Raw genomic sequence first — 453386 nt, forward strand, 5'->3', positions numbered from 1 at the left:
AGTCTCACAGTCAAGCTCCCTTGTGCACTTACACTCGACACCTGATTGCCAACCAGGTTGAGGGAACCTTTGGGCGCCTCCGTTACTTTTTGGGAGGCAACCGCCCCAGTTAAACTACCCACCAGGCACTGTCCCTGAACCGGATTACGGTTCGAAGTTAGATATCCAGAGTGACCAGAGTGGTATTTCAACAATGACTCCACACGAACTAGCGTCCATGCTTCAAAGTCTCCCACCTATCCTACACAAGCCACACCGAACACCAATACCAAGCTGTAGTAAAGGTCACGGGGTCTTTCCGTCCTGCTGCGCGTAACGAGCATCTTTACTCGTAATGCAATTTCGCCGAGTTCGCGGTTGAGACAGTTGGGAAGTCGTTACGCCATTCGTGCAGGTCGGAACTTACCCGACAAGGAATTTCGCTACCTTAGGATGGTTATAGTTACCACCGCCGTTTACTGGGGCTTAAATTCTCAGCTTCGCCTTGCGGCTAACCGGTCCTCTTAACCTTCCAGCACCGGGCAGGCGTCAGTCCGTATACATCGTCTTGCGACTTGGCACGGACCTGTGTTTTTAGTAAACAGTCGCTACCCACTAGTCTCTGCGGCCTCCAAACGCTTTCGGGAGTAAATCCCTATACGCCGAAGGCCCCCCTTCTCCCGAAGTTACGGGGGCATTTTGCCGAGTTCCTTAACCACGATTCTCTCGATCTCCTTGGTATTCTCTACCTGACCACCTGAGTCGGTTTGGGGTACGGGCGGCTAGAACCTCGCGTCGATGCTTTTCTTGGCAGCATAGGATCACCCACTTTTTATCCGCATCGTGTCTCAGCCTATGTGAATCGCGGATTTGCCTACGACTCGGCCTACGCACTTGCACCAGGACAACCATCGCCTGGCTTGGGCTACCTTCCTGCGTCACACCTGTTAATACGCTAACCGCACCAGAATGGGGTCGTGCGCTAGGCCCAGAGCGTCACCCCGAAGGGATCAGTCACTGGGATTCAGACACTTAGCACTACTGGATTAGCTTGGGCGGTTCTTCGCCGGTACGGGAATATCAACCCGTTGTCCATCGACTACGCCTGTCGGCCTCGCCTTAGGTCCCGACTTACCCAGGGAAGATTAGCTTGACCCTGGAACCCTTGGTCTTTCGGAGGACGTGTTTCTCACACGTCATTCGCTACTCATGCCTGCATTCTCACTCGTGTAGCCTCCACGGCTGGTTTACACCGCCGCTTCGCTGGCCACACGACGCTCTCCTACCCATCAACACGGCTGGACCACGAAGGCCTACCAATAATGTCAATGCCACAACTTCGGTGGCGTGCTTGAGCCCCGTTACATTGTCGGCGCGGAATCACTTGACCAGTGAGCTATTACGCACTCTTTCAAGGGTGGCTGCTTCTAAGCCAACCTCCTGGTTGTCAAGGCAACTCCACATCCTTTCCCACTTAGCACGCGCTTTGGGACCTTAGTTGGTGGTCTGGGTTGTTTCCCTCTCGACTATGAAGCTTATCCCCCACAGTCTCACTGCTGCGCTCTCACTTACCGGCATTCGGAGTTTGGCTGACGTCAGTAACCTTGTAGGGCCCATCGGCCATCCAGTAGCTCTACCTCCGGCAAGAAACACGCAACGCTGCACCTAAATGCATTTCGGAGAGAACCAGCTATCACGAAGTTTGATTGGCCTTTCACCCCTATCCACAGCTCATCCCCTCAGTTTTCAACCTAAGTGGGTTCGGTCCTCCACGACGTCTTACCGTCGCTTCAACCTGGCCATGGATAGATCACTTCGCTTCGGGTCTAGGACATGCGACTGAATCGCCCTATTCAGACTCGCTTTCGCTACGGCTACCCCACACGGGTTAACCTCGCCACATATCGCTAACTCGCAGGCTCATTCTTCAAAAGGCACGCTGTCACCCCTACTAAGGAGGCTCCAACGGTTTGTAAGCAAACGGTTTCAGGTACTATTTCACTCCCCTCCCGGGGTACTTTTCACCTTTCCCTCACGGTACTTGTCCGCTATCGGTCATCTGGGAGTATTTAGGCTTATCAGGTGGTCCTGACAGATTCACACGGGATTTCACGGGCCCCGTGCTACTTGGGATACTCTTCGCGCCAAGAGAGGCATTTCGACTACGGGGTTGGCACCCTCTATGACCGGCCTTTCAAGACCGTTCGTCTATACCTTCTTGTAACGCCGCCACCTCGGCAGAGATGACTGAAAAGTCCCACAACCCCCAACGTGCAACGCCTGCCGGCTATCACACACGCTAGGTTTAGCCTGTTCCGGTTTCGCTCGCCACTACTAACGGAATCGCGGTTGCTTTCTCTTCCTGTGGGTACTGAGATGTTTCACTTCCCCACGTTCCCTCTACCCGCCCTATATATTCAGGCGGGAGTCACTAGGTCGGCACGCCGCCCAGCGGGGTTTCCCCATTCGGACACCCTCGGATCAAAACTTGCTTATCAGTTCCCCGAGGCTTATCGCAGATTGCTACGTCCTTCTTCGGCTCCAGATGCCAAGGCATCCACCGTTTGCTCTTAAAGACTTGAAATCACATGAGTTTGAATCAAAAACTCGACCCATCCGAAGATGGAATCTGAAATTGACTAATGATCTTTAAGATCATCTTGTGCAACTGACCGAAGCCAGCTGCAAGATGCTCGCGTCCACTGTGTAGTTCTCAAAGTACGGGCGGTGCCCCTATCCACAACCCCACACGGGGGAAACAGAAAGAGGCCCAGAGGTTCAGACCAGATCCCGAAAGATCCGCATCCGGTCCCTCAGGACCCAACAGCGTGCAGGTGCGACATCCGCCACCCTCCCCGTTCCAACCACCGAAGTGGCGTACTAGAGAAGAACAACATCCTTCGCACCATGTCAAATGTTCCACCCATGAGCTCCCAGCGAGAAACGAACGTTCTCGATCTGGGTTCTGGACACCCGAAAGTGTCAGATGCTCCTTAGAAAGGAGGTGATCCAGCCGCACCTTCCGGTACGGCTACCTTGTTACGACTTAGTCCTAATTACCGATCCCACCTTCGACGGCTCCCTCCACAAGGGTTAGGCCACCGGCTTCAGGTGTTACCGACTTTCATGACTTGACGGGCGGTGTGTACAAGACCCGGGAACGTATTCACCGCAGCGTTGCTGATCTGCGATTACTAGCGACTCCGACTTCATGAGGTCGAGTTGCAGACCTCAATCCGAACTGGGACCGGCTTTTTGGGATTCGCTCCACCTCGCGGTATTGCAGCCCTTTGTACCGGCCATTGTAGCATGCGTGAAGCCCAAGACATAAGGGGCATGATGATTTGACGTCATCCCCACCTTCCTCCGAGTTGACCCCGGCAGTATCCCATGAGTTCCCACCATTACGTGCTGGCAACATAGAACGAGGGTTGCGCTCGTTGCGGGACTTAACCCAACATCTCACGACACGAGCTGACGACAACCATGCACCACCTGTTTACGAGTGTCCAAAGAGTTGACCATTTCTGGCCCGTTCTCGTATATGTCAAGCCTTGGTAAGGTTCTTCGCGTTGCATCGAATTAATCCGCATGCTCCGCCGCTTGTGCGGGTCCCCGTCAATTCCTTTGAGTTTTAGCCTTGCGGCCGTACTCCCCAGGCGGGGAACTTAATGCGTTAGCTGCGTCACGGAATCCGTGGAATGGACCCCACAACTAGTTCCCAACGTTTACGGGGTGGACTACCAGGGTATCTAAGCCTGTTTGCTCCCCACCCTTTCGCTCCTCAGCGTCAGTTACGGCCCAGAGATCTGCCTTCGCCATCGGTGTTCCTCCTGATATCTGCGCATTCCACCGCTACACCAGGAATTCCAATCTCCCCTACCGCACTCTAGTCTGCCCGTACCCACTGCAGGCCGGAGGTTGAGCCTCCGGATTTCACAGCAGACGCGACAAACCGCCTACGAGCTCTTTACGCCCAATAATTCCGGATAACGCTTGCGCCCTACGTATTACCGCGGCTGCTGGCACGTAGTTAGCCGGCGCTTTTTCTGCAGGTACCGTCACTTTCGCTTCTTCCCTGCTAAAAGAGGTTTACAACCCGAAGGCCGTCGTCCCTCACGCGGCGTTGCTGCATCAGGCTTGCGCCCATTGTGCAATATTCCCCACTGCTGCCTCCCGTAGGAGTCTGGGCCGTGTCTCAGTCCCAGTGTGGCCGGTCACCCTCTCAGGCCGGCTACCCGTCGACGCCTTGGTGAGCCATTACCTCACCAACAAGCTGATAGGCCGCGAGCCCATCCCCAACCGAAATTCTTTCCAGACGCAGACCATGCGGTCACGTCACATATCCAGTATTAGACGCCGTTTCCAGCGCTTATCCCAGAGTCAGGGGCAGGTTGCTCACGTGTTACTCACCCGTTCGCCACTGATCCCACAGAGCAAGCTCCGTGTTCACCGTTCGACTTGCATGTGTTAAGCACGCCGCCAGCGTTCATCCTGAGCCAGGATCAAACTCTCCGTAAAAAAGAAATGCATACCCCACCGGGAAAACGGTGACGCAGCGAGTTTGATGCTGACCAAAGAGACAAATTCATTGCTGACTTCATCCATTGCCAACCCCCCGGAAGGAGTTGGTCTTTGATCCAAAGGAATTCTCAACTAGCCGAAGCTAGACGAGGATAATTTGGCATTTGACAAGTGCACGCTGTTGAGTTCTCAAGGATCGGATGCTCCCACGACCCAGCCATCACAGCCAGGCCCGAAGGGCAACTTCTCTATCTTACCCACTCTCTCTTGCTTGTCAAATCGGCGCGCCGCGCGGATCGAAGATCCGCAGCGCAGCTGATGACAGCCGCAGAAGAGGTGGAGTCCCTATCCTAGACGCAAGCGCCTGATCTCTCAAGTGAGAGTGGATCGGGAGTGGTTCTCCGCTTGAGGGGGGTGAAGCTCTTGGCTCCTCCGCGTCCCTGTGGGGCGAACAAGTAATAAGTTACGTGGATCTCGGGGTTCTGGCAAATCGGGCCCCACCGCCCGGGCGTGTCGCTGGCGCCCTCTCCCATGTTTCTGCCGGATCAGGAATGGTTTCCGCCCTCTGTGGGGGTCGGGAGTACGATCGCGCCATGCCTGCATCTGCGGATTTCCGCCCGGTCGTTCCCCCGCACGATGAAGCCTCGGGGAATGGTGACGCGGGCGCCGCGCTGCTCGATCGCGTGCGGCGTGAACTCGGGATCGACCGTGGCTCGACGGTGCTCCCGCCTCCCCCGACTGTCCCGCTTCCCTCCCGACTGGCCACCGGCGCGCTGGCGTGGGCGAGCGTCAGCGCGGCGGTGCTCGCGGCTGGCTGTTCCCCCGTCTCGCTGGATCCGGCCCGCGTCGCCATCGCCTACCGGAGCGACCGCGTGCTCACGATCGATGGCGACGCTCCCCCGGTCTGGTCCCCGTACTCCGGGTTCTGGGAGACCACCGACGGATGGGTCCGTACGCACGGGAACTACCCGCATCACGCTGCCGCGCTGCGTGCGGGACTCCACCTGCGAGAAGACGCCGATCCGGCTGCCGTTCGTGTTGCACTCGCGGAGCGGAGGACAGCGAGTGCCGTCTCCGACATCACATCCGCCGGCGGTCTGGCTGTTCCTGTCGCCGTCGAGAGGCCCGCCGTCGATCGGGCACTGCGCGAACGACCACTCCTCGAGGTCAGCCGGGTGGATGAGGAATCCGCCTCGCACCCCCGTCGATCGGAGCTCACGGCGACGTCACCCGGTTCCCTCCCCCTGAGCGGCATGCGCGTGCTCGATCTGACGCGCGTCATCGCGGGGCCGGTCTGCACGCGGACCCTCGCTCTTCTCGGCGCCGACGTCTTGCGCATCGATCCCCCGCATCTGCCAGAACCGGCGTGGCAGCATCTCGATACCGGCCACGGCAAACGATCCGCCATACTCGACGCACGCAGTGCCCGACTCCAGGAGTTGCTGGCCGAAGCCGATGCCGTGGTGCTCGGCTACCGACCGGCCGCTCTCGACAGACTCGGGCTGCATCCGGAGCTGCTCGCGCGCCGACACCGTGGGCTCATCGTCGCGCAACTCAGCGCCTGGGGCACGGAGAGTCCGGACCGCGCCGGCTTCGACAGCCTCGTGCAGGCCGAATCCGGCATCTCGCGCATCGAGTCCGCGGAAGGCGGGCGTCCAGGAGCACTCCCGGCGCAGGCCCTCGATCACAGCGCCGGGTATCTTCTCGCCGCCGCGGTGACCACGCTGCTCAGGCGGCGGTCACGGGAGGGAGGGTCACGGATCGTGCGCACGTCACTGCGTCGCGTCGCCGCGGAGCTGCTCGGGATGCCGCGCCGAGGAGACCCCGCAGCCGAGGTCGATTTCGACGTTCGGCCGCACCTCGCGCGATTCGATGTCGACGGGAGCGCCCTCGTGACGGCGCGACCCGCCCTGCCGGGTTTCGAGTTCCGGGCCCCGCATCCCTGGGGATCGGATCAGCCCGTCTGGTGACGGCCGCGCACCGACAGCGCGACGCAGAGAACGAACGTGATCGCGCCCCACAGCGCACATGCCGGAGGAAGAACCCGGTACGCGAGGTGCTGGACGGTGAACTCCGCGTCGAGCGGACCGAAGACGACGAGTCCACCGACCCAGGCGGCGAGCAGGATCACGGGAAGCGACACCCACCATGACACACGCAGCCAGGTGGGTACCGACTGCGTGACTGTGCGACGCGGAGCCTGCCGACACAGCCACAGGAGCGCCCAGACACCGATGATGGCGAGGCCGACCAGGCTCGACCCGTGCTGAAGCCACTTGAATCCGGGGAGCGGACCCCACATCTCATCGAGCCCGGGAATCAGACCGACGCCCCATCGTCCCTCGTGCGTGAAGAGGTCCCACACGATGTGCGAGAGCACCCCGATCACGAGCGACGCGGCGAGCAGGAACGGATACGCGCGCTTCTGACCGATGCCGACCGCCGCTCCTGCTGCCGTGGCCCCGCGATCGGTCCAGTCCTCGGGCAGCCGCCGCGCCACCCACAGCGGACCGAGTTCGGGAACCGCCGGACGCAAGACGACCCGCCAGATCAGGAACAGTGCGAACGCGAGCAGCGCGGTCCACACGACGTTGCCGAACGTATGCGTGAACGAGTAGTTCAGTCCGACACCCCGCACGAACAGTGGCAGGTCAGGCGCCATCGCGCCGATCGCGATCGCCGCCGGCACCAGCGGCGTGCGGACGAACGGCAGCGCGACCAAAGCGTGACTGGCGGTGAACGGCATCCGACCCTGCTACCCGAAGACCTCTGCTGCCGACAGCCGGGGACTCAGTCGAGGAAGACGCCGGCGAGGGTCTTCTTGCCGCGGCGGAGCACGGAGACTCCTCCGGGAAGGGTGCCCTGGACCGCGGCTGTCTCGTCTTCGACCCGTTCGCCGTCGAGAGTGACGCCACCCTGCGTGATCGCACGCCTGGCCTCGGACAGGCTCGCCACCAGACCGGTCGACACCAAGACCTCGACCACCGGTGCACCGAGAGCGACCGTCGCGTTCGGAAGCTCCTCCAGAGCGGTGCGCAGCGTGCCGGCATCGAGCGCGGTCAGATCACCCTGCCCGAACAGTGCCTCGGACGCGGCGATCACGGCCGCAGTCGCCTCGACACCATGCACCGTCGCGACGACCTCGAGGGCGAGCCGCTTCTGCGCAGCCCGACGGAACGGCTCGGTCGCCACGAGTTCGGCATACTCCTCGATCTCGGCTCTGCCGAGGAAGGTGAACACCTTCAGGCGATCGATCACGTCGGCGTCGGTCGTGCTCAGCCAGAACTGGTACATCCGGTACGGGCTGCACATGTCGGCATCGAGCCAGATGGCATTGCCCTCGCTCTTGCCGAACTTGGTGCCGTCGCTGTTCGTGATGAGCGGCGTGCCGATGGCATGCACCGACGCTCCCTCGGCACGACGGATGAGGTCGGTACCACTGGTGAGATTGCCCCACTGATCCGAGCCGCCGGTCTGCAGCACGCAGTCGTACTGCCGGTACAGCTCGAGGAAGTCCATGCCCTGCAGGATCTGGTAGCTGAACTCGGTGTAGCTGATGCCCTCGTCGGAGTTCAGGCGCGCGGCGACCGCATCCTTCTTGAGCATCGTGCCGACACGGAAGTACTTGCCGATCTCGCGCAGGAAGTCGATCGCGCTCAGCGGGGCCGTCCAGTCGAGGTTGTTCACGATGCGGGCGGCGTTGTCGCCCTCGAAGCTGAGGTAGCGCTCGACCTGCGTGCGCAGGCGACCGACCCAGTCCTCGACCGTCTCCCGAGTGTTCAGCGTGCGCTCGGCCGTGGGGCGCGGATCTCCGATGAGTCCGGTCGAGCCGCCGACGAGGCCGAGGGGCTTGTGGCCGGCGAGCTGGATGCGGCGCAGCGTCAACAGCTGCACGAGGTTGCCCAGGTGCAGGCTGGGAGCCGTCGGATCGAACCCGCAGTAATACGTGATGGGGTCTCCCGCGAGCAGGGCGCGCAGCGCCTCCTGGTCGGTGGACACATGGACCAGACCACGCCACACGAGTTCGTCCCACACGTTCTCGAACGTGGGGTCGATCGCCTGGGGTGCGGTCGTCAGAGCGGGAGTTGACACGCGCTCCAGGCTATCAGCGCAGCGCACCGGCGAAACGACTCACACCGGCCCGTCGAGAAGAGTGATCTCGTCCGCAGACAGAGTGATCGACGCGGCATCCATCGCGACGTCGAGCTGATCGACCCTGCTGCCGCCGAGGATCGGGCGGATGCCGCGGGCCAGCTGCCAGGCCAGCACGATCTGCCCCCGTCCGAGCCCTCGCGCCGCCGCGACCTCGCCCAGCACCGCGAGCCGACCTGCGGTTCCGGGATGGTCGTACACCGGGGGCACGGGCTTCGCGGGATTGTCATAGGCCCCCGAGAGCAGGGGCGTGTACGCCCAGATCTCGAGCCCGTTCGCCAGGGCGAAGTCGCACTGCTCATCGCTCAACACACCGAAAGGATGGGCGACCCCGGGGGGAAGCGTTCCCGGTCGCGTGCGCAGGTACGTGCTGTTCAACTGGAACGCGTCGATGGGAACGCTGCCGATGGACCTGGCGTGCGCACGGGCGCGCTCGATGCGCCAGGCCGGGTGGTTCGAGGCACCGACGCGGCTCACAGTGCCGTCTGCGGTGAGCGCCGCGAGAGCGTCCACTGTCTCCTCGATCGCGACCGCCCGGTCCTCCTGGTGCAGCCACAGCAGGTCGATCCTGTCGACGCCCAGACGCGCGAGGCTCCCGTCGACAGCAGCGCGGATGGCTCGCGGGGAGAGCCCTGTCCGATGTTCGGGCCAGGACCCGGGCCACAGGGGTTCGGCACCGACCTTCGTCGAGATGCGGACCTGTGCTCGCGCCTGCGGTCGCGCCGCGAGCCAGCGTCCGAGTACCTCCTCGGAGGCTCCTCCCTGCCCCGTGTCGCTCACCCAGAAGCTGTAGCAGTCGGCGGTGTCGATCCAGATGCCGCCGCGCTCGACGAAGCGGTCGAGCAGTGCGAATGAGGTCTCCTCGTCGACGAGCGTGCCGAAGGACATCGCTCCGAGGACGAGCGGGGATGCAGAGGCGTTCCGGTTGGTCATGACCTCACTGTGCAACCTGGAGTGCGCTCCAGGTCAAGTCCTATGCTCGGTTCATGACCACCTACACGCCGGCGGAGGCTGCGGCACGCTCCGGATTCAGCATCGACACGCTCCGGTACTACGAGCGCGAGGGCATCCTGCCCGCCGTGTCCCGCACCGCGGGCGGACATCGGGGGTACACCGACACCGAGCTCGGACTTCTGGAGTTCCTCAAGTGCCTTCGCGAGACCGGCATGCCCGTCGAACGCCTGCGTCGCTACGGCCGGCTCTGCCAACGCGAGGACACCGTCCCCGAGCGGATAGCGCTCCTCGAGGAGCACGCCGCGACGGTCGAGAAGCAACTCGCCGACGTTCTCGCGCAGCAGCGGCGTCTGGTGGAGAAGCTGGACTGGTACCGGTCGAGAGGCTGAACTGCCGTCAGCTGTGCGCGGCCCACCACACGAGGAACGCGGCGCCGAGGGCGATCACCCAGCTCACCAGGCTGCCGACGAGGAAGTACTCCGCGCGGGCCCCGGTCTCGCCGTCGCGCGAGATCTCCGGGAACCGGACGATGCCCTTCGCCGCGAGCATCGCGGCCAGGATCGGATAGGCCGCAGCGAGAGTGAGGATCAGGACGAGGATGCGCTCCAGCGGTCCGATCAGTCGTCCGCCCTTGAATCCGCTGCGCGGATCTCGGGGCGCTGTCACCGGGAGCGTCGCCGACATCGCGACAGCATCCTCCGTGGCGTCGTCGGAGACACCATCGACCGTCTCGGAGGCCACCGGGGTCTCGGCGGCCGCGACAGTCTCCCTCGACGCGCTCGCTGCCGGGTCTGCCGGGTCCGCCGGGAGCCAGGTGTGCTCCCCGTCGAGCGCCGCACGCACCACGAGATTCGAAGACTCGAGGAGGAAGACCCCGGCTCCCAGCGCCAGCAGCGCGAGGTCGAAGGGCACCTCACCGAACGGCGATCGGAGGTGCCAGATCGCGCCGATCAGACCGGCGTCAGCACGGGCACCGAGCCCGACGACGGCGCCGACGCTCACGACCGCGAGCAGCACGGCGGGCCAGAACCCCAGCGGGGCGGGGCGCCCGGTGGGCATGCACCACACCCAGAGGGCACCGACGACGATCGCGAGCACCATGGGAAGGAGCGCGTCGCTGACGCTGCCGAGCAGGAGCAGGATGACAGCGACGGAGAGATACCCGATCCAACGGCGCGGTGCGAACTGACGCACCAGGTCGGCGGCGCCGACCGCCAGCAGGATGAATCCGGCGACGATCATGCGCGCTCGCCTCGGAGCGCGGCGACGCCCTCGATGAGTGCGGCCGTACCCGCTGTGCGCAGCGACTTCGAGACGCTGGGCTGTGTGATCCCCTCGTCGGTCGCGAGCTCCTGCTGCGATCGACCGAGCAGACGACCGTAGGTGAGCCGTCGTTCCCGCTCGCTCATCGCGCCGACCACCTCGTCGCGGACGAGGAGATAGGCGTTCGATGCGGCGATCGTGCTCTCCATGACCTCATCCTGCCCCGGGGCTCCGACAATCCAGGATCTCGTGCGCGGCACGGCGCGACCCTCACGGGCGTGCACGGTCTCGATCGCCGCGCGGGCCGCATACCACCCCGGTCCGTCGGCGAGCTCGCGATGGACCGACTCGACAGGACGCACCTCCCCCACACCGATGCCGAAGCGGAAGGCGATGCCGTCGGGCAATCGCAGCTGGATCATCAGCAGCGACACCATCGCGTCGCTCAGATCGCGGTAGACACCCTGCTGCTCGTCTCCTACGGTGGGCGTGAGCGGCTGCGTCGCCAGCGGGAGGTCGACCTCCACCGCGGCTATGGTGTCGTCGAGGACGCGTTGCGCGGCGGTGCGATCGTCGAGTCGGCGAGACCCCACGATGTCAGCGAGTACCGCGATGACCATGACATAACCATAACACGAATAATGCTCGACTTATGCGCTTATCGGCTATATCTTGAGAACATGCCTGAATCGCACATGATCCCCTGGTCTCAGGGAACCTGGACCAACGCCCCCGCCTCCCCGTCCACCCTCCCCGACGGTTCGGCTCCGCTCGACATCACCGCCGTGGAAGGCAGCGATGCCTGGCGGCACACCGCCTATGGCTTCGTGCACGATAACGAGCACGCTCTCCTCGCCCCGCTCGCGGTGGGCGAGGCCATGGAGGTCGCTTTCCGGGCCCCGTGGGACGGGCAGTTCGACCAGGCGGGCGTGTTCGTGCGCATCGACGACGAGCACTGGGTCAAGACCGGCCTGGAATACGCCGATGATCACCTCGGGCTCGGCGCCGTGGTCACCGCGGGAGGCTCCGACTGGTCGGTCGGCCACGTCGACGAATGGTTCGAGAGCGAGATCACGGTGCGTGTCAGCCGCTGGGCGGACTCCGTGATCGTGCGTGCCCGCGCCGACGACGGACCGTGGCGACTGGTGCGGGTCGCGCCGTTCGACGGGCAGTCCGCAGCCGCAGCCGGCCCCTTCCTCGCTGCACCCACCCGTGCCGGACTCACCGTCCGCTTCACCCGCTGGGAGCGGTCGGCGGCCGACGCCGAGCTGCACTGAACCGCCGCCGACCGGCCGCCGATGCCTTCGGCTAGAGGCCGAGGGCGTGGGCGGCGGCCTGCGCGCGCGAGACCAGCTCGGCACGCTGCTCCGCGACCCGCACAGGGGCGGTCCCCCCGGCGCCGGTGCGCGATGCGACCGAACCCTCGATCGTCAGGACTTCGCGCACCTCGGGCACGAGATGCGGCGACACCGACAGCAGCAGCTCGTCGGAGGCATCCTCCAGCCCGATCCCCTGCTCCTCGCACGCACGCACGAGCGCACCCGAGATCTCATGGGCATCACGGAAGGGCACCCGGCGCTTCACGAGCCATTCCGCGACATCCGTCGCGAGAGAGAAGCCCTGCGGAGCCAGAGCTGCCATCCGTTCGGTGTCGAAACGCAGCGTCGCGATCATGCCCGCGAAGGCGGGGAGCACCACCTCGAGGGTCTGAACCGAGTCGAACACCGGCTCCTTGTCCTCCTGCAGATCGCGGTTGTACGCGAGCGGAAGGCCCTTGAGCGTGGCCAGCAGACCGGAGAGGTTGCCGATGAGGCGACCCGACTTGCCGCGAGCGAGCTCGGCGATGTCGGGATTCTTCTTCTGCGGCATGATGCTCGAACCCGTGGAGTAGCCATCGTCGAGCGTGACGAAACCGAACTCGCGGGTGTTCCAGAGGATGATCTCCTCGGAGAGGCGCGAGATGTCGACCCCGGTCATCGCCGTGATGAACGCGAACTCCGCCACGACGTCGCGGGCCGCGGTGCCGTCGAGGGAGTTCTCGGCCGGGCGGTCCAGACCCAGCTCCGTCGCCACGAGCGTCGGATCGAGACCGAGCGTGGAACCGGCCAGCGCTCCCCCGCCGTACGGTGAGACGCCGGCACGACGCCGCCAGTCCACGAGGCGTTCGAGTTCGCGCACCAGCGGCCAACCGTGGGCCTGCAGGTGATGGGCGAGCAGCACCGGCTGCGCATGCTGCAGGTGCGTGCGTCCGGGCAGGATCGCGGCGGGATGCGCTTCGGCCTGGGCCACCAGCGCGTCGATCACCCGCAGGATGTCACGGGCGATCACCCGCGCATGATCGATCAGGTACATGCGCACGAGGGTGGCGATCTGGTCGTTGCGGCTGCGACCGGCGCGCAGGCGCCCGCCCAGTTCCGGCCCGAGCTCGGCGATCAACGCCTGCTCGAGCGCGCCGTGCACGTCCTCGTCGGTCGGCACCGGTCGCAGCGTGCCGTCGGCGACCTTGCGCGCCACGGCATCCAGCCCCTCGTGCATCCGTCGTGCCTCGTCGGGTTCGAGGTATCCGGCAGCTTCGAGCGCCGTGGCATGTGCATGCGAGCCGGCGATGTCGTACGGCGCGAGGATCCAGTCGAAGTGCGTGGAACGGCTCAGCTCGACCAGTTCCGGCGACGGGCCCGTGGCGAAGCGGGCGCCCCAGAGCGCGCCCTCGTTGGTGCCTTCGTGTGTCGGTTCGCTCATCACGCGTCCTTCTTGCCGAGGAGCCAGACCAGGAGGGCCTTCTGCGCGTGCAGACGGTTCTCCGCCTCATCCCAGACCACGCTCTGCGGCCCGTCGATCACGCTGGAGTCGACCTCATAGCCGCGATCGGCAGGGAGGCAGTGGATGAAGATCGCCTCGGGGTCGGCGAGCGTCATCGTCTCGGGGGTGACCTTGTAGCCGCCGAGATCGCGGATGCGTGCGAGCTTCTCCTCCTCCTTGCCCATCGAGACCCATGTATCGGTCACCACGACGTCGGCACCGGCGGCAGCCTCGACCGGGTCGGTGTAGAGCGTGATCGAGCCACCGGTCTCGGCAGCGCGGCGATCGGCGGCCTCGATGACATCCGCGCGGGGCGCATAGTCCTCCGGCGAGGCGATGCGCACGTGCATGCCCGCCGTCACACCGGCGAGCGCGTACGAGTGCGCCATGTTGCTCTGTCCGTCGCCGAGGAACGTGAGCGTGAGCCCCTTCAGATCTCCCTTGTGCTCGCGGATCGTCAGCAGATCGGCGAGCAGCTGGCACGGGTGGAAGTCGTCGGAGAGCGCGTTGATGACGGGCACCCTCGTGCCTTCGGCCATCTCTTCGAGCCCGGACTGCGCATAGGTGCGCCACACGATGGCCGCGACCTGGCGCTCGAGGACGCGCGCGGTGTCGGACGGCGTCTCTTTGCCGCCGAGCTGGCTGCTCGCGGTCGAGATGATCAGCGGCGAGCCGCCGAGGTCGGCGATGCCCACCGCGAACGAGACACGGGTGCGCGTGGAGGACTTGTCGAAGATGACCGCGACCGTCTGAGGACCGGCCAGGCTCTTGTCGGCCCAGCGGTCTTTCTTCAGCTCGATGGCGAGGTCGAGGATCTCCGCCTGCTCGGCGGGGGTCAGGTCATCGTCACGCAGCAGGTGGCGGGTCATGCGGATACCTTTCCGGCTACAGAGGCCTGGACGTCGGCGAGAGCGGCCGTGAACAGCTCACGGAACTCGGCGAGTTCGGCGTCGCCGATGGTGAGAGCGGGCGCGATGCGCACCGTCTCGGGGTTGGCGGCGTTGACGATGAGCCCGCGCTCCTGTGCGGCCGCGACGACGGCACCGGCCACCGGAGCGGTGAGCGCGACGCCCACGAGCAGACCACGTCCGCGCACGCCCTCGACCAGCGGGGAGTCGATCCCGAGGAGGATCTCGCGAAGCTCCGCGCCGCGACGGGCCGCGTTCTCCACCAGGCCGGCGCTCTCGATCTCGGCGAGCACGGCGTCGGCGACAGCAGTCGCCAGGGGATTGCCCCCGAACGTCGAGCCGTGCGACCCCGGGGTGAACAGTGCGCTCGCGCTGCCGTAGGTGACCAGCGCGCCGATCGGGAAACCGCCGCCGATCCCCTTCGCGAGCGTGATCGCATCGGGAATGATGCCCTCGTGGCTGAACCCGAACCACTCACCGGTGCGGCCGGCTCCGGTCTGGATCTCGTCGACGATCAGGAGCGCGCCGTGCGCGAGGGTCAGCGAGCGGGCGGCGGCGAGGTACCCCTCCGGCAGCTCGACCACTCCGGCCTCGCCCTGGATCGGCTCGACGATGATCGCGGCGACGCGGTCGTCCATCGCCGCTTCCAATGCCTCGATCGTGGCGGGGATGTGCTCGACGCCCGCGGGCATCGGCTCGAACGGCGCGCGCATCGATGCCTTCGCGGTGAGAGCGAGCGAGCCCATGGTGCGTCCGTGGAAGCCGTTCTCGAGCGCGAGGATGCGCGGCCGCTCGGTGCCCCCGTGCAGCCGGGCGAGCTTGAAAGCGGCCTCGTTGGCCTCGGCGCCCGAGTTCGAGAAGAACACCCGCCCGTCGATACCGGCACCCGCGAGACGCTTGATGCGTGCGGCGAGTGCGAGCTGGGGCGGGGTGGCGAAGTAGTTCGACACGTGCGCGAGTGTGGCCGCCTGCGTCGAGACGGCCTCGACGAAGGCCGGGTGCGCGTGCCCGAGGGAGGTCACCGCGATGCCGGCGAGGAAGTCGAGGTGGCGTCGACCGTCGGCATCCCACAGGTACGAGCCCTCACCGCGGACCAGCAGCGCGAGCCGCTCCCCCGCATTGAGCACGAGATCGCGTGCCGCGTCGTCCTGCCAGACGGTCATCCCGTCACCTCCGACTTTCCCAGGACCACTTCGGTCCCGATTCCCTTGCTGGTGAACAGTTCGACGAGCACCGAATGCGGCACCCGTCCGTCGATGATCGCGGCCGCGTCCACGCCGCCTTCGACCGCGTCGAGGCAGGCGCGCATCTTGGGGATCATCCCCGACTCGAGCTTCGGCAGCATCTCGATGAGGGCCTCCGAGGTCAGGTGCGAGACGAGGGAGTCGCGGTTCGGCCAGTCGGCGTAGAGCCCCGGCACATCCGTGAGGATCACGAGTTTGCGCGCATGCAAGGACACGGCGAGAGCCGCGGCGGCGGCATCGGCGTTGACGTTGAGCGACTGGCCGGGATGATCGAGATCAGGCGCGATGCTCGACACCACCGGGATGCGCCCGGCGGCGAGATGGTCGAGCACGGGAGTCGGATCGACTTCGACGACATCGCCGACGCGACCGAGGTCGACCTCTTCGCCGTCGATCACGACACCGCGACGGCGCCCGCCGAAGAGTCCGGCGTCCTCCCCGCTGAGGCCGGTCGCGATCGGCCCGTGCGAGTTGATCTTGGACACCAGCTGCGGATTGACCTGACCGGTGAGCACCATGCGCACGACGCTGATCGCCTCGGTGTTGGTGACCCGGTAGCCGCCCTTGAACTCGCTGGGGATCTCGAGCCGCTGCAGCATGTTCGAGATCTGCGGGCCGCCGCCGTGCACGACGACCGGCAGTACGCCGACGTAACGGAGGTAGGCGATGTCCTGCGCGAAGGCGTCCTGCAGCTCCTCCGACACCATCGCGTTCCCGCCGTACTTGATGACGACGATCTGGTCGCGGAACTTCTTCAGCCACGGCAGCGACTCGATGAGGGTCGTGGCCTTCTGTGCGGCGACTTCGGCCGGGGTGTCCTGGATGTCGGTCATGAGGCGTAGGCGCTGTTCTCGTGCACGTAGTCGTGGGTGAGGTCGTTCGTGAGCACGGTCGCCGTCGACTCGCCGACCTTGAGGTCGATCACGAGGTGCGTGGCGCGCGGCATGAGGTCGACCTCTTCACGGGGACGGTCGGGGCCGCCCGCCGTGCAGACGCGGACGCCGTTCATCCAGACGTCGACGTCGTAGGGATCGAACTGCGCGTTCGTGGTGCCGATCGCGGCGAGCACACGGCCCCAGTTCGGGTCGTTGCCGAAGATGGCGGCCTTGAAGAGGTTGTTGCGGGCGACCGACCGGCCGACCTCGACGGCGTCCTGCTCGGAGACCGCGTGCTGCACCTCGATCGTGATGTCGTGACTCGCGCCCTCGGCATCGCCCTGCAGCTTGACCGCGAGCTCTTGGCACAGCTCGATCAGCGCGGCGGCGAAGTCGTCGAGATCGGGCACGACCTCGGAGGCGCCGTTGGCGAGGAGGGTGACCTGATCGTTCGTCGACATGCAGCCGTCGGAGTCGAGCCGGTCGAAGGTCCGCCCGGTCGCACGGCGCAGCACGTCATCGGCCTGGAGCGGCTCGAGGACGGCGTCGGTCGTGATCACGACCAGCATCGTGGCGAGGCCCGGCGCGAGCATTCCTGCTCCCTTCGCCATCCCACCGATCGTCCAGCCGTCGCGGCTGACCACGGCGGTCTTCGCGACGGTGTCGGTGGTCATGATGGCGTGCGCCGCGCTCTCTCCGCCATCAGCGCTGAGCTCGGCGATCGCCTGCTCCGTGCCGGCGAGCACACGCGCACGGAACGTCTCGTCTCCTGTGCCGATGAGACCGGTGGAGCAGATCAGCACGTCGCCGGCGCTGACACCGAGGAGCTCGGCCGCCTTCTCAGCCGTCTGATGCGTCGTCTGGAATCCGAAAGCGCCGGTGAAGCAGTTCGCCCCGCCGGAGTTGAGCACGACGGCCTCGACCACCCGGTCGGCGACGGCCTGCTGCGACCAGATGATCGGGTTGGCCTTGGCGCGGTTGCTCGTGAAGACGGCGGCGCCGACCTTGCGCGGTCCGCGGTTGACGACGACGGCGACATCGGGCTTGCCGGTGGACTTGAGTCCTGCGGCCACACCGGCCGCCTCGAAACCTGCGGGGGCGGTGACGCTCACGGCGCGACTCCGTTCACTGAGAGGGCGCGGGCCTCGGGAAGCCCCAGCGCGATGTTCATGGATTGGATGGCAGCGCCGGCGGTGCCCTTGACGAGGTTGTCGACCGCGGTGACCACGGTCACCCGGTTCGCGGCGCGATCGATCGCGAGCCCGATCAGCGCGGTGTTGGCGCCGAGCACGTCGGCCGTGCGCGGGAAGCGTCCCTCCGGCAGCAGCTGCACGAAGGTCTCGTCGCCGTAGGCGCTCTGCCAGGCGTCGCGGATCTGCGCATCGGTCACGCCGTCGGCGATCCGTGCGGTCGATGTGGCGAGGATTCCGCGCGACATGGGCACCAGCACCGGAGTGAAGGAGATACGGATGCCGTCGGCGTCGATACCCGATGCCGCGGCGAGCGCCTGACGGATCTCCGGTATGTGCCGGTGGGATCCCCCGACCGCATACGGGTTCGCGGTGCCGAGGATCTCGCTGCCGAGAAGGTTCGTCTTGAGGCTCTTCCCGGCACCGGACGGACCGACCGCCAGCACCGAGACGATGTCCGCGGGGTCGATCACGCCGGCGGCGACGCCCGGCGCGAGGCTGAGACTCACGGTCGAGGCGTTGCAGCCGGGAGCCGCGATGCGCGTCGCGCCGCGGAGGTGCTCTCTTTGCTTGACCCCGTCGATCAGGAGCTCGGGGACGCCGTATGTCCAGGGCTCGTGGAACGCCCCGCCGTAGAACGCCTCCCACGCGGACGCCGACGTGAGCCGATGGTCGGCTCCGGCATCGATCACGAGCGGAGCCGCACCGAGCGCATCGGTGTACTGCCCCGACTGCCCGTGCGGGAGTGCGAGGAACACGATGTCGTGGCCGGAGAGGATCTCGGGCGTCGTGTCCTGCAGGGTGAGGTGTGCCAGAGAACGCAGATGCGGCTGGTGGTCGACGAGAGGCTGCCCGGCGTTCGAGTGCGCCGTGACGGTGCGGATCTCCATGTCGGGATGATCGGCCAGGAGACGGAGGATCTCGCCGCCTGCGTAGCCGGATGCGCCGGAGACGGCGACGGAATACGTCATGCTTCTACCTTAACGGTCGGGTCCTTCCTCGAAGGGAGGACCGGGGACGGGGCCGGAGGCGGCGACACCGGCTCTCGACCGCTGCGCGTGCGCAGGCAGGAGGGCGGGGTCGCCTACAGTCGGCGGCCGCGGCGTCGGCGCACAGCGATGACGCTCGGAGCGAGCGTCGGAGAAGCGGTGGCGGCCGAAGGCATGTCGCGACAGTAGCGCGGCCCCGGCGGCCACCGCAAATCCACCCCGTCATCTGAGCGGCTGCAGCCCCATCGGCGCGGCGAAGAAGGCGAGCTCGTGTGCGCTCGATACCGCGAACACCCGGCGCATGCGCGCACGGGTCGGGGCATCGGCCTGCGCCGCAGCCCCGGAAGCGTAGGCGATCGCCTTCTCCGTCGCCGCCTCGAATGCCGGATCCGCGTACGTCGTGAGCCAGGACGCGTAGGGATGCTGCGGATCCCGCGCGTACTCCCCGAACTCTCCGGCATGCAGGCGTCGGCCGAGGTCGGTGTAGAGCCAGAAGCAGGGAAGGACGGCCGCGACGATCTCGCCGTAGTCGCCGCCGAACGCGACGGAGCGCAGGTGGTCGAGGTACGCGGTGGTCGCCGGCCCCGGCTCGGCGGCGAACGTCGCCGCGCTCACTCCCTGAGCCGGGGTCAGGTACGACGCGTGCAGCTCGAGTTCACCCACGATCGAGCCTTGCGCGGAATCGGCCCAGAAGGCCTGTTCCTCCGACGTCGGCGCGAGCCGGGCGGCTTCGGCGAGGACACGGGCGTACTCGCGCAGATACAGCGCGTCCTGCGCGAGATAGATCAGGAAGGGGCCGCGCTCCAGCGTCCCGTCGGCGAGCGCTCGGATGAACGGGAGTTCGTCGATCCCCGCGCGGATCTCCGCGATGTCCTGCCACCAGTCCGCGGCGATGTCGTCAGCCGCCGGTCGGGTCTGCGCCGCCGCACGCTCCCGGAGTCCGGCGAAATGGTCGATCGGCCCGTGACCCCGCCCCACGCTCAGCGCGTCCCCCGCGCGCAGGGATTCGCGGAGCCAGGCGCGCGCGGCGCTGACCGCATCGGCCGGCCGCTCCCCGCGCGCGAGGAGCGTCGCGAGCGCGGACGACAGCGAACAGCCGGTGCCGTGCGTGTTCCTGGTCGGGATCCGGGTGCCGGCGAACTCCTGGCGCGTCCCGCGATGCGTATCGACCAGCGCATCCGGAGCCGAATCGCCGTCGAGGTGTCCCCCCTTGACCAGGACAGCCGCCCCGACCGCGGCCGACAGCTGCTCCGCCGCGGAGAGCGCGTCCTCCCAGTCGAGGACGTCGCGGCCGGACAGCACTGCGAGCTCGGCGAGGTTCGGTGTCACCAGAGTCGCCCGCGCGAGGAGATCGTGCAGCGCTCGCTCGGCATCCGGATCCAGCAGCCGATCGCCGGAGGTCGCCACCATCACGGGGTCGAGCACGACGACCGGCGGACGAACGCGGTCGAGCCACGCACCCACCACGCGGATGACGTCGGCGTCGGCGAGCATCCCGATCTTCACGGCGTCGATCACGATGTCGTCCGACACCGCATCCAGCTGCGCGCGGAGGAAGTGCGCGGGGGGCACGTGCACGGCACGCACTCCCTGCGTGTTCTGCGCCGTCAGCGCAGTGAGGACCGCCATCCCGTATCCGCCGTTCGCGGCGATGGACTTGAGGTCGGCCTGGATGCCCGCGCCCCCGGACGGATCGCTGCCGGCGATGCTGAGCACCCTCGGCACGGCGCCGGCGAGCCAGCGCCGGCGGAACTCCGCTGCCGTGGCCTCGGGATCGTCGGCGGCGCACAGCACCGAGACGACGGCGAGGCCGGCCGCACCGGCGTCGCGGAGGGGTTCCGTGTCATCGATGCCGACGCCGCCGATCGCCACGCACGGCAGAGAGCTGGCAGCCACGAGATCACGGAAGCCGTCGACGCCGAGAGGAGCGGGGTGATCGGGTTTGGTGGCGGTCGGACGGATCACACCGACACCCAGATAGTCGACGGTGCCGGCGGGCAGAGCATCGACCGCGTCGAGATGCGCACGGGTGTTCGCGGTGAGGCCGACCAGCGCGTCGGGTCCGAGCGCCTCACGCGCACGCAGCACGGAGGCATCGCCCTGTCCCAGATGCACGCCGTCGACCCGAGCGCCCCGTTCCCGGGCAGCGACCACGGCGTCCAGCCGGTCGTTCACGACGAGCAGCGCCCGCCCGTCGATCACCCGCGACAACGCGATCAGCTGATCGACCGTCTCGGCGTCGGTCGCGTCCTTATCGCGCAATTGGACGATCCGCACCCCACCGTCGACCGCTCGGCGCACCGTCTCGACGACGCCCCTGTCCCCGCAGAGCGCCGCGTCCGTGACGAGGTAGAGCGAGAGATCGGCGTTCACCGGACACCGCCTTCGACGCGTGCATCGGCTCTGATGTCGTCGGGGCCCACCGCGGCGAGCGCATCCAGCAGGGCGACGGCGAAGCTGCCCGGCCCCGTGGATGTCGCCGCTGCCCGCTCGGCGGCGATCGTGTAGACGAGGCTCGCGGAAGCCACAGCGGTCAGCGCATCGTGATCCGTCGCCTCGGCCGCACCGAGGAAGGCCGCCATCACCGCGCCGAGCGCGCATCCTCCTCCGGTCACGCGGGTCAGCAGCTCGTGGCCGTTGGCGAGGCGCAGCATCCGCTCCCCGTCAGTGATGAGATCGATAGGCCCCGATACCGCGACCACCGCGCCCGTGGTCCGCGCGAGGGTTGCGGCGGCATCGGCTGCGGAGTCCGTGCTGTCGGTGGCATCCACCCCACGTCCGCCCGTGCTGAGCCCGGCGAGGGCGAGGATCTCGGAGGCGTTGCCGCGGATAGCGGTCGGTCGGTGCTGCGCGAGCCGGTGGGCGAGGGCGGTGCGCACCGGAAGCGCACCGATAGCTACCGGGTCGAGAACCCAAGGCGTACCGTTCGCCGCGGCTCCGGCGACCGCCTCCAGACTCGCCGCCCGCTGCTCGGGCGTGGGAGTCCCCAGGTTGATCAGCACCCCGGAGGCGACCCCGGCGAACATCCCCGCCTCGTCGACGATGTCGACCATCGCGGGTGCGGCCCCCAGTGCCAGCAGCACGTTGGCGGTGAATCCCGTCACGACCGCATTGGTGATGCAGTGCGTCAACGGCGGAGCCTCGCGCAGCACCTCCAGGAGGGTCGCGGCGGAACCGGCGAGGTCGTGGGTGGATTCAGGACGCAGAAGATCGCTCATCGCGACATCCCTTCGCTAGTACGAACTAGATCAGGTTCGACGGGTCTGTTCTCAGCCGCGGATCGCGGCACCCCGTGTCACTGCTCGCAGTCTAGCGATCGCTCAGCAGCGCCCTCTCCTCCGCCCGCGTGAGTCCGGCTCGGCGTTCCCGGTCGACGCCGCGTCTCCGCTCGTCGACGATGACGCGCTCGATCGTGTCCGTGATCGGACGGAGTCGTCCCCCGCTCGCGTGGAACGCGCGATTCGAGCGGGTCATGAAACCGCTCATGTCAGTCGGAAGCCACAGCGGCAGGGAGCGCGGTCCCGCCCAGTACTCGACGTCGTGCGCACGGAGCCATCCCTCGTCCGCGACGAACACGGAGCCGGTGTGACCGACCGCGAGGCGCACCGCACCCAGCACATCGGCGAGGGGGTGCTCATCGCCCACGCCGTTGACCGCGCCGCTGCGTGTGGCCGTGACGATGTACGCCGCGAGATCGTCGACATCGATGACCTGCGTGCTCCTTCCCTCGAGCGGCGGCAGCAGCACGGCTTCCGAGCCTGCTCGCGCGAACGCCGCCGCCCAGTACCCGAACCGGTCGCTGGGGTCGCCGTCGCCCACGATGAGCCCAGGGCGCACGATGAAGCCGCGCTCCCCCAGGCGCAGGACAGCATCTTCGGCTGCTGCCTTCTGCGCACCGTAGTCGTACTCATCACCCGGGCTCGCAGCCGGATGTCGCGGCGTCGACTCATCTGCTCCGACCGTCTCGTCATCGGAGTACACCGACACGGACGATACGTAGGTCCAGCGCCCCGCCCGATCGCCGAGCGCATCGACCGCGGTCTCGACCTGCACCGCCTGGGACGAGACGTCCACGACGTGATCCCAGTCCCGCCGCGAGAGATCGGCATAGACGTCGGCATCCTCACGATCGCCGCGCACGAGCACGGTACCCTCGGGGGCCGGACGGGAACCGCGGCCGAGACACGTGACCGCGGCGCCTTCGTCGACCCACCTCCGGGCGATGCGCCCGGAGAGCCAGCCCGTACCGCCGAGGATCAGAACATCCGTCATGATTCCATGTCATCAGGTGGCGGATCTCTGCGGAACCTCTTCCGCCCACAGCAGATCGCTTCAGAGCAGATCGGGGGGCGTGCTCAGACGATCCAGGCCCGCGAGCACCGGGACGCTCCACGCGGGATCGGGCTGCCAACGTGTCCACGCGGCGTCGAACGGCCAGTCACCGGACTCGAACGAGGCGATGGCCGCGTCTGCGTGCCGCTCGATCTGCGCCGCCTGCTCGGGGCTGAGACGCCCCTGCTGGATCGCGGCGACGAGCTCGTCCTCGTCTTTGAGGTGGATGCCGCCCTCCGGATCGATCTCGACGTCGAGGATGTGGTCGGACGAGTAGGTGTCGTGATCGGTGCGCAGATGGGCGTTCTCGAGGTTCACGTACCAGCCGGCGAAGGACCAGTCCGGGCCTGTGGTGTCGCTCCAGAACAACCAGACCGACCATGGCAGCCCGGCGGGGGCGATGCACAGCACGCCGTTCCCGCGCCAGGGCTCGACGATGCGCGTCCGCGGCTCGAGCCAGCGACGCGAGAGCGGTACTTCACGCACTCGCTGTCCGCCGAGAGCTCCCGGAGCCTCCTGCAGCGTTCCGGGCGCGAGCCATGCGACGAGCCCCCGTTCGTCGTCGCGCACCACCCGCATCGGAGCGATCCTGGAGGGCTCCCCCGGCTGCCATCCCGGCTTCCGATAGTGCCAGTCGATCTGCATGCCCGACTCGAGGAACGGTCCTTCTCCGAGCGGCCGCGCGTCATCCGGGACGGCGGCCGGAGTGCCCTGGGGGAGGATTCTCATCCCGCCACGGTACTCCGGCGCCGACCGGAATCGTCTGACCGACGACACGGTACGTCCCACGGCGCGGTGCGTCGCGCTCCCGTGCTCAGTCGCGCAGTGCGGCTCCGAAGCGCTGTGCGGCGACCTCGACACCGGCGAGCTTGGCCTCGGTGGCCTCGGCCGCCGTGAGCGTGCGATCGTCGGCACGGAAGCGCAGGGCGAACGTCAGGCTCTTCGAGCCGTCCGGCACGCCCTCCCCGCGATAGTCGTCGACGAGACGCACCGATTCCAGCAGCGTACCGGCACCCTCGGCGAGAGCCGCCTGCACATCCGCGGCCGGAACGTCTGCCGGCAGCGTGAGCGAGACGTCCTGCGTGGCAGCGGGGAACGTCGATAGCGAGGCCGCGACGACCCGACCACCGGCGAGCGACAGGATGCGGTCGAGGTCGACCTCGAACACGGTCGCGCGCCCCGGAAGGTCGGCGCCCTCCGCCACAGCGGGATGCAGCTCACCGACGTAGCCGACCTCTTCCCCGGCGACCCGGAGCGATCCGGTGCGTCCGGGGTGCAGGGCCGCACGCTCGGCCTGGACCACGTCGATGTCGACGCCGGCCGCCGCCGCGATGACGCGGACCGCGTCCAGTGCCTCGACGAGACCTGCGGCTTCGGCGGGACGACCGGGCTGACGCGGGGAGACAAGGCCGGTGAGCAGCGCGGAGATGAACCGGTGCTGCGGCGGGATCGACGCGTTCAGGGCGGCGAGCGTCTCATCGGACGGGCGCTCGCCCAGCGGCGGCACCTCGTCCGTGCCGTACTCCACGCCCGGCTCGGGCAGGAAGACCACGCCGGTCTCGAAGATCGCCAGGTCGGTGAGTCCGCGCGAGATGTTGCGGTGCGCGGTCTGCAGCAGACCGGGAATGAGCGAACGACGCAGATACGGCGCCTGCCCGTCGAGTGGATTCGCCAGGCGGATGCTCGGGAGGTGTTCACCCGATGCGGAGCCGTGGAGGTCGTTCTGCGCCTCGGTGGTGAACGGGAACGACGGCGTCTCGACGAGACCGGCAGCAGCCAGGGCATCGGCTACGCGTCGACGACCCTGCTGGTCGGCGGTGAGGCCGCGACCGGACGGAGGCGTCGGCAGCACCGAGGGGATGCGGTCGAGCCCGTGGATGCGGGCGACCTCCTCCGCGAGCGTCCACTTGTCGGTGAGGTCGGGCCGCCAGGTCGGCGGGATCACGGTCCAGCCGGAACCCGCATCCGACGCCGTGACATCGGCACCGATGGTGGTCAGCGCACCGGTGATCTCGTCGTCGGAGTAGTCGACGCCGATGAGCCCCTGCACGAATCCGGCGGGGAGCTCGATCTCGCCGACGAAGACCTCGGCGAACAGCGCTCCACCCTCCTCCGTGAGCGTGCCGCCGGCGAGCTCGACCATGAGGTCGGCAGCGCGGCGGGCGGCCACGAACGGGATCAGCGGGTCGACACCGCGTTCGAAGCGCTTGGACGCCTCACTGGGCAGCTTGTGTCGACGTGCCGAGCGGGCGATGGTCGTGGGGTCGAAGTTCGCCGCCTCGATCAGCACGTTCCGCGTGGTGTCGCTCATCTCGGTCGTGCCACCGCCCATGACGCCGGCAAGGCCGATCGGGCCGGACTCGTCGGTGATGAGGAGGTCTTCCGCGTGCAGAGCGCGCTCGACGCCGTCGAGCGTGGTCATCTTCTCGCCGGGAGTGGCGCGGCGCACCGTGATGCCGCCCGTGAGCTTGTCGAGGTCGTAGCCGTGCAGCGGCTGGCCGAGCTCGAGCATCACGTAGTTGGTGATGTCGATCAGCACGCCCAGCGAGCGCATGCCCGCAAGACTCAGCCGGGCGACCATCCACGGCGGCGTCGGACGTGAGGGGTCGACACCGCGGACGACGCGGGTCACGAACTCGCTCGCACCCACGTTCCCGCGCACGGGTGCGACGTCATCGACCACGGTCGTGTGCCCGGACCCGGGCTGGAGCTCGGCGAAGTCGCGCTCGGCCGGGTCGCGGAAGGTCGCACCGGTGGCATGCGCGTACTCACGGGCCACGCCGCGGAGCGAGAAGGCATATCCACGGTCGGGAGTGACGTTGATCTCCACCGCGACGTCATCGAGGCCGAGCAGAGCGATCGCGTCGGTGCCGACGGGCGCGTCGATGCCGAGATCGGACAGCACCACGATGCCGTTGTGCTCATCGCCCAGGCCGAGCTCGCGCGCCGACGCGATCATGCCGTCCGACACGTGACCGTAGGTCTTGCGGGCGGCGATCGGGAACGGACCGGGAAGCACGGCACCGGGCAGCGTCACGACGACCTTGTCACCGGCGACGAAGTTGTGCGCACCGCAGACGATCCCACGGATGCCGCCGTTCGCCTCGCCGACGTCGACCTGGCACCAGTTGATGGTCTTGCCGTTCGACTGCGGCTCGGCCTCGAGCGAGACGACCTGTCCGACGACCACGGGACCGGTGATGTCGAAGCGGTGCACATCCTCTTCTTCGAATCCGACGGTCACCAGTGCCGCGAGGACGTCCTCGGGCGTGGCATCCGCTGCCAGATCGACGTACTCACGCAACCACGAAAGCGGGACGCGCATCACACCACCATCCCGTACTGCTCGCTGAATCGGACATCGCCCTCGGCCATGTCGCGCATGTCCTGGACGTCGCTGCGGAACATCAGTCCCCGCTCGATGCCCATGCCGAACGCGAAGCCGCTGTACACCTCGGGGTCGATCCCGGCGGCGCGCAGCACGTTCGGGTTGACCATGCCGCAGCCGCCCCATTCGATCCAGCGCGCGCCGCCCTTGAAGGTCGGGTGCCACAGGTCGAGTTCGGCGGAGGGCTCGGTGAAGGGGAAGTAGTTGGTGCGGAAGCGCGTCTTGGCCTCGGGCCCGAAGAGCTGCTTCGCGAAGTGATCGAGTGTGCCCTTGAGGTGCGCCATCGTGATGCCCTTGTCGATCACGAGTCCCTCGAACTGGGTGAACACCGGCAGGTGCGTGGCGTCGAACTCGTCGGTGCGGTACACGCGGCCGGGGCACAGCACGTAGATCGGCACCTCGCGGTCGAGCATCGAACGCACCTGCACCGGGCTCGTGTGCGTGCGCATCACGAGGTGGCGGGAGGTGGGGTCGACGTAGAACGTATCCTGCTCCTGACGGGCGGGGTGGTCGACATCGAAGTTCAGGGCGTCGAAGTTGAACCACTCGTGCTCGAGCTCCGGCCCCTCCGCGATCTCCCATCCCATGCCGACGAAGATGTCGCAGACCTGGTCCTGGAGCAGGGTGAGCGGGTGCCGGGCACCGACGCGGGTGCGCGACGGCACGGCGGTGATGTCGACCCGCTCGGCCTCGAGCCGCGCAGCGACCTCGGCCTCCGCCAGTTCGGCTTCCTTCGCCGCCAGCGCCTGCGTCACCCGCCCGCGTCCCTGACCCACGAGCTTGCCGAAAGCGGCCTTGTTCTCGGGGGCGACCTGTCGCATCGAGGCATTCAGGACCGCGAGCGGCGATCCGTCGGCGACGTGTGCGGCACGAGCCGCTTTCAGCTCGGCGGTGTCGGTGGCTGCGGCGATCGCCGCGAGGGCGTCGGCGACAGCGGCTTCGACCGCTTCCGGGGTGATTTCAGGAGACTCTGACACGAGAATCGAGTCTACCCGGGGGCGCGTGGGTCGCTTTCGCGGATCAGCGCGACGCCTCGGACCCGTCGCCCTGCAGGACGATGAGCGAGGTGTTCGTCTCGCCCCCGTGCTGACGGGGATCCGGTACCGCCGGCCCGGCCTTCGGCGAGCGCTTGGCACGGCGCTGGAGGCGGTAGGCGATGTAGGAGAGCAGGAGACACACGGCCACGTACATCGATCCGCCGACGATCGCCGCGGGGATCAGCGGGGACCCGTAAGGCGCCTGGTTGCCGATCTGGTTGATGACGTAGAGGAGCTCCTGGTACGTGATGATGAACCCGAGCGCGGTGTCCTTGAGCGCCACGACGAGCTGCGCGATGATCACCGGCATCATGGCCCGCACGGCTTGCGGGATCAGGATGAAGTACATCACCCCGGTCTTCCGGAGTCCGATCGCGTAGCCGGCTTCCTTCTGCCCGCGCGGCAGCGATTCGATGCCGGCACGCAGCACCTCGGCGAGCACGGAGCCGTTGTACACGATCAGAGCGATCACGACGGCCCAATACGGCGGCATCTTCACGCCGATCACGGGAAGGCCGTAGTACAGCAGCATCATCAGGATGAGAACGGGCACCGCTCGCAGCACCTCGATGATCCACCGGACGGGCTCACGCACCCAGGCGTGCTCCGACAGGCGGCCGATGCCGAGCAGGAAGCCGAGCGCGATGGACCCGACGCCGGCGACCGCGAAGGCGGCCAGCGTGGCCAGCAGCCCTTCGCCGAAGCGGACCCAGACGGCGGAGAACGTGAAGATGTTCCACTTCTCGGCGGAGAACTGTCCGGTGGCGAACAGCCTCCACACGACCCAGCCGAGCACGGCGAGGACGACGAGGACCGTGGCGGCTCCGATGAGCCGGTTGCGGGCGATGGCACGGGGGCCGGGGACGTCGAAAAGAACGGAACTCATCGCGCGATCCTCCACTTGTTCTCGAGAACGCGCTGCACCCAGGCGAGCAGCAGCACCAGGACCACGAAGACGACCATGACCCAGAGCAGCACGGCCAGAGCGTTCTCCCCCTGTTCGCTCAATGCCGCACGGATGGTCCCCAGGTTGGCGACGGAGAAGCCCGCAGCCACCGTGGTGTTCTTCATGAGGGCGATGAGGACGCTCATCATGGGCGGGACGACGGAGCGCGTCGCCTGCGGCAGCACGACGTAGCGCATGACCTGTCCGAAGTTCAGGCCGATCGCTCGCGCCGCCTCGGCCTGGCCGACGGGCACGGTGTTGATGCCGGCTCGCAGCGCCTCGGCGACGTACGTCGCGGTGTAGATGCCGAGAGCGGCCACTGCCAGAGGCAGGGGGTTCACGCGCTCCCCCAGCAGGATCGGGAGGCAGAACGCGAAGAAGAACATGACGAGCGTCAACGGGGTGTTGCGGATCCAGTTGACGTACACGCCGCCGACGGCGCGGGCGATCGGAACCGGAGACACACGCGCGGCTCCGACGATCAGTCCGAGGATCAGCGCGATGATGCCGCCACCCAGGAACAGCACGATGGTTCCCCACAGTGCCTCTCCCCAGAGGTCGAGGTGGTCGGTGATGACTCCCACTGCTGCTCCTGTCGATTCGGGTTCTCGGGTGGTTCGTGCCGATGAGCGGGGCGGTCGACCGGGTCGACCGCCCCGCCGGGATCAACCGATCGGGTCGACCTCGGGCTGGGTCGCCTTGACGCCGGACGCGCCGAGGTTGTTGTCGAAGATCTGCTGCCAGATCTTGCCGCCGTCGGTCAGCTGCGTGTTGAAGTACTCGGCCAGAGCGTCGTCGCCCTTGGCGAGTCCGATGCCGTAGCGCTCCTCGCTGAAGGGCTCTCCGACGACCTTCAGCTTGTCCGGGTCCTGGGCCGCGTAGCCGATGAGGATCGCCTCGTCGGTCGTGACGGCGTCGACCTGACCGTTCTTGAGGTCCTCGACGCACTTCGAGTACGTGTCGTACTCCTTGGTGGGCACGTCGGGGTAGTTCGTCTTGATGTTCTGGATCGGCGTCGAGCCGGTCGCCGAGCAGACGGTCGTCTCCGCGCTCAGGTCATCGACGCTCTTGATGTCGCTGTCGGCACCGACCAGGAGGCCCTGACCCGTGACGAAGTAGGGACCGGCGAACGAGATCTGCTCCTTGCGCTTGTCGGTGATCGAGTACGTGCCGACGTAGTAGTCGATGTCGCCGTTCACGATGGCCTGCTCGCGGTTCGCGGAGGCGATCGCCTGGAACTCGATCTTCTCCGGGTCGACGCCGAGCGATGCCGCCATCCAGCGGGCGATGTCGACGTCGAATCCGGTGCGGTCGCCGGTCACCGGGTCGAGGTACCCCAGACCCGGCTGGTCCTCCTTGACGCCGACCTTGACCGTGCCTGCCGACTCGATCCGGTCGAACGTCGGGCTTCCCTCGATGCTGACGTCGGTCAGCACGGTCCACGGCGTGCTGCTGGAGGTGTCGCCCTCGTCGCCGCCCTCCGGGGCTCCTGTGCTGGACGGCGTGCCGCTGTTGCAGGCCGTGAGCGCCAGCAGCGCGGCCGCTGCGATTCCGATACCTGCCAGTGTCCGTGTGCGTCGCATGTGCGTCTCCTTCGTGTGCTGTGTGTGCAGGGTCTGTGTGGTCGGTGCGGGGGCGTCAGTGCGTGAGGAGCTTCGAGAGGAAGTCCTTGGCGCGGTCGCTCTTCGGGTGCGTGAAGAACTCCTCGGGAGTCGCCTCCTCCACGATCCGTCCGTCGGCCATGAAGACGACGCGGTCGGCGGCCTTGCGGGCGAAGCCCATCTCATGGGTGACGACGATCATCGTCATGCCGTCCTGGGCCAACTCGACCATGACGTCGAGGACCTCGTTGATCATCTCGGGGTCGAGGGCGCTGGTCGGCTCGTCGAACAGCATCACCTTGGGCTGCATCGCGAGGGCGCGGGCGATCGCCACGCGCTGCTGCTGCCCGCCGGACAGCTGGGCCGGGAGCTTCGATGCCTGCTGCGCCACGCCCACGCGTTCGAGCAGCACCATCGCCTCCTTCTCGGCATCCGCCTTCTTGAGGCCGCGGACCTTGATCGGGCCGAGGGTCACGTTCTCGAGGATCGTGAGGTGGGCGAAGAGGTTGAAGGACTGGAAGACCATGCCGACGTCCGCACGCAGGTGGGCGAGTCCCTTCCCCTCCGCCGGCAGCTCCTTGCCGTCGATGCGGATGGTGCCGCTCGTGATCGTCTCGAGGCGGTTGATCGTGCGGCACAGGGTCGACTTGCCGGAGCCGGACGGGCCGATCACGACGACGACCTCTCCCGAGTTGACGGTCAGGTCGATGTCGGTGAGCGCCTGGAAGTCGCCGTAGTGCTTCTGGACGTTCTCGACCACGACAAGCGGGGTATCAGAGGTCATCATTTCTCCAAACTAGCCACGTCGGACGCGGGTCTCCAGGCACCTCGGTGAGATTTACACGTTCGTAATCACCTGATCGCGGCACCAATGCTGCTGTGCATGGGTACCCCGCGGCCCGCCCCCACGGGCCGCGGAATCGTCCTGCTGCAGCTCCCCAACGACAGTTGAGCAACAGGCGACGATCGTGCGCGATCGACCTCACAATGGCAGAGCGCCACCCACGGTGTCAGACTTCTTGAGGATTTCTTGAGCAGTCAGCCGCGCTGATCCCGGTAGTAGTCGGCTGCCCCGGGGTGCAGCGGGACGGGGCCGGTGAAGATCGCCGAACGCCGGTCCAGCAGCGCGGCGGTCGGCACCTCCCCCGCGATGCGCAGACGTGCATCGAACAATCCGGCGAGCACGTCACGAGCGACGGCGTCCGGGGTGGAGGCTGCGGTGACGAGATAGTTGGGAACGGCCATCGTGGGCGCGGAATCCTGCAGGCCGTAGGTGCCGGCCGGGACGTCGGCCGGTCGGTACGCGTGCGAGTACCGTTCGTTCACCTCGTTGACCCACTCCTGCTCGATCGGGAGCAGGCGGACCGATGACCTCTCCGAGAGCTCGGCCACCCCCGGGGTGGGCAGCCCGCCGACCCAGAAGAAGCCGTCGATGTCGCCACGCTCCATCGCCTCGATCGACTCGCTGAGGTCGAGCTGGGGATTGCGCACGGAGCCGAGATCGACACCTGCCGCATCCAGCACCCGAGCGGCGATCACGTTCACCCCGGAGTTCTCCGCACCGAGGGAGATGGTGCGGCCGGCCAGATCCCCGATACCCGAGATCTCCGACTCTCCGCGTACGACGACCTGCACGTACTCGTCGTACAGGCGGGCGAGGGCCTGCACCTCCAGCGGATGGTCGAAGGCGCCGGAGCCCGCCACCGCGTCTGCCGCGGCGTCTCCCTGCGCGAACCCGATCAGCGCCTCCCCCGAACTCACCCGGAGCAGGTTGTCGACGGAACCCGCCGTCTCCTGCGCGACCATCCGGATATCCAACGAGTCCGACAGGTCTTCGGCCAGGTGGCTGCCGTAGTCGTAGTAGACGCCGGTGGACCCGCCGCTGGCGATGGCGTACTCCTCGTCCGTCCACTCGCTCGCACGCGGACTGCACGCGGTCACGCCGACCGCCAGCAGGAGAGCGCTCGCGCCGGCGAGCAACCGTCGCACGCCGGCCGTCACGGGGTCGTCCCATCGTGGAGCACGAGTGTGACAGCGAGACCGCCGCCCTCCGCCGCAGCGACGGCCAATTCGCCGCCGACCGTGGCGAGCAGGTCACTCGCGATGGCGAGGCCGAGTCCGGACCCCGGGGTGTCCCCGCTGTCGACACTGCGCCAGAACCGGTCGGTCGCCGCCGCGGCCTGCTCCTCCGTCAGCCCCGGACCGTGATCGCGGACGGTGATCCGGCAGACCTGGCCCTCGCGTTCCGCACCGATCTCGATCGGCGCGCCCTCGGGAGAGAACTTCACGGCATTGTCGATCACCGCATCCAGCGCGCTCTCCACGATCGTCCGGTCGGTCACGCTCATCACCGGCGAAACCCCCGTGGCACGCAAGACGACCCCGCGCTGGGCGGCGACGTCGCGCCACGCGTCCCGTCGGCGAGCGGCGAGCGTCGCGAGGTCGACCGCCGAGATGGTCGAGTCGCCTCGTCCCCCACGAGCCAGCCCGAGGAGCGTTTCGAGGATGCGGGTCATCCGTCGCCCCTCTTCCCGCGTCTCCTCGACATCACCCTGCCACTCCTTCCCCAGTCCCGTCGCCAGATGCTCGACGCGCAGGAGCAGGGCGTTGAGGGGGTTGCGCAGCTCGTGGGAGGCATTCAGCGCGAACTCCTGCTGCCGCGTCATCACACGCTCGATCTCGTCGGCCATGCCGTTGAAGACCTGCGCCATGCGGCGCAGCTCCGGCGGACCGTCGTCGGCGGCGACACGCGCGTCCATCTCGCCCCGCTCGATCGCCACCATCGCCTCGTCGAGCCGTCGCACCGGCGACAGCACCCACCGGGCGAGCCGGAACACGAGCAGCACCCCGAGGGCGACCAGCACCAGCGCGATCGCCGAGATGAGCAGGATCTGCTGAAGGATCGCCGCGCGCGGTGCCTCCACATCTCCGGCCACCAGCACGGCACCGATCACGTCCCCGTCGTCGAACACCGGCTCGGCCAGGGCGGCGTCCGCGACGGTCCACGGGAACAGGACCGTCGGCTGCTCGGCACGCCGCCCGGAAAGCGCGAGTCTGACCCGCTCGGCGTCCTCGTCCGGGAGCGCGGCCGGGTCCTGCTCCCCCGCCGCCCAGACATTGCCGCCGAGATCGAAGACCGTGACCTCGATTCCGTACACCTCGCGGAAGCGCGCCACCTCGGCGTCGATCACGGCGGCGCTGCCGGACCGCAGGGCCTGACGCGCACTCGTGACGAAATACCCGAGGTCGCCGAGCTGCTGCGTGTAGAACGCCTGCTGGACGCTGTGCGCCGCACTCCATCCGGCTGCGCCGCCGAGCGCGGCCAGGATCGCGACGAGCGGCACGAGGAAGACGATGATCAGACGGCGCCGCATGGCTCAGGACCCCGCAAGACGATAGCCGACTCCGCGCACGGTCTCGATGACCCCACGGACTCCGGTCTTCTTCCTGATCGCTCCGACGTGCACCTCGAGCGAGTGCCCGAACCCGCGCCAGTCGGTGTTCCATACCTCACGGATCAGGCGCTCCTTCGGCACCGCCACCCCTGGGTATCGGGCGAGGACGGCGACGATGTCGAACTCCTTGCGTGTGAGGTCGATCGCCGTGCCGTCGACGAGCACCTGACGGGCGACGAGGTCGATGTCGACATGGCCGTCGTGCAGCAGCACCCGGGCGTCGGCCTCCGGTCTCATCGGCCTCGACCTCCGGGTGACCGCCTCGATCCTGGCGAGGAGCTCGTGCACGTCATAGGGCTTCACGACGAAGTCGTCCGCGCCCGCGCGCAGTCCCTTGATGCGTTCGGCGACCTGGTTGCGGGCGGTCACGATCACGATCGGAACCTCCGAGCGCCCCCGGATGCGACGGCACAGGTCGACGCCGTCGATGTCGGGGAGACCGAGGTCGAGGAGGACCACCTCGGTGTCGGCTCCCAGCATGCCCAGCGCGGCAGCGCCGTCCGCCGCGCGCACAGTCGCGTATCCCGACCGTCCGAGGAAGGCCTCGAGCGCCCCGGCGACCCGGTCGTCGTCCTCGACGATCAGAATCCTCATCGACTCCGCTTCCTGCTTCCCTCGGCGCCCGAGAACTCAGTCGCCAGCGGACGCACGCTGTGCAAATGCACTCTCGTAGAGGCACACGCTGGCGGCCGTCGCCAGGTTGAGGGATTCGGCACGACCGAAGATGGGCAGCTTGAGCACCTGGTCGGCGAGGGCCAGCGCATCGTCTTCGAGCCCCCGCGCCTCGTTCCCGAAGAGCCATCCGGTGGGCTCGGCGAGCACGCCCTCGGCGCGCGCCGCCAAGAGATCGTCACCCTTCACATCGGCTGCGAGGATGCGGAGACCTGCATCGTGTGCGCGCTTGACGACATCGGCGAGGTCTCCCCCGACCGACACCGGGAGGTGGAACAGCGAACCCGTCGTGGCACGCACCACCTTCGGGTTGTAGGGATCGACGGTTCGTCCCGTGAGCACGACGGCATCGGCGCCCGCCGCATCCGCCGCCCGGATGATCGTGCCGAGATTGCCGGGATCGCGCACCTCTTCGCAGATCGCCACCAGTCGCGGCGCGGCGTCGAAGATGTCGCGCACGGAGGTCGGTGTCTGCTGCACCACCGCCACGAGTCCCTGCGGGGTGACGGTGTCGGCCATCGCGTTGAGGACGTACTCGGTAACGTACTCGACGTCGATGTCGGCATCGGCGGCCTTCGCGCGGATGTCGGGGTGCCGCTCCCACCCGTTGGGCGTCGCGAACAGCTCGACGATCGCCTCGGGACGATAGGTGAGCGCTTCGCGCACGGACTGCGGGCCTTCCAGAAGGAACAGGCCCGTCTCGGTCCTCGCGCTTCGTTTGGTCAGCTTCGCGACGGCTCGGACTCGGGGCGAACGGGGGTTCTCCAGCACGATCACAGTCTAGGGAACGCCGGGCTGGTTCCCGCACCATCGGGATAAGGTGCCGGGATGACCCACAGCGCTGCTGCGAACACCTCTCGTCGGCGGGTCGCCCTCGCCGTTCTCGCTGTCGCGACGGTCGGGATCGGTCTGGTCGTCCATCGCGGCATGAGCGGTGCGGTCGGCGACATCGCGGGCGACGCGCTGTACGCCGTGCTCATCTACCTGCTCGTGGCCCTCGTCGCCCCGCGATGGCCTCGTCCCGCTGTGGCGTTCCTGTCCTTCGTGGTCTGCGCCGGCGTCGAGCTGCTCCAGCTCACCGGCCTTCCTCGCGAATGGGGAGCGATGTTCCCGCCGATCCGACTCGTCCTCGGCTCGGGCTTCGACCTGCGGGACCTCGCCGTGTACGCAATCGCGGTCGCCGCGACCTCCCTGATCGACATGGGAGTCACGCGGGCCGTGGGCCGCAGTGCATCCAGAAACGCCACAGGGCGCCCTCCCGAAGGAGAGCGCCCTGTGTGAAGAGGTGCTTACGCAGCCGACTTCGGTGCGTTGACGTCGGAGGGCAGAGCCTTCTTCGCCGTCTCGACCAGCGTCGTGAACGTCGCCGCGTCGTTGACCGCGAGGTCGGCGAGCATGCGACGGTCCACCGTGACACCGGCGATGCCGAGGCCCTGGATGAAGCGGTTGTAGGTCATGCCGTTCTGGCGAGCCGCAGCGTTGATGCGCTGGATCCACAGGCGACGGAAGTCACCCTTGCGCTTGCGACGGTCACGGTACGAGTAGACCAGCGAGTGGATGACCTGCTCTTTGGCCTTCCGGTACAGGCGCGAACGCTGTCCGCGGTAACCGGAGGCGCGCTCGAGGATGACCCGGCGCTTCTTGTGGGCGTTTACTGCCCGCTTGACTCTTGCCATTTTCCTGTGTTCCTATTCGTGCGTTCGGCGCGCGTCAGCGACCGAGAAGCTTCTTCGCGACCTTGGTGTCAGCCTTCGACAGCACCTGGTCCTGGTTCAGACGACGGGTGCGACGGCTCGACTTGTGCTCGAGGTTGTGGCGCATCCCGGCCTGCTGCTTCTTCAGCTTTCCGCTTCCGGTGATCTTGAAGCGCTTCTTAGCACCCGAGTGGGTCTTCTGCTTCGGCATCTTCTCTTCCTTCGTATGGCGCCTTCTCAGGCGACGGTGTCAACCCGCGGTGCGGGAGTTCTGGGGGCGGGAGTCACTCCGCCGGAGCCGCGGCCGGTGCGTCCGACTCGTTCTTCGCGTCGCGCGAAGCCTGCTTGTTCGCCGCGCGCTGCGCGTCGCGAACCGCATTCTGTTCCTGCTTGGCCTCGGACTTGCTCTTGAGCGGCGCCACGATCATGACCATGTTGCGACCGTCGATGGTCGGGTTCGACTCGACCGTGCCGAGCTCGGCAACGTCTTCGGCGAACTTGCGCAGCAGACGAACACCCTGCTCGGGACGCGACTGCTCACGACCACGGAAAAGGATCATGGCCTTGACCTTGTCGCCGGCCTTGAGGAACCCCTCGGCGCGCTTGAGCTTGGTCGTGTAGTCGTGGGCCTCGATCTTCAGACGGAAACGGACTTCCTTGAGGATCGTGTTCGCCTGGTTGCGGCGAGCTTCCTTTTCCTTCTGGGCGGCCTCGTACTTGAACTTGCCGTAGTCCATGATCTTGACGACGGGCGGCTTCGAGTTGGGGGCGACCTCGACGAGGTCGAGATCGGCTTCCTGCGCGAGGCGCAGCGCTGCCTCGATGCGGACGACGCCGATCTGCTCACCCGCGGGGCCGACGAGGCGGACCTCGGGGACGCGGATGCGCTCATTGGTACGGGGATCGCTGATGCGGAACTCCTTAGACGATGTGATTCGGCCACCGCGATGCTGTCTGCATCACGGGCGAAATCGGAATCGTCCCCGCCCACCGGCATTCAGACGCCGGCTCCGCACCCTACCTGCCGGGTCCGTCTTGCGAACGGAGCCGGTGGAGTGCAAGACCCGGTAGCCTTGAACGGCAAGCGCGGGTGGGAAGTGAATCCTCTTTCGATCCGGAGCATGACGCTCCGGAGCCCGCCAAAGTCTAACAGAAAGCAAGGCGAAGTGACGAACCAGGCACCGGACGAGGCTGCACGCGAGCGCGAAGAGCGCTGGGCACGTCAGGAGGAGGCCGCATCGTCGGCCACACGAGACATCGCCGATGTACCCGCCGTCGAGGTGATCACCACCGCCGCCGTGCACCTCATGAGCGCGGCAGCCGTCAAGCTCGGGCTCGCCGACGATCCGGACGCCGCGGCGCAGATCGACCTCGACGAAGCGCGCAAGCTCATCAACGCCCTCGCCGGACTCATCACCGCCGGCGCTCCGGAGATCAGCGACATGCACGCGCGCTCCCTGCGCGACGGCCTTCGTTCACTGCAGCTCGCCTTCCGCGAGGCCTCCACGATCCCCGACCCGATCGGCAAGGGCCCGGGCGAGAAGTGGACCGGACCGGTCAACTAGCTTCGGCGCAGGTGTGAGACCTGCGCAACCGACGGGCTCGAAGCCGCGCTTTCTCCGCCGCCGACAGAGCCGAGATGGCGGGCGAAGAAGCGCGCGGCATCCTCGCCGGCGAACTGCGGGACGCCCGTGTGGCCGCCCATGTTGGCGTAGAGCGTCTTCTCGGTCGATCCGAAGGCGTCGAACAGGTCGAGCGCCATCCGGCGGTCGTTGCCCTCGTCATCCCATTGCAGGAGGACATGCAGCGGGATGGTGACCCGACGCGCCTCCTCCATCGTCGTACAGGGCACATAGCTGCCGGCGAAGAGGCCTGCCGCGACGATGCGTGAGTCGATCGCGGCGAGACGTACTCCGATTGCGATCACCCCACCGGAGAATGCCGTCCGCTCGCCGATCTCGGGAAGGGCAAGAGCCTCGTCGAGCGTGGTCTGCCATTCCGGCACCGCCTGATCGACGAGAGGAAGTATCAGCTGGTCGATGACCTCCTCGCCCGGCCCTTCGCCGGCAGAGATCGCACGAACGAGGTCAGCCCGCGCCTGCGCCGCGCCAGGCAGCGGCGTTCGGTCGCCCGCTCCGGGCGCCTCGATCGAGATCGCAGCGAAGCCTTGCGCCGCCGCGCTGCGCGCTCGTGCCGCCAGGCGTGGGTACATTCGTCGCATGCCGATTCCGCCGGGTTGGCCCATCAGGATGAGGGGAACCGGCGCGGAGGAGGAAGCGGCTGGCGGCGTCCACATGATGCCGGAGATGTCACCGATGGTGAATTCGCGCTCGGTGAGTCCGCCGTCGAGATTCTGTTCAGAGGTGAAGTTCATGGTCGTGCCTTTCGGGAATGCTGCTGATATGCGGCGCTCCCGGACGACCTATCGCCCGACCGTGACTCCCCGGAGGAGCACCGACGTCACTTCGTTCACGGATACCACCTCCTCGCTTCCTGCACGGATCTCCGACGCTATCAGCACCGGCAGCAGCGATCGGACCGCGCACCTCCCCGCGGAGACGCGTTCCCGTTCCCGCCCGCGGTCCGAAGTGGAGACCGTCATCTCCGGCGACGAAGGATCAGGGCTCCAGGATCAGGGGGTCCGCGGTGGAGGGGCCGCTGCACGGGCCATCAGCGTGCGTCCAGACGATCGGTTCCTCGGATTCGTGGATGACGGTGCCCTGCGCGTCGAACAGGCGGATGTCGACCTCCTCCGGTGTCGACATGTCGAACATGAGCCGCCAGGTCCCGTCGTCCTGACGGGACGCCGCGAACAGGTTGGTCGAGGAGGTCTCGTCCTCCCCCGGCGCCGGTGAGCACTCCGCGTCCACGCAGAACTGGATGGCCGCGGTGTCCGGGAATACGCTCACGTCGACGACCACCCCGTTGACGTAGCCGATCGCCGGGCACGCGGTGTAGCAACCCGTGGTGCCGGTCGCGGCACCACCCAGGAGCGCGACCACGGCGAGGACTCGCATCAGACCGCGGGACATGCCCCGATCGTAGCGAACGTTCTCAGACGCTGCGGCGGAGCTTCACGGTCAGCGAGTCGGCGAGCACAGCGATGCGATCATCGGACGCCCAGCGCTGAGCGAGACGCGAGAGCACGGCATCGAGCACCTCACGCTCCAGACCGTCGACGAGCTCGAGGACCACGATCAGCTCGGGGCCCCGGAGCCGCGCGTTGGGATCGCCCGCAGCCACCGCCACGTCGATCACCGCCAGTTCGTGCGCCACGCTCTCCTGGAGAGCCGTGAACACCTCTGTCGACAGGAAGCTGGGCTCCCAGCGCTGCTCCTGAGCGATCGCCCAGACCGCGGGACGCCGGATCACGAACTCCGTCTCTGACGTCGGGTCGAGAACGATGAGATCGGTGTCCTCCGCCGACGCCGCCAACGCGGCTCGAACGGCCTCGACGGGGATCGGTCGCGCGGTCGGATCCCATGCCTGCATCGCCTGCACGGACGAGAAGACCGGCTGCACGCGCCGGCCGTCAGGCGCCGCGACCGTCACGATGGACAGTTCCTGCGTCTTGTCGACGGTGAGACCGCTCGGCGCGACCCCCTCCTCACCCTTCTCGGCGATAAGCGGAATCAGCACGCGCGCGGTACGGAAGGCGTCGACCACGTCGACCTGACTGCCTTCACCCGCACGGAACCGCAGCAGCGCGGCCAGCAGGGCGGGATCGGCGGAACCGTCGTCCGCCGCGTGCGGATTCGACTCGAAGCTGCGCCCCTCCCAGGGGACGCCCGCCGAATCGCCGTGGTTGCGCGATTCCGGCCCACAGGCGTGCGCGTCAGTCTCCTGCGACATCCAGAGCCTCAGCCAGCGTGAACGCGCCGGCGTAGAGTGCCTTGCCGACGATCGCACCTTCGACGCCCAGCGGCACGAGATCGCGGAGCGCGGCGATGTCGTCGAGGCTCGAGATCCCGCCGGATGCGACGACCGGTTTCGGGGTACGTGAGGTGACCTCGCGGAGCAGTTCGATGTTGGGGCCGCGAAGAGTGCCGTCCTTCGTGACGTCGGTGACGACATAACGGCTGCAGCCGGCGTCTTCGAGGCGGTCGAGAACCTCCCAGAGGTCACCGCCCTCCTTGGTCCATCCGCGGGCGGCGAGCGTCGTCCCCCGCACGTCGAGGCCGACCGCGATCGCCTCGCCGTAACGGCCGATCACATCGGCCGCCCACTCCGGGTTCTCCAGCGCGGCCGTGCCCAGGTTGATCCGGGTGGCGCCGCTCTCCAGAGCCGCCTCCAACGTCGCATCATCACGGATGCCACCGGAGAGCTCGATGCTCACGCCCTTGAACTGCTTGATGACCTTGCGCAGGATCGGTGCGTTGCTGCCACGGCCGAACGCGGCGTCGAGGTCGACGAGGTGGATCCACTTCGCTCCCTGCGCCACCCACTCCCCTGCGGCATCCAACGGGTCGCCGTAGCTGGTCTCGGTTCCGGCCTCGCCCTGGGTCAGGCGGACGGCCTTGCCCCCGGCGACATCGACGGCGGGAAGGAGCGTGAGCGAGGGGGACTGCGCGAAGTCGTTCATGGGGTCCTTGTATCGGGAAGCTCTACGGCCCGGTGCGGGCACGAGAACCGAGGGTAGTCCGCCGGACGGCGGGGAACAAAACGGGTGACGCCTGCCGGAGACGTCAGAGGCTTCCGACCCAGTTGCGCAGCAGTTGGATGCCGGCTTCCCCGGACTTCTCCGGGTGGAACTGCGTCGCCGAGAGCGGCCCGTTCTCGACGGCGGCGAGGAACGGGTCGCCGTACGTCGTCCAGGTCAAAACGGGCTCGGGGAACGGCGGGATGACGTCGAGTTCCCAGGACTGCGCGGCGTAGGAGTGCACGAAGTAGAAGCGCTCCTGCTCGATGCCTCGGAAGAGCACGCTGTCGGCACCGGGCTCGACCGTGTTCCAGCCCATGTGCGGCAGCACCGGGGCATTGAGCTCGGTGACCGCGCCGGGCCACTCGCCGAGCCCTTCGGTGTCGTGACCGCGCTCGACGCCGTGCTCGAAGAGGACCTGCATCCCGACGCAGATCCCGAGGACCGGACGGCCGCCGGCGAGACGGCGATCGATGATCTCGTCCCCTCCGTGGGCGCGCAGGGCATCGCGGACGGCCTGGAATGCACCGACACCGGGGACGACGAGTCCATCCGCCTCGAGAGCGGTGGCGCGGTCGCGCGTCAGCACGGCATCCGCGCCGGCGGCGACGAGCGCCTTCACCGCCGAGTGGACGTTGCCCGACTCGTAGTCGAACACCGCGACCCGGGGCGCTGCGCTCACAGCGCACCCTTCGTGGACGGGATCCCGTCGACGAGCGGATCCAGAGCCTTGGCCTCGCGGAACGCGCGGGCGAACGCCTTGTACTCCGCCTCGGCGATGTGGTGCGGATCACGCCCGCCGAGCACACGCACGTGCACGGTCAGACCGGCATTGAAACTGATGGCCTCGAATGAGTGACGCACCAGCGAACCGGTGAAGTGCCCGCCGATGAGGTGGTGTTCGAAGCCTTCAGGTTCTCCCGTGTGCACGAGATACGGACGACCGGAGATGTCGACGACCGCCTGCGCCAGTGCCTCGTCGAGGGGAACGAGCGCGTCGCCGTAACGGGAGATCCCGGACTTGTCCCCGAGAGCTTCGAGAATGGCTTGGCCGAGCACGATCGAGACGTCTTCCACCGTGTGGTGCGCGTCGATGTGCGTGTCGCCGGAAGCCCGCACCGTGAGGTCGGTCAGCGAATGCTTCGCGAAGGCGGTGAGCATGTGGTCGAAGAACGGCACGGACGTGTCGATACGGCTCGCCCCGGTGCCGTCGAGGTTCAGCTCGAGCTCGACGGTGGACTCCGACGTGCTGCGCACACGGTTCGCGGTGCGCGGGGTCAGTACGGGGGTGCTCATGAAGCCGATCCTATCGAGGCCAGCGCCTCGAGGAACGCGGTGGTCTCGGCCTCCGTGCCCGCGCTGACCCTGAGGTGTCCGGGGATGCCGACATCGCGCACGAGCACGCCGCGGTCGTACAGGTGCTGCCAGGTGGCCCGCGGGTCGGCGACGCCGCCGAACAGGACGAAGTTCGACCACGATTCGTGCGGCTGGTATCCGAGCGCTTCGAGGGTCGCCGTGATCCGATCGCGCTGCTCGACGATCTCCTCCACCATCGCGAGCATCACGTCGGCGTTGCGCAGGGCCGCTATCGCCGCCGCCTGGGTGAGAGCGCTCAGGTGATAGGGCAGACGCACCAGACGCAACGCGTCGATGAAGGCGGGGTCGGCAGCGAGGTACCCGACCCGGGCCCCGGCGAAGGCGAAGGCCTTGCTCATGGTGCGCGAGACGGCGAGACGCGGGCGTCCGTCGAGCAGAGTCAGGGCGGAGATCGCATCGCGCGGCGCGAACTCCTGGTACGCCTCATCCACGATCACGATGCCTCGGGCCGCGTCGTACACGGCTTCGATCACGTCCAGCCCGAGCGGCGTGCCGGTGGGGTTGTTGGGAGAACAGAGGATGACCACATCGGGATCGGCGGCCCGCACCTGCTCGGCAGCCTCGTCCGGGGTGATCGTGTAGTCGGGCTGACGCGTGCCGGCGATCCAGCGTGCTCCCGTCCCCTGGGCGATGAGCGGGTACATCGAATACGTCGGCGCGAAACCGAACGCCGTGCGCCCGGGACCTCCGAAAGCCTGGAGGATGTGCTGGAGAACCTCGTTCGAGCCATTGCCGGCCCAGATCTGCTCCGGTGTGAGCCCATGCCCCAGGTACTCCGCGAACGACTCGCGGAGCGTCGTGAACTCCCGGTCCGGATAGCGGTTGACGTCGCGGATCGCGACGGCGATGTCGTCGAGGATGTCGCTCGCCACCGCGTCGGGGATCGGATGCGTGTTCTCGTTCACGTTGAGCGCGATCGGGAGCGGCGCTTGCGGAGCGCCGTATGGCGTCAATCCGCGAAGATCGTCGCGTAGCGGGAGATCGTTGAGGGAGAGGGTCACCCTTCCCATGTTAAGCGGCGCCTTGCCTCGATGACGCAAAGTTGCTGCTGTGCTGCCGCCGCCGGATCAGTTCACGTACTGGGCCGGGATGGCGAGCGTCTGGCCGATCTGGAGTTCTCCACCGCGCAGCAGGTTCATCCGGCTGATCTCACCGATGACGTCGCGCGGGTCGGCATCGGGAGCGACGCTGGTGGCGATCGACCAGAGGGTGTCTCCTGGCATGACGGTCACCGTCTCGACGCTGACGGCGGCCGAATCTGCTCCCGAAGCGATCGCGCTGCCACCGCTGAGCGCCGCGAAGGCGATACCGATCGCGAGCGGCACCGAGGCGAAAGCCAGCAGCACGGCGCGGCCACGCGTCGTCAGTCGGAGTCGCGTCGTGGGACGGGTCGACGCCGGAATGACTGCTGCGGTGCTGAAGCTGATGCTGCTCATGTGGTGCTCCTTAGCCTGTCCCGGAGCGGTGAGGCCGCCGGGGAAGTTGGCGTAGCGTTCGCATTCCCGTCTCGGCCGGGAGCCGTGAATGCGAAGCTACGTACCGAAGATATCTTCGAGTTCGAACATCTGTCAAGTATTCTTCGAAACCGAATCCGGAAATGAGCCGACACGCTCGAACAGATCTTCCAGATCGGCCCGTTTCTCGGATACGGTTTCGATAAGGACACCCCACCACGGGCCTCCGACATTCGAAGAGGGACGTCGGATCACGCACTGAAGGAGCACCATGAGCGAGAACTCTGCCCCCGAGTCGGAGGCACCGCGCACGCGCCGCCGGAAGAGCCTCAGCCCGAAGCAGATGGCGATCCTCGAGGTCATCCAGAACTCGATCGCGCACCACGGCTACCCGCCGAGCATGCGCGAGATCGGCGACGCCGTCGGTCTCAAGTCCCTCTCCAGCGTCACCCACCAGCTCGGGCAGTTGGAGCTCAGCGGCTATCTGCGTCGCGACCCCGGGAAGACCCGCGCCATGGAAGTGCTCATCGACCTCCCGGGGGCCAGCACCGAGAATCCCGCCGACGTGGCGACACCGGTCGGCGATGCGGCACTCGTCCCCCTGGTCGGACGCATCGCCGCGGGTGTGCCGATCACCGCCGACCAGCAGGTCGAGGAGATCTTCCCGCTCCCCCGCCAGCTGGTGGGCAAGGGCGACCTGTTCATGCTCAAGGTCTCCGGCGAGTCGATGATCGACGCCGCCATCTGCGACGGCGACTGGGTCGTCGTCCGTTCGCAGAACAGCGCCGAGAACGGCGAGATCGTCGCGGCGATGCTCGACGGCGAGGCCACCGTCAAGGTGCTGCGCCGTCGCGACGGCCACACGTGGCTGCTCCCGCGCAACTCGGCGTTCGAGCCCATCCTGGGCGATGAAGCCGTGATCCTCGGCAAGATCGTGGCGGTGCTCCGCGCGGTCTGAGACGAGAGCACGACGAAGGCCCTCCCGGTTCCCTGGAGGGCCTTCGTGTGCGCCCCGCGTGACGCTCGTGCCAGCGCCCCATAGGCTCGAAGCATGACGTCGTCCCCCTACGGTTCCTGGCCTTCGCCTTTCTCCGCGGCATCAGTCGCGGCGTCCTCTCCTCGCATCGACGGCGCCCGCTTCGTCGGCACGGAGATCTGGTGGGGTGAGTCGGTGCCGTCCGAGAAGGGACGGGTGACGGTACGGAGTTCCACGGGCGCCGAGGTCCTCCCCGCGCCCTGGAACGCCCGCTCCCGCGTGCACGAATACGGTGGCGGCGCCTGGACGGCGGACGATCGGGGGACGCTCTACTTCGTCGACGCCTCAGACCAGCGGGTGCGCCGCCTGACCCCCGACGGGGATCTCGTCACGCTCACCGCTGCCGGTCCCGCGCACGGAGGTCTGCGCGTGCAGGACGGACGTCTGCTCGCCGTGCGCGAAGACCTCTCGACCACACCGCACCTCCGCGCGATCGTCGAGATCCCGCTCGACGGCTCCGCCGCAGAAGACGAGTCCGCGGTCAGCGTGATCGTGCAGGGCGAGGGGTTCTTCGCCCACCCCGCATTCTCCCCTGACGGGACCCGCGCCGCGTGGGTCGCCTGGGAACGGGGGAAGATGCCGTGGGAGAGCGCGCGCGTGCAGATCGCCGAGGTCGACGGAGGCCTCCCGCGGACGATCCCCTCGCGAGCGGCGCTGCAGCCCGAGTGGCTCAGCGACACGGAACTGGTCTTCGCCGACATCGCCGATGACCGCTGGACACTCCACCGCATCGCCATCGACGGGGTGACGCCTTCCGGATCCCCGCGGCCGCTGGCCCCGTCCGATGCCGACACGGGCTACGGGCTCTGGGTGCTCGGCAACCGCTGGTATCAGCCGTTGGAGGACGGCCGCATCGTCGCCGTCCGCACGAACGGGCGCGACGACGTCGTCGTGATCGACACCGGAGGGGGCGAGAGCATCATCGAGTTCCCCGGCGACGGTCATGTGAGCGTCGATGCGGTCCACGGCACCCGGGTGCTGCTCTCCGGCAACGGTTCCCGGGTGGCGGCGGGGCTCTGGTGCGTCGATATCGAGTCGGGGGAGGTCGTCGCCGTGCGCGGCGGGGAGCCCGTCGATCCGCGCTGGATGCCGGCGTCGATGTCGATCGAGATCGACGGTCCGCACGGCGCCGTGCACGCATTCGCCTATCCGCCGGCGAACCCCGACGAGGAGGCCCCCGACGACGAGCTCCCGCCCTACGTCGTGCTGGTCCACGGCGGACCGACGGCGCATGTGACCGGGGCAGCCTCGGCAGCGATCGCCTTCTACACGAGCCGCGGGATCGGCGTGCTCGACGTGAACTACGGGGGCTCCACCGGCTATGGTCGTGCCTATCGCGAACGCTTGGACGGCCAGTGGGGTGTCGTCGACGTCGACGACGTGATCGCGGCGGCGCGGGGCCTGGCTGCCTCCGGGCTCGCCGACCCCGACCGCCTGGCCATCCGCGGCGGATCGGCAGGCGGCTGGACCGTGCTGTCGGCACTGGTACGAGGCGGAGCCTTCGCCGCGGGGATCAGCCGCTACGGCGTCGCCGACCTGCGCATGCTGGCCGCGGAGACTCATGACTTCGAGGCATCGTACATCGACGGTCTGGTGGGCCCGCTGCCCGAGTACGAGCATCTGTACGTCGAGCGTTCACCGCTCACGCACACAGATCGCATCACTGTCCCGGTCCTGCTCCTGCAGGGCGGCGAGGACCGCGTCGTCCCTCCATCCCAGTCCGAGGCGATCCGCGATGCTCTGGCAGAGCGCGGCATCGAGCACGAGTACGTCCTCTATCCCACCGAGGGACATGGTTTCCGGAGCGCGGAGACCATCGTCGACTCCCTCGACCGCGAGCTGGCGTTCCTCGGCCGCGTCTTCGGCTTCCACCCGCGCCCGTGACGGGCTGTCGACTCGTCACGGCAGTGCCGGAGAGTCGGGGCCTGAGAGCCCGGGGCTACTCTCCCACGCGATTGCGCAGACGCATGGCACGGTCGGCCTCACGGGTGTCCTGACGCTCGCGCAGGGTCTGCCGCTTGTCGTATTCGCGCTTGCCCTTCGCCAGGGCGATCTCGACCTTGGCACGACCGTCGGAGAAGTACAGCTTCAGCGGGATGAGGGTGTATCCCCCGGCCGAGACGGCGTGCGCGATCTTGGCGATCTCCTCGCGATGGAGGAGCAGCTTGCGGATGCGTTTGGCCGAGTGGTTCGTCCAGTGCCCCTGCGAGTACTCGGGGATGTGCACGGAATCGAGGAAGACCTCGTTCCCCTTCACGAACGCATAGCCGTCACTGAGGTTGGCGCGACCCTGACGCAGCGACTTGACCTCGGTGCCGGTGAGCACCATCCCCGCTTCGTACGACTTCTCGATCGTGTAGTCGTGACGTGCGCGACGATTGGTCGCGACGACCTTCTCTCCGCGTTCCCTGGGCATGATGCTCTCCTGTTGCCGTGATGAGCTCGATCGATCGTTCCGACCGAGCAGCCTTTCAGGCTATCAGGTACGCAGCCAGCGTCGGATCGCGAAGCCGGCGGAGAGCGCGGCGAGGATCACGCCGATCCCGATCAGCACGGGAACCACGAGAGCCGCGTCCTGCATCGTGACCCATGTGGTGATGAACGGCACCCTCCCCCGCAGGTAGCCGTTGACCCCGAAGTGCATACCGGCGACGACGGCGACGCTGGCCAGAGCCGAGCCGAGGAAGGCGGCGAACACGCCCTCGAGGACGAACGGCGTCTGGATGAAGCGGTTCGAGGCTCCGACCAAGCGCATGATGCCGATCTCCTTGCGCCTCGCATACGCGGACAATCGGATGGTCGTGCCGATCAACAGGGTCGCCGCGATGAGCATGAGCACGGCGATTCCCACCGCGATGTAGGTCGCGACCGTCAACGCGGAGAACAACGGCTCGAGATACTGCAGCTGGTCCTTGACCTGCTCGACCCCGGCCTGTCCACTGAACGCCTCGGCGAGCACCTGCGACTGACCAGGGTCCTTCATCGTGACGAAGAACACCTCGAACGCCTGGTCGGGCGAGAGCACGCTCGCCTGGTCCGCGCCGAGCTGGTCGACGAGCTTGGCGTACGTCTCTTCCTTCGTATCGAAGGTCATGGAGCTGATGAGCGGCTTGAGCGCGTCACCCTCGAGCTGAGCCCGGACGGAGGCGACCTGCTCCTCGCTCGCCGCGCCGTCGAGGCACGTCTCGGATTCCGAGACCGCCGAACACATGTACACCGCCACCTGGGCACGTTCGGCCCAGTACCCGCGCATGACCCCGATCTGCCCCTGCATGAGGATCGCGGCGCCCACGAACGTCAAGGAGACGAAGGTGACGAGCACGACGGAGATCACCATCGAGATGTTCCGCCGCAGGCCGCCCAGGGCTTCGGTCAGGATGAGTCCGATTCTCATGAGGTCGGGCCCACTTCCTCGTCGTCTTCATCGGAGAGTCCGAGGCGATCGGCGACGCCGAGCTCGGCGACGTCCACCGTCGGCAGAGCGATCGGATGGGTACGCGGCCGGATCACCGTCGGAGGTTCCACGACAGCACGAGGCTCCGCGACAGCAGGGGTCTCCGCGACAGCAGGAGGCTCCACGACTCCGGCCGCGGCGCCGGTCTCCGGGGAATGCACCGGCTCCGGAGGTTCGACCGTGCGCGGGGCCGGGGGAACCACGGTCTCTCCCTCGCGGTCGACGGAGGACGCGGCCGCCTTGCGCTGAGTGCTGAGCTCCTCGGCCAGCGCGGCACGCACCACCGAGAGATCGGCTGTCTGACGCTGCACCTCCTGGACCGCGGTGAGAGCAGCCGCCGCCGCCGCTCCGCGCACCTCCTCCGGGACGAGGCGCGGGATGTTGGAGGTGTCGCCGTATCCGCCGTGCACCTCGTCGCGCACCATCTCCCCGTCACGCAGCTCGATCACTCGGCGCTGCATCTGGTCGACGAATCCGGCTTCGTGCGTGGCCATCAGCACAGTGGTGCCGCCGGCGTTGATGCGAGCGAGCAGCTGCATGATGTCGACCGACGTCGCGGGGTCGAGGTTTCCGGTCGGCTCGTCGGCGAGCAGAACCTGGGGACGGTTGACGAGGGCTCGCGCGATGGCGACCCGCTGCTGCTCTCCACCCGAGAGCTCGTGGGGCATCCGCTTCTGTTTGCCGTCGAGACCCACGAGGGCGAGAGCCTCCGGAACCGCCTGCTGGATGAAGCCGCGCGACGAACCGGTCACCTGAAGCGTGAACGCGACGTTCTGGTAGACCGTCTTCGAAGGCAGCAACCGGAAGTCCTGGAAGACCGACCCGATGTGGCGGCGGAAGTAAGGCACCTTCCGGTTCGCGAGCGCGCGCAGGTCTCTGCCGAGCACCGCGACCCGCCCCGACGTCGGGACGTCTTCGCGCAGAATAAGGCGCAGACAGGAGGACTTGCCGGAACCCGAGGCTCCGACGAGGAAGACGAACTCCCCGCGTTGCACCTCGAAGTCGACTCCGGAGAGGGCGGGCTTCGACGTCCCGCGGTAGCGTTTCGTGACGTTCTCGAACCGAATCATGGCGCTACGAGCCTACGTGCGGGCTGTCGCCTGGCCGCGAGCGACACCCCGCACGGCGCTTCCGCCCTCAGGGCCGGATGGGGAGAGCTCCCCATCCGCGACCCGGTGGCGCGTCGCCTCCCACTGCTATACATGAAGATGTCGGCTGCAGGAAGCAGCTGCCGAGTTCTTTCAAGGGGGAGCCATGACAACGCCCGCAGGATGGTACGACGACGGATCGGGTCGACAGCGCTGGTGGGACGGCCAGCAGTGGACCGAGCACTTCGCCCCGGAGGCCGCGGACGCCGCGGTCGATCCCGACGCGCACGCCGGGTCCTCGGAACAGGCCGGGTCCTCGGCATCGTCGATCGACGACACCGTGATCCGTGCGTCCGACGACACCGCGACCACACCCCCGTCGCCGGACGCGACCGCACCGACGACTCCCCTGAGCGACGACCTCGGCGCCTACTCCGCACCAGCCGCTCCGGCCGCTCCAGCCGCCCCGGCGGAGGTTCCGACGCCGTCGGCCGACGTCTACCCCGGCACCGCACCGGCGTACTCCGGCAGCACGACGGGGTATCCGGCTGCAGCCCCGTACGGGCAGCCTGCCGTCGAGGAACCGAAGAAGCTCTCGATCCTCGGACTCGTGGGGCTCGGGCTCGGGGTGCTCGGCACCATCCTGGTCTTCATCCCGGTGATCGGATTCTTCGGCTTCATCCTGCTCGGCGCGGGATTCATCGTGTCGCTCATCTCGCTGTTCCTCAAGGGGAAGAAGTGGCCGGGCATCGCCGGACTCATCCTGGCGGTCGTCGGGACGATCATCGGCATCGTGATGTCGTTCGTCTACCTCTTCGCCTTCGCACAGGGAGTGAGCGAGGAGATCGACAAGCTGCCCACCTCTTCTCCGTCGATCGAGGCCACCGCGCCGAGCGATACCGACGGCTCCGAAGGAACGGATGTCGGAGTTCGTCCGACCGCTCCTGAGGTCGCGCAAGGTCTGACGGCCATTCTCTCCTCGTCGGGTGCAGAGGGGTACACCGAGGCTCAGATCACCTGCCTCGCCGACCTCTTCGTCGCCTCCGACCTCGACAATGCGACGCTGCGCACGATCGCCGACAGCGACGGCACCCTCACCGACACCGATGCCCTGTACGGTGTCGCCGAGGTGCTCGGCGACACCGATGCGATCACCGGGTGCTTGGTGCCCTGACCCGTCCCCAATGGGCCAAGAAGGCCTCGGGAGCACCGTGCTCCCGAGGCCTTCTTCACGTGATCGTCTTCTCATTCGACACAGACCCCGCAGCGCCGCTACCGTCGTCACTGACGGCCCAGCCCCTGTGGAGAGGCCTGCGTGGCGAGAACGACCTCACCGCGCATCCGCCGACCGAGAAAGACGCACGGAACGCCTGATGACAACACCTGCCGGTTGGTACGACGACGGCTCCGGAAACCGACGGTGGTGGGACGGACTGCAGTGGACGGAGCACGTCGTCACCGGGCAACACGCACCCGCCACCGAGACGACCGCAGCCGAGACGACCGCAGCCGAGACGACCGCAGCCGCGTCGACCCCCGCCGGGTCGACTCCGGAACCGGCCGCACCTGTCGTTCCCTCCGCCGACGCCGAGCAGGCGCCCTTCGTCCCGCCATACACGCTCGCCGGCCAGACGTTCTCTCCATCGGCTGCCGCAGCACCCCAGACCAGCACGACCTCCGCGCCCTATGGCGGGTATCCGGCGGCCACGTGGCCGATGGCTCCTTCTCCGCAGCCTGCGGCCGGAGTGCCGGTGGTGGGCATCTTCGGCCTGGTCGCCGTCATCGTCGGCGTCGTCAGTGCCTGCATTCCCGCGATCGCGATCGCCGGATGGGCCCTTCTCGCGGTCGGGTTCGTGATGTCGCTCATCTCCCTGTTCCTCCGCGGAAGGAAGTGGCCGGGGATCACCGGTCTCGTCATCGCCGTGGTCGGTGCGATCCTCGCTGCCGCTGTGTCCTTCCTGGTGGCCGCGACGACCTCGTCGCCGGATACCGACGGCACGTCGTTCGGCACTCCCAGCGAACGGCCGACGGATGGCGGCACCGCCACCGAGAGCCAGGACCCCTCGTCGATCGAGGGTGCCGAGATGGTGCCCTTCGCCGACCTCGAAGTGGGCGACTGCCTGCCATTGGTCGAGTACGGCGAAGACGAATTGGTGTTCGAGCTGCCCGTGGTTCCCTGTGAGCAACCGCATACCGACGAGGTCTTCTTCATCTACGACGTCGAGGACGGCGAATTCCCCGGCGACGACGTGCTGAACGAAAGTGCGTGGAACGGCTGTTATGAGGCGTTCGAGGCGTATGTCGGCAGATCCTACGAGGCTTCCGAACTCGACTTCTACAACTACCAGCCGACGAAGGCGACCTGGATCCGGGAGAACGACCGCACCGTGCAGTGCATCCTCTTCAGCTACGAGGATGTGACCGGGACCCTCCGCGACTCCGGGCGCTGAACGCGCGCGCGCAGCAAGAAGGCCCCGGATCGCTCCGGGGCCTTCTTCGTGGACTCAGTCCTCGATCTTGCGCTTACGCCAACGGATGCCCGCGGAGATGAAGTCGTCGAGATCGCCGTCGAAGACGGCCGCAGGGTTGCCGGACTCCTGACCCGTGCGGAGGTCTTTCACCAGCTGCTGGCCGTAGAGGAAGTAGGAGCGCATCTGGTCGCCCCAGCTCGCGGTGATGTTGCCCGCGAGCTCCTTCTTCTTCGCCGCCTCCTGCTCCTTCTGCAACAGCAGCAATCGGGTCTGCAGCACGCGCATCGCTGCGGCGCGGTTCTGGATCTGCGACTTCTCGTTCTGCATGGAGACGACGATGCCGGTCGGGAGGTGGGTGAGGCGCACGGCCGAGTCGGTCGTGTTGACCGACTGCCCACCGGGACCGGAGGAGCGGAAGACGTCGACGCGGATATCGCTCTCCGGGATGTCGACCTCGGTGGCCTCCTCCATCAGCGGGATGACCTCGACGGCGGCGAACGACGTCTGGCGCTTGTCGGCCGAGCCGAACGGGCTGATGCGCGCGAGGCGATGCGTTCCGGCCTCGACCGAGATGGTGCCGAAGGCGTAGGGCGCGTCGATCTCGAAGGTCGCCGACTTGATGCCCGCGCCCTCTGCGTAGGACGTGTCCATGACCTTGACCGGGTACTTGTGCCGTTCCGCCCAGCGCAGGTACATGCGCATCAGCATCTCGGCGAAATCGGTGGCGTCGTCGCCGCCCGCGCCGGAGCGGATCGTGATGATCGCGGATCGCTCGTCGTATTCGCCGTCGAGCAGCGTCTGCACCTCGAGCTGGTTGATCAGGTCGGTGAGGGCGGCGAGTTCGGCACGAGCCTCCTGTGCGGAGTCCTCATCGCCCATCTCGTTCGCGAGCCCGACGAGCACCTCGAGGTCGTCGAGACGCTGAGCGATGCCGGTGATGCGGGCGAGCTCGGACTGACGGTGGCTGAGTGCGCTGGTCACCTTCTGCGCGTTCTCGGTGTCGTCCCAGAGGTCGGGGGCGCCGGCCTCCTCGCTGAGACGCGCGATGTCGTCGCGGAGACGGGAGACATCGACGACCTCGCTGATGTCGCCGAAGGTGTGCCTGAGCGCCTGGATTTCGGCGGAGAGATCTAGTTCGAGCATGACACCTCAGCCTAACGTGCCGCCTGCCCGCGCGGGGACCCCGTCGTCCGAGATCCCTGGTCGAGCGGAGTAGCGTGAAGCTGTGAGCAGTGCATCGACGGTCCTTCGGCAGTTCGGACCCATGGTGTACCTGCCGACGATCCTCTTCGCACTCGGCGAGGGAGCCGTGATCCCGCTGATCCCGGTGCTCGCCGCATCCATGGGCGCAGACGTGGCGTTCGCGGCACTCGTGGCCTCCGCGCTCGTCATCGGGCAGCTGTGCGGGAATCTCCCCGCCGGATGGGCAGTGGGCAAGATCGGCGAGAGATACACGATGGTGATCGCCGGCGTGATCGCGATCGTCGCCGGGATCGGGATGTTGTTCGCGCCGTCGCTGGGCGTGCTGGCGGCATCCGTGTTCCTCCTCGGGATCTGCGCGGCGGCCTTCGGTCTCGCCCGGCACGCCTTCATGACCACCCGGGTGCCGGTCGCCTTCCGCGCGCGCTCCCTCTCCCTTCTCGGCGGCAGCTTCCGCCTCGGTATCTTCATCGGACCGTTCGTGGCCGCAGGACTCCTGCAGCTGTTCGGGAGTGAGAGCGCGGCGATCTGGTTCTTCCTCGCCTGTCTCGTGGTCATGGTGGTGCTGGTGCTCTTCGGGCCCGACCCGGAGAAGATGATCCCTCCCGTTCCGGCGAGCGCCCACGAGCGCTATCTGGAAGACTCCGGCGAGGCGGTGAGCGGGTCGATCCCGACAGTCGAACGCCTGGGCATCTTCCAGACGATGTGGCGCCAGCGGGCGGTGCTCGGACGCCTCGGACTCGCCGCCGCGTCGCTCTCCGCCGTGCGCTCGGCTCGTCAGGTCGTGCTGCCGCTCTGGGGACTGTCGCTGGGATTGGACGCCTCGACCATCGCCCTCGTCGTCGGTGTCTCCGGGGCCATCGACTTCGCCCTGTTCTACGCGAGCGGGCAGGTGATGGATCGCTTCGGTCGACTGTGGGCGGCGATGCCCGCGATGGTGCTCATGGGAGCCGGCTTCCTCGCGCTGTCCTTCACGCATGACGTCGATGCGGCCGTGCTGTGGTTCGGCATGTTCGCCGCGGTCCTCGGTGTCGGCAACGGCCTGTCGAGCGGGATCCTGCTGACCCTGGGCGCCGACGTCGCGCCGAAGCGTGAACCCGCGGCCTTCCTCGGTTCCTGGCGCACGCTCACCGACGCGGGCGGGGCGATCGCTCCGCTACTGGTCTCGGCCATCACCGCTGTCGCCGCCCTGCCGTTCGCGGCGGCCGCGATGGGTGTGGTCGGTCTGGTCGGCGCCCTCGGCTTCCTGCGCTGGATCCCGCAGTTCGTCCCTCGCGAGCGACCGGAAGCCGACGACGACTCCTCCGAAGGAGAACAGGAATGATCTCGACTCTGGAAGCGGACGCCCACCGCCTCATCTCGGCCTTCGCTCCCCGATCGGAGCGCGACCGCGCCGCGCAGGCCGACTTCGCCTCGTTCTTCGGGGCCGACGGAGGCCCGGTGCATCGTGAGTCGGGCCCGGATCACCTCACCGCGTCATGTGTCGTGTTCGATGTGTCGCTCGAGCACACGCTGCTCGTCTTCCATCGCAAGGGGCAGTTCTGGGTGCAGCCGGGAGGTCACGTCGAGGACGGAGACGATTCGGTCCTGAGCGGTGCATTGCGCGAACTGCGCGAGGAGACGGGTATCGCGGTGGACCCGGCGGCCGCACCTCTCGCCTACGATCTCGACCATCACGGACTTTCGTCCCGCTTCGGCTCCTGCGCCTCGCACCACGACGTCGGGATCGCCGTGGTCGTCGACCGCGACGCTGCGCTCACGGTGAGCGAGGAATCGGAAGACCTGCGCTGGTGGCCGGTCGACGCGCTGCCGGCCGAGGTGCCGCCGCAGCTCGTTCCTCGACTCGACGGACTGCTCGCGCAGCTGCGCTCCCCACGCTGATCCCCAGGGGCCGGTCACCGCAGGGGCCGGTCACCGCAGGGGCCGGTCACCGCAGGGCGGTGCGACTCGTGGCGGTCGACTCCAGCGGGACGCCGTCGGGCACGAACACGGACACCAAGGGCGGTCGCCACTCCGCCGTGACGGTGACTCGTGCGGTGACGCCGTCAGGCGTGCCTGCGGCGGTGATCGACGCCTCCCCCGGCAAGGCGGACACCATCGCCTCGGCTTGCTGCTCGACGCCGTCATCCGTGAGTTCGGCACGCACGCTGCCGTCGCGCACCGCCAGGGTGAAGCCGTCCGCTCCGGCGAGCGCGGCGGAATCGGCGAGCGCATCCAACCGCTTCTGGGCGATGTAGAGATCGGTCGCGCAGACGCACACGAAGATCACAGCCAGAGCCAGAAGCACGTAGCCGAGGGTGAGGAGCAGCACACTCCCCTCTTCGTGGTCGCCGACGGCGCCCGTCCCTGTCCGGGACAGGTCTCTCATTCTGCGCCCCACAGTCGCGACACCTTCTGCACCGCTTCGGCTTGCACGGGGACAGCGGTCGAGCGATCGAGTCCGAGCATCTCCGGCACCAATGGAAGCCGCACCGACGTCGTGACGGTGACGACGATGGTCGCCCCGGCTGACGGGCACTCGACCGCGCGTGGGGTGCAGACGATCGTCAGATTCACCGCTTCCTCATCCAGACCGTACTCGTCCACGATCCCCGCCAGCACCGCATCGCTCCTCTCCGCCGCCGTCGTCGCATCGGGTGCGCGCGCGACGACACGGGCGACGTGCCGTGCTGCTGCCTCGGCTCCGAGCGTCTGTTCCTGGATCGCACCGAGCGCGATCACGAGATAGATGAGCGGCACGAGAAGGATCACCCCCACCGCGATGAACTCGAGCGCGGCCGATCCCTCGTCATTCTTCTCCGAAAGTCTCGGCAGGTGCACGAGCCTCCACCTCCATCGCGAGGGGGAGGCCGATCAGTCCGAGCAGCGGAAACGTCGTGCGGACCCGGACGTCGACCGTCTCGTACGGCGGGGCGCCGGAGAAGCCGATTCGGATGTCCTCGGCGTAGTCCGCCCCCACCGCTCGCGAGATCACGTCTCTGGTGCGTGCGATGCCCTCCTCCGGGGTCGTATCGGCGAGAGCCGCGTGGTAGGCGCCTTCGACGGCAGCGTCGTGCACCACGTTGCGCACGTACACCGCGAAGGCGAGCTGCAGCACAGCGAGTGTGAGGGCGGTGAGGAGCGTTCCGACCAGCACGAACTCCACCGGGCTGGAGCCGCGATCATCCGCGCAACCACTCCGGTCCCCCATGTCAGAGCCCCGAGACCCTCTGGATCGCCTGCTCGAACAGCGAGGTCAGAGCAGGACCGGCGACGGCCCAGATGAGCACCACCAATCCCGCGGTCATCAATGTAACTAGTGCCTGATCCCGTTAGTCGTCGCCGTGCCCTGCGATGTCGATGTGAGCTCGGTGCCCACCTGGAGTGACGGCGATTCGTGCACTGACCGTCCGGAGGAACTCGCGGCGTTCTCCGACGTCGAGATCGTCCCACCGTTCGAGAAGGATCGGGAGCACCCGGAGCGGAGCGGCTTTCCGCACCTCCGTCGTGCGGAGCTCCTGCTCGAGTGCCGTCTGCTCTGCGGCATAGCGATCGCGAAGGGTCACATACGCCGCCTGCGGGATTCCGATTTCGAGCCGGCCCTCGATGAGTGAAACCTGCTTATTCGCCAGTTGCGCGAGCCTGCGCTTGGTGTCGTCGGTCGGGTCGCTCGTAATGCGTTGAGGGCGCTGGATGATGGCCTCGGCTGCCTCCTGCCGAATCCGGTCCTCACGCTCGTCCAGCCATCCCCGCACCGCGACATCGATGGTGCTTTCTTGCACGTAGCTTCCCGCGTGCTTGCCCTTCTCCTTCGCGTCCTTGCATCGATACACCGGCGCCCGGTCGGCCCCGTGAGCACCCCCGTGCATCTTCGAGCCGCAAGCGCACCACACCATTCCGGAAAACGCGTAGAGCGATCGTTCGCTTCGTCGATACACGCGCCGACGGCGGCGGGATTCGAGGTAGGCATCCCATTCCTCGGGCGCGATGAGTGGCACGTGGATGCCCTGCTTCGTCTCGCCGTGGTAGCTGATGAGTCCTGCCGCGAATCCGGAGTCAGGTGCGCGCCGGAGCGTGCGTTCGGACCACAGGCCGTGGCCCTTCGCCCCTAGCCCCCGGCAGGTCGAGTGGGAGGCGGATCCTGACGATCGTTGCAACACGACGAAAGGATGTCTCCCATCTAATCGGACATGGTCGATAGTCTGTCGTCCGAAGAGGGGACAGACATATTGGTCGCGGTCCATTTATCTTGACTGCGTGGACATTCTCTGGTGTCCGCGTAGTCAAGATAGATCGGAGACGCCATGCGTCGAACACGCCATGCCGTCGTGGGCATCACGCTCGCGCTGCTCATGACCATCGGGCTTGCAGCACCTGCTTCGGCAACAGCCTCTGCCCCGGCAGCGAGGGAAGCCGTGAGCGTCTCGGCCCCACCCGGTGCAGCACTGGCCGCGGCATCGGCGGCTGCTGCGAAGGCGGGCCCGCAACGATGGGCAATCTGTGGGAGTACAAACTGGGGGAGCAAGAATCCCAAGACATGTAAGTCGTCGTACACGGTGTACGAGTGGAACACGGCGATGCAGCGACCTGTGATCAAGTTCCAGGTGACCAATGGGACGAACATCTGGCCCTATGTCGCGAAGGGGTATCAAGCAACCCAGGACTGGTGCGCCAAGAACAGCCTGACGTGTGGAGTCATCACCTCAGTAGGGGTTACCATCGTGTTCGGCTGGATTCAAGCTGCTACCGGATGAATGGGGCCTGAAATGAACACGCGAAAGATTCTGCGCGCCGCCCTGTTGGGCGCAGGTGCTTATGTTTCGTCGCTCGTGATCCTGCTTCTTCTTGGCGTCACGCTCGGCCTGAACGAGTACCTCGTGGTCGCGGCCACGGTGATCGTGCTCTTGCCGATCGTGACAGTCCTGATGCGCCGGCTTCGCAAGTGGCAAGCCTCGCACCGGGTGGCTGCTGATCCAGCATCTCTGAACTAGCGAGCTATCGCGCCGATACTTACCTGCGCAACTGTGCCCAACAGTTGGGAAAGGCGCTCGGCTGGGGTGTCCCAGTCGAGCGTCTTTCTGGGTCTGGTGTTGATTTCGTGAGCGACTCGCTCGAGGTCTACGGGGTCGTGCACGGAGGGTTCAGTGCCTTTTGGGAATATTGGCGGAGTAGGCCATTGGTGTTCTCGTTGGAGCCGCGCTGCCAGGGTGATGCGGGGTCGCAGAAGTAGACGGGGATACCGGTGTCGACGGTGAGGGCTTTGTGGCTGCCCATCTCGCTGCCCTGATCCCAGGTGAGGGACTTCATCAGGTGGGACGAGAGTCTTTCGATGGTCGTGGTGAGTGCGTCGCGCATGGCTTCGGCTCCGTGGTCGCCCGGGAGGTGGACGAGCATCACGTAGCGGGTGGTGCGTTCAACCAGGGTTCCGATCGCGGACTTCTGGTTTCGTCCGATGATGAGGTCACCATCCCAATGCCCAGGAACGGCACGGTCCTCGACCTCGGGCGGGCGTTCACTGATCATGACCATCGGGTCGCGGTAGCGGGGCTGCCGCTGCTGCGCTTGCCGGCGCGGCTAGCGCCTGGCTCGCTCGGTGCGCAACGCCTCGTGCAGCTCCCGGCGAAGCTCTCCACGGCCCTGAATGTAGAGGGCAAGATAGATCGTCTCCGGGGCCACGCGCATCTCGTCCCTGTCTGGCAACTCGATTCGCAATATCTTCGCGATCTGTTCCGGACTCCACCGCCGATCTAGTCTCTCCTGAATGTAGTCGCGTAGTTCCGCGCTCTGGGCGATCTTCCCCCGGCTTCGGGCGAGGCAAACGACTAATTGCCCGTGCGTGGGCTGCGTGTGGTCGATATTCCCCAGACCGCGGGTGTGCGTTCCTTCGCAACTCCCGGCTAATCGTTGACGGAGACCTCTCGACCTCCGCCGCGATTTGCCTCACGCCCCATCCCATCCGCCGTCGGTCAGCGATCACGATCCGCTCCTCCTCAGACAGGTACCGAGACGGCATAACAGCCCCCACGATCGCCGGTCTCGGTGATCGTGGGGGCTGTTTCTTGTTGCTGCGTTTCGAGGGGCCGTTGTGCCACTCGCGACCAGTCTTGATGTTTGATGCCCACCGCGCGGCAGGCGGCCCGACTTGAGTACCCCTGCTGCATCAACTCAAAGTAGCGCTGACGCTCTGCCACCAGCTTTCGACGCCCCTGCGGCGACCGAACCGGACGAATCTCGAACTCCATCTACAACTCCCGAACACATCAGGTGTTGCAACAACCCATGGAACTCAAGTTCTCGGCCGGGTGGGGGTCTTTCTTCGTTTCGAGAGCGATCAGTCGCGGAGGTCGATCATCCTGCTGACCAGCACTGTGACGTCGTCACTGACCCAGTTGGTGTGGTTCGGCTCGCTCGCGACCTCCGACTCATAGTAGGTGGCGCGACCCTTCACCTGGCGGGAGAACGATCCGATCAGCTTTTCGTCGAGATACACGAGCCAGGACTCGGGGGAGTTTCGGCGCACCACTGTCGTTACACCGCGCACGGGCAACTCGAAGTCCGTGACGCCATCCAGGTTCTCGTCAATGTCGTTGTAGAAGGTCATGGCGGTCAGAGTACCGGGGGTCTCGGTCACGTGCGACGGACGGCGAGCATCATCCATCCGTCGGAGACTTGGGCTTCACGTGCGCCCATGTCGTCCGCCTCGATTTCGCGGGCACGATCGCGACGCAGGTACTTCCCCTCGACGGAGCACATCGATCCGGCTTTCTCCATCATGGCGATCGCAGACATGAGCTCCCAGCCCTCGGGTGCCTGGGCGGTGAGCTGCGCGCGCACCTCACCGAGGTCCTCGCCTTTGAGCGTGACGGTGTAGGCCTAGACGGGGCGGACTGGTCCGATGAGCATCAGACCAGTCCCTCGGACGCAGAGCAGCCCTAGAGTGTGGTCATGGTGCCCTTCCGATCGAAGAAGCAGATACCTGGGCTGACCCCGTTTCGTAGGTCCAGTCGTTATGAGAGTCGTCCTGTTGTCCGCGGTCGCGGGCAGGGAGACTGGTCAGATCATGACGAACAGCAGGAAGCGTCACACCCCGGAGCAGGTCGTCCGTAAGCTCGGGCAGGCCGACAGGATGCTCGCCGACGGTCAGGACGTCGCGGCGGTGTGCCGGGAGCTCGTGGTGTCCGAGCAGACGTACTACCGGTGGCGGAACCAGTACGGCGGCCTCAAGGCCGACGACGCAAAGCGCCTGAAGGAGCTGGAGAAGCAGAATGCGACCCTGAAGCGTCTGCTCGCGGAAGCGGAGCTGGAGAAGGCCGCGCTCAAGGAGCTGGCTGAGGGAAACTTCTAAGCCCGGACAGGCGCCGCGCCGCCGTCGATCACCTCAAGCGCAAGCTGCGGGTGAGCGAACGGATGGCGTGCCGTCTGGTCGGGCTGAGCCGCTCCGCGTATCGGCGACCGCTCAAGGGCGACACGGTCGCGGACCCGGATCGGGCGTTCAGGGAGTGGCTGCGCGCCTGGGCGAAGGACCATCCCCGCTACGGGTACCGGCGGGCGTATCACGACGCCCGCGCCGAGGGGTGGGTGGTGAACCACAAGAAGATCCAACGCCTGTGGCGTGACGAAGGGCTCCGGGTCCCGCAGCGGCGTCGACGCAAGCGCGTCGGGTCCTCGACCGTCGACGCGCCGACGGCGGACGCGCCGAACGTGGTGTGGGCGGTGGACTTTCAGTTCGACGCCGACGAGCACGGCCGACCGATCAAGATCTGCTCGATCGTCGACGAACACACCCGGGAGTGCATCGGCGGCCTCGTGGAGCGCTCGATTACCGCCGACCGACTCACCGCCCACCTCGAGGACCTCGTCGCCGCCCGGGGCGCCCCGGCGGTGCTCAGGTCGGACAACGGGCCGGAGTTCATCAGCGAGGCGATGGCCGACTGGGCCGGCACCCGCACCGGCCTGTCCTACATCCCTCCGGGCTCGCCGTGGCGCAACGGGTACGTCGAGTCGTTCAACAGCCGGATCCGCGACGAGTGCCTCAACATCAACAGCTTCTACTCGCTGCTGCACGCGCAGGTCATCATCGGCGACTGGAAGGACGAGTACAACCACCACCGCCGGCACTCCTCGCTCGGCTACCTACCCCCAGCCGAGTACGCTCGACAGTGCACCCATCAATTGGAAACCGACGACTCACAGAACGTCCGGACCGAATGAAGGGGGCGGCTCATACCGGCTGAGCCGTCCTTAGTTCCCGCCCCGAAGAAGTCGGTCAAGGTGGTCGAAGTGTTCACGCCGTCCGTGCCCGCTAGTCGCGGTTTCGTTGGACGCGAGACCGAAGTGAAGGACCTTCGCAAGAAGGGGCTGCGCGTACCCGGTGCCCAGGTTGTCGTGTGGGGCGAATCGGGTGCCGGCAAGTCTTCTCTCGTCAACAAAGCACTGATCGACGAGGGCCTCGTTGCCGTCAAAACACCGTGCACGCCGGGGGCGACCTACGACGAAATCCTCGCCTCCGCCTTTGCCGGAACGGGTGCGTTCTATGTCACGGAGAGTGCTGAGCATACCGAGGGAAGTGTGACCCTCGGCGGCACCATCGGAAGCGACCTTATCGGGGCGAAGGCGACCATCCAAGGCCAATTTGCTGCCGGATCTGGCATTACGAAGCAGCCGATCGCGCGGCCACAGCTTAGCCCCCAGCGGCTGGCAGCGGAGCTTGGTCGCCTCGAGTACTCCTGGGTCATCGAAGACTTTCACAAGCTCGACGAGGCCGAACGGGTCAAGGTTGCCCATGCGTTGAAAGTCTTTTCTGATGAAGGCGCCAAGTACCCTTCCACGCGGGTGATCGTGCTCGGTGTGTCCGACTCCGTTGATGAACTAGTTGCCGATTCGACCAACGTCGGAAGTCGCCTCATTGACATCCATGTACCGCCACTCGGGCACGACGAACTTGGCAAGATTCTCGACGTGGGTGGCGGGATATTGAACCTCGACTTCTCTGTCATTCGAACAAGTTTGCTGGAGACGGCAGTGGGTACGGCGAGCGTTACTCACGCGTTAGCGCTCGCCTGTTGCGACGAACGCGACATCGAACAGGCCGCAGAAGACAGGGTCACTTTCACCAACGAGGACTTCCAAGAGGCCGCGCAGAGCTATGTGCGAACGCGTTCCGGTACCGTCCGATCCCGCTTCCGGAGCGCTCTGAAGGTTCATAGAAAACGCATCTATGACAACACGGAACTCATTCTCCGTGCACTCGCACAACTTCCTGAAAGCGGAGGAACGGTGGGGGAGATCGTCGGAATCATCCGCCTCACCAAGCCGAATTATCCGTCGTCGAATGCAACCAAGTATCTGCGCGAATTGCAGGAGGAGGAACGCGGTTCTCTCGTCCGCAAAACCTCAGCCGGCGTGTACAGATTCGATGAGCCACTCCAGCACGCATACGCCAAAGCCTTCTTCGGCCCCATGCCTAAGGCGGTTGCGGATCGGATCACCGACTTCACCATGTGGGAGTCAGCTGTGGAAGTTGTCTTCACTAGCTGGTTGGCCACGCGCGAAGAGTTCGAAGCAGCTCGGGATGCTATGGATGGTGATGATGATGAAGACGAAGAGCCGACCGACGGGTAACTTTGTGGTCGCCGACGAGACCAACCGAGCGGCGTCAGGTGCGGTTCCCGGATTGCCGACATTGGTCCTGTCTGCGACGATCACCTCTCGCCAGCTACGTCGTCCAGCTGTACGGCGTTCCCCCACACCCAGCATCGAAACGTCTGCCCTTCGGCGCGGAACTCGATGCCGGCGGCGAGGGGCGTGGAGCGCACGAGCTTCGCTTCCACGCGAACAGCCTCGGGACCGAATCGCACCCACGCACGCACCCGCTTCGGCCGCGGGTAGATCGTCATCGGCTGCTCACGCACATCCATCTCACGCTCGCTGAGTGACTGCAGCGGGCCCCGCTTCGCGGCCTCAAATATCGATCGAACCTGCGACTGCATGTCGCGATATGCGGAGAGCGTCGCCCCAGGATTCCCCATAGCCGGCATGTCCTTCCTCCGGCCGAGAGCACCGATTCTACGTCGGCTAGGCGACAGTGACGTTGGGGGGCCTGGTTTAGAGCTCGTTTCCAGCTTCCCCCACGGTCAAGCCCGCGCCCGGACCGGCCTGGAGCGGGGCGCTCGGCTCCACGCCGCTTGAGGACCGGCGCCTGCCGGGCGGCCAGGTTGTGAACCTCTTGTACTGGCCCATCTCGTAGTCGCCGGGTCGCTCCCCGCGCGCATACGCAGCGCTGATCTGGTTCCCCACCTGAAGGATTGACCCAGTAATGAACGATGAGCTCACGCCTGCCAACCCGCCCTCGACGGCGAGGCTCTGAGCGTAGGCACGCATGATCGCCAGGAGCTGTTCGCGTGCCTCGGCGTCTGGAATCAGAATGATCGCCAACTTGAGGCCGCTCGTTCGCGGGCCGTGGAAATGCTCCGCGAGCCGCTTGTCCACGAGATCCATCTGTCGGCGCACGTCAGGATCGGAGCGGTCCATCTTGAAGCTGTCGACTGCATCGCTCTCCTTGCGGAACAGTTTCGCCACCACCAGCGCCGCGTCTCGGAGCCGCGTATCTTGCTCGCTCTGGCGTGCGACCTCACAATCTCGCTCGGCGTACCTAGCTGCTGCGCGCTGTGTGATCGCCACGCCGCCGAGCGTTCCACCAACAGCGATGACAGCCGAAACCAGAGAGAGCCATTCCATGCTCTGACGCTTGCGAGGGCACGCGCTCGGGATTAGGGACTAGTCATAAGTGTGAACGGTGCGTGTTGCCACCACAACTTGTCATCCGATTGCTCTACGTGTTCACGAAGGCGCACGCCAAGGGGGCGGTCCGTTCCGCACTGCGTAGCGCAATCGGTGTCGGCCTATTCGTCAGCGTCGTCTGCTTCTTCGCCTTTCGCGAGGAGCTGCTCGAACTCTTCGCGCTCTACGAATCGAAAATCAGGATCCGGCGCTTTCAAAGGAACTGACTGGGATGATCCAACTTGAGCGAGAAGCGGCGTGAGATGCGATCTGGCGAAGTCGAAAAGAGTTTCCGCTGCCTCGGATTTGAGGACGTCTCGGTGAAGCACCTCCGGGTCGACGTTTCGAGCTCCATAGACGATCCCAGAGACCTCGATCTCGGCCCAGCCATCCTCCGATGCCGCGCGAAGTGTTCCGAACATCGCTCGCGCAGGCTTTTTGGTCGACAGGAGCTTGTCGATCACAGTCAGCTTCCACACGATCTCCTCTTCGTCAACGGAGTCGGAGTCGAAGCCCGTCGCCCGGAGGCGAGCCACCCTGATCCCGCCGAGCCGGAGGCTCACGTGAGTACGCCCTTGGCGTGCACTGCGCGAACAAGAGCACCCGTGTCGTCCCAGCTCGCGGAACGCTTTCCGCCCTCGCGCAGTACGTAGAACGCGTGGGTCACTTCATTTAGTGCTCGTTGCGACATGCGGACGCGCTCGTCTCGCGCGGCCTCAACTTCGAACTTGATTACGACCTCGCTGGCAGAGGAGAGCAGCCGCAACTCAGTCAAGGTAAGGTCCGTCTGCCCGGCGAGCGCGTCTTCAAGCGTGTCGACGTCGATCCCAAGGCGTCTTGCGACCTCTTCTCGAGAGACACCCGCTCGATCGAGAGCGGCCACCAACACATCGAACAGTCGCTCGTTGTGAGCGATGTTGCATTGCGCTGACCAGTGGAACAAGTCGTCGATCGGCGTCAGTTCACTACTGAGCGCCCTCCATCGCGATGCTGCTTTTGCCATCAGAACACCTCCTTCCCTTGTATTAGACTACCCGCGCGAAATCGCCCCGGCACCATGCCTCCGCTCGGGCCTCAGCGGTCTCAATATCAGCATCCTGCTCGACTAGACCCGCGGGTGAAGCTTCCTTGGTGGCGAGACCTAGGGCCAGTAGCTTGCGTGGGTGGAGTGCGGGCTCACCGAGATACAACCGAAGCAGTCTGGGCTTTCGTCCGAAAATTTCTCTCACGTACCGTAGCCGCGGCTTGAGCTCGACGGTGTGACGCCCTACGACGTTGCCCTCCGCCTCGCGGCCTACGAATCGCACTGTCCCTGTTCTTGCCTTGTGCATGAGCAGTGTTAGCTGGTTCGCGTACTCCGCGTGCTCCGCCGGACTCAGCCGCGGATCGAGGCTGTTGTCGTTCAGAGCGGAGATCTCGGTGTGAGCATCGCGCACTGAGAAGTCCCACTCCCCCAGTGGCCAGCTACCTTCGCCACCCAAAGCCCCGAAGCAGCGGGACCCAATGGGTTCATGCGGAATGTAGCACGCAGGTTGCACGGCTGTCATGACGTCACAATAGCGGAGTCGCCCGTCGCCGGTATCCGGCTGCGCCGAACACCTGTCACGAGTGTGAACGTGTTCTGATCCCACGACGGGAACTGGCACCAGTCACGAATGTGACGAGCACCCATCCGGGAACATCACCCGTTTCGTCGCCGATGAAGGCGCGGAACCGGGGTGCGGCGTCATGCCAGGGGCGTCGCCGCTGCTCCTGCGTTCGTGCGGTCATGGTGGTCCTTTCGTCGTGCGGTCAGCCGATGCCGAGCCGGAGGATGAACAGCCCTGGATACACGGCGAAGAGCACCGAGAGCGGAAGGATCAGGAAGACGAGCGGGAGAAGCATCAGGATCTCTTTGCGTCCCGCCTGCTCGATCAGCACACGTTTCGCGTCTTCGCGCGCATCACCCGCCTGAGCGTGCAGTACCGCGGCGAGGGGCGCACCATGCTCGAGCGCCGCGATCACCTGGTCGACGACGCGCGACAGTTCGGGAAGCTGGAGGCGTCGCGCCATCTCGTGCAGTGCGTCGGCCAGCGGCGAGCCCGTGCCGACCGCGAGCACCACCTGGCGCAGTTCAGCAGTGAGTTCGCCGGAGCCCACGTCGGCCACCCGACGCAGAGAATCGAGGAACCCCTCACCTGCGGAGAGGCACAGAGCCAGGAACTCGAGAGTCGTCGGGAGCTCGTCGGTGAGTCGCACCCGGCGAGCCTTGGCCCTCACAGAGAGCTGAAGGTCGTACGCAGCGGCGGCAGCCGCCCCGCAGAGCAGCGGCATCACACTCGTCGGCACCGTCAGCCGTCCGGCCAGCGCGAGCACGGTCAGCACGACTGCGCCCACGCCGATCCCGGCGAGGCCCCAGCCCAGTTGCCGACCACGGAACGATGCGGGGCTCGTGCGCACACCCGCCTGCGCGAGGCGCTGGCGGAGAGCCTCTCCCCCGCCGACCAGCCTCTCGAAAGCGCCCCGCGCACGCTCCCACAGCGTCCGCCCGCTCGTGGGAAGTGATCCCACCGCGGGGAGGACACCTCGGGGCAGGTAGTCGTCAGCGACGACATCGCGCACATACGGCCCGATCCGCACGACGAGAGATGCCGCTCAGCGTATGGCACTCCCGAAGGGATGCTCGTGATCTGCCGGGGAGCAGCGGTGTCGGTGGTCGCGTTTCACATCATGGTCCGCATCGGCAGGCTTCCTTCTTGCGCTGTCTCAGGTACTAGATGTGCCGGTGGGTGGATCTTGTGCCTGTAGACGCACCTGATCTGCGGGCGTGATAGCAGCTCGGCTGGGGGCCGATCCCCCTTGCACGGCCCCGAAGAGGGCGGAGTCGGGCACTACAAACTCGGATCGCCTGCGTTGCTACTGCGGTCGAGTGATTGCGCCGCTGTCTGCGCGAGCTTTGAGTATCGGTTGAGAAGGAGTTGCACTCGTTTCGGCCGGCGAAGAAGTTCCGCCAGCCCGGCGGGTCTCCCCCGCCTCGGGATCGGCAGCCGAAGCAAACCACGGGTATGCGGTGTCGGATCGGCACTCACTCCGGTCAGGTCATGGTGATAAACAGGATGCGTCCGTCGGGGTCCCGGACGGTGAGGACGCCGTTTCCTCGTTCTTTGGCGTCGGCGAACTGCAGCGCACGCTGATACGCCATCTTGTTGCGGATCGTGAGTTGGGCGTCGGCGGTCCATGCGCGGTTGGCTTCGGCTACCTGTTCGAAGATGATGCCGTCGTCGATGATCACGCTGTTGCTGCCGCCGTTGAGGCGACGGCCGAGGAGATACTCGTAGTAATTACGCGTCATGGCGATGTTGGCCGTGGGGAGTGCCACCCGGACGGAGACGCGAGACGGCGTCGTGGCATCGTCGTCTATGGCTGGGGGCGACACGGGTGGGGTTCGACGGGTGCGGTCAACGACGACCGTTTGGCCGTCCGAGAGCTCCAATCGGTGCCGAATGACCCACGGTGACTCGGAGATGACCGATGATTCGGAGCGATGGAAGCGACGCCCATCTGGGAAGTCTCCGATGGCCTGTTCGTTATCGAGGGCGCGGAAAAACTGGCGGGTGGGGACGAGGGAACTGTCTTCGACAAGCTCGAACGCTTGAGGCGTGCACAGGGCGTCTGCAAGTTTCTCGATGTACTCGCGATCCTGCACGTCGGCGTCCGAGAGCCAGTCCACTCCGTGGACGGCGCCGAGTACTGATGCAGCCATCGAGGCGACGGTGTCGGTGTCCAGCCCGGGCTCAAAAGCCGCTTGGACCAAGCCGCTGTACGGTCGGGACCCCGCGCGCCCGGCGAGGTAGAGAGCTGCAGCGACGCTGATGGTTCCGGAGCCGGAGTAGCGCCCTTTGGCTCCGAGGTCATCGAGCGTGTCGGATACGTTCGACATGCTGCCTCGGTTGAGCGAGCTGCTAACGATGGTGAGCAGTTGCGACATTTCATTGCAGGCCTCAAGCCAAGTGGCGGTGAACCAATCAGCTCGATCGTTGTTATCCCAAACGAAGAGGACGTGAATGTCGGGGTCATAGGTGACCGCGTCATAGGCGGCGTTGATGAGCGTGTCTGGATGCAGGGTATCGTCGCTGGTTGCTGCCTCATAGAGGGCGCTGGCCAGCGCGAGCGCGCCGAGGATCGCTCGAGGGTGACCATGCGTTGTCGTGGCGTCAGCGACGACGCGGGCGTACAGCTGTTGCCGGTCGCCATTGGTGAGTGCCCAAATCACGTGCGGCGCGATCCTCATCGCCGCGCCGTTCGCGCCCGCATCGAAGTACTTGTCGGGGGTCACTCCGCTGCCTGACCCGCGAAGCCATGGTGCCCGACCGCTTGCCCACGCGTTGGCCGCCTGCAGAACGGCCCTGCCCCCTCCGCGCTGGTACGTGGGCCAAGCGGGCAACTCGGCGCGGATAAAGTGGCGGAGCCAGCCTTCGCCGTACAGGCACGATCTGGCCACGGCGAGCATGAGCTGCGTGTCGTCGCTGTATTCACCGGCTCGAACCGTCTCCTGGTACCGCTGGAATCGAGTGCCGGCGTTACGTCGCCAATCCGTGAAGATCGCTTCGCGCGGCCGGGCCTCGCGTGCTCGTGCTCCTCCAACAAGCCCACCGCGGGGTTCCTGCGGCCATCCCAGTGCGTCACCGACGGCAGCGCCGAGGAGGATTGCGCGGGATCGTTCTTGGGTCGTGATCCTCACTCAGGCACCTCATCTTCGGGTTGGAACGGACCTTGTAGGTCTAGGGGGACCAGCCCGTGCACGGCGTTCCTCACCTTCGGTCCTTGGAACATTGATTCCGACTGAAACCAGTCGAACACGTACGGATCATGTCCAAGGACCGCCAGGCGGGAAAACTCTCGTGTCACCGCAGCCGCGCTGGGTACGACGATAGCGCGGACCAGGGACAGGGGTATTCCGTTGGGTACCAGCACTTCGGCTTGCACGTCGGTCGGGCATGCCAGAAGGTGCTTTGGTTGCCGTGCGTAGCCGTTCACTGATTGCGCGTACTGGTTGCTCAAACCGGTGACACCGTCGGCGAGCGTCGTGCCGGAGAGCTTAGCGGCGTTGGCCGGGGCGAACAGCACACCGGGAGCCGTGAGGATACTAGGGTCGATGAGCAGAAGCATCCAGTCCGAGAAGTTCGTGTGGTTGGGACGACGTGCAGCCTTACTGAAGTAGTAGGCGTTCGGGTATTCGACGTTGCAGCACACGTGCGAGAGCAGGCCGTCGTAGCGCTCCGGATCAGTAATGTTGTGGGAGATCCCGCGCTCGATGAGAGTCGCCGTTGGCAGTATCTCGCCAGTCTGCAGGATTCCGGGGAAGTTGCGGCTGTTGGTGAAATGCGTGACCCGGGTGATCCCTCGCGTGGCTACGAAAGTCGCGATATCGCCTGCGTGTGACATCAACTGTCACTTCCGGTGACGGCCCACAGTCCGCTCTCAGCGTGCGGGAGCAGCTCGGTGAGTTCGCCTCTGAACGTCACCAGCAGCTCGGCCCGGGCTCGTGTGATTCCAACATAGAGAAGTCGCGCGTCGCGTTCCAGCGCTTCTGGGCGGCCGAACGCGGCGACTCTGTCGGGGTCTGGGAAGCGCGCGGAGCCGAGGTCGGGAAGGATCACCGCGTCGAACTCCAGCCCTTTGGCTGAATAGTACGTTCCGACGTACAGGCCTCCGTCTGGACGCCACGCCTGGTTCTCGTTGAGCTCTCGGTGTGGGAGTCGGCCTGCCCAGTACGCGGCCTCGCGCCAGGTTTTCGCGAGGATTGCGACGGTCCCTATGGAGGCAAGCTGCGATGCTTGGGACTGCACAGCGCGCATTGCGTCTTCGTGGGAAGCGGCCCGGTACAGAGTAGGCGGAACGCCGGCAGTTGCGGGGGATGTCGGTTCAACGAGGTCCGACCGGTCCGGGAAGTGCGGCAATGCGGATGCGGCGATGGCGAGACGAGCGATGCCTGCGCTGTTGCGGTAGTTCTCACGAAAGGTCTCGGCCTTCCGGACCCGAAGCCCGCACGATGCGTAGGAGGTGTGATAGCCATAGAGCTGTTGGGCATAGTCAGCAAACAGGGTCACGGTGCCGCCTGGTTGCATCAGCTTCACGAGGGAGCGAATCGCTTGAGGCGGAAGATCTTGCGCCTCGTCGATCAGGATGTGACGGTAGCGGCGAGGGGTCTCGTCGTTCTCGAGCTCACGCAGGATGGCGGAGGGCAGTTCCCACCAGTCGTAGCGCCGCCCCCGCGCGGCGCGCCGAGTGAGATACTCTTCCCGGACATGCCATATCGCCTTGCGCGGACCCGCGCCGAGAGCCGTCGCCCTGCCTCGCCTCTCGGCCTCGAGATACGCGTGCCGTGTCGCGAGACCGTTCCCTGAGATCCAGTCGAGTTCGTCGGCGAAGAAGTCGACGGGGCGTGCCAACACCTCCGACTCCCGGCCTGCCTCGACTACGTCTCGGATCGCTTGTCGGAGAACGCCGTGGCGCATCGCGCCGTCGAGGATGTCGCCCTCTCCCATCAGACCGCGACCGTGGAGGTACCCGCGGGCGACTCGGTGATACGTCTCGATGTCGAGGTTGGCGCCTGCCCGACCAGTGAGGTGTTGCAGGTAGCCCCGCAGTGCCTTGTTGTAGGTGACGAGGAGGGTGCGGTTGTCATCCAAGGCGAGGTTTGCGAGGTGGACGGCGCGCAGAATTGCCATGGTGGATTTGCCTGAGCCTGCGGTGCCGAGGACAACCTGGTCGCGGTCTTCGTCAAGGTAGACAACGTCATGTTGACGCCCGACTGGGCGAGGCAGCCCCCCTACTGTTCCTGCTGAACGCACGCCAACATCCCCTTTCCCGTCCTGATCAACATATTGGAGTCTCCGTTCGTCTGTCCCTTGGTCCTCCGCATCGTTATCTTGTGAAGATTGCGCAGGTGCTCCGCGGGGAACAGCTGGGGTCCCGCGATAGTCGCAAGACCCGGGATCTCGGTGCGGTTCATTCGGCCGTGTCACCCATGCCTATGAATCACGTCACGCCGAAGTGCCAGTGAGGACACGGACGGGAATCCCCACGGGCTTCTTCGAGGGGCATGTCGACGGTGCTGCCGTGGGCGAGCTTGCCCCACTGGGCGCGGCGTTTGTCGCCTTCGGCGGTGGCGCCCTCGATCGTCGCGAACACGAAATGGCGGCGAATCATGTGGCGCAACTGTCCGGCAAAACATGCATGTGCTATTCTGAATGTAGGAGGTGAGAGATGGCGGATACGACAGTGTCGATCATCGCGCTGCTGCGCGATGCACGCGGGTGGAACCAGACGGAGTTGGCGAAGGAGGCCAACATGTCACAGGCCGTTGTCTCACGCCTGGAGACACACAGCCTCGAGCTGACCGAGGACCGAGTCCATGCCCTGGCGGAGGCGCTGCAGTGCCCCCCAGGTCTGCTGCGGGCAGATCCTTCGGTGACCGGTTTGTCGATCAGCTGCCTACACCACCGGCGCCGGTCCAGCACGATGACGGTGCGCACGATGCGCCGCGTGGAAGCCGTCACCCATCTCACCCGCCTGTCACTGGAGGGTCTGCTCACGGGGCTGGACCCGCAACCGCAACGATCCCTGCAGCGCGACCCGATCGCATTGGACGGCAACGCCCGCGCCGTCGCACAGCGGCTGCGGGAACGGTGGGGCCTGGGCGACGGCCCGCTACCCAACATGGTGGAGGTTGTCGAGTCCGCCGGGATCATCGTGGTCCGACGCCCTCTCTCCACCCCAGGGCAGGATGCGGTGTCGACGTGGCCCGAGGACCGGTCGCGGTTCCCGATGATGCTGGTTAGCGATGGTCTGCCCGCCGATCGGCAGCGATTCACGATCGCCCACGAGCTCGGCCACTTGCTTATGCACGACGCGCCCGGGCCGGAGCAAGAGGCGCAGGCCAACACCTTCGCTAGCGAACTACTCGCCCCCGCCGATACCGTCCGCCCCGACCTGGAGGGGTTGCGCACCGGGGACTTCCGGCGCCTCCTGCTACTGAAGGAGAAGTGGGGCATGTCAATCTCGGCACTGATCCGCCGCGCCTTCGACCTCGAGCTGATCACGGACCGGCAGTACCGTGAGTTCAACATGCGGCTTGGCCAGCTCGGCTGGCGCAAGAGCGAGCCTGGCGACGTCGCTGCGGAGAACCCCACCACCGTCACCCGGATCCTGGACATCCACCAGCACGTCCGACACCTGTCCGTCGCCGAAATCGCCGACCTCGCCGGGATGACCGAACCGGCCTTCCGCCGTCATTACCTTGGGGAAAGCCCGCAACCCGAGGCCCTCGTCCCGCTCACGATGGGAGCACCGCTTCATGACTGACCTCGACCTGACCACGCCGTCCACCCGCCGCCATGGGCGCAACACCCGGGCTCTGGCGGGCATCGACAACGCCATTCTGATCCACGCGCCACACACCGATGTGCGGCGCGTGGCCGCTTTTAGCGGCAGCAGCACCCTCAACACCGTCTACACGATCGGCAAAGGCAACATCACCGCCGCCGCGGACCGGCTGCTGACCAAGCACCGTGAGATTGCCGGCGCCCAGTCCCGTGTCCTGTTCGACGCGAACCGGTACTCCGGGAAGAACCGCAAGGCCGCCACCGAGCCACTCGACGCGGACTGGGTCAACTGGCAGCTCGATCACGGCTCACCCCTCGCACTTACCGATAGCGGCTACCTCAGCCTGGAACGCTTCGACGACGTCCACAGCCTGCTCGCCGACGCTGCGCAGCTCGCCGCCCGCGCCGCAGGCCCGGTCATGGCTGTGCTGCCGATTGACTATCTCATCCTCAAGAACCGCGCCAACGACCTGCTCGCCGCGATCACCAGCGCCGGAATCCCAGTCGCCCTCGCCGTCGGCCACACTACCGACCCTTTCGGATCCGCGGCGGCCGTCACCGGGCTGCTCACCGTTCTCACCGCCCCGGTACCGATCGCGCTGCTGCGCTCGGACCTCTCTGCGGTCGGCGCCGTCGCCGGCGGCGCCATCTTCGGTGCTGTCGGGACCGCCAGCTCGCTGCGGCACATCTGGACCTCCACAGGCGGCGGCGGGCGCGGTGGCCGGGTGGTGTCCGTGTACGTGCCGCGGCTGATGTCCTACCACCACCTCGAACGGCTGCCGATGGTGGCGGCCCAGATGCCGGGCGACTACTTCTGGTGCTTTTGTGAGATCTGCCAGGGCGACCCCGTGTTCGACCGCGTCGGAGATCACACAGCGTTCGCGCACAGCATCGGCAGCATCGCAGCCGCCGCACGGGAAGTGCTCGTCGGTTCCCGAGAAGATCGGCTCGCCTCGTTCCGTTCGCGTGCGATGAACGCGCAGATGATGCACATGGACATCGCGGCACAGATGGAAGACACGCACTGGGACGCGCCCAGTTCGCTCAACGCGTGGGTGAAGGCAGCCGTTCTGTACTGAAAGCGATCGGGAGCGCGTTCGACCGCAGCGCCCAGTCGAACAGTCGCTCTTCGTAAACCCGCCGCCACAGCGGGCTCAGCGCAGACCCTGGCATCGGGCCCGGGTCGCCCGGGACATGCACCACGAGACTGTCGCCATCGCTGACGACCAGGGCAGTGCCCTGCGCGTCAAACTCCTGGACCACGAGCGGTGATCGGGCCGGGAACTGGGCAAAAGCGGCAACCGTGCGGCACAGCGAGCGTAGGGGCTTCAGGGACCGGCGGATCGCGGTCGGGCGGCCCACACCGATCATTCCAGCGGCACGCAACGGGGACTCGACGTCGAGATCGATCAGCCGACGGACCGCGTCCGGTGACGTCGCCGGGCCGACCGACGTGTGCAGGCGCTGCGCGAGCGTCCGGCGGTCCCACACCACGACCGGGTGCACGTGCGCCCGGCAGAAAGTTGTCAACGGCAGTCCTGCCCCGCCCGGGAACAGCTGTGCCGTGATCGCCGCGACGGCGGACTTCCGGCCATCCGGTCCCGCCCACGGTGTGTCGAGGTCACGGTGGGGTGGTGCGCTGAGCGTCACGGCCAGGCTCATACGTTCTCCATCCCCTCGACACTAACCCGCCCTGCGGGCAGCAGTTCCACCGCGTCATCATGCCGACGCACGTAGAGCGGATCCCCCGCGGAAGCGCCGAGCGCCGTCACTACCCACGCCGGCGCGATCACCTGCGCCTGCGCGGACATCATCCGGAACACCTCATCCTCCGCCTGTGCCGCGCGCAACACCACTCTTCCTCCGGAGCGTTCGAAGCTCACTCTGCCCGGTATCGCGATCCCTACTGCCGCCAGCAACGCTCGAGGCACCGAGAACTGTCGGCGCCGATCCAATCGGCGCGGTCCATGAACTTCGCTCAGCATAAGATCATCTTACTTCTAAGACAACGGAGTCGAGAAGGGGCCGCGCGCGACATACTCGTGTCCTGAAGGAGGACGCATGACCCGTGAACAAGGAACCGATGAAACTCAGAGAGATCCACGGGAGACAGCCGTGGAACAACCCCGGCGTGGGGGGTAGCTTCTTAGAGTTCACCGGCGAGCAGGCGGCATCGGCGTAACGACTGAACACGCGGAAAGCCGACCACCGGGTGCGATCTCGGCGAGTCAGGCCGGAAGCTGTTTGCAGATGAACTCGCCGTTGCGGTCCCGGAAGACGTACTCGTCTCCCGGCATGTCCTCGTACATCTGACTGATGCTCTCCGGCGGGCCGGCGGCACGGAATCGGACCCGATCAGCATCGGTGTGAACGATATACGCGGAACATTCGCACGCCACTATGAAGGCGTAGAAAGTTCCGTTGAGAGCTTCTTGCAGGAGCGCAGGCGGATAAAAGACATCGTGCTTATGACACAGCGCTCGAACCTTGACCATTCCGTTGTCGATCACACTCTGGGGCAGGTGGGCCGCGTGCCTCCACGGCTGCAGCTGAATCTCCCCGTTCCCGACGCGCAGCATGCCAGCGTCCGCGAGTGAGACGAAGGTCTCCGCCGTGCACACCTGCCCCGCTGGCCAATCCACCTGGGAGCTCGTCGGCCACAGTTGGGGGAACCCATACGTCATAACGGCATCGATGGAGCGTGCCGGGGGCGGGAACCGAACCCCGTGGACTATCAGCGCGCCGAGCACGATCGTCGCCGCGTATGCCTGGGGGACGTGTGGTTCCGCGAGACCAGGGATGCGGACGGTCAGCGGCGTCACGCGAACCGCTGCGAACGCTCCATCCCCCTCGAACCGCCCGGCCCAGAACTGGCTTCCCGGGAGCGGGCTCATCGACTCGCGGTTGTCGTACAGGGCACGGTACTCGGATGGAGCGAGCCCGTACCCCTTGTCCCGTTGCTCCTTGCTGGACAGGAGCATCGCCGTCAGTGCGGTCTTCTGGGCCCACATCGCGATCGTCGCTTGTTCTCCCACATCGATGGTGCCGGGATCGCCGAGAATCAACGGGGTCAGCACGGCTTGTGCTGCGCTTTCGAGTCTGCTCATCCACCCGTTATTGCAGGCGCCGCACACGTCTCTGACCTCCTGCCGGTAGGGCGGCTGGATGCCGAGGTGCCGCGGCAGCGCGTTCAGCGGACCCGCATGATGCTCTAGCGGCGAGAGATCGAGGCCGATCTTGGCGACCCATTTCCCGAAAACGTGTTCACGGGTCAGTGGGGCGTCAGAACCACAGAAGACGCATCTATTCGGCACTCGGACATTGTCCCGCAATCGCCCGCCGATCCTCGCCGCGGGCAACGCCGCCAGCCACCACCGGCACGCCAACTCCGACCGCCTAGTGCTGTTGCGCTCTCAGTCGCTCACGATGAACTTCGCGCGCGCCAGTAACTCATCGAACGTGATGACCTCAACGTCGTTGTTCGCCTTACGGAACAGCTCGAACGACTCCATCTGTTCTCCGTTGATGCCATGCTCGTTGCGAAACTGGTCGAGACTTCCGACCAGAAGCACCTGCCTCGCCCGCGTCGTGGAGAAGTCCAGACCCATCGGTGACCCGTCTGGAGCTGTTCGAGACTCGATCTGGTTTATGAACTGGCGATACGCCTTACGCACCGTCTTCTGAAGCTGCGCGACACCACCGACGAGCTCTTCAGAAGCCACATACACATCAGGCTTGCGGTAGGGCTGTGTTCGCAAAAGCGGCGTGTCGTGGCGTTTGATCTCACAGAAGAGCAACGTGCTGATCACGGCCCGCGAACGCATCACTGCATCGCTTCTCTTACCGCCGCCGGACCAGAGATTGGCGCCCGTGGTGATCTGCTCGAGCCGACCAGAATCCAGCGAGTCGTGACCGACGAGACTCAGCCCATAGCCAAAAATCCATGTCGCATCTTCGAAGAAGGATTGCCATAGCGCCTCGGGACTCTTGCCCGTGCGGTCTCGCTGCTCCGAGAAGAACGCCGGGTCACGCAGAAGCCTCTCGAAGTGCTCGATCTTGCTCTTGCGGTGGTTGATCAGATTGATTTCCTTCTCACTGAGGGACGACCCCATCAAGGCCGAAATCAAGGGAACAAGCTCATCCCGCTTGCGGCCGTCGAGCAAACTCATGATCTCGGCGTCGGTCGCCGATGCCATGTGGAATGCTCCGACACCCGCGTCGACCTCCTTCACACTCAGCACGAAGCTCATGAGCTTCATGAAGTTCTCATGCCCACCGGCGGTATCCACCGACGCCTTCACCGCAACGCTGGTCGTCTCGAGTTCCTCCGTAGTGGGAGCAGACGCCTTCGCCTTGTTCACCTTCAACAGTCGAACCCGTGGGGAGAACTTTCCATCCTTCGCGACTAGCTTCACCTCGCACAGGAGCGCTACTTGCGGGGACTCGTCCAGCAAGAATTGCTTGATGAGCGCGCGCCGAGACGAGTCGTAGAAGTACGAAAAGTGCTCGTTCGCCTCCCGAATCTCGAGCTTGCCGAAGTCACCCGTCGACACATCGAACCACTCGGCCCGATGCGAAAGATCCAGCATCCTCTCCCAGTCCACTCGCGGACTCATCTTTCCCCCATTTCGTGCGCAAGCAGCTTTGGATTGCGCCCCAAGGCAAATGGTAGGGCGTCCATGCGACAACAGAGCTAACTCGAATAGTCGACATCTGAATACGCAACTCCACCAGTATCAGCGATCGCCACATGCAGACGGGACCCGTCCGGCAGCGAAGCATCCACGAACGGCTGGCTGATGTCGACCCGCCGACCGGTCGACTGCAGCATGCGCTCGACGACGTCGCGCACGGTCCCTTCGTCGAGACGAAGGGTCGTCCGCTCGGCCGTTCCCTCTCGCGCGACGTGCACGTGTCCCGTTCCGTTGAGCCAGATCTCCTCGATCTCCGGATCGTCGAGCAGCGGTTGCAGCGCACCGAATCCGCTGAGCGACGCCATGACCTCTCTCACACACGCCGCTTCATCGTCGATCAGGGCCTCGCCGCGGGCGAGGGCGAGATCGTCGTGACGCCGGACCTCGGCGTGGGTGATCCGCCACGCCGCGTCCGGATCGACGGACGGATCGATGCCCTCTGCACGCAGACGCGACCGCACGCGCTCGGCGACAAGGGCGGACGGATGACTCACCCCGGCATCCTCGCAACAATCCGAGGCCTGCCTCGGAAGTTATCCACAGGCCTTCCCCGCGCCCGACCGTCGGACGGCGCGGACTACGGGCTGATCCCCAGACACGCGGAATCGGTGATCAGTAGACTGATTCCACCGCGCGGGAGTGGTGGAATTGGCAGACACGCAGGATTTAGGTTCCTGTGCCCCAGGGCGTGTGGGTTCAAGTCCCACCTTCCGCACGAGAGACGACGACGGCCTTCTCCGGTCGTCACGACATCGCTCTGTTCTACCGCCGACCATTCACGACCGACGGGACTCCCCCAGTGCTCGAAACCATGCTGCACGCACCGACCGCTCTCATCCCCTGGCTCGATCCTGCGACGATCATCGGGACCGCCGGGCCGTGGGCACTGCTCGTGGTGTGCTTCATCATCTTCGCCGAGACCGGTCTGCTCGTCGGATTCCTACTTCCCGGTGACACCCTCCTGGTGATCGCCGGCCTGCTCTCGCACCCGATCGCGGGCTCCGAGCACGGCGTCTTCGGCATCAGCGTCTGGTGGGTCGCCCTCCTGATCGGCCTCGCGGCGTTCGTCGGCGGTGAAGTCGGATACGTCATCGGCCACAAGGGCGGACCGGCGGTCTTCGAGCGCAAGGAATCGGGCCTCTTCAGCAAGAAGAACGTCGAACGCACGAACGCGTTCTTCGAGCGCTTCGGCGGCATCACCGTGATCCTCGCGCGCTTCGTGCCGATCGTGCGGACCTTCGCCCCGGTCGCCGCCGGCGTCGGCCACATGCCGTGGCGCAAGTACACGCTCTACAACCTGATCGGTGCGGTCCTCTGGGGCTTCGGGCTCACGATGTTCGGCTACCTCATCGGGTTCATCCCGCCGGTCGCCGAGTTCGTGGAGAGCTACATCGACCTCATCCTGCTCGCGGCCGTCGGCGGCACCGCACTCGTCACGCTGTGGCACTACCTGTCCGAGCGCCACAAGGCGAAGAAGGCCGAGGCGGCCGGCGAAGACGTGGTCACCGATGCCGAGGAAGCGCAGGAACTCGTGCTCGACGCCGACGTGTTCGACCGCGCCCCTGACCTGGACGGCGACGGCAAGCACTGATCGATCATCGGGTGCCGTTTCCTCGGCACCCGATGATCACCCCGCGTTCTTCGCGCGCTCTTCCTTCGAGCGCGCCACGCTCGCGCGCAGCGCCTCCATGAGGTCGATGACCTCGCCGCCCTCGGCCGCTTTCTCTGCTTCCCCGAAGGTCTCGGCCACGTCGAACGTGTCGCCCGCCTCGATCTTCGCGTCGATGAGGGTACGGAGCTCCTTCTGGTACTCGTCGACGAATGCCTCGGGGTCGAAGTCCGCCGAGTAGCTGTCGACGAGCGAGGCCGAGAGCTCCAGCTCCTTCTTCGAGATCCGCACGTCCTCGTCCAGCGAGGGGAACGCGGCTTCGCGCACCTCATCGGCCCAGAGCAGGGTCTGCAGCACGAGGACCTTCCCCCGCACCCGGAGCGCGGCGAGCCGTGTCTTCTGCCGCAGGGTGAAGCGCACGATCGCCGTGCGGTCCGTCTGTTCGAGCGTCTTCCGCAGCAGCACATACGCCTTGGGCGACTTCGAATCGGGTTCGAGGTAGTACGGCTTGTCGAGGGTGAGCAGGTCGACCTGCTCGGAGGGCACGAACTCGACGACGTCGATCTCCCGGCTCTTCTCCGCGGGGAGGGCGGCGAGGTCGTCCTTCGTCAGCACGACGGTCTGGCCTTCGTCGACGTAGGCGCGGTCGATGTCGGCGTACGCCACGGTCTCTCCGCAGACTTCGCAGGTGCGCTGATAGCGGATGCGCCCGCCGTCCTTCTCGTGCACCTGATGCAGCGGCACGTCGTGGTCCTCGGTCGCGGAGTACACCTTGACCGGCACATTCACGAGCCCGAACGTCAGTGCGCCCTTCCAGATCGTCCTCATCACACCAGTAGACACCAGTCACAGCCGTCACGACCAGCCCCTTGACGGCGCCAGCCCCTTGACGGCGCCAGCCCCTTGACGGCGCCAGCCCCTTGACGGCGCCAGCCCCTTGACGGCGCTACCCCTGGCGGCGCTACCCCTGGCGACGCTACCCCTGGCGATGCTGCGCCTTGACTACGCTGGCCCCATGGTCGCAGACGCGCAGATCGTGCAGGTCGACGGTCGTCGTCTGCGGGTGACGAACCTCGACAAAGTCGTCTACCCCTCCACCGGCACCACCAAGGGCGAGGTCATCGCCTACTACACGGCCATCGCTCCACTCCTGCTCCCCCTCCTCGCCGGGCGCCCCGTCACGCGCAAACGCTGGGTCGAGGGCGTCGGGACCGCGGATGCCCCGGCCGACGCCTTCTTCACGAAACAGCTCGAACCGGGCGCACCCTCGTGGATTCCTCGACAGGCGATCCAGCACTCGGACGGTCCGAAGGAATACCCCCTCGTCCAGGACATCCCGACTCTCGTGTGGCTTGCGCAGGTCGCCGCCATCGAGCTGCATGTGCCGCAGTGGCGCTTCTCCTCCGCGGGCCTTCCCGGCAACCCCGATCGGCTCGTCCTCGATCTCGATCCCGGCCCCGGCGTGGGGCTGGCGCAGTGTGCCGAGGTCGCTCGCATCGCGCGCGTCATCCTGTCCGGCATGGGGCTCGACCCTCTGCCGGTGACCAGCGGAAGCAAGGGCATCCACCTCTACGCGTCATTGCCCGGCGAGCAGACGAGCGACGAGGTCTCCGCCGTCGTCAAGGAGCTCGCACGGATGATCGAGAGCGATCACCCGGACCTCGCGACCAGCGTCATGGCGAAGGCGGTCCGAGGGGGAAAGGTGTTCCTCGACTGGAGCCAGAACAACGGCAAGAAGACCACCATCTCGCCCTACTCCCTCCGCGGACGTGCACAGCCCTGGGTGGCGGCCCCTCGCACGTGGGAGGAACTCGACGCCCCGGAACTCGCGCAGCTCGACCTCGACGAGGTGCTCGCGCGAGCCGCCGCGGGAATCGACCCGCTCGCGATGCTCCGCCCGCCGGCGACGACTCCGCTCCCGCAACCCGCGAAGACCCATCACTCCCATCGATATCCCCGAAGCTCTCCCGCCCCTGGCGCCGCTGTCGCCCCTCCGGCCACGGCGTCGATGGCGCCGATGCTCGCGGAGAACGGCACCCCCGGAGTGGCACGTGCACTGAGCGACCCTTCGTGGGTCGAGGTGAAGTGGGACGGCATCCGTGCGATGGGCACCTGGGCAGACGGGCGCATGCTGCTGCACGCGCGCCGCGGCACGGACATCACGGCCCGGTATCCCGAACTCACCGCTGACGGCGCCCCCTTCCTCCCCGTGGCGGATGCCGTCGTCGACGGCGAGATCGTCGCGTTCGACTCCCACGGCCGGCCGAGCTTCTCCCTCCTCCAGAACCGGATGCACCTCACCCGGCCACGCGAGATCGAACGCGAAGTGGTCCGCACCCCCGTCGTCTACATGCTGTTCGACCTGCTGCGTCTCGACGGACACGACCTCACCGGTATGACTCTGCGCGAACGCAGGACCCTGCTCGAGGAGCTGATCGACGATCTCGACGCCCCCGTGCAGATCCCTCCCGTGTTCGACGACGTGGACGCGGCACTCGCCGCGAGCAGGGAGTTCGGACTCGAGGGCGTCGTCGTCAAGGATCCTCAGTCGCGATACCGGCCAGGGCAGCGCTCCCCCTCGTGGCTGAAGCTGAAGCACACGCGGATGCAGGAGGCGGTGATCGTCGGTATCCGGCCAGGGAAGGGCGACAGGGAGAGCACGCTCGGATCTCTGCTGCTCGCCGTGCCCGATCCGGACCGAGGAACGGGCGGTCTCCGCTACGTCGGACGTGTGGGGACCGGATTCACCGACCGAATACTGCGCGACCTGCTCGCACGACTCGATCCGCTGCGCGTGGACGCTGCCCCACTCGACGGCGTCCCCGCGCCCGATGCCTCCGACGCCCTGTGGGTGCGTCCGGAAGTCGTGGGCGAGGTCGAGTTCGCGAACTGGACGCCCGACGGAGTGCTCCGCCATGCCCGTTGGCGGGGGCTCCGCCCGGACAAGAGCCCGCACGAGATCGCCGTCGAAAGCTGAGGTCAGGACCGGATCGCTCAGGCGTGTCGCGGTTCGCAGTCCGCCTGTTCCGCAGGCTCGATCTGGAAGGTCGAGTGCGCCACGTCGAAGTGGTCGGCGAGGCATGCCTGCATCTCGGTCAACAGCTGCGACGAGCGTCCGTCGGCGAACAGCTCCGGGTCGATGCTGACGTGGGCCGTGAACACCGGGGCCCCGCGGGTCAGCTGCCAGACATGGACGTCGTGCACCCCGACGACACCGTCGTACCCGAGCAGGTGGGTACGGATCTCGCTCACCGCCGTGCCCTTCGGCGCGGACTCGGCGAGAACCGAGAACACCTCCCGCAGCAGCGCGATGGCCCGGGGGATGATCATCGCCGCGATGAACAGCGAGGCGATGGCGTCGGCCGGCATCCATCCGGTGATGAGGATGACCGCGGCTGCCACGATGACCGCCACGGAACCGATCAGATCTCCCATCACCTCGAGGTACGCACCGCGCACGTTGATGCTGGTGCGCTGCGCACGACTCAACAGCCACATCGACACCGCGTTCGCGAGGAGCCCGACCACGGCGACGACCAGCATCAGCCCGCCGGCGACCTCGACCTCCCCCGGATTGATGAGTCGCCCGATCCCCTCGATCGCGACCCAGGTCGCGAGGGCGATCAGGATCACCGCGTTGATCAGCGCGCCGAACACCTCGGCGCGCTGATACCCGAAAGTGCGCCGGTCGTCGGCCGGACGTGCGGCGACGGTGGCGGCGATGAGGGCGATCACGAGACCGGACGCATCTGTGAACATGTGCGCCGCATCGGCGAGTAGCGCCAGAGAGCCGGAGAGCAGTGCGCCGACGACCTGCACGAGCATCACCGTCGCAGTGAGGGACAGCGAGATCGCGAGCAGGCGTCTGCTGCTCGCGGAACGGATGCCACCGGGGGCGGGTGCGTGATCGTGCATGCCCCCAGGCTAGACCGGGATCGAGGGCCGGAAGGCGGGTTCCGGCTAGTCGGGAAGGGTAACGATTCTCAGCTTCAGCAGCGATTTCTCGCGGCCGCCGTGCTCAGAGCGCGGCAAGCAGCGGAGCCAGTTCCGCGAAGGCGCGCGCTCGGTGCGACTGCGCCTGCTTCTCATCGGAGGAGAACTCACCCACCGACCGCTCCTCCCCTGCCGGCTGGCCGTCAGGGATGAAGATCGGGTCGTACCCGAAGCCGCCGGCGCCCGACGCCGTATGCGCCAGGCGACCCGGCCAGCGTCCTTCCACGACCTGCTCCCGGCCGTCCGGCAGCACGAGGGCGATCGTCGAGGTGAAGTGCGCGGAGCGGTGGGGGTCGGCGATGTCGTGCAGCTGGTCGAGCAGCAGCTCGAGATTCGCCGTCGCGTCCTTCTTCTGCCCCGCCCAGTAGGCGGAGAACACCCCCGGTGACCCGCCGAGCACGTCGACGCAGATGCCGGAGTCATCAGCGAGCGCAGCGAGTCCTGTGTGAGCGGCGGCCGCTCGCGCCTTGATGAGCGCATTCTCGGCGAACGTCACGCCGTCTTCCACCGGCTCCGGACCGTCGTAGCCGACGATCTCGAGGTCGGGGCGTGTCTGCTCCACGATCTGTTGGAACTCCGCGACCTTGTGCGGATTGTGCGTCGCGAGAACGACTCGCATCGTCATTCCCCCTTCAACGCGGCGATCTGCGTGCCCTTCAGATCGGCGCATCCGGCCAGACCGAGCTCGAGCAGCGCATCCAGTTCCCGCTTGTCGAACGGTGCGCCCTCGGCTGTTCCCTGCACCTCGACGAAGAGCCCACGGCCGGTGACCACGACGTTCATGTCGGTCTCGGCGCGCACGTCCTCGACATATGCCAGGTCGAGCATGGGCTCGCCGTCGATGATCCCGACCGACACCGCCGCGACCGAGTCGAGCAGCGGCGTGGAGTTCTTGCCGATGAACTTCTTCTCCCGGCCCCATTCGATCGCGTCGGCGAGCGCCACGTACGCGCCGGTGATGGCCGCCGTGCGCGTGCCGCCATCGGCCTGCAGCACGTCGCAGTCGATGACGATCGTGTTCTCGCCGAGCGCCTTCGTGTCGACGACGGCCCGCAGCGCGCGCCCGATCAGTCGCGAGATCTCGTGGGTGCGACCGCCGATGCGGCCCTTGACGCTCTCTCGGTCGTTCCGGCTGTTCGTGGCGCGCGGGAGCATGGAGTACTCGGCCGTGACCCAGCCCTTGCCCTTGCCGGTCAGCCAGCGCGGGACGCCGTTGGTGAAGGAGGCGGTGCACAGCACCTTGGTGCCGCCGAAGCTGATCAATGCCGATCCCTCGGCGTGCGCGCTCCAACCGCGCTCGATCGTGATCTCACGAAGCTGATCGGTGGAGCGGCCGTCGACGCGGACGATTTCGGACATGTGCTTCTTTCAGGTCGGGATGGCGGAACGAATCGGAGCGACTCGATCCGGGTTACTCGAAAGCGATCTCGGGGAGGGTGATCACGCCGGTCTGGACCAGTTGCACGTCCCGGACCTCGCGGCCCATCAGGCGGTTGGCCAGCGCGGTGAAGTCGTCGGTCGAGGCGCCGGTGGCCTCGTACACGTAGCTGGCGGTGGCATCCGGCGACGCGAGCAGATCACCCCGGACGAGCTGGCGGTAGACGTCGCCTGCCGTCTCATCGTCGCTGGAGACGAGGGTGACGCCCTCTCCCATGACGTAGCTGATCGCGCCCCGAAGGAACGGATAGTGCGTGCAGCCGAGCACGAGTGTGTCGACCTCGGCGTCTCGAAGGGGCGCGAGATACTCCTCGGCGACCGCGAGCACCTCCGGGGTACCCGTGATCCCGGCCTCGACGAATTCGACGAAGCGCGGGCAGGCGGCGGTGAACACCTGCAGCCTCTCGTTGACCTCGAGCATGTCCTGGTAGGCGCGCGAACCGATGGTGCCGACAGTGCCGATCACACCGACTCGTCCGTTGCGCGTGGTGGAGACCGCGCGGCGCACCGCGGGGCCGATCACCTCGACCACCGGAACGTCGTAGCGCTCGCGAGCGTCGCGGAGCATGGCGGCGGAAGCGGTGTTGCACGCGATCACCAGCATCTTGACGCCCTGCTCGACCAAGGTGTCGAGCACTTCGAGGGAGTAGCGGCGCACGTCCGCGATGGGCTTCGGACCATACGGCGAGTGCGCGGTGTCGCCGATGTAGACGAACGACTCCCGGGGCAGCTGGGCGCGGATGGCTCGCGCCACCGTGAGCCCGCCGACACCGGAGTCGAAGATCCCGATCGGCGCGTCGTTCATGACTCCCCAGCCTACCCGCGCGGAACCCGCCGCGTGCATCGGCGCTCTCACTAAACTGAGCGCATGACCACGTCGACGGCGCTGCTCACCGACCGCTATGAGCTGACGATGCTCGCCGCTTCCCTGCGTGATGGGACGGCGTTCCGCCCCAGCGTCTTCGAGTTGTTCTCCCGACGGTTGTCCGGCGGCCGCCGTTTCGGTGTCGTCGCGGGCACCGGCCGCCTTTTGGGCCTCTTGCGCGACTTCCGCTTCGGCGACGACGAACTGCGGTTCCTCAGAGACGAGAACGTCGTGGATGCCGCGTCCATCGCTCACCTCGAGAACTATCGGTTCACCGGATCCATCCGCGGCTACCGCGAAGGCGAGCTGTACTTCCCGGGCTCTCCGATCCTCACAGTCGAGGGCACGTTCGCCGATGCGGTGGTGCTCGAGACTCTCGCGCTGAGCGTGCTCAACCACGACTCCGCCGTCGCCACCGCCGCATCGCGCATGAGCATCGCCGCCGGCGAACGTCCGCTGGCCGAGATGGGCTCCCGCCGGGCCGCCGAGCGCTCGGCCGTCGCCGCAGCCCGAGCCGCATACATCGCCGGTTTCGGGGCGACCAGCAATCTCGAGGCCGGACGAAGCTGGGGCATCCCCACGATGGGCACCGCCGCGCACTCCTGGACGCTGCTGCACGACACAGAGGAGGAAGCCTTCCGCTCCCAGGTCGCGAGCATGGGCACCGGAACGACGCTGCTCGTCGACACGTACGACATCCGCACGGGTGTCGAGACGGCGATCCGCGTCGCCGGCACGGAGCTCGGCGGCGTCCGGATCGATTCCGGTGACCTCCCGATCGTCGCGGGCGATGTCCGCGCGCAGCTCGACGAACTCGGTGCGACGTCGACACGCATCACCGTGACCAGCGACCTCGACGAGTATGCGATCGCCGCCCTCGCCGCCTCGCCCGTCGACGCCTACGGGGTCGGAACCTCGGTCGTCACCGGGTCCGGGTATCCGACCGCCAGCATGGTCTACAAGCTGGTGGCGCGCCAAAATGCCGAGGGGTCCTGGATCGGCGTCGCGAAGGCGTCCGCCGACAAGGCATCGCATGGCGGACGCAAAGCGGCGTTCCGCACACTGGTCGACGGCGTCGCCACCGCAGAGACGATCGTCGTGTCGGACGGCTTCGAAGATCTCGACACTGCGGCCGAGCACCCCGAGGGCCGCCCGCTGCAGGTGACGTTCGTCGAGGCAGGCGAGATCGACTCCTCGTACGAGGGAGTCGACGGCACGGCAGCGGCACGCGCTCATCATCTGCGTGTTCGCGAAGAGCTCCCGGTACGTGCGCTCGCGCTCAGCAAGTCCGACCCGGCGATTCCCACCGTGTATCTCGAAGCCGACTGAGGTCAGCCGATCATCGACTCGTAGATCTCCTTGCATGTGGGGCAGATCGGGAACTTCTCCGGGTCACGGCCCGGGGTCCACTTCTTGCCGCACAGCGCGCGCACCGGCTTGCCGGTGATCGCGGACTCGAGGATCTTGTCCTTCTTCACGTAATGCGAGAAGCGCTCATGGTCACCCGGTTCGAGATTCTCCTCGCGGAGGAGCTCTTCCAGTTCGCGATCAAGCGTTGCCACGCCGCCCTGATCGGGGCTGTCCAGCGGAGTACTCATCCCGTGAGTCTAGCGGCGTCGAACGCCCAGCGGGCGGTCCTCACGCGGTCTCGACGAACTCCATCAGGCGCTCTCCACTGCGCTCGAAGATGCGACCGCCGACGACGGCTCCGGCTGCCGCGGTCACGAGACCGACGAGAAGCCCGACCCAGAAGGTCGCCGGAGCGTACGCCGAACCGTCGAGAATCGTCGCTGCGAACAACCAGATGGTCGGCACGCTCAGCACGATGGCGCCGAGCAACGCCGCTGCAGGACCGTACGCCCCGCGAGAGGTCGGTCGCTGCGGCTGCTGGAACGGACTGTCACCAGGCCGCGAGACCGCATACGGAGCCACGACCGAGACGATGCTCGAGACGCCGAGCGCGCAGAACAGCAGACTGGCCGCCAAGCCGCCCAACGGCAGCAGCAGACTCCAGTCCCCGATCAGCGCGAGTGAGAGCGGAACCGCGATGGCGAGAACGGGGATGGCGACGAGCAGCACAGGAACGAGACGCCCGAGACGATCAGGAAGCCCCCGGACGCCACTCGCGACGTGGGTCCACAATGCCGTCGAGTCGTAGGCGACGTCGTTGTGCGGCAGCCACCCGAAGAACAGCGCCATCACCGGCACGGGCACGAGCGCGGCGATCTCCAACGGGACTCCGGCCACGACGAGCGGGAGCATCGAGAGCACGCCGGCCACGGGGACGACGATGATGTTCATGATGTAGCGACGGTCACGAAGCCAATACACGAGGCTTCGCGCCGCGATCGCACCGAAGGCGTTCGACGGCAGCAGCCCGAACCACCCGAGTCCGGTGCGCTCGCGCAAGGCGACCGGACGCTCGGTCGTGGTCAGCAGACGCCGGACGAGCCACGTCCACACCATCCAGAGGAGAGCGAAGGTGAGCACCACGATGACACCGCTGATCCACGCGGAAGCGGTCGCACCGGCCGCGGAATCGAAGAGGAAGGCGGGGGCAGCAGCGAACGGGCTGTAGCCGAACACGCTCGACAGGGTCGCCAGAGACGGGGGCACGAGACCGTCCCAACGAAGCGATCCGAAGAAGACCGCGACAGGGAAGGCGACCACGATCAGCGCGAGTGCGAACAGCGCCGTGAGCTCGCGGGAGCGGCGCTCGGGAAGGAGCAGTGCATTGAGGGCCATACCGATCCGCGAGACCAGCATCGTTGTCAGGACACCGGCGATCGTCACCAGCACAGCCAGAGGCCAGGGCGTGCCTGCTCCGATCGCGACGATGCAGACACTGATGTAGACGGCGAGAAGTGCCATGCTCGGCACGCTGACGAAGGCGGCCAGTGCGAGCACCCAGGGCATCTGGCGATCATCGACGCCGAAGACCGCGAAGCGTCTCGGGTCGAGCTGATCGACGGCCCCGACGAGGATCGGGCCGACGAGGAATCCGATGAGAAGGGCCGCGCCACCGAGCACCGTGACCGCGCGGGCCACCGGTACAGAGGCTGCGGCAAGGCTGAACACGGCGACGCACACCGCGGCGGTGACCGCGACCACCGCGACGAACGAGACGATCGATCGAACCCGACGGTCGCCGCGCAGGGAACCGAGAAGAAGCGCGAGTCTCAGTCGGAGAACGTGTGCAGCCACTCGAGCCCCTCCACCTCTCCGCTGGTGCCGGCGAGTTCCACGAAGCGCGCTTCGAGCGTCTGACCCGCGCGCACCTCGTCGATCGTCCCCTCGGCGAGCACTTCTCCGCCGACGATGATCGCGACGCGCGAACACACGCGTTCGACGAGATCCATGCCGTGGCTGGAGAGGATCACCGTGCCGCCGTGCGACACATAGGCGCGGAGGATGTCCAGGATGACCGCCGACGAGACGGGGTCCACCGACTCGAACGGCTCATCGAGGACCAGCACGCGCGGCGAATGGATCATGGCCCCTGCGAGCATGATCTTCTTCGTCATGCCGGCCGAGTAGTCCGAGACCACGCGGCCGAGGGCATCGCCCAGATCGAAGGCACGAGCGAGGTCGGCCGCGCGCTTCTCGATCACATCCGCGGCGAGGCCGCGCAGCAACCCGTAGTAGTAGAGCAGTTGCCGACCGGTGAGGCGGTCGAACGTGCGCAACCGATCGGGGAGCACACCCATCAGCCTCTTCGCCGCGAGCGGCTTCTTGGCCTGGTCGACACCGCAGATGACGACGCTGCCCGCGTCGGCGCGGAGAAGCCCGGCGACGATCGAGAGCGTCGTGGTCTTGCCGGCACCGTTGGGCCCGACGATTCCGTAGAACGACCCCGCGGGCACGGTCAGGTCGATGCCGTCGACTGCACGGTTGTCGCCGAACTGCTTCACGAGCCCGCGGATGCTGATCGCCTCGCCGGCGGAGAAGACCTCATCGGGCTTCACGGCGTCGGAAGCTGCGTCGTCGGAGTCCCCGATCGCCTGGATGACCTCGATCGACTCCGCCTCGGACGGATCGCCGGCGGCCGTTTCGGTCTCGAGAAGTTCCGCACTGACAGATTCCTCGACAGGCTCCGCGGCGAGAGGCGACTCCGAGGCGGGCACGGGCGCAGGCTCGGCGGCGGGCGCAGGCTCCGCGACAGACCCGGTCGGCGCCGCAGCGGATGCGGCCGGAGGAACGGTCTCGACGACCGGTTCGGTCTCGAGCACGGGAGAGGCCGCAAGAGGAGCGGCCGCGACGGACGGAGCTTCGGGTGCGGTCACCGCCGTCTCCGTGGCCGCCTTCGCCTCCTCTGCGGCCTTCTTCGCCGCCGCCTTCTTCGCGGCCGCCATCTTGGCGGCCGTGGCCTTCGCGGCCGTGGTCTTCGCGGCAGCCGAGCGCGCCGTGGTCTTCGCCGCGGCCGCTTTGGATGCAGCGGCCTTCGCCGCCGTCGTCTTGGCTGCCGTCGTCTTCGCAGCTGTCGTCTTGGCAGCCGCTGTCTTCGCAGCCGTCGTCTTCGCAGCCGCTGTCTTCGCAGCCGTCGTCTTCGCAGCCGTCGTCTTCGCAGCCGTCGTCTTCGCAGCCGTCGTCCTCGCAGCCGTCGTCTTGGCCGCGGTGGTCTTCGCAGCCGTGGCCTTCGCGTCGGCATTGCGCGCCGCGGCGGTGCTCCGGGCGGAGCTCGCGGTCGACGAGAGGTTCGCCGTCGAGCCGTTGACGGCCTTAACGAGCGGCTCGACCACGACATCCGCACTGGGAGCCGCTTTCTCGGCAGCAGCCTGCGTCCCGGACGTCGCTGCCGACGACTTCCCAGCCGACGACTTCGACACCGCGGCACTGCCGGCCTTCGAACCCGCGGAGGTGCTCGCGCTCGCAGGCTTCTTCACCGCGGGTTTCTTCGCGGCGGGCGTCTTCACGGCGGGCTTCTTCACCGCGGGCGGTCGCGCCGACTTCTCGGCGGCGGATGCCGCGTCCGGACTCTGCTTCTTCGCCGGCGCGCGCTTCGCCGACGTCTTCTCTTGCGCGGTCTCGGTTTGGTCCACCTGGGCGGTGCGGTCGTCAGGGGAGGCAGTCACCGTCCTACGGTATCAACGGGTGCCTGTACGCCAAGGCCGCCGCGCAATAAACTGCCCTCGAATCGCGCATTTCCGCCGCGATCGCACGGGAGACGGAACCCTGTGCATCCGGTGTGTAGTCGGTCACGAAATGACAACAGGGGCCTCCCGGCCCTGAGCTTCCCAGGCGGAATCGATACCATGAACGCGGCACGACGAAGTGTCTGGTCGGTTAATCGACCGTGAACACAACTTCCTTTAGGAGCACTCGTGACTCTTCAGACCGTCATCCTCGCCGCCGGAATGGGCTCGCGCCTCGGCCGCGCGCTGCCGAAGCCGCTCACCGAACTGAGCGACGGCCGCACGATCATGGGCCAGCAGCACGACAACATCCGCGCCGCATTCGGTTCGGACGCCCGCATCACCACCGTCGTCGGCTACCGCGCCGAGACCATCATCGACGCGTTCCCGCAGGTCAACTACGTCCACAACGAGCGTTATGACGAGACCAACACCTCGAAGAGCCTCCTGCGCGCCCTGGGCGCGACCGGTCGCGGCGGAGTTCTCTGGATGAACGGCGATGTCGTCTTCGACCCGATGATCCTCGGCCGCGCACTCGAGTACATCGAGCGCGACCAGTCGTTCGTCACGGTGAACACCTCCAAGGTCAGCGACGAAGAGGTGAAGTACACGGTCACGGCCGAGGGCTTCATCAACGAGCTGTCCAAGACCGTCAAGGGCGGACTCGGCGAGGCCGTGGGAATCAACTACATCTCCTCCGCGCACAAGAAGGCGTTCATGCGTCAGCTGCAGCGCGTCGAGGACCAGGACTACTTCGAGCGCGGGCTCGAACTCGCGATCGCCGAGGACGGCCTGCTGCTCGAGCCGATGGACGTGTCCGACCTGTACGCGGTCGAGGTCGATTTCGCGGAAGACCTGGAGCGTGCGAACCTCTTCGTCTGATCGCTCTACTCGAAAGCCCGGCCTCGCAGAGGGGCCGGGCTTTCGGCGTTTTCGCGGGCGGGCTCCATAGGATCGCACCATGGCCCCCAAGGTGCACAAGATCCATTCGCTCCCGGACGACGCTCCGTGGGACAAGGGCGTGCCCCCTGCCGGATCGGCGGAGCACCCGATGATGGTGCGCGGCCTCGACCGGGTGCTGTCGATCCAGCGCCCGCTCGTCCTGGCGCACATCCGGAGCATCCGCCTGCGCAATCCGCAGGCATCGCCTGCGGAGATCATCCGCATCCTGGAGCGTCGCTACCTCGCAGCCGTGACGACGGGCGGAGCGGCGGTCGGCGCGACGGCGGTCGTCCCCGGGATCGGCACCGGCATCACGCTCGCGCTCTCCGGCGTGGAAACGGTCGGCTTCGTGGAGTCCACCGCTCTTTTCGCGCAGTCGGTCGCCGAGGTGCACGGGATCGCGGTCGCGAACCCGGATCGTGCCAGAGCGCTGGTGATGACGCTGATGCTCGGCAAAGAGGGCGTCGACCTCGTCGGACAGCTCGCCGGTCAGGTGGCCGGGCGTGGAGGAAGCAGATCGTCGTACTGGGGCGAGCTCGTCACGAAGTCGCTCCCCCGCGCCGCGGTCGGCCCCCTCGTCGATCAGCTCAAGAGCATGTTCGTGAAGCAGTTCGCGGCGAAGGGCGGCGCTTCGGTCATCGGCAAGGCACTCCCGTTCGGCATCGGCGCTGCGATCGGAGGCGCGGGGAACAACATCCTCGGCCGTCGCGTGCTGACGACGTCCCACAAGGCCTTCGGTGCCGCCCCGATGGACCTTCCCCTCGAGTTGGAACCCGTGCCCGGCGCCGAGAAGCTGGAGCTGCGGATGCTGCGAGGTGCCCGCTACGCGGGCAACGCGGTCGCGGGAGCGGCCGGCACGACCGTGCGCGGGGTGGAGTGGGCGGGACGCAAGGCCCGCTCGATCGGCCGCCGCCCCAAGACCGACCCGGAGCTCGAGTCCGGTGAACCCGAGGGCTGAGCGCACTTCGCCAAAGGATCGGGCGACCCGTTGTGGCGAGCATCCAACAGCCGGAGGCGAGCCGACGATAAGGTGGAATCCGTGACGGACAAGCCCGACCTCTTTACCACCGCCGGCAAGATCGCGGATCTGCGCGCTCGCTATACAGAAGCCGTCGTCGACGCGGAAGCGAAGGCGAAGGAGAAGCAGCACGCGAAGGGCAAGATGACCGCCCGCGAGCGCATCGAACTGCTCGTCGATCCCGGGAGCTTCGTCGAGTTCGACGAGTATGTGCGCCACCGCACCACGGCCTTCGGCATGGATCGTTCGCGACCGTACGGCGACTCGGTCGTCACCGGCGTCGGCACGATCAACGGCCGCACGGTCGCGGTGTACTCGCAGGACTTCTCCACCTTCGGCGGCTCGCTCGGCGAAGTCGCCGGCGAGAAGATCATCAAGATCATGGAGTTCGCCCTCGCCGGCGGGATGCCCTGCATCGGGATCCTCGACTCGGGGGGCGCACGCATCCAGGAAGGCGTCGTCGCCCTCGGCAAGTACGGCGAGATCTTCCGCCTGAACACCCGCGCGTCCGGAGTGATCCCGCAGATCTCCATCATCATGGGGCCGGCTGCGGGCGGCGCGGTGTACTCCCCCGCCCTCACCGACTTCGTGATCATGGTCGACAAGACCAGCCAGATGTTCGTGACCGGCCCCGACGTGATCAAGACGGTCACCGGCGAGGACGTCGGAATGGAAGAGCTCGGCGGCGCCTACACGCACAACACCCGATCGGGCGTCGCGCACTATCTCGCCGAAGACGAGGACGACGCGATCGACTACGCCCGCACGCTCCTCAGCTTCCTGCCGGACAACAACATGGCGGAGCTTCCCACATACGAGAGCAACTTCGAGTTCGAGACGACCGACGCCGACCGCGCGCTGAACACGCTCGTCCCCGACTCGACCAACCAGCCGTACGACATCCACACCGTCATCGAGCACGTGGTCGACGAAGGCGACTTCCTCGAGGTCCAGCCGCTCTTCGCGCCCAACATCGTGATCGGCTTCGGACGCATCGAGGGCCGGTCGGTCGGCATCATCGCCAACCAGCCTTCGCAGATGGCCGGCACGCTAAACATCGAAGCCGGCGAGAAGGCGAGCCGCTTCGTACGCTTCTGCGATGCCTTCTCGATCTCGATCGTCACGCTCGTCGATGTCCCCGGCTACCTCCCCGGCACCGATCAGGAGTGGACCGGCGTCATCCGCCGCGGTGCGAAACTGCTCTATGCATACGCCGAGGCGACCGTGCCGCTGGTCACCGTCATCCTGCGCAAGGCCTACGGCGGTGCCTACATCGTGATGGGCTCGAAGCAGCTCGGCGCCGACGTGAACCTCGCATGGCCGACGGCCGAGATCGCGGTGATGGGCGGCCAGGGCGCGGTCAACATCCTGTATCGGGGCGAGATCAAGAAGGCGGAGGAGGCCGGCGAGGACGTCGCGGCCGTCCGCACCCGACTCGCGAACGAGTACACCTACAACGTGGCCTCCCCGTTCCTCGCGGCAGAGCGCGGCGAGCTCGACGGGATCATCGAGCCGGCCAACACCCGCGTCTCGATTGCGAAGGCGCTGCGCGCGCTGCGTGGCAAGCGTGCCGAGCTGCCCCCGAAGAAGCACGGGAACATCCCGCTGTGACCGGGCATGACACGCAGGACCACGGTGCTTCGAGTTCGGAGGCGCCGATGCTCGACATCATGCGCGGGACGGCTACGGAAGAAGAACTCGCCGCCCTCATCGCCGTGATCAGCGAGGCCTACGCGACCGAGGCGGCGGATGCCGTCGCCGAGGAGCCGTCTGTATCGGCGTGGACGCGGACACAGCGTCCGCTCCGCCGTCCGCTGCGGCGCGACATCCCGTGGGGACGTTTCGCGGGCTGACAGCTGCGGAGCATCATGCGTCGCCTCCGGTGACGTAAGAGTGCGTCTGCGTGATCCGAGAACCCTCCGCTTCACGAATCACGCAGACGATCGTCGCAGGACCCCCAGAGCCCCGCTCGGCGACGTTCCCCGCTGCCGCCTCACCCTTCCCGTGAAGGGTCGGGCGTCCACCCCGGCTCAGACCGGAATCGCTTTCTCGACGTGCGACGGTGCCGAGCGCACGGGGAGACGGTGGATTCCCCTGGTCTGATCGTTGGGGGAACGCCAAATACTACATCGAATAGACTTATAGTCGCAAACCCGCGACCTCGACCGCTGCCGGACGGCGTAGGGTCCGGAGATCAGCTCTCGAGCAACAGGTCGGAGGCGCGAGGGCTGAGAACGGAATCGAGCACGACGCACGCGGCCCCCACGGCACCGACGTCGTCCCCGACGACGGTGCCATCGACGGGGAGAGTGCGCACCGCGCGGGTCGCACTCGCGTGATCGAGCCTGCCGGGAACCTCTCGGAGGTACACATCGGCGAGCCGTGACCAGAAAGGGCCTCCGAACACGACCCGATCCACATCGAGCATGTTCGTCAGAGCCGCCGTCAGCACCGCGATGTGTGCCGCTGCCTGTCGCAGAACCTCGACCGCCGCGGCATTCCCGTCCGCTGCGTACTCGCACAGTCGGCTGAATCTCGCATCGACTGCCGCAGCATCGGACGCCTGGTGGGCGTCGTCGAACACTCCCGCGCGCTCAGCCCGTTCGACGATCGCCTGCGGGGTGCAGACGACCTCCACGCACCCTCGGGACCCGCACCAGCATGAGGGCCCGTCGGGGTCGACGATGATGTGCCCGACCTCGCCGATGTTGCGTGTGCTCCCGCGGACCGCCTCGCCGTCTCTCGCCAGGGCGGCGCCGATGCCGATCCCCAGGTAGACGAACACGAAGGAGTCGTCGGCCGACTCGCGTCGTGTCCACAGCTCTCCGACCGCGGCCGACGTCGTGTCCTTCTCGAGCACCACCGGCATCGCCGTCATCTCCGCCAGCACCGCGCGCAGCGGCACACGATGCCACCCGGCGAGCTTCGGCGGGTCGATGACCGTGCCCTTCTCGGCGTCGAGCGGACCGGGAGCCGCGACTCCCACCCCTGCGATCCGCGAACGATCCACACCGGACTCCGCGATCAGGGCATCGATCGTCTCCGCCATGGCCTCCACGATCCGGAGCGGATCATCGGCCGGCGTGCGCACACTCCGGCGTCTGACGATGGCGCCGGACAGGTCGAGCAGCACGAACGTCATCAGGGCGGGATCGAGGTGCACGCCGACCGCGAAGCGGCTGTCGGCGACGAGCCGCAGGGTCACGCGCGGCTTGCCCGGTCCATTGATCGTGCGGCCGGCCTCTCGGATGAAGCCGTCATCGAGCAGTCGCCGAGTGATGTTGGTGACGGTCTGCGCCGACAGCCGGGTCGCGGTCGACAGCTCGATCCTGCTCAACCCCTCGCCTGATTGGCGGATCGCCTCCAGGATCACGGACTGGTTGAAGTCGCCCATACGCGGAAGATTGGTGCCACGACGCGTTCCCATCGTCCAATGATCCCCCATCGACGGGAAAATCGTGTCCCCCGAAATGCCGAATCTTGTCCCCCAAAATACCTACAGACAATGTTTGCGGAACCCCTCAGACTGAAGAGGACGCTTCGCGTTCGGCTGGTCTCTCTGTCCCAGGGTAGACAGACGCTGATCGGCCACCAGCGGATGGTTTTCGGGTAACTGTCCGCACGGAGAGGGGCAGGCGGATTCGCCGCCCCTCTCCCACTCTCACATCCTCGACTCCGGTCACCTCCCCAGGCCGGGGCCGAGGACGGAGCCGAGGTCGCTCACCGGTCCTGCCGAAAGTTCTTCCGTCAGCGCGGAATCTCGTGCCAGAGGTCGACCGCGTCGTCATCACCCGAGGAGCGGGTGCCCGCGCGGCCCACCACCGTCACGGCGACACGCGGGTCCCGCCCCGAGCGGATGATGAGCCGAGATGTCTGTGCATGACTCAGCACGACCGCCAGTTCGTCCCTGATCGCCTTGCGACGGGACTCGTCTATGCCGTCGAACCCGCCCTCATCGAAGACGGTCACGACCACTCCACGCCGTCGGGCAGCTTCGATCGCGTTGCGTACCGCGTCGTTGAGGAGGTCGGCGCCGCGCAGTTCGTCGCGCAGCCTGCCCTCGGCGAGCCGCGCGTCCAGACGTTCCTGATCGTTCAACACGCCTCGCGCCGCGACCACTCTGCTGAGCACCGGACCGGCGACAGCCAGAGCGAACTGCGTGCGCAGACGCCTCTCGCGCTGACGCACCCGCTGCGTGGCATGCCACGCGGACACCGCCTGCTGGATCTCGGCGAGGCGCTCGGTGTCGCGCACCGCACGATCCCAGAACATCACGAGGAGTCGAGCGACGGCCACCCACATGATCGAGCCGACCAGCCCCAGGTTGAGGGCCACGACGAACCCCAGAGCCACCGACGCGGCCAGGACGAGCACCGCCAACACGAGCCAGCCGATCAGAGACCGCCGACGCACCACACACACGACCGCGAGCAGTCCGAGCGCCCCGATGTACCAGGTCGCGAACGGGGCGGTACGATCCGCCGGCTCGAGCGAGAAGGTCACGAGCACGGGAATCGCCATGCTCGCGAGCAGCGCGAGGACCGCCGACCACGTCGGCATCCGCACCGAGGAGCCGTCGCCGAGGATGGCGATGTTCACGACCACGAGATACAGGCCGATGGCGAGGACCATGAGCAGCGGAGCGGTTGGCTGCTCGATCCACCAGATCCCCCGTGCGACGAAGTACAGGGCGAAGCCGACGGCGAGAGAGGTGGCGACGCTGCGCACGGTGCGGTTCACGCGCGCTCCCATCCCAGCGTCACGGTCGTGCCGTGCGCGTCGGAGACGATGTCGGCCGTGCCGGCGACGCCCGCCATACGTGCGAAGATCGACGCCCGGATCCCGAGACGGTCGGCACCGATCGACGCCACGTCGAAGCCGCCGCCGGTGTCCGAAACCGTCACGCCGATCCCCTCGTCGCCGTGCCCCTCGACGATGATGTGGAGTCCACGACCGTTGGCGTGGGACACGGCGTTGCCGATCGCCTGCCGCGCGGCGAGCACGAGTGCGCGAGCGGCCCGCCCGGGTATGAGGCCGATGCCGCCGCGCTCCTCGACGATCGCATCAGCGCCGAGCTCGGACAGGGCTCTGCGCAGCTCCACGACGATCTGCGCCGTGCCCACCGGCTCGTCACTGCCCTCCTGCGCGACGGCCGCTTCGGTATTGGCGAGGCGAGTGAGCGCCTCCCGGGCCATGGCGACGGCGAGCTCTTCGGCACGCTCCCCCTCAGCCCGCTCCGCGGCGATCAGCGCGGCGAGGACGCTGTCATGCATCAGTGCCGACATCGTCGCCCGCTCCTCCTCCGCGGCGGCCGCCGCAGCCGCTGTCGAGTACGACGCCACCGCCTGTCCCCTGGCCTCGTCCACACCGGCGGCGACGGAACGGAACATCCAGCCCAGGGAGATGATGACGACCCCGAGGATGAGGGTGAACGACACGTCGAACGCGGTCGTCACCCAGAACTCGCGCGAGAACTCCCCCTGGACGAGCCGCACGTAGCCGTAGACGAACGGCATCCCCGCCGCCCAGGCGAACTGGAGCGGCAACGGGAACGCGAGCATCGCCGCGACCACGCCGACATTGACCAGGAAGAAGATCCAGGGCTGCTCGCCGGCGCCCTTGTCCGACGGGTCGACGATCGTCGGCCAGGCGGCGAGCGCGAGGACGTAGACCACGGCGAAGATACCGGAGAAGGTGCGCACCCCCCGGCCCACCAGACAAGCGACCAGCATCGCAGCCAACGGCACGAACACCACGATCAGGGTGACGACGTGCGCAGGATCCGCGTGCGAGAGCGACGCCATCGCAGAGATCAGCGCCTGCGCGCCGAGAACCGCCGAGCCGATCGCGACGACGATCGCGAGGATCCGCTCCATGCGTGTGCCGGTGAAGCGCTCGTACGCCGTCTCCGTGCTCCCCGGAGAGGGGATCTTGCTCCACGCGTCGCGGATGCTGAGCGGCTCAGCGGCCACCGGGTGCCTCGTCAGCCGTGACGATCCCGTCTTCCATCGCCCGGCGCAGCAGATCGACCTTCGTCGGCGCCGGACGCCCGACCTCGACGTACTTCACGCGGATGCGGGTGATGTTCTCCTTGGCCGTGGAGTAGGCGACACCCAGCTTCTCGGCGACGGCCTTCAACGGCAGCCCCGTCGCATACAGACGGAGCACCTCGCGTTCGCGCGTGGCGAGCTGCGCATCGGCGAACGCCCGGTCTCCCTCGACCGCGCTCGCCCATTCGACGTTGTTGAGAGCCTCGCCTTGCGCCACCGTGCGGATCGCGTCGAGCACGTCGTCGAGGGCGGAGGACTTGCTCACCACGCCGGCGGCCCCGGCGGCGAGCGCCTCGCGCACGGCTGCCGGCCGATCGGCGACGCTGTGGATCACGACGCTCGCGCCGTCGTTGACCAGCGAGGTCACGTTCTCGGTCACGGTCGTGCCGTCGCCGAGGGTGAGGTCGAGGACGACCACCTCGGCAGGTGCGGCCGCGGTGGCTTTGCGCCATTCGAGGTAGGAGACCACCGTGCTCCCGGAGAAGACCACGGTCTGCGAATCACGCGCGCACGCGGCCTCGAGGCCGAGGCGAACGGACTCGTGATCGTCGATGAGTGCGACCGTGCTCATCCCCTCAGCCTACTGAGTCCCCCCGAGAAGCCGCGGATCGCTCATCGTGTGAGCAGCGCGACGACTTCGAAGTGGTGCGAGTGCGGGAACAGATCGAAGCCCCGAAGTCGGTCGACGTTCCAACCGAGGGTGCGGAAGGTGCCGAGATCCCGGGCGAGTGCCACGGGGTCGCACGCGACGTACGCGATGGCCTCCGGCGCGAGTGCGTGCACCGCTTCGACGACCTGCCGACCGGCACCGGCGCGGGGCGGGTCGAGCACGACGGCGCCCGTGCGCCCGCTCTTCTGCGTCGCCAGGAAGCGATCGACGCGCGCCGTCACGGCGTTCACTTCGAGCGGCGCGAGATTCGCGGCGGCGTGCGCAGTGGCGCGTGCACTGGACTCGACCGTCACGATGTCGGTCCCGCCGAGATCGGCGAGCGTCGCGGCGAACAGTCCGACCCCTCCATACAGGTCGTAGTGCGTCTTCTGGTCGTCGACATGTCCGTCGAGGATTCCGTAGACCGCGGCGTCGAGCACGGAGGCCGCACGCGGGTGCACCTGCCAGAAGCCCGTGGCGTCGACCTCGAATCGACGGTCGTTGACCATCTCGTGGATCACCTCGGGAGTGGGACGCTTGCGGAACCCACGCTGCACGCGGGGGGCGCGCTCGGTCTCCTCACGTCGGATGACGCGCACCGTGCCGTCGGCGGGCTCGACGAGTTCGATGCGGCCGGGGGCCTCGCCCTGCAGCGCGAGCGCCGCTTCGGCGATCGCGGGCCTGGCCAGCGGATGCGAGGTCACGGGGACGACGCGGTGGCTGCGTGCGGCGAACGGACCGGCGACTCCCGTGTCGTCGACATGCAGGGTGACGCGTGTGCGCCATCCGAGACCGTCGCCCGATTCCACCGACTCGATCTCGGGGGCGACCAGACCGCTGCCTGCGAAACGCTCCAGCGCCTCGGTCAGCACGCGCTGCTTGAGCTCACGCTGGTGGTCGATGTCGATATGGCCGAGGTCGGCGCCACCGGGGCGGTCGGCCGGGTCCCGCGACACGTCGGCTTCCGCCCACACGTGCGGGCGACGGTGCTCCGACGCCTCCAGCACCTCGATGGTCTCGGCCCGCCAGAAGCTGCGGGTCGAGGCGTCCGCCCCCTCCTGCGGGGCGATCACCCGGGCCCGGACCCGCTCTCCGGGGATCGCGTCGGAGACGAAGACCACGCGTCCCTCGTGGCGGGCGATGAACGTGCCCCCGTGCGCGATGCCGGTGATGTCGAGTTCGAGCACGTCGGCTGGGGAGGAAGTCATTCTTCGAGGATACGGTGGTGGACATGCGCGTCTGCCTCGCCTCCACCTCGCCCGCCCGCCTCATGCTGCTCCGGCAGGCGGGAATCGAACCGCTCACGGTGTCGCCCGACGTCGATGAGGATGCGGTCGCTGCCGCCGAGGAGGAGAAGAGGGGCGCCCCCCTCGCGCCCGAGGAACTGGTGCTTCTGCTCGCCCGCGCGAAGGCGGCCGCCGTCGCACGGAGCCTCGCTGCGGACGGGACCTTCGACGGCCTGGTGATCGGCGGGGATTCGATGTTCGCGCTCGGCGGGCGGGTCTACGGCAAGCCGTACACCGCCGAGGAGGCGACCAGGCGCTGGCAGGAGATGCGCGGCGAGACCGGCATCCTGCATTCCGGGCACTCGGTGTTCCGGGTCTCCCCCGACGCCGAACCCAAAGAGGCCACCGCGGTCGCCGCGGCCGCCGTGACGTTCGCCGACGACGTGAGCGACGCCGAGATCGCCGCGTACGTCGCCTCCGGAGAGCCGCTCCTCGTGGCGGGAGCCTTCACCGTCGACAGCCTGGGCGGGGCGTTCATCACCCGTGTGGACGGCGATCCTTCGACGGTCGTCGGCATGTCCCTGTCGACCGTCCGCCGTCTCGCCACCGAGCTCGGTGTCCGTTGGACCGACCTCTGGTCGTAGACTCCCCTCCACGTTTTCCCGACTTTCTTGTGGGGAGTCGTCAAAGGGATCGGGGTCGTTCTCGCTAGGCTGGCAAGCATGCCTGCTATCGCCAAGGTGCTCATCGCCAACCGCGGCGAGATCGCCGTCCGCATCATCCGCGCCGCCCGCGACTCCGGGATCGCCTCGGTCGCCGTCTACGCCGACCAGGACCGGGATGCCCTGCACACCCGCCTCGCCGACGAGGCCTACGCTCTCGGCGGCTCGACCAGCGCGGAGACCTACCTCCAGATCGAGAAGATCCTCTCCATCGCCCGCCGCGCCGGTGCCGACGCCGTGCACCCCGGCTACGGGTTCCTCGCCGAGAACGCCGAGTTCGCACGCGCCATCATCGAGGCGGGGATGACCTGGATCGGCCCGTCTCCGGAGGCCATCGAGGCTCTCGGCGACAAGGTGACCGCGCGTCACGTCGCTGAGAAGGTCGGCGCGCCTCTCGCTCCCGGCACCCCCGGCCCCGTCGAAGGCGCCGATGAGGTCATCGCCTTCGCGAAGGAGTTCGGCCTCCCGATCGCCATCAAGGCCGCGTACGGCGGCGGCGGACGCGGCCTCAAGGTCGCCCGCGAGCTCGACGAGGTCGCCGAGCTCTTCGAATCCGCCACCCGCGAGGCCGTCGCCGCCTTCGGCCGCGGCGAGTGCTTCGTCGAGAAGTACCTCGACAAGCCGCGTCACGTCGAGACCCAGTGTCTGGCCGATGCCGCAGGAAACGTCGTCGTCATCTCGACGCGCGACTGCTCGCTGCAGCGCCGCCACCAGAAGCTCGTCGAAGAGGCACCGGCCCCGTTCCTCACGGAGGAGCAGAACGAGCTGCTCTACTCGGCATCGAAGGCCATCCTGAAGGAGGTCGGATACGTCGGTGCCGGCACCTGCGAGTTCCTCATCGGCGCCGACGGCACGGTCTCATTCCTCGAGGTGAACACGCGCCTGCAGGTCGAGCACCCGGTCTCCGAAGAGGTCACCGGTATCGATCTGGTGCGCGAGCAGTTCCGCATCGCTGCCGGCGGCACCATCGACTACGACGACCCGAAGCCCCAGGGGCACTCGATCGAGTTCCGCATCAACGGCGAGGACCCCGGTCGCGGATTCCTGCCCCAGCCCGGCCCGATCCACGTCTTCAAGACCTTCGGAGGCCCCGGCATCCGTCTCGACTCCGGCGTCACCGCCGGCGACTCGGTGTCCGGCGCCTTCGACTCCCTGCTCGCGAAGATCATCGTGACGGGCAAGGACAGGGCGGAAGCGCTGGAGCGCTCGCGCCGCGCACTCGATGAGTTCGAGGTCGCCGGTCTCCCCACCGTCATCCCGTTCCACCGCAAGGTCGTGCGCGATCCCGCGTTCACGGCGGAGGACGGCGAGTTCGGGATCTTCACCCGCTGGATCGAGACCGAGTTCGTCAACGACATCCCCGCGTGGGACGGGGAGCTCGAAGCACCGACCTCCGCCGAAGCACGTCACACCGTGGTCGTCGAGGTCTCCGGCAAGCGCCTCGAGGTGAGCCTCCCCGACCGCGTGGCCGTCGCCGCCGGTACCGCCGGACGCCCGGCAGCGGTTCCGCCGTCGCGCCGCAGCCACGCCACCACCGCCAACGCCGGGGCCTCCGGCGACGCGGTGAAGTCGCCCATGCAGGCGACCGTCGTCAAGATCGCCGTCGCCGACGGACAGCAGGTCGTCAAGGGCGACCTGGTGGTCGTGCTCGAAGCCATGAAGATGGAGCAGCCGCTGCAGGCGCACAAGGACGGCGTGGTCGGCAACATCAACGCGGATGCCGGCGCCACGGTCTCCGCAGGACACCAGCTGCTCACGATCAGCTGACACCCGGCATCAGCGGAAAGGGCGCCCCACCGAGGTGGGGCGCCCTTTCCGCATCTCTCCCGGGATCAGGAGATGTTCACGAGATGCATCGCCCTGCTCGCATCGGTGATGCTGCTGGAGAGCGAGGGGTATGCCGCGAAGACCCGCGAGACCTGGTCGACCGTGAGACGGCGTTCGACCGCGACCGCGATCGGGTAGATCAGCTCCGATGCCTTCGGCGCCACGATCACGCCGCCGATCACGGTGCCCGATCCCTTGCGCGCGATGAGCTTGACGAAGCCATCCTTGATGCCCATCATCTTCGCGCGCGGGTTCGCCGCGAGCGGGAGCTTGTAGACCAGGCCGTCGGCCACACCGTCCTCGACATCCTTCTCGCCGTAGCCGACCGTGGCGATCTCGGGCGCGGTGAAGATGTTCGAGGTGATCTTGATCTGTTCGAGCGGGATGACGATGTCGCCGAGGGCGTGGAAGACGGCCGTGCGCCCCTGCATCGAGGCCACTGAGGCCAGCGGGAAGAAGTTCGTGCAGTCGCCGACCGCGTACACGTTGGGGACCGAGGTGCGCGCGACCCGGTTCACCCGCACGTGTCCCGACTCGTCGAGCTCGACACCCGCCTCCTCCAGACCGATGCCTGCGGTGTTCGGGATGGAACCGACCGCCATCAGGCAGTGGCTGCCATCGACCGTGCGCCCGTCCGACAGGGTGACCGTGACCCCGTCATCCGTGACCTCGACGCGGTCGGCACGGGACTTGGAGAGCACCTGCATGCCCCCGCGCTTGAAGACCTTCTCCAGAACGCTCGCCGCATCCTTGTCCTCGCCCGGGAGCACCTGCTCGCGGCTGGAGATCAAGGTCACCTTGGCACCGAGGTTCATGTAGGCGGAGGCGAACTCCGCACCGGTGACACCGGAACCGACCACGATGAGGTGCTCGGGGAGCGCCTTCATGTCGTACAGCTGCGTCCACGTCAGGATGCGCTTGCCGTCGGGCTTGGCCGAGTCCAGCTCGCGCGGAGAGGCACCGACCGCCACGATGATCGTGTCGGCCTCGACCCGATCGAAGTCGGTCCCGCCCTGGCCCGTCGACACGATGATCGCGGTGGGTCCCTCGAGGCGACCGTGACCGGAGAGGATGCGTACGCCGGCTTCGAGGAGCGTCGCACGCATGTCCTCGGACTGCTGACCCGCCAGCGCGAGGAGCCGCTTGTTCACGGCGGCGAGGTTGATCGCGATCTCGGGCTTGAGGGGTCGCGAGTGGTCGCCCTTGGCGTAGAAGTTGACCCCGAGGTCGCTCGCCTCGGAGATGGCGACGGCCGCATCGGCGGTGGCGATCAGGCTCTTCGAGGGCACGACGTCGGTGAGGACGGCGGATCCGCCGACTCCCACGCGCTCGACCAGGGTGACCTCGGCCCCCAACTGGGCTGCCGCGAGGGCCGCCTCGTAGCCGCCGGGACCGCCGCCGAGGACGGCGACGCGCTGAGTGCGCTCGAAAGTGGTGGAAGACATGGAATCCATTCTCGCGCAATCCTGGCACCCGAGCCTGCACCTTCCTAGAGTGGATCCATGCCCGAAACGCACAGCAACCCCCTCGACGACCCGACCGCGAACCCGTTCGAGGTCGCCGCACAGGCCGCCGCCGACATCGCCCGTCTGACCGGCGTCGAGAAGCACGACATCGCCCTCACCCTCGGCAGCGGCTGGGGCAAGGCCGCGGACATCATCGGCGAGACCGTGGCGACGATCCCCGCGACCGAGGTCACCGGCTTCTCCAAGCCCGCGCTCGAAGGACACGTCGGTACGCTGCGCAGCATCCGCACCCCCGACGGCAAGAACGTCCTCGTCATCGGCGCGCGCACCCACTACTACGAAGCCCACGGTGTGCGCCGTGTCGTGCACAGCGTGCGCACCGCCGCCGCGACGGGCGCCAAGATCATGGTGCTCACGAACGGCGCCGGCGGCATCCGCGAGACGTGGACGCCCGGTCAGCCCGTGCTCATCAGCGACCACATCAACCTCACCGCCGACTCTCCGCTCGAAGGCGCCACGTTCGTCGACCTCACCGACCTCTACTCGAAGCGTCTGCGCGAGATCGCCCGGACGATCGACCCGATGCTCGACGAGGGCGTCTACACGCAGTTCCGCGGCCCCCACTACGAGACGCCGGCGGAGGTGCAGATGGCGAAGCACATCGGTGGCCACATCGTGGGCATGTCGACCGCGCTCGAGGCGATCGCCGCCCGCGAGGCCGGCATGGAGATCCTCGGGTTCTCGCTCATCACCAACCTCGCCGCCGGTATCCAGCAGACACCGCTCAGCCATGCCGAGGTGATCGAGGCCGGGCGCGAGGCCGAACCGGTGATCTCCGCGCTTCTGGCCAGGGTGGTCGAGGCCCTGTGAGCGACGAGCGGCTCGCCCAGGCCCGCGCCTGGTTGCGACAGGACCCCGATCCGCAGACGCGCGACGAGCTGGCCGGCGTGATCACACGTGCCGCCGCCGGCGACCGAGAGGCCGTCGCCGACCTCGACGACCGCTTCCGCACTCGCCTCGCCTTCGGAACCGCGGGTCTCCGCGGCGAACTCGGCGCCGGCAGCAACCGGATGAACCGGGTTCTCGTCGGCCAGGCCGCAGCCGGCTTCGCCGCCTACCTGCGCGAGAAGTCGCACGGCGCGACCCCGACGGTCGTGATCGGCTACGACGGGCGCCGGAACTCCCGCGTGTTCGCGACGGACTCCGCCGAGCTGTTCGCCGGAGCCGGTCTGCGGGCGATCCTGCTTCCCCGCCTGCTCCCGACGCCCGTCCTCGCCTTCGCCGTGCGCCACTTCGGCGCCGATGCCGGCGTGATGGTGACGGCGAGCCACAACCCGCCGAACGACAACGGCTACAAGGTGTACCTCGGTGGCGCCGACCAGGGATCCCAGATCGTCGCCCCGGCGGACGCCGAGATCGCCGCGCACATCCAGCGCATCGCCGACGCGGGCTCCATCACCACTTTGCCACGCTCCACCGAGTATGAGACGGCCGGCGAAGAGGTCGTCGAGGCCTACATCGCGGCAACCGTGGCCGTGGCGCCAGCACCCGCCGGGACGACCGGGATGCGGTGGGTGTACACCGCGATGCACGGGGTCGGCTGGGAGACGCTGTCCCGCATCGTCAAGGAAGCGGGATACCCGCAGCCGTTCGTCGTCGACGAGCAGCTCACCCCCGACGCCACGTTCCGCACCGTGTCGTTCCCGAATCCGGAAGAACCGGGGGCGATGGATCTCGCGTTCGCGCGCGCCCGACGAGTGAAGGCCGACTTCATCCTGGCGAACGACCCCGATGCGGATCGACTGGCCGTCGCGGTCCCCGACGACTCCGCCCCCGACGGCTGGCGTCGTCTCACCGGTAACGAGGTCGGTCTCCTGCTCGGGGCGAGAGCCGCACGCGCGGCGGCCGGGACACCGGGCGCCTCGCTCGCCTGCTCTCTCGTCTCCTCCCCCGGCCTCGGCGCCATCGCCGCCCATCACGGGATGGACTTCCACGAGACCCTCACCGGCTTCAAATGGATCTCCCGGGCCCCGGGTATCGTCTTCGGCTTCGAAGAGGCTCTCGGCTACCTGGTGAATCCGGAGACCGTGCGCGACAAGGACGGGGTGTCGGCGGCCGTCGCCATCCTCGGCCTCGCCGCCGAGGCCCGCGATCGCGGAGCCACGCTCGTCGATCTGCTCGACGAGCTGGGTGAGACGTACGGGCATTTCGCGAGCGGTCAGGTGTCGGTGCGAGTCGAGGACCTCGCCGTCATCGGCTCCGTGATGCTCGCGCTGCGCACACTCCCGCCGACGCACATCGGCGGCCGATCGATCGCCTCGGCCGAGGACCTGCTGCAGGCCGCACCGGGTCAGCCCTCCGGAGACGTGCTGCGGTACCGTCTCGGCGACGGCTCCCGTGTGATCGTGCGCCCCAGCGGGACCGAGCCCAAGCTGAAGGTCTACATCGATGCGAGGGCGGAGTCGGCCGAGAGCGCACGTGACGCCGTCGCGGAGCTCGAAGCGGGCGTCCGCGCCCTCCTCGACGAACGCTCCTGAGCATGCCGGTCCGACGCCTCATCGTCAGCGCGCACAACGGGGTTCACGCGCGTCCGGTGGCCGAGCTCGTGCGACTCGCGCAGTCGCACGAGGCTCCGGTCACCCTGCGCACGGCCGACGGCACGACCGTCGATCTGACGAGCGTGCTGGCGGTCATGGACCTGGGGATCGCCTCCGGGGACTCCGTGGTGATCGAGACGGCGCCCTCCGCGACGGCGGAGGCCGTTCTCGACCAGCTCGCGGAGGTACTCGCTCCCCGCGGGTGACCGCTGCGCCGTCAGCCGTCGATCACAGCGACGAGCTCATCGAGGAACGCCTCGAACGTCGTTCCCTTCCGGACGATCCGCTGCACGCTCTCGCGTTCGCTGAACACTTCGACGAGCTGTTCGAACACGGTCTGGAACGCCGCACGATCGCTCTCGCTGAACGCGGCGAGCGCGACGACCTGCACGCGTCCGCCGCCCCAGGCCGCTGAGCCGTCCGCGACGCCGATGGCGATCGCGGTGCGGGTGGCGGTCATCTGGAGTGCGTGGGGGACGGCGAGTGCATCGGTGAACGCCGTCGACGACATCCGCTCCCGCACGATGGTGTTCTCGACGTAGTCCTCGCCGATCAGGCCGGCCTGCACCAGGAGACCGCCGAGACGACGGATGATCGTCTCCTCCCCCTCATCGGGAAGCGGGAACACGTACGCGTCGGCGAGGAAGTAGCGGGCGAGTTCGCCACGGAGCCGCGTGAGACGTCGCCCCCGGCGCACCCGGGCGGCCGCCTGCTGGATCCGGTCGACGTCGGCGTCGGTCAGGAACGGCTGGATGCGCACGAATCGGTCGCCGGACGACCCCGGTTCGATCGTGCTGAGCACGAGGTCGGTGTCGAAGGACGCCCAGTCGGGATCGACGTTGGTCACGACGGTCGTGACCTCGATCGCCGATCCCAGAGAGCGGTCGACGCTGGAGCGGAGCAGCTCATGCAACTCGTGATAGCCCGGGCAGACGATGGTGGCGGTGAGGATCGACTCGGCCTTGCGGCTGCGTTCGAGACGCCCACCCACGTGCATGGCGATGTAGGCGATCTCGTCGTCGTGGATGGGTGTGCCGACCCGGTCGTGCAGGCCGCTGGCGATCGAGACGGCCACCTCGAAGATCATCGGGTACGTCGTCTTCAGCGACCGGGTGAGCGGATTGCGGGTGAGCGCGCTCTCCTCGGCGCGGCGCAGCAGATTCTGCACGTGCAGGGCGAGACGCAGCACGAAGGTCTCGTCGACGAGGTCGACCTGGAAGTCCTCCGCCGCTCGGGCGATCTCCGCGCGTACCGCGGCCTCGACTCCCGGATCCACGCCGCTGCGGGCGACCTCACGCGTCGCGTCCTCGCCCGGCGCGACGATGCGGGTGAGCACGAGGGATGCGAGATGACCGCTGTCCCCCTCGCCGAGGACCACGGAGAAATGCTCGAAGGCGAGGCGGGCGATGACGGTCCCGACGCGCGGGATCTCCTCGCGGGTGCCGGCCGGGGTCGATTCGAGGGTGTGTCCAGCGGCGACCCGCTCGGCGGCGATCGCGATGTGCAGCAGCACATCGGAGATCGCGAGCTCGTTCACGTAGTAGCCGAGCTCACCGAGTTCGCGCACGAGCGCGGACTTGAACGGCCCGACCGCGCTGGCGGCCACCGCCGATCCGGAGAGCGCCCGACGGAATGTCTCCGGATGGAACGAGGCGTCGTCCATCTCGTCGTGGGCGAGCCTGCTGAGCAGGCGGCGCTGCGCCGTCTCGTTGCCGCGCAGTCGCACGGTCTCGCGCTCGCGCTCGAGCACGAGGTCCGTGCCGTCGAGCAGACCCCGCACGCGCACCAGGTCCGCTTCGAGCGTCGCCTCGCTGACGTGCAGATCCTCGGCGGTGTCGAACACGTCGATGCCTCCGTGCTCGTCGAGCAGGAGCCGCACAAGCGTGTGCAGACGGTCGCGGGGTGCGGAATCCCCCGTCTGGCGCATCCGCAGCGCGCCACGGGCGCCGGATCCGGCGCGGTAGCCCGCAGGACCCGACTCGATCACCGCGGCCCCGGGCGTGCGGGCGTTCAGCGCCGCGACATAGGAGCGGATGCTGCGCGGGGTGACGCCCATCAGGTCGGCGAGGCTCGCCGCCGTCGCCCACCCCTCCTGGCGCAGCAACGCCGCGAGGAGCTGGTCCTGGCGCTGGCGCGACATGATCCTCCCCTTCCGCGTGCTGACCGCACTGTCTCGACGTGTTCTCCATGATGTCAGGTGCCCGGCGCCCTCGGGCGGAAGGGCCTGTTCCGCGGGGGCGGAAAGGAACGTGTTGGCGCGCACCCCTCCACCGTTCCCAGACTGTTCTCAGGAAGGGTGGGCATCGATGAGGATTCTCGTGGTGTGCGGTGCGGGAGCATCGAGCACGTTCGTCGCGCAGCGGCTCCGCCGTGCGGCAGCCGCGGCCGGTCTTGATTGGGACGCGGCGGCCGGTATGGAGAGCTCCGTCGCCGGATCCGACCATGACCTCGTCTTCGTCGGCCCTCATCTGAGCGACCGCCTCGACGCCATCCGCGAAGGTGCGAGCGCGCCCGTCGCGGTGCTTCCGGACGACGTCTTCGCCGATCTCGACGGCTCGCGCACGCTCGACCTCGCCCGATCGATCCTCGCCGCCGCCGGCGAAACCCCGAAAGGAACATCATGACCGCCACCCGCACCGTTCGGATCGGCTCCTCGCACGGATTGCACGCCCGCCCCGCGAAGCTCTTCGCGCAGGCCGCGAAGGATTCCGGCATCGCCGTGATGATCGCCAAGGACTCGGGCAAGCCGGTCAACGCGGCGAGCATCCTCGGGGTCATCGCCCTGGCCGTCGAGCACGGCGACTACGTGACGCTCACGGCCGACGGCGAAGGCGCCGAGAACGTGCTCGACACGCTCACCGAACTCCTCACCACCGACCACGATCAGGACTCCGCATGAGCGAGCTCCGGGGAGTGGGGATCGGTCTCGGGGTCGCCCAGGGGCCGATCGTCCGCATGGCCGAGGCGATGCCCGCTCCGGAGAACACACCCAGCACCGCGGGTGCTGATGCGGAACGCGCCCGAGTCCGCGACGCCGTCTCCACCGTTGCGAACGAGCTGAACGAACGGGGCGAGGCCGCCGGCGGATCCGCGCAGGAGGTGCTCGAGGCCCAGGCCATGATCGCCGAGGACCCGACCCTCCAGGACGAGGTCGACAGCCGGATCGACGCGGGCGCGACGGCCGAATGGGCTGTGCACGATGCATTCGCCGGATTCCGCGCCACGCTCGAAGCCGTCGGCGGCTACCTCGGCGAGCGCGCAGCCGACCTCGACGACATCGCGCAGCGCGTGCTCGCACGCCTCCGCGGCGTCGACGCCCCCGGCGTTCCGAACCCGGGACACCCGTTCGTCCTGGTCGCACGCGACCTCGCCCCCGCCGACACGGCGCTCCTCGATCTGGAGCAGGTGCTCGCGCTGATCACCACCGATGGCGGCCCGACCTCCCACACCGCGATCCTCGCTCGGGAGAAGGGCATCGTCGCGATCGTCGGAGTCGCCGACGGCGAGATGCTCACCACCGGCGAGACCGTGATCGTCGACGCGGCCAGCGGCGTCGTCACACGCGAACCGACGGATGACGAGAAGGCCCGAGCCACGGAGCGCGCAGCCGCTCGCCAGTCGGCCGACGCGGCCCCACCCACTCCCGGCGCTCTCGCCGACGGCACGCCTGTCGCGCTGCTCGCGAATCTGGGGAAGCCTGCAGACGCGGCCGATGCGGTCGTTCGGGGGGCCGAGGGCGTCGGGCTGTTCCGCACCGAGTTCCTGTTCCTGTCCTCGGCGCAGGCACCCACCATCGCGCAGCAGCGCGAGTCGTATCGCGAACTGCTGGCGGCGTTCCCCGGCAAGAAGGTCGTGGTCCGGATGCTGGATGCGGGCGCCGACAAGCCGCTGGCGTTCCTCAACGACGCGCATGAGGAGAACCCGGCTCTCGGTCTTCGGGGCCTGCGAGCGCTGCGCGCGAGCGAGGACATCCTGCGCGAGCAGCTCACCGCGCTTGCGGAAGCCGATGCCCAGACGGAGGCGGACCTCTGGGTGATGGCCCCCATGGTGGCGACGGTCGAGGAGACGATCTACTTCACCGGCCTCGCTCGGGAATACGGGCTGAAGACCGCCGGCGTCATGGTCGAGATCCCGGCGAGCGCCCTGCTCGCCGACCGCGTTCTCGCCCATGCGGACTTCGCGTCGATCGGTACCAACGACCTCACGCAGTACACGATGGCTGCCGACCGCATGCTCGGCTCGGTCGCCGGCTTCCAGGACCCCTGGCACCCCGCCGTCCTGCGCCTGGTGCGCGAGGTCGGCGATGCGGGCGCACGTCTCGGCAAGCCCGTCGGGATCTGCGGCGAGGCCGCGGCCGACCCTCTCCTCGCCGTGGTGCTGGTCGGGCTCGGCGCGACCAGCCTCTCGATGGCACCGTCGGCCCTCGCCGACGTACGACACGCGCTGTCCGAGCGCACCCCGTCCGAGGCGCGGAGCCTCGCCCAGGCCGCCCTGGCTGCCGACGACGCCTCCTCCGCCCGAACCGCCGTGGCGACGCTCGCCGCGGAACTCCCCCTCCACAAGAAAGAGACGACATCATGACGACGACGTCACCTGCCGCCACGAAACCCGGCGGCCTCCGCGTAGGAGTGCAACGCTTCGGCACATTCCTCTCGGGCATGATCATGCCCAACATCGCGGCCTTCATCGCCTGGGGCTTCATCACGATGCTCTTCATCCCGGCCGGGTTCTTCGGCGCGGACAGCCCGTTCGGCTGGCACTGGGTCGGCGTGTCCGAGATCATCGGCGGGGGCGGCGACTCCGCCATCATCGGGTGGCAGGGTGCCATGACCGCGGTCGCCGAGGGTGACAACGGGAACATCCTCGCCTACGTCGGCCTCGTCGGACCGATGGTCACGTACCTGCTTCCACTGCTCATCGCGAACACGGCCGGCCGCATGGTCTACGGCGAGCGCGGCGGCGTGGTGGCCACCATCGCCACCGTCGGCGTGATCGTCGGCACCAACATCCCGATGTTCCTGGGCGCCATGATCATGGGCCCGGTCGCCGCGTGGATCACCAAGCAGATGGACCGGCTGTGGGAGGGCAAGATCCGTCCCGGTTTCGAGATGCTGGTGAACAACTTCTCCGCCGGCATCCTCGGCATGCTCCTCGCGATCGTCGGCTTCTTCGCGTTCGGTCCCGTCATGCTCGGCATCAGCACCGTCCTCGGCGGCGCTGTCGACTGGCTCGTCTCTCTGAACCTGCTGCCGCTGGTGTCGATCATCGTCGAGCCGGCGAAGGTGCTGTTCCTGAACAACGCCATCAACCACGGCGTCTTCACCCCGCTCGGGATCGAGCAGGCGGCGGAGACCGGCAAGTCGATCCTCTTCCTCATCGAGGCGAACCCCGGCCCCGGCCTCGGCCTGCTGCTCGCCTTCACGTTCTTCGGCGTCGGTGCGGCGAAGGCCTCCGCACCGGGTGCGGCGATCATCCAGTTCTTCGGTGGCATCCACGAGATCTACTTCCCGTACGCGTTGAGCAAGCCGACCACGATCCTGGCCCTCATCGCGGGTGGCGCGGCCGGTGTCACCACGAACATGGTCCTCGGCGGCGGCCTGGCATTCCCGGCCGCACCGGGAAGCATCATCGCCGTGACCGCGGCTGCCATCGGACCGGGCGTCGGCAACCTGCTGGTCGTGTACCTGTCGGTGATCATCGCCGCCACCGTCACCTTCCTCATCACCGGTGTGATCCTGCGGGCCTCCCGCAAGCGCGATCTGGAGGCCGAGGGTGACGCCTTCGGTGCCGCGATCGCCCAGACCGAGGCGAACAAGGGCAAGTCGTCGGCCGCGATGGACGCGCTGCGCACGTCGACCGCGACGTCGTCCCCCGAGGCCGCTGCCGCCGCGAGCACGACGGTGATCGCCGCCGCGCCGATCGAGCGCATCGTGTTCGCCTGCGACGCCGGCATGGGCTCGTCCGCCATGGGCGCCAGCGTGCTGCGCAACAAGCTCAAGAAGGCCGGCATCGAGGACATCACAGTCACCAACCAGGCGATCGCGAACCTCGACGGAACAGCCGACGTGGTGATCACGCAGCAGCAGCTCACCGAGCGCGCAGAGGCGAAGTCGCCGAACTCGGTCCATGTGTCGGTCGACAACTTCATGAACTCGCCCAAGTACGAAGAGGTCGTCGAGATGGTGCGTGAACAGCGAAAGGAAAACGAATGAGTGTTCTGAGCCCCGAACAGGTCCGCATCCACCCCGGAGGGGCGTCGCGCGACGAGGCCCTCCAGGAGGCGACCGACATCCTGGTCGCGGCCGGAGCCGTCACCCCGGCCTACGTCGACGCGATGCGGCAGCGCGAGGAGACCGTCTCGACCTTCATGGGGAACGGGCTGGCGATTCCGCACGGCACCAACGACGCGAAGGACACGATCCTCGCTTCGGCCCTGTCGGTGGTCCGCTACGACGGCGGTGTCGACTGGTCCGGTGACCCTGCGACGTTCGTGATCGGCATCGCCGGCGTGGGTGACGAGCACCTGGAGATCCTCTCCCGGATCGCGATCCTGTTCTCCGAGGAGGACGACGTGGCCCGGCTCTCCGCTGCGCAGACCCCGGAGGAGCTCTACGCCCTCCTCTCGGAGGTGAACGAGGGATGAAGGCGGTCCACTTCGGGGCGGGCAACATCGGGCGCGGATTCGTCGGTCTGCTGCTGCGCGAGGGCGGGTACGAGGTCGTCTTCTCGGACGTCGCCGACGCGCTGGTCGACGCGATCAACGCGGTCGACTCGTACACCGTGCACGAGGCCGGCCCCGGAGGGACCGATCACGTCGTCACCGGATTCCGTGCCGTGAACAGCCGGACGGACCCCGCCGCAGTGGCGGAAGAGGTCGCGTCGGCCGACGTCGTCACCACCGCCGTCGGACCGACGGTGCTGCGGTTCGTGGCCCCGTCGATCGTCGCGGGACTGGCCCTGCGCTCCCCCGCCGCCGCACCGCTGCAGGTGATGGCATGCGAGAACGCGATCGGCGCCACCGACCTGCTGCGCCGCGAGATCGTCGCCGCAGCAGGAGCCGATGCCGAGACGCTGCTGACCAGAGCGGTCTTCGCGAACACCGCCGTGGATCGCATCGTGCCGGCGCAGCCGGAGGGATCGGGCGTCGACGTGACCGTCGAGCCCTACTTCGAATGGGCGATCGAGTCGGGACCGTTCGGCGGAGAGCTGCCGAGAATCCCCGGCGCGCACTTCGTCGACGACCTGGCCCCGTACATCGAGCGCAAGCTGTTCACCGTGAACACGGGGCATGCGGCAACGGCATACTTCGGGGCCCGTGCGGGCATCGAGCGCATCTCGGATGCCCTGGCCGATCCGACGATCGCCGCGAGCGTCTCGGCTGCCCTCGAAGAGACGTCGGCCGTGCTGGTCGCCGAGCACGGCTTGGACCCGGAGGATCTCGCCGCCTATCGCGCGAAGATCCTCGACCGGTTCCGCAACCCCGCACTCGTCGACACCGTGCAGCGGGTCGGACGTCAGCCGCTGCGCAAGATCTCGCGTCACGAGCGCTTCGTGGGCCCCGCAGCCATGGCCGCGGAGCGCGGACTGTCCACCGAGGCCCTGGTCGCCGCCGTCTCGGCAGCGCTCGAGTTCGACGACCCGGCCGACGAGCAGTCGGTCGAGCTGCAGCAGATGCTGCGCGCGGAGGACGCCGCAGGGTTCACCACGCGGACGACGGGCCTCGACCCCGAGCATCCGCTGTTCCCGCTGATCCGGGATGCCGTCACCGCCCACCAGCAGCACATCGAGAGGGCCTGAGCCGCGACCCGTCGACGCCCCCGCCTGCCGATACGATCGGTGGGCGGGGGCGTTTCGCGCACGACGACGTGCGAGAACACACAGGTATCCGGGAGCCACATGAACAGATATGCCGTGATCGGCGCTGGTCCGTCCGGCCTCGCCGCAGCGCGCGCCCTGCAGAAGCGCGGGATCTCCGTGGACGGATACGAGGCCTCGCACGGCGTCGGCGGGCTGTGGGACATCAGCAATCCCCGCAGCACGATGTACGAGTCCGCGCATCTCATCTCCTCCCGCACGACGACCGAGTTCACCGAGTTCCCCATGCGGTCCCGGGTCGACTACCCCGGACACCGGGCACTCAAGGACTACTTCGACGACTATGCCCGGCACTTCGGGCTCACCGACCTCTTCCGCTTCGACACGCGGGTCGTGCGTCTCGAGCCGCGCGACGGCGGCTGGGATCTGACCAGTTCCGGCCCCAGGGGAGACGAGACGCACTGGTACGCGGGCGTCGTTCTCGCGAACGGGACGCTCGCCGAGCCGAACATCCCGGCATTCCCTGGTGAGTTCACAGGCGAGCTGCTGCATACGCACGCCTACAAGTCGCCCGAGCAGCTGAAGGACCGGCGCGTGCTGCTGATCGGCGCGGGCAACTCCGGCTGCGATATCGCGGTCGACGCCGTGCATCATGCGGTATCCGTCGACATGAGCGTCCGCCGCGGGTACTACTTCGTTCCGCGGTATCTGTTCGGCAGGCCGAGCGACACTCTCAACCAGGGGCGACCGCTCCCCGCGCGCATCAAGCAGGCCATCGACAGTCGTGTGCTGCGGGCCTTCACCGGCGACCCCGTGCGGTTCGGGTTCCCGAAGCCCGACTATCGCATCTACGAGTCGCACCCGATCGTGAACACCATGGTCCTGAACCACCTCGGGCAGGGCGATCTGCGCATCCGTCCCGACGTCTCGCGCTTCGACGGCGCGAGCGTGCACTTCCGTGACGGCAGCGCCGACGACTACGACCTCGTGCTGCTCGCCACCGGCTACACCCTCGACTATCCGTTCGTCGACCGCGAGCACCTGCACTGGCGCGGTGCCGCGCCGCGGCTGTTCCTGAACGTCTTCCCCGCCTCGTTCAACGGCCTCTACGTGATGGGCATGATCGAGGCCTCGGGCATCGGCTGGCAGGGCCGCTACGAGCAGGCGGAGCTGCTCGCGGCCTACCTGAACGCGGTCGAGCAGGATCCGGCGCGCGCGTCGCGGTTCCGCGACCGTGTGACCGGAAGCCCCTGGCCCGATGTGACCGGCGGCTATCGCTACCTGGGGCTGGACCGGATGGCCTACTACGTCAACAAGGACGCCTACCGCGGTGCCGTCCGCAACGAGAAGCGCATTCTGGAGTCACGGGCGTAGCGCCCTCTCGGTGACGAGCGACCGTCGACCGGGCGGAGTAGCGTTGTCTCGTGCAGAAGAAGCCCCGACGGATCCTGAAGCGCGTGCTGTGGAGCGTCGCGATCGTGCTGGTCGTCGCCGTCGGCGGGGTGCTCGCCTGGACCCAGATCGGCGTCATGGCCGCGGAGCCGGAGCCGCTCGCCTCGGTGCGGGAGAACCCGGCCATCACCGTGACCGATGCCGACCAGGGCATCGTGCTCGCCCCCGCCGACGGGAGATCGGACCTCGGCCTCGTCTTCATCCCCGGGGCCAAGGTGGATCCGTGGGCGTATGCCGCGATCCTGCAGGGGCTGGCCGAAGAGGGCGTCACGGTCGTGATCACACGCCCGTGGCTGAACCTGGCGTTCTTCGACCCGCGCGGACTCGACGCCTTCACCTCGGCGGCCCCCGACGTCGATGTCTGGGGCGTCGGCGGGCACTCCCTGGGCGGCGTGCGTGCATGCCAGCTCGCGGACGACGCCGATGCGCTCGTCCTGTTCGCCTCCTACTGCGCGAACGATCTCTCCGGCACTGGGCTTCCCGTCCTCAGCCTGTCCGGCAGCGAAGACGGGCTGTCCACCCCCGAGAAGATCGCCGATGCGCGCGATCAGCTGCCCGCCGATGCCGACATGGTCGAGATCGAAGGGGCGTCGCACGCGTCCTTCGGCGACTACGGACCGCAGGACGGCGACGGCACTCCGACGATCTCCCGCGACGAGATGCACGCGGAGGTCACGCGTCTGACCGACGAGTTCCTCGCACCGCTCTCGCCCTGAGCGTCACCTCCCCACGGCCCCGAGGACCGGGTCGAGCAGCGGATGGAGGTGCCGGGTGCGCAGGACCGCCGCCGCCGAACGCGCCCCCGCCTCGAGCGCAGTGGTGACGCCCGCCCCGTCGAGCCGCGCGTCGAGCACGCCCGCGAGGAACGCATCACCCGCGCCGTTCGTGTCGACGACCTCGACGGGCACCGCAGGAACCCGATGCACCACGCCGTGCTCGTCGACCGCCACGGCCCCCTCCGCTCCCAGGGTGCACACGGCCAGGCGCGCTCCCGCCGCGATGCGGGACTGCAGGAACACGACCGGGTCGTCCAGCCGGTCGGCGTTGCAGAACACCGCATCAGCGGCGTCGAGGAACGGCCGGTGGTAGTGCGCCCTGCCGTCGTAGTCGTGCACATCCACCCAGATCGGTGTGCCGGTCGATCGGGCGAGAGGCAGCAGGCGCAGGGGCTCCGCGGCGAGGTCGAGCACGACCGCATCGGCAGCGACCATCCGGTCGCGCATCCGGTCGTCGCGCGTGCCCTCGGCCGTGCTCGGGGTCGACAGGTACAGCGAGACGCGACCGCCTTCACGCGTCATCAGGTTCAGATGTCGTTCGGTGACCCCGTCGTCCCAGGAGGTCTGCACGCCGGCGGCGCGCAATGCGTCGCGCACGCGCCCGCCCTCCATATCCGTCCCGGAGATGGCATGCAGCCGTGTGGTCCGGCCCAGCGCGGTCAGGCTGAGCGCCTTGCCCGCGCTGGTCCCTCCGACCGTCTCCCAGGTGTCCTCGGCGAACTGCATGTGCGGCACCGGCTCGGGAAGCCGATCCAGCACGATGATCGTGTTCCACGATGCCGGCCCGACGATGACGACGGAGGCGGATTCCGCTGCGGACTCTGAGGAGGAGGGCATGGGACCATCCTGTCGTGCCTCGTCTCGGCCGTCTCGTTCAGCCGATGCGCGAGACCAGCGCGTCCAGCCCCATGCCGTAGTCGATGCGCACGACGGGAAGGGCGAGCTTGTCGGTGCCGATCTTCACATATCCGGGCTCGATGGTACGTCCCATCTCGTAGCCGGCCTGGGCGACGCCCTGCTTGGTGGTGTCGTTGTAGTGCCCGTACGGATACGCCACGACCTGACCCACGCCGAGGATCTGAGCCGACGTCGTCAGGTCTGCCGCGATCTGATCGGCCGTCCAGTTGACCATCCGGCCCTTGCCGTTGTCGCCCGCCTGGTGCATGTCATGCGTGTGCGAGCGGCGCTGCACATAGACGGACGGCGCCGGATCCTGCCGATAGGCCGTGATCATGAACGACGTGCTGAGCAGCTTGTACTTGTCGACGACCGGCACCGCGAGATCGAACCACGACTGGTCGGCGTCGTCATCGGTGATGATCACGCTCTTCGCAGGAAGCGAGAGCCGCCCGTCGATGAAGGCGCTGAGCTCGTCCCAGGTGGGCAGGTAGAAGCCCGTCGTCGCGATGTGGTTCATCTGTGCATCGAAGTCACCGATGTAGGCGTAGTTGCCGCGCAGCCAGCCCTTCTCCCCCTCGGGGTTCGCCGTGAACTGGTGATACATGAGGATGGGCACTCGCACGTTCTCCGCGGCGTTCTCCTCCGGCGTCTTCCAGGCGGCGAAGAGCTCGACCTGCTGGTCCGTGCACACCACGGGGTCGGCGCCGTTCACGCGGGCCGCGACCGTCAACGCTCCGGCGTCCGCTGCCGTCGCGTACCAGCCGGCGAACACCCGACCCTCCAGCTGCGGGATCGGAAGGCCCTGGTACAGGGCGTCCTGGAACTGCAGCATCGGGTCGGCAGGAGCCCCGTCGCCCGAGAAGGTCACCGCACAGGCGCGCGGATCGTTCGCATCCGCCACGATCTGCTCCGCCGGCGTCAGCGGATGCTCGATCGTGGCGGACTGCGCCTTCGGAATCGTGTTCTCCTGCGCACGGTTCAGCCAGACGAAGGCGGCAGCGCCACCTCCGACGACGACGGCGGTCACGACGGCGCTGACGATGATCGCGGCGCGCGTGCGGCGCTTCTTCCCCCCGGAAGCCATGGTCAGGCGTCGAAGCCTTCGGCGATCATCTCCACGAGCTCCTCGCGCTCCTCGACGGGGAGGAACGCCGCGGCGGCGGCGTTGAACTGGAAGGTCTCGAGGTCGTCGAGGTCGTACTCGAACGCCTCGACGAGCAGGGCGAGCTCACGCGTGAGAGACGTGGCGCTCATGGTGCGGTTGTCGACGTTCACGGTCACCGCGAACCCGAGCTGGTAGAGCAGGTCGAAGGGGTGGTCCACCATGGTGTTGCCCCACGCGGCGATGGCCCCGGTCTGCAGGTTCGACGAAGGCGAGAGCTCGAGCGGGATCTCGCGGTCGCGGACCCAGCGCGCGAGGTCGCCGAACTGCACCTGCACCTCGTCGCCCTCCTGGGTGATGACCTCGAGGTCTTCGGCGATGCGCACACCGTGGCCGAGCCGCAGCGCGCGTCCGTCCAGCAGAGCCGAGCGGATGGAGGCGGGACCCGCCGCCTCTCCCGCGTGCACGGTGACGGGGAAGAAGTTCTCGGCGAGGTAGTCGAACGCCTTGCGGTGGTTCGACGGCGGGAAGCCATCCTCAGGACCGGCGATGTCGAAGCCCACGGCACCGCGTCCGCGGAAGTCGACCGCGAGTTCGGCGATCTCGAGAGCGCGATCGGTGTGCCGCATCGCCGTGATCAGCTGCCCGACGCGGATGCTGCGTCCCGAGCGGTCCGCGGCGTCCTCACCCTCTTCGATGCCCTGCTGCACCGCCTCCACCGTCTGTTCGAGCGTGAGGCCGCGAGCCAGGTGCTGCTCGGGCGCCCAGCGCACCTCGCCGTAGATCACGCCGTCGGCGGCGAGGTCTTGGACGAACTCCCGTGCGACACGGGTGAGGCCCTCCTGCGTCTGCATCACGGCGGTCGTGAGGTCGAACGTCTTGAGGTACTCGACCAGCGAACCGGAATCGCTCTGCTTCGCGAACCACGACCCCAGCGCCTTCGGGTCGGACTCCGGAATCTCCAGGCCGATCGCGTCCGCGAGCTCGATGATCGTGGCGGGCCGCAGCGCGCCGTCGAGGTGGTCGTGCAGCGACACCTTGGGAAGGCTCCGCAGGGAGATCCCCTGAAGTGTGACGTCGCCGTTCGCATCGATCGACATGGTGATCCTCTCGGTCGCGGATGTGCTCAGTTCAGGCTAGCGGTCCGCCGTCACGCCGTGATGCGCTCACGGACGATGGGGCCGGTCACCGGCGCCTCATCCCCGATCTCCCACGAACCATCGAGGGCGTCGAGAGCCCTGCTGAACCGGGCATCGTCGGCGGCTGAGAGGGTGAAGAGCGGCTGGCCGGCGACGACGCGATCGCCCGGCTTCGCATGCAGATCGATGCCTGCCTCGAAGACCACCGGGTCCTGCGCCCTGGCGCGCCCCGCGCCGAGACGCCATGCAGCGACCCCGAACGGAAGGGCATCCATGCGCGTGATGATCCCGTCGGTGGGGGCGAGCACCTGGTGGGTCTCGCGCGCCGTCGGGAGCGCGGCATCCGGATCTCCGTCCTGCGCGCGGATCATCGCCTTCCAGGTGTCCATGGCGCGGCCGTCGTCGAGAGCGGCCTCCACGTCGGCGTCCGGCTGACCTGCGAGGGCGAGCATCTCGCGTGCCAGGGCGATCGTGAGCTCGCGCACATCGGAGGGTCCGCCACCGGCGAGGATCTCGACGGATTCACGGACCTCGTTCGCGTTGCCGATCGCAAGGCCGAGCGGGACGTTCATGTCGGTCAGCAGGGCGGTCGTCGCGACCCCGGAGTCGGTGCCGAGAGCGACCATGGTGCGGGCGAGCTCGCGGGCGCGATCGATGTCCTGCATGAACGCACCGGAGCCGAACTTCACATCGAGCACGAGAGCGTCCGTGCCCTCGGCGATCTTCTTCGACATGATGCTCGACGCGATCAGCGGGATCGCCTCGACGGTGCCGGTGACGTCGCGGAGCGCATACAGCTTCTTGTCCGCGGGGGCGAGGCCGGAGCCGGCGGCGCAGATGACCGCGCCCACGTCTCCCTGCATCTGCGCGAACATCTCCTCGTTGCTCAGAGCAGCGCGCCATCCGGGGATCGACTCGAGCTTGTCGAGCGTGCCGCCCGTGTGACCGAGCCCGCGACCGCTCAGCTGCGGCACGGCCACGCCGAACGAGGCGACCAGCGGGGCGAGCGGCAGCGTGATCTTGTCGCCGACGCCACCCGTGGAGTGCTTGTCGACCGTGCGCTTGCCGAGGGAGGCGAAGCTCATCCGCTCCCCCGACGCGATCATCGCGTCGGTCAGCACGCGGATCTCGTCGCGCTCCATGCCGCGCTGGAAGATCGCCATCGCGAACGACGCCATCTGCGCGTCCGAGACATAGCCGCGGGTGTAGGCATCGACCATCCACCGCAGCTCCGCCTCGGGCACGGCGCCCCCGTCGCGCTTGGCGCGGATCACATCGATCGCGTCGAACGGTTCGATGGCTCCCTGAGCCTGTCCAGCGGTCATCGTGCTTCCTCCAGGTCGCGCGGCCCGAACGCATCGGGCAGCACCTCGTCGATCGTGCGGATGCCGGAGACGGTCTCCAGGAGCATCCCGGGCATCGCATGCTCGAACAGCAGCTGGCGACAGCGTCCGCACGGCATGATCGTCTGCCCCTCGTTGTTGACGCACACGAACGCGACGAGCTGGCCGCCGCCGGACATGTGCAGGTCACCGACCAGGGCGCACTCCGCGCACAGCGTCACACCGTACGACGCGTTCTCCACGTTGCAGCCGGCCACGATGCGGCCGTCGCCGACGAGGGCGGCCGCACCCACGCGGTAGCGCGAGTACGGCGCGTACGCCTTCGTCATGGCATCCGTGGCGACCTGGCGCAGTTCATCCCAGTCGATGTCGGTCATTGCGATGTTTCTCTCTTCCGGCAGGGCTACGACTTGATGTAGGGCTTGCCGTCTGCGGCAGGGGCCTTGATCTGCCCGGCGAATCCGGCGACCGCGAGCAGCGTCACGACATACGGCAGCATCAGCATGAACTCGCCCGGGATGGGCGTCTTCAGGATCGACAGCAGGTTCTGCAGGTTGGTCGCGAAACCGAACAGCAGCGCCGCGAGGGTCGCACGGATGGGATCCCATCGGCCGAAGATCACAGCGGCGAGGGCGATGAAGCCGAGCCCGGCCGTCATGTCCTTGCCGAACTGCGGCACCGAGACGAGGGTGAAGTACGCGCCTCCCATGCCGGCGATCGCGCCGGCGAGCAGCACGTTCCAGAACCGGGTCGGGTTCACCTTGATACCCACGGTGTCGGCCGCCTGCGGGTGCTCCCCGACGGCACGCAGCCGCAGACCCCACCGGGTGCGGTAGAGGCCCCAGGCCACCACGGCGACCGTGATGAACATCAGGTACCCGATGAAGGTCTGGTTGAACAGCACCGGCCCGATGATCGGGATGTCGCTGAGGACCGGGATCTCGACGCGCGGGAATCGCACGGGCGTGTTCAGGGTCGCCTCGTTCGGAGCGAGGAGTGCGCCGTAGAGGAAGCCGGTGAGACCGGTGACGAGCACGTTGAGGACGACACCGACGATGACCTGCTCGACCAGATACTTGATCGCGAACGCGGCGAGGACACTAGCCACCAGGACGCCGCCGATCATCGCCCCGACCAGGCCGACGAACGGGTTCCCGGTGATGCTCGACAGGAGCGCTGCCGAGAAGGCACCGAGAAGCAGCTGCCCCTCGATCGCGACGTTCACGACGCCGGCACGCTCGCCGATGACACCGCCCAGGGCACCGAACACCAGGGGCACCGAGAGCGAGACCGCGCCGAACAGCAGGCTCGTGACCGGCACGAGTCCGCCGGCGGAGGCCCAGACGAGGAACGCGAAGACGGCCAGCACGCTGAAGGCGATCACGAGCCACAGGGACGGCGGACGGTAGGTCCATGCCCGCAGGAACGCCCCCACCGTGAGCACCACGAGGATGCCGAACACGACCCAGAAGGTCGAGGCCGTCGGCAGCGCCACATCCGGCAGCGCGAGCGCCGAGGACTGGTCGGAAAGGCGGAACGTGCTGATGCCGTCGCGCGGCACGAGCAGGAACAGCAGGGCCAGGAGCACGGTCGCTCCGGCCAGCACGATCGGCGCCTTGAGGTGCCGCTCCTTCACGGTCGCGAGCTGCACCGTGCCGTCGGCGGCCTGGGTCTGCACGAGGGACATCATGCCGCCACCGCCTTCTTCGCGGCCTTGGCTCTGAGCCGTGCCGCCTTCTCGATATCGGTCTTGGGGAGGAAGAACACCGTGCGCAGCAGCGGCGGCGCGGCGATGAACAGCACGACGAGCGACTGCACGACGAGCACGATGTCGACCGGGATGTCCTGCGCCTGCATCGAGAACGACCCCGCCTTGAGCGCGCCGAACAGGATGCCGGCGGCGAACGTGCCCCAGGCACGACTGCGCCCGAGGAGGGCGACGGTGATGGCGTCGAAGCCGATGCCGGCGTCAATCGTCTCGGTGACACCCGTGGTCACCGCTCCCTGGATCTGATTCATGCCCGCGAGGCCCGCGAGGCCGCCCGCGAAGAGCATGGCGTACACGTAGATGCGCTGCACGCTGATGCCCGCGGCCCGCGCGGCGTGCGGGTTCTCGCCCACGGCGCGCATCCGCATGCCGAGCGACGAGCGCTCGATGAGCCACCAGACGAACAGTGTCGCCACGATCACGATCACGAAGCCGAGGTCGAGAAGGGGGAACTGCGGTCCGAGCAGCGTCGGGAACTGTGCGCTCTCCGGCGTCGCCGATCCGAGGGCCTGGTTGGTGCCCGGCTTCTGCAGCAGACCCGGGGTGCGGATCATCCAGAGCAGCAGGTAGTACGCGATGTAGTTGAGCATGATCGTGAGGATCACCTCATGCGCACCGGTGCGGGCCTTGATGAGTCCCGCGATCGCACCCCAGAGCGCACCGCCCGCGATACCGGCGATGAGCGTGACCGGGATGTGCAGCCAGATCGGCAGGTCGAGCGAGAACGTCAGCAGCGCGGCGACGGCGACGCCGATCAGCATCTGACCGCGAGCGCCGATGTTGAACAGCCCGACGCGGAACGCCAGCGCGACGCCGAGGCCGGCCGCGATGAGCGGTGCCGCGAAGCCGAGCGTGTTGGTGAGGGGTCGGATCTGCGCCGCGAAGTCCGCGCCACGGGCGTTGAAGATCGCCCCGCGGAACAGCGCCTCGTATCCGTTGTAGACGGCGTTCCAGGCGGCGACGAACGTGTCACCGGGCTGCGCGAAGAAGTAGACGGATGCCGCCTGGACGTCTTCGTTCGTCAGCGCGATGAGGATGCCGCCGACGATGAGCGCCAGCACGATCGCGAGGATCGTGGTCACGGCACTGCCGCGGAGGATCTCCTTGAGGATGACGTTGCCGCGCGGGGGCGGCGGCACGTCGGAAGGGTCGCGCGGGACCGTGCCGGTGCTCGTTGCGAGCTCCTGCGGCGGGATCCCCTTGGTCACATCTCCTGCGCCGGGCGTCGCTCCGCTCACGCGGCCACCTCCCCTTCGGCCGCTCCGGCCATCATGAGTCCGAGCGTCTCCCGAGGCGTGTCGCCGGGGACGATGCCGACGATCGTGCCGCGGTACATGACCGCGATCCGATCGGCGAGAGCTGCGACCTCGTCGAGCTCCGTGGAGACCACGATCACGGGCACACCCGCGTCACGCGTCTCGATGATCCGCTTGTGGATGAACTCGATCGAGCCGACGTCCACGCCGCGGGTGGGCTGCGCCGCGACGAGAAGGCGCAGATCGCGGCTCATCTCCCTGGCGATGACGACCTTCTGCTGGTTTCCGCCGGACAGCGTGCCGGCGGGGGTCTCGGGACCCTGCGTGCGGATGTCGTACTCCTTGATGCGCGCACGGGCGAACTCGTCGAGCGCTCCACGCCGCAGCGTGCCGGCGCGGCTGAACGCCGGGTCGTCCGAACGGTCGAGGATCAGGTTCTCCGCGACGGAGAACCCGGCCACCAGGCCGTCTTCCGTCCGGTCTTCCGGCACGAAGCCGACGCCGGCGTCGAGGATCGCCCGCACGCTCTTGCCTACGAGTTCGTTGCCGTCGAGTCGGATGCTGCCTTCGACACGGGCGGCGAGACCGACGATGGCCTCCACCAGCTCGGTCTGACCGTTGCCCTGGACGCCCGCGATCGCGAGCACCTCCCCCGGCCGGACGGCGAAATCGACCCCGTCGACGACGATGGCGCCGGTGGGCGTCAGAACGCGCAGACCCGTGACCTCGAAGCCGCCTTCACCCAGGCGCGGCGGCTCCTTGTGCACGGTGAGTTCGACCGCGCGGCCGACCATGAGCGATGCCAGCTCGGAGTTCGTCGCAGTGGGCGAAGCCTCACCCACGACCTTGCCGAGGCGCACGATCGTGATCTTGTCCGCGACCTCGCGGACCTCACGGAGCTTGTGCGTGATGAACACGATCGCCGTGCCCTCGTCACGCAGTTGACGCATGATGCCCATCAGCTCATCCGTCTCCTGCGGAGTGAGCACCGCGGTGGGCTCGTCGAACACGAGCACCTTCGCGTCACGCGACAGCGCCTTGATGATCTCGACGCGCTGCTGCACGCCGACGGGAAGATCTCCGACCAGCGCGTCGGGGTCGATGTCGAAGCCGAAGCGGGCCGCGACCGATCGCACGTGCTCTCGCGCCTTCGCGATGTCGAGCGTGCCGAGGGCCTTGGTCTGCTCATGTCCGAGCATGACGTTCTCGGCCACGGTGAACACCGGGACGAGCATGAAGTGCTGGTGGACCATGCCGATCCCCGCAGCCATCGCGTCACCGGGACCGCGGAAGCGCTGCACCTCGTCGTCGAGGAGGATCTCGCCCTCGTCGGCCTGATACAGGCCGTAGAGGACATTCATGAGGGTGGACTTGCCTGCGCCGTTCTCACCGAGCAGCGCGTGGATCTCACCCGGTTCGACCACCAGATCGATGTGGTCGTTGGCAACGAGGGTGCCGAATCGCTTGGTGATGCCGCGAAGTTCGAGCTTCATATCTGCACCTTATCCAGAAGAGTCATCCAGAAGAGCCATCCAGACGAGTCTTCCAGGGGGATCATCGTGCGTCCACGACACGGGGCGAGTGGCATCCTGCTCACCACTCGCCCCGTGCGGGAACTGCGACGGATTTACTTGGAGGTCGGGGAGTTCGGGGACTCCACCTTGATGTCGCCCGAGATGATCTGCTCCTGCAGAGTCTTGAGCTCGTCGGTCAGACCTTCCGGGAGCTTCGACTCGAAGTCGCCGAAGCCGGAGAGCTTGACGCCCTCGTTCTCGAGCGTGCCCACGTACGGGGCCGGGTCGAACTCGCCCTGGGCCGCGGCCATGGTCGCGTCCTTCACGGCGACGTCGATCGCCTTCATGATCGAGACGAGCGTGATGCCGGCGACACTCGGGTCGGCGACGGCGAGGTCGCTGTCGACACCGAGCATCAGGGTGTCCTTGCCGCTGTCGGCGATCGCCGCAGCCGCGCTCTGGTAGACGGGGCCGCCGACCGGGAGGATGACGTCGACGCCCTGGTCGAGCACACCCTGTGCGGTCTGCTTGGCGGTGTCGTTCGCGTCGAAGCCGCCCGTGAACGAGCCCTTCTGCGTGGCCTCGTCCCAGCCGAAGACCTCGACCGCAGCGGACTTGTCCTCGTTGTACTTCTCGACACCGAGCTGGTAGCCGTCCATGAACACGGCGACCGACGGAATCTGCATTCCACCGAAGGTGCCGACCTTGTTCACGCCGCTCTGCGCGGACCAGGACGCGGCGGCGTAACCACCGAGGTATGCGGCCTGAGCCGTGTCGAAGACCAGGGGCTTGATGTTGGGAGCATCGACGTTGCCGTCGAAGTCGTTGTCGGCCCAGTCGTCGATGATCGCGTAGTCGATGTCGGGGTTCGCGAGAGCCGACTCGACCGTCGCGGCGGACAGCTTGAAGCCGACCGAGACGATGAGCGAGCAGCCCTCCGAGACCGCGGTCTCGAGGTTCGGCGCGTAGTCGTTGTCATTGGCCGACTCGAACTCGAGCGGCTTGATGTCCAGCTCCTTGGCGGCGCTGTCCATGCCCTCCTTGGCGGACTGGTTGAACGACTTGTCGTTCCATCCGCCGGCGTCGGAGACGAGGCAGGGAAGGAAGTCGGAGGCAACCGGCTCGCCGGAGCCGGCGGGCTTGTCTGTCGGAGCCTGGCCGCAACCGGCGAGTGCGAAGACGACGCCAGCGGCGACGGTGACGCCGAGCAGCTTCTTGGTGGTGGAGATGGTCAACTGATGCCTCCCTCAACGAAACCGCGGCCATCGCGGATCGATCAAAGTTACCTACTGTTTCGGCTTTTGTGCACGCCCGTGCCGCACGTGCTGGCCAATGGTTACCAAGCTGAAATCAAGACAGCCGATGAGCGTCTCCGCCTGCTCATCGGAGCAGGCGTCAGAGCACGTCCCCGCGACCGGTGAGCTTGAGCGACTCGACGACGCTCTTCACCCGCTGCGCATTCTGCACCGTCGTGACCAGCAGCGCGTCGGGGGTGTCGACCACGACGATGTCCTGCACCCCCACCAGGCTGATGACGCGGGACGTCTGACTGACGAGGATCCCACTCGCACCATCCGTGAGCACCCGCGCGTTCGGGCCGAGCACGGCGAGGTCGTTCTTGCGACCGTTGGTGATGAGCTTCGTCAGCGACGCGAAGTCCCCCACGTCGTCCCAGTCGAAGTGACCGGGGACCACGGCGAGGCGTCCCCGTCGGGCGGCGGGCTCGGCGACGGCGTAGTCGATGGCGATCTTCTTCAGTCGCGGCCAGATCCGATCGACCGCGGGGCCACGACGGTCGCGATCGTCCCAGGCCTCGGCGAGTTCGAGCAGTCCCGCGTGCAGCTCAGGCTCGTTCACGGCCAGCTCTTCCAGCAGCACACCGGCCTTGGCGATGAACATGCCCGCGTTCCAGAGGTAGCCGCGGTCGGCGATGTACGCCTTGGCGGTCTCGAGGTCGGGCTTCTCCACGAAGCTCGCCACCAGCGCGGCCTCACGCGCACCGTCGACGACGAGCTCGGGTCCCATCTTGATGTAGCCGAAGCCGATCGCCGGCTCGGTCGGCGTGATGCCGATCGTGCAGATGTAGCCCTCACGCGCCACCTCGACCGCATCGCGCACGGCGAACTCGAACACCCGGGTGCCGCGGATCACGTGGTCCGCGCTGAAGGAGCCGATGATCACGTCGGGATTGCGACGGTGCAGGATGGCCGCGGCGAGCCCGATCGCGGCTGCCGACTCGCGCGGCTCCGACTCCAGGAACACGTTCAGGTCGGGGATCCCCGGCAACTCCGCCTCGACGGCCGCCCGGTGAGCCCGGCCGGTGACCACGGCGATCCGATCCGCACCGGCGAGCGGCACGAGCCGATCCCAGGTGTCGCGCAGCAAGGAGTGTCCGGATCCCGTCAGGTCATGCAGGAACTTCGGTGCATCCGCACGAGAGAGCGGCCACAGCCTGCTGCCGATGCCGCCGGCGGGGATCACTGCGTAAAAGTCCTCGATGGGTGTGCTCACCCTGCCCAGGGTAGCCGCAGCGATCATCTCGACATCGAGACACTTAGGCTCCCCTTCGTCGCTCCCAGTGATCTGACAGGAATAGGATGGTCACCGATCGGGCGTGCCTGACACTTCGACAGGCTCACACTTGGACAAGCGCAGCGCACGCGACCGAGTCACATCGATCCAGGGAGGACGACCGTGTCCACAAGCGCCCGCTTGACACCGTCGATTTCGGAAACCACGTCCAAGACCCCCCGCGGCACCCTCTACCGGGGTCGCGAAGGCATGTGGTCGTGGGTGCTTCACCGCATCACCGGAGTCGCCATCTTCTTCTTCCTGTTGGTGCACGTGCTCGACACGGCGCTGATCAGGGTGTCACCGGAGGCGTACAACGCCGTCATCGGGACATACAAGAACCCGATCATGGCCCTCGGTGAGGTCGTGCTCGTCGCCGGCATCGTGTTCCACGCGATGAACGGCCTGCGCATCATCGCCGTCGACTTCTGGTCGAAGGGCGCCAAGTACCAGCGCCAGCTGTTCTGGGGCGTCCTGCTGGTGTGGGGCATCATCATGGCCGGCTTCGTGCCCCGCCACCTGATGCTCGCGTTCGCCGGATTCGGAGGGGGACACTGATGTCTGCACAGACCATCGCCGCCGCCCCGGCTCGTCGCCGCCGCGGCGTCAATCTCGAGAAGTGGGGCTGGATCTTCATGCGCGTCTCGGGTGTCGTGCTCGTCGTGCTGATCTTCGGTCACCTGTTCGTCAACCTCATGGTCGGCGAAGGCATCCACGCCCTCGATTTCGCGTTCATCGCGGGCAAGTTCGCCACGCCGTTCTGGCAGTGGTGGGATGTGCTGATGCTGTGGCTCGCACTCATCCACGGCGCCAACGGCATGCGCACCATCGTGAACGACTACGTGACGAACAGCACGGCGCGCAAGGCGCTGGTCTGGGCGCTCGGGCTGGCCGCCGGCCTGCTCATCATCCTCGGCACGCTCGTGGTCTTCACGTTCGACCCGTGCCTGGGTGTGACCGAGGACAGCGTCCTCTGGTCCGAATGCGCCGCGATCGTCGGGAACTAGAAGAAGGCATACGAGAAGTGACTACCGAGACGCAGGATTCCGTCGTCCGTGACGGCGTGCACTACCACCAGTTCGACATCGTGATCGTGGGAGCCGGTGGAGCGGGCATGCGTGCCGCCATCGAAGCGGGCCCTGGCGCGAAGACCGCGGTGATCTCCAAGCTGTACCCCACGCGCTCGCACACCGGTGCGGCGCAGGGCGGCATGGCGGCAGCCCTCGCGAACGTCGAAGAGGACTCCTGGGAGTGGCACACCTTCGACACCGTGAAGGGCGGCGACTACCTCGTCGACCAGGACGCTGCCGAGATCCTCGCGAAGGAGGCCATCGACGCGGTCATCGACCTCGAGAACATGGGCCTCCCGTTCAACCGCACGCCCGAGGGAAAGATCGACCAGCGTCGCTTCGGCGGTCACACGGCCGAGCACGGCAAGACCCCGGTCCGCCGGGCCTGCTACGCCGCCGACCGCACCGGCCACATGATCCTGCAGACGCTGTTCCAGAACTGCGTCAAGCTCGGCATCAACTTCTTCAACGAGTTCTACGTGCTCGACCTGCTCACGGTGAAGGACGCCGACGGCAAGACCCAGGTCTCCGGCGTCGTCGCATATGACCTGGCCACCGGCGAGCTGCACGTCTTCCAGGCCAAGGCCGTGATCTTCGCGACCGGCGGTTTCGGCAAGATCTTCAAGACCACCTCGAACGCGCACACCCTCACGGGTGACGGCGTCGGCATCGTGTGGCGCAAGGGACTCCCCCTCGAGGACCTGGAGTTCTTCCAGTTCCACCCGACCGGGCTCGCCGGTCTCGGCATCCTCCTCACCGAGGGCGCACGAGGCGAAGGCGCGATCCTGCGCAACGCCTCCGGTGAGCGCTTCATGGAGCGCTACGCCCCCACCATCAAGGACCTCGCCCCGCGTGACATCGTCGCGCGCTGCATGGTGCAGGAGGTCCTGGACGGGCGCGGCGCCGGCCCCCACAAGGACTACGTGCTGCTCGACTGCACGCACCTGGGCGCCGAGGTGCTCGAGACCAAGCTCCCCGACATCACCGAGTTCGCCCGCACGTACCTCGGTGTCGACCCGGTCGTCGAGCCCGTGCCCGTGATGCCCACCGCGCACTACGCGATGGGCGGCATCCCGACCAACAACGACGGCGAGGTCCTCGCGGACAACACCACCGTCGTCCCCGGCCTCTACGCCGCGGGCGAGTGCGCATGCGTCTCGGTGCACGGCGCCAACCGCCTCGGCACCAACTCGCTGCTCGACATCAACGTCTTCGGCAAGCGCGCCGGCCGCAACGCCGTCGAGTACGTCAAGACCGCCGAGTTCGTCCCCCTCCCCGAGAACCCCGCCGGCTTCGTGTCGGGCATGCTCGAGGACCTGCGCAACAACCAGGGCACCGAGCGCATCGCCGTCCTGCGCAAGACGCTGCAGGACGAGATGGACAAGGGCGCGCAGGTGTTCCGCACGCACGACTCCCTCCAGCACGTGCTCGGCGTCATCGCCGAGCTGCGTGAGCGCTACAAGAACGTGCACGTCGACGACAAGGGTCAGCGGTTCAACACCGACCTGCTCGAAGCCGTCGAGCTGGGCTTCCTCCTCGACATCGCCGAGGTCGTCGTCTACGCCGCGCAGAACCGCGAGGAGAGCCGCGGCGGCCACATGCGCGACGACTTCCCGAAGCGCAACGACGAGAAGTACATGAAGCACACCATGGCTTACCTGACCGGTGATCCGCACTCCTCCACGCCGAGCGACCACATCAAGCTCGACTGGAAGCCGGTCGTCTTCACGAAGAACGATCAGGGCGAGTTCAACTACCCGCCGATGGAGAGGAAGTACTGAGCATGTCGACCGCCATCGCAGAGGCACCTGCCGACACGACCGAAGAGACCGGCATCCAGTCCTTCATCGTCACGTTCAACATCCGCCGGTTCAACCCGGAGGTCGACTCCGAGCCGCACTGGGTCGACTACGACGTGGAGCTCTACTCCACCGACCGCGTGCTCGACGCCCTGCACAAGATCAAGTGGGAGGTCGACGGCTCGCTCACCTTCCGGCGCTCGTGTGCCCACGGCATCTGCGGCTCCGACGCCATGCGCATCAACGGCCGCAACCGCCTGGCCTGCAAGACGCTGATCAAGGACCTCGACATCTCGAAGCCGATCTACGTCGAGGCGATCAAGGGTCTGCCGCTCGAGAAGGACCTCGTCGTCGACATGGAGCCGTTCTTCGCGTCGTACCGCGAGGTGCAGCCGTTCCTCGTCGCCAGCTCCGTTCCGGAGAAGGGCAAGGAGCGCGTCCAGTCCATCGCCGACCGCGAGATCTTCGACGACACCACCAAGTGCATCCTGTGCGCCGCGTGCACCTCGTCGTGCCCCGTGTTCTGGACCGACGGCCAGTACTTCGGGCCGGCGGCGATCGTCAACGCGCACCGCTTCATCTTCGACTCCCGTGACGACAACGCGGCTGTCCGCCTCGACATCCTCAACGACAAGGAAGGCGTGTGGCGCTGCCGCACCACCTTCAACTGCTCCGAGGCCTGCCCCCGTGGCATCGAGGTGACCAAGGCGATCGCCGAGGTCAAGCAGGCCGTGCTCCGCGGTCGCCCCTGACGCCGCGACAGGCAACAACGCGAGAACAGGCGGTCCCCTTCCGGGGCCGCCTGTTCTGCGTTCCTGCCCTGCTCACGTCCGTTCCGCTCTTGGATAGGGTGGGGAGGTGTCCGAACCCGATGGCTCTGCGACCGACCCCGGTCGCCTCGATGCGGCCGTCGAGCGCGCGACCGCGCTGACGCAGCGCACCCTCGGGCTGTTCCCCGTGCGCGTCTGGCGCCACTTCCTGCAGCACAACGGATTCCTCCTCGCCGCGGGCGTGAGCTACCAGGCCCTCTTCGCGATCTTCGCCGCGATCTACCTGGCCTTCGCGATCGCCGGACTCTGGCTCGGCGGCAGCGATGAAGCCGTCGACGCCCTCATCGCGATGATCAACAGCTACATCCCCAATCTGATCCTTCCCGAGGGTGGTGTGGTCACGCCCGATCAGGTGAAGGACATCGCGGCGAGCACCACCGGAGTGCTGAGCGTCACCGGTCTGATCGCGCTCGGCACCGTGGTCTGGACCGCGATCGGCTGGGTCACATTTTCTCGTCGTGCGACCAGAGACATCTTCGGTCTGCCGCCCGATCGCCGCAGCTACGTGATCCTGAAGGCGCGCGACCTGCTCGCGGCGGTGATCTTCGGAGCTTCCCTGGTGGCCGGTTCGGTCCTCAGCTCGGCGAGCGCCGCGATCCTGAGCTGGTTCCTAGGTCTGCTCGGCTGGGACTCCAGCTCGAACGGGGTGATCCTCATCCGCATCGGCGCCGTCATCGTCTCCTTCGCGCTGATGTCGGGCGCCCTGGCGGCGATGGTCCGATTCCTCACCGGGACCTCCCTGCACTGGCAGACGATCTGGCCCGGCGCTCTCCTGGGCGGCGGCGCGATGACGATCCTGCAGTTCGGTGCGGGGTTCCTCCTCAGCTACACCCCGTCCAACCCGCTGCTCGCGACGTTCGCGATCTTCATCGGTCTGCTGCTCTGGTTCCGCATCAACGGCGTGGTGATGCTGGTGGCCTCCTCGTGGATCGCGGTCGCTGCACAGGACCGCGACCTGCCCCTCCTCACGCTGACCGAGGCCGAGCGCCGCATGGCGGAGTATCAGGCCCTGCTGACGGCTGCGCGCATCCGCGTGCGCGAAGCCCATGCCGCACGTGAAGCCGCACCCTGGTACCGCGTGTGGAGCGCGGCGAAGGCCGTGCGCGACGCGGAGCAGGAGCTCGCCGACCTCGAGGCCTCTCCTCCCCCGCCGCCCGATCCGAGCACGCCGCTCGCCCAGCGTCTGCTCTCCGAACTGCACCGACCGGGACGGGATGTCGGCAGCGCTCGTTAGGCTTGTGACCATGCCTCATCTGCGTATCGCCACGGTCAATGTCAACGGAATCCGAGCGGCGGCTCGCAACGGGATGAGCTCCTGGCTCGACGACGCCGGAGTCGACATCCTCACGCTGCAAGAGGTGCGCGGGCAGGACGAGCATCTCGAGGCCGCGCTCCCCGGCTGGTCGCTCGTCCACGACGAGGCCACCGCGAAGGGACGTGCCGGCGTCGCCATCGCCAGCCGCACGCCTGCGCTGGCCTCGCGCACGGCCTTCGGACCCGACGACTTCGACTCCAAGGGGCGATGGATCGAGGCCGACTACCTGATCGGCGACCGTCCGCTGACCGTGGTGAGCGCCTACGTGCACTCCGGCGAGGCCGACACCCCGAAGCAGGATGAGAAGTGGAAGTTCCTCGACGCGTTCGGCACGCGGCTCGCTGAACTCGGCGCCGACGGCGCCCTCGCCCTCGTGACCGGCGACCTGAACGTCGGACACCGCGAGCTCGACATCAAGAACTGGCGAGGAAACCGCAAGAAGGCCGGTTTCCTTCCCCGCGAGCGCGCGTACTTCGATCGGTTCCTCGGCGAGGCCGGCGCGGAGGTCTCCGGTGTCGACGGCACCGTGGGCACCGGCCTCGGCTGGATCGACGTGGGGCGGAAGTTCCACGGCGAGGTCGACGGACCGTACACCTGGTGGTCGATGCGCGGGCAGGCGTTCGACAACGACTCCGGGTGGCGCATCGACTACCACCTGGCGACGCCTGCACTCGCCGAGCGTGTGGAGACCTACCACGTCGCGCGCGCTGCGGCCTATGACCAGCGCTGGAGCGACCACGCGCCCGTCGTCGTCGACTACCGCTATTGAGCGGCGCCGGGGGTGGCATCCGCGTAGCGGTACCATCCCCGGTACTCCAGGACGGTCCCGAGCACGGGACTCGTCGCGCGCATCTCGATGGTGCGTCGGTCGTGAGTGTCGTCCCAGCCGTCCACGAGATCGACGTCGATGCGGAGAATCCCGCGTAGCGCGATCCTGCATCGCCCAAGACGCAGCGCGACGGCCCGAGTGCGCATACGCAGCGCACCGTCGTCGGTCACCGAGCACTTCTCGAGCATCTCGACCCGACCCCTCGACCCCAGCGCATTCTGGACGAGGCCGGGATGTCCCGTCGCGAAGAGCCGGTCGACGACGTGCTGTGTCGTGTCGGCGAAACGGAACTCCCGGACCGTGTCGAGCGTCGGCCGCCCCGAGGGCGATCGACCGGACACGGTATCGATCCGGAAGGGCACGTCGCGGCCGAACCGCGTGACGAGCAGCCGCGGCCCGACGAGGGGCGACGCGAGGGCGGCGAGGCGCCCGAACCGGCTGCCGGCGACCGCGAAGACCCCCTCGGCTCCGTCGTTCCTCGCCTCGACGCGCATCTGCGCCAGGATCTCGGGATGAAGCCTCTCCGCCTCCTCCCCCAGCGCTTCGAGAAAGGCGGCTCCGCGCGCGGTCACTCGCGGATCTCCTCGCGGTACGGCTTGACGGTCTCCGGAGCCGGTCCGCCGACGAACTCGCAGGTGAAGGCACCGCGGTAGCCGAACAGGAACCCGAAGACATCGTTGTGGATCTCGAGGTCGATCAGATACCGCTCCTGCTCGTCGTCGTAGCGCTCGATGAGCCGAGCGCGCCCGCTGAAGAGCATCGGGAAGCGGAAGGCGATGGGCCCCTCGTAGAAGCGCTGTGCGCCCGAGGTGAGCAGGAGCCCGCCGTCGTCGGTGACGGCCAGATCGAGGTCGACGGCCAGGTGCTGGTGCGTACCCAGATAGTCGACCACCCGTCGACGTGCGTCGCTGTAGATCATGGTCGCGTCGAATCGGCGGCGGCGGCCGGGGCGCACGTCCATCGTCCGCACGAAGGTCACGGTCTCGCGACCGAAGTCGTCGACGTAGGCCAGGTTGTCGATCCGGAACGGCACATCCCGCCCCCGCTCGGGGAACAGGATGTTGCGGAACGTGCCGATGAGCAGGAAAGGCAGGGTCCACCACGGGCCTCGCCGGACCTCGGACATCACCCCGCGTCCGATGCAGCCGTATCCGGCGTCCACGCCGACCCCGAAGCGGCGCTGCAGCTGCGGATGGAGGCGCGCGAAGTCGGCTCCCAGTGCGCGCTCGAAGATCCCGGTCCCGGTCGTCATGCGATCTCCTCGAGGGATACCGGTGCGTCCTCCATGATGGTCCGCCCGGTGCGCCGGGGGCGCGAGAGGCAGTTGCGTGCGCGTGGTCGGTACCCGCGCCGGAGCGACCGCCAGCCGCTGGTCTCCTCCGGAGGTATGCCCAGCTCGGCCCACAACCGGAGACGATCGAAGCTGCGGGCGGTGAGCCACCAGACGAACCGTCGGGTCACCAGCGGATCGAGAACGCGTCCCAGCCATCCCCATCCCGGTGCGTAGTCGTAGCCGGTGAGGAATCGCACGCCCTTCTCCGTCGGCACGTAGCGCCAGTAGCCGCGCCCGGTTCCGAGCGGCGAGAGCGCATCGTCGGTGTCGAAGAGCAGCGCGGAGGTGCGCTCTCCCGAGGGGCTCTCCTTCGTGGCGTGCGATACGCCGGTCCCGCGGATCGTGTGCACCACCAGATCGAGCTCGTAGCGGAAGTCCTGCGCACCGTCTGATCGGGTGCGCTGCGGCACGATGTCGCTGAAACGCGCATCCCAGCGCACGTGCGAGGCCGGATCCTGCGTCAGCCGCCACACCTCGTCCAGGGGCGCGACGATGAGGATCTCGACATAGAGGGCCCGATCCCCTCGCGACCGTGAACGCGGGGATACGGAGGCCATGCGCCCATCGTAGGGGCACGGCGTGCACCCCATAGGATTGACTCCGTGACGAAACCTCGCCTTTACTCCGGAATGCAGCCCTCCGCCGACTCCCTCCAGATCGGCAACTACATCGGCGCGCTGCTCCAGTGGCGGGACCTGCAGAGCTCCTACGACGCGTTCTTCTCCGTCGTCGACCTGCACGCGATCACGGTCGCGCAGGATCCGGCCGAGCTCCGCGAGAAGACGCGTCGCACGGCCGCCCAGTACATCGCGGCCGGCATCGAGCCGTCGCTGTCGACGCTGTACGTGCAGTCGCATGTGCGAGCACACGCCGAGCTCGCGTGGATCCTCAGCACGATCACGGGATTCGGCGAGGCCGGCCGGATGACCCAGTTCAAGGACAAGTCCTCGCGGTACGGCGCGGACTCGACCAGCGTCGGACTGTTCACCTACCCGGTGCTGATGGCCGCCGACATCCTGCTGTACCAGACCGACGTGGTGCCGGTGGGTGACGACCAGAAGCAGCACGTCGAGCTCACGCGCGACCTCGCCGAGCGCTTCAACTCGCGCTTCGGTGAGACCTTCACCGTGCCGATGCCGGTCATCCAGAAGGAGACCGCGCGAATCTACGACCTGCAGAACCCGACGTCGAAGATGTCGAAGTCGGCCGAGAGCGATGCCGGCGTGCTGTGGATGCTCGACGACCCGGCGAAGTCGGCGAAGAAGATCATGCGTGCGGTGACCGACAACGAGGGATCGGTGCGGTTCGACCGCGAGAACAAGCCCGGCGTCTCGAACCTGCTCACGATCTACGCGGCCCTCACCGGGCGCCAGGTCGCCGCGATCGAGGACGAGTACGCGGGTCGCGGTTACGGCGACTTCAAGAAGGGTCTTGCCGAGGTCGTCGTGAACGAGTTCGAGCCGGTGCGTGCCAGGGCCCTCGAGCTGCTCGACGATCCTGCCGAGCTCGATCGCATCCTGGCGGAGAACGCCGCGCGCGCTGACGCCGTCGCCGACGCGACCCTCTCCGACGTGTACGACCGGGTGGGTCTGCTCCGGCGCGTCTGAGCCTCGCCTTAGGATGGGGGCGTGACTGATCCGCAGCTGCCTCCCCCGCCCGGTGCCGTACCCTCCGACCCGTCTGCGTCCCCCGCGACCGGCGCGTTCCCGCCGCCGACCGCCCCCGGGTACCCTCCGGCAGCTCCCGCGTATCCTCCGGCAGCTCCCGCGTATCCCCCGGCGGGTGCGCCGTATCCTCCGGCAACGCCCTCCGGCTACCCGGCAGCGCCCGCGCCCGGGTATCCGGCAGCCCCTCCCGGGGCCTACCAGGTGCCTGTCGGCGGCTACGCCACCCCGGCCGGCGCCTATCAGGTGCCCGACGCCGCGACACCGTCCACCTCCGGACTCTTCGGAACACTTGCGCTGGTTCTCGCGCTCGTCGCGGCCGTGGTGCCGGCGATCGTCGTGGGCATCAGCGCGTTCGAGATCGGTCGGTTCCTCCCGAACGGCGCATCGGTCACCGCCGACGATCTCCGCGTGCTCACCCCTGTGCGGGATCAGGTGCTCTGGGCGGAGCTCTCCTTCTGGATCGGGACCGTCGTCGGCATCGCAGCGATCGTGCTCGGTATCGTCGCGATCGCCAAGAAGCGTGGCCGCGGCGCGGGAATCGCCGCTCTCGTGGTCGCCGTCCTGGCGTCGGTGATCTTCTTCATCGCCCTGGTCGTCGCGCTGACCGCGGGCGCTGCGACGGGCCTGTCGACCTATACGGCCTGACCGCGCCACGACCCCGCAGCGGCCGTCTCAGCGCGGCGCGTGGTGCTTCTGCTGTGCCGCGAGAAGGCCTTCGTCGACCAGCAGCTCGACCGCGTCGGCGGCGTCCGCGATGAGGATCGGCAGGTTCGGCCGCTCTTCCTTGCCGAACGGGGCGAGCACCCAGTCCGCGGGATCCTGACGCCCGACCGGACGGCCGATGCCCACCCGCACACGCGGAAAGTCGGCAGTGCTCAGCGCCCGTGCGACATCACGGACACCGTTGTGTCCGCCGTGTCCTCCCCCGGTCTTGAGCTTGACCGTGTCGAACGGGATGTCGAGTTCATCGTGTACCACGATCACCTGCTCCGGCGGCACCGAGTAGAACCGGGCCAGCGCCGCCACCGGGGTCCCCGAGACGTTCATGAAGGTGTTCGGCTTGGCCAGCACGAGCTTGTCCGCGCCGGGGCGCACCCACGTCTCGACGACGCGGGCTCCGCCCTTGTGCTCACGGAAGGCTTCGCCGCGCCGCGATGCCAGCTCATCGACCACCATCTGCCCGATGTTGTGTCGCGTGGCCTCGTATCGCGGGCCGGGGTTGCCGAGCCCCACCACGAGCCAGGTCGATGCCATGTCGTCGTCCTCTCCCCGCCGGGTGCGCAGCCCCGGTCAGGATACGACAGAGGGGACGCGATCGGATCGCGTCCCCTCTGTGATGAATCAGTCGGAGGTCACTCCGCGGCGGCCTCTTCGGCAGCCTCGGTGGCCTCGCCGGCCTCGGCGGCCTCTTCGTCATCCTCGGTGGGTGCAGCCGGGACCGAGATCGCCACGACGAGGACCTCGGGGTCGGAGAGCAGCGTGGAGCCCTTGGGGAGCTTCACGTCGGCGCCGGTGATGTGCGCGCCCTCTTCCAGTCCCTCGACGGAGACCTCGATGTTCTGCGGGATGTGCGTGGCCTCGGCCTCGATCGACAGCGTGGTCGCGTCGAGGTTGACGATGGTGCCGGCAGCGGACTCGCCCGTGACGACGATCGGGACGTCGATGGCGACCTTCTCGCCCTTCTTCACGACGAGCAGGTCGATGTGCTCGATGATCTGGTGCACCGGGTCGCGCTGGACGTCCTTGACGAGGGCGAGCTGGCCCTTGCCCTCGATGTCGAGCTCGAGAAGCGCGTTGGCGCGACGGATGATGAGCGAGACCTGGTGGCCCGGCAGCGCGACGTGCACCGGCTCGGTGCCATGGCCGTAGATGACGGCGGGGATCTTGCCGGCGGCGCGGAGGCGGCGGGCGAAGCCCTTGCCGAAGCTCTCGCGGAGCTCGGCCTGGACCTTGGTGTCTTCAGACATGGGTTCTCCTTCGGGACACGCAGCGAAGGCGCCGCGCGGTGGTCTTGGAATTTTCGAACTCGCTGACGCAGGAGGAAAGCCACCGGGCTTGCTTCGCCGCGTCGATAACGGATGTTCGCGCACGCGCAGAAGCATCCCTCGCCGAGGTACAGCCTCAATGGTACCGGATGACCCGATAGGCTGAGGACACCGGTCCTTTTTCTGCAGAACACGGAGAACCCCCATGCTCGACGGCGCCTTCCTCTCGCACGCACTCCTCTGGCTGATCGGCGCCATGACCGTGTGCGCAGCCGTCACCTCGTTCATCGCGCTGTTCGCGATGGGACGCTCGGGATACCGCAAGGATTGACCGCCGGTCGCAGAGCCGTTTCCGCACGCTCTGCCCCGAACTCTCAGCGCCGCTGTGCCGCTTCGGCGATGACGGCGGCCGCGGTCAGGACGTCCGCCGACTCGTCCACCCGGATTCCGGCCTCATCGGCCTCGAGCGATTCGAGCGTCTGGAGCTGCGAGTCCAGGAGCGCCGCCGGCATGAAGTGATCGGCCCGCAGCCGCATCCGCTCCTCGAGCACCGCGCGACCGATAGCGAGTTCGGCGAAGAACGTCTCGGGCGCTCCGGTCCGGATGACGTCGCGATAGACGCGCTTGAGCGCCGAGCACGCCACGACGACGCGGTCCTCACTCTGCAGCGTCTCGCCGACCAGACGGAGCCAGGGCAGCCGATCCGTGTCGTCCAGAGGCACCCCGGCCGCCATCTTGCGGACGTTCGCGGCCGGATGCAGATCATCGCCGTCGATGAAGCGCGCACCGAGGCTCTCGGCAAGGAACGCACCCACGGTCGACTTGCCCGAACCGCTCGGGCCCATCACGACGACGCGCACACTCATGCCTCCCCGCCGAAGTCGACGAGCACCTTGCAGGAACTCGCGGGGTCGGCGGCCAGTGCGAACGCGTCGAGCGCGTCGTCCACAGGCACCACCTGGCTGATGATACCGCGCACGTCGAGGCTGCCATCGGCGAGGGCGGCGATGACCTCGCCGAACTCCGCGCCGAAGCGGAAGGACCCCCGCAGCGTGAGCTCGCGAGTGATCGCCGTGGCCATCGGCGCGGAAACCGCGCCCCCGCGCTGGAGCCCCAGCATCACCACCGTGCCCCCTCGGACAGCAGCGGAGACGGCGGCGTCGAGCCCCGGAACCGTTCCGCTCGACTCGATCACGACATCGGCATACAGCTCGGAGATCTCGGTCTCGGCCCGCGCATCGATCGCTCGGATCCCGCGCGCCTCGGCGATCTCCCTCGGCCGCTGCTGCAGGTCGGTGACGGTCACGGAGGACGCGCCGGCACGCTGGGCGACGGCGGCGACGAGCTGACCGATGGGTCCGGCGCCGATCACGACCACTCGCCGGTCGCGCACATCCCCCGCCCTCTGCACCCCGTGCCAGGCGACGGCTGCGGGCTCTGCCAGCGCCGCCGTCTGCAGGTCGAGGCCGGAAGGAAGCGGATACAGCATACGCGCGGGGAGAGCCACGCGCCGCGCGAAGGCTCCCTGCGTGTGCGGCAGGTGCATCGCCGACCCGAGATACGTCGAGGCCGGTGCGAGATTCGGATGCTCGGGGGGCCAGGGCGTGCGGCCGTCGCCGTGCGCGGTGAGCGGATGGACGGCCACGGGGGTGCCGACGGCCGGTCCCGTGCCGTCGGCCGCAGCGACGGCCACGACCCCGGACACCTCGTGCCCGAGGATCATCGGCTCGCGCAGCACGGATGCACCGGCCGCGCCGTGCTGCCAGTAGTGGAGGTCGGATCCGCAGATGCCCCCGTAGGCGATGCCCACGACGGCCTCGTCCGATCGGGGCGCCGGGGCGCCGATGTCTTCGATCCGCAGGTCTTCGGCGGCGTGCGCCATCACGGCGAGGTTGTTCACCGCGCTCCTTCCTCGGTCACACGAAAGCCGTGACCAACTCGATCTCCGCCACTCTGACGGTCACGATCTGCCCCGGCCCCACGGGCGCCTGCGAGTGCGGAGCACCCGTCATGACGACATCGCCCGGGCCGAGCGGCGACCACGCGGCCACGTAGGCGAGGCAGTCGCGGATCGACATCGGCAATTGCCGGCTTCCGGTCTCGGCGACCGGGCGTCCGTCGACCTCCACCTGGAGGCGCACATCGTCGATCCCGGCTGCGGTGTCGATCCAGGGGCCGAGCGGCGTGTACCCCTCCCCCGACTTCGATTCGAAATTTCGCGGATCGAACGCCGCGCGCTCCGGACTCGAGAGGTCGTTCACCGCGGTGACCCCGAGCACGTACTCGTGCGCGGTCTGCGCGGTCAGCCCCCGGGTCGGGCGGCCGATCACGACCGCGATCTCCCCCTCGGCGACCTGGCCGCCCGCATCGCGGCGCAGGACGACGTCGACACCGCCGGCGGTCACCGTCCGCGGGCTCTTGAGCCACGCCTGCACGGGAGAGACGTGGGCGGGTCCGTTCTGGGCTATGCCGACGATCACCAGCGGATCCACCGGCGCGATGACCGTGCCTTCGATGCGCGGCCCGGCATCCTCCGGCTCCTGCCCCTCGGCGAAGGCGACGAACGGATCCGTCACCGGGATCAAGCCGTCGGCCGCCTGCCGCACCCACCGGGGGCCTCCCGTGGTGGCGACGCGTCCGAGGCGCATCAGACGACCGCCGTCATACCGCCGTCGACGAACAGCGTCTGTCCATTGACGAAGTCGCTCGCGCCGCTGGCGAGGAACAGCAGGGCCCCGACGAGGTCCGCGGTGTCACCCCAGCGCCCGGCGGGTGTGCGCGCGCGGACCCACTCGGAGAACTGCTCGTCTGCGACGAGAGCCTTCGTGAGCTCGGTGGCGAAGTATCCGGGCGCGATCACATTGGCCTGGATACCGTGCGGGGCGAGATCGGCGCACAGCCCCTTCGTGAACATCACGATCGCGCCCTTGGTCGCCGCATACGCCGCGATCGACGGGCGGGCGAGCTGCGACTGCACGCTGCCGATCTGGATGATCTTGCCCGAGCCACGCGCGATCATCCCGGCGGAGACCCGTCGCGACAGGTGGAAGACGCTGGAGAGGTTGGTCTGCACGAGGGCATCCCAATCCTCGTCGGCGAACTCGGCGATCGGCGCACGGCGCTGGACACCGGCGTTGTTCACGAGGATGTCGGGAGTGCCGACCAGATGCTCCACCTCGCCCATGCCGGCATCCACCGCCGCCGCCTCGGTCACGTCGAAGACGACGCTGTGCACGACGGCTCCCGTGCCCTGCGCGATCTCTCCCGCCGCCGCCTGCGCCTTCGCGGCATCCCGCCCGTGCACGACGACGGTCGCGCCCGCGCCTGCGAGCCCCTCGGCCAGAGTCCTGCCGATCCCCTGGCTCGACCCGGTGACGAACGCCGTGCGCCCGGTCAGATCGAAAGCGGCGAGTCCCGCCGGCAGCGCCGTCATCGTCCGACGGCCTTGATCGACACCGTGGTGGCGAACACGTCGTCGCCGCCCTCCCCGCGCGAGACCTTGATCGCGTCGTCGACACGGGTGAGGTCACGGCGGAGCGTCTCGGGAGCGAGGAATGTCGACGCGGTGGTGATGAGGGCCAGCACAGCCATGTAGATGGCGAGGAGCACCCAGTTGCCGTCGCTCACCGCGATCAGGTAGGCACCGAGGACACCGGCGAGGCCACCGGCGAGCACGGCCGAGATCTCGCGGGCCATCGCCACGCCCAGGTAGCGGTGACGGTTTCCGAAGAGCTCGGGAAGCATGGCGCACTGCGGTCCGAGCATGCTGTTCACGGCGACGCCGATGCCGATCGCGATCACACCGATGGCCACGGCGTAGTTTCCGAGCGACAGCAGCCACCACGCGGGGAACGTGTAGATCAGCATGAAGACCGCTCCGAAGCGGTAGACGGTACGGCGCCCGAAGCGGTCGGAGAGGTGGCCGGTGAACGGCACGGAGAAGACGCCGATCAGCGAGCCGAGGGTGACGCCCCAGGTGAGCAGACTCTTGTCGGCGTTGTCGCCGACGACCGTGACGAAGAAGGCGAGACCGAGCGTCTGGAACATGTACGAGCCGCCGTTCTCGGCCATCCGCAGCCCCACGCCGACGATCACGCCGGGCAGGCCGTGGGTGAAGATCTCCTTGATGGGGCGGTCGGCGATCTGCTCGTGCTTCTCGAGCTCGACGAACGTCGGCGTCTCGCGCAGCCGCATCCGGATGAACAGCGCGAGCAGGATCAGTGCGAAGGAGGCGAGGAAGGGCACGCGCCATCCCCAGCTCAGCAGCTGGTCCTCGGGGAGCAGCGTGATCAGGCCGAACACCACCGCGGCGAGCAGTGTGCCCGCCTGGATGCCGACGAACGGGAGTGCCGAGAAGAAGCCCCGGCGCTTCACCGGCGCGTACTCGGCCATCAGCACCGTCGCCCCCGCCTGCTCGGCACCCGCTCCGAAACCCTGCAGCAGCCGCATCAGCACCAGCAGGATCGGTGCCCACACGCCGATCGCCGCGTAGGTGGGCAGCAGTCCGATCGCGGTGGAGGCGCCGCCCATCAGCACGATGGTCGCGACCAGGACCCACTTGCGCCCGAGCTTGTCACCCAGGACGCCGAAGAACAGGCCGCCGAACGGACGCGCGAGGAATCCGACGCCGAAGGTCGCGAACGCGGCGACCGTCGCCATCGCCGGGTCATCCTGCGGGAAGAACAGCACATTGAAGATCAGCGCCGTGGAGAGGCCGTAGAGCGCGAAATCGAAGTACTCCAGCGCGCTGCCGATGCTCGACGCGAGGGTCGCGCGGCGCAGGTTCGCCGCGTATTCCGGGTCATCGGACGCTGCTCGGGGTGAGGTGCGGGGGTCTGTCACGGCCATCTCCTTCGATCGGCTTCGCCTGCGGCGTTCCCCGACTGTACCAGCCCGTTGGATTGCGTTCAACCCTTTGGACCGACATCTGGTCCCGATGCAGGCACGCAAAAAGACCACCGCGCCCTGCGAGCGCGATGGGGCACAGGAGGGCGTCAGTGCCGAACGGCTGAGCTGAAGGGGTTCGTCAGCGCGGCGGCGGCTTCCCGCAGCGCCTCACCCACCCGCTCGATGCGCTCGTAGTCGGCCTCGGCGGCACGGATCGCAACACCGAGCGCGAGCGGCGGGTCCGTCGGCGCCCAGCCTTCCAGAGGCACCGCGACGCCGACGATGCCGCGGAAGGACTCCTCGGCATCGAGCGCCCAGCCCCGTCGACGGGCGGTCGCCAGCACCTCCAGCAGCCCCGGCATGGTCGTCGCGCTCCGCTCGGTGAGCTGCGGGAAGACGGCATCCTCACCCAGGAGCTCGACTACTTCCGCGTCACTCATCGCCGCCAGGAGCGCGCGCCCCGTGGCCGACAGCGGCGCCGGAAGCCGCGAGCCGAGCGGGGTGCCCAGCCGGAGCGAGCGCGACCCCTCATGTCGCGCGAGATACAGCGCATCGGTGCCATCGAGCATCGCGACCTGGACCAGCTCGGAGGCGAGCTGCGGCGAGGCCTCGCACACGCTGTAGAACTCCCGCACCTGGTTGAACTGGGCAGCGAACGCACCACCGAGCTCGGCCGTGCGCACCCCGAGACGATAGCCCTGCGGGGTGCGATCGATCATGCCCCCGGCCTCGAGCGCCAGGCAGAGGTTCGCCGTCGACGACTTCGCCAGCCCGAGTTCCCCCGCGAGCTCGGTGAGCGTTCGTGGACCCCCGGACTCGGCGAGGATGCCGAGCAGGCGGATGCTGCGGGTCACGGCAGGTGCGGGGTCGCGCCCTTCGCGGGTGTCATCATCCATGGCCGCACCTTCCGACAGCGGGGAGCCACAGGCGCTCGATCACCTGTGGGCCGATCAGTAGAACTCGACCGTATCGACCACGGCGGTCAGCGGCTCGCCATCGAGCAGGCGCGCCGCGTTCTCCGCGAAGCGACGGGCGATCCGCTCCTCCTCCTTGGAGCTGAGGGCGGCGGTGTGCGGGCTCACGAGCACGTTCGGATGCGACCACAGCGGCGACGCACCGTCGAGGGGCTCCTGCTCGAAGACGTCGAGCGCGGCGAAGGCCACGCGGCCGTCGTCGAGCGCACCGAGCAGAGCGCTCTCGTCGATCACGGTGCCGCGGCCGACGTTGGTGATGATCGCACCGGGTTTGACCGCATCGAACACGTCGGCGCCGATCAGATGGTGCGTCTGCGCCGTGCCCGGAAGGGTGACGACGATCGCGTCGACGTGGGCCACCGCGTCGGTCAGCTCGTCCAGCGGCACCAGGCGATCCACTCCCGCCACCGGCTGCCCGGAGCGCGTCGTCCCCCACACCCGTGCGCCGAGCGCATGGAAGCGTCGCGCGCACTCCGTGCCGATGCCGCCCAGACCGACGACCAGCACCGTCATCTCGTCGAGCTGACGCATCTCCCAGCGGTCCGGCCAGGTACGCGTCCCCTGATCGGCGAGCAGGCGCGGGAGGTTCTTCGCGCCCGCCATCACACCGAACACCGCGAACTCCGCGAGCGGGCCCCCGTGCACACCGGCACTGGTGGTGAACACGACGCGGTCGAGCTGCGCCCGTTCGAGACCCGCGGCCTTGACCGAGGCCCCGCCACCGGCGGCAGTCGTCATGACCCAGCGCAGACGCGGGTTCGCGGCCACGGTGCGGGCCAGCGCCGCCGCGTCCACGTCGGGGATCCCGAACAGCACGTCGGCGGAGTCGATCATTTCATCGAACGCCTGCTGCGCGCTCGGCGTGCGTACGTACTCCGGGTCGCCGGACCAGTCGGCCGGTCCGCGCATAGGCGGCACGAGCGTGTGATCGCGGACCACCTCGAGGCGAGGCTCGAGTTCCTCGATCAGTCGACACAGGCGTTCCGGCAGCGGCACCGCCACGACGGCGCGCAGTTTCTTCTCGGTCCCCGTCATACTGGTCCCCTCCCTCGGGAAGTCTGGATCCCTCACCTTAGCCCAGTTCCATCCTGTTGGACACTGTTCTATCTGTTGGATTGTTGCTACCGTGTGCGCATGAGCATCTCATCCGTCACCGTCGGCGTCGTGGGCCTCGGCGCCATGGGCCGCCCCATGGCCGACCGCCTGCTCGCCGCCCGCGGGGGGCTCGTCATCCATGCGCGCCGCCCGCAGCCGGAACTGCTGGCCGCCGGCGCCTCGTGGGCGCCGACACCACGCGAGCTCGCCTCCAGAGTAGACGTCCTGCTCATGATGCTGCCCGACCTCCCCCCGTTCGAAGCCATGCTCGACGGTCCCGACGGGCTGCTCGCCGACGCCGGAGACCTGCTCATCCTCATCGGGTCCACCTCGTCTGCTCCCGCCGTCCGTGCGCTCGCGGACCGCGTCGGAGCGCAGACGGGCGGCAGGGTCAGGATCGTGGACTGCCCGGTCTCGGGTGGGGAAGACGGAGCGGTCGCCGGGACCCTCTCGATCATGCTCGGCGGCGACCCGGACGATGCCGCCGTCGCCGCCGAGGTGCTCGCGCCCTGCGGAACCCCTGTGCTGCTCGGACCACTCGGGGCCGGCGAGGTCGCCAAGGCCTGCAACCAGCTCGTGGTGTCGGCGACGATCATGGCGCTCGGCGAGGCCACCGTGCTGGCCGAGCGCTCCGGACTCGACCTCGATGCGCTCTGGTCGCTGCTCTCGGGCGGCTACGCCGGCTCGCGCCTGCTCGACAGTCGTCGCGAGAAGCTCGTCACCGGCGACGACTCCCCCAGCGGCATCGCGCAGTACATGGTGAAGGACCTCGGCTTCGCGGCCGACATCGCCGAAGCCACCGGCACCTCGCCCATCCTGCTGCCCACCCTGCGTGCGGCCTTCGACGAACTGGTCGCCGCCGGGCTCGGAGACCGCGACATCGCGGTGTCACGACGCTTCATCGCCTCTCGTGACACAGGTGGCCACTGACCTCCCGTACAGCGATACGCTGAAACCACCCCTTCTTCACGATCGAGGAGCCTTCTGTGCCCGAAGCATCAGCGAACATCGGAGTCGTCGGACTCGCCGTCATGGGATCGAACCTCGCCCGCAACCTCGCCAGCCGCGAGGGAAACACGGTGGCGATCTTCAACCGCAGCTACGAGAAGACCCAGACGCTCCTCGACGAGCACCCCGAGGCCGGATTCGTCCCGGCCCACACCTACCAGGAGTTCGCCGACTCGCTCCAGAAGCCGCGCACCGCGATCATCATGGTCAAGGCCGGCGGCCCGACCGATGCGGTGATCGACGCGCTGGTCGAGGTGTTCGAGCCGGGCGACATCATCGTCGACGGCGGCAACGCGTACTTCCCCGACACCATCCGTCGCGAGAAGGCGGTCCGCGAGACCGGCATCAACTTCGTCGGCGCCGGCATCTCCGGCGGCGAGGAGGGTGCCCTCACCGGCCCCTCTATCATGCCCGGCGGCTCTGACGAGTCGTGGGTCACGCTCGGACCGATCCTGAAGTCGATCGCCGCGATCGCCGAGGGCGAGCCGTGCGTCACGCACGTCGGCCACGACGGCGCCGGGCACTTCGTCAAGATGGTGCACAACGGCATCGAGTACGCCGACATGCAGCTCATCGCCGAGGCCTACGACCTCATCCGCCGTGGCACGGGCAAGTTGCCGGCCGAGATCGCCGAGATCTTCGCCGAGTGGAACAAGGGCGAGCTCGAGTCGTACCTGATCGAGATCACCGCAGAGGTGCTCCGCCAGATCGACGCCGAGACCGGCAAGCCGCTCGTCGATGTGATCCTCGACCAGGCCGGCGCCAAGGGCACCGGAGCCTGGACCGTGCAGACCGCGCTCTCGCTCGGCGTCCCCGTCTCCGGCATCGCCGAGGCGACCTTCGCCCGCTCGCTCTCCTCGCACCCCGAGCAGCGCGCCGTCGCCGGCGGCCTCCCCGGCCCCGACGAGGAGTTCACGGTCTCGACCGAGGACACCGAGCAGTTCATCGAGGATGTGCGCCTGGCGCTCTACGCCTCCAAGATCGTGGCCTACTCGCAGGGCTTCGACGAGATCCGGGCGGGGGCGGCCGAGTATGGCTGGAACATCGACCTCGGCGCGATCTCGAAGATCTGGCGCGGCGGTTGCATCATCCGCGCCCAGTTCCTCAACCGGATCGCCGACGCCTACGCGGCGACCCCCGACCTGCCCGTGCTGATGACCGCACCGTACTTCGCCGAGGCGCTCACGCGTGGCCAGGCATCGTGGCGTCGCGTCGTCGTGACCGCGGCCCAGGCGGGCATCCCGGCTCCGGCGTTCTCGTCGTCGCTGTCGTACTACGACGGCATCCGCGCCGACCGCCTCCCCGCGGCGCTCGTGCAGGGACAGCGCGACTTCTTCGGTGCGCACACCTACAAGCGCATCGACAAGCCGGGCACGTTCCACACGCTCTGGTCGGGCGACCGCACCGAGATCGAGGCGGAAGACACGCACTGACGTCCCGTCGTCGAAGGGCCGGATACCGCGAGGTACCCGGCCCTTCGTGCATCATGGTGGTGCCATCCCGCCGCCTACCTCGTGATGTCCTGGACGACACCCTTCGTGAGGCGCAGACGCCGTGTCGCGCGTCGCGCCACCGCCGAGTCGTGCGTCACCACGATGATCGTGATCCCCTCGGCGCACAGCGATTCGAGAAGCGTCAGGATCTCGTCGCGCATGCTCTCATCGAGGTTGCCCGTCGGCTCGTCGGCCAGGAGCACCCGCGGCCTCTTGACGAGGGCGCGCGCGATCGCGACGCGTTGCTGCTGACCCCCGGAGAGCTCGGAGGGCCGATGGTCGCCTCTGTCGTCGAGACCGACGTGGGCGAGAGCCTCAGCGACCCTCATGCGCCGCTCTCCCTTGTCGAGATCGAGGGGCTCGAGCGCCATGTCGACGTTCTCCGTGGCCGTGAGCGTAGGGATCAGGTTGAACCCCTGGAACACGAATCCGAGCTCCTCCGCCCTGAGGCGTCCGAGTTCCTTCGCCGAGGCCGACGCGAGTTCGCGGCCGTCGAGCAGGACGGAACCCGTCGTCGGCGTGTCGAGCGCACCGAGCAGTTGCAGGAGCGTGGACTTGCCGCCGCCGGTGGGGCCCTGGATCGTGACGAACTCGCCGGGCATGATGTCGAGGTCCACACCGGTCAGCGCTTTCACGATGCGCCCCTTCTGCGTGTACGTCCGGGTCACGCCCGTGACGCGGTAGATCGGCTGCGCGTGCCCGCCTCGGGGCGCCGTCTGCTCGAGGTCTGCGATGGTCATGTGCGTCTCCTGCTCGTGGGTCGTCGGCTTCCGGGTTGTTCGGATCGGGGGTGGCGGGTCGTGCCGGACGTCGCCCGCGCGTGCGGTGATCATGCGACCGACCGCAGGGCTTCCGCCGGGCTGAGACGCGCGGCGCGCCAGCCGCCGAACGCTCCGGCGACGAGTCCGCCGAGCACCGCGAGACCGACGGCGGCGACCAGCACCCCGGGGGTGAACGGCGCCTGGAGCACGACATCCGCCGCGGCGGTCTGGAGCATCCCTCCACCTCCGGTCGGTCCCCCGCCCATGCCCCCGCCGATGGCACCGGGACCCGCGCCCTGGCTCGCACCGCTCGCAGCGACCGTGGGCCTCAGGACGTTGATCAGCACGATGCCGGCGATACCCAGGACGAGGCCGACCGCTCCCCCGATCAGCCCCTGCACCATGGACTCTCCGGCGACCTGACGGACGACCCTGCCGTTCGACCAGCCGATCGCCTTGAGCGTTCCGAACTCCCTGGTGCGACGCCCGACGCCCGACAGGGTGAGCAGCACCGAGAGCAGCACGGCGACGGCGAGCACGATGATCGAGAGCCAGGTGCCGAGGTTCGTGATCAGTGCGGTCGCGCTGGAGAGCGAACCGGAGACGGTCGCGGCGAGCTCGGACTGCGAGGTGACGGTCGCATCGGGGAGCGCGTCGGCCAACGCGGACTGCACGGCCTCGATCGAATCGGCCGAATCCGCCTGCACGTAGACGGTGGAGATGACGTCGTCCACTCCGGCGAGCGTCTGCGCGGTGCGTAGCGGCAGATAGACGTTCGCGGCGGTATCCGCGCTGTCCGAGGTCGAACCGAGGATGCCGACGACCTCCACATCGGAGCCGGCGACATCGATCGTGTCTCCCACCGCGATCTCATTGGTACCCGCGTAGGTGCTGTCGACGAGGGCGACGAGCGCCTCGGCATCATCGGCGTCGAATCCGCGTCCGTCCGTCACCTCGGCCGAAGCGAGTGGACCGACCGAGGTCGCTGCGGGGTCGATGCCGAGCACCGAGAAGGAGTCGACTCCGAAGGATCCTCCTCCTCCGCCGCCCTGTCCGGCGTCCGGTGCGGTCTGCCCCTCCTCGGGCGCGGCCGGCTGCTCGCCGTCCTGCGGAGCGAATCCACCGCTGGGCACCTCACCGGAGAAGGTGGCGTTCGTGAGGCTGAGCGCCCCGGATGCCGCGGTGACCCCGTCCGTGGCGGCGACGGTGTCGAGCACCGATGAGTCGAGCGTGCCGCGCAGGAGATCGGTCCGCAGCGTGGACTGCGCGAGCGTGGTGGTCTCGCCGTCGCTCTGACCCGCATCCGCGTCGAAGTCGAAGCGCGGCCCTTCGCCTTGGCCGGGTTCGGCGGGCTCGCCCGTCACGGTGAGGTCGGTGCCGACTCCGTAGACGGAGGCGAGGGCCTGCGCCTGCGCGTCCCGCACTCCCGCCGTGAGGGCGTTGACGACGATCACGAGGGCGATCGCGATCGCCAGCCCGATCGCGACGATCATCGTCTGCTTCTTGCGGCCGGCGAGTTCGCGCCGCAGATACGTTCCGTACATCTCTCTCCTTCCGCCGCGGCCATCGCGGGGCGAGATCGACGTTAGGAATCGCGCATATGCGAGATCGAGGGGCCGACGATGAGGAACCTATGGAGTGCGCCGGTCACCCCGCGCGCACGGCCTGCATGAATGCCCCGGCGCGGACGGCGAGCGCGTCGAGATCGCCGCCGGGACTCGCCGCATCGCCGACGAGAGGCCCGCCCACCCCGATGCCGAAGGCCCCGGCGGCGAGGTACTCGGCGACAGTGTCGACGCGCACCCCTCCCACGGGGATGATCCGCGCCTGCGGAAAAGGATCGCGGACGGCGCGGATGAAACCGGACCCGAGCGCCGATGCGGGGAACAGCTTCACCGCTGCACTGCCGAGGTCGTGGCCGCGCTGGATCTCGGTGGGCGTGTAGACGCCAGGGAGCACGCCGATGCCCAGGCTGACCGCATGGGCGACAGAAGCGCTGAGCGTGGGCGTCACCATGAACTGCGCGCCGGCGGCGAGGGCCCTCTCCACGTCGGCCTCGTCGAGCACGGTACCGGCGCCGATCAGCGCTCCGTTCGGCGCGTCCTGCACGACCTGGGCGATCGCCTCCTCCGCGTCAGGCAGGGTGAGTGCGATCTCGAGGGTGAGCACGCCCGCCGCGAGCAGCGTCCGCGCCGCGCCGACCGTGGCGTCGACATCCGTCCCCCGCAGGATCGCGACGAGTCGGGTGCGGCGCAGGCGTTCCTGCAGCTGCGCGTTGTCCACGGTGCTCACGAGGCCCCCTCCTCGATCGAACCGGCCGCCGTCGTCGCCGGCACCGCGCCTCGCCAGGGGAACGCGGGTGCGCCGCCGACCTCCACCTCCACGCCGAGCAGTGCCCCGTCGGCGTCGGCGGGATCGGTCAGTCCGATGCTCGCGGTGGTGATCACCAGCAGCCGGTCGACCAGAGCCACGGCTGTCGGCCGCTTCGCCGGAAGGACGATCGTCTCCAGGAGCTCCCCGGCCGGCGAGTAGCGGCGCACCTCGGACGCATCCCAGACCGCGACCCAGAGCATGCCGTCGAGGTCGATCGTCATGCCGTCGGGGTTGCCTCCTTCGACCCGGCACACCGTGCGGCGGTTCGAGAGCTCTCCGTCCGGCGCCACATCGAACGCCTCGATGCGGCGATGCGGGAGCGTGTCGATGTAGTAGAGCGTGGCACCGGTGCGGTCGAAGGCGAGGCCGTTCGACACGGTGATGCCGCCGAGGCGCGCGACGGGCTGCCCGTCGGGACCGAGGCTCCACAGTGTGCAGTGCGGGTCGCGGGGCATGGCCTGGCTCCCCACCCAGAAGCGCCCGGACGGATCGCCCCCGCCATCGTTCATGTAGTCGCCGGGTCCCGCGATGTCGTCGGTGATCGGCGAGACGACGCCATCGTCGCTCACGTGGACGACGCGGCGGTCGACGCCGACCAGCCACCCCGTGCCCGGCTGCGCGAGCGGGATCGGGGCACCGATCTGCGCGCCGACGACGACCGCGGCCTCGGGAACGACCGTGATGCCCTCGATGCGTCCGCGGTGCAGCGAACCCGTCGCCATGTCGATCCAGAGGAGGCTGCCGTCACGGGCATCCCAGCGTGGAGATTCGGCCTGGACGTAGCGGGCGTCGGAGAGGATCTCGACGGTGCGGGCGGCCTGAGGGTGCGACATCCGGGTCATCCTTCTCTGGTAGGTCATAACCGTTATGTGGCAGACTATCTCACAATATGCATAACACTTGCGAGAAATGTGGATACACGATGATGAAGCGGGGAAACAGCTGATGGCTCCGACACTCCACGGCTTGATGCCCATCCTGGCGACGCCTTTCGACGAGTCGGGTGCCCTCGACCGCGAGAGCCTGCGCCGACTGGTCGAGTTCCAGCTCGCGTCCGGAGTCGACGGCGTCGCCGTCTTCGGAATGGCGAGCGAGGGCTTCGCGCTCACCACCGAGGAGCGCCGCACGATCCTGGACGATGTCGTCCGTGTGGTCGAGGGCCGGGTGCCCGTGATCGCCGGCGTCAACGGCACGTCCACGGCGACCTCGATCGAGCAGGCCCTCCTCGCGGAGGAAGGGGGCGCTGATGCCCTCATGGTGCTTCCGCCGTTCATGGTGAAGCCGCCCGCCGGGACGCTCGTCGACTTCTACGGAGATGTCGCCGACGCCACCTCCCTCTCGGTCATGGTGCAGGATGCCCCCGGCGTCACCGGCGTCGTGATGGCCCCTGCGCTGATCGCCGAGATCGCCCGCCTCGAGGACGTCGACTCCGTCAAGGTCGAAGCCCCGCCGACCGCGCCCAAGGTCGGCGCGGTCGTCTCGGCGATCGACGATCCGAACTTCGCGGTGCTCGGTGGACAGAATGCGCAATTCTGCCTGGAGGAGTATGCCAGGGGCGCCGTCGGCACGATGCCGGCCTGCGAGTTCCCCGACCTCCTCGGTCCGGTGCTCGCGCAGTTCACGGAGGGGCGCGTCGACGAAGCCCGTGCCGAGTTCCGTCGTATGCTCCCTCTCGTGCTGATCGGTCTGCAGGGCGGCATCGCGTGGGCGGTGCACAAGGAGGTCCTCGTCGCGCGCGGCGTGATCGACCACGCGACGGTGCGCTATCCGGCTTCGCGCCTGGACGCCGGCAGCCGTGCATCGGTCAAGCTGGTCATCGACGAGCTCGCCCTTCCGCCCATCCCCACCACGGTGCGCGTGTGACCCGCCGCGGCGTGCTGCTGATCGGCGGCAGTTCCGACATCGGTCTCGCGATCGCCCGCGCCTTCGTCGACGGTGGAGACGCCGTCGTCGGGGTGGGGCTCGAAGACTCCGACGATCCCGTCTTCGAGCGGTACCTCGTCGCGGACTGCAGCCGACCGGAGGCCGCCGACCGCGCCGTCGCGGATGCGGAGCAGGCGCTCGGCCGACTCGACGTCGTCGTGCTCGCGGCCGGCCGCATGCCGATCGCCCGCGCGGAGGCGACGAGCGACGAAGACTGGCGCGGCGCGCTCGGCGCCACGCTCGACTCGGCGTTCTTCGTGGCACGAGCCGCTCTCCCCCGCCTCGCATCGGGGTCGTCGATCGTCGCGGTGACCTCGGTCAACTCGTCCCTCGCGGCTCCTGCCCTCCCGGCCTATGCGGCCGCGAAGGCCGGCGTGGACGGCCTCATCCGCCAGCTCGCCCTCGACTACGGCCCCCGCGGCATCCGCGTCAACGCCGTGCAGCCTGGCAGCATCTCGGCCGTCGACACCGGAGAGAGCGAGGGCTACCCGCTCGGGCGCATCGGGCGCCCGGAGGAGGTGGCTTCGGTCGTGGCGTTCCTCGCCTCCGACGCCGCATCCTTCGTCACCGGCACCTCGATCGCCGTCGACGGCGGTCTGTCGATCTCCTCGCCCGCCGCCTGGCTGAAGCCGGTGCTGCGGGAACGCTGGCTCTGAGCCGCTCGTTCCCACGAAGAAGGCCGCGTCCCCATCGGGACGCGGCCTTCTGACTCTGCGATCCGCTCAGGCGTTCGCGTCGAGCAGACCCTGCACTTCCTTCTTCAGCGCGTTGAGGCCGGCCTGCACCTCGACCTGACCGGCGAGGATCGTCGCGACCCCCGCTCCGATGGCCGCATCGATCTGCGCGGTGACCGCGACGCGGTCCCAGGCGGCGCCACGGGCGTGCTCGGAGACCTCGGTGCGGAACGCGCCCTGGAACTTGTCTGCCGCGAGGGCCGGGATCTTGTCGGCGACGCTCTTGGCGGCAGGTGCCACCGCGGAGTTCTCGTACAGCGCGGTCGCCGCTTCGACATTGGTCGCGGCGTAGAGGATGAAGTCACGGCTCGTGAGCTCTCCCTCGCCCGCCGTCGCGAAGACACCGCTGCCCCAGGCCCGGTTGAAGGAGTCCTTGCCCCCGGCGGTCGGACGCGAGATCGCGCCGATGTTGTCGATGATGTTCTGGGCGGCACCGTTCGTCTTGACGAAGGTCGATGCGAGCGGGGCGTCGTCGTACAGGGCCGCCCGTCCGCTCGCGAACAGGATGCGGGCATCGCTGCGCGCCACGTTCGTCTGCGTCAGCCCTGCGTCCTGCAGGGACTTGTACCAGGTGACGGCCTTGACGCTCTCGGCGTCGCCCAGGGTGCACTTCAGATCGTCGGTGACGACGTCGCTGCCGAAGCCCCACATCCACGGGACGGCGTCCTTGAGGTCGGGGTTCTTGGTGACGGCGGCGTACGGGATCAGCGAGGAGTCCTGCTTCTTGATCTTCTCGAGCGCCGTGGCGAACTGCTCCACGGTCATGCCCGACTTGATGCCGACGCTCTTCGCGATCTCTCCGTTGGTGATGATGCCGATGCCGGCGGCCGTCAGGGGCAGCACGAGCAGCTTGCCGTCCATCGTGTACGAGTCGAGCACACCCTGCGGGATGCCGAGCCCCTTCGCGAGGTCGGAGAGGTCGGCGAGCACGTTCATGGGGGTGAGCACCTGCCACCCGCCCGACTGTCCGACGCCCATGAGGTTGCCGGAGCGTCCGGTCAGCGCCAGCTGGGTGGCCGCCTGATCGTACGGGTAGATCACGGGGGCGACCTTGACGCCCTCCTGCTTCGAGAATCCGTCGAGGATGCCCTGCCATGCCGACTTCAGGGCCTCCTCGCCGAGCGAGTTGCCGTAGAAGTTGATGGTCTTGGCCTTCGTGGCCCCGGCGGCCGTGGCTCCGGCACCGGTGCCGGGGGCGGCGGGAGTGGCACAGCCGGCGAGCGCGAGAGCGCCGAACGCGGCGAGGACCGTGCCGCCTCCGAGGAAGGCTCGGCGGCTCAGCTGCGAGTTCGAGATGTTCATGAGACTGCTCCTTCGGGATGAGGGGGACGAGCTGTTCTGCGGTGCATCGCTAGCCCTTGACCGCTCCGGCGGCGAGGCCGGAGACGAAGTAGCGCTGCAGGAGGATGAAGATGATGACGAGCGGGAGGGAGGTGATGAGGGACGCCGCCATGAGTGCCGGCCAGTCGGCCGTGCCCTCGCGGATGAACGCCTGGGTGAGTCCGGCGGGCAGAGTCTGCTTGTCGGGGCCGGCGAGCGTGAGGGCGAAGAGCAGATCGCTCCAGCCGCGCATGAACGCGAACATGCCCGCGGTGATGAGACCGGGGACCACGAGCGGGAACACGATGCGGAACATCGTGCCCGTGCGTGACAGGCCATCGACCTTCGCCGCCTCGATGATGTCGTCGGGGAGGGCGTCGATGATGCCCTTCAACAGGAACACCGCGAGCGGCAGCGTGAACGTCGTGAACGAGATGATCAGCGCCGTGTAGGTGTACAGCAGCCCGGCCGAGCTCAGCATCAGGTACAGCGAGATGAGCAGCAGGGCGCCGGGGATCAGCTGGCCGATGAGGAACATGAACATGACGGCGTTCCGGCCGCGGTAGCGGAACTTCGACAGCGAGTACGCCATCAGCCCGCCGACCAGGACCGCGAGCAGGGCGGTTCCGGTGGAGACGATGATGCTGTTCATGAGGTTCTTCAGCAGCAGGTCGTTCTGGAAGAAGCCGACGAAGTTCTCGAAAGTCGGGTCGACCGGAAAGAACGGACGGTCCAGGGAGAAGACGTCCTCCTTCTTCGTGAACGCGGTCGCCGTGAGCCAGTACACCGGCAGCAGGCCGAACAGAGCGAGGAGCAGGAGCAGCACGCGCCCCGGGATGGACAGGTGGGGGCGGATGATCGACTCCCCCACATCGCGACTACGGCGCATCACTTCTCCAGCCGTCGGTTGAGGAACAGGTATCCGGTCGTGATGATCGCGAGCAGGACGAGCCAGAGCGTGCCCATGGCCGAGGCCTTGCCGAGCTCGTAGCTGCCGAAGGCCAGGTCGTAGAGGCTGACCGCGAGCGTCGTGGTCGAATTGCCGGGCCCGCCGCCGGTCATGACGAAGATCGTGTCGAAGTTGCCGAAGTTGTAGATGAACTCGAGCACCGCGACGAGGGTGACCGGGCCGGCGATGTGCGGCAGCGAGATGTGGCGGAACCGCTGCGCACGCGTCGCACCGTCGATCGTGGCCGCCTCGATCTGCTCGCTCGGGAGGGTCTGGAGCACCGCGAGGGCGACGACCATGATCCACGGGAACGAGTGCCAGGTCTTGGCGATGACCACGGCGGCCATCGCGCCGGTCGGGGTGCCGAGCATGCTGACCTCCGGCAGGCCGAAGACCGAGAGCACGTGGTTGACGACGCCGTAGCTGTCGTTGAAGATCCACGCCCAGAGGAAGGAGACGACCACGCCGGGGAGCAGCCAGGGCAGCATGAGAGCGCCGCGCAGGATGTTGCGTCCGCGCATGCGGGCGTTCAGCAGCAGGGCGAGGGCCACACCGAGCACGAGGGGGAAGACCGTGGAGAGCGACGCGAACACGAGGGTCGTGCCGAGCCGGGCGAAGAACTCCTCCCACACGGCCGCATAGTTGTCCAGACCCACGAAGGTGCGCTCGGGACGCAGGAGCGATTGATCGAACAGGCTCGTGAAGATGCTCGACACGAGGGGGAAGATCGCGATCACGAGGAACAGAAGGACCGCAGGAAGTGCGATCATGAAACCGAAGGTGCGATCCTTCGCGCCCAGCGTGGAGCGTCGCCCGGAGCGTGGCTCGACGGCCTTCTGCTCGCTCTCCGCGGGCCGCTCGAGTATGGCTTGTTGCATTGCAGTCACTTTCCAGTAGAGACGACCCCCGGGGGCCCTGCGCGTCGTCGTCACAGTCGTCAACGTCGACGTGCGGCCAGTTAACCACAATGCGGATGCGAAATCCACAAAATGCATAAGACACCCACATTTGTGTTGCTCGAAGCCATTTCACTGCATAAGATGACTGGCAGCGGCGACCAGCCGCAGCGTCGCATCCGCGGCGGCAGTACTGAGGAGGAGTGACCATGGCATCGGAATCGGTGGGCGGCACCCAGACCGTCGAACGGGCGATGTCGTTGCTCGCATGCTTCACCGAGGAGTCCGGCGAGCTGAGGGTCTCCGAGCTGTGCACCCTCACCGGGCTCGGCCAGTCCACCGTCTCGCGCATGATGTCGGCACTCGACCGCATGAAGTTCGTGGTGCAGGACGCCCGCACCGGCCTCTACCGCCTGGGACCGGCAGCCGTGGCGCTCGGCACGATCGCCCTCAACGGCTCCCCGATCTTCCGCGCGTCGCGGCAGATCGCCCAGAATCTCGCCCGCAAGATCGAGATCGGCGTGAACGTCGCCGAGCTCAGCGGCTTCACCTTCACCTACCTGTGCAACTTCGAAGGCGCACTCGCGCCCAAGTCCTTCGCGATGGCCGGACGCACCGGCCCTCTGCACGCCACCGGCCTCGGCAAGGCCCTGCTCTCCGGCATGACCGATGAGCAGGTGGATGAGTACTTCGCCCAGACGCCTCAGCGCTTCACCCCTCATACGATCGTCGACCGTGCAGCCATGCAGCTCGCCCTCGACGAGACCCGCAGCCGGGGCTATGCGACCGAGATCGAGGAGCTCGCCTTCGGACGCGCGTGCATCGCCGCCCCCATCCGCAACCGCGCGGGTGAGATCGTCGCCGGGCTCTCCGCGAGCGGTCCCCTCTCGGTGCTCGACCTGCACGCCCCGCACCAGGAACTCGCGCTGCAGCTGATCGAAGCCGCCGACGAGATCTCCGTGGCTCTCGGCTACAGCCCGTCCCGCACCGCGTCGGCCTTCGCCGCGCTCTGACTCCTCCGCCGCGACGCGGCCCCCTGATCCGATCCTGATCCCTGACCGCGGCACCAGCCGCCGGCCGCTCGCCCCTCGATGTCTTTGGAGACCCCTGTGAGAATCACGCGCGTCCAGACCTTCCCCCTCTACCTGTCGAAGGAGGAGGCGAACAACTCCTACGCCGGCGACACCGCAGTCGACCACCGCGGCTACGTGATCCGCCCGCCGTGGCGGAGCCTCTACTCCCCCGGCTACGAGACCCTGCTGGTGAAGATCGAGACCGACGAGGGTCTCGTGGGTTGGGGCGAGGCGCTGGCACCGGTCGCTCCCGTCGTCGCCGCGGCGATCGTCGACAACCTGCTCACCCCCCTCATCCTCGGTGAGGACCCACGCTCGGTGCGCACGCTCTGGCACCGCATGACAGAGTCGATGCGCGAGCGCGGGCACCTCACCGGCCACCAGGCCGACGCCATGGCAGCCGTCGACATCGCCCTGTGGGATCTCTGGGGCCATGCGACCGGCCTCTCGGTCTCCGAGCTCGCCGGGGGACGCTTCCACGAAGTGCTGCCGACCTATGTCTCCGGGATCCGCGGTGTCGACGACGTCGAGCGGGCGGAGAAGGCGGCCGAGCTCGTCGAGGGCGGCGTGCGCCGCATCAAGCTGCACCTCGGCGTCGACATCCGCACCGACCTCGCCACCTACGACGCGGTCCGGGGTGTGCACCCCGACCTCGACGTCGCGCTCGACGCGCACTGGACCTACCGGCTCGGCGAGGCGCGGGCCCTCGGTCGGGAGCTCGACGACCGGAGGGCGTGGTTCTTCGAAGCACCGTTGGCTCCCGAAGACGTGGAGGGCCACCGCGACCTCGCGACCGCGCTCGCCACGCCGATCGCGGTCGGCGAGGCGATGCGCAGCCGCTTCGAGTTCACCGACTGGCTCACCCGCCGCGCTGTCGGCCTCACGCAGCCCGACATCGGCCGCACGGGCATCACCGAGGGCCTCGCGATCGCGGCTGTCGCCGATGCGTTCCACGTGCAGGTCGCGCCTCACCACTCCGCGGCCTTCGGCATCGCGATGGCCGCCGGTGTGCACGTCGCGGCGAGCGCCGCCTCGCTCCTCGCGTTCGAGTACCAGCCGTTCACGCTCCCGGTCGCCAACCGCCTGCTCACGACACCGCTCGAGGTGCGTGCCGACGGCGGGTTCCTGGTCCCGACCGGTCCCGGCCTCGGCGTGACCGTCGACGAGGACGCGATCAAGGAGTACGTGCGGCACTGACGCCCCTCCGCACCCACCCCTTTCGTCATGTCAGTCCCCGATGCGCACGAACTGCGCCGCGCTGACGCGGTGGATGCTGGTGTTGCGGACCTCGAGCCGCACTGTTCCGGTCGCACCGGCCGCGTAGCGGAACGAACCCAGCGATCGCCACGCTGCCGCGCCCTGGGTCTGATCCACGATCACCTCGGAGCTGCCGTTCTGATGCTCGACGACGTAGGCGGCCGCGGTCGTGGTCGTGGGGTTCGTCGGGTACCAGACCGAGACGCGGTAGAGCCCCGCCTGCGGAAGGTCGACGTTCCACGTCACGGTGCTGCCCACGGAGTCGGAGTCGCTGTAGCGCGTGCGCGTGCCGTTCCAGCCGGAGAGTCCACTGGGATACCAGTTGCCCGATTCCAGGTAGCCCGGCCACGGCGACTGCGTGTGTGCGATCACGCCCTCGTCGGCGACGCGCACGAGCACTCCGCGTCGCAGAGTCTGGTCCAGGCGTGCCTCGAATCGGGTCGACGATCCCGGCGCGACGCCGGCCCCTGCCGTCACCGTCCAGGTGTGAGTCAGATCCGACCTCGGCGGCACCGTGATCGTCGCACTCTGCTGTCCGACGCTCCACCCGGTGAGGCCGTAGAGCGCGAGGGTGCCCTGCAGCGGGGTGACCCCGGTGTTGATGACGAGTGCCGTCAGCTTCGCGACCGCGCCGGGACCGCTGACGATCTCGACGTCCGAGGTGAGCGACACCAGGCGGCGACGGTCGATCACCTCGATCGCGGCGGGGCGCAGCGTCACGGGGTCCTCGCCCGTGACCGTCAGCTTCGCCTTCACGTCGACCTCGCCGAGCGCCGCTGCGGTCGCGATGACGGCCGCGGACTCGACCCGCGCGGAGCCCTGCGCGGGAACGGAGATCGCCGGGACGACACCGTCGAGGCTCCAGCCAGACGGCAGGGTCACAGCCACGGTGCCGGTGACGGGGTCGTCGGTCGCATTGCGCACTTCGATGATCAAGGGAACCCGGTCTCCGGCGGTTCCGGTCGCCTGCGCGATCACATCGCCCGCCAGCCCGGGGTTGGCCCCGCTGATCCGCGACGGCAGCTGGAGGGTGACCTCGGGCGTGGTCGTGCCCCCGGAGGTGATCGTGTACCGGAACGTCTTGGTGAGGTCGTCGACGGGGATCGTCCACTCGAACGGGTACGCCTTCTGCGGAGCCTGCTGCACCGCCTGCGCACCGATGCGGTACGACAGCGTGGCCTGCTGCTCGGTGTCGATCTGCACGTAGGCGTCGTACCCCTGCCCGTCGGGACGCACCAGAAGCATCCCGCGCGCGACCCCGTACTCGGTGGCGGGATCGGAGTCGAGCTCGTGGAAGCTGTCGCGCCCGTGATCGACGACGTCATCGAACGGCAGCCCCGGCCGCTGCACCGTGACGTTCCGCACCACCAGGGCCAGCAGTCCGCGTGCGGGCACCGTGACGGTGATGCGACCGTTCTGGGCCGCCGAGGTCGAGCGGGCGCCGTTCGCGGCGACCACCTCGACCGCGGTCGACGAGCTGCGGGGCAGGCCGGTGAGATCAGTGGAGAGGTCGACGACCACCTGCTGCGCGGTGCCCGCGGAGTTGGTGAGGCTCACGTACAGGGCACCGTTGCCGACGCCGCCGATCCAGTTGACCAGAGGGTTGTCGACCCCGATGAGCCCCTCGGGGAAGTACGGCCACACGCCGTCCTCGCCGAAGAACGTTCCCGGCGCATGACCGTAGGCGAAGAACTTGAAGTAGGCGAAGTCGGCCTCGAACACGTGCGGGAACTCGATCGCGCCGGCGCTGCGGTAGAAGCTCTCACTGATCAGGTAGTCCATCGCGAGTCCGAGCTGAGCCGGCGCGTGGTGGAAGTAGTAGCCCGTGATCCCCACCGGACCGCTCGTCGCGAAGTCGGGCTTCATGTGCGCGACCTGGAACTGCCGCCCGTAGTAGCCGGGATACGTGGTGAACCGTCCGATCACCATGTTGTGCGCGATGTCAGCGAGCAGCTCGTCTCCGGTGTGATGTGCCAGGCGCAGCAGAGCTCCGGCCCAGCACGGGTTGAACACGTAGCCGCCGCCCGGGTTGGTCAACGTGCTGACACCGAGCTTGAACGACGACAGCGCCTCGAACGTCAGGCCGGAGGGCGAGACGTACCAGGCCGGCACCGTCTCCGTCGGAACGTTCGTCGTCGGGTACGACGGGAGCGACGAACGCGACTCCCAGTCGTACTGCTGCTTGATGACGGCTCCGACCGGGACCGTGACGTTCGTGTCGGGAACCGGGCGCACCGCCGTCTGCGTGATGAACCGTTGCACCTCGCGATATGCCCCGTCGAGGAACTCGGTCTCGCCCGTCGCCTCGAACATCTCCAGAAGGTCGACCCAGTACTTCGAGAAGCTGTAGGCGAAGCCTCCCGGCGGTTGGCCGTTGCTGCGATACGGCGTGAGGATCTGCTCCTGCGCATACCTCCGGGCGATCAGCGTCGCCTCCGCCAGATAGGCGGGATCCCCCGTGACGCGGTAGGTCGCCAGCGCGTTCGAGAACGGCGCCCTACTCTGCCCGACCACGCCCGCCTTGGTCGCCTGCACCGCAAGCCGCTGGATGCCGGCGTTGCGGCCGTGCGTGAGCTGGTAGAGCGACGCGAGGTTCACGGCATCGGTGGGAATCTTCCCGATCCGGTACTGCGTCTTGTCGTTGTACACCGGGCTGCCGATCATCGGCGTGTGCCCGATGCCCTTGCGGGAGAGCTGGTACTCCACGAGCGGACGCGCACGACGGTCGTAGAGCGTGCTGTCGGCGGTCCCGGTCAGGTAGTGCGCGGCGAGCACGACTCCGCTGGCCGCCGTGCGGACCGCACCCTCGTTCTCGACGTCGACGAATCCCTTGGCGCGGTTCCACCAGCCCGAGTACGACGGCACGTAGTCGAGGGAATCGTCGCCGCTCGGCTCGACCGCGATCAGGGCGGTCATCGCGTGCACCGCGTCGGTCAGCGAACGGTCGTACACATTGCGCCGATACGCGGTGAGGCCGTACTCGTTCCGGCACAGTTGCGTGTACGTGCCGTACACGGTGTCGGCTCGAGCGGCGATGCCGAAGGCGAAGCCGCGCTGCTGTCCGACGGTCATGGCCGTGCGCAGCCCGGGCTGCGGCGAGTACATGGACGGCACGATGTCGAGGCTGTCGTTGCGCAGGCTCATGCCGTACGGCTGCCGATCCGACATGAGCTGCCGTTCGTGCACGAACTCGGCCACCTCCGACGGCAGGTACACACCCGAGGTGACGGCGACGTCGCCCACGGAATACTGCGTCAGCGCCATCGGGGCGAAGAGCTCCCACGCTCCCAGGGGCGCGGAACCGTCGAGCACCGAGAGAGCGTGCTGGTACGAACCGCACAGCACCTCGTCGAGGTCGTCGAGCGACTTCGTGTCCTGGCTCTGATAGCCGACGATGTAGTCCCCCGCAGTCTTGGCCGTCACCACATAGTGCGCTTCAGGATGGCTGCCCTCCAGACGCCACCGCACGACCAGGTCGACGTCGTCGGTGCTCGTGGTCAGCTCGATCGCCTGCGGCCCGAGCACCTGGAACGAGGTGAATCCGAGCCAGCTGGGCGTGAGCGGTCCGTACAGCTCCGGCGCGCTCCCCGACGGCAGCGTCCCCTCCAGCACCAGCCACTGCTCGTCGAACCGGTGGGCGGGATCGGTGATCGCCAGCCAGCCGCCGTTGCGCTTGACCTCGAGATCGCGCACGATGGTCGCCCCGCCGTCCCAGGTGGCCTGGAAGAACGTCATGCGGTGGTCGTCCCCGACCAATTGCGCGACCTGCGTGAACGCCAGGTTCGGTTTGTCCAGGCGGCGGAGGGCATCGGCGTAGACCCCGCCCGACGTCGTGAGTTCTGTCGCTGCGGCGGGGGCCGAGCCGTAGGGCGAGCCCAGCACCGGAGGAAGCACACCGGCGATCACGAGCATGCGCAGCACGGAGCGGCGGCTCCACAGCAGGGGATTGTCTTCGGCTCCGTTGCCAGCTATTGAATCCATGATGCACATACTGCAATTCATATGCGATCATGTCAATGGATCCGCCTCGCCGATCACGCGCGCTCCTCCCCCTGTCGGCGCCGGTAGCGTCATCGAGGCAGACCATCCGGAAAGGACGCCCGCGGTGACCCACAACCCTCCCGAGGAGATGACCGAGTACTCGCTGGGCGCCCTGCTCACACCGCTCGCATCGCCGGACGAGCCCGACGACTTCGACGACTTCTGGCAGGCGACGTTCCAGGAGTTCGGCGTCGGACCGGTGGCGTGGGAGGTCGCACGGGAGCACCCCGCGACCGCGACGCATGGTGTGACGGAGATCCGCTTCCGCTCCTCGGCCGGGGAAGACGCCACCGCCTTCGTGATGCTGCCGCACGCCACCGCCGACGTCCGCAGCGGCCTCGTCGTCGGACATGGATACGGCGGTCGGACCGGACCGGACATCGAACGGGTGCCCGCCGGCACCGCGGCGATCTTCCCCGTCGCCCCCGGGACGCACGTCGGCACCGCCAGCCGCTTCCCCGCCTCGCCCGACGAACACGTGCTGGCCGGAATCGCACACCGCGACACGTACTCGCATCGGTTCAGCGCAGCCGACATCTGGCGGGCGGCGACGGTCCTCCTCGAGATGGCGCCGTCGGCGGCGACAGCTCTCGACTTCAGCGGCGGCAGCTTCGGCGGTGGCATCGGCGCCCTGGCGCTCCCCTGGGATGCCCGGTTCCGCCGTGCGGCTCTCGACGTGCCGAGCTTCGGGAACCACGATGTGCGCCTCTCGCGGCACTGCACCGGGAGCGGAGAGGCCGTTCGCCAGCACCTCCGTCACCACCCGGAGGTGCGGCCGGTGCTCGACTACTTCGATGCGGCGACCGCCGCACGGCGCCTGCGCATACCCGTGCACGTCAGCGCGGCGGTGCTCGACCCCGCGGTGGACCCGCGCGGACAGTTCGCGGTCTATCACGCACTGTCGGGCCCCAAGAGGCTCGGGGTGCGCGCAGGCGGTCACCTCGACGGACCGGTCGGCGTGCTGTCCGACCGACTCGCCCTGCAGGACGGCATGGATTTCCTCGCGCTTCCCGACGAGCGCATCGCGTGAGCGCGTCATCTCCTCGCGACGCGGCATCTCTCAGAGAACACATAGTATTCTCCATAGAAATCGCATAGGAGATTCCGCAGAATAGGGACATGACCAGCGACCTGCCCGAACTGCGCCGCCCCGACGGCTCCCCCCTGCGCATCCTCGCCGTCGACGACGAGCAGATGCTCACCGATCTCCTCGCCATGGCCCTGCGCATGGAGGGTTGGGAGGTGCGCACGGCCTCGTCCGGGATGGAAGCCCTCCAGGTGGCGCGCGAGTTCGAGCCCGACGCGCTGGTGCTCGACATCATGATGCCCGATCTCGACGGGATGTCCGTGCTCAAGCGGCTCCGCGAGTCCGGCAACCTCGTCCCCGTGCTCTTCCTCACCGCGAAGGACGCCGTGGGCGATCGCGTCGCCGGGCTCACCGCGGGCGGCGACGACTATGTCACGAAGCCGTTCAGCCTGGAAGAGGTGATCGCCCGCCTGCGCGCGATCATCCGGCGCACCGGTCACGCCACGGCCGACGACGGGCAGTCGATCCTGCGCGTCGCCGACCTCACCCTGAACGAGGACAGCCACGAGGTCGTGCGCGACGGCACCGAGATCGAGCTCACCGCGACCGAGTTCGAGTTGCTGCGCTATCTGATGCGCAACGAACGCCGTGTGCTCTCGAAGGCGCAGATCCTCGACCGGGTGTGGAGCTACGACTTCGGCGGCAAGTCGTCGGTCGTCGAGCTGTACATCTCCTACCTGCGCAAGAAGATCGATGCCGGCCGCACACCGCTGCTGCACACCGTCCGGGGCGTCGGCTACATGATCAAGGCTCCGCAGTGAGCTCTGCGACGGTGATGAGGCGGCCGATGAGCCTGCAGACACGGCTGATGACCGCCGTGATCGGGTTCGTCTCGCTGATCCTCATCATCGTCGCCGTCATCACCAGCGCGACGCTGGGCAGCACGTTGGAGCGGCAGCTCGACGAGAAGGTCGAGAGCTATGCCGCGGGCATCACGAAGCAGCTCGTCCAACAGGTCCCGGCTGAACGAGCCACGGTCGACAACATCCTCAAGGGCGGCAACCCGCAGATTCCCGGCCTGCTGTTCGCCGTCGCGAGTCCTGTCACCGGGGCAACCGGAATCGCCTTCGACAACTCGAACGGCGACCTCGGCGGAACATCCCAGGCTCTCACAGCGGATCAACTGCACGAACTCATCAGCGCTCTGGGCAGCGGCACGCCGGCGACCGTCTCGCTCGCGGGGCTCGGTTCCTACCGGGTCGTCGCAAACCCTGCGAGCACGGGCGTCGTGGTTGTCACCGGACTCCCCCGTGACGAGATCCAGAACCAGCTCACGCAACTGCTCACCGTCATCGCCCTCGCGACCATCGGCGGGCTCATCCTGCTGGCGCTGACCACTGCGATCACGATCAGAGTGAGTCTGCGACCACTGCGTGCTGTCGCGATGACCGCGACCAGGGTCGCCAACCAGCAGCTCGATCGCGGCGAGGTGACGATCACCGAGCGCGTACCGGCGTCCGAGGCGGATCCGCGCACCGAGACCGGGATCGTCGGCGCCTCCCTGAACAAGCTGCTCGATCATGTGAACACGTCGCTCGCCTCCCGCCAGAAGAACGAGGAGCGGATGCGGCGCTTCGTCGCCGACGCCAGCCACGAGTTGCGCACCCCGCTCGCCTCCATCCGTGGATACTCGGAATTGTCGCTGCGCGCGCTGCGTCAGTCGAACGCGCAGGCGGAGCGTCCCGAGGTCATCGAGGGTACGACCTCGTCGTTGGAGCGCATCCAGGCCCAGTCGCTGCGGATGACCCGCCTCGTCGAGGACCTGCTGCTGCTGGCCCGACTCGACGAAGGCCAGGAGCTCGTCTACGGCACGGTCGACCTGACCCAGCTGGCCCTCGAAGGCCTCTCGGACGCACGCCCGACCGCGGCCGACCACCACTGGAACATCGACGTGCCCGATGAACCCGTCACGATCGTGGGAGACGCCGGACGCATGCATCAGGTCGTCGCGAACCTGCTCGCGAACGCCCGCACCCACACGCCCGCCGGCACGACCGTGACACTGAGCGTCGCGCAGGAGGGTGAGGATGCCGTGCTGCGCGTGCACGACGACGGTCCGGGCATCGACCCCGCCATCCGTGACGAGCTGTTCGCCCGTTTCGCCCGTGGAGACAGCTCGCGGGCCCGGCAGACCGGCGGCACGGGCCTCGGACTCGCGATCGCGAAGGCCATCGTCGAAGGGCACCATGGCTTCATCACCGTCACCAGCGAACCCGGTGACACGACCTTCACCGTCCGCATCCCGCGTAACCCGGCGGCAGCCGACGACGACACCGCCGAGGCCTGACCCGACGGGTCCCTCGGCTCAGTATCCGGCGAACGCGTCGGTGGTGAGGCTGCGGGCCTTCTGCAGGGCAGGGGCGAGGTCGGCGATGAGCCGCGGCGGGCCCGAGATGAACGCATGACGCATGGCCAGGTCGGCGACGGCGCGCTCCAGGGTCTCCGCATCCAGACGTGCGCCTCGCGCCCAGGACCAGTGCGCGGGCAGATCGCCAGGCTCGTCACGTGTGAACACCACGGTGCGCACCCCCGTCGCAGCGAGCTCATCGCGGAAGGCGAGCTCTGAGGCGTCGGAGGCGACATACACGAGCACCACATCGCGGCGCTGACCGGTCGCCTGCAACTGCCGCAGCTGCGAGACGAACGGTGTCACCCCGATGCCGGCCGCGACCATGAGCACCGGCTGGTCTCCGCGAGGAAGGATGAAATCCCCCCAGGTGCCGGTCACCGCGAAGGTCGCCCCCGGCTCTGCGGCGGCGAGAGCGCGCTTGTAGCTCGACGGATGCTTCTGGTCGCCGTTCTTGTACGCGATGCGCAACGTCGGAAGATCAGCCGGTGCCGACACGATGCTGAACTCTCGACGGGTTCCGCGTGCGTCGGGGCGATGATGCGGAACGTCGAGCTCGAGGTACTGCCCCGGAAGGAAGCGCACGCGCCCCTTGGCACGGAACGTCAGCTCCTGCGCGGTCGGGGTGACGAACTCACGCCGCTCGAGCACGAGCCGCACAGAACCGCGCAGGGCGAACGCGAACGCCACCAGGTTGCCGATCAGCAGCGCACGCTCCTGACCGAGGGTGAACAGCCCGGCCACCGAGATCGGCCACCCCGCGAGCAGACCCACCACGACGGCCACGACGAGCTGTTGCCGACGGCGCGGCGGGAGGGTCAGCGGCTCCGAGAGCATGAACGCCCCGAGGAACAGGAAAGGCGACTGCAGCACCGCGAACTGCAGCGCCGTCACGATGTCGAACGAGATGTCGAACTCTGTGGCCTGCACCATCTGACGCACGACCGACGTGGCGACGGCGACGAGCAGGAACACCAGCACGATCCGGATCTTTTCGGTGCGCCACAGCACGGCGAGGCCCAGCACCGCCACAGGGATCGTGAGCACCGGCGTGCCGACCCACCACGACGACGAGGTCCCCAGCCACTCGAACGCTCCGAAAGCGCCGAGGATCGAGACCACGGCCGCCCCGAACGCGGCGGGGTTGAAGATGTGCCGCCCGCGCCACGCGATCAGGTACTTCGAGACACTTGCGACGGCGCCGGCGAGAGCGAGACCGAGGAGCGCGCCAGGCTCGATGCCCGGCCGGAGGACGAACAGGAGGATGAGTGCGGTCACCAGTGACGATTCGACGCGCCAGGGGAGTCGGAGGATGCGCTGCGCCACCGCGTCCACGGCGGAGATGACGACCGCGAGCACGAGGAACGAGGCCACGAGCTCGAGCGGGGTCGGCGAGACGATCACGCCGAAGAGCGACAGGACGAAGGCGATGACCGCGAGTGCGACGAGCGCGAACAGCACGAGGCGGTACATCGACAGCGAGCCCAGCACCGCGAGGACCCGCTGTCGTGCGGCGGCGAATGAGGTGATCACTTCTCCACTCTTCCCTAATTCCGACCTGAGGGGTGCGACGCCCCCGCGGCGACGAACAGTTCGGCCGGGCATCCGGGCGAGCGCTGCACGCGCCCGTCGGTGCTCATGCGCACCCACTCGACGTTCCACATCGCTGCGAGCTCGACACCGCCGTCGAAGAAGAGAGCCGTCGCCACGGCGTCGGCCGTCATCGCCTCCGGCGCCCATGCCCAGGTCGCGGCCCACGTGCGCACGGGCATCCCGGTGCGGGCATCCAGCACATGATGCAGCCCGCTCCCCCACGCCCTCCGGTTGATCGCCGAGGCGCACAGCGCCTGGTCGTGCACGTCGACGACCCCGATCGCCTTCGTCGGATCGTACGGGTGCTCGAGGCCGATGCGCACACCGGAGCCGCGGACCCGGATGTCACCACCGGCGTCGACCACGAGGTCTCCGGGCACCGCTGCCAACACCGCCGCCACGAGGTCGACGAGACGCCCTTTGCCGAGCGCGCCGACATCGATCAGGGCAGGCGCCGAGGCCGTGACATCGGTATCCGTCCAGGACACGTCCTGTTCCCAGTCCGCCGGGGCGCGCACAGGTTCACCCGGCACGAGGGAGTAGTCGGCGTCGTACCCGAGCGCGTCGAGGCTGTCCGCGACGAGCGGGTTGACGGCGCCTCCGGTCGCGGCGGAGAGCCCACGGTACGCGTCGAGCATCGGCCGGGCATCGACGGAGGCGAAGCCGCCCCCCTCACGTCCGAGGCGCACGACGTCCGAATCTGCACGGAATCGGGACCACTCGCGGTCGAAGCGGTCGATCTCCGCCATCACCGCGGCGCGTGCCGACTCCGGCAGGGGTTCCGTCGTCTCGATCTCCCACTGCGTCCCGATGGCCTCGAAACGCCAGCTGGCCATGGTGGATCAGGCGCCTAGGCGGCGGCCTGCTCCTTGATCGCCTCGACGGCCTTGTTGAACCCACCGCTGGTGAGCGACGAGCCGGCGACGCGGCTGACGTTCAGGTCGTCGAGAGCCTTGCCGTCGACCTGCTCGGCGATCCCGTCGATGAACTGCCCCTGGTACTGCTTGCTCTCTGGGGCCTGCGGGTCGCCGGTCACCTCGACATCGGTCACGACGCCGTCGGCGAGGGTCAGGGTGACGGAGATCTGCTCCACCGTCTCGGGCGTCTGGTACGACCCATCGGCGGTGTAGGTGCCGTCGGCGTAGGTTCCCGTGGAGTCGCCGCCGGAGGACGACGAGGAGGAACCGGCGTCCGGAGTGCTGCTGTTGTCGGCGGGCGCCTCGGCGTCGGCGTTTCCGGAGCATCCGGCGAGGACGAAGAGTCCCGCGATCCCGAGGAGTGCGGTTCCCTTGCGGACAGAGGTCGGTACGGTCGTGCGGATCATGGTGGTCCTCCCGGCTCGGTGTCGGCCGACGCGCTCGTCGGCCATTCGACCGTAAGCACCCCGGCTATGCGCGGGCTGTGCCGTGACGATGCGTTACGCGTCGCCGCCGAACATGCTCGTCACCGAGCCGTCTTCGAACACCTCGTGGATCGCGCGCGCCAGCAGCGGGGCGATCGGGAGGATGGTCAGCTTGTCCCAGCGACGCGACTCGGTGAGCGGGATCGTGTCGGTGATGACGACCTCGTCGATGGACGAGTCCTGCAGCCGATCGGACGCCGGGTCACTGAAGATCGCGTGCGTCGCTGCGACGATGACGCGATGGGCGCCGTTCGCCTTGAGCGCCTGGGCGGCCTTGACGATCGTGCCGCCGGTGTCGATCATGTCGTCGACGAGGAGACAGGTGCGGCCGTCGACGGCACCGACGATCTCGTGCACGGAGACCTGGTTCGCGACCTTCGGGTCGCGCCGCTTGTGGATGATCGCCAGCGGTGCACCGAGGCTGTCCGACCAGGTGTCGGCGACGCGCACGCGGCCCATGTCGGGCGAGACGACGGTGAGGATCTCACGGTCTTCGGGCGACAGCGTGCGCTCGAAGTAGTCCAGGAGCACGGGCTTGGCGAACAGGTGGTCGACGGGACCGTCGAAGAAGCCCTGGATCTGCGCGGCGTGCAGATCGACGCTCATGACCCGGTCGGCGCCCGCGGTCTTCAGCAGGTCGGCGACGAGACGGGCGCTGATCGGCTCACGACCGCGGCCCTTCTTGTCCTGACGCGAATACGGATAGTACGGCGCGACGACGGTGATGCGCTTGGCCGACGCGCGCTTGGCGGCGTCGATCATGATGAGCGTCTCCATGAGCCACTCGTTGACCGGCTCGCCGAAGGTCTGGATCAGGAAGAGATCCACACCGCGGATCGAGACCTCGAAGCGGGCGTAGATCTCGCCCGAGGCGAACGTCCGGTGCTCGACCGGTGCGATCTCCGTGCCGAGGGCCTCGGCGACCGCTGCGGTGAGTTCGGGATGCGAACGTCCACCGGCGACGACGAGCCGCTTCTTGGTCTTCGCGATGATCCCGGGGGCCACGCCGTTGTCGCGATCCAGATCGACCGTCTTCTTCTTGCGCGCCATGTCCGCCTATTCCGCCGAATTCTCGCGGGACGCAGCATCCGCCGCGCCCGTCCCTGCTCTGTTCTTCTCGACCCAGCCCTCGATGTTGCGCTGGGGGGCGACGCTTATGGCCAGCGCGCCGGCGGGGACGTCCTTGCGGACGACGGCGCCTGCACCGGTCTTCGCACCGGCTCCCAGCCTAACGGGCGCGACGAGCACCGTGTGCGACCCGGTGTGCACCTCGTCACCGATCTCGGTGCGGTGCTTGTTGACGTCGTCGTAGTTCGCCGTGATGGTGCTCGCGCCCAGGTTCACCCCGCGGCCGATCGTCGCATCGCCCACGTAGGAGAGGTGCGGAACCTTGCTGCCCTCGCCGATCTCGGCGTTCTTGGTCTCGACGTAGGCGCCGATCTTGCCCCGGGCTCCGAGGATCGTGCCGGGGCGGAGGAACGAGAACGGGCCGACGGTCGCCTCGGCACCGATCACGGCCAGCGTGGCATCGGTGCGGCGGACGATCGCGTCCTCCCCGACCTCGCAGTCCACGAGTGTCGTGTCCGGACCGATGACGGCACCGGAGGCGATCACCGTGGCGCGGAGGATCTGCGTGTTCGGGAGGATCGTGACGTCGGGTGCGAGCTTCGCGTCGTCGTCGATCCAGGTGGTGGCGGGGTCGATCACGGTCACGCCCTCGAGCTGCCAGCGACGCACGATTCGCTGGTTGAGCAGGCGCCCGACCAGAGCGAGCTGCGCGCGGTCGTTGACTCCATAGGTGACCGTGACATCGGACACCACCGATGCCGCGACACGGTCGCCGTCGCGACGGAGCAATCCCGGCACATCGGTCAGATACATCTCACGCTGGGCATTGTCGAGACTCAGCTGGGGCAGGTACGCCCGCAGCGTCGCGGCGCGGAACACGTACATCCCGGCATTGATCTCGCGGACGGCGGCCTCTTCCTCGTTCGCATCCTTCTGCTCCACGATGCGGTCGACCCCACCGTCGGCATCGCGCACGACGCGTCCGTAGCCGGTCGGATCGTCGACCAGTGCGGTCATCAGCGTGGCCGGCGCGCCCGAGGCGCGGTGCTCTGCGAGGAAGGCGGAGAGGGTGTCGGCATCGGCGAGTGGACAGTCGCCGGAGAGGACGAGCACGTCGCCGTCGAAGTCGGTGGGGAGCGCATCGATGGCCACCTGCACCGCACGACCGGTTCCGGGGATGTCGTCCTGATCGACGAACACGGCGTCGGGGTAGTCGGCGGCCAGCGCCGCGACCACCTGGTCGCGTTCGTGCCGCACGACGACCTCCACGTGCGCCGCCTGCAGCCGGCCCGCTGTGGTGAGCACATGCCCCACGAGCGGACGCCCGCTGATCGGGTGCAGCACCTTGGGCAGGCGCGACTTCATGCGCGTGCCCTGTCCCGCAGCGAGGACGACGATGGCGAGATTGTTCCCAGTCATGCTCCGCCGCCAGGACTCGAACCTAGACCTCACAGCTCCAAAGGCTGTCGTGCTGCCATTACACCACGGCGGACCGCGCCGCCCACGAGGGCGCCGCGGCATCAAGTCTGCCATGCCCCGGCCCCGGTTCCGCTGACACCCCGTGCGTCATCCACCCGAAACACCGCTCTGGGATGCTGGCGTCATGAGCATCGTGATCGAACGGGTGGAGACCGCAGACCCCGCCCTCGCCGAGTTCCTGATCGCCCATCATGCGGAGTTGGAGCACACGGCTCCACCGGAGAGCCGTCATGCCCTGGTGTTCGAGCGTCTGCTCGTCCCGGGAGTGCGGCTGTTCGCCGGGCACCTCGACGGCCGCCCCGTCGCCACCGGCGCCCTGGCGACGGTGGCGGAAGGGCACGAGGAGATCAAGTCGATGCGCACCGACCCCGCGCTGCGCGGGCGCGGTCTCGGACGCACCATGCTCGCCTTCCTGCTGGAGGATGCCGAGGCGCGCGGCATCAGCCGTGTCTCGCTCGAGACCGGGAGCGCCGAGTTCTTCGTCCCGGCGCGCGCCCTCTACTCCGCCGCCGGCTTCCACGAATGCGGCCCGTTCGGCGGTTACGTCCTCGACCCGCACAGCACCTTCATGACGATCGACCTGCCGGCGGCGTCCTGATCCCCGAGCCGCACACGCGATAATGGGCGGATGAGCGAGGTGGATGAGGTCGACCGGATCGTCGGCGCGTGGAACACCCAGCGCCCCGACCTCGACTTCTCCCCGCTCGAGGTGCTGTCGCGGATGGACCGGCTGTCGCGCCACCTCGACCGTGCCCGACGCGACGTGTTCCGCCGCAGCGACCTGGAGCACTGGGAATGGGATGTGCTCTCGGCGCTGCGCCGAGCAGGGGCGCCGTTCCAGCTCTCCCCCAAGCAGTTGCTGCAGCAGACTCTGGTCTCGAGCGGCACGATGACCAACCGGATCGACCGTCTTGTCGGCCGCCGCTTCGTGCGCCGCGAGGCCGACCCCGGCGACGGGCGCAGCGTGCTGGTGACGCTCACCGACGATGGGCGCATCCGCGTGGATGCCGCCATCACTCGTCTCGTCGATGTGGAGGCCGACCTGCTGCGGGCCCTCTCGCGCTCGGATCGGGATCGCCTCGCGGGGCTGCTGCGCAAGCTGAGCCTGAGCTTCGACTCGTGACCGGCCGCATCTGATGGGCATGCCCTCCCCCCTCCCCGTGCGTGACGGCGTGGGAGCCACACGATTGCACGTGCCCCTCTCCGGCTCGTGGCCCACCGTCGCCGCCTACATGGTCGAGCGCTTCTTCCACCTCGACCCCGAGCGTCTTCTCCAGCGGTTCGACCGCGGCGAGATCGTGCGGGCCGACGGCTCCCCCGTCCCGCGCGACGCCCCGCTCGGCAGCGTCGAATTCGTCTGGTACTACCGCGAACCCGCCGTCGAGACGCGGATCCCCTTCGAGATCGAGGTCCTGCACCAGGACGAGCATCTCGTGGTCGTCGACAAGCCGCATTTCCTGCCCACGACTCCCGGCGGCAAGTTCCTGCAGAACTCGGCGCTGGTGCGCCTGCGCAACCTCCTCGACAATCCCGACCTGGCGCCGATCCACCGCCTGGATCGCGCGACCGCCGGCCTGCTGATGTTCTCGACACGACCGGCGACCCGCGGCGCCTACCAGCTGATGTTCGAGAAGCGGCAGGTGCAGAAGGTGTACGAGGCGGTGTCGGAGCTCCCCGATCACGGCGAGCTCCCCTCGTTCCCGCTCGTCTACCGCAACCACATCGAGAAGCCCCGCGCCCAGGTGCGTGTGCAGGTCGACGATGCCAGGGAGCCGAACGCCGAGACGCTGATCGCGCTGATCGGCAGCGACGATCGCGTGGTGCATACGCTGCTCCGCCCGCACAGCGGCAAGATGCACCAGCTGCGCGTGCACCTGGCCGCCCTCGGCATCGGCATCCTGAACGACCGGTTCTACCCGGAGCTGCTCGACGACCTGCCCGACGACTTCGACCGCCCGCTGCAGCTGCTCGCTCGTGAACTGCGCTTCATCGATCCGCTGAGCGGGACGGAGCGGGTGTTCACCACTCGTCGCACCCTGCAGGAGGCGCCTGCCGACGAGAACCCGGTCGAGAGCCCCGTCAGCGGCGCATGACCTTGCGGGCCAGGCGGGTTCCGAGCGTCTGCGCCACGTGCACGAAGACGACGATGAGCAGCACGGCCGCCCACATCACCACGGGCTCGAACTGACGACGTCCGTAGGTCAGTGCGAAGTTTCCGAGACCGCCTGCACCGATGTAACCCGCCATCGCGGTCATGTCGATGAGGGCGACGATGACGAACGTGTACCCGAGGATGAGCGGCCCCAGGGCCTCCGGGATCACGACCGTGAAGAGCGTCCGCCAGGGGCCGGCCCCCATGGCGCGTGCGGCTTCGATCACTCCGGGTGAGACCCCGACGAGATGCTGTTCGACGATGCGGCCGATCGCGAACATCGAGGCCACGACGAGCGCCACGATCGCGGCGTTCGTGCCGATGCCGCTGCCCACGATGAAACGCGAGAACGGGATCAGCACCGTGATGAGGATCACGAACGGGATGGGGCGGAAGAAGTTGATGAAGAGGTTCAGGACTGCGGAGACCGCCCGATTCTGCAGCATCCCTCCCGGCCTGGTGAGGTACAGACCGACGCCGATCAGACCGCCCAGCAGGCCGCCCAGCACCAGCGTGAGAGAGACCATGTAGAGAGTCTCGACAGCAGCCGTCCAGAACTCGGGCCCCAGCTCGATGAGACGATCCATCAGCGCACCTCCTCGCTGTCGATGTCGGACACGTCGACATGTGGGGCGATGCTCGCGAGCGTCTGCTCGATGACACCGTCCTCACCGCGGATCGCGAGAGTGAGGTGTCCGAAGGCACGCCCGCGGATGTCGTTGATGCCCCCGAACACGAGCTCGAATTCCAGTCCCGCGTCGGCGAGCTGGAGAAAGACCTGCGCCTGGGACGGACCGCCGTCACGGAACGAGAACGTCACGAGGCGTCCATCGTGACGTTCACGGAGCACCGCCCGTTCAGACGGAGAGGGCACCCCCTTCACGACCGTGCCGACGAACCGCTGCGAAGCGGCGTGCTGTGGGTTGGAGAAGACCTCGAACACGTCGCCGTGCTCGATGACGCGACCGCGGTCCATGACGGCGACCTTCGTCGCAATCGTCTGGATGACATCCATCTCATGCGTGATCACGACGATCGTCACGCCCTGTTCCTCGTTCACCTTCTTGAGCAGTGCCAGCACCTCGTGCGTGGTCTCCGGGTCGAGCGCGCTGGTCGCCTCGTCTGCGAGGAGGATGGCCGGCCTCGTGGCGAGGGCTCTGGCGATGCCCACACGCTGCTTCTGACCGCCGGAGAGCTGTTCGGGGTATGAGCGCGCCTTGTCGCTCAACCCCACGAAGCTGAGCAGCTCGGTGACACGCGCCTCGATGTCGGGCTTCGACCACCCGGCCAGCTTGAGGGGATACGCGACGTTCGCCCGCACGCTCTTCGACGAGAAGAGGTTGAACTGCTGGAAGATCATTCCGATTCCACTGCGCACCCGGCGCAGCTCGCGCTCCGCGAGAGCCGTGATCTCCACGCCATCGACAGTGATCCGCCCCTCGGAGGCAGGCTCCAGAGCATTGATGAGACGCACGAGCGTCGACTTGCCTGCGCCGGAGTATCCGATGATGCCGTAGACATCTCCCTGATCGATCTGCAACGTGACGCCGTCGACCGCCGTGATCTGCTCGTCAGCCCCAGCCGGGGACGGGTATCTCTTCGATACGTTCTCGAGGGACACGATGGGCATGGAGTGCTCCGGTCTTGAAGGGGAAAGGAAGGGCGTGGTCGACCTGCAGACGACGAATCGGGCGACGCTCGCGCGTCGCCCGATTCTCTCAGGTCGACCTGATCAGCTGTTCGCCGCGACGTCCTTCTGAACGTCCTTGAGCAGCGAGGCCAGCTCGTCGGCCGGTGTCTGCAACGTGACGCCGGTGCCGCCCGACGACTTCGCCAGGCCCTCCTGCACGTTCTTGTCGGTCTGGAAGATCTCGACCAGCTTGAGGTAGGTCTCGTTGTCGACGTCTTCGGCGCGCGACGCGAAGATGTTCACGTACTGGAGCGCACTCGGGTCCTCGGGGTCGTCGGTGAAGAGCGCGTCGTCGAACGAGAGCCCCGCGTCCTCCACGAAGTCGTTGTTGATGACGGCTGCTGCGACATCGGGCAGGGCTTCAGGGGTGAGGGCCGCTTCCAGCGCTGTGACCTTGACCTTGGACGTGCTCTCATCGACGTCAGCGAGATCCGAGAAGGCGGTGCCGCCGTCCTTCAGATCGACGAGTCCGGCGGCCTGCAGCACCAGCAGCGCCCTGGCCTGGTTCGAAGCATCATCGGGTACAGCGACGGTCTCGCCTTCCGGGATGTCCTTCACGGAATCGTACTTCGTCGAATAGAGACCCAGCGGGTAGATCTGCGTCGATCCGATCGCCGCGAGATCATCGCCCGATGCCTCGTTGTACTGAGCCAGATACACGATGTGCTGGAACTGGTTGAGGTCCACCTCGCCCTCGCTCAACGCAGGGTTCGGAAGCTCGTACGAACCGAAATCGACGAGCTCGACCGTGATGCCTTCCGCCGCAGCCGCATCCACGAACGCGGGCCACTGCGGATCGCTCTCGCCGACGACGCCGATCTTGACGACCTCGTTCTCGGACGATCCCTCACTGCCGGATCCGGCATCGGACGACCCCGTGGCGCACCCGGTGAGTGCGACGAAGAGCGGGACCGCGGCGAGCGCGGCCAGGATGGAAGTGGTACGGCGTGACATGTGAAGGAGTTCCTCTCTTGGGGGACTCGAATACGTTAGGCAGGCCGCGCGACGCACGCGGAATCGAGTGTCACACGGCGTCACAGCGACAGGTCGACCGTCTTCACCCGACTCGGATCGACCGCGCACGCCTGTGCCCTGGCCGTGCGTCATCGAACGACACAGTCGGCGACGGCGAGAAACAGTCGGCGACAGCAGGACACAGTCGGCGACAGCAATCGCACCGTGTGTTCTGCTCGACGCACTCGAAAGAGTGTCGGTGCCGTCCGGCACCGATCCAACGACCGGAGACGTCATGAAAACACGAAAGAAAGTCGCACTCGCCACGGCCACCGCGGTACTTCTGTCCTTCTCGCTGCCCGCCGCCGCTCACGCGGCGACAGAGGAGCATCTGTACGCGAACTCGACAGTCGTCGTCACGGATGTGAGGACCGGAGCGATCGTGTATCAGCAGTCGGAGCAGATCCCTGTGGATACGAACAGCACGTCGGCCACGATCGAGGCGCGGATCCCTTCGACCGAATCATCAGCTGCTCCAACTGAGCCGGGCATCATCGCCCCGCGGTCCTCCGTCGGCGGGAATCACGACAACGGTTCGGTCAAGTCGTCGATCACGATCCAGTACACCTTGAAGGGCGATCAGATTCGGACAGAGAAGGTCACGGGCAGCTGGACGCCCGACCCGGGGTTCGGACTCAAAGAGCGGAAGGTGGAGATCTACAGCGGCGGTGGAGTGCCGTCGATCATCAAGAAGGCGCCGACGGCGAACAGCTATAGCTACAACACCGGATGGGGCTTCCAGATCAAGCCACCGCAGAACTCTCTCACCTCCCCACGGGTGCTGGCCGAGGTGCAGTACCAGCTCTCGGGGACGGGCAGTGCGTGGCTGAAGCTGACGCACTGGGTCGACCTGTCCGGTATCTGATCCCGTGGTGAGGAGGGTCCGAGCAGTATTCGCACACTCGGACCCTTCTCTCACCTCACACGCGGAAGCGTGCGGCACACAGCGTCACAGCTGGTGCGAAGAGCGCGGTGCGCGCAACGCCAGCTTTCCCACGTAATGGCTTCGCAGCGCGTGGTGCGCCTGGGCGACCTCGGCCGCGTCGAACACCTGCGCCACGTGCGGGGCTATGAGACTGGACTCGATGACCTCGTTCAGACGCTGCAGCGCCGCTCGGCTGCGGTCGCCGTCGTAGAACGACACACGCTCGACGACCTCGGCCGACGGTGGCGGATTCACACCGTGCGCCCACGCGATGCGCCCCGACGGTGCCACCCCGCGCAGCGCATCCTCGGCCGCCCGACCTCCGGCGGTGACGAGTGCGCCGTCGAGGCCCTCCGGAGCGAAGCTCTCGATGGCCGCCATCACGTCGTCCCGCCTCCCGTCGACGACGACATCGGCGCCGAGGCCCCCGGCCAGCGACACGCCGTCCTGTCCTGAGGCGACCGCGAACACCCGGAGTCCACGGTGTTTGGCGAGCTGCACCGCGAGGTGACCGATCCCTCCGCTCGCGCCGAAGATCATCACGGCGTCTCCGGGGCGCGCATCGATCGTGTCGAGTCCGCTCGTGGCCGTCAGTGCGTCCCAGGCGAGCACTCCGGCCTGCTCGTCGGTCAGCCGCGCGGGCACCGGGGCGACATGCTCCTGGTCGACCACCGCATACTCGGCGTAGAACCCGCCTCGCGGGACGGGGGTCGACGCGGCGTACACCCGATCCCCCGGGGCGAAGCGCGTCACGTCGGCGCCGACCGCCTCGACCGTTCCCGCCCCTTCCCACCCGAGGATGTAGGGGAAGGTCGACGGCACGCCGAAAGCTCCCTCGTAGTGGCCTTCGCGCTCCTCCCGATCCCATGACCCGATGCCGGCGACATCGATGCGGATGAGTACATCACCTTCGCCGACCGCGGGGATCGGAACCGACTGTTCACGCAGCTCCCCCTCGTCGCCGAATCGATCGAGAATGATGGCTCTCATCATGGTGGGCATCGGTCTCCTCGTTCTCAGGCGGATCGTTCTGGCGGGTGCGCGCCGTCGTCTCGATGCGCTCCGACGGCGGTGTCGTCCGCTCGGGTGTTCAGTCGTACTCCTCGATCCCCTGCAGGCGCACCTGCTCGAGGTCGAGTCGGGCGGAGATGCGGCGCACGACGATGTCGTCGACCGTGCCGGCGCCACGCAGCCCGAGGAGGACCTCACGCTTGCGGTCGATCAGGGCGAGCTTGAGTCGCGTGTGCTCCTCATGCCGGATCAGCGGCGAGCGCTGCGCGAGGTCGACATCGGTCGAGGTCGCGATCATCTGCAGCACCGTGCCGTCGGTGCCCTCCCCCTCCGTCGCCTGCGAGGTTCCGCCTCCCGTGGTGGGGTCGTCTCCGATGTCGGCGGTTCCGGCACCGAGGGGGTCGGGCTCGCCGAGCATCTCGTCGAGAGCATCGGCTTCCGCGTCGACGAGGGCCTGCTCGCGGGCCAACGACCGGGCGTTCGCGAACTCGAGCATCTGATAGCCCTCCGACCGCACGCGATCGAGGACTTCCTGACCCACGCCGTGCTCAGCCGCGAGGTCGTCGAGAGCGGCGAGCGCCGCCCCGGAGATCGCCCGCTCGGCGAGTTCGTATTCCTCGTCCTCGACGTGGTCGACGGGGAACCGCGCCCACCGCACGATCGCGGGCAGGAGCGGCCCCTGCACGAGCAGACTCAGCAGGATGACGCCGGCGGTCACGAACACGATCTCATCGCGTCCGTTGATGGCCCCACCCTCTGTGATGCTCGTGGGGACAGACAGCGCGATCGCGAGCGAGACGGCGCCGCGCATACCGGCGACGGTGGAGACGACTCTGGCCCGTGCCCTGGCGCCGCGTGCGGGTCTCGGCCCGGCCTGACGCTGGAACAGCACGTTCACCAGCTGGAACAGGTAGCGCACGGCCAGCAGCGTCGCCCAGACGGCGAGCGTGATGAGCACCAGGCGACCGATCGCCGCCGCGGAGATCTCATGCACGACGTACTGCACCTCGAGCCCGATCAGGACGAACAGGGCGCCGTTGAGCAGGAAGACGCCGAACGGCCACGCCGCGTCGGCCTGCCGCCGGGAAGAGGCCGTCGTGACCCTCGGCGACACGTAGGCGACGATGAGACCCGCGACCACGACCGCCAGCACACCGGAGGCGTGCACCATCTCGGCGACGAGGAACGCCGTGAAGGGAATCAGGAGCAGAGCGACGTTGATCACGATCGTCGACGACGTGCGCCGCAGCAGCAGGTACCCGAGAGCCGCGACGATGACACCGGCCGCGATGCCGCCGACATAGGAGACCAGCACGTCGAGCGTGACCGACAGCGGGGTGATCTGGCCGCCGAGGGCGAGCGACACCGCGATCGCGTACAGCACCAGGGCCGTGCCGTCGTTGGTCAGGCTCTCGGCCTTGAGCTTCATGAACATGCGGCGCGGCAGCAGACGCCCGAGCGCGGCGACGGCCGTGGCATCCGGCGGCGCGACCGCGGCACCCAGGATGAGGGCGATCTCCCACGGCATCCCGAACAGCACTCCGATACCGGCGACCGCGAACGCCGAGGCGACGACCAGCACTGTGCTCATCGGCAGGATGTAGCGGAAGTCACGGCGGATCGACCGCAGAGACGTGGTGAGGCTCTCCCAGAAGAGCATCACCGGCAGGAACAGCAGCAGCACCGTCTCCGGCGGCAGCTGCACTTCGCGCAGCGGAGGCACGAAGCCCAGCAGCAGTCCGAAGATGACGAGGACGAGGGGCAGCGCGAGACGCACGCGCGGGGCGATCAGGGTTCCGACGAGAATCGTGAGTCCGAGCAGGACAGTTACTTCGAGGCCTTCCATCCCTACCTCCCAACAGCGTTGGGAGAAGGATATTCCTCCGTCAGCCGATCTCCTCCGTGAGTTCGAACCAGCGCAGCTCCAGCTCCTCGATCTCGGCCTGCTGGTCGCTGATCTTCTTCATCCGGTCGCCGAGGCCCGCATAGTCGGACTGGTCGTGGTCCGCCAGCGCGGTCTTGGCGGCGTTCACCTGCTGCGTGAGCTTCTGGATGCGCCGCTCGAGGGCGGACACCTCCTTCTGCGCCGTGCGCAGGGCCGCGCCGTCGAGCCCCTTCGCGGCAGCTGTGGCCGTCGCCGTCGCTGCGGCCGTCGCGGTCTGCTTCGACCCGGTGGAGGACTGTAGGTGACGCAGTCGCAGATACTCGTCGACCCCGCCGGGGAGGTGACGCAGGTGACCGTCGAGGATCGCGTACTGCTGGTCGGTGACGCGCTCCAGGAAGTACCGGTCGTGGCTGACGACCAGGAGCGTGCCCGACCAGGAGTCGAGAAGGTCCTCGATCGCGGCGAGCATGTCGGTGTCGAGGTCGTTGGTCGGCTCGTCGAGGATCAGCACGTTCGGCTGGTCGAGCAGCACGAGAAGCAGCTGCAGGCGACGCTGCTGTCCACCCGAGAGATCCTTGACCGGAGTGGAGAGCTGGGCGGAGTCGAACCCGAGCCGTTCGAGCAGCTGCCCTGGCGTGAGGTCCTGCGCCTTGGAGCCGGCCCCCATCGTGTAGGAGGTGCGCAGGCCCGAGATGATCACACGCACCGGGTCGTTCCAGTGCTGGGTGAGCTCGTCGAGCCGCTGTGTGAGGGTCTGCACCTTCACCGTCGTGCCGCGCTTGACCCGTCCGACGGTCGGCTCCACGGTGCCGGAGATGAGGCCGAGCAGCGTCGACTTGCCGGCGCCGTTCACACCGAGGATCCCGGTGCGCTCCCCCGGCGCGATGCGCCACTCGATGTCGCGCAGCACGACCTTCTCGCCGCCGTCCGCCGTCGGGTAGGTCACCCCGACGTCGAGCAGGTCGACCACGTCCTTCCCGAGTCGCGAGACGGCGAGCGACTGCAGCGACACCTTGTCGCGGATCTCGGGGACGTCGGCGATGAGCTCATTGGCCGCGTCGATGCGAAACTTCGGCTTGGCCGTGCGGGCCGGAGCGCCACGGCGGAGCCACGCGAGCTCCTTCTTGGCGAGGTTCTGACGCTTCGCCTCGGTGGCGGCCGCCATCCGGTCGCGCTCGACGCGCTGCAGGATGTACGCCGCGTAGCCGCCCTCGAAGGGCTCGACGATGCGGTCGTGCACCTCCCAGGTCTCGGTGCTGATCTCATCGAGGAACCATCGGTCGTGCGTCACGACCATGAGGGCGCCCGAGTTCGGCGACCAGCGCTTCTTGAGGTGTCCGGCGAGCCAGGTGATCGCCTCGACGTCGAGATGGTTGGTCGGCTCGTCGAGGGCGATGACGTCCCAGTCTCCGGTGAGGAGCTTCGCGAGCGACACCCGACGCCGCTGCCCACCGCTGAGAGAACCGATCTCGGCATCCCACGGGAGGTCGGTGAGCAGCCCTTCGATGACGTCGCGGATCCGCGCATCGCCCGCCCACTCGTACTCCGGGGTGTCGCCGACGACCGCCGCACTGATGGTGAGGTCGTCTGGCAGGTTGTCGGCCTGATCGAGCACGCCGATCCGCGTTCCTCCGCGCACCGTGACGCGTCCAGAGTTCGGTTCCTTGATGCCTGCCAGCATGCCGAGCAGGCTCGACTTGCCGTCGCCGTTGCGGCCGACTATGCCGATGCGGTCGCCCTCCTCGATGCCGAGGGTCACGGAGTCGAAGACGACCCTGGTCGGATATTCGAGGTGGAGGGCTTCAGCCCCGAGAAGATGTGCCATGTTCCTTCCAGGGTAGCCGCGTGCGACGAACCGTCCGGCCGTTGCCCGGAAGGCTGCCTCCGACGGACGTCGCCCGATCTAGGATCGACGGGTGCCAAGGAATCGCCGGGTGTTCTCGCTCATGCTCGACAATCGCAAGGCGAAGCTGATGGAGTCGAAGAGACGACCCGGTCGCTTCGAGCTCAGCGTCGATGGGATTCCGCAGTCCGTCGTCTCGATGACCGATCCCACCGCGCTCGAATACGCCTACATCCAGCACATCGCCAGAGCGATGGACGCCGCGGCGGAGCCCGGTGCCCCGCTGTTCACCGTGCATCTGGGCGCCGGAGCACTCACGCTGGCTCGCTACGTCGCGGCCACGCGTGCCGGGTCCCCGCAGCTCGCGGTGGAGTTCGAACCCGCCCTCTACACCGCGGTGGTCGCCGCCCTGCCGCTGCCCTCCGGCACCGATCTGCGCGTCATCTTCGGCGATGCGCGAGCGGTCGCAGACGCGGATCTCCCCGACGAGAAGCGCTCGTCGGCGCCCTCGTCCTCTGTCCCCGCGGTCGCCGCGGCTGCAGCGGAGAGCACCGCGATCGACACCGACTGGGTGGATGCGCAGTTCACAGTCGTGGATCTGTGGGATGCCGCGGTCATCCGACATCGTGTGGCCAGCCAGGAGTTCTACCGCCGCGTCGCCGCACGCTCCGCCGCGGCGGGCGTCGTGGCCGTGAACCTGCTCGACGGGCACCCGTTCGAGTACTCACGGCGACAGGCGGCCACCCTGCGCACCGTGTTCGACCACGTCGCCGTCGTCCTCGACGCCGAACCGGAGGATGATGAAGGGCCACTGGGCAACGTCGTCATCTTCGCGAGCGACGAGCCGCTGAGCATCGTGACGATCCCCGAGCTTCTCGGCCCGCCACGACCTCATATGCTCCACGACGATTCTCTGACGTCGTGGATCGCCGAAGCGCGCATCATGACCGACGCCGACGGCACGGACTCCCCCGACCCCGACGATCCGATCTGGGACTAGCCCCGGCGCGACCGCCTCGTCAGCCCGCCTCGTCAGCCCGCCTCGTCAGCCCGTCTCGGTCGCTGCATCGGCCGAGACCGCCGGTGCGGTGACCGACCCCGCCGTGCGGAGGAACACGATGATCCAGCTGAAGATCAGCACGGCGGCGATCAGCTCGACAGCGGTGAGGTTGTAGTAGCCGACCGCGAAGAAGGCCGCGAGCAGGATGATTACCAGCACGTAGATCCACCCGAAGACCACGAACACACGAGGGATGGTCGGCAGGAACCACGGCAGGCCGACCACGACGATCCCGAACACCACGGTCATACCCGTCGCGACGGTGTTGTGCAGGAGGAAGAACTCGTCCACCGGGAAGATACCGACGCACGCGAGGAAGATGCCCATCAGGATCAGTCCGCCGCGCACCATGAAGCGTCCTCGCCGTTCCTCCGGGCTCTCGGCCGGGAGCCCCGCGGTCGCGTAGCGGGAGATCGTCGTGATCATCACCCCGGCGATGACCAGCGTCACATTGAACGCGACCGATGCGCTGTTGGTGCTCATGCCGAGCGCTGACAGGTTGTCGCGCCACCAGTGCACGTCGCTGGAGGCGAGCATGCTGGCGAATGCGCCGACCACGAGGAAGACGGCGAGCACCAGCGACAGCACCATCGGGGTCAGGGCGACGGCACTGAGGAAACAGACGTATCCGGTCAGCGCGAAGGCGACCGCCACCAGGATGGCGCCGGGGAACGGGAACACCGGGGCATCGGTGAAGCTCCGCTCGAGGAGCTCGGCGACGCCGAGCCAGCCGAGGTACGCGATGGCCGCGTGGGCGAAGGCGATGGCGGTGAGGTCGTACCACCGCAGCCGATCCCCCGGCACGCTGAAACCGTCGCGCGCCGCGCGGGGGTCGGGCTGCGCGGGGCGTACGGCGACGCGCCCGAGGGTGAAGGCGATGACGGCGGTGATCGCGCCCCCGTACGCCGCGAAGACTCCGATCGAGCCGCTGCCGCTGATCGCCAGGTCGTGGCCCCAGAAGACCGGGAGTCCGATCAGGAATCCTGCGACGAAGAAACCGGCGCCGACGATCAGCGCCGTCGCCTCGAAGACGGCCTCCGCCGTCGCCGGGCCGCGCACCTGACGCAGCACCTGCATCACCCTGCTCGCGAGTGCGTTCATCCTCGTCCTTCCCGGTCCACATCCTAGAAGCCGCGCACGCCGCGCACCGGCCTGCGCGCGCCCGTGCGTTCGTCGCGTGTGCGACTAGCCTGGACGGGTGACCCAGACCATCGCCGCCCGCGCCGCCCTCCTCGACATGGACGGCACCCTCGTCGACTCGACCGCCGTCGTGGAACGGCTGTGGCTCGCATGGGCAGAGCCGCACGGCATCGATCCGGAGACGGTGCTGCGCACCGTGCACGGGCGACAGGGCCATCAGAGCATGGCCATCATGCTTCCGGAGCGCGATCATGCGATCAACCTCCACGAGAACGACATCATGCTCGCGAACGAGGCGGGTGACGTCGACGGAGTGATCGAGATCCCCGGCGCACGTGCGCTGCTCGATGCGCTGCGGACTTTCCCACACGCGATCGTCACCTCCGCGAACGTCGCACTCATGACCGCACGGATGCGGGCCGCGGGCCTCACCGTTCCCGCACAGAAGGTCACGGCCGAGGATGTGTCCGCCTCCAAGCCCGACCCCGAAGGGTTCCTCCGCGCGGCAGAACTGCTCGGGATCGCTCCGGCGGATTGTGTCGTGTTCGAAGACTCCGGTGCGGGCATCCAGGCGGGCCTCGCTGCGGGAATGCGCGTCGTCGGCGTGGGCACGCACGCCGCGGCCCACCACCCGACCGTCCTGGTCACCGACCTCTCCCAGGTCGCTGTCTCCCCCACGGCCGACGGGTTCGAGCTCACGATCGGCTGACGTCGCCCGCTCCTCCCCCGACCCTTCACGATCCGCCCGCGCCGCTACGATGAGGCGATGCGACGTTTCCCCGCCTCGGTCTACGAAACCGGTGAGGAGCCCGATCCGCGCTTCTCCCTCGCGAACGAGCGGACGTTTCTCGCCTGGACGCGCACCGGGCTCGCGCTGATCGCCGGTGGCGTCGCCCTCGAGGTGCTCGGCCTCGACCTCCACGCCGGCTTCCGTCTCGCAGCCTCGCTGGTGCTGATCGTCACCGGCACTGCCGTCGCACCGCTGGCCTGGTGGGAGTGGATGCGCGCCGAACGTGCGATGCGTCGCTCCCGCCCACTGCCCGGAGCATTCTCTGCCGTGGTGCTCGCGATCGTGGTGACGGTCGTCGGCCTGCTCGTCCTGGCCGGGGTGCTCTGGCGGTGACGGCTCGCAGGTCGGATGCCGGACGACCGGATGCTCCGGGGCCACACGCACAGGGGCCTGTCGATCCGGGCCTGCAACCCGAGCGCACCGAACTCGCCTGGCGCCGCACGGCCCTCGCGATCGCCATCGGCTCGCTGGTGTCGCTGCGCATCTTCCCTCTGCTGCTACCGCCCGCCTTCACCGCGTGGGGGTTCGTCCCCGGTGCTGTCGGCCTCGTGGCGGCCTGCGCCCTCTGGTTCGCGGCACGTCGACGTCAGCTGCGGATGACCGCATGGCTGCACTCGACGCTTCCGGGCGCGACGCCGCCCGGCTCGGCGCGGATCACGGCGCCCGGCGGAGGGCTGCTCGTCGCCCTCACCGCTCTCGCAACGGCATTCGGGGTCCTGTGCATCGGGATCGTCGTCGTATCGTCGTTCGTTCAGTTCCGCGGATAGTCCTCGAAGATCAGCGTCGTCCTCGTCGAGCGGATCGAGGGGATCGCCTGGATGTCCTCCAGCACGATGCGACGCAGATCGCGGGCGTCGTTCGCGCGCACCAGCAGGATCACGTCGAAGTCGCCACCGACCAGCGCCATGTGCTCGATCTCGGGTATCGAGCGCAGCCGTTCGCTCACCGACTGCCAGGTCGCCTGCTCGATCGCGAGAGTCACGTAGGCACTGGCGTGGTGCCCGAGCAGCACAGGGTCGGTGCGCACCGTGTACCCCGTGATGACGCCTGTGTCGGTGAGCCGTTTGATCCTCGCGTGCGCACCGGCGCGCGAGATGTGCACGGCATCCGCGATCGCGGTCATCGACGCGCGCGCATCCTGACGCAGTTCCTCGAGGATTGCCCGATCCGTCTCATCCAGAGCGACCATGCGACCCCTTCCTCGATGCAGAATTTCTGACACTTCGCTCAAGAATGCCTCATGCGACGAGCTTTCATCCACGATTCCGCAAAAGATCTTGGATGAGTGACGCCCCAGAGGCATGCTGTCCTCATCGAGTTCGGCAAGGAGGGCGAACGCATGCTGCACACCGACCTGCTCCCGCGCGACACCGCGGTGCAACTGATCGACGAAGACGGAACGGCCGTCGCCGACGAGCGGTATGCGCTCCCCGATTCGGACACGCTGCTCGCGGCGTACCGCGGGCTCGTCGAGGGCCGGCGCATCAACGATCAGGCCGGAGCCCTCGTGCGCCAGGGCCGCCTCGCCGTCTACCCGTCGTCGCACGGGCAGGAAGCCTGCCAGGTCGGTGCCGCCATGTCGCTCGGCGCCACGGATTGGCTGTTCCCCACCTATCGCGACTCGGTCGCCGTCATCGCGCGCGGTGTCGACCCCGCCGATGCGATGGTGCTCCTCAAGGGCGACTGGCATTCGGGGTACGACGTGCGCGCCCACCGCGTCGCCCCGCAGGCCACTCCGCTCGCCACCCAGCTGCTGCACGCCGTCGGCTTCGCCCAGGCGGCGAAGCATCGGGGCGAGGACACGGTCGTCCTCGCGCTCTGCGGCGACGGCGCCACCAGTGAGGGCGACTTCCACGAAGCCATGAACTTCGCCGCGGTGTTCCACGTCCCCGTGGTCTTCTTCGTGCAGAACAACGAGTTCGCGATCTCGGTCCCGCTCTCTCGCCAGACGGCCGCCCCCTCGCTCGCCCACAAGGCCATCGGCTACGGGATGCCCGGGCAGCGGGTCGACGGCAACGACGTCGCCGCCGTGGTCGCCGTGCTCGACGAGGCCATGTCTCGCGCCCGCGCCGGCGGAGGGCCGAGCCTCGTCGAGGCGCACACGTATCGGATGCAGGCGCACACCAACGCCGACGACGACACCCGCTACCGGGAGCGCGACGAGGTGCAGGCCTGGATCGCCCGTGACCCGCTGCTGCGCCTTCGGGCGCACCTGACCGCCACCGGCGCGCTCGACACCGCGACCGAGGAGCGCTTCGCCTCGGGAGCCGAGGAGATCGCCGCAGCGATGCGGACCGCGTTGAACACCGACGCCGACCTCGACCCCGAAGACCTGTTCCGCTTCGTGACCGAGACCCGATCCTCTCAGCTCGACGAGCAGTGGGACCTGCTGCGCGGCGAGATCGAACGGTCGCGTCTCACCGATGCCGGAGCCGATGCCGGAGCCGGAGCCGGAGCCGGAGCCGCGATGAACGGAGCACGCCGATGACGATCGCACAGGACGACACCCGCACCGAGAGCGAAGCCGCCACGGTGACGACGATGACGATGGCCGCCGCGTTGAACCGTGCCCTGGCCGATGCCATCGAGTCCGATCCCGATGTCGTGGTGTTCGGCGAAGACGTGGGCGCGCTGGGCGGTGTCTTCCGCATCACCGACGGTCTCACCGCCCGGTTCGGCGAAGAGCGCTGCTTCGACACCCCGCTCGCGGAATCCGGCATCGTCGGCACCGCTGTCGGCATGGCCATGAACGGCCTTCGTCCCGTGGTCGAGATGCAGTTCGATGCGTTCGCCCTCCCCGCCTTCGAGCAGGTCGTCAGCCACGTCGCCAAACTCGGCAACCGCACCCGGGGCGGCATGCGGATGCCGTTGGTGATCCGCATCCCCTTCGGCGGCGGCATCGGCGGGGTGGAGCATCACTGCGACTCGTCCGAGGCCTACTACGCGCACACGCCCGGCCTCACGGTCGTCAGCCCGTCCACTCCGCAGGATGCCTACTCGCTGCTGCGTGCGGCGATCGCCTCCCCCGACCCTGTGGTCTTCCTCGAACCGAAGAAGCTCTACTGGGCCAAGGGCGAGGTCGACACCTCGGTCACCGCCGACCTGGGAACGGCCCGAATCGCCCGTGAGGGTTCCGACGTGACGCTCCTGGCATACGGGTCATCGGTTCCGCTCGCGCTCGACGTCGCCGACGTCGCCGCCGCCGAGGGGCGCAGCGTGCAGGTCGTCGACGTGCGCTCGCTCTCGCCGTTCGACGATGCGACGGTGACGGCCGCCGTGAAGTCGACCGGCCGCGCCGTGGTCATCGCCGAGGCCCCGGGATACGTGAGCGTCGCATCCGAGATCCAGGCTCGCGTCTTCGAGCGCTGCTTCGAGTACCTCGCAGCTCCCGTGCGCCGGGTGACCGGCTTCGACACGCCGTATGCCCCGCCGAAGCTCGAGCACTGGTACCTGCCCGACGTCGATCGCGTGCTCGACGCGATCGACACGCTGCACTGGGAGGACGACGCATGAGCACCCCGCTGAAGCCGCACGCTGGCACGCAGGTGTTCCTCCTGCCCGACCTCGGCGAAGGCCTCACCGAGGCCGGACTCGTGCAGTGGCTCGTGTCGGTGGGAGACACCATCACGACCGATCAGCCGATCGCCGAGGTCGAGACCGCGAAGAGCATCGTCGAGCTGCCGTCGCCGTTCGCCGGCATCGTCACCGCGCTGCACGGCACCGCCGGCGACACGATCGACGTCGGTGCCCCCGTGCTCGAGGTGGCGGACTCCCTGCCGTCTCCGGCCGCGCCCACCGCCGAACCGGCGCAGCCCGAGCACGAGGCCTACCGCGAAGAGGAGCGCGCGGGTTCGGGGAACGTGCTCATCGGCTACGGCACCACCGCGCGTCCCACCATGGGGCGACGCCGTCCGTCAGCCGCCTCGGTGTCTGCGCCTCGGTCACCGGCGACAGCATCGACCCCCACGCCGACCGCGGTCCCTTCCGCCCCGAGCACCCCCGAGACTCCTCCTCCGTCGCGATCGGCCGACCGCAGACCTGTCGCTGTCCGCTCCCCGCTCGTTCGCAGACTCGCTCGGGACCTCGGTCTCGACGTGCACTCGATCGCCGCGACCGGCACCGACGGCGCCGTGACGCGCGCAGACGTGCTGCGGGCCGCCGTCGAGAACGCCGTCGACACTGCCGTCGACGCTGCCGTGGACAGTGCCGCCGCGCACCATGACGGCTCCACCGCAGGCGTCGGCACGCCCGGACACCCGCTCGCCGAGACGGTCGACGGCCTCGGGGTGCTCTCCCGCGAGCGGATGTCGCCGTTGCGTCGGGCTGTGAGCGCGAAGCTCACCCGCAGCCGATCCGAGATCCCCGAAGCCACCGTCTGGGTCGACGTCGATGCCACCACGCTGTGGGACCTGCGTTCGCAGATGGCACCGGAGGGAGGCAAGGCTCCGTCGGTGACCGCGCTCCTCGCACGTTTCGTCCTGCTCGCCCTCGAGGACTATCCCGTGCTCGCATCGCGCCTCAACGAGAGCGGGGACGAGATCATCTCGTTCGACGGCGTGAACCTCGGCATCGCAGCAGACACCGAACGGGGGCTCCTTGTTCCGGTGCTCCCCCGCGCGCACGCGCTCACGGTCGCGCAGCTCGACACGGCACTGCGCGAGCTCACCGCCACGGCGCGCTCCGGGACGATGCCGCCGGAGCGCCTGCGGGGATCGACGTTCACCCTCAACAACTACGGCGGCCTCGGGGTCGATGGATCGGCCGCGATCATCAACCACCCCGATGTGGCGATCCTCGGCATCGGGCGGATCATCGAGCGACCGTGGGTCGTGGACGGGGCGATCGTGGCGCGCCGGATCGTGCAGCTCTCCCTCGCGTTCGACCACCGGGTGTGCGACGGCGGCTACGCCGCGGGCTTCCTGCGGCGGGTGACCGAGCTCATCGAGCATCCGCTGCGCGCGTTCGGGAGGGTCTGACGGAGAAGTCCTGGATTCTCGATTCCGCGGATGACGATGCGCTACGCTCGGCAATTACTGACCGACCATTCGGTCATGAATAACCGGAGTGCTTCATCGCCCTCTCCCCTCGGAATCGCAGAACAACGGAGTTCGCATGACGTCAGCAGTGTCCGACCGCACCTCGTCCGCACGAATGCCCGCCGAAGAACGGAGGGTGCTCGCCGGCACCCTCGTCGGCACGTCGATCGAGTGGTACGACTTCTTCATCTACGCCCAGGCCGCAGGGCTGGTCCTCGCGCCCCTGTTCCTCGCCCCCATCGCCGAGGAGAGTCCCGGCTTCGCGCAGGTGCTCTCCTTCGCCACGATCGGCATCTCGTTCCTCTTCCGCCCCCTGGGGGCGATCGTCGCCGGCCACCTCGGCGACAAGCTCGGGCGCAAGAAGATGCTCGTGCTCACACTCATCATGATGGGACTGTCCACGTCTCTGATCGGTCTCCTGCCGACGTACGCGGCCATCGGCGTGGCCGCGCCCATCCTGCTCATCCTGCTCCGCATCGTGCAGGGGTTCTCCGCGGGTGGCGAGTGGGGCGGCGCGGCATTGATGGCAGTCGAGCATGCACCGAACAACCGACGAGGGCTCTTCGGGGCCTTTCCGCAGATCGGCGTGCCTGTCGGCATGATCCTCGCGACCTCGACACTGTGGGTGCTCACCAGCTCGATGTCGCCGGAGGCCTTCCTCGAGTGGGGGTGGCGCATCCCGTTCCTGCTCTCGATCGTGCTCATCGCTGTCGGTTACGTGATCCGTCGCGCGGTCGACGAGAGCCCGGTCTTCGAGGATCTGCGACGTCGCCGCAAGGAGGCCTCCGCCCCGCTGAGCCGCCTGTTCCGCCAGAACACCAAGCAGGTCGTTCTCACCGCGATCATCTTCATCGCGAACAACGCGGCGGGCTATCTGCTCATCGCCTTCTTCGCGACCTACGCCGTCACGACGCTGGGCATGGAACGTCCGCCGGTGCTGCTGGCGACGACACTCGCCTCGTTCGGCTGGCTCATCTTCACCCTGTGGGGCGGACATCTCTCCGATCGACTCGGCCGCATCCGCACCTTCCAGATCGGCTACGTGGCGCTCGCGCTCTGGGCGGTGCCGATGTGGTTCCTGATCGATACCGCGAACATCCTCTGGTACTTCGTGGCGCTGTTCGTGATGACGTTCGCCCTCGGTTTGTCGTACGGCCCTCAGGCCGCCCTCTACGCGGAGATGTTCCCCGCGAACGTGCGCTACTCGGGCGTCTCGATCGGGTATGCCCTCGGGGCCATCCTCGGCGGAGCCTTCGCACCGATGATCGCCGAGGCTCTGATGAACCAGTTCCACGCGGCATGGACAATCGGCATCTACATCGCCGTGGCCGCCGTGATCTCGCTCATCGGCGTCTCGCTCGTCAAAGAGACGAAGGGCGTGGATCTGCACACCTGACGAGCCGATCGACGACGCGGGATCGCGGTGGTCACCGCGCCTGTGCCATAATTACCGGACGATCGGTCAGTAATTCGGGCCGATCGTCCGGACAGACCGATCAGCCGGACGACGGTCGCCGTCGAGACAACGAAGTCAGGAGTTCCGCATGACCGAGGCATATCTCGTCGGAGGCGTACGCACCCCGGTCGGACGCTACGGCGGCGCCCTCGCCTCCGTGCGCCCCGACGATCTCGCATCGATCGTCGTGCGCGAAGCGGTGCGGCGCGCGGGGATCGACCCCCTGCAGGCGGAGATCGACGAGGTGATCCTCGGTGCGGCCAACCAGGCCGGGGAAGACAACCGCAACGTCGCCCGGATGGCCGTCCTGCTCGCGGGCCTCCCCGACACCGTGCCCGGCATCACGGTCAACCGGCTGTGCGCCTCCGGGATGTCGGCCGTCACGATGGCAGCGCAGGCGATCCGCGCCGGTGATGCCGACCTCATCGTCGCCGGCGGCGTCGAGTCGATGACACGCGCCCCCTGGGTGCAGGCCAAACCGGAGAAGGCCTGGGCGAAGCCGGGCGCTGCTTTCGACACCTCGATCGGCTGGAGATTCCCGAACCCCCGCCTGCTCGCACGAGAGAAGGCGACGTTCACGATGCCGGAGACCGCAGAGGAGGTCGCTCGCGTCGACGGCATCACCCGCGACGAAGCGGATGCGTTCGCACTGCGATCGCAGCAGCGCGCCGCCGCGGCGATCGCCGATGGACGCTTCGAGGCGGAGATCGTCGGCGTCCCCCTCGACGCCGCCGTCAGCGCCGGTGCGGAGGTCCGCGTGGACGAGGGCCCCCGTCCGGAGACGACCCTCGAGGGACTTGCGCGCCTGCGTCCCGTCGTGGCCGGCGGTCAGGTCGTCACCGCCGGCAACTCCAGCGCCCTCAACGACGGTGCTTCCGCCATCACGGTCGCGAGTGCGGAGGCCGTGGAACGCTACGGTCTGGTCCCGCGCGCCCGCATCGTCACCGGCACCAGCGCGGGCCTCGCTCCCGAGATCATGGGCCTCGGCCCGGTTCCTGCGACGCAGAAGGCGCTGCGACGGGCCGGGCTCTCCATCGACGACATCGGCTCGATCGAGCTCAACGAGGCGTTCGCCACGCAGTCCATCGCCAGCATCCGACGCCTCGGCCTCGACGAGGCGCGCGTGAACGCCGACGGTGGGGCCATCGCCCTCGGCCATCCGCTCGGCTCCTCCGGATCCCGCCTGCTCGTCACCCTCCTCGGCCGCATGGAGCGCGAAGGCTCTCGGTACGGACTCGCCACCATGTGCGTCGGCGTGGGGCAGGGCGCAGCCGTGATCGTGGAGAAGGTCTGATGGCCGCCGGCCCCCTCGCCAGCGGACCGCTCGTCGTCGAGCGTCACGACGACCGCGTGGTGGCGACGCTCCACCGACCGCACAAGCGCAACGCGATCGACCAGGCCACGATCGACGCGATCCACGTGCTGTGCGCCGAACTCGAAGCCGTGCCGCGCCCGCTGATCCTCACCGGGGCCGGAGGAGTGTTCGCCGCGGGCGCCGACATCGCCGAGCTGCGCGAGCGCCGTGCGGCCGATGCGCTTCGTGGGATCAACGCCCACGCGTTCATCCGGCTGGCCGAGCTGCCGATGCCGGTCATCGCCGCGATCGACGGGTACGCCCTCGGTGGAGGAGCCGAACTCGCCTATGCCGCGGACATCCGCATCGCCTCGCCATCGCTCGCCATCGGCAACCCCGAGACCGGGCTGGGCATCCTCGCCGCAGCGGGGGCAGGGTGGCGCCTGAAGGAGATCATCGGAGACGCCAGGGCCATCGAGCTGCTGCTCACCGGTCGCACCGTGAAGGCCGATGAGGCGCTGCGCATCGGTCTCGTATCGGCGATCCATGAGACCGCGGAGCTTCTGCCCGCCGCCCACGCCCTCGTCGATCGCATCGCCCGCAATGACCGTGCAGCCACCATCGCGACCAAGCGTGTCTTCCGCGCGCCGCGCGACCACCACCCCGCCGTCGACCTGGAAGCGCAGGCCGAGCTCTTCGAGAGTCCGGAGAAGTTCCGGCGGATGACCGACTTCCTGGAGCGGAGAGACCGATGACCGAGAGCAGTTCCCCGGCCCCGCGACACGTGGGGGTGCTCGGCGGCGGACGCATGGGCGCCGGGATCGCCCACGCATTCCTGCTGGCAGGATCCCGCGTCACCGTCGTCGAACGCGATGCCGATGCGGCCAGATCGGCATCGGCCCGCGTGCTCGAATCCGTCGACTCCTCGATCGCCAGAGGCACGGCGGGCGAATCCGTCGACCGGTACCGGGAGCGTCTCGCCACGGGCACGGATACGGCGCTGTTCGCGTCGTGCGCGCTCGTCGTCGAGGCGGTGCCGGAAGACCTCGCCCTCAAGATCGATGCGCTCCGACGCGTCGAGGCGGCGATCACGCCCGACGCGGCGATCGCCTCGAACACCTCCTCCATCTCTATCGATGAGTTGGCCGCCGTGCTCGATCACCCCTCACGCTTCCTCGGCATGCACTTCTTCAACCCCGTGCCGGCCTCCGCGCTCGTCGAGATCGTGCGGGGTGCGACCACGGCTCCCCCGCTCGTCGATTCCGCCCGCAGCTGGGTGGAGGCGCTGGGCAAGACGCCGATCGTGGTGGCAGATGCCCCCGGATTCGCGTCCTCCCGACTCGGCGTCGCCGTCGGCCTCGAGGCGATCCGCATGCTCGAGGAAGGCGTCGCCTCCGCCGAGGACATCGACGCCGCGATGACGCTCGGATACAAGCACCCGGTCGGCCCGCTCCGGCTCACCGACATCGTCGGCCTCGACGTGCGGCTCGGCATCGCCGAGTACCTCGCCGCGCATCTGGGCGAGCGCTTCGAACCTCCCGCCCTGCTGCGTCGACTGGTCGCCGAGGGACACCTCGGCCGCAAGAGCGGACGCGGCTTCTACGAATGGGACGCCTCATGAAGGGAACCCTCATGAAGGGAACCCTCATGAAAGGAACCCACATGAAAGGAACAGAGATGATCGAGACCCTCCCCAGCTACGTCCAGGGAGAGTGGTGGACGCCGTCGTCCGACGCGAAGACCACCGAGGTCCGGGATGCGTCGACGGGTGAGGTCGTGGCCCGTGTCTCGACCGAGGGACTCGATCTGGGCGCCGCCCTCGAGCACGCCCGCACCGTGGGCCAGGTCTCGCTGGGAGAGCTCACCTTCCATCAGCGTGCCGTGCGCCTCAAGCAACTGGCTCTCGCCCTGACGGAGCGCAAGGCCGAGCTGTACGAGCTCTCCAGCCGCACCGGTGCCACGGCGCAGGATTCCTGGGTGGACATCGACGGCGGGATCGGCGTGCTGTTCGCGTACTCGAGCAAGGGCCGACGCGAGCTGCCGAATGCGAAGGTGTATGTCGACGGAGGCGTGGAGAACCTGTCCAAGGACGGCTCCTTCCTCGGCCGCCACATCTACACGCGGCTGCGCGGCGTCGCCGTGCAGATCAACGCCTTCAACTTCCCGGTCTGGGGATCGCTCGAGAAGTTCGCGCCCGCGTTCCTCGCCGGCGTCCCGACCCTGGTGAAACCCGCCACCCCCACCGGGTACCTCGCCGAAGCCATGGTGCGCGTGATGGTGGAGTCGGGGCTCCTTCCCGACGGCTCGCTGCAGCTCGTCTCGGGCAGCGTGCCCGGTCTCTTCGACGAGCTGCGGCTGGGCGACCTCGTGGCCTTCACCGGTTCGGCATCGACGGCCGAGCAGCTGCGCGCTCACGATTCCGTGCAGACGGGAGGTGTGCGCTTCACGAGCGAGACCGATTCGATCAACGCCTCGATCCTCGGGACGGATGCCGTCTCCGGCACGCCCGAGTTCGACGCGTACGTCAAGCAGCTCGTCGCCGAGATGACCACCAAGGCCGGCCAGAAGTGCACGGCGATCCGCCGCGCGATCGTGCCGACGACTGCCGTCGACGACGTCATCGCCGCAGTCCGGGAACGCCTCTCGACACGTGTCGTCCTCGGCGACCCCCGCGCCGAGGGCGTGACGATGGGTCCGCTCGCCTCGATCGCGCAGCGCGAGGAGGTGCTGCGTCAGGTCGGCCGCCTGCAGGCCGGCGGAGGAGAGCTCGTGATCGGCACGACCGATGCACCGACCGTCCGGCACGGCGACGGCAGCGAAGGGCCGGCCCCCGACGGTGCGTTCGTGGCGCCGATGCTGCTGCGGTTCCCCGACCCGGAAAGCGCGGCGGTCAACGAGATCGAGGCGTTCGGCCCGGTGTCGAGCATCGTCGGCTACCGCACCCTCGATGAGGCGAGCGCCCTCGTGGCCCGGGGCGGAGGGTCGCTCGTGACGAGTGTGGCCACGCACGACCCCGAGGTCGCTGTCGCACTCGCGACCGGCATGGCCGCGTACAACGGGCGCGTGCTCTTCCTCGATCGCGATGATGCGCGCAGCTCGACCGGGCACGGTTCCCCGCTCCCGAACCTCGTGCACGGCGGCCCCGGGCGCGCGGGCGGAGGCGAGGAGCTCGGCGGCATCCGCGCCGTGCTGCACCACATGCAGCGCACCGCGGTGCAGGGCTCGCCCGAGATGATGACCGCCCTCACCGGCGTCTGGCATCAGGGAGCGACCTCACGCCCGTACGAGCAGAGCGACGGAGTGCATCCCTTCCGCAAGTCGCTGGCCGAGCTCCATGTGGGCGACCAGGTGGCGAGCGGTTCCCGCACCGTCACCCTCGAGGACATCGAGACGTTCGCCGCATTCACCGGCGACACGTTCTACGCCCACATGGATGAGACCTCGGCCGCAGCGAACCCGTTCTTCCCGGGACGCGTCGCCCACGGCTATCTGCTGGTGTCGTGGGCTGCGGGGCTCTTCGTCGACCCGGCGCCCGGCCCCGTGCTCGCCAACTCCGGGCTCGAGAACCTGCGGTTCGTGACGCCGGTCTCCCCCGGCGACGACATCCGCGTCGAGCTCACCGCCAAGCAGATCACTCCGCGGGAGACCGACGAGTACGGGGAGGTGCGCTGGGATGCCGTGCTGAAGAACCAGCACGACGACATCGTGGCCACCTACGATGTGCTCACGCTGGTCGCGAAGGAGAAGGCGCAGGTCTGACGGCGGCGTCGCAACGACCGCCGGATCCCGGTCAGACGGCAGGGACTCCGGCGTCGTCGTTCGTGCGCAGCCCGTCGAGGGCGATCGCGACCACGTCGTCGGCGAGACGGTCGGCGCCCTCGCGCCCCCCGGGTCGGTACCACTCGACGATCGAGTTAATCATCCCGAACACGAGACGCGCGACCACGCTCGCATCGATGTCGGCACGCAACGCGCCCTCGCTCTGCGCCTCCGACACCAGCGCGGTGATCCGACGGTCGAAGGCCCGACGGCGGATCAGCGCCTTGCGCTCCACGTCGGTGTTGCCCCGTACGCGCAGCAGCAGCGTCACGGCCGGCAGCTGCTCCACGAGCACACGGACGGCACCGCGCAGCACATGCTCGAGGCGGTCCACCGCGTTCGAGGCCTCCGGTCCATCCTCCGATTCCGGAAGCGGGTTCTCGACCACGGCTTCCAGGCCGCTGAGCGCCGCGTCGAGCGCGAGGTCGAGGATCTCGTCCTTCGATCCGAAGTGGTGATAGATCGCCGACTTCGACAGGCCGAGCCGCTCGGCGAGCATGCCGATCGACGTCGCGTCGTACCCGTGCTCGTTGAAGGCGGCGACGGCGACGCCGAGGATCCCCTGCTGGTCGTAGCCGGGGCGGCCGCGTCGTGTGCTCTGCATCTCGGACATCACCCCACAGTCTCGCACCCGATCAGCCGCACAGGCCGGATCGCCGGCCGCGAGGCGATCCGGGTGTCGCCCGTCGTCACCGCAGGTCGTACACCCGCTTGTACTTCCCCTCGCTTCGCGGCAGCGTCCCCGGCTCTTCCAGCTGGACGGCGACCGTCGACCCGACGAAGATCTTGATGCGCTGCGCGAGCACCTCCGCGGCGCTCTGGCAGGTCTCGACGGACAGGTCGGGGTGGCGTTCGATCCGCACCTTCAACGTGTCCATCCGGCCGTCCTTCGACAGCTCGAGGATGAAGTGCGGCGTCAGCTGTTCGATCCCCAGCACCAGCTCCTCGATCTGGGTGGGGAACAGGTTCACCCCACGCAGGATGATCATGTCGTCGTTGCGACCCGTGATCTTCTCCATGCGGCGCATCCCCGCACGCGCGGTCCCTGGCAGCAGACGGGTGAGGTCGCGGGTGCGATAGCGGATCACGGGGAAGGCCTCCTTCGTCAGCGAGGTGAACACGAGTTCGCCGAGCTCCCCGTCCGGCAGCACCGCCCCGCTCTCGCCGTCGATGATCTCCGGCAGGAAGTGGTCCTCCCACAGGTGCGGGCCGTCCTTCGTCTCGAGGCATTCGTTGCCCACCCCGGGCCCCATGACCTCGCTGAGTCCGTAGATGTCCAGAGCGTCGATTCCCAGACGCTGTTCGAGCTCGTGGCGCATCTCGTTCGACCACGGCTCGGCGCCCAGAACAGCGACCTTCAACGACGTGGAGCGCGGGTCGACCCCCTGCGCCGCCATCGCGTCGGCGATCGTGAGCAGATAGCTCGGAGTGCACAGGATCGCATCCGGCTCGAAATCGAGGATCAGCTGCACCTGACGGGCCGTCTGGCCACCGGACATCGGGATGACGGTCGCACCGAGCGCTTCGATGCCCGCGTGCGCGCCGAGTCCCCCCGTGAACAGTCCGTATCCGTAGGCGTTGTGCACCTTCATGCCGGCGCGGATGCCACTCGCCCGCAGCGAACGCGCCACCAGAGAAGCCCACCGGTCGAGATCGCCCCTCGTGTAGCCGACGACCGTCGGCCGGCCCGTGGTGCCGCTGGATGCGTGGATGCGGGCGACGTCGGACATCGGCACCGCGAACATCCCGAACGGATAGGTCTCGCGCAGATCCGCCTTGGTCGTGAACGGCAGCCGCTGCACGTCATCCAGGGTGCGGATGTCATCCGGATGCACACCCGCATCATCGAACTTGCGCGTGTAGAGAGGGACGTTCGCGTACGCATGGCGAACGGTCTGCTGAAGCCGTTCGAGCTGGAGAGCCGCGATCTCCTCGCGACTCATACGCTCTTCGGCGTCGAGCTCGTCGGCTGCGGGAAGGCGGACACGGGAGGGCGTTGCGGTCGTCGTCGACACGAGGGGCTCCGGAGGTGGGGATCAGAGGGTCTGGTTGGTGGTGCGGGAGCGTCCGCGGAACTCGGCGACGGGCTCACCCTGCTCGTCGACCACGCTCACGTCATAGATGCCGGAGCGCCCCGTGCGCGTCCGTCGGACCGCCGTCGCGGTGAGCGTCTGGCCGGACACGGTCGATTTGAGAAAGGAGATGTCCGCACCCGCCGCGACCGTCACCCGGTCATCCTCGTTGCACGCGATCGCGAAGGCGGTGTCGGCGAGGGCGAACACGAAGCCGCCGTGCGTGATGTGGAAGCCGTTCGTCATGTCATCCCGCACGCGCATCGACACGATCGCATGGCCCGGATCGTCGCGTTCGACGACGAGCCCCAGTGCGGCCGATGCGCGGTCACGTTCCATCATGGCTCGATTCGGGCGCACGGCATCCGGCGTCTGCGTCGTCGCTTCCGTCATCGTCGACCTCCTCGTCGAGCGGGTCGGATGCGCACCTGCAGCACCCGATCCGCTCATACTAACCGACCGATCGTTCAGTTAGTCAAACGGAAGCCCCGCCGAGCCTTCCGAGCGCCCCGCCCCCGCGGGGTGAAGCTCAGCCGAAGTCGGGGAGCCGGCGCAGCGTCGCGTCCTCCGTCAGGATTCCGGTGATCACGGCATCCGGGTCCGCGGCGTCGCGATCGACGCGGAACCGGATCGCCTCTCCCTCGCGAGTCGTCCACTGGTACAGGTACTCCCCCGACGACACGATCCTGATCGATGTCCCGCCCGGGAACGCGCTCATGGCTTCGGCCACGGTGTCCCCGATCCTCACATCGCCTGCCGCCGGCAGCGCAGCCGGGTCCTCATGCGGCTCATCCGCGACGTTGGCGAAGCCGACCGAGGCGGCGACCACCACGGTGGCGCCGTCGTCCGTCCAGAGAAGCAACGACGCAGCCCCGTCGGGACTGACGATCCGGGTCTGCCCGCCCGCCCACTCCGACCGGATGACCTCCGCTCCCGGCACCGCCGCGATGGCGTCGTCGAGCTCGGTTCCGAGGACGATCGGTCCGATACCCTCGACGGTCACGTCCCACGTGCTCCACGCGGCTCCGGGGTCGACCGCGGGCGGGGAGGCAGGGGCCTCCGGCGGATTCGCGGTCAGCTCCTCCACCAGCCGCTTCTGGGCGGCGGATGCCTGGTCCCGGAGGAAGGACGCGGCCTGCGCGCTGTCGAAGGCGGCTTCGCCGGAGAACGGCTGCCAGAAGTTCACGAGCACATTGCCGACCGAGGCATACCCCTGGTAGAGACGGTGTCCGCCGCCGAACCCGTCATCGATCACCAGCGACCCCGCGACGGCCCGAACTCCGTCCTCGGACTCCGCCGTGGTCGAATCGAACGTCGACGCGCCGCCCCCGTACGCGAACTGCGCGCACTGCTGAGCGGCGTCGACGTACGTGTCCATGAGCCCCTGCGCCGCCGCCTCGTCGGCGAACTGGAGCACATGCAGCCACCCCTCCCTCTGCTCGGGCACAGCACTGGTCCAGGTGACGGAGCGTGCACCGATCGACGTCAGGGAGGGTTCGTACACCAACGAGCTGCAGATCGCCGGCGAGAGGTCGGGACCACCGCCGTCGGAGACCTGGATCAGGGACGGTGTCGGCGTGCCGACCTCACCGACGTCGGGCAGGATCCTCGCGATATCCTCCGCGCTCGGCAGGAACCAGTCGAGCTCGTCGCCGACGAAGACCGCGGGGCCGGCATAGGGCTCCGGTGCCGATTCGACCGGCGACGGGGTCGGTTTCGGCGTCGTCTGAGGAGCCGGGGTGCATCCGGACAGGGCCACGACGGCCCCCACGGCCAGCAGCCCGAGAGTTGATCGCGAATAGGACCGCAGCGCGGACATGAGCCCTCCGATTGCTCGTGGGTGGCCACTCGCCCCCCTCTCCTCTGAGCTTAGGGGCCGGCCCGCCACAGCGTCACCGAGCGCGCATGTCGATATCAGAATGAAACGGAGAATATGTCGCTGCACGCATATGGTGCGGGCTGACCCGGGTCGCTCACCCGTCGGCGAGTGCAGCGGCAGCAGCCGAACGTGCCGCATCGGCCGAAGGAGCGCCGACCGCGGCGGCCGCGGCCCGTGCGCACTCCACCGAGGACAGCTCGCTCAGCTTCGCTGCCACCCGACCCAGCGACCGTGGAGCCATCGATAGCGAGGTCACGCCCAGTCCGACCAGCACGGGAGCAAGTGCCGGGTCACCGCCGGCTTCGCCGCACACCCCCACCGGCTTGCCCACCGCACGGCCTGCCTCGCCGACGGCGGCGATGAGACGAAGCACCGCAGGCTGCCACGGATCGTTCAGATCCCCCAACTCGCTGAGCAGTCGGTCGGCCGCCATCGTGTACTGCGCGAGGTCGTTGGTACCCAGGCTCACGAAGTCGACGACCTCGAACAGTTCGGCCGCGAGCAGGGCCGCCGACGGGGTCTCGATCATGATGCCGACCCGGTCCAGCCCCGCCGCCCGGCACCGATCGGCGAACTCCGCGGCCTCGTCGACCGTCGCGACCATCGGCGCCATCACCTCGACCACAGCCTCCTCCTCGGCGGCCGCCCGTGCGAGAGCCCGCAGCTGGTCGTCGAGAAGCTGCGGTCGACGTCTGGCGATCCGCAGACCGCGGACCCCGAGCGCCGGGTTGTCCTCGCGGTCCGCGTTGGCGAAGGGCAGCGGCTTGTCGCTGCCGGCGTCGAGGGTGCGCACCACGACCTTGCGTCCGGGGAAGGCCGCCAGCACCCCTCGATAGGCGGCGATCTGCTCGTCGACGCTCGGGGCGTCCGTGCGATCGAGAAAGCAGAACTCCGTGCGGAAGAGGCCGATGCCCTCCGCCTGGGCCGAAGCGGCGTTCGTCGCGTCCGCCGCACCCCCGACGTTCGCGAGGAGCGGGACGCGCTGCCCGTCGGCGAGCGCGCCTGCACCGTCGAACTCGAGGACCGTCGCCGACGCTCGCGCCTCGGCGACACGGGACGGCGCAGGCTCGACCTCGACCGTTCCCCGGTCACCGTCGACGAGCACCGTGACTCCGGCCGGGATCGCTTCCGCGTCCGCGAGACCGACCACGGCGGGAAGACCGAGGGAGCGCGCGATGATGGCGGTGTGCGAGGTCGGCCCGCCCTGCGCGGTGACGAGGGCGATGCATCCTCCGCCGGCGAGCAGCGCGGTGTCGGCGGGGGCGAGATCCGTCGCCACCAGCACGAAGGGCTCATCGCGCTCGGGCACGCCCGGCATGTCGACCTGGAGGATCTCGGCGATGATCCGGTCGCGCACATCACGGATGTCGGCGATGCGCTCGGCCATCCGCCCTCCCAGCGCGGCGAGCGCCTTCTCATGGACGACAGCCGTCTCCCAGACCGCACGGGCCGCACTGCGTCCCTTCGATCGCACGAGCGCCGTGGCCTCGGACACCAGCTCCGGATCGGACGCCAGGAGCCGGGAAGCGTCGAGGATCGCCCTGGTCTCCCCCGTCGCCTGCGCGGTGCGCGAGCGGAGCTGATCGGCCACGGCGACGGCCGCCCACTCGATCGCTGAGACCTCGGAGTCCCGGTCGGCCTCGGGGACGACCGTGGTCGGGTCGGGCTCGGGAAGCGGGGGCGCGAGGTGGACCACGGGCGCGGCGACGCGGCCGGAGCTCACTCCTCGTCCGCGAAGCACCGTGCCTGGCGGGACCGCACGCGCGGGCTCCCCCTCCCGCGACGACGGCGCACCGACCGCGGATGCCTCTGCGGCTCCGGTCACCCCGGAAGGCGGTGCGACCGCCGTCTCGGGCGGTGCCTGCTCCGTCCCCTCGCCGAACCCGTCGTCGAACAGAGCGACCAGCCGATCCAGTGCCTCCGTCGCGTCATCGCCACGAGCGGTCAGCTCCAGCTCATCGCCCTGGCGCGCGCCGAGCACGAGCAGGCGCGTCAGGCTCGCGGCGGCCGCATCGGGGCCGTCGGGAAGCCGTCGCAGGCGTACGTCGGCCCCGGCGGCGGCCCGGGCGATCAGGGCAGCGGGACGCGCATGGACGCCGAGCGGATTGCGGACGCGCACCCGACGCACCTGCACGTCACCGTCCGCCTGCGGCACAGCCGGTGCGTCGGCCATCTGGTCTTCCCCGGCGCCGAGCGCGCCGGTCTTCACCCCGAGCGCCGCCGTGGCTTCGGCAGCCACCTGATCCAGCGTCCCGCCCGCAGCAGCGGACACGACGGCGGCGAGCAGTCCCTCCACGAACGGTGCCGGGGCGAGCCGCACCGGCACCGCACTCGATCGCAGCTCGAGGGCGAGCTCGGCGCTGAGCACGGCGGATCCCAGATCCATGAGCACGAGCACGCCCTCGCAGTCCGCCGCGAGCTCATCGATGGCCGCGGCCACCGCGACGGCATCGGTGCCGAGGATCGGTGCCCCCTCGGCGTCGACACCCGCTCCGGCCGCGACCTGCACGCGCACTCCCCCGTCGTGCACCATCTGCAGGGCAAGCTCCAGTGCCGCCTCCCCGAGCCGTGCGCTGTGGGAGACGGCGACGATGCCGATCATCAGGCCGTGCCCGCGACCGCTGCGGCGAGCGTGTCGAAGAGGATCGCCGTGGAGGCCGCCCCCGGGTCGAGGTGCCCCGCGCTGCGCTCCCCGAGGTAACTCGCCCTGCCCTTGCGGGCCACCAGCGGCAGCGTGGCATCGCGTCCGGCTGCCGCGGCGTCCGCGGCGGCCCTGGTCGCCTCGGCGACAGAGGATCCCGCGGCGAGTGCCGCGTCCATCGCGTCCACCGCCGGCGCCATCGCGTCGAACATGGTCTTGTCCCCCGCTTCCGCCTTACCGCGTGCGACGATGCCGTCGAGTCCTGCCCGCAACGCAGCCGCAAGAGCGGGGCCGTCGAGTTCGGACACCGGCCCGGCCGCCATTCCCGTCCGCAGGAAGAAGGTGCCGTAGAGGGGTCCGCTGGCTCCGCCGACGGAACTCACCAGGGTCATGCCGACGGTCTTGAGCAGTTCGTCGACCTTTCCGGGTGCGCCCGCGGAGAGCTTCTCGCCGACGGCGCTCATACCGCGAGCCATGTTGGCTCCGTGGTCGGCGTCACCGATGGCCGAGTCGAGTTCGGTGAGCCAGTCGCGCTTCTCGGTGACGGCGGCACCGAACCGGGCGACCCAGTCGGCGAGCACGACGGTGTCGACCGCGCCCATCAGACGCCCCACCGCAGACCGGGAGTGTTCACCGGGGCATCCCACAACCGCAGCAGCTCATCGTCCGCCTTGAGCAGGGTGACCGAGCACCCGGCCATGTCGAGCGACGTGATGTAGTTGCCGACGAGGTTCCTGGCGATCTGCACGCCCGACTTCTCGAGGATCGCCGCGACCTCGCCGTACATGAGGTAGAGCTCGATGAGCGGCGTAGCCCCCATGCCGTTGAGCATCACGATCGCGGGTCCTGCGGCGTCGAGATCGGCGAGGATCGGCTCGACCAGCTGCCGGGCGATCTCGGATGCCGGAGCGAGGGGTTCGCGGTGACGCCCGGGCTCGCCGTGAATGCCGATGCCGATCTCCATCTGATCGTCCGGAAGGTCGAACGTGGGCTTGCCTGCGGCGGGCACGGTGCAACTGGTGAGAGCCATGCCCATCGAGCGCCCCTGTCCGTTGACCTTCTTGGCCAGCTCGACGACGGCGGCGAGGTCCCGCCCCTCTTCCGCGCCCGCTCCGACGATCTTCTCGAGCAGCACGGTGAGGCCCACCCCGCGGCGACCGGCGGTGTACAGCGAGTCCTGCACGGCGACGTCGTCATCCACGGTGATGCTCCCGACCTCGATCCCGTCCATCGCGGCGAGCTCGGCGGCCATCTCGAAGTTCAACACGTCGCCGGTGTAGTTCTTCACGATGTGCAGCACACCTGCGCCGCGATCCACGGCCTGGGTGGCCACCTGCACGCGATCGGGGGTCGGGGAGGTGAAGACCTCGCCGGCGACCGCCGCATCCAGCATCCCGGTGCCGACGAACCCGCCGTGCAGCGGTTCATGGCCGGAGCCGCCACCGGAGACGATCGCGACCTTGCCCTGGGCCTTGGGCGTGGCTCGGGTGATGACATGGTTCTCGAGGTCGACGGAGAGCTCCGGATGAGCGAGGGCGACACCCTTCAACGATTCGACGAGAACGTCTTCCGGGGCGTTGATGAGCTTCTTCATCATTCGATCTCCTTTGATCCTTCGAGGTCTCTTTCGCAAAAAATCCGAAAGCAATTCGTTAATGTCGAATATGCTCGGACCCTGCCGGGTTGTCAAGATCAATCGTGAAGCCCGGCTCCATCGGCTCCGGCTCGACGACGCACCGGAAGGAGGCCTCACCGTGATCCAGGCGATCGACCGCGCGGCGAAGATCCTCGAACTGCTCCAGGGAGCACGCCACCTCGGCATCACCGACCTCGCGGCGGCACTCAGCCTGCCGCCGTCGACCGTGCACGGGATCGTGAAGTCGCTGCGGTCGCACGGACTCGTCGCGAAGGAGCGGGGCGGCCAGCGCTACATGCTCGGTCCGACTCTCCTGCGCCTGAGCAACGTCTACCTCGACACCCTCGACGTACGCGCCAGGGCGATGAGATGGACGCAGGAACTCGCGCGCCGCACCAACCTCTCGGTACGGCTGGGCGCACCGCACTTCACCGACGTGCTCGTCATCCATCACAACCTGCGACCCGACGACAGCCAGCAGATGCTCGAGACCGGGGTGGCCATCCCCGCCCATGCCTCGGCGATGGGCAAGGTCCTCCTCGCCTACGACCTGGGTTTCCAGCAGAGCGTGTTCGAACAGCCGCTGCGCAGCCTCACCGGCGACACGATCACCGACGTCGCTCGGCTGACCCTCGAGCTGCCGGCCATCGCCGAACGCGGCACGGCCGGAGAGTTCGACGAGGCGGTGCTCGGCGAGTCCTCGATCGCCGCCCCCGTCGCTGACGCGTCGAACGACATCGTCGCCGCGGTCGCCGTGGTGCTGCCCACATCGCAGACACCCGCCTCGGACGCGATCCTCAATGCCCTGCGCGAGACGGCACGGAACGTCTCCCGCGAACTCGGCGCGACCACCTGGCCACCGCGCGTGGCGCCCGCCGACGATTGACGTCCGCGCGTCCGATCCGGTGCGGCGGATCAGCACTCGCCCGACGAACCGGCGCTCGCCGACGCCTCCTCCACCCAGCCGCTAACTCCGCTCAGCCGCGAAGCGCGAGGGCGAACGGCAGGACCGCGGTCGCCCCGGCCTGACGGAGAGTCCGGGCCGCGACCGTCATCGTCCATCGACTGTCGACAAGATCGTCCACGAGCAGCACCGGCCCCGACGGCACGTCGAGGTGCTGCGCGCTGAAACGGTCCCACAGCCCGGCGAGACGGAAGACGCTGTTCCCGCCCGGTCCGCCGGAGGGCCCGCCGCCGACGGGTTCGAGCGCGCCGAGGGAGGGCAGACGGCCGACGTCGGCGAGCCCGCGGGCGAGCGAGTCGACCAGTAGCGGGTGCGAACGCGATGGCATCGCGACGACAGCCACCGGGCGCTCCTCCCAGCCCCATCCGGCGAGCACGCGGACGCAGGCCTGGAGCAACTGCGGGGTCACCGCGGCGTCGGGCGCGCCCGCGGCAAAGATCTCGCGCAGCGCCCCTCCCCAGCCCAGGTCGGTGAGGCGCGCCAGTGCTCGCCCCTCGGCAGCCTGCTCGTCGGCGGGGATGCGCCCCTTGACCGGCACCTCGAGCCGATCGGCTCCGGTCGGCCAGGCACGACGAGGCTCGATCGGCACACCGACACGGTCGAGCGACTCCGCGGCCTGCGAGCTCGCGGATTCTCCGATCTCGCGAGGGAACCATCCGCCCGCGCAGTTGTCGCACCTTCCGCAGGGCGCGGCCGTGTCGTCGTCGAGGGCACGCTGCAGGAACTCCATACGGCAGCCGTCGGTCTGCTCGTATTCGATCATGTGCTGCTGCTCGGCGAGACGCTCGGCGGCGATGCGCTCGTAGCGCTCGGCGTCGTAGGTCCACGGCTCGCCGGTCGCGACCCAGCCGCCCTGCACGCGCCGCACCGCGCCGTCGACGTCGAGGACCTTCAGCAGCAGCTCGAGCGGCGTGCGGCGGATGTCGACCATCGCTTCGAGCGCCGGCGTCGAGATCGGAGCATCGCCGAGCGCACCGATCACCCGCTCCGCCCGCTCCTTGTCGGGCATCGACGCCGTCGCGAAGTAATGCCAGATATCGCGATCCTCGACGCCGGGGAGCAGCAGCACGTCGGCGCTCTCACTCGCGCGACCGGCACGGCCGACCTGCTGGTAGTAGGCCACCGGCGACGAGGGCGCACCGAGGTGGAGCACGAATCCCAGATCGGGCTTGTCGAAGCCCATGCCGAGCGCACTCGTGGCGACGAGCGCCTTCACCTCGTTGCGCTTGAGCATCCCCTCGGACTCGGCGCGTTCATCGGTGTCGGTCTGTCCGGTGTAGGCCCGCACGTCGTGTCCGTGGTCTCGCAGCAGCCGGGCGGTGTCGACGGCGGCCGCGACGGTCAGCGTGTAGATGATGCCGGATCCGGGAAGATCGTCGATGTGGCTGAGCAGCCACGCGAGACGACTCGCCGAATCGCGCAGGCGGAGCACCCCCAGACGCAATGAGGTGCGGGCGAGCGGGCCGCGGATGGTGAGCACCGGCTCGGCGTCGCGGTCACCGCTCTGGAGACTGCCGAGCTGCTCGGCGACGTCTGCCACGACCCGGCTGTTCGCCGTCGCGGTGGTCGCCAGCACCGGCACGTCGGCGGGCATCTGCGCGATCAGGTCGCGCAGCCGCCGGTAGTCGGGACGGAAGTCGTGTCCCCAATCGCTGATGCAGTGCGCCTCGTCGACGACGAGCATGCCGATGCGACGCACCAGCGCCGGCAGCTGCTGCTCGCGGAACGCGGGGTTGTTCAGCCTCTCCGGCGAGACCAGCAGCACATCGACCTCATCGCGGTCGAGCTGCCCGAGCACCTCGGACCATTCGTGCGCGTTGGTGGAGTTGATCGCGACCGCCCTCACCCCGGCACGTTCGGCCGCGGCGATCTGGTCGCGCATGAGCGCGAGCAGCGGCGACACCAGCACGGTCGGCCCCGCCCCCTGTCGACGCAGCAGCAGGGTGGCGACGAAGTACACCGCGGACTTTCCCCAGCCGGTGCGCTGCACCACGAGCGCGCGCCGACGCCCCTCGACCAGCGCCTCAATCGCCTCATACTGCCCGTCGTGGAAGTCGGCGTCGGGGCGGCCGACGAGTTCGCGCAGCGCCGCGCGTGCGGCCTCGCGGGTGTCGGCGGGAGCTGCGAATGTCATGCGCCCACTCTGCCCCACGCCGCCGACACGACGACGTCGTCATCCACAGGTTCGCCGAGCCGTCGGCGAGTCCCGTCGTCTAGCGTGAGGAGATGATCACACGCGAGCTCGCCGTCGCCCTGCGAGACTCCGGACTCGTCTGGCATCCCGCCGAGGGCGACCGCTTCCAGCTCGACCTGCCGGACGAGGTGGAACTCGAAGCGGAGGCCGAGGTCTTCACGGTCAGCGAGATGACGATCGAAGCCCGCCAGACGCCGAGCGGCACCGATCTGGCGTTCAACGGCACCACGGAATGGGCGCTCGACGCGGTGACCCTCGCGGATGCGGTGTGGCTGCCGCGGGAGGATCAGCTGCGCGACCTGCTCCGGGGCGCCTTCCGCGCGCTGGTGCGCCTCGAAGACGCCTTTCGCGTCGACGTCGAGATCGGTGGCCATGTGATCGCCTTCGAGCACCCCGATCCCTCGGAGGCCTACGGCCGGGCGCTCCTCGAGCTGATCTCGCGCTCGCACTGAGCAGGTGCCTTGAAACCGGCCGTGCTCTGTGTCAGAATTACCTAACGATCGGTCAGTAAAGTTGGCCGGAGGCCGAGGAGTCGACGATGACCAGTCCCGCAGACCTGTCCCTGGTGGGCGAGCTCTCCGATGAGGAGCGTCTCTTCGACGAGCTCATCGCGAACGAGCAGCGCATCGAGCCCCGCGACTGGATGCCCGATGCCTACCGCAAGACGCTGGTGCGGCAGATCTCCCAGCACGCGCACTCCGAGATCATCGGCATGCAACCCGAGGGCAACTGGATCACACGCGCGCCGAGCCTCAAGCGCAAGGCGATCCTGATGGCGAAGGTGCAGGACGAGGCCGGCCACGGTCTCTACCTCTACTCCGCGGCGCAGACCCTGGGCACCACGCGCGACGAGATGATGGATCAGCTCATCAGCGGCAAGGCAAAGTACTCGTCGATCTTCAACTACCCCACCCCGACCTGGGCCGACATGGGTGCGATCGGCTGGCTCGTCGACGGCGCCGCGATCTGCAATCAGGTGCCGCTGTGCCGGGCCTCCTACGGTCCGTACGGCCGCGCCATGGTGCGCGTGTGCAAGGAGGAGTCGTTCCACCAGCGGCAGGGCTTCGAGATCCTGCTCACGCTGATGCAGGGCAGCGCGGAGCAGCGCGAGATGGCACAGGATGCCGTGAACCGCTGGTACTGGCCGAGCCTGGCGATGTTCGGGCCACCCGACGACCAGTCCCCGAACTCGGCGCAGTCGATGAAGTGGAAGATCAAGCGGTTCTCGAACGACGAGCTGCGCCAGCGGTTCGTCGGCATGCTCGTGCCCCAGGCCGAGATCCTCGGGGTGACGTTGCCCGACCCCGATCTGCGCTTCGACGAGCAGACCGGCCAGTATGTGATCGGCGAGATCGACTGGGACGAGTTCTTCGAGGTGGTGCGCGGCAACGGGCCGTGCAACGCCGAGCGACTCGAGCGCCGACGCACGGCCCACGAAGAGGGCGCCTGGGTGCGCGAGGCCGCCGCGGAGTATGCCCGCAAGCAGTCCCTCGAGACGAAGGCGGTGGCGTGATGGCGACACCGGGCGCGGATGAGCGCGAACCCTGGCCGCTGTGGGAGGTGTTCGTGCGCGCCAATCGCGGGCTCAGCCACGTGCACGTCGGCTCGCTGCACGCGCCCGACGCCGAGATGGCGATCCGCAACGCGCGCGACCTCTACACCCGCCGCGGCGAGGGCGTGTCGATCTGGGTGGCGCCCGCCGACGCGATCACCACGAGCGATCCCGACGCCAAGGGCGCATACTTCGAGAGCCCCGCGGGCAAGAACTACCGCCACGCCGTGTACTACACGGCTTCCGAGGGAGTGCCGCACCTGTGAGCACACCGCACCCGACCACCGCGCCCGAGGACGTCGACGTTCACGGCGACATCCACGGCGACGTCTCGGTCGACGAACTCCGCCTCTCGCAGGAGCTCTCCGGCACCGGCGCGGTGGCCACGTCCGCCGACATCGCCGAGTACGCACTGCGCCTCGGAGATGACGCCCTCATCCTCTCCCAGCAGCTGGGCGCCTGGATCTCGCGGGCCCCGGAGCTGGAGGAGGACGTGGCCCTGGGCAACATCGCGCTCGACCTGCTCGGCCACGCGCGCTCGTTCCTGCACTACGCGGGGTCGTACGACGGCCGCAGCGAAGACGACCTCGCCTTCTTCCGCGACGAGCCCGAGTTCCGTTGCGCGTGGATCGTGCAGCAGCCCAACGGCGACTTCGCCCAGACGATCGCCCGACAGTTCGTCGTGGCGACCTACATGTTCGAGCTCTACACGGCGTTGCGCGGCAGCAGCGACGAGACCTTCGCCGCGATCGCCGAGAAATCGCTCAAGGAGGTCGACTACCACCGCGATCACGCCGTGCAGTGGATGCTGCGCCTCGCGGGTGGCACCGAGGAGTCCCGCACCCGCATCATCCGGGCGATCGGTGATGTCTGGCCGTACGTCGACGAGCTGTTCCGCGACGATGAGCTGATCGAGCGACTCGGCGATGCGGCCGTGTCCCCGTCGCGCCTGCGTCCCGGGTTCGACGGCGTGGTCGCGACCGTCTTCACCGAGGCGGAGCTGACGGTTCCCGACGTCATGTCGTCGTCGGCGGGCGGGCGTCGCGGCGCGCACGCGACCCCCCTCGGCCACATCCTCGCCGAGATGCAGGTGCTCGCGCGACGGCATCCGGGGGCGACATGGTGACTCTCACTCCGACGCAGGCCGCCTGGCGGATCGCCGCTTCCGTTCCCGACCCCGAGGTCCCCGTCCTCACGATCGAGGACCTCGGCGTGCTCCGTGCGGTCGAGGTCGACGGCACCCGGGTGCACGTCGACATCACGCCGACGTACAGCGGCTGCCCCGCGATGGACACGATCCGAGACGATGTGATCCTCGCCCTCACCGCCGCCGGCTTCGACCGGGTCGATGTGCGGCTCGTCCTCTCGCCCGCCTGGACGACGGACTGGATGACGGAAGCCGGCAAGACGAAGCTCGCGGAGTACGGCATCGCGCCGCCCTCCGGCCGCGCCGCCGTCTCGACCGGGCCGATCCGCCTGGCGCTGAGCGTGCGCTGCCCGCGATGCGGGTCGCTCGACACCCGCGAGGTCTCCCACTTCGGCTCGACCTCGTGCAAGGCGCTCTTCGAGTGCCGCGCCTGCCTCGAGCCCTTCGACCACTTCAAGGTGCACTGACATGTCGCTCTTCACCTCGGCGCCCGCGCCCTCGCCGCGGACGACCGCCGCACGCGCGACCTCCCCCCGGAAGCGCGCCCGTTTCCACACCCTCGTCGTCGACGACGTGCGTCCGCTCACCGAGGATGCCGTGGAAGTGACGTTCACGGTCCCGGCCGCGCTCGCCGACGAATACGACCACCTTCCCGGTCAGTACGTCGCCCTGCGCACCACCCTCGACGGCGTCGAGGTGCGGCGCTCCTACTCGCTGTGCCGCGCACCGGAGCATCGCGACGACGGACAGGACACCCGGCTGAGCGTCGCCGTTAAGCGCGACGAGGGCGGACTCTTCTCCACGTGGGCGCAGACAGGCCTGCACGCCGGCTTCGAGATCGACGTCATGAGCCCGCAGGGCACCTTCACCTCGGCGCTCGACGACCTCGACGACCGCCATGTGGTGGGGATCGCCGCCGGCTCCGGCATCACGCCGCTGATGGCACTCGCGCACACGGTGCTGAACCGGTCGGACACGTCGCGGTTCACCCTGCTCTACACGAACCGCGCGACGCTCGACGTGATGTTCCTGGAAGATCTGGCCGACCTCAAGGACCGCTTCCCGACGAGGCTCGTGCTCCACCACGTGCTGTCCCGAGAGCAGCGGGCGGCTCCTGTGCTGTCCGGACGCATCGACGAGGAGAAGCTCCGCACGATCCTCGGCACCCTCATCCCGCCCGCGACCGTCGATGAATGGTTCCTGTGCGGACCTCTCGCGCTGGTCGACCTCTGTCGCGAGGTGCTGGCCGATGTCGGGGTCGATCGCTCGCACATCCGCTTCGAGCTGTTCACGACCGGTGATGAACCGGCACGTGCGGCCCGGCCGGTGCAGGTGCGCGCCGGCGAGAAGACCGTGCGCATCGAGGTCACGCTCGACGGTGTCTCCTCGACCGTGGAGAGCCCGGTGGATGCACACGAGTCGGTGCTCAACGCGGCGCTGCGCGTGCGGCCCGACGCTCCGTTCGCCTGCGCGGGCGGCGTCTGCGGCACGTGCCGCGCGCGCGTGATCGAGGGCAGCGTGACCATGACCGAGAACTACGCGCTCGAGCCCGACGAGCTCGAACGCGGATTCGTGCTCACCTGCCAGTCCCACCCGACCAGCGACCGCGTGGTCGTCGACTACGACGTCTGACCCCGGAGGCCCCATGATCGACCTCACCATCGCCGACGACGTCGCCACGATCGTGCTGAACGCGCCGTCGAAGCGGAACGCCCTCGATGAACAGGGGCTGGCGGAACTCGACACCGCATATGTCGAGGCGGAGACGGCGGGCGTGCGGGCCCTCGTGCTCCGTGGCGAAGGACGCGGGTTCTGCGCTGGGCGGGATATCTCCGGCGTCGACCCGCGGGATGACGATGTGCTCGGCTACCTCGGCGGCCTCGTGACGCCGTTGCTGCAGCGGATGTCCCGGTTTCCCGCGCCGACGTTCGCCGTCGCGCACGGTGCCTGCCTCGGGGTCGGCCTCGGCCTCCTGATCGCGACCGATGTCGTGTACGTAGCCGAGTCTGCGAAGATCGGCTCCCCGTTCGCGGCGCTCGGCGCGACGCTCGACTCCGGCGGCCACGCCCTGTTCCTCGATCGGCTCGGGGCGCACAAGACACTCGACCTCATCTACACGGGCCGCCTCATGAGCGGCGCGGAGGCCGTGGCATCGGGCCTGTTCTCGCGCGTGTTCCCGGATGACGAGGTCGTGCAGGCGACGACGGATGCCGCAGCGACGGCGGCGCGCGGTGCCACGGCGGCGTTCCTGGCGAGCAAGGAGCTCATCGCCCGCATCCGCGACGAGCGGCTCGCGCTGTGGGATGCGGTCGGCATCGAGAACGCCGCCCAGGCCGCGCTGTGCGACACCGACGACTACCGCGAGGGCTTCGCGGCCTTCCAGGAGAAGCGGAAGCCCGAGTTCCGCGGGCGCTGACGCGCCGCCCCGCTCACGCGTGCCCGAGCGGGGACACGATTCACGCGGCATCAGGCACTCGCGCCGCATCAGGCAGTTCGGGCGACGATCGGCCTGAATCGGCGCATCGGCCTGAATCCGTCTCCTGTCCAGCGTCGGTGGCCGGTGCGACAATACCGGGATGATGCTCTCCGAGGTCGTCACCACGACAGAAGAGGTCTCCGCCACGGCGTCCCGTCTCACGAAGGTCGATGCCCTGGCGCGACTGCTGGCGCGATCCGCCCCAGATGAGATCGCGACGCTCGTGGGACTGCTGCTGGCCTCCCCACGTCAGGGCCGACTCGGCGTCGGATGGCGGGGACTCACGGCCATCGAGATCGCGCACGCCGACGATCCCGCGCTGACCGTGGGCGATGTCGACGCCTCGCTCGACGCCCTCGCCGCAGCGTCCGGTTCCGGCTCGACGGCCACCCGCACGGGCATCCTCGTCGAGCTCGCGTCGCGCGCCACGGCGGCGGAGTGGGACTTCCTGGTCCGCGCCATGCTCGGCGAACTCCGCACGGGGGCGTTGTCCGGCGTGCTCCTCGACTCGATCGCGAGAGCAGCCGACCGCCCCCTCGCCCTCGTGCGTCGCGCCGCCATGCTCTCCGGCGATCTCGGCGAGACCGCCCGCATCGCACTCACCGGAGACGAAGGCGACCTCGAAGCCGTGGGTCTGCAGGTCGGACGCCCCGTCCTGCCGATGCTGGCGGCCACCGCGCCGACTCCCTCCGCCGCGCTCGAGATCACCGGCGAGGCGTCGGTCGAGTACAAGCTCGATGGCGCCCGCATCCAGGTGCACCGTCATGGCGACGAGGTCGGCGTCTACACGCGGAGCCTCGCCGACGTCACCCACCGGGTGCCGGAGCTCGTCGAGATCGTGCGCGCGCTCCCCGTCACGGATGTCATCCTCGACGGGGAGACGCTCTCGCTCGACGAGGACGGAGGGCCGCGCCCGTTCCAGGAGACGATGTCGCGGTTCGGCGCCGATGTGTCCCGCGAACTCGTCCTGCGGCCGTGGTTCTTCGATGTGCTGCACGTGGATGGGCGCGACCTGATCGACGAGCCGCTGTCCGTGCGGCTGGCCGAACTGGAACGCGTGGCCGGCGACTGGCGGATGCCCGGCATAGTGACAGACGATGCCGAAGCCGCCGAACGTCTCTCGCGCGAGGCCCTCGCTGCGGGCCACGAAGGTGTCGTGGTCAAGGCGATCGACGCGCCCTACGCGGCCGGTCGCCGAGGCAAGTCGTGGGTCAAGGTCAAGCCCGTGCTGACCTTCGATCTGGTGGTCCTCGGCGCGGAGTGGGGTTCCGGCCGCCGTCGCGGCTGGCTCTCGAACCTGCACCTGGGGGCCCGCGACCCGGAGGGCGAGTTCGGCGACCCCGGCGGGTTCGTCATGGTCGGCAAGACGTTCAAGGGGCTCACCGATGAACTGCTGAGGTGGCAGACCGCGGAGTTCCCCGAGCACGAGTCGCACCGCACCGCGTCGACCGTATTCCTGCGCCCAGAGCTCGTCGTGGAGATCGCGATCGACGGCGTGCAGCGCTCACCGCGATACCCGGGAGGCATCGCGCTGCGATTCGCTCGCGTGAAGGGACACCGCACCGACAAAACCGTCGTCGAGGCCGACACGATCCAGACGCTGCGTTCGCTGCTGCACGCGTGACCCGCGCGCAGCAGGCTCAGGCGGAGGGCGCGAGCCCCTGATCCTCTTCGCGGACGGTTCCACGGAACGACCACGGGAAGTCGATCCAGAGGTCGGTGTCCTTCCAGGCGAAGTCGGGCTGGATGATCGTCGACGGCTTGGTGTAGATCGTGACCGACCGCACGTCGGCCCCCTTGTCCTTCAGCAGCTGCACGGCCAGGGCGAGCGTGCGACCCGAATCCGCGACATCGTCGACGAGCAGCACGCGGCGTCCGTCCAGGTACGCCATGTCGAGCTCGGGAGGCAGCACCTCCGGTGCGTCGAGCACGGTGCCGATGCCGGTGTAGAACTCGACGTTGATCGCTCCGCAGTTCTTGGCGCCGAGACCGTAGGCGATCGCGCCTGCCGGGAGGAGTCCGCCGCGCGCGATGGCCACGACGACCTCGGGCATGAAGCCGCTGTCGAGGATGTTCCGTGCCAGATCGCGCGTCGCCGCTCCGAAGCCGTCCCAGGTGAGTGTCTCGCGCTCGATCTCTGCATCAGTCATTCCTGCATTCTCCCGCATTCCGCAAAGGTCTCCCGCCGGTAGACTGAGCGGGTCCGGCCCGGCCGGTGCCTGAAAAAGAGGCACGAAGCACTCCGCGAAGACGCAGAGGCGAGACACATACGGATTCCGCACTACCTCCGTCCCTGTCTCGAAAGGCTTTCGCATGCCCACCGTGTCCGCGCACGTCGCCCTCACTCTCGCCCAGCACATCGACGCCGTGTTCGGGGTGATGGGCAATGGCAACGCCTACTTCCTCGACGCGATCGAGACGCAGACGGATGCCGTGTTCACCGCTGTCCGCCATGAACAGGGCGCCGTGGTCGCGGCCGACGCCCATTTCCGGGCGTCGGGTCGGATCGCCGCCGGCACGTCGACGTACGGCGCCGGTTTCACGAACACCCTGACCGCGCTCGCAGAAGCCGTGCAGGCGCACGTGCCGCTCGTCCTCGTCGTCGGAGACGAGCCCACGTCCGGTCCCCGCCCCTGGGACGTCGACCAGATCGCTCTCGCCTCCGCCGTGGGTGCCCGCACCTATACCGTGGGGCGTGCGGACGCCGCCGCCACCACCGTCATCGCGATCGAGCACGCCCTCACCTACCGGGTGCCCGTCGTCCTCGCGATCCCGTACGACGTCGCGGCGCTCGAGGCGGGCGAGGTCCCGGAGGCGCCGTCTCCGCGCATCCCCGCTCCGCTCCCCCCGCGCGGGGAGTTCGCCGACGCGATGCTCGACGAGATCGCCGCCGCGCTGGCAGGTGCCGAGCGGCCGTTCCTGCTCGCCGGTCGCGGCGCGTGGCTGTCCGGAGCGAGCGCCGCGCTGGGAGAACTTGCCGCCGTGACGGGAGCCCTCACCGCATCGTCGGCTCTCGGCCGCGGGGTGTTCCCCGACACGCGCTACGACCTCGGTGTGACCGGCGGCTTCGGTGCCGATGGCGCGATGGAGCTCGTGCGCTCCGCCGACGTCGTCGTCGTGTTCGGTGCCGCGCTGAACCAGTTCACGATGCGGTTCGGCGAACTGTTCGCTCCGGGCACGCGCGTCTTCCAGATCGACATCGCACCGGCTGCGACACACGCGCACGTCGGAGGCTTCGTGCGTGCCGACGCCCGGCTGGCCGCGGAGGACCTCGCCGCCAGGATCGGGTCGGCCGGATCGGCGAGCCCGTGGCGCGAGACGGTCGATGTCGCGTCCGCGCGCACGTACGATGCCGGCGACGAGCTCGCTCCGGACGGACGCCTCGACCCGCGCTCCGCCGCCCGCCGCATCGCCGAGCTGCTCCCGGAAGACCGCGTCGTGGTGTCCGACGGCGGACACTTCATCGGGTGGGCGAACATGTACTGGCCGGTCGCCGCTCCCGACCGCATGATGATGGTCGGCACCGCGTTCCAGTCGATCGGGCAGGGCTGGCCGAGCGTGGTCGGTGCGGCGTTGGCACGACGGGAATCGACCGTGGTGCTGACATCGGGCGACGGCGGTGGGCTCATGGCGATCGCGGATCTGGAATCCGCGGTGCGTGCTGCCGGCGGCCGCGGCATGGCCGTGGTCTGGAACGACGCCGCCTACGGTGCCGAGGTGAACCTCTACGGTCTCAAGGGGCTGGCGGAGGGCCCGATGCGCATTCCCGAGGTCGACTTCGCGGCATTCGGCGCTGCGGTCGGCGCTGAGGGCGTGGTGGTGCGCGCGCTTTCCGACCTCGAACGCCTCGCGAGCTGGGCGGAAGAGGACCCGGCGACGCGCCCCTTCCTGCTCCTCGATCTGCGCATCTCCGGCGACGTGATCGCGCCCTACCAGCAGGAGATCATCCGCGTGAACTCCTGACCTCGGCGCATTTGCTCCGGGGATCGGTATCGGGATCGGTGTCGGGCGATGCCGGCACGACGTTGAGGCCGGGCCGGCACCGCCCGTCGGATCAACCGTGACGCCGACGCCGTCGCCACACGACGAGGCCCAGCCCCACGCCGAGCAGCAGCGCTCCGCCGAGGAGCAACGGCGTGCTGTCGGCACCGGTGGTGGCGAGGCTGTCACTCTTCACCGTCCCGCCCCCGGATCCGGGGGCTGCGGCTCCCCCGGTGCCGGGTGCGCCGCCCGGGGTACCCCCTGGCGATTCGCCACCGATAGAAGCGGTCACGGTGAGCGCGACGGTCGTCTCCGCACCATCGGGGTCGATGACGACGATGCTGTGAGCCCCGGGGGATGCGTCCGCGGGAACGGTGACGGTCGCACGGAACGCGCCCGACGCATCCGTCGTCGCCGTCCCGAGCGGCATCGGAGTCGAACGCAGCTCGATCCGCAGCGCGGTCGTGGCGGGGAAATCGGTACCCGAGATCGTGACGTCGCTTCCGGCAGCGACCGAGGCCGCGCCGAGCTGCACGTTCGGCTGCTCGGGCTCGGGCTCGGGCTTCGCGCACCCCTCGTCGCAGACCGTGAAGTTCGCCAGGACCGCCTTGTGATCGGAGGGCCAGACGGCATCCGGAGTGAAGATCTCATCGGCGCTGTCGTCGACGACGCGCGCGTTGCGCACGATGGTCGACTGTGGACCGACCACGGCCGCTCCGTCGATCGAGAGCCGCCGGTCCGGCGTCGCGAAGATGTAGTCGATACGGTCGCGCTCATCCGCTTCCGGCGCCCAGGTGAGCGATGACGTGGGGAACAGGGGGTTGTCCGAAGGCCAGGTGAAGCCCGGGTTCGCCACCGGGTCGGGGTGCACCGTGCGGAAGGCGTCGACCAGTCCCCCGTCGAGCAGCCTCTGGGTCGTCTGCCAGGGGACGACGACGCCGTTGTGATCGAAGAGACCGGCGGTGGCAGCCGTCCAGTCCTGCGAGGGTGGTTCGTTGAAGTCTCCGCCCACGATGGCGAGTCGTCCCGCCGCTCGCTCGGCGTCGATGTCGGCGACGAGATCCGCAGCAGCAGCGGGGCGGCCGGACTGCTCGTTCGCCTTCAGGATCGCCTCGACATCGGTCACGGGAGCGCCGAGCTTGCTCCAGGTGTTCCAGCCGGTCGGCCAGTCGCCGAGTACCTCGCCGCCGTACCCCCGCGGAAGGTAGGTCGTGTACCAGCGGTACTCCAGGTGACCGCCGTAGACGACCACCTCGGAGCCGTTCACATCGAGCACCGCTTTCGACCACCAGCGCCCGACCGTGTCGGTCGAGAGGATCGGATACCGCGAGACGATGCCGGTGTCGGTCGCAGTGAGGTGCTGATACCCGAGCAGTGCCGCGACCTGGGCGGGAGCCTGACCCACCTCGGGCAGGAACGTCACATCGGCATCGGTCTGCGTGATGATGTCGGCGATCTGCCGTGCCCCGTCGGCGACCTGCGTGCCGCCGTGCCACACATTGAACGTCAGCACGTTGAGGCCGCTCTTCCCCTCGATCTCCGACTTCGGCTCAGCAGGCGTGACGGGCGGCTCGGCGTCATCGTCCGTGACGGTGAGGTCGATGGGTCCGGCGAGCACGTTGTAGCCGTCGTCCTCGAGGAGATAGACGTCGTACTCCCCCGCTCCCATCGTCGACGAGTTGCGGGTCCACCCCTCACGCGTCGAAGGGTTCCAGGTGACCTCACCCGCCGCGGTGGGAACGTATCGCCAGTCCAGGGACGCCGGACCACCGGGCACCACGCCGTCGCGATAGATCCCGATCCAGTTGCGGTCGTGAACAGCCGTGCCGGCATCGAACGTGAAGGTCACGGTTTCCTCGATCGCGATGCTCGGGGAGTCGACCGCGAGCGATCCGTCCGCCGCATGTGCGGGCGGGCCCACGAGGATTCCGGCGAGAGCGATGGCGGCGCCGAGGAGAGCGAGTCGTCCTCGCTTCGGCCGGGAGGGGGAGGTCATTGCGAGGAGGTCCTTTCGAAGCGCGGTCCGTCGCGACGGTACGGGCGTCGGATGACCGGCTCGTGACCTCGAGGTGAATGCCGGTGGCGGGTGGCACGGAGAACGGCTGCCGGAGCGTCGTCGCGGGAGGTTCGAACCACCATGGGCATCGTCCGCTCCGCCGGCTCTCCCCTGGCAGACTCGGACCATGCCGGGTTTCCATCACGTCGAACTGTGGATCGCCGATCTCGACGCGGTACGCGCGGAATGGCGCTGGATCCTGCAGCGCCTCGGTTTCACGCTCGACAGCGAATGGCCCGGCGGCGAATCGTGGGTCGCCGACAGCGCCTACCTCACTCTCACGACGTCTCCGAATCTGTCGGGCTCGACGCACGACCGCCGACGTCCCGGACTCAACCATCTCGCGTTCCACGGCGGTGCGCGCGCTGCCGTCGATGCGCTCATGGCGCAAGCACCCGCCCACGGCTGGGATCCGCTCTACGCCGACCGCTATCCGCACGCCGGCGGCGACCGGCACTACGCCGGGTGGCTCGAGAACGCCTCCGGCTTCAAGATCGAGATCGTCGCCGACGCCGGGCCCTACGCTCCATAGTCGGGGAGCTGCTGCAGCGTCCAGGAGTTGCCGTCCGGGTCGTCGAACGACACGAAACGCCCCCAGTCCAGCTCCTGCACCCCGCGGGCGGAGACGCCCAGACCCTGCAGGTGGGCGAGCGCCTCATCGGCATCCGGGACCACGACCTGGATCGTGTTCTGGCTGCCCGGCTCGAGGTCGATGCCCAGGCCGGTGCCGAACGCGATCGAGCATGCCGACCCCGGTGGCGTCATCTGCACGAAGCGCAGTCCCTCGGTGGGCGTCTGGTCCCAATCGGCGTTGAAGCCGATCTTCTCGTAGAAGGCCTTCGAGCGGTCCACGTCGGTGACCGGCACGAAGATGAGTTCGATCTTCCAGTCCATCAGGTGCTCCTCCTGTCGGGCGCCGTCGCCCGTCGCCGCCAACGGTACGCGTGAGCACCGACATCCGACCAGCGACATTCGACCAGCGACATTCGACAGTGAGCGAACCGCCCCTCAGATCCACCCCTTGTCGAGGGCGATCCGCACCGCCTGCGCACGGTTCGCCGCCCCGGTCTTCCCGATCGCCGCGGAGAGGTGGTTGCGCACGGTTCCCGCTGACAGGAACACCTCCGCGGCGATCATCGCGGCGGAACGTCCGTCCACGGCGAGCCTCAGCACCTGCCGCTCCCGATCGCTCAGCGGGTTCGCGCCGTCGAACAGGCTGTCGGCGGCGAGCGCCGGATCGAGCACGCGCAAGCCGGACTGCACGCGTCGTACCGCTTCGGCCAGTTCCTCGGCGGGCGTGTCCTTGACGATGAACCCGCTGGCACCGGCCTCCAGGGCGGAGCGCAGGTAGCCGGGGCGGGCGAACGTCGTCACGACGAGGATGCGTGTGCCCCCGCTCACCTCGCGGATGCGCCGTGTCGCCTCGACTCCGTCCATCCCGGGCATCTGGATGTCCATGAGGCACACGTCCGGTCGCAGCTCCTCCGCGAGTCGCACGGCTTCCGCCCCGTCCGCGGCCATGCCGACCACGGTGAGGTCGGGCTCCAACTCGAGCAACGCCCCGAGCGCGCCCCGCACGAGAGCCTGATCGTCGGCGATCAGCAAGCGGATGCCGATGTCGCGGCTCGATGCGTTCACCAGGTCACCTCCACGCGTGTGCCCGCGTCGCCGACGGGCCCCAGGACGAACGACGCACCGGCCGCCGCCGCGCGTTCACGCATACCGCGGATGCCGTTGCCTTCCACCAGGCCGACACCCACTCCGTCGTCCTCCACCACCAGGCGTCCGGGGAGCAACCTCACCCGAACCGTTCGAGCACGAGAATGCCGGAGCGTGTTCGTGGTCGCCTCGCGGAGGATCCAGCTCGCGGTGATCGCCTGCACCGGCGACAGCGCGCTCGGCTCCCCCTCGACCTGCAGAGCGATGTCCGCCGCACGGAACGAGTCGCGAGAAGAGGCGAGCTGCTCCACGAGCGTGGTCCCTCGCGCGCCGGCCACCGTCGAGCGGACGCCCGCGATCGCCTCCGCCGTGAGCCGTTCGATGTCGGCCAGCTCGGCCTTGGCCCGTTCGGGATCGGAGTCCATCAGCCGCCGCACCAGCTGCGCCTTGAGCCCGACGACGGTCAGCGAGTGCCCGATCAGGTCGTGCACGTCGCGGGCCACCGCTTCACGCCCCTCGCTCGTCGCCAGCTCGAGGCCGAGCCTCTCCGCCTCCGCCGAACGCAGGATGAGCCACGTCGACACCGTGTTGACCACGCCGAGCAGCGCCACGATCGCGAGCACGGACAGATAGCTGATCCCCCCAGGAAGCAGGAACACGCACAGCGCCGTGACCGTGACCGCGGCGATCGTCGTGATCCAGTGCCACAGGCGTGTCAGCCCGTAGGAGGCGAACGACATGAGGAACGGCAGGAAGCTGAGCGCCGATCCTCCCTCCGCCGGGATCGAGATCACGACGCACCCGATCAGTGCGACGAACGTGATCCACTGCCTCCGCGAGGGTGCGCGACCCAGTCCGCCGCCGCCCCGCATCCCGTGCATGAAACCGGTGACGTACAGCACGACGAACGCGACCAGTGCAGCCCACCCCACCACGACCCACGGGACCGGCGCTTCCGAGCGCAGCAGCGCGATCACCGGATAGACCAGGAACACGAGCCAGATCACGGCCATCAGCCAGCCGAACCGCGCCCACGGGTCCTTCCCCGTAGCGCTGCGCGCCCCGGGAGCCGCCCATGCCGCCGGGGCCGCGCCCGCCGCCGCGAACGACGCGGCCTCGCGGGCGGACCCTGGCGTCTCTGGACTCTCCGGGTTCGTGTGTCGCGTCATCCGTCCAACCTACTGTCGCCCTGTGCCGCCGTCGGGGCCGCTACTGCCGCGCCCGGGAGCGCTTCATCCCCATCATGACGAGGAGGGCGAACAGCAGGAGCCAGACGGCGACGTTGAGGAACAGCATCCAGAGCGGATCGGTCTGTCCCGTCGTGAGCGTCCCGTCGGTGAGGGGCCACCGGCTCAGGGCGACGAAGCCGTACAGGGGGGTGAAGCGCGCGATGTCGAGCATCACACCGTCGAGCGGCATGAACACGTTGCCGAAGAACGCGAAGAACGTCATCGAGATCGAGGCGAGTGCCGCTGCCGAGTCGGAGCTGAAGAACAGTCCGACGCCGAGACCGAAGAGTCCGTACATGAGGCCGATCCCGAGGATGATGCCCGCCGTCGCGACCCAGCGCCAGGCGTCTTCCGCCTCGGCACCGGTCATCATCCCGGCGGTGAACACCGCCACCAGCGCCAGCGCCGCGAAGGCGACCGCGGTGAGCAGCTTCGTCACCGCGTATCCGGCCGTCGTGAGCGGGGTCATCGCGAGCTGGCGTCCCCACCCCTGCTTGGCCTCCGTCGCGGCGAGCGACGTGAGCGAGCTCATGGCGACCGCCGTGCCATAGGCCGCCATCGAGGTCATCACGTAGAAGGAGACGTTCCCGTGACCGGCAGAGAGCGAGCCATAGCCCATTCCGGCACCGAACAGCAGGTACATCGCGACCGGCATCGCCAGAGTGAACGCGAGCGTATAGGGGTTGCGCAGCTGGCGGAGGCCTTCGATGCGCAGCATGGTGGGTGAGACGAGCATGTCAGTTCTCCGTCAGTGCCGTGAAGGCGGTCTCGAGGGTGGGCGCGGCGATCTCCAGGTCATGGGCACCGTTGTCGAGCAGGATGCGGGCGGCGGCGTCGGAGTCAGCGGTACGCAGGCTGAGTCGATCGCCGTCGAGCCGCACGCCGGCGACACCATCGGCCGCGCTCAGCAGGGCGACGAGCGCGCCCGCGTCTTCGTCGACCGTCGCCGAGACGGTCCGCTCTCCGAGGCTGGCGCGCAGCAGCGCGGTGGGGGCGTCGGCGACGACCGTCCCGCGATGCATCACCACGGTGCGGCGTGCGAACTGCTCGGCCTCCTCGAGATAGTGGGTGGCGAAGACGATCGTGCGCCCGGCATCCGCATCCGCCCGCATGACATCCCAGAAGTGCCGCCGGGCCGTGACGTCCATTCCCGCCGTGGGCTCGTCGAGCACCAGGATGTCGGGGTCGGACACCATCGCGAGCGCGAACTTCACGCGCTGCTGCTCACCACCGGAGCACTTCGAGACCCTTCGGCGGGCGAGATGCTCCAGGTCGGCGCGGGTCATGACATCGTCCACCCGGTCGAGGGCGTCGGCACCGTGGAGAGAAGCGATCAGCCGCACCGTCTCTCCGACGGTCAGGTCGCCGAGCAGGCCCCCGGTCTGCAGCACCGCCCCGATCGAACCGCTGGAAGTGGCGCGCTGCGGTGTCGTCCCGAGCACCCGCACGGTGCCGCTGCTGGGCTCGGTGAGCCCGAGAAGCATGTCGAGCGTGGTGGTCTTGCCCGCACCGTTCGGTCCCAGCAGCGCGACGACCTCGCCACGTCGGATCGACAGGTCGACCCCGTCGACAGCCTGCACCCGGCGGTCGCCCGTGCCGAAGTGTCGTTTCACGGCGCTCAGCTCGAGCACCACGGGTTCATCGGTCGGGGCGGCGGTTACCGGTCGAGCGGAGGCCCGCGTCGCCGTCCCGTCCACGAAGGAGTTGTTCATGCCTCCAGCCTCGTCCGATGCGGGCGGTGGCGCCGGAGGGCGGTGTCATCTCCTGGACGTGACACGTGTCATATCCAGGCGCCCCGCAGCCCCGGGAGGAGAACTCACCCTCGGGCGGAACGACCGGGGCCGACGCTCCGCCCGTCGAGGGGATCTCCGCCGGACGCGGAGCGGAGCCCGGGACCTCAACGCGCCGGAAGCAGCGCCCCCTCGAGGAAGTCGGCCAGCTCGGTCGTGTCATGCAGCGGCAGGATCGCTGCCACGTACTGGTCTGGCCGCACCACGACCACCACGCCGTCGCGCGACAGCTCGCGCGCGGCGAAGATGTCGGTCTCGGTCCACTTGCTGGGGCCCGCCGCGTACACCTTCTCCCAGTCGGTCAGTCCGAGCGGCCCGGTCTTCGGCTGGAACAGCGCGGGAGCCGAGGTGACCTCGACCTCTTCGAACGGCTGCCGATAGACCGCCTTGACATCGAAGACGGCATCGACGTCGGCGTCCTCCGGCGTGAAGCGCGCGAACAGCGGCTCGGCCGCCTCCGCCCATGTGGCGAGCCCTTCACCGGTGCGGTCGCCGAACGCGTACACGCGCCAGCGGCCGTCGGCCTTCGCGTGGTGCCCGAGGTGCACGACGTTGCCGTCGCCCACGCGCACGACCTCGGCGGACTTGAAGCGCTTCCCGAGCGGGAAACCCACGGCCAGATCCTGGTGCCGGTCGGTTCCGGTGATCATCGACGAGGTGTACTGCGTCATGAACCCCGACGGGAACTCTGCCGTGGCGAGGTAGTAGGTCGCCAGCTCGTTGGGGTCGGAGATCTCCTCGGGCTTCCGCGCCATCAGGCTCGACCACTCGCGGTCGAAGTCGATCAGCTGCTGCGCCACGGGCCGCCGCTCGGCACCGTACGTGGCCAGCAGGGCTTCCGGGGCACGGCCCGAGAGCACAGAGCCGAGCTTCCACCCGAGGTTGAAGCCGTCCTGCATCGACACGTTCATGCCCTGGCCCGCCTTGGCGCTGTGCGTGTGGCACGCGTCGCCGGTGAGGAACACCCGGGGCGTGCGTCCCGAACCGTCGATCACGTCGTCGAAGCCGTCGGTGACCCGGTGACCGACTTCGTACACGCTGTGCCAGGCCACCTCGCGGACATCGAGTGTGTACGGGTGCAGGATCTCGTTCGCGCGGCGGATGATCTCCTCGATCGGCGTCTGCCGTACGCGGTGGTCATCGTCGTCTGCGACCTCGCCCAGGTCGATGTACATGCGCGAGAGGTATCCGCCCTCCCGCGGGATGTGCAGGATGTTGCCCGCCTCGGAGTTGATCGCGCACTTGGTGCGCCAGTCCGGGAAGTCGGTGTTGACGAGCACGTCCATGACACCCCAGGCGTGCGCGGCCGAGGCGCCCACGTGCGTGCGGCCGATCGCCTGACGCACACCGCTGCGGGCGCCGTCGCAGCCGACGACGAACTTGGCACGGATGGTCCGCTCCTCACCCGAGCGCTCCCCCGCGACGTAACGGATGCCGACCTCGACGGGGTACTCCCCCTCGTCGTGCACCGTGAGGCCGGTGAACTCGACCCCGTAGTCGGGCACGATCCGGCCGGGCCCGTTAGCCGCGGCCTCGGCGAAGTAGTCGAGCACGCGGGCCTGGTTGACAATGAGGTGCGGGAACTCGCAGATGTCGTAGGCGTAGTCGGAGGTGCGCGAGGTGCGGACGATCTCGTCGCGCTTGTCCGGGTTCGGACCCCAGAAGTTCATCCAGCCGATGTTGTACGCCTCGGCGATGATCCGCTCGGCGAAACCGAACGCCTGGAACGTCTCGACACTGCGCGGCTGGATGCCGTCGGCCTGGCCGAGCGGAAGGCGCCCGTCGCGCTTCTCGATGATGCGGGTGGAGATGTCGGGATACTGCGCCATCTGGGCGGCGAGCAGCATCCCCGCAGGCCCCGACCCGACGATGAGCACATCGATCTCGTCGGGGAGGTCGGCGGGCCGCGCAACCCCGATGCCGGCGGCGCCCTGCACGCGCGGGTCAGCGGAGACGTAGCCGTGGTGGTGGAACTGCATCGTCGTCGATTCCTTCCGGACGTCATCGTCGGGTGTGTCTGTCGGAGGTGGTTCATCGGGTCTTGCACCCGACGCCATCGTGTTCTATATTCGAACACAACGTTCTACTATTGAACACAGCCTAAACCGCGCCGTCCGCGATCGCAAGGGAGCACCCGCATGCCCGACAGCACGATCCCCTCGCCCGCCTCCCAGACTCTCAGTCGCGGCATCCGCATCCTCGAGGTACTCGCCGATGCCCGCGGCCCCCTGACGATCGACGAGATCGCGTCCCGTCTCGGTGTGCACCGCTCCATCGCGTATCGCCTGCTGCGCACGCTCGAAGACCACGGGCTGGTCACGCGCGACGCCTCCGGAGCCGTGAATCTCGGGGCGCGCATGGCAGCACTCGCGGCCGGGGTCGCGCACGACCTGCAGGCCGAGGCGCTTCCCGAGCTCACGGCGATCGCCAACGAACTCGGCATGACATGCTTCCTCGCCGTCCTCGACGGCACCGAGTGCATCACGCTGGCCAGCGTCGAGCCTCGGCACGCGGTCGCGAGTGTCGCCCAACGCCCCGGCGCCCGACACCCGGTGTCGGTCGGCGCCCCAGGGAAAGCGATCCTCGCGCAGGTGCCGGTCGCGGAATGGCCGGATGAGGTTCCCGCATCGCTTCCTGCCGACGTCGATGCGGCGCGTGCCCGCGGCTATGCGACGAGCCACGACGAGGTCATCCCCACCGTCCAGTCCGTCGCGGTCCCGCTCACCCTGCGCGGACAGCGCCCGGCCGCGATCGCCGTCGTGCACGTGGCAACAGACCTCGACGATGCCGAGATCGCCGCGCGACTCCGACAGGCGGCGTCCGACATCCGCGACGCTCTCGACGGCTGACGCGCGCGCAGCCCTCGAGACGAAGCTCCCGCCGCGCTTCCTGTCGTCGCCGTGTGGCAGACGACAGGAAGCGCGACGGGAGCACGTCATGCCATCCGCGCGAGGTCAGGCCTTGGCGAGTCCGTAGATCGGGCTGACGGACTGCTCTTCCTCATGATCCGGTCCGAGCGGGATGCCCGAGCGGTCGCGGAGCAGCAGGGTCGCGACGAGACCCAGTACGGTCATTCCGGCCAGATACCAGGTGACGGCCCCCGTCGAGCCGGTCGCCTTCACGATGGCCGTCGCGATCGTCGGGGCGAACGCACCGCCGGCGATGGCGCCGATCGCGTACGAGATCGAGACACCGGAGAACCGGATGCTCGCGGGGAACAGCTCGGCGTACAGCGCCGCCTGCGGACCGTAGGTGAATCCGAGGCCGATCGTGAGGATCGCCAACCCGGCGAACAGCAGGCCGATCTCGCCGGTGTTGACCAGCGGGAACAGCGTGAACACACCGACCAGCTGCAGCGCCCAGCCGACGATGTACGTCGTGCGGCGGCCGATGCGGTCGGACAGCCACCCCGCGAGGAGCGTGGTGAGCAGCCAGGTGACCGCGGATCCGGCGACCGCCCAGAGCACGGGGCCGCGCTCGAGGCCGATGGGGCCGGCAGGGTCCGTGGCGTACCCCTGGATGTATCCGCCCGTGGTCATGTAGCCCACGGCGTTGTTGCCGGCGAACACGAACGCGGCGATGATCACGAGCAGCAGGTGCTTGCGGAACAGCTGCGCGATCGGCATCCGCGCCTTCTCCTTGCGCGCGGCGAGCTCGGTGAAGACCGGGCTCTCCTCGACCTTGCGGCGCACGTAGTACCCGACGAGGATCAGCACCACGCTGAGCAGGAACGGCACACGCCAGCCCCACGCGAGGAACTGGTCGCCGGGGGCGATCACCGTCATGAGCGCCATCACACCGGAGGCGAGCAGGAGGCCGAGAGGCACGCCGATCTGCGGGGACGCGCCGAAGATGCCGCGCTTCTTGCGGGGCGCATGCTCGACGGCCATCAGCACGGCACCGCCCCACTCACCGCCCGCCGAGATGCCCTGCACGATGCGCAGCAGCACCAGCAGGATCGGCGCCATCAGTCCGATGGTCTCGTACGTGGGCAGGATGCCGATGAGGGCGGTGGCCGCACCCATCAGGATCAGCGTCCACATCAGCACGGCCTTGCGCCCGAGCTTGTCGCCGTAGTGGCCGGCGAGGAAGGCGCCGAGGGGACGGAACAGGAAGCTGACGCCGACCGTGGCGAAGCCGATCAGGGCGCTGTTCTCGCCGAGCGGGGCGAAGAAGAGCTGACCGAACACGAGCCCGACGGCCGTGGCGTAGATGAAGAAGTCGTACCACTCGACCGTGGTGCCGATGACGGTGGCGAACACGACACGGCGCCGATCGGCCGCTGTCGCGATGGTTCCGGTGGGCGTGAACCCAGCCTGTGACTGCCCACTCATGGGGTGTCTCCTTTGGTTGTGACCGCATTGTCACGGCGTGCAGCGGAGCGGATCCGAAGTGCTTGCCGAGGGGTGAACCGATGATATATGATTTCGAATACGACGCACAAGGCGTCACGCACGACATCGCAGACGAGCGCAAGGAGGCGCCCCGTGACGGCCCCCATCACCCGCCCCGGCAAGATCATCGCGATCCACCTGAGCTATGCCTCGCGCGCCGACCAGCGCGGCAGGCGCCCTGCCTCCCCTTCCTACTTCTTCAAGCCGGCCAGCTCGGTCGGCGTCTCCGGTGGCACCGTCGAGCGCCCTGCCGGCACCGAGCTGCTCGCCTTCGAGGGCGAGATCGCTCTCGTGATCGGCACTCCCGCCCGCCGGGTCTCGCTCGACGACGCCTGGGACCACGTCGGCTGGGTCACCGCCTCGAACGATCTCGGCCTGTACGACCTGCGCGCGAACGACAAGGGCTCGAACGTCCGCTCCAAGGGCGGCGACGGATACACGCCGCTCGGCCCCGACCTGATCGATGCCCGCACGGTCGACCCCGCCGCCCTCCGGGTGCGCGCCTGGGTGAACGGAGAGCTCCGTCAGGAGGACACCACCGCCGGCCTCATCTTCCCGCTCGCGCAGCTCGTGGCCGACCTGTCCCAGCACTTCACGCTCGAGCCCGGCGATGTGATCCTCACCGGCACTCCCGCCGGTTCTTCGGTCATCGTCCCTGGCGACGTCGTCGAGGTCGAGGTGGATGCCCCGGAGGCCCCCGGCGCTCCGACCTCGGGCCGCCTCATCACCACCGTCACGCAGGGCGAGACGCCCTTCGACGGCGGCCTCGGATCACTCCCCGCCGTCGACGACCTGCAGCGCACAGAAGCGTGGGGCTCTCGCGAGGAGGCAGGCCTGCCTCCCCTCGAGAAGACGCACGGGCTCTCCCCCGAACTGCGCGCCCAGCTCCTCGAGGCGCCGACGGCCGGTCTGTCGGCGCAGCTCCGCAAGCGTGGACACCACTCCTGCTTCATCGACGGCGTGTCCGTGAACATCCCCGGCAGCAAGATTGTCGGCACCGCGAAGACGCTGCGCTTCGTGCCGTTCCGCGAAGACCTCTTCGCCTCCCACGGCGGCGGCTACAACGCCCAGAAGCGCGCGTTCGACGCCGTGGAAGAGGGCGAGATCATCGTGATCGAAGCCCGAGAGGATGCCACGACCGGCACCCTCGGCGACATCCTCGCCCTGCGCGCGAAGGTCCGCGGAGCGGCCGGGGTCGTCACCGACGGGGGCGTCCGCGACTTCGACGCCGTGGCCGAGATCGGTCTCCCCGTGTTCTCGCAGGGCGCGCATCCGTCCGTGCTCGGCCGCAAGCACGTGCCATGGGATGTGGACGTCACGATCTCCTGCGGCGGCGCGACCGTGCAGCCGGGCGACATCATCGTCGGCGACAGCGACGGCGTGATCGTCATCCCCCCGGCACTGGCTGCCGAGGTCGCGGCGAGCGCCGTCGCGCAGGAGATCGAAGATGCCTGGATCGCCGAGCAGGTGGCCGCCGGCCACCCCGTCGACGGGCTGTTCCCTCTGAACGCCGAGTGGCGAGCCCGCTACGAGGAGGCCATCTCCGACCGGAGCGCCGCCGACCGGAGCGCCGCTGACCGGAGCGCCGCTGACCGGAGTGCACGATGACCACGACGGCGGCCAGCAAGTCCGAGGTGGCTTACGAGTGGCTCCGCTCCCGCATCACGGGTCATATGTTCAGCCCTGGATATCGTCTGGTGCTGGGATCCATCGCGGACGACCTCCAGATGAGCGTCGTCCCGGTGCGCGAAGCCATCCGCCGCCTCGAAGCCGAAGGACTCGTGACGTTCGAGCGCAACGTCGGCGCACGCGTGACCCTCGTCGACGAGAGCGAATACGCCCACACCATGCAGACGCTCGGCCTCGTCGAAGGCTGCGCCACCGCGCTCTCCGCTCCCCTTCTCGACGACGCCGCCCTCGATGAGGCCACCCGCATCAACGAGCGGATGGCGCAGATGCTCGACCAACTCGACGCCCACGCCTTCACCGAGCTCAACCGCCAGTTCCATTCGGTGCTGTTCGAGCCGTGCCCCAACCCGCATCTGCTCGATCTCGTGCACCGCGGCTGGTCGCGGCTCTCCGGCATCCGCGACACGACGTTCGCATCGATCCCCGGACGCGCCCAGCACTCGGTCGAGGAGCACACCGAGATCCTCGATCTCATCCGCGCGGGTGCCGACCCTCTCGAGATCGAACTCGCCGCCCGCAACCACCGCTGGCGCACCATGGACGCGTTCCTCGACGCGCTGCACGCCCGTTCCACCCAGACGACTTCCGACCAGACGACTTCTGCCCAGACGACCGGAGAATTCTCATGACCGATTCGCGCATCCCCGCCGACCTCCCCGACCACATCCAGCACTACATCGACGGCGCATTCGTCGACTCCGTCGATGGAGACACGTTCGACGTGCTCGACCCGGTCACCAACCAGGCGTACACGACGGCCGCAGCGGGCAAGAAGGCCGACATCGAGCTCGCCGTCGCCGCCGCGAAGCGCGCGTTCGATGAGGGCCCCTGGCCGCGCATGCTCCCCCGCGAGCGGTCGCGGGTGCTGCACAAGATCGCCGACATCGTCGAGTCGCGCGATGCGCGTCTGGCCGCGCTCGAGTCGTACGACTCCGGCCTCCCGATCACGCAGGCACTGGGTCAGGCCCGTCGCGCCGCCGAGAACTTCCGCTTCTTCGCCGACCTGATCGTCGCGCAGTCCGACGACGCCTTCAAGGTGCCAGGGCGCCAGATGAACTACGTCAACCGCAAGCCGATCGGCGTCGCCGGGCTCATCACGCCGTGGAACACGCCCTTCATGCTCGAGTCGTGGAAGCTCGGTCCCGCGCTCGCGACCGGCAACACGGTCGTGCTGAAGCCTGCCGAGTTCACGCCGCTCTCCGCGTCCCTCTGGGCAGGCATCTTCGAGGAGGCGGGGCTGCCGAAGGGCGTCTTCAACCTCGTGAACGGCCTCGGCGAGGACGCGGGCGACGCGCTCGTGAAGCACCCCGACGTGCCGCTCATCTCCTTCACGGGTGAGAGCTCGACCGGACAGCTCATCTTCGGCAACGCCGCGCCGTTCCTCAAGGGGCTGTCGATGGAGCTCGGTGGCAAGTCGCCCGCCGTGGTCTTCGCCGACGCCGACCTCGAGGCCGCCGTGGACGCCACGATCTTCGGCGTCTTCTCCCTCAACGGCGAGCGCTGCACGGCCGGATCCCGCATCCTCGTCGAGCGCTCGATCTACGAGGAGTTCGTCGAGCGCTACGCCGCTCAGGCGAAGCGCGTCAAGGTTGGTTACCCGCACGACCCCGCCACGGAGGTCGGTGCTCTCGTTCACCCCGAGCACTACGAGAAGGTCATGAGCTACGTCGAGATCGGCAAGACCGAGGGGCGCCTGGTCGCCGGCGGCGGTCGTCCCGAGGGTTTCGAGGAGGGCAACTTCGTCGCGCCGACCGTGTTCGCCGACGTCTCCCCCGACGCCCGGATCTTCCAGGAGGAGATCTTCGGACCCGTCGTCGCGATCACGCCGTTCGACTCCGACGAGGAGGCGCTGTCGCTCGCGAACAACACCAAGTACGGACTCGCCGCCTACATCTGGACCAACGACCTCAAGCGGGCGCACAACTTCGCGCAGTCGGTCGAGGCCGGCATGGTGTGGCTGAACAGCAACAACGTGCGCGACCTCCGCACCCCGTTCGGCGGCGTGAAGGCCTCGGGTCTCGGTCATGAGGGCGGCTACCGCTCGATCGACTTCTACACCGACCAGCAGAGCGTGCACATCACGCTCGGGCCCGCCCACAACCCGACCTTCGGCAAGAACTGACCCACTGTCTCGTTCCGGTCGCACTCTCCGCCGCCCCACCGACGCGGATGCGACAGAGAGTGCGACCGGAACCTCACGCAAGGACGCTGACATGACACACCGCGACGACATGACCCTGACCTCCTCCGGCTTCTACGTCTCCCAGGAGGCGCCGATCCGCTCCGAGAACCCCATCGCGACGCCGCAGAGCTCGCCGCCGGACATCCTCCGCTGCGCGTACATGGAGCTCGTGGTCACCGACCTCGCGGCCTCGCGGCAGTTCTACGTCGACATCCTGGGCCTGTACGTGACCGCGGAGGACGACGAGGCGATCTACCTGCGGTCGACGGAGGAGTTCATCCACCACAACCTGGTGCTGCGCAAGGGCCCGATCGCCGCCGTGGCCGCGTTCTCGTACCGGGTCCGCACTCCCGAAGACCTCGACCGCGCGGTGGAGTTCTACACCGAGCTGGGCTGCGATGTGCGACGCGATGAGAACGGCTTCGTCACGGGCATCGGCGACTCGGTGCGCGTCGTCGACCCGCTCGGCTTCCCCTACGAGTTCTTCTACGCGACCGAGCACGTCGAGCGGATGTCGTGGCGGTACGACCTGCACATCCCCGGCGAGCTGGTGCGGCTGGACCACTTCAACCAGGTCACCCCCGATGTGCCGCGCGCCGTGGGGTTCATGCAGGATCTCGGATTCCGCGTCACGGAGGACATCCAGGACGACGAGGGCACCGTCTACGCCGCCTGGATGCGCCGCAAGCCCACGGTGCACGACACGGCCATGACCGGCGGCGACGGCCCCCGTATGCACCACGTGTGCTTCGCGACCCACGAAAAGCACAACATCCTCGCGATCTGCGACAAGCTCGGCGCGCTCCGCCGCTCCGACTCGATCGAGCGCGGCCCCGGGCGTCACGGCGTCTCGAACGCCTTCTACCTCTACCTGCGCGACCCCGACGGGCACCGCGTCGAGGTGTACACGCAGGACTACTACACGGGCGACCCCGACAACCCGGTCATCACGTGGGACGTCCATGACAACCAGCGTCGCGACTGGTGGGGCAACCCCGTCGTCCCGTCCTGGTACACGGATGCCTCGCTGGTCCTCGACCTCGACGGCAACCCGCAGCCGGTCGTGGCCCGCACCGACGACTCCGAGATGGCGGTCACGATCGGCGCCGATGGTTTCTCGTACACGCGCGCGGACGACGACAAGGACATGCCCGAGTACAAGCAGGGCGAGTACAAGCTGGGCCACCAGCTCTAAGGGGGCACGGATGCTGTCAGCAGAGACGATCACGCAGATCGCGGCGGAACTCGCGGAGGCCGACCGCACGCACTCCGTGATCCCGCGCATCACAGCTCGGTACCCGGAGGCCACGGTCGAGGACTCCTACGCGATCCAGGGGGTCTGGCGCGACTCGCAGATCGCCGCGGGTCGCCGACTCGTCGGTCGCAAGATCGGATTGACCTCGAAGGCGATGCAGCAGGCCACGGGCATCACCGAGCCGGACTACGGGGTGATGTTCGACGACACGGTCTACGACTCGGGAGCCGAGATCCCGGTCGACCACTTCTCGAACGTGCGCATCGAGGTCGAGCTGGCCTTCGTGCTGAAGACCCCGCTCGAGGGCCCCGACTGCACCCTCGACGATGCTCTCGCGGCGATCGACTACGCCGTCCCCGCGCTCGAGGTGCTGAACTCGCACATCGAGCTCGAGGGCCGCACGATCGTCGACACGATCAGCGACAACGCGGCGTACGGCGCGATGGTGCTCGGCACCGTGCGCAAGCTCCCCGATGAGATCGACCTGCGCTGGGTTCCCGGTGTCCTCTCCCGCAACGGCGAGATCGAGGAGACCGGTGTCGCCGCCGGGGTGCTCGGTCACCCGGCCACCGGGGTCGCGTGGCTCGCGAACAAGTTCCATCAGCACGGCGCGCGTCTCGAGGCTGGAGAGATCATCCTGGCAGGATCGTTCACACGCCCGATGTGGGTGTCGCGTGGCGACGAGGTGCTGTGCGATTACGGACCGATGGGAACAATCGCATGCCGCTTCGTCTAGCCCCTTCGTTCCGCGAGCAGATCGCGGACTCCGATCGCCCCTTCGTGGGCATGTGGGTCTGCTCCGGCAGCCCGCTGCTCGCCGAGGTCGCCGCGGGGTCGGGACTGGACTGGCTGCTGATCGACATGGAGCACTCGGCGAACACGCTCGAGTCCGTGCTCGTGCAGCTCCAGGCCGTCGCCGCGTACCCGATCGCCCCGCTCGTGCGGGTGCCGTCGAACGACACCGTCGCGATCAAGCAGATCCTCGACCTCGGAGCGCAGAACCTGATCGTGCCGATGGTCTCCTCCGCAGACGAGGCCCGCGCCGCCGTCGCGGCCACCCGCTACCCGCCCGAGGGCGTGCGCGGAGTGGGCAGCGCCCTCGCCCGCAGCGCGCGCTGGAACCGTGTCGATCGCTACCTGCAGGAATCGGCGCAGCACATCTCGCTCACGGTGCAGATCGAGACGGCGGCGGGCGTCGAGGCCGCAGCCGACATCGCCGCGGTCGACGGCGTCGACGCGGTTTTCGTCGGCCCTTCCGATCTGTCCGCGTCGATGGGCCTGCTCGGCCAGCAGACCCACCCCGAGGTCACGGCCGCCGTCGAGAAGGTCTTCGCCGCGGTCAAGGCGGCAGGTAAAGCCGTCGGCGTCAACGCTTTCGACCCGGCAACCGCCGACGCCTACTTCGCCGCCGGTGCCGACTTCGTGGCCGTCGGAGCGGATGTCGCTCTGCTCGCACGGGCGTCCGAGGCTCTGGCCGCGCGCTTCATCGCCACCGACGACTCCTCCCGCGCCAGCTACTGACCTTTCGAATCGCGCACGTGGCTGTGTCCAGGACCTGGATGCAACCGTTTGCGCGATTCGAAGGACTCCCGCCCGTGGCAGGATAGCCGGGTGCACAGGAGCGAGGTCGTGAGGTGAGCCGCGGGCTCGCCGCGATGCAGGACCGCAACTTCCGCTGGTTCTTCCTCGCCCGGGCGATCACGATGATCGCCGGGTCGATGTCCTCGATCGCCCTCGCCTTCGCGGTCCTGGAGATCGACAACGACGCGCGATCGCTGTCCTTCGTGCTCGCCGCCTTCACAGTGAGCAACATCGTGTTCGTGCTGTTCGGCGGCGTGATCGCCGACCGACTCCCCCGGGCGCTGATCATCCAGGCCTGCTATGTGGTCGACATCCTGTCGATCGGCACGATCGCCGCGCTCCTGTTCACGGGCAACGCCACGATCCCGCTCCTCGTGATGCTCTCGATCGTCAACGGCGCTTCGACGGCGTTCGTGCTGCCGGCGATGCAGGGCATCATCCCGCAGCTCACGACTCCCGAGCATCTGCAGCAGGCGAACGCGATGCTGTCCTTCGTGCGCTCAGCCGTGACCATCGGCGGCCCGATCATCGCGGGCGTCCTGGTGGCGACCGCGGGCCCGGCCTGGGCGATGGTCGTGCAGGCGACCGGATGGGTGATCGCGATCCCGGTGCTGGCCCTGGTGAAGCTCCCTCCCCCGTCGCACGCGGGCGGCACCACGATGTTCCACGACCTCCGCGTCGGATGGCGGGAGTTCTGGAGTCGCTCGTGGCTGTGGACGATCGTGCTGGCCTTCATGGTCATGAACGCCATCCACGTCGGCGCCTGGGGTGTCGTGGGCCCGTACATCGCGAAGAACAACGATCTGCTCGGCATCACCGGATGGGGCTGGGTCGTGAGCGCCGAGGGCGCCGGCGTGCTGCTGATGACGCTGCTGCTGATGTGGTTCCCGCTGCGACGGCCGCTGCGCTACGGCATGATCGGCATGGCCGCCTTCGCGATCCCCGTGACGATCCTGGGCGTGCATCCCGCGGTGGTCCTGCTCGCCATGGCCGCGTTCATCGCGGGGGCGGGGGCCGAGGTCTTCAGCACGGGGTGGAACCTCGCGATGATGGAGAACATCCCCGGCGAGAAGCTCTCCCGGGTGTCGAGCTACGACATGCTCGGCAGCTTCGTCGTGATGCCGATCGGCACGCTCGTGTACGGCTGGCTGATCACACATGCCGACCCCGCGACAGTGCTCATCGCCTCGGGTGCCGTGTACGCGGTGATCGCGCTGGCCACCCTGATGGTGCCGAGCGTCTGGCGGATGGGACGCCCGGAAGCCGCGACGATCTCCGCGTGAACTAGCGGATTCATAGCATCGACCGCGAGACTGTCGGCATGACCTTCGCCGCGCTCCAGCCCCTCGCCGATCGTGCCGCCCTCTTCGTCGCACTCCGTCAGGATGCTCTCTCCGCCGCCGCCGATGCCCTCGGCGAGCACCGCTGGGACGCGGACCTGGCTGCCGGCACGCTGACCTTCACGGCCGACGCCGATCCGTCCCGCCAGCTCGTGGCCCGCGCGCACCTGATCGCGACGATCGCACCGGGACCCCGGTCGCTGCTGTGGGCCTGGGCACACCCGAGCGGCGACCCGCAGGGAGTCGCCGCGCAGCTGCACGCATACGGCAATGAGCACGGCGTCGCCGAACTCACCACCGCCGAGGTCGCGTTCCCCGCCGAGGTCTCCGGCGACGACGAATGGATCGCCCAGGCGGCCCACACGGTCGGCGGCGTCGCGGTGGAGCTCACCGGGCGCTCCCCCTACTATTCCGCCCCGGTCGGCAACGGAACACGGGCGGTCTTCCTGCTCGACGCTCCGCTCGCGCCGCTCACGGTGGCCGATGCGGTCATCGCGCTCCCCCGCGTGCTCTCCGCCGCCGTCCTGCCCGATGCACGCACGGCGGTCTGGGACCTCGCCCGCCTCGCGGGCTGGACGCTCACCTGGACCGATGAGGCGTTCTCCGGGGCGACGGTGTCGGATGCCACGGGAACCGCGACGTTCCGCTTCGACGAGCAGGCCCGCATCAGCGGGATCGAGAGCACACTGCACAATCAGGGGTGACCGGGCACTCTCAGGGGTGATCGGGCACAATCAGGGGTGATCTGCCCTGGAGGTGTGGGATTCTGGGCGCATGAAGAACGGAATCGTCCGGTTCGCCGCGCTCTACGTGTTCGACGTCGCCGTGCTGCTGCTGATCGGCCTGCTACTGCCCGGTGTGTCGGTCGGTCTGAACGCGCTGTGGGCGTCCGTCATCCTGACCCTCGCCGCCCTGTTCGTGAAGCCGCTGCTCGCCGGGGCCTTCCGCACGTCGGCCGCGAAGTCCGCCGCCGAGCGCACCAGGACCGGCGAGAAGGTCGTGCAGTACGTCCTGGTGTATCTCGTCGAGCTCATCATCTGGGTGCTCACGGTGTGGCTGAGCGGGGTGCGTGCCTCCGGCTTCTGGGCGTTCGTGCTGCCGCCGCTCGCACTGCTGTTCGGCTGGATGATCTACGACCAGATCGACGATCGGCTGCGGGCGAAGGCGGGCGAGATCTACGATTCGGTGCAGGCACGCGTGCAGGGAGGCGCGAAGGCCCCATCCTCCGCGCCCTCCGCGCCCGCCGCGCCGCCGGAGTCGCCGGAGACCCGCGCCGCCCGTGACGAGCTCCGCGACGGGCTGACGCCCGAGCAGCGACGGATGCTCGACGAACTGGGCTGATCCGGGCGGTACGCGCCCGGAACGAGGAAGGCGCCCTCCCGTCACCGGGAGGGCGCCTTTCCTGCGCGAAGGGTCGTCGTCAGAGCGACCGTTCGGCCGCTTCCACGACGTTGGTCATGAGCAGCGCGACCGTCATCGGGCCGACACCTCCCGGGTTCGGGGAGATGTAGCCCGCCACGTCGGCGACATCGGGGGCGACGTCGCCGAACACGAGGCTCTTCCCCGTCTCCTCGTCGGTCTCGCGCGTCACACCGACGTCGAGAACGGCCGCGCCGGGCTTCACGTCTTCCGCGCGGATCAGGTGCTTCACGCCGGCCGCGGCGACGATCACGTCGGCCTCACGCAGGTAGCGCGGCATGTCGACGGTGCCGGTGTGCGTGAGGGTGACCGTGGCGTTCAGGTCGCGCCGGGTGAGCAGCAGTCCGATCGAGCGTCCGATCGTGACGCCGCGCCCGACCACCACGACATGCTTGCCCTTGAGGTCGTAGTCGTTGCGCAACAGCAGTTCGATGACCCCGCGCGGCGTGCATGGCAGCGGCGTGTGGATCGGGCTGTTGACGTTCAGCACCAGGCGCCCGAGGTTGGTCGGGTGCAGGCCGTCGGCATCCTTGGCCGGGTCGATCCGCTCGAGAATCGCGTCGGTGTCCAGATGCTTGGGCAGCGGCAGCTGCACGATGTAACCGTGGCAGGCCGGGTCGGCGTTGAGCTCGTCGATCAGCGCTTCGACGTCGGCCTGGGTCGCTTCCGCCGGCAGCTCGCGCTGGATCGAGTTCATCCCGATCGCCTCGGACTGCCGATGCTTCATACCCACGTACAGCTGCGACGCCGGGTCGGCGCCCACGAGCACGGTGGCGATCCCGGGCGTCACCCCCTTGCTCTTCAGCGCGGCGACGCGCTCGGTGAGCTCGGCCCGGATCGCGGCCGAAGCCGCCTTCCCGTCGAGGATCTTCGCGGTCATGGTGTCTTCCTTACGTCGTCACCGCCGAGTGCACGGCCTCCCGTCGAGCGCACGGCTTGTTCACGTCGACAAGCCGTGCGCTCGGCAGTACCCCGTGCACTCGCGAGAGGGAGGTGCTGCGGAATTACTGCTGCAGGTCCGGGTAGAGCGGGAACGCGGCGGCCAGGGCGTCGACGCGGGCGCGCAGGGCCTCGACGTCGGCCCCCGGGAGCAGCGCGAGGGCGATGATGTCGGCCACCTCGGTGAACTCGGCATCACCGAAGCCGCGGGTCGCGAGCGCGGGCGTGCCGATGCGCAGGCCCGAGGTCACCATGGGCGGACGCGGGTCGTTCGGGACGGCGTTGCGGTTCACGGTGATGTGGATGTCGTGCAGGAGATCCTCGGACTGCTTGCCGTCGATCTCGGCGTCGCGCAGGTCGACCAGAACCAGGTGCACGTCGGTGCCGCCCGAACGTACGGAGATGCCGGCGTCCTTCACGTCCTGCTGCGACAGGCGCTCGGCGATGAGCTTCGCCCCGCGCAGCACACGCTCCTGGCGCTCCTTGAACTCGGGAGTGCCGGCGAGCTTGAACGCCGTGGCCTTGGCCGCGATCACGTGCATGAGCGGTCCGCCCTGCTGCCCGGGGAACACCGCGGTGTTGATCTTCTTGGCGAGCTCGGCGTCGTTGGTGAGGATGAAGCCCGAGCGCGGGCCGCCGATCGTCTTGTGCACGGTCGAGGAGACGACGTGTGCGTGGGGCACCGGGTTCGGGTGCAGACCTGCGGCGACCAGACCGGCGAAGTGCGCCATGTCGACCCAGAGCAGCGCGCCGACCTCGTCGGCGATCTCACGGAACGCGGCGAAGTCCATCGTGCGCGGGTAGGCCGACCAGCCGGCGATGATGACCTTCGGCTTGTGCTCGATCGCTAGGCGACGCACCTCCGCCATGTCGATCGTCGAGGTCTCGGGGTCGACACCGTAGGCGACGATGTCGTACAGACGGCCGGAGAAGTTGATCTTCATGCCGTGCGTGAGGTGGCCGCCCTGGTCGAGGGACAGACCGAGCAGGGTGTCGCCGGGACGGGCGATCGCGTGCAGGACCGCCGCGTTCGCGGAGGCGCCGGAGTGCGGCTGCACGTTCGCGAACTCCGCACCGAACAGGCTCTTCGCCCGCTCGATCGCGAGGGACTCCGCGACGTCGACCTCTTCGCAGCCACCGTAGTAGCGGCGTCCGGGGTAGCCCTCCGCGTACTTGTTCGTGAGCACGGAGCCCTGCGACTGCAGCACCGAGACGGGCACGAAGTTCTCCGACGCGATCATCTCGAGGAAGGTCTGCTGGCGCTTCAGCTCGCGATCCAGGACCTGAGCGATCTCGGGGTCGACCTCGGAAAGCGGGGCGTTGAAGTAACGGTCGGTCATGATGACGTGCTCCTTTGACAACGGATTCGAAAGGGGTGTTCCTATCGGCCCAGGCGCGCGGTCGAATTCCGTGGTCAGTCGCTCCCCGGTGGTAGTCCACCCAGACGCCAGTCGCGACGGTTACGAGCATAGCCGATGCGAGCCGCCGCGCACGCTGCCGTCTCATGGCGGTCGCAGAATCGATTCGAGTTCTGCCATTCCGCTGAGCGGCACCGACGGGTAGGTTTTGTTCATGGTCCTTCCTCATCCTCTTCCGCTCGTTCCCGTGCCCGTGTCCGCCGTCGCACGAGAGGGACGGATGCCGATCACCGCGAAGACGCGCGTGCGCGGTTCCTCCCCCGCAGCCGCCCAGCTGATCGACGCGGTCGAGCGCCGCAGTGGCATCCGGCTCTCCGTCGTCGACGAGGCCCTCGCCGACATCGAGTTGATCGTCGACCCGGAATCCTCGGCGCCGGAAGGCTACACACTCGAGATCAGCGATCAGGCCATCGTCGTCGGGGCCGACGAGGCAGGGCTCTTCTACGGTGTGCAGACACTGCTGCAGCTGCTGCGCCAGGACGACTCCGGTTGGGCGCTGCTCCGCGCCGACGTCGCGGACTCCCCGCGTTTCCCGCGACGGGGCGTCATGCTCGACGTCGCCCGGCACTTCTTCGGCGTCGACGATGTGAAGAGGTTCATCGACAGCACGAGTGCGCTCAAGTTCAACCACCTGCACCTGCACCTGAGCGACGACCAGGGGTGGCGCGTGCACATCGACTCCTGGCCGCTGCTCACCGAGCGCGCCTCCGGCACGTCGGCGAACGGCGACCCCGGCGGCTTCTACTCGAAGGACGACTACCGCGAGCTCGTGGCGTACGCCGCCTCGCGCCACATGATCGTGATCCCCGAGATCGACCTGCCCGGGCACACCCACGCGATCGGCGTGGCCTACCCCGAGCTCGTCGAGGCGCCGGTGCTGAACGACAACCTCATCGCGGATTCCGCGCGTCTGGGCCAGCCGTTGCCCGTCGCCGGCGAGACCTACCTCGGCTGGGGTGTCGGCCATTCCAGCGTCCGCATCCACGAGGAGCGCACGTACGAGTTCGTGCGCGACGTCGTCCGCGAGTTGGCCGAGATGACGCCGGGGCCGTACATCCACATCGGCGGCGACGAGTCGCTCGGCACTCCCCAGGCCGACTTCGATCTGTTCGCCGCGCGCGCGACCTCGATCGTCGTGGAAGAGGGGAAGATCCCGATGGCCTGGCACGAGATGGGCTCCGCGGCGAACATCGCCGAGGGCACCGTCGGGCAGTACTGGGGGAAGACCACGCCCGAAGGCACGCACGCCGAGGAGGCCGCCCATTTCGTCGAGCGGGGCGGCGCTCTCCTCATGTCGGCGGCTGACGTCACCTACCTCGACATGAAGTACACGGAGGACTTCCCCCTCGGACTCACCTGGGCGGCGATCATCGACGTCCGCTCCGCCTACGAGTGGGAGCCCACCGCGGTGCTCGACGTCCCCGAGGCCGCGATCCTCGGTGTGGAGGCCCCTCTCTGGTCGGAGACCACCCGCACGATCGACGAGGTCGAGCAGCTGGTCTTCCCGCGCGCCGCTGCGCAGGCCGAGGTCGCCTGGTCGCCACGAGAGACACCGGAGCGCACATGGGAGTCGTTCCGCCTGCGGGTCGGGTCGTTGGCGCCGCTGTGGAAGGCTGAAGGGGTCGATTTCCACCCCGCAGACGAGATCCCCTGGAGCGCACGTTGAGCACCCACTCCTCTTCGACCGGTTCGCTGGTCATCCACTCGGCGCGGATCATCGATCACGGCGACATCGTCGAGGACGGCTGGATCCGGGTCGAGGACGGTGTCGTGACGGCCCGCGGGACGGGATCGGAGTGGACGCCGGCGGACGAGATCGTCGACGCGACCGCCGTCGCCGGCGCGGGCGCCCTGCTCACTCCCGGCTTCATCGACATCCACGGGCACGGAGGCGCCGGTGCCGCGTTCGACGACGGCGTGGAGGCGATCCGCACCGGACGAGACCTGCACCGCGCGCACGGCACCACCCGCGCGGTCATCTCGCTCGTGACCGCGTCGCTGGACTCCCTCGCCCGCAGTGTCGCGCTCATCGCGGATCTGACCTCGACGGATACCGACATCCTGGGATCGCACCTCGAGGGGCCCTTCCTCGACCCCGGGCATCACGGAGCCCACGAACCCTCGCTTCTCCGCCATCCGGCGGCCGCGGATGTCTCCCGCCTCCTGGATGCCGGCCGCGGCACCGTCCGTCAGGTCACCATCGCGCCGGAGCTCCCCGGCGGGATCGACGCGATCCGACAGATCGTGGCAGCGGGCTCTGCGGCCGCCGTCGGCCACACCGATGCGGATGCCGCCATGGCGATCGCCGCGTTCGAGGCGGGAGCCTCCATCCTCACCCACGCGTTCAACGCGATGCCGGGGATCCATCACCGCGCTCCGGGGCCGGTTCTCGCGGCGGCGGCCGATCATCGTGTGGTGCTCGAGGCCATCGCCGACAACGTGCATCTGGACCCGCACGTCGTCAAGCTCGTCTTCGACTCCGCCCCCCGGCGGGTCGCGCTGATCACCGATGCGATGGCGGCCGCCGGGAGTGCCGACGGCCACTACGACCTCGGCGCGGTGAGCGTCACGGTGCGCGACGGCGTGGCGAGGGCTGACGACACCGGATCGATCGCCGGATCGACGCTGACGCAGGACGTGGCCCTGCGGCGGGCCGTGCAGGCAGGCGTGTCGCTGCCCGAGGCCGTTCGCGCGCTCACGGAGACGCCGGCACGGGCGATCGGCCGCGATTCTGCTCTCGGCGGTCTGCGCAACGGGATGCTCGGCGATGCCGTGCTCCTGGATGCGGAACTGCGCGTCGCGCGCGTGTGGTCAGGACCCCGGCTGCTCGTCTGAGACGGCGCCGCGCGCGACGCGCAGCTCTGCGCTCTCCGGTCATGCATGTGTGACGGGGCGGGAGGCCGCCGTTCCCCAGATCGGCGGCCTCGTTCCCCCTCGTGAGACGGGCGGCCGGGTTCTCCTCCCCCGAGGATCCCGACCTGCCCGACCAGTGCGAATGCCCCCCGCACCAGTGCCTGGATCCCGCCCCCCGGTGGAATCCTCACGGCTGTCTCTATGGGATGAGACGACGCTCCTCCCGATTCATTACGCGACTTCTCGAAATTCTTTCGAGAAGTTCTTCCCGATCCTCGGATCGAACGTGCGGGAGGCCGCCGTTCCCCAGATCGGCGGCCTCGTTCCCTCTCGTGAGACGGGCGGCCGGGTTCTCCTCCCCCGAGGATCCCGACCTACCCGACCAGTGCGAATACCCCCGCACCAGTGCCTGGATCCCGCCCCCCGGTGGAATCCTCACGGCTGTCTACATGGGATGAGACGACACTCCTCCCGATTCATTACGCGACTTCTCGAAATTCCTTCGTATGAGTTTCGGGGACCCCCGACATCCGGCTCCGGCGGCACCGCTGGCGAACCCGGGCATCGCCTTGGAGTTCCGGGAAAGGGTGGCTTCCCTGGGAGATTCGCGAGAGAATGGAGAAGTCGCGTGATGAGAGGCGCTCTCATGCGTCTCTTCCCGTGGAGGCGCACCTGCGCCCGGCGACAGATGGATGATTATGCACGAAGAGAACACGACACACGACGAAGCGATCGGCGACGCCGACCTGATCCTCCGCACCCGTTCGGGCGACACGGAGGCGTTCGGTGAACTCTGGCGACGACACTACCCGTCGGGACTCTCCGTGGCCCGCTCGGTCACCTCGTCGATCGACCCCGATGACCTCGTGCAGGAGTCGTACACGCGCATCTATCAGGCGATCATCAAGGGGGGCGGACCGAACGGGTCCTTCCGCGCCTACCTGTTCACGAGCATCCGCAACACGGCGGCAGGCTGGGGACGCGCCCGCCGCGAGACCGCGATCGATGAGCTCGACGCCGTCGCCGACCCCGACACCACCGATCAGGCCGCGAGCGAGGCACTCGACCGCAGCCTCACCGCGCAGGCTTTCCGCAGTCTCCCCTCCCGCTGGCAGGAGGTGCTCTGGTACACCGAGATCGAGCAGATGAAGCCGCAGGAGGTCGGCCCTCTCCTCGGGATGAAGGCCGGCGCCGTGTCGCAGTTGGCCTTCCGCGCCCGCGAGGGTCTGCGCGAAGCCTGGATCCAGGCGCATCTGCGCAGCGCCGAAGACGGCTCCGAGTGCCAGTGGACCATCGAGCACCTGGGCGCCTACTCACGTGGCAACCTCAGCACGCGCGACCACAAGCGGCTCGAGCTGCACCTCGATGAGTGCGCTCGATGCATGATCGTCGCGGCCGAGGCGAAAGATGTCTCCAAGCGTCTCGCCCTGGTGCTCCTGCCTCTCGTCCTCGGCGTCACCGGCGCCGCCGGCTACCTCGCCACGCTGCAAGGCGCCGGCACGCCGATCGTCGCGCTGGCGGCCATGCCGTCGAGCATTCCCGGAGCCGTCTTCGCCGGTGACCCCGGTGCTTCACACGCCGCGACGGGCCTCGCCGCGACCGGTGGTTCAGGTTCCGGTGGCGGGGCCGGCGGCTCGGCGGGAGGCACTGCCGGCTCATCCGCCGGTGCCGGATCCGCGGGTGGTGTGTTCACCGGGATCGGCGCGCTCGTCGGTGTGGGATCGGCCGCTCTGGTGGTGGCCGGTGTCGTCGCTGCCGCCACGATCCTCCCCGGACTCGCCGGTGCCGACCCGGCGACCTCGCTTCCGAGCGCGGGGGACGAGGACCCGTCGTCGATCTCGGCGGACGTCGGACCGGACGAGAAGCTGAGCCTCGACGAGCCCGTCGTCATCGAGCCGCCGGTCACCGTACCGGAGCAGCCTCCTGCGCCGCCGGCCGTGGATCCGGTGCCGGGAGCAGATGAGGTGGGTCCGGCCGCCGCCGCGCCTCCCGCCACCCTCCCTCCCGTCACACCCCCTCCGGTCACGGTGCCACCCGTGGACCCGGTCGACCCCGTGGACCCGGTCGACCCCGTGGATCCGGTCGACCCGGGTGTCCCCACGGAGGCTCCCGCGTGGGAGACCGCCACCATTTGGTTCAACGGCCTCCAGGTCCACTACAGCGTTCCGATCACCGGAATGGCCGGTCAAAGGGTCGAGGCCCTTCTCGACGACAGCACCGGCGGCGGTGACAGCATCCTGCTCGACGAGTCCGGCTTCGGCGTCATCGATCTCCGCCCGACTTTCTGGCAGTTCGTCGACGCGGACATCACAACCGTCACCTTCCGTTACGTCCTCGCGTCGGGCACCAGCCCCTCCACGGTCACCACACTGCTCGAGCTCGAGCCCAACCGTCCCGAGGGTCCGGAAGAGGAGGCTCCGATCGTGTCCGCCACCGCGACGCCGGACACCGCGAGCGATGTGTCGACCACCTCACCTGCGGCGTCCGAGCCGACGTCGGTGGCCGACCCTGTGACGGCTCCCGCACCTGCACCCGTCGACCCCGCACCCGTCGAGCCCGCGCCCGTCGAGGTCACGCCCGTCGTGGCCATGCCCGTCCCCGCAGACTCGACCGCAGCCGCACCTGCGCCCCTGGCCGAGGCCGCCGCTGCCCCGGCTGAGGACGCCCCCGCCGCCGAATAGACTGGATCCATGTCCTCGGATCCCGCTCCCGTCCCCGGCGTCGACCGCCCGGTCATCACCGCTCTCGACATCGTCCGCGCCGTCGTCCTCATCGTCGCCGTGGCCTCTCTCGCCCTCTGGGGCTTCGCGAGCTGGGACCTTCCCTGGAACGTCGTCATCGGCGTCGGGGCCCCCGTCGTCGTGATCCTGATCTGGGCGCTGTTCCTGTCGCCGCGTCCGGTCCTGCGCGTGCACCCTTTCCTCCGCGCCGCCGTCGAGTTGCTGATCTACGTCGGAGTCACCATCGCCTGGTGGTCGATGGGCCAAGCGCTCATCGGCACGGCCTTCGCCCTCGTCGCGGTGGTCGCCGGTGTGCTCAGCGGCCGACGCGCGCTGTCCTGAGGCTTCTCTCGTGAGCACACCGTCGTGAGCACGCCATCGTGAGCGCCCTCTCCCTCCTGCAGGAATCCCTCGGAGCGCTCGTCGACACCGACGACGCCTCGCTCGAACAAGCCAGGGCCGACCGCTCCGGTCATGCCGCAGTGGGCCGTCCACTCGCCGTCGTCCACGCGGAGCGGATCGAGCATGTGCAGCAGACCATGCGCATCGCCACCGCCACCCGCACTCCGGTCGTGATCCGCGGCGCCGGAACCGGGCTGGCGGGCGCCGCGAACGCAGGAACCGGCGAGGTCGTGCTGTCGCTGCGCCGGATGACAGCGATCAACGAGATCCGTCCCGATGATCTGCTCGCCGTGGTCGAGCCCGGAATCCTGAACGCCGACCTCAACGCCGCACTCTCCGAGCACGGGCTGTGGTGGGCGCCCGACCCCGCCAGTCGCGACATCTCGACCGTCGGCGGCAACATCGCCACGGGCGCCGGCGGTCTGCTCTGCGCCAAGTACGGCGTCGTGCGCGACGCGGTACTCGGGGTCGACGTGGTGCTCGCGGACGGGCGGCTGATGCACCTCGGGCACCGCAGCGTCAAAGGCGTCACTGGACTGGATCTCACCGCACTGATGGTCGGCTCGGAAGGAACGCTCGGAGTCGTCGTCGGGGCCACCCTGAAGCTGCGCCGGCTCGTCCCCGGCGAGAACTGCACCGTCACAGCGACCTTCCCCGGCGTACGCACCGCGGCCGCCGCGTCTGCCGCCGTCACCGCTGCCGGCGTCCAGCCGGCGATCATGGAGCTGATGGATGCCGCGAGCCTCTCCGCCGTGCATGCTCTCCTCGCGCTCGCTGTTCCCCCGGAGGGCGCGGCCCAGCTGACCATCCAGACGGACGGCCCGGCGGCTGCCGCCGAAGCGGACACGATTGCCGCGATCCTGCGCGACCACGAGGGGGCGGTGATCGTCTCCCATGACCGCGACGAGGGCGAGCGCCTCCTCGCCGTCCGACGGTCGATGCATGCAGCGATGGCATCGCTGGGCACGACGCTGATCGAAGACGTCTCGGTACCGCGCAGCGCCATGCCGGCGATGTTCGACGAGATCGCGCGCATCGAGCGCGAGTACCGCATCGTGATCCCGACGGTCGCCCATGCCGGCGACGGCAACCTGCACCCGAACTTCATCTTCGAGGGGACGGAGACGCCGCCGCACGTGTGGGCGGCAGCAGACGAGCTCTTCCGCGCCGCCATCCGTCTCGGCGGCACCCTGACAGGCGAGCACGGCATCGGAGTCCTGAAACGGCGCTGGCTCGCCGAGGAGTTGGGTGACGACCAGTGGCAGCTCCAACGTCAGATCGCCGCCGTGTTCGATCCGCTCGGCATCCTCAACCCCGGAAAGGTGTTCGCCTCCGATGCCTGACATCCATGTGAGCGCGGCGGTGATCGTCGACGAGTCCGGACGCGTGCTGGTCGTCCGCAAGCAGGGCACGACCATGTTCATGCAGCCGGGCGGCAAGCCCGAGGCCGGCGAGTCCGCCGCGCAGACGCTGATCCGCGAGCTCGACGAGGAACTCGGGCTGGTCCTCGACGAAGCCGCCCTCGAGCCCCTCGGCACGTTCGTCTCCGCGGCAGCGAACGAGCCGGGGCACCGGGTCGTCGCAGAGGCTTTCGCGACCTCCGTCGACCCCGGGGCGGTGAGTGTTCAGGCAGAGCTCGCCGAGCTGCGGTGGATCACCCCGGCCGACGTCGCCACGCTTCCGCTGGCGCCGCTGAGCGTCGAGCACCTGCTCCCGATCGCCTGGCCCGCGTCGGCGAGCTGAGCACGCCGGCGCGGGGCTCGGGCGCGCGTCAGATGCCCTGCCAGGCGGGCTTGTTGGCGAACGTGTAGCGGTAGTAGTCGGCGAGTGCGAGGCGCGACGCCGCGGCTTCGTCGACCACGATCGTGGCGTGCGGGTGCAGCTGGATCGCGGAACCGGGCAGGAGAGCCGTGAGCGGTCCCTCGACCGCTCCGGCGACGGCCTCGGCCTTGCCCTCACCGAAGGCGAGCAGCACGAGATGACGCGCCCTCAGGATCGTTCCGAGCCCCTGCGTGATGCAGTGCATGGGAACGTCGTCGATCGAGTCGAAGAAGCGGGCGTTGTCTTCGCGCGTCTGCTCCGTGAGCGTCTTCACGCGAGTGCGGGACGCGAACGACGATCCGGGCTCGTTGAAGCCGATGTGTCCGTCCGTGCCGATGCCGAGGATCTGCAGGTCGACGCCCCCGGCGGCATCGATGGCCGCCTCGTAGTCATCGCCCGCGTGCTGGATCGTCGCCTGCGCACCGTTGGGGACATGGATGCGCTGCGGGTCGAGGCCGAGCGGCTCGACGACCTCACGGGTGATGACGGAGCGGTAGCTCTCCGGGTGCGCGGGGTCGATCCCGACGTACTCGTCGAGGGCGAAGCCGCGCACCTGCGAGACGTCGTGACCCGCGAGCTGCGTGCGCAGCGCCTGGTACACCGGCAGCGGTGTCGATCCGGTGGCGAGGCCGAGGACCGCATCCGCACGACGCGCGATCAGCTCCACGATCTCGGTGGCGACCAACGCACCGGCAGCCTCGGCATTCTCGACGATGACGACCTCAGCCATGGGGAACGATCTCCTTCTCGGTGATGGAAGCGCCGACGAGTGCGGCGCCGAATGCGGCGGCGGGAGAACCCGCGGGGAGCAGTTCGATTCTCTCATCCAGGCGGAGCGACCGCATGAACGGTGACGCCTCGGCGCCCGCGTGCAGGGCGGCGCGGATGCCGTTCTCGAGCCGGTCTCCGAGAGCGGTGAGTCCTCCCCCGATGACCACCGTCTCGACGTCGGCGGAGAGCACGAGAACCCGCACGGCGGCTGCGGCTCCGTGGTAGAGGTCGTCGCGAAGGGAGAGTGCCAGCGGATCGCCGGCGTCCGCCGCGTCGAAGATGTCCCGGATCGGCAGCGCACCGGGGCGACCCCACGCCTTGGCCAGCGCGCCCCCACCGCAGAAGGTCTCGACGCAGCCGTGCTGTCCGCAGCCGCACAGTCGTCCACGCGGATCGACCGAGAGGTGACCGACCTCGCCGGCCGTTCCCCGCGCGCCGCGCCAGATGCGCCCGTCGATCACGATTCCGGCGGCGACGCCCGTTCCGAGGTTCAGGTAGGCCATGGACCCGGCGACTCCGCTCAGCACCGCGGCTCCGAGCGCCGCGGCCTTCACGTCGTTCTCCACCCGGAAGGGGACACCGAGTGCACGCTCGGCCGTGGCAGCGAGGTCCAGGGACTCCACCCCGAGGTTGACGGCGTGATCCACGCGGCCGGCCTCGGCGTCGACGAGTCCGGGGATCCCGATCCCCACGGATCCGACGTCGTCGAGGGCGAATCCGCTCTCGACGGCGAGGGCGGTGACCGCCGCGACGATGCTCTCGACGACGGCGTCGTCACCCCAGCCGGTCGGTCGGCGCAGTCTCCCCCGGATGTCTCCGGACGGATCGACGGCGACCGCGTCGATCTTCGTACCGCCGACGTCCAGGCCCACTCGAATGGGCCGACCGGAGCGGTCGGCACTGCCGGCACCCGTCATCGGATGCTGCTCCCTGCCGTGACGGTGATGGTGGCGTCGACGATCACGACACTCCCAGCTGTCCGGAGAGCACCATGACGGCGGCTCCTCGCAGGACGATGTCCTCCTGGTGCGTCAGCCGCACCACGACATCCTCGAAGACGCCCTCAAGGGTCCGCGCGTGCAGCGTCTCGATGGCGGCGTCGATCAGGATGCCGTCGAGCAGCTCGGCCGGTCCGGAGAGCACGACCTCGGAGAGATCGAGCGCCGCGACGATCGGGGCGACCGCGATGGCCATCCGCGTTCCGGCATCACGGAGGATCTCGTCTCGCGCATCGGGGTCCGCAGCGATCGCCGCGCCGAGGCGGCTCACGCTGAGCCACGCTTCGAGACAGCCGTCCTTGCCGCACGCGCAGCGCGGTCCGCCGTCGGTTCCGACCACGACGTGACCGATCTCCCCTGCGGCGAAGCGGCTGCCGAGCAGAGGCTGGCTGCCGGTGATGAGACCGGCGCCGACGCCCTTGCCGATCTTGATCAGCATGAAGTCGGCCTTGGCGTCACCGAAGGTGTACTCCGCGAGCACCGCTGCGTTGGCGTCGTTTCGGGCGAGGACGGGAAGGTCGAGGTCGACGCCGAGCTTCGCCTCGAGCGGGAAGTTCGTCCAGCCGAGGTTGGGCGAGCTGAGGACGAGGCCATCGGGACGCACCACACCGGGCGTGCCGATTCCCACACCCAGCAGAGGCTGGGTCGATGCGGCGACGAGGGCGTCCGCCAGCTCACGCAGTGCCGCATAGGCCGCCTCGCCGTCGGGCGATGCGGGGCGGGCCACCTCGCGCCGCTCGAGCACATCTCCGTCGAGACTCAGCACCGCACCGGTGAAGGCGTCCGGTCCGGAGAGGTCGAGACCGACGATCTGATGCCCGAAGCGGTCGATGTCGATGAGGATCGGCGGCTTGCCGGGGCCGACGGCCTCACGGACGCCCATCTCGATCACGATGCCGTCGGCGATGAACTCTGCGACCAGGTCGGAGATGGTGACCCGGGTGAGTCCGGTCTCCCGGGAGAGGTCGGCACGACTCATCGCGCCGGCGTGGTAGAGCGTCTGCAGCACGAGGGCGCGGTTGTGCCCTCGTGCGTGCTCGGGCAGCACCTTGGATCGTGAGCGCAGGTGGCGCCCGGGGCCGAAGGCGTGCGCATTCGCACCGACGTACTCTGACGGCGATGCGGAACGCTGTTCATCCGAAACGGACATGTTTGTTAGTAGACCTTACGAACAAAATTTGCGCAACCTCTACCCGCGGACGCGCGAGCAGGGTTACCGAAACGTTACATTACTTTCGATCGTCTTCGGCGACCGTGTTCGAGCGCTCGAGGAGACGCTCCACCAGGCCCGCGACGATCTGCTCCCGCGCCTCGATCGTGAGCGGCTTCCCCGGCACGCCGGGACGGCGCTGAGCGGGTTGCGGACCGTCAAGGGGACGATACCGCACCCCGGCGGCGGCGAGCCGGCGCAGATGGGTCGGCAGGCGGCGTCCGAAGCCGGCATACGGTGCGGCGTCGCCTCCTTCCCAGAGTCTCTCGGCGATCGCCGAGAGACGCGGGAACACCGCGAAGTCGACGCGATCCGCTGTCGGCAGATGCTCGCTCCACACGTTCGCCTGTCCCCCCACTGCGCCATCCACGACGCGCAGCGTGTAGGCGCGCTCGATCGTGAGCGGCGGACCGACCCTGATCGGCTCCTCCTCGGACTCCGACTGCGGGTAGTCGAGATAGACCTCGAGGTCGGGGCACGCCACGACCTCGATACCGAGACGCAGCGCCTCGCGCATCGCCGCCGGGCCGCGCCAGGCGAGGATGCGCACCCCCTCGGGGACATCCCCTTCGAGAACCTCGTCCCAGGCAAGCGCGGTGCGCCCCCGGGAACGCACGTGCGCCACGAAGTGCGCGGTGAACCACGGCTGCACGTCATGCGGCGTGGCGATGCCGAGCTCACGCATCCGCGCGCCGGCCGCTGCGCTCTGCGCCCACTCGGTGACCGGCACCTCGTCGCCGCCGATCCCGATCCACTCCGAATCGAAGGCATCGCACAGCGCATCGATCGCCGCACGTCCGAAGGCCAGAGCGGCATCCGTGGGCGCCAGGGTGCGCGGGTTCACCCCGAAGCGCTCCCAGGCGGAGGGCGCCGGCTCCCCGACGTCGAGGTTGCCGAGCTCGGGGTACGCGGCGAGGCCCGCCTGGATGTGCCCCGGCAGTTCCACCTCCGGCACGAGGGTCACGAATCGCTCGCGAGCGTAAGCGACCAGATCGTGCAGTTCCGCCGTCGTATAGAACCCCTCGTGCACACCGGGGACGACGGTCGACGACGGACCGTGTCCCAGCTGTGTCGCCTCCCGCCGCCCGCCCACCTCGGTGAGCCGGGGGAAGCCGGGCACCTCGAAACGCCAACCCTGGTCGTCGGTGAGGTGCAGATGCAGGACATTCAGGTGATGGTCGGCGAGAAGGTCGATGAACCGGCGGACCTCCTCGACGCTCCGGAAGTGCCGGGCGACGTCGAGCATGGCTCCGCGCCAGCTGTACGCGGGCGCCCCTTGCCAGACCCCCGCGGGGATCAGCGCCGTCGTGGCATCCGAGTCCCGGAGCTGTCGCAGTGTGGTCGCGCCCCGGAACACGCCCACGGGACTCGCGCCCCTGACCTCGATCCCGGACGCGCTCACGGTCACCCGGAAGGCCTCGTCGCCGATGCGGCCGGCGACGGCGGCATCCGCGCCGAGGGACTCGTCGATCACCAGACGGATCGGCGAGAGTTCGCCGTCGCCTCCCTCGCCGCCCAGGCGCGCCACGGATGCGCGGAGACCAGAAGCGGTGAGATCAGAAGCGGTGAGACCGGAAGCGGTGCGGATCGGCGTCCGTTCCGTCCACAGGAATCCCGGGGCGGCCGGATCGATACGCGCATCGACGCGCGGCACCGTCGCACGGTGCGGCGGCGGCGGCATCCGCAGCGCGCGGCCGGGAGTGAGTCCGGTGACGTCACCGTCCGACACCACCGGTACGCCGTCGACCAGTACCTCGACGATGCCCTGCGGGGCGGCGAAAGGCGCCTCGAAGGTCGCTCCCGCCGCGATGGTCTCCGGATCGAACAGCACCAGATCCGCGGTCGCACCCTGCGTGACGATGCCACGGGGTGCATCGCCGCGATCGAGCCCCAGACGCCTGGCCGGAGTTCCGGAGAGGTGACGGACGGCCTCCTCCCAGGTGAGGATGCCGAGTTCGCGCACGTAGTGCCCGAGGTATCGCGGGAATGTGCCGCGCCCGCGCGGGTGCGGCCGGGCGCCGATCAGGATCCCGTCGCTTCCGCCCGCGTGCCGCGGATGCCGCATGATCGCGCGGACGTTCTCCTCATCGCCGATGTGCATCAGGATCCCGGTGGCCCCGGCGTCGTCGATGATCGTGTCGAGCACCACATCGACGGCGCGGCGGCCGGTCGTGGTGGAGATCTCGGCGATGGTGCGTCCGACGAGATCGGCCAGGGCCGGATTGGCGGTGCCGGAGATCTGGATCTGCGTCCAATCGGCCTTCTCACCGTGGAAGCCGTCGCAGCCGACCTCCTCGAGCTCCACGCGCACGGCCTCTCGGCCGGCGCTGTCGAGACCGGCGATGGCGCCGAGCAGATCGCCGGTGGCTGCGAGCCTGCTGGGCAGCAGTGCGGAGAGGGTGGTGGCGCCGGGAAGATAGGGATACGTGTCGAGCGTGACGTCCACGCCATCCGCGATCGCCTCGTCGACCAGAGTCAGCAGGTCACGCGCGCGCCCCCGGTTCGGAGCGAAGTTCATGGTGGCATGGGTCAGATGCACGGGGCATCCGGTGCGACGGCCGATGTCGAGCGCTTCGCGGTACGCCTCGAGCGCCCCTCCCCCGTAGCTGCGGGTGTGCGGCGCCCAGTAGCCGCCGCGTTCGGCGACGACGCGGCACAGCGCCTCGAGCTCGGCGGTGTCGGCGTACATCCCCGGCGTGTAGGTGAGTCCGCTCGACATCCCGAACGCTCCCGCATCCAGCGCTTCGCCCAGGAGGTCGGCCATGGCGGACACCTCGGCCGACGTCGCCGGACGGTTCTCATGACCGACGACCATCATCCGCAGGTTCCCCTGCGGTACGAGGACAGCGGCGTTCGCGACCGCTGCGGCGTCGATCGCCGCGAGCAGATCGTCCATCGTCCGCCATGGCACCTCGGCGGGCATGCCGTTCCATCCGGCGATCTGCGCGGGGATGACCGCGGCCGCCGCATCGTCGAGGGGCGCGTACCCGAGCCCGTCCTGACCGAGCACCTCGGTCGTGACGCCCTGGCGGATCTTCGCGTCGTGCGCGGCACCGCTCAACACGGCGAGTTCGCTGTGCGCATGCATGTCGATGAATCCGGGGGCCAGCACGAGGCCGTCGGCTCCGACCTCCACAGCCCCGTCGGGAAGCGCGAGCACCGGCTCCGATGCCCCTTCGGGGATGATCGCCACCACCCTCTTCCCCTCCACGGCGACGTCGGCGACATACCTCGGCGCGCCCGTCCCGTCGATGACGGTGGCTCCGCGATAGACCCGGACCAGGCCGGCGGCCGCCTTCTCCGCGCTCAGAAGCATGTCGCCACCGCTCCGATCACCCGCGGGTCGGCGGCGTCCGGATCGTCGATCACCGCGACCACCCGCCATTTGTCGAACGCCGTGCAGGGATGTGAAAGTCCCAGCCGCACGACATCGCCGACGGCGACCCTCGCGTCATCCGCGAGGCTCAGGAACGCGTGCTGGTCGTTCAGCGCGGTGATCGCACCCGCGACGCTCTGGGGAACGGGCAGGTCGAGATCGAAGGGCACGTCTCGACGACCGGCGTCGAGCAGCGCGAGGCCGTCCTCGGGCTGCGACACCACGCGCGACCAGGCGTGCATCGCAGAACGCAGCGGTGCGGTCCCGGTGAGCGGCCCGAAGGGCGACATGCGGGAGTAGAAGCCGTCGTCGTGGATCTGGAAGGCGCCGGAGCGCAGCACGACATCCGCCTCGGCGCCCACCGTCCCGAGCACCGCCGCCGCCCGGTCGGGGAAGGAACTGCCGCCGGCGCTCAGCACAGGGCGCACGTCGTCCGGGTACTCCAGCCGCGTGTGCAGCTCGATGAGCGTCTCCAGGTAGGCGTCGACCGCGGCCACGGAGGTATCGCTGCGGTCCGGCCCGAACGGCCCCTCGTATCCGGTGACGCCCGCGAGGCGCAGTCCCGGGGCGGCGGCGATGGCCTGCGCGATGCGCTCCCCCTCCGCCACCGTGCGCGCGCCGGTTCGACCGTGTGCGCCGCCCAGCTCGACCAGCACGTCGAGCGGACGCGACGCATCGCGCATGCCGTTCGCGAGGATCATGACGCCGTCGAGGGAGTCGGCCCAGCACAGCACACGCAGCCCGTCGTCCGCACCGAGCAGGGATCCCAGTCGGCGCACCGCCGCGGGATCGGTGACGGCGTTCGCGATGAGCACGGTCGAGACGCCGGCATCCACGGCCACTTCGGCCTGCCAGGGCGTCGCGACCGAGATCCCCCACGCGCCCGCGTCGAGCAGCCGCTGCCACAGGGCCGGCGCCATGGTGGTCTTGCCGTGTGGAGCGAGCAGCACGCCACGGTCTTTCGCCCAGGTGAAGACGGTCTCCTCGTTGTGCGCGAGGGCACCCTCATGCACCGTCAGGACCGGGGTGACCAGATCGGAGAGGTGCAGGCCGGCCTCGGCCACCTCGGCGAGACGCAGTCCCGCAGCATGCGCCGGGAAGCCCTTCGTCCAGGCGCCGATAACGGGATCCGGAATTTGTAGAGGCATCTAACAATGCTACTAGGCTTGACGGCATGACCGAGAAGATCCGCGTTTCCACCGATGCCGCCCCCGCCCCCGCCCACACGTTCTCGCAGGGGATCCGCAAGGGCCCGTTCGTGCAGGTGTCCGGTCAGGGGCCCGTCGATCCGACGACGAACGAGTACCTGTTCCCCGGCGACGTGGCCGCCCAGACCACCCGCACGCTCGAGAACGTGAAGGCGATCGTCGAAGCCTCCGGCGCGACGTTCGACGATGTCGTGATGCTGCGCGTCTACCTGACCAAGCGCGAAGACTTCCCGATCATGAACGACGCCTACGGGGAGTTCGTGACCGCGCACACCACGAACGGGGTGCTGCCCTCGCGCACCACCGTCTTCACCGGCCTGCCGCGCGAGGAGATGCTGGTCGAGATCGACGGCATCGCCATCGTCGACTGACCGGGGCGAAGCGGGGAGGAACGCTATCACGGACCGTTGCCTCCCCGTTACCTCCCATCCCGTACCATTGGACGTCAGGACACGTTTGAGAACCGGGGGGTGAAGTTCGTGACCGATCTGATTTCTGCGCCGGGCGCAGCAGCCGAGGCGCGTGGAGACGACTCCGCGCCCACTGCAGTGCTCACTCCCACGGACGCTCCCACCGAGACCGTTCCACCGACCACAGGCGACCAGCCCCTGGCCTGGGCACCCATCGAGCCGTCTCCCAAGAAGCGCCGCCTCGGCCTCTGGATCGGACTGGGCCTGGGGGTCGTCGCACTCGGCGCCGGCGCCGCATCCATGATCCTCATCGCACCGGGCACCACGGTCGCGGGAATTCCCGTCGGATGGATGACACCTGGAGCCGCAGCCGACGCCATCGACTCCCACCTGGCCGAGACCGAGATCACTCTCACGGGAGACGGAGACGGCACTGTTCTGACCGGCGCCGACCTCGGCGTCACCGTCGACGCGACCGCTCTCGCCGACAAGGCCTTCGCCGAGCACCCGCTGTGGAACCTCGGCGCGTGGATGGGCGACCCCGTGCCGGCGGAGATCGCATTCGACTCCGAGAAGGCGACCACCGCACTGCGCGACGCGGTACCGACCAGCTTCGACGACCCCGTGGACGCGGGTGTCGTCTTCGATGCCGCGAGCGGCACCTTCGTCATCACCCCGGCCGAAACCGGAACCGGCATCGACCTCACCGCGCTCAACGCCGCCTTCACCGAGGCGGTCGGCGAAGGCCGTACCACGCTCGAGTACTCGGGCGACGCGGCCGAGGCCCTGCCCGCCGTCTCGGACGACGATGCCACCGCCACGGCCACGGCTCTCAACACCATGCTCCCCACCGTCGGGTTCTATGTCGGCGAGGAGCGCACCGTGCCGGTGGACCCCGCCGTCGTCGCCACCTGGCTCACGGTCTCGGACGACGACGGTCAGCTGCGCATCGACGCCGATCCGCAGGCGATCCAGGCGACCGTCGACGGTCTTCCCGCTCTCGTCGACCGCGCGCCGGTCAATGCGACCAACATCGTCAACTCCGCCGGCACCGTGCTGCGCGCAGAGCAGGAGGGCGTCGCGGGGCGAGCGCTCGGAGACACCTCCGGCATCGCGGAGAAGTTCGCCGACCAGCTCGCCGCCGGCAACGGCGCCTTCGCGCTTTCGGTCACCGAGACCCCGTTCGAGACGGTGAGCCTGTTCCGCCGCATCGACATCAACCTGAGCTCCCAGCGCGCCGTTCTCTACGAGAACAACGTGGTCGTGAACTCGTGGGCCGTGTCGACCGGCCTTCCCGGAACGCTGACGCCCACCGGCAACTTCACGGTCTTCGCGCACACCCGCATCCAGGACATGGGCTGCTACGAAGGCGCCCCGTACTGCACCAAGGACGTGCCCTGGATCACCTGGTTCGCCCCGAACATCGGCTTCCACGGCACCTACTGGCACAACAACTTCGGCCAGCGGATGAGCCACGGTTGCGTCAACCTGCCGATCGACCTCGCCAAGTACGTCTACGACTGGTCCCCGAAGGGCCTCGAGGTCTCCGTCCACTACTGACGAGCACTGTCCCTCTGCGCACGCGGAGGGACAGACACGTCCCCCGCTGCCGACGAGCGCATCGTCGCGCTCCGGCATCACGCGATCAGGTCGAGTCCGGAGACAGGAGGCGCCACCCGCGCACCCGTACGCCCGACGCGGGATTCCGCGCGGACACGACGCGGGCTTCCGCGCGGGCACGCAGAAGGGGGCGGACGCCGCGGCGTCCGCCCCCTTCTGTCGACTTGTGCGTCGACTGCTCAGCGCAGTGCGTCGACGATACCGTTCAGCGTCGCGGACGGACGCATGACCGCTTCGACCAACGCGTCGTCCGGACGGTAGTAGCCGCCGATCTCGGCGGGCGCGCCCTGCACGGCGTTGAGCTCGGAGACGATGGCCTCCTCGTTCTGCGCGAGCGTCGCGGCGATCGGTGCGAACGCCGCAGCGAGGTCGGCGTCCTTCGTCTGCTTCGCCAGCTCCTGAGCCCAGTACAGACTCAGGTAGAAGTGGCTGCCGCGGTTGTCGATCGTGCCCAGAGCACGACCGGGCGAGCGGTCCTCCTCGAGGAACGTCCCGGTCGCGGCGTCCAGCGTCTCGGCGAGCACTCGGGCCTTCTCGTTACCGGTGCGGTCGGCGAAGTGCTCGAGCGAGGCAGCCAGCGCGAAGAACTCACCGAGCGAGTCCCAACGCAGGTAGTTCTGCTCGACGAGCTGCTGCACGTGCTTGGGCGCCGAGCCCCCGGCACCGGTCTCGAACAGGCCGCCGCCGGCGAGCAGCGGCACGATCGAGAGCATCTTGGCGCTCGTGCCGACCTCGAGGATCGGGAACAGGTCGGTCAGGTAGTCGCGCAGCACGTTGCCGGTGACCGAGATCGTGTCGAGCCCGTGACGCATGCGAGCGAGCGTGTAACGCGTGGCCTCCTCCGGCGCGAGGATGGTGATCGTGAGGCCCTTGGTGTCGAGGGTCGCGAGACCCTGGTGCACCTTGGCGATGATCTGCGCGTCGTGCGAACGGTTCGCGTCGAGCCAGAAGACGGCGGGGTCGCCGGTCGCACGGGCACGGGTCACCGCGAGTTTGACCCAGTCCATCACCGGGATGTGCTTGGTCTGCGTCGCGCGCCAGATGTCGCCCTTGCCGACCGTGTGCTCGATGAGCACGGTGCCCTCGCTGTCGAGCACCTGGACGATGCCGTCTGCCGCGATCTCGAACGTCTTGTCGTGGCTGCCGTATTCCTCAGCCGCCTGCGCCATCAGCCCGACGTTGGGAACCGTGCCGATCGTGGCCGGGTCGAGCGGACCGTTCGCGATCACGTCGTCGATCACAGCCTGATAGACGCTCGCGTACGAGGAGTCGGGGATCACGGCGAGCGTGTCGGCCTCTTCGCCCTCCTTGCCCCAGAGCTTGCCGCCGTTGCGCACCAGTGCCGGCATCGACGCATCGACGATCACATCGCTCGGCACGTGCAGGTTCGTGATGCCCTTGTCGGAGTTCACGTACGACAGACGCGGGCCCTCGGCGATGGCCTTGTCGAAGGCCGCGGCGATCTCGGCGCCGTCAGCCACGTTCGCGAGACCCGAGAGGATCGAGCCGAGCCCGTCGTTCGCGCTGAGGCCCGCAGCGGCCAGCTTGTCTCCGTACTGCGCGAACACGTCTGCGAAGAACGCTTTCACGACGTGACCGAAGATGATCGGGTCGCTGACCTTCATCATGGTCGCCTTGAGGTGCACCGAGTACAGCACGTCGTCGGCCTTGGCCTCTTCGAGCGTCTGGGCGAGGAACGCGTCGAGCTCCTTGGCGGAGAGGAACGTCGCGTCGATGATCTCGCGCGGGAGGACCTTGAGCCCCTCCTTCAGGACCGTGACCGTTCCGTCCTCCGCCGTGTGGCGGAAGCTCAGCACGTCGTCGTGTGCGGCGACCCAGGAGCGCTCGTTGTGCTTGAAGTCGTCGTGACCGAGAGTCGCGACGCGCGTCTTGGAGCCCGAGGCGAAGGGCTTGTTGCGGTGCGGGTGCTTCCTCGCGTAGTTCTTCACTGCCAATGGGGCACGTCGGTCGCTGTTGCCCTCACGCAGCACCGGGTTCACGGCGGAGCCCTTGATGCGGTCGTAACGAGCGCGGACGTCCTTCTCCTCGAGCGAGGACGGCTCGTCCGGGAAGTCGGGGATGTCGTAGCCCTGCTTCTGAAGCTCGGCGATGGCCCCCTTCAGCTGCGGAATCGACGCCGAGATGTTCGGCAGCTTGATGATGTTCGCCTCCGGGAGCGTGGCGAGACCGCCGAGCTCGGCGAGCGAATCGCCCACCTGCTGCTCCGGGGTGAGCTTCTGCGGGAAGGCGGCGAGGATGCGGCCTGCCAGCGAGATGTCGCGCGTCTCCACCTCGATACCGGCCTGGCCGGTGAATGCCTGGATGATCGGGAGGAACGAGGCGGTGGCGAGCGCCGGTGCCTCGTCTGTGTACGTGTAGATGATGGCGTCGTCGGTCACCGGGAGGTACTCCGTTCGCGGGGAAATTTGTCTCGATACCAAGATACCTGAGCCGGTCTGGCCCTGCGGCCTCGGCCCACGACCGGTGGCCACCCCATATCGACGAACGGCCAGAGCGCAGCGAAATGTTGTCCGGAAAGGTGTCGCGCCTGCCGGGAGGGGTTAGCCTGGGTCCATGTCCGAACTGCGCATGGTCGAACTCTCCGCTGCGACGATCGTCGCCGTGAACAACCTGTCGCTCAAGCCCGGGCAGGAGCAGTTCCTCGCTCCGGTCTCGTACGGGATCGCAGCGACCGTCATCAACCCGCAGACCTCCTGGCAGCGGGTGATCCTGGACCGCAACGAGGTCGTGGGCTTCGTCAGCGCCAACTTCGACGCGGAGGCACCGGAAGAGCACTTCCGTTCAGTGCTGTGGCGCATCAACGTCGATGCCGACGACCAGGGCCGCGGTGTCGGCCGGTACGCCGTTGAGGCGCTCGTCGATGAGGCCCGCGCGCGCGGCGTCGACCACGTCAACGTGATCTACGAGGCGGGCGAGGGCGGTCCGGAGACCTTCTTCCACCGTGTCGGCTTCACCCCCGTGGGCGAGACCGCCTACGGCGAGGTCATCGCCGAGATCCGGGTCACGACCTAGGCCGGGCGGCGGGGTCTCGAATCCCCTCCCCCATCGAGACCTCGTCGCCCTTTCACGGGGTTTCGGGGGAGCGCTCTCACGACCTCCTCACGTGACGCACTGTCGTGGCGTCCCCCTCGTGACTCAGGGGCGTTCGTCCGGCTTGCCACCGCCGGGCTTGCGCCGATTCGTCCACGACGTGAGGGCGGCCGCAGCCGCACCGGCCGCTCGGTCGAGGGCTTCCGCGGAGCGGCTGAGCATGTCCTGCGCAGCGTCCTGCCACGCTGCCGTGGTCGGCGCCTCCCCCGCCTGCACCTTCGCGGCGTGCTCGGCCGCTTCGAACGCGCGCTCGAGCTCGGCGACGGCATCGCGATAGGCGGCGAACTCCGCCGGGGTGATGCGTCCGGCCGCCGCGCGGCGCATGTCCGTCGCGTGGCCGGCAGCACGGAAGTAGGCCGCCGTCTCGGGACTCTTGACGTCGGTCATCGCCGGATAGGAGATCTGCAGTGCCGGATCGGTCTCGTACCGCATCCACCGCGCCGTCACAGCATCGTGAGCGGCGTGCAGCCGCTCCAAGGGACGGGGCTCCGATGCCGAGGGCACCGCGGCCCGCGCCGCGTTGAGACGCACCTGACGCGCGCGGACATCGGCCGAGGCGGCCTTCGCATCACGCTCCCGCTCCTTCAGCATCCGTCGCGCACCGGCCACCTGTTCGGCCGTCGCCCGCTGCGCCGCCCGCTCAGCGGTGACGCGAGCCAGGTCGGCGCGTGCGATCTTCCAGGCGGTGCGCCTCTCGGCCGCGGCCAGTTGCGCCTCCCTGAGATCATGACGCGCAGCATCGACTGCGAGGCGGCGTCCGCTCACCGTGCTGTTGCGACGACGCATTCCCATCACCCCCACCGTCCCCGCGGCGACCGCACTCGGCGCGATCCACCACCACTCGGCAACGAGCAGCAACGGGTCCATACCTCGATGCTACCCACGCACCGCGCTCGATGCGCGCCCCCGGACGTTCGCCCGAGGTCTCGACTGCTGCGGCCGTGATCGCCTCGCCGGGACGATGAGGCGGGCGTGGTCGCAGCAGTCGAGAGGGCGATCAGACGAGCGTCTCCTGCCACGCCGCGTGCAGCTGGGCGAACTTGCCTGTTCCGCCGATGAGCGCGGCAGGGGTGTCATCCTCGATGATGCGTCCGTGCTCCATCACGAGAACCCGGTCGGCGATCGCGACCGTCGACAGGCGGTGCGCGATGATGATCGCCGTGCGGTCCCTGAGAAGGGTCTGCAGGGCATCCTGGATCAGTCGCTCCGACGGGATGTCCAGCGACGCCGTGGCCTCGTCCAGGATCAGCACCGCCGGGTCGGCGAGGAAGGCCCGGGCGAACGAGATGAGCTGACGCTGACCGGCCGAGACCCGACCGCCGCGCTTGTTCACATCGGTGCCGTAGCCGTCGGGGAGCGACGAGATGAACCCGTCGGCGCCCACGGCCCGCGCCGCCGCCTTGATCTCGTCGAGCGTCGCCTCCGGCTTGCCGAGGGCGATGTTGTCGGCGACGGTCCCGCTGAACAGGTAGGCCTCCTGCGTGACCATGACGATCGCGCGGCGGAGGTCCTTCGGGTGCAGCGAGCGCAGGTCGACGCCGTCGAGGGTGACCCGCCCATCGGAGGGGTCGTAGAACCGGGAGATGAGCTTGGCGAGTGTCGACTTGCCCGCGCCGGTCGTGCCCACCAGAGCGATCGTCTGCCCGGCCGGGATGTCGAGGGAGAAGTTCGGGAGGATCGTCTTCTCTCCGTTGTAGCCGAACGTCACCTCGTCGAACTCCACGTGCCCGCGGGCTTCCCAGAGGTCGATCGGCTTCTCGGGATCCGGAACCGTCGGCACCTCCTCGAGCACGCCCGACACCTTCTCCAGCGCGGCCGTGGCCGACTGGTAGGAGTTCAGGAACATCGCGATCTCCTGCATCGGGGCGAAGAAGTTGCGCACATACAGCACCGCCGACAGCAGCACGCCGACGGTCAGCGCCCCCTCTGAGACGCGGATACCACCCCACAGCACGACGATTCCGAGCACGAGGGCCGCGACACCCATGAGCCCGGGCTCGAACGTGCCGAACAGCAGCATCGAGCGACGGTTGACGTCGCGATAGTCACCGGCGATCTCCTGGAACGCCTTGTCGTTGCGCGGCTCCTTGCGGAAGGCCTTCACGGCCCGGATGCCGGTCATCGTCTCGACGAACTGCACGATCACCTTCGCGCTGATCACCCGCGACTCGCGGTAGACCAACTGCGAGCGCGAGTAGAACCACTTCATCAGGAAGAACAGCGGCACGCCGCCGATCGCCAGAATGAGACCCGACTGCCAGTCCCAGAAGCACAGCGCGATGAAGGTGAAGAGCCCGAAGAGCACGCCGGAGACGAGCTCGTTCAGACCGCCGTCGAGGAGCTCCTTGATCGAGTCGAGGTCACTCGTCTGGCGCGAGATGATGCGCCCGGACGTGTACGACTCGTGGAACTCCAGGCTCAGGCGCTGGGTGTGCAGGAAGATGCGTTTGCGCAGATCGAGCAGCACCGCCTGGGTGAGCTTGGCCGCGATGATCACGTACCACGCGATCAGCACGGCGGCGAGCGCACCCGCCAGCAGATAGATGCCGCCGATCATGAACGTCGGCATCCAGTCGGCCCGATCGATGGCCGCGGGCAGCGCGCGATCGAGGCCGATGCTGATGAGGATAGGGCCGGCGACCTGGAGGGCGGTCGACACGATCAGCACCGCGGCGGCGAGGACGATCCTCGGCTTCAACGGGCTGACCAGGGATCCGAGGAGTCGGAGGGATCGACGACGGATCTCCCGGCTCTCTTCGCGAGTGTACTCGGAACGATCCTCGTTCTGGGTTCCGGTGACGGCGGAGCTCATCGCTGCACCTCCTTCTCGGTGATCGGGTCTTCGTCGGCGGCCTGCATCCCGAGGCCCTCGCGGACCTCTTCGTCGATCTCGGCCTGCTCATCGCGGATCACGGGGATCGCGCCGGTGCGCGCCGCTTCCTCGGCCTCCAGGCTCGAGATGACGTGGCGGTAGTGCCGGCTCGACTTGAGCAGCTCGGAGTGCGTCCCCACCGCCGTCACACGACCCGCCTCGAGCAGGGCGACGCGGTCGGCGAGGGCGACGGTCGAGGGCCGGTGCGCCACGATCATGGCCGTGGTGTCGGCGAGCACGTGTCGCAGGGCCTCCTCCACGAGGGCCTCGGTGTCGACATCGAGAGCCGACAGCGGGTCGTCGAGCACGAGCACCTTCGGCTTCGCCGCGACCGCACGGGCGAGGGCGAGCCGCTGACGCTGGCCGCCGGAGAGGCTGAGCCCCTCTTCACCGATCACCGTCTCGACGCCGTCGGGCAGCGCGTCGACGAACGACGCCTGGGCGACGTCGAGGGCCTCGCGGAGCACGCGCTCGCCTTCGTCGCTGTGCACATCGAGTTCGGCACGTCCGAGCAGCACGTTCTCACGGACCGTCGCCGAGAACAGTGTCGCGTCCTCGAACGCCATGGCGATGTGCTGACGGAGCTCGGCGAGAGGGAGATCCCGCACATCGACACCGTCGAGCGTCACCTTGCCGCCCGTCACGTCGTACAGACGCGTGGGCAGCGTGGTGAGAGTGGTCTTGCCGCTGCCGGTCAGGCCCACCAGCGCCATGGTCTCACCCGGGCGCAGCACCAGGTCGATACCGTCGAGCAGATCCCGCTCGTGGGCACCGGCGTCCTGATAGCGGAAGTGCGCGTTCTGGAACGCGAGCTCCCCACGCGGGTTCTCGATGTGCACCGGGTTCTCCGGGTCGGTGATGGTGTTGGTCTCCGAGAAGATGTCGAACACGCGGTCGGTCGCCGTGCGCGCATCCAGCATGAACGAGAACAGGAAGCCGATCGACTCGATGGGCCACCGCAGCACGACCGCCATCGCGAAGAAGGCGAACAGCTGTGCCTCGTCGATCTGCCCCACGGAGATCAGCCAGATGCCGGACATCAGGCTGAGACCGAAGGCGATCTGCGGCATGAGGTCGAGCCAGAACCAGATCGACGCGATCGCGCCGGCCTTGCTCATCTCGGTCTCGCGCAGCGTCTCGGCCTGGCGGCTGAAGCGGCTGAGAGCGTGCTTGCCACGACCGAACGCCTTGAGCACGCGGATGCCGTGCACGCTCTCCTCGACACTCGTGGCGAGGTCGCCGGCCTGGTCCTGGCTGCGACGGGTGAGCGCGCCGTAGCGCTTCTCGAACAGGTAACCGCGGATCCACAGCGGGATCGCGGTCACCAGGAAGATCGTGCCCAGCAGCCAGTGCCAGCGGAACAGCAGCACGGAGCCGATGATGATCGTGAGGATGTTGACGACCAGCAGCACGAGGCCGAACGCGAGCCAGCGGCGGATGAGGCCGATGTCCTGCATCATGCGGCTGAGCAGCTGTCCGGAGCCCCACCGGTCGTGGAACGACACCGGAAGGGTCTGCAGGCGCGAGTAGAGCTCGGTGCGCATCTTGTACTCGACCTCGGTCGAGGGGTTGAGCACGAACTGGCGTCGCAGCCACACCATCAGGGCCTCGCCGAGGGCGAGAGCGAAGACGGCGACGGCACCCCAGACGATGGCGCTGATCTCACCGGAGCGAACGGGTCCGCTGATGATCTGCTCGAGCACGATCGGGATCATCAGGGCGATGACGGCGGCGATGAGCGCGCTGGCGGCACCGCCGGCGAGCCGCCAGATGACGGGCTTCACGAAGGGCTTCAGGCGCCACAGTGCGGCCGGAGTGGAAAGGGTCGATGAAGGCGAGGGATTCTGCACGGAAGGCGAGGAAGACATGTCTCTCAGACGAGTTTCGTATGGAAAGCGATTGCGGAGGGGGACGGATACGAGAGCGGACTCGTGGAGTCCGGTATCCGACGAAGAAGGGGCGGGGTGGCTCTAGGAGAGCGGACGCGCCGGGGTCGAGCCGAGAGCTGCGATCCGCGCGGTGGCGATCGTGGTCATGGTGTCCTCCTCAGGGGCTCGGCGATGTCGTCCGGTTGGCGCGACAGCCCACCAGCCTATTGCTGTGAACCAGCTGAAAGCAAGAGTCATTCCCGATTCGTCGACCGCGGCTCTCGAAGACCGCGGAGGGGGACGCCGGGAGCCTCAGGCGAGGGCTGCGGCTCCGAGCCCGGATCGGAGGAACCGCTGCAGGTTGCCGCCGAGGACGGCGAGGATCTCCTCTTCCCGCCAGCCACGACGCATCAGCGCCTCGGTCACGAGCGGGAGACCTGCCGGGCCCTCGAGGCCCGGCAGGTACCGATCGGCCGGCACGCCCTCGATCGTCGTCTGCACGCAGCACGGTGCCGTGGTGTCTTCCAGCACTTCGCGGACGAAGTCCGGCCCCATCCCGACGTGTTCGATTCCGGCGACCGACACCACGCGTTCGAAGTGGTCGATCAGTGTGTCGATCGTGTACGCGCTCTCATGCAGGTACGGAGCGAAGAAGTTGACGCACACGACTCCCCCGCTCTCGGCGACCCCGGCGATCTGGGCATCGGTGAGGTTGCGGTGGTGGTCGAACAGCGCACGGGCCGAGGAATGCGTGGCCATGACCGGGCGCGTGGCGAGCTCGAGCACGTGGTCGACCCCGCCCGCTCCGAGGTGGCTGATGTCGAAGATCATGCCGATGCGCTCCATCTCGGCGAGCGCTCGGACCCCGGTCCGCGTCAGCCTGCTGCCTGCGGCGTCTTCGCCGCTGCCGTCGGCGAACGCGCTGCGCCCGAAGTGCGCCACCGAGCCGATCCGCACCCCGAGGCGATGCACGGTCTCGAGGAGCTCGACGTCGTCGGCGATGCCGGGCATCCCCTCCAGGGCGAGCACCAGCGCGATGCGGCCCTCGCCGATCACCCGATCGATGTCGTCGCCATCCCGGCACAGACCGACGGTGTCTGCGTTGCCCTCCGCCAGCCGATGCGCGGCCTCGATCATGCGGAGGGTGCGACGCAGCGCCCCCTCCGGGCGATACACGTCATCGATGAACACGGGCAGCACCTGCAGCCCGACACCGCCTTCGTGCAGCTGGGGAAGCCACTGGGCGCGGAAGTAGTCCGACCACTCGTCCGCGGGGCGGCTCGCCACCGAGCAGAGCAGATCGTTGTGTGCGTCGGCGACGACGGCGCGGCGGTGGAGGGCGAGTGCATCGTTGGCGGTCACGGCACGAGCCTATGGCCGCGTCGGTCGGGATGCTTCGTCGACGGGCACCATGTCGACCGCCCGTCGTGGTGCCGGCGACTCAACCCGCGCGACTCTCGCGCGCGAGCAGGCTCTCCTTGACATCGATCCCCCAGGCGAATCCGCCGAGGGTGCCGTCGGTGCGCAACACCCTGTGGCACGGGACGAACAGCGCCGGTGCGTTGCGCGCGCAGATGGATGCCGCCGCTCGCACGGCGCGGGGATTGTCGAGCCGCGTCGCGAAACCGGTGTACGTCAGAGGCTCGCCCGGCTCGATCGACCGCAGCGCCGACCAGCCGGCGAGTTGGAGGACTGTTCCGGTCTGCTTCACGGCGACATCGTCGATCGCGGAGAGGTCGCCGGCGTAGTAAGCGAGCGCTGCCTCGGCGGCCTCGGTCTCACCGTCTCGGAGATCTTCCGGTCGGTGCGCCGCGGACAGCCTGCCGAGGATCGCCTCGACGTCTGAGGTCCATCCGGAAGACAGTACGCGCTGCCGGTCGTCGGCAAGGATCGTGAACGCGCCGTCCGGCGTCTCGATGGTCTGGATGAGGGCGGTCATGAGGTCTCCTTCGTCGTCGTGTCTTCCGCGGGGGTGGGACGTGCCGCAGCCGAGGCGCGTCGAGGACCCACGGGGCGCACAGGTGCTGCGCGCCACAGGTGCGCGCTGAGATAGCTCCGCCAGGGGGCGGTGCGCTCGGCCCAGGCGGTGAGCGCACGTGGTTCGCCCGGCAGGCCGGAGGCCGCAGCGCCGGCGCGCAGCGCGACGTCTCCCGGGAGCAGCACATCGGGATCGCCGAGCACACGCATGCGCACGTAGTCGGCTGTCCAGGGTCCGATTCCCGGCATCGCGAGCAGAGCAGCGCGCTGGTCGACACCGTCGTCTCCGACCGTGAGCGTCAGGGAGCCGTCGGCGAGAGCGGCCGCAGCGCCGGTGATGGCGCGGATGCGGGCGGCCGGCCCTCGCAGCACCTCGGCTCCGTGGGCGGCGATCGCGGTCATCGTCGGGAAGAGCAGCCCGTTCTCGGTGCGCTCCCCCAACGCCTCGGCGAGCGCTGTGAGCGCGGTCCGGGCGGCGACCACGGTGATCTGCTGACCGACCATGGCGCGGATGAGCATCTCATGCGGATCGGCCGAACCCGGCACCCGGATGCCGGGGGTGCGCGCGACGAGCGGGGCGAGTTCGGTGTGCGCGGAGAGCGCCTCGTCGATCGCCTGCGGATCGGCATCGAGGTCGAAGATGCGCCGCACGATCGACACGAGCGGGGCCAGGTCTCCCAGCCGCGCGACCCGGGCGCGCAGGTGCAGACGAGACGCATCGTCCTGACGCACGTCGAACCATGCGGGTCCTCCCGACATCCGCAGATGCCGGGAGAACGACGTCGACGTCGTCTCCTCGATACCGGGAACGGCGCGTGCCGCCATCCAGGCGAAGATGCCGCTCGCGTCGAGCGGGCCGCGGTAGGGCAGCACGAGGTCGATCGCGCCGGGAACCGCGGACGCCGGAAGCCTTCGTCGGGCCCTGAGCTCGCCCGGGGTGAGTCCGAAGACCTCGCGGATCGTGTCGTTGCATTGTCGGATGCTGGCGAATCCGGCGGAGAACGCGACATCGGAGATCGGCATGTCGGTGCCGACGAGGAGCATGCGCGCGGTGTGCGCCCTGTGTGCTCGCGCCAGTGCGAGCGGCCCGGCGCCGAGTTCGGTGGTCAGCAGCCGCGTGAGGTGCCGGCTGGAGTATCCGAGGCGCGCAGCCAGCCCGGGAACGCCCTCGCGCTCCACCACGCCATCCGAGATCAGGCGCATCGCCCGCGCGGCGGTGTCACCGCGGATGTCCCACGCGGGAGAACCGGGCGCCGCCTCGGGCAGGCATCGCTTGCACGCCCGATACCCGGCCTCGTGAGCCGCGGCGCTCGTCGGATAGAAGGTGACGTTCTGCGGCTTGGGCGTGCGGGCGGGGCAGCTCGGACGACAGTAGATCCCGGTCGAGCGGACGGCGGTCACGAACTGCCCGTCGAAGCGGGTGTCGCGCGCGCTGATCGCGCGGTAGCGCTCGTCGAAGTCGGTCAGGGGGAAGCTCATGCCTCCACTCTGTCACGCTCCCTCGACGCCGACTGGCGGAAATCGGACACGGCTGTCGAGTCGGGAACGCCGAGACCCACCCGCCTCGTCCACCCCCACGTCGCCGGAGCGGCGCGTGCGGGTCTCGACGTGGAGAGTGGGTCTCGAGGTGCGAGCGCGGAGAGCACTCAGTGGAAGAAGTGGCGCTCCCCTGTGAAGAACATCGTGACGCCGGCCTTGCGAGCCGCGTCGACGACCTCCTCATCACGCACGGATCCGCCCGGCTGCACGATCGCCGTGACTCCGGCGTCGATCAGGACCTGGGCGCCGTCCGCGAAGGGGAAGAACGCATCGGAAGACGCGACCGATCCGGCGGCGCGGTCGCCTGCGCGCTCGACCGCCAGCCGGCACGAGTCGACACGGTTGACCTGGCCCATGCCGACGCCGACCGTGGCGTTGTCCTTCGCGAGCACGATCGCGTTCGACTTCACCGCGCGGCACGCCTTCCACGCGAAGATGAGGTTCTCCATCTCCTCGTCGCTCGGACGCTCGCCGGAGACGAGCTCCCAGTTCTTCGCGACGGAGACGATGTCGTCGGGGAAGCGGTCGGCGTCCTGCAGCAGCAGTCCACCGGAGACGAGACGCACATCCATGCGCTCCTGCTGCCAGTCCTCGGGCAGCTGCAGCAGACGCAGGTTCTTCTTCGCCTTGAACACCTCGAGCGCGGCCGGCTCGAACGACGGCGCGACGATGACCTCGGTGAAGATGTCCTTGAGGTTCTCGGCCATCTTGAGGGTGACCGTGCCGTTGGCCGCGATCACCCCGCCGTATGCGGAGACCGGGTCGCACTCGTGGGCGCGCAGGTGGGCGCTGGCGATCGGGTCGAGAGCGTTCGGCGCGGTGGTCGCGATGCCGCACGGATTGGCGTGCTTGATGATCGCGACCGCCGGCTTGACCATGTCGTACGCGGCACGCAGCGCGGCGTCGGCGTCGACGTAGTTGTTGTACGACATCTCCTTGCCCTGCAGCTGCGTCGCCTGGGCGATGCCGTGGCCGCCGGCACGGGTGTAGATCGCGCCGCGCTGGTGCGAGTTCTCGCCGTAGCGGAGCGTGGCAAGGCGCTCGGCCTGGATCGTCAGGTGGGTCGGGAGGTCGCCGTCATCCTGCAGCGTCCCCTCGGCGAACCACGACGCGACCGCCGTGTCGTAGGCCGCCGTGTGCGCGAAGGCGCGGGCGGCCAGTTCGCGGCGCTGCGACACCGATGTGCCGCCGTCGGCGAGGGCCGAGATGATGCCGGGGTACGACTGCGGTGAGACCACGATCGCCACGTTGGCATGATTCTTCGCGGCGGCACGCACCATCGCGGGCCCGCCGATGTCGATCTGCTCGACGACATCGTCGCCGACGGCGCCCGAGGCGACGGTCTCGACGAACGGGTAGAGATTCACGACGACGAGCTCGAACGGGGTGATGTCGAGTTCGGCGAGCTGGCGCTCGTGATCCTCGAGGCGCAGATCGGCGAGCAGACCGCCGTGGATCTTCGGGTGCAGCGTCTTGACGCGACCGTCGAGCATCTCGGCGACCCCCGTGACGGAGGCGACGTCGGTGACGGGGAAACCCGCATCGCGGATGGTCGATGCCGTCGAGCCGGTCGAGACGATCTCGACGCCCGCGTCGGCGAGAGCCTCGGCGAGGACCAGGAGATCGGTCTTGTCGCTCACCGAGACGAGAGCGCGCCGGATCGGCACGGTGTCGCGATCGCGGTAGAGCGTGGGGTCGTGGCGGGGGCCGGCCATGATGGGCTCCTTCGTGCGGGGGGCGTCGGGTGGAGGGGGGTCAGGAAGAGGGGTCGAGGACGAGCGCGCCGGTGGCGATCCCGCGGACGACGTCGATGAGGAGTCGACGTTCGACGGGCTTGATCCGTTCGTGCAGGCTGTGCTCGGTGTCGCCCTCGAGGATCGCGACACGTTCCTGCGCCAGGATCGGCCCGGTGTCGACACCGTCGTCGACCACGATCACGCTGGCACCGGTCTCGGCCGCGCCGGAGGCGAGGGCGTCACGGACGCCGTGTGCCCCGGGGAACTCGGGAAGGTACGCGGGGTGGGTGTTGATGAGGCGTGGCGAGTACTGCGCGACGAGCGACGGAGGAAGCAGACGCATGAGGCCGCTGAGCACCACGAGATCGGGGGCCCAGACGGCGAGCTGGCGGGCGACCTCCTCCCCCCAGGCTTCGCGGCTCTCGTGCTCATGCCAGGGCACGGTGAAGCTGGGGATGCCAAACTCCTCGGCGTGGGCGAGTCCGTCCGCCTCACGGTCAGCACCGACGACGATCACCCTGGCGGGGAAATCGGGGTGACGAGCGGCCTCGAGGAGGGCGCGAAGATTCGAGCCGGTGCCCGAGATGAGAACGGCGACCGTGAGCACGCGCCCAGTCTATCGGGGCGCGAAGCCCTCTTCCGCCCGGCTTCCGCTCACGGGCGGTGGACGTCAATCGCGCTCGTGACGCGGCGGGGCGAAGCCGCGGACATCGTCCAGGGGCGCCGTGTCGTCGAACGTCGGCGTCTCGGAGAAGGGGATACCGGGCGCTGTCCGCGCCGATGCGATGCTCGGGTCGAACTCGGTCATCTCGGCGATCCAGCGGTCCGTACGCTCCTCGGCCAGCTCATCGCGGTGACGCGGTGACAGCAGCAGGATCGCGGCGCCGACGAGCACCTCCAGTCCGAGGGCCAGCATGAACGGAAGAGCCGCGGGACCGACATCGGCGAGCTTTCCCGGACCCATCGAGCCGTTCGCGAGCACCGCGGCGAGGCCCGCGACCCCTGCGCTGACGACGGCGATCCCCACCGCGATCGCCGCCCGCTGCATCGTCCCCAACGGCGTGCCCTCCCAGACGAGGCGCGAACGCACCGCCCAGCCGGCGAAAGCACCGGCGGCGATCGGGACGAGCACCACGATCAGCATCCACATCGAACTGTTCTCGGGCAGCAGCCCGAACACCGGGATGCCCGGAACGACTCCTAACTGCGTACCGGCGGGCGAGACCGCGGTTCCGACGCCGACGGCGAAGCCGGGGCCGGCGAGCCAGGACGCCGCCCACACGATCAGGGTCGGGAGATACACGAGCTGCGCCAGCGTCATCACGGTCGCGCCGAGCGCATCGACACGGGCAGCCTGGAACAGCGCCACGACCTCGCCACCGCGGAACAGCGTCATGACGGCGAGGGCCAGAGCGGCCGCTCCGATCACGCCGACCAGGGTGAAGGCCGTGCCGCGCACGATCGCGACGGGGACGGGCGCCCAATCCTCGCGGGCGTCGATGCGGTCGTGCAGACGGTCGAGGACTCCGCCATCCCCCTCTTCCCATGCGACCCGGACAGCCCCGCACACCGCACCGACGAGGTAGACGGCGGTGGGGAGCCCGATCGCGAGGGCCAGGGGGGTCTGCACGGCATCCAGTCGCGCGGTCAAAGCGACGCCGGTGGAGATGGCGGCAAACACCACCGTCCCGGACACTGAGCCGAGCAGCCACGTTCCGGCTGCCGCGGCCCTGGCACCCGAGCGGGCGGCGAAAAGCAGGGTGAAGAGCAGGAACGCCAGTGGAGTGATCGAGACCGCGAACGAGGCCGCCTGCGGGGGGATCGCGAGAGCGACCAGCAGCTCGTCCGGGATCGTGACCTCGAGGGGCACGCCGTGGCCGAACTCCCAGAGCGTGCCGGTGAGCGGCCAGAGCGCGCCCCAGTCGGCCGTGACCCCGAAGGCGAGCGTCCACAGCAGCGTCAGCGGCGCGAGCAGCACGACGAGACCGACGGCCGCAGCGATGGCGGCGTCGAAGGCGGCGAGGAGCGCGACGAGGAGGCGTTGCATAGCGTTTCGAGACTACGACGAGTTGCCGACGAAGGCCTGGGGGCGCGCGTGGGGTCGGCGACACGATAGCGTTTCTCCGGAGGTTTCCCGATGACAACTGCCCCGCCCGCCCCGGCATCCACCGAACCCAAGAACTCCCTGGACCGCTTCTTCGAGATCAGCAAGCGCGGATCCACGATCGGCACCGAGATCCGAGGGGGTCTGGTGACATTCGTCACGATGGCCTACATCGTGATCCTGAACCCGATCATCCTCTCCGGCAAGCCCGATGTCGCCGGAGACATGCTCAGCTTCAACGCCGTGGGCGCCGCCACCGCGCTGACCGCCGGTGTGATGACGATCCTGTTCGGACTGGTCACGCGCCTCCCGTTCGGTTTCGCTGCCGGCCTCGGCATCAACGCCTTCGTCGCGTTCTCGGTCGTCGGCCAGGTGACCTGGCCCGAGGCCATGGCGCTGGTGATGATCAACGGTGTCGTCATCGTGCTGCTCGCCGCCACCGGGCTGCGGAAGGCGATCTTCGACGCGGTGCCGTTCCAGCTGAAGATCGCGATCACGGTCGGTATCGGCCTCTTCATCGCGTTCATCGGCTTCGTCAACTCCGGCTTCGTCACGGCGACCGGCGCCTCGTCTCCTCCGGTCGGCCTCGGCGTGAACGGATCGGTCGCGACCGTTCCGACCCTGCTGTTCGTCATCACCCTCCTCCTCACCGGCATCCTCGTCGCCCTCAAGATCAAGGGCGGCATGCTGATCGGACTCATCGGCGGCACCGTGCTCGCAGTCATCGTCGAGGCGATCTGGCACATCGGGGCCCGCGGCTTCGATGACGAGGGCAACGTGGTCAACCCGGGCGGCTGGGGCCTGACGGTTCCCGCGCTCGACGGCTCCCCCGTGGGTGTGCCCGACCTCAGCCTGATCGGCGCCGTCGACTTCAGCTTCGACCTGAGCAAGGTCAGCCTCGTCGCGATCGTGATGATCGTCTTCACGCTGCTCTTCACGAACTTCTTCGACGCCATGGGCACCATGACGGGCCTCGCGAAGGAGGCGAACCTCGCCGACGACAACGGCGACTTCCCCCGCATCAAGTCGGCGCTGGTCGTCGAGGGTGTCGGCGCGATCGCCGGTGGCGCGACCTCCTCGTCTTCGAGCACGGTCTTCATCGAGTCGGGCGCCGGTATCGGCGAGGGTGCGCGCACCGGACTCGCGAACGTGGTCACCGGCGTCGTGTTCCTGATCGCGATGTTCCTGACCCCGCTGACGTCGATCGTCCCGACCGAGATCGCCGCTGCCGCGCTGATCATCGTCGGTGCGATGATGATGGCGCAGATCCGCTACATCGACTTCAGCGATTTCCGCGTGCTGCTGCCGGTGTTCCTCACCGTCTCGGTCATGCCGCTGACCTACTCGATCGCGAACGGCATCGGCGCGGGCTTCGTCAGCTGGGTGCTCATCCACGCGTTCTCCGGCAAGGCCAAGTCCATCAGCCCGCTGCTGTGGGTCGTGGGCGCAGGCTTCCTGATCTTCTTCGCCCGAGGTCCGATCGAAGCGCTCTTCGGCGTCGGGATCTGACGCCGATCGGAGGTCACGGTAGAGGGGCGGGTGCTGCGGCATCCGCCCCTCTTCCGTACCTCCCGCCGCCGCGGCCGTCACATGCATGTGCATCGGCCGGATGCAGGAACACACGCCCCGAGCGGCCATGCATCCGCTGAGAGGTCATGCATCTGACGAGGACGGCCACCTCGCGCGGCTCAGGCGTAGGCAGCGGCGAACTCCGGCGACGGCTCGATCGGCTCGATCACGTCGATCAGCACACCGCCGGGCGCCTCGACGATGAAGTGGCGCTGACCGAAGGCCTCGTCGCGGAGCGGCAGCCGTTCCGACAGACCCCGCTCCCCCACCAGGCGCGCATGCTCGGCAGCGGCATCCGGCACCTCGACGTTGAGCAGCAGCCCGCGCACGGGCTCACGAAATCCCTTGGGGATGGTCTCGTGCGAACGGTCGAGGATCGCGAGCTCACCGCCATCGAAGCGCAGGCTCACGTACCAGTCGGCCTCGAACACCACCTCGAAGTCGAACTCCTCTCTATAGAACCGCGCGCTCGCTGCGACGTCTTCGACCATCAGCACCGGGTAGAAGCTCGTGATCCGCATTCGTCTCTCCTTTACATACAGCGTGTTTGTATTCTGCGTGACTAGGATACATACAACCTGTACGTAAGGAAAGAGTCATGCCCCGAGCATCCGCGGCCGACGCCGCCGAGACCGCGCGACGAATTCTCGAGACCGCCACGACCCACTTCGCCGCGCACGGGTACGCCACCGCATCCGTGGACGAAATCGCCCGCCTTGCCGGAGTCACACGAGGTGCGGTCTACCACCACTACACGTCGAAGCCGCTGCTCTTCCGCGACGTCGCGGCTGCCCAGCAGCAGTCCGTGGCCGACGCGATCCGCGACGCCACGGAAGACAGTGCTCCGGATGCCGTTCTCCGCGACGGCAGTCACGCGTTCCTCGACGCGATCACCCGGGGAGCGGCGTCACGCGTGCTGCTCGTCGACGGTCCCGCCGTGCTCGGCGGGGAGCAGTGGCGCCGACTCGACGCGGAGGGACCGGAGCAGGAGCTGCGCACGGGCCTACGCGAAGCCGGCGTCTCCCCCGCGCTCGTGGATCCGCTCACCGCCGCACTCTCCGGAGCGATGAACGAGCTCGCCCTGTGGCTCGCCGCGCACCCCGATGACGCCGACGCGCGGTCGGAAGCGCACGTGGCACTCGAGCGCATCCTGGATGCCGTGGTCCCGCCCAGCTGAGGGCGATGCGGCGCGCCGACGGCGCAGCGCACCGACCGGCGTCGAGGGTGGAGTCCCGACCCTGAGGAGATCCCGTGCATCACCGACACCGCGACGACCACCCGTTCGACCTGAGACGGGACGTCGACCGGCGCCTCCTCGAGTACCGGGAGCTCATTCTGGCCAGCCTCGAAGGCCTCACCGAAGAGGAGGCGCGGTCCGCGCCGATCCCCGGCGCTCCGAGTCTGCTGGGAGTCGTGCGTCACACGGCGTACGTGGAGGGCGTCTGGTTCGACGAGAGGATCACCGGGCGACCCCGGGCCGAGATCGGCCTGCCGGTGGCCACCGCCAACTCCTGGAAAGTGCGGCGCACCGACGATATCGCCTCCGTCACGGCAGAGTGTCGACGCATCAGCGCCCTCGCTGACAGCAATCTGACCGATCGGGGGCTCGACGACGACGTCGGCGAGAACCGGCGCAGCCTGCTCGCGATCTACGTCCACGTGTTGAGTGAGCTGGGCTGGAACACCGGACAGCTCGACATCCTGAGGGCAGCGATCCTCGCTGGGCGCCGCCGAGCCGCCAGGCCGACCGAACAGGCATGAAAGAAGGCCCCGGAGTGGAGTCCGGGGCCTTCATATCAAGCGTAGCTCAGATCAGAGCGCTTCGATGATCGCGCGCATCAGGTCTGCCGTCTCGGACGGCGTCTTGCCGACCTTGACGCCGGCGGCCTCGAGGGCCTCCTTCTTCGCCTGAGCGGTGCCGGCCGAACCGGAGACGATCGCACCGGCGTGACCCATGGTCTTGCCCTCGGGAGCCGTGAAGCCCGCGACGTAGCCGACGACCGGCTTCGTGACGTTCGCCTTGATGTAGTCGGCGGCACGCTCCTCGGCGTCGCCACCGATCTCACCGATCATCACGATCGCCTTGGTCTCGGGGTCGGCCTCGAACGCCGCGAGCGCGTCGATGTGCGTGGTGCCGATGACCGGGTCGCCGCCGATGCCGATGGCGGTGGAGAAGCCCAGGTCGCGCAGCTCGAACATCATCTGGTAGGTCAGGGTGCCCGACTTCGACACGAGGCCGATCGGTCCCTTGCCCGTGATGTTCGCGGGCGTGATGCCCACGAGCGCCTCGCCCGGCGTGATGATGCCGGGGCAGTTCGGGCCGATGATGCGAGTCTTGTTGCCCTTGCTCTGCGCGTAGGCCCAGGCCTCGGCCGAGTCGCCGACGGGCACGCCCTCGGTGATGACCACGAGCAGGGGGATCTCGGCGTCGATGGCCTCGATCATCGCGTCCTTGGTGAACGCACCGGGCACGAAAGCGATCGACACGTCGGCGCCGGTCTCCTTCATGGCCTCGGCGACCGAGGCGAAGACGGGCAGCTCGACGGCGTTGCCGTCCTTGTCGGTGTGCGAGACCGTGGTACCGGCCTTGCGGGCGTTGACGCCACCGACGACCTGGGTGCCGGCCTTGAGCATCAGTGCGGTGTGCTTGGTGCCCTCACCGCCGGTGATGCCCTGGACGATGACCTTGGAGTCCTTGTTGAGGTAGATCGACATTCTTCTCGTCCTTCAGTCTCAGGCGTTGGCGAGCTCGGCGGCCTTGTCGGCGCCCTCGTCCATGGTGGCGGCCAGGGTCACAAGCGGGTGTGCGTACTCGGCGAGGATCGCGCGACCCTCGTCGACGCGGTTGCCGTCCAGGCGCACGACGAGCGGCTTGGAGGCCGTGGCGCCCAGTGTCTCGAGGGCGCCCTTGATGCCGTTGGCGACGGCGTCGCACGCCGTGATGCCGCCGAAGACGTTGACGAACACGCTCTTGACCTGCGGGTCGCCGAGGATGACGTCGAGGCCGGCGGCCATGACCTCGGCCGAGGCGCCGCCGCCGATGTCGAGGAAGTTGGCAGGCTTCACGCCGTTGTGGTTCTCGCCCGCGTAGGCGACCACGTCGAGCGTCGACATGACCAGACCCGCGCCGTTGCCGATGATCCCGACCTCGCCGTCGAGCTTCACGTAGTTGAGGCCCGACTCCTTGGCCTTGGCCTCGAGCGGGTCGGCTGCGTCCTTGTCCTCGAGCGCTTCGTGCTCGGGGTGACGGATCTCGGAGGCGTTGTCGTCGAGCGTGACCTTGCCGTCGAGCGCGATGATGTCGCCCTCTTCGGTGCGCACCAGCGGGTTGACCTCGACCAGCGTCGCGTCCTCGCCCTTGTACACGTCGTAGAGCTTCACGAAGACATCGGAGACCTTCTCGATGAGGTCTTCGGGGAAGTTCGCCGCGCGAGCGATCTCGACGGCCTTCTCCTTGTCGATGCCCGTGAGCGGGTTGACCTCGACGCGTGCGAGCGCCTCGGGGCGTTCGACGGCGAGCTCTTCGATCTCCATGCCGCCCTCGACCGAGCAGAGGCTCAGGTAGGAGCGGTTGGCGCGGTCGAGCAGCACGGAGAAGTAGAACTCCTCGGCGATGCGCGCACCCTGCGCGACCATGACGCGCTTGACGATGTGGCCCTTGATGTCGAGGCCGAGGATGGCCTTCGCTGCTTCGTACGCCTCGTCGGGCGTCTTGGCGACCTTGACGCCGCCCGCCTTTCCACGGCCGCCGGTCTTCACCTGAGCCTTGACGACGACCACTCCGCCGATCTTCTCGGCAGCCGCCCTCACCTCTTCAGGGGTGTCCGCGACGATGCCGGCGAGGACCGGCACTCCGTACTTTTCGAAAACGTCTCGTGCCTGGTACTCGTACAGATCCACTGTGGTTCCTTCACTGGGCTGCTGTCTGGTAATTCTCTCGATGTCGAGACATCGACCAGTCCCCCAGCCTACTACCCCGAACTGAGCGCTCCTGCGGCCCCGGCGCCTCGACCGCTCAGCGTCGAGTCGGCACTCCGGCTCCACGCGCGGGGAGGGCGACCCGTCGAAGCTGTCGGGTGATCAGGAACGGCATGACCACCAGGGCCGTGCCCGTGGCGACGATCACGGGGCGCACCACGACCACCGGCAACGAGCCCCACAGGGCGATGAGGATCGCGCCGATCATGACGGCACCGAGCACAAGTTCGCACACGAGGAGCTGGCGGCGCACCGATGCGCTGTCCTCGGCCATGGTCGTCTCGCGCCCGCGCACCGAGATGTGCGAGGTCCATCGCGTGCCGTCCCACCAGCGCCGCGTCCCGCGCCGCCGCGTGTCGAACCAGCCGGCCGGAATCCCGTCATCTCTCACGCTCCTCAGTATGACGGCGACGCCTCGGCGTCTCCGCCCGGCGAGGTCTAGGCTTTCGCCATGCACGAATCCGCAGAACTGCGCACCGGCGTCGTCGCCGCAGCGCTCGAACTCTTCAGCGCCCAGGGGTTCGACCAGACGTCGGTGGAGCAGATCGCCAAGGCCGCCGGCGTCTCCCGCTCGACCTTCTTCCGCCAGTTCGGCGGCAAGGAGGACGTGGTCTTCGCGGATCACGAGGTGCTTCTGGAACAGCTCAGGGAGTTCCTCGACGAGGGGCACGATGACCCGTGGGGCGCGGTGTGCGCGGCTTCGGAGTCGGTCTTCGCCCACTTCGCGCACGACCCGGAACTCGCCAGGCGCCGCTATCAGATCGTGCGACAGGTCCCCGTGCTGCGCGAGCGCGAGATCATCACGGTCTTCCGCTACGAGCGACTGTTCGACGACTACCTGCGCGGGGCGCTCCCCGGCGTGGATCCCCTGGACGCGGTCGGCTTCGCCGCCTTGGTGACGGCCGTGCACAACCATGTGCTGCGCCAGCTGCTGCGTGGCCGCAAGAAGGTGCCGCTGGCAACACTGCAGACGGCGCTGGCCGACGTCCGCCGTCGCTACGGGGTTGCGGGCGAGGCGGCCACCGCCCCGGATGACATGGTGGTCGCGGTGTTCCCCCGCTCCATGCCGATCGCCGAGGTCAGCCGCAGGCTGCAGTCACAGCTCGACTAGCTCGACGTGCCGTCGGGTCGTGGAACCGAGTATCGAGGAGTACGATACTTGGTGCCACGAAGGAGTCCCATGAGCACTGCAGCCTCCCCCTTCCCCGGCGAGCGCGTCTCGTCATACGACATCACCGGACGTCAGGACAGCGACTACTACGCCGTCTTCACCGACATCCCCGCCGCCGATCGGGAGGCGTGGGACCGCGCGAAGGCCTACGTCGACGAGGTCGCCCCGCAGATGGCCGACGCCTGGGACCGCGCGGAGTATCCGCTCGATGCCGCGCGTCGGATGGGCGAGATGGACCTCGTCGTCGACGGGGTGCAGCACCCGTCGCTCACGAGCCTGTCGCCACTGGCCGCAGGACTGGTGAACATGGAGATCTCCCGCGGCGACGGCTCCCTGGGCACGATCCTCGCGGTGCAGGGCGGACTCGCACTGCGCACCCTGGCCCTGTTCGGCTCCCCCGCGCAGCAGGAGAAGTGGCTGACGGGCCTCGCCGACGGCTCGGTGCTGGGATCGTTCGCCCTGACCGAGCCCGATCACGGTTCCGACTCCGTCTCGCTGGAGACCGTGGCCCGCCGCGACGGCGACGGCTGGAGCCTCCGCGGAACGAAGAAGTGGATCGGCAACGGCGCCTCCGGCGGCATCACCTTCGTCTGGGCGCGCATCGACGACGAGGGCGCCGAAGAGCATGGCGCCGTGCGCTGCTTCCTCGTGGAGCAGGAGACCCCGGGCTACACAGGCAGCGTCATCCGCGGAAAGGCCTCGCTGCGCGCGATCCACCAGGCACACATCGTGCTCGACGACGTGCGGGTGCCCCTCGATGCGGTGCTGCCGGGGACCAAGAGCTTCAAGGACGCCTCGATCGTGCTGTACGCGACTCGTTCCGGTGTCGCCTGGTCGGCGCTCGGACACGCGACCGCCTGCTACGAGGCCGCCCTCGCCTACGCCACCCAGCGGGTGCAGTTCGGAAAGCCCCTCGCCAGATTCCAGATGGTCCAGGAGCGTCTGACCCACATGCTCGAAGACCTCACCGCCATGCAGCTGTACTGCCGGCGGATGGCAGACCTCGAGACCGCCGGTGAACTGCGCCCGACCCAGGCTTCGCTGGCGAAGTTCCACAACACGCGTGCCGCGCGCCGCATCGCCTCGACCGCCCGCGATCTGCTCGGCGGCAACGGCATCCTGCTCGAGAACGGCGTGATGCAGCACATGGCCGACATCGAGGCCATCCACACCTACGAGGGAACCGAGAGCGTTCAGGCCCTGCTGCTCGGGCGCGACATCACCGGGATGAGCGCGTTCGCCTGAGGGCGGATCCCCGGAGTCGACTCACCGGCGTCGGGCGCTCACGTGGCGCTCTCGACTCGCCGCCGACCCCGCGACCGCCTGCACCGCGAGGAGCAGCACGAGCGCCAGGACCGGGACGACCCACCCACCGCCCGCGGCGTGCAGGATGCCGAGGCCGAGCGCACCGAAGCCGGCCAGCAGGTAGCCGACTCCCTGCGCCATCGTCGACAGGTGCGCCGTGTGCCTCGCATCCGGCGCGCGGAGCACGATGTACGTCAGCGACAGCGAGATGGCGGCCCCCTGCCCGAGACCGAGGAGCGTCATCCAGAGCCAGGGCGCGGCTCCACCGGGCGCGACGAGGAGGCCGATCAGCCCCGCCGCGCAGAGCAGCGCGGAGAGCACGACGGGGAGCCACGTCGGCCGCATGCGGCGCATCATCGTCGGCACGAGGAGCGCCGCCGCGATCCCGGGAAAACTGGAGTACGACAGCAGCACCCCGGCATCCGACACCGAGACCCCGCCGTCCTGCAGCATCGTGGGAATCCATGTCAAGGCCGCGTAGTAGCTCAGGCTCTGCAACCCCATGAACGCGGTGACCGCCCACGCGACCGGGTCCCCCAACAGCGCCGACATCCGCGGCTCGTCGATGGGTTCCGTGATCGCATCGACGGGAACACCCGCCACGGCCGGGGAGCTGACGACCCGACGCATCGCCCGAGGCAGCCAGACCACCAGGGCGAGTGCGGCGGGAATCGCCCAGACCCCCAGCGCACCACGCCACGAGCCGTCCAGGGCGATCATGAACGGCACCGTGAATGCGGCCGCCGCGGCGGCGCCGAGGAACAGCGATGTGGAGTACAGCCCCATCATCAGACCGAGACGGTGCGCGAAGTCCTGCTTGATCACGGCGGGCATGCAGACGTTCGCGACCGCGATGCCCGCCCCCACCAACACCGTGCCGCCGAAGAGAGCCACGGGTGAGGGAAGCAGGCGGACGCCGATGCCGAGTGCCACCACGACCATCGTCAGCGCGAGCAGCCGATGCAGTCCGATCCAGCGTGTCAGCGCGGGCGTCATGAACGCGAAGGCGCCGAAGGCGAACACGGGGATCGTCGTCAGGAGCCCTGCCGCGGCTGCAGGGATCCCCAGGTCCTGCTCGATCGCGGGGAGGACGGGTCCGACAGAAGCGACGCCCATGCGCAGGTTCAGCGCGATCAGCAGCAGGCCGGTGCCCACGTAGATCCCGGTGAGGATGCCGCCGCGCCGGGTGGACGGCGTGGTCAACGGGGTCGGCGCGGTGTCGAACGGTTCCTGCATCGTGGTCATGCATCGAGTCCAGCATTCACCCGGTATGTCAGGAAACACGTACACTGCATTTTGATGTCGAATACCCGCCAATCCTCGCGAATGGTCGACCTGAATCTGGTCGACTTCGATTCCCTGGCGGCCCTGCCCATGGAGGGCGCCTACCGGTTCGCGCACGCCGAGACCTCCCCCCGCCACGCCCACCCGCTCGGACACCTGGTGCATGCCGCTTCCGGAGTGCTGTCGCTGCTCACCGACGAGGGCGCCTGGATCGCGCCGTCGACCCGCATGGCCTGGGTGCCCGCCGGCGCCGAGCATCGCCATCGCGCGCACGGGCGCACGGACATGCGCATCGTCCATCTGACCGACGAGCTCGCCGCATTGCTCCCGGCCTCCCCTGCGGTGCTCGTCGCGACGCCACTCGCGCGCGAAGCCGTGCTGTCGATGACGTCCGACCGCACACGCAGCGACGAAGCCCTGGACCACCTGCGCCGCGTGGTCGTCGACGAAGTCGTGACCGCGCCCGAGCAGCCGCTCCATCTCCCGGAGCCCCACGATCCGCGCCTGCGCCGTGCCGCACGCATCGTCGAGGATGACCTCGCCCTGCCCGTGCCGCTCGGAGAACTCGGCGCACGCACCGGCACCGCCGAGCGGACGCTGAGCCGCCTGTTCCAGCAGGAGACCGGCATGGGATACCGGCAGTGGCGCCTGCAACTGCGCGTGCATCGGGCACTCGTCCTGCTCGCCGACGGCGCCACGGTGACCGACACGGCCTCCGCATGCGGGTGGGCCACGACCAGTCAGTTCATCGAGCAGTTCACACCGCTCGTCGGGATGACCCCCGGCCGATACCGGCTGTCGCAACCGACCGCGTGAGGGGAAGGACCACGACTGCGGTCGGCTCAGACCACGCGCGCCATGCACACGAGGCGTTCGCGATCGTCCCACGAGGGCACCCGCTCGAAGCCTCGCGATTCGTAGAGACGCACGGGGCCGTCCCGCCATTCCCACACCGACAGCCGCACCTGCGACGCACCGAGATCGACCGCATCGGCCACCGCCGCGTCCAACAGCGCCGAACCCACCCCGCGGCCGCGCACGTCGGGCTGCGCCCACAATCGCTTGATCTCCGCCACACCGTCGTGCACGGACAGCACCACGACCCCGACGATGCGTTCGTCGAACTGCGCGACCCGCACTCGATGCGCGGCGTACGCCTCGGCCGGGTCATCGACCTCGCGGAGATAGCGGTCGGGTAGCGGCACGGCGGGATCGCGCTCGGATCCGTGTTCCTGCCGACTCTTCTCCCGCTCGGTCTGCAGCAGATACGCACGCACAGCCGCACCGACCTCGAGTGCGTCGGGTCCGGTCAGGTCGGCGAGCCGGATCGACGGTCGGTCGAGCCCGGATCCCGCCTCGGCGCTCACGGTCAGTCGCAGCCGCAGCCGCCGGACGGCGTCTTCACCATGAAGCACACGTCGCACACGCCGTAGTCACGATCCTCGACCGGCTTCGGAGCCTTCTCGGCCCGCGGGGCGGAGACGCGAGGAGTCGTCGTGCGCTTGGCCGCGCGCGGCGGGGTGAGCGGGATGAACTCGCTGGGGTGGCTCACGTAGAAGTACGGCGCCCGGCCTTCGCTCGGCTGCAGACGCAGCGGAGCGGAACCGACGACGAGGCGCTCGTCCTCGGTGAAGCCGTTCGTGTAGGTGCGCCCGATGTGCAGAGGGGCGCCCTCACCTCGACGGATCGCTTCGATGTAGCGACCGCGGTCGATGAACGAGCTGATCCCGATCGCTTCGACGATGGCGGTGATGAACGCGTGGTTGGCCGGATCGATGCGGTGCGCGCGCAACGCCTCCGGGAGCGAACGGTATGGACGGGAGGTGCCTGCGGGGGTCGGCCCCTGTACTTCTTTCATCAGTTCCAGGATCGCACGCCCAGAGGGGTACAGCCGACCGTTTTCCGCTCGTATACGTGCCAAACTGACGTCATGGCCCAGGCGACGATCATCGGCTCCGGCCCGAACGGGCTCGCTGCCGCCGTGGCGCTCGCGCGCGCCGGCTATCGGGTGCGAGTTCTGGAGGGCGCCGACACCATCGGCGGCGGGGTGCGCACACGCGAATCCACGCTTCCGGGGTTCCGGCACGACCTCTGCTCCGCCGTGCATCCGGCCGCCCTCTCCTCCCCGTTCTTCCAGGCGTTCGGCCTCGACCGGCGGATCGAGTGGATCCGTCCCGACGCCTCGTACGCGCATCCGCTCGACGACGGGCGCGCAGCGATCGCCTGGCGCGACATCGAGCGCACGGCGGCGGACCTCGGAGTCGACGGATCCGCCTGGACCTCACGTCTGCGTCCGCTCAGCAGCCACATCGACGGCGTGGTCGACTTCACCGGCAACCAGCTGCTCCGCATCCCCCGCGATCCGTTGACCGCCGCGCGTTTCGCGATCCGGATGCTGGACCAGGGCACTCCCCTGGCAGCTCGCGCCTTCCGCACGGAGGAGGCGGCGGCGCTCATCTCCGGGGTGGTCGCGCACGCCAACTCGCCGCAGCCCTCCCTCGCGGGTGCGGCGGCCGGGCTGCTGCTGGCCGCGCTCGGACACGCAGGCGGCTGGCCGTACCCGCGCGGAGGTGCGCAGCGCATCGCCGACGCGATGGTCGCCGACATCGAGCAGCACGGCGGAACGATCGAGGCGGGCACCCCCGTCTCCGATCTCGGTGCCCTGGACTGGGGCGACCCGCAGCAGGGCGACCTGCTGCTGCTCAACACCTCGCCGCGACTCGCCCTCACGCATCCCGACGTGCCCGCCGGCTACGCACGGGCCCTCCGCTCGTACCGGTACGGGCCCGGAGCAGCGAAGGTCGACTTCGCGCTCGACGGCCCGATCCCGTGGACGAACGCCGACGTGGCAGCGGCCCCGACCGTGCATCTGGGCGGCACCCGCGCCGAGGTATGGGCGAGTGAGAACGCCGTCGCCGCCGGACGCGTGGTTGAGCGCCCGTATGTGCTCGCCGTGCAGCCATCGGTATTGGACGACTCACGCGCCCCCGCGGGGAAGGCCGTGCTCTGGGCGTACATCCACGTGCCCCCGGGTTCGGACCTCGACCCGACCGAGCTGATCACCGCCCAGGTCGAGCGCTTCGCTCCGGGCTTCCGCGACCTCGTCCTCGCGCACCACGCCGTCCCGGCGTCGTCGCGCGAGGCGATCAACCCCACGGAGATCGGTGGCGACATCTCCGGTGGCGTCTTCGACATGCGCCAGGCACTCCGGCGCCCGGTTCTCTCCCCCTCTCCGTGGCGCACGCCGATGCGTGGCGTGTACCTGGCGTCCGCCTCGACACCCCCCGGCCCCTCTGTGAACGGGATGGCCGGTTGGCATGCCGCCTGCACGGCGCTGCGGGATGCCGGAGAACCCGCCACCGTGACCGACCTCTTCGGCTGATCGTCCTCCCCTTCCGCCGCGGATCATCGGCGGCCAGGATGGGAGCATGCGCTACGACATCCCCGCGCCGATGCTCGCCAAGGCAGCGCCGGCCGTGCCCGACCCCGCGAAGACGCCGGGCGGACTGCTGTACGAGCCGAAGTGGGACGGCTTCCGTGGACTCATCGCCTGGGACGGGGAGACGGTGGAGATCGGGTCACGAGGCGCCAAGCCGCTGACCCGCTACTTCCCCGAACTGGTCGACGTGATCCCCCAGCTGCTTCCGGAACCGTGCCTGCTCGACGGCGAGATCGTCGTCGCCACCGGACCGGACGGCTCGCAGCGCCTGGACTGGGAGGCCCTCAGCCAGCGCATCCACCCCGCCGCCTCACGCGTCGCGAAGCTCGCCGTCGAGACCCCAGCCATGTTCATCGCGTTCGATCTGCTCGCCGTCGGGGTCGACGACCTGCTCACGCAGTCGTTCGAGACGAGGCGCGCACGCCTCGAGACCCTCATGGAGGGCGTCGGACATCCGCTGCACATCACCCGCACGACCCGCGATCGCGAGGCCGCTGTGCGCTGGCTCGCCGAGTTCGAAGGGGCAGGGCTCGACGGTGTCGTCGCGAAGCCGCTCGACCAGCCTTACGCGCCGGGAAAGCGCACTCTGTTCAAGATCAAGCACGCCCGCACCGCCGACGTCGTCGCGCTCGGCTATCGCATCCACAAGTCCGGATCGGGAGTGGGTTCCCTGCTGGTCGGGCTGTACGGCGACGACGGGGAGCTCCACCAGGTCGGCGGCGTGGCCGCGTGGAGCGATGCCCGTCGGCAGGAGCTCGTCGAAGAGCTCTCCCCGCTGGTCGAGCGCGACGAGTCGGGCGACGCCGTGACCGCCGAGGGCGAGCGGTCGCGATTCAGCGGATCGAAGGATGTGTCGTTCGTGCGGCTGCGCCCGGAGCGGGTGCTCGAGGTGCGATACGACCAACTCGAAGGCGCGCGGTTCCGCCACACCGTGCAGTTCGAACGCTGGCGCCCCGATCGCGACGCCCGCTCCTGCACCTACGAGCAGTTGGACACGGTCGCAGGCTACGACCTCGCCGATGTCCTGAGCTGAGCGGGAGCCCTCACTCCTTCTCGGCCGGGGTGCCGTCCTCGTCCCAATTCGCTGCGACCTTCTTGCTCGGCTGCACGCGCGGCGGCTCACCCGGCATCTTCGGGAACTCCGGCGGGAAAGGCAGTTCGCCGAGACCGTTCTGCGTGTCACGCTCCCACCACTCCAGCAGCGTGTCGATGCGGCCAGGGTTGTGCGGCATCGACGCCCACGGGTCGCCGACCTCGCCCAGACGCTTCGGGATGCTGCGCACCGTGAACACCTTCGGATCGAGACCGTCGAGCTCGTCCCAGGCCACCGGCGTCGACACGGTCGCTCCGGGAAGCGCTCGAGGACTGTAGGCACCGGCCATCGTGCGGTCGCGGTTGGCCTGATTGAAGTCGACGAAGATGCGCGCGCCCCGCTCCTCCTTCCACCAGTTCGTCGTGACCTGCTCCGGCATCCGTCGCTCCAGCTCACGCCCGGCGGCGATCACGGCGTGCCGCACCTCCAGGAACTCGTGGGTCGGTTCGATCGGCGCGAACACGTGCAATCCTCTGTTGCCGCTGGTCTTGGCGAACGCCTCCAGACCCGCCTCACGCAGCACCTCGCGCAGGGTGTGCGCGGCCGTGACCGCATCTGCGAAGTCGGTACCGGGCTGCGGATCGAGGTCGATGCGCAGCTCGACGGGGTTGTCCGCGTCAGTGGCGAGCGACGCCCAGGGGTGGAAGACGATCGTGTTCATCTGCACGGCCCACACGATCGCGCTCGCACGGTTCAACACGATCTGCGGATGCTGGCGCCCGCTGTTGTATGTCACCGTCACCGCGTCGACGAAGTCCGGGGTACCTTTGGGCGGGTTCTTCGAGAAGAAGCCCTCGGCCCGCGCCCCGCCTGCGGGTCCGATGCCGTCACGGAACCGCTCGAGCGAGACCGGGCGGTTGCCGTTCGCCGCCAGGAACGGCACCGCGACGAGCTGCACATACTCGGCCAGCTCCGCCTTGGTGATACCGAGGTCGGGCCAGACCACGCGGTTCGGGCTGGACAGCGCGACCTCGCGTTCTCCATCGGAGTCGGCGATGGTCAGGGTCACGCGTTCTGAGGCCATGCTCCGACCCTAGAGCGCCGCCCGGACAGACGGAACCCCGCCGACGCGGACAGTGCGCGGAGTCCGGATCGTCCGTGTCCGGGTCGGTTCAGTCGCCGAGGTCGACCGCGAGCACGAGGACCGGCGTGAGCGCAGCCCGCTCGACGACGATCGACGGACCGGCCGAGTCCACGATCACTCCGGCGATGTCGGCGTGGCTCGTGAGGACCTTCGCCAGCTGCTCCGGCGCGAACGGGAGCGGACGGTCGCCGCGTCCGAGCGCGATGACCTCGAGCGGGTGCGAGAACAGCTGCAGGAATCGACGTCCGTCGGTCGTCTGCGCTTCGGCGATGCCGACGGGGCCACCGCCGGAGCCGTCGTTGACCGCGACCCACATCCGCGTGGTCGCAAGGGCTTCGCCGACCTTGACGACGGAATCCTGTTCCCGGGGAGCGGCGAGGATGCTCTTCACCGTCATGTCGACATCGGCCTGCTCGAGCGTCTTCTGCAGCAGCTCCGTCGGGAACACCACCCGATGCGGGGCCGACGCGTTGTCGACGATGAGGCCGGCGAAATCTCCGGACACGACCTGCTGCAGCACCGAGGTGACCGGCTGGGCGACCGCCGAGGTCGACGACGGGTCCGCTTCGAGCTGCACGGAATCACGTACCGCGCCGGCCGAGCTGAACGCCAGCATGTACTGGTTGTCTTCACTGTCGCGGACGACGGCGACGGAGAGCGCCTTCCCTTCGCTGATCTGGGCACGCGCATCGCCGTTCACGCGGATGTAGAGGTGTCCCTGAAGAGCCTGACGCATGACGCCGAGGAGCTGGTCGTTGGTCGCGCCCGCCTCGATCTCGCTGAGGGCCTCACGCAGGAGGACATTGTCCTTCATGCCGGCGACGGTCTCGGTCTGCTCCGGCGGCAGCACGGAGGCCAGAGGCAGGCGCCGCTCCTGGGGCGTCTCGGGCTGAACGGGCGGAGAGGGAGAAGCCTGCGGCGCGGCGGGCGCCGCCGAGACGGACGGGGCGTCGGAGCTCGAAGGACCGTCGGACGTCGGAAGGGAGACCTCGGGGCCGGCCTCGGCACCGACGCCCCGGAACGCCTGCACCGAGATCCCGATCGAGGGCGCTTCGACGGGCTGCTCGGCGGTCGGGCTCTCTGACGTCGTGTGCTCTCCGGCGACCGCGCCCGCACCGTTCTGCGTGGTGTCGTTCGGCGTGGTGTCGTTCGGCGCGCTATCGCTCGCGACAGCCTCGGCGGTGGGGGCGACGACATCGTCACCAGACTTCTTGCGGCGGGAGAAGAGGGCCATATGAGCCAGCCTAACCGGCAATCCGGTCGGTGTTTCGCCGAGGCGGAAACACCTGCGGTGGGCTAGATCTTCTCGATCGGCGCGACCTTGATGAGGAGCTTCTTCTGCCCCGCCGAGTCGAATCGCACGTGAGCGATGCGCTTGGCACCCTCGCCCGTCACCGCATCCACCCGCCCTTCGCCGAAGTCGACGTGACGGATGCGGTCGCCGGCGGCGAGCTCGAGATCACCGTTGTCGCGCATCTTGGCCGTGACCCGGTTGGGGAACTTGTCCATCGCCGTCGACAGCGGCTTCAGGGAGTCTCGACCCGGCAGCGACTTCACCGCGAAACGATCGCCCGAGCCCGAGCCGCCGAAGCCGCCCTGGCGACGCGCGTTCAGTGCGCGCGACTGCATCCCCCCGCGCGAGTTCACGTCGCCCGGAGACTGTCGCCAGTCGATCAGGCCCGCCGGGATCTCCTGCAGGAAGCGGCTGGGCATCGCGACCGTGACCTCGCCGAACTGCGCCCTCGTCATCGCGAGAGAGAGGTGCAGACGCTTGCGCGCACGCGTGATGCCCACGTAGAAGAGACGGCGTTCCTCCTGCGGTCCCCCGGGCTCGCCGGCCGAGATGCGGTGCGGGATGAGATCTTCCTCGACGCCCGTGACGAACACGGCGTCGTACTCCAGGCCCTTCGCCGTGTGCATGGTCATGAGCGAGACCGAGCCCGACTCGTCGTCGAGGTCATCGGCATCCGAGACCAGAGCGACCTCGGTGAGGAAGTCGACGATCGTGCCCTCCGGGTTGTTGCGCGCGAAATCACGAGCCACCGCGACGAATTCGTCGAGGTTCTCCACGCGCGCCTCGTCCTGAGGGTCGCGGCTCGCACGCAGGGCGTCGAGGTATCCGCTCTTGCCCAGCAACAGGCTCAGGCCGTCGGCCACCGCGGTGGGGGGAGGCAGCTCGCCGCTCGCGGGGGTCAGGATGGCGGCGGCTTCGGCGAGCACCGCGTCGAGCTGCCCGATCGCCGTCTGGATCTTCGGCCCGACCCCGAGCTGACCCGGCATCGACAGTGCATCGCGGAAGCTGATCCCGTGCTCCTCGGCGAACCGTGCGATGGCCGTCTCCGTGACGTCGCCGATGCCGCGCCTGGGCTTGTTCAGGATGCGGCGCACCGACATCTCGTCGGCCGGGTTCGCGACGGCGACGAGATAGGCGAGCGCGTCCTTGATCTCGGCGCGATCGTAGAACTTGGTGCCGCCCATGATCTTGTACGGCACCGCCGAGCGGATGAAGATCTCCTCCAGCGCACGGGACTGCGAGTTGGTGCGGTAGAACACCGCCATCTCGGAGTAGGGCATGCCGGCGCGGTGCAGGGCCTCGACCTCGTCAGCCACGAACTGCGCCTCGTCGTGCTGCGAGTAGCCGGTGAAACCGATGATGGGATCGCCGTCGCCCTTGTCGCTCCAGAGCTTCTTGTCCTTGCGATCGAAGTTGTTGCCGATCACCGCGTTCGCCGCCGTCAGGATGTTCTGCGTCGAGCGGTAGTTCTGCTCGAGCAGCACGACGCGGGCGCCGGGGAAGTCACGCTCGAACTCGCTGATGTTGCGGATGTCCGCACCACGGAACGCGTAGATCGATTGATCGGAGTCGCCGACCACGGTGAGCGAGGCACCGGGTTCGCCGGCGTCTGCGGTGGGGGCGGGATCGGGCTCGAAGATCATCATGCCGTTGGAGGCATACGGATCCGGCGCGGCACCGGCAGCACCGGACACGGGGCGCGTGAGCTCGTGGATCAGCGAGTACTGCGCGTGGTTCGTGTCCTGGTACTCGTCGACCAGGATGTGACGGAAACGACGACGGTAGGTGTCGGCGACCTGCGGGAACGCCCGGAACAGATACACGGTCTGCCCGATGAGGTCATCGAAGTCGAAGGCGTTGGCCTTCTGCAGCTGCCGTTGGTAGTCGGCGAAGACCTCGACGAAGACGCGCTCGGCCGGGTCGCTCATGTTGGCCTGACGCGCATACGACTCGGCGTCGGACAGCTCGTTCTTCAGCTTCGAGATGCGCGACTGCACGGACGCGGGTGTGAGCCCGTAGGCATCGGCCTCGTGCTCTTTGACCAGGCGCTTGAGGAGAGCCCGCGAATCGCCCGAATCGTAGATGGTGAACGACTTCGTGTACCCGAACTGCTCGGCCTCGCGACGCAGGATGCGCACGCACGCGGAGTGGAACGTGGAGATCCACATGCCACGGGCGGCATCGCCGATCAGCCCTTCGACACGCTCGCGCATCTCGCCCGCGGCCTTGTTGGTGAACGTGATCGCGAGGATCTGGCTCGGCCATGCCTCTCGGGCCCGCAACAGCGAGGCGATGCGGCGGGTGAGCACGCTCGTCTTGCCCGATCCGGCGCCCGCGACGATGAGCAGCGCCGGGCCGCGGTAGGTGACGGCCTCGAGCTGCTGAGGGTTGAGGCCGGCGAGGAGATCGTCCTGCCCCGGGGCTCCCGACGAGCGAGGACCGGCGGTGGAGGGGACGATGAGAGGAGCTTCGGTCATGGCCCTATGAGTCTAGGCGTCGGCACCGACACCGCGGCACGGCCTCGCGCCGTCCGGAGGCCTGCTCACGACGCGGCGTCCCGAGCAGGCTACCGGGTCTCCAGCGCGAGACGTCCGGCCAGGAGCACGTACGTCGCGGCGAAGGAGCGGCGCAGCCACGTCATGACCCTCGGTCGCCCCAGCACCTGGGCGCGCATGGTGGCCGCGAAGACGCCGTACAGCGCGAAGACCACGAACGTGAGCGCCATGAACACCAGGCTGAGCCCGACCATCTGCCAGGTGCCGTTCGGCGTCTGGGCCGGGACGAACTGGGGCAGGAAGGCGAAGAAGAAGATCGTGAGCTTGGGATTGAGCACGTTGATGAGGACAGCGGTGCGGATCACACGCCAGGACGACAGCGGGGCGACGCTCTCGTCGGCCTGGATCAACGACTTGTCCCTCATGGTCTGCCAGGCGAGGAACAGCAGATAGGCGATGCCGAGCCACTTGATGGTCTCGAACGCGATCGCGGAGGCGTTCAGGATCGCTGCGAGCCCCGTGATCGCGGCGATCATGTGCGGGATGACACCGAGGGCGCAGCCGAACGCGGCGATGACACCCGCTCGGCGTCCTCGCGAGATGCCCGCCGCTATCGAGTAGACGGCACCGGTCCCCGGCGTCGCGACGATCACCAGGGTGGTCAGCAGGAATGCGATGCTCATCGACGGCCCTCCGCGCGCGGTCCTTCCGCGCCTCCCCCATGTCTAGCGGTGCCGGGGCCCGCGCGCATCCTCCATTGCAGATCCACGCGGAGCGGCGGGCACGTGACCGTCCGGCCATGGGAGGGCGCACACGAGCGCACGCGCGCGCCCCCTCCCATGGCTCATGCCGTGCGCTTGCGCCGCACGGCCACCGCACCGGCGGTGAGCAGCATCAGCGCCAGTGCGAGGGCGGCGACGGGGAGTTCCGCACCGGTCGTCGCCAGCCCACCGGCCCCTGCCCCTGCCCCGGCCCCTGCCCCGGCCCCGTTACCCGCCGCGACGCGGAGGTCCGCCCAACCGAGGAGCGCGCCGCTCGCGTCGAACACCGCGATCCTGTGCGCGCCGAGCGGAGCGTCCGCCGGGACGGTCACCGAGATGGTGCCCGCGTCCGTGAGCGTCCCCGACGCGATCCGCGTCGGGTCGGAGTACATCCACACCGACACGTCCGTTCCCGTGCCGCCGGCCCCGACCGTGATCGTGACCTTCTGCCCGCGGGTCGCGACCGACGGGTCCACCGTCAGACCGTGGCGATTGTCGTCGACGAGGCCGGTGCCCGGGAGCGGCGGGGTCTCGCCGCCGGGGGTGCCGTCGTCGACTCCCGGCAGCGTTCCCGTGCGCAGCGCCTCGGAGGCGAACCCGTCGGCGAACCACCACACCGGGCGCTGTCCGTCGACCGACAGCGAGGCCGGCGCGGTCGCGAAGCCCTCGTTGTTGATGTCGGGCATCCCGGCAGGGCGGGCGTAGTGCACGAGGCTCGGCTGCCCGGTGCCGTTCAGCGTGATCTCGGCGGAGCGGCCCTGGCAGCCGTCGTCGCACACGGCCCACAGGGTGTTGCGCACGGTGTCGTAGTCGAGCGCCATGACTCCGGTGAGACCGGGAGCGATCTCCGACACGAGCGTCGCGGAGCCGTCGGCCCCGAGGGCGAATGCGTAGACGTGACCGTTGTCCTCGACCGCGACGAAGAACAGCCCGTCACCGTGACCGGCGTAGTCCCTCGGGTCGTACGCCGCACCCGTCCTGTCATCGAAGAGCTTTCCGGCGAGCGCGGCATCCGGCACCCACTGCACGGCCTCCATGCCGAGGTTCGCCCCGACGGCAGGAAGCAACGCGGTCAGATCCCATTCCTGCTGGGCGACGAGATCGCCGTCCGAGGCCTCGGGGTCGACCCTCAGCACCACGTTCTGGTTCACGCCCTTGGCGCTGTTGTCGCGTTCGGACGCCACGTAGACGAAGCCGTTTCCGTCGACTGTGATGCCTTCGGTGTCGGGGCCCGCGGCTCCCGGGTTCGCGGCGTCCTTCTGGAAGCGCACGCGCTTGCCCGCATCCCACCCTTCCGCCTTCTCGACCGAGCCGTCGGCGTGCGCATCGAGCTTCCAGATGCGGCCTTCACCGTTGTCGACAGCCCAGAGGACGGCGCCGTCGGCGGTCTCCTGCACGTCGAGGCCCGAACTGTCCTCGAGGAACGTGGGGATGCCGTCCACCACGCGCACCTCGGCAGAGCCGGGCCACGGCGACACGGCGACCTCGCCGGGGCACACGTTCGCGGTGCCCTTCGTGGGCGCTGCGGTGACGGTGAACGCGCCGGTCGTGTCGGGGCAACGACCCCAGGTGGTCGCGGCGTGGCCCGCGCCCCAAGTGGTCTCGTCCACGAGCAGGTCGCCGTCGAACACCCGCACCGCATCGCCGTCACCGAGACCGAAGCCGAACTGCGCCCGCTCGATCACGAGGTACTCCCCCGCGCCGAGGAGGGTTCCGGCCGGGATCGCGTACGCGTGGGTGTCGTCGTCGTCCTTCACCACGATGCCCGACACATCGAGCGCCGTGCTCGTCGGGTTCACGAGCTCCACCCAGTCGTCGGGCGAGCCGCCGTCGGATTCGACCTCGTTGATGCGCACGGGGTTGCCGCAGGCGTTGCGCAGCCCCTTGGTCGAGACCGCGATGTCGACGAAGTCGCCGGTGCCGTCGGCGCAGCGGGCGAGGACCCCTGCGGCATGCGCGGCGTACACGTGCTCATCGACCGTGTTGCCGTTCGCGTCGCGGATCGACACGGTATCGCCGTTACCGAGACCGAAGACGAAGTTCGCCGGCTGGTCGAAGACGAAGTAGCCTCCGGGCTGCAGGATCGTGCCTGCGGGCAACGGAGTGGTTTCACCGGCGTGGCCGACGGGGTCGCTGTCCATCACGGTCCAGCCGGAGAGATCCACCGCCGTGCTGCCGGTGTTGACGACCTCGACCCAATCTGTGGTGTCGCCGTTCGACTCGATCTCGTTGATCACGACGTCGGGCATGACGCACGAGTTCGTGGCGCCCGGGGTCGGGTGCGCGAGCACGAAGGAGCCGACGCCGTCAGGGCAGCGCGCCAGGGTGGCCGCGGCGAAGTCGCCGTCGATCGCCGCGTGCCCCTGCCACGGGAGCGTGTCGTCGATCATCGCGCCCGAGGTGTCGTAGAGGCGGATGCGGTCGGCGCTGCCGATGCCGATCGGCTCGCGGAATGCGGCCTCGACGCCTCCGGAGACCCCGACCGTACCCTCTTCGACCACGAGGAACTGTCCCGCGCCGATCTGCGTTCCCGGGAGGAACTGCCAGCGGTGATCGTCCGAATTGTCCCGGATCTCGTAGCCCGAGATGTCGAGCGCAGCGGTGCCGGGGTTGTAGAACTCCACCCAGTCGGCCGGCTGCGAGTCGACCTCGTTGATCACGATGGAACCGGCGACAGGAGCAACCTCGCAATCGTTCGCAGCGCCGGGCGTCACCTGCGTCGCCGGCGCCCAGGCACCCGTGCCGTCAGGGCAGCGCGCCCACACCGACAGCGGCGCGGTGTTCGCATACGCATAGGAGTCGACCTCGGTGCCGTCCGGGTCGAAGAGCACGACCTCGTCGCCCTTGCCGAGCCCGAACGCGAAGTCGACGTCCTTCACCAGCACCAGGAACTCCCCCGGGGCGAGCGACGTGCCTTCCGGGGCCGCGCCGAAGGTGTCGCGCTTCTCGTCCGCGATCTTCCACCCCGCGAGATCGACCACCTCGGTCCCGGCGTTGTAGATCTCGACCTGGTCGGCGAGGCCGGTCGCCGCGTCGTCGTAGACGATCTCGTTCAGGACGAGACTCGGAGCGTTCGACGTCGCCACGGACGGGCGGATGCCGGGGTCGGCGCCGATCGCGGCGAGGGGAGTGGCGAGCAGGGCGGCGGCGCTCAAGGCGCACACCGCCGTGACCGCCGCTGCACGGTGCAGGCGGGGCATGGAGGACTCCTGGGTGGCTGGGCCGGCAGACCCCAGGGTGCGGGGCCGGACCGGAGGGGGACTCAGTCGGGTACCCGCCCAGACCACCGACCCCGCGTGGCCGCAGAGGATCCGCCGAGTGCACGGCAGATGAACGGGAGGTGGCCATCCGCTGCTCACGTCTTCGCCGCGACCGGTTCCCGTCCCCGGTCGCACTTGCCGCCGCATCAGAGCGTCCGGAACGGCGGGTGGTGCGACCGGAACGTGCCCGAGGGGAAGAGCCTCAGGCGATGCGCGTGCCCGGGGGCAGACGGCGAGCCGGCGTCCGCGTGCGCGCCCATGCCCCCGCGAACAGCGAACCCGCGATGACGACCTGCACCCCCAGGCCGACGAACCAGCTCGGCACCGTCGAGTCGATCACCTCTTGGGGTGTGCGGTACCCGCCGCCGGGGTCGCACTCGTCCCAGCGCTGTTCCAACGGCGAGAGCTGCGCGCTGCGCAATCCGTACTTGATCTGACCGAACATGTCGACGGGATAACCCCCCGTCGCGTACTCGGTCGGGGTCGCGTCGGCGAGCACGACGAACGGGTTCGCGGCGAGCGTCCACCACACCAGATCGAACCGAGGCACATCCTGGGTGCTGTTCACCTCCCAGCGATCACAGTCCGGCGTGCCGTTCGCGTCGTACGGGCGCGAGTACACGGTCGCTTCGCTGCGCACCGCCATGCCGCCGAGTCCGAACACGATGAGCGTTCCGAACACGAGCGCGGCGACGACCAGGTACGTCGTCGCGACCGAGAACAGCGGACGCGCGATGAGTCCGCTCAATCCCACTCCGATCGCGGCCACGATGATGATCTCGGCCGCGAGCACGAGCAGGGAGACGAGCAGCACGGCCGGGTTCGCTCCCCCGCCCAGCAACGACAGGGCCAGGAACGGCACCGCGACCACCAGGAAGGCGCCGCCGGTGGCCACGGCCGCGACGAGCTTGCCGAGCATGATGTCGCCGGTCGATGCGGCGGTCACCTGCACGGCGGCGAGCGTCGCGGCATCGCGATCCCCGTTGATCGCGTTGCCGCTGAGCGTCGGCGACACCAGCACGACCAGCAGCAGCACGATGTTGACGACGATCGAGTAGACGCCGGCACCGACCGCATCGCCCCAGGAGTACACGGCGAACGAGAGCCCCGTGACGCCGAGCAGCACTAGGGCGAAGACCCCGAGCAGCACATACCAGCCCACGCTGCGCAGGCGCTGGGTCAGTTCGAGTCGGGCGATGATGCCGATGTTCGCGAGGCTCATGCGCCCGCCTCCGTTCCGGTGGATGCCTGGGGTGGTGTCGCATGATGCAGGTTCAGGAACGTGTGCTCCAGCTGGTTCTGCGCCGGAGCGAACTCCACGACCGGGAGCCCCGCCTCGATCAGATGCCGAAGGGCCTGTGCTGCGGCATCCTCTCCCTCGAATCCGACGAGCACCGCTCCACGATCCTGCGAGAGGGATTCGGGGGCGATACCGAGATTCGAGGCCACCTGCCAGGCATCGGCCTTCATCCGATCCTCGGTCGCACCGGCGAGACGCACCCGCCACGCGCGCAGCATGCTCCGCGCCGGTGCGGCATCGACGACGGCACCGGCGACGAGGAAGACCGCGCCGTCGACGACCTCTTCGAGCTCCGAGAGGATGTGGCTCGAGATCAGCACGGTGCGCCCCTCCGCCGCGAAACGGCGCAGCAGCACCCGCAGCTGCACCCGCGCCTCCGGATCGAGACCGGAAGCCGGTTCGTCGAGGAGCAGCACCTGCGGGTCGTTCACCAACGCGCGTGCCAGGCCCAGCTTCTGCTTCTGCCCTCGCGACAGCACCTTGGCCGGGGAGTCGGCGAGTTCGGTCAGCCCGACGAGGGCGAGCAGCTGCTCCGCACGGACCGCGGCCTGCGGCTTCTCGATGCCGTACAGGCGGGCGGTCGTGACGATGGTCTCCCGTGCGGTGAGCGACGGCCACGCACCGAGAGCGTCCGGCATCCATCCGAGCAGGCGTCGTGCGGCGAGCGGATCGACGGAGGGGTCGACGCCTCCGATGCTGATCGTCCCGGTGTCGGGAGCGAGGAGGGAGGCGAGCATCAGCAGCAGAGTGGTCTTGCCTGCTCCGTTCGGCCCCACGAGGCCGGTGACGCGGCCGGGCTCGGCTCGGAGAGTGGCGCCCCTCACCGCCTGCACCGTCCCGAACGCTCTGCTGACGTCTTGCACCACGATTCCGGTCATGCGGTCAGTCTGGCATCCGGAGTCCGTCGCCTCCGGGACCTCGGGGCGGATGCTCAGGCCCGGCCGCAGAGGGGTGACACAATCAGCTCATGCGCACGATCCTCAACATCATCTGGGTCATCCTCGCCGGCTGGGCCCTGTTCCTCGGGTACGTCCTCGCCGGCATCCTGCTGTGCATCCCGATCATCACGATCCCCTGGGCGATCGCCTCGTTCCGCATCGCCGCCTACGCGATCTGGCCGTTCGGCCGCGAGGTCATCAGCAAGCCCACCGCGGGTGTCGGGTCGTTCCTCGGCAACGTGCTGTGGGTGATCCTGGCCGGCTGGTGGCTCGCGATCGGACACATCGTGTCCGGAATCCTGCTCTGCATCACGATCATCGGCATCCCGATGGGCATCGCCGACTTCAAGATGGTCCCGATCTCGCTCATGCCGCTGGGCAAGGAGATCGTCTCCACCCGCCGCGGTGCCTTCGACCGCACCCTCTGAGCGGGAGTCCGCCGACACCGGCCCCATCCACACCGGCCCGCTCTGCACCGGCCCCTCTACACTGGCCCGATGGATGCCGCCCGTCTGATCGCGTGGGATCAGGAGCTCCGATCGGCGCATTCGCGTCTGCGTGCCGCGCTCGCCGCCACGCGCGACGCCCTCGACCACGGCACGGACGTCCCCGATGCCGCATCGGAACTCGTGCTCTACTGCGTCGGATTCTGCGCCGCCCTCGACGGCCACCACGGCGCCGAGGATCGGCAGCTCTTCCCTGCTCTGCGCGCGGAGCATCCGGAGCTCGGCGGGATCATCGACAAGCTGATGCAGGACCACTCGATGCTCGCCCACCTGCTCGCCTCGCTGCGCGGTGCAGCCGAGCGCGGCGACGATGCGACCGCGATCGGCGGTCATCTCGACGGGATCGCCGCGATCATGGAGTCACACTTCCGCTTCGAGGAACGCGAGATCCTCGAGCCCCTGCGCGCCCTCGTGCTCGAGGGCGACGTGAAGAGCGTGCTCGGACCGCTCTGACGACGCGGACCTGCGCGACCGCGTCAACTGCGGAAGAAGGCGACGCCCAGATCCGGATGATCGACGAACACGCCGTCCACGCCCTGACGTGCGATGACGCCCCACTCCGCCTCGTAGTCGCCGTAGGCGCCGCGCCCGCCCGGACCACGGAATTCCGCCGCGAGGAAGGCGTTCTCCGGCCGACACGTCCACGTGAAGACCTGCAGACCTCGTGCATGCGCATCCGCGACGATCGTGTTGCCCCGGTCGAGCAGCATCTTCTTGCTCACGCTGATGCCGTCGACCTGTCCGACGAGGGCGTCGAGTCCTTTCGGGGCGACGGTCTCCTCGTAGGTGAGAGCATGTTTGCCCTCGGCCACCAGGAGGTCGTACGGACGCCCCGATGCCTCGATCAGGTAGATGTACGACGCGGAGATCCCGCGTTCCCGCAGCTGCCCGAGCACGGTCGACTCGAAGCACTCGATCACCAGCGGCAGCTCCCCCTCGGCCCATCCGGCGTCGCGCAGCTCGCGGTCGATGAGGGGGGCCAGGTCCAGGCCGATGCTCGCGAAGTACGTGGCGTGCTTGACCTCGAGCACCACGCCGACCTCGCGTCCATGCTCCGCCGATCCGTCGCGCACGATGTCGAGCACATCGCGCAGGCGCAGGATCTGCTGGGCGCCGTCGAAGCTCGCGCTCGAGGCCCGCACCTCGGGCAGCCGCTCCCGGATGCGCAGGGTCGACAACTCGTCCCACGTGAAGTCCTCGCTGAACCATCCCGTCAGCGCCTGCCCGTCGACGCGCTTCGTCGTCTTGCGGTCGGCGAACTCCGGATGTTCCGCGACGTCGGTCGTGCCCGAGATCTCGTTCTCGTGCCGCACGATGAGCACGCCGTCCTTGGTCGCCACGACGTCGGGTTCGACCGCATCCACCCCCATGGCGAGAGCGAGCTCATAGGAGGAGCGGCTGTGCTCCGGGCGATAGCCGGGCGCACCGCGGTGCCCGATGACGAGGGGTGATTTCCTGGGCACGCTCTCAGCGTAGAACACCCCGGCGATGCGCCCTCCCGAGTATCGTGGAGGAAAGAGACCTACTACCCCCCTTTTGGAGTGAGGCCCACCAATGAGCAACTTCGCTTTCAACAACCCTGCTTTCCAGCAGCAGGACCCGCGCAACGTCGCGACGTACCCGGGCGGACCTCAGGCTGCCCAGGGCGCGCAGAACGCCTCGCTCCAGCACGGGGCGATGGACGCTGCGGCCAACGCACAGCTCGAGGGCATGTACGCCGCCCCGCCGGCCGGAGCGATCGAGACCGACCGCATGTCGGTCGAGGACACGGTCTGGAAGACGGCCGGCCTGTTCGGCATCCTGCTCGTCACCGCCGCGATCGGCTGGGTGCTGACCCTCGGCGGCCTGGACGTGCCGCGATATGACCCGTACAACCCCGCGCCCGTCAGCATGCTGCCGTGGATCGTCGGCGCGCTCGGCGGCTTCGTGCTCGCGATGGTCATCACCTTCACGTCGCGCAAGAAGGTCCGGCCCGCGCTGATCTTCGCCTACGCGGCGTTCGAGGGCCTCTTCATCGGTGGCATCTCGGCGTTCTTCGAGGTCATCTACCCCGGCATCGTCTTCCAGGCGACGCTCGCGACCGTCTCGGTCGTCGGGGTGACCCTGGCTCTCTTCGCGAGCGGCAAGATCCGCGCGTCGAAGAAGGCGACGAAGATCTTCATGATCGCGATGATCGGCTACCTGGTCTTCTCGCTGCTGAACCTGGTCCTCATGTGGACCGGAGTGCTGCCCCAGGGCCAGGCCTTCGGCCTGCTGAGCGCCAACATCTTCGGCATCCCGCTCGGTGTCATCATCGGCGTGCTCGTCGTCATCATGGCGGCGTACTCGCTCGTGCTCGACTTCGATCAGATCCAGCAGGGCGTCCGCAACGGTGCTCCCCGCAAGTACGGCTGGCTCGGCGCCTTCGGCATCATGGTCACGGTCGTCTGGCTCTACGTCGAGATCCTGCGCATCATCGCGATCGTCCGCGGCAACAACTGACCGCGAACCGATCCGACCGCGTCGAGAGGCCCGACTCCCCTGGGGAGGCGGGCCTCTTCGCACATCCAGGCATGTGTGCGCAAGGGGTTGGCACGCGAGCAGCGATGTCGGCACTCTGGATACCAGAAGCCCCGGCACCCCGGGGCTCCCGATCCACAGGAGCTGACCATGAGTTTTCTCGGCTTTCTTCTTCTCGGCCTCATCGCCGGAGCCATCGCCAAGCTGATCCTTCCCGGCAAGCAGGGCGGCGGCTGGTTCATCACGCTGCTCCTCGGCGTCGTGGGCGCGCTGCTCGGCGGCTGGCTCGGCAGTCTGATCCTCAACCGTCCGCTCACCGAGTTCTGGGACCTCGGCACCTGGCTCCTCGCCATCGCCGGTTCCATCATCGTGCTCTTGATCTACGGCCTGATCGCCGGTCGCGGCCAGAAGGCGCGCAGCTGACGGCATCCGCCGTCGACGCCACGCGCGTCACCCTGATGCCCGTCCCCTTCGGATGCCTCGTGCACCCGAAGGGGGCGGGTCATTTCTGTGCCCCTCGTGCCTTCCGCTCCAGCAGCGATCTCTCCCGACCATTGCCGGCGAGTCCGGCGGCGACGATGAACTCGCTCCGGGCTTCCTCCTCGCGCCCGAGCCGACGCAACAGTTCGCCGCGCGTCGCGGGCAGCAGGTGGTAGCCGCGCAAAGCGCCCGAACTCGACAGCTGGTCGATGATGAGCAGAGCGGACGCCGGCCCGGTCGCCATCGCCACCGCAGCCGCTCGGTTGAGCTCGACCACCGGCGACAGAGAGAGCCGCCCGAGCGCCTCGTAGAGCAGCACGATCCGTTCCCAGTCGGTCTCCTCGACAGACGCCGCCACGGCATGGCACTCGGCGATCGCCGCCTGCAGCCCGTAGGCACCGCGCCCGCGTCCGAGAGCATCGGCGGTCGCCAGCGATGCACGTCCAAGCGAGATGCGGCCACGATCCCAGCGCCGACGGTCCTGATCGGCCAGCAGCACCGGGTCGCCGTGTCGATCCACGCGCGCCCCGAACCGCGCGGCCGTCAGCTCCATCAGCGCCAGCAGGCCGTGCACCTCGGGTTCCTGCGGCATCAGCGCGGCGAGCACGCGCCCGAGACGGATGGCCTCGTCACTCAGCTCGGGGCGCATCCAGTCGGGTCCGCTGCTCGCGGCGTGGGCCTCGTTGAAGATCAGATACAGCACGCCGAGGATCGCACCGATGCGCGGCGCACGCTCCTCGCGCGAAGGCACCTCGAACGGGACGTTGGCGGCGGAGAGCGTCTTCTTCGCCCGCACGATGCGCTGCTGCACGGTGGCGGTCGGCACGAGGAACGCGCGGGCGATCTCCTCGCTGGAAAGCCCACCCACCACCCGCAGCGTCAGGGCGACCTGCGCCTCTTTCGAGAGCACAGGGTGGCAGGAGATGAAGATCAGGCGCAGCACGTCATCATCGACGGCGTCCGGATCCCACAGCAGGTCTCGCCCCTCCCGCTGCTCCTGCTCCAGGTCGTGTGCGAGAAGGGCGACCCGCTCGTCCAGACGTTCCTGTCGACGCCACCGATCGATGGCCTTGCGTTTCGCGACCGCGGTCAGCCAGGCCCCGGCCTTGCGCGGGACGCCGTCGACCGGCCACTGCCGCAACGCATCCACCAGCGCCTCCTGAGCCAGGTCCTCCGCGAGGCCGAAGTCACCGACCATACGCGTCAGAGCTCCGACGATGCGGGCGGACTCGATGCGCCACACGGCGGCGACGGCGCGCTCCGCAGACCCGGTATCGGGAGCGGAACGCGCCGTCTCGCTGTGTGGGGAAGAGTCCGTCACCGCTGTGCCATCACTGCCGTGCCATCACTGCCGTGCCGCGCGCTGAGCTGCTTCCTCGCGCCAGCCCTCTTCCTTCTGGATCCACTCGTTGTCCGCCGGGAAGTCCTCGACGCCGGTCACGCGACGCACCTCGAGGTACGACCCACGTCCGAGAGGTGCGCGACTCGCCCACTCCGCCGCCTCTTCGCGCGTGGGGACCTCGATGATCCAGAAACCGTTGAACAACTCCTTCGTCTCGCCGTAGGGGCCGTCGGTGATGAGCGGCTTCTCGGTGCTGAAGTCGACCACGAAACCCTCGGCCGCATCGGTCAGGCCCTCGCCCGCGACGAGCACTCCGGCCTTGATCATCGACTCGTTGTACTTGCCCATGGCCTCGATGACCTGCTCGAAGGGCATGTCCTTGTAGGCCTCGACGGCCTCGTCGGTCGCGCGCATGATGAGCATGAACTTCATGATGTTCTCCTTGTTCGAAGGGCCGTCTCTCGACCCTCTCATCAATGACGTCGAACGGGAACGACTCGGATCGACATCATCCCGGAATTCTTTCTGAAGAACTTCTCGGGGCGGTCGTAGACTCGCTCCCGTGACCGCCGCAGACCTCGTACAGAGCATCCGATCCGCGCTCCGTGATGAGGCCGATCCGGAGCTGGCACCCGCGCAGCAGGCGTACATGAAGTCGGCGCTGCCCTTCCTCGGCGTACGTGTTCCCGGGGTGCGAGCCGTGACGCGTGGGCTCGCGCGCGAGGTGACGGACACGGCGGTGTTGCGCGGTACGGCACTCGTGCTGTGGCGGGAGGCGGCATTTCGCGAGGAGCGCTACGCCGCCAGTGCTCTGATGGCTCTGCGTCCGGTGCGAGCCCGACTCGACATGCTCGATGTGCATGAGGAGATGATCCGCACAGGAGCGTGGTGGGATCACGTCGACGAGGTCTCGCATCGGCTCACCGAGACGCTCGATGCGCACCCTGCCGAGATGACGCCGGTGCTGCGGACGTGGTCGCGCGACGACGACTTCTGGGTGCGCCGGGCGAGCATCATCTCCCAGCTCGGACGCAGAGGTGCCACCGATCGCGAGCTGCTCGCCACTGTGATCGAACCGAACCTCGCCGACACCGAGTTCTTCATCCGCAAGGCCATCGGCTGGGCGCTGCGCGAGCTCGGCAAGACCGACCCGGCGTGGGTGCGAGCCTTCGTCGAGTCGCACGAGCTGCCGCCGCTCTCTCGCCGCGAGGCGCTCAAGCTGCTCTAGATCACGCTCCGGTCGCAGTTCCTGCCGCGCGGGCCGCCGTGAGGCGACAGAAAGTGCGACCGGAGCGGTCAGCCGGAGCGGTCAGGCGACGCGGTCAGGCGACGCGGTCAGGCGACGCGGTCAGACGCGACGGGACGGGCGCGCGGCGACGTCGGCGATCGCCGCGGTCAGGGCGTCGAGCGAACGCTGCGGGCTCCAGGCCGCAGCAACCGACGGGGCCTCGGCGCTCAGCGCCGCGAGCCGATCGGGGTCGGTCAGCAGCGCGCGGATCGCCTCGCCCAGCGCCTCGACGTCGCCGCTCGGGACCAGGACGCCACCGCCCTGTTCCAGCACGTCACGGATGCCGTAGCGGGCGTCGTATGACACGACAGGGGTCCCATGCAGGAGTGCCTCGACGATCGACAACGGCTGGCCCTCGAAGGCGGTGGCCGTGACGATCATCGACGCCCGATCGAGCACGGTGCCGGGCGAATCGGTGTAACCCGCGAGCAGCACGCGGTCCCCCGCGCCGAGCTCCTCGATCAGCGCGCGCAGCCGATCCTCTTCGGGCCCGCCGCCCCAGATCTCCATCCGGGTTCCGGCGACGTCCGCGGCGAGGAACGCCCGGATCGCCTGATCGATGCGCTTGCCTGGCGCGAGACGACCGAGCACGACGACGAGCCCGTCTTCGCGGAGGTCGTCCCGATGCTCCACCGGGGCGATCGGGTTCGGCACCACGACATGAGAAGCCGCGGAGCCGAAACGCGCCACGACATCGTCGCGCTGGGTGGTGGTCGGCCAGATGACGGCGTCGAAACGGTCGGTCAGCCGGAACCAGCGCGTCCAGAGCGTGTTCATCGGAGCATCCGGGGTGTACGGCGCCTCCACGTGCATGGTGTGGATCGGGTGGACGATGCGCACACGCGGATCGGACCAGTCGGCGATGAGCTCGCCGAGCTGCCGGGATTCGCAGATCACGACGATGAGACGATCACCGAACGCGTCCGCGACGTGCTCGAGCCAGGCCCGGTAGAGCCCGCGGAACCCGTGCAGCGCCCCGACCACCTCGCCTGCGGCGTCGTGGACGAGAACGGGTTCCTCGGTCAGATGCCAGTCCGGATTGCCGGGGATGATCGGTAGCGCGGCGAACGGCCGGCCGTCGACATCCGTCAGCACGCGGTACTCGACGTCGGGGTCGGCGGTCACCGCGGGGTCGGCGGCAGCGCGCAGCCAATCGGCCGCTCCCCCACCGGAATCCGTGGCCTCGTCGAACAGGTTGCGCATGCGTGAGGGGTCGACGAGCGCCCCCTGCTCCGCGAACGTCCGACGTTGCGCGGCATGATCGGCAGCCGTTCCCGGGTCGAACGTGAGCAGCTGCGGACCCGCCCCCTCCGCGACCCCGGCCTCGGCGAGCTGCCGGGCACGTGTGAGCGTCGCGATCGTGTAGCCGCCGTCCATGCCCGGGATCAACCGACTGGACAGCACCACGTACTCGGCGTCGGGAAGCACCGGCGCCGCACCGGGGAGCATGGCGCTCCCTACTCCCACTCGATCGTTCCCGGCGGCTTCGACGTGACATCGAGCACGACGCGGTTGACGTCGCGCACGCCGTTCGTGATGCGGTTCGAGATCTTCGACAGCACGTCATACGGCAGACGCGTCCAGTCGGCGGTCATGGCGTCTTCGCTCGACACCGGGCGCAGCACGATCGGGTGGCCGTAGGTGCGGCCGTCGCCCTGCACACCCACCGAGCGCACGTCGGCGAGCAGCACGACGGGGCACTGCCAGATCTCCTGGTCGAGGCCGGCCTTGGTCAGCTCCTCGCGGGCGATGGCGTCGGCCTCACGCAGAATCTCGAGACGGTCAGCGGTGACCTCACCGATGATCCGGATACCGAGGCCGGGCCCCGGAAACGGCTGGCGTCCGACGATCGCCTCGGGGATGCCGAGCTCGCGACCGATCGCGCGGACCTCGTCCTTGAACAGGGCGCGCAGCGGCTCGATCAGCTCGAAGTCGAGGTCGTCGGGAAGGCCGCCCACGTTGTGGTGCGACTTGATGTTCGCCGTGCCCGCACCACCGCCGGACTCGACGACGTCGGGGTAGAGCGTGCCCTGCACGAGGAACTTCACGGGAGCGCCGCCCGAAGCCTTGGCCTCGGCGACCAGGTCGAGCTGCACCTTCTCGAACGCACGGATGAACTCGCGTCCGATGATCTTGCGCTTCTCTTCCGGGTCGGTCACCCCCTGGAGGTGGCCGAGGAAGGTCTCTGCCGCGTCGACCGTGATCAGACGCACGCCGGTGGACTCGACGTAATCCTTCTCGACCTGCTCGCGCTCGCCCTTGCGGAGGAGGCCGTGATCGACGAAGACCGCGGTGAGCTGGTCGCCGATGGCCTTGTGCACCAGTGCCGTGGAGACGGCGGAGTCGACACCGCCGGAGAGCGCGGAGATGACCCGAGCGTCGCCCACCTGCTCGCGGATGCGCTCGATCTGCTCGGCGATCACGTTGCCGCTGTTCCAGTCGGACGCGAGGCCCGCGCCCTTGTGCAGGAAGTTCTCGAGCACGCGCTGACCGTGGTCCGAGTGCTTGACCTCGGGGTGCCACTGCACGCCGTAGAAGCCGCGCTCCTCGTTCGCGAACGCTGCGACCTTGGTCGCATCCGTCGTCGCGAGCACGTCGAAGCCCTCGGGGGCCTTGGCGACCTGGTCGCCGTGGCTCATCCAGACGTTCTGCTCGGCCGGCTGACCGCCGAGCAGCGTCCCGCCGTCGCCGGTGATCACGGCATCCGTGGCGCCGTACTCGCGCAGACCGGTGTTCGCGACCTCGCCGCCCAGCGTCTGGGCCATGTACTGGAAGCCGTAGCAGATGCCGAGGGTCGGCACCCCGAGGTCGAAGACCGCCGGGTCCAGCTTCGGCGCTCCCTCCTCGTACACCGACGAGGGGCCTCCGGAGAGGATGATCGCGACCGGGTTCTTGGCGGCGATCTCCTCAGCCGTGGCGGTGTGCGGCACGATCTCGCTGTACACACCCGCCTCGCGGACGCGGCGGGCGATCAGCTGCGCGTACTGCGCGCCGAAGTCGACGACGAGCGCAGGACGCTGCTGGGTCTCGGACTGTTCGGTCAACGGACACCTTCCGGGGCGGGGGCGGAGGCCTCGGCGGCCTCTCTGGTGGCGAGATAGGTCTTGACTTCACGGGCGACGACGGCCTCCATGAAGAACGACAGCAGCGGCACGACGCCGCCGAGCGCGAGCAGGATGAAGCGCGGGAACCGCCAGCGCATCAGGCTCCACATGCGGAAGCACGCGAAGAGGTAGACGACGTAGAACCAACCGTGCGCCACGAGGATGAACAGCGACAGGTTGAATCCGTCGCCCAGCGAGGTCATCTCGCAGGAGTTGGTCATCGGGGCGAACAGCGACCACCACTGGCAGTCGGGCCCGGCGAGCACGCCGGCGAACCAGAGCGGTCCTCCGGAGCCTCCCATGAAGAGCTCGAGGTGGATCGGCGTGTACTTGAGCACCATCTCGGTCAGCAGCAGGAGCAGCATGACTCCTGTGATGATCGACGCGATCTGGTAGAACTTCAGCGCACCGCGGATCGCCGGAAAGCTGGCGACTTTCGGTTCGGGCATGCGTCCAGTCTAGCCGCCGGGAAATCGTGTCGAATCCGGGCACCATCGTGCGGAGAGAGCGCTGCGCATCGGTCAGGAATCGAGAAGCACGCGGGAAGACGCGCTCGTAGCGTCGTCGACATGAACACCACGATCGATTCCCTCACCCTCGACGTCCCCGACGTGGACGCCGCCCGCTCGTTCTACGCGCACGCGTTCGACCTCGGCGATCGCCTGCGATTCCGCACCGCGGATGCCGACACCACCGGCTTCCGCGGCTACACCCTGTCGCTCGTCGTCTCCCAGCCTGCGAATGTGCGTGCACTCGTGGATGCCGCGGTCACCGCCGGCGCCACGGTGATCAAGCCCGTGTCGAAGTCGCTGTGGGGCGTCGGCGGCACGATCCAGGCCCCGGACGGCGCTATATGGAAGGTCGCGACCTCGGCGAAGAAGGACACCGCTCCCCCGAGCCGGACGGTCGACGAGATCATCCTCCTGCTCGGAGCGGACGACGTCGTCGCATCGAAGACCTTCTACACGGAGCGCGGCATCCCGGTCGGCAAGAGCTTCGGCCGCAGCTATGTGCAGTTCGACACCGGAGCCGGCCCGATCGGCCTCGGCCTGTACCGGCACGCATCCCTCGCGAAGGACGCGGGCGTGCCCGCCGAAGGATCCGGCTCGCATCGGATCACGGTCAACGGCGTGCTCGGCGCTGCGGTCGACCCCGACGGATTCGTGTGGGCTCCCGTCGCAGTCGACGCCTGAATCCCGGACGACGTGGCGAAGGCCGCCGGGAGAGTCCCGACGGCCTTCGCCTGTGTCATCCCCTACCCGATCAGAACCACCGGGTCAGCAACTCCCAGAGCCAGTCGAGGATCGCACCGATGATGCCGCCGGCACGGTTGACGGTGACCGTGGCGGTCGCCGCGTCTCCATCGGCCTGCGACGCCGCCACGGTGTACTTGCCCGACGGGGCGCTCTTCGGCACGGTGACCGAGGTGCTGAACGTACCGTCGGCGCCGACCTGGACGGTGCCGACCTGCACCGGCTTGCCCTTCTTCGGGCGCAGCTCGATCGACACGGTCTCGCCGGGCACGTAGCCCTCACCGGTGACCTTGAGGCTCTTGCCCGCGGTCACCTTGGACGAGCCGAGGGCGATCGTGCCGGCGAACTCGGCTTCTCCCGCGATCGTGAACGGCACCTGCACCGTGGTTCCGGTACCGGCGACGTTCACGGTGAGCACCTGCTCGCCGAAGACACCGGACGGAACCGTGAAGGTCAGGCTGGCGCGCCCGCCCTCGTCGGTGGTGTCGACGACCGCCGGGTCGACCGCACCGGCCGCGAGCTGCGTGCCGCCGAGCGACAGCGACACCTCACCCGGAGCCGGTTCGCCCGCGCTGAAGGCCAGCGAGGAGAGCGACACGGTCACCTGGTCGCCGGCGCTGTAGCCGTCGGCATCCGCGGGGCTGACCGCCACACCGACCGCGCGCTGGGCGTAGTCGGGGCTCGCGGTCTTGTTCGCGTCGAACCAGTCGACCATGGACTGCAGGTCGACCTTGCCGGTGTCACGCTTGCCCGTGCCCTCCTTGAAGGTGAAGAAGTTGTCTCCACCGGCCGCGAGGAACGAGTTGGCGGCGACCGTGTAGTTCTTCGCCGGATCGAGCGGGGCACCGTCGAGGGTGATCGAGGTGATCCGCGAACCCTGCGCTGCGGCGGGATCGTAGGTGTAGACCAATCCCTTCGAGACTCCGAGCTTCAGGAACGGACGAGCCGAGCCTGCCGGCTGCCACTGCTCCTCGAGCACGCCCTTCAGCTGCGCCCCCGTGAGCGTCAGCGTCACGAGCGTGTTGGCGAACGGCTGGACCGTCGCCGCCTCACGGTAGGTGACGTTGCCGTCGGGGTCGGACGCGCCGGCCGATGCGTACGTGAGGTTCGCCCGGATGCCGCCCGGGTTCATGATCGCCACATCAGCGCCCGTGGACCACTTCTGCACATCGGCGACGAAGTTTCCTATGGTGGACTCGCCACCGCGGTTCTCGGATCCGTTCGTCTGACGCGCGCGGTTGAAGTCGGCCGTGATGTCGCCGACCTTGATCGCACCCAGCACATCGGCCTCGGCCTTCGCCTTGGCCACGATGTCCGCGACCTCGGGGACGGCCGGGTAGAGCGGCTTGCCCGCAGCGGTGAGGGGCTTGATCTCGTTGGTGATCGAGATCAGGTCCTTCGTCTTCGGGTCGACCTTGATGTTCATCAGGCCCAGGTTCTCGCCATACTGCCCCGCGGAGACGACCGGGCGGCCGTCGATCACGTGGTTGTAGGCGAGGTGGGTGTGCGCCGACACGATGGCGTCCACGTCGTCATCGACCCCGTAGACGATCTCGCCGAGGGGCGAGTCCGGCGTGATGCTGGAGAGCTCGACGCTGGACGCGCCTTCGTGCACGAGCAGGATGACGACATCCGCCTCGCCGTTGGACTCATCGCCGTCGCGCAGGTCGTCGGCCACCGCGTTCACGGAATCGACGATGCTGCGGACCTCGAGGTCCTTGATGCCCTCGGGCGAGACGAGCGAATCGAGGTCTTCGGTGACCGCACCGACGAAGCCGACCCGCACGCCGTCGAGCTCCTTCACCCAGGCCGGTGCGAGCGCGGGCTCGCCGGTCTCCGTGACGAACACGTTCGAGGAGATGTACTCCCAGTCCGCGCGCTCCTGCACGCGATCACGCAGGTCTTCCCAGCCCTGATCGAACTCGTGGTTGCCCGCCGCACTGACGTCGAGGCCGGCCGCGTTGAGCGCGTTGATCGTGGGGTTGTCGTCGTTGATGAACGAGGTGAACGTCGACGCGCCGATCAGGTCGCCGGCACCGGCGAAGATCGTGTTCGGGTTCGCCTCACGGAACTGCTTGACCGCACCGGCCAGGACCGCCGCACCCGCCGCAGCGCCGTCGGCCTCGATCCGACCGTGGAAGTCGTTGACCGTGACGACGTCGATGCTCACCGGCGGGATCTCCGAGGAGACGCCGACGATGATGGGGTCGTGGTCGCTGGAGCGGTAGGGCGTTCCCTGCTCGGTGGCGCCGAACGCGTAGCCGCGGTCGCTCCATTCCGGGGAGTTGATGCCCCACACGCCCGCACCGGTGATCGACGAGGCGAGCGACGGCGACGCGATCACGTGGTCGAGCGAGCCGAGCTCGCCGTCGAACGAGTACGTGTACTGGCCGGAGGCCTTGTCGGCGACCAGGTCGCTCCACCCGTTCGAGGTGAACACGTCGATCGGATCTTCCTTGCCGTAGGCGTTGAAGTCGCCGATCAGCAGCATGTCGCCGCTGCCGGTCGTCTGCTCGAGCTGGTCGGTGAAGGCGAGGATGGCGTTCGCCTGCTTCACGCGGTCGGCGTTGAAGAAGCCCTGTCCGTCGGCCGGCTCCGCTCCTGCTCCCTCGGGCGGCGACTTCGACTTCAGGTGGTTCGCGACGACGGTGACGACGCGGCCGTCGATGTCGAACGCCTGCGCGATCGGCTCGCGGGCGTTGCCCCACACGGTCTCGTCGGTGACGGTGACGCTGTCTCCGACCCGCTTGACCGCATCCTTCTTGTAGATGATCGCGTTGGTGATGAAGTCGGTCGTCGCCGCGTTGTTCAAGGCGGCGGGAGTGGGCACGTAGCCCCACACGTCGCTGCCGGCGTCGGCGTTGAGGCCGGCGACGAGGTCCTTGAGGGCGGTGTCGATGGGCTTGCCCAGCTTGACCGAGTTCTCGATCTCCATGAGCGAGACGATCTCGGCGTCGAGCCCGTTGATCGCCGCGACGATCTTGGACTTCTGGATCGCGAACTGCGCCGCGTTCGCCGCACCTCGGGCGTTGGAGTTCTCGCTCTTCAACGTCGTGAAGTAGTTGTAGACGTTGAAGGACGCGACCTGGACGTCGCCGCCCACGGACGGCGCGCTGTCCGTGCGCGGGTTCGTCGCCTCGAAGCCGACCTTGAGGTCGGCCGACGAGGAGTCGTCGATCGGCACGACCGGCTGCAGGCGCCAATCGTTGAAGCCCCACTGCAGCACGTAGCCGTTGTCGCCGAAGTCGACGGTGTCGCCGTTGCGGACCACCGTGTCCTTCGTGAAGTAGGGCTGCTCGCCGGGGTGGCCGCTGTTGGACACCTGGATCGACCAGCCGTCGTCCAGCAGGATGCGGTTCGCCCGGTTCGCCGCGGCGATCGCGGCAGCCTCGGCACCGGGACGCGTGGTCTCGGTGCTCTTCACGGCGAGTGCGTCACCGGCATTCAGCCAGAGCGTGCCGAAGTTGAAGAGCTGGTGGCTGGAGGCGAGACGGTAGGTCCCCTCCGGAGCCACGTACATGTTCTCGAACTGCTCGCGGTCGGCTCCCTGCACCGCGGCGGGCAGCGGTGTGACGGCGGGAACACCGACGCCTGCCGTGACGACGGAGACGTCGGCGGCCGCGGCCGGGTTGATCTGCGTCTGTCCGAAGTACTCGCTCACAGAGCCCGTCACCGAGACGAGGTCGCCGATCGCGAGGGTCGGGTTCAGCGCGTTCAGGAAGACGAAGACGCCATCCGAGGCACCGGGCGTCGCGTCGGTCGCGCCGCCGGAGCCCTGGGTCTGGATGACGATGCCCTTGTAGCCGCCGGTGCGGTAGTCGGCAGTGACCACGCCCTCGACCTGCACGGTCTGCCCGTTCAGCGGCGAGACGTCGGTCGTGCCCTGGACCTCGGCGATGGTGGCCGTGGTCGGATCCGTGCCCGGACCGGTGCCAGGGTCGGTGTCGCCGGAGTTCTGCGGGGTGATCGTGGGCGAGAGCGTGAAGTCGGCGCTGTTGACGTCGGTGTCGACGCCGCCCGTGCGGTTGAGCGACTTGACGTCGGTGTTGCCGGAGGGCGCGGTGGCCGCCGTGCCCTCGAAGGTGTTCGAGGTGCCGTAGCCCAGCAGGTCGACGACGCCGTCGACGCCGACGGCCGAGCCCGGCGTGAGGCTCACGGCCGCGGTGCCCTCGACGAGCGCGAGCGTACCGTTGGTCCCGCTCGGGGTCAGGGTGCTGACGGCATCCGGTGCGGGCAGCTCGGCACCGTTCGCGCCGTTGCTGTTGCCCTGCACCAGGTAGTAGCCGCCGGCGGGGATGACGCCGGTGAGCGGAGCCACGCCGTTGAACGCGGCCGTCCCGTTCGCCGAGCGGTACTGCAGCGACATGCCGTCGAGGGTGATCGGAGCCGAGGTGGGGTTGTACAGCTCGACGAACTTGTTCTTGAACGCCGCTCCCGCGCTGCCGCCGGAGAGATACACCTCGTTGATCACCACCCCTGTGCCCGAGGTGTCGGCGGTGGCGGGAACGGCGGCCAGCGAGCCGAGGCTCAGCGCGGCGACACAGGTCACGGCGAGAGCGCCGATGCGCCCTCGACTTCTACGGTGCGAGACGGGAGCCATGCGGTTCCCCTCGTCTGGAGCGGACATCATCGGTGCGGTCTCCTCGGTCGGGTTCGACACTTCTCAGGACTGTCACGGCACACAGGGGAAACTCCCAGCGTGCTCACATGGTTGCGAGCATACGGAGCGGTCCGGACATCCTCAACGGAGTTTTCCGATTCGTCATCGAGCGATCACCGGATGGCCGGAACGACCCCTGACGAAGGTCACTACCCACACACGATGGCGCACAATTGCGCATCAGAACGCGCGCGGATGCGCGTGAGATCAGGCGGTGGTGCCGCCCTGCGCCTCGTCCTCGAACTCCTCGACCTCGCGCTCCCAGGCATCCTTCGCGAGGCGATACCAGAGATAGAACGCGAAGCCTGCGAAGATCGCCCACTCGACCGCGTAGAAGACGTTGAGCCAGTTGACGGGAGACATCTCATCGGGTGCCGGCGAGGAGATGTCGACCAATCCTGCCGTCGCCGTGGTCGAGGCGAGGTAGGGACGGTAGACGTCGAGCTCCTCGACATCGTGCCAACGGCTGAGGAGCGCGGCCGGCGACATGCGATCCAGCCGCTGCGGATCGGAGTGCGGCGGCACACGGGGGCCCTCGTCCGAGATGATGCGTCCGGTGACGTCGACCTCGGAGCCGTCGGCGCCGGCTTCCAGTTCTTCCACGGCCGCGTCAGCCGTCTGCTGATCGGGAGCCCAGCCGATCGCGACGGCGATGGAGGTGCGCTCGGCGACCCGCAGCTGACCGGTGACCCAGTAGCCCTCGACATCGTCGTTGAAGCGGCTCGACACCACGATGAAGTCCCCGGGAACCCAGGTGCCGGTGGTCTCGACCCGCTGACCCACGAGCGGCTCGGGCAGATAGGCGCCCGGCTCGAGGACGTCGGTGAGCTGCTGGACCTGCTCGGTGGCACCGGGAGCGGGCGGATCGGTCTCGATCGCGCGCTCCAGCTGCCACTGTCCGAGCCAGGCGAAGACCCCGGCGACGAGGAGGCAGAGCAGGAGCATCCCGATCCAGCGTCCCCGCAGCATGACCTCGCGGAGAGTCGGGGGGAACAGAGCAGGAGTGGTCACGGTGGAGCGCAGGACCCTCAGGCCTCGTACGGTGCGAGCACGACCTCGACCCGCTGGAACTCCTTGAGGTCGGAGTATCCGGTGGTCGCCATCGACTTGCGCAGCGCACCGATGAGGTTCGCGGTGCCGTCTGCCACGGGCGCCGGGCCGTAGAGGATCTCTTCGAGCGTGCCGATGCCGCCGACCTCGACACGGTGGCCGCGCGGCAGCTTGGGGTGATGCGCCTCGGGCCCCCAGTGGAAACCGTGGCCGGGTGCGTCGGTGGCACGGGCGAGCGCGACGCCGAGCATGACCGCGTCGGCGCCCATCGCGAGAGCCTTGACGATGTCGCCGGACGTGCCCACGCCGCCGTCGGCGATCACGTGCACGTAGCGTCCGCCGGACTCGTCGAGGTAGTCACGGCGAGCGGCGGCGACGTCGGAGACTGCCGTCGCCATCGGCGCGTGGATGCCGAGGGTGGCGCGCGTGGTCGACGCCGCTCCCCCGCCGAAGCCGACGAGCACACCGGCGGCGCCCGTGCGCATCAGGTGGAGGGCCGCGGTGTAGGTCGCGGCACCGCCGACGATGACGGGCACGTCGAGGTCGTAGATGAACTTCTTGAGGTTGAGGGGCTCTGCGACACTCGACACGTGCTCGGCCGACACCGTGGTGCCGCGGATCACGAAGAGGTCGACGCCGGCGGCGGCGACGGTGTCGTAGTACTCCTGAGTGCGCTGCGGGGTGAGGGACCCTGCGACCGTGACGCCCGCTTCGCGGACCTCGGCGAGGCGACGGGTGATGAGCTCGGGCTTGATCGGCTCGGAGTACAGCTCCTGCATCCGCACCGTGGCCCCGGCATCGTCGAGACCCGCGATCTCCGCGAGCAGCGGCTCGGGGTTCTCGTAACGCGTCCACAGGCCCTCGAGGTCGAGGACCCCGAGTCCGCCGAGCTGACCGAGCATGATCGCGGTCTGCGGGCTCACGACCGAGTCCATCGGCGCGCCGAGCACCGGGATCTCGAAGCCGAAGGCGTCGATCGTCCAGGCGGTGGACACGTCCTCCGGGTTGCGCGTGCGCCGCGAGGGCACCACCGCGATGTCATCGAACGTGTACGCGCGGCGTGCACGCTTTCCTCGGCCGAGCTCGATCTCCATGGTCACCCCACCAGCCTACCCGGCGGCCGGACGGGCCCGTGCTGGAAGACTGGCTCCGAGATCGGGAGGACGACATGAGGACCGAGACCGTGGACGTCGTTGTGGTGGGCGGCGGCGTGATGGGGCTGGCGACGGCGTGGGAGCTGGTGCGACGAGGACGTCGTCCCGTCGTGGTCGACCGCTTCGCACGCGGCCATCATGAGGGCGCTTCGCACGGGGCGACCCGCAACTTCAACAACGCGTACGACGAGGATCACTACCTCGATCTGCTCGTGCGCGCCCGCGCCGGGTGGGATGCACTGGGCGACGTCGACGGCGAGCCGCTCCTGCGCCTGCACGGACTCGTCACCCATGGCCACCCCGACCTCGCCGCGGTGCACGCGGGGCTCGACGCCCGCGGCATCCCGAGCGCGGTACTCTCCCCCGCCGAGGCGAGCGCCCGGTGGCCGGGGATGCGCTTCGACGGCGACGTGCTGTGGTCCTCCGACGCCGGAATCGTGCGCGCGACGGAAACACTCCGCGAGCTGGAACGGCGGATCGTCGCCGGGGGCGCAGAGGTGCGCTGGAACATGCCGGTCGCGCACATCGACGAGCACCGGGACGGCGCCGCGGTCGATCTCGCCGACGGCAGCCGGCTGCGTGCGGAGATCGTCATCGTGACCGCCGGCGCGTGGACGCAGAAGCTCCTCGCCCGCTTCGGCCTGCCGCGACTCGCCGTCACCGAAGAGACGCCGGCGCATTTCCGGCCGCTGACCGACGCGACCTGGCCCTCGTTCAATCACTACGTCGATCCCGCGGCATACCCTGCCACCGTCTACGGCATGCCGACGCCCGGTGAAGGCGTGAAGGTGGGTTTCCACCGCGTGGGAGATGCGGTCGACCCGGACGCCCGACCGCACCTGCCCACGCATCAACGCGCGCTGGCGGACTACGTGCGCGAGTGGATGCCGGGGCTCGACGCCGCGTCCGCCGTGCCGATCAGCTGCACGTACACCTCGACCGACGACGGGACGTTCGTGCTGGATCGCCGGGGCCGGATCGTGGTGGGCGCCGGATTCTCCGGTCATGGCTTCAAGTTCGCCCCGGGCGTCGGCGGGATCCTCGCCGACCTCACGATGGACCCCACCGCGCGCGCCGCTGCGCCCTTCCGGTTGCCCTGATCCGCGCCGGACGTCAGCGTGTGCGCGCCACCCGCTTCTCGTCCCACACCGGCTCGTCGGATTCGTACACGTCCCCGTCCGATCCGAACACCAGGAACCGGTCGAACGATCGCGCGAACCAGCGGTCGTGGGTGACGGCGAGCACGGTCCCCTCGAATCGCGCCAGCGCGTGTTCGAGCGCCTCGGCCGACTCCAGGTCGAGGTTGTCTGTCGGCTCGTCCAACAGCAGCAGCGTCGCCCCGGAGAGCTCCAGCAGCAGCACCTGGAACCGCGCCTGCTGTCCACCCGAGAGCGAATCGAACGTCTGCTGAGCCTGCCGCACGAGGCCGTACCGGTCGAGCGCCGAGCTCGCGGCATCACGCGGCATCCCGGCGCGTCGATCGTCGCCGCGGTGCAGGATCTCGAGCAGCGTGCGTCCGACGAACTCCGGATGCGCATGCGTCTGCGCGAACAGGCCGGGTACCACGCGCGCACCGAGTGCGGCTGTGCCGGTGTGCTCCACCGCGCTCAGCTGCTCGCCGGTCGAGGTGACATGGCCGAGCGTCGCATCGGGATCGCTGCCGCCGTGCGCCAACAGCCGCAGGAAGTGCGATTTCCCCGATCCGTTCGAGCCCAGCACGGCGACCCGGTCGCCGTACCAGACCTCGGCATCGAACGGACGCATGAGCCCGGTCAGCTCCAGCCGCTGCGCGACCACCGCCCGCTTGCCCGTGCGCGCGCCGCGCAGTCGCATGTCGAACTCCTGCGCGGGCGGCCGCTCCTCGGGCGGGCCGGCTTCCTCGAACTTGCGCAGACGGGTCTGCGCCGCCTGATACCGCGACGCGAAACCGTCGTTCGCCGAGGCTTTCACCTTGAGGTTCGCCACCAGGGTGCGCAGCTTCTCGTGCTGCTCGTCCCAGCGCCGGCGCAGCTCGTCGAGCCGGTCCATCCGGTCGGTCCTCGCCTGCTGGTAGGTGCCGAAGCCGCCACCGTGCACCCAGGCCGTCGCGCCGGCTCCCCCGGGTTCGAGAGTGATGAGCCGATCGACCGCACGAGCGAGCAGCTCGCGGTCGTGCGACACCAGCAGCACGGTCTTGGGCGTCTGACGCAGTTGTTCCTCGAGCCAGCGCTTGGTGGGCACGTCGAGGTAGTTGTCCGGCTCGTCGAGCAGCAGCACCTCGTCGGGCCCCCGCAGCAGCGCCTCGAGCGCGAGCCGCTTCTGCTCACCCCCGGAGAGCGTGGTGAGCTCGCGATACCGCGCCCGCTCGTACGGCACCCCGAGGGCAGCGATCGTGCACTGGTCCCAGACGGTCTCGTGCTCGTAGCCTCCGGCATCCGCGTACTCGGCGATCGCCGACGCGTAAGCCATCTGCGTGTCGTGCTCATCGCGTTCGATCAGCGCGTTCTCCGCCGCCTCGAGCCCATCGGCCGCCGTGCGGATGCGTGCAGGAGCGACCCGCACCAGAAGCTGCTGGACGGTCTCGCCCGCCTCGCCGTGACCGACGAACTGGTCCATCACGCCGAGTCCGCCGTCGATCGTCACCACGCCGTCATCGGCCGTCTGATCGCCGCGGATGATGCGGAGCAGGGTGGTCTTGCCCGCGCCGTTCGGGCCGATCAGCGCGCTCGTCGAGCCGGCGCCGACGCGAAAACTCGCCTCGTCGAGAAGAGGTCTGCCGTCGGGGAGCGTCAAGGAGACGCTGGATACATCGATAGAGCCCACGGTGCGTGGCCGTCCTTCCGCCCGCGCATGCCGAGCCGACTAGCCTATCAGCAGGAGCGGGCATGCTCCACACCGCGGCCGGAGATGCTCCGAACGGTCAGACCAGAACGCTCGACGTCGGCACGGGAGCGGCGAAGAGATCGAGCACGGGGCAGTGCGCGTCGACGACGGTACGCAGGTTCTCGTACTCCTCCGGGGTGTTCGGGCCGGTGATGTCGACCGCCACCCGCACGTCGTGGAATCCTGCACGCCCCGACTCGTCGATGCCGAACAGCTTGCGCACGTCGAGGTCACCCTCCGCAGTGATCTCGATCCCGTCGATCGTGAGCCCGAGAGCCTGGGCGTAGAGCCGGTACACGACCACCTGACACGAGACGAGCGCACCCAGCGCATACTCGACCGGGCTGGCCGCCACGTCGTCACCCGCGAGCGCGCCCGGCTCGTCGACGATGAAGCGGTGCTTGCCTGCGCGGATCTCGGTCGCCACGGAGCCGATGCCGCGCCCACTGACCCGATACGTCAGCCGGGCATTGGCGTCGTCCGCCGCGATCCGGTCGTTCCACGCCGATCCGGCGTCGGTGAGGCGCTGCGCGCGCTCGGGCGGTGTGACATCGGCGACACCGGCGAGCTGGTCCTGGAGAAGAGTCATGGCCCGACGGTAGCGATCATCCCGCGTGCGCTGCCGGCCATTCGTCATCCGGCTTCACACCGGGACACGCAGCGTCACGACGCCGAGATGTTCTCCGCTCGGGTCAGCGTCGCGGCTGCTCGATGCGCTCGGACTCGCCCCACGCGCGGTCCGCCGTGAGAACGGGCATGTCGAGACGTCGCGCGAGTGCGAGACACAACCGATCTCCGAGTGAGAGCCCGCTCCCGCGCTCCCATGACTCCGCGGCGGCTTCGGCGTCGCGCTGAGACACGGGTTCCACCCGCACTCGATAGCTGAGCAGCAAACCGGAAGCGACCTCCCAATCGGCACCGGATGTGCGCACCTTCTGCGCGAGCTCCGACCAGTTCGCCGCTCCGATCACCGACTCATCGAGGACTTCCTCGACCCGATCGGCGCCCGGGTCTCCCTGCAGGAACGCGAGGAGCGCTGACGCGTCGACCACCATCACGCAGCCGCGTCCTCGGAGTTCGCTGATCTGCGTCGCTCTGCAAGAAGGGACTCGAGGGCGTCCTTCCCTTCCAGCTGCGACCTCACCAGCGCCTTGGCTTGCTCCCGGGTGACGAGAATCACGCCTCCCGCCGTCTCGATCATGAGCAGGGGAACCCCCTGCTCCCAGTGCTGACGGGCACGGAGCTCGGCGGGGACCACCAGGCGCCCACGGTCGCCCATCGGTGCAACGAATGTGGTACCCATGCCCCGAGAGTACCCTCCGGCTCGATGAGGGACTCAGTCGGGCCGGCTCAGGCTCATCAGCACTTCGGTGCGAGGCGCTGCCGGCAGGAAGAAGCGGAACTCCGTCCCGACACCCTCCTGACTCGTCACGTCCATCGTCCCCCCATGCGCCAGCACGATGGCCCGGGTGATCGTGAGGCCGAGCCCCACCCCCGGCACCGCGTTGCGCGTCGCGGTCGATGCACGGAAGAAGCGGGTGAAGAGCATCCCCTGCTCGTCCTCCGGAATGCCCACTCCGGTGTCCGTGATCGAGAACTCCACGCCTCCGTCGAGCGTCCGCACCCGAGCGGTGACCGTACCGCCTCGCGGCGTGAACTTGATGGCGTTCGAGAGCAGATTGTCGATGGCCTGCCCGATGCGACCCGCGTCGACGAAGACGGGGATCGCATCCGCCCCGACTTCGGCCACGAGATCGATGCCCTCGCGCTGCGCATGCGGCCCGGCCGACGTCACGGCCGATCGCACCAACTCGGCGACGTCGGTCTCCTCGCGCTCGAGCGGGAACCGCCCCGACTCGACCTGCGCCGTGAAGAGCAGGTCGCCCACGAGGTTGAGCAGACGCTGCGCGTTGCGCTCGATGATGCCGACGAACTCCTGCTGGTCATCGGTGAGCGGCTGCCCCGGATCGTTCTGGAGCAGATCGAGGAAGCCGATGATCGCGCTGAGAGGCGTGCGGAGCTCGTGCGAGATCATCCCCACGAACTCATCCTTCATGCGGGCGACCTCGACGGCCCTGGTCTCGTCGGTCAGCACGAAGAGGTAGCCCTGCTGTGCGCCGGCGCCGTCCTTGTGCGGGCTGACCGTCACGCGTGCCGGAACCGTGGTGCCCCCTGCCGTGACCACCTCGATGTCGCTGTCCACCGTCGACCCGGCATCGGCCTGCGCGAACAGCGCTTCGATCCCGGCGGCGAGCTCGGCATCCCGCGGAGGATTCCCCCGCACGACCTGCGCGTCCTGCGCGTTCTCCGCGGCGAGCATCGAGAGCACGGCGGTGGAGAAGAAGCGATCGATGCGCACGTCGCGGAGCGCCTCGTCGACCGGCAGCCCGAGAAGCCGCACCGCGCCGGGGTTCCACGCCGTCACGATGCCGCGCCGATCCGTGGCAATCACCGCCTGTGCCGTGATGGACGACCAGAGGCTCTCGAACGAGTCGAGCAGCTCACGGTACTGACGCTCCTTGTCGCGCAGCTGCACGATCATCGCGACGTTCTCCGACAGCGCCCTGGTGCGTTCGGCGACGAGCTCCTCCGCCTGCTCCACGCGCATGCGCTGCTGTCTCGAGAGCTGGTTGATGACCGCCGCCACCGCCGAGAACACGAGCGGTCCGACCACGCCGCGCAGCCATTCGACCGAGGTCTCGGGCGGGTCGGTGAAGTACGGCATGAGCAGGGCGATCGAGGTCAGCCCGCCGACCACGAACACCCAGCGGATTCCGGGCGCCGCGGCCAGCCAGACCACGGGGAGGAGCACGAGCGAGGAGAAGAGCGAGGTGGCGCCGCCGGTGCCGGTGCGGAAGAGGCCGAGCCCGGCGATGTCGACGATGGGGATGAGGAGGACGGCCCACCCGTCGATCGTGCCGCGCGCGGTGAGCACGGCGGCGAACGCGGTCGCCGCGAGGACCACCGCGATTCCCGCCACGGCCGGTGCGACGTGCGTGATCGGCAGGTCGGGGACCCACCAGGTCAAGATCGCCGCGATGACGGTCGCGATGACCGTCGGTGCCTGTTTGAGCAGCGGGCTCGGGTTGTCGAAGACCTGATACCAGCGGTTCTCCGCCCGGTCGAGCGGAGTCGCCCTCATCGCCGCACCGTCCCCACGATGGCGTGCAGGTCGGAGCCGGTGATCGGCTTCGGCAGGGCGGCATCGGCCGGCGGATAGTCGGCGGCGTCGAGCACGGAGCTGATCACGAGGAAGCACTCGGGGAACCGCTCCTGGACCAGCCGCGCGCACTCCTGACCCGAGATGCCGGGGAGGATGAGGTCGAGCACGGCCAGCACGGGATCGATCTCGGGGAACGCCGCGATCGCCGACTCCGCGTCGCGGGCGATGAACACGTCGAAGCCCTCACGATCGAGGTATCGACGCAGCAGGGCGGCCTGGTCGGGAGCGTCCTCGACGACGAGGGCCAGCGGCCTCCCGGTCATCGAAGGAACAGCTCTCGCACGACGACGATGATGACGACGACGACCAGGGCGAGCAGGGCTTGAGGGATCAGTCGCCGCTCTCGTCGGGCGTCCGCGGCGATCTCCTCGACTTCGGCATCGTGCGACGGGGTTGCGGTCATGAGTCGACACGTCCGATCTTCTCGGTCTTGATCCAGGAGGCGTCGGCTCGACGCCATTCTTTGATGTAGGAGTCCACGGTGATCGCACACAGCAGCGACCCGTAGCCGCAGATGTACAGCAGCAGACCGGCGAAGAACCGTCCACCGGGAAGAGGCTCCACCGCGCGCGCCAGCCAGATGCCGAGCATCGAGATCGGGCCCCACAGGTAGAAGATCACGGCCCAGACGAAGCGGGATTGATCCGTCAGCCCCAGCCCGACGGCGGTCAGGAGCGATTCGAACGCCCAGGGGAAGAGGGCGATCGCCATCAGGATCAGGGCACCGAGCCCCGGGAACATGATCGCCTCGCGCCAGGAATGTCTGCCGGTCCGCGGGTCGAGCTGCACGGAGTAGAGCATCGAGAAGAGGTAGATGCAGGCCGCGGAGATCCACATGAAGCGGAAGACGAACTCGGCGATGTCGCTGTGCAGGACGAGCAGTGCGAGCATCCCCGCAGCCGCGAGCAGCATGAAGGCGGGCAGCAGCAGGATCGTGAACCAGGCCAGCCCGAAACCGAAGCTGCCCAGGTTGTGATCGCGGCTCGGGCGGAACCAGAGCTTGCGGTAGATCGAGGTCAGCTGCACGTTGCCCCGCGCCCAGCGCAACCGCTGCTTCCACAGGCTGTCGATCGTGCGCGGCTCCTCGGCCAGCACGACCGCGTGCGGCTCGAAGACCATCCGACGTCCCTTGAGCTGACCCTCGAAGGTCGTCATGGTGTCTTCGGCGAGCGTGCCCGTCGGGATGCGTCCCCCGATGGCCTCGAGGTTCGCCCGCGAATGCAGCTGCGCGCCACCGGCGAGGCAGGCGATCGCACCGCCCACGTTCTGCACCCGGCGGGCGGAGAGCTGGCCGATCACGTACTCGATCGCGATGAACCGGGTGAGGTAGTTGCGGTCGCGGCTGCCCTCAGCGATGTACGCCGTCACCGCGCCGACCTTCTCGTCGGCGAGGTGCCTGGTGAGCTTGCGCAGCGAGTCGCGCGCGAAGATCACGTCCGCATCCATGATGAGCACCGCTTCGGTCCACGAGTCGGCGAGGACCACACCGAGACCGTGGTTGAGCGTGTGCGCCTTGCCCTCGCCGCCCTTCTCGCGACGCAGATGCACGACGCGACCCGGATGGGCCTGCGCCTTCGCGCCGACGATCGCCGGGGTGTCGTCCGTGGACGCATCGTCGACGACGAAGACCCGGAGGCGTTCGGCGGGATACTCCAGCTGCAGCAGTCGTTCGATGGCCGGACCGATCACCGCGCCTTCGTTCCAGGCCGGGATGATGACGGCGACGTGCGGGTGGTACGGCGCCGCCTTGCCGTAGTGATTGCGGAACGCGTGCAACGGCAGCACGAGGAACTGCAGCCCGGTATTGATCACGGGCAGCGTTCCCACCAGCACGCAGAGCAGGAGGACGATGACCAGCACGGCCTCCAGCACCGAGAGATCCGTCATCACGACACCTCCATCGCGTCGAGCAACGCGATCACCCGGGAGTATCGGCCGACCTCCGAGGCGTCATGACTGTCGGTGGAGGCGACGATCTCGCCGCCGACGCGCCGCAGGGCGGTCAGTGCCGGGACGCCGGGGCACCCCCACTTCTCGTTGACCTCGACGAGGGTGTCGGTCTCGGCGGCGGCCCGGGCCCAGGCTTCCGTCCGCTCCGGGCCGAGATCGTCTTCAGACAGGCCGATCTTCGGCAGGATCGAGAAGCAGTGCGCGAGCTGGTTCCCCGGGTACCGGCGCATCGTGGCGACGAGCGCCTCGACGAGCTGATCGAGCACATCGTCGGTCGCCCAGCCGGCGGCGATCCGCTCCCGGACCGCCGAGGGCCCGAGAGGACCGGCCGCACCGGGGAACTGATGATCGGCGATGAGGATGCGGTCGATCCCGTCCGGGAGCGTCGGGATGTCCAGCGTTCCCGCGGCGTCGAGGATCTTCGCCTCCACTCCCGTGAGCACCGCGAGACCATCCGGCACCCGGAGGGCCCGCACCGCAGCGAGGTACTCCGGCACCCAGGTGGTGCCCTGTCGCACGTGATCGACCAGACGCAGGGTGGTGAGTCCCGCGGCCGCTGCCGCCTCGACGTTCTGGGCGAGCGTCGATACGGCATCGTCCGAGAACGTCGAGTGGACGTGGTGATCGCCGCGAAGCAGAGCGTGGCTCACAGCTCCTCCTGGTGCCCTGCATGGGCGGAGACCAGCACGTCTTCGATCTCGACGATCACGTCCTCCAGAAAGCGCACGGAAGCGACCTCACGGAACGGTACCTGCACCGGCAGCTCGCGCCCCAGGAACAGGTCGGCCACGAGCGACGGGATGTCGACGCCCGCGGCTATCGTCAGCGGCAGGGCCCCGGGAAAGCGCGGATTGACCTCGAGCAGCACGGCACGACCGGTGCGATCGCGCCGCAGCTGCACGTTTGCGACGCCGACCAGTCCGATCGCACGCGCGATCGATGCCGCCGTCTCCTCGAGCTCCGGGTCGCGGACGGTGCGCCCGGCGATCGCCACGCCGGAATCGACCCGGGCACGGGTGCGGGGCACGGCCGCGACGACGTTGCCGGCGGCATCCGCGATGACGTCGACCGAGTACTCCTCCCCCGGGAGGAAGTCCTGCACGATGAGTCCCTCGTCCGTCGGCAGCGCCTCGAGAGCCGCGCGATCGGGGACGAGCCGCACGCCACGGCTTCCCGCGCCTTGACGCGGTTTGGCGAAGACCGGGAACTCCCAGTCGACGGCCTCGGCGTCACGTCCGGCGAGAACCGTGCGCGGGGTGTGTCCGGTCGGCGCGCAGCGCTCGGCGAGCGCGAGCTTGTCGAGCGCGGTGTTCAGGGTGTCCGCCGACGGAGCGGCCAGGACAGCGGGGGCCAGCTCCTCCCGACGCTCGGCGAGCGCGATGAGCTCGACGTCGACGGTCGAGATCACCAGGTCGAGGCCGTCTTCCGCGGCCAGGCGGGCGATCGCCGGTACGAAGTCGGCGTCCCTTCCCGGCGGCACCAGACGCCGCTGCGCCGGTGGAACCAGGTAGATGCCGCTCGCCCAGCCGTCCATGTCGGCGGCGAACACGGTCAGATCGGATCGGCGCAGCAGCGACCGGATCACCGCCACTCCTGCCGGTCCCCCGGCACCGGTCACCAGCACCCGCTTGGTCATCAGCTCTCCCGTCGCGTGAGTTCGTGGGCGCCGATGAACTCGGCGGTCTCGCGGACCACTTCGAGAGGTTCGACCGCGGTGCCTCCGCCGAACCTCGACCAGTACCGGGCCGTTGCGGTGACGAACTCGGGCGCCAGGTAGTCGCGGCTCGCGGTCTGCGATCCGAAGCGCTCCAGCAGCCGCAGCTTCTCGTCGAGGTAGTGGTCGATGCGCACGAACCTCGTGGGACGGAAGTCGATCGTGGAGGACGGGCTCTGGTAGCAGGCAACGGTGCCCACGCGCCGCGTCGCGACGATGGTGGCCTCGCTCACGGCGCGGTGATCCTGATGGCGGTCGTGACTCGAATGCGTGTAGACGATCGTCGGCTGGATCTCCTGCACGACCTCTTCGATGATCCGCACCGTGGAGCCGCCTCCGGAGATCTCCGTGTCGACGAGGTCCTTCAGGAACAGACGGGCGCCCAACATGTCGGCCGCGGCCAGGGATTCGTTCTGACGGCTGTCGGCGTCGCCCCCTCTGGCCCCGCGGGAGAGCGTGAGGATGGTGATCTCATCGTGAGCCGCGGCGTGCGCCGCGAGCAGCCCGCCGACGCCGATCTCGACGTCGTCGGGGTGCGCACCGATCGCGAGCACCCGCTCGAGCTTGCGCGCCTCTTCACGGCGTCGCCGCCCCTCTTCGACGAGACGGGTGACCGCCTCCACGAGCTTGCCGTTGTCGAGCGGCTTGGTGAGGAACTCATCCGCCTGCGCCCGCAGAGCAGAGACGGCGTACTCCACCGAGACGTGGGCGGTCATCACCACGACCGGAACCGAGGGAACCGTCTTCCGCAACTCGGCGAGCAGTTCGAGCCCGTTGAGTCCCGGCATCTCGATGTCGGTGACGACGACGTCCGGACGCACTTCGGCGACGCGCTCCACAGCCGAACGGCCGTCTTCGGCGACGTCGACGATGCAGCCGGCTCGCCGCTCGAGCACGGTCTTCACGAGCAGGGCGACGTCCGGATCGTCATCGACGACGAGAACGCGAGGGGATTCCTCCATGTACAGCTCTCCTTGGGGAGGTTCCCTGACCGATGGGGGTCGGTCACGCGATCTCGATGCCCTTCAACACCGGGTCCGCAGGGAAAGTCGAGCGGGGTATGTCGATTCTGGCATACGGCACCGTCCTGGCGACGGCGCCTCTCCTACGCTCCGGCGCGGGCCGCGCGCTTCTCCTCCTGGAAGACCCGGATCGCCTCGTACCGCTCAGCGGATCGGGCCCGCCTCTTCGCCGCTTCGTCTTCGCGATTCTTCGGCGGCGCCGTGGTGACGAGCTCGCTCAGGAGCCGGCTGACGACCACGGCGATCTCACCGACGGCGCTGTCGAACGCCGGCTGGTTGGCTCTCGACGGGGTCGTGGTCCCGGCGATCTTGCGCACGAACTGCAGGGCGGCGTCGTGGCATTCCTCATCGGTCGCTGCGGGTTCGAGGTTGTTCAACGGGACGATGTTCCGACACATACCGGAACGCTACGCCGCCCCGCACGCAGACGGAAGAGGCCGACCGGAGGTCCACGGCGCGGAGGGGATGGTGCGGTCGTGGGGCGGTCGCTACGCTCGGGGGCAACCGGGACCGCCCGTGCGTTCCCTCCCGCCTCGTCGACAGGAAAGCACATGACCAACCCCCCGTTCCCCGAACCGCCAGCGCCCGACTCCTCGAACCCGGTGCCGCCGCCGGCAGCCGCCCCCACTCCGCCTCCGCCCGCCTCGGCACCGACCTGGGATACCGCTCCGGGCGCGGCACCCGCCTCCGGATACCCGGCTCCCGCAGCACCCGCGTATCCGCAGCCGGAACCGACCCCTCCTGGACGCGTGCTGTCCATCGTCGGCCTCGTCCTCGCGTTCGTGGCTGCACCGATCGGCCTCATCCTGAGCATCGTCGCCGTCGTGAAGCTCGGCAAGGCGGGGCAGCCGAAGGGACTCGCGATCGCCGGCATCATCATCGGCGCGATCCTGACCATCGCCGGCATCATCGGGATCATCCTGTTCGCGACGGTCATCGCCGGCCTCATCGGCATGTGTGCCGAGCTGGGCACCGGCGTATGGGAGGTCGACGGCGTCACCTACCGGTGCGGCTGAGCCACCCCCGACGAGAAGACGAGAGGGACCGGATGCGACACGCATCCGGTCCCTCTCGTCGTCTGTGGCGGCTACTTCTTGTAGTTCGGCGCCTCGACCACGATCTGCACGTCGTGCGGGTGCGACTCCTTGAGCCCCGCCGAGGTGATGCGCACGAACTTGCCACGCGTCTTGAGCTCTTCGATGGTGCGCGCGCCGACGTAGAACATCGACTGACGCAGTCCGCCGACCAGCTGATAGGCCACGGCGGAGAGCGGACCGCGGTACGGCACCTGCCCCTCGATGCCCTCGGGGATCAGCTTGTCGTCGCTGGGGACGTCGGCCTGGAAGTAGCGGTCCTTGGAGTACGAGGTCTGCTTGCCACGGGTCTGCATGGCGCCCAGCGAGCCCATGCCGCGGTACTGCTTGAACTGCTTGCCGGACTGGAAGACGATCTCGCCCGGGGACTCGTCGGTTCCGGCCAGGAGCGAGCCGAGCATCACGGCGTCGGCACCGGCGACCAGGGCCTTGGCGATGTCACCCGAGTACTGCAGTCCGCCGTCGGCGATCACCGGAACCCCCGCGGGACGCGCGGCGAGCGACGCCTCGTAGACCGCGGTGACCTGCGGGACGCCCACACCGGCGACGACGCGCGTGGTGCAGATGGACCCGGGACCGACACCGACCTTGACGGCGTCGACGCCCGCGTCGACCAGCGCTTGGGCGCCCTCGCGGGTCGCGACGTTGCCGCCGATGATGTCGATGTGCTCGAACGAGGTGTCGGCCTTGAGACGGCGGACGAGGTCGATGACGCCCTGCGACTGCCCGTTGGCGGTGTCGACAACGAGCACGTCGACACCGGCGTCGCGCAGCGCCTCCGCACGCTCCCAGGCATCGCCGAAGAAGCCGATGGCGGCACCGACGCGCAGGCGGCCCTGGTCGTCCTTGGTGGCGAGCGGGTACTTCTCGCTCTTGTCGAAGTCCTTGATCGTGATGAGGCCGGCGAGCTTGCCGTCGCCGTCGATGAGCGGCAGCTTCTCGACACGGTGCTTGGCGAACAGCGCGATGACCTCGCCCGCGGCGACGCCGACGGGAGCGGTCACGAGGTTCTCCCGCGTCATGACGTCCTTGACGAAGGTGGTCTGACGCTCGAAGCCCGAGACGAACCGCATGTCGCGGTTCGTGATGATGCCGACCAGCTTTCCTTCGTCGTCGACCACCGGAAGACCGGAGATGCGGTACTTCGCGCAGAGGTTGTCGACTTCTTCGACGGTCGCATCCTGCGTCGTCGTGATGGGGTCGGTGATCATGCCCGACTCGCTGCGCTTGACGCGGTCGACGTGCGCGGCCTGGTCGGCGATGGAGAGGTTACGGTGCAGGATGCCGATGCCGCCCTCACGGGCCATGGCGATCGCCATGCGGGATTCGGTGACCGTGTCCATCGCGCTCGACAGCAGCGGGGTGGCGACCGAGATGCGGCGCGTGATCCGCGACGAGGTGTCGGCCTCGCTGGGGATCACGTCGGTGTGCCCGGGGAGCAACAGCACGTCATCGTACGTCAGTCCGACGAAGCCGAAGGGATCGTGCTGTTCCATGGATTCTCCTTCTGCGCGAGTCGCGCATGTCCGAGTGCGAGGGGGTGGTCGACGTCGGCCGGTGCGGGGCCGCGGCCCGTATGAAGATTCTAAGCGAGACACGCCCGAGAACATTCCCAGAGCCCCGTCGTTACCGGACTGTTGGCAGGGACCGTAGGCGAATCGCCGATCGCGCATTACGCTCAAGTGCGTCGTCCATCCCCGCGGTCGACCCGACACCGCGGAGACACAGCACTCAAAGTGGAGGTTGCGTGGGACCCACAACAATCGCCGTGCAGCGAAAGCGCCCCTGGGTGGTCGCGCTGCTCGCTATCCTCATGGCGCTCACCGCGTTCGTGTTCCTACCCCCCTCATCGGCTTCGGCCGAGACGACGGACGACGGGCAGGAGGTCACGGAGTTCTACTTCGCCGGTGTCGTCACCTTCGACGATCAACCTGTCGAAGGCGTCGTCATGTCCATCGAAGGCAAGGGCTTCAAGGGTGAGACCGAGACCGACGCCGAAGGCAAATGGCGTCTCTACGTGCCCGAGAAGGAGAAGTACACCCTGACGGTCGATGAGTCGACCCTGCCCGAGGGCGTGATCGTCGACGCGACCCAGTTGCCGGAGGGAACGCAGCCGATCGCGGGGACGACAGCCTCCTTCGAGGTCGAGTTCGGTCTCACCGGGACCAAGATCATGAATCTGTTCCTCGGCGAGGGCCAGCGGGTCACGGTCTCCTTCATCGACCAGCTGCTCTCGCGACTGGTCGGCGGCCTGAACTTCGGTCTCCTGCTCGCACTCGCCTCGATGGGTGCCGCGCTCATCTACGGCACCACCCGGTTGTCGAACTTCGCGCACGCGGAGATGGTGACGTGGGGCGGTCTCGTCGCCCTGGTCACGACCACGTTCTGGCATCTCCCGCTCTGGCTCGGCATCGCCGCGGCCGTCATCGGCGGCGGCCTGTTCGGCTGGGCGCTGGATGCGGGGATCTGGCGTCCGCTGCGGCGACGTGGGCTCGGTGTCGTCCAGCTCATGATCGTGAGCATCGGACTCTCCCTGGCCCTCCGCTACGCATTCCAGTTCATCATCGGCGGAGGCACGTACCAGCTCCCCGGCGCCAGCCCCACGCCGATCCAGTTCGGTCCGATCTCGCTGTCCTACATCGACATGATCGCGATGGGCGTGAGCATCGTCGTGATCCTGGCGGTGGCGTTCTTCCTGACACGCACGCGGATCGGCAAGGCGACGCGAGCGATCTCCGACAACCCCCAGCTCGCCGCTGCCTCGGGCATCGACGTCGACAGGGTCATCCGCTATGTCTGGATCCTCTCCGGAACACTGGCCGCGATCTCCGGCATCCTCTGGGCCTACTTCCGCCCGGGTGTGAAGTGGGACATGGGCATGCAGATGCTGCTGCTGATCTTCGCCGCCATCACGCTGGGCGGTCTCGGCACGGCGTTCGGCGCCCTCGTCGGCTCCCTCATCGTCGGCATCGCGGTCGAGGTCTCGACCCTCTGGATCCCGTCGGACCTGAAGTATGCGAGCGCCCTCGTGGTGCTCATCGTCATCCTCCTCGTGAGACCGCAGGGTCTGCTCGGACGCAGGGAAAGGCTGGGCTGATCACCATGGACTTCGGAAGCATCTTCTCGAACACGGCCGTCTACCTGTTCAGCCCGGTCACGATCGCCTACGCCCTCGCGGCGACCGGCCTCGCCGTGCACTTCGGATACGCGGGTCTGCTCAACTTCGGCATGGCCGCCTTCATGGCCATCGGCGGCTACGGCTACGCCATCTCGGTGCTGAGCTTCGGCCTGCCCTGGTGGATCGGCATGCTCATCGGTCTGCTCGGCGGCGCGTTCTTCGCCGTCCTCCTGGGCATCCCGACGCTGCGCCTGCGTGCCGACTATCTCGCGATCGCGACGATCGCGGCCGGTGAGATCGTCCGCCTCCTGTTCACGACGCAGCTGTTCGACGAATGGACCAACAGCGCCGACGGCCTCGCGCAGTACAACGGCGGATTCCGCGATGCGAACCCCATCCCCACGGGCACCTACGGGTTCGGCCCCTGGATGTACAGCGCGAACGATCTCTGGAACCGCGTCTTCGGCGTGATCGTCCTGGCGGTCGCCATCCTCCTGGTGTGGGCGCTGATGCGCAGCCCGTGGGGTCGTGTGCTCAAGGGCATCCGCGAGGACGAGGACGCGGTGCGGTCGCTCGGCAAGAACGTCTTCGCCTACAAGATGCAGGCGCTCGTGGTGGGTGGTGTGATCGGCGCCGCGGGCGGGATCATCTTCGTGCTCCCCTCCGCGGTCGTCCCCGGCAGCTACTCGACGTCGCTGACGTTCTTCCTGTGGACCATCCTCCTTCTCGGCGGCGCGGCCACGGTGTTCGGGCCCACGCTTGGTGCGGTGCTGTTCTGGGTGGTGTTCGCCTTCATGGCCAACCTGCTCCCCTCGATGGCGAAAGCAGGGCTGCTGCCGATGTCCGACAGCCAGGCATCGACGCTGGTGTTCGTCTTCGTCGGCATCGCGCTCATGCTGCTCGTGATCTTCCGCCCCCAGGGCATCCTCGGCGACAAGAGGGAGATGACCTTTGTCAAATGAACTGACCCCCGAACAGGTCCCCGGCCCCGGCGATGACGCCGCGACGGCTGCGCCGTCCACGGGGAGCATCCGCCGCCCGAAGACGACCGGCCTGACCAAGGGAGAGGTCAAGCCCGGCGTCGCCAAGGTGGATCCGATCCTCGTCGTCGACGCGGTCCAGCGTCGTTTCGGTGGCCTGACCGCCGTCGACGTCGATCACCTCGAAGTGCCCCGTGGCGCGATCACCGCTCTGATCGGCCCGAACGGCGCGGGCAAGACGACGCTCTTCAACCTGCTCTGCGGATTCGACAAGCCCAACAGCGGCACCTGGTCGTTCGACGGCACCAGCCTCTCCGGAGTGCCGTCGTTCAAGGTGGCCAGGATGGGGCAGGTGCGCACGTTCCAGCTGACCAAGTCGCTCTCGCTGCTGACCGTCCTCGAGAACATGAAGCTCGGTGCTCCGCATCAGCGCGGCGAGGGCTTCTGGTCGAGCCTGTTCCCCTTCCTCTGGCGCGCACAGGACACCGAGATCGAAGGCAAGGCACGGGAACTGCTGACACGCTTCAAGCTCGACGCCAAGGAGAAGGACTTCGCCGCGTCGCTCTCGGGCGGTCAGCGCAAGCTCCTCGAGATGGCCAGAGCGCTGATGAGCGATCCGACGCTGGTGATGCTCGACGAGCCGATGGCCGGCGTCAATCCCGCCCTCACACAATCGCTTCTCGACCACATCCTCGACTTGAAGGAGCAGGGGATGACCGTGCTCTTCGTCGAGCACGACATGCACATGGTCCGCCACATCGCGGACTGGGTGATCGTGATGGCCGAGGGCCGCGTCGTCGCGGAAGGGCCTCCCGACGAGGTCATGGAGAACCCGGCGGTCGTCGATGCCTACCTCGGTGCGCATCAGGACCTCGACCTGGGAGCGGTCACCGGGCGCATCCCCGTGCTCGAGGACGCCGCGGCGGTCAGACTCCGCGAGAAGATCGAAGCAGAAGCGGAGGCCGAGCTCGAAGCGAGCGATCCGGTCTCCGGGACCGAGGGGAAGGGCAGCGCATGAGCGCGGAGACGCCGACCAACGCACCGCAGGCCGTGCCGCAGGACGACGTCGTCGTCGAGCTGACCGATGTCCATGCCGGATACCTCCCCGGAGTGAACATCCTCAACGGTGCGAACCTCATCGCCCGCCAGGGGGAACTGATCGGGATCATCGGCCCGAACGGCGCCGGCAAGTCGACCCTGCTGAAGGCCATCTTCGGTCTGGTGAACGTACGCAGCGGCGACATCACGGTGAAGGGCGAGAGCATCGTGGGCCTGAAGGCCGACAAGCTCGTCCGGCGCGGGGTCGCCTTCGTTCCGCAGACGAACAACGTCTTCCCCTCTCTCTCGATCGAGGAGAACCTGCAGATGGGGCTCTACCAGAACCCCAAGATCTACACGGAGCGGCTCGAATTCGTGACCGGCATCTTCGCCGAGTTGGGAAAGCGGCTGAAGCAGCGCGCAGGCTCCCTCTCCGGCGGCGAGCGGCAGATGGTCGCGATGTCGCGCGCGCTGATGATGGACCCGTCGGTTCTGCTGCTCGACGAGCCGTCGGCAGGTCTCTCCCCCGTGCGTCAGGATGACGCGTTCATCCGGGTGTCCGACATCAACAAGGCCGGCGTCACGACGATCATGGTGGAGCAGAACGCCCGACGCTGCCTGCAGATCTGCGACCGCGGGTATGTGCTCGACCAGGGCAAGGATGCCCACGAGGGCACCGGTCGGGATCTGCTGAACGACCCGAAGGTGATCGGTCTCTACCTCGGAACGCTCGGCACCGACGCGGCCTGAACCGCCGACGCCGACGCGGCGACACCACGACAGGACATCACACGACAAAGGCCCCGGATCGGATCCGGGGCCTTCGTCATGTGATCGTCTGATCAGTTGGTGCGGGTGATCATGTTGTCGGCACCGTACTTGTAGATGCCGATCGATGCGCCCTGCGGGTCGCCGGCCTCATCGAAGGTGATGTCGCCGGAGTAGCCGTCGTAGTCGGCCGTGCCGCCGTCGTTGATGATCTTGGCGCACTCGGCGAAACTGGTGCACTTCTTGCCGTCGCCGGAACCGCCCGAGACCTCCTGCATCTTGGCCGCGATGTCCGCGCCCTCGGTGGAGCCCGCCGCCAGCGACGCCAGAGCCACGAGGATGACGGCGTCGTATGCCTCAGCCGCGTAGGTGAAGTCCTTGACCTCGGGGTTGCCCTCGCCGGTCCAGTAGTCCTGCAGACGCGAGGTGAAGTCATCCGCGAGCGCAGGACCGGCCTTGGTTCCCTGCGCGCCCTCGAGCGAGACCGGGATCTCCGTGCCGTAGTCGGACAGGTTGCCGTCGACCATGTAGAACTTGTCGGCCGAGATGCCGGCGTTCACCAGCAGCGGTGCGATGGTCTTGAACTGGTCGAACGACACGATCGCGACCGCGTCGGGGTTCTGCGCCTTGATCGACTCGACCTGCGCGTCGAACTGCGCGTCGCCCACGTTGAACGAGACCGACTCGACGACCTCGCCGCCGGTGCTCTCGAACGTCTTCGTGATGGCGTCGTTGAGGCCGGTGCCGTACGCGTCGTTCTGGTAGATGATGCCGAGCGTCTTCGCGCCGTCCTCGGCGATCAGGTTGCCGAGCACCTCGCCCTGCAGCAGGTCACTGGGGGCGGTGCGGAAGTACAGGCCGTTGTCATCCCACGTGGTGAAGTCGGGCGACGTGTTCGACGCCGAGATCTGCAGGATGCCTGCGCTCACGTTGCCGTCGAGGATGAGCTTGGAGACGCCCGACGCCGCGGCGCCGACGATGGCGGAGACGCCCGCGCCCTGCAGCTTGGTGATCGACGTCTCGTAGGCCTTGGTGTCGGTGTCGCCCTCGTCTTCGGCCGTCAGGTCGATCGTGACGCCGGCGGCGGCGTCGTTGACCTCCTGGACGGCGAGCCCGACACCGGACTCCATGGGCGGGCCGAGGAACGCCAGCGAACCCGTCTGCGGAAGCAGCGAACCGAGCTTGAGCGTCAGATCGGCGGCGGGCTTGTCGCTGCCGCCGCTCTCCGAGCTCGGAGTGCTGCTGCAGCCGGCGATGACGATGGCGGATGCACTGATCAGTGCGATCCCGGCGAAGACCTTCGCTGTGCGCGAGCCCTTCAATGCGTTCATGATGCTCCCTTGCGTAACTGAACGTGGATTGTGGCCACAATCGGGTGCTCTAACACTAGGGCGTGAGTCCCGCGCACAGGGGTCGCAAGTATCTCGGTGCGTTAACGATCCGACACCCGGTCCCTCGGCGGATGAATCCGGGGATCAGGCGGGTTCGGCCCGGGGAATCCTGCGCCCCCGACGCGCGGCGAGCAGCAGGTCGACGATGAAGACGCCGATCGCGATCCACACGATGATGAAGCCCGCCCAGCGTTCGGCCGGCATCGGCTCATGCAGCACCAGGACGCCGATGAGGAACTGCATCACGGGGGTGATGAACTGGATCATGCCGATCACGGTGAGGTTGATGCGTCGGGTCCCCGCGGCGAAGAGCAGCAGCGGGACGGCCGTGGCGACACCGGCGAAGGCCAGCAGCAGCGCATGCGCCCAACCGTTCGTCCCCATCGTGATCCCCGTGGTCTGTGCGACGACGATCAGCTGCACCACCGCGATGGGGATCAGCCAGAACGACTCCAGTGTCAGACCGCTGACCGCATCGACGGCAGGGCCGATCTTCTTCTTGATGAGTCCGTAGACCCCGAAGGACGCGGTGAGTGACAGCGCGATCCACGGGAACTCCCCGTAGGCGACGACGATCACGATGACGGCGATCGCGGCGATGCCGATCGCCGCCCACTGCAATCGGCGGATGCGCTCCTTCAGCACGAAGACGCCGAGCAGGACGGTCGTGATGGGGTTGATGAAGTAGCCCAGACTCGTCTCGACGACGTTGCCGCTGAGGGTTCCGATCAGGAACACCTGCCAGTTGACGTAGATCAGCAGCCCGGCGAGCGCCGTCCAGCCCAGCAGCCGGGGTTGCCGGATGATGACGCCGAACGCCGCCCAGCCGCGCATGACCGTGAGCAGCAGGAGGCAGAAGACGAACGACAGCAGGACGCGCCAGGCGACGACCTCCCACGGCCCCGTCGGCACCAGAAGGAGGAAGTAGAGGGGAAGCACGCCCCAGAGGAGGTAGGCCCCACCGGCGTAGGCGACGCCGGCGGTCTGCGTGGCGCGTGTGGTCTGTGGTGGCACCGCACAACCCTATGCCCGCGGCGACGTCGCGAACGGCGCCGCCGGCCCGTCGATCGCAGTTCGGCAGGAATCGGACGCTCGCTGGCGGATGCAGAAGGGGCCCGGATGCGATACGCATCCGGGCCCCTTCGATGACCTTGCCCGCCCCTCAGGAGAGACGGGAATCAGGTTCCGCAGATCAGCGGACGACGACCGCCAGGACGTCGCGGGCCGACAGGACGAGGAACTCGTCTGCGCCGAACTTCACCTCGGTGCCGCCGTACTTGCTGTAGAGCACGCGGTCGCCGACGGCGACGTCGAGCGGAACACGGTTGCCGTTGTCGTCGATGCGGCCGGGGCCGACCGCCACGACCTCGCCCTCCTGGGGCTTCTCCTTGGCGGTGTCGGGGATGACCAGGCCACTCGCGGTGGTCTGCTCGGCCTCGACCTGCTTGATGACGATGCGGTCCTCGAGCGGCTTGATGGAAACCGACACGGTCTACCTCTTCTTTCTTGACGCTGACACGAAAGACTTGTTCGCACTCTCAACCCGAGAGTGCTAATCCAGTCTAGGCGCTCGGCTGGCACTCACGCAATGCGAGTGCCAGTGCGCGCCGCAGTTCGACGACTCGCACGGGCAATTAGGCTGAGCGGGTGGAGATGTCCGAGCTGCGCGCCCTGCTGACCCCCGCCGGTCTCGAACTGCTCGACGCGGTCGGGCCCATCGAATCGACCGCCGATGTCGCCCGCACCGTCTCGCGGCTGCGCGCGGGCGGCCACTCCCCCGAGCTGGTCTCCGCCGTCGTCGGCCAGGCCCGCCTGCGCTCCAGGGCCACCGCGAAGTTCGGGCCCTTCGCCGCACGCATGCTGTTCACCCGCGCGGGGCTGGAGCAGGCGACGAGGCTGGGCGTCGCAGCCCGGCATGCGCAGCGGATCCGTCACGCCGGTTTCACCCGTGTCGCCGACCTCGGCTGCGGAATCGGCGGTGACGCCCTGGCCTTCGCCGGCGCCGGACTCGATGTGCGCGCCGTCGATGCCGACGAGGTGACCTCGGCGATCGCCGCCTACAACCTGGCCCCGTTCGGCGACAGCGCGGTCGTCGACCATCGCACGGCCGAAGACGCCATCTCGTCGCTGGACCCGGGAAGCGCGGTCTGGATGGACCCGGCCAGACGCACTTCCGGTCACAGCGAGACCCGGCGCGTCTCGGCCGACGACTACTCCCCCTCGCTGGACTGGGCGTTCGAGGTGGCGGCTCACCATCCGACCGGTATCAAGCTCGGACCGGCGCACGACCGCGACGCCCTGCCGGTCGGCGCCGAGGCGCAGTGGGTCAGTGCCGACGGCAGCGTGGTCGAACTGGTCGTCTGGAGCGGCGCGCTCGCCCGGGAAGGGGTGCGGCGGGCGGCCCTCGTGATCCGCGACGAGCGCTCGCACGAGCTGACGGCGCCGGCGGACGCCCCCGATGAACCCGTGCGCGAGCTCGGCGCGTTCGTGCACGAACCGGACGGCGCCGTGATCCGTGCGCGGCTGATCGGCGAGGTCGCCCGGAGCCTGGAGGCGGGGATGCTCGACGAGCACATCGCCTATCTGACCTCCGACGCGGCGTTGACGAGTCCTTTCGTGCAGTCCTTCCGGGTGCGCGAGACCCTCCCGGCCCACCCCAAGGCGATCAACGCCGCCCTGCAGGCGCAGGGCATCGGGCGCCTGGAGATCAAGAAGCGCGGAGTCGACGTGGATCCCGCCGCTTTCCGCAAGAAGCTCACGCTGCGTGGGGACCAGGAGGCGACACTCATCCTGGCCCGCATCGGCGATCAGCGCCGCGCGATCCTCGCCGACCGGGTGCCCGCAGCGAACTGACCCCCGCTCAACGCTCCGCGTCGCGACCCGGCGGCTCGACCACGATGGGGTCACCGGGAGGCGCGTCGACCCGGACGGTATCCCCCGGCTCCGCGCCGGTCACCGGCGCGTCGGTGATGGTCAGATAGGGCGTCTGCCACCTCGTGAACCGCGCCTCGAGCACCGACGAGCCGACGACCCCGCCGGAAGCCCCGTCGACGTCATCGATCCGCGCTTCGATCCCGGATTCCGCTGCCGCGTCGAGAGATGCGCACGCCGTCAGATCGACGGCGTCGACGACGAGGCACTTCTCGATCTCGCCCTCGTCCGAGAGACGGTCCCCGACCCACACCGGGGCCGTGCGGAAGTAGCCCACGATCTCGATCGTGAACGCGAACCCCTCATCCACCAGTTCCTCTGCCCGCGTGCGCTCGTCGCCCGCGAACTGCGAGGGCGCCGTGGAGGGCATCGACCAGTGCTGGAGCACGACCATCGGCTCCCCCGTCGTCGATACGAGCATCGTGGCGTTCACACCCCCCACGCCACGCGGGTCGCCGTCCGGGTCGTCGTCCGGCGCGGCGAGCGGCACGGGAAACGACACGCTCAGGCCGCGTCCGGTGTCGGCGACCGGCAGACAGTTCGACTGCGACTGTTCGCCCGCATCGAGGATCACGCACACGATGCTGCCGTCGTCCTTGGTCGCGTACCACGCCAGGGCCTCCTCGTCCCGAGCGACAGCACGGAGCGAGCCGGGGTCGAAGTCGGCCGCGGCGAGCACCTCTCGGCGTTCCTGCTGCGCTGCCGTGAGCGGGATGCTCCCGTCTCGTGGCGCGAACACGACCCCACCGATGGCGGTACCGAGCGCCAGAAGCAGGACGGCGAGCGCCGACACGCCCCACCGATAGCGCCGAAGGGCACGGCGAACCGCGCCCCATGACCGTGGCGCATCCACCGGCTCAGACTCAGGCGCAGGCTCAAGCTCAGGCTCAGGCTCAGGCGCATCCACCGGCTCAGGCGCATCCACCGGCTCAGACTCAGACAGAGGACGCTCCGGGCCGATGCTCACCGCGAGTGGCTCCGCAGGAGTCGGCGTGCTCGTCGACATCGCGGATCGTCGAGCGTCCTCGAGCTCACGCAACCGCCGGAGCTCGTCATCCGTCACCACACCGTCGCGGGCGTAGGCCCTGCGCCGGAGCGCGCGGAGCTCGTCGGCGTCAGCCTCCCCCTGCACGGCCGGCACCCCCCTCACGCCTGATCGTCAGAGAGGAGTTCCCGTTGCTCGCGGTCGGAAGCTCGAGGCGCACGAGCTCGCCGCTCGCATCGTCGAGCACGTTCAGCACCAGCGTGGCACCCTGCTCCTGCATCGTGAGTGCATCCGCGCAGACGCGCGGGAAGCGGTCGTTCGAGCCGTCGTAGATCAGGCAGGTCTGGAAGCCCTCGAGCTCCATCCCCGTCCACACCGGCACCTCTCCGTCGTAGCCGATGACCCAGAGCGAGTTGATCTCGAACCCCTGCCCGGCGATCCGCTTCGCCTTCTCCGCCTCCTCGGCGTTCTCGTAGATGACGCCGTTGGTGGTGCCGGGGCCGTACTCCGACGTGTGGACGGCGACGGCGGGTTCGCCGGAGGGGGCGAACATCAGCTGCACATTGAGCTCGCGTCTGATCTCGTCCTTCGACTCCAGCGTGACCGCGCCGAAGAGCCCCGTCCTCTCGACCGTCTCGGTACGCTCGCAGGTGGGCAGGGCCGACGGGGATGTCGCCACGAGCAGGCACGTGCTCTCTCCGTCGTCCTTGGTCGCCGCCCAGATGACCGCGCCCTGTTCCACCGCGAGGGCGCGCAGGGATCCCTGATCGTAGCGCCCACCCGCGATCAGGGCGCTCTGCCATTCCTGCTGCTGCGCGGTCAGGGCGACCGAAGCGGTGCCGGATCTGCCGAAGAGCATCCAGCCGCATCCCACACCGACGACCAGCAGCACCGCGACGGCGATCGCGGCCGCCCGCCAGTGCACGCGCAGCAGTGGGAGGACGCGCGGGGCGATGTCGTGCGAGGCTGCGTCGGCCGACGCCCCCTCCGCAACAGACGTCTCCGCATCCGACACCTCGGCGGCATGCGTGCCCTGGCGCTCGGTTCCGGCGTCCGGGAGATCGACCGGGGATCGTCCAGCCGCCTCCGACGCGGAGGAAGTCACGGCATCGACGGGTGACGCCTCGCCGCGCGGCGCGATCGGACGCGCGACCCGGCGCTCCTCCAGCTCGCGCAGTCTGGCCGCGTCGGCGCCCGTGAGCGAGGAGTCCCGGGCATAGGCCCGCGCCTGCAGGGAGCGCAGTTCCTCGAGCTCCGCCGCGTCCAGCACCGGTCAGCCGAGTCTCTCGAACTGCATGCCGGCCCAGACCAGCCAGCCCAAGCTGTAGACCGTGGCGCAGAGACCGAGCACGAGCGCCCACCGCGCGATCGCCCGGCTCTCGACAGGGCGACGCAGCGACATGATCGCCGCGATCACCGAGACCACCGCGACGGGGATGCCCCAGCCGACGAAGAACGATGCCCCGAGAGCCACGATCGCGGCCAACAGCGCCCACGGAGCGAGACGGGTGTCGTCGATCGGCACGGATCCCGTCGACGGCTCCCACTCCGTGTCATCGGGCGCATCGATGTCCGGCCCGGTCGCGACGACCGGTTCGATGCCGACCGGCCCGGTCGGCATCTTGGTGTAGCCGTCACGGCGGGCGCCGGGCAGACGAGCGCTGCCGGCCGGATGCTCGACCTCGCCGCTGGGACGTTCGATGCGCGCCGCCGGCGTCGTCGAGGGTGTCGCCTCGGGAGAGCCGGAAACGTCGCTCATGCCGACACCGCCTCCGCGATCTGGATCTCGGTCACGGGAAGCGTCGAGTCCGCACCGAAGTCCAGGGTGGACGGACGGCGGCCGGACGAGATCAGCTCGGCGGCGAGCGCCGCGATCATCGCGCCGTTGTCGGTGCACAGAGACAGTGGCGGAATGCGCACCGTGACCCCCGCGGCTCCGGCCCGTACCAGAGCGACCTCACGCAGACGCCGGTTGGCGATCACGCCGCCTCCGAGCAGCAGCCGCGGCACACCGAGGTCGGCGCAGGCGGCCAGCGCCTTCGTGACCAGAACGTCCACCACCGCTTCCCGGAAGCTCGCAGCGACATCGGCGACCGGGACCTCGACCCCCTCGGCTTCACAGCGCTCGACCCAGCGGGCCACCGCCGTCTTCAGCCCCGAGAACGAGAAGTCGTAGCGGTGCTTCGCCAGGTCGGAGGCACGGGACAGCCCGCGGGGGAACCGGATCGCGTTCGGGTCGCCGTCGGCCGCTGCCCGGTCGATCTCCGGTCCGCCGGGATACGGCAGCGACAGCAGACGGGCGACCTTGTCGAACGCCTCTCCCGCCGCGTCGTCCATCGTCTCCCCCAGCAGCTCGACGTCGGTGGTGAGGTCGCGCACATGCAGCAGCGAGGTGTGTCCACCGGACACGAGCAGCGCGACGGTCGGATACTCGAGCGGAGCGGAATCGGCGGTGAGGATGTCGGCGGCGATGTGCCCGACCAGATGGTTCACCGCGTACAGGGGCTTGTCGAGCGAGACCGCCAGGCCCTTCGCCGCGCCGACGCCGACCATCAGGGCCCCGGCGAGCCCAGGGCCGCTCGTGACGGCGACCGCGTCGAGGTCGTCCAGGCGCACATCGGCCTCGGCGAGTGCCGCGTCGATGGCCGGCTGCAGCGCCTCGAGGTGCGCTCGGGCGGCGACCTCGGGCACGACGCCGCCGTATCGCGCGTGCTCGTCCATGCTCGAGGCGATGGTGTTCGAGAGCAGGGTACGTCCGCGTACGATGCCGATGCCCGTCTCGTCGCAGCTCGTCTCGATGCCGAGGACCAGCGGTTCGCTCATGACTTCGCCTCCTCGGCCGTGGCGCCCGGCACCGGGTGACCTGGCAGTTCTCGACGCATCACGATCGCATCGACGTCGTCGGGCTGATAGTAATGCGGGCGGCGGGCGATCTCTTCGAAACCCTCGGCCCGGTAGAGCCCCTCGGCAGAGGGGTTGTCGGCCCTCACCTCGAGGAAGATCTCGCGCGCACCACGCTCCGAGGCCGCCGCGAGCAGCGCCCGCAGCAGCGTCCTGCCCCGCCCCTGGCCGCGGTACTCGGCGAGCAACGCGATGGTCTGGACGTCGGCGTCGGCGCTTCCCTGCAGGGCGCGCACCCCGCCGTAGCCGACCACCGCGCCCTCATGCTCGTCGACCAGGTACCGTCCGTGCGGGCTCGCCAGCTCGGCGGCCATGGTCTCCGAGCTCCAGGCGTCCGACGGGAACGACCGGTTCTCGATCGCCATGATCGCGTCGAGGTCTTCGACGGTGGCGTGGCGAAGCGTCATGTGCCCACCTTCTTCGGGGCGCCGGGGAGCGTGACGTCGGGGTGACGCATGTAGAGGGGCTCGTCGCCGGCGAGGGTGCGACCGGCCGCGAGCGCGCGTGCGCCGACCCGCGCCAGATCCGTCCCGGAGAGCGTCGCCACATCGATACGTCGGATGCCGTCGAGGTACGCGTCGGCCTCTGTGGCCCGCACGAGCACGGTGTCGGAGACGGTCACCGGGATGCCGTCGTCGTCGAGGCCGTGGAACACGGTGATGGCGACCTCGCGGCGGCGGGCGTCCGTCACGATCGCGAACGGTGCGGTCGCGGCGTCGGCCTCGAGAGCGGTGAGTGCTGCCGCGAGATGGCTGGGGACGGGGATCACCGGCAGTCCGCGCCCGAGGGCGAAGGTGCGCGCTGCGGCTATGCCGATGCGCAGCCCGGTGAAGGGACCGGGTCCCATGCCCGCGACCACGTGGGTGATCTGGGCATCGCCCGCCTCGTGGAGAGCACGGACGAGGAGGTCGCCGATGACCTCGGCATGGCCGAGCGGGTCGACGGCACCGGCTTCGGCGCGTCGCGTCCCGTCGGCATCGATGAGGGCGACAGCCGTGCCCAGGGAAGTATCGACGGCAAGGATCACGACTCCAGATTAGCCGCCGCCGCCTGAGGAGAGCGGCCTACGGGAGCCCAGGTCCGGGGTCAGCCGAGCGGGGCGCGCAGCGGGTAGTCCTGATCCTCGAGGATCACCTGCGATGCGGCTCCCGTCGTCCGGTTGACGATCACCGGGGCGAGGAGATTCACGCTCACGCCCTCAGCGGACGGATGGGCGACCACGAGGATCAGCGCGTCGTCCGGCGATCCCAGCGCAAGCCCCTCCGCCTGCTCGTCGGTCAGGGTCGGCGCGTACTCGCTCAGAACGCTCCGGGGATCGACGAGGTAGAGGCGCAAGGCGGAGTCGTCGACAGCGCGCATCGAGAAGAGCCCGTCGGATCCGTCGACGGGTGCGAGCGCGAAGTTGACGTGGGGGGCGAGTCCCGGCGGCGGGGCGAGGAAGGTCAGTGCGGCGGTCATCGGAGGAAGTCCATGAGCGAGGGCTGGAGGACGCGCGCATTCACGGCAAGCGCCGAGCGGTACACGAGCTCCTGTGCCTGCAGACGCACGAGCACCTCGATCGAATCGACGTCCTCCACCGCCGTCCTGCGGGACTCGAGGGACACGGAATTCTGCACTGCCGCCTCCTTGGCGCGTTCGATCTGAGCCTGTCTGGTGCCCACGGAGCCCTGCACCGCGAGCATGGCCGTACGGCGACCGTCGATCTCGCCGAGACGGGGACCGACGTTCGTGCCGGATCGGAGGTCGGCGACGATCTTGTCGACGAGGGCGAAGACCGAGTCGTCTCCGGTGCCGTACACGGCGGCGCCGTCGGTGTCGACGCGGACGGATGCCGCGTCCGACACCCGTCGGGTGACCTCGGCTCCGGGTACCCCGCTGTGACTGTAATCGGCAGCGAAGGCCGCGGTGTCGGAGGTACCGGCGAACACGGAGCGTCCGAGTAGCCGGGTGTTGGCCTGGGAGAGGAGCTCTTTGCGGATGCCCTCGAGCTCGACGGCGAGGGCCTCCTTGGCGGTGGCGTCGAGCGCGCCGTCGTTCGCGCCCTGGGCGGTGAGGTCGCGGACGCGCCCCAGCAGGGCCGTGCTCGCGGTGATGGCCGTGTCGGCGGCGGTGACCCATGCCAGGCCGTCGTCGATGTTGCGGGCGTACTGCTCGGTGCGGCGCTGTTCGGCATGCAGTGCGAGTGCGGCTGCCGCGGCTGCCGGATCGTCGGATGGGGCGGCGAACGCGCGCTGGGACGTCGCCTGCTCCTGCAGACGCGCCAGCTCGGAGAGGTTGGACTGCAGCTGGCGCATGGCCGTCTGCGTCATCGCGGATGACGTCACTCGAGAGATCACGGTGCTCCTTCGCTCAGCGTCCGACGAGACCCGTGCGGTTGATGAGCACGTCGAGCGCCTCATCCACCGCGGTCATCACGCGGGCTGCGGCCTGGTAGGCGGTCTGGTAGGTGAGCAGGCTGATCGTCTCCTCGTCGCCGTCGACAGCCGCGACCGACTGCTGTGCGCCGACCGCGGCGACCGCAGCGGAATCGGAGAGCTTGGCGCGCTGCACGTCGGCGGCCGTCGCGACGCCGAACCGGGTGACCTGATCGGACCAGATCGCATCGGGAGAGCCGGCCCGCCGGCCGATCTGGGAGATCAGGTCGGCGTTCGTCGCGTCCAACGCCCCCGACCCCGGGGCGGCGAGCGCCAGTTCGGAGGCGGATCCGACCGCGACCTTCAGACCGAGCGCTGCGGATCCGGTGGCGGGGAGGGTGAAGAAGTCGCCGCCGGCCTGGCCCGTGGAGGTGACGCCCGCCCGGTGCTGCGCGTTCATCGCGTCGGCGAGGGCCGTCGCCACCGTGTCGTAGGTGGCCGCGAGTCCGGCGAGCATGCCGCCGTCGGCCGCGGGTGCCAGAACCGAGAGCGAGGCGCCGAGCTCACCGCCGTCGATCGACACGGGGAGATCGGGCGCGGACGCCCAGGAAAGGCTGAAGCGCTGACCGGAGTCGATCGAGGCCGGGCCCGTCAGCACGAGATGGCGGGCGTCGGAACCCGAGACCAGTGCGTTGCCACCGAGGCGGACCGTCATCGTGCCGTCGGCCTCGATCGTGGCCGCTGCCCCGGACATCCTCGCCACGTTCTGCGCGAGGACGCTGCGCTGATCCATCAGTTCGTTCGCCGAGCGACCGGAGGCGAGCGCGTCGCGGATCTCGTCGTTGAGCACCGCGATCTGGTCGGCGGTCGCGTTCACCTGCGAGACCGTGCGATCCGCGGAGTCGCGGGCGTTGCTCCATTGCGTGGCGACGTTGCGATACCCGCCGGCGATGTGCGAGGCGAGCTCCTTCGCCGATTCGAGGATGCTCGACGCCGCCGCACCTGAATCCGGGGTGTTCGCGAGATCCTGCCAGCCCGACCAGAACTTCGACAGCCGCGCCGCGAGTCCGTTCGCGGTCGGCTCGGCCAGCGACGCCTCGATCGTGGTCGCGGCCACGGCCCGGGTGGACCAGTACCCCGAGGCACCGAGGGCGTCACGCACCCTGGCGTCGAGAAGAGCGTCACCCAGTCGCGCCACCCCGTCGATGGACACGCCGTGCCCCGGGAGGGCACCGACGCTGAAACGGCCGGTCTGCGCGATCGCGGCGACCGCGGAGGTCGTCACGCGCTGGCGCGTGTATCCCTCGGTCTTCTGGTTGGCGATGTTCTGCCCGACCACGTCCATGCCGCGCCGGGCGGCGGCCAATCCGCTGGCCGCCGTGTTCAGTCCACTGAAGGTCGACATGATCCCCTCTCGGTCACATCTCGGTGTCGATGATGCGCGCAGCGTCGTCGCGTGCGCGGTCACCCTTGGTCGTGTACTCGCCGGTGTCGTGTCCGAGTGCGGCGATGGTCTCCTGCGTCGCGCGGAGCACGCCGCTGAGCTGCTCGGCATTGGCGTCGCGCATCTGCTCGACCTCGGCGGCGAGCTTCGTGAGCGCGCGCAGGTGGTCGGCGAACACCTCCTGCCATGCGCCTTCGGGGGCGTGCGCGATCAGTTCGCGGATGGTCGTCGCGTCGGGAGCTCCCCACTCCTCGGCGACGGTCGCGACCTCGACGGTGCGGGCGAGCCCCGCGCCACGCAGCCTGTCGAGTACCTGATCGATCTCCCGCGCGGCAAACTGGATCCATTGGGATCTTCCGGCGGCGAGCAGCAACTGCTGCTCATCGAGTTTGAAGAGCAGCATCTCGAGCAGTTCGCGCTCGCGCCACAGCTGTATCGATAGTTCGTTGGCTCCCATGATCCCCTTTTCCCCAGTGATCGCCCCGCCTGACAACGCGGCCAAAGGTCACTATCGGCCAGCGCTCGCCTAACGTTACTATGTGGAACGGCGATGGACAGTTCTCCCCATGTACAGATCACGAGAAGTGTGATATGCGCATCTGTTCATCTCCTCGGAACTTCCGGAGTGCATCCAGAGAGGTGGATCATCCCCCATGTCGTCGCGCGCTGAGCGCAATCTGCTCATCGAGAGCAACCTCCCTCTGGTCGGATACCTCGCCGCCGAGACCCATGCCCGTGCCACCCACATCCCCCGCGACGAGCTCGCCGCCGTCGGAGCGCTCGCGCTCGTGACCGCGGCCGAGGCCTTCGACCCCGAGCTCGGGGTGCCTTTCGGCGCCTATGCCCGTCGTCGCATCCTCGGCGCCTTCGCCGACGAGATGCGCTCGATGGACTGGGCCTCCCGGGGCATCCGCAAACGCATCAAGGAGACCGTCGCCGTCCGCGAGACCCTGACCGCCGGTCTCGGCCGGACCGCCACGGCGACCGAGGTCGCCACGGCGATGGGCGTTCCGAAAGAGGTCGTCATCGAAGCGCTCGGCGATGCCGCCAGGACGCTCACCACCATCGACGACCCCTCGGCCCGGGACGTCGCCGCCGACATCCCCCTCCCCGAGGAATCCGCTCTGATCGGGGAACGGCGCGAGGTGCTCGAACAGGCCGTCGCCGCCCTTCCCGAACGGATGCGCCGGATCGTGCAGGCCGTCTACTTCGACGAGCGTCCGGTCAAGGAGATCGCCGAAGAGCTGGGCGTGACGCACTCGGCCGTGTCGCAGCAGCGGTCGGAGGCGATCCGGTTGTTGCGCGACGCCCTGGATCGGTTCTTCGCCGAAGGGACCGCACCGACCACCACGACGCGGGTCTCCGCCGGCGCCCGCGATGCCTACTTCACACGGATCGCCGATGTCGCGGGTTCCCGGATCGCCGGGGTCTTCCGCGATCCGGCACCCGCCTGAGCCGATTCCCATACGCACGGCTAACGCCCGCGTCCCCTCCGCCGATAGGTGTGACCGGGAGACCACGGATGGTCTCCCGCACAACACCATTCACGGAGGAGAACCCTTATGGGTATGCAGATCAGCACGAACGTGTCGGCCCTCAACGCCTACCGCAACCTGTCCAACACCCAGAACGACCTGTCGAAGTCGCTCGAGAAGCTGTCCAGCGGCTTCCGCATCAACCGCGCGGCCGACGACGCTGCAGGCCTCGCGATCTCCGAGGGCCTGCGTTCGCAGGTCAACGGTCTGAACGTCGCGGCACGCAACGCCCAGGACGGCATCTCGGTCATCCAGACCGCGGAAGGCGCCCTGACCGAGGTCCACTCGATCCTGCAGCGCGTTCGCGACCTGACCGCTCAGGGTGCGAACGACTCGAACAACGCGAAGTCGCGCGACGCGATCCAGAAGGAGATCAACACCCTCGGTGATGAGCTCACCCGGATCGCCGGCAGCACGAACTTCAACGGCATCAAGCTGCTCTCGGGTGGCGACACGCTGACGTTCCAGGTCGGTGCGGGCTCCGTCGCCGCCGAGGACCAGATCTCGGTCGCCCTGACCGACTTCGCCACCCTCGGTGCCGACATCAAGACGCTCGCGGCGACCATGACGGACGCGGCGACGTACGGTACCGCACTGGCGGGCATCGACACGCAGATCCAGGCGGTCTCGACCGCACGTGCCGGCTACGGTGCGCTGCAGAACCGCTTCGAGTCGACCATCAACAGCCTCAACGTGTCGGCGGAGAACCTCGCCGCTGCCGAGAGCCGTATCCGCGACACCGACATGGCGTCCGAGATGGTCAAGTTCACGTCGAAGAACATCCTGTCCCAGGCAGGTACGGCGATGCTGGCCCAGGCCAACCAGGCCAACCAGGGCGTGCTCCAGCTCCTGCGCTGAACCATGCCATAGGGTCCGGGCGCCCACCGGCGCCCGGACCCTGTCCGCTCCCGACCTGGAAAGGCGACCATGTCCCTCTCGCTCGACGGCCTCGTCTCCGGCCTGAAGACCACCGAGGTCATCAAGGCGCTGATGGATGTCGCGGCCATCCCCCGTTCGCTGCTCAAGGCGAAGATGGATGACAAGAACGGCATCGTCACCCAGCTGCGGACGCTGAACACCGCCGTGCAGAACCTCGCCACGGCGGCGGAGAAGGCCGCGACGCGCGACGGGCTGGCCCGCTTCACCACCACGTCGTCCTCTCCCACGGTCACCGTCGCCACCCGCGAGGGCGCGGCGCCGCTCGCGGCCGACATCGTCGTCGACAAGGTCGCCAAGAACCACACCATCGTCTCGGCCGCCTCCAACGGCTGGCCCGTCGACCCGCCCGTGATCACCCTCGAGAACGCGAAGGGCGAGCGCGTGCAGGTCACGGCCGACTCCTCGTCCATGCAGGATGTCGCGCGGGCCGTGAACGAAGCGGGCTTCGGCATCGTCGCCGCGGCCGTTCCCGCCGGACGCGACGCCGACGGCAACCCCATGCACCGCCTGCAGCTGCGTGCCGCCGATTCCGGGGAAGCCGGACAGTTCCGCGCCTATCGCGGAGACACAGCGGCGGTCGCTGCGGGCACCGCCTCCGACATCTCCACCGAAGCAGGAGCAGCCGTCATCGACGTCGGCGCCGATGCGCAGGTGCGGCTGTGGGCGGGCACCAGCGCCGAGCAGGTGTTGACGTCGTCGAGCAACACGTTCACCGACCTGTTCGACGGCGTCGACGTGACCGTCTCCGCCGTCTCCGCGGCCCCCGTCACCATCGGCGTCGCCGTCGACACCGCGGCACGGACCAAGGCGTCCGCCGACTTCATCGCCGCCGTCAAGGACATCCTGACCCGCATCGACAACGGCTCGAAGGCGACCGTCGCCGCCAAGCAGGGCGACAAGACCACACTGGGCGTCTTCACCGGCGACAGCGCGGTCCGAGGACTCCGCACGGCCCTCGCCGACGCGGTGCAGCATCCCGTGAACGGCGTCTCCCCGTCGTCTATCGGCATCTCGACCGACATGTACGGCGTGCTCAGCTTCGACGAGAAGAAGTTCGCCGAGGCACTCGCGAAGGACCCCGACGCGGTCGCCGGGCTGTTCTCCGACATCGCCTCGCGGGTGCAGGACACCTCGAAGGTCTACTCCGACAAGTACGACGGCCTGCTCACCACGCGCATCACCGGCCAGGAGAGCGAGGTGAAGGGTCTCGGCGAGCAGATGGAACGCTGGGACGTCCGCCTCGCGCAGCGCAAGTCCACTCTCGAGCGCACCTACGCCCGCCTCGAGGTCATGCTGTCGCAGCTGCAGTCGCAGTCCTCGTACCTGTCGTCCCAGATCGCCGCCCTGCCGGGCTCGAGCTCGAACTCCGGGAAGTGAGCATGAACGCCGCCCTACGCGCCCAGCAGCGCTACCGTGACGACGCCGTGCTGTCGGCACCGCCCGAGCGTCTCGTCACGATGCTCTACGACCGTCTCCTGCTCGACATCGAACGCGGAGAGGTCGCCCAGCGCGCCGAGGACTGGGAGGAGGCGAACGCCCAGCTGCAGCACGCGCAGGCGATCGTCTCGGAACTGTCCTCGTCGCTCACCGACGACTGGAACGGCAGTGCGGGTCTGCGCTCGCTGTACGTGTTCCTGTCGCAGACGCTCATCGGGGCCAACATCGGTCGCGATCCCGAGCGCACGCACGCCTGCCACGAGATCATCTCCCCCCTGCGCGACGCCTGGCACGAGGCCGCGCGCACGGTGGCCGAGGCGCGGGCGTGAGCGTGGAAGAGTGGACCTCGCTGCTCGACCGACTCGAGCAGGAGGCCGAGCAGATCCTCGACGCCGCCCCCGGTGCCGCCGCCGAGGCCACCCTCGCCCCCTGGACGCCCCCGCGCACGCCGCTTCCCCCTTCTCTCGCCGACCACGCCCGGCGGGTGATCGACCTCCAGCGCTCAGCGATGGACCGTGCCCGTTCCGACCTCGACGGCATGCGTCGGCATCTCGGCGCCGTGAGCCGCATCCCGAGCACGCGCCGTCCCGAAGAGCCCGCCTACCTCGACGTCGACGGGTGAAACCGCTTCCTAACATCGCGGACGACCCTGCCGATAGAGCAGGGCGAGCACGGATGGCTCGCAAGACTCGGCCATGGATCGGCCATACCAGCCACACACGGGGAGCCGGTTCGTGTTCGATTCTGTGACCATCAACGCACTGACGAGTGCGCTCGACGGCCTCGCGCAGCGCCAGCGCGCGATCTCCGACAACATCGCCAACATCAACACCCCGAACTATCACGCCAAGCGCGTGCAGTTCGAAGAGGCGCTCGCCCGCTCGATCGATGCCGGCGACGGACGGGTCGGCGCGACGGTCGGCACCTCGCTCGAGCCCACGCGCCTCAACGGCAACAACGTCAACCTCGACACCGAAACCCTGTCCAGCATCGACACGATGCTGCGCTATCAGTTCGCGACGCAGGCCGTGAACGGATCGTTCACGTCGATGCGCACCGCGATGAGGACCTCATGACCTTCGACGCCATCGGCATCGCCGGCACCGGCCTGACCGTGCACCGCAAGTGGCTCGACGCCATCAGCGACAACATCGCCAATATCAACACCGCCGCCCCCAGCAACGGGGCGGCCTTCCGCGCCAGGTACATCCTCGCCCAGACGAGCGATCAGTCCCCGGGCGTATACGTGGCCGGAACCGCGCAGGGCAGCGCGCAGGGACGCCTCGTCCATCAGCCCGACCATCCCCTTGCGGACGCGGACGGCTACGTGCGCTACCCCGACATCGACCTGGGTGACCAGATGAGCCAGCTCATCCTCGCCCAGCGCGGCTACCAGGCGAGTGCGGCCATCGTCGACCGCGCACGCAACTCCTACGAATCCGCCCTCCAGATCGGACGCAGCTGATGGCCTCACTCCCCGGCATCGAAGCCATCTCCTCCGGTTTCACGCTCGCCCCGCCCGCCCCCGCGACGACCAAGGCCGCCGACGACACCGCCTTCGCGAGCAGCGTGACCGGTGCCATCGACGAGCTGCGTTCGCTGCAGTCCGAGTCCGACAAGCTCAAAGTCGCGGCCGTCACCGGCGACCTCGACGACATCCACTCCGCGATGATCGCGTCCTCGCGCGCATCCGTGACCCTCGAACTCGTCGCCGCCGTGCGCAACAAGGGTGTCGACGCGTTCAACGAGATCATGCGGATGCAAGCCTGATGCCCCAGGCCGTCACGAACGTGTTCCAGCGCATCGGACGCGTGATCGCGGGCTTCTCGCTCGCCCAGCGCACGATCGCCATCATCGGCGTCGCCGTGCTCGCCCTCGGTATCGTCGCGCTCTCCAGCTGGCTCAGCCGCCCGACGTACACGCCGCTGTTCTCCGGCATGAGCGCCTCCGACGCGAACGCCGTGGTCGAACAGCTGCGGTCGTCATCGGTGCCGTACGAACTCGCCGACGGAGGAGCGACCGTCCTCGTCCCCGAGAAGGACGTCTACGACCAGCGGCTCGCCGCCGCGTCGGCGGGGCTCCCCGGCACCAGCTCCGGCGGATACTCGCTGCTGGACAAGATGGGCGTCACGACGAGCGAGTTCCAGCAGTCGGTGACCTTCAAGCGGGCCATCGAGGGCGAGCTCGCCGCGACGATCTCCTCGATCAAGGGTGTGACCGCCGCATCGGTGCAGCTCGCGATCCCCGAGGAGAGCGTCTTCGTCTCGGAGACCGTCGATCCCACCGCCTCCGTCTTCGTGGAGACCTCCGGCAGCTCGACGCTGTCGCCGAAGCAGGTCGAGGCGATCGTGCACCTGACCTCTGCCGCGGTCAGCGGCATGAAGCCCGAAAACGTCGCCGTCGTGGACCAGAGCGGGCAGACCCTCTCCGCCGCGGGCGTCGGAACCACCGGCGGCATCGACCAGCAGGCCAGCGACTACGAGGCGCGGGTCACCGCGAACGTGCAGCAGATGCTCGACACCGTCGTCGGGCCCGGCAACGCCAAGGTGACCGTCGTCGCCGAGATCGATCACTCGGTCAACGAGCGCGTCGAAGAGACCTACACCCCGGCCGAAGGCGCTCCCCCGCTCACGGAGCAGACCAGGACCGACCGGCAGAACGGCTCGAGTTCGAACGCCGGCGTGCTCGGCCCCGACAACATCGCCGTCCCGTCGGCCGACGGCGACGGAACCTCCGAGTCCACCGAGACCTCGAAGACCAACGCCGTCAACAAGAGCACGCAGAGCACGTCCACTCCCGCCGGATCGCTGCTGCGCCAGTCGGTCTCGGTCGCGGTCGACGCGGGTGCGGGCGGTGACCTGAGCACCGCGCAGCTGAGCGACCTCGTCGAGAGCGCCGCCGGTATCGACACCGAACGCGGAGACTCGATCGCGGTCGAGCTCGTCTCGTTCAACCAGACCAGCTCCGAAGCGGCGCAGGCCGCGCTCCAGGCCGCGAAGGACGCCGAGGGGGCCGCACGTCAGGCCGCGCTGCTGAACACGATCATCATCGCCGCCGCCATCGCCATCCCCCTGCTCGCCGGCCTCGCCGCCCTCATCATCCGTGCACGCCGACGCAGCAGCGCCGACACCGAGTTCGACCAGCTCTTCGGTGAGCGCCCGCCCGCGCTCACCGTCCTCGATGCCGGTGCCACCGCGGCGATCGACCAGGCGCCGACCACTCCGCTCGCCTTCCTCGAGACGACTCCCGACCCGGAGCCGGAGCCCGACCCGGAACCCGCGCAGGTCAGCCTCGAGCGCCGCCGCGCCGAGATCGACTCCCTCACCCGGCAGGACCCGAAGCGCACGGCCGACCTGCTGCGGACCCTCATCGACGACAGGCAGCAGGTATGACCGGACTGACCGACAGGCAGACGGCGGCGGTCGTGCTGATGAACCTCGATCGCGCGCAGGCGATCGAGGTGATGAAGCACCTCTCCGAATCCGAGGCGGAGGCCGTCGCCGCCGAGATCATCGACCTGCAGAACCTCGATGCGGCGACCACAGCGCAGGCTCTCGGACAGTTCCACCGGATCGCCTCGGGCCACCTGCCGCCCGCCCGTGGCGGCCGCGACATCGCCGCAGGACTGCTGGAGGCGACGTTCGGCGCCGAACGTGCCGCCGCCGTGCTCGGCAGAGTCGGTTCCTCCTCGATGACGTCGTCCTTCGAATTTCTCGGATCCGCCGACCCCGCGCAGCTGGCGACCCTTCTGGACGGCGAGCTCCCGCAGACCGTCGCCCTGGTGCTCGCCCACCTGCCGACCGACCGCGCCGCCGCGGTGCTGGCCGCCCTTCCCGACCCCACCCGCACCGATGTCGCGCATGCGATCGCGACGATGGGAACCGCATCGCAGGAGGCCATCGCGATCGTGGCGGATGCGCTCAAGGCGCGGACCGGGACGTTCGCCGCACGCGACACCCCCGAAGTGCTCGGCGGTGTGGAACCGCTCGTCGAGATCATCGCCCGCTCCGGGGCGACGGTCGAGAAGGCCCTCCTGGCGAGCATCGAGGACAGGGACAGTGCCCTCGCGGAGGACATCCGCTCGCGCATGTTCACCTTCGCCGACATCGTCAAGCTCGACGACCGCGACACGCAGCGCGTGCTGCGGGGCATGGACATCCGCTCGCTCGCCCTCGCGCTGAAGGGTGCGCACCAGCCCATCGCCGACCTCATCCGGCGCAACGTCTCCGAACGGAACAGGGAGAACCTCGACGAGGAAGCCCGCACCCTCGGCCCGGTGCGTGTGTCGCAGGTGGAGGAGGCCAGAGCCGAGATCGTGCGCACGATCCGCGCGCTCGAGGCGGCCGGCGACATCACCGTGCAGCGCGCGGACGAGGACGAGTATGTCTACTGACGCCTTCTCTCCGGTGCTGTTCCCACGTCTCGACGGACGCGGGAGCGGAGAGGAGCATGCCAGGGCGAAGACGCGCGGCTATGCCGACGGACACGCGGAAGGCTTTCGCGCCGGCCGCGCCGAGGCGGAGGCGGCACAGCGCGTGGCGGAGGAGGCATGGGCCGCCCGTGAGGCGGTCGAAGCCGGAGAGGTCGCGCGCGCGGTCGCCGTGCTCCACGCCGCCGCTCGGTCGCTGAACGAGCGCGAACGCGAACTGACCACGGCCGCGCAGGACCACGTGCTGCGGTGCGCGATCGAGCTCGCGGAGCTGATCGTCGCCGGTGAGCTCTCCGATGCCGGCGCCTCCGCCGCAGCCGCCGCGCGACGAGCCGTCAGCGGTGTCGACCCGTCGGAGATCCGCGAGGTGCGCCTGCACCCGGACGACCTCCGGACGCTTCGAGGATCGGCAGCCGAACCGGCCGGCATCGCGCTCATCGCCGACGACACGCTCGCCCGGGGTGACGCCATCGCGACCCTGCCCCACGGGCACATCGACGCCCGCGTCGCCCGTGCGCTCGAGCGCGCCCGCCTCGCCCTCGCCGAGGCCGGTGCATGAACGCCTGGGACGCGGTGCGCGAAGCGGTGCGACCGGAGCGGGTCGGCGAGGTCTCCCAGGTGCGCGGGCTGAGTGTGCAGGTGCGCGGACTCGAGGGAGCGGTCGGCGACGTCGTGACCCTCGACGGCATCGATGCCGAGGTCGTCGCTATCGGCGAGGGCGGACTGCGATGCATGCCCCTCGCCCCCGTCGCCGGCCTCACGGTCGGCGCTCCGGCGCGCGCACGCGGAGGGGCGCTGCGTGTACCGACCGGTACCGCGCTGCTCGGACGGGTCCTCGACGGGCTGGGGCGCCCGATCGACGGGAAGGGGCCCCTGACCGGTGCCGTCCCCGTGGGCCTCGACCATGCTCCGCCCTCGATCATGGGGCGCGACCGGATCGACTCGCCTCTTCCCCTCGGCGTGCGCGCGCTCGACACGCTCGTGAGCGTCGGACGCGGACAGCGTGTCGGCCTCTTCGCCGGCTCCGGTGTGGGCAAGTCCTCGCTGCTGTCGATGATCGCGCGCGGCACCGAGGCGGAAGTCACCGTGATCGCCCTCGTCGGCGAGCGCGGTCGCGAGGTGCGCGAATTCATCGAAGACGATCTGGGACCCGACGGGCTCGCCCGCTCGGTCGTCGTCGTCTCGACCTCGGACCAGCCGGCCATGGCGCGCATCCGTGCGGCCTACACCGCCACGCGGATCGCCGAGGCGTTCCGCGACGACGGCGCCCACGCCATCCTGATGATGGACTCGCTCACCCGCGTGGCGATGGCGCAGCGGGAGATCGGCCTCTCGGCCGGGGAGCCTCCCGCCACCCGGGGCTATCCGCCTTCCACGTTCTCCCTCCTCGCCGGCCTGCTCGAGCGGGCGGGCACCGACACCCGCGGCTCGATCACCGGCATCTACACCGTGCTCGTCGACGGCGACGACCACAACGAGCCCATCGCCGACACCGTCCGGTCGATCCTCGACGGTCACGTGGTGCTCGATCGCGCCCTCGCTCTCTCCGGTCACCATCCCGCGATCGACGTGCTCGGCTCGGTGTCGCGGGTGGCCGGCAAGGTCACCGCTCCCGAACGCCGGGCGCAGGCGGCCACGCTGCGCGCCGTGCTCGCGGCGCGGCGGCGCGCGAACGATCTCATCGACATCGGCGCGTACCAGGCCGGGGCGGACGCCCGCATCGACGCGGCGGTCGCCCACGAGAAGGCCATCGGCGCCTTCCTCACCCAGTCCCTCGACGAGACGAGCGAGATCGGCGAATCATGGCGGCGGCTGGACGAACTCGTCACGGCGTTCGGAGGAGTCTCATGACGCGGTCCTTCTCCCTGGCCGGTCTGCTGCGCGTACGCGAGATCCAGGAGCGCGCGGCGGCTCAGCGGCTCTCGCGCGCCGTGATCGACGCCCAGCACACCGAGGCCCGCGACCGCTCGCTGCGCGCGCACCTGTCGGGCGTCGGGAGCGAGGCCGTCGACGTGCGCTCCCTCGCCGCCCTCGCTGCCGCCCGTGTGGCCGGCCGGACCCTGCTCGCCGACCTCGCGACGCTTTCGGAGATGCAGGAGCAGACGGTCGATCAGGCACGAACCGAGCACGCGGACGCGCGGCGAGCGATGCGCGGACTCGACAGGCTCGCCCAGGCGCACGCACTGCAGGTGCGGGCCGCCGAGCTGCACGCGGAGCAGGCCGAACTCGACGAGATCGGCGCGCGCGCCCAGACGGACAGGGAGGGCCAGGCATGACGTCTCTCGGCATCGTGGATCTGCTCGGCGCGCGGACGAATCGCGCATCGGGTACACCCGCCCACTCCCGGCAGGTCACGCCGGGAGCTGCGGCATTCGCCGACGTCATCCTGGATGCCTCGCGCGCCTCGACCGATGCTCTCGCCGGATCATCCGCCGCGTCGTCTGCCGACGGATCATCTGCCGGCGGATCATCGGCGGACGGTTCGGCGTCGGACGCGCCGATCCCGTCTCCCCCGCCTGTCCTCCCTGCGCCCACGCCGAGTCACCCGGCGTCTCCGGATGGTGCCGTGGTCTGCATCGACGGCTCGGCGGCCCGAGCCCCCCTCGTGCCGGGGCCTGCGCCGGACGGCGCGGATCCGACGACGACCGCCGAGGGGACACTCGAGCACGAGGCCGGTGCCGCAGGCCTCGCCACGCACACCGGGTCGAACGGCGCTCCGGTTTCTTCGTCGGCGGCCCCGGCAGCGGCCCCCGCGAACACGCAGACCCCCGCGCTCGCGACGTCGCAGAGTTCCACCCCCGGACCCACGGTCGCTCCTGTTCCGGGAGGCGCCGCGCCTGCGGTGACGGCCGCGATCGGCACGGCCGGCCACGCAGCGCCGTCGGCGAACCCGGCTCTCCCGCCCGTCCCCCGCATCAGCGTCGGTGGGAATCCGACCCCGACCGTCCTCGACGGTCCCGGAGCCCCGATCCCGACAACCCGGACAGGAACGTCGGAGACGTCCGCGACCGTCGGCGACAGCTTCCCGGATGCCGCGACATCCGCTGCTGCGGCGACCTCGACTCCCGTCGCCACGGCGTCTCCCTCGCCGACAGCCACGCCGACAGCGACGTCCACAGCCTCGCCGACCGCCTCCTCGACAGCGACGCCGGGTGACGCGGCCCTTCCTCCTGTGGGCACCACGCCTGCCCCTGCGCCCGTGACCTCCGTGGCGGCTCCGGTCGCGGTCCCCACCGCCCGGCCCGCGCTGCTCCCGCAGATCGCCGCGCCCGTGGTGTCGCTCGCCCAGGCTCCGGACGGCGACCACAGCCTCACCCTGACGGTGTCCCCCGAGAACCTCGGTCCCGTGACCGTGCGGGCGCACATCTCCGGCGGTGCCATCCACATCGAGCTGCACGCGCCGAACGACCTCGGCAGAGAGGCGCTCCGTGCGATCCTCATCGACCTGCGCCGCGACCTGGCCGCTGCGGCACCGCACGCCTCGCTCCTGCTGTCGAGCGCGGACGACGGCGCGGCGTCGTCGAACCCGCAGCATTCCGCCCCGGGCAACGGCACCGGTTCCGGGAGCAACGGCGGTTCCGGGAACGGCGCCACCGGGACTCACGGCGGCCAGCCGGGAACCGGCACGGGTCGCGACGCGAATGCCCTGCCCACCACGCCCGACGGCGCTCTGCCGACTGATCCGTCGTCACCCGCAGACCCCGCCTCTCCCCCGTCCCTCATCGCGCCGCACGGCGGCATCGACGTCTTCGCCTGATCCGAGAGGAACCCATGACCGCGGTCGACCCCATCTCCGGCACCATCCCGCCCTCCGGCGTGCAGACGGGCAGCACCACGCCCCCGACGGAGCGCAAGAAGACTCTCGACTCCGAGGTGTTCCTGAAGCTGCTGGTCACACAGCTCACGAACCAGGATCCGAGTTCGCCCATGAACACCAACGAGATGATCTCGCAGACCACGCAGCTGGCCTCGATGGAGCAGTTGACCGCGCTCACGGCGACCTCGACCGAGAGCTTCGCGCTCAGCATGCGCCAGACCGCAGCCGCTCTGATCGGCCATGAAGCGCAGTACGTCGATGAGAAGGGTGTCACACAGAAGGGCATCGTCACCTCGGTGTCCTACGCCGGCGCCGTGCCCCTCGTCACCATCGGCGACGCCTCCATCCCGCTTGACGCCGTCTCCGGCGTCGCCCTCGCTCCCCGTTCGCAGTCCTGACCAGTCCCTTCCAGAAAGGCATCACCATGCTCCGCTCTCTGTTCGCCGGAATCTCGGGTCTGCGTTCGCACCAGACCATGCTCGACGTCACCGGCAACAACATCGCCAACGTCAACACGACCGGATTCAAGGCCTCGGCCGTGCAGTTCCAGGACTCGCTCTCGCAGCTCGTGCGCAACTCGATGATGCCGCAGCAGGCCGCCGGCGGTCAGAACCCCGCCCAGGTCGGTCTCGGCGTGCAGGTCGCCGGCATCAGCACGAACTTCGCCTCCGGGGCTCCGCAGCCCACCGGGGTGCCGACCAACCTCATGATCGCCGGCGACGGGTTCTTCGTCGTGCGCTCGGGTGGCGAGACCCTGTACACCCGCAACGGCGGCTTCTCGTTCGACGCGAGCGGCAAGCTGGTCTCGGCGGACGGCGCTCTCGTGCAGGGTTGGACGGCCCAGAACGGAGTGATCGTGCCCGGTCAGGGCATCGGCGACATCCGCCTTCCGGTCGGAGCGCTCAGCCCTGCCACCGCCACCACCACCGCCCGCGTCACCGGCAACCTGCCCTCCGGTGCCACCGTCGGCGAGCAGCTGGTGCGCGACATCAAGACCTACGACGCCGAGGGCACGGCCACGTCGCTCCGTCTCACCTTCACCCGCACCGCCACGGGCTGGAACGTCACCGAGCCCGGCGGCACCAACACCGCCCTCACGTTCACCGACGGCAAGCAGCCGGCGGCCTCCTCCATCGTCTCCGGCGGGGTCACGGTCGACCTCTCGGCGGTCACCGGGTTCGCCGACGTCAGCGATGTCGCGATCAAGGAGCAGAACGGCAAGCCGGCCGGCACGCTGAGCTCGTACGCGCTGATGAACGACGGCAGCCTCGTCGGCACGTTCAGCAACGGCGACACCGAGGTGCTCGCCCGCGTCGCACTGGCAGGATTCGTCAACCCGGGCGGACTCGAGAAGGCCGGATCCTCCCAGTACCGCCCGAGCGGGAACTCCGGAGAGCCGACGCTCGGTCAGGCCGGCACCGACGGGCTCGGCGGCATCATCAGCGGCGCGCTCGAGATGTCGAACGTCGACCTGTCGCAGGAGTTCACCAACCTGATCGTCGCGCAGCGCGGCTTCCAGGCGAACGCCCGCATCATCACCACCAGCGACGAGGTGCTGCAGGAGCTCACGAACCTCAAGCGCTGAGTCGGTGAGACTCTGCGGAGTCTCGGTCGGTGGGTGGCGGCGCGGGTCGCCACCCACCGCTCCCTAACCGAATTCGCGGAGCTCCGATGTCATCTCACCGCCGGCATCGCCCGTGTTGACGGTGCCCTTCGGCTCGAAGAGGATCGCGTGCACCTCCTGATCGGCGCGCGGGCAGTGCTCGACGCCCTTCGGGACGACGAAGACATCGTTCGGTCCGAGCACGACATCGCGGTCGCGCAGCTGGATCGTCAGCTCTCCGTGCACCACCATGAAGAGCTCGTCGGTATCGGGGTGGGTGTGCCAGACGAACTCGCCGAGCAGTTTGACGACCTTGACGTCGTAGTCGTTGATGCTCGTCAATCGATGCGGCTGCCAGTGCTCGGTGATGCTCGCCAGCGCCGCCTGCACGTTCCGTGTGTCTTCGTCCACCCCGTCAGCCTAGGCCGCCGGGTTTCGCCGGTACTGTCGTCTGAGGGAGAACGGAGCCGGTCATGAACGCGGTCGACGCTGTCGGCACAATCGCCGAGGTCCTCTCGTGGATCGGCCTCGGCATCGGGCTCCCGCTGCTCGCGATCGTGCTCCTGGTGAAACTGCACGACGGCTCCTGGGTGCCGCACGAGGTGGTCATCGTCGAGGACGACGGCGGCCGGGCGCGAGCACGCTGGTTCGCCGCCGGCGACTTCTGGGAGCGCCCGCTGCGCGCGGAGGAATCGGTCCATTGGCACGGGCGGGAAGAAGCCGACGCGTTCCTCAGTGAACGGCACCCGAGCCTGATGCGGTTCGAACCCCGACGGCCCCTGCTGCATGCGTTCCAGGTGCTGGGGATCACGCTGGCCGGGGTCGGCGCGGCCTCCGTCATCCTGTCGATCGTGCTCCTCTTCCTCGGCTGAACGGATGCGGTGTCCGCTGAGAGGGATCCCGGGCAGGATGGAGGCATGCCCGAATCCCCGCTCGCCTCCCGCCCCTGGCTCGACTCCTATGCGGAGGGTGTCCCCGCGGAGATCGCGGAACCGTCGCAGACTCTGCCGGAGATGCTGTCGGCGAGTGTGAAGTCTTTCGGGCGGCGCCCGGCACTGGACTTCTTCGGAGCGGTCACGACCTATCGCGAGCTCGGGGAGCAGGTCGAACGGGCGGCAGAGAGTCTGCGGCGCCTCGGCGTCGGCCACGGCGACAGGGTCGCGCTGGTGCTGCCCAACTGCCCACAGCACGTGGTCGCCTTCTACGCGATCCTCCGGCTCGGCGCGATCGTGGTCGAGCACAACCCGCTCTACACCGCGCGCGAGCTGCGGCATCAGTTCGAGGATCACGGCGCCCGCGTCGCGGTCGTGTGGGACAAATCGGTCGACACGGTCGCCGGATTCCCCGACGATGTCAGGGTCGAGCACATCGTGAGCGTCGACATCACCACGGCGATGCCGCTGTCGAAGCGCCTCGCGCTCCGCCTGCCCCTGCCCCGGGCCCGCGAGGCCAGGGCGAAGCTCACGGGCGCCCCGAAGGCGCGGCACCTGATCGCGTGGAAGAGCCTCGCCGATCACCGACGCCTCTCCCGACGGGTGGCGGGACCGGGCCTGGAAGACATCGCCCTGCTGCAGTACACGAGCGGGACGACGGGTGTCCCGAAGGGAGCGATCCTCACGCACGCGAATCTCCGTGCCAACGCGATGCAGGGACGGGCGTGGGTACCGGGTCTCGTCGACGGCGAGGAGACGTTCTACGGCGTGCTGCCGCTGTTCCACGCCTACGGCATGACCCTGTGCCTCACCTTCGCGATGAGCATCGGCGCGCGACTCGTCCTCTTCCCGACGTTCGACCTCGGATTGGTCACCGCGGCGGCACGTACGACGCCGCCCACCTTCCTTCCCGCCGTGCCGCCGATCTACGACGCGCTCGCACGTGCGGCCGCCCGCGGGACCATCGACCTCTCGACGGTCCGCTTCGCGATCTCCGGGGCCATGAGCCTTCCGGTGGCCACCGTGAAGCGCTGGGAGGAAGCGACCGGTGGCCTGCTCGTCGAGGGCTACGGCATGACCGAGAGCTCACCGGTCGCGCTCGGCAATCCGATGGGTCCCACCCGTCGCCCCGGCACCGTCGGGGTGCCCTTCCCGAGCACGGAGATCCGCGTCGTCGATCCGGCTGACCCTGCGGTCGACCTGCCCGCCGGCGAGCCCGGAGAGCTCCTCATCCGTGGACCGCAGGTCTTCCAGGGGTACTGGGGGCGTCCGGGCGAGACGGCAGATGCCCTGCTGCCGGACGGCTGGCTCCGATCCGGCGACATCGCCCAGGTCTCCTCCGACGGGTTCGTGAGCATCGTCGACCGCCTCAAGGAGCTCATCATCACCGGCGGGTTCAACGTGTCTCCCAGCGAGGTGGAAGACGCGCTGGTCGCCCACCCCGATGTCGTCGCCGCGGCGGTCGTCGGCCTGCCGCGACCCCACGGCGGAGAAGAGGTTGCCGCCGCCGTGGTGCTCCGCGACGGTGCGGCCCTCGACGTGGATGCGCTGCGCGACTTCTGCCGCACCCGGCTCACCCCCTACAAGGTGCCTCGTCGGATCACCGCCGTCGACGACCTCCCCCGGTCGCTCATCGGCAAGGTGCTGCGTCGTCAGGTGCGCGACCGCCTGCTCGCCGACCGCTGAGCCGTCTCGGTCGCACAGCGAGCACGAAGCATCTCGGAGCGACACCCACGTGATCGCAGTTCCGCCGGTTGGCCCTTCAGCTGCCCATCTCCGCCTGGATCCGCCGGTCGAGGTCGTCGAGCTCCGCGAGCAGTTCGGCGGCGACCCAGACACGGTCCCGCTTGCGTCCGGTGATCTCTTGTACGAATCCTGCCGCTTCGAGCTGAGCGATGGCCTTGTAGGCCTGTTGCTCCGACGAACTCGCGCTTCTGCTCCCCCGCCGACGGAAACTTCGTCGCGCGCACCTCCCTGAACCGGGCTCGGCTAACGTCCGACCGCCGCCGGCCGACAGTCACCCCCGACAGCCCAGGACGGGCCGTCGGGTCCGTGCTCCCCGGAACACGGACGGATCTTTCCAGGATGGAGCCCATGATCGTCCTCACGCGCCTGAACCGTTCGCGGTTCGCGGTGAATCCCGACCTGATCGAACGTGTCCAGGCCACGCCGGACACGACGCTCATCATGGTCGACGGTGCGACCTTCGTCGTCACCGAGACGATGGATGACGTGATCGCGCAGATCACCCGGTTCCGCGCCGGAGTGCTCGCCACGGCCGCCGCTCTGATCAGCACCGCCGGATCGGATTCCGCCGCCCCCGATGCCGAGGTCGGTCTCTGATGGATCCGTCTCTCATCCTCGGACTGGTCCTCGCGTTTGGCGCACTGATCGCCATGATCAACCTCGAGGGCGCCACCATCGGATCACTGCTGATCCCCGCCCCGATGGTGCTGGTCTTCGGAGCCACGATCGCCGTCGGCATCGCGAGCGGCACGGTGCGCGATGCGCTGCATGCGGTCAAGTCGCTCCCCCGCGCCTTCCGCGGCGAGCGCCGCACCGCGTCGAGCATGATCGACACGGTGGTCGGCTACGCCGAGAAGGCGCGCGCCGAAGGGCTCCTCGCCCTCGAGCAGGGACTCGAGGACGAGAAGGACCCGTTCCTGCGCCAGGCACTGCAGAGCATCGCGGACGGGACCGACGCCGAAGACCTGCGAACGCTGCTGGAGGATGAGCTCACATCGACCGCCGCCCGCAACCGCACCGCCTCACGTTTCTACATGACGCTCGGCGGCTTCGCACCCACGGTCGGCATCATCGGCACCGTCGTCTCCCTCACGCACGTGCTGGAGAAACTCGACAAGCCCGACACGCTCGGTCCCATGATCGCGACAGCGTTCGTCGCGACACTGTGGGGTCTGCTCTCGGCCAACTTCATCTGGTTGCCCATCGGCGGACGCCTCCAGCGTCTCGGCGAGCTCGAACTCGAACGCATGACCGTGCTCATGGAGGGCATGCTCGCGATCCAGGCCGGCGCACCGCCGCAGTTCGTCGGCGAGCGCCTGCGAGCCCTCGTGTCCGAACGCTCCTCCGCCCGCTCCGGCCGGAAGGCCCGCACCCGAGCAGCCGAGGAGACGGAGCAGGCGTCATGAGCGTCCGTGCCCGTCGCCGCGTGCCGCAGGAGGAGCACAGCGGTCCGGACGAGCGGTGGATGGCGTCATACATGGACATGGTCACGGTGCTGATGTGCATGTTCATCGTGCTGTTCGCGATGTCGACCGTCGACCAGGAGAAGTTCGAGGCTCTCAGCGCCTCCCTCGCGACCGGCTTCGGGCAGGAGCCCTCGGACGAGATCGACGCCACGACAGGCGTGGTCGTGCCTCCCGAACTGGTCGATGAGAAGGGCGAGGACTTCGCCGACATCGACCTCGCCGCTGCGCAGACCGAGTTCAACGAGCTGTCGGCGCTGCGTGAGCGCCTGCGTCAGGTGCTCGCCCAGAACGGTCTCGAAGCCGACGTCACCTTCACGATCGATGAGCGCGGCCTCACGATCGGCCTCGTGAGTGCCGAGACCTTCTTCGACACGAACAGCACGACGCTCAGTGCGAAAGCGCTCCTCGTCCTCGACGCGCTCGGCTCGGTGCTGGTCACCACCGCCAACGAGATCTCGGTCGAGGGCCACGCCGACGTGCGCGGATCGGTCGCCCCGTACCCCACGAACTGGGAGCTGTCCGCCGGACGCTCCACCCAGGTGCTGCGGCACCTCGTCGAGGCCTCGGGGCTGCCGCCCGCGCACCTGAAGTCGGTCGGATTCGGCGACACGAGGCCGGTCGCCCCAGGCGACTCCCCCGATGCCCTGGCCCAGAACCGACGGGTCGACATCGTCGTCCTCTCCGATGCGGACGAGGAGGTGCGCGCGCTCATCCCCCAGGCACAGGCGGGAAAGCCGTCCTCCTGACCCGCCTTCTCACCTAACGCACGCCGTTCACCGCCCGATAGTCCGGTTCGTGGTGATCGAGGACAGCGTGCGCTCCGACGTGCGCGCGGGAACGGCGACGAAGAGCGCCGACGTCGAGGTGTACGACTTCGGCCGTTCGGCAACCCTCTCGCGCGAGCACACCCGAGCCCTGGAACTGGCCTTCGAGACCTTCTCCCGCCAGTGGTCCGCGCAACTCTCGGCGAAGATCCACGTGCGCGCCACCATCGCGGTCGAGCACGTCGGCATGATGACATACGGCGAGTACGCCCAGTCGCTGCCGACGACGACCACGATGATCGTGTGCGCCCTGCCCGACTCGGAAGAGCGCCTCATCGTGCAGCTGCCGACCTCCGCCGCGACCGCCTGGATCGTGCAGATGGTGGGCGGACGAGCTTCCGCAGCCTCAGAGGACCGCACGTTCACCCCGATCGAGCAGGCCCTGATCCGATCGCTGATCGTCGACGCGATCGACCACCTCACCGGTGCGCTCGACGGTCTTCTCCCCACCGGGGTCGCCTTCAGCGGCATCCAGTACAGCTCGCAGTTCGCCCAGGTGGCGGCATCCGGCGAACCCGTCATCGTCGCACGGTTCTCGATGCGGCTCGCCGGTCGCACCGTGCCGACGAGCGTGATGCTGCCGGCCTCCGTGCTCGCCGGTTTCACCGTGCGTCCGTCCGACGACGAGCGCACCGCGGCACCCGCCCGGATCCGTCGCCAGGTCGAGATCGCCCCGGTCGAAATCGCGCTGCGACTCGCACCGCGAGCCGTGCTGCCCCGCGAGGTCCTGGATCTGTCCGTCGGCGACGTCATCGCGTTCCCGCACTCCGCCGATCGTCCGATGGTCCTCTCCGTCGGTGATCAGACCGTCGCCACGGCGGCCGTCGGCAGTGCCGGAGCGCGCCTGGCCTGCGTCGTCACCACCACCGTCCCCGATCCCGCTTTCGCCGAGGAGCCCGCGTGACCAGCACCACCACCTACGAGTCCGCCGTCGCCGCCGCCTTCGCCGCATCGTTGCCGACCGCCTCCCCTCTCGTCGCGCGCGCCTCGCAGGTCTCCGGCGACACCGGCGACGCCCTGGTCGTGCAGTTCGTCGGCGAGGCGAGCGCGCAGTTGGCGGTGCAGCTGTTCGAACCCGAGATCCTGGTCGACGGCCTCGGCGGCACGCCCCTGGCCGACCGGCTGCGCGACGCGCTGGAGAGCGCGACCAGCGCGCTCGGTGCCGGTGCCCTCGGCGCAGGCACGGTCGGCGATGCCTCCTCCCTCTTCGCCGACCCGGCCGTGCAGCTCTTCGACCTCCAGGACGACGCCGACCACACGGTCGGCCGGCTCGCCGTCGTCGTGACGCGCGCGCCCGCCGGTGCCTCCTCGTCCTCGCGGCGGCTGCACCGCATCGCGGGCGTCGAGATGGAGCTCACCGTCGAGATCGGGCGCACCAGGATGGCGGTGCGCGATGTGCTCGATCTGGAACCGGGACGCATCGTCGAGCTCGATCGCTCCGCCGGCGCTCCGGCCGACATCAAGCTCAACGGACGCATCATCGCGCACGGCGAGGTCGTCGTCGTCGACCAGGACTATGCGGTGCGGATCACCCGCATCCTCGAGAACGTCGAGGCCTGACCCTGGACGACCTCCTGCTCGGCCTACGGGTCGTGCTCTCGCTCGCCGCAGTGCTCGGGGTGCTGTGGTTCCTGCAGCGACGCGTCGCGCGCACGCAGGCGCGTCGCCGCGACAGCGAGGCGATCACGGTGCTCGGGCGCCAGGGGGTCGGCCCGAAGGCGCAGATCGTCGTGATTCAGACGGAGGACGCCCGGTACGTGCTCGGCGTCACCGAGCACGGCGTGAACGTCGTCGACCGTCTGCCGGTCAGACCCGCAGATGAGCCGGAGGAGACCGCACGGTCGACGTGGTCGGCGACGACGTCAGAGGCGGCGTCCGACGCCGAGGAGTTCGACCGCATCCTCGCCGCCACCGCCCTGACCGAATCGGCGGGCGGCCCTCCCGTGACCCCGGCGCCGCAACGCCGGGTCCGTCACCGGAACGACCCGCTGCGTGGCTCCATCCTCTCCCCCGAAACCTGGCGGCAGACCGCCGAGGCCATCCGGCGCACCCGATGAGCGTCGCCCGTGGGGTCGTCGACGGGCGCGCGCTGCGGCGAATCGCACTGATCCTCGCCGCGGCCGCGGTGCTGGTCGTCGTGATGACGCTCCTGTCGGGCACGGCCGCCCACGCACAGGTGACCCCGGACGACCCGGGCGAGGGCGTCACGATCGACATCAACGGCGTCGACGGCGGTCCGTCCGGCTCGATCCTGACCCTGCTGGGCATCACCCTGCTCTCGGTCGCCCCCGCGCTCCTGCTGATGATGTCGTCTTTCACGAAGATCTTCGTGGTGCTGGCGATGACCAGGAATGCCCTCTCGCTGCCGACCATCCCGCCCAACCAGGTGCTGGCCGGCCTGTCGCTCTTCCTGTCGCTGTTCATCATGTGGCCGGTGCTCACCGAGATCAACACGGTGGCAGTGCAGCCCTACATCGACGGCACGCTCACCTTCACGCAGGCCATCGACGTCGGCCAGCTGCCTCTGCAGGAGTGGATGCTCCGCTTCACGCGCGAAGAGGACCTCGCCCTGATGACCCGGATGGCGGGTCAGCCCAACCCCGAGGACCCTTCGAGCGTCCCGATGTACACGCTCATCCCCGCGTTCATGATCTCCGAGCTGCGGGCCGCGTTCATCATCGGCTTCGTGATCTTCGTCCCGTTCCTGGTCATCGACCTCGTCGTGGCCGCGGCGCTGATGTCGATGGGCATGATGATGCTCCCGCCCGTGATGATCTCGCTGCCGTTCAAGATCCTGCTGTTCATCCTCGTCGACGGCTGGGGGCTCATCATCCGGGCGCTGCTCGAGAGTTACGGAGGGGTGGGATGAGTCCCGAAGCCGTCATCGACATCGGAACGCAGGGGCTGCTCATCGCGGCGAAACTCGCCGCGCCCGTGCTGGTCACCGCCCTCGTGGTGGGCTTCGCCATCTCGCTGCTGCAGTCGATCACGCAGGTGCAGGAGGTGACGCTGTCGTTCGTGCCGAAGATCGTCGCCGTCGGGATCGCCCTGCTCATCGCGGGCAACTGGATGATCGCGGAGATGATCGCCTTCACGAACGAGATGTTCGCCCGTATCCCCTCGCTGCTGAGCGGATGACGACGTGTACATCCCGATCGACTTCGCCTGGCTGGAAGCCACGATGCTCACCGCCGTGCGCATCACGGCCTTCATCATGATCGCCCCGCCGTTCTCGTACGGGGCGATTCCGGTGCGGGTGAAGGCGATGCTCGCGATCGGGCTCTCCCTCGCGGTGGGCACGGCCGTGGCCCCCGGCTACGTGAACCTCGACACCGGCCCGTTCCTCGGGGCCCTGGTTCTGCAGCTGGTCACCGGTGCCCTGCTCGGCTTCCTCGTGCTGTTGTGCTTCTCGGCGCTGCAGGCGGCCGGCAGCCTGATCGACGTGTTCGGCGGGTTCCAGCTCGCTCAGGCTTTCGACCCGCACTCGCTCGTGAACGGCGCCCAGTTCACCCGGCTCTTCCACCTGACCGCGCTGACGCTGCTGTTCGCGTCCGGCGGGTATCAGCTGATCCTGGCCGGGCTCGCCCGCAGCTTCGAGGCCGTGCCCGTCGACGGCATGTTCCAGGCGGCGGGACCCGCAGAGCTCCTCGTCGACGGGGTCTCGCAGATGGTGCTCGCCGCCGTGCAGATCGCCGGGCCCCTGGTGCTCGTGCTGTTCCTCGCCGATGTCGGGCTGGGACTCATCACCCGCGTCGCTCCCGCGCTGAACGCGTTCGCGATGGGCTTCCCGGTCAAGATCCTGCTGACGCTGCTGCTCGCGGGCGCCGTCTACGCCGTCCTCCCCGGCATCGTCGATTCCCTCGCCGCGCAGGCCCTGCGCATGATGCAGGGGGTGCACGAATGAGCGGTACGGACAGCGGCGAACGCAGCGAGAAGGCGACGGACAAGCACCTCAGCGAGGCCCGCAAGAAGGGGCGGCTGTCACGCAGCCAGGATCTGACCGCCTGGCTGGGGATCGGCGCGGCGGCCGTCACGATGCCGGCGGCCATCGCCCTGGGGGCTTCGGCGGGAACCGAGCAGCTGCTCACACTGACGTCCCTGGTCGATGCTCCGACACCGCAGGCGGCTCTGGCGGCCCTCGGGCGCGGACTCGCCTCCGTGCTCCCGACGCTCACCGTGATGCTGGCCGCCGTCGCGATCGTCACCCTGATCGGCGCGGTCATCCAGGGCGGGGTGCATCTGAAGCCGCTCACCGGCCGTTTCGAACAGTTCAACCTCGTCACCGGGATCCGCCGGGTGTTCGGCATGCAGGCCCTCTGGGAGGGCGCCAAGGCCCTCATGAAGACCGCGGCCATCGGCATCGCCCTCTGGTTCGTGATCGCGAGCCTGATGCCCGTGCTGACCGCGAGCGGCGCGCACTCGATCTCCCGCCTGCTCGGCACCGCGAGCGAGGGCACGACCGCGCTGCTGCAGACCGCGATCGGGGTCGGCCTGGCCCTCGCCGCGATCGACATGTTCGTGGTCATGCGCCGCAACCGCAAGCACACACGCATGACCAAGCGCGAGATCCGCGACGAGAACAAGAACTCCGAAGGCGATCCGCTGATCCGCCAGCAGCGACGTTCGCGTCAGCTCGCCGTCAGCCGCAACCGCATGATCGCGGCCGTCGCCGGCTCCGACGTCGTCGTGGTCAACCCGACGCACATCGCGATCGCCCTGCGGTACGAGCCCGGCCGCGCCGCCCCCAAGGTCGTCGCCAAGGGCAGCGGGGTGATCGCCGAGCGCATCCGCGACGAGGCCGTGCGCGCCGGTGTGCCGCTGGTGCGCGAGATCACCCTCGCCCGGGCCCTGCACGCCGCGTGCGAGCTGGGCCAGGAGATCCCCGAAGACCTGTACAACGCCGTGGCACGCGTGCTCGTGTTCGTCGACTCGCTGCGACGACGCGGGGCCGCGCGCGGCATCCACTCCCTTCCCTACCGGAGGACCGCATGAGACAGCTGCTTCCCAAGCTCGGGGTGCCGATCGGCGTCGTGGGCATCATCATGCTCCTCGTCGTGCCGGTGCCGCCGTTCCTGCTCGACATCCTCATCATCCTGAACATCATGTTCGCGCTCGTGATCCTGCTCACGTCGATGTTCGTCAAGAAGCCGCTCGATTTCTCGGTCTTCCCCTCGCTGCTGCTCGTGGCGACGCTGTTCCGGTTGGGACTGAACGTCGCCTCGACCCGTCTGGTGCTCGGCGAGGCGTACGCAGGGCAGGTGATCGAGGCGTTCGGCGCCATCGCGGTCGGCGGCTCGCTCATCATCGGCGCCGTCGTGTTCCTCATCCTGGTCGTCATCCAGTTCGTCGTGGTGACGAAGGGCGCAGAGCGCGTCGCCGAGGTCGGTGCACGATTCACGCTCGATGCGATGCCCGGCAAGCAGATGGCCATCGACGCCGATCTCAACGCCGGACTCATCACCGATGCGGAGGCGCGCGAGCGTCGCGCCGAGGTCGCTGCCGAGGCCGACTTCTACGGAGCGATGGACGGTGCGTCCAAGTTCGTGAAGGGCGACGCGATCGCCGGTCTCGTCATCATCATCATCAACGTCGTGGGCGGCATCGCCATCGGCATCGTGCAGCACGGCATGACGATCGACGAGGCCGTGAACACCTACAGCCTGCTCACGATCGGTGACGGTCTGGTCACGCAGATCCCGGCGCTGCTGATGGCGGTCTCCACCGGCATGATCGTGACCCGCTCCACGGCGGAGGCGGAGATGGGGACGGCGGCATCCGCCCAGCTCGGCCAATCCCGCAATGCGCTCATCATCGCCGGCTGCGCCGCGATCATCATGTCGCTCATCCCGCACATGCCGATGCTGCCGTTCGTCGCGATCGGCGCCCTCCTCCTCCTCATCGCCCAGCGCATCAAGGCGACCCAGAAGCGCGAGGAGGCGGCCGCCGCCGCGCAGAGCCCCTCCGCCGCCCCGGCCGACCAGCCCGAGGAACTCATCGAGAAGATGCGCGTGCATCCGCTCGAGATCCTCCTGGCCCCCGACATCATCGATCTGGTCACCGGCGGACCCGACGATCTGCTCGCGCGTGTCAAGGCCCTCCGACGCCGGATCGCCCTCGATCTCGGGCTCATCGCGCCGCCCGTCCGTACCCGCGACAGCATCGAGCTGCCGCAGGCGACCTACGTGATCCGCATCGCCGGTGTCGAGACCGGCCGCGGCACGGCGCCGGTGGGTTCCGTGCTCGCCCTCGGGCAGGGGCTGGACAGCCTCCCCGGCACCGCGACGCTCGACCCGGTCTTCGGGCTCGAAGGCAAGTGGATCCCGATGGAGATGCGCCACAGCGCCGAGTTCGCCGGTGCGACCGTGATCGACAGGGCGAGCGTGATCATCACGCACCTGTCCAGTGTGATCCACGCCCACGCTGCACGCCTGCTCAGCCGCGAAGACGTGCGCCAGCTCACGGACGCCCTCAAACAGGTCTCCCCCGCTGCCGTCGAGGAGCTCACGCCTGCGCTGATGTCCCTGGCCGAGGTCCAGCGCGTCCTGCAGGGCCTCCTCGCCGAACGGGTGCCGATCAACGACCTCAGCCGCATCTATGAGGCGCTCGCCCTGCGCGCCAGGGTCTCCACCGACCCCGAGGGCCTGATCGAAGCCGCACGGGCCGCGCTCGGCCCCGCGATCGCCGCCCGGTTCGCGGATGCCGGCACCCTGCGCGTGGTGATGATCAACCCGATGCTCGAACAGGCGATGCTCGAGAGCCTGCGCCCGGGCGACGACGGCAGCCAGATCGTGTTCGATCCGCAGCGCATGGAGGCGGTGGTGGATTCCGTGAAGCAGGCCGTCGCCTCGGTACACGAGGGCGGCGAGCCGGTGCTGGTGTGCGCACCGTCGCTGCGGCCGGCCGTGCGACGCCTCGTCTCGGCGCAGACGGACGGCCTCCCTGTGCTCTCGTACACCGAGGCGACCGCGGCCGCCCTCACGATCGAGACCGTCGGTGTCGTACGAGACATCCCCACGCCGTCGGTCGGCGTCGTCCCCGCAGCACTAGGCTGAACGAATGCTGGTTTTGACGAGGCGGATCGGTGAGAGCGTGCGCATCGACGGCGACATCGAGATCACGCTGCTCGAGATCAAGGGCGACAGCGTGCGGATCGGCGTGAAGGCACCGCGCGAGACGCGCATCCAGCGCACCGAGATCATCGAGGCGGTCGTCGCCGAGAACGTGTCCGCCGCCGCGGAGACCGATGCCGAGGCCGAAGGAGCGATCGCCGCCGCCCTCGCCCGCGGCCGGGAATCCCGCCCCGCCTAGCCGGACATCTCCTCAGGCCGACGTGAGATCCGCCGCGGTGGCGCGCTTCCACTGATCGCCGCCGGCATCCCGCGCCCTGACCGCTGCTCTGCCCGCCGCGGCGACGAGGGCGTCGTAGTCGTAACCGACGACCGAGGCGGTCGCCCAGCCGATGCTCGCCGAGGATCGGATCCCGGTGACCGCCGTCTCCCTGTCGATCACCGAGATGCGGGTCAGGATCCCCCGCAGGTGGTGCCGGACCGACTCGTCGCCACCGCGGATGACGACGATCGCGCGACCGTCGGCGACCCGATCGGCGTCGGCCGACGCGGGGAGCCCCTCCTGGATGTCGTGATGGAAACGGTCGACGATCATGGCGAACGCGGAACCCGTCGACGCCTCCCGGAGGTCGGCCGGATCGTCGAGCCGGATGTCGAGGACCGACCACGGCAGGTCGTTCTGCGCCTCGGCCTTGCGGAGCCGGCGACGGGCGCGGTCGGCGATGTCATCGGCGTCCCTCGTCTTCTGCTCCGAACGCACCAGCAGCACCAGGGTGAACGCCGCGCACGTGCTCACCACCACCGTGCCGACGGCATTCATACCGCGCAGTGCGCTCAACTGCGCCTCGGTGCCGGCGCCACCGGAGACCAGGGCGGACACGGCGCTCACGACCGCCACCACGACGAAGCCGCATGAAGCGAGGGCCAACGGCAGCACGATGTCCCTGACGGCCGGCCTGTCCCGCAGCAGCTCGTAGGCCACCAGGCCTGCGAAGACGGCGCTCCCGAGGAAGACGAGCTGGAACGAGGGCAGATACCAGACGCTGCCGGCCGTGGCCACCAGGAGCGTGGGAGAGACCAGGATGAAGACGACGACCGGCCACCAGCGCGCTCGCCGACCGAGGTGCATCCGCAGGCCGATCCAGACCAGCGGTTCGAAGCAGAGCATCAACGCGGAAGCGGCTCCGCGCAACACCGGTTCCTCGGTCTGCTGGCCCGCGAGCCAGAGGTAGGCCGCCAGCATCCCCAGGCCGAAGGCCGCTCCCCAGGTCACCGTCGCCTTCGACGGGCGGGCGAGGGTGCCGAGGCCCACGACCATCACCGTGAGCACGGTGACGACGGCCACCATGCTCGTCGTGATGTCGACGTTGACGGGGACGAGCGGGTTCACGTCTGCACCTCTTCCGGGGAACGCGGCGGGAAGCGGAGTGTCACCCGGGTGCCGACCGCGATCTCGCTGGAGACGTCGATGCTGCCCTCATGCGCAGCGACGATCTCGCGCACGATCCCCATTCCCAGTCCCGTGCCGCTGATGCCGGCACGCACAGCGCTCTCGGTGCGGAAGTAGGGCTCGAACACCCGTGACAGATCCTCCGGGGTCATCCCGAATCCGTCGTCGACGATCGTGACCTCCGCCTGACCCGTCGTGGCCGTCCCCAGACCGATTTCGATGCGCCCTCCTGCAGGGGTGTACTTGGCGGCGTTGCTGAGGAGGTTGTCGAGCACCTGCCGCAGCCGGAAGGGATCGCCCGAGATCACCAGGCGTGCGGCGCCCCCGATCCCGAGCTCCTGTCGGTTGCCGGCGATGACGGGTGCGTACGAGGCGGCCGCCGCCTCGACGACCTCGCGCAGATCGACCGGGGCGAACGGCTCCTGCGCGGAGCGGCTCGTCTGCTGCAGGATGCTCGAGACCAGGTCCTGCATCCGCTCACCCGCGTGCGCGATGATCTCGAGCTGCGCCGGCACGCGTCCCGGCAGGTCGTCGCGCTCGCGGAGCAGATCGACGTGACCGAGGATCGCGGTGAGCGGATTTCGCAGTTCATGGGAGACGACCGCATTGAAGGTGCGTCGTTCCTCGTCGACTTCGAGCAGCGCCGTCACGTCGTCGATCACGACGAGCGTGATGTCCTCGCCCTCTCCCGCGGTGGCCATCGGCTGTGTGCTCACCTCGAGCGCACGCCACTGTCCCGTGCCGTCGAACAGCCACACCCGTTCCGCCTGCAGCCGCTCGCCACCGGCGGCTCGGGCGAGCGAGGTGCGCGATGGCGGAAGCGCCGTGCCACGCCGCGCGTCGTACTCGACCGCGGCCGAGGGCAGAGCGGCACCGAAGCGATCACGACCGTAGAGCGTGCGGTAGGCGTCGTTCATCTGCAGGACGCGCCCGCCAGTCGTCACGACCACGAGCGCCACGCTCAGCGCGTCGACGATCTGCGTGACGCGTCGCTGGTTCGCCTCCGCCCGCTCGGCGGCGCGGTTGACCTGCTCGGATCGGCGCTGCAGGAGGCGGCGCGCGGCGCGGGAGCGCTGCGCGCCGATGCGGACCGTCACCCCGAGGAAGCCCAGGGTGATCACGAGGGTGAGCAGCCGTAGCAGGATGTCGGCCGGGGTACCGCTCTGATCGGCGAACAGCACGAGAGTGGCGCTGATGAAGGCGATGCCTCCGAGCACCCAGGGCATCGTGAAGTAGCTGGCCAGCCACACGACGGGAAAGACCCAGAGGAACCCGAGGCGGAGGTCGGGAGCGTTGGTCGTGAAGCCCACGGCGAGCGCGTCCAGGAGCGGCACGACGGTGGCGGCCGTGCGCGGGAGCCGGTGCCACGGCAGCGCCAGGGTCATGAGCGTGGTGACGATCACGAGACCGACGCCGGCGACCACCAGTGGGTTGGCGAAGGTCTGCGGCTTGAACGCGGTGATCATCACGACGATCGCCACGATGCTGCCGGTGAAGACGAGCTGCCAGCGCCAGATAGACACAGTGCGGACCATCAGCGCTCACCCTCCCCCTCGAACCTCAGCTTTGCCGCAAGATTACTCAAAGATCGATGCAGCCCGCTCTTCAGGCGGCCTCGCACCCCTAGCATTCTGAGTGGGGGCCGATACTGCGACTGGGGAACAACGCAGACGCTGGGGCCACGCGAGTGGGGATTCGCAGGCAACCGGGGCCGTGGTTGGGGAACCACGGTCCCGCCCCGCGGCATTCACGGACCATCGGCCGGCGTGAGACGATAGCCGACGCCGCGCACCGTCTCGATGTAGCGCGGCTGCGTCGTGCTGTCGCGGAGCTTGCGCCGCAGATTGGCGATATGGGTCTCAATCGCCCGTTTGTCCGGCTCGCTCACGTACTCGCTCGAGCCCTCGGGTGCCCCGCGCAACCCTCGCGCGAGATCGGCTTTGCTGCGCACGCGGAGCCCGGCCTCGAGCAGCATCGCGAGCAGGTCGAACTCGGTCGGCGTGAGGTCGATGCGCCGCTGCCCGATCAGGACCATCCGTGTGTCGAGGTCGAGGCTGAGATCCCGATGGACACGGCCCCGCCAGGTGAGGACGGTGGCACCGTCTGCCGCCGGGTCGGGCTCGACCGCCGCTCGTCCGGTCTCCGGGAGCCGGGGAAGCACGGAGCGGGGTTCGGAAGGGTGGGGTTCCGAGGGGCGGGGATCGGCGACGCGGGGGCGCCGCAGCAGCGCCTCGATGCGCGCACGCAGTTCGCGCGGACGGAACGGCTTCACCAGATACTCGTCTGCTCCGGACGTGAGGCCGAGGACAACGTCGGACTCCTCGGAGAGCGCGGAGAGCATGATGATGAAGGTGTCGCTGATCCGCCGGATGCGTCGTGCGACCTCGAAGCCGTCGATGCCGGGGAGATTGATGTCGAGCGTCGTGATCACCGGGTGGTGCTGCTCGATGGCCGCGAGCCCCTCCAACCCGGAACCGGTGAGGATCGTCTCGAAACCGGCGGCGAGGAACACCTCTTCCAGGAGGGATCGCACATCGGGGTCGTCCTCGACGATCACGGCGACGAGAGCGCGATCCACGGCCGGGGTCATGCGATGCTCTCTCGCACGATCGTGACGACCCTCGGCGCGTCGGCGTCGAGCTCCGACGGGTCCAGATCGGAGGATCCGACCGGGCGCTCCACCTCGACATCCCACCACGAGTCGGCCAGTTCCTCGGCCATACCGCGTCCCCACTCCACCACCACGACCGATCGCTCGAGGTCGAGATCGAGGTCGTCGAGCTCCGCGGCGGAACCGAGCCGGTAGGCGTCGACATGCACGAGTGGCGCTCCGCCGACCAGCGAGGGATGCGTGCGGGCTATGACGAAGGTCGGACTCTGCACGGGACCGCGCACTCCGAGCCCCTCGGCGAGGCCGCGGGTGAACGTGGTCTTCCCCGCGCCCAGCGGGCCCGTCAGGACGAGCAGGTCGCCGGCTTCCAGCTGTTCCCCGATCCGCACGCCCAACTGCTCCATCGCGTCGGCGGTCGCGATCTCTCGTCGACCGAGGAACGCAGGGTCCACGCTCACGAGGTCCGCCGGGGGACGCGCGGACCGATGCGGGTGACGATCTCGTAGTTGATGGTGTCGGCGGCATCCGCCCAGTCCGTCGCGGACGGTACGCCGAGGGTGGGGTCGCCGAACAGGACCACCTCATCGCCGATCGAGACCGGAGCGTCTCCGACGTCGACGACGAACTGGTCCATCGCGATGCGTCCCACGTTCACGAACCGGCGTCCGCCGATCGAGACCGGGAGCTTTCCCGATGCGTTCCGCGGCACCCCGTCGGCGTATCCGAGAGGCACCAGGACCAACGTCGTGTCGCGGTCGGTGCGATGGTCGTAGCCGTAGGAGACGCCGGTTCCTGCGGGCACTCTGCGGACGGCGGCGATCGCACCGCGGAGCGTCATCGCCGGGCGCAGACCGAGCTCCGCGGAGCTGCGGTCGTCGAACGGCGAGAGGCCGAAGAGCCCCACGCCGATGCGCACCGCGTCGAGGCGCATCTCCGGCAGGTCGATGGCGGCGGCCGTCGCAGCGATGTGCCGGATCTCGGGGCGGATGCCGAAAGCCGCCGCCGCGGCGACGCCTTCCTCGAACTTCGCGAGCGCAGCTCTGTCGTCGTCGACCGACGTGTTGGAGAGGTGGCTGAACAGCCCGACGATGCGCAGGCGTCCGATGCGCTCGAGGCGCGCGGCCTCGGCCAGCACGCGGCCCCAGTCGGCGGGGGCGATGCCGTTGCGCGACAGCCCGGTCTCGAACTTCAGGTGCACGCCGACCGGACGGTCGACCGTGGCGGCAGCTCCGGCCGCCTCGAGCTGGTCGAACGACGAGATCCCCACCTCGATGTCCTCCGCGGCGGCGTGCTCGAATCGTTCCCCCGGCGCGTGCAGCCACGCCATGATCGGTGCACGCACGCCCTGTCGGCGCAGTTCGAGCGCCTCGGGGATCTCGGCGACGCCGACGCGGGTGGCACCGGCGGAGAGCGCCGCGACGGCCGCCGCCGCCGCGCCGTGGCCGTAGGCGTTGGCCTTCACGATGGCGATCACCTCGACCCCGGTGAGTCGTCGGAAATGACGCACGTTGTCGGCGATCGCGTCGAGATCGATGGTCGCTTCGCGGAACGGGACGGTCACAGCGGTGCTCCTTCGGCGACGACGAACGCTGCGGCGAGACCGGCGTCGTGGGTGAGTGTCAGATGCAGCGTCAGGATGCCGCGTTCCTCGACGACGGCGGCCGTCGAGCCGGAGAGCACGAAATGCGGGCGACCAGACGGCTCCGACGCGATCTCGATCTCGGTCCAGTGCACGCCGTCCGAGCCACCGAGCGCCTTGATCAGCGCCTCCTTGGCCGCGTAGCGGGCGGCGAGGGACGGAAGGCGGAGGGTGCGCTCCGGCGGGGCGAAGAGCCGTTCGCGCAATCGCGGCGTCCGTGCCATCGTCCGCTCGAATCGCGGGATGTCCACGAGGTCGATTCCGGTGCCGATGATCACCCGTTCAGCCTACCGAGCCTGATTCCGGTTGAAATCGCCCAAATGGCTCCGTTTCCACTGGAAACGAAGCCATTCGCGCGATTCGGAGGGCGGGTCTACTCGACCGTGACCGACTTGGCGAGGTTACGCGGCTGGTCGACGTCGAGGCCCTTCGCCGTGGCCAGCGCCATCGCGAAGATCTGCAGCGGCACGACCGCGAGCAGCGGCTCGAACATCGCTCCGGCGAGCGGGATGTGGATGACCTCGTCGGCGAACGGCAGCACGGCGGCGTCGCCTTCCTCGGCGATCACGATCACCCGGGCACCGCGCGCGCGGATCTCCTGGATGTTCGAGACGACCTTGGAGTGCACGAGCGCGGAGTGGCGCGGCGACGGAACCAGCACGAACACCGGCTGCCCGGGTTCGATCAGTGCGATCGGTCCGTGCTTGAGCTCGCCGGCGGCGAAGCCCTCGGCGTGGATGTAGGAGATCTCCTTGAGCTTGAGAGCACCTTCGAGGGCGATCGGGTACCCGACGTGGCGTCCCAGGAACAGCACCGAGCGGGTGTCGGCCATCCACCCGGCGAGCTGGGTGACGTGCTCCTGCTCGCTCTCGAGCACCTTGGCGATCTTGTCGGGAAGCGCAGCGAGTTCGTCGACGTCGACCGAGGCATCGGCGACCGCACCGCGCACCCGGCCCATGTGCAGGCCCAGCAGCAGGAGCGCGGTGATCTGCGCGGAGAACGCCTTGGTCGAGGCCACGGCGACCTCGGGGCCGGCATGGGTGTACACGACGGCATCCGACTCGCGCGGGATCGTGGCGCCCTGCGTGTTGCAGATCGACAGGGTGCGCGCACCGCGTTCCCTGGCGTACTTCACGGCCATCAGGGTGTCCATGGTCTCGCCCGACTGGCTGATCGACACGACGAGGGTGTCGGCGCCGATCACGGGGTCGCGGTAGCGGAACTCGTGGGCGAGCTCCACGTCGACGGCGACACGTGCCCACTGCTCGATCGCGTACTTGCCCACCAACGCCGCGTATGACGCCGTGCCGCAGGCGGTGATGATCACGCGGTTGATACCCACGAAGAGCTCGTCCAGTCCGTCGAGCTCCGGGATGACGACCTGTCCGTCGTGGATGCGACCGCGGATGGTGTTGGCGACGGCCTCGGGCTGCTCTGCGACCTCCTTGGCCATGAAGCTCGACCATCCGCCCTTCTCGGCAGCGGCGGCATCCCACGACACGTCGAACGGCTCGGGCTCGACGGGCGTACCGGCGAAGTCCATCACGGTGACGGCGTCGGGGGTGATCGAGACGATCTGATCCTGGCCGATCGCAAGCGCCTTGCGCGTGTGCTCGATGAACGCGGCGACGTCGGAGCCGAGGAAGTTCTCGCCCTCACCGAGTCCGATCACGAGCGGGGAGTTGCGGCGGGCGCCGACCACCAGACCGGGGTGGTCCTGGTGCATCGCCAGCAGGGTGAACGCACCTTCGAGGCGGTTCACGACGCTGCGGAAGGCGAGCTGCAGGTCGCCGCCGTTGCCGGCGTACTCGCGTCCGAGGAGCGCAGCAGCGACCTCGGTGTCGGTCTCACTGCGGAACACGACGCCGTCGGCGAGGAGCTCGTCGCGCAGTGCGGCGAAGTTCTCGATGATGCCGTTGTGGATGACGGCGAGCTTGTCGTCGTCGGCAAGGTGCGGGTGCGCGTTGCCGTCGGTCGGTCCTCCGTGGGTCGCCCAGCGGGTGTGCCCGATACCGGTCGACCCGTCAGGGAGCGGCGCGTCGGCGAGCGAATCGCGCAGCACGGCGAGCTTTCCCGCCTTCTTGCGCATGCCGAGCGAGCCGCCGCCATCGATGACGGCGACACCCGCCGAGTCGTATCCGCGGTACTCCAGGCGTGCGAGGCCTGCGAGAAGGATCTCCTGGCTGGGGCGCGGGCCCACGTATCCGACGATTCCACACATGCGATCAAGAGTAAGACGAGTTTTTTGCGAGTCGTCCGTACATTCTTCCGCCCCGTCGCGGGTCGCACGCGGGGTCAGAGCTTGCGCAGCAGCACCGTCTCGACATCGTGGTCGGCACCCTTGCGCAGCACCAGGCGCGCGCGGTGCCTGGTGGGCATCACGTTCTCGATGAGGTTGGGCATGTTGATCTCGTTCCAGTAGCCGAGAGCCGTCGTGATCGCCTCGTCGTCCGTGAGGTGCGCGAACACGTTGAAGTAGGACGAAGGGTTACTGAAGGCCGCCTGCCGGAGTGCGAGGAAGCGGTCGACGTACCACTTCTCGATATGCGACGTATCGGCGTCGACGAAGATCGAGAAGTCGAACAGGTCGCTCACGGCGACATCGTTCGGAGCCGGCGGCGGCTGCAGCACGTTCAGCCCCTCCACGATGACGACGTCGGGGCGACGCACCACGACGTTCGCGTCCGGCACGATGTCGTAGCGCATGTGCGAGTAGAACGGGGCGCGCACCTCGGTGGCACCGCTCTTGACCTCGGTGAGGAACTCGATCAGCGCGCGCCGGTCGTACGACTCGGGGAAGCCCTTGCGGTCCATGATCCCGCGGCGCTCGAGCTCGGCGTTCGGGTACAGGAAGCCATCCGTGGTGACCAGCTCCACCCGCGGCGTCCCCGGCCAACGGCTCATGAGCTCGCGCAGCAGACGGGCGATGGTCGACTTGCCCACCGCCACGGAACCGGCCACGCCTACGACGAACGGCGTCGTGGTGTCGTCCTCCTGGAGGAAGGAGGAGGTCGCCGCCCCCAGCCGTTTCGTCGCCGTGGCGTACAGGCTCAGCAGGCGGCTCAGGGGCAGGTACACCTCGCGTACCTCGGTGAGCGAGAGACGGTCCCCGATACCGCGGAGCTCGACGACCTCGGTCTCGGTGAGCGGCTGGTCGAGCCCGGCCGCGAGCCGCGCCCATTCCGCGCGTCCGATCTCCCGATAGGGCGACAGCGGCAGTGTGGGGTCGGCGGTGGTCACGGAGTACATCGTATCCGGGGGGCGAGTAGTCTCTTCCCGTGCGCCTGGGAGTCCTCGACATCGGATCCAACACCGTCCACATGCTCGCTGCCGACGTCCGTCCCGGTGGACGGCCGCTCGCGACGACGAGCGATAGGACGGTGCTGCGCCTCATGCGCTATCTCACCCCCGACGGCTCCATCTCGGAGGAGGGCGTCGCCGCGCTCGAGGAAGCGGTCGCGCAGGCACGGCGTGTGGCCGAGAGCGAGCGTGTCGACGCGCTGCTGGCCACCGCGACGAGTGCGGTTCGCGACGCGCGCAATGGCAGCGAGGTCATCGCCCGTATCGAAGCAGCCCTCGGCCAGCCGTTGCAGGTGCTCGACGGTGAGACCGAGGCCGAGCTGACGTTCCTCGCGGTACGGCGCTGGTTCGGCTGGTCCGCCGGTCAGATCCTGCTCCTCGACATCGGCGGCGGCTCGCTGGAGATCGCCGCCGGCGCGGAGGAGATGCCGGACGCGGCCGCGTCCGTTCCGCTCGGCGCCGGACGCATGACGGTGCAGTTCCTGCCGCACGATCCTCCGGGCGAGGCCGAGGTGGAGCGGCTGCGCGCGCACGCGACGACAACCTTGGCCGATGTGCTGCCGCGGTTCGTCGCCCTCCCCCGCCCAGACCATGTCGTCGGATCGTCGAAGGCGATCCGCTCCCTTGCCCGCCTGGTCGGCTACCCGGTACCGGGATGGTCGGGAAGCGAGCGGATGCTGCTTCCCCGCGCCGCCCTCGGGTCGTGGATCCCGCGCCTCGCACGCCTTCCCGCCTCCGCGCGGCAGGAGCTGCCGGGCATCACTCCGGACCGGACGTTCCAGATCGTGGCCGCCGCGGTCTCTCTGCATACGGCGATGACGGCCCTCGACGTCGACGAGCTCGAAGTGTCGCCATGGGCTCTGCGCGAAGGCGTGCTGCTGAGGTACATCGAACAGCTCAGCTGGTCCGCCTCTCGAACCTGAGCGGAGTCCGCCCCTCGAACATGAGCGGAGGACGACGCGGCACGAACACGCCCTGTTGCCGCGTACCTCCGTGCGGGTATCCTCTGACGAAGCGAGCGCCTCTCCCGCGGTCGCAGACCGCTGGCGGGAGGTACGAGCCCGGCGAGCCGACCTCATCGTTCGGCGCCGCCCATCGATCATCGGCGTCGGGGGGTGCTGAGTGAGTCCGGGAGAGGCATTGGCCATCGGCTCGGCCGAACTGATCTCGCACGGCGTACGCGCAGTCGACGATCCGGCGACGATCCGCGCGACGCGGCGGACGCCCGGGCCTGTGATCCTGCTGTCGATGCAGGGCACGGCGACCGAACTGGCGATCGACACCACCACCGCGCACCCGCACCACGCCGTCTTCGCCTTCGTGGAGGCAGGGGGATTCTCGGCGAAGGAGCAGCACGGCCCGTGGGTGCCGCTCGGCAACGGGCTCGTGATCGCCCCGCCCGGGATCGACCAACGTGTTCGGTGCGACGGTGCCTGGCGCATCATCGCCGCCTATGTTCCCCGCTCCGCGCTCGGGTCGTTCGTCGCGACGCTGCCCGCCACCAGTCGAGTCCTCGAAGAGCGGCGCCCGTTGGATCGCGCCATGCAGGCGTTCATCGAGCAGGTCCTCACCGTCGACGACGACGCGACGGCGATCGAGCGATATGCCATGGAGCATCTGATCGTGGAGATGAGCGGAGCGATCCTGCTCGACCGCGTCGACACGGCGTCCCCGCAACGCTCTCCCCACGCCGCGCTGCGCGACCGCGCCATCGCCGTGATCGCACAGCAGTGCGGCGACCCGGCGTTGAATCCTGACCTCGTCGCCCGCGAGGTTCAGGTCTCCCTCCGTCAGCTCCAGCTGGTCTTCGCCGAAGTGGAGAACAGTGTGGCCGGCGAGATCAGACACCAGCGCGCGCGCCGCGCCCGATCGCTTCTCATCGACAGCCGTTTCGATGCGCTGAGCATCGAGCAGGTGTCCCAGCGCTCCGGCTTCCATTCCCCCATCAGCCTCCGTCGCGCGCTCCAGGAGGACTACGGAGCCACGCCGCGGGCACTGCGCGCCCACAGCGGCACGGGATCGCAGAGCGACACGGGATCACTGAGCGGCGAACGCGAGACGGCCGATCGCTGAGATCAGCGATCGGCCGTCGTAGCGTCAGGTCAGGTCAGAGCGACAGGCGCTCTTGGACCACCTCTGCGAGGCGTCCGGCGTACGCATGCACGGATTCGGCATCGGCTGCCTCCACCATCACGCGCACCAACGGCTCGGTGCCGGACTTGCGCAGCAGCACCCGTCCGGAGTCGCCCAGCTCGGACTCGATGTCACGGACGGCTTGCTGCACGACCTCGTCATCGGACACGCGATCCTTGTCCACGTCGCGCACGTTGATGAGAACCTGCGGGTAGACCGTCATCACCGAGGCGAGCTCAGCGATCGACTTCTTCTGCCGCGCCATCTCGGCCACCAGGTGGAGGCCGGTGAGGATTCCGTCGCCTGTCGTGGCGTACTCGCTCATGATGACGTGACCGGACTGCTCACCGCCGAGGGCGTACCCGCCCTCGTTCATGTCCTCGAGCACGTAACGGTCTCCGACGGCCGTCTGGCGCACGGTGATCCCGTGCTCGCGCATGGCGACATGCAGACCGAGATTGCTCATCACCGTGGCGACCAGCGTGTCGTCCGTGAGGTGGCCGCGCTCCTTCATGGACACTGCGAGGATGGCCATGATCTGGTCGCCGTCGATGTGATTGCCCTCGGCGTCCACGGCGAGGCAGCGGTCGGCGTCGCCGTCGTGAGCGATGCCGATGTCGGCCCCGAGACGCACGACGGCCTCGGCCAGGTTGTCCAGGTGAGTCGAGCCGACACCGTCGTTGATGTTCCAGCCGTCAGGGTCGGCACCGATCACGGTGACCTCTGCTCCCGCATCGCGGAATGTCTCCGGAGAGACACCCGAGGCCGCGCCATGGGCGCAGTCGAGCACCACGTGGATGCCGTCCAGCCGGTTCGGGAGCGATCCGAGAAGATGCACCACGTAGCGGTCCTCCGCGTCGGAGAACCGGTCGATGCGACCGACGCCGGCACCCGTCGGGCGCAGCTTGTCGCCGGTCAGCGCTTCTTCGATGCGCAACTCGACCACGTCAGGGAGCTTGCGTCCTCCGCGGGCGAAGATCTTGATGCCGTTGTCGGGCGCAGCGTTGTGCGACGCCGAGATCATCACGCCGAAATCGGCATCGCGATCGGCGACGAGGAAAGCGAGAGCGGGCGTCGGGATGACTCCCGCCTCGAGCACGTCGACTCCGGAAGAGGCGAGACCCGCGGCGACGGCCGCGGCGATGAAATGTCCGGAGACCCGGGGGTCCCGGGCGACCACTGCGGTGAGTCGCTTGCCTTCGGCTTTGCGAGCCTCCGCAGTACGGCCCTGGCCCAGGACGACAGCAGTCGCCTGGGCCAGGGTGAGCGCCAGGTCGGCGGTGAGGGTGCCATTGGCGAGTCCTCGCACACCGTCCGTGCCAAAGATCGGCATCGGAGCAGTTGACCTTAACGCTTCGAGTACTGAGGCGCCTTACGGGCCTTCTTGAGTCCAGCCTTCTTGCGCTCCTTGACACGGGCGTCGCGCGAGAGGAAGCCGGCCTTCTTCAGGGTCGGACGGTTGTTCTCCTCGTCGATGCCGTTCAGCGAACGGGCGATTCCGAGGCGAAGCGCACCGGCCTGACCCGAGGGGCCTCCGCCGGAGATGCGTGCGATGACGTCGTACGCACCAGCGAGGTTCAGCACGGTGAACGGGTCGTTGATCAGCTGCTGGTGCAGCTTGTTCGGGAAGTAGTCCTCGATCGTGCGGCCGTTGACCGTGATCGTGCCCGAGCCGGGGACGATGCGCACGCGGGCGATGGCCTGCTTGCGACGGCCGACAGCGGCGCCCGGGACGCTGAGGACGGGGCGGGGAGCCGCCTCGACCACGTCGGTCTCGGGAGTCGACGTCGAGAAGTTCTGGGGGGTTTCGGTGGTGTCCTGGATGTCAGCCACGAGTATGTCCTTAAGTCTTTACGGCGCTTACTGGGCGACCTGGTCGAGGGTGTACGGCGTCGGCTGCTGTGCGGCGTGCGGGTGCTCGGCACCGACATACACCTTGAGCTTGGACAGCTGCTGGCGGCCGATGCTGTTCTTGGGGAGCATGCCACGGATGGCCTTCTCGACAGCGCGGACCGGGTTCTTCTCGAGGAGCTCGGCGTAGGTGACCGACTTCAGGCCGCCCGGGTAACCGGAGTGGCGGTAGGCCATCTTCTTCTGGAGCTTCTGACCCGTGAGCGCGACCTTCTCCGCGTTCACGATGATGACGAAGTCACCCGAGTCGATGTGGTTGGCGAAGGTCGGCTTGTGCTTGCCACGCAGGAGCGTTGCGGCGTGCGAGGCCAGACGGCCGAGAACGACGTCAGTGGCGTCGATGACGACCCAATCGCGCTGGACTTCGCCAGCCTTGGGGGTGTAAGTGCGCGTCACGATAGTGCTGCTTTCTTGTGTCGAACGGAGAAGTTCGTGAATCCCACTCCGGGGTGGTTCTTCCCGACAGGGAGGAACACGCCAGTGGAGGGCTCACGTTCGGACGATGCCCCTTCTCCGCGGACGGGGAAAGGCACCAAAGAGAAATCATACGCCACGCCGTGCGTATGCCCAAACCCTGGCCTCAGTCGGGCTTGACCGTGACGAGGATGGGACGGTGATCGCTCGCGCCCTGCGGGAGAGTCGTGATGCGTTCGATCTCGAACCCGGTCGACGTGGCGAAGTCGTAGTGCCCCCGGAACACGCGGTAGCGCGTATACGTGTGGTCGTCGCTGAGCGACAGCGCATACCCGTGCTCTCGAACGGCCTGACCGAGGTTCTCCTTGAAGATCGGATAGTTGTAGTCCCCGACCATCAACTGCGGCAGTCCCTCGCCGAGCGCAGCGAGCTCGGTGAGGGCGGCGCGGATCTGGTGACGTCGCAACGAGTTCAACGCGGTCAGCGGCGCGGCATGGAAGGAGGCGACGATGAAGTCCTGGCCATCGTCGATGTCGCGCAATCGTGCGCCGAGGACGCGCTCGTGCGCCGGCTTCGCGATGCGGTCGTGCAACGACTTCTTGAGGCCGAGCATGCGGATCGCCTGCAGATGGAATGTGCTCGCTCGATAGAAGAGCGCGAGCCCGAGACGATTGCCCTGCGTGGCGTCAGCCAGCACGAGGTCGCCGATCTGCGCGGGCAGCTCCGGAACATCGCACTCCTGCAGGCAGAGGACGTCGGGATCGTGCGCACGCACGAGCGCGGCGAGTTCGCCGGCTGCCCGGTGCTTCTGGAGGTTGTACGAGATGACCTTCATGATCGTTCCCACGCTACTCCCGACCGCTGTGCGTGGGCTCCGCGCAGCCGCCCGACGGCGTGTCCTGGACGCGATCGGTACCGGCGCCCGTGCCGATGAGGGCGCCGGTACCGACACGCATCGAGCCCTGTGCGGGGATGGGGAGTTGTCCCCATCGACGGTGTTCGTGGGTGCGCCGTAGGGTGGGTGTTGTTCGGGCCGGAGGGGTCCGGTTCTCTCGATTGGCGGAGGTGTGGACGATGGCCGATTTCGGTGCGTCTTATGCGGAGATGGAGCAGGTGGCGTCGTCGCTGTCGCAGGCTCGTGATGACATTCAGGGTCAGTTGGACACGTTGAAGGGTCAGGTGGACACTCTTCTGGGTGAGGACTTCAAGACGCAGCACGCGTCGGGGAAGTTCGGTGAGGGGTACACGGAGTTGACGACGGGTCTGAAGACCGCGGTCGATGGCATCAACGACATGTCCGAGTCGCTGTTGGGCATGATGCGGGCGATCCAGGACCTGGACCAGCAGCTCGCCGGCAGCTGACACACGGCACGGTTTCACGAAGAGGGTCGACCACGACGGTCGGCCCTCTTCGTCGTATGCGCCGCTCTCACACCGAGTGTCCGCGCGGGAGGTCGAGTGCTGCTGGGCGCGCCGACGCCTTCAGTCGCTGCCACGCGTGTCATCGCGTCGCGCGCGGGTCTGCTCCGCCCGCGCCGAGAGCAGCGCGTCGGCCGGATACCCGACCTCGGTGAGGATCAGGCCTCGCGCGGCCAGCACCTTGAACTCGCTCGTCCTCGTCAGCGCGTCACGCAGCACCACCAGGTCGTCCACATCGAGACGCCGCTCCCCCACCGCCACGCAGGCGCCGACCAGTGCGCGCACCATGCTGTGGCAGAACGCGTCGGCCTTGACCTCCGCCACGAGCACGCCATCGGCATCGCGCTCCCAGCGGTAGTCGAGCAGGGTGCGGATCGTCGTCGCCCCTTCCCTGGGCTTGCAGTACGCCGCGAAGTCGTGCAGCCCGATGAGCGTACGCGCGGCGGCATCCATCGCCTGATCGTCGAGCCGCCCGCGAACCGTGGTCGTGTCGTGGCGGCGCAGCGGATCGAAACCGGCCTGCGCGTCGGCGAGACGGTATCGGTAGCGACGCCACACCGCAGAGAATCGGGCGTCGAACCCCTCCGGGGCGATCGACGTCCGCGTGACCGTGACGTCGGAGTAGGCGCCGAGCACGCCCCTCATGCGACCGGCGATGGTCTCCGCGGGCTCCAGCGGCGCGCGTCCCTGCCGGGCCTCGATGCGCGCCCACTGTCTCTCATCCAGGTCGACGTGCGCGACCTGGCCGCTTGCGTGCACACCGGCGTCGGTGCGCCCCGCGACCACGAACTGCACGTCGGATCCGACGATCCGGGCGAGCGCGGCCTCCAGCGTGCCCTGCACGGTGCGGAGAGTCGGCTGCTTCGCCCACCCGCGGAAGTGGGTGCCGTCATAGGCGATGTCGAGCCGGATGCGCACGGAGCAAGCCTAGGACACGCACTTCTCCTCCACCGGTCGCCCCTCAGCGTTCGACGAGGATCCCGTCCTCATCGCTGTAGAGGTGGGCTCCGGGCCGGAACACCACTCCGGCGATCACGAGCGTCACGTCGCGCTCACCCATGCCGAGCTTGGCGCTCTTGCGCGGATTGGTGCCCAGAGCCTTCACCCCGAGGTCGAGCGCATCGATGGCGACGCGGTCCCGGATCGCCCCGTTGATGACCACGCCCGCCCACCCATTCGCAACGGCCGATGCCGCGATCAGATCGCCCATGAGCGCCGTCTCGAGCGATCCGGCGCCATCGACGACGAGCACGGCCCCCTCGCCGGGGCTCGCGAGGACGGACTTCACGATCGCATTGTCCTCGAAGCAGCGGACGGTACGGATCGGCCCGTCGAATGCCGTTCTGCGCCCGAACGAGCGCAGCTGCAGCGAAAGGGATTGGATCCCCTCTCCGAGCTGGTCGTAGAGGTCGGCCGTCGCGACCGGCATCCTCAGATGCCTCCGTCGATCGAACGGATCGTCACCGCAGGCTCGTCCGGCACCATCACCTCGGTCTCGCGGTTCAGGCTCTCGCCGCGGAAGAACCGCTTCGACCGCGGGAACAGGTACCAGACGAACATCAGCACCAGGCCGAAGGCCAGCGATCCGACACCGATGACGAAAGTGCCGCCGATGCCGAACAGCACCGTGTAGCCGTAGTCGACGTCCCACATGTCGATAGCCGACTGGAGGAACGCCCACGTGAGCATGAGTCCGCCCAGCAACGGGAACAGGCCCTTGAAGAAGAACTCGCGGGCGGACGACGTCAGGTCCTTGCGGAAGTACCACACGCAGGCGAAGCCGGTGATGGCGTAGTAGAACGCGATCGCGAGACCGAGCGAGAGGATCGAGTCCTGAAGGATATTGTCGCTGATCAGCGTCATCCCGACGTAGTAGACGGAGGCGACCACTCCCATGACGATGGTCGAGAACGACGGGGTCTTGTAGGTCGGGTGCACGTCCTTGAACTTCGCGGGCAGGGCACGGTAGACCCCCATCGCGAGTGTGCCGCGGGCTGTCGGCAGGATCGTGGTCTGGGTGGACGAGATCGCCGAGATGATCACCGAGACCACCAGCACCCATCCGAACGGGCCGAGCAGCCCGTCCTTGATCGCCAGGAAGAAGTCGTCGGCGTTCGCCTCGTTGCCCAGGCCCGTGCCGTCCTCGCCGAGACCCGCGTACATCATGGCCGCGATGGTCACGGCGACGTAGGTGAACAGCAGGATCACGGTCGTCAGCAGCGCGGCACGACCCGGGATGCGCTTCGGGTCCTTGGTCTCCTCGTTGAGAGCGAGGCAGGTGTCCCATCCCCAGTAGATGAACAGCGCGAGCAGGATGGCCTCGGTGAAGCCCGACCAGTCGGTGAACGCGAACGGGTTCATCCACTCCCAGTCGAAGGGGGTCGGGTTCGGGGCGGTGCCGGCGAAGAACTGCCAGAGCGCCGCGACGACGAAGATCGCGAGCGCCAGGTACTGGATCCCGAGCAGGATGTTCTGGATGCGCTCGCCGATCTCGACCCCGCGCCAGCTGACCCACGTCATCGCCGCGATGAAGAGCACGGCGACGACCACGACACGCCAGTCGTTGTTCTCGAGGTCCTGTCCGATCAGCGACCAGAAGTAGACCGAGGCGATCTGGGCGAGGTTGGCGAGCACGACCATGCCGGCGACCGCGACACCCCAACCGCCCATCCATCCCACCCAGGGGCCGAACGCCTTGGTCCCCCAGGTGAAGGTCGTGCCGCAGTCGGGCACCGCGTTGTTCAGCTCGCGATAGGCGAAGGCGATCAGGAGCATCGGGACGAAGGCGATGATGAAGGCGATCGGAGCCTGCGCGCCGACGGCGAGCACCACGAAGCCGAGCGTCGCGACCAGCGAGTAGACCGGGGCCGTCGAGGCGAGACCGATGACGGTCGACCCCCAGAGTCCCAGTGTTCCCGCAGCCAGACCCTTGCCGTCGGGTCGTTCCAGATGAATCGGCGTCGTTGCTGCCATGTCAGAACAGTAGAGCCACCACGGTTATCGCGTCAATGGGTTTCTTCGACCGTCTGAATCCGAAGCACAAGATGCGCCTTGACGACGGATTCCGTCGATTCAGGTCCTTTCGAGCATGGCGTCAGCATGATCGGCCACCCACTCCATCAGAGGCAGCATCCGCTCCATCAGATCGCGACCGAGCGGCGTCAGGCTGTACTCCACGTGCGGGGGCACGGTCGGGAGCGATTCCCGGTGGACCAACCCGTCGTCCGCGAGCGTGCGCAGAGTGGACGCGAGCATCTTCTCACTGATCCCGCCGACCTCCCGACGCAGCGCACCCCAACGGTGGGTGCCGTCGGACAGGCAGGAGAGCACGAGAACTCCCCACTTGCTCATGATGTGATCGAGGACGACCCGCGTGCCGCAGTTCTGATCGAAGACGAATGGAGTCGATTCCTTTATCTGCGCGAAACTAACCGTCATGTGGGTACCTTACTTCAAAGTGGGTACCGTCGGATTGGAATGCCGGACGCCCACCCCGGGGTTGTCGAGGGTGTCACCTAAGAAAGGACCCTCATGACCATCCTCGTCACCGGCGCCACCGGCAACCTCGGCCGCCTCATCATCGCCAGCCTGCTCGAGCGCGGAGCCGACCCGCAGTCGATCGTCGCCGGAGCCCGCGACACGGCCAAGGCCGCTGATCTCGGCGTGCGCGTCGTCCCCCTCGACTACACCGACCCCGCATCCGTCGCCGCTGCCGTCGAGGGTGTCGACACCATCGTGCTGGTATCCGGATCCGAGGTCGGCCAGCGCGTCGCACAGCACCAGGCGGTCATCGAGGCCGCCAAGGCCGCCGGCGTCTCCAAGTTCGTCTACACGAGCGCCCCGAAGGCGACCACGAGCGACCTGATCCTGGCGCCGGAGCACAAGGCGACCGAAGAGCTCATCGCGGCCGCGGGACTGCCCGCGGTGATCCTCCGCAACAACTGGTACACCGAGAACTACGCCGCCGACCTCGCGCGCGCCGCCGAGACGGGCGTGCTCGCCGCCGGCGCCGGCGACGGACGTGTCGCCTCGGCGAGCCGCAAGGACTTCGCCGAAGCCGCGGCCGCAGTGGCGCTCGAGGACGGGCACATCGGCGAGGTCTACGAGCTGGGCGGCGACGTCGCCTGGAACTACTCCGACCTCGCCGCGGCGTTCGCCGAGGTGACGGGACGAGAGGTCTCGTACGTCCCGCTCGGCTTCGACGACCAGATCGCCGCGCTCCGCGGCGCCGGCCTCGACGAGGGTACGGCCGGATTCGTCGCTGCGCTCGACGCCGGAATCAAGAACGGCGCCCTCGGCGACACCGATGGCACGCTCGCACGTCTGATCGGCCGCCCGACAACCCCGCTCGTCGAGGGGCTGCGCGCCGCCTCCGCCTGATCCCGCGGGGAGACCGCGTGCCGTCGTCCCCCCGGACGGCGGCACGCGGTGGCTTTCATCGCTGGGTCAGGTCGCCGCGTGCGCTTGCACCGGAACCTGCACGTGAGCGACGGTGAGGGTGATGCTCTCACGGCGGACGCCGCGCTCCGCGAGCACCGCATCGACGGCCGCCTGCACGGCGTGGAGGATCTCCGCCGAACGCGCTGCGGAGTCGACACCGAGGGTCGCCTCGATGACCACACCGTCACCGTTCCCGGCGACGGAGACGATCGGCTCCTCGTTCGTGCGCACGCCGATCGCCTCGGCCCCCGCACGCAGCAGGTTCGAGATCAACGACCCGGACCGATAGACGCTGCGGACGCCCGGCGTCGACCGGACGACCGCCTCGATCGCTGCGGCGAGCTCGCCGCGCTCCTGTGCATCCATCAGCTCTCCCCCGCCCACGACGACACCTCCCGGATGTCTCTGATCGCGATGTCGATCGCGACGACGTTCAACTCGGTGTGTGCACGCAGACCACGATCCACCTCGGCTCGCAGCTCGGCGGCGACCTTCGGGATGGACTGTCCGTGCAGCGCGCTCGCATCGATCTCGACACGGATCGGGGTCCCGGGTCGGGTCACGTCCCCGTCGAGTCGGCACCGTCCGATGAGAAGGCCGGGCACGGCGTTCTCCGCCGACCGGATGAGTCCTCGCACCGCACCCTCGGTGATCGCGAGATCCACCTGCGGATCCGGAGACTCGAATGGGATGCGCCTTCCGGCGCGCGCATCCATGGCGATGCCACTGAGGATGCGATCGACCCAGTTCTCGTCGACCGGAGGTTCGGCAGCGGCTTCCGCAGCGATGAGCTCGGCACCGAGCCCCTGCAGCCGTGTCAGTGCGTCGAGTGCGAGCTGGCAACCGGGAGACTCGTCGATCGAGCGATCTGCGGGCTGTCGCCCCGCATCGAGATAGTCGGTGAGCTCGTCGAGCGTGTGCCCGTCGAGATCGGTCGGTTCCAGGCCGAGCCGGCGGACGTCGGGACTCTCTCTGTCGTCGGTCATCGCCACTCCTCCATCCGTACGATCATGTATTTCCGTGCTCGGGCGAGCAGTCCGCGGGCCGTCGAGACGGGGATGTCGAGCTCCTCGGAGATCTCCTCATAGGAGTACCCGCCGATCTCCCGCAGAACCCAGCACTCGCGCTGCGCATCCGGCAGCTCGCGCAGGGCGGCACCGAGCGCCGCGACGCCCGCGCGCGCTTCGACGACCGCGGTCGGCGACGCGTGCAGCGGGGCGGGACGGTCGATCGAGTCGATGTCCACGGCCGGTCGGGTCGCACGGATGCGATCGACGGCCTTCCGACTGACGATCCGCATCAGCCAGCTCTTCACCTTGGTCGGGTCGTCGAGCTCGCCGAACCGCTGCCAGGCGGTGACGAAGGATTCCTGGACGATGTCGTCGACATCGGCCGATGCGTTCAGCATCCGCTGCGTGTACGCCCGCATCATGGGCGTGTACCTGCGCACGAGAACCGCGAACGCCGCGACGTCGCCATCCATCGCGCGGCCGGCGACGATGCCGTCGTCCGCATGTTCGAGCGCTGTGCGAAAGCGTTCGTCTTCCATCTACCCCACCCCTCGACCCGATCCCCTGAGAGGTTCGGAACAGTCGCCCCACCGGATCGGATCATTTCTCACCCACCTGGGAAGGATCGGGGAGAGGCCGCGCGGCCTCTCCCCGCCTCGTCACTTCTTGAAGGCATCCTTCACGTTCTCGGCGGCGTCGCGGACGTCGCCCTTCGCCTGCTCGGCTTTGCCCTCGGCGACGAGCTTGTCGTTGTCGGTGAGCTTGCCGACGGTCTCCTTCGCCTTGCCGGAGACCTTCTCCGCAGCGGCCTTGATCTTGTCTTCAGCACTCATGGCTTCTCCTTCTCCCATATCGGCCCCGGAGTTCGGGACCGCGTCTTCGACGAGGCGCCCTATGCGGTCGGCGCGTCGTCCGTGTCGTTGTCATCGTCGGAGGGCACGTGCACGTCGTCGATGGTGACGTTGACCTCGACGGCCTGCACGCCCACCAGCTCGACGATGTCCCGGTGGATGGCTGCGCGCACGTCGTCGGCGACCTTCTGCAGCGACACCGGATACTCCGCGACGATCGTCACATCGACCGTGATCTGTGCTTCGCCGACCGCGACGCTGATCCCCTGCGAGAGGTCGGTCGTGTTGAGCGCATCCCGAATCGCGCCCACCATGCGCGCGGCGCCCCCGCCGAGCGTGTGGACCCCACTGACGTCACGCGCAGCGATGCCGGCGATCTTCGCGATCACCGCATCCTCGATCGTGGTCGTCCCCACTGCAGCCCCCTGCACCGGAGTGACGACCTGGATCTCGGGCTGAATGCCACCCGTCGTGTTCGTCATCGTGAGCTCCTTCATCCGTGTGCCGCCCGCAGTGCGGTGCGCAGGTCGCGGTCGGCGACGCCATCACTAAGACGTATGCCGGAGGGCAGATGTCACAGATCGGTCGAAAAGATTCTCGTGAAGGCTCAACGCACCACTCTCAGTGCACTCCAAGGTTGAGAGTGCAATATTGCACTCCATGAGCGAGAGTGCAGATTCACTGCGGGAGCAACGCAAGCGGGACACCTCCCGCGCCCTCACCGATGCCGCGCGGCGACTGACGACGGAGAGGGGCTTCGCCGGTTTCACGATCGAGGAGCTGTGCGCCGAGGTCGGGGTCTCCCGTCGCACGTTCTTCAACTACTTCGAGAGCAAGGAGAACGCGGTCTTCGGGTTCGCGACGATCGATTCCCGCCAGGAGGCGCTCGAGGAGGAGTTCGCCGCCCGCCGCGGCGACCTCATCGACGACTTCATCCAGCTGACGATCAGCCGCTTCGAGCTCTTCAATCCCGTGGAAGACGCCCCGGCGATGTTCGCCGTGATCGAGCAGGAGCCGCGTCTGCTCAAGGCCGCATTCGAGCAGATCGCGAAGAACGAACGACGCGATGTCGGCCTGATCCTGCGCCGCACTGTCGACGCCGAAGGCTCCGATCAGACCGACGACACGGCCGACGCGGAGTTGCGCGCCGAGGTGGTCGTGCACACCGTCGGCGCGCTCGTGCGCATGAGCATGGACCAGCTCCTGCATCACCAGTCCATCGAGTCGTTCGCCGACCTCATCACCCGACGCCTCGACCTCGCCCGATCGCTGTACGCGCCGTCACAGAAAGCCCACTGAATGTCCGTCACCGCCACGAAGGATGCGCCCTTCCTGCTCACGAAGCGCCGCATCTGGATCATCTTCAGCGCCCTCATCGCGGGCATGCTGCTCTCCAGCCTCGACCAGACCATCGTCTCCACCGCCATGCCGACGATCGTCGGGCAGCTCGGCGGCGTCGACCACCAGGTGTGGATCACCACCGCCTACCTGCTCGCGACCACCATCGTGATGCCCATCTACGGCAAGTTCGGCGACGTCCTGGGTCGGCGCAACCTCTTCCTGGTCGCGATCGCGCTGTTCACCCTCGCCTCGGTCGGCTGCGCGTTCGCCACCGACTTCTGGATGTTCGTCGTGTTCCGCGCACTGCAGGGTCTCGGCGGTGGTGGTCTGATGATCCTGTCGCAGGCGATCATCGCCGACATCGTCCCCGCCAATGAGCGTGGCAAGTACATGGGACCGCTCGGTGCCGTCTTCGGCCTCTCGGCTGTCGCCGGTCCACTGCTCGGTGGCTACTTCGTCGACCACCTCACCTGGCAGTGGGCGTTCTACATCAACATCCCGGTCGGCATCGCCGCCTTCATCATCGCCCTGGTCGCGCTCAAGCTGCCGAGCAAGAAGGCCGAGAAGCCGATCGACATCTTCGGGGTGATCTTCCTCTCCATCGCCACGACGTGCCTCATCTTCTTCACCGACTTCGGCGGAGACAAGGAGTTCGGTTGGGATTCGCTCGCCACCTGGGCCTGGGGCGCCGGACTCGTCGTCGCAGCGACCGCCTTCGTGATCACGGAGTCGCGAGTGCAGGACCCGATCATCCCGCTGAGCCTGTTCCGCAACCCGATCTTCGTGAACGCCACCGCGATCGGACTCGTCCTCGGAATCGGCATGTTCGCGGCGATCGGATTCGTGCCGACCTTCCTGCAGATGTCCTCCGGCACCTCTGCCGCGGAATCCGGTCTGCTGATGATCCCGATGATGGTCGGCCTGATGGGGACCTCGATCTTCTCGGGCATCGCGATCTCGAAGACCGGCCGATACAAGATCTATCCGATCCTGGGCACGATCATCACCGGCATCGCCATGGTCTCGATGACCACGCTGTCGGCGTCGACCCCGATCTGGCTGATCTGCGTGTTCCTGTTCGTGTTCGGCGCCGGTCTCGGCCTCATCATGCAGGTCGTCGTGCTGGTCGTGCAGAACGCGGTCCCGGCCGGCGAGATCGGCACCGCGACCAGCACGAACAACTACTTCCGCGAGGTGGGCGCCTCCCTCGGCACGGCGGTGTTCGGCACGATCTTCACCACGCGGCTCACCGAGAACCTGCTCGGCGTCTTCGCGGGAGCCGGCGCCTCACCCGAGGCGGCCTCCGAGGCCGCGTCGACGATCGATCCGTCCACGCTCAGCTCCCTGCCCGACGAGGTCCGAGAGGGCATCGTCACCGCCTATGCGGACGCCCTGGCGCCGGTGTTCTGGTATCTCGTCCCATTCATCGTGCTCGCGCTCCTGCTCTCGCTGTTCCTCAAGCAGATCCCGCTGTCGGATCAGGCCGGACTGGTCGCACGCGGCGAGGCCATCAGCGGTGACGAGGCGGAGCGGCTGGAGGCCGAGCAGCGCGGGGGCGGACGGTCGGATGCGGCCGTCGCCGACGCCACGACCGATGCCGGGCCGACGGACCCCGGCTCCAGGCCCGTCGCGCGCTGAGCGAGCCGCCCTTGCCCGCCTGGGGCAGGGGCGGCTCTCTGTCAAGGGGCTCCCCTTTCGCGTCCCGATCGAGCAGTGTTCATCGTGGGGGCAGCGAGGAGAATGATGGAGCACGATCCAGACCGGAGATTCACGCTGGTCGAGGTCAGCGCGAGCGACTGGGCGATCCACGATCTGCAGTACCCGGAGAACGACCACCGCAGAGTCGTCTGCACGATCTTCGAGGACGCCCCCACCGAGGTCGAGGTGCTGTGGCGCCGCGACCTCCCGCTCGCCCTGCGTTACTCCTCCGCCGAAGACGTCCTCGAGGCCGTGCGGCGGTTCCAGGACACCTCCCGAGCGACGCGCCCCATCCCGATCCCGCACCTTCCCCCGGCCCGCGGCGCGCACGGCAGAAGGTCTGCACCACGCTGACACGCCGTGATAATCAGGTGGACGCGATATGTCGGTCTGCGCCAGACTGACGACCAGTAGGCCGTCCCCCACCTCGCCTGGAGTCCCCGTGTCGTCACCCGCACCCGCCGCATCCTTCTGGAAGACCTTCTGGGAGAAGGGCGGCTGGTGGCGAGCCCTCTTGCTCACCGCCGTCTACTTCGCCCTGTTCCAGCTGTTGTCACTGGTCTTCACCCCTCTCGCCGAGCAGGTCCAGGACCCGGCGGGCACAGCCGGTGTCGCAGTGTTCTACCTGCTGCCCGAGATCATCGGAGCGGTGATCCTGGCGCTCTTCACCCTGTCGGTCGGATGGTGGCGCGAGCTCTTCGCGCGGCAGCCGATCCGCGGCCGTGGCTGGATGTGGATCGCGATCGTCGTCGTCCTGCTCTTCAACATCCTCCGGTTCGCCACGATCGACTATGGAGCTGTCGGCGTCGACGTCGTCCTCACGTGGCTGCTCACCGGACTCCTGATCGGGCTGACGGAGGAGGTCCTCACCCGCGGCCTGGTCGTGACCCTGATGCGCAAGGCCGGCTACCGCGAGATCGTCGTCGCGGTGATCTCGGCCACGCTGTTCTCCCTCCTCCACGCGGGCAACCTGCTCTCGGGACAGCCTCTGCTGACCACCGCGATCCAGGTCCTGTACACCTTCGCCTTCGGCATCCTGATGTATCTGGCCCTTCGCGTCACCGGCACGCTGATCGCACCGATCCTGCTGCACGCGAGCACGGACCCGAGCATCTTCCTGCAGTCCGCGTATCCCGCGGACGGTGCACTCACGGCCTTCGCCGCCTTCGGAAACATCGCGGTGATCATCACCGGGTTCGTGCTGATCTTCTTCATCCGCGGTCGCGTCGGCGACGCCCAGCCGTCCCTCTCCGAGACGCGCCCCGCATGACGGCGCCGTCGCTCCGCGTGCAGCCGCGGGTATGGATCGGCCTGGTCATCTGGGTCGGCTACATCGTCGTGGTGTTCGCGATCCAGAAGTCCACGGGGATCCCCTACGACACATGGGGCGACAGCGCCGGCAACCTCTTCTTCGGCGCCGGGCTCTCCCTCATCGTCGCGACGATTCTCCTCGCGATCACCACGAGCCTGCTCGGCTGGTGGGGCCCGGCGATCCACGAGGCGCACCGCAGCCGTCACACCTGGCCGATCTTCGTACCGATCCTGGTCGCCGTGGCCGCCGTGCTGAATCTCGCCGGTACCGATTGGAGCGCGTACAGCAGTGCGTTCCTCGGCGCTTCGCTCGTGCTCCTCCTGGTCGGCTTCACGGAAGAGATCGTGCACCGCGGACTGCTGCTCACGGCTCTGCGATCCCGGTTCGCCGAGGTCTGGGTGTGGCTCCTCTCCTCGGCCCTCTTCGCGGTGATGCACTTCGTCAACGTGCTCCTCGGCGCACCGTTCGCCGGCACCGTCAGCCAGGTGGGCACCGCCTTCCTCATGGGGACGGCGCTCTACATCCTGCGCCGGGTGACCGGATCGCTCATCTGGGCGATGGTGCTGCACGGCGTGTGGGACTTCTCGGTCTTCGCCGCGGGGGTGGGCACGCCGAGCGGGGTCTCCGTGATCGCCAACCTCCTCTACCTGCTGGTGGGGATCGTCGGTGTCGCGATCGTCTGGGTCGTGATCCGCGGAGTGGACGAGCGCACCCCCGCGCTCGGGTCGGCCTCACTGCAATAGGTCTGCCTCCGGCCAGTCGGTCACGACGACCTTCCCGATGGTGCGCGACGATTCGACGATCTCGTGCGCCCGACGCATGGTCTCGGCGTTCAGCGGGGTGAGGTGGGTCGTGACCGTGGTGCGGAGGGTGCCGTCGTCGACGAGTGCGGCGACGCTCTCCAACAGGTCATGCTGGTAGTGATCGGCGGGGTCGGTGACCGGCCGGGTGAACATGAGCTCCCAGTGCCAGGTGACGCTCTTCGTCTTGAGCGCGTCGATGCTGCCCCCTGTCTCGTCGATGGAGACCACCTGTCCTCGTGGACGGATGACGTCGGCGATCGCGCGGACGTTGCCGGGCGTGAACGACGTGAACACGTAGTCGACACCGGTCGGAGCGAGCGCCGACACCTCGCTGGTGAAGTCACGGCCGACGACGTGATCCGCGCCCATCTTCCGCACCCACTCCGCCGTCTCAGGCCGAGAGGCCACCGCGACGACCTCGAGACGGGTGAGCGCCTTCGCGAGCTGGATGATCAACGATCCGACGCCCCCTGCGGCACCGATCACCAGGAGCACGCCCTCGCTCTCGCGGGTGAGGGCGAGGCGGTCGAACAGGCTCTCCCAGGCGGTGATGACGGTGAGGGGCAGAGCGGCCGTCTCGGCCACCGAGAGCGTGTGCGGCGCATGCCCCACGATGTTCTCGTTCACGAGGTGGTATCGGGCGTCGGTGCCGGGGCGGTCGATCTGCCCGGCGTAGTAGACGCGATCCCCCACCGCGAAACGCGTGACCTCGTCACCGACGGCGACCACGACTCCCGCCGCGTCATATCCGAGGATCCGCGGCGCACCCGACGTGGGAGCGCCGGCGCGCACCTTCACGTCGACGGGATTGACCGACACGCCCTGCACCTCGACGAGGAGATCTCGACCGACGGGGTTCGGCACGGGAAGCGAGATGTCGCTGAGGGACGTGGGATCGGTCACGGGACGCCGACCGCGGGCGCCGATCGCGGGCATGCGCTCGGGGAGAGGATGCGACGAGGAGGCGGAGTTCGGAGTGTTCATGGTTGTCATGCGCGTCACGCTATCCGAAGCACTCTAGTTACCCACAAGCGCTCCTGGTATCCAAAAGATACTGGCCTGCATCGTGGAGATGGGCGACCTCGGCGGAGCGTTCCCGCCGCAAGGAGCGCCGAATCGCGATACCCAGCAGCGAGGCTGTTACATTCAACGGCATGCGCGCGGCGAACTCCTCGGTCGGAACAGCGGACCAGGAACGGTCGGATCGGCGCGGACTCGCGGTCAGCCTGTGGATCCTCATCCCTCTGATCTTCCTCGTGACGTACTTTGCGCAGATCCTCGAGTCGTTCAGCGCTGTCGGCTGCGAAGGCGACTGCGATCTGGATCTCGCCTTCGGCGCCCGCGCCGCTTATCCGTGGGCGATCGGGGCCTCGGTCCTCGCGGCGGTGGTCGTCGCCGTGGTGTCCCGACACACGAGGAAGCCCGCGTACTGGGGCCCGTTGCTCGGCGTCGTCCTCGTCCTGCTGTCGGCGATCGTGACCAGCATCCTGTTCCAGGTCGGCCTGGCCCCGATGCACGAGCGGAACGACCGGATCGCGAGCGGCGAGATTCCGGTCGAGACGCCACCGCCGCTCCCCGACCCCGTCGGAGACTGGGAGGCGAGCGTCGGCGGCACCCCGTACCTGCGGTTCTCCGCCGACGGCACGGTTGACGGTAACGACGGATGCAACGACCTGAGCGGCCGATGGACGCAGGAGTCCTCCGGCAGGATCGACCTGGAAGCGCTCGTCCCCCAGACGACGAACGTGTGCGACGGCGTCGACACCTGGCTGAGCGTCGGTCGCTCGGCCGACATCGTCGACAGGTACATGTACGTCAACGGCGATATGGACTCACCCATCGGAGGCCTGCAACCGGCGCGCTGAGGCTCGGATCGCACCCCGGGAACCAGAAAAACCCCGGCGAACCGGGGTTTCGTTCTGTAGCAGGAGCGGGGCTTGAACCCGCGACCTCACGATTATGAGTCGTGCGCTCTAACCAGCTGAGCTACCCTGCCGCGAGGCATCCGTCCGCGTGAGAAGAATGCTTGCGAGCCCCGAGTCAGGATTGAACTGACGACCCCTTCCTTACCATGGAAGTGCTCTGCCACTGAGCTATCGGGGCGTGCTGCCCCTCGCGGGGCAACCGTACGAGAATACCATCACTGTGGCGTCCTCATGAAATCGAGCCGGTCAGTACGACGTTCGACCCGCGTTCTCCTTGAGCCACGGCATCGGGTCGATGGTCGATCCGTTGACGATGAGCTCGAAGTGCAGGTGGGCGCCGTAGGAACGGCCCGTGTTTCCGGTCTTGCCGACGACAGTGCCGACCGTCACCGTGTCGCCGGCCTTGACGTTCAGAGACCCGTACTGCATGTGCGAGTAGTGGCTCGTGATGACCTGGCCATCGATGACGTGGTCGATGTAGACCGTGACACCGAAGGCACCGCCCTGTTCGGTCGCGATGCGGACCGTGCCGTCGGCGATGGCCTGGATCGGCGCGCCGTTGCCCGGCACGAAGTCGATGCCCTCATGGAGGCGGCCGCTGCGCATGCCGTAGCCGTAGCTCATGCCCACGCCGACGAGGAACGGCCACTGGATCGCGGCGTCGGGGTCGTTCGTGAAGATCTCGCCCGAATAGTTGATGCCCTGCTCCGCGGCGACTTCGGCGAGCGAGACCGTGCTGAAGTCATCGGCGCGGGTGAGCGCCTCGCTCTCGACACCGGATGGCGCGACGAACGCCTGGATCTCACCCTCGGCCGTGTCCTTCGCTTCTTCGGCGGAGGACGACACCAGCGACATCGATGCCGCCGAAGCACCCTGCACGCCGGCGACCGCCTCGGCGGGGAGCGTCATGGACACCGCGAGGAGACCGGCGAGGCTCATCACCCCGACAGTCGCGCTGAGAGTCACAGCCTTGCGGATGTTGCGGGGACGACGGGCGGCCACATGCACGGAGGCGACGGGCTCGTCGTCGGAGGCGCGCGCCGACTGCGCCCGCGCACGGTCGGCTGCGGAGACGGTGGGAACGGGACCGGTCGCACGGAACGCGCGGGACGCACGCTCGAACGCGTCGGCGTCGTCGCCGGGCACATCGGGAACATCGGCGATGATCGGCTCCGGGTTCGGAGCGATGAAGGGCTCGACCAGCGGCTCGGCGGCGACATCGTCGGCCGTGGGGCGCTGGCGGGCGGCACGCCGGGAAAGCGGGGCGACAGCAGCCAGGGCGACGGCTGTGGCGTCGACCGCGGCAGTGGGGGCGGCGGCAGTGGGCGCGGCGGCGGATTCGGCGGCAGAGATGGGTGCCGTCGGTCCCGCCGCGGGGGCCTCAGAGGCCGCAGTGCGGAGTCGGCTGGACCGGCGCGTGGGCGCAGAGGCAGCCTGGGAAGTCTCGAAGGGCAAAGCGTTTCTCTCGGTCGTGCGTCAAGCTCGGGGGGCGCAAACTTTGACTTTCACCTTCGGGTGGCGAAAGTAACGATCGCATAAACCATATCTTGATCAGTCTGGGAATGCCATGAATCGTTCAATGTTTCTGGTCGAGGATGGCGCGCAGTCGCGAGTGCACTTCCACCCCGCCCGCGAGCAGCATCGGACGTGGGGAGTCGATGTCGATGCGCGACACCACACCACCCGCTTCTTCGACGAGGAGGGCACCGGCGGCGAAGTCCCACGGACGAAGCCCCCGCTCGAAGTATCCGTCCAGTCGCCCCGCCGCGACGAAGGCGAGGTCGAGTGCTGCGGCTCCCATGCGTCTCAGATCCCGGGCCATCGGCATCACCCGCCCCACGGTGGCGATGTCACCCTCGTGCGTGGTCGGGTCGTAGCCGAACCCCGTGGCGAGCAGCGCTCCGGCCGGGGTCTCTCCGGTCACCTCGAGACGGTCGCCGTTCGACCATGCGCCCTGGCCGCGGGCGGCCGTGAACATCTCGCCGAGCGCGGGGGCGTTGACCGCACCGGCGAGTGCTTCCCAGGTCTCCGGATCGGGATCGCCGCGGACGGCGGCGATGCTCACGTTGTACGCCGGGATGCCGTATGCATAGTTGACGGTGCCGTCGATCGGATCGACGACCCACGTGATCCCGCTGCTGCCGGCCTCGGCACCGGTCTCCTCCCCCAGGAAACCGTCGTCGGCCCTCGCGGCCCGAAGGCGTTCGCGGATGAGCGCCTCGACCTCACGATCGGCTTCGGTGACGATATCGGCCAGCGACGACTTGGTGGCCGCCAGACGCACCCCCTCCTGTCGACGCGTGCGCGCGAGCCGTCCGGCTTCTTCCGCGATCTCGCTCGCGAGCTCGAGGAGCTCGAGTTCGAGTGTCACTGGGCAGGCCGCTGCGGGGCGGGGGGAGGCGGCGGGAAGGCCGGCAAGGTCTCCTGCGGAGGAGCCGTCGGCTGCGCGGCCGGCGCCGGTGGCACCGGATGCTCTCCCGGAGCCACCTGCGGCGAGGCGACCGGTTGCGTGAACTGCGGAGCAGCGGGCTGTGGCGATGTGGGCTGTGGCGATGTGGGCTGTGGCGATGTGGGCTGTGGCGATGTGGGCTGTGGCGATGTGGGCTGTGGCGCGACCGGGAAACTCGAGACCGGCGCTGCGGCGAGCGCCTGCTGCGGCGGCACGACGGTCGGGTAACCCGTGTAGTAGGCGTTCCAATCGGGCGATGCGTCGGGAAGCGCTGGGAGCGGGGTGAGGCCGTCTGCGTAGGTGGGCCAGGACGGCGGCGATGCCACAGCGCGATCGGCGGGCGTCTTCTTCTTGGGAGCGAAGAGCGCGTTCAGCAGCGGGATCAGCGTCGTGCCGACGGCCACCAGGATCGTCAGCGCGACCACGATGCGCCAGTAGAGCTCGCCGTAGTGGAACGTGTTCGGGAAAGCCAGGAAGAACACGAGCATACCGACGAGGCCAGCGAGGAACGTGATCGTGACGATGTAGATGACCCGGGTGAATGTTGTGACGTATCGCTGCGCCGCGGGAGTGAACAGGCGCACGTGCAGCAGGGCGAGCTGAAGGATGCCGATCACGAGGAGCAGCTGGAAGAAGCGCTCGGCACCGAAGTAGAAGCCGTCTTCCGGCAGCCAGATCTTCACGGCTCCGACGAGGAGCGCGACGATCCAGCTCACCATGCTCGCCAACTGGAGCCAGTCGGGACGGTTCGGCGCGAGACCGGCTTCGAGGATCGCGATGCCGGCGAACGCTGCGAGCAGCAGAATCGTGAGGAACGCCCGGCCGATCAGACCATCTTGATCGCCGATGAGCACCCAGATGACGCACACGAGCGCCGCGGCGATCAGGGCCCCGATGGCGATCCACAGGGAACCCCTGATGAGCAGCGACATGTTCTTCTTCTCACCCTGCGTCTGATGCGTGGTGATGTCCGGCTGGGACATGGCGATCCTCTCGTCGTGCGGCGATGCCTTCATCCTGCCACGCGCGCCCGCAGATGCCACGGGCGCCGCCCTCGTCGCCAAAGACCTTTCTCGATCTCTGCCTCTGTGGAGGAGAGGTCAGCCGGCCTTCTTCGCCGATGCTGCGGCGAAGGCTGCGACTCTGGCCTGCGCATCCGGCGTCTCCAGGGCTGCTCCGATCGAACGCGCCTCTTCACTCAGCTGCTCGACGAACGTGCGCTCCGGCTGCGATCGCACCAGCCGCTTCGCCTGGCCGTAGGCGTCTGCAGCGCCCGCCAACCAGAATCGCGCGATCACCTCGCCGCGAGCACGCACCAGTTCCGCCTCGGAGACGGCGTCCGCACCTTCGACGGCCTCGGCGACGAGACCCCACTCCACAGCCTCCACCGACGACAGCAGTCGATCCTGCAGCACGAGCTGCAGGGCACGGCGCTGACCGACGGCACGGGCGAGCTGAGCGGAGACTGACAGATCCGGAGTCAGACCGATGTTCGCGTAGAGGCTGCCGAGCTTCGATCGCGAGCCGACCACGGCATAGTCGCTGCACAGCAGAATCCCCAGACCACCGCCGGCCGTGGTGCCGTGGGCAGCGGCGACGACAGGCACCGCCGATTCCGTCAACGAGCGGATGCCGGTGTTGATGACCTCGGCGAGAGCGGTGATCTCCGCGCCGGAAGCCCCCATCGTCGTCGCCATGTCGATCACATCGCCCCCGGCGCAGAAAGCGGGGCCGACGGCATCGATCAGGATCGCCTTCACATCGGATCTCGACGTCGCCTCGGCCGTCGCGTCCTTCCAGGCGTGTGCGAGGTCGGCGTTGAAGGCGTTGAGGCGAGCGGGGCGGTTCAGCGTCAGCCGTGCCAATCCCTCTTCGACGGCGAACAGGATGGCATCACTCATGGCTTCTCCTTCGAGCGCAGGACGTGTGGGACCAGCGTAACCGCGATCAGACCCGCTCCCAGACCTGCGAGACGAAGCTCTCCATTCGGCGACGCGTGCCGTCGAGGCGGAAGTCGACCTGCCCCGGAGTCCTGACCTCGTTCGGTGCGAGCGGGTGGGCGAGACGCACGTTCTCGTGGCAGGAGAGGTCGGCGCACATGTAGGTGCCGAACGAGTCGCCGCGCTTCCCCGCCTCCCCCGCCCGACGTGCGGAAAGGAGCGCGACCTGATTGCCGGGCTGCATCGTGTGACAGATGTTGCACATGCCCGAACGCGCACGTCCGGGATCCGTCGCGCGCAGCACGATGCCGACGATCTCCTCGTCGTGCGGGATCAGCACATAGCCACGGCGACTCGCGCCGGGATCCTGCCAGGCGAAGAAGTCGAGATAGTCCCAGTCGACGAGGAGGAAGTCGTGCGGCATCTCCATGAGGCGCAGTTCGTCGGCATCCGCATTGACGAACGAGGCCCGGACTTCGGCTTCGGTGAGCGGTCGCATCAGTCCAGTCTATGAACCGTTCGCACTCGCGGGGCCACGTCACATCCGCCGCATCGTGACCATCGAGAAGACCGTCTCGAACAGCTGAGCCGCGAACACCGATGCCCAGACGGACGCCGCGAGAAGAAAGACGACCTGGATGGCGATCATCACGATCAGCGGCGCCGACCCCCGTCCTCCCCGTCGACGGACCACGACATGACGACCGATCACGTAGACGAGAGAGGACAAGAAGGTCCACGCCCAGGGGAAAGGTCGGGAGAACCCTCGGCCGGCGAGCTCGCGGGCATCGAGGGCGGCGAACCAGACGGAGAGCCCGTAGATCGTCCAGCCCGACAGCGTCAGGACCAGGTACCACGGCGTGAGGAAGGCGTTGATCTCCGCGGCGATGAATCTCTCCACGTCGAGGGACGACGAGCCGTCCAGCGGGACGACGGCGAGCATGTCGAACATCCCCTGCTGCATCTGCACCAGGTATCCGATGGCGGCGATCGCGCTGAGCACCGGGAGGAGCACGATCAGCCACACCCATATGGTGTTTGCGCTCGTTCCCTCCGGGACCGACGGGAAGTCTCCCGACGTCACGGGGGTCGGCGCCTCGCCATCCCATCGGGATCCGTCCCACCATCGCGTCGCTCCCTGGTCATCGGTGTACCACCCGGCGGGGGCGCTCATGGTCGCGCTCCGAGGTCGACGCGGGCGCGGATCGTCTGGAGCAAGTGACCACCATATTCATGGTGGCGACATCCGGGAGGCGGGGATGAGAGAAGGCCCCCGCGGTGATCGCGTGGGCCCTCGGATTTCCGCAGTCTTCCGCGGAGGTGATGGTGGCGAGTGAGGGATTCGAACCCCCGAATGCAGAGCAGTCTGATTTACAGTCAGATCCCTTTGGCCGCTTGGGTAACTCGCCAGAGCGCACCCGTCCGACTTCGACAGCCAACCGGGGGCACGAGAGACAAGCATACCTGTCGGAGGCGGGTGCAAGAAATCGGACCGTCAGCTGCCGCTCACGCCGCGACCGGAGGCCTCCAGCGACTCGGGCGTCCGCAGGAGTCCGCCCTCTGCGCGACAGGTCGCGGCGGCGACATCCATCGCGCGCAGCAGCAGTGCGCGCCACTCCCCCAGGTCGGACGGAGACGCTGTGACCAGGCCCTCTGCGACGGCGGCGAGAGTCGCATCCCCCGCGCCGACGGTGTCGATCACCGCGCCGGGAAGCTGCGCGATGGGGGCGGAGACGATGCCGGCATCCGCGTCGATCGTGGCGCCGTCGGCACCCGCGGTCGCGAGGACGGCCGCAGCACCGAGGTCCCGCAGGCGCGCGCGCAGCGCGTCGAGGTCACCGTCGTAGAGGATCGCCGCATCATCCGCACCGACCTTGACGATGGCAGCCGAAGCCACGAGCTGTTCGAATCCGCGGACGAACTCCTCCCGGTCGCTGAGCATCCCGGCGCGCGGGTTGGGATCGATCGCGACGCGTGCGTCTCCCAGGGCATCGCGCAGTGCGTCGACCTCCGCCGGCTCATCGAAGGGGAAGCAGCTGATCGCGACGAGCCCGGCGTCGGCGATCGCCTGACGAGCGTCGTCGGAGTATCGGATGCTGCGTCTCTGGGCGGCCTCGTTGAAGACGTACTGCGGTTCGCCGTCGGCCGCCCGCTGCACGATCGCGCGGGACGAGCCGAGGGGAGCCTCACTCCCGATCAGGCGCACGCCGTGGTCGGACAGGTACTCGCGGATGTGCGCGCCTGCCTCGTCCTCCCCGACCATGGCGATCAGCGTCGTCTCGACTCCCAGCCGCCGCAGTCCGACGGCGACGTTGAGTGCCGCACCGCCCACGAGCTCGCGGACGCCGGAATCGTCGCGGATCTCATCGATCAAGGCATCGCCGATCACGACAACGGAACCGGCGGAAGAAGTCTGATTGCTCACCCGCCGACACTATCGTGGCGCCGTGCACCGACGGGCTGCATCGCGTTCCTCTCCCGTCGCGCCGCCGACGAGCAGTACGGTGTGGACATGAAGCCCCGACTCGCCGGCGCTGCCGCCGCGTTCCTCCTCCTCGTCGTTCGCGATGTGCTCATCGACACGCGCTACACGAACCTCGCGCCGACCGGTTACACCTCGAGCATCGTGGAGCACATCTTCGGCTGACGTCCAACGCGCTCCGCGCGTGTCAGGATCCTCCGCCGACTGCACGGCTTCTCGACGAGTGCACGGCTCGGCGACACACGTCACCCGTGCGCTCGGCAGCTTCCCGTGCACTCGCGCCACGTCGCACACCGCCGGGCACGCAGAAGGCCCCAGGCGAGTCGCCTGGGGCCTTCTTCGTCATTCAGTACTCAGTACTGCGGCTCTCGCCTCGATCAGTTGTAAGTACCGGGGGTGATGTCGTCCGTCGAGAACGCGTCGAAGTCGACGTAGCCGAAGTCACCGTCGGCGTACGCACCGTCGGATGCGAAGATCCGGTTCGGGTAGCGCTCGCTCTTGGCTTCCTCGGTGGCCTCGACCGTGACGTCGCGGTACTTCGAGAGACCGGTTCCGGCGGGGATGAGCTTACCGATGATGACGTTCTCCTTGAGACCGACCAGCGGGTCGCGCTTGCCCTGCATCGCAGCCTCGGTGAGCACGCGGGTCGTCTCCTGGAAGGAGGCGGCCGACAGCCACGATTCGGTCGCGAGCGACGCCTTCGTGATACCCATCAGCTCCGGACGGCCGGACGCGGGACGCTTGCCCTCTGCCACAGCCTCGCGGTTGATCGACTGGTAGCGCTTGAGGTCGACCATCTCACCCGGGAGCAGGGTCGTGTCGGCGTGATCGACGACGGTGACCTTGCGGAGCATCTGACGGACGATGACCTCGATGTGCTTGTCGTGGATCGGCACACCCTGCGAGCGGTACACGCCCTGGACGCCGCCGACGAGGTAACGCTGCACCTCGCGAGCGCCCATGACGCGCATGATCTCCTTGGGGTCGAGCGTGCCCACGAGGATCGGCTGACCGACCGTGACGTGCTGCCCGTCCTCGACGAGAAGCGTCGCACGCTTCAGCACCGGGTAGATGACCGGCTCGTCACCGCTGTCGGGCGTGAGGATGACCTTCTTGCCCTTGTCGGTCTCGTCGATCGCGATGCGGCCATCGGCCTCGGCGATCGGCGACGCGCCCTTGGGGGTACGCGCCTCGAAGAGCTCCTGCACACGGGGAAGACCCTGCGTGATGTCATCCGCCGATGCCGAACCACCCGTGTGGAAGGTACGCATCGTCAGCTGGGTACCGGGCTCACCGATCGACTGGGCCGCGATGATGCCGACGGCCTCGCCGATGTCGACGGTCTTGCCGGTCGCGAGCGAACGGCCGTAGCACTGCGCGCAGACACCGACGGCGGAGTCGCAGGTCAGGACCGAGCGCACCTTGATGCTCTCGACACCGAGCCCGACGAGCTTGTCGATCAGCACGTCACCCACGTCGTCACCGGCCGAGGCGAGAACCTCGCCCGACTCGCTCACGACATCGGAGGCCAGCGTACGAGCGAACACCGAGTTCTCGACGTTCGCGTCGCGCACGAGCTCACCCTGCGAGTTCGGTGCGGCGATCGGGAGCTCGAGGCCCTTCGACGTGCCGCAGTCCTCTTCGCGGATGATGACGTCCTGCGAGACGTCCACCAGACGACGGGTCAGGTAACCCGAGTCGGCGGTACGCAGAGCGGTGTCGGCCAGACCCTTACGGGTACCGTGCGTCGCGATGAAGTACTCCGCAACCGACAGACCCTCGCGGTACGAGGAGATGATCGGACGCGGGATGATCTCACCCTTGGGGTTGTTCACCAGACCACGCATACCGGCGATGTTCCGGATCTGCAGCCAGTTACCACGAGCACCCGACGACACCATGCGGTTGATGGTGTTGTCCTCGGGGAAGTTCGCCTTCATGGCGGCCTGGACCTCGTCGGTGGCCTCGGTCCAGATCTTGATGAGCTCCTGGCGACGCTCGGAGTCGGTCGTCAGACCCTTCTCGTACTGCGACTGGACCTTCGCGGCCTGCTTCTCGTAGCCGGCGACGATCTCCGCCTTGTTCGGCGGGGTGAGGATGTCGCTCAGGGCGACGGTCACACCGGAGCGCGTTGCCCAGTAGAAACCGGCGTCCTTGATGCGGTCCAGCGAGGCAGCCGTCTCGACCTTGGGGTACTCCTCGGCCAGCTTGTTGACGATCTGCGACAGCTTGTTCTTGTCAGCCTGCTCGCGGACGAACGGGTAGCCCTTGGGCAGCGTGTCGTTGAAGATCGCCTGACCCAGCGAGGCGTCGACGAGACCGTGACGCTCGTAGCCCTCGGGGGCTTCGCCCTCGAGGAAGGTCAGACCGGGGATGCGGATGCGGATCTTCGCCTGCAGGTCGAGGGAACCCTCGTCCTTGGCCAGGATCGCCTCGCCCACGGAACCGAACGCACGCCCCTCACCGGCTGCGCCCTCCTTGACCGTGGTCAGGTGGTGCAGACCGATGATCATGTCCTGCGAAGGCAGGGTGACCGGACGGCCGTCAGACGGCTTCAGGATGTTGTTCGACGCGAGCATCAGCACGCGGGCCTCGGCCTGAGCCTCCACCGACAGCGGCAGGTGTACAGCCATCTGGTCACCGTCGAAGTCGGCGTTGAACGCCGCGCAGACGAGCGGGTGCAGCTGGATGGCCTTGCCCTCGACGAGCTGAGGCTCGAACGCCTGGATGCCCAGACGGTGCAGGGTGGGTGCACGGTTGAGCAGCACCGGACGCTCGCGGATGATCTCCTCGAGCACGTCCCAGACCTCGGGACGGGTGCGCTCGACGGCGCGCTTGGCCGCCTTGATGTTCTGCGAGTGACCGAGGTCGATCAGGCGCTTGATCACGAACGGCTTGAAGAGCTCCAGAGCCATCTGCTTGGGCAGACCGCACTGGTGCAGCTTCAACTGCGGGCCGACGATGATGACCGAACGGCCCGAGTAGTCGACACGCTTTCCGAGCAGGTTCTGGCGGAAACGACCCTGCTTACCCTTCAGCATGTCGCTGAGGGACTTCAGGGCACGGTTGCCGGTACCGGTGACGGGACGACCACGGCGACCGTTGTCGAACAGTGCGTCGACGGCCTCCTGCAGCATGCGCTTCTCGTTGTTGACGATGATCTCGGGGGCACCGAGGTCGATCAGACGACGAAGACGGTTGTTGCGGTTGATCACACGGCGGTACAGGTCGTTCAGGTCGGAGGTCGCGAAGCGGCCACCGTCGAGCTGGACCATCGGGCGCAGCTCCGGCGGGATCACCGGGACGACGTCGAGGACCATCGCGGCCGGGCTCATGCCGGTCTCGAGGAACGAGCTGACGACCTTGAGGCGCTTGATCGCACGGATCTTGCGCTGGCCCTTGCCCTCGGAGATCTGCAGACGCAGGTTCTCCGCCTCGGCGACGAGGTCGAACGCCGCGAGGCGACGCTGGATCGACTCGGCGCCCATGTAGGCCTCGAAGTACTGGCCGAAGCGGTCCTGCAGCTCGTGGAAGACGTCGTCCTCCGGGCGCAGAGCACCGACCTCGAGGGTGCGGAAGTCCTCCCACACGCGCTCCAGCTTCAGGATCGCCTCGTCGGCACCCTTGCGGATGAGCGACATCTCCTTCTCGGCGGCGTCCTTGACCTTCTTCTTGGCGTCGGCCTTGGCACCCTCTGCCTCGAGGGCAGCGAGCTCCTCCTCCAGCTTGGCCAGGCGCTCCGCGATCTTGGCATCGCGGCGGTCGCCGAGCGTCTTCAGCTCGAGGCGGATGTTGTTCTCCTGCGTGCCCAGGTCGCGGTGACGAGCTTCCTCGTCGACCGAGATGACCATGTAGGCGGCGAAGTAGATGACCTTCTCGAGGTCCTTCGGCGCCATGTCGAGCAGGTAGCCCAGACGCGAGGGCACGCCCTTGAAGTACCAGATGTGGGTGACGGGAGCGGCGAGCTCGATGTGACCCATGCGCTCACGACGGACGGAGCTCTTGGTGACCTCCACGCCGCAGCGCTCGCAGACGATGCCCTTGAAGCGGACGCGCTTGTACTTGCCGCAGGCGCACTCCCAGTCGCGGGACGGGCCGAAGATCTGCTCTCCGAAGAGACCATCCTTCTCCGGCTTCAGGGTGCGGTAGTTGATGGTTTCGGGCTTCTTGACCTCGCCGTAGGACCACGCGCGGATGTGGTCTGCGGTCGCCAGGCCGATGCGAAGCTCATCGAAAGTTGTGGACTCGAGCACTAGTTCTCCTGTGTCGGAAATTCTTTTTGAGAAGTCTGCTTCGGTGGGCCCGGAACGCGTGTCCCGGGCCCCCGAAGGATTAGATCTCGTCGATCGAGGCGGCCTCGAAGCGGCTGGAGATGTTGATACCGAGCTCTTCTGCGGCGCGGAACGCCTCATCGTCGGTGTCGCGGAGGTTCACCAGCGTGCCGTCGGCCGAGAGGACCTCGACGTTCAGGCAGAGCGACTGCATCTCCTTCATGAGCACCTTGAAGGACTCGGGGATGCCGGGCTCCTGGATGTTCTCGCCCTTGACGATCGCCTCGTACACCTTGACGCGGCCGAGGATGTCGTCGGACTTGATCGTGAGGAGCTCCTGGAGCGCGTATGCGGCGCCGTAGGCCTCGAGGGCCCACACCTCCATCTCACCGAAGCGCTGTCCACCGAACTGCGCCTTACCACCGAGCGGCTGCTGGGTGATCATCGAGTACGGACCCGTGGAACGTGCGTGGATCTTGTCGTCGACCAGGTGGTGCAGCTTCAGGATGTACATGTAGCCGACCGAGATCGGGGCCGGGAACGGCTCGCCGGAGCGGCCGTCGAACATCTGGGCCTTTCCGCTGGAGTCGATCAGGCGGACGCCGTCGCGCGTCGGGATGGTCGCGTCGAGGAGACCGGCGATCTCCTCCTCGCTCGCACCGTCGAACACCGGGGTGGCGACCTTCGTGCCGGGAGCGGCCTCGAATGCCTGCTCCGGCAGACGGGCTGCCCACTCCGGAGTGCCTTCGACCTTCCAGCCCTGCTTCGCGATCCACCCGAGGTGGGTCTCGAGGACCTGGCCGAAGTTCATTCGACCGGGGATGCCGAGCGGGTTCAGGACGATGTCGACCGGGGTGCCGTCCGCCATGAACGGCATGTCCTCGATCGGGAGGATCTTCGCGATGACACCCTTGTTGCCGTGACGGCCGGCGAGCTTGTCACCCTCGGTGATCTTGCGCTTCTGGGCGATGTAGACCACGACGCGGCGGTTGACCCCCGAGCCGAGCTCGTCGTCGCCGTCCTCGGCGTTGAACTCCTTGACCGCGATGATCGTGCCCTGCTCGCCGTGAGGCACCTTCAGGGACGTGTCGCGGACCTCGCGGCTCTTCTCGTTGAAGATCGCGCGGAGCAGACGCTCCTCGGCCGACAGCTCGGTCTCACCCTTCGGCGTGACCTTTCCGACGAGGATGTCGCCGGGGCGGACCTCGGCACCGATGCGGATGATGCCGCGCTCGTCGAGGTCCTTCAGCAGCTCCGGGCTGACGTTGGGGAGGTCACGGGTGATCTCCTCCTTGCCGAGCTTGGTGTCGCGGGCGTCGACCTCGTACTCCTCGATGTGGATCGAGGAGAGGGTGTCGTCCTTCACCAGGTCCTGGCTCAGGATGATCGCGTCCTCGAAGTTGTAGCCTTCCCACGTCATGAACGCGACGAGGAGGTTCTTTCCGAGGGCCAGCTCGCCGTTCTCGGTGGCGGGGCCATCGGCGATGACCTCTCCGACCTCGACGCGCTCACCGGCGTTGACGACGACCTTCTGGTTGTACGACGTGCCCTGGTTGGAGCGGTCGAACTTGCGGAGGTGGTACTCCTGCGTCCCGCCCTCGTCGAGCATGACGACGACGCGGTCTGCGGAGACCTCGGAGACGACACCGGCCTTGTCGGCGGTGAGCACGTCACCGGCGTCGATGGCCGTGTAGCCCTCCATACCGGTTCCGACGAGCGGCGAGTCGCTGCGCAGCAGCGGCACAGCCTGACGCTGCATGTTGGCACCCATGAGGGCGCGCTGTGCGTCGTCGTGCTCGAGGAACGGCACGAGCGAGGTCGCGACCGACACCATCTGGCGCGGGGAGACGTCGATGTAGCCGATGTCCTCCGGGAGGAACATGTCGACCTCGCCGCTGCCGCCCTTGGGGCGCGCCAGCACGTGGCTCTCGATGAAGCGACCCTTGGCATCGAGCGGCGCGTTGGCCTGCGCGATGTTGAAGTCGACCTCTTCGGAAGCCGTGAGGTAGTCGATGTGCTCGGTGACGACGCCACCCTCGACCTTGCGGTACGGGGTCTCGATGAAACCGAACGAGTTGATGCGCGCGAAGGTCGCGAGAGCACCGATCAGACCGATGTTCGGGCCTTCAGGCGTCTCGATCGGGCACATGCGGCCGTAGTGCGAGGGGTGGACGTCACGGACCTCGACGCCGGCGCGGTCACGGGAGAGACCACCCGGGCCCAGCGCGGAGAGACGACGCTTGTTCGTCAGACCGGCGAGCGGGTTGTTCTGGTCCATGAACTGCGACAGCTGCGACGTTCCGAAGAACTCCTTGATCGCGGCGACGACGGGACGCACGTTGATCAGGGTCTGCGGGGTGATCGCCTCGATGTCCTGCGTGGTCATGCGCTCGCGGACGACGCGCTCCATGCGGGACAGACCGGTGCGGACCTGGTTCTGGATCAGCTCGCCGACCGCGCGGATGCGACGGTTGCCGAAGTTGTCGATGTCGTCGGTCGCGAGACGGATCTCGGCCTTCTTGCCGCCGCGGATGCCCGTGAAGGTCTCCTCGGTGCCGGCGTGCAGGCGCACCAGGTACTTGATCGTGGCCACGATGTCCTCGACGGTCAGCACCGAGGAGGTCAGCGGCTGGTCCAGGCCCAGCTTGTGGTTGATCTTGTAACGACCGACCTTGGCCAGGTCGTAGCGCTTCGGGTTGAAGTAGAAGTTGTCCAGGAGCGCGCGGGCGGCCTCGGCGGCGACCTGCTCGCCCGGACGGAGCTTGCGGTAGATGTCGCGGAGCGCATCTTCCTTGGTGACGATCGTGTCCTTCGCGAGCGTCTCCTCGATCGAGGTGTAGCCGGCGAACTCGGCGAGGATCTCCTCGCTGGTCATGCCCAGTGCCTTGAGGAAGACGGTGACCGACTGCTTGCGCTTGCGGTCGACGCGCACGCCCACCTGGTCGCGCTTGTCGATCTCGAACTCGAGCCATGCGCCACGGCTCGGGATGACGCGCGCCGACACGATGTCCTTGTCGGACGTCTTGTCGGGGGTCTTGTCGAAGTAGACACCCGGCGAACGCACGAGCTGCGACACGACGACGCGCTCGGAGCCGTTGATGATGAACGTGCCCTTGTCGGTCTGCAGCGGGAAGTCGCCCATGAAGACCGTCTGGGTCTTGATCTCACCCGTGAGGTGGTTCATGAACTCGGCCTCGACGTACAGCGGAGCGGCGTAGGTCTTGCCACGCTCCTTGCACTCCTCGATCGAGTACTTCTCCGGCTCGAGGTAGGGGTTCGTGAACGACAGCTGCATCGTCTCGCCGAGGTCCTCGATCGGAGAGATCTCCTCGAAGATCTCGCCCAGACCGCTGTTCTCGTTGACGTCGGTGCGACCCTGCTTCTTGGCCTCGGCCACGCGCGCCTTCCAGGCGTCGTTGCCGACCAGCCAACCGAAGGACTCGGTCTGCAGGGCGAGAAGGTCAGGGACCGTCAGCGTGTCGGAGATCTTGGCGAACGAAAGACGGGAAGCTCCGCGTCCGTTCTTGGTGGTGGTGGATGTGGATGCGTTGCGAGCAGCAGCCAAGGGAATAACCTCCGTGAGCCCCGCAGGGCTTCTCGATTCCTTTGTCGTCAGGTGGAGTGTGCGCCCGGGAACTCGACAGATGCCGACCACCATATGAGGGCAGGGAGAAACGAGCGCAACTACTAACTATACGCACGATTATGCGACATGGCAAGCGCAGTCCTTGACCAATCTCGGAAGCTGCGGTATGAGTCTCCGATCGCCGGACCGGAACACATGCGGCCCGGCGATCGGAGGAGGTGATCTCAGGACGCGATGCCCAGCTCGTTGCCGGGGATCGACGCCAGCAGACGCCGCGTGTACGGGTCACGGGGATTCGTGAAGATCTCCTCCGACGTCGCCGCCTCCACGAGCCTGCCGTCCTTCATGACGCACACGTAGTCGCTGATCAGCCGCACCACCGCGAGGTCGTGGGAGATAAACAGGTAGCTCAGGCCGTACTCCCGCTGCAGGTCGCCGAGCAGCTTCAGGATCTGGTCTTGCACCAGCACGTCCAGCGCCGACACCGGCTCGTCGCAGACGATCAGATCCGGCGAGAGGGCGAGAGCCCGTGCGATCGCGACACGCTGTCGCTGGCCGCCGGACAGCTCGGACGGATACCGCCGCAGCATCGACTGCGGCAGGGCCACGTCGTCGAGCAGCTGCCGCACGCGCTTGCGCCGATCGGCGCCGCTCCCCCGCTTGTAGAACTCCAGCGGCTCGGCGATCAGGCGCTCGATCGTGAACATCGGGTTCAGGCTCGAGTACGGATCCTGGAAGATCGGCTGCACCTGCTGCCGGAACTCCTTCGTCTCCGCCCGGCTCAGCGACGCGATGTCCTTGCCCTCGTAGCGGATCAGCCCGCTCGTCGGCTCGATCACCTTCAGCAGCATCCGCGCGGTCGTGGTCTTGCCGGAACCCGACTCGCCCACGATCGCGACCGTCTCCCCGCGCGGGATCACCAGCGACACGTCGTCGACGGCCACGAAATCCTCGCCGCGGCCCCGCACCGGGTACACCTTGGTGAGATTCTCGATCTCGACGATGTTGTCCGCGGGGGCCGCCTCGACGACGGCATCGGCAGCAGCGACGGCATCGGCCGCCCGTTCCCGGGTCCGGAAGGCCTCGGGTCGCAGGCGTGCCGCCGCGACGGACGGGGCCGCCTTCACGAGCGACTGCGTGTACGGATGCTGCGGGTCCTCCAGGATCTGGCGCGCATCGCCCTGCTCCACCACCTTGCCGCGGTGCATCACGATCACCCGCTCCGCACGCTCGGCGGCGAGGCCCAGGTCGTGCGTGATGAGCAGCACCGCCGTGCCCAGCTCGCGCGTCATCTGCCCGATCTGATCGAGGATCGTCTGCTGCACCGTGACGTCGAGCGCGCTGGTGGGCTCGTCGGCGATCAGCAGTCGCGGCTTGCACGCCAGACCGATCGCGATGAGCGCACGCTGGCGCATGCCGCCGGAGAACTCGTGCGGGTACTGCTTCGCCCGCCGCGCCGGATCGGGAAGGCCCGCGGCGGTCAGCGCCTCGACCACCTTCGCCTGCACGTTCTGTCGGGTGGCGAGGCCATGCGCGAGCAGCGTCTCCGCCACCTGCGTGCCGATCTTCGCCACCGGGTTCAGGTTCGACATCGGGTCCTGCGGCACGAGACCGATGTCACGACCGCGGATCGTGCGCAGTTCGTGCTCGGGTGACCGCGAGATCTCCTTGCCGTCGAGCCGGATGCTGCCGGACGCGATCCGGCCTCCCCCGGCGAGCAGTCCGATGATGGCCATCGCGGTGGTGGACTTGCCCGAGCCGGACTCCCCCACGATCGCGACGGTCTCGCCGGGACGGATCTCGAGGTCGACGCCTTCGACGGCGTGCACGACGCCGTCCATGGTGGCGAAGTCCACGGCCAGTCCCTGGACCGACAGCAACGGTTCGGTCGACATCTGCTTCTCCTTCGCGGCGCTCACGGCACCGTCGTCCCGCGCGTTCATCGCGCCCTCGTCCGGGGGTCCATCGCCTCGCGCAGCGCTTCACCCAGCAGGGTGAAGCCGAGCGCCGTGACGGCGATGCAGATACCGGGGAGGAAGGCGAGCCAGGGCGCGATGGCGAGCTCGGCCTGCGCGTAGGTGAGCATGCGCCCCCACTCCGCCGTCTCGGGCCGTCCGCCGCCGAGGCCGAGGAACGACAGCGCCGCCGCATCGATGACCGCGGTGGCGAGCGTCAGGGTGCCCTGAACGATCACGGGTCCGATCGCGTTCGGCAGCACGTGCGACATGGTGATCTTGCCGCGACCCAGACCGAGCGTCTGCGCCGAGAGCACGTAGTCGCTGGAGCGCTGCTGCAGCATGGAGGCGCGCAGCAGCCGGGCGAAGATCGGCACCTGGGAGGCCCCGATCGCGATCATGATGGCGAACGGGGTCTGCCCGAGGATCGCGGCGATCGACACCGCCAGCAGCAGGTTCGGCACCGAGAGGATGATGTCGACGATGCGCATGATGAGCGTGTCGACCCAGCCGCCGAACGTGCCGGCGAGCAGACCGAGGATCATGCCGCCGACCAGGCCCATCGCCGTGGAGATGACGCCGATCATAAGAGACGCCTGCGCGCCCCAGATGAGCTTGGACAGCACGTCGCCGCCGAAGCGGTCGAGGCCCAGCGGGAACTGCGGCAGCTCCCCCGGTCCCGGGATGTAGGTCGGCGTGATGTACTTCGCACCCGGCAGCGCCGTCTCCGGGTAGGGAGCGATCAGGGGCGCGAGCGCGGCGATGAGCAGGAACGCCACCACGATGGCCGCGCCGATCCATGCCGTCGGGTTTCGGCGGAGGCGGCGGAACACGTCCCGCCAGAAGCCGCCGGAGCCGTTCTTCAGATCGGCCTGGGCGATGGCGACGGTGTCGATGCTGCCGCCGCTCTCCGCGGAGGGGCCCTGGGCGGGCGGGAGCGCGATGGTCATGCGACCGCCTCCTTTCGGACGATGGGGAGGGACATCACTGCACCCTCACTCTCGGGTCGATGAAGCTGTAGGAGACATCGACCGCCAGGTTGATCAGCGCGTACGCGATCGCGATGAAGATGATGAAACCCTGGAGGACCGGGAAGTCCCTGGTGAAGATCGCTCTCGCCAGGAACGAGCCGATTCCGGGGAAGGCGAACACCGTCTCGGTGAGCACCGCCCCCGAGATCAGGAGCCCGGTCTGCAGGCCGATCGTGGTGATCACCGGGAGCATGGCGTTGCGCAGGATGAAGCGGTTCCGCAACGTCGGCGATCCGACACCCTTCGCGCGGCCGGTGCGCACGTAGTCGGCGTTCTGCACTTCCAGGACGCTGGCCCTGGTGATGCGGACGATGATCGCGAGCGGGATGGTGCCGAGCGCGAGCGCCGGGAGGATCAGGTGCAGGATCGCATCCCATGCGGCATCGAACTCGCCGGTGATGATGCCGTCCCACACATAGAACCCGGTGGGATGGGTCGCGTCTATTCGTGGATTCTGGCGCCCGTCCGACGGCAGCCATCCCAATTGCACCGCGAAGACGTACTTCAGGATGAACGCGAGGAAGAACACCGGGATGGTGATGCCGATCAGGCTCAGCACCACCGACGCGTGGTCGGTGAACTTCCCGTGGCGGCGGGCGGCCCAGTACCCCAGCGGGATGCCGATGCCCACCGCGAAGATGAGCGCCATGACGCTCAGCTCCAGCGTCGCGGGGAACCGGCGGAGGAACTCCTCCGTCACCGGTCGGTTGGTCTGGATGGAGGTGCCGAAGTCTCCCTGCAGGAGGCGTCCGATCCAGATGAAGTACTGCTCGATGAGGGGCTTGTCGAAGCCGTAGAGCTCGTTGACTCTCGCGACGGCCTCGGGTGTGGCCTTCTCGCCGAGCAGGGCGACCGCGGGGCCGCCGGGGAGGGCCCTGACCCAGGCGAACAGCAGGATGCTGAGCCCGAACAGGGTGGGGATGAGGAACAGCAGTCGCCTGCCGATGGTGCGCAGCACGAAGATCTCCGTCGATCAGAAGGTACGCCGTTCCCCCGGTCCCGCTGAATGCGCGGGACCGGGAGAGCGTCGTATCAGGTGGTCAGGCCTACTTGGTGAGGACGATGTCCGTGAAGACCTCGTCGTTCACCGGGCTGGCGGGATAGCTCTTCACGCGCGGGTCGAACGCCAGGGTCGGCGCCGGGTGCGCGAGCGGGACGCCCGGGATGAACTGGGCGACCATCTCGTTGATCTCCTCGTAGAGCGCCGTCTGGTCCTCGAGGTTGGAGACGCCGCGCGCCTCGTTCAACTTCTGGAACAGCTCGGGGTTGTCGAAGCCCCACTCGGAGCTCTGCTGGCCGAAGAAGACGCCGACGAAGTTGTCGGTGTCGTTGTAGTCGCCGGTCCAACCGAGCAGATGGATGCCGTGGTCCGAGGTGCCGGTGGTGCGGTCGAGGTACTCGACCCACTCCTCCGAGACCGGGGTGGTCTCGACGCCGACCTCGGAGAGCTGGGACGACAGCACCGTGAAGATCTGCTCGGGGTCCGGCATGTAGGGACGCGAGACGTTGACCGGGTAGTTGAAGGTGAGCTTCAACGGGTTCGCCTCGGTGTAGCCCGCCTCGGCCAGCAGCGACTTCGCCTTCTCGGGGTCGTAGTCGTAGGTCGTGACATCGGGGTTGTAGCCGTTGACGACCTCGGGCACGAACTCGATCGCCTTCTGCGTGCCCTCCGGCAGCACCTGGCTGATCAGCGCATCCTTGTCGACCGCGTACGAGAGGGCCTCACGGACCTTCGGGTCCTGCAGCTCCGGGACCGCCTGGTTGAAGGCGAGGTAGAGGATCGTGAACGGCGGACGCGACACCATGGTGAAGCCGTCGTCCTCGAGCGCCTTGGTATCAGCGGGGCCGACCAGGTCGTAGCCGTCGATCGATCCGGACTCGAGCGCCTGGCGGCGAGCGGTCGGGTCGTCGATCGTGCGGAAGATGATCTCGTCGACCTGTCCCTTGTCTCCCCAGTACCCGTCATAGGACTTGAGCGTGACCTGCTCGCCCGGTGCCCATTCCTCGAAGGCGTAGGGCCCGGTGCCGACGGGGTGACCCATCGCATACTCGGAGAGCTGCGGGGCCTCGGCGGAGCCGCTGACCTCATCCGCGCCGAACTCCTGCATCGCCGAGGGGCTCTGCATGGCGAAGGCCGGCAGCGAGAGCGAGGCGACGAAGCCGGCGAACGGCTTGTTCAGCTCGATCGTGACCGAGTTCTCGCCGTCGGGGGTGCAGGACTTGTACACGGCATCCGCCGCGTTCGAGGCGTACCCCTTGAAGAGCTTGTTGTAGTAGTAGCCGAAGGCCTCGGACGCGGCGAGCCCTGTCCAGTTGAACCAGCGGTCGAAGTTCACGCAGACGGCCTCGGCGTTGAACGGCGTGCCGTCCTGGAACGTGACGTCTTTCTTCAGCTCGAAGGTATGGGACATGCCGTCCTCGGACGACTCCCACGACTCGGCGAGGAGCGGTGCCGGGTCGGCGGTACCGGGCTCGGTGCCGACGAGACCTTCGAAGATCTGACGCGAGACGCGGAAGCTCTCGCCGTCCTGCGCGAAGGCGGGGTCGAGACTCGCCGGGTCGGAGGAGGCGGCGAAGACGAACGTGCCGTCGACGTCGCCGGAACCTTCAGACCCTTCGTCACCACGCTCGCTGGCGACACAGCCCGCGAGGGCGAGCGCAGCGATCGTGGCTCCGGTTACGGCGATGAGTCCTCGCCGACGCTTGACTGATTGGTGCATTGTGTGACCTTCCCTGTCGGGCGCTTCGTTGCGCGTCCCGAGGCTTCTTCGCCTCGGGGACGGTGATGACTCGACGGTACCCAGCAGATCCTCAGATGCCAAACGCATCCATGTTGCAATCCGATATCGGCGCAGCCCGCACCGATCCGGTAGTGTCCAGATCGTGCCAGACACCACCCCGCTCGCCGTCTGCTTCGGCGAGGGCATGGTCGCCCTCGTCGCCGCCACCGCCGGTCCGCTCGAGGACTGCCGGACCTTCCACCGCTCCCTCGCGGGCGCCGAGTGGAACACCGCGATCGCCCTGGCCTCGGCGGGCATTCGCACCTCGGTCCTCTCCCGTGTGGGCGACGACGGATTCGGACGCTTCCTCCTCGCCGAGTTGCACGCCCATGACGTCGACGCCTCCGCGGTCGAAGTCGACGGCGACGCGCCCACCGGCCTCTACGTGAAAGAACTCTCGGCCCGTGACGACGGAGCGGTCGACGGCACCATGCACTATTACCGTGCCGGCTCCGCCGCCGCAGCCCTCTCACCGCAGACGCTGACCACACCGGCGGCATCCGCCCTCCTCGCCGATGCCGCACTCGTGCATACCTCGGGCATCACGCCGGCGCTCTCTGCCTCGGCGCTCGCGGCCCAGGAGGCCCTGTTCGCGGATCGACGATCCGACCGGCTGCTCAGCTTCGACCTGAACTGGCGACCGGCGCTCTGGCGCGGCCGCGAGGCGGAGGGCAGGAGGATCGTCTCCGACTTCGCACGCCGGGCCGACGTCGTGTTCTGCACCAGGCCCGACGCGGAAGCCGTGTTCGGGACGAGCGATCCGCAGCAGCTGCGAGCACTCTTCCCTGAGCCGCGGTATCTGCTCGTCACCGATTCGAGCGGGGCCGTGGCGTTCGACCGCACGGAGACCGCCGAGAGCGACGCGCTGGACGCACCCGTGGTGGAGACCATCGGGGCCGGAGATGCCTTCGCGGCCGGCTTCCTCGCCGGGATCCTCACCGGCCTGTCGCTGGCGGGGAGCGTCGCCCGAGGGCACCGCATCGCGACGCGTGCCCTGGTGAGCACGCGCGATCACGTGGACTGAGGCGCGTCGCCGCGGACGGAGAGATCCCCGCGGGGAGGAACAGCTACGCCCACAACTCCGCCTCACGCAGCGGCCTCCGCCCGACGAGGCGGATACCGATCATCAGGTGCGGCGTCGTGTGGGAACGGCGTCGTGGGTCCGCTGAAGCGAGACCGCAACCGGTTCGCCGCGGTGCTGCACGACACGCACGAACAGCACGTCGACGAGCGCGAGCTGAGCGATGCGGCTCGACATCGCGGCCATCCGGAACGGCGATTCGTGCGCGTGCGTGAGCAGCACGACATCGGCTGCGAGCGCCAGCGGCGAGTCCGGTGCGCTGGTGACCGCCACGGTGAGGGCTCCGGCATCGCGCGCGACTTCGAGGGCACGCAGCGTCTCCGCGGTCTCTCCGCCGTGGGAGAACGCGATCGCCACATCGTCGGCAGTCCGCAGCGAAGCCGTCGTGACCGCGAGATGCGGGTCCGCCGAGTGCGACACGGAGCATCCGATACGTGACAGCTTCAACTGCAGGTCCTGCGCCGTCAGCGACGACGCCGCCTGACCGAAGAGGTCGATGTGCCGCGCGTCGACCACGGCGCGGGCGACCCGATCGAGGGCGAGGGGGTCGAGCGCCAGGGCGGTCTTCTCGATGGCGTCGATCTCCTGCGCAGCGAGCTTGGCGGCGATCGCCGCTGGACCGTCGTCGGGATCGATCGCCGTGGTGTCCAGACCGAACCGGGCCTGCTGCGCCTGTTCCAGGGTGACCGCGCGGGCGACTGCGACCCTGAGCTCCCGGTACCCGCTGTATCCGAGCGCCTGGGCGTACCGGGCGACCGTCGACAGCGACGTGCGGCAGAGCTGGGCGAGATCGTTGATCGCCAGGTCGACGACGAGTGTCGGGTCTCCCAGGATCGTCTCCGCGACGCGCGCTTCGGCGGCGCTCACCTTGGGAAGTGAGCGCCGCACCCGAGCGAGAACGTCGTCGTCCATGGAGGGAATCCCGTCTCAGCCGGCGCTGGTCATCCTCTGCTGCACCGGGAACCGCCCCAGGAGTGCTTCACGCGCCGTCTGCGCACCGAGCCTACTGGCTGCGGCGACCTCGATCGTCGGCAGCGGCAGCGGATTCGCCGTGGGGAGGCCGACGTTGACGACCACCGCACGAGGATCACGCACAGCGGCACGCTCGACGAGTGCACGCTGCGCGGCGTCCGTGTCGGGACGATCGATCAGCAGCACCGTCGTGCCTGCGGCTGCGGAGACCTCGTCGATCACGCGGTCCTGTTCAGAGACCGGGGCGGATGCCACGTCGAGGCGCACCCGCAGGCCATCTCCGGCCAGCGCACTCGCGACGTACGACCCCGCGCTGTCGACGGCGAGCGTCGAGCGTCGACGTGCGTCGATGACGGCGAGTTCGGACGTCGCCTGCGGGGCGTCGCCGGAGACGGTCACCACGCGGCGCACGATCTCCGCCGCGTCGAAGGGCTCGATCGGCTCGTGCGTCTGCTCCGCAGCGACGCGGAGCTTGGCGGCGAGGGATGCGACCCTGGCTGCCGCCTCCTCGACACGCGCCCGCGAGAGCGAACCGTCGCGCAGCGCGGCGACGATCCCGTCTCTGGCGGCGCGGAAGTCCTGCTCGTCCTGGTCGGGAAGAGCGGCATCGCCCGGATTCGTCGGGTTGCCGATGCAGAGGAGGTCTGCGCCGGCAGCGAGCGCCTGGGCTGCTCCCCCGCCGAGTCCGACCGTCTCACGGATCGCGGCCATGTCGAGGGCGTCCGTGATGATGACGCCGTCGTAGCCCCAGTCGCGCAGCATGCCGAGCACGCGCGGGTTGAGGGTGGCGGGCTGCTCGCCCCACGCCGGAACCACGATGTGCGCGGTCATGACCGCGTCGACGCCGGCATCGACCGCAGCGCGGAACGGTTCGAGGTGCACCCGTTCGAACTCGTCGAGATCCAGAGTGATCTCGGGGAGCGCGTGGTGCGAGTCCATGTGGGTGTCGCCGTGGCCCGGGAAATGCTTGACGCAGGCGGCCACCGCCCCGTCCTGGATACCGTCGATCGTCGCCACCACGTGCCGTGAGACGAGCGCCTCGTCAGCACCGAAGGCCCGCACGCCGATCACCGGGTTACGGGGGTCGGTGTTGACGTCGGCGACCGGACCGAGCACCACGTTGGCCCCGACGGCGCGCACCCGACGCGCGAGTTCGGCGCCGGTCTTCTCCGACGCGACGAGGTCGTCGAGCAGACCGAGCTGGGCGGCGCCCGGAACCGTCGAGCCGGTGGCGGACTCGAGCCGGGTGACGCTGCCGCCTTCCTCGTCGATGCCGATCAGGGCGTCGGGGTTCGCGTCGAGGATCGCGGCGCTGAGGGCGGGAAGACCCGCGCCGACGTTCTGACCGAAGTACACGACCCCGGCCAGTCCGTCGCGCAGCTCGTCGCGGAGCCACTCCGGGGCTTCCGTGCCGAAGAAGCCCGGCCACAGCACGCCGTTCGCGAGGCGTTCGAGGTCGTCGGTCATCCCTTCACCGCTCCCGCCACCATGCCGGAGGCGAGCTTGCGCTGCACCAGCACGAAGAAGATCATGACGGGCACGGTGATGATCGTCGACGCGCCCATGATGCTGCCCCAGTCGTTGGAGTGCAGGCCGAAGAACGACTTCAGACCGATGGAGACCGTGTACTGGTCGGTCTGCGCGCCCAGGATGGTCATCGCGAAGATGAACTCGTTCCACGCGGTGATGAAGCTGAAGATGCTGGTCGCCACGAGGCCGGGCATCACCAGCGGCAGCAGCACCGATCGGAACATGCGCCACCAGCTCGCGCCGTCGATGTACGCGGCCTCCTCGAGCTCGACCGGGACGGCGGCGACGAAGCCGCGGAGCATCCAGATGCCGAACGCGAGCGACAGTGCGACGTACACGACCATCAGGCCGAGGATGCTGTTGAGCAGACCGAGGCTCTTCACCTGGAGGAAGAGCGGGATGACGAGCGCCTCGAGCGGCACCATCTGCACGATCAGGATCATCATCAGGATCGTGGTGCGGAACTTGAACTTGAAGCGCGCGACCGCGACCGCGGCGAGCAGGCACACGAGCGCGCTCACGAGGACCGTGACGAGCGCCACGATCGCCGAGTTGCGCAGGTAGGTGCCGAATCCGCCGTCGGTGAGCACGAAGGCGAAGTTGTCCCACGTGAACTCCTGCGGGAGCAGTGTCTGGCCACCGCTGGACGCCTTGCCGTCGAATGCGCTGGAGACCATCCAGTAGACGGGGAACAGCGTGAAGATCAGGACGGCGGCGACCGCGATCCCGATTCCGATGCGGGAGCGGAGCCTCGGGCGCGGGTTCACAGCTCGTCCTCCTTCATGAGGGAGCGGATGTAGACGATCGTGATGCCGATCAGCACCAGCGTGAGCAGCACGGCGAGCGCCGCACCGAAGCCGTAGCGGTTCTGGCCGAAGGACTCCACATACGACCAGACGCCGAGGTTGAGCACCTGACGGTTGCCACCCCCACCGCCGGGCATCAGGTACACCTGCGCGAAGACCTTGAAGTCCCAGATGGTCGACAGGATGATCACGACCGAGAAGACGGGCTTGAGCGTGGGGAAGATGATCTTCCAGAATCGACGCCAGGCGCCGGCACCGTCGAGAGCGGCGGCCTCGAGCATCTCCTTCGAGACACCGAGCAGGCCGGCCAGCACCGTGATGGCGACGAACGGGAAGCCGTGGTGCACCACATTGAGGAGCACGATGGCGTAGAACGACCACTGGTTGGTGAACCAGTTCACCGGGTCGTCTATGAGACCGAGGTCACGCAGCACCGTGTTGAAGATGCCGCGGTCGGCATCGAAGATGAAGGTCCAGACATAGGTTCCGGTCACGGCGGGCATCGCCCAGGCGACCATGATGCAGCTGGAGACGATGACGCGCCAGGTGGTGCCGAGGCGTGCGAGCAGGAGCGCGACGAGCGTGCCGACGGCGACCGTGACGAACACGGCCACGGCGGCGAACCCGACGGTGTTGGGCAGCACCACCGTCCAGAGGGTCGGGTTGGTGAGCGCCTCGACGTAGTTGTCGAGACCGATCCAGTTGTTCTCACCGGTGTTGATCTCGCGCAGACCGTAGTCCTGCAGCGAGTAGATGAACACCTGGACGAGCGGCCAGAGCATGAGCACCGCAAGGATGGCCAGCCCGGGCGCGAGAAGGAGCCAGGGGCGGGCCGCGACGATCGAGAGACCGCGTCGCTTCCGGCCGCCGGCCACGGAGGCGGAGGTGGACTCCGCCTTCGTGGCCGGCAGTGGCGCTTGCACCATCGACATGGAAGGGATGCTTCCTTACTTCTGGTTGAGGAGTTCGGTCATCTCGGCGGCGGCGTCCTTCGTCGCGGTCGCGACGTCCTTCTGTCCGCTGAGGATGGCCTGGATCATGGAGTTGGTCGTCTTCTTCGCCTGCACGGCTCCGAAGTTCGGGGTGACCGGAACGGATGCTCCGCCGTCGACCATCTGCTCGGCGAACGGTGCGACCAGCGGGTCGGTCGAGGCCAGCGCCTCTTCCATCGCGGACTGGACGCCCGGGAAGTAGCCGGTCTCGTTCGACCACTGCTCGGCGAACTCGCCGGTGGTCATGAGCTTGACGAACTCCCACGCCAGGTCGGCGTTCTTGGTCGTGTTGAAGACCGAGAGGTGCGATCCGCCGAGCACGGACGGAGCGATGCCACCGTCTTCGCCCGGGATGACGGCCGCGCCGATCTTGCCCTCGAGGTCGGGGTTCGCCTCGACGAGCGACTTCGGCGTCCACGAGCCCGAGAGCATCATGGCGACGTTGCCCTGGGTGAACGCGTCACGGAGGTCGGTCTCCTTCCAGGTGGTCGCACCCGCGGAGGAGAAGCCGTGCTCGGTGGCCAGGCCGGTGTAGAACTCGATGCCGGCCTGCGACTCCGTGCTGTCCAGCTCGCTGGTCCAGGTCTTGCCGTCCTTCGTGGCGATCTCGCCGCCGGCGCCCCAGACCCAGGGGTAGACCTGGAACTCGGCGTCGCCCGGGACCGGGAAGGGGAGCATGTCGGGCTTGGCGGCCTTGATGGCGTCGCCCGCAGCAACGATGTCGTCCCACGTCTTCGGGGCCTCGAGTCCGAGCTCCTCGAACACGTCGGCGCGGTAGACGAGCGAGCGGACGCCCGCGTACCACGGCATGCCGTACAGCTCGCCGTCGTAGGTGCCGGCGACCTCGAGGCCCTCGACGAGGTCGTCGCGGAGGCCCTTCTCGGCATCGACGTACTCGTCGAGCGGCTCGAGCGCACCGGCGTCGGCGAACTCGGCGGTCCAGGTGGTGCCGGTCTCGGCGATGTCGGGGGTCGTGTCGCCGGCGATGGAGGTCACGAAGCGGTCGTGGGCGTCAGCCCACTGGATCTCCTCGATCTTGACCGTCGCGCCGGTCTCCTTCTCGAAGGCGTCGGACACCTTGTCGTAGAAGGCGGAGGCGTCGGGGTTCGTGCCCTTCATGATCCAGACGGTGAGTTCCTGACCCTTGCCGTCGGTGGAGCCGGTGTCGCTGCCGCCGGCGCAACCGGCGAGGGCGAGCGTGGCCACGGCGCCGAGCGCCACGGCCGAGAGAATGCGCTTGTGCATTGCGGGGATCTCCTCTTTGAAAAGTCCTGGCAAGCATCGGGTACTCACCGGGGGTTAGGAAAAAGTATCCACGACTAACTAATTGCCTGCAAGTTCCTCTCACAATCGTCACGCGGCCGTAACATCAGCTTCTCCCGGTAGGCTCCCCGGATGGTTCGCCGCACCCCTGACAAGGACCGTTCGACGGTCGCCCGCCACGCGACGCTCCCCTCCCGCCGGCCCGCCAGAGGAATCCTGAAGATCGCCGGCATCACCCTGGGCATCGTGCTCGTCTCCGCGATCGCGGTCGCTGCCTTCGTCGTGACCGACTACTTCAACCGCTTCAATGAGGGCGCCGTCACCCTGGAAGGGGCGCCCGAGGTCGAGCCGCCCTCGATCAGCGCGTACCCCGGCGAGTTCAGCATGCTCATCATCGGGACCGACGAGTGCGGTGAGGTGTCGACAGGGCTCCTCGCCGCGCGATGCTCGGAGGCCGACGGGGGGATCCTCAACGACGTGAACCTGCTCGTGCACGTGTCGGCCGAGCCCCGCAACGTCACGGTCGTCTCGCTCCCGCGCGACCTCATGATCCCCACACCCGAGTGCACCAGGGAAGACGGATCAGTCGCCTCGGAGACGAGCAAGTCGCAGATCAACTCGATATATCAGAACGCCGGGATGTCGTGTGTGGCGAAGAGCGTCACCGAGCTCACCGGCATCGAGATCCCCTTCGCCGCGAAGATCGACTTCGACGGGGTGATGGAGGTCACCGACGCCATCGGCGGGGTCGAGGTGTGCATCGGCGGCGAGGGCATCCGCGACGAGCACACGTCGATCGACTGGGAGCCGGGACTGCGCACGGTCTCCGGCTACGAGGCACTGCAGTTCATCCGCACACGGCACGGCGTGGGTGACGAGAGCGACATGGCGCGCGTGTCGAACCAGCAGCAGTACATGTCGCGCCTGGTGAAGAAGATCATGAGCGACGAGGTGCTCTCCGACCCGGGGAAGGTGCTCGGGCTCGCTGACACGATCGTCGACAACATCGACCCCAGCGACGAGTTGGGCAACCCCGTCCGACTCGCACAGCTCGCCCTCTCGATCAAGGACGTGCCGTTCTCCGAATTCGTCTTCCTGCAGTATCCGGTGTTCGCCGATCCAGACGACTCCGACCGCGTCGTCCCGAACCGGGACGCCGCGGCCAGCATCTGGGACGCGTTGAAGGCCGGGCAGCCCGTGCAGCTCACCGGGGACGTCAGCAACAACGGAGGCGTCGAGCTCGTGGAGCCCGCGCCGGGAACCGCCCCCGAGGTTCCCGCGACCGACCCTCCGACCACCGACGCCCCGACCACCGACGCCCCGGCGACCGACGCCCCGGCGCCCCGTGCGACGCTCGACTCGGCCATCTCCGGCCAGACGGCGGAGCAGGAGACGTGCGCGAACGGCAAGCAGCGCTGAGCCGCATCGCCAGCGCGTAGGCTCGTGCCCATGGGCCGGACGAGATCGCGCGACACCGAGCATCCCCAGGTCCGGTTGGATCACGGCGGCGTCGCCAGCATCATCCCGTCGGAGTTCACGAGCGGCTTCGAGCTGATCGTCGACGGCACGCCGCAGTCGCACGTCGATCTGGACGACCCGACGCACCTGCACTTCGAGTACATCGTGCGCATGGGGGCGGTGATCGACCAGCTGCCGCCCGGCCCGCTGACCGCCGTGCACCTCGGAGCCGGCGCCCTGACGATCCCGCGCTATATCGAGAGCACGCGTCCCGGTTCGCGCCAGCAGGTGATCGAGCTCGAGGCCCCGCTGGCTCAGCTGGTGCGGGAGCACCTTCCCCTGCCGAAGGGCGCGCCGATCCGGATCAGGATCGGCGATGCCCGCGAAGGCGTGGCGAAGCTGCCGAGCGGACTGCAGGCCAGCTGCGACCTCGTCGTCTCCGACGTGTACTCCGGAGCCCAGACGCCCGCCCACCTCACCAGCGTCGAGTTCTACCGTGAGCTCGCGGAGCTGCTCGCGCACGGCGGCGTGCTCCTCGTCAACGTCGCCGACGGCCCCGGTCTCGCCTTCGCCCGCCGACAGGCCGCGACCATCGCAGACGTGCTCCCCGAGATCGGCATCCTCGCCGACACACAGGTGCTCAAGGGCCGGCGGTTTGGCAACCTCGTCGTCGCGGCCTCGGCCGCTCCCCTGCCGACGGAATGGCTGCCGCGCATCCTGGCCGCCGGTCCCCACCCCGCGAAGATCGCGCAGGGCGCCGAGGCGGACGCCTTCCTCCACGGGGCGCGGATCGTGACCGACGCCGACGCCATCGCCTCCCCGCGACCCGACGCCTCGCTCTTCCTGCGCTGAGCCACGAGCGTCTCCGGCGTCCGAGGAGAGGCACGATCGGTGACAGCAGCGCCGGGGCGCCGTGTGTCGCAGAGAGGATGCGGAGACCAGGGCGCGCCGCCCCGACGACCCCGTCACCGGAAGGCAGACTGGTGGGGGACGCTGCGGAAGGAGAGCAATGAGTTTGATCCGGGGATACGACCAGGACACCCTCCGCGAGAAGGTCGATCTCGATGAGTGCGAGGCACGACTCGCGGAGATCGATTCGCAGCGCAGTCTGCCCGCTCTGCTGGAGCGCGTGTGGCTGCTGAAAGTGCTCGACCGCCTCGACGAGGCGCTCGCGCTGGCCGATGAGACGGTGCGTCAGGCGCGCATGGCCGGCACCCGGAAGGACGTTCTGCGCGCCCGCGTGCTGCACGCCACGATCCTGCAGTATCGGGGCGCGCACGCCGCAGCCGAACAGGAGCTCTCGACCTGCGCGACCGAGGCGGAGGGGCAGCGCTGGCTGTCGATCGCCGCGTTCGCGTACCAGCACCACGGCAAGAACGCCTACGACGCAGGCGACTACGAGACCGCCAGGGAGAGCTTCAAGCAGTCGTTGTTCCTCCGGCGTGAGTCGGGTGCGGAAGACCGCGAGCTCGAGACAGCGCTCCTGGCCATCGAGGCTGTCGAGCGGCGCCGCCCGCCGCAGCTCATCGCGGGCTGAGTCTTCGTGCCACCGCGATGTCGGCGGCATGGCTTAGCCTGATCGCATGGCGGAACTCGACCGTGTGCGCGTCTGGGGCGAAGCACTGATCAAGCTGCACCTCGACGACAGCTGGTCGTTCGGCTTCGACAACGCCAAGCGGCGGGCCGGGCAGTGCGACTACACGAAGAAGCGCATCACCGTGTCCCGCTATCTCGCCGCACGCTTCGAAGACGACGACATCCATCAGGTGCTGCTGCATGAGGTCGCGCACGCCCTCGCCGGTCACGCCGCTGCGCATGGTCCCGCGTGGAAGCGCGTCGCCCGTGATCTCGGCTACGTCGGGGGAACGACCCACCACGGTGAGACGGCCGTGGAGCTCGCCCCCTGGGTGGGCAGCTGCCCCGCAGGTCACGTCACCTACCGGCACCGCCGCCCGACGAGACCGACATCGTGCGCCCGGTGCTCGCGCACATTCGACTCCCGTCATCTCTTCGCCTGGACCCGACGGGAGATCTCGACCGACGTGCGCCTCGCCGCGCAGATGCCGCGCTGACCGCGGCTCAGCCCTTCGGCTCGTCGCGGCTCTCCGCATCGGTCGTCAGTGCTGCGCCGGGTTCGACGGCCGCGCCGGAATCGACCACTGCGCCGGAATCGACCGCCGCGCCGGATTCCACGGTCACATCGGCAGCGCTGCGCCGACGACGCAGCAGGGCTGCGATCGCGCGCCAGCCGACCAGGAACGCCCCGAGCACGAGCGTCGCCACGATGATGAACGGCAGCTCCGCCGTGTCGCCGCTGAGCACACGGATGAGCATCCCACCCGCGACCGTGACGACCCACACCACTGCGCCCCATGGCAGCGACCAGGGACGACGGGGTCGGCCGGGCAGCAGCGCGGCGAGGAGATGGCCCACGAGCAGAGCGATCAGGAACGGCCATGCCGTGAGCAGGAACCCCGCAGGGTTCTCATCGTGGGACGCGCGACCGATCGCGGCGAAGATCAGCACGAGCACGACATCGACGACGACAGCGGGAAGGTACCTCATGCCACGACCCTACGTGCCCGCGGCCGTGTCGGCGCCTGCCCCGCGGTGACCGGCGGAGATCTCCGTGTCGGGAGGATGTCCTGCGGCCGCGCGTCCGCCCGTCGGGGAGAAATCCTCCGAACGGGGTGGGCATGCGCATCAGTCGAAGCGGACGAACGATCCCTCGTGGAGCACCGGGACGACGTCGACCGCATCGAGGACGGCGGCATCCGCCACGGAGGTCGGAATCAGACCCGATGCTTCGATGCGGGCGGTCGCGACGACGCCGGCGGCGAGCTCACGGCCGGATCCGCTCGCACCGATCATGTGCCGCACCGCGCCGCGCAGGGCGTGGAAGCCCTCGGCGGCGACCGCGGCGTCCGGAGCCGTGTGATCGATACCCCGATCCGAGAGCGCCGAGACGATCGCACCGGCCCCGAGCTGATCCTCGACGGCGAACCGCAGCGCACCCGCCTCATCCAGCTCGCCGGCCGCGATCACCGCGACAGAGGTGCGTGCCTGCCGTCGCTCCTGGATGGTCTGCACGGCCCGTGCGACGGCCGCCGCGTTGCGGATGCCGCCGACGAGCACCGTCGCCTCGGAGGGAGCCGCAGCGACGACGGCCGCCCCGTTCCGCGACCACCCCTCCGCCTCCGCGAGCGCGACCGCAGAGCCGGACGCCGTGGCATCGATGACCGTGGAGGAGAACCGCAGCACATCGACGACCACGACGACGTCGGCATCGGCGAGGCGGGCGAGACCCGCGGTGCCCCAGTCGAGGCGGACCTGATAGGTGGACTGATCGAACGGCGACGGCATCCGACAAGCCTAGAGGCGTCAGTCCGCCGCGAGCGCCTCGACCGGGGCCACCCTGGTCGCCAGTCGGGTGGGCGTCGCCGCCGCCACCAGCGTCAGCACCGCCGTCGCGACGACGATGATGGCGACGGGGATCCACGGGATCTGCGGAGCGATGAGTCCCGCGGGAACGAAGTCCGGCAGGGTCGGCACCGATCCGAGCAGCGACTGCGCGGCTATCCAGCCGTATGCCACGCCCAGGACGAGTCCCGTCAGCGTCGCGGCGACCGTGATGTGGGTCGCCTCCAGCAGCACCATCCGTCGCACCTGGCGATTGGACAGCCCGATCGAGCGCAGCAGCCCCAGTTCGCGACGACGCTGCACCACGCCGATAGTGAGCAGGTTTACGAGCCCGACCGCCGCGATCACGGCCGAGACGGCGACCAGCACCATCATCACCGCCGCAAAGGCGTCCATCGGGGCGAAGAACGCCGCAGGAACCTCTCCGGTGGTCTGGCTCATCATCAGCCGCTTGGCCGACTCGAGGGCCACGGCGAACATCGTCACCAAGGTCACGCCCATGACCACGCCGATCGCCATCCTCGACGAGCGTTCCGGGTAGCGCAGCGCATTCTCGGCCGCGAGACGAGCCGTCGCGCTCGATCCGAACATCCGCCCCACCAGGCGCAGCACCGGCGGCATGAACAGCACGGATCCGAGCGCGAGCCCCGTGAAGGAGAGCACACCGCCGAAGAAGGCGACGACGACCCCGAGCGGCGTGACGAGACCGATCAGCACCCCGCCCACGAGGAGCGCGGCACCGGCGACGAGCAGCACCCAGGCGCCGATGTGCCGACCCGGCGTGCCGGAGACATCATCGTGCGTGCGCTCGACAGACCCGCCGAGCGCCTGCAGAGGCGTGACCGACAGCACACGGCGGGAACCCGCCCATGCCGCCGCCCAGGTCGTGAGGGCGACGCCGATCGCCGGCAGCGCCACGAACGGCTGCGCGAGGGAGAAGTCGGTCGGGGCGTTGGCGATCAGCTGCCCGCCGACCTGCACCCCGACGACCGCGAGCACGAGACCCGCGAGCATGCCGACCGCCGCGCCGAGAAGCCCGACGACGAGCCCCTGCTTCCCGACCTGAGCCCGCTGCGAGCGCGCGGTCGCCCCGATCAGACGCATGAGCGCGATCTGACGGGTGCGTCCGGCGATGATCGTCGAGAAGGTGTTCGCGGTGACGATCGCGGCGACGTACATCGCGACGACCGTCAGCAGTACCGACAGCAGTGCGACGACGAAGGCGAGCGTCCCGCTGTCGCCGATGAAGGGATCGGCCTGCAGCACGGCGCCGATGTAGGCCGTGATCTCGACCAGGAGCACTCCGAACGCGGCGGACAGCGCGGCGACCAGGACGCTCGCGCCCATCCCCCGGTCTCGCAGCCAGGCCAGTCGAGGACCGGTCGCGCGGGTCTCGGGGACGACCGTGGCGACGGCGGTCACGCTGCCACCTCGGCGGCGAGCATGTAGGCCGAGATCTCTTCTGCGGTCTGACGCGGGTGGTCGGCGACGATGCGCCCGTCACCGAGGTAGAGCACGCGGTCGGCATGACTCGCGGCGATCGCGTCGTGCGTGACCATGGCGATCGACTGGCCGTGCTCGCGGCTCGCCGTCGCGAGCAGGCGCAGGACCTCGCGTCCGGTCTTCGAATCGAGGTTTCCGGTGGGCTCGTCCGCGAAGACCAGGTCCGGCGCGGTGGCCAGGGCTCGGGCGATCGCCACACGCTGCTGCTGGCCGCCGGACAGCTGGTGCGGACGGTGAGAGAGACGCGAGCCGAGTCCGAGGGTCTCGATCAGCCCGTCGATCCGCGCACGCTCGATCGCACTCGCCCGACGACCGTCGAGCTCGAACGGCAGCATGATGTTGCCGAGAGCGTCGAGCGTCGGCACGAGGTTGAAGGCCTGGAAGATGAAGCCGACCCGGCGACGACGCAGAATCGTGAGGTCGATGTCTCCGAGCCCCGTGATCTCGGTGTCACCGATCCACGCCCGTCCCTCGGTGGGGCTGTCGAGCCCCGCCATGATGTGCATCAGGGTGGACTTGCCGGAGCCCGATGGCCCCATGATGGCGGTGAACTGCCCGCGGCGGATGCCGACGCTGACGTCGTCCAGCGCATGGACGGTGCCCTCACCGGAGCCGTAGGTCTTCTTCAGGTGCTGGACGCGGGCGGCGAGCCCCAGGTCGGTGGTCGTGATCTCCATGCATCCGACGCTATTTCCGCGGTACCTCGCCGGTCATCGCTCCCTGGGACCCTTCCGCATACATCGCAAGGATGATCCGCGGACTCCGCCCGCGGAACGGCGTTCAGGCGAGGCCGTGCTCGAACGCGAAGACCACCAGCTGTACGCGGTCGCGCAGCGCGAGCTTGCTGAGGATGCGGCTGATGTGGGTCTTCACGGTCGCCTCGCTCAGGTACTCCCGGCCGGCGATCTCGGCGTTCGAGAGCCCCCGGGCGGCGAGCGCGAAGATCTCCCGCTCGCGGTCCGTGAGGTCGGCGTACTGCGGCGGCACGGGCTTGGGTGCTTCGGCGAAGTGCTCGAACAGGTCGCGTGTCGCGGCGGCGGCGATCACGCTCGAGCCCGAGTGCACCGTGCGGATCGCGGCGAGCAGGAACTCCGGATCGGCATCCTTGAGGAGGAAGCCGCTCGCGCCCTGCCGGATGGCCCGTGCCGCCGCTTCGTCGAGGTCGAACGTCGTGAGCATGACGACGCGCGGCGGTTCCGGGCGTGCCAGGATCTCGGCGGTCGCCGTGAGCCCGTCCATGACCGGCATCCGGATGTCCATCAGCACCACGTCGGGCCGGGTCGTGCGGACGACCTCGAGCGCCTCCTTGCCGTCGCCGGCTTCTCCGACGACTTCGAGGTCGGGCTGGGAGGCGACGAGCATGCGGATCCCGGCACGGAAGAGCGCCTGGTCGTCGACGAGCACGACTCTGATCATTCGGAGACTCCGATCGGGAGCGTGGCGTGGACGACGAACTGTGCCCCTCGGCGCTCGGCTTGCAGACTACCGCCGACGAGCTGCGCACGCTCGCGCATGCCGATGACACCGTGCCCGCCGGGAGACACCGTCGCTTCCCCCGTGACGGTGTTGCGCACATCGACGTCGACGCGGTCCGCGAGCCAGGCGAGGTGCACGTCGACCGCGCCGTCCCCATGCCGGATCGCGTTCGTGAGCGCTTCCTGCAGGATGCGGTAGACCGCGAGCTGGATGGCCGCCGGCGGCTCCCCCGGCGGCATCGGGTCGACGGTGACCCGCGGTTCGATTCCGGCCTGCCGCACCTGCGAGAACAGCGCTTCGAGGTCGGCGAGCGTGGGCTGCGGGCCGTCGCCCTGCCGGTGCCGCAGCTGTGTGAGCAGCATCCGCACGTCGCTCAAGGCGCCACGCGCCGTCTGGGCGATGGTGCCGAGCGCCTCGGTCGCGAGTTCGGGCTTCACCGCAGCCGCGTACCTGGCCCCGTCGGCCTGCGCGATCACCACCGCGAGCGAGTGGGCGACCACATCGTGCATGTCGCGCGCGATCCGCACCCGCTCCTGCTCCTCCGCGGCGAGCGACTCCGCCTGCAGCTGGGCCGACCGGGTGCGGCGAGCGCGCAGGACGACGCGCCACAGCAGCCCGCACACCCAGGCGAACCCGAGCGCCATGACGGAGACGACGAGCAGCAGTGTGCCCGCGCTGACCTTCTCCCACCCGCTGCCCGTGCCGAAGGCGACGCCGTTGACGATGACCATGAACACGGCAGCGACCAGGCCGCCGAACAGCGCCGAACCGAATCCCCACCAGAGCACGCGGCGTGTGCCCCAGGCGGAGGTGGCGTACAGCACGAGCAGGATCGCGATGTCGATCGGCAACGGTCCGAACCCGGAGAGCATCTGCAGCACGGCGCCGGCCCATGCGGCAACGAGCGCCCACCCGGGGGCGAGCCGGCCGATGGCGACGCCGCCCGACATCAGGACGCTCGCGATGACGATGCCAGCGACCGCTGCTCCCCCGATCGCGGTGTTCCCCGTTCCGGGCCCGTAGAACACCAGCGACATCGGCACGAGCACGAGGAAGAGCAGCGCCGCCCCGACGATGTCGAGGGTCAGCGCCGTACGAGAGAGCGGGCGGATCACTCCCCCACGCTACGCGAGGGGCCCTCGCGCCGGCATCCGTCGTGGGATGTATCCGCGTCCGTCAGGCGCGGGCGAGGATCTCGCCGTGCGGCACCAGATACCAGCCGTCGCCGTCGTCGGCCCAGCGCCTCCACGCATCGCTGATCTCCTGCAGATCGGCGCGCGTGGCCATGTCGCTGTCGACGAGCTGCCGCGCGAGGGCGGATTCGAGGATGCGGTCGGCCCACATCCCACCCCACCAGGCGCGCTCGGCGGGTGACGCGTAGCACCAGGTGGAGGCCGTCGCGGTGATATCGGTGAAGCCTGCGGCCCGCGCCCAGGACAGCAGACGGCGACCGGCATCCGGCTCGCCGCCGTTGGCTCGTGCGGCCGCACGGTACAGCGCCAGCCAGCGGTCGAGCTCGGGCAGCACGGGGAACCAGAGGAAGCCCGCGTAGTCGGCATCGCGCGCGGCGACGATCCCGCCGGGAACAGTGACGCGGCGCATCTCCCGAAATGCCTGCACCGGGTCGCCGACGTGCTGCAGCACCTGATGTGCGTGCACGACGTCGAAGGAGTCGTCGGCGAAGCCCAGTGCGTGCACGTCCTCGACCGAGAAGTCGAGGTTCGTCAGGCCCCGGTCGGCCGCGAGTCCCTGGGAGAGCGACAGCGCATCCTCGTCGATCTCGGTCGCGGTCACGTGCGCGACGATGCCGGCGAAGTCGACCGTGATGCTGCCGGGGCCCGCGCCGACATCGAGAAGGCGGGTCGTGGACGTGAGGTGGGGGCGGAGGTACGCGGCCGAGTTCGCGATGTCGCGCACGTTGTGCGAGCGGAGGACGGATTCGTGGTGTCCATGCGTGTACGAGGCCATGCGGTTCAGTCTGGCAGAGCCCGCCCTCAGCGCAGTCGCGCGACCATGCGGCGGATGGCCTCGCGGTCGGGTTTGCCGGAGGACAGCACCTCGATCTCGTCCACCATGATCAGACGAGCCGGTCGGGCATGCTTGCCGAGTTCGTTCTCGACCGCGTCGCGCGCCTGCGCGAGCTGCTCCGACTCGCTGCGACGCAGCACCTCGCCCCGGGCCGCGACGATCACGGACGCCTCGCCCCAGCGCTCGTCCTCCACGCCGACCACCACCGCCTCGTGCAGCCCCGCGATCCGGCGGACGACCCGCTCGACACGATCGAGCGAGATGTTGATCCCTCCGGACACGATCACGTTGTCGGCACGGCCGTGCACCCGGACGACACCGTCTTCGACGAGACCGAGATCCCCGGTCCGGTACCAGCGGATGCCGTGCTCGTCGCGCACGAACGTACGCGCGGTCAGCGATCCGTCACCGAGGTATCCCTCGGCGAGCATGGGGCCCGCGATACGCAGCTCGCCGTCGACCGTGCGCACGCCGACCGTGTCGAGAGGAACGCCGTCGTAGACGCAGCCGCCGCTGGTCTCGGTCGAACCGTAGGTGCGCACCAGACGCACCCCCAGATCGGCGGCACGCTCGCGCAACGGTTCGGGGAGCGATTGCCCGCCCACCAGGATCGCCCGGTAGGCCGTCAATGCGGCACGGACGGCGGTGTCGTCCGCGGCGTCGAGCAGAGTCGCGACCTGCGCCGGGACGAGCGACGTGAACAGCTCCGGGACCCCGGCCCCTGGCGATGGCCGCAGCATCTCGAGGGTCGCCTCGGCGAACGATGTCGGCGAGAAGCGGCCCTCGATCCGCGCGGGCTGCGTGTCCGCGAGGATCGAGCGGACCAGCACCTGCAGTCCCGCCACGTAGCCGGCGGGAAGGGCGAGCAGCCAGCGACCGCTCCCGATCCGCGCGGCCGTGGCCTCGGCGCTCGCCCGCAGGGCCTCCCCGCTGAGCGCGACCCGCTTCGGCACCCCACTCGACCCCGAGGTCGCGATCACGGCGGCGAGGCCGTCCGCCACGTCCTCCGGGGCGCCGGTCAGCATCCCGAGCCCCAGCGCCGGACCGCCGTCGAGCGCGCGCTGCAGGGCCTCTCGCAGGCGAACCGGATCTTCGGCATCCGTGGGGATCAGGGCGGTCATGCGCGTCTCCGACTCTGGGCTGCCCTGGTCAGTAGTGCCAGGGGAAGGACGACCAGTCCGGGTCGCGCTTCTCGAGGAACGAGTCGCGGCCCTCGACGGCTTCGTCGGTGCCGTAGGCGAGGCGGGTGGCCTCCCCCGCGAAGACCTGCTGGCCGACCAATCCGTCGTCGACCGCGTTGAAGGCGAACTTCAACATGCGGATCGCCGTGGGAGATTTCGTGAGTACGGTGCGCGCCATCTTCAGCGCCTCGCGCTCGAGCTCGGCATGCGGCACCACCCGGTTCACGGCGCCCATCTCGTAGGCACGCTGCGCCGAGTACTCCTCGGCGAGGAAGAACACCTCACGGGCGAACTTCTGACCGGTCTGACGGGCCATGTACGCCGAGCCGTAGCCGGCGTCGAAGCTGCCGACATCCGCATCGGTCTGCTTGAAGCGCGCCTCTTCGGCCGAGGCGATGGTGAGATCGCACACCACGTGCAGGGAATGTCCGCCACCGGCAGCCCATCCCGGCACCACCGCGATGACGACCTTGGGCATGAAGCGGATGAGGCGCTGCACTTCGAGGATGTGCAGCCGGCCGACCGCTGCGCGGCTCGCCCCGTCGACGATCGCCGTCTCCGCGTCGGAGTACTTGTACCCGTCACGACCGCGGATGCGCTGGTCGCCGCCGGAGCAGAACGCCCAGCCGCCGTCCTTCGGGCTCGGTCCGTTTCCCGTGAGCAGCACCGCGCCGATGCGCGCATCCTGCCGGGCGATGTCGAGTGCGCGATAGAGCTCGTCGACGGTGTGCGGACGGAAGGCGTTGCGCACCTCCGGCCGGTTGAACGCGATGCGTGCGACACCGCCGTCTCGCGAGACGTGAGCGGTGATGTCGGTGTAGTCCTCCGCCCCGGGCGCGAGCACCCATTCGGCCGGGTCGAACAGATCGGAGACGAAGGCGGTGGTCACGGCATCCAGCCTATTCCTCGCGCCCACGCCGCGCCCGCCAGGTCTTCATCCAGCCGTCGACGATGTCCCAACCGACGCCCACCGCGATGCCGAACCCCAACAGGACGGCGAGGATGCGGAACACCCCGCCTTCGTCGGCCGACTCCGCCTGCCCTGACGCGAACTCCTCCCCGCCTGCTGCGGTGATCTGCGCGAGGAACTCCGGATTCACCAGGTCACCGGTCAGCAGCAGCACGAGAACCCAGGCGAGGAACGCGACGGCGAGCACCGTGTTCACCACGGCCAGTCCGGTGCTCCAGCGTCCCCTGCGGTAGAGGACGACGGCGAACACCGCCTCCGCGACGATGAGCAGTAACAGGACGCCGATCCCCCACGGCCACAACTGCGGATTCAAGATCGGCAACGCCCCGCCGTCGACGTGGACGAAACCACGGAAGCGATCCCAGAGGAGAGCACCGATCGCGATGCCGAGGAAGACGAGCGAGGCGATCAGCTCACTCCGCCCCACTCCCTTCTCTGTCGGCTCCGGCAGCTGATCCAGATCCCACTTCTCGATCGCGGTCGTGCTGTTCGAGCGCTCGAGGATGACGAACACGAGCGTGGTCCAGAAGCAGATGTGCAGGATCGCACCACCGGTCGCGAGGATCGAGGTCGAGATGATCTCCCCGACGGGGGCGTTGGAGATGGTCTGTCCCAGCGCGACGCCGCCCAGAACGCAGACGGGAACGATCATCAGCAGCAGCTTGAGCAGCCGCCACCAGGTCAAGTAGAAGCGCGGCCCGATGAGGTAGAGCGGGCGATCCGCGTAGCCTGCGGCCAGGATTCCCGGGTCGCCGAGTTCGGTGAGCACTGCGCGCTCTGCCGACTCCGGTGCCTCCCCCTGCTCGACCCTGGCCTCGATCGCGTCGGCGATGGAGGCCTCGAGCTCAGCGCGGACGTCGGCTTGGGCGTCGGGGCGCAGACTGCGGATCGTCGCGCTGATGTAGCGCTCGGTGAGTGTGAACGTCGTGGTCATGTCAGTTCTCCTCTGCGGTGAGGGACGCGATCGCGGTGGTGAGTGATCGCCATTCGTCGGTGAGGGTGTCGGCGAGGCGGATGCCGGCGTCGGAGGTGCGGTAGAACTTGCGGGGCCGCGCCTCGTCGGTGTTCCACTCGCTCGTGAGGTACTCCTGCTTCTCCAGGCGGCGGAGCAGCGGATAGAGGGTGTTCGCGTCGGTAGCGAAGCCGCGCTGCTCGAGCTGCTCGAGCAGCGAATAGCCGTACCCCGGCGTGCGCAGCAGCTGCAGGCAGGCGAGCACCACGGTGCCGCGCCGCAGTTCCTGCAGGTGTGTGTCGAGCGTCTCGTTCATGACGATCACATTACTGTGCGTCACACACCATTGTCAATCACACATTTATGCGCGATCCAAGGCGAGACGAGAGAGCATCGAGACGGGAAAGTGTCGAGGCGGGAAAGTACCGTGGAGACATGACGCTCGAGATCACGCGCATCGACCCGTTCGACGCCGCTGCGGTGGATGCCTGGTGGGACGCCTATGCGTCCGCCGAGCGCGCAGACCGCGGGGACGACATCCCCGTCTGGTCCCGGGAGGAGACCCGCAGCGAGCTGCAGCAGGAGTCACGGGTCAACGAGCGGCGCGCCTTCCTGCTGCACGACGACGGCCTCGTCGTGGGTGCCGCGGGCCTCACCCTCCCACTGAAGGACAACACGCACGTCGCCTACGTCGACATCGATGTGCCCCTCGCGCGCCGACGGCGCGGAGTCGGGTCCGCCGCCCTCGCGTTCCTCGAAAGCGAAGCCGCGGCCGCCGGACGCACCACCGCGCAGGGCGACACCTCGTGGCGGTACGAGCTCGGCTCCGACGGTTCCGGCGACCCTGGCCGGGAGTTCGCTCGTCGACACGGCTACGCGCTCGCGCTCGGCGATGTGCAGAACAGGCTCGCACTTCCTGTCGCGCCGACAGTGCTCGACGGCATCGACGCCGACATCGCCGCCGCGATCCAGGGCTACACGATCCGCAGCTGGGTCGGGCCGGTACCGGATGATGTCGTCGAAGGCTGGGCGATCCTCGATGCCTCGATCGACACCGAAGCGCCCAGCGGCGATCTCGACATCGAACCCGCGAAGCCCGATGTGGAGAGCATCCGCGAGCACGAGGACCTCCTCATCCGGCAGAACCGTCTGTCGATCGGCACGATCGCCCTCGACCCACAGGGCGAGGCGGTCGCCTACACCCAGCTGGTCGTGTCGGGGGACGACGGCAACGCCTACCAGTGGGGAACACTCGTACGTCGCTCGGATCGCGGCCACCGCCTCGGCACCGCGGTGAAAATCGCCAATCTCCGCCTGCTGCAGCACGCGGCGCCGCAGGCACGGGCGGTCTATACCTACAACGCCGAGTCGAACGCCCACATGCTCGCCGTCAACACCCTGCTCGGGTTCGCCCCCACCGAGCGGATGGGCGAGTTGCAGAAACACCTGGCCTGACGTGCGGCGCTCAGAGACTCCGCGGGGACAGAATGGGCACATGATCCCGCCACTCGCAGACCTGCTCGACTCGGCCAGGGTCGTCGCCCTCCCGATGCACAGCCGCTTCCGTGGCGTGGACGTGCGGGAGGCCCTGCTCTTCGAGGGGCCGGAAGGGTGGGCGGAGTTCTCCCCGTTCGTGGAGTACGAGGATGCGGAGGCGGCGACGTGGCTCGCCGCCGCGATCGACTATGCGTGGCGTGCGCAGCCGGAGCCGCTGCGCGACCGAGTCGGCGTGAACGCCACGGTGCCGGCGATCGATCCGGAGCGCGTGTCCGAGCTGCTGGCACGGTTCCCCGGATGCCGCACGGCCAAGGTCAAGGCCGCCGAACCGGGCCAGACTCTGGCCGACGACGTGGCGCGAGTGCGCGCCGTGCGGGAGGTCATGGGGCCGGAGGGACGCGTCCGCGTCGACGCGAACGGCGCGTGGAACGTCGACGAGGCCGAGCACGCGGTGCACGCGCTCGGCGAATATGACCTGGAGTACGTGGAACAGCCGTGCGCGACGGTGCCGGAGCTGGCGGAACTGCGCCGGCGCGTGAAGTACATGGGCATCCCGGTGGCGGCCGACGAGAGCGTGCGCAAGTCGACCGACCCGCTCGCGGTCGCACGTGCCGGCGCCGCGGATCTGCTCGTGATCAAGGCCCAGCCGCTGGGCGGCATCACCCACGCCCTGCAGATCGTCACCGCCGCGGGGTTGCCCGTCGTGGTCTCCAGTGCCCTGGACACGGCGGTCGGCCTGTCACAGGGGGCCGCGCTCGCTGCCGCGCTCCTGTCGCTCGACTACGACTGCGGGCTCGGCACGGCGTCGCTCTTCCTCGACGACGTGGCGGACCTGCGTCCCGTCGACGGCACGATCCCGGTCGGCCGCGTGACGCCCGATGCCGAGTCCCTCAACCGTCTCGCCGCCTCGGACGAGCGTCGCGAGTGGTGGTTCGCCCGACTCGCCCGCTGCCACTACGAGCTCTCGAACAGCGCGCACTGAGCGGGGTGGACCCCTCCACCTCCACCCCGGCGAACTTGCGGACTACTGCTCGATGAGCAGCTGCACCAGACGACCGAGCTCTTCGCCACCGGAGTGCCGCAGCTGGGCGTCATCCTGGCCCGCCATGGCGCCGCGCACGGTCATGCCCTCCCAGATGATCATGAGCATGCGGGCAGCCGTCTCGGCCGGCAGTCGAAGGCGCAGCAGGCCCGCGGTGACGATGTCGTCGACGATCTGCGCGATGCTCGAGACCATCTCGCGCTCCTGCGCGAGGTAGGCCTCGCCGAACCTCGCGTCGCGCAGTGCACGGATACGGATCTCGCTGAGCAGCATGACACCGAGACGGTCGTCTCCGCCGAGCTCCATGATCTGCTGCACGAGGTCGATCGGATCGCACCCCTCGACCAGGGCACCGGCGGCCGTCAGCTCCTCGACGCGGGTGCGCACCGCGTTCACGCGCACCTCGGAGACGCTGGCGGCGAGCATGAGGAACAGCTCGTCCTTGGACTCGAAGTTCGAGTAGAACGCACCGCGGGTGAACCCGGCACGCTCGCAGACGGCCTCCACCGACGCTCCATCGAGCCCGACTTCGGCGAAGACCTGCGCCGCCGCCTCGAGCAGGCGGGCTCGCGTGTTCTCGCGGCTGCGGGTTGCGGGTGTCGACATCGAAACCTCCTGACCCTTCACTCTCGCATGATTCACACCCCGCACACAGGCTTGGCCGGGCGGGTCACCTTACGATACATCTATGTATTGGATACACCTGTGTATCCACCCCGCACCCCTCGGAGGAACGCGTGTCCACACTCCTGTCCTCGCTCGGACGCTGGTCCTTCCGGCACCCGTGGCGGGTCCTCGTGTCCTGGCTGCTCGCGCTCGGCATCGCCGGCGCCGGAGCCCTCGTGCTGGGCGCGGGAACCGACAACACGTTCTCCATCCCCGGTACGGAGTCGCAGGCGGGGCTCGAGCAGCTCTCCCGCTCGTTCCCGCAGGTGAGCGGCACGAACGCGCAGTTCATCGTGGTCGCGGCCGCCGGCGACAAGATCACGGATGACGAGTACCGGGACGACATCGAGGGCGCGGTCGACGAGCTGAGCGACCTCGACGGTGTTCTCGCGGCCACCTCGCCGTACGACGAGATGGTCAAGGGCATGATCAACGACGACGACACCGCCGCCATCGTGCGCGTGCAGTTCGACGGCGAGTCCACCGACGTCTCGGACGAGACGAAGGATGCGCTGCGTTCGGTCGTGAGCGACCTCGACGCCGAGCTCCCCGCGGGCTCGCAGACCTCCCTCGGCGGCGACCTCTTCGCGATCTCCATCCCCGGCGTCACCCTCACCGAAGCGGTCGGACTGCTCATCGCCCTGCTCGTGCTGATCGTCACGTTCCGCTCATTCGTGGTGGCGGGCCTCCCCCTGCTCACCGCGATCCTCGGCGTCGGCATCTCGATGGCCGGCATCTTCACCGCGACCGCGTTCGCGACCGTCTCCTCGACCACCCCGCTGCTGGCGCTCATGCTCGGGCTCGCGGTCGGCATCGACTACGCACTGTTCATCATGGCTCGACATCAGGATCAGGTGCGCGCGGGCGTGGACCCGGAGGAGTCCGCCTCGCGCGCCGTAGGAACCGCAGGCTCCGCTGTCGTGTTCGCGGGCGTCACGGTGCTCATCGCGCTGATCGGCCTCGGCTTCGCGGGTATCCCGTTCCTGACCACGATGGGCATCGCCGCCTCCGCCGCGGTCGCCGTCGCCGTGGCGATCGCCGTGACCCTCACCCCGGCTCTGCTCGGCTTCATGAAGGGCAGGGTCGTCGGCCGCCCGAAGAAGGTCAAGGCGTCGAGGGCGAAGAAGAGCACCGCCTCCGACGCGTCGGAGGAGCCGAAGGACGTCGTCGCCCCGGTGAAGGGCAGCGCCCGCTGGGTCGGCGGCGTCATGAAGCACCCCGTGCTGGTTTCTCTCGCCGTCGTCCTGGGACTCGGGATCGTGGCCGTTCCCGCGCTGAGCCTCGACCTCGCGCTGCCGAATGCCGGTGTGCTCCCGAAGGACTCCGAGGCCCGCCAGAACTACGACCTCGTCGGGGAGCAGTTCGGCCCCGGCTTCAACGGTCCACTGATCCTCACCGGCACGATCGTCACCTCCACCGATCCGCTCACCCTGATGGAAGATCTCGGCGACGCCGTGGCGAAGGTCCCCGGCGTCAAGGAGGTCGCCCTCGCGACGCCGAACGAGACGGCCGACACCGGTATCGTGCAGATCATCCCGGAGACCGCCCCCGACGACCCGGCGACCGCCGATCTCGTGCGCGAGCTGCGCAGCCATCACGACGAATGGCTCGACGAGTTCGGCATCGACCTCAAGGTCACCGGGTTCACGGCCGTCGGCATCGACATCTCCGACCAGCTCGGGAACGCGCTCCTGCCGTTCGGCATCTTCGTGATCGGCCTCTCGCTGATCCTGCTGACCATCGTGTTCCGCTCGCTCTGGGTGCCGATCACTGCCGCCGTCGGCTACCTGCTGTCGATCGTCGCCGCCTTCGGCGTGGTGGGCGCGGTGTTCGAGTGGGGCTGGTTCGCCGATCTGCTGCACGTCGCCAAGGTCGGGCCGATCATCAGCTTCATGCCGATCATCCTGATGGGCGTGCTGTTCGGTCTCGCGATGGACTACCAGGTGTTCCTGGTCTCCCGCATGCGCGAGGACTTCGTGCATGACAAGGACGCGACGAGCCCGAACCGTGCCACCCGGCGGGCCGCCGCGCTCCGGGCCGTGCGCAGCGGCTTCACCGGCTCGGCGAAGGTCGTCACCGCGGCCGGGCTCATCATGTTCGCGGTCTTCGTCGCGTTCGTCCCCGAGGGCGACTCGTCGCTCAAACCGATCGCACTCGGCCTCGCCGCCGGTATCGCATTCGACGCCTTCCTGGTGCGCATGACGCTGATCCCCGCCCTCATGGCGATCCTGGGCGAGCGTGCCTGGGAGCTCCCGCGCTGGCTGGAGAAGATCCTCCCCCGCGTCGACGTCGAAGGCGAGGCGGTCGAACGCGAACGCCACCTGGCCGCCTGGCCCGGCGACGGATCGGTCGTCGCGGCCGACGACCTCGAGATCAGCGCAGATGCGCCGCTCGTCGAGGGCCTGTCGATGCGCATCGCCGAGGGCGGTGCGGTCATCGCGACGGGCGGCGATCTGCGGACTCGTCGGGCCCTGGCCCTCACCGTCGCCGGACGCCTCGTGCCGACGGACGGGAAGCTCCGCGTCGCAGGACACCTGCTCCCCGGTCGTGCGGCCTGGGTGCGCGCGCACGTCGGCTGCGTGCTGGTCGACGACGCGGATGCCGCACTCGGCGTCCTCTCCGAAGCGCTCCGTGGGAAGTCGCAGGTCGTCGTGATCGACGGACTCGACCGCCTGAGAGGTGGCCAGCGTGACCAGGCAACGGCCATGCTGCGCGATGCCGCGGCCTCCCGCACGCTCGCGGTGTTCGCCACCGCCTCCGATGCCGACTCGGCACGGGCCGTCCTCGCCGAGGCCGGATGGCCCGACCCCCAGACTCTCGACACGCGTGCTCCTCGCCGGAGTACCGCAGACTCCACCGAGGTGACCGCATGACCCTCCCCATCGAGCGCGCGCGCTCCCGCAAGCCCATCACCTGGCTGACCATCCTCGGCGTGCTGCTGCTGCCGGCTGCGGTGGGCGGCATCCTCGTCGCGGCGCTGCAGAACCCGACCGAACGCCTGGACTCGATGACCGCGGCCATCGTCAACCTCGACGAGCCGGTGACCATCGACGGTCAGATGACTCCCCTCGGACGCCAGCTGGCTTCGGGTCTCGTGGAGGGGTCGGACGACCTCGATTCGAACCTCACGTGGGTGATCTCGAACAAGGACGACGCCGCCGACGGTCTCGCCGACGGCTCCTACCAGGCCGTCATCACCATCCCCGAGGACTTCTCGTCCGCCGCCACCTCCGCCGGCACCGCGATCTCCGACGGCGGAGGAAAGGCCGAGCAGGCCACCATCACCGTCACGACCCCGGAGGACGGACTCGTCGCCGACGACCTCATCACCGGGCAGATCGCGGACGTCGCCGCCTCGACCATGGGCACGATGCTCTCCGAGGCGACGACCGAGAACATCCTCGTCGGCTTCACCACGATCGGCGACCAGATCGGCGAGGCGGCAGACGGCGCCGTGAAGCTCGCGAACGGCGCGCGCGATGCCGCCACCGGAGCGGCAGCGATCCCCGAAGGCGCCACGAAGCTGGCCTCCGGTGCGGGTGAGCTCGGGACGGGGGCATCGTCGCTCGCCTCCGGGCTCGACACGATCGCGGGCAAGACGCGCGAGGCTGCGGCCGGCGCGGGTGCGATCGGATCGGGGCTGACGGCCGGTGCGGTGGAGTTGCAGAAGCAAGCGCCTGGTGCGCTCGCACTCGCGGATGGCACCACGCAGCTCGCGGCAGGGATCAAAGCGCTTGCGGACAACTGCGATCCTCTGGTCATGACCGCGGCATACTGCGACCAGTTGACTGCCTTGGCAACGGGGGCAGCGAAGACCGATGCCGGTGTTCGGCAGCTCTCAGCGCTCCCCGGAGCCATCGCCCCCCAGATGGCCCAGGCCGGCGCCGGCGCCACACAGCTGTCGTCCGGCCTCACCCAGCTCGCCGACCAGGGCATCGGAGCGTCGGCCACCGGCGCCCGCGGCCTCGCCTCCGGCGCGACCCAGCTCTCCGGCGGAGCGACCGCCCTCGCCGACGGAGCCACCGAACTGACCACCGGGCTCGACACCCTGGCGACCGGCACAGGTGACCTCGCAGGCGGGCTGCGCACGGCATCCGATTCCCTGCCCTCGTTCAGCGACACCGAGTCGAAGTCGCTCGCCTCGGTGATCGCCGACCCGGTGTCGTCGAACTCGTCGATGAACACCATCTTCGGCCCGACGGCGATCCCGCTGCTCGCGGCGGTCGTGCTCTGGTTCGGCGGTCTCGCGTCGTTCGTGGTGATGCGCGCGCACACCGCTCGCACCCTCACCTCGCGCCGGTCATCCGCTACTCTCGCGCTGCGGGCCTTCGCCCCGGCCGCGCTGATCGGCGCGGCTCAGGGCCTCCTGGTGTCGCTGATCGTGCAGATCGTGGCGAGCTATGACGCCGGCACCTGGTGGGCGTTCGCGGGCACGGCCGTGCTCGCCGGTGTGGTGTTCGCCGCCGTGAACCAGGCCCTCGTCGCCCTGTTCGGGGGCGTCGGACGCTGGATCTCCGCCCTCGTCGGAGTGCTCGCGGTCGCGACCGGCCTGATCTCGACCGTGCCGGACTGGCTGGCTGGCATCGGAGCCGCCCTCCCGACGGCTCCGGCCTTCGCGGGTCTGATCACGCCGAGCGGTTCCGCGGTCGCGGCACTCGTGGTCTGGGGCGTGCTGTCGCTCGTGGCCACGACGCTCGCCGTGACGCTGCGACGCACGACCTCGGCCAAGGCGGTCCTCGCCACGGCCTGACGTCGTCCGCACCTCCCTGCCAAAACGGAGACCACCAGTGCCCGGCCCGGCGCGTCGACGCATGACGCGCCGGGCCGCGCCAGTGACCGTCTCCGTTTCGGCATGCGTCGCCCGCGACCTAGGATCCTGACATGCGTCGACCGTTCATGGACACCCCCGACCAACTCGCGAGCCTCGAGGGGCAGCAGTACCTCGTGCTCCGGCCCTCGGGTGCGGTCGCCGAGGTCTATCGGGAGATCCAGGAGACCGCGCTCGATCGCCTCGGCATCCCGGCGCGGCGTCCCCACGCCGGACACGTCACGCTCCGGGGGTTCTTTGAGCCCGAGCGGCGCGAGGAACTCGCCGCGCTGATCCGCACCTGGGCGGCACGGGAAGAACCGATCGAGGTGAGCGCCGAGGCCGTCGACGAGTTCCCCCTGCCCTGGCAGATCCTGATCGTGCGCCTCGCCCGGAGTGCCTCGCTCGTCTCGGCGTACTCGACCCTGACTGCCGCGCTGGACGCCACGGACTACCGCCGCCTCGGCGAACTCCCGCTGGCCGACTGGACGTTCCACCTGTCGGTGCTCTACGGCAAGACTCTCGACGCGGCCGACTGGTCGCGATTCGCGAAAGCCGAGGTCCGCCCGCTCTCATCCGCGCCCACCGAGGTCATCGCCGAAGCAGAGCTGGTCTGGTACGAAGACGGCATCGAGCACGCTGAGGTCCTCCCTCTCGGCGGCTGATCCTCGGCCCAGCTCGCCCCTCGGCCAAAACAGAGACCTCCCGCACCCCGCCCAGCGTGTCTTGTTCAGACGCGCCGGGACGAAGCCGGGAGGTCTCCGTTTTCGCAGCCGGAGGCAGGCTCAGCTCAGGCCGGAGTAGGCGTGCAGGCCCTTGAAGAAGACGTTCACGATCGTGAAGTTGAAGATCACAGCGGAGAACCCGACGATCGCCAGCCAGGCCGAGGGGTTGCCGCGCCAGCCGCGCGTCGCACGGGCGTGGATGTATCCGGCGTAGATGACCCAGATCACGAAGGTCCAGGTCTCCTTGACGTCGAAGCCCCAGAAGCGGCTCCAGGCGTAGTAGGCCCAGATGGACCCCGCGATGAGCGTGAAGGTCCAGAGGATGAAGCCGATGATGGTGAACATGTACGCCAGGCTCTCCAGGCGCACGGCGTTCGGGAAGGTACGGAGGAAGCCGGGCCCGGTCTTCTTCGCGCCTTCGCCGAGAAGTCGCTCACGTCGCGACTGCATCAGCTGGATCACCGACAGGGCGAATGCGAGGGCGAAGAATGCCGTCGCGACCGAGGCCACGAACACATGGATGACGAGCCACACGCTCTTCAGCGGGTCCATCAGCGGCGAGACATCGACGTAGAAGTTCGTCGCACCGAGGCCGAGCAGCACCACGACGAGGCCGGTGATGAAGGTACCGAGGAAGCGCAGGTCGATGCGAGTGAGCACGACGAGGTACACCGCGATGATGAGCAGCGTGCCCATCATCGCGAACTCGTACAGGTTGGCCCACGGCACCCGGCCTGCCGCGATGCCACGGGTGACCGCGGCGGCGAGGTGGAAGAGGAAACCGAGCACGGTCAGGGAGGTGCCGATCCGGGCCATCACGTATCGCTGCGGAGCGGCGTCTGCCACGGGAGCGCCGGTGGATGCGGTGATGCTGCCGCCACCGGCCCCTACGAGCACCGACTCGCGCACGTTCTGCGCATCGGCCGTCGCCTGCGAGCGCCGCGCGAGATCGAAGGCGTACGCCACGAAGGCCGCCGCGTAGATCGCGATCGCCGTCCAGAGCAGGACCGGCGAGATCACGTTGAGCTCGAGCATGGTGTCAGTCTACTTTCCGGGTGTCGGTTGCCGGGGCTTCCGGCTCGGCGGACTCGTCCGCGGGATCATCGATCGGTGGGCGCGCCGTGGTGCCCCCGGCCGCATCGAGCAGTCGGGCGTGACCGGCGACGAGGTCTTCCACGGCTGCCGCGAGCGTCGGGTCTTCCCCTCGCGCGAGGGCCGCGTACTCGAGGGCGATCTCGCCATCGTGCGCCGTGGCCTTGACCCACACGCGTCGGCGCGGAACGAACAGCGCGATCATGAGGCCGCCGAGGGCGAGCAGCGCGAAGCCGAGCACCCACACTCCGGACTCGTCGCGGTGGATCTGCAGCGAGGCGAAACGCTTCACCGACTCAGAGGCATCCGTCGCGCCCGCCGGCGACTCGTCCTCGAAGGTCACCGAGCCGAGGCCGTTGGGCAGCTGCGCGGTCTGTCCGGGGGCGAGCTCGATCGACTTCACGTCGGTGGTGCGGCCGGTGAGCTTTGTCATCCCGGTGGTGTCGAGCACGTAGACCGAGCGCGGCACGCCCTCGTTGATGCCGAGGTCGCCCGTGTACACGTCGAGCGTGAGCGTCGGGTTCGTGAGGTCGCCGTACGCGGAGAAGAACGCGCCGCTCTCGAGCACACCCGTCGTCGGGTAGAAGAATCCGACCAGGCCGACCTGCTCGGCCAGCCCGTCCGGCACCTTGAGCACGCCCAGCGAGGTCATGTTGTTGTCCTGCGGGAGGAACGGGGTGCTGTTCGTGAACACCACGTTGCCTTCGGGGTCGCGCACGGTCACGGTCGGCGCGTAGCCGTTGCCGAGCAGGAAGACGTCGTCGTCGGCCACCCCGAGCGGCTCGTTGACCTTGACGGACCCCGTGCGCTCCTCCCCGTTCTCCTGCACCGTGACGTTGGCGGAGAAGTCGCCGGCCTGTCCGGAGCCGGGCTCGCCGAACGGCTGATACGTCACATCGAACGAGTCGAGGCGCATCGAGTACGGGGCGAACGCATCGTCACCCACGAAGCGACCGCGGTTCATCGAGTCGTAGTCGAGGAGCGTGTTGGCGAACGTCTCCCCCTCCACCAGCACGCGCTGACCGGTGTACGAGAAACCGCCGCCGATGCCGACCGTGACGAGCACGCCCACGAGGGCGAGGTGGAAGATCAGGTTGCCGGTCTCGCGCCAGTAGCCGCGCTCGGCGGAGACTGAGAACGTGCGTCCGCGGTCGTAGCGCTCCACCCGGTAGCCGAGGGCCTTCAGCTGTTTCGTCGCGACGTCGATGGACGCGGCCGCCTCCGCTTCCGCATCACCCGTCTTGGTTCCGGAGTCCACAGCGGGATCGCGCGTGACGGCGCGGTAGTCCTCGAGTCGCTGCAGTCGGGCGGGAGTGCGCGGCGGACGCGCGCGCAGTGCCTTGGCGTGGTGCTTGATGCGCGGGATCACACACCCGACGAGCGAGGCGAACAGCAGCAGGTAGATCGCCGAGAACCACGGCGACAGGTACACATCGAACAGCTTCAGCCCGTCGAGCACCGGGAAGAGGTCGGGGTTGTCGCGCTCCCACTGCGTGACGCCGTTCGGGTCGGCCATCCGCTGCGGGAAGATCGAGCCCGGGATCGCGGCGATCGCGAGCACGAGCAGCAGGACGAGCGCCGTGCGCATCGAGGTCAGCTGACGCCAACCCCAGCGCAGCCAGCCGACGAACCCCAGCCGCGGCTGGGTGATCGAGTCGTCGCCGTCGACGTGGTCGGACGGGCGGAGCGGATCGCTGGAGTCGCTGTTCGCGGCACCCTTGTTCTTGGTCATGGCCTTCTCAGTGCGGGGGTTCTTGTCGGAGCTGGTGGACGTCGTGGAGCGATCAGAGCGGGAGGATGACACTTCCGATCACCGCCGTCAGGCGCGACATGATGTCGGTCCAGAGGCCGGTCACCATCAGGATGCCCAGCAGGATCAGCATCACGCCGCCGACGATGTTGACGACCCGGACGTGGCGGCGGAGGAAGCCGACCGCTTTCGTCGCCCAGCCGAAGCCGAGGGCGACGAGCAGGAACGGGATCCCGAGGCCCAGCGAATAGGCCAGGCCGAGGAAACCTGCGCGCACCGGATCGCCGGCGTTGAAGGAGAGGGCGAGGATGGCCGCGAGCGTCGGCCCCATGCACGGGGCCCAGCCGATCCCGAGCGCCACCCCGAGGAGCGGCGCACCGACGATCCCCGCCTTGGAGTCGACGTGGAAGCGGAACTCCTTCTGCGCGAAGCCGAAGAGGCCGAGGAACACGAGGCCCATCCCGATGATGACCACGCCCAGGATGCGGGTGATGAGGTCGCCCCACTGCAGCAGGAAGACCCCGGCCGTTCCGCCGAGCACGGTGTAGAGGATGAAGACGATCGTGAACCCGAGGATGAACAGCAGCACGCCCCCGACGAGCCGCCCCCTCGTCGCGGTTTCGGTGGTCTGCGTCTTCGTCCCGCCTTCCGCACCGGCAGCAGCGGTCGACCGAGGCGCGACGGCACCGCCGAGGAAGCCGAGGTAGCCGGGGACGAGCGGGAGCACGCACGGGGAGAGGAACGAGACGAGTCCCGCGAGCATCGCCACCGGGATCGCGATCCAGAGGGCCCCGGATCCGATGATCGCTTCGGGATTCACGACGTTCCCCGGGTGGTCACGACGTCTCCGCGAGGGCGTCCTTGACGAGCGTGGAGAGGATCGACTTGCCGTCGATCGGGCCGATGATGCGCGCGGCGACCCGGCCCTGCTTGTCGAGCACGAGGGTCGTCGGCGTCGCGGCGATCGGCGTCTCCTTCGCGAAGGCGAGCTTGGCCTGGGCGGTGTCGACGTCGATAAGGCTCGGGTACGTGACACCGTACTCGTTCGCGAACGCGACCGCCGTGTCCGCCTGGTCACGGGTGTTGATGCCGATGAACGCGACGTCCTGATCGCGGAAGTCCTGCCAGACACCTTCCAGATCGGCCGCTTCGAGGCGGCACGGCGCGCAGCCGGCGTACCAGAAGTTGACGACTGCGACCTGTCCGGCGATGTCGGCGCTGTCGAACTCCTCGCCCTTCTCGGTCACTCCGCTGAAGACGACGGGTTCACCGCGCTCGGAGACCGGGATCTCGACGATCGCCCCGTCGGCGGCGACATAACCGGTGTTCTCGCCGTTCAGGAACGATTCACTGACCGGATCGGGAGCGCAGGCGCTCAGACCGATGGCGAGCACCGCAGCGAGCGCGGCACCGACCGCACGGCGCGAGCGCCGTGTGCGGGAGGAGCGGCCGCTGCGGATCGGACGGACCGTCGATTCGCTTGGCACGACTCCGAGTTTACGCAGAGCTTCCTATGCGCGAGCCGGAAACGAGCACCCTTCGGAGGCCCATCAGAAGCGCGCCAGGACGTCGTCCACACCCGCGCGGAAACGCGGGCAGGTGGCGATGTCGTGCGCGCGGCAGCCCATCGCGTGCTCGGTCATCTCGCGCGATCGACGCATCTCCTCCATACGGCGATCGATGTCGTCCAGGTGCTGCTGCAACACCTGGTGCCGCCCGGCGCTCCCGTCGTCGAGCAGCACCGCGATCTGTTCGAGGCTCATCCCCGCTGCCTTGCTGCGCTGGATCACGGCGATGCGCACGACCTCGTCCTCGCCGTAGCGCCGCCGCCCTGAGGAGTCGCGCGGAGGAGTGAGCAGCCCCACCGACTCCCAATGCCGCAGCACGTTCGTCGGCAGCTCGAAGCGCTCGGCCACATCGCCGACGGACCAGGGGTGCGCATCGCTTGACTTCATGTTGACATGAAGTCACAGACTGACGGGGAAAGCAACCCCGCCACCGGAAGGACCCCCATGTACGACGCCATCGTGATCGGCGCAGGGCCGGC

Annotated in this window: 433 protein-coding genes, 5 tRNA genes, 2 rRNA genes, 1 pseudogene and 2 riboswitches (2 of these 443 only partly in view); of the genes and pseudogenes, 175 read left to right on the forward strand and 266 right to left on the reverse strand. The window is 68.5% G+C overall.

The window, feature by feature from the left end:
• A 23S ribosomal RNA gene (locus ACLFA2_RS02210) occupies nt 1-2563 on the reverse strand; it reaches 542 nt to the left of the window's first position.
• Nucleotides 2564-2976: 413 nt separating this feature from the next.
• A 16S ribosomal RNA gene (locus ACLFA2_RS02215) occupies nt 2977-4500 on the reverse strand.
• Together the 16S and 23S rRNA genes form the textbook arrangement of a ribosomal RNA operon.
• A gap of 596 nt (nt 4501-5096) precedes the next feature.
• Between ACLFA2_RS02215 and ACLFA2_RS02220 the strand changes: the two genes are divergently transcribed.
• Nucleotides 5097-6473 (forward strand): CoA transferase, encoded by a 1377-nt coding sequence (locus ACLFA2_RS02220; RefSeq protein ID WP_426621955.1) that lies wholly within the window; start codon nt 5097-5099, stop codon nt 6471-6473.
• Here ACLFA2_RS02220 and ACLFA2_RS02225 read toward each other — a convergent pair.
• Genes ACLFA2_RS02225 through ACLFA2_RS02235 form a run of 3 tightly spaced genes read right to left on the reverse strand, consistent with a single transcriptional unit; the run spans nt 6458 to nt 9588 of the window.
• Nucleotides 6458-7249: a DUF4184 family protein gene (locus ACLFA2_RS02225; protein ID WP_347125323.1), complete on the reverse strand. Its 792-nt coding sequence runs from the start codon at nt 7247-7249 to the stop codon at nt 6458-6460. The two genes, ACLFA2_RS02220 and ACLFA2_RS02225, sit on opposite strands and share 16 nt — an antisense overlap.
• Nucleotides 7250-7293: 44 nt before the next feature.
• A complete protein-coding gene (gene tyrS, locus ACLFA2_RS02230) occupies nt 7294-8595 on the reverse strand; it encodes a tyrosine--tRNA ligase (protein ID WP_021199745.1) in 1302 nt (433 codons plus the stop codon).
• A 39-nt stretch (nt 8596-8634) separates the two neighbouring features.
• Entirely contained in the window at nt 8635-9588 is a 954-nt protein-coding gene (locus tag ACLFA2_RS02235) for an aldo/keto reductase (protein WP_426621956.1), read from the reverse strand.
• 53 nt (nt 9589-9641) lie between these two features.
• Between ACLFA2_RS02235 and ACLFA2_RS02240 the strand changes: the two genes are divergently transcribed.
• Nucleotides 9642-9998 carry a MerR family transcriptional regulator gene (locus ACLFA2_RS02240; RefSeq protein ID WP_426621957.1) on the forward strand — a complete coding sequence of 119 codons (357 nt, stop codon included), beginning with the start codon at nt 9642-9644 and terminating at the stop codon, nt 9996-9998.
• A 7-nt stretch (nt 9999-10005) separates the two neighbouring features.
• Here ACLFA2_RS02240 and ACLFA2_RS02245 read toward each other — a convergent pair whose 3' ends face one another.
• Nucleotides 10006-10851: a hypothetical protein gene (locus ACLFA2_RS02245; RefSeq protein WP_426621958.1), complete on the reverse strand. Its 846-nt coding sequence runs from the start codon at nt 10849-10851 to the stop codon at nt 10006-10008.
• Entirely contained in the window at nt 10848-11492 is a 645-nt protein-coding gene (locus ACLFA2_RS02250) for a SatD family protein (RefSeq protein ID WP_167253478.1), read from the reverse strand. The genes ACLFA2_RS02245 and ACLFA2_RS02250 overlap by 4 nt, the downstream gene beginning before the upstream one ends.
• Nucleotides 11493-11552: 60 nt before the next feature.
• Here ACLFA2_RS02250 and ACLFA2_RS02255 point away from each other — a divergent pair, with 60 nt between their 5' ends.
• The gene (locus tag ACLFA2_RS02255; protein ID WP_029260622.1) at nt 11553-12149 is read left to right on the forward strand and encodes a DUF1349 domain-containing protein; all 597 of its coding nucleotides are present in this window, start codon (nt 11553-11555) and stop codon (nt 12147-12149) included.
• A gap of 31 nt (nt 12150-12180) precedes the next feature.
• Here the strand turns inward: ACLFA2_RS02255 and argH are convergent, their stop codons facing one another.
• The 20 genes from argH to ACLFA2_RS02355 form a co-directional block, all read right to left on the reverse strand.
• Complete coding sequence (argH, locus tag ACLFA2_RS02260; RefSeq protein WP_136025182.1) at nt 12181-13611, reverse strand: argininosuccinate lyase; 1431 nt, start codon at nt 13609-13611, stop codon at nt 12181-12183.
• A complete protein-coding gene (argF, locus tag ACLFA2_RS02265; RefSeq protein WP_021199752.1) occupies nt 13611-14540 on the reverse strand; it encodes an ornithine carbamoyltransferase in 930 nt (309 codons plus the stop codon). The genes argH and argF overlap by 1 nt, the downstream gene beginning before the upstream one ends.
• Nucleotides 14537-15742 carry an acetylornithine transaminase gene (locus ACLFA2_RS02270; protein WP_021199753.1) on the reverse strand — a complete coding sequence of 402 codons (1206 nt, stop codon included), beginning with the start codon at nt 15740-15742 and terminating at the stop codon, nt 14537-14539. Before ACLFA2_RS02270 ends, argF begins: the two co-directional genes overlap by 4 nt.
• The gene (argB, locus tag ACLFA2_RS02275; RefSeq protein WP_021199754.1) at nt 15739-16656 is read right to left on the reverse strand and encodes an acetylglutamate kinase; all 918 of its coding nucleotides are present in this window, start codon (nt 16654-16656) and stop codon (nt 15739-15741) included. Before argB ends, ACLFA2_RS02270 begins: the two co-directional genes overlap by 4 nt.
• Complete coding sequence (argJ, locus tag ACLFA2_RS02280) at nt 16653-17810, reverse strand: bifunctional glutamate N-acetyltransferase/amino-acid acetyltransferase ArgJ (RefSeq protein ID WP_167253474.1); 1158 nt, start codon at nt 17808-17810, stop codon at nt 16653-16655. Before argJ ends, argB begins: the two co-directional genes overlap by 4 nt.
• Nucleotides 17807-18859, reverse strand: coding sequence for an N-acetyl-gamma-glutamyl-phosphate reductase (argC, locus tag ACLFA2_RS02285; RefSeq protein WP_021199756.1), 1053 nt, complete (start codon nt 18857-18859; stop codon nt 17807-17809). Before argC ends, argJ begins: the two co-directional genes overlap by 4 nt.
• 240 nt (nt 18860-19099) lie before the next feature.
• The gene (locus tag ACLFA2_RS02290; RefSeq protein ID WP_426621959.1) at nt 19100-21250 is read right to left on the reverse strand and encodes a bifunctional hydroxymethylpyrimidine kinase/phosphomethylpyrimidine kinase; all 2151 of its coding nucleotides are present in this window, start codon (nt 21248-21250) and stop codon (nt 19100-19102) included.
• A complete protein-coding gene (thiM, locus tag ACLFA2_RS02295) occupies nt 21247-22095 on the reverse strand; it encodes a hydroxyethylthiazole kinase (RefSeq protein WP_167253470.1) in 849 nt (282 codons plus the stop codon). Before thiM ends, ACLFA2_RS02290 begins: the two co-directional genes overlap by 4 nt.
• A riboswitch (TPP riboswitch) is annotated at nt 22086-22180 on the reverse strand. (Overlaps the previous gene by 10 nt.)
• Nucleotides 22181-22186: 6 nt before the next feature.
• Entirely contained in the window at nt 22187-23149 is a 963-nt protein-coding gene (locus ACLFA2_RS02300; protein ID WP_426621960.1) for an NAD-dependent epimerase/dehydratase family protein, read from the reverse strand.
• A 60-nt stretch (nt 23150-23209) separates the two neighbouring features.
• Nucleotides 23210-23938, reverse strand: coding sequence for a DUF402 domain-containing protein (locus ACLFA2_RS02305; protein ID WP_426621961.1), 729 nt, complete (start codon nt 23936-23938; stop codon nt 23210-23212).
• Nucleotides 23939-24023: 85 nt separating this feature from the next.
• Entirely contained in the window at nt 24024-26534 is a 2511-nt protein-coding gene (gene pheT, locus ACLFA2_RS02310; RefSeq protein WP_426621962.1) for a phenylalanine--tRNA ligase subunit beta, read from the reverse strand.
• Nucleotides 26534-27574 (reverse strand): phenylalanine--tRNA ligase subunit alpha, encoded by a 1041-nt coding sequence (gene pheS / locus ACLFA2_RS02315; protein WP_021199762.1) that lies wholly within the window; start codon nt 27572-27574, stop codon nt 26534-26536. Before pheS ends, pheT begins: the two co-directional genes overlap by 1 nt.
• 43 nt (nt 27575-27617) lie before the next feature.
• Entirely contained in the window at nt 27618-28520 is a 903-nt protein-coding gene (locus tag ACLFA2_RS02320) for an amino acid ABC transporter permease (RefSeq protein WP_021199763.1), read from the reverse strand.
• Nucleotides 28517-29164 carry an amino acid ABC transporter permease gene (locus ACLFA2_RS02325; protein WP_136025191.1) on the reverse strand — a complete coding sequence of 216 codons (648 nt, stop codon included), beginning with the start codon at nt 29162-29164 and terminating at the stop codon, nt 28517-28519. Before ACLFA2_RS02325 ends, ACLFA2_RS02320 begins: the two co-directional genes overlap by 4 nt.
• A gap of 81 nt (nt 29165-29245) precedes the next feature.
• A complete protein-coding gene (locus ACLFA2_RS02330) occupies nt 29246-30163 on the reverse strand; it encodes a glutamate ABC transporter substrate-binding protein (RefSeq protein ID WP_021199765.1) in 918 nt (305 codons plus the stop codon).
• Nucleotides 30164-30218: 55 nt separating this feature from the next.
• Nucleotides 30219-30965 carry an amino acid ABC transporter ATP-binding protein gene (locus tag ACLFA2_RS02335; RefSeq protein WP_029260612.1) on the reverse strand — a complete coding sequence of 249 codons (747 nt, stop codon included), beginning with the start codon at nt 30963-30965 and terminating at the stop codon, nt 30219-30221.
• A gap of 254 nt (nt 30966-31219) precedes the next feature.
• Nucleotides 31220-32182 (reverse strand): TAXI family TRAP transporter solute-binding subunit, encoded by a 963-nt coding sequence (locus ACLFA2_RS02340; protein ID WP_021199767.1) that lies wholly within the window; start codon nt 32180-32182, stop codon nt 31220-31222.
• The gene (locus ACLFA2_RS02345; protein WP_167253462.1) at nt 32179-33555 is read right to left on the reverse strand and encodes a sensor histidine kinase; all 1377 of its coding nucleotides are present in this window, start codon (nt 33553-33555) and stop codon (nt 32179-32181) included. Before ACLFA2_RS02345 ends, ACLFA2_RS02340 begins: the two co-directional genes overlap by 4 nt.
• A 3-nt stretch (nt 33556-33558) precedes the next feature.
• The gene (locus ACLFA2_RS02350; protein ID WP_021199769.1) at nt 33559-34230 is read right to left on the reverse strand and encodes a response regulator transcription factor; all 672 of its coding nucleotides are present in this window, start codon (nt 34228-34230) and stop codon (nt 33559-33561) included.
• Nucleotides 34231-34266: 36 nt separating this feature from the next.
• On the reverse strand, nt 34267-35079 hold the full coding sequence (locus ACLFA2_RS02355; RefSeq protein WP_031207314.1) for a TrmH family RNA methyltransferase: 813 nt from the start codon (nt 35077-35079) through the stop codon (nt 34267-34269).
• A 57-nt stretch (nt 35080-35136) separates the two neighbouring features.
• Between ACLFA2_RS02355 and ACLFA2_RS02360 the strand changes: the two genes are divergently transcribed.
• Nucleotides 35137-35589: a DUF2809 domain-containing protein gene (locus tag ACLFA2_RS02360; RefSeq protein WP_081860203.1), complete on the forward strand. Its 453-nt coding sequence runs from the start codon at nt 35137-35139 to the stop codon at nt 35587-35589.
• 8 nt (nt 35590-35597) lie between these two features.
• On the opposite strand, the gene rplT is transcribed toward ACLFA2_RS02360, so the two are convergent.
• From rplT to infC, 3 genes are all read right to left on the reverse strand, one after another.
• Nucleotides 35598-35984 (reverse strand): 50S ribosomal protein L20, encoded by a 387-nt coding sequence (rplT, locus tag ACLFA2_RS02365; protein WP_021199772.1) that lies wholly within the window; start codon nt 35982-35984, stop codon nt 35598-35600.
• Nucleotides 35985-36018: 34 nt separating this feature from the next.
• Nucleotides 36019-36213, reverse strand: coding sequence for a 50S ribosomal protein L35 (rpmI, locus tag ACLFA2_RS02370; RefSeq protein ID WP_017828564.1), 195 nt, complete (start codon nt 36211-36213; stop codon nt 36019-36021).
• A 73-nt stretch (nt 36214-36286) separates the two neighbouring features.
• On the reverse strand, nt 36287-36913 hold the full coding sequence (gene infC, locus ACLFA2_RS02375) for a translation initiation factor IF-3 (protein WP_096359486.1): 627 nt from the start codon (nt 36911-36913) through the stop codon (nt 36287-36289).
• 255 nt (nt 36914-37168) lie between these two features.
• Between infC and ACLFA2_RS02380 the strand changes: the two genes are divergently transcribed.
• Nucleotides 37169-37567, forward strand: a complete 399-nt coding sequence (locus tag ACLFA2_RS02380) for a DUF1844 domain-containing protein (protein ID WP_017828562.1) — start codon at nt 37169-37171, stop codon at nt 37565-37567.
• Here the strand turns inward: ACLFA2_RS02380 and ACLFA2_RS02385 are convergent.
• The 8 genes from ACLFA2_RS02385 to ACLFA2_RS02420 all read right to left on the reverse strand — a co-directional run bounded on the left by ACLFA2_RS02385 (nt 37564) and on the right by ACLFA2_RS02420 (nt 43454).
• On the reverse strand, nt 37564-38376 hold the full coding sequence (locus ACLFA2_RS02385; RefSeq protein WP_426621963.1) for an alpha/beta hydrolase: 813 nt from the start codon (nt 38374-38376) through the stop codon (nt 37564-37566). The genes ACLFA2_RS02380 and ACLFA2_RS02385 overlap by 4 nt on opposite strands.
• Before the next feature lie 244 nt (nt 38377-38620).
• A complete protein-coding gene (locus ACLFA2_RS02390; protein ID WP_401125273.1) occupies nt 38621-39034 on the reverse strand; it encodes a hypothetical protein in 414 nt (137 codons plus the stop codon).
• A gap of 22 nt (nt 39035-39056) precedes the next feature.
• A complete protein-coding gene (locus ACLFA2_RS02395; RefSeq protein WP_426621964.1) occupies nt 39057-39854 on the reverse strand; it encodes an SseB family protein in 798 nt (265 codons plus the stop codon).
• Nucleotides 39838-40584 (reverse strand): bifunctional 1-(5-phosphoribosyl)-5-((5-phosphoribosylamino)methylideneamino)imidazole-4-carboxamide isomerase/phosphoribosylanthranilate isomerase PriA, encoded by a 747-nt coding sequence (gene priA / locus ACLFA2_RS02400; protein WP_029260604.1) that lies wholly within the window; start codon nt 40582-40584, stop codon nt 39838-39840. The genes ACLFA2_RS02395 and priA overlap by 17 nt, the downstream gene beginning before the upstream one ends.
• Before the next feature lie 103 nt (nt 40585-40687).
• A complete protein-coding gene (gene hisH, locus ACLFA2_RS02405; RefSeq protein ID WP_021199778.1) occupies nt 40688-41323 on the reverse strand; it encodes an imidazole glycerol phosphate synthase subunit HisH in 636 nt (211 codons plus the stop codon).
• Nucleotides 41320-41937, reverse strand: a complete 618-nt coding sequence (hisB, locus tag ACLFA2_RS02410; protein ID WP_426621965.1) for an imidazoleglycerol-phosphate dehydratase HisB — start codon at nt 41935-41937, stop codon at nt 41320-41322. The genes hisH and hisB overlap by 4 nt, the downstream gene beginning before the upstream one ends.
• Nucleotides 41934-43028, reverse strand: a complete 1095-nt coding sequence (locus tag ACLFA2_RS02415; protein WP_426621966.1) for a histidinol-phosphate transaminase — start codon at nt 43026-43028, stop codon at nt 41934-41936. The genes hisB and ACLFA2_RS02415 overlap by 4 nt, the downstream gene beginning before the upstream one ends.
• A gap of 57 nt (nt 43029-43085) precedes the next feature.
• Entirely contained in the window at nt 43086-43454 is a 369-nt protein-coding gene (locus tag ACLFA2_RS02420; RefSeq protein ID WP_021199781.1) for a LysM peptidoglycan-binding domain-containing protein, read from the reverse strand.
• Between the two features lie 289 nt (nt 43455-43743).
• Here ACLFA2_RS02420 and lexA point away from each other — a divergent pair, with 289 nt between their 5' ends.
• Together lexA and ACLFA2_RS02430 are read left to right on the forward strand one after the other, a co-directional pair.
• Complete coding sequence (lexA, locus tag ACLFA2_RS02425; RefSeq protein WP_021199782.1) at nt 43744-44430, forward strand: transcriptional repressor LexA; 687 nt, start codon at nt 43744-43746, stop codon at nt 44428-44430.
• A 93-nt stretch (nt 44431-44523) separates the two neighbouring features.
• The gene (locus tag ACLFA2_RS02430; RefSeq protein ID WP_426621967.1) at nt 44524-46392 is read left to right on the forward strand and encodes a S9 family peptidase; all 1869 of its coding nucleotides are present in this window, start codon (nt 44524-44526) and stop codon (nt 46390-46392) included.
• A 55-nt stretch (nt 46393-46447) separates the two neighbouring features.
• Here ACLFA2_RS02430 and smpB read toward each other — a convergent pair whose 3' ends face one another.
• The 3 genes from smpB to ftsE form a co-directional block, all read right to left on the reverse strand.
• On the reverse strand, nt 46448-46924 hold the full coding sequence (gene smpB / locus ACLFA2_RS02435) for an SsrA-binding protein SmpB (protein ID WP_021199784.1): 477 nt from the start codon (nt 46922-46924) through the stop codon (nt 46448-46450).
• A 63-nt stretch (nt 46925-46987) separates the two neighbouring features.
• Nucleotides 46988-47902: a permease-like cell division protein FtsX gene (gene ftsX / locus ACLFA2_RS02440; RefSeq protein WP_021199785.1), complete on the reverse strand. Its 915-nt coding sequence runs from the start codon at nt 47900-47902 to the stop codon at nt 46988-46990.
• Nucleotides 47899-49032: a cell division ATP-binding protein FtsE gene (gene ftsE, locus ACLFA2_RS02445; RefSeq protein ID WP_021199786.1), complete on the reverse strand. Its 1134-nt coding sequence runs from the start codon at nt 49030-49032 to the stop codon at nt 47899-47901. Before ftsE ends, ftsX begins: the two co-directional genes overlap by 4 nt.
• A 184-nt stretch (nt 49033-49216) precedes the next feature.
• Here ftsE and ACLFA2_RS02450 point away from each other — a divergent pair, with 184 nt between their 5' ends.
• Together ACLFA2_RS02450 and ACLFA2_RS02455 are read left to right on the forward strand one after the other, a co-directional pair.
• Nucleotides 49217-50224: a DUF2510 domain-containing protein gene (locus tag ACLFA2_RS02450; RefSeq protein ID WP_426621968.1), complete on the forward strand. Its 1008-nt coding sequence runs from the start codon at nt 49217-49219 to the stop codon at nt 50222-50224.
• A gap of 199 nt (nt 50225-50423) precedes the next feature.
• Nucleotides 50424-51500 (forward strand): DUF2510 domain-containing protein, encoded by a 1077-nt coding sequence (locus tag ACLFA2_RS02455; protein WP_426621969.1) that lies wholly within the window; start codon nt 50424-50426, stop codon nt 51498-51500.
• A 54-nt stretch (nt 51501-51554) separates the two neighbouring features.
• Here the strand turns inward: ACLFA2_RS02455 and prfB are convergent, their stop codons facing one another.
• Nucleotides 51555-52664, reverse strand: coding sequence for a peptide chain release factor 2 (gene prfB / locus ACLFA2_RS02460; RefSeq protein ID WP_029260598.1), 1110 nt, complete (start codon nt 52662-52664; stop codon nt 51555-51557).
• 121 nt (nt 52665-52785) lie between these two features.
• On the opposite strand from prfB, the gene ACLFA2_RS02465 reads away from it, so the two are divergent.
• Together ACLFA2_RS02465 and ACLFA2_RS02470 are read left to right on the forward strand one after the other, a co-directional pair.
• On the forward strand, nt 52786-54045 hold the full coding sequence (locus ACLFA2_RS02465; RefSeq protein WP_167253506.1) for an MFS transporter: 1260 nt from the start codon (nt 52786-52788) through the stop codon (nt 54043-54045).
• Entirely contained in the window at nt 54042-54602 is a 561-nt protein-coding gene (locus tag ACLFA2_RS02470) for an NUDIX hydrolase (protein WP_426621970.1), read from the forward strand. Before ACLFA2_RS02465 ends, ACLFA2_RS02470 begins: the two co-directional genes overlap by 4 nt.
• 46 nt (nt 54603-54648) lie before the next feature.
• On the opposite strand, the gene ACLFA2_RS02475 is transcribed toward ACLFA2_RS02470, so the two are convergent.
• The 4 genes from ACLFA2_RS02475 to ACLFA2_RS02490 form a co-directional block, all read right to left on the reverse strand.
• Nucleotides 54649-55089, reverse strand: coding sequence for a pilus assembly protein TadG-related protein (locus ACLFA2_RS02475; protein ID WP_046398939.1), 441 nt, complete (start codon nt 55087-55089; stop codon nt 54649-54651).
• Nucleotides 55086-55541, reverse strand: a complete 456-nt coding sequence (locus ACLFA2_RS02480) for a TadE family protein (RefSeq protein WP_426621971.1) — start codon at nt 55539-55541, stop codon at nt 55086-55088. Before ACLFA2_RS02480 ends, ACLFA2_RS02475 begins: the two co-directional genes overlap by 4 nt.
• Nucleotides 55510-55911, reverse strand: a complete 402-nt coding sequence (locus ACLFA2_RS02485; protein WP_167253446.1) for a TadE/TadG family type IV pilus assembly protein — start codon at nt 55909-55911, stop codon at nt 55510-55512. Before ACLFA2_RS02485 ends, ACLFA2_RS02480 begins: the two co-directional genes overlap by 32 nt.
• A 121-nt stretch (nt 55912-56032) precedes the next feature.
• A complete protein-coding gene (locus tag ACLFA2_RS02490) occupies nt 56033-56944 on the reverse strand; it encodes a zinc ribbon domain-containing protein (RefSeq protein ID WP_426621972.1) in 912 nt (303 codons plus the stop codon).
• Nucleotides 56945-57028: 84 nt separating this feature from the next.
• On the opposite strand from ACLFA2_RS02490, the gene ACLFA2_RS02495 reads away from it, so the two are divergent.
• Together ACLFA2_RS02495 and ACLFA2_RS02500 are read left to right on the forward strand one after the other, a co-directional pair.
• On the forward strand, nt 57029-57454 hold the full coding sequence (locus tag ACLFA2_RS02495) for a hypothetical protein (RefSeq protein WP_219870112.1): 426 nt from the start codon (nt 57029-57031) through the stop codon (nt 57452-57454).
• A gap of 12 nt (nt 57455-57466) precedes the next feature.
• Nucleotides 57467-57691, forward strand: a complete 225-nt coding sequence (locus ACLFA2_RS02500) for a hypothetical protein (protein ID WP_426621973.1) — start codon at nt 57467-57469, stop codon at nt 57689-57691.
• Here the strand turns inward: ACLFA2_RS02500 and ACLFA2_RS02505 are convergent.
• The 3 genes and pseudogenes from ACLFA2_RS02505 to ACLFA2_RS02515 form a co-directional block, all read right to left on the reverse strand.
• Nucleotides 57688-58942, reverse strand: a pseudogene (locus ACLFA2_RS02505) (IS30 family transposase). The gene ACLFA2_RS02500 and the pseudogene ACLFA2_RS02505 sit on opposite strands and share 4 nt — an antisense overlap.
• 89 nt (nt 58943-59031) lie before the next feature.
• Complete coding sequence (locus tag ACLFA2_RS02510) at nt 59032-59301, reverse strand: hypothetical protein (protein WP_426621974.1); 270 nt, start codon at nt 59299-59301, stop codon at nt 59032-59034.
• Between the two features lie 26 nt (nt 59302-59327).
• Entirely contained in the window at nt 59328-59534 is a 207-nt protein-coding gene (locus tag ACLFA2_RS02515) for a hypothetical protein (RefSeq protein WP_426621975.1), read from the reverse strand.
• A 226-nt stretch (nt 59535-59760) separates the two neighbouring features.
• On the opposite strand from ACLFA2_RS02515, the gene ACLFA2_RS02520 reads away from it, so the two are divergent.
• Nucleotides 59761-60911, forward strand: a protein-coding gene (locus tag ACLFA2_RS02520) for an IS3 family transposase (RefSeq protein WP_426621584.1) whose coding sequence is annotated in 2 segments (ribosomal slippage) — nt 59761-60031 and nt 60031-60911 — 1152 coding nt in all. Because the reading frame shifts where the segments join, the coding sequence is not laid out codon by codon here.
• A 60-nt stretch (nt 60912-60971) separates the two neighbouring features.
• On the forward strand, nt 60972-62321 hold the full coding sequence (locus ACLFA2_RS02525) for an ATP-binding protein (RefSeq protein ID WP_426621976.1): 1350 nt from the start codon (nt 60972-60974) through the stop codon (nt 62319-62321).
• 80 nt (nt 62322-62401) lie between these two features.
• Here the strand turns inward: ACLFA2_RS02525 and ACLFA2_RS02530 are convergent, their stop codons facing one another.
• The 9 genes from ACLFA2_RS02530 to ACLFA2_RS02570 form a co-directional block, all read right to left on the reverse strand.
• Nucleotides 62402-62728: a hypothetical protein gene (locus ACLFA2_RS02530; RefSeq protein ID WP_426621977.1), complete on the reverse strand. Its 327-nt coding sequence runs from the start codon at nt 62726-62728 to the stop codon at nt 62402-62404.
• 76 nt (nt 62729-62804) lie between these two features.
• Nucleotides 62805-63437, reverse strand: coding sequence for a hypothetical protein (locus ACLFA2_RS02535; protein WP_426621978.1), 633 nt, complete (start codon nt 63435-63437; stop codon nt 62805-62807).
• A gap of 164 nt (nt 63438-63601) precedes the next feature.
• Nucleotides 63602-64042, reverse strand: a complete 441-nt coding sequence (locus ACLFA2_RS02540; RefSeq protein ID WP_426621979.1) for a hypothetical protein — start codon at nt 64040-64042, stop codon at nt 63602-63604.
• On the reverse strand, nt 64039-64482 hold the full coding sequence (locus ACLFA2_RS02545; RefSeq protein ID WP_426621980.1) for a helix-turn-helix domain-containing protein: 444 nt from the start codon (nt 64480-64482) through the stop codon (nt 64039-64041). The genes ACLFA2_RS02540 and ACLFA2_RS02545 overlap by 4 nt, the downstream gene beginning before the upstream one ends.
• A gap of 788 nt (nt 64483-65270) precedes the next feature.
• Nucleotides 65271-66098: a type II secretion system F family protein gene (locus ACLFA2_RS02550; protein WP_426621981.1), complete on the reverse strand. Its 828-nt coding sequence runs from the start codon at nt 66096-66098 to the stop codon at nt 65271-65273.
• A gap of 454 nt (nt 66099-66552) precedes the next feature.
• Nucleotides 66553-68199, reverse strand: coding sequence for an ADP-ribosylglycohydrolase family protein (locus tag ACLFA2_RS02555; RefSeq protein WP_426621982.1), 1647 nt, complete (start codon nt 68197-68199; stop codon nt 66553-66555).
• Nucleotides 68196-68903 (reverse strand): DarT ssDNA thymidine ADP-ribosyltransferase family protein, encoded by a 708-nt coding sequence (locus ACLFA2_RS02560; RefSeq protein ID WP_426621983.1) that lies wholly within the window; start codon nt 68901-68903, stop codon nt 68196-68198. Before ACLFA2_RS02560 ends, ACLFA2_RS02555 begins: the two co-directional genes overlap by 4 nt.
• Nucleotides 68903-70189 carry a 3'-5' exonuclease gene (locus ACLFA2_RS02565; RefSeq protein ID WP_426621984.1) on the reverse strand — a complete coding sequence of 429 codons (1287 nt, stop codon included), beginning with the start codon at nt 70187-70189 and terminating at the stop codon, nt 68903-68905. The genes ACLFA2_RS02560 and ACLFA2_RS02565 overlap by 1 nt, the downstream gene beginning before the upstream one ends.
• 310 nt (nt 70190-70499) lie before the next feature.
• On the reverse strand, nt 70500-70670 hold the full coding sequence (locus tag ACLFA2_RS02570) for a hypothetical protein (protein WP_426621985.1): 171 nt from the start codon (nt 70668-70670) through the stop codon (nt 70500-70502).
• A 57-nt stretch (nt 70671-70727) separates the two neighbouring features.
• Between ACLFA2_RS02570 and ACLFA2_RS02575 the strand changes: the two genes are divergently transcribed.
• Both ACLFA2_RS02575 and ACLFA2_RS02580 read left to right on the forward strand, forming a co-directional pair.
• On the forward strand, nt 70728-71825 hold the full coding sequence (locus ACLFA2_RS02575) for a helix-turn-helix domain-containing protein (RefSeq protein WP_426621986.1): 1098 nt from the start codon (nt 70728-70730) through the stop codon (nt 71823-71825).
• Nucleotides 71818-72924 (forward strand): hypothetical protein, encoded by a 1107-nt coding sequence (locus tag ACLFA2_RS02580; protein WP_426621987.1) that lies wholly within the window; start codon nt 71818-71820, stop codon nt 72922-72924. Before ACLFA2_RS02575 ends, ACLFA2_RS02580 begins: the two co-directional genes overlap by 8 nt.
• On the opposite strand, the gene ACLFA2_RS02585 is transcribed toward ACLFA2_RS02580, so the two are convergent.
• The 5 genes from ACLFA2_RS02585 to ACLFA2_RS02605 all read right to left on the reverse strand — a co-directional run bounded on the left by ACLFA2_RS02585 (nt 72890) and on the right by ACLFA2_RS02605 (nt 77033).
• Nucleotides 72890-73507: a hypothetical protein gene (locus ACLFA2_RS02585; RefSeq protein WP_426621988.1), complete on the reverse strand. Its 618-nt coding sequence runs from the start codon at nt 73505-73507 to the stop codon at nt 72890-72892. The genes ACLFA2_RS02580 and ACLFA2_RS02585 overlap by 35 nt on opposite strands.
• Nucleotides 73504-73728: a hypothetical protein gene (locus tag ACLFA2_RS02590; protein ID WP_426621989.1), complete on the reverse strand. Its 225-nt coding sequence runs from the start codon at nt 73726-73728 to the stop codon at nt 73504-73506. The genes ACLFA2_RS02585 and ACLFA2_RS02590 overlap by 4 nt, the downstream gene beginning before the upstream one ends.
• 345 nt (nt 73729-74073) lie before the next feature.
• Complete coding sequence (locus ACLFA2_RS02595; protein WP_426621990.1) at nt 74074-75159, reverse strand: hypothetical protein; 1086 nt, start codon at nt 75157-75159, stop codon at nt 74074-74076.
• A gap of 99 nt (nt 75160-75258) precedes the next feature.
• Nucleotides 75259-76449, reverse strand: a complete 1191-nt coding sequence (locus ACLFA2_RS02600; protein ID WP_426621991.1) for a Shedu immune nuclease family protein — start codon at nt 76447-76449, stop codon at nt 75259-75261.
• Between the two features lie 89 nt (nt 76450-76538).
• Entirely contained in the window at nt 76539-77033 is a 495-nt protein-coding gene (locus ACLFA2_RS02605) for a hypothetical protein (RefSeq protein WP_426621992.1), read from the reverse strand.
• 139 nt (nt 77034-77172) lie between these two features.
• Between ACLFA2_RS02605 and ACLFA2_RS02610 the strand changes: the two genes are divergently transcribed.
• Nucleotides 77173-77254: transfer RNA gene (locus ACLFA2_RS02610), tRNA-Leu, on the forward strand.
• A 96-nt stretch (nt 77255-77350) separates the two neighbouring features.
• The gene (locus ACLFA2_RS02615) at nt 77351-78130 is read left to right on the forward strand and encodes a DedA family protein (protein WP_021199667.1); all 780 of its coding nucleotides are present in this window, start codon (nt 77351-77353) and stop codon (nt 78128-78130) included.
• A gap of 36 nt (nt 78131-78166) precedes the next feature.
• On the opposite strand, the gene ACLFA2_RS02620 is transcribed toward ACLFA2_RS02615, so the two are convergent.
• Entirely contained in the window at nt 78167-78976 is an 810-nt protein-coding gene (locus ACLFA2_RS02620) for a Ku protein (RefSeq protein ID WP_029265674.1), read from the reverse strand.
• Nucleotides 78977-79163: 187 nt separating this feature from the next.
• On the opposite strand from ACLFA2_RS02620, the gene ligD (ACLFA2_RS02625) reads away from it, so the two are divergent.
• Nucleotides 79164-81125 carry a non-homologous end-joining DNA ligase gene (gene ligD / locus ACLFA2_RS02625; protein WP_426621993.1) on the forward strand — a complete coding sequence of 654 codons (1962 nt, stop codon included), beginning with the start codon at nt 79164-79166 and terminating at the stop codon, nt 81123-81125.
• Between the two features lie 17 nt (nt 81126-81142).
• Here ligD (ACLFA2_RS02625) and ACLFA2_RS02630 read toward each other — a convergent pair whose 3' ends face one another.
• From ACLFA2_RS02630 to murI, 4 genes are all read right to left on the reverse strand, one after another.
• Nucleotides 81143-82063, reverse strand: a complete 921-nt coding sequence (locus ACLFA2_RS02630; RefSeq protein ID WP_021199670.1) for a cation diffusion facilitator family transporter — start codon at nt 82061-82063, stop codon at nt 81143-81145.
• 103 nt (nt 82064-82166) lie between these two features.
• Nucleotides 82167-82766 (reverse strand): RdgB/HAM1 family non-canonical purine NTP pyrophosphatase, encoded by a 600-nt coding sequence (gene rdgB / locus ACLFA2_RS02635; protein WP_315070287.1) that lies wholly within the window; start codon nt 82764-82766, stop codon nt 82167-82169.
• Nucleotides 82763-83500, reverse strand: coding sequence for a ribonuclease PH (rph, locus tag ACLFA2_RS02640; protein WP_167253438.1), 738 nt, complete (start codon nt 83498-83500; stop codon nt 82763-82765). The genes rdgB and rph overlap by 4 nt, the downstream gene beginning before the upstream one ends.
• Before the next feature lie 52 nt (nt 83501-83552).
• Nucleotides 83553-84383, reverse strand: coding sequence for a glutamate racemase (murI, locus tag ACLFA2_RS02645; RefSeq protein ID WP_021199673.1), 831 nt, complete (start codon nt 84381-84383; stop codon nt 83553-83555).
• Nucleotides 84384-84446: 63 nt separating this feature from the next.
• On the opposite strand from murI, the gene ACLFA2_RS02650 reads away from it, so the two are divergent.
• Nucleotides 84447-85772, forward strand: coding sequence for a nicotinate phosphoribosyltransferase (locus tag ACLFA2_RS02650; RefSeq protein WP_426621994.1), 1326 nt, complete (start codon nt 84447-84449; stop codon nt 85770-85772).
• Between the two features lie 2 nt (nt 85773-85774).
• Here the strand turns inward: ACLFA2_RS02650 and ACLFA2_RS02655 are convergent, their stop codons facing one another.
• Genes ACLFA2_RS02655 through ACLFA2_RS02665 form a run of 3 tightly spaced genes read right to left on the reverse strand, consistent with a single transcriptional unit; the run spans nt 85775 to nt 89515 of the window.
• On the reverse strand, nt 85775-86041 hold the full coding sequence (locus ACLFA2_RS02655) for a DUF3039 domain-containing protein (RefSeq protein WP_026049764.1): 267 nt from the start codon (nt 86039-86041) through the stop codon (nt 85775-85777).
• Between the two features lie 40 nt (nt 86042-86081).
• Nucleotides 86082-87647, reverse strand: a complete 1566-nt coding sequence (locus ACLFA2_RS02660; RefSeq protein WP_426621995.1) for a hypothetical protein — start codon at nt 87645-87647, stop codon at nt 86082-86084.
• On the reverse strand, nt 87623-89515 hold the full coding sequence (locus ACLFA2_RS02665) for an ATP-binding cassette domain-containing protein (RefSeq protein ID WP_426621996.1): 1893 nt from the start codon (nt 89513-89515) through the stop codon (nt 87623-87625). The genes ACLFA2_RS02660 and ACLFA2_RS02665 overlap by 25 nt, the downstream gene beginning before the upstream one ends.
• 249 nt (nt 89516-89764) lie before the next feature.
• Here ACLFA2_RS02665 and ACLFA2_RS02670 point away from each other — a divergent pair, with 249 nt between their 5' ends.
• The 4 genes from ACLFA2_RS02670 to ACLFA2_RS02685 all read left to right on the forward strand — a co-directional run bounded on the left by ACLFA2_RS02670 (nt 89765) and on the right by ACLFA2_RS02685 (nt 93388).
• Complete coding sequence (locus ACLFA2_RS02670; RefSeq protein WP_017828502.1) at nt 89765-90457, forward strand: NTP transferase domain-containing protein; 693 nt, start codon at nt 89765-89767, stop codon at nt 90455-90457.
• A 79-nt stretch (nt 90458-90536) separates the two neighbouring features.
• Nucleotides 90537-91475: a hypothetical protein gene (locus ACLFA2_RS02675; protein ID WP_401125256.1), complete on the forward strand. Its 939-nt coding sequence runs from the start codon at nt 90537-90539 to the stop codon at nt 91473-91475.
• Nucleotides 91476-91556: 81 nt separating this feature from the next.
• Entirely contained in the window at nt 91557-93146 is a 1590-nt protein-coding gene (locus ACLFA2_RS02680) for an acyl-CoA carboxylase subunit beta (protein ID WP_373695513.1), read from the forward strand.
• A 47-nt stretch (nt 93147-93193) separates the two neighbouring features.
• Complete coding sequence (locus ACLFA2_RS02685) at nt 93194-93388, forward strand: acyl-CoA carboxylase subunit epsilon (protein ID WP_036331215.1); 195 nt, start codon at nt 93194-93196, stop codon at nt 93386-93388.
• Nucleotides 93389-93729: 341 nt separating this feature from the next.
• Here the strand turns inward: ACLFA2_RS02685 and ACLFA2_RS02690 are convergent, their stop codons facing one another.
• The 5 genes from ACLFA2_RS02690 to ACLFA2_RS02710 all read right to left on the reverse strand — a co-directional run bounded on the left by ACLFA2_RS02690 (nt 93730) and on the right by ACLFA2_RS02710 (nt 99442).
• On the reverse strand, nt 93730-94929 hold the full coding sequence (locus ACLFA2_RS02690; protein ID WP_021199681.1) for an ROK family transcriptional regulator: 1200 nt from the start codon (nt 94927-94929) through the stop codon (nt 93730-93732).
• Nucleotides 94930-95282: 353 nt separating this feature from the next.
• On the reverse strand, nt 95283-96275 hold the full coding sequence (locus ACLFA2_RS02695; RefSeq protein WP_231479847.1) for a hypothetical protein: 993 nt from the start codon (nt 96273-96275) through the stop codon (nt 95283-95285).
• Nucleotides 96272-97507: an ATP-binding protein gene (locus ACLFA2_RS02700; protein ID WP_021199683.1), complete on the reverse strand. Its 1236-nt coding sequence runs from the start codon at nt 97505-97507 to the stop codon at nt 96272-96274. The genes ACLFA2_RS02695 and ACLFA2_RS02700 overlap by 4 nt, the downstream gene beginning before the upstream one ends.
• Entirely contained in the window at nt 97497-98156 is a 660-nt protein-coding gene (locus ACLFA2_RS02705; RefSeq protein WP_021199684.1) for a response regulator transcription factor, read from the reverse strand. The genes ACLFA2_RS02700 and ACLFA2_RS02705 overlap by 11 nt, the downstream gene beginning before the upstream one ends.
• Nucleotides 98157-98197: 41 nt before the next feature.
• The gene (locus ACLFA2_RS02710; protein ID WP_021199685.1) at nt 98198-99442 is read right to left on the reverse strand and encodes a class I SAM-dependent RNA methyltransferase; all 1245 of its coding nucleotides are present in this window, start codon (nt 99440-99442) and stop codon (nt 98198-98200) included.
• A 23-nt stretch (nt 99443-99465) separates the two neighbouring features.
• On the opposite strand from ACLFA2_RS02710, the gene ACLFA2_RS02715 reads away from it, so the two are divergent.
• Together ACLFA2_RS02715 and ACLFA2_RS02720 are read left to right on the forward strand one after the other, a co-directional pair.
• Complete coding sequence (locus ACLFA2_RS02715; RefSeq protein ID WP_031207282.1) at nt 99466-100104, forward strand: Maf family protein; 639 nt, start codon at nt 99466-99468, stop codon at nt 100102-100104.
• Nucleotides 100105-100182: 78 nt separating this feature from the next.
• Entirely contained in the window at nt 100183-101949 is a 1767-nt protein-coding gene (locus tag ACLFA2_RS02720; protein ID WP_021199687.1) for an acetyl/propionyl/methylcrotonyl-CoA carboxylase subunit alpha, read from the forward strand.
• Nucleotides 101950-102014: 65 nt separating this feature from the next.
• On the opposite strand, the gene ACLFA2_RS02725 is transcribed toward ACLFA2_RS02720, so the two are convergent.
• On the reverse strand, nt 102015-103463 hold the full coding sequence (locus ACLFA2_RS02725; RefSeq protein ID WP_021199688.1) for an NAD(P)H-quinone dehydrogenase: 1449 nt from the start codon (nt 103461-103463) through the stop codon (nt 102015-102017).
• Between the two features lie 48 nt (nt 103464-103511).
• Here ACLFA2_RS02725 and ACLFA2_RS02730 point away from each other — a divergent pair, with 48 nt between their 5' ends.
• From ACLFA2_RS02730 to ACLFA2_RS02740, 3 genes are read left to right on the forward strand one after another with little or no spacing between them, the layout of a single operon-like run.
• The gene (locus ACLFA2_RS02730; RefSeq protein WP_021199689.1) at nt 103512-104345 is read left to right on the forward strand and encodes a purine-nucleoside phosphorylase; all 834 of its coding nucleotides are present in this window, start codon (nt 103512-103514) and stop codon (nt 104343-104345) included.
• Nucleotides 104342-106012, forward strand: coding sequence for a phospho-sugar mutase (locus tag ACLFA2_RS02735; RefSeq protein WP_426621997.1), 1671 nt, complete (start codon nt 104342-104344; stop codon nt 106010-106012). Before ACLFA2_RS02730 ends, ACLFA2_RS02735 begins: the two co-directional genes overlap by 4 nt.
• Before the next feature lie 2 nt (nt 106013-106014).
• Nucleotides 106015-106278, forward strand: a complete 264-nt coding sequence (locus ACLFA2_RS02740) for an HPr family phosphocarrier protein (RefSeq protein ID WP_029260575.1) — start codon at nt 106015-106017, stop codon at nt 106276-106278.
• 11 nt (nt 106279-106289) lie between these two features.
• Here the strand turns inward: ACLFA2_RS02740 and ACLFA2_RS02745 are convergent, their stop codons facing one another.
• Nucleotides 106290-108212 carry a BglG family transcription antiterminator gene (locus tag ACLFA2_RS02745; protein WP_426621998.1) on the reverse strand — a complete coding sequence of 641 codons (1923 nt, stop codon included), beginning with the start codon at nt 108210-108212 and terminating at the stop codon, nt 106290-106292.
• Nucleotides 108213-108378: 166 nt separating this feature from the next.
• Here ACLFA2_RS02745 and ACLFA2_RS02750 point away from each other — a divergent pair, with 166 nt between their 5' ends.
• The 8 genes from ACLFA2_RS02750 to ACLFA2_RS02785 all read left to right on the forward strand — a co-directional run bounded on the left by ACLFA2_RS02750 (nt 108379) and on the right by ACLFA2_RS02785 (nt 116055).
• Nucleotides 108379-108696: a PTS sugar transporter subunit IIB gene (locus ACLFA2_RS02750; protein ID WP_426621999.1), complete on the forward strand. Its 318-nt coding sequence runs from the start codon at nt 108379-108381 to the stop codon at nt 108694-108696.
• Entirely contained in the window at nt 108693-108971 is a 279-nt protein-coding gene (locus tag ACLFA2_RS02755) for an HPr family phosphocarrier protein (RefSeq protein ID WP_426622000.1), read from the forward strand. The genes ACLFA2_RS02750 and ACLFA2_RS02755 overlap by 4 nt, the downstream gene beginning before the upstream one ends.
• Nucleotides 108968-110653 carry a phosphoenolpyruvate--protein phosphotransferase gene (ptsP, locus tag ACLFA2_RS02760; protein ID WP_021199695.1) on the forward strand — a complete coding sequence of 562 codons (1686 nt, stop codon included), beginning with the start codon at nt 108968-108970 and terminating at the stop codon, nt 110651-110653. Before ACLFA2_RS02755 ends, ptsP (ACLFA2_RS02760) begins: the two co-directional genes overlap by 4 nt.
• Entirely contained in the window at nt 110650-112284 is a 1635-nt protein-coding gene (locus ACLFA2_RS02765) for a PTS mannitol transporter subunit IICB (RefSeq protein WP_426622001.1), read from the forward strand. Before ptsP (ACLFA2_RS02760) ends, ACLFA2_RS02765 begins: the two co-directional genes overlap by 4 nt.
• A complete protein-coding gene (locus ACLFA2_RS02770) occupies nt 112281-112715 on the forward strand; it encodes a PTS sugar transporter subunit IIA (protein ID WP_021199697.1) in 435 nt (144 codons plus the stop codon). Before ACLFA2_RS02765 ends, ACLFA2_RS02770 begins: the two co-directional genes overlap by 4 nt.
• On the forward strand, nt 112712-113869 hold the full coding sequence (locus ACLFA2_RS02775) for a mannitol-1-phosphate 5-dehydrogenase (protein WP_167253422.1): 1158 nt from the start codon (nt 112712-112714) through the stop codon (nt 113867-113869). Before ACLFA2_RS02770 ends, ACLFA2_RS02775 begins: the two co-directional genes overlap by 4 nt.
• A 99-nt stretch (nt 113870-113968) precedes the next feature.
• Complete coding sequence (locus ACLFA2_RS02780; RefSeq protein WP_426622002.1) at nt 113969-115261, forward strand: flavin-containing monooxygenase; 1293 nt, start codon at nt 113969-113971, stop codon at nt 115259-115261.
• Nucleotides 115262-115311: 50 nt separating this feature from the next.
• Nucleotides 115312-116055 carry an alpha/beta hydrolase gene (locus ACLFA2_RS02785; RefSeq protein WP_021199700.1) on the forward strand — a complete coding sequence of 248 codons (744 nt, stop codon included), beginning with the start codon at nt 115312-115314 and terminating at the stop codon, nt 116053-116055.
• Nucleotides 116056-116058: 3 nt separating this feature from the next.
• Here the strand turns inward: ACLFA2_RS02785 and ACLFA2_RS02790 are convergent, their stop codons facing one another.
• From ACLFA2_RS02790 to ACLFA2_RS02835, 10 genes are all read right to left on the reverse strand, one after another.
• Complete coding sequence (locus ACLFA2_RS02790) at nt 116059-116952, reverse strand: carbohydrate kinase family protein (RefSeq protein ID WP_021199701.1); 894 nt, start codon at nt 116950-116952, stop codon at nt 116059-116061.
• Nucleotides 116953-116989: 37 nt separating this feature from the next.
• Nucleotides 116990-118099: a polysaccharide deacetylase family protein gene (locus ACLFA2_RS02795; RefSeq protein WP_426622003.1), complete on the reverse strand. Its 1110-nt coding sequence runs from the start codon at nt 118097-118099 to the stop codon at nt 116990-116992.
• 2 nt (nt 118100-118101) lie between these two features.
• Nucleotides 118102-119217 (reverse strand): adenosine deaminase, encoded by a 1116-nt coding sequence (locus tag ACLFA2_RS02800; protein ID WP_292768364.1) that lies wholly within the window; start codon nt 119215-119217, stop codon nt 118102-118104.
• Nucleotides 119218-119267: 50 nt separating this feature from the next.
• On the reverse strand, nt 119268-120581 hold the full coding sequence (locus ACLFA2_RS02805) for a thymidine phosphorylase (protein WP_401125247.1): 1314 nt from the start codon (nt 120579-120581) through the stop codon (nt 119268-119270).
• A complete protein-coding gene (locus ACLFA2_RS02810) occupies nt 120578-120976 on the reverse strand; it encodes a cytidine deaminase (RefSeq protein ID WP_017828470.1) in 399 nt (132 codons plus the stop codon). The genes ACLFA2_RS02805 and ACLFA2_RS02810 overlap by 4 nt, the downstream gene beginning before the upstream one ends.
• A 26-nt stretch (nt 120977-121002) precedes the next feature.
• Nucleotides 121003-122289 carry an ABC transporter permease gene (locus tag ACLFA2_RS02815; protein ID WP_021199705.1) on the reverse strand — a complete coding sequence of 429 codons (1287 nt, stop codon included), beginning with the start codon at nt 122287-122289 and terminating at the stop codon, nt 121003-121005.
• Nucleotides 122286-123605: an ABC transporter permease gene (locus ACLFA2_RS02820; protein ID WP_029260564.1), complete on the reverse strand. Its 1320-nt coding sequence runs from the start codon at nt 123603-123605 to the stop codon at nt 122286-122288. Before ACLFA2_RS02820 ends, ACLFA2_RS02815 begins: the two co-directional genes overlap by 4 nt.
• Nucleotides 123602-125116 (reverse strand): ABC transporter ATP-binding protein, encoded by a 1515-nt coding sequence (locus ACLFA2_RS02825; RefSeq protein ID WP_021199707.1) that lies wholly within the window; start codon nt 125114-125116, stop codon nt 123602-123604. Before ACLFA2_RS02825 ends, ACLFA2_RS02820 begins: the two co-directional genes overlap by 4 nt.
• A gap of 134 nt (nt 125117-125250) precedes the next feature.
• Nucleotides 125251-126372: a BMP family lipoprotein gene (locus ACLFA2_RS02830; protein ID WP_021199708.1), complete on the reverse strand. Its 1122-nt coding sequence runs from the start codon at nt 126370-126372 to the stop codon at nt 125251-125253.
• Nucleotides 126373-126532: 160 nt separating this feature from the next.
• Entirely contained in the window at nt 126533-127648 is a 1116-nt protein-coding gene (locus ACLFA2_RS02835; RefSeq protein ID WP_029265715.1) for a mannose-1-phosphate guanylyltransferase, read from the reverse strand.
• Between the two features lie 183 nt (nt 127649-127831).
• Here ACLFA2_RS02835 and sdhC point away from each other — a divergent pair, with 183 nt between their 5' ends.
• The 6 genes from sdhC (at nt 127832) to ACLFA2_RS02865 (ending at nt 133491) form a co-directional block, all read left to right on the forward strand.
• On the forward strand, nt 127832-128266 hold the full coding sequence (gene sdhC / locus ACLFA2_RS02840; protein WP_072591539.1) for a succinate dehydrogenase, cytochrome b556 subunit: 435 nt from the start codon (nt 127832-127834) through the stop codon (nt 128264-128266).
• Nucleotides 128266-128715, forward strand: coding sequence for a succinate dehydrogenase hydrophobic membrane anchor subunit (locus ACLFA2_RS02845; protein ID WP_029260561.1), 450 nt, complete (start codon nt 128266-128268; stop codon nt 128713-128715). Before sdhC ends, ACLFA2_RS02845 begins: the two co-directional genes overlap by 1 nt.
• Before the next feature lie 17 nt (nt 128716-128732).
• Entirely contained in the window at nt 128733-130559 is a 1827-nt protein-coding gene (gene sdhA / locus ACLFA2_RS02850) for a succinate dehydrogenase flavoprotein subunit (protein ID WP_021199712.1), read from the forward strand.
• A gap of 2 nt (nt 130560-130561) precedes the next feature.
• Nucleotides 130562-131329 (forward strand): succinate dehydrogenase iron-sulfur subunit, encoded by a 768-nt coding sequence (locus tag ACLFA2_RS02855; protein WP_021199713.1) that lies wholly within the window; start codon nt 130562-130564, stop codon nt 131327-131329.
• Between the two features lie 106 nt (nt 131330-131435).
• A complete protein-coding gene (locus ACLFA2_RS02860) occupies nt 131436-132641 on the forward strand; it encodes a YihY/virulence factor BrkB family protein (protein ID WP_426622004.1) in 1206 nt (401 codons plus the stop codon).
• 10 nt (nt 132642-132651) lie between these two features.
• Nucleotides 132652-133491 (forward strand): exodeoxyribonuclease III, encoded by an 840-nt coding sequence (locus tag ACLFA2_RS02865; protein WP_029265719.1) that lies wholly within the window; start codon nt 132652-132654, stop codon nt 133489-133491.
• Here the strand turns inward: ACLFA2_RS02865 and ACLFA2_RS02870 are convergent.
• The 3 genes from ACLFA2_RS02870 to ACLFA2_RS02880 are packed head-to-tail and all read right to left on the reverse strand — an operon-like array spanning nt 133485 to nt 135441.
• Entirely contained in the window at nt 133485-134123 is a 639-nt protein-coding gene (locus tag ACLFA2_RS02870; RefSeq protein WP_051667892.1) for a DUF4166 domain-containing protein, read from the reverse strand. The genes ACLFA2_RS02865 and ACLFA2_RS02870 overlap by 7 nt on opposite strands.
• The gene (locus tag ACLFA2_RS02875; RefSeq protein ID WP_021199717.1) at nt 134120-134803 is read right to left on the reverse strand and encodes a DUF4166 domain-containing protein; all 684 of its coding nucleotides are present in this window, start codon (nt 134801-134803) and stop codon (nt 134120-134122) included. The genes ACLFA2_RS02870 and ACLFA2_RS02875 overlap by 4 nt, the downstream gene beginning before the upstream one ends.
• Nucleotides 134800-135441, reverse strand: a complete 642-nt coding sequence (locus tag ACLFA2_RS02880; RefSeq protein ID WP_426622005.1) for an SRPBCC family protein — start codon at nt 135439-135441, stop codon at nt 134800-134802. The genes ACLFA2_RS02875 and ACLFA2_RS02880 overlap by 4 nt, the downstream gene beginning before the upstream one ends.
• A 72-nt stretch (nt 135442-135513) precedes the next feature.
• Between ACLFA2_RS02880 and trpS the strand changes: the two genes are divergently transcribed.
• Nucleotides 135514-136491: a tryptophan--tRNA ligase gene (trpS, locus tag ACLFA2_RS02885; protein ID WP_029260555.1), complete on the forward strand. Its 978-nt coding sequence runs from the start codon at nt 135514-135516 to the stop codon at nt 136489-136491.
• 21 nt (nt 136492-136512) lie between these two features.
• Nucleotides 136513-137196, forward strand: a complete 684-nt coding sequence (locus ACLFA2_RS02890; protein WP_240750725.1) for a hypothetical protein — start codon at nt 136513-136515, stop codon at nt 137194-137196.
• 27 nt (nt 137197-137223) lie between these two features.
• On the opposite strand, the gene pth is transcribed toward ACLFA2_RS02890, so the two are convergent.
• Both pth and ACLFA2_RS02900 read right to left on the reverse strand, forming a co-directional pair.
• The gene (gene pth / locus ACLFA2_RS02895) at nt 137224-137805 is read right to left on the reverse strand and encodes an aminoacyl-tRNA hydrolase (protein WP_021199721.1); all 582 of its coding nucleotides are present in this window, start codon (nt 137803-137805) and stop codon (nt 137224-137226) included.
• A 98-nt stretch (nt 137806-137903) separates the two neighbouring features.
• Entirely contained in the window at nt 137904-138518 is a 615-nt protein-coding gene (locus tag ACLFA2_RS02900) for a 50S ribosomal protein L25/general stress protein Ctc (protein WP_021199722.1), read from the reverse strand.
• Nucleotides 138519-138741: 223 nt separating this feature from the next.
• Between ACLFA2_RS02900 and ACLFA2_RS02905 the strand changes: the two genes are divergently transcribed.
• Nucleotides 138742-138867: a hypothetical protein gene (locus tag ACLFA2_RS02905; protein WP_017828452.1), complete on the forward strand. Its 126-nt coding sequence runs from the start codon at nt 138742-138744 to the stop codon at nt 138865-138867.
• A gap of 43 nt (nt 138868-138910) precedes the next feature.
• On the opposite strand, the gene ACLFA2_RS02910 is transcribed toward ACLFA2_RS02905, so the two are convergent.
• The 7 genes from ACLFA2_RS02910 to ACLFA2_RS02940 all read right to left on the reverse strand — a co-directional run bounded on the left by ACLFA2_RS02910 (nt 138911) and on the right by ACLFA2_RS02940 (nt 145432).
• Nucleotides 138911-139402, reverse strand: coding sequence for a gluconokinase (locus ACLFA2_RS02910; protein WP_136025217.1), 492 nt, complete (start codon nt 139400-139402; stop codon nt 138911-138913).
• Complete coding sequence (locus ACLFA2_RS02915; RefSeq protein ID WP_426622006.1) at nt 139399-140436, reverse strand: zinc-binding dehydrogenase; 1038 nt, start codon at nt 140434-140436, stop codon at nt 139399-139401. Before ACLFA2_RS02915 ends, ACLFA2_RS02910 begins: the two co-directional genes overlap by 4 nt.
• Before the next feature lie 16 nt (nt 140437-140452).
• Complete coding sequence (locus tag ACLFA2_RS02920) at nt 140453-141184, reverse strand: fumarylacetoacetate hydrolase family protein (RefSeq protein ID WP_426622007.1); 732 nt, start codon at nt 141182-141184, stop codon at nt 140453-140455.
• Nucleotides 141184-141969: an SDR family oxidoreductase gene (locus ACLFA2_RS02925; protein ID WP_426622008.1), complete on the reverse strand. Its 786-nt coding sequence runs from the start codon at nt 141967-141969 to the stop codon at nt 141184-141186. The genes ACLFA2_RS02920 and ACLFA2_RS02925 overlap by 1 nt, the downstream gene beginning before the upstream one ends.
• A complete protein-coding gene (locus ACLFA2_RS02930) occupies nt 141966-143384 on the reverse strand; it encodes an MFS transporter (protein ID WP_426622009.1) in 1419 nt (472 codons plus the stop codon). Before ACLFA2_RS02930 ends, ACLFA2_RS02925 begins: the two co-directional genes overlap by 4 nt.
• A gap of 146 nt (nt 143385-143530) precedes the next feature.
• Complete coding sequence (locus tag ACLFA2_RS02935) at nt 143531-144319, reverse strand: IclR family transcriptional regulator (RefSeq protein WP_021199728.1); 789 nt, start codon at nt 144317-144319, stop codon at nt 143531-143533.
• Nucleotides 144320-144373: 54 nt separating this feature from the next.
• Nucleotides 144374-145432, reverse strand: a complete 1059-nt coding sequence (locus ACLFA2_RS02940; RefSeq protein WP_021199729.1) for a D-2-hydroxyacid dehydrogenase — start codon at nt 145430-145432, stop codon at nt 144374-144376.
• Nucleotides 145433-145531: 99 nt separating this feature from the next.
• Between ACLFA2_RS02940 and ACLFA2_RS02945 the strand changes: the two genes are divergently transcribed.
• Together ACLFA2_RS02945 and gndA are read left to right on the forward strand one after the other, a co-directional pair.
• Nucleotides 145532-146422 (forward strand): NAD(P)-dependent oxidoreductase, encoded by an 891-nt coding sequence (locus ACLFA2_RS02945; RefSeq protein ID WP_347125211.1) that lies wholly within the window; start codon nt 145532-145534, stop codon nt 146420-146422.
• 101 nt (nt 146423-146523) lie between these two features.
• On the forward strand, nt 146524-147933 hold the full coding sequence (gndA, locus tag ACLFA2_RS02950; RefSeq protein WP_426622457.1) for an NADP-dependent phosphogluconate dehydrogenase: 1410 nt from the start codon (nt 146524-146526) through the stop codon (nt 147931-147933).
• Between the two features lie 74 nt (nt 147934-148007).
• On the opposite strand, the gene ACLFA2_RS02955 is transcribed toward gndA, so the two are convergent.
• The 4 genes from ACLFA2_RS02955 to ACLFA2_RS02970 all read right to left on the reverse strand — a co-directional run bounded on the left by ACLFA2_RS02955 (nt 148008) and on the right by ACLFA2_RS02970 (nt 151960).
• On the reverse strand, nt 148008-148733 hold the full coding sequence (locus tag ACLFA2_RS02955; protein WP_426622010.1) for an ABC transporter ATP-binding protein: 726 nt from the start codon (nt 148731-148733) through the stop codon (nt 148008-148010).
• 89 nt (nt 148734-148822) lie between these two features.
• Nucleotides 148823-150298: an ABC transporter permease gene (locus tag ACLFA2_RS02960; protein ID WP_426622011.1), complete on the reverse strand. Its 1476-nt coding sequence runs from the start codon at nt 150296-150298 to the stop codon at nt 148823-148825.
• A 103-nt stretch (nt 150299-150401) separates the two neighbouring features.
• Nucleotides 150402-151046 (reverse strand): bifunctional 4-hydroxy-2-oxoglutarate aldolase/2-dehydro-3-deoxy-phosphogluconate aldolase, encoded by a 645-nt coding sequence (locus ACLFA2_RS02965; protein WP_292768461.1) that lies wholly within the window; start codon nt 151044-151046, stop codon nt 150402-150404.
• Nucleotides 151043-151960: an SMP-30/gluconolactonase/LRE family protein gene (locus ACLFA2_RS02970; protein ID WP_292768470.1), complete on the reverse strand. Its 918-nt coding sequence runs from the start codon at nt 151958-151960 to the stop codon at nt 151043-151045. The genes ACLFA2_RS02965 and ACLFA2_RS02970 overlap by 4 nt, the downstream gene beginning before the upstream one ends.
• A 112-nt stretch (nt 151961-152072) precedes the next feature.
• Between ACLFA2_RS02970 and ACLFA2_RS02975 the strand changes: the two genes are divergently transcribed.
• Complete coding sequence (locus tag ACLFA2_RS02975; protein WP_426622012.1) at nt 152073-152990, forward strand: dihydrodipicolinate synthase family protein; 918 nt, start codon at nt 152073-152075, stop codon at nt 152988-152990.
• Nucleotides 152987-153706 (forward strand): SDR family NAD(P)-dependent oxidoreductase, encoded by a 720-nt coding sequence (locus ACLFA2_RS02980; RefSeq protein WP_029260539.1) that lies wholly within the window; start codon nt 152987-152989, stop codon nt 153704-153706. The genes ACLFA2_RS02975 and ACLFA2_RS02980 overlap by 4 nt, the downstream gene beginning before the upstream one ends.
• A gap of 66 nt (nt 153707-153772) precedes the next feature.
• Here ACLFA2_RS02980 and ACLFA2_RS02985 read toward each other — a convergent pair whose 3' ends face one another.
• From ACLFA2_RS02985 to ACLFA2_RS02995, 3 genes are read right to left on the reverse strand one after another with little or no spacing between them, the layout of a single operon-like run.
• Complete coding sequence (locus ACLFA2_RS02985) at nt 153773-155086, reverse strand: extracellular solute-binding protein (protein WP_021199738.1); 1314 nt, start codon at nt 155084-155086, stop codon at nt 153773-153775.
• Between the two features lie 49 nt (nt 155087-155135).
• Entirely contained in the window at nt 155136-155993 is an 858-nt protein-coding gene (locus tag ACLFA2_RS02990; RefSeq protein WP_021199739.1) for a carbohydrate ABC transporter permease, read from the reverse strand.
• On the reverse strand, nt 155993-156931 hold the full coding sequence (locus ACLFA2_RS02995) for a carbohydrate ABC transporter permease (RefSeq protein WP_021199740.1): 939 nt from the start codon (nt 156929-156931) through the stop codon (nt 155993-155995). Before ACLFA2_RS02995 ends, ACLFA2_RS02990 begins: the two co-directional genes overlap by 1 nt.
• 227 nt (nt 156932-157158) lie before the next feature.
• Here ACLFA2_RS02995 and ACLFA2_RS03000 point away from each other — a divergent pair, with 227 nt between their 5' ends.
• Both ACLFA2_RS03000 and ACLFA2_RS03005 read left to right on the forward strand, forming a co-directional pair.
• The gene (locus tag ACLFA2_RS03000; RefSeq protein WP_021199741.1) at nt 157159-157962 is read left to right on the forward strand and encodes an IclR family transcriptional regulator; all 804 of its coding nucleotides are present in this window, start codon (nt 157159-157161) and stop codon (nt 157960-157962) included.
• Between the two features lie 96 nt (nt 157963-158058).
• A complete protein-coding gene (locus ACLFA2_RS03005) occupies nt 158059-159219 on the forward strand; it encodes a mandelate racemase/muconate lactonizing enzyme family protein (protein ID WP_021199742.1) in 1161 nt (386 codons plus the stop codon).
• Nucleotides 159220-159249: 30 nt separating this feature from the next.
• Here ACLFA2_RS03005 and ACLFA2_RS03010 read toward each other — a convergent pair whose 3' ends face one another.
• A complete protein-coding gene (locus ACLFA2_RS03010) occupies nt 159250-163260 on the reverse strand; it encodes a hypothetical protein (RefSeq protein ID WP_426622013.1) in 4011 nt (1336 codons plus the stop codon).
• A 124-nt stretch (nt 163261-163384) separates the two neighbouring features.
• On the opposite strand from ACLFA2_RS03010, the gene ACLFA2_RS03015 reads away from it, so the two are divergent.
• The 3 genes from ACLFA2_RS03015 (at nt 163385) to ACLFA2_RS03025 (ending at nt 166694) form a co-directional block, all read left to right on the forward strand.
• On the forward strand, nt 163385-164350 hold the full coding sequence (locus ACLFA2_RS03015) for an acetylxylan esterase (protein ID WP_426622014.1): 966 nt from the start codon (nt 163385-163387) through the stop codon (nt 164348-164350).
• An 89-nt stretch (nt 164351-164439) separates the two neighbouring features.
• Complete coding sequence (locus tag ACLFA2_RS03020) at nt 164440-165168, forward strand: response regulator transcription factor (protein WP_017828429.1); 729 nt, start codon at nt 164440-164442, stop codon at nt 165166-165168.
• A 26-nt stretch (nt 165169-165194) separates the two neighbouring features.
• The gene (locus tag ACLFA2_RS03025) at nt 165195-166694 is read left to right on the forward strand and encodes a sensor histidine kinase (protein ID WP_021198767.1); all 1500 of its coding nucleotides are present in this window, start codon (nt 165195-165197) and stop codon (nt 166692-166694) included.
• A gap of 18 nt (nt 166695-166712) precedes the next feature.
• On the opposite strand, the gene ACLFA2_RS03030 is transcribed toward ACLFA2_RS03025, so the two are convergent.
• From ACLFA2_RS03030 to ACLFA2_RS03055, 6 genes are all read right to left on the reverse strand, one after another.
• Nucleotides 166713-168287 (reverse strand): FAD-dependent oxidoreductase, encoded by a 1575-nt coding sequence (locus tag ACLFA2_RS03030; RefSeq protein ID WP_167253388.1) that lies wholly within the window; start codon nt 168285-168287, stop codon nt 166713-166715.
• Between the two features lie 14 nt (nt 168288-168301).
• The gene (locus ACLFA2_RS03035; protein WP_426622015.1) at nt 168302-169183 is read right to left on the reverse strand and encodes an FAD:protein FMN transferase; all 882 of its coding nucleotides are present in this window, start codon (nt 169181-169183) and stop codon (nt 168302-168304) included.
• A 14-nt stretch (nt 169184-169197) separates the two neighbouring features.
• Nucleotides 169198-169671, reverse strand: coding sequence for an FMN-binding protein (locus tag ACLFA2_RS03040; RefSeq protein ID WP_167253385.1), 474 nt, complete (start codon nt 169669-169671; stop codon nt 169198-169200).
• A gap of 93 nt (nt 169672-169764) precedes the next feature.
• Nucleotides 169765-170799 (reverse strand): ribose-phosphate diphosphokinase, encoded by a 1035-nt coding sequence (locus ACLFA2_RS03045; RefSeq protein WP_021198771.1) that lies wholly within the window; start codon nt 170797-170799, stop codon nt 169765-169767.
• A gap of 6 nt (nt 170800-170805) precedes the next feature.
• Nucleotides 170806-172236 carry a bifunctional UDP-N-acetylglucosamine diphosphorylase/glucosamine-1-phosphate N-acetyltransferase GlmU gene (gene glmU, locus ACLFA2_RS03050; protein ID WP_426622016.1) on the reverse strand — a complete coding sequence of 477 codons (1431 nt, stop codon included), beginning with the start codon at nt 172234-172236 and terminating at the stop codon, nt 170806-170808.
• A gap of 1 nt (nt 172237) precedes the next feature.
• Nucleotides 172238-172309, reverse strand: a tRNA-Gln gene (locus ACLFA2_RS03055).
• Nucleotides 172310-172420: 111 nt separating this feature from the next.
• Here ACLFA2_RS03055 and ACLFA2_RS03060 point away from each other — a divergent pair.
• From ACLFA2_RS03060 to ACLFA2_RS03070, 3 genes are read left to right on the forward strand one after another with little or no spacing between them, the layout of a single operon-like run.
• Nucleotides 172421-172894 carry a GNAT family N-acetyltransferase gene (locus ACLFA2_RS03060; protein ID WP_426622017.1) on the forward strand — a complete coding sequence of 158 codons (474 nt, stop codon included), beginning with the start codon at nt 172421-172423 and terminating at the stop codon, nt 172892-172894.
• 30 nt (nt 172895-172924) lie between these two features.
• On the forward strand, nt 172925-173419 hold the full coding sequence (locus ACLFA2_RS03065) for a MarR family winged helix-turn-helix transcriptional regulator (RefSeq protein WP_021198774.1): 495 nt from the start codon (nt 172925-172927) through the stop codon (nt 173417-173419).
• A 19-nt stretch (nt 173420-173438) separates the two neighbouring features.
• Nucleotides 173439-174389, forward strand: coding sequence for a pseudouridine synthase (locus ACLFA2_RS03070; RefSeq protein WP_197020511.1), 951 nt, complete (start codon nt 173439-173441; stop codon nt 174387-174389).
• Here the strand turns inward: ACLFA2_RS03070 and ACLFA2_RS03075 are convergent.
• The 3 genes from ACLFA2_RS03075 to ACLFA2_RS03085 all read right to left on the reverse strand — a co-directional run bounded on the left by ACLFA2_RS03075 (nt 174376) and on the right by ACLFA2_RS03085 (nt 177092).
• Nucleotides 174376-175035, reverse strand: coding sequence for a methionine ABC transporter permease (locus tag ACLFA2_RS03075; RefSeq protein ID WP_021198776.1), 660 nt, complete (start codon nt 175033-175035; stop codon nt 174376-174378). The two genes, ACLFA2_RS03070 and ACLFA2_RS03075, sit on opposite strands and share 14 nt — an antisense overlap.
• Nucleotides 175035-176078, reverse strand: coding sequence for a methionine ABC transporter ATP-binding protein (locus tag ACLFA2_RS03080; RefSeq protein WP_021198777.1), 1044 nt, complete (start codon nt 176076-176078; stop codon nt 175035-175037). Before ACLFA2_RS03080 ends, ACLFA2_RS03075 begins: the two co-directional genes overlap by 1 nt.
• Before the next feature lie 102 nt (nt 176079-176180).
• Entirely contained in the window at nt 176181-177092 is a 912-nt protein-coding gene (locus tag ACLFA2_RS03085; protein ID WP_021198778.1) for a MetQ/NlpA family ABC transporter substrate-binding protein, read from the reverse strand.
• A gap of 295 nt (nt 177093-177387) precedes the next feature.
• Between ACLFA2_RS03085 and ACLFA2_RS03090 the strand changes: the two genes are divergently transcribed.
• Nucleotides 177388-178017 carry a hypothetical protein gene (locus ACLFA2_RS03090; RefSeq protein WP_426622018.1) on the forward strand — a complete coding sequence of 210 codons (630 nt, stop codon included), beginning with the start codon at nt 177388-177390 and terminating at the stop codon, nt 178015-178017.
• 84 nt (nt 178018-178101) lie between these two features.
• Here ACLFA2_RS03090 and ACLFA2_RS03095 read toward each other — a convergent pair whose 3' ends face one another.
• From ACLFA2_RS03095 to ACLFA2_RS03105, 3 genes are all read right to left on the reverse strand, one after another.
• A complete protein-coding gene (locus ACLFA2_RS03095) occupies nt 178102-179079 on the reverse strand; it encodes an NADP-dependent oxidoreductase (RefSeq protein WP_021198780.1) in 978 nt (325 codons plus the stop codon).
• An 88-nt stretch (nt 179080-179167) separates the two neighbouring features.
• Nucleotides 179168-180934: a Na+/H+ antiporter gene (locus ACLFA2_RS03100; RefSeq protein ID WP_021198781.1), complete on the reverse strand. Its 1767-nt coding sequence runs from the start codon at nt 180932-180934 to the stop codon at nt 179168-179170.
• Between the two features lie 40 nt (nt 180935-180974).
• A complete protein-coding gene (locus ACLFA2_RS03105; RefSeq protein WP_021198782.1) occupies nt 180975-182798 on the reverse strand; it encodes an ABC-F family ATP-binding cassette domain-containing protein in 1824 nt (607 codons plus the stop codon).
• A 91-nt stretch (nt 182799-182889) separates the two neighbouring features.
• Between ACLFA2_RS03105 and ACLFA2_RS03110 the strand changes: the two genes are divergently transcribed.
• Entirely contained in the window at nt 182890-183816 is a 927-nt protein-coding gene (locus ACLFA2_RS03110) for a hypothetical protein (RefSeq protein ID WP_136053605.1), read from the forward strand.
• Between the two features lie 45 nt (nt 183817-183861).
• Here the strand turns inward: ACLFA2_RS03110 and ACLFA2_RS03115 are convergent, their stop codons facing one another.
• Complete coding sequence (locus ACLFA2_RS03115) at nt 183862-184977, reverse strand: DUF998 domain-containing protein (RefSeq protein WP_426622019.1); 1116 nt, start codon at nt 184975-184977, stop codon at nt 183862-183864.
• Between the two features lie 97 nt (nt 184978-185074).
• Here ACLFA2_RS03115 and ACLFA2_RS03120 point away from each other — a divergent pair, with 97 nt between their 5' ends.
• The 3 genes from ACLFA2_RS03120 to ACLFA2_RS03130 are packed head-to-tail and all read left to right on the forward strand — an operon-like array spanning nt 185075 to nt 186573.
• Nucleotides 185075-185725: an HAD-IA family hydrolase gene (locus tag ACLFA2_RS03120; RefSeq protein ID WP_426622020.1), complete on the forward strand. Its 651-nt coding sequence runs from the start codon at nt 185075-185077 to the stop codon at nt 185723-185725.
• A gap of 57 nt (nt 185726-185782) precedes the next feature.
• On the forward strand, nt 185783-186139 hold the full coding sequence (locus ACLFA2_RS03125) for a YidH family protein (protein ID WP_021198786.1): 357 nt from the start codon (nt 185783-185785) through the stop codon (nt 186137-186139).
• Nucleotides 186136-186573, forward strand: coding sequence for a DUF202 domain-containing protein (locus ACLFA2_RS03130; RefSeq protein WP_426622021.1), 438 nt, complete (start codon nt 186136-186138; stop codon nt 186571-186573). The genes ACLFA2_RS03125 and ACLFA2_RS03130 overlap by 4 nt, the downstream gene beginning before the upstream one ends.
• Here the strand turns inward: ACLFA2_RS03130 and ACLFA2_RS03135 are convergent.
• Nucleotides 186558-186995 (reverse strand): Lrp/AsnC family transcriptional regulator, encoded by a 438-nt coding sequence (locus ACLFA2_RS03135; protein WP_347125179.1) that lies wholly within the window; start codon nt 186993-186995, stop codon nt 186558-186560. The genes ACLFA2_RS03130 and ACLFA2_RS03135 overlap by 16 nt on opposite strands.
• A gap of 150 nt (nt 186996-187145) precedes the next feature.
• Here ACLFA2_RS03135 and ACLFA2_RS03140 point away from each other — a divergent pair, with 150 nt between their 5' ends.
• The 8 genes from ACLFA2_RS03140 to paaZ all read left to right on the forward strand — a co-directional run bounded on the left by ACLFA2_RS03140 (nt 187146) and on the right by paaZ (nt 197351).
• Nucleotides 187146-188294 carry a thiamine pyrophosphate-dependent enzyme gene (locus ACLFA2_RS03140; protein ID WP_167253504.1) on the forward strand — a complete coding sequence of 383 codons (1149 nt, stop codon included), beginning with the start codon at nt 187146-187148 and terminating at the stop codon, nt 188292-188294.
• Entirely contained in the window at nt 188291-189319 is a 1029-nt protein-coding gene (locus ACLFA2_RS03145) for an alpha-ketoacid dehydrogenase subunit beta (RefSeq protein WP_051667895.1), read from the forward strand. The genes ACLFA2_RS03140 and ACLFA2_RS03145 overlap by 4 nt, the downstream gene beginning before the upstream one ends.
• A complete protein-coding gene (locus tag ACLFA2_RS03150; protein WP_167253368.1) occupies nt 189316-190782 on the forward strand; it encodes a dihydrolipoamide acetyltransferase family protein in 1467 nt (488 codons plus the stop codon). Before ACLFA2_RS03145 ends, ACLFA2_RS03150 begins: the two co-directional genes overlap by 4 nt.
• Before the next feature lie 136 nt (nt 190783-190918).
• Nucleotides 190919-192238: an MFS transporter gene (locus ACLFA2_RS03155; protein WP_167253366.1), complete on the forward strand. Its 1320-nt coding sequence runs from the start codon at nt 190919-190921 to the stop codon at nt 192236-192238.
• A gap of 148 nt (nt 192239-192386) precedes the next feature.
• Nucleotides 192387-193592 carry a thiolase family protein gene (locus ACLFA2_RS03160; protein WP_426622022.1) on the forward strand — a complete coding sequence of 402 codons (1206 nt, stop codon included), beginning with the start codon at nt 192387-192389 and terminating at the stop codon, nt 193590-193592.
• Entirely contained in the window at nt 193592-194347 is a 756-nt protein-coding gene (locus ACLFA2_RS03165) for an enoyl-CoA hydratase/isomerase family protein (RefSeq protein ID WP_167253362.1), read from the forward strand. The genes ACLFA2_RS03160 and ACLFA2_RS03165 overlap by 1 nt, the downstream gene beginning before the upstream one ends.
• Nucleotides 194344-195213: a 3-hydroxyacyl-CoA dehydrogenase family protein gene (locus ACLFA2_RS03170; protein WP_426622023.1), complete on the forward strand. Its 870-nt coding sequence runs from the start codon at nt 194344-194346 to the stop codon at nt 195211-195213. Before ACLFA2_RS03165 ends, ACLFA2_RS03170 begins: the two co-directional genes overlap by 4 nt.
• A 56-nt stretch (nt 195214-195269) precedes the next feature.
• Nucleotides 195270-197351 (forward strand): phenylacetic acid degradation bifunctional protein PaaZ, encoded by a 2082-nt coding sequence (paaZ, locus tag ACLFA2_RS03175; RefSeq protein ID WP_021198796.1) that lies wholly within the window; start codon nt 195270-195272, stop codon nt 197349-197351.
• A gap of 31 nt (nt 197352-197382) precedes the next feature.
• Here the strand turns inward: paaZ and ACLFA2_RS03180 are convergent, their stop codons facing one another.
• From ACLFA2_RS03180 to dhaK, 7 genes are all read right to left on the reverse strand, one after another.
• A complete protein-coding gene (locus ACLFA2_RS03180; protein ID WP_021198797.1) occupies nt 197383-198024 on the reverse strand; it encodes a TetR/AcrR family transcriptional regulator in 642 nt (213 codons plus the stop codon).
• Nucleotides 198025-198100: 76 nt separating this feature from the next.
• On the reverse strand, nt 198101-199426 hold the full coding sequence (gene paaK / locus ACLFA2_RS03185; RefSeq protein ID WP_426622024.1) for a phenylacetate--CoA ligase PaaK: 1326 nt from the start codon (nt 199424-199426) through the stop codon (nt 198101-198103).
• A gap of 21 nt (nt 199427-199447) precedes the next feature.
• Nucleotides 199448-199876: a hydroxyphenylacetyl-CoA thioesterase PaaI gene (gene paaI / locus ACLFA2_RS03190; protein WP_021198799.1), complete on the reverse strand. Its 429-nt coding sequence runs from the start codon at nt 199874-199876 to the stop codon at nt 199448-199450.
• 136 nt (nt 199877-200012) lie between these two features.
• Nucleotides 200013-201302 (reverse strand): hypothetical protein, encoded by a 1290-nt coding sequence (locus tag ACLFA2_RS03195; RefSeq protein ID WP_426622025.1) that lies wholly within the window; start codon nt 201300-201302, stop codon nt 200013-200015.
• Between the two features lie 154 nt (nt 201303-201456).
• Nucleotides 201457-203964 carry a phosphoenolpyruvate--protein phosphotransferase gene (ptsP, locus tag ACLFA2_RS03200; protein WP_426622026.1) on the reverse strand — a complete coding sequence of 836 codons (2508 nt, stop codon included), beginning with the start codon at nt 203962-203964 and terminating at the stop codon, nt 201457-201459.
• A complete protein-coding gene (gene dhaL, locus ACLFA2_RS03205) occupies nt 203964-204605 on the reverse strand; it encodes a dihydroxyacetone kinase subunit DhaL (RefSeq protein ID WP_426622027.1) in 642 nt (213 codons plus the stop codon). Before dhaL ends, ptsP (ACLFA2_RS03200) begins: the two co-directional genes overlap by 1 nt.
• Complete coding sequence (dhaK, locus tag ACLFA2_RS03210) at nt 204605-205597, reverse strand: dihydroxyacetone kinase subunit DhaK (RefSeq protein WP_029260506.1); 993 nt, start codon at nt 205595-205597, stop codon at nt 204605-204607. Before dhaK ends, dhaL begins: the two co-directional genes overlap by 1 nt.
• Nucleotides 205598-205757: 160 nt before the next feature.
• On the opposite strand from dhaK, the gene ACLFA2_RS03215 reads away from it, so the two are divergent.
• A complete protein-coding gene (locus ACLFA2_RS03215) occupies nt 205758-206525 on the forward strand; it encodes an IclR family transcriptional regulator (protein ID WP_029260505.1) in 768 nt (255 codons plus the stop codon).
• A gap of 91 nt (nt 206526-206616) precedes the next feature.
• Here ACLFA2_RS03215 and ACLFA2_RS03220 read toward each other — a convergent pair whose 3' ends face one another.
• Nucleotides 206617-208737, reverse strand: a complete 2121-nt coding sequence (locus ACLFA2_RS03220) for a RecQ family ATP-dependent DNA helicase (RefSeq protein WP_021198805.1) — start codon at nt 208735-208737, stop codon at nt 206617-206619.
• 92 nt (nt 208738-208829) lie between these two features.
• Between ACLFA2_RS03220 and ACLFA2_RS03225 the strand changes: the two genes are divergently transcribed.
• The 8 genes from ACLFA2_RS03225 (at nt 208830) to ACLFA2_RS03260 (ending at nt 215596) form a co-directional block, all read left to right on the forward strand.
• On the forward strand, nt 208830-209249 hold the full coding sequence (locus tag ACLFA2_RS03225; RefSeq protein WP_426622028.1) for a pilus assembly protein CpaE: 420 nt from the start codon (nt 208830-208832) through the stop codon (nt 209247-209249).
• Nucleotides 209250-209335: 86 nt separating this feature from the next.
• Nucleotides 209336-210310 carry a 1,2-phenylacetyl-CoA epoxidase subunit PaaA gene (gene paaA, locus ACLFA2_RS03230; protein ID WP_021198807.1) on the forward strand — a complete coding sequence of 325 codons (975 nt, stop codon included), beginning with the start codon at nt 209336-209338 and terminating at the stop codon, nt 210308-210310.
• Complete coding sequence (gene paaB, locus ACLFA2_RS03235; RefSeq protein WP_017828375.1) at nt 210310-210615, forward strand: 1,2-phenylacetyl-CoA epoxidase subunit PaaB; 306 nt, start codon at nt 210310-210312, stop codon at nt 210613-210615. The genes paaA and paaB overlap by 1 nt, the downstream gene beginning before the upstream one ends.
• Nucleotides 210612-211475: a 1,2-phenylacetyl-CoA epoxidase subunit PaaC gene (gene paaC, locus ACLFA2_RS03240; RefSeq protein ID WP_029265815.1), complete on the forward strand. Its 864-nt coding sequence runs from the start codon at nt 210612-210614 to the stop codon at nt 211473-211475. Before paaB ends, paaC begins: the two co-directional genes overlap by 4 nt.
• Entirely contained in the window at nt 211469-211963 is a 495-nt protein-coding gene (gene paaD / locus ACLFA2_RS03245; protein ID WP_029260501.1) for a 1,2-phenylacetyl-CoA epoxidase subunit PaaD, read from the forward strand. Before paaC ends, paaD begins: the two co-directional genes overlap by 7 nt.
• 1 nt (nt 211964) lies before the next feature.
• Nucleotides 211965-213128: a 1,2-phenylacetyl-CoA epoxidase subunit PaaE gene (gene paaE, locus ACLFA2_RS03250; RefSeq protein ID WP_347125161.1), complete on the forward strand. Its 1164-nt coding sequence runs from the start codon at nt 211965-211967 to the stop codon at nt 213126-213128.
• A 13-nt stretch (nt 213129-213141) separates the two neighbouring features.
• The gene (locus tag ACLFA2_RS03255; RefSeq protein WP_426622029.1) at nt 213142-213912 is read left to right on the forward strand and encodes an enoyl-CoA hydratase/isomerase family protein; all 771 of its coding nucleotides are present in this window, start codon (nt 213142-213144) and stop codon (nt 213910-213912) included.
• Between the two features lie 160 nt (nt 213913-214072).
• A complete protein-coding gene (locus ACLFA2_RS03260; RefSeq protein ID WP_426622030.1) occupies nt 214073-215596 on the forward strand; it encodes an ATP-dependent DNA ligase in 1524 nt (507 codons plus the stop codon).
• Between the two features lie 16 nt (nt 215597-215612).
• Here the strand turns inward: ACLFA2_RS03260 and ACLFA2_RS03265 are convergent, their stop codons facing one another.
• Nucleotides 215613-216122, reverse strand: coding sequence for a phosphoribosyltransferase (locus tag ACLFA2_RS03265; protein WP_021198813.1), 510 nt, complete (start codon nt 216120-216122; stop codon nt 215613-215615).
• A gap of 163 nt (nt 216123-216285) precedes the next feature.
• On the opposite strand from ACLFA2_RS03265, the gene ACLFA2_RS03270 reads away from it, so the two are divergent.
• Complete coding sequence (locus ACLFA2_RS03270) at nt 216286-217935, forward strand: thiamine pyrophosphate-binding protein (protein WP_029260498.1); 1650 nt, start codon at nt 216286-216288, stop codon at nt 217933-217935.
• A 91-nt stretch (nt 217936-218026) separates the two neighbouring features.
• On the opposite strand, the gene ACLFA2_RS03275 is transcribed toward ACLFA2_RS03270, so the two are convergent.
• Nucleotides 218027-219949, reverse strand: a complete 1923-nt coding sequence (locus ACLFA2_RS03275; RefSeq protein WP_426622031.1) for an endonuclease/exonuclease/phosphatase family protein — start codon at nt 219947-219949, stop codon at nt 218027-218029.
• A 187-nt stretch (nt 219950-220136) separates the two neighbouring features.
• Between ACLFA2_RS03275 and ACLFA2_RS03280 the strand changes: the two genes are divergently transcribed.
• Nucleotides 220137-220541 carry a VOC family protein gene (locus ACLFA2_RS03280; protein WP_021198816.1) on the forward strand — a complete coding sequence of 135 codons (405 nt, stop codon included), beginning with the start codon at nt 220137-220139 and terminating at the stop codon, nt 220539-220541.
• On the opposite strand, the gene ACLFA2_RS03285 is transcribed toward ACLFA2_RS03280, so the two are convergent.
• From ACLFA2_RS03285 to ACLFA2_RS03310, 6 genes are all read right to left on the reverse strand, one after another.
• Complete coding sequence (locus ACLFA2_RS03285; RefSeq protein ID WP_021198817.1) at nt 220529-220903, reverse strand: VOC family protein; 375 nt, start codon at nt 220901-220903, stop codon at nt 220529-220531. The genes ACLFA2_RS03280 and ACLFA2_RS03285 overlap by 13 nt on opposite strands.
• 114 nt (nt 220904-221017) lie before the next feature.
• Nucleotides 221018-221647, reverse strand: a complete 630-nt coding sequence (locus ACLFA2_RS03290; protein WP_426622032.1) for a response regulator — start codon at nt 221645-221647, stop codon at nt 221018-221020.
• Nucleotides 221644-222837 (reverse strand): sensor histidine kinase, encoded by a 1194-nt coding sequence (locus ACLFA2_RS03295; protein ID WP_401067421.1) that lies wholly within the window; start codon nt 222835-222837, stop codon nt 221644-221646. Before ACLFA2_RS03295 ends, ACLFA2_RS03290 begins: the two co-directional genes overlap by 4 nt.
• Nucleotides 222838-222877: 40 nt before the next feature.
• A complete protein-coding gene (locus ACLFA2_RS03300; protein WP_136025258.1) occupies nt 222878-223633 on the reverse strand; it encodes an ABC transporter permease in 756 nt (251 codons plus the stop codon).
• A gap of 1 nt (nt 223634) precedes the next feature.
• Nucleotides 223635-224609: an ABC transporter ATP-binding protein gene (locus ACLFA2_RS03305; protein WP_426622033.1), complete on the reverse strand. Its 975-nt coding sequence runs from the start codon at nt 224607-224609 to the stop codon at nt 223635-223637.
• Nucleotides 224610-224794: 185 nt separating this feature from the next.
• Complete coding sequence (locus ACLFA2_RS03310) at nt 224795-226666, reverse strand: FAD-dependent monooxygenase (RefSeq protein ID WP_426622034.1); 1872 nt, start codon at nt 226664-226666, stop codon at nt 224795-224797.
• Nucleotides 226667-226825: 159 nt separating this feature from the next.
• Here ACLFA2_RS03310 and ACLFA2_RS03315 point away from each other — a divergent pair, with 159 nt between their 5' ends.
• Entirely contained in the window at nt 226826-227536 is a 711-nt protein-coding gene (locus tag ACLFA2_RS03315; RefSeq protein ID WP_021198823.1) for an IclR family transcriptional regulator, read from the forward strand.
• Between the two features lie 105 nt (nt 227537-227641).
• On the opposite strand, the gene ACLFA2_RS03320 is transcribed toward ACLFA2_RS03315, so the two are convergent.
• The gene (locus ACLFA2_RS03320; RefSeq protein WP_426622035.1) at nt 227642-229021 is read right to left on the reverse strand and encodes an MFS transporter; all 1380 of its coding nucleotides are present in this window, start codon (nt 229019-229021) and stop codon (nt 227642-227644) included.
• Nucleotides 229022-229174: 153 nt separating this feature from the next.
• Here ACLFA2_RS03320 and ACLFA2_RS03325 point away from each other — a divergent pair, with 153 nt between their 5' ends.
• The 9 genes from ACLFA2_RS03325 (at nt 229175) to ACLFA2_RS03365 (ending at nt 238469) form a co-directional block, all read left to right on the forward strand.
• Nucleotides 229175-230689, forward strand: coding sequence for a fumarylacetoacetate hydrolase family protein (locus ACLFA2_RS03325; protein WP_347125148.1), 1515 nt, complete (start codon nt 229175-229177; stop codon nt 230687-230689).
• Nucleotides 230686-231399, forward strand: a complete 714-nt coding sequence (locus tag ACLFA2_RS03330) for a GntR family transcriptional regulator (RefSeq protein ID WP_021198826.1) — start codon at nt 230686-230688, stop codon at nt 231397-231399. The genes ACLFA2_RS03325 and ACLFA2_RS03330 overlap by 4 nt, the downstream gene beginning before the upstream one ends.
• Nucleotides 231396-232892, forward strand: coding sequence for a 5-carboxymethyl-2-hydroxymuconate semialdehyde dehydrogenase (gene hpaE, locus ACLFA2_RS03335; protein ID WP_021198827.1), 1497 nt, complete (start codon nt 231396-231398; stop codon nt 232890-232892). The genes ACLFA2_RS03330 and hpaE overlap by 4 nt, the downstream gene beginning before the upstream one ends.
• 91 nt (nt 232893-232983) lie before the next feature.
• Nucleotides 232984-234147: a 3,4-dihydroxyphenylacetate 2,3-dioxygenase gene (hpaD, locus tag ACLFA2_RS03340; protein WP_021198828.1), complete on the forward strand. Its 1164-nt coding sequence runs from the start codon at nt 232984-232986 to the stop codon at nt 234145-234147.
• Between the two features lie 10 nt (nt 234148-234157).
• Nucleotides 234158-234943 carry a 2-keto-4-pentenoate hydratase gene (locus ACLFA2_RS03345; protein ID WP_347125145.1) on the forward strand — a complete coding sequence of 262 codons (786 nt, stop codon included), beginning with the start codon at nt 234158-234160 and terminating at the stop codon, nt 234941-234943.
• A complete protein-coding gene (locus tag ACLFA2_RS03350) occupies nt 234928-235728 on the forward strand; it encodes an HpcH/HpaI aldolase family protein (RefSeq protein ID WP_426622036.1) in 801 nt (266 codons plus the stop codon). Before ACLFA2_RS03345 ends, ACLFA2_RS03350 begins: the two co-directional genes overlap by 16 nt.
• A 113-nt stretch (nt 235729-235841) precedes the next feature.
• Entirely contained in the window at nt 235842-237071 is a 1230-nt protein-coding gene (locus ACLFA2_RS03355; RefSeq protein ID WP_426622037.1) for an MFS transporter, read from the forward strand.
• A 38-nt stretch (nt 237072-237109) separates the two neighbouring features.
• The gene (locus ACLFA2_RS03360; protein WP_167253332.1) at nt 237110-237832 is read left to right on the forward strand and encodes a DUF6882 domain-containing protein; all 723 of its coding nucleotides are present in this window, start codon (nt 237110-237112) and stop codon (nt 237830-237832) included.
• A gap of 70 nt (nt 237833-237902) precedes the next feature.
• Entirely contained in the window at nt 237903-238469 is a 567-nt protein-coding gene (locus ACLFA2_RS03365; RefSeq protein ID WP_167253331.1) for a hypothetical protein, read from the forward strand.
• Between the two features lie 79 nt (nt 238470-238548).
• On the opposite strand, the gene ACLFA2_RS03370 is transcribed toward ACLFA2_RS03365, so the two are convergent.
• The gene (locus tag ACLFA2_RS03370) at nt 238549-239427 is read right to left on the reverse strand and encodes a bifunctional methylenetetrahydrofolate dehydrogenase/methenyltetrahydrofolate cyclohydrolase (RefSeq protein ID WP_021198834.1); all 879 of its coding nucleotides are present in this window, start codon (nt 239425-239427) and stop codon (nt 238549-238551) included.
• Nucleotides 239428-239551: 124 nt separating this feature from the next.
• Nucleotides 239552-240826, reverse strand: a complete 1275-nt coding sequence (gene glyA, locus ACLFA2_RS03375) for a serine hydroxymethyltransferase (RefSeq protein ID WP_021198835.1) — start codon at nt 240824-240826, stop codon at nt 239552-239554.
• Nucleotides 240827-240866: 40 nt separating this feature from the next.
• Nucleotides 240867-240951, reverse strand: a riboswitch (ZMP/ZTP riboswitch).
• 107 nt (nt 240952-241058) lie between these two features.
• Between glyA and ACLFA2_RS03380 the strand changes: the two genes are divergently transcribed.
• From ACLFA2_RS03380 to ACLFA2_RS03405, 6 genes are all read left to right on the forward strand, one after another.
• Entirely contained in the window at nt 241059-242570 is a 1512-nt protein-coding gene (locus ACLFA2_RS03380) for a family 20 glycosylhydrolase (protein WP_426622038.1), read from the forward strand.
• Nucleotides 242567-243739, forward strand: coding sequence for an N-acetylglucosamine-6-phosphate deacetylase (nagA, locus tag ACLFA2_RS03385; RefSeq protein WP_347125136.1), 1173 nt, complete (start codon nt 242567-242569; stop codon nt 243737-243739). Before ACLFA2_RS03380 ends, nagA begins: the two co-directional genes overlap by 4 nt.
• 716 nt (nt 243740-244455) lie before the next feature.
• Entirely contained in the window at nt 244456-246438 is a 1983-nt protein-coding gene (locus ACLFA2_RS03390; RefSeq protein ID WP_426622039.1) for a sigma-70 family RNA polymerase sigma factor, read from the forward strand.
• A 9-nt stretch (nt 246439-246447) separates the two neighbouring features.
• Nucleotides 246448-246819, forward strand: coding sequence for a YrdB family protein (locus ACLFA2_RS03395; protein WP_021198839.1), 372 nt, complete (start codon nt 246448-246450; stop codon nt 246817-246819).
• Between the two features lie 38 nt (nt 246820-246857).
• Nucleotides 246858-248222, forward strand: a complete 1365-nt coding sequence (locus ACLFA2_RS03400; RefSeq protein ID WP_347125131.1) for an FAD-binding oxidoreductase — start codon at nt 246858-246860, stop codon at nt 248220-248222.
• The gene (locus ACLFA2_RS03405; RefSeq protein ID WP_347125130.1) at nt 248215-248622 is read left to right on the forward strand and encodes an NUDIX domain-containing protein; all 408 of its coding nucleotides are present in this window, start codon (nt 248215-248217) and stop codon (nt 248620-248622) included. Before ACLFA2_RS03400 ends, ACLFA2_RS03405 begins: the two co-directional genes overlap by 8 nt.
• A 28-nt stretch (nt 248623-248650) precedes the next feature.
• Here ACLFA2_RS03405 and nagB read toward each other — a convergent pair whose 3' ends face one another.
• The 5 genes from nagB to ACLFA2_RS03430 form a co-directional block, all read right to left on the reverse strand.
• A complete protein-coding gene (gene nagB / locus ACLFA2_RS03410; RefSeq protein WP_021198842.1) occupies nt 248651-249430 on the reverse strand; it encodes a glucosamine-6-phosphate deaminase in 780 nt (259 codons plus the stop codon).
• Entirely contained in the window at nt 249423-250388 is a 966-nt protein-coding gene (locus ACLFA2_RS03415; protein WP_292763130.1) for an ROK family protein, read from the reverse strand. The genes nagB and ACLFA2_RS03415 overlap by 8 nt, the downstream gene beginning before the upstream one ends.
• Before the next feature lie 43 nt (nt 250389-250431).
• Nucleotides 250432-251619 carry an ROK family transcriptional regulator gene (locus tag ACLFA2_RS03420; RefSeq protein WP_021198844.1) on the reverse strand — a complete coding sequence of 396 codons (1188 nt, stop codon included), beginning with the start codon at nt 251617-251619 and terminating at the stop codon, nt 250432-250434.
• A gap of 79 nt (nt 251620-251698) precedes the next feature.
• Entirely contained in the window at nt 251699-254995 is a 3297-nt protein-coding gene (locus ACLFA2_RS03425; RefSeq protein WP_426622040.1) for a family 20 glycosylhydrolase, read from the reverse strand.
• Nucleotides 254986-256203, reverse strand: a complete 1218-nt coding sequence (locus ACLFA2_RS03430; RefSeq protein WP_235045215.1) for an alanine racemase — start codon at nt 256201-256203, stop codon at nt 254986-254988. Before ACLFA2_RS03430 ends, ACLFA2_RS03425 begins: the two co-directional genes overlap by 10 nt.
• Before the next feature lie 26 nt (nt 256204-256229).
• Between ACLFA2_RS03430 and ACLFA2_RS03435 the strand changes: the two genes are divergently transcribed.
• Together ACLFA2_RS03435 and ACLFA2_RS03440 are read left to right on the forward strand one after the other, a co-directional pair.
• Nucleotides 256230-256634: a RidA family protein gene (locus ACLFA2_RS03435; RefSeq protein WP_021198847.1), complete on the forward strand. Its 405-nt coding sequence runs from the start codon at nt 256230-256232 to the stop codon at nt 256632-256634.
• A 99-nt stretch (nt 256635-256733) separates the two neighbouring features.
• Nucleotides 256734-258233, forward strand: coding sequence for a L,D-transpeptidase family protein (locus tag ACLFA2_RS03440; protein WP_426622041.1), 1500 nt, complete (start codon nt 256734-256736; stop codon nt 258231-258233).
• A gap of 239 nt (nt 258234-258472) precedes the next feature.
• On the opposite strand, the gene ACLFA2_RS03445 is transcribed toward ACLFA2_RS03440, so the two are convergent.
• Complete coding sequence (locus ACLFA2_RS03445; RefSeq protein WP_426622042.1) at nt 258473-260692, reverse strand: NADP-dependent isocitrate dehydrogenase; 2220 nt, start codon at nt 260690-260692, stop codon at nt 258473-258475.
• A gap of 175 nt (nt 260693-260867) precedes the next feature.
• On the opposite strand from ACLFA2_RS03445, the gene ACLFA2_RS03450 reads away from it, so the two are divergent.
• On the forward strand, nt 260868-261326 hold the full coding sequence (locus tag ACLFA2_RS03450) for a GNAT family N-acetyltransferase (protein WP_021198850.1): 459 nt from the start codon (nt 260868-260870) through the stop codon (nt 261324-261326).
• A 123-nt stretch (nt 261327-261449) separates the two neighbouring features.
• On the opposite strand, the gene ACLFA2_RS03455 is transcribed toward ACLFA2_RS03450, so the two are convergent.
• The 9 genes from ACLFA2_RS03455 to ACLFA2_RS03495 all read right to left on the reverse strand — a co-directional run bounded on the left by ACLFA2_RS03455 (nt 261450) and on the right by ACLFA2_RS03495 (nt 273443).
• The gene (locus tag ACLFA2_RS03455) at nt 261450-262271 is read right to left on the reverse strand and encodes a hypothetical protein (RefSeq protein ID WP_051668037.1); all 822 of its coding nucleotides are present in this window, start codon (nt 262269-262271) and stop codon (nt 261450-261452) included.
• Nucleotides 262272-262401: 130 nt separating this feature from the next.
• Nucleotides 262402-264216, reverse strand: coding sequence for an ABC transporter ATP-binding protein (locus ACLFA2_RS03460; protein WP_426622043.1), 1815 nt, complete (start codon nt 264214-264216; stop codon nt 262402-262404).
• Nucleotides 264213-266144 carry an ABC transporter ATP-binding protein gene (locus ACLFA2_RS03465; RefSeq protein WP_031206834.1) on the reverse strand — a complete coding sequence of 644 codons (1932 nt, stop codon included), beginning with the start codon at nt 266142-266144 and terminating at the stop codon, nt 264213-264215. The genes ACLFA2_RS03460 and ACLFA2_RS03465 overlap by 4 nt, the downstream gene beginning before the upstream one ends.
• 312 nt (nt 266145-266456) lie before the next feature.
• Nucleotides 266457-267506, reverse strand: coding sequence for a dipeptidase (locus tag ACLFA2_RS03470; RefSeq protein WP_347125113.1), 1050 nt, complete (start codon nt 267504-267506; stop codon nt 266457-266459).
• 79 nt (nt 267507-267585) lie between these two features.
• On the reverse strand, nt 267586-268083 hold the full coding sequence (locus ACLFA2_RS03475) for a methylated-DNA--[protein]-cysteine S-methyltransferase (RefSeq protein WP_021198854.1): 498 nt from the start codon (nt 268081-268083) through the stop codon (nt 267586-267588).
• On the reverse strand, nt 268080-269600 hold the full coding sequence (locus ACLFA2_RS03480) for a DNA-3-methyladenine glycosylase 2 family protein (RefSeq protein ID WP_347125111.1): 1521 nt from the start codon (nt 269598-269600) through the stop codon (nt 268080-268082). Before ACLFA2_RS03480 ends, ACLFA2_RS03475 begins: the two co-directional genes overlap by 4 nt.
• A gap of 167 nt (nt 269601-269767) precedes the next feature.
• Entirely contained in the window at nt 269768-271375 is a 1608-nt protein-coding gene (purH, locus tag ACLFA2_RS03485) for a bifunctional phosphoribosylaminoimidazolecarboxamide formyltransferase/IMP cyclohydrolase (RefSeq protein ID WP_029258569.1), read from the reverse strand.
• 40 nt (nt 271376-271415) lie between these two features.
• Entirely contained in the window at nt 271416-272003 is a 588-nt protein-coding gene (gene purN, locus ACLFA2_RS03490) for a phosphoribosylglycinamide formyltransferase (RefSeq protein WP_029258570.1), read from the reverse strand.
• Between the two features lie 63 nt (nt 272004-272066).
• Nucleotides 272067-273443 (reverse strand): cell division protein PerM, encoded by a 1377-nt coding sequence (locus ACLFA2_RS03495; RefSeq protein WP_401125190.1) that lies wholly within the window; start codon nt 273441-273443, stop codon nt 272067-272069.
• Between the two features lie 90 nt (nt 273444-273533).
• Between ACLFA2_RS03495 and ACLFA2_RS03500 the strand changes: the two genes are divergently transcribed.
• Nucleotides 273534-275009 carry an NCS2 family permease gene (locus ACLFA2_RS03500; protein WP_021198859.1) on the forward strand — a complete coding sequence of 492 codons (1476 nt, stop codon included), beginning with the start codon at nt 273534-273536 and terminating at the stop codon, nt 275007-275009.
• Nucleotides 275010-275188: 179 nt separating this feature from the next.
• Here ACLFA2_RS03500 and ACLFA2_RS03505 read toward each other — a convergent pair whose 3' ends face one another.
• The gene (locus ACLFA2_RS03505) at nt 275189-275590 is read right to left on the reverse strand and encodes a VOC family protein (protein WP_021198860.1); all 402 of its coding nucleotides are present in this window, start codon (nt 275588-275590) and stop codon (nt 275189-275191) included.
• A 77-nt stretch (nt 275591-275667) separates the two neighbouring features.
• Here ACLFA2_RS03505 and ACLFA2_RS03510 point away from each other — a divergent pair, with 77 nt between their 5' ends.
• Nucleotides 275668-276246, forward strand: a complete 579-nt coding sequence (locus tag ACLFA2_RS03510; protein WP_426622044.1) for a TetR/AcrR family transcriptional regulator — start codon at nt 275668-275670, stop codon at nt 276244-276246.
• Nucleotides 276247-276320: 74 nt separating this feature from the next.
• Nucleotides 276321-276830, forward strand: a complete 510-nt coding sequence (locus tag ACLFA2_RS03515; RefSeq protein WP_426622045.1) for a DUF664 domain-containing protein — start codon at nt 276321-276323, stop codon at nt 276828-276830.
• Between the two features lie 51 nt (nt 276831-276881).
• On the opposite strand, the gene sucD is transcribed toward ACLFA2_RS03515, so the two are convergent.
• The 3 genes from sucD to ACLFA2_RS03530 all read right to left on the reverse strand — a co-directional run bounded on the left by sucD (nt 276882) and on the right by ACLFA2_RS03530 (nt 279438).
• Nucleotides 276882-277784, reverse strand: coding sequence for a succinate--CoA ligase subunit alpha (gene sucD, locus ACLFA2_RS03520; RefSeq protein WP_021198863.1), 903 nt, complete (start codon nt 277782-277784; stop codon nt 276882-276884).
• An 18-nt stretch (nt 277785-277802) separates the two neighbouring features.
• Nucleotides 277803-278969 carry an ADP-forming succinate--CoA ligase subunit beta gene (gene sucC, locus ACLFA2_RS03525; protein WP_021198864.1) on the reverse strand — a complete coding sequence of 389 codons (1167 nt, stop codon included), beginning with the start codon at nt 278967-278969 and terminating at the stop codon, nt 277803-277805.
• Nucleotides 278970-279084: 115 nt separating this feature from the next.
• Complete coding sequence (locus ACLFA2_RS03530; RefSeq protein ID WP_021198865.1) at nt 279085-279438, reverse strand: DUF2510 domain-containing protein; 354 nt, start codon at nt 279436-279438, stop codon at nt 279085-279087.
• A 60-nt stretch (nt 279439-279498) separates the two neighbouring features.
• Here ACLFA2_RS03530 and ACLFA2_RS03535 point away from each other — a divergent pair, with 60 nt between their 5' ends.
• The gene (locus tag ACLFA2_RS03535; protein WP_029258576.1) at nt 279499-280158 is read left to right on the forward strand and encodes a TetR/AcrR family transcriptional regulator; all 660 of its coding nucleotides are present in this window, start codon (nt 279499-279501) and stop codon (nt 280156-280158) included.
• Nucleotides 280159-280227: 69 nt separating this feature from the next.
• Nucleotides 280228-281463 (forward strand): acyl-CoA dehydrogenase family protein, encoded by a 1236-nt coding sequence (locus tag ACLFA2_RS03540; protein ID WP_021198867.1) that lies wholly within the window; start codon nt 280228-280230, stop codon nt 281461-281463.
• Between the two features lie 21 nt (nt 281464-281484).
• On the opposite strand, the gene ACLFA2_RS03545 is transcribed toward ACLFA2_RS03540, so the two are convergent.
• Nucleotides 281485-282768: a CynX/NimT family MFS transporter gene (locus tag ACLFA2_RS03545; protein WP_426622046.1), complete on the reverse strand. Its 1284-nt coding sequence runs from the start codon at nt 282766-282768 to the stop codon at nt 281485-281487.
• Between the two features lie 54 nt (nt 282769-282822).
• Here ACLFA2_RS03545 and ACLFA2_RS03550 point away from each other — a divergent pair, with 54 nt between their 5' ends.
• The gene (locus ACLFA2_RS03550; protein WP_315070936.1) at nt 282823-283623 is read left to right on the forward strand and encodes a helix-turn-helix transcriptional regulator; all 801 of its coding nucleotides are present in this window, start codon (nt 282823-282825) and stop codon (nt 283621-283623) included.
• Between the two features lie 26 nt (nt 283624-283649).
• On the opposite strand, the gene ACLFA2_RS03555 is transcribed toward ACLFA2_RS03550, so the two are convergent.
• Together ACLFA2_RS03555 and ACLFA2_RS03560 are read right to left on the reverse strand one after the other, a co-directional pair.
• Nucleotides 283650-284174 (reverse strand): GNAT family N-acetyltransferase, encoded by a 525-nt coding sequence (locus ACLFA2_RS03555; protein WP_426622047.1) that lies wholly within the window; start codon nt 284172-284174, stop codon nt 283650-283652.
• 2 nt (nt 284175-284176) lie between these two features.
• Entirely contained in the window at nt 284177-284665 is a 489-nt protein-coding gene (locus ACLFA2_RS03560; protein ID WP_152525861.1) for a hypothetical protein, read from the reverse strand.
• Nucleotides 284666-284737: 72 nt separating this feature from the next.
• Here ACLFA2_RS03560 and ACLFA2_RS03565 point away from each other — a divergent pair, with 72 nt between their 5' ends.
• Nucleotides 284738-286189 (forward strand): phytoene desaturase family protein, encoded by a 1452-nt coding sequence (locus ACLFA2_RS03565; protein ID WP_426622048.1) that lies wholly within the window; start codon nt 284738-284740, stop codon nt 286187-286189.
• Between the two features lie 46 nt (nt 286190-286235).
• Nucleotides 286236-287279, forward strand: a complete 1044-nt coding sequence (locus ACLFA2_RS03570; protein WP_021198873.1) for an ATP-dependent DNA ligase — start codon at nt 286236-286238, stop codon at nt 287277-287279.
• A gap of 10 nt (nt 287280-287289) precedes the next feature.
• Here ACLFA2_RS03570 and ligD (ACLFA2_RS03575) read toward each other — a convergent pair whose 3' ends face one another.
• From ligD (ACLFA2_RS03575) to ACLFA2_RS03605, 7 genes are all read right to left on the reverse strand, one after another.
• Complete coding sequence (gene ligD, locus ACLFA2_RS03575) at nt 287290-288363, reverse strand: non-homologous end-joining DNA ligase (RefSeq protein WP_426622049.1); 1074 nt, start codon at nt 288361-288363, stop codon at nt 287290-287292.
• An 88-nt stretch (nt 288364-288451) separates the two neighbouring features.
• Nucleotides 288452-289657 carry an SseB family protein gene (locus ACLFA2_RS03580; RefSeq protein WP_029266960.1) on the reverse strand — a complete coding sequence of 402 codons (1206 nt, stop codon included), beginning with the start codon at nt 289655-289657 and terminating at the stop codon, nt 288452-288454.
• Nucleotides 289658-289719: 62 nt separating this feature from the next.
• Nucleotides 289720-292194, reverse strand: a complete 2475-nt coding sequence (locus tag ACLFA2_RS03585; protein WP_426622050.1) for an ATP-dependent helicase — start codon at nt 292192-292194, stop codon at nt 289720-289722.
• Nucleotides 292195-292283: 89 nt separating this feature from the next.
• Nucleotides 292284-292895: a LysE family translocator gene (locus ACLFA2_RS03590; RefSeq protein ID WP_426622051.1), complete on the reverse strand. Its 612-nt coding sequence runs from the start codon at nt 292893-292895 to the stop codon at nt 292284-292286.
• A 161-nt stretch (nt 292896-293056) separates the two neighbouring features.
• Nucleotides 293057-296173: a lamin tail domain-containing protein gene (locus ACLFA2_RS03595; RefSeq protein ID WP_426622052.1), complete on the reverse strand. Its 3117-nt coding sequence runs from the start codon at nt 296171-296173 to the stop codon at nt 293057-293059.
• A 262-nt stretch (nt 296174-296435) separates the two neighbouring features.
• Nucleotides 296436-297455, reverse strand: coding sequence for an ABC transporter permease (locus ACLFA2_RS03600; protein WP_426622053.1), 1020 nt, complete (start codon nt 297453-297455; stop codon nt 296436-296438).
• A complete protein-coding gene (locus ACLFA2_RS03605) occupies nt 297452-298411 on the reverse strand; it encodes an ABC transporter ATP-binding protein (protein WP_426622054.1) in 960 nt (319 codons plus the stop codon). Before ACLFA2_RS03605 ends, ACLFA2_RS03600 begins: the two co-directional genes overlap by 4 nt.
• 89 nt (nt 298412-298500) lie before the next feature.
• Here ACLFA2_RS03605 and ACLFA2_RS03610 point away from each other — a divergent pair, with 89 nt between their 5' ends.
• Entirely contained in the window at nt 298501-298899 is a 399-nt protein-coding gene (locus ACLFA2_RS03610; protein ID WP_021198881.1) for a YccF domain-containing protein, read from the forward strand.
• A gap of 69 nt (nt 298900-298968) precedes the next feature.
• Complete coding sequence (locus ACLFA2_RS03615) at nt 298969-299430, forward strand: hemerythrin domain-containing protein (RefSeq protein ID WP_426622055.1); 462 nt, start codon at nt 298969-298971, stop codon at nt 299428-299430.
• Between the two features lie 23 nt (nt 299431-299453).
• On the opposite strand, the gene ACLFA2_RS03620 is transcribed toward ACLFA2_RS03615, so the two are convergent.
• Nucleotides 299454-300440: a glycerophosphodiester phosphodiesterase family protein gene (locus ACLFA2_RS03620; RefSeq protein ID WP_426622056.1), complete on the reverse strand. Its 987-nt coding sequence runs from the start codon at nt 300438-300440 to the stop codon at nt 299454-299456.
• Between the two features lie 91 nt (nt 300441-300531).
• On the opposite strand from ACLFA2_RS03620, the gene ACLFA2_RS03625 reads away from it, so the two are divergent.
• Both ACLFA2_RS03625 and ACLFA2_RS03630 read left to right on the forward strand, forming a co-directional pair.
• Complete coding sequence (locus ACLFA2_RS03625; RefSeq protein WP_021198884.1) at nt 300532-301458, forward strand: Bax inhibitor-1/YccA family protein; 927 nt, start codon at nt 300532-300534, stop codon at nt 301456-301458.
• 168 nt (nt 301459-301626) lie between these two features.
• Nucleotides 301627-301899 (forward strand): GlsB/YeaQ/YmgE family stress response membrane protein, encoded by a 273-nt coding sequence (locus tag ACLFA2_RS03630; RefSeq protein WP_021198885.1) that lies wholly within the window; start codon nt 301627-301629, stop codon nt 301897-301899.
• A 79-nt stretch (nt 301900-301978) separates the two neighbouring features.
• On the opposite strand, the gene ACLFA2_RS03635 is transcribed toward ACLFA2_RS03630, so the two are convergent.
• Both ACLFA2_RS03635 and ACLFA2_RS03640 read right to left on the reverse strand, forming a co-directional pair.
• Nucleotides 301979-303277, reverse strand: a complete 1299-nt coding sequence (locus tag ACLFA2_RS03635; RefSeq protein WP_426622057.1) for an RNA polymerase sigma factor — start codon at nt 303275-303277, stop codon at nt 301979-301981.
• Nucleotides 303278-303301: 24 nt separating this feature from the next.
• The gene (locus tag ACLFA2_RS03640; protein ID WP_029258591.1) at nt 303302-303730 is read right to left on the reverse strand and encodes a YciI family protein; all 429 of its coding nucleotides are present in this window, start codon (nt 303728-303730) and stop codon (nt 303302-303304) included.
• Between the two features lie 130 nt (nt 303731-303860).
• Here ACLFA2_RS03640 and ACLFA2_RS03645 point away from each other — a divergent pair, with 130 nt between their 5' ends.
• Nucleotides 303861-304526, forward strand: a complete 666-nt coding sequence (locus ACLFA2_RS03645) for a DNA alkylation repair protein (protein WP_426622058.1) — start codon at nt 303861-303863, stop codon at nt 304524-304526.
• 120 nt (nt 304527-304646) lie between these two features.
• Here ACLFA2_RS03645 and ACLFA2_RS03650 read toward each other — a convergent pair whose 3' ends face one another.
• Genes ACLFA2_RS03650 through ACLFA2_RS03660 form a run of 3 tightly spaced genes read right to left on the reverse strand, consistent with a single transcriptional unit; the run spans nt 304647 to nt 308139 of the window.
• Complete coding sequence (locus tag ACLFA2_RS03650) at nt 304647-306035, reverse strand: glycosyltransferase (RefSeq protein ID WP_021198889.1); 1389 nt, start codon at nt 306033-306035, stop codon at nt 304647-304649.
• An 8-nt stretch (nt 306036-306043) separates the two neighbouring features.
• The gene (gene guaA / locus ACLFA2_RS03655) at nt 306044-307630 is read right to left on the reverse strand and encodes a glutamine-hydrolyzing GMP synthase (protein ID WP_021198890.1); all 1587 of its coding nucleotides are present in this window, start codon (nt 307628-307630) and stop codon (nt 306044-306046) included.
• Complete coding sequence (locus ACLFA2_RS03660; protein WP_021198891.1) at nt 307627-308139, reverse strand: DUF3817 domain-containing protein; 513 nt, start codon at nt 308137-308139, stop codon at nt 307627-307629. Before ACLFA2_RS03660 ends, guaA begins: the two co-directional genes overlap by 4 nt.
• Nucleotides 308140-308259: 120 nt before the next feature.
• Between ACLFA2_RS03660 and ACLFA2_RS03665 the strand changes: the two genes are divergently transcribed.
• Nucleotides 308260-308883, forward strand: a complete 624-nt coding sequence (locus ACLFA2_RS03665) for a glyoxalase (protein WP_029266983.1) — start codon at nt 308260-308262, stop codon at nt 308881-308883.
• 70 nt (nt 308884-308953) lie between these two features.
• Here ACLFA2_RS03665 and ACLFA2_RS03670 read toward each other — a convergent pair whose 3' ends face one another.
• From ACLFA2_RS03670 to ACLFA2_RS03680, 3 genes are all read right to left on the reverse strand, one after another.
• Nucleotides 308954-313543, reverse strand: a complete 4590-nt coding sequence (locus ACLFA2_RS03670; protein ID WP_426622059.1) for an ExeM/NucH family extracellular endonuclease — start codon at nt 313541-313543, stop codon at nt 308954-308956.
• 267 nt (nt 313544-313810) lie between these two features.
• A complete protein-coding gene (locus ACLFA2_RS03675) occupies nt 313811-314572 on the reverse strand; it encodes an SURF1 family protein (protein ID WP_297557013.1) in 762 nt (253 codons plus the stop codon).
• A 59-nt stretch (nt 314573-314631) separates the two neighbouring features.
• Complete coding sequence (locus tag ACLFA2_RS03680; RefSeq protein ID WP_021198895.1) at nt 314632-315747, reverse strand: GuaB3 family IMP dehydrogenase-related protein; 1116 nt, start codon at nt 315745-315747, stop codon at nt 314632-314634.
• Between the two features lie 74 nt (nt 315748-315821).
• On the opposite strand from ACLFA2_RS03680, the gene ACLFA2_RS03685 reads away from it, so the two are divergent.
• Entirely contained in the window at nt 315822-316907 is a 1086-nt protein-coding gene (locus ACLFA2_RS03685) for an FAD-dependent oxidoreductase (RefSeq protein ID WP_426622060.1), read from the forward strand.
• A 13-nt stretch (nt 316908-316920) separates the two neighbouring features.
• Here the strand turns inward: ACLFA2_RS03685 and ACLFA2_RS03690 are convergent, their stop codons facing one another.
• From ACLFA2_RS03690 to ACLFA2_RS03745, 12 genes are all read right to left on the reverse strand, one after another.
• Nucleotides 316921-318609 (reverse strand): ABC-F family ATP-binding cassette domain-containing protein, encoded by a 1689-nt coding sequence (locus ACLFA2_RS03690; protein WP_426622061.1) that lies wholly within the window; start codon nt 318607-318609, stop codon nt 316921-316923.
• A gap of 97 nt (nt 318610-318706) precedes the next feature.
• Nucleotides 318707-319258 carry an OsmC family protein gene (locus tag ACLFA2_RS03695; RefSeq protein WP_426622062.1) on the reverse strand — a complete coding sequence of 184 codons (552 nt, stop codon included), beginning with the start codon at nt 319256-319258 and terminating at the stop codon, nt 318707-318709.
• 103 nt (nt 319259-319361) lie between these two features.
• On the reverse strand, nt 319362-319724 hold the full coding sequence (locus tag ACLFA2_RS03700) for a type II toxin-antitoxin system VapC family toxin (protein ID WP_426622458.1): 363 nt from the start codon (nt 319722-319724) through the stop codon (nt 319362-319364).
• Complete coding sequence (locus ACLFA2_RS03705; protein ID WP_021198899.1) at nt 319724-319972, reverse strand: AbrB/MazE/SpoVT family DNA-binding domain-containing protein; 249 nt, start codon at nt 319970-319972, stop codon at nt 319724-319726. The genes ACLFA2_RS03700 and ACLFA2_RS03705 overlap by 1 nt, the downstream gene beginning before the upstream one ends.
• 33 nt (nt 319973-320005) lie before the next feature.
• Entirely contained in the window at nt 320006-321811 is a 1806-nt protein-coding gene (locus ACLFA2_RS03710) for an ATP-binding protein (RefSeq protein WP_426622063.1), read from the reverse strand.
• Complete coding sequence (locus ACLFA2_RS03715; protein ID WP_021198901.1) at nt 321808-322155, reverse strand: response regulator; 348 nt, start codon at nt 322153-322155, stop codon at nt 321808-321810. The genes ACLFA2_RS03710 and ACLFA2_RS03715 overlap by 4 nt, the downstream gene beginning before the upstream one ends.
• The gene (locus ACLFA2_RS03720) at nt 322152-322295 is read right to left on the reverse strand and encodes a hypothetical protein (RefSeq protein ID WP_021198902.1); all 144 of its coding nucleotides are present in this window, start codon (nt 322293-322295) and stop codon (nt 322152-322154) included. The genes ACLFA2_RS03715 and ACLFA2_RS03720 overlap by 4 nt, the downstream gene beginning before the upstream one ends.
• Nucleotides 322292-323779: a glycosyltransferase family 2 protein gene (locus ACLFA2_RS03725; RefSeq protein WP_426622064.1), complete on the reverse strand. Its 1488-nt coding sequence runs from the start codon at nt 323777-323779 to the stop codon at nt 322292-322294. The genes ACLFA2_RS03720 and ACLFA2_RS03725 overlap by 4 nt, the downstream gene beginning before the upstream one ends.
• Nucleotides 323779-324492 carry a PHP domain-containing protein gene (locus ACLFA2_RS03730; RefSeq protein WP_021198904.1) on the reverse strand — a complete coding sequence of 238 codons (714 nt, stop codon included), beginning with the start codon at nt 324490-324492 and terminating at the stop codon, nt 323779-323781. The genes ACLFA2_RS03725 and ACLFA2_RS03730 overlap by 1 nt, the downstream gene beginning before the upstream one ends.
• Entirely contained in the window at nt 324489-325478 is a 990-nt protein-coding gene (locus ACLFA2_RS03735; protein WP_021198905.1) for an ATP-grasp domain-containing protein, read from the reverse strand. Before ACLFA2_RS03735 ends, ACLFA2_RS03730 begins: the two co-directional genes overlap by 4 nt.
• Complete coding sequence (locus tag ACLFA2_RS03740) at nt 325478-326518, reverse strand: response regulator (protein ID WP_426622065.1); 1041 nt, start codon at nt 326516-326518, stop codon at nt 325478-325480. Before ACLFA2_RS03740 ends, ACLFA2_RS03735 begins: the two co-directional genes overlap by 1 nt.
• 143 nt (nt 326519-326661) lie before the next feature.
• The gene (locus ACLFA2_RS03745; RefSeq protein WP_029258604.1) at nt 326662-326976 is read right to left on the reverse strand and encodes a DUF2277 domain-containing protein; all 315 of its coding nucleotides are present in this window, start codon (nt 326974-326976) and stop codon (nt 326662-326664) included.
• 153 nt (nt 326977-327129) lie between these two features.
• Between ACLFA2_RS03745 and ACLFA2_RS03750 the strand changes: the two genes are divergently transcribed.
• On the forward strand, nt 327130-327594 hold the full coding sequence (locus tag ACLFA2_RS03750) for a hypothetical protein (RefSeq protein ID WP_081860083.1): 465 nt from the start codon (nt 327130-327132) through the stop codon (nt 327592-327594).
• Between the two features lie 71 nt (nt 327595-327665).
• On the opposite strand, the gene guaB is transcribed toward ACLFA2_RS03750, so the two are convergent.
• The gene (guaB, locus tag ACLFA2_RS03755; RefSeq protein ID WP_021198909.1) at nt 327666-329168 is read right to left on the reverse strand and encodes an IMP dehydrogenase; all 1503 of its coding nucleotides are present in this window, start codon (nt 329166-329168) and stop codon (nt 327666-327668) included.
• Between the two features lie 317 nt (nt 329169-329485).
• Between guaB and ACLFA2_RS03760 the strand changes: the two genes are divergently transcribed.
• The 4 genes from ACLFA2_RS03760 to ACLFA2_RS03775 all read left to right on the forward strand — a co-directional run bounded on the left by ACLFA2_RS03760 (nt 329486) and on the right by ACLFA2_RS03775 (nt 333558).
• A complete protein-coding gene (locus ACLFA2_RS03760) occupies nt 329486-330769 on the forward strand; it encodes a branched-chain amino acid ABC transporter permease (RefSeq protein ID WP_036271499.1) in 1284 nt (427 codons plus the stop codon).
• A 5-nt stretch (nt 330770-330774) separates the two neighbouring features.
• Nucleotides 330775-331752: a branched-chain amino acid ABC transporter permease gene (locus ACLFA2_RS03765; protein WP_021198911.1), complete on the forward strand. Its 978-nt coding sequence runs from the start codon at nt 330775-330777 to the stop codon at nt 331750-331752.
• Nucleotides 331753-331819: 67 nt separating this feature from the next.
• Nucleotides 331820-332788 carry an ABC transporter ATP-binding protein gene (locus tag ACLFA2_RS03770; protein ID WP_136024563.1) on the forward strand — a complete coding sequence of 323 codons (969 nt, stop codon included), beginning with the start codon at nt 331820-331822 and terminating at the stop codon, nt 332786-332788.
• Nucleotides 332785-333558: an ABC transporter ATP-binding protein gene (locus ACLFA2_RS03775; RefSeq protein ID WP_021198913.1), complete on the forward strand. Its 774-nt coding sequence runs from the start codon at nt 332785-332787 to the stop codon at nt 333556-333558. The genes ACLFA2_RS03770 and ACLFA2_RS03775 overlap by 4 nt, the downstream gene beginning before the upstream one ends.
• A gap of 92 nt (nt 333559-333650) precedes the next feature.
• Here ACLFA2_RS03775 and ACLFA2_RS03780 read toward each other — a convergent pair whose 3' ends face one another.
• The 3 genes from ACLFA2_RS03780 to groES form a co-directional block, all read right to left on the reverse strand.
• Nucleotides 333651-334907 carry an ABC transporter substrate-binding protein gene (locus tag ACLFA2_RS03780; protein ID WP_021198914.1) on the reverse strand — a complete coding sequence of 419 codons (1257 nt, stop codon included), beginning with the start codon at nt 334905-334907 and terminating at the stop codon, nt 333651-333653.
• A gap of 144 nt (nt 334908-335051) precedes the next feature.
• The gene (gene rarD, locus ACLFA2_RS03785) at nt 335052-335981 is read right to left on the reverse strand and encodes an EamA family transporter RarD (RefSeq protein ID WP_292761648.1); all 930 of its coding nucleotides are present in this window, start codon (nt 335979-335981) and stop codon (nt 335052-335054) included.
• Nucleotides 335982-336159: 178 nt separating this feature from the next.
• Nucleotides 336160-336456, reverse strand: coding sequence for a co-chaperone GroES (groES, locus tag ACLFA2_RS03790; protein WP_017203655.1), 297 nt, complete (start codon nt 336454-336456; stop codon nt 336160-336162).
• Between the two features lie 158 nt (nt 336457-336614).
• On the opposite strand from groES, the gene ACLFA2_RS03795 reads away from it, so the two are divergent.
• Nucleotides 336615-337820 (forward strand): THUMP-like domain-containing protein, encoded by a 1206-nt coding sequence (locus ACLFA2_RS03795; RefSeq protein WP_426622066.1) that lies wholly within the window; start codon nt 336615-336617, stop codon nt 337818-337820.
• A gap of 7 nt (nt 337821-337827) precedes the next feature.
• Here the strand turns inward: ACLFA2_RS03795 and ACLFA2_RS03800 are convergent, their stop codons facing one another.
• From ACLFA2_RS03800 to ACLFA2_RS03845, 10 genes are all read right to left on the reverse strand, one after another.
• Nucleotides 337828-338691 carry a hypothetical protein gene (locus ACLFA2_RS03800; protein ID WP_152525863.1) on the reverse strand — a complete coding sequence of 288 codons (864 nt, stop codon included), beginning with the start codon at nt 338689-338691 and terminating at the stop codon, nt 337828-337830.
• A 322-nt stretch (nt 338692-339013) separates the two neighbouring features.
• On the reverse strand, nt 339014-340153 hold the full coding sequence (locus ACLFA2_RS03805) for a hypothetical protein (protein ID WP_426622067.1): 1140 nt from the start codon (nt 340151-340153) through the stop codon (nt 339014-339016).
• Nucleotides 340154-340156: 3 nt separating this feature from the next.
• Nucleotides 340157-340642, reverse strand: coding sequence for a hypothetical protein (locus ACLFA2_RS03810; RefSeq protein ID WP_021198919.1), 486 nt, complete (start codon nt 340640-340642; stop codon nt 340157-340159).
• Nucleotides 340639-341706 carry a tRNA (adenosine(37)-N6)-threonylcarbamoyltransferase complex transferase subunit TsaD gene (gene tsaD, locus ACLFA2_RS03815; RefSeq protein ID WP_426622068.1) on the reverse strand — a complete coding sequence of 356 codons (1068 nt, stop codon included), beginning with the start codon at nt 341704-341706 and terminating at the stop codon, nt 340639-340641. Before tsaD ends, ACLFA2_RS03810 begins: the two co-directional genes overlap by 4 nt.
• Nucleotides 341703-342191, reverse strand: coding sequence for a ribosomal protein S18-alanine N-acetyltransferase (gene rimI / locus ACLFA2_RS03820; RefSeq protein ID WP_426622069.1), 489 nt, complete (start codon nt 342189-342191; stop codon nt 341703-341705). The genes tsaD and rimI overlap by 4 nt, the downstream gene beginning before the upstream one ends.
• Entirely contained in the window at nt 342188-342811 is a 624-nt protein-coding gene (tsaB, locus tag ACLFA2_RS03825; RefSeq protein WP_167253258.1) for a tRNA (adenosine(37)-N6)-threonylcarbamoyltransferase complex dimerization subunit type 1 TsaB, read from the reverse strand. The genes rimI and tsaB overlap by 4 nt, the downstream gene beginning before the upstream one ends.
• A gap of 59 nt (nt 342812-342870) precedes the next feature.
• Nucleotides 342871-343242 carry a flagellar assembly protein FliW gene (locus ACLFA2_RS03830; protein ID WP_426622070.1) on the reverse strand — a complete coding sequence of 124 codons (372 nt, stop codon included), beginning with the start codon at nt 343240-343242 and terminating at the stop codon, nt 342871-342873.
• Nucleotides 343239-344120, reverse strand: a complete 882-nt coding sequence (locus ACLFA2_RS03835; protein ID WP_029258616.1) for a flagellin — start codon at nt 344118-344120, stop codon at nt 343239-343241. Before ACLFA2_RS03835 ends, ACLFA2_RS03830 begins: the two co-directional genes overlap by 4 nt.
• A gap of 13 nt (nt 344121-344133) precedes the next feature.
• Nucleotides 344134-345543, reverse strand: a complete 1410-nt coding sequence (gene flgK, locus ACLFA2_RS03840) for a flagellar hook-associated protein FlgK (protein ID WP_021198925.1) — start codon at nt 345541-345543, stop codon at nt 344134-344136.
• 13 nt (nt 345544-345556) lie between these two features.
• A complete protein-coding gene (locus tag ACLFA2_RS03845; protein ID WP_021198926.1) occupies nt 345557-346039 on the reverse strand; it encodes a flagellar protein FlgN in 483 nt (160 codons plus the stop codon).
• A gap of 196 nt (nt 346040-346235) precedes the next feature.
• On the opposite strand from ACLFA2_RS03845, the gene ACLFA2_RS03850 reads away from it, so the two are divergent.
• The 16 genes from ACLFA2_RS03850 to ACLFA2_RS03925 all read left to right on the forward strand — a co-directional run bounded on the left by ACLFA2_RS03850 (nt 346236) and on the right by ACLFA2_RS03925 (nt 359324).
• Complete coding sequence (locus ACLFA2_RS03850) at nt 346236-347036, forward strand: sigma-70 family RNA polymerase sigma factor (protein ID WP_029258617.1); 801 nt, start codon at nt 346236-346238, stop codon at nt 347034-347036.
• A 108-nt stretch (nt 347037-347144) separates the two neighbouring features.
• Nucleotides 347145-347975: a flagellin gene (locus ACLFA2_RS03855; RefSeq protein WP_021198928.1), complete on the forward strand. Its 831-nt coding sequence runs from the start codon at nt 347145-347147 to the stop codon at nt 347973-347975.
• Between the two features lie 69 nt (nt 347976-348044).
• Nucleotides 348045-349433 (forward strand): flagellar filament capping protein FliD, encoded by a 1389-nt coding sequence (gene fliD, locus ACLFA2_RS03860; protein ID WP_167253255.1) that lies wholly within the window; start codon nt 348045-348047, stop codon nt 349431-349433.
• A gap of 2 nt (nt 349434-349435) precedes the next feature.
• The gene (gene fliS / locus ACLFA2_RS03865) at nt 349436-349822 is read left to right on the forward strand and encodes a flagellar export chaperone FliS (RefSeq protein WP_029258619.1); all 387 of its coding nucleotides are present in this window, start codon (nt 349436-349438) and stop codon (nt 349820-349822) included.
• Nucleotides 349819-350115 carry a hypothetical protein gene (locus ACLFA2_RS03870; RefSeq protein WP_029258620.1) on the forward strand — a complete coding sequence of 99 codons (297 nt, stop codon included), beginning with the start codon at nt 349819-349821 and terminating at the stop codon, nt 350113-350115. The genes fliS and ACLFA2_RS03870 overlap by 4 nt, the downstream gene beginning before the upstream one ends.
• Before the next feature lie 112 nt (nt 350116-350227).
• Entirely contained in the window at nt 350228-350569 is a 342-nt protein-coding gene (locus ACLFA2_RS03875; protein WP_021198932.1) for a flagellar basal body rod protein FlgB, read from the forward strand.
• Complete coding sequence (locus ACLFA2_RS03880; RefSeq protein ID WP_021198933.1) at nt 350566-350958, forward strand: flagellar basal body rod protein FlgC; 393 nt, start codon at nt 350566-350568, stop codon at nt 350956-350958. The genes ACLFA2_RS03875 and ACLFA2_RS03880 overlap by 4 nt, the downstream gene beginning before the upstream one ends.
• The gene (fliE, locus tag ACLFA2_RS03885; protein WP_029258621.1) at nt 350958-351263 is read left to right on the forward strand and encodes a flagellar hook-basal body complex protein FliE; all 306 of its coding nucleotides are present in this window, start codon (nt 350958-350960) and stop codon (nt 351261-351263) included. The genes ACLFA2_RS03880 and fliE overlap by 1 nt, the downstream gene beginning before the upstream one ends.
• On the forward strand, nt 351263-352885 hold the full coding sequence (gene fliF, locus ACLFA2_RS03890; RefSeq protein ID WP_021198935.1) for a flagellar basal-body MS-ring/collar protein FliF: 1623 nt from the start codon (nt 351263-351265) through the stop codon (nt 352883-352885). Before fliE ends, fliF begins: the two co-directional genes overlap by 1 nt.
• Nucleotides 352882-353886 (forward strand): flagellar motor switch protein FliG, encoded by a 1005-nt coding sequence (gene fliG / locus ACLFA2_RS03895; protein WP_029258622.1) that lies wholly within the window; start codon nt 352882-352884, stop codon nt 353884-353886. The genes fliF and fliG overlap by 4 nt, the downstream gene beginning before the upstream one ends.
• Entirely contained in the window at nt 353876-354481 is a 606-nt protein-coding gene (locus ACLFA2_RS03900; protein ID WP_081860084.1) for a FliH/SctL family protein, read from the forward strand. The genes fliG and ACLFA2_RS03900 overlap by 11 nt, the downstream gene beginning before the upstream one ends.
• Complete coding sequence (locus tag ACLFA2_RS03905; protein WP_426622071.1) at nt 354478-355773, forward strand: FliI/YscN family ATPase; 1296 nt, start codon at nt 354478-354480, stop codon at nt 355771-355773. Before ACLFA2_RS03900 ends, ACLFA2_RS03905 begins: the two co-directional genes overlap by 4 nt.
• Entirely contained in the window at nt 355770-356198 is a 429-nt protein-coding gene (locus ACLFA2_RS03910) for a hypothetical protein (RefSeq protein ID WP_029267013.1), read from the forward strand. Before ACLFA2_RS03905 ends, ACLFA2_RS03910 begins: the two co-directional genes overlap by 4 nt.
• Nucleotides 356195-357679: a flagellar hook-length control protein FliK gene (locus tag ACLFA2_RS03915; protein ID WP_426622072.1), complete on the forward strand. Its 1485-nt coding sequence runs from the start codon at nt 356195-356197 to the stop codon at nt 357677-357679. Before ACLFA2_RS03910 ends, ACLFA2_RS03915 begins: the two co-directional genes overlap by 4 nt.
• 14 nt (nt 357680-357693) lie before the next feature.
• Nucleotides 357694-358137, forward strand: a complete 444-nt coding sequence (locus ACLFA2_RS03920) for a flagellar hook assembly protein FlgD (protein WP_426622073.1) — start codon at nt 357694-357696, stop codon at nt 358135-358137.
• A 26-nt stretch (nt 358138-358163) separates the two neighbouring features.
• Nucleotides 358164-359324, forward strand: coding sequence for a flagellar hook protein FlgE (locus ACLFA2_RS03925; protein WP_021198941.1), 1161 nt, complete (start codon nt 358164-358166; stop codon nt 359322-359324).
• Nucleotides 359325-359387: 63 nt separating this feature from the next.
• Here the strand turns inward: ACLFA2_RS03925 and ACLFA2_RS03930 are convergent, their stop codons facing one another.
• Nucleotides 359388-359753, reverse strand: coding sequence for a cupin domain-containing protein (locus ACLFA2_RS03930; RefSeq protein WP_167253242.1), 366 nt, complete (start codon nt 359751-359753; stop codon nt 359388-359390).
• A gap of 62 nt (nt 359754-359815) precedes the next feature.
• Here ACLFA2_RS03930 and ACLFA2_RS03935 point away from each other — a divergent pair, with 62 nt between their 5' ends.
• The 14 genes from ACLFA2_RS03935 to csrA all read left to right on the forward strand — a co-directional run bounded on the left by ACLFA2_RS03935 (nt 359816) and on the right by csrA (nt 371618).
• Nucleotides 359816-360214, forward strand: a complete 399-nt coding sequence (locus ACLFA2_RS03935) for a hypothetical protein (RefSeq protein WP_021198946.1) — start codon at nt 359816-359818, stop codon at nt 360212-360214.
• Nucleotides 360215-360259: 45 nt separating this feature from the next.
• Nucleotides 360260-361960, forward strand: coding sequence for a long-chain-fatty-acid--CoA ligase (locus ACLFA2_RS03940; RefSeq protein WP_426622074.1), 1701 nt, complete (start codon nt 360260-360262; stop codon nt 361958-361960).
• 408 nt (nt 361961-362368) lie between these two features.
• The gene (locus ACLFA2_RS03945; protein WP_021198949.1) at nt 362369-362617 is read left to right on the forward strand and encodes a flagellar FlbD family protein; all 249 of its coding nucleotides are present in this window, start codon (nt 362369-362371) and stop codon (nt 362615-362617) included.
• The gene (locus tag ACLFA2_RS03950) at nt 362617-363426 is read left to right on the forward strand and encodes a motility protein A (RefSeq protein ID WP_021198950.1); all 810 of its coding nucleotides are present in this window, start codon (nt 362617-362619) and stop codon (nt 363424-363426) included. Before ACLFA2_RS03945 ends, ACLFA2_RS03950 begins: the two co-directional genes overlap by 1 nt.
• Nucleotides 363423-364232, forward strand: a complete 810-nt coding sequence (locus ACLFA2_RS03955; protein ID WP_029258633.1) for an OmpA/MotB family protein — start codon at nt 363423-363425, stop codon at nt 364230-364232. The genes ACLFA2_RS03950 and ACLFA2_RS03955 overlap by 4 nt, the downstream gene beginning before the upstream one ends.
• A 49-nt stretch (nt 364233-364281) precedes the next feature.
• The gene (locus ACLFA2_RS03960; RefSeq protein ID WP_051668043.1) at nt 364282-365214 is read left to right on the forward strand and encodes a flagellar motor switch protein FliM; all 933 of its coding nucleotides are present in this window, start codon (nt 364282-364284) and stop codon (nt 365212-365214) included.
• Complete coding sequence (fliN, locus tag ACLFA2_RS03965; RefSeq protein WP_021198953.1) at nt 365211-365870, forward strand: flagellar motor switch protein FliN; 660 nt, start codon at nt 365211-365213, stop codon at nt 365868-365870. The genes ACLFA2_RS03960 and fliN overlap by 4 nt, the downstream gene beginning before the upstream one ends.
• A 32-nt stretch (nt 365871-365902) precedes the next feature.
• A complete protein-coding gene (locus ACLFA2_RS03970; RefSeq protein ID WP_426622075.1) occupies nt 365903-366367 on the forward strand; it encodes a FliO/MopB family protein in 465 nt (154 codons plus the stop codon).
• A complete protein-coding gene (fliP, locus tag ACLFA2_RS03975) occupies nt 366364-367179 on the forward strand; it encodes a flagellar type III secretion system pore protein FliP (RefSeq protein ID WP_021198955.1) in 816 nt (271 codons plus the stop codon). Before ACLFA2_RS03970 ends, fliP begins: the two co-directional genes overlap by 4 nt.
• On the forward strand, nt 367176-367448 hold the full coding sequence (gene fliQ / locus ACLFA2_RS03980; protein ID WP_021198956.1) for a flagellar biosynthesis protein FliQ: 273 nt from the start codon (nt 367176-367178) through the stop codon (nt 367446-367448). The genes fliP and fliQ overlap by 4 nt, the downstream gene beginning before the upstream one ends.
• Nucleotides 367449-367452: 4 nt before the next feature.
• On the forward strand, nt 367453-368214 hold the full coding sequence (locus ACLFA2_RS03985) for a flagellar biosynthetic protein FliR (RefSeq protein WP_021198957.1): 762 nt from the start codon (nt 367453-367455) through the stop codon (nt 368212-368214).
• Complete coding sequence (locus ACLFA2_RS03990; RefSeq protein ID WP_021198958.1) at nt 368211-369302, forward strand: EscU/YscU/HrcU family type III secretion system export apparatus switch protein; 1092 nt, start codon at nt 368211-368213, stop codon at nt 369300-369302. The genes ACLFA2_RS03985 and ACLFA2_RS03990 overlap by 4 nt, the downstream gene beginning before the upstream one ends.
• On the forward strand, nt 369299-371362 hold the full coding sequence (locus ACLFA2_RS03995; protein ID WP_021198959.1) for a flagellar biosynthesis protein FlhA: 2064 nt from the start codon (nt 369299-369301) through the stop codon (nt 371360-371362). The genes ACLFA2_RS03990 and ACLFA2_RS03995 overlap by 4 nt, the downstream gene beginning before the upstream one ends.
• A gap of 4 nt (nt 371363-371366) precedes the next feature.
• On the forward strand, nt 371367-371618 hold the full coding sequence (csrA, locus tag ACLFA2_RS04000; protein ID WP_029258637.1) for a carbon storage regulator CsrA: 252 nt from the start codon (nt 371367-371369) through the stop codon (nt 371616-371618).
• A 12-nt stretch (nt 371619-371630) separates the two neighbouring features.
• On the opposite strand, the gene ACLFA2_RS04005 is transcribed toward csrA, so the two are convergent.
• The 8 genes from ACLFA2_RS04005 to coaA form a co-directional block, all read right to left on the reverse strand.
• On the reverse strand, nt 371631-372767 hold the full coding sequence (locus ACLFA2_RS04005; RefSeq protein ID WP_029258638.1) for a hypothetical protein: 1137 nt from the start codon (nt 372765-372767) through the stop codon (nt 371631-371633).
• Complete coding sequence (locus ACLFA2_RS04010; protein ID WP_021198962.1) at nt 372764-374362, reverse strand: sensor histidine kinase; 1599 nt, start codon at nt 374360-374362, stop codon at nt 372764-372766. The genes ACLFA2_RS04005 and ACLFA2_RS04010 overlap by 4 nt, the downstream gene beginning before the upstream one ends.
• Nucleotides 374363-374574: 212 nt before the next feature.
• The gene (locus ACLFA2_RS04015) at nt 374575-375417 is read right to left on the reverse strand and encodes a response regulator transcription factor (RefSeq protein ID WP_426622076.1); all 843 of its coding nucleotides are present in this window, start codon (nt 375415-375417) and stop codon (nt 374575-374577) included.
• Nucleotides 375414-375896 (reverse strand): tRNA (adenosine(37)-N6)-threonylcarbamoyltransferase complex ATPase subunit type 1 TsaE, encoded by a 483-nt coding sequence (gene tsaE, locus ACLFA2_RS04020; protein ID WP_426622077.1) that lies wholly within the window; start codon nt 375894-375896, stop codon nt 375414-375416. Before tsaE ends, ACLFA2_RS04015 begins: the two co-directional genes overlap by 4 nt.
• Complete coding sequence (gene alr, locus ACLFA2_RS04025) at nt 375893-376999, reverse strand: alanine racemase (RefSeq protein WP_167253232.1); 1107 nt, start codon at nt 376997-376999, stop codon at nt 375893-375895. Before alr ends, tsaE begins: the two co-directional genes overlap by 4 nt.
• On the reverse strand, nt 376996-377355 hold the full coding sequence (locus ACLFA2_RS04030) for a holo-ACP synthase (protein WP_167253230.1): 360 nt from the start codon (nt 377353-377355) through the stop codon (nt 376996-376998). Before ACLFA2_RS04030 ends, alr begins: the two co-directional genes overlap by 4 nt.
• A 95-nt stretch (nt 377356-377450) precedes the next feature.
• Nucleotides 377451-379298 carry a glutamine--fructose-6-phosphate transaminase (isomerizing) gene (glmS, locus tag ACLFA2_RS04035; protein ID WP_426622078.1) on the reverse strand — a complete coding sequence of 616 codons (1848 nt, stop codon included), beginning with the start codon at nt 379296-379298 and terminating at the stop codon, nt 377451-377453.
• Nucleotides 379299-379372: 74 nt separating this feature from the next.
• Nucleotides 379373-380326, reverse strand: coding sequence for a type I pantothenate kinase (coaA, locus tag ACLFA2_RS04040; protein WP_021198968.1), 954 nt, complete (start codon nt 380324-380326; stop codon nt 379373-379375).
• A 29-nt stretch (nt 380327-380355) separates the two neighbouring features.
• Here coaA and ACLFA2_RS04045 point away from each other — a divergent pair, with 29 nt between their 5' ends.
• On the forward strand, nt 380356-381300 hold the full coding sequence (locus tag ACLFA2_RS04045) for a Ppx/GppA family phosphatase (RefSeq protein ID WP_347125007.1): 945 nt from the start codon (nt 380356-380358) through the stop codon (nt 381298-381300).
• Nucleotides 381301-381499: 199 nt separating this feature from the next.
• On the forward strand, nt 381500-382450 hold the full coding sequence (locus tag ACLFA2_RS04050; RefSeq protein WP_426622079.1) for a helix-turn-helix domain-containing protein: 951 nt from the start codon (nt 381500-381502) through the stop codon (nt 382448-382450).
• Nucleotides 382451-382484: 34 nt separating this feature from the next.
• Here the strand turns inward: ACLFA2_RS04050 and glmM are convergent, their stop codons facing one another.
• The 4 genes from glmM to ACLFA2_RS04070 form a co-directional block, all read right to left on the reverse strand.
• Entirely contained in the window at nt 382485-383843 is a 1359-nt protein-coding gene (gene glmM / locus ACLFA2_RS04055) for a phosphoglucosamine mutase (protein ID WP_021198971.1), read from the reverse strand.
• Between the two features lie 14 nt (nt 383844-383857).
• Nucleotides 383858-384343 carry a 30S ribosomal protein S9 gene (rpsI, locus tag ACLFA2_RS04060; RefSeq protein WP_017828210.1) on the reverse strand — a complete coding sequence of 162 codons (486 nt, stop codon included), beginning with the start codon at nt 384341-384343 and terminating at the stop codon, nt 383858-383860.
• A 27-nt stretch (nt 384344-384370) separates the two neighbouring features.
• On the reverse strand, nt 384371-384817 hold the full coding sequence (gene rplM, locus ACLFA2_RS04065; RefSeq protein ID WP_017828209.1) for a 50S ribosomal protein L13: 447 nt from the start codon (nt 384815-384817) through the stop codon (nt 384371-384373).
• A gap of 184 nt (nt 384818-385001) precedes the next feature.
• Nucleotides 385002-385670: an endonuclease/exonuclease/phosphatase family protein gene (locus ACLFA2_RS04070; RefSeq protein ID WP_021198972.1), complete on the reverse strand. Its 669-nt coding sequence runs from the start codon at nt 385668-385670 to the stop codon at nt 385002-385004.
• A 239-nt stretch (nt 385671-385909) separates the two neighbouring features.
• On the opposite strand from ACLFA2_RS04070, the gene ACLFA2_RS04075 reads away from it, so the two are divergent.
• Nucleotides 385910-386197, forward strand: a complete 288-nt coding sequence (locus ACLFA2_RS04075) for a WXG100 family type VII secretion target (protein WP_028501988.1) — start codon at nt 385910-385912, stop codon at nt 386195-386197.
• A 120-nt stretch (nt 386198-386317) separates the two neighbouring features.
• Here ACLFA2_RS04075 and truA read toward each other — a convergent pair whose 3' ends face one another.
• The 4 genes from truA to ACLFA2_RS04095 form a co-directional block, all read right to left on the reverse strand.
• Nucleotides 386318-387172 (reverse strand): tRNA pseudouridine(38-40) synthase TruA, encoded by an 855-nt coding sequence (truA, locus tag ACLFA2_RS04080; RefSeq protein ID WP_021199046.1) that lies wholly within the window; start codon nt 387170-387172, stop codon nt 386318-386320.
• 43 nt (nt 387173-387215) lie between these two features.
• On the reverse strand, nt 387216-387683 hold the full coding sequence (rraA, locus tag ACLFA2_RS04085; protein ID WP_426622080.1) for a ribonuclease E activity regulator RraA: 468 nt from the start codon (nt 387681-387683) through the stop codon (nt 387216-387218).
• A gap of 2 nt (nt 387684-387685) precedes the next feature.
• A complete protein-coding gene (locus ACLFA2_RS04090; RefSeq protein WP_021199044.1) occupies nt 387686-389227 on the reverse strand; it encodes an APC family permease in 1542 nt (513 codons plus the stop codon).
• A 99-nt stretch (nt 389228-389326) separates the two neighbouring features.
• Complete coding sequence (locus tag ACLFA2_RS04095; protein ID WP_021199043.1) at nt 389327-389692, reverse strand: winged helix-turn-helix transcriptional regulator; 366 nt, start codon at nt 389690-389692, stop codon at nt 389327-389329.
• 93 nt (nt 389693-389785) lie between these two features.
• On the opposite strand from ACLFA2_RS04095, the gene ACLFA2_RS04100 reads away from it, so the two are divergent.
• Nucleotides 389786-390634: an SDR family oxidoreductase gene (locus tag ACLFA2_RS04100; RefSeq protein ID WP_426622081.1), complete on the forward strand. Its 849-nt coding sequence runs from the start codon at nt 389786-389788 to the stop codon at nt 390632-390634.
• Between the two features lie 66 nt (nt 390635-390700).
• Here ACLFA2_RS04100 and ACLFA2_RS04105 read toward each other — a convergent pair whose 3' ends face one another.
• The 5 genes from ACLFA2_RS04105 to ACLFA2_RS04125 all read right to left on the reverse strand — a co-directional run bounded on the left by ACLFA2_RS04105 (nt 390701) and on the right by ACLFA2_RS04125 (nt 393037).
• Nucleotides 390701-391060, reverse strand: a complete 360-nt coding sequence (locus ACLFA2_RS04105; protein WP_029259830.1) for a hypothetical protein — start codon at nt 391058-391060, stop codon at nt 390701-390703.
• Nucleotides 391060-391680: an Asp23/Gls24 family envelope stress response protein gene (locus tag ACLFA2_RS04110; RefSeq protein ID WP_021199040.1), complete on the reverse strand. Its 621-nt coding sequence runs from the start codon at nt 391678-391680 to the stop codon at nt 391060-391062. The genes ACLFA2_RS04105 and ACLFA2_RS04110 overlap by 1 nt, the downstream gene beginning before the upstream one ends.
• Nucleotides 391677-392243: an RNA polymerase sigma factor gene (locus ACLFA2_RS04115; protein WP_021199039.1), complete on the reverse strand. Its 567-nt coding sequence runs from the start codon at nt 392241-392243 to the stop codon at nt 391677-391679. The genes ACLFA2_RS04110 and ACLFA2_RS04115 overlap by 4 nt, the downstream gene beginning before the upstream one ends.
• Nucleotides 392244-392363: 120 nt before the next feature.
• The gene (locus tag ACLFA2_RS04120) at nt 392364-392537 is read right to left on the reverse strand and encodes a CsbD family protein (protein ID WP_029259828.1); all 174 of its coding nucleotides are present in this window, start codon (nt 392535-392537) and stop codon (nt 392364-392366) included.
• Between the two features lie 59 nt (nt 392538-392596).
• Nucleotides 392597-393037, reverse strand: a complete 441-nt coding sequence (locus ACLFA2_RS04125) for an Asp23/Gls24 family envelope stress response protein (protein ID WP_021199037.1) — start codon at nt 393035-393037, stop codon at nt 392597-392599.
• Between the two features lie 178 nt (nt 393038-393215).
• Between ACLFA2_RS04125 and ACLFA2_RS04130 the strand changes: the two genes are divergently transcribed.
• The 5 genes from ACLFA2_RS04130 to ACLFA2_RS04150 all read left to right on the forward strand — a co-directional run bounded on the left by ACLFA2_RS04130 (nt 393216) and on the right by ACLFA2_RS04150 (nt 397649).
• Nucleotides 393216-393854, forward strand: a complete 639-nt coding sequence (locus ACLFA2_RS04130) for a TetR/AcrR family transcriptional regulator (protein ID WP_021199036.1) — start codon at nt 393216-393218, stop codon at nt 393852-393854.
• Nucleotides 393855-395534 carry an MDR family MFS transporter gene (locus ACLFA2_RS04135; protein ID WP_021199035.1) on the forward strand — a complete coding sequence of 560 codons (1680 nt, stop codon included), beginning with the start codon at nt 393855-393857 and terminating at the stop codon, nt 395532-395534.
• Nucleotides 395535-395639: 105 nt separating this feature from the next.
• Complete coding sequence (locus ACLFA2_RS04140; protein ID WP_021199034.1) at nt 395640-395948, forward strand: hypothetical protein; 309 nt, start codon at nt 395640-395642, stop codon at nt 395946-395948.
• Between the two features lie 88 nt (nt 395949-396036).
• Complete coding sequence (locus ACLFA2_RS04145; protein ID WP_347124991.1) at nt 396037-396864, forward strand: CPBP family intramembrane glutamic endopeptidase; 828 nt, start codon at nt 396037-396039, stop codon at nt 396862-396864.
• Entirely contained in the window at nt 396861-397649 is a 789-nt protein-coding gene (locus ACLFA2_RS04150; RefSeq protein ID WP_426622082.1) for a CPBP family intramembrane glutamic endopeptidase, read from the forward strand. The genes ACLFA2_RS04145 and ACLFA2_RS04150 overlap by 4 nt, the downstream gene beginning before the upstream one ends.
• Here the strand turns inward: ACLFA2_RS04150 and ACLFA2_RS04155 are convergent.
• Nucleotides 397638-398702, reverse strand: a complete 1065-nt coding sequence (locus tag ACLFA2_RS04155) for a zinc-binding alcohol dehydrogenase family protein (protein WP_426622083.1) — start codon at nt 398700-398702, stop codon at nt 397638-397640. The genes ACLFA2_RS04150 and ACLFA2_RS04155 overlap by 12 nt on opposite strands.
• Before the next feature lie 161 nt (nt 398703-398863).
• Here ACLFA2_RS04155 and ACLFA2_RS04160 point away from each other — a divergent pair, with 161 nt between their 5' ends.
• A complete protein-coding gene (locus tag ACLFA2_RS04160) occupies nt 398864-399574 on the forward strand; it encodes an META domain-containing protein (RefSeq protein ID WP_426622084.1) in 711 nt (236 codons plus the stop codon).
• 57 nt (nt 399575-399631) lie between these two features.
• Here ACLFA2_RS04160 and ACLFA2_RS04165 read toward each other — a convergent pair.
• The 10 genes from ACLFA2_RS04165 to ACLFA2_RS04210 all read right to left on the reverse strand — a co-directional run bounded on the left by ACLFA2_RS04165 (nt 399632) and on the right by ACLFA2_RS04210 (nt 406448).
• A tRNA-Met gene (locus ACLFA2_RS04165) sits at nt 399632-399705 on the reverse strand.
• Nucleotides 399706-399740: 35 nt separating this feature from the next.
• Nucleotides 399741-399812 (reverse strand) — tRNA-Thr (locus tag ACLFA2_RS04170).
• Nucleotides 399813-399880: 68 nt separating this feature from the next.
• The gene (locus ACLFA2_RS04175; RefSeq protein ID WP_021199018.1) at nt 399881-401089 is read right to left on the reverse strand and encodes a M23 family metallopeptidase; all 1209 of its coding nucleotides are present in this window, start codon (nt 401087-401089) and stop codon (nt 399881-399883) included.
• A 121-nt stretch (nt 401090-401210) separates the two neighbouring features.
• Nucleotides 401211-402005: an inositol monophosphatase family protein gene (locus ACLFA2_RS04180; RefSeq protein ID WP_029259810.1), complete on the reverse strand. Its 795-nt coding sequence runs from the start codon at nt 402003-402005 to the stop codon at nt 401211-401213.
• The gene (locus tag ACLFA2_RS04185) at nt 402002-403066 is read right to left on the reverse strand and encodes a hypothetical protein (protein ID WP_426622085.1); all 1065 of its coding nucleotides are present in this window, start codon (nt 403064-403066) and stop codon (nt 402002-402004) included. The genes ACLFA2_RS04180 and ACLFA2_RS04185 overlap by 4 nt, the downstream gene beginning before the upstream one ends.
• A gap of 117 nt (nt 403067-403183) precedes the next feature.
• On the reverse strand, nt 403184-403984 hold the full coding sequence (locus tag ACLFA2_RS04190; RefSeq protein WP_426622086.1) for an enoyl-CoA hydratase/isomerase family protein: 801 nt from the start codon (nt 403982-403984) through the stop codon (nt 403184-403186).
• 46 nt (nt 403985-404030) lie between these two features.
• The gene (locus tag ACLFA2_RS04195) at nt 404031-404522 is read right to left on the reverse strand and encodes an FBP domain-containing protein (protein ID WP_021199015.1); all 492 of its coding nucleotides are present in this window, start codon (nt 404520-404522) and stop codon (nt 404031-404033) included.
• A 39-nt stretch (nt 404523-404561) separates the two neighbouring features.
• A complete protein-coding gene (locus tag ACLFA2_RS04200) occupies nt 404562-405197 on the reverse strand; it encodes a hypothetical protein (protein ID WP_426622087.1) in 636 nt (211 codons plus the stop codon).
• A gap of 150 nt (nt 405198-405347) precedes the next feature.
• Nucleotides 405348-405432: transfer RNA gene (locus ACLFA2_RS04205), tRNA-Tyr, on the reverse strand.
• Nucleotides 405433-405518: 86 nt separating this feature from the next.
• Nucleotides 405519-406448 carry a PfkB family carbohydrate kinase gene (locus tag ACLFA2_RS04210; protein ID WP_021199013.1) on the reverse strand — a complete coding sequence of 310 codons (930 nt, stop codon included), beginning with the start codon at nt 406446-406448 and terminating at the stop codon, nt 405519-405521.
• Between the two features lie 87 nt (nt 406449-406535).
• On the opposite strand from ACLFA2_RS04210, the gene ACLFA2_RS04215 reads away from it, so the two are divergent.
• The gene (locus ACLFA2_RS04215) at nt 406536-406670 is read left to right on the forward strand and encodes a hypothetical protein (RefSeq protein WP_268741822.1); all 135 of its coding nucleotides are present in this window, start codon (nt 406536-406538) and stop codon (nt 406668-406670) included.
• Nucleotides 406671-406882: 212 nt separating this feature from the next.
• On the opposite strand, the gene rpoC is transcribed toward ACLFA2_RS04215, so the two are convergent.
• The 6 genes from rpoC to ACLFA2_RS04245 form a co-directional block, all read right to left on the reverse strand.
• Complete coding sequence (gene rpoC, locus ACLFA2_RS04220) at nt 406883-410758, reverse strand: DNA-directed RNA polymerase subunit beta' (RefSeq protein ID WP_021199011.1); 3876 nt, start codon at nt 410756-410758, stop codon at nt 406883-406885.
• Between the two features lie 79 nt (nt 410759-410837).
• Entirely contained in the window at nt 410838-414341 is a 3504-nt protein-coding gene (locus tag ACLFA2_RS04225; RefSeq protein WP_021199010.1) for a DNA-directed RNA polymerase subunit beta, read from the reverse strand.
• Nucleotides 414342-414586: 245 nt separating this feature from the next.
• The gene (locus tag ACLFA2_RS04230) at nt 414587-416305 is read right to left on the reverse strand and encodes an ABC transporter ATP-binding protein (protein ID WP_021199009.1); all 1719 of its coding nucleotides are present in this window, start codon (nt 416303-416305) and stop codon (nt 414587-414589) included.
• Entirely contained in the window at nt 416302-417267 is a 966-nt protein-coding gene (locus ACLFA2_RS04235) for an ABC transporter permease (protein WP_021199008.1), read from the reverse strand. The genes ACLFA2_RS04230 and ACLFA2_RS04235 overlap by 4 nt, the downstream gene beginning before the upstream one ends.
• 34 nt (nt 417268-417301) lie before the next feature.
• A complete protein-coding gene (locus ACLFA2_RS04240; RefSeq protein ID WP_017828176.1) occupies nt 417302-418306 on the reverse strand; it encodes an ABC transporter permease in 1005 nt (334 codons plus the stop codon).
• A gap of 88 nt (nt 418307-418394) precedes the next feature.
• Nucleotides 418395-420068 carry an ABC transporter substrate-binding protein gene (locus ACLFA2_RS04245; protein WP_021199007.1) on the reverse strand — a complete coding sequence of 558 codons (1674 nt, stop codon included), beginning with the start codon at nt 420066-420068 and terminating at the stop codon, nt 418395-418397.
• 163 nt (nt 420069-420231) lie between these two features.
• On the opposite strand from ACLFA2_RS04245, the gene ACLFA2_RS04250 reads away from it, so the two are divergent.
• Nucleotides 420232-421152, forward strand: coding sequence for a sugar kinase (locus tag ACLFA2_RS04250; protein ID WP_021199006.1), 921 nt, complete (start codon nt 420232-420234; stop codon nt 421150-421152).
• A 102-nt stretch (nt 421153-421254) separates the two neighbouring features.
• Here the strand turns inward: ACLFA2_RS04250 and ACLFA2_RS04255 are convergent, their stop codons facing one another.
• Genes ACLFA2_RS04255 through ACLFA2_RS04275 form a run of 5 tightly spaced genes read right to left on the reverse strand, consistent with a single transcriptional unit; the run spans nt 421255 to nt 426754 of the window.
• Nucleotides 421255-422121, reverse strand: a complete 867-nt coding sequence (locus ACLFA2_RS04255) for a MurR/RpiR family transcriptional regulator (protein ID WP_021199005.1) — start codon at nt 422119-422121, stop codon at nt 421255-421257.
• 15 nt (nt 422122-422136) lie between these two features.
• A complete protein-coding gene (locus tag ACLFA2_RS04260; protein WP_426622088.1) occupies nt 422137-423648 on the reverse strand; it encodes a glycoside hydrolase family 3 N-terminal domain-containing protein in 1512 nt (503 codons plus the stop codon).
• Nucleotides 423645-424478, reverse strand: a complete 834-nt coding sequence (locus tag ACLFA2_RS04265; RefSeq protein WP_426622089.1) for a carbohydrate ABC transporter permease — start codon at nt 424476-424478, stop codon at nt 423645-423647. The genes ACLFA2_RS04260 and ACLFA2_RS04265 overlap by 4 nt, the downstream gene beginning before the upstream one ends.
• On the reverse strand, nt 424475-425449 hold the full coding sequence (locus tag ACLFA2_RS04270; protein WP_167253068.1) for a carbohydrate ABC transporter permease: 975 nt from the start codon (nt 425447-425449) through the stop codon (nt 424475-424477). The genes ACLFA2_RS04265 and ACLFA2_RS04270 overlap by 4 nt, the downstream gene beginning before the upstream one ends.
• Nucleotides 425450-425464: 15 nt before the next feature.
• Entirely contained in the window at nt 425465-426754 is a 1290-nt protein-coding gene (locus ACLFA2_RS04275) for a sugar ABC transporter substrate-binding protein (RefSeq protein WP_021199002.1), read from the reverse strand.
• Between the two features lie 150 nt (nt 426755-426904).
• Between ACLFA2_RS04275 and ACLFA2_RS04280 the strand changes: the two genes are divergently transcribed.
• The 4 genes from ACLFA2_RS04280 (at nt 426905) to ACLFA2_RS04295 (ending at nt 430302) form a co-directional block, all read left to right on the forward strand.
• Complete coding sequence (locus tag ACLFA2_RS04280) at nt 426905-428191, forward strand: LCP family protein (protein ID WP_021199001.1); 1287 nt, start codon at nt 426905-426907, stop codon at nt 428189-428191.
• 30 nt (nt 428192-428221) lie between these two features.
• Nucleotides 428222-429082, forward strand: a complete 861-nt coding sequence (locus ACLFA2_RS04285) for a spermidine synthase (protein WP_426622090.1) — start codon at nt 428222-428224, stop codon at nt 429080-429082.
• A gap of 157 nt (nt 429083-429239) precedes the next feature.
• Nucleotides 429240-429767 carry a hypothetical protein gene (locus ACLFA2_RS04290; RefSeq protein WP_021198999.1) on the forward strand — a complete coding sequence of 176 codons (528 nt, stop codon included), beginning with the start codon at nt 429240-429242 and terminating at the stop codon, nt 429765-429767.
• A 46-nt stretch (nt 429768-429813) separates the two neighbouring features.
• Nucleotides 429814-430302: a SprT-like domain-containing protein gene (locus ACLFA2_RS04295; protein WP_426622091.1), complete on the forward strand. Its 489-nt coding sequence runs from the start codon at nt 429814-429816 to the stop codon at nt 430300-430302.
• 7 nt (nt 430303-430309) lie between these two features.
• Here the strand turns inward: ACLFA2_RS04295 and ACLFA2_RS04300 are convergent, their stop codons facing one another.
• The 11 genes from ACLFA2_RS04300 to ACLFA2_RS04350 all read right to left on the reverse strand — a co-directional run bounded on the left by ACLFA2_RS04300 (nt 430310) and on the right by ACLFA2_RS04350 (nt 440076).
• A complete protein-coding gene (locus ACLFA2_RS04300) occupies nt 430310-430795 on the reverse strand; it encodes a DUF3054 domain-containing protein (protein WP_021198997.1) in 486 nt (161 codons plus the stop codon).
• Between the two features lie 138 nt (nt 430796-430933).
• Nucleotides 430934-431593: a 2-phosphosulfolactate phosphatase gene (locus tag ACLFA2_RS04305; RefSeq protein WP_021198996.1), complete on the reverse strand. Its 660-nt coding sequence runs from the start codon at nt 431591-431593 to the stop codon at nt 430934-430936.
• Nucleotides 431594-431611: 18 nt separating this feature from the next.
• Nucleotides 431612-433072 carry an FtsX-like permease family protein gene (locus tag ACLFA2_RS04310; protein WP_426622092.1) on the reverse strand — a complete coding sequence of 487 codons (1461 nt, stop codon included), beginning with the start codon at nt 433070-433072 and terminating at the stop codon, nt 431612-431614.
• A complete protein-coding gene (locus tag ACLFA2_RS04315) occupies nt 433069-433830 on the reverse strand; it encodes an ABC transporter ATP-binding protein (RefSeq protein WP_426622093.1) in 762 nt (253 codons plus the stop codon). The genes ACLFA2_RS04310 and ACLFA2_RS04315 overlap by 4 nt, the downstream gene beginning before the upstream one ends.
• Before the next feature lie 103 nt (nt 433831-433933).
• Nucleotides 433934-434569, reverse strand: coding sequence for a response regulator (locus ACLFA2_RS04320; protein ID WP_021198993.1), 636 nt, complete (start codon nt 434567-434569; stop codon nt 433934-433936).
• A complete protein-coding gene (locus ACLFA2_RS04325; RefSeq protein ID WP_021198992.1) occupies nt 434566-435744 on the reverse strand; it encodes a sensor histidine kinase in 1179 nt (392 codons plus the stop codon). The genes ACLFA2_RS04320 and ACLFA2_RS04325 overlap by 4 nt, the downstream gene beginning before the upstream one ends.
• A gap of 61 nt (nt 435745-435805) precedes the next feature.
• Nucleotides 435806-436597 (reverse strand): class I SAM-dependent methyltransferase, encoded by a 792-nt coding sequence (locus tag ACLFA2_RS04330; protein WP_021198991.1) that lies wholly within the window; start codon nt 436595-436597, stop codon nt 435806-435808.
• A gap of 26 nt (nt 436598-436623) precedes the next feature.
• Entirely contained in the window at nt 436624-437778 is a 1155-nt protein-coding gene (locus tag ACLFA2_RS04335; RefSeq protein WP_347124950.1) for an AMP-binding protein, read from the reverse strand.
• Between the two features lie 28 nt (nt 437779-437806).
• Nucleotides 437807-438727 (reverse strand): 1,4-dihydroxy-2-naphthoyl-CoA synthase, encoded by a 921-nt coding sequence (locus ACLFA2_RS04340; RefSeq protein ID WP_021198989.1) that lies wholly within the window; start codon nt 438725-438727, stop codon nt 437807-437809.
• Nucleotides 438728-438737: 10 nt separating this feature from the next.
• The gene (locus ACLFA2_RS04345) at nt 438738-439742 is read right to left on the reverse strand and encodes a permease prefix domain 1-containing protein (RefSeq protein ID WP_021198988.1); all 1005 of its coding nucleotides are present in this window, start codon (nt 439740-439742) and stop codon (nt 438738-438740) included.
• Nucleotide 439743: 1 nt separating this feature from the next.
• Nucleotides 439744-440076 carry a PadR family transcriptional regulator gene (locus ACLFA2_RS04350; protein WP_029259789.1) on the reverse strand — a complete coding sequence of 111 codons (333 nt, stop codon included), beginning with the start codon at nt 440074-440076 and terminating at the stop codon, nt 439744-439746.
• Between the two features lie 119 nt (nt 440077-440195).
• Between ACLFA2_RS04350 and ACLFA2_RS04355 the strand changes: the two genes are divergently transcribed.
• Entirely contained in the window at nt 440196-441215 is a 1020-nt protein-coding gene (locus ACLFA2_RS04355) for a GNAT family N-acetyltransferase (RefSeq protein ID WP_426622094.1), read from the forward strand.
• 40 nt (nt 441216-441255) lie between these two features.
• The gene (locus ACLFA2_RS04360) at nt 441256-442239 is read left to right on the forward strand and encodes an o-succinylbenzoate synthase (protein WP_426622095.1); all 984 of its coding nucleotides are present in this window, start codon (nt 441256-441258) and stop codon (nt 442237-442239) included.
• 42 nt (nt 442240-442281) lie between these two features.
• Here ACLFA2_RS04360 and ACLFA2_RS04365 read toward each other — a convergent pair whose 3' ends face one another.
• Nucleotides 442282-442905, reverse strand: coding sequence for a TetR/AcrR family transcriptional regulator (locus ACLFA2_RS04365; protein WP_426622096.1), 624 nt, complete (start codon nt 442903-442905; stop codon nt 442282-442284).
• 131 nt (nt 442906-443036) lie between these two features.
• On the opposite strand from ACLFA2_RS04365, the gene ACLFA2_RS04370 reads away from it, so the two are divergent.
• The 3 genes from ACLFA2_RS04370 to ACLFA2_RS04380 all read left to right on the forward strand — a co-directional run bounded on the left by ACLFA2_RS04370 (nt 443037) and on the right by ACLFA2_RS04380 (nt 448437).
• The gene (locus ACLFA2_RS04370; protein WP_426622097.1) at nt 443037-445838 is read left to right on the forward strand and encodes an efflux RND transporter permease subunit; all 2802 of its coding nucleotides are present in this window, start codon (nt 443037-443039) and stop codon (nt 445836-445838) included.
• A complete protein-coding gene (locus ACLFA2_RS04375; RefSeq protein ID WP_426622098.1) occupies nt 445835-447715 on the forward strand; it encodes a YhgE/Pip family protein in 1881 nt (626 codons plus the stop codon). Before ACLFA2_RS04370 ends, ACLFA2_RS04375 begins: the two co-directional genes overlap by 4 nt.
• A 131-nt stretch (nt 447716-447846) precedes the next feature.
• Nucleotides 447847-448437 carry a 2'-5' RNA ligase family protein gene (locus ACLFA2_RS04380; RefSeq protein ID WP_426622099.1) on the forward strand — a complete coding sequence of 197 codons (591 nt, stop codon included), beginning with the start codon at nt 447847-447849 and terminating at the stop codon, nt 448435-448437.
• Between the two features lie 120 nt (nt 448438-448557).
• Here ACLFA2_RS04380 and ccsB read toward each other — a convergent pair whose 3' ends face one another.
• The 5 genes from ccsB to ACLFA2_RS04405 form a co-directional block, all read right to left on the reverse strand.
• Entirely contained in the window at nt 448558-449532 is a 975-nt protein-coding gene (ccsB, locus tag ACLFA2_RS04385; protein WP_021198980.1) for a c-type cytochrome biogenesis protein CcsB, read from the reverse strand.
• Nucleotides 449533-449536: 4 nt separating this feature from the next.
• On the reverse strand, nt 449537-451321 hold the full coding sequence (resB, locus tag ACLFA2_RS04390) for a cytochrome c biogenesis protein ResB (RefSeq protein ID WP_426622100.1): 1785 nt from the start codon (nt 451319-451321) through the stop codon (nt 449537-449539).
• Nucleotides 451322-451373: 52 nt separating this feature from the next.
• A complete protein-coding gene (locus tag ACLFA2_RS04395) occupies nt 451374-452159 on the reverse strand; it encodes a cytochrome c biogenesis CcdA family protein (protein WP_029259781.1) in 786 nt (261 codons plus the stop codon).
• A 16-nt stretch (nt 452160-452175) separates the two neighbouring features.
• On the reverse strand, nt 452176-452826 hold the full coding sequence (locus tag ACLFA2_RS04400; protein ID WP_021198977.1) for a TlpA family protein disulfide reductase: 651 nt from the start codon (nt 452824-452826) through the stop codon (nt 452176-452178).
• A 63-nt stretch (nt 452827-452889) separates the two neighbouring features.
• Nucleotides 452890-453294, reverse strand: a complete 405-nt coding sequence (locus tag ACLFA2_RS04405; RefSeq protein ID WP_031206901.1) for a MerR family transcriptional regulator — start codon at nt 453292-453294, stop codon at nt 452890-452892.
• A gap of 57 nt (nt 453295-453351) precedes the next feature.
• Between ACLFA2_RS04405 and ACLFA2_RS04410 the strand changes: the two genes are divergently transcribed.
• Nucleotides 453352-453386: the 5' portion of an NAD(P)/FAD-dependent oxidoreductase gene (locus ACLFA2_RS04410; protein WP_426622101.1), read on the forward strand. Its footprint extends 871 nt past the window's final position; only the first 35 of its 906 coding nucleotides appear in the window; the start codon lies at nt 453352-453354; its stop codon lies beyond the right edge, outside the window.

Source organism: Microbacterium sp. As-52, assembly GCF_049949185.1.
GTDB classification, from domain to species: domain Bacteria; phylum Actinomycetota; class Actinomycetes; order Actinomycetales; family Microbacteriaceae; genus Microbacterium; species Microbacterium maritypicum_A.

Excerpts from the sequence above, each read along its gene's own strand:
- ACLFA2_RS02220 (WP_426621955.1), top strand. The coding sequence starts at position 5,097 with ATGCCTGCATCTGCGGATTTCCGCCCGGTCGTTCCCCCGCACGATGAA.
- ACLFA2_RS02225 (WP_347125323.1), bottom strand. The coding sequence starts at position 7,249 with ATGCCGTTCACCGCCAGTCACGCTTTGGTCGCGCTGCCGTTCGTCCGC.
- ACLFA2_RS02235 (WP_426621956.1), bottom strand. The coding sequence starts at position 9,588 with ATGACCAACCGGAACGCCTCTGCATCCCCGCTCGTCCTCGGAGCGATG.
- ACLFA2_RS02240 (WP_426621957.1), top strand. The coding sequence starts at position 9,642 with ATGACCACCTACACGCCGGCGGAGGCTGCGGCACGCTCCGGATTCAGC.
- ACLFA2_RS02245 (WP_426621958.1), bottom strand. The coding sequence starts at position 10,851 with ATGATCGTCGCCGGATTCATCCTGCTGGCGGTCGGCGCCGCCGACCTG.
- ACLFA2_RS02250 (WP_167253478.1), bottom strand. The coding sequence starts at position 11,492 with ATGGTCATCGCGGTACTCGCTGACATCGTGGGGTCTCGCCGACTCGAC.
- ACLFA2_RS02255 (WP_029260622.1), top strand. The coding sequence starts at position 11,553 with ATGCCTGAATCGCACATGATCCCCTGGTCTCAGGGAACCTGGACCAAC.
- argH (WP_136025182.1), bottom strand. The coding sequence starts at position 13,611 with ATGAGCGAACCGACACACGAAGGCACCAACGAGGGCGCGCTCTGGGGC.
- argF (WP_021199752.1), bottom strand. The coding sequence starts at position 14,540 with ATGACCCGCCACCTGCTGCGTGACGATGACCTGACCCCCGCCGAGCAG.
- ACLFA2_RS02270 (WP_021199753.1), bottom strand. The coding sequence starts at position 15,742 with ATGACCGTCTGGCAGGACGACGCGGCACGCGATCTCGTGCTCAATGCG.
- argB (WP_021199754.1), bottom strand. The coding sequence starts at position 16,656 with ATGACCGACATCCAGGACACCCCGGCCGAAGTCGCCGCACAGAAGGCC.
- argC (WP_021199756.1), bottom strand. The coding sequence starts at position 18,859 with ATGACGTATTCCGTCGCCGTCTCCGGCGCATCCGGCTACGCAGGCGGC.
- thiM (WP_167253470.1), bottom strand. The coding sequence starts at position 22,095 with ATGAGCGATCTTCTGCGTCCTGAATCCACCCACGACCTCGCCGGTTCC.
- ACLFA2_RS02300 (WP_426621960.1), bottom strand. The coding sequence starts at position 23,149 with ATGACGGATGTTCTGATCCTCGGCGGTACGGGCTGGCTCTCCGGGCGC.
- ACLFA2_RS02305 (WP_426621961.1), bottom strand. The coding sequence starts at position 23,938 with ATGAGAATCCTCCCCCAGGGCACTCCGGCCGCCGTCCCGGATGACGCG.
- pheT (WP_426621962.1), bottom strand. The coding sequence starts at position 26,534 with ATGCGCGTCCCGCTTTCGTGGTTGCGTGAGTACGTCGATCTGGCAGCG.
- ACLFA2_RS02320 (WP_021199763.1), bottom strand. The coding sequence starts at position 28,520 with ATGAGTTCCGTTCTTTTCGACGTCCCCGGCCCCCGTGCCATCGCCCGC.
- ACLFA2_RS02330 (WP_021199765.1), bottom strand. The coding sequence starts at position 30,163 with ATGCGACGCACACGGACACTGGCAGGTATCGGAATCGCAGCGGCCGCG.
- ACLFA2_RS02335 (WP_029260612.1), bottom strand. The coding sequence starts at position 30,965 with ATGACCTCTGATACCCCGCTTGTCGTGGTCGAGAACGTCCAGAAGCAC.
- ACLFA2_RS02345 (WP_167253462.1), bottom strand. The coding sequence starts at position 33,555 with ATGCGGCGCCGTCTGATCATCGTCTTCCTCGTGCCGCTCGTCGCGATC.
- ACLFA2_RS02350 (WP_021199769.1), bottom strand. The coding sequence starts at position 34,230 with ATGAGGATTCTGATCGTCGAGGACGACGACCGGGTCGCCGGGGCGCTC.
- ACLFA2_RS02360 (WP_081860203.1), top strand. The coding sequence starts at position 35,137 with ATGACCCACAGCGCTGCTGCGAACACCTCTCGTCGGCGGGTCGCCCTC.
- rplT (WP_021199772.1), bottom strand. The coding sequence starts at position 35,984 with ATGGCAAGAGTCAAGCGGGCAGTAAACGCCCACAAGAAGCGCCGGGTC.
- rpmI (WP_017828564.1), bottom strand. The coding sequence starts at position 36,213 with ATGCCGAAGCAGAAGACCCACTCGGGTGCTAAGAAGCGCTTCAAGATC.
- ACLFA2_RS02385 (WP_426621963.1), bottom strand. The coding sequence starts at position 38,376 with ATGAACTTCACCTCTGAACAGAATCTCGACGGCGGACTCACCGAGCGC.
- ACLFA2_RS02390 (WP_401125273.1), bottom strand. The coding sequence starts at position 39,034 with ATGTCCCGCGGTCTGATGCGAGTCCTCGCCGTGGTCGCGCTCCTGGGT.
- ACLFA2_RS02395 (WP_426621964.1), bottom strand. The coding sequence starts at position 39,854 with ATGTCGCAGGAGACTGACGCGCACGCCTGTGGGCCGGAATCGCGCAAC.
- priA (WP_029260604.1), bottom strand. The coding sequence starts at position 40,584 with ATGAACGACTTCGCGCAGTCCCCCTCGCTCACGCTCCTTCCCGCCGTC.
- hisB (WP_426621965.1), bottom strand. The coding sequence starts at position 41,937 with ATGAGCACCCCCGTACTGACCCCGCGCACCGCGAACCGTGTGCGCAGC.
- ACLFA2_RS02415 (WP_426621966.1), bottom strand. The coding sequence starts at position 43,028 with ATGGGAAGGGTGACCCTCTCCCTCAACGATCTCCCGCTACGCGACGAT.
- ACLFA2_RS02420 (WP_021199781.1), bottom strand. The coding sequence starts at position 43,454 with ATGAGCAGCATCAGCTTCAGCACCGCAGCAGTCATTCCGGCGTCGACC.
- lexA (WP_021199782.1), top strand. The coding sequence starts at position 43,744 with ATGAGCGAGAACTCTGCCCCCGAGTCGGAGGCACCGCGCACGCGCCGC.
- ACLFA2_RS02430 (WP_426621967.1), top strand. The coding sequence starts at position 44,524 with ATGACGTCGTCCCCCTACGGTTCCTGGCCTTCGCCTTTCTCCGCGGCA.
- smpB (WP_021199784.1), bottom strand. The coding sequence starts at position 46,924 with ATGCCCAGGGAACGCGGAGAGAAGGTCGTCGCGACCAATCGTCGCGCA.
- ftsX (WP_021199785.1), bottom strand. The coding sequence starts at position 47,902 with ATGAGAATCGGACTCATCCTGACCGAAGCCCTGGGCGGCCTGCGGCGG.
- ftsE (WP_021199786.1), bottom strand. The coding sequence starts at position 49,032 with ATGATTCGGTTCGAGAACGTCACGAAACGCTACCGCGGGACGTCGAAG.
- ACLFA2_RS02450 (WP_426621968.1), top strand. The coding sequence starts at position 49,217 with ATGACAACGCCCGCAGGATGGTACGACGACGGATCGGGTCGACAGCGC.
- ACLFA2_RS02455 (WP_426621969.1), top strand. The coding sequence starts at position 50,424 with ATGACAACACCTGCCGGTTGGTACGACGACGGCTCCGGAAACCGACGG.
- prfB (WP_029260598.1), bottom strand. The coding sequence starts at position 52,664 with ATGCTCGAACTAGATCTCTCCGCCGAAATCCAGGCGCTCAGGCACACC.
- ACLFA2_RS02465 (WP_167253506.1), top strand. The coding sequence starts at position 52,786 with ATGGTGTACCTGCCGACGATCCTCTTCGCACTCGGCGAGGGAGCCGTG.
- ACLFA2_RS02470 (WP_426621970.1), top strand. The coding sequence starts at position 54,042 with ATGATCTCGACTCTGGAAGCGGACGCCCACCGCCTCATCTCGGCCTTC.
- ACLFA2_RS02475 (WP_046398939.1), bottom strand. The coding sequence starts at position 55,089 with ATGAGAGACCTGTCCCGGACAGGGACGGGCGCCGTCGGCGACCACGAA.
- ACLFA2_RS02485 (WP_167253446.1), bottom strand. The coding sequence starts at position 55,911 with ATGGGGGACCGGAGTGGTTGCGCGGATGATCGCGGCTCCAGCCCGGTG.
- ACLFA2_RS02490 (WP_426621972.1), bottom strand. The coding sequence starts at position 56,944 with ATGGACCGCGACCAATATGTCTGTCCCCTCTTCGGACGACAGACTATC.
- ACLFA2_RS02500 (WP_426621973.1), top strand. The coding sequence starts at position 57,467 with ATGAACACGCGAAAGATTCTGCGCGCCGCCCTGTTGGGCGCAGGTGCT.
- ACLFA2_RS02510 (WP_426621974.1), bottom strand. The coding sequence starts at position 59,301 with ATGACCTTCTACAACGACATTGACGAGAACCTGGATGGCGTCACGGAC.
- ACLFA2_RS02530 (WP_426621977.1), bottom strand. The coding sequence starts at position 62,728 with ATGGGGAATCCTGGGGCGACGCTCTCCGCATATCGCGACATGCAGTCG.
- ACLFA2_RS02535 (WP_426621978.1), bottom strand. The coding sequence starts at position 63,437 with ATGGAATGGCTCTCTCTGGTTTCGGCTGTCATCGCTGTTGGTGGAACG.
- ACLFA2_RS02545 (WP_426621980.1), bottom strand. The coding sequence starts at position 64,482 with ATGGCAAAAGCAGCATCGCGATGGAGGGCGCTCAGTAGTGAACTGACG.
- ACLFA2_RS02560 (WP_426621983.1), bottom strand. The coding sequence starts at position 68,903 with ATGTCACACGCAGGCGATATCGCGACTTTCGTAGCCACGCGAGGGATC.
- ACLFA2_RS02565 (WP_426621984.1), bottom strand. The coding sequence starts at position 70,189 with ATGGCAATTCTGCGCGCCGTCCACCTCGCAAACCTCGCCTTGGATGAC.
- ACLFA2_RS02570 (WP_426621985.1), bottom strand. The coding sequence starts at position 70,670 with ATGATTCGCCGCCATTTCGTGTTCGCGACGATCGAGGGCGCCACCGCC.
- ACLFA2_RS02575 (WP_426621986.1), top strand. The coding sequence starts at position 70,728 with ATGGCGGATACGACAGTGTCGATCATCGCGCTGCTGCGCGATGCACGC.
- ACLFA2_RS02580 (WP_426621987.1), top strand. The coding sequence starts at position 71,818 with ATGACTGACCTCGACCTGACCACGCCGTCCACCCGCCGCCATGGGCGC.
- ACLFA2_RS02585 (WP_426621988.1), bottom strand. The coding sequence starts at position 73,507 with ATGAGCCTGGCCGTGACGCTCAGCGCACCACCCCACCGTGACCTCGAC.
- ACLFA2_RS02615 (WP_021199667.1), top strand. The coding sequence starts at position 77,351 with ATGCTGCACGCACCGACCGCTCTCATCCCCTGGCTCGATCCTGCGACG.
- ACLFA2_RS02620 (WP_029265674.1), bottom strand. The coding sequence starts at position 78,976 with ATGAGGACGATCTGGAAGGGCGCACTGACGTTCGGGCTCGTGAATGTG.
- ligD (WP_426621993.1), top strand. The coding sequence starts at position 79,164 with ATGGTCGCAGACGCGCAGATCGTGCAGGTCGACGGTCGTCGTCTGCGG.
- ACLFA2_RS02630 (WP_021199670.1), bottom strand. The coding sequence starts at position 82,063 with ATGCACGATCACGCACCCGCCCCCGGTGGCATCCGTTCCGCGAGCAGC.
- rdgB (WP_315070287.1), bottom strand. The coding sequence starts at position 82,766 with ATGACGATGCGAGTCGTTCTCGCGACGCACAATCCGCACAAGGTCGCG.
- rph (WP_167253438.1), bottom strand. The coding sequence starts at position 83,500 with ATGTCCGAAATCGTCCGCGTCGACGGCCGCTCCACCGATCAGCTTCGT.
- murI (WP_021199673.1), bottom strand. The coding sequence starts at position 84,383 with ATGAACGACGCGCCGATCGGGATCTTCGACTCCGGTGTCGGCGGGCTC.
- ACLFA2_RS02650 (WP_426621994.1), top strand. The coding sequence starts at position 84,447 with ATGACCACGTCGACGGCGCTGCTCACCGACCGCTATGAGCTGACGATG.
- ACLFA2_RS02655 (WP_026049764.1), bottom strand. The coding sequence starts at position 86,041 with ATGAGTACTCCGCTGGACAGCCCCGATCAGGGCGGCGTGGCAACGCTT.
- ACLFA2_RS02675 (WP_401125256.1), top strand. The coding sequence starts at position 90,537 with ATGGCCCCCAAGGTGCACAAGATCCATTCGCTCCCGGACGACGCTCCG.
- ACLFA2_RS02685 (WP_036331215.1), top strand. The coding sequence starts at position 93,194 with ATGCTCGACATCATGCGCGGGACGGCTACGGAAGAAGAACTCGCCGCC.
- ACLFA2_RS02690 (WP_021199681.1), bottom strand. The coding sequence starts at position 94,929 with ATGGGCGACTTCAACCAGTCCGTGATCCTGGAGGCGATCCGCCAATCA.
- ACLFA2_RS02705 (WP_021199684.1), bottom strand. The coding sequence starts at position 98,156 with ATGAGCACGGTCGCACTCATCGACGATCACGAGTCCGTTCGCCTCGGC.
- ACLFA2_RS02710 (WP_021199685.1), bottom strand. The coding sequence starts at position 99,442 with ATGACTTCCTCCCCAGCCGACGTGCTCGAACTCGACATCACCGGCATC.
- ACLFA2_RS02715 (WP_031207282.1), top strand. The coding sequence starts at position 99,466 with ATGCGCGTCTGCCTCGCCTCCACCTCGCCCGCCCGCCTCATGCTGCTC.
- ACLFA2_RS02720 (WP_021199687.1), top strand. The coding sequence starts at position 100,183 with ATGCCTGCTATCGCCAAGGTGCTCATCGCCAACCGCGGCGAGATCGCC.
- ACLFA2_RS02725 (WP_021199688.1), bottom strand. The coding sequence starts at position 103,463 with ATGGATTCCATGTCTTCCACCACTTTCGAGCGCACTCAGCGCGTCGCC.
- ACLFA2_RS02730 (WP_021199689.1), top strand. The coding sequence starts at position 103,512 with ATGCCCGAAACGCACAGCAACCCCCTCGACGACCCGACCGCGAACCCG.
- ACLFA2_RS02740 (WP_029260575.1), top strand. The coding sequence starts at position 106,015 with ATGCCGGTCCGACGCCTCATCGTCAGCGCGCACAACGGGGTTCACGCG.
- ACLFA2_RS02745 (WP_426621998.1), bottom strand. The coding sequence starts at position 108,212 with ATGTCGCGCCAGCGCCAGGACCAGCTCCTCGCGGCGTTGCTGCGCCAG.
- ACLFA2_RS02750 (WP_426621999.1), top strand. The coding sequence starts at position 108,379 with ATGAGGATTCTCGTGGTGTGCGGTGCGGGAGCATCGAGCACGTTCGTC.
- ACLFA2_RS02755 (WP_426622000.1), top strand. The coding sequence starts at position 108,693 with ATGACCGCCACCCGCACCGTTCGGATCGGCTCCTCGCACGGATTGCAC.
- ptsP (WP_021199695.1), top strand. The coding sequence starts at position 108,968 with ATGAGCGAGCTCCGGGGAGTGGGGATCGGTCTCGGGGTCGCCCAGGGG.
- ACLFA2_RS02765 (WP_426622001.1), top strand. The coding sequence starts at position 110,650 with ATGACGACGACGTCACCTGCCGCCACGAAACCCGGCGGCCTCCGCGTA.
- ACLFA2_RS02770 (WP_021199697.1), top strand. The coding sequence starts at position 112,281 with ATGAGTGTTCTGAGCCCCGAACAGGTCCGCATCCACCCCGGAGGGGCG.
- ACLFA2_RS02775 (WP_167253422.1), top strand. The coding sequence starts at position 112,712 with ATGAAGGCGGTCCACTTCGGGGCGGGCAACATCGGGCGCGGATTCGTC.
- ACLFA2_RS02780 (WP_426622002.1), top strand. The coding sequence starts at position 113,969 with ATGAACAGATATGCCGTGATCGGCGCTGGTCCGTCCGGCCTCGCCGCA.
- ACLFA2_RS02790 (WP_021199701.1), bottom strand. The coding sequence starts at position 116,952 with ATGCCCTCCTCCTCAGAGTCCGCAGCGGAATCCGCCTCCGTCGTCATC.
- ACLFA2_RS02795 (WP_426622003.1), bottom strand. The coding sequence starts at position 118,099 with ATGGCTTCCGGGGGGAAGAAGCGCCGCACGCGCGCCGCGATCATCGTC.
- ACLFA2_RS02800 (WP_292768364.1), bottom strand. The coding sequence starts at position 119,217 with ATGTCGATCGATGCGAACGGCGACGTCACACTTCAGGGGATCTCCCTG.
- ACLFA2_RS02805 (WP_401125247.1), bottom strand. The coding sequence starts at position 120,581 with ATGACCGCTGGACAGGCTCAGGGAGCCATCGAACCGTTCGACGCGATC.
- ACLFA2_RS02810 (WP_017828470.1), bottom strand. The coding sequence starts at position 120,976 with ATGACCGACATCGACTGGGATGAACTGCGCCAGGTCGCCACGGATGCC.
- ACLFA2_RS02815 (WP_021199705.1), bottom strand. The coding sequence starts at position 122,289 with ATGATGTCCCTCGTGCAGACCCAGGCCGCCGACGGCACGGTGCAGCTC.
- ACLFA2_RS02825 (WP_021199707.1), bottom strand. The coding sequence starts at position 125,116 with ATGAAGCTCGAACTTCGCGGCATCACCAAGCGATTCGGCACCCTCGTT.
- ACLFA2_RS02845 (WP_029260561.1), top strand. The coding sequence starts at position 128,266 with ATGTCTGCACAGACCATCGCCGCCGCCCCGGCTCGTCGCCGCCGCGGC.
- ACLFA2_RS02855 (WP_021199713.1), top strand. The coding sequence starts at position 130,562 with ATGTCGACCGCCATCGCAGAGGCACCTGCCGACACGACCGAAGAGACC.
- ACLFA2_RS02865 (WP_029265719.1), top strand. The coding sequence starts at position 132,652 with ATGCCTCATCTGCGTATCGCCACGGTCAATGTCAACGGAATCCGAGCG.
- ACLFA2_RS02875 (WP_021199717.1), bottom strand. The coding sequence starts at position 134,803 with ATGACGACCGGGACCGGGATCTTCGAGCGCGCACTGGGAGCCGACTTC.
- ACLFA2_RS02880 (WP_426622005.1), bottom strand. The coding sequence starts at position 135,441 with ATGGCCTCCGTATCCCCGCGTTCACGGTCGCGAGGGGATCGGGCCCTC.
- trpS (WP_029260555.1), top strand. The coding sequence starts at position 135,514 with ATGCAGCCCTCCGCCGACTCCCTCCAGATCGGCAACTACATCGGCGCG.
- pth (WP_021199721.1), bottom strand. The coding sequence starts at position 137,805 with ATGGCATCGACCTGGCTCGTGGTGGGGCTCGGCAACCCCGGCCCGCGA.
- ACLFA2_RS02900 (WP_021199722.1), bottom strand. The coding sequence starts at position 138,518 with ATGTCTGAAGACACCAAGGTCCAGGCCGAGCTCCGCGAGAGCTTCGGC.
- ACLFA2_RS02905 (WP_017828452.1), top strand. The coding sequence starts at position 138,742 with ATGCTCGACGGCGCCTTCCTCTCGCACGCACTCCTCTGGCTGATCGGC.
- ACLFA2_RS02910 (WP_136025217.1), bottom strand. The coding sequence starts at position 139,402 with ATGAGTGTGCGCGTCGTCGTGATGGGCCCGAGCGGTTCGGGCAAGTCG.
- ACLFA2_RS02920 (WP_426622007.1), bottom strand. The coding sequence starts at position 141,184 with ATGCGCCTCGGACGCGTCGCCACCACGGGAGGCCCCCGGTGGGTGCGG.
- ACLFA2_RS02925 (WP_426622008.1), bottom strand. The coding sequence starts at position 141,969 with ATGACGGCGCTGCCGGCGGGACTCGCCGCTTTCGATCTGACCGGGCGC.
- ACLFA2_RS02930 (WP_426622009.1), bottom strand. The coding sequence starts at position 143,384 with ATGGCCGTGACAGACCCCCGCACCTCACCCCGAGCAGCGTCCGATGAC.
- ACLFA2_RS02935 (WP_021199728.1), bottom strand. The coding sequence starts at position 144,319 with ATGGATGATGACACCCGCGAAGGGCGCGACCCCGCACCTGCCGTGACC.
- ACLFA2_RS02940 (WP_021199729.1), bottom strand. The coding sequence starts at position 145,432 with ATGACGGGGACCGAGAAGAAACTGCGCGCCGTCGTGGCGGTGCCGCTG.
- ACLFA2_RS02945 (WP_347125211.1), top strand. The coding sequence starts at position 145,532 with ATGAGCATCTCATCCGTCACCGTCGGCGTCGTGGGCCTCGGCGCCATG.
- gndA (WP_426622457.1), top strand. The coding sequence starts at position 146,524 with ATGGGATCGAACCTCGCCCGCAACCTCGCCAGCCGCGAGGGAAACACG.
- ACLFA2_RS02955 (WP_426622010.1), bottom strand. The coding sequence starts at position 148,733 with ATGACCATCGCAGACCTCGAGCAGACGGCGCCCCGAGGCGGGCACGCG.
- ACLFA2_RS02960 (WP_426622011.1), bottom strand. The coding sequence starts at position 150,298 with ATGTACGGAACGTATCTGCGGCGCGAACTCGCCGGCCGCAAGAAGCAG.
- ACLFA2_RS02970 (WP_292768470.1), bottom strand. The coding sequence starts at position 151,960 with ATGTCGCACCCTCAGGCCGCCCGCACCGTCGAGATCCTCTCCGACGCC.
- ACLFA2_RS02975 (WP_426622012.1), top strand. The coding sequence starts at position 152,073 with ATGGCTCCGACACTCCACGGCTTGATGCCCATCCTGGCGACGCCTTTC.
- ACLFA2_RS02985 (WP_021199738.1), bottom strand. The coding sequence starts at position 155,086 with ATGAACATCTCGAACTCGCAGCTGAGCCGCCGAGCCTTCCTCGGAGGC.
- ACLFA2_RS02990 (WP_021199739.1), bottom strand. The coding sequence starts at position 155,993 with ATGCGCCGTAGTCGCGATGTGGGGGAGTCGATCATCCGCCCCCACCTG.
- ACLFA2_RS02995 (WP_021199740.1), bottom strand. The coding sequence starts at position 156,931 with ATGCAACAAGCCATACTCGAGCGGCCCGCGGAGAGCGAGCAGAAGGCC.
- ACLFA2_RS03000 (WP_021199741.1), top strand. The coding sequence starts at position 157,159 with ATGGCATCGGAATCGGTGGGCGGCACCCAGACCGTCGAACGGGCGATG.
- ACLFA2_RS03010 (WP_426622013.1), bottom strand. The coding sequence starts at position 163,260 with ATGGATTCAATAGCTGGCAACGGAGCCGAAGACAATCCCCTGCTGTGG.
- ACLFA2_RS03020 (WP_017828429.1), top strand. The coding sequence starts at position 164,440 with ATGACCAGCGACCTGCCCGAACTGCGCCGCCCCGACGGCTCCCCCCTG.
- ACLFA2_RS03025 (WP_021198767.1), top strand. The coding sequence starts at position 165,195 with ATGAGCCTGCAGACACGGCTGATGACCGCCGTGATCGGGTTCGTCTCG.
- ACLFA2_RS03035 (WP_426622015.1), bottom strand. The coding sequence starts at position 169,183 with ATGGCCAGCTGGCGTTTCGAGGCCATCGGGACGCAGTGGGAGATCGAG.
- ACLFA2_RS03040 (WP_167253385.1), bottom strand. The coding sequence starts at position 169,671 with ATGATCCGCACGACCGTACCGACCTCTGTCCGCAAGGGAACCGCACTC.
- ACLFA2_RS03045 (WP_021198771.1), bottom strand. The coding sequence starts at position 170,799 with ATGGCGCGCAAGAAGAAGACGGTCGATCTGGATCGCGACAACGGCGTG.
- glmU (WP_426622016.1), bottom strand. The coding sequence starts at position 172,236 with ATGACTGGGAACAATCTCGCCATCGTCGTCCTCGCTGCGGGACAGGGC.
- ACLFA2_RS03060 (WP_426622017.1), top strand. The coding sequence starts at position 172,421 with ATGAGCATCGTGATCGAACGGGTGGAGACCGCAGACCCCGCCCTCGCC.
- ACLFA2_RS03065 (WP_021198774.1), top strand. The coding sequence starts at position 172,925 with ATGAGCGAGGTGGATGAGGTCGACCGGATCGTCGGCGCGTGGAACACC.
- ACLFA2_RS03070 (WP_197020511.1), top strand. The coding sequence starts at position 173,439 with ATGCCCTCCCCCCTCCCCGTGCGTGACGGCGTGGGAGCCACACGATTG.
- ACLFA2_RS03075 (WP_021198776.1), bottom strand. The coding sequence starts at position 175,035 with ATGGATCGTCTCATCGAGCTGGGGCCCGAGTTCTGGACGGCTGCTGTC.
- ACLFA2_RS03080 (WP_021198777.1), bottom strand. The coding sequence starts at position 176,078 with ATGCCCATCGTGTCCCTCGAGAACGTATCGAAGAGATACCCGTCCCCG.
- ACLFA2_RS03085 (WP_021198778.1), bottom strand. The coding sequence starts at position 177,092 with ATGTCACGCCGTACCACTTCCATCCTGGCCGCGCTCGCCGCGGTCCCG.
- ACLFA2_RS03090 (WP_426622018.1), top strand. The coding sequence starts at position 177,388 with ATGAAAACACGAAAGAAAGTCGCACTCGCCACGGCCACCGCGGTACTT.
- ACLFA2_RS03095 (WP_021198780.1), bottom strand. The coding sequence starts at position 179,079 with ATGCCCACCATGATGAGAGCCATCATTCTCGATCGATTCGGCGACGAG.
- ACLFA2_RS03100 (WP_021198781.1), bottom strand. The coding sequence starts at position 180,934 with ATGGAAGGCCTCGAAGTAACTGTCCTGCTCGGACTCACGATTCTCGTC.
- ACLFA2_RS03105 (WP_021198782.1), bottom strand. The coding sequence starts at position 182,798 with ATGGCACATCTTCTCGGGGCTGAAGCCCTCCACCTCGAATATCCGACC.
- ACLFA2_RS03115 (WP_426622019.1), bottom strand. The coding sequence starts at position 184,977 with ATGAACGCACTCGCGAGCAGGGTGATGCAGGTGCTGCGTCAGGTGCGC.
- ACLFA2_RS03125 (WP_021198786.1), top strand. The coding sequence starts at position 185,783 with ATGCGACGTTTCCCCGCCTCGGTCTACGAAACCGGTGAGGAGCCCGAT.
- ACLFA2_RS03135 (WP_347125179.1), bottom strand. The coding sequence starts at position 186,995 with ATGGTCGCTCTGGATGAGACGGATCGGGCAATCCTCGAGGAACTGCGT.
- ACLFA2_RS03140 (WP_167253504.1), top strand. The coding sequence starts at position 187,146 with ATGCTGCACACCGACCTGCTCCCGCGCGACACCGCGGTGCAACTGATC.
- ACLFA2_RS03145 (WP_051667895.1), top strand. The coding sequence starts at position 188,291 with ATGACGATCGCACAGGACGACACCCGCACCGAGAGCGAAGCCGCCACG.
- ACLFA2_RS03150 (WP_167253368.1), top strand. The coding sequence starts at position 189,316 with ATGAGCACCCCGCTGAAGCCGCACGCTGGCACGCAGGTGTTCCTCCTG.
- ACLFA2_RS03155 (WP_167253366.1), top strand. The coding sequence starts at position 190,919 with ATGACGTCAGCAGTGTCCGACCGCACCTCGTCCGCACGAATGCCCGCC.
- ACLFA2_RS03160 (WP_426622022.1), top strand. The coding sequence starts at position 192,387 with ATGACCGAGGCATATCTCGTCGGAGGCGTACGCACCCCGGTCGGACGC.
- ACLFA2_RS03165 (WP_167253362.1), top strand. The coding sequence starts at position 193,592 with ATGGCCGCCGGCCCCCTCGCCAGCGGACCGCTCGTCGTCGAGCGTCAC.
- ACLFA2_RS03170 (WP_426622023.1), top strand. The coding sequence starts at position 194,344 with ATGACCGAGAGCAGTTCCCCGGCCCCGCGACACGTGGGGGTGCTCGGC.
- paaZ (WP_021198796.1), top strand. The coding sequence starts at position 195,270 with ATGATCGAGACCCTCCCCAGCTACGTCCAGGGAGAGTGGTGGACGCCG.
- ACLFA2_RS03180 (WP_021198797.1), bottom strand. The coding sequence starts at position 198,024 with ATGTCCGAGATGCAGAGCACACGACGCGGCCGCCCCGGCTACGACCAG.
- paaI (WP_021198799.1), bottom strand. The coding sequence starts at position 199,876 with ATGACGGAAGCGACGACGCAGACGCCGGATGCCGTGCGCCCGAATCGA.
- ACLFA2_RS03195 (WP_426622025.1), bottom strand. The coding sequence starts at position 201,302 with ATGTCCGCGCTGCGGTCCTATTCGCGATCAACTCTCGGGCTGCTGGCC.
- ptsP (WP_426622026.1), bottom strand. The coding sequence starts at position 203,964 with ATGATCGGCATCGTCGCCGTCTCCCACAGCGCACGGCTCGGGGAGGCG.
- dhaL (WP_426622027.1), bottom strand. The coding sequence starts at position 204,605 with ATGGGCGCGGTCGACACCGTCGTGCTCGCCGACTGGGTCGCCCGGTTC.
- dhaK (WP_029260506.1), bottom strand. The coding sequence starts at position 205,597 with ATGAAGAAGCTCATCAACGCCCCGGAAGACGTTCTCGTCGAATCGTTG.
- ACLFA2_RS03220 (WP_021198805.1), bottom strand. The coding sequence starts at position 208,737 with ATGACATTCGCAGCTCCCGCCGACACCCGCGAGGCCGCACGCGCGGCG.
- ACLFA2_RS03225 (WP_426622028.1), top strand. The coding sequence starts at position 208,830 with ATGATCACACGCGAGCTCGCCGTCGCCCTGCGAGACTCCGGACTCGTC.
- paaA (WP_021198807.1), top strand. The coding sequence starts at position 209,336 with ATGACCAGTCCCGCAGACCTGTCCCTGGTGGGCGAGCTCTCCGATGAG.
- paaB (WP_017828375.1), top strand. The coding sequence starts at position 210,310 with ATGGCGACACCGGGCGCGGATGAGCGCGAACCCTGGCCGCTGTGGGAG.
- paaD (WP_029260501.1), top strand. The coding sequence starts at position 211,469 with ATGGTGACTCTCACTCCGACGCAGGCCGCCTGGCGGATCGCCGCTTCC.
- paaE (WP_347125161.1), top strand. The coding sequence starts at position 211,965 with ATGTCGCTCTTCACCTCGGCGCCCGCGCCCTCGCCGCGGACGACCGCC.
- ACLFA2_RS03255 (WP_426622029.1), top strand. The coding sequence starts at position 213,142 with ATGATCGACCTCACCATCGCCGACGACGTCGCCACGATCGTGCTGAAC.
- ACLFA2_RS03260 (WP_426622030.1), top strand. The coding sequence starts at position 214,073 with ATGATGCTCTCCGAGGTCGTCACCACGACAGAAGAGGTCTCCGCCACG.
- ACLFA2_RS03265 (WP_021198813.1), bottom strand. The coding sequence starts at position 216,122 with ATGACTGATGCAGAGATCGAGCGCGAGACACTCACCTGGGACGGCTTC.
- ACLFA2_RS03270 (WP_029260498.1), top strand. The coding sequence starts at position 216,286 with ATGCCCACCGTGTCCGCGCACGTCGCCCTCACTCTCGCCCAGCACATC.
- ACLFA2_RS03275 (WP_426622031.1), bottom strand. The coding sequence starts at position 219,949 with ATGACCTCCCCCTCCCGGCCGAAGCGAGGACGACTCGCTCTCCTCGGC.
- ACLFA2_RS03280 (WP_021198816.1), top strand. The coding sequence starts at position 220,137 with ATGCCGGGTTTCCATCACGTCGAACTGTGGATCGCCGATCTCGACGCG.
- ACLFA2_RS03285 (WP_021198817.1), bottom strand. The coding sequence starts at position 220,903 with ATGGACTGGAAGATCGAACTCATCTTCGTGCCGGTCACCGACGTGGAC.
- ACLFA2_RS03295 (WP_401067421.1), bottom strand. The coding sequence starts at position 222,837 with ATGACGCGACACACGAACCCGGAGAGTCCAGAGACGCCAGGGTCCGCC.
- ACLFA2_RS03300 (WP_136025258.1), bottom strand. The coding sequence starts at position 223,633 with ATGCTCGTCTCACCCACCATGCTGCGCATCGAAGGCCTCCGCCAGCTG.
- ACLFA2_RS03305 (WP_426622033.1), bottom strand. The coding sequence starts at position 224,609 with ATGAACAACTCCTTCGTGGACGGGACGGCGACGCGGGCCTCCGCTCGA.
- ACLFA2_RS03310 (WP_426622034.1), bottom strand. The coding sequence starts at position 226,666 with ATGCAGTTCCACCACCACGGCTACGTCTCCGCTGACCCGCGCGTGCAG.
- ACLFA2_RS03315 (WP_021198823.1), top strand. The coding sequence starts at position 226,826 with ATGCCCGACAGCACGATCCCCTCGCCCGCCTCCCAGACTCTCAGTCGC.
- ACLFA2_RS03320 (WP_426622035.1), bottom strand. The coding sequence starts at position 229,021 with ATGAGTGGGCAGTCACAGGCTGGGTTCACGCCCACCGGAACCATCGCG.
- ACLFA2_RS03330 (WP_021198826.1), top strand. The coding sequence starts at position 230,686 with ATGACCACGACGGCGGCCAGCAAGTCCGAGGTGGCTTACGAGTGGCTC.
- hpaE (WP_021198827.1), top strand. The coding sequence starts at position 231,396 with ATGACCGATTCGCGCATCCCCGCCGACCTCCCCGACCACATCCAGCAC.
- hpaD (WP_021198828.1), top strand. The coding sequence starts at position 232,984 with ATGACACACCGCGACGACATGACCCTGACCTCCTCCGGCTTCTACGTC.
- ACLFA2_RS03345 (WP_347125145.1), top strand. The coding sequence starts at position 234,158 with ATGCTGTCAGCAGAGACGATCACGCAGATCGCGGCGGAACTCGCGGAG.
- ACLFA2_RS03350 (WP_426622036.1), top strand. The coding sequence starts at position 234,928 with ATGCCGCTTCGTCTAGCCCCTTCGTTCCGCGAGCAGATCGCGGACTCC.
- ACLFA2_RS03360 (WP_167253332.1), top strand. The coding sequence starts at position 237,110 with ATGACCTTCGCCGCGCTCCAGCCCCTCGCCGATCGTGCCGCCCTCTTC.
- ACLFA2_RS03365 (WP_167253331.1), top strand. The coding sequence starts at position 237,903 with ATGAAGAACGGAATCGTCCGGTTCGCCGCGCTCTACGTGTTCGACGTC.
- ACLFA2_RS03370 (WP_021198834.1), bottom strand. The coding sequence starts at position 239,427 with ATGACCGCGAAGATCCTCGACGGGAAGGCGGCTTCGGCCGCGATCCGG.
- glyA (WP_021198835.1), bottom strand. The coding sequence starts at position 240,826 with ATGACCGACCGTTACTTCAACGCCCCGCTTTCCGAGGTCGACCCCGAG.
- ACLFA2_RS03380 (WP_426622038.1), top strand. The coding sequence starts at position 241,059 with ATGGTCCTTCCTCATCCTCTTCCGCTCGTTCCCGTGCCCGTGTCCGCC.
- ACLFA2_RS03390 (WP_426622039.1), top strand. The coding sequence starts at position 244,456 with ATGCACGAAGAGAACACGACACACGACGAAGCGATCGGCGACGCCGAC.
- ACLFA2_RS03395 (WP_021198839.1), top strand. The coding sequence starts at position 246,448 with ATGTCCTCGGATCCCGCTCCCGTCCCCGGCGTCGACCGCCCGGTCATC.
- ACLFA2_RS03405 (WP_347125130.1), top strand. The coding sequence starts at position 248,215 with ATGCCTGACATCCATGTGAGCGCGGCGGTGATCGTCGACGAGTCCGGA.
- nagB (WP_021198842.1), bottom strand. The coding sequence starts at position 249,430 with ATGGCTGAGGTCGTCATCGTCGAGAATGCCGAGGCTGCCGGTGCGTTG.
- ACLFA2_RS03415 (WP_292763130.1), bottom strand. The coding sequence starts at position 250,388 with ATGACGGGTGCCGGCAGTGCCGACCGCTCCGGTCGGCCCATTCGAGTG.
- ACLFA2_RS03420 (WP_021198844.1), bottom strand. The coding sequence starts at position 251,619 with ATGTCCGTTTCGGATGAACAGCGTTCCGCATCGCCGTCAGAGTACGTC.
- ACLFA2_RS03425 (WP_426622040.1), bottom strand. The coding sequence starts at position 254,995 with ATGCTTCTGAGCGCGGAGAAGGCGGCCGCCGGCCTGGTCCGGGTCTAT.
- ACLFA2_RS03430 (WP_235045215.1), bottom strand. The coding sequence starts at position 256,203 with ATGCCTCTACAAATTCCGGATCCCGTTATCGGCGCCTGGACGAAGGGC.
- ACLFA2_RS03435 (WP_021198847.1), top strand. The coding sequence starts at position 256,230 with ATGACCGAGAAGATCCGCGTTTCCACCGATGCCGCCCCCGCCCCCGCC.
- ACLFA2_RS03450 (WP_021198850.1), top strand. The coding sequence starts at position 260,868 with ATGTCCGAACTGCGCATGGTCGAACTCTCCGCTGCGACGATCGTCGCC.
- ACLFA2_RS03455 (WP_051668037.1), bottom strand. The coding sequence starts at position 262,271 with ATGGACCCGTTGCTGCTCGTTGCCGAGTGGTGGTGGATCGCGCCGAGT.
- ACLFA2_RS03460 (WP_426622043.1), bottom strand. The coding sequence starts at position 264,216 with ATGAGCTCCGCCGTCACCGGAACCCAGAACGAGGATCGTTCCGAGTAC.
- ACLFA2_RS03465 (WP_031206834.1), bottom strand. The coding sequence starts at position 266,144 with ATGTCTTCCTCGCCTTCCGTGCAGAATCCCTCGCCTTCATCGACCCTT.
- ACLFA2_RS03475 (WP_021198854.1), bottom strand. The coding sequence starts at position 268,083 with ATGACCGCCCTCATCCAGACCATCGAGACGCCGGACGGCGCGTTCACG.
- ACLFA2_RS03480 (WP_347125111.1), bottom strand. The coding sequence starts at position 269,600 with ATGAGCTTCCCCCTGACCGACTTCGACGAGCGCTACCGCGCGATCAGC.
- purH (WP_029258569.1), bottom strand. The coding sequence starts at position 271,375 with ATGGCCGGCCCCCGCCACGACCCCACGCTCTACCGCGATCGCGACACC.
- ACLFA2_RS03495 (WP_401125190.1), bottom strand. The coding sequence starts at position 273,443 with ATGCAACGCCTCCTCGTCGCGCTCCTCGCCGCCTTCGACGCCGCCATC.
- ACLFA2_RS03500 (WP_021198859.1), top strand. The coding sequence starts at position 273,534 with ATGACAACTGCCCCGCCCGCCCCGGCATCCACCGAACCCAAGAACTCC.
- ACLFA2_RS03505 (WP_021198860.1), bottom strand. The coding sequence starts at position 275,590 with ATGCGGATCACGAGCTTCTACCCGGTGCTGATGGTCGAAGACGTCGCA.
- ACLFA2_RS03510 (WP_426622044.1), top strand. The coding sequence starts at position 275,668 with ATGCCCCGAGCATCCGCGGCCGACGCCGCCGAGACCGCGCGACGAATT.
- sucD (WP_021198863.1), bottom strand. The coding sequence starts at position 277,784 with ATGTCGATCTACCTCAACAAGGACTCCAAGGTCATCGTCCAGGGCATC.
- ACLFA2_RS03535 (WP_029258576.1), top strand. The coding sequence starts at position 279,499 with ATGCACGAATCCGCAGAACTGCGCACCGGCGTCGTCGCCGCAGCGCTC.
- ACLFA2_RS03540 (WP_021198867.1), top strand. The coding sequence starts at position 280,228 with ATGAGCACTGCAGCCTCCCCCTTCCCCGGCGAGCGCGTCTCGTCATAC.
- ACLFA2_RS03545 (WP_426622046.1), bottom strand. The coding sequence starts at position 282,768 with ATGACCACGATGCAGGAACCGTTCGACACCGCGCCGACCCCGTTGACC.
- ACLFA2_RS03550 (WP_315070936.1), top strand. The coding sequence starts at position 282,823 with ATGTCGAATACCCGCCAATCCTCGCGAATGGTCGACCTGAATCTGGTC.
- ACLFA2_RS03560 (WP_152525861.1), bottom strand. The coding sequence starts at position 284,665 with ATGAAAGAAGTACAGGGGCCGACCCCCGCAGGCACCTCCCGTCCATAC.
- ACLFA2_RS03565 (WP_426622048.1), top strand. The coding sequence starts at position 284,738 with ATGGCCCAGGCGACGATCATCGGCTCCGGCCCGAACGGGCTCGCTGCC.
- ACLFA2_RS03570 (WP_021198873.1), top strand. The coding sequence starts at position 286,236 with ATGCGCTACGACATCCCCGCGCCGATGCTCGCCAAGGCAGCGCCGGCC.
- ligD (WP_426622049.1), bottom strand. The coding sequence starts at position 288,363 with ATGGCCTCAGAACGCGTGACCCTGACCATCGCCGACTCCGATGGAGAA.
- ACLFA2_RS03580 (WP_029266960.1), bottom strand. The coding sequence starts at position 289,657 with ATGGCCCTCTTCTCCCGCCGCAAGAAGTCTGGTGACGATGTCGTCGCC.
- ACLFA2_RS03585 (WP_426622050.1), bottom strand. The coding sequence starts at position 292,194 with ATGACCGAAGCTCCTCTCATCGTCCCCTCCACCGCCGGTCCTCGCTCG.
- ACLFA2_RS03590 (WP_426622051.1), bottom strand. The coding sequence starts at position 292,895 with ATGAGCATCGCATTCCTGCTGACCACCCTGGTGATCGTCGCGACGCCG.
- ACLFA2_RS03595 (WP_426622052.1), bottom strand. The coding sequence starts at position 296,173 with ATGCCCCGCCTGCACCGTGCAGCGGCGGTCACGGCGGTGTGCGCCTTG.
- ACLFA2_RS03600 (WP_426622053.1), bottom strand. The coding sequence starts at position 297,455 with ATGAGCCTCGCGAACATCGGCATCATCGCCCGACTCGAACTGACCCAG.
- ACLFA2_RS03605 (WP_426622054.1), bottom strand. The coding sequence starts at position 298,411 with ATGACCGGAATCGTGGTGCAAGACGTCAGCAGAGCGTTCGGGACGGTG.
- ACLFA2_RS03610 (WP_021198881.1), top strand. The coding sequence starts at position 298,501 with ATGCGCACGATCCTCAACATCATCTGGGTCATCCTCGCCGGCTGGGCC.
- ACLFA2_RS03615 (WP_426622055.1), top strand. The coding sequence starts at position 298,969 with ATGGATGCCGCCCGTCTGATCGCGTGGGATCAGGAGCTCCGATCGGCG.
- ACLFA2_RS03625 (WP_021198884.1), top strand. The coding sequence starts at position 300,532 with ATGAGCAACTTCGCTTTCAACAACCCTGCTTTCCAGCAGCAGGACCCG.
- ACLFA2_RS03630 (WP_021198885.1), top strand. The coding sequence starts at position 301,627 with ATGAGTTTTCTCGGCTTTCTTCTTCTCGGCCTCATCGCCGGAGCCATC.
- ACLFA2_RS03640 (WP_029258591.1), bottom strand. The coding sequence starts at position 303,730 with ATGAAGTTCATGCTCATCATGCGCGCGACCGACGAGGCCGTCGAGGCC.
- ACLFA2_RS03650 (WP_021198889.1), bottom strand. The coding sequence starts at position 306,035 with ATGCTCCCCGGTGCGGCGCCGGTGCTTCCCGACGCCGAGTACGTGGTG.
- ACLFA2_RS03660 (WP_021198891.1), bottom strand. The coding sequence starts at position 308,139 with ATGCCCGAACCGAAAGTCGCCAGCTTTCCGGCGATCCGCGGTGCGCTG.
- ACLFA2_RS03665 (WP_029266983.1), top strand. The coding sequence starts at position 308,260 with ATGAACACCACGATCGATTCCCTCACCCTCGACGTCCCCGACGTGGAC.
- ACLFA2_RS03670 (WP_426622059.1), bottom strand. The coding sequence starts at position 313,543 with ATGGCTCCCGTCTCGCACCGTAGAAGTCGAGGGCGCATCGGCGCTCTC.
- ACLFA2_RS03675 (WP_297557013.1), bottom strand. The coding sequence starts at position 314,572 with ATGCTGCGGGGACGCTGGATCGGGATGCTCCTGCTCTGCCTCCTCGTC.
- ACLFA2_RS03680 (WP_021198895.1), bottom strand. The coding sequence starts at position 315,747 with ATGGAGATCGAGCTCGGCCGAGGAAAGCGTGCACGCCGCGCGTACACG.
- ACLFA2_RS03685 (WP_426622060.1), top strand. The coding sequence starts at position 315,822 with ATGAGGACCGAGACCGTGGACGTCGTTGTGGTGGGCGGCGGCGTGATG.
- ACLFA2_RS03695 (WP_426622062.1), bottom strand. The coding sequence starts at position 319,258 with ATGACTCTTCTCCAGGACCAGCTCGCCGGTGTCGCCGATGTCACACCG.
- ACLFA2_RS03700 (WP_426622458.1), bottom strand. The coding sequence starts at position 319,724 with ATGGTGGTCGACGCGTCAGCGCTCCTCGCGTTCCTGCAGGGAGACCCG.
- ACLFA2_RS03705 (WP_021198899.1), bottom strand. The coding sequence starts at position 319,972 with ATGGGTACCACATTCGTTGCACCGATGGGCGACCGTGGGCGCCTGGTG.
- ACLFA2_RS03710 (WP_426622063.1), bottom strand. The coding sequence starts at position 321,811 with ATGAGGGCGACTCCGCTCGACCGGGCGGAGAACCGCTGGTATCAGGTC.
- ACLFA2_RS03715 (WP_021198901.1), bottom strand. The coding sequence starts at position 322,155 with ATGACCGGGAGGCCGCTGGCCCTCGTCGTCGAGGACGCTCCCGACCAG.
- ACLFA2_RS03720 (WP_021198902.1), bottom strand. The coding sequence starts at position 322,295 with ATGACCGCAACCCCGTCGCACGATGCCGAAGTCGAGGAGATCGCCGCG.
- ACLFA2_RS03725 (WP_426622064.1), bottom strand. The coding sequence starts at position 323,779 with ATGACGGATCTCTCGGTGCTGGAGGCCGTGCTGGTCATCGTCCTCCTG.
- ACLFA2_RS03735 (WP_021198905.1), bottom strand. The coding sequence starts at position 325,478 with ATGACCAAGCGGGTGCTGGTGACCGGTGCCGGGGGACCGGCAGGAGTG.
- ACLFA2_RS03740 (WP_426622065.1), bottom strand. The coding sequence starts at position 326,518 with ATGGAGGAATCCCCTCGCGTTCTCGTCGTCGATGACGATCCGGACGTC.
- ACLFA2_RS03745 (WP_029258604.1), bottom strand. The coding sequence starts at position 326,976 with ATGTGTCGGAACATCGTCCCGTTGAACAACCTCGAACCCGCAGCGACC.
- ACLFA2_RS03750 (WP_081860083.1), top strand. The coding sequence starts at position 327,130 with ATGACCAACCCCCCGTTCCCCGAACCGCCAGCGCCCGACTCCTCGAAC.
- guaB (WP_021198909.1), bottom strand. The coding sequence starts at position 329,168 with ATGGAACAGCACGATCCCTTCGGCTTCGTCGGACTGACGTACGATGAC.
- ACLFA2_RS03760 (WP_036271499.1), top strand. The coding sequence starts at position 329,486 with ATGGCGCTCACCGCGTTCGTGTTCCTACCCCCCTCATCGGCTTCGGCC.
- ACLFA2_RS03765 (WP_021198911.1), top strand. The coding sequence starts at position 330,775 with ATGGACTTCGGAAGCATCTTCTCGAACACGGCCGTCTACCTGTTCAGC.
- ACLFA2_RS03775 (WP_021198913.1), top strand. The coding sequence starts at position 332,785 with ATGAGCGCGGAGACGCCGACCAACGCACCGCAGGCCGTGCCGCAGGAC.
- ACLFA2_RS03780 (WP_021198914.1), bottom strand. The coding sequence starts at position 334,907 with ATGAACGCATTGAAGGGCTCGCGCACAGCGAAGGTCTTCGCCGGGATC.
- ACLFA2_RS03810 (WP_021198919.1), bottom strand. The coding sequence starts at position 340,642 with ATGAGCGACGTTTCCGGCTCTCCCGAGGCGACACCCTCGACGACGCCG.
- tsaD (WP_426622068.1), bottom strand. The coding sequence starts at position 341,706 with ATGAGCGAACCGCTGGTCCTCGGCATCGAGACGAGCTGCGACGAGACG.
- rimI (WP_426622069.1), bottom strand. The coding sequence starts at position 342,191 with ATGACGCTTCGCCACGCCACCGTCGAAGACCTCGACGCGATCATGGCG.
- ACLFA2_RS03830 (WP_426622070.1), bottom strand. The coding sequence starts at position 343,242 with ATGACCGCCGCACTGACCTTCCTCGCCCCGCCGCCGGGACTCGCCCCC.
- flgK (WP_021198925.1), bottom strand. The coding sequence starts at position 345,543 with ATGTCGACCTTCAGTGGACTGAACACGGCGGCCAGCGGATTGGCCGCC.
- ACLFA2_RS03845 (WP_021198926.1), bottom strand. The coding sequence starts at position 346,039 with ATGGGAGCCAACGAACTATCGATACAGCTGTGGCGCGAGCGCGAACTG.
- ACLFA2_RS03850 (WP_029258617.1), top strand. The coding sequence starts at position 346,236 with ATGTCGTCGCGCGCTGAGCGCAATCTGCTCATCGAGAGCAACCTCCCT.
- ACLFA2_RS03855 (WP_021198928.1), top strand. The coding sequence starts at position 347,145 with ATGGGTATGCAGATCAGCACGAACGTGTCGGCCCTCAACGCCTACCGC.
- fliD (WP_167253255.1), top strand. The coding sequence starts at position 348,045 with ATGTCCCTCTCGCTCGACGGCCTCGTCTCCGGCCTGAAGACCACCGAG.
- fliS (WP_029258619.1), top strand. The coding sequence starts at position 349,436 with ATGAACGCCGCCCTACGCGCCCAGCAGCGCTACCGTGACGACGCCGTG.
- ACLFA2_RS03880 (WP_021198933.1), top strand. The coding sequence starts at position 350,566 with ATGACCTTCGACGCCATCGGCATCGCCGGCACCGGCCTGACCGTGCAC.
- fliE (WP_029258621.1), top strand. The coding sequence starts at position 350,958 with ATGGCCTCACTCCCCGGCATCGAAGCCATCTCCTCCGGTTTCACGCTC.
- fliF (WP_021198935.1), top strand. The coding sequence starts at position 351,263 with ATGCCCCAGGCCGTCACGAACGTGTTCCAGCGCATCGGACGCGTGATC.
- fliG (WP_029258622.1), top strand. The coding sequence starts at position 352,882 with ATGACCGGACTGACCGACAGGCAGACGGCGGCGGTCGTGCTGATGAAC.
- ACLFA2_RS03900 (WP_081860084.1), top strand. The coding sequence starts at position 353,876 with ATGTCTACTGACGCCTTCTCTCCGGTGCTGTTCCCACGTCTCGACGGA.
- ACLFA2_RS03905 (WP_426622071.1), top strand. The coding sequence starts at position 354,478 with ATGAACGCCTGGGACGCGGTGCGCGAAGCGGTGCGACCGGAGCGGGTC.
- ACLFA2_RS03910 (WP_029267013.1), top strand. The coding sequence starts at position 355,770 with ATGACGCGGTCCTTCTCCCTGGCCGGTCTGCTGCGCGTACGCGAGATC.
- ACLFA2_RS03915 (WP_426622072.1), top strand. The coding sequence starts at position 356,195 with ATGACGTCTCTCGGCATCGTGGATCTGCTCGGCGCGCGGACGAATCGC.
- ACLFA2_RS03920 (WP_426622073.1), top strand. The coding sequence starts at position 357,694 with ATGACCGCGGTCGACCCCATCTCCGGCACCATCCCGCCCTCCGGCGTG.
- ACLFA2_RS03925 (WP_021198941.1), top strand. The coding sequence starts at position 358,164 with ATGCTCCGCTCTCTGTTCGCCGGAATCTCGGGTCTGCGTTCGCACCAG.
- ACLFA2_RS03935 (WP_021198946.1), top strand. The coding sequence starts at position 359,816 with ATGAACGCGGTCGACGCTGTCGGCACAATCGCCGAGGTCCTCTCGTGG.
- ACLFA2_RS03940 (WP_426622074.1), top strand. The coding sequence starts at position 360,260 with ATGCCCGAATCCCCGCTCGCCTCCCGCCCCTGGCTCGACTCCTATGCG.
- ACLFA2_RS03945 (WP_021198949.1), top strand. The coding sequence starts at position 362,369 with ATGATCGTCCTCACGCGCCTGAACCGTTCGCGGTTCGCGGTGAATCCC.
- ACLFA2_RS03950 (WP_021198950.1), top strand. The coding sequence starts at position 362,617 with ATGGATCCGTCTCTCATCCTCGGACTGGTCCTCGCGTTTGGCGCACTG.
- ACLFA2_RS03955 (WP_029258633.1), top strand. The coding sequence starts at position 363,423 with ATGAGCGTCCGTGCCCGTCGCCGCGTGCCGCAGGAGGAGCACAGCGGT.
- fliP (WP_021198955.1), top strand. The coding sequence starts at position 366,364 with ATGAGCGTCGCCCGTGGGGTCGTCGACGGGCGCGCGCTGCGGCGAATC.
- fliQ (WP_021198956.1), top strand. The coding sequence starts at position 367,176 with ATGAGTCCCGAAGCCGTCATCGACATCGGAACGCAGGGGCTGCTCATC.
- ACLFA2_RS03990 (WP_021198958.1), top strand. The coding sequence starts at position 368,211 with ATGAGCGGTACGGACAGCGGCGAACGCAGCGAGAAGGCGACGGACAAG.
- ACLFA2_RS03995 (WP_021198959.1), top strand. The coding sequence starts at position 369,299 with ATGAGACAGCTGCTTCCCAAGCTCGGGGTGCCGATCGGCGTCGTGGGC.
- csrA (WP_029258637.1), top strand. The coding sequence starts at position 371,367 with ATGCTGGTTTTGACGAGGCGGATCGGTGAGAGCGTGCGCATCGACGGC.
- ACLFA2_RS04010 (WP_021198962.1), bottom strand. The coding sequence starts at position 374,362 with ATGGTCCGCACTGTGTCTATCTGGCGCTGGCAGCTCGTCTTCACCGGC.
- ACLFA2_RS04015 (WP_426622076.1), bottom strand. The coding sequence starts at position 375,417 with ATGACCCCGGCCGTGGATCGCGCTCTCGTCGCCGTGATCGTCGAGGAC.
- glmS (WP_426622078.1), bottom strand. The coding sequence starts at position 379,298 with ATGTGTGGAATCGTCGGATACGTGGGCCCGCGCCCCAGCCAGGAGATC.
- coaA (WP_021198968.1), bottom strand. The coding sequence starts at position 380,326 with ATGTACTCCGTGACCACCGCCGACCCCACACTGCCGCTGTCGCCCTAT.
- glmM (WP_021198971.1), bottom strand. The coding sequence starts at position 383,843 with ATGCCGATCTTTGGCACGGACGGTGTGCGAGGACTCGCCAATGGCACC.
- ACLFA2_RS04070 (WP_021198972.1), bottom strand. The coding sequence starts at position 385,670 with ATGAAGGTCATCTCGTACAACCTCCAGAAGCACCGGGCAGCCGGCGAA.
- ACLFA2_RS04075 (WP_028501988.1), top strand. The coding sequence starts at position 385,910 with ATGGCCGATTTCGGTGCGTCTTATGCGGAGATGGAGCAGGTGGCGTCG.
- rraA (WP_426622080.1), bottom strand. The coding sequence starts at position 387,683 with ATGCCGGTCGCGACGGCCGACCTCTACGACCAGCTCGGAGAGGGGATC.
- ACLFA2_RS04090 (WP_021199044.1), bottom strand. The coding sequence starts at position 389,227 with ATGGCAGCAACGACGCCGATTCATCTGGAACGACCCGACGGCAAGGGT.
- ACLFA2_RS04095 (WP_021199043.1), bottom strand. The coding sequence starts at position 389,692 with ATGACGGTTAGTTTCGCGCAGATAAAGGAATCGACTCCATTCGTCTTC.
- ACLFA2_RS04100 (WP_426622081.1), top strand. The coding sequence starts at position 389,786 with ATGACCATCCTCGTCACCGGCGCCACCGGCAACCTCGGCCGCCTCATC.
- ACLFA2_RS04105 (WP_029259830.1), bottom strand. The coding sequence starts at position 391,060 with ATGGATGCACAGGAGCGCGGCGAGCTCGCCGCAGCGATCGAGGCGGTC.
- ACLFA2_RS04110 (WP_021199040.1), bottom strand. The coding sequence starts at position 391,680 with ATGACCGACGACAGAGAGAGTCCCGACGTCCGCCGGCTCGGCCTGGAA.
- ACLFA2_RS04115 (WP_021199039.1), bottom strand. The coding sequence starts at position 392,243 with ATGGAAGACGAACGCTTTCGCACAGCGCTCGAACATGCGGACGACGGC.
- ACLFA2_RS04120 (WP_029259828.1), bottom strand. The coding sequence starts at position 392,537 with ATGAGTGCTGAAGACAAGATCAAGGCCGCTGCGGAGAAGGTCTCCGGC.
- ACLFA2_RS04125 (WP_021199037.1), bottom strand. The coding sequence starts at position 393,037 with ATGACGAACACGACGGGTGGCATTCAGCCCGAGATCCAGGTCGTCACT.
- ACLFA2_RS04130 (WP_021199036.1), top strand. The coding sequence starts at position 393,216 with ATGAGCGAGAGTGCAGATTCACTGCGGGAGCAACGCAAGCGGGACACC.
- ACLFA2_RS04135 (WP_021199035.1), top strand. The coding sequence starts at position 393,855 with ATGTCCGTCACCGCCACGAAGGATGCGCCCTTCCTGCTCACGAAGCGC.
- ACLFA2_RS04140 (WP_021199034.1), top strand. The coding sequence starts at position 395,640 with ATGGAGCACGATCCAGACCGGAGATTCACGCTGGTCGAGGTCAGCGCG.
- ACLFA2_RS04150 (WP_426622082.1), top strand. The coding sequence starts at position 396,861 with ATGACGGCGCCGTCGCTCCGCGTGCAGCCGCGGGTATGGATCGGCCTG.
- ACLFA2_RS04155 (WP_426622083.1), bottom strand. The coding sequence starts at position 398,702 with ATGACAACCATGAACACTCCGAACTCCGCCTCCTCGTCGCATCCTCTC.
- ACLFA2_RS04160 (WP_426622084.1), top strand. The coding sequence starts at position 398,864 with ATGCGCGCGGCGAACTCCTCGGTCGGAACAGCGGACCAGGAACGGTCG.
- ACLFA2_RS04185 (WP_426622085.1), bottom strand. The coding sequence starts at position 403,066 with ATGTCCCAGCCGGACATCACCACGCATCAGACGCAGGGTGAGAAGAAG.
- ACLFA2_RS04190 (WP_426622086.1), bottom strand. The coding sequence starts at position 403,984 with ATGAGTGATGCCATCCTGTTCGCCGTCGAAGAGGGATTGGCACGGCTG.
- ACLFA2_RS04195 (WP_021199015.1), bottom strand. The coding sequence starts at position 404,522 with ATGCGACCGCTCACCGAAGCCGAAGTCCGGGCCTCGTTCGTCAATGCG.
- ACLFA2_RS04200 (WP_426622087.1), bottom strand. The coding sequence starts at position 405,197 with ATGAGCGCCCCCGCCGGGTGGTACACCGATGACCAGGGAGCGACGCGA.
- ACLFA2_RS04215 (WP_268741822.1), top strand. The coding sequence starts at position 406,536 with ATGAAGCCCCGACTCGCCGGCGCTGCCGCCGCGTTCCTCCTCCTCGTC.
- ACLFA2_RS04230 (WP_021199009.1), bottom strand. The coding sequence starts at position 416,305 with ATGAACGCGCGGGACGACGGTGCCGTGAGCGCCGCGAAGGAGAAGCAG.
- ACLFA2_RS04235 (WP_021199008.1), bottom strand. The coding sequence starts at position 417,267 with ATGACCATCGCGCTCCCGCCCGCCCAGGGCCCCTCCGCGGAGAGCGGC.
- ACLFA2_RS04245 (WP_021199007.1), bottom strand. The coding sequence starts at position 420,068 with ATGCACCAATCAGTCAAGCGTCGGCGAGGACTCATCGCCGTAACCGGA.
- ACLFA2_RS04255 (WP_021199005.1), bottom strand. The coding sequence starts at position 422,121 with ATGGACGACGACGTTCTCGCTCGGGTGCGGCGCTCACTTCCCAAGGTG.
- ACLFA2_RS04260 (WP_426622088.1), bottom strand. The coding sequence starts at position 423,648 with ATGACCGACGACCTCGAACGCCTCGCGAACGGCGTGCTGTGGCCGGGC.
- ACLFA2_RS04270 (WP_167253068.1), bottom strand. The coding sequence starts at position 425,449 with ATGTCGATGGTGCAAGCGCCACTGCCGGCCACGAAGGCGGAGTCCACC.
- ACLFA2_RS04275 (WP_021199002.1), bottom strand. The coding sequence starts at position 426,754 with ATGCACAAGCGCATTCTCTCGGCCGTGGCGCTCGGCGCCGTGGCCACG.
- ACLFA2_RS04280 (WP_021199001.1), top strand. The coding sequence starts at position 426,905 with ATGGTTCGCCGCACCCCTGACAAGGACCGTTCGACGGTCGCCCGCCAC.
- ACLFA2_RS04285 (WP_426622090.1), top strand. The coding sequence starts at position 428,222 with ATGGGCCGGACGAGATCGCGCGACACCGAGCATCCCCAGGTCCGGTTG.
- ACLFA2_RS04290 (WP_021198999.1), top strand. The coding sequence starts at position 429,240 with ATGAGTTTGATCCGGGGATACGACCAGGACACCCTCCGCGAGAAGGTC.
- ACLFA2_RS04295 (WP_426622091.1), top strand. The coding sequence starts at position 429,814 with ATGGCGGAACTCGACCGTGTGCGCGTCTGGGGCGAAGCACTGATCAAG.
- ACLFA2_RS04300 (WP_021198997.1), bottom strand. The coding sequence starts at position 430,795 with ATGAGGTACCTTCCCGCTGTCGTCGTCGATGTCGTGCTCGTGCTGATC.
- ACLFA2_RS04305 (WP_021198996.1), bottom strand. The coding sequence starts at position 431,593 with ATGCCGTCGCCGTTCGATCAGTCCACCTATCAGGTCCGCCTCGACTGG.
- ACLFA2_RS04315 (WP_426622093.1), bottom strand. The coding sequence starts at position 433,830 with ATGGAGATCACGACCACCGACCTGGGGCTCGCCGCCCGCGTCCAGCAC.
- ACLFA2_RS04320 (WP_021198993.1), bottom strand. The coding sequence starts at position 434,569 with ATGATCAGAGTCGTGCTCGTCGACGACCAGGCGCTCTTCCGTGCCGGG.
- ACLFA2_RS04330 (WP_021198991.1), bottom strand. The coding sequence starts at position 436,597 with ATGGCCTCGTACACGCATGGACACCACGAATCCGTCCTCCGCTCGCAC.
- ACLFA2_RS04335 (WP_347124950.1), bottom strand. The coding sequence starts at position 437,778 with ATGACCGCCCTGATCCCCACGGATGCCGAAGATCCGGTTCGCCTGCGA.
- ACLFA2_RS04345 (WP_021198988.1), bottom strand. The coding sequence starts at position 439,742 with ATGACCACGACGTTCACACTCACCGAGCGCTACATCAGCGCGACGATC.
- ACLFA2_RS04350 (WP_029259789.1), bottom strand. The coding sequence starts at position 440,076 with ATGAACGAGACGCTCGACACACACCTGCAGGAACTGCGGCGCGGCACC.
- ACLFA2_RS04355 (WP_426622094.1), top strand. The coding sequence starts at position 440,196 with ATGACGCTCGAGATCACGCGCATCGACCCGTTCGACGCCGCTGCGGTG.
- ACLFA2_RS04360 (WP_426622095.1), top strand. The coding sequence starts at position 441,256 with ATGATCCCGCCACTCGCAGACCTGCTCGACTCGGCCAGGGTCGTCGCC.
- ACLFA2_RS04365 (WP_426622096.1), bottom strand. The coding sequence starts at position 442,905 with ATGTCGACACCCGCAACCCGCAGCCGCGAGAACACGCGAGCCCGCCTG.
- ACLFA2_RS04375 (WP_426622098.1), top strand. The coding sequence starts at position 445,835 with ATGACCCTCCCCATCGAGCGCGCGCGCTCCCGCAAGCCCATCACCTGG.
- ACLFA2_RS04380 (WP_426622099.1), top strand. The coding sequence starts at position 447,847 with ATGCGTCGACCGTTCATGGACACCCCCGACCAACTCGCGAGCCTCGAG.
- ccsB (WP_021198980.1), bottom strand. The coding sequence starts at position 449,532 with ATGCTCGAGCTCAACGTGATCTCGCCGGTCCTGCTCTGGACGGCGATC.
- resB (WP_426622100.1), bottom strand. The coding sequence starts at position 451,321 with ATGACCAAGAACAAGGGTGCCGCGAACAGCGACTCCAGCGATCCGCTC.
- ACLFA2_RS04405 (WP_031206901.1), bottom strand. The coding sequence starts at position 453,294 with ATGAAGTCAAGCGATGCGCACCCCTGGTCCGTCGGCGATGTGGCCGAG.